The 461,373-nt window shown below is 44.7% G+C and carries 369 protein-coding genes, 2 tRNA genes, 6 pseudogenes, 4 riboswitches and 2 other annotated features (1 of these 383 cut by a window edge); of the genes and pseudogenes, 97 read left to right on the top strand and 280 right to left on the bottom strand.

Annotated features, from left to right (window positions below; genetic code table 11):
* Window positions 1–66: 66 nt before the first annotated feature.
* The 29 genes from MHH63_RS03400 to MHH63_RS03260 form a co-directional block, all read right to left on the bottom strand.
* Window positions 67–711, bottom strand: a complete 645-nt coding sequence (locus MHH63_RS03400; RefSeq protein ID WP_341171204.1) for a YdcF family protein — start codon at window positions 709–711, stop codon at window positions 67–69.
* Between the two features lie 3 nt (window positions 712–714).
* On the bottom strand, window positions 715–1,710 hold the full coding sequence (gene rfbB, locus MHH63_RS03395; protein ID WP_340394534.1) for a dTDP-glucose 4,6-dehydratase: 996 nt from the start codon (window positions 1,708–1,710) through the stop codon (window positions 715–717).
* Window positions 1,711–1,738: 28 nt separating this feature from the next.
* Window positions 1,739–2,299, bottom strand: coding sequence for a dTDP-4-dehydrorhamnose 3,5-epimerase (gene rfbC, locus MHH63_RS03390; RefSeq protein ID WP_076129409.1), 561 nt, complete (start codon window positions 2,297–2,299; stop codon window positions 1,739–1,741).
* A 20-nt stretch (window positions 2,300–2,319) separates the two neighbouring features.
* Window positions 2,320–3,198 (bottom strand): glucose-1-phosphate thymidylyltransferase RfbA, encoded by an 879-nt coding sequence (rfbA, locus tag MHH63_RS03385; RefSeq protein WP_076129410.1) that lies wholly within the window; start codon window positions 3,196–3,198, stop codon window positions 2,320–2,322.
* A gap of 22 nt (window positions 3,199–3,220) precedes the next feature.
* Window positions 3,221–4,246 carry an SDR family NAD(P)-dependent oxidoreductase gene (locus tag MHH63_RS03380; RefSeq protein ID WP_076224612.1) on the bottom strand — a complete coding sequence of 342 codons (1,026 nt, stop codon included), beginning with the start codon at window positions 4,244–4,246 and terminating at the stop codon, window positions 3,221–3,223.
* A 17-nt stretch (window positions 4,247–4,263) separates the two neighbouring features.
* Entirely contained in the window at window positions 4,264–5,619 is a 1,356-nt protein-coding gene (locus tag MHH63_RS03375) for a UDP-glucose dehydrogenase family protein (RefSeq protein ID WP_341171203.1), read from the bottom strand.
* Between the two features lie 20 nt (window positions 5,620–5,639).
* Window positions 5,640–6,953: a hypothetical protein gene (locus MHH63_RS03370; protein ID WP_341171202.1), complete on the bottom strand. Its 1,314-nt coding sequence runs from the start codon at window positions 6,951–6,953 to the stop codon at window positions 5,640–5,642.
* Window positions 6,954–7,088: 135 nt separating this feature from the next.
* The gene (locus MHH63_RS03365) at window positions 7,089–7,997 is read right to left on the bottom strand and encodes a glycosyltransferase (RefSeq protein ID WP_076274675.1); all 909 of its coding nucleotides are present in this window, start codon (window positions 7,995–7,997) and stop codon (window positions 7,089–7,091) included.
* A gap of 44 nt (window positions 7,998–8,041) precedes the next feature.
* The gene (locus MHH63_RS03360) at window positions 8,042–9,310 is read right to left on the bottom strand and encodes an O-antigen polymerase (protein WP_076274674.1); all 1,269 of its coding nucleotides are present in this window, start codon (window positions 9,308–9,310) and stop codon (window positions 8,042–8,044) included.
* A gap of 107 nt (window positions 9,311–9,417) precedes the next feature.
* Window positions 9,418–10,287 carry a glycosyltransferase gene (locus MHH63_RS03355; RefSeq protein WP_076274673.1) on the bottom strand — a complete coding sequence of 290 codons (870 nt, stop codon included), beginning with the start codon at window positions 10,285–10,287 and terminating at the stop codon, window positions 9,418–9,420.
* Window positions 10,284–11,411, bottom strand: a complete 1,128-nt coding sequence (locus MHH63_RS03350; protein ID WP_076274672.1) for a glycosyltransferase family 1 protein — start codon at window positions 11,409–11,411, stop codon at window positions 10,284–10,286. The genes MHH63_RS03355 and MHH63_RS03350 overlap by 4 nt, the downstream gene beginning before the upstream one ends.
* Window positions 11,412–11,558: 147 nt before the next feature.
* Window positions 11,559–12,659 (bottom strand): glycosyltransferase family 4 protein, encoded by a 1,101-nt coding sequence (locus tag MHH63_RS03345; protein WP_076274671.1) that lies wholly within the window; start codon window positions 12,657–12,659, stop codon window positions 11,559–11,561.
* Window positions 12,656–13,318 carry a sugar transferase gene (locus MHH63_RS03340; protein ID WP_076274670.1) on the bottom strand — a complete coding sequence of 221 codons (663 nt, stop codon included), beginning with the start codon at window positions 13,316–13,318 and terminating at the stop codon, window positions 12,656–12,658. The genes MHH63_RS03345 and MHH63_RS03340 overlap by 4 nt, the downstream gene beginning before the upstream one ends.
* A 92-nt stretch (window positions 13,319–13,410) precedes the next feature.
* Complete coding sequence (locus MHH63_RS03335) at window positions 13,411–14,454, bottom strand: stalk domain-containing protein (protein WP_076274669.1); 1,044 nt, start codon at window positions 14,452–14,454, stop codon at window positions 13,411–13,413.
* Between the two features lie 2 nt (window positions 14,455–14,456).
* Window positions 14,457–15,152, bottom strand: a complete 696-nt coding sequence (locus MHH63_RS03330; RefSeq protein WP_076274668.1) for a hypothetical protein — start codon at window positions 15,150–15,152, stop codon at window positions 14,457–14,459.
* 24 nt (window positions 15,153–15,176) lie between these two features.
* Complete coding sequence (locus MHH63_RS03325) at window positions 15,177–17,009, bottom strand: polysaccharide biosynthesis protein (RefSeq protein WP_076274667.1); 1,833 nt, start codon at window positions 17,007–17,009, stop codon at window positions 15,177–15,179.
* Between the two features lie 41 nt (window positions 17,010–17,050).
* Window positions 17,051–17,737: a CpsD/CapB family tyrosine-protein kinase gene (locus tag MHH63_RS03320; protein WP_076303251.1), complete on the bottom strand. Its 687-nt coding sequence runs from the start codon at window positions 17,735–17,737 to the stop codon at window positions 17,051–17,053.
* Window positions 17,718–18,497: a YveK family protein gene (locus MHH63_RS03315; RefSeq protein ID WP_036685072.1), complete on the bottom strand. Its 780-nt coding sequence runs from the start codon at window positions 18,495–18,497 to the stop codon at window positions 17,718–17,720. Before MHH63_RS03315 ends, MHH63_RS03320 begins: the two co-directional genes overlap by 20 nt.
* Window positions 18,498–18,616: 119 nt before the next feature.
* Complete coding sequence (locus MHH63_RS03310) at window positions 18,617–20,593, bottom strand: S-layer homology domain-containing protein (protein WP_341171201.1); 1,977 nt, start codon at window positions 20,591–20,593, stop codon at window positions 18,617–18,619.
* Window positions 20,594–20,728: 135 nt separating this feature from the next.
* Window positions 20,729–21,511 (bottom strand): tyrosine-protein phosphatase, encoded by a 783-nt coding sequence (locus MHH63_RS03305; RefSeq protein WP_340394538.1) that lies wholly within the window; start codon window positions 21,509–21,511, stop codon window positions 20,729–20,731.
* A gap of 104 nt (window positions 21,512–21,615) precedes the next feature.
* Complete coding sequence (yihA, locus tag MHH63_RS03300; protein WP_036685063.1) at window positions 21,616–22,284, bottom strand: ribosome biogenesis GTP-binding protein YihA/YsxC; 669 nt, start codon at window positions 22,282–22,284, stop codon at window positions 21,616–21,618.
* A gap of 12 nt (window positions 22,285–22,296) precedes the next feature.
* Window positions 22,297–24,660: an endopeptidase La gene (gene lon / locus MHH63_RS03295; RefSeq protein ID WP_076129428.1), complete on the bottom strand. Its 2,364-nt coding sequence runs from the start codon at window positions 24,658–24,660 to the stop codon at window positions 22,297–22,299.
* A gap of 234 nt (window positions 24,661–24,894) precedes the next feature.
* Window positions 24,895–26,604 (bottom strand): ATP-dependent protease LonB, encoded by a 1,710-nt coding sequence (gene lonB / locus MHH63_RS03290; protein ID WP_076279990.1) that lies wholly within the window; start codon window positions 26,602–26,604, stop codon window positions 24,895–24,897.
* A gap of 1,269 nt (window positions 26,605–27,873) precedes the next feature.
* Window positions 27,874–28,545, bottom strand: coding sequence for a BlaI/MecI/CopY family transcriptional regulator (locus MHH63_RS03285; protein WP_340394539.1), 672 nt, complete (start codon window positions 28,543–28,545; stop codon window positions 27,874–27,876).
* Between the two features lie 204 nt (window positions 28,546–28,749).
* Window positions 28,750–29,877: a flavodoxin-dependent (E)-4-hydroxy-3-methylbut-2-enyl-diphosphate synthase gene (ispG, locus tag MHH63_RS03280; RefSeq protein ID WP_036685055.1), complete on the bottom strand. Its 1,128-nt coding sequence runs from the start codon at window positions 29,875–29,877 to the stop codon at window positions 28,750–28,752.
* Window positions 29,878–29,989: 112 nt separating this feature from the next.
* On the bottom strand, window positions 29,990–31,246 hold the full coding sequence (gene clpX, locus MHH63_RS03275) for an ATP-dependent protease ATP-binding subunit ClpX (protein ID WP_036685052.1): 1,257 nt from the start codon (window positions 31,244–31,246) through the stop codon (window positions 29,990–29,992).
* A gap of 12 nt (window positions 31,247–31,258) precedes the next feature.
* Window positions 31,259–31,849 (bottom strand): ATP-dependent Clp endopeptidase proteolytic subunit ClpP, encoded by a 591-nt coding sequence (clpP, locus tag MHH63_RS03270; RefSeq protein WP_076129430.1) that lies wholly within the window; start codon window positions 31,847–31,849, stop codon window positions 31,259–31,261.
* A 385-nt stretch (window positions 31,850–32,234) separates the two neighbouring features.
* Window positions 32,235–33,569: a trigger factor gene (tig, locus tag MHH63_RS03265; RefSeq protein WP_036685045.1), complete on the bottom strand. Its 1,335-nt coding sequence runs from the start codon at window positions 33,567–33,569 to the stop codon at window positions 32,235–32,237.
* 98 nt (window positions 33,570–33,667) lie between these two features.
* The gene (locus MHH63_RS03260) at window positions 33,668–34,513 is read right to left on the bottom strand and encodes a hypothetical protein (protein ID WP_340395708.1); all 846 of its coding nucleotides are present in this window, start codon (window positions 34,511–34,513) and stop codon (window positions 33,668–33,670) included.
* A gap of 279 nt (window positions 34,514–34,792) precedes the next feature.
* Here MHH63_RS03260 and MHH63_RS03255 point away from each other — a divergent pair.
* Window positions 34,793–34,866, top strand: a tRNA-Arg gene (locus tag MHH63_RS03255).
* Window positions 34,867–35,702: 836 nt separating this feature from the next.
* Here MHH63_RS03255 and pstA read toward each other — a convergent pair.
* The 4 genes from pstA to MHH63_RS03235 all read right to left on the bottom strand — a co-directional run bounded on the left by pstA (window position 35,703) and on the right by MHH63_RS03235 (window position 39,962).
* Window positions 35,703–36,584 (bottom strand): phosphate ABC transporter permease PstA, encoded by an 882-nt coding sequence (pstA, locus tag MHH63_RS03250; RefSeq protein ID WP_036685040.1) that lies wholly within the window; start codon window positions 36,582–36,584, stop codon window positions 35,703–35,705.
* Window positions 36,581–37,528, bottom strand: a complete 948-nt coding sequence (gene pstC, locus MHH63_RS03245) for a phosphate ABC transporter permease subunit PstC (protein ID WP_036685038.1) — start codon at window positions 37,526–37,528, stop codon at window positions 36,581–36,583. Before pstC ends, pstA begins: the two co-directional genes overlap by 4 nt.
* A gap of 82 nt (window positions 37,529–37,610) precedes the next feature.
* The gene (locus tag MHH63_RS03240) at window positions 37,611–38,471 is read right to left on the bottom strand and encodes a phosphate ABC transporter substrate-binding protein (RefSeq protein ID WP_038573065.1); all 861 of its coding nucleotides are present in this window, start codon (window positions 38,469–38,471) and stop codon (window positions 37,611–37,613) included.
* Between the two features lie 54 nt (window positions 38,472–38,525).
* Window positions 38,526–39,962, bottom strand: a complete 1,437-nt coding sequence (locus MHH63_RS03235; RefSeq protein WP_340394540.1) for a stalk domain-containing protein — start codon at window positions 39,960–39,962, stop codon at window positions 38,526–38,528.
* A gap of 403 nt (window positions 39,963–40,365) precedes the next feature.
* Here MHH63_RS03235 and MHH63_RS03230 point away from each other — a divergent pair, with 403 nt between their 5' ends.
* On the top strand, window positions 40,366–40,647 hold the full coding sequence (locus MHH63_RS03230) for a hypothetical protein (RefSeq protein WP_340394541.1): 282 nt from the start codon (window positions 40,366–40,368) through the stop codon (window positions 40,645–40,647).
* 241 nt (window positions 40,648–40,888) lie between these two features.
* Here the strand turns inward: MHH63_RS03230 and MHH63_RS03225 are convergent, their stop codons facing one another.
* Entirely contained in the window at window positions 40,889–41,278 is a 390-nt protein-coding gene (locus tag MHH63_RS03225; RefSeq protein ID WP_341171200.1) for a hypothetical protein, read from the bottom strand.
* A gap of 75 nt (window positions 41,279–41,353) precedes the next feature.
* Here MHH63_RS03225 and MHH63_RS03220 point away from each other — a divergent pair.
* The 4 genes and pseudogenes from MHH63_RS03220 (at window position 41,354) to MHH63_RS03205 (ending at window position 47,299) form a co-directional block, all read left to right on the top strand.
* Window positions 41,354–42,081: pseudogene (locus MHH63_RS03220) on the top strand (ABC transporter ATP-binding protein).
* On the top strand, window positions 42,078–43,127 hold the full coding sequence (locus MHH63_RS03215; RefSeq protein WP_312150608.1) for an ABC transporter permease: 1,050 nt from the start codon (window positions 42,078–42,080) through the stop codon (window positions 43,125–43,127). The pseudogene MHH63_RS03220 and the gene MHH63_RS03215 overlap by 4 nt, the downstream one beginning before the upstream one ends.
* 57 nt (window positions 43,128–43,184) lie before the next feature.
* Window positions 43,185–43,874, top strand: a complete 690-nt coding sequence (locus MHH63_RS03210; protein ID WP_076279985.1) for a TetR/AcrR family transcriptional regulator — start codon at window positions 43,185–43,187, stop codon at window positions 43,872–43,874.
* An 81-nt stretch (window positions 43,875–43,955) separates the two neighbouring features.
* A pseudogene (locus tag MHH63_RS03205) lies at window positions 43,956–47,299 on the top strand (DEAD/DEAH box helicase).
* A gap of 73 nt (window positions 47,300–47,372) precedes the next feature.
* On the opposite strand, the pseudogene MHH63_RS03200 reads toward MHH63_RS03205, so the two are convergent.
* From MHH63_RS03200 to MHH63_RS03190, 3 genes and pseudogenes are all read right to left on the bottom strand, one after another.
* Window positions 47,373–49,065, bottom strand: a pseudogene (locus MHH63_RS03200) (exosporium glycoprotein BclB-related protein).
* A gap of 430 nt (window positions 49,066–49,495) precedes the next feature.
* Window positions 49,496–52,153: a beta strand repeat-containing protein gene (locus tag MHH63_RS03195; RefSeq protein WP_340394544.1), complete on the bottom strand. Its 2,658-nt coding sequence runs from the start codon at window positions 52,151–52,153 to the stop codon at window positions 49,496–49,498.
* 45 nt (window positions 52,154–52,198) lie between these two features.
* A complete protein-coding gene (locus MHH63_RS03190) occupies window positions 52,199–52,558 on the bottom strand; it encodes a hypothetical protein (RefSeq protein WP_036687001.1) in 360 nt (119 codons plus the stop codon).
* 249 nt (window positions 52,559–52,807) lie between these two features.
* Window positions 52,808–53,026: a binding site (T-box leader), on the top strand.
* Between the two features lie 40 nt (window positions 53,027–53,066).
* On the opposite strand from MHH63_RS03190, the gene argS reads away from it, so the two are divergent.
* Window positions 53,067–53,954, top strand: coding sequence for an arginine--tRNA ligase domain-containing protein (gene argS / locus MHH63_RS03185; RefSeq protein WP_341171199.1), 888 nt, complete (start codon window positions 53,067–53,069; stop codon window positions 53,952–53,954).
* Here argS and MHH63_RS03180 read toward each other — a convergent pair.
* A complete protein-coding gene (locus MHH63_RS03180; protein ID WP_341171985.1) occupies window positions 53,867–54,730 on the bottom strand; it encodes an IS3 family transposase in 864 nt (287 codons plus the stop codon). The genes argS and MHH63_RS03180 overlap by 88 nt on opposite strands.
* A gap of 11 nt (window positions 54,731–54,741) precedes the next feature.
* Window positions 54,742–55,059 (bottom strand): transposase, encoded by a 318-nt coding sequence (locus MHH63_RS03175; RefSeq protein WP_036683594.1) that lies wholly within the window; start codon window positions 55,057–55,059, stop codon window positions 54,742–54,744.
* On the opposite strand from MHH63_RS03175, the gene MHH63_RS03170 reads away from it, so the two are divergent.
* Complete coding sequence (locus tag MHH63_RS03170; protein ID WP_341171989.1) at window positions 55,048–56,223, top strand: DALR anticodon-binding domain-containing protein; 1,176 nt, start codon at window positions 55,048–55,050, stop codon at window positions 56,221–56,223. The two genes, MHH63_RS03175 and MHH63_RS03170, sit on opposite strands and share 12 nt — an antisense overlap.
* A 61-nt stretch (window positions 56,224–56,284) precedes the next feature.
* Here the strand turns inward: MHH63_RS03170 and MHH63_RS03165 are convergent, their stop codons facing one another.
* The 7 genes from MHH63_RS03165 to MHH63_RS03135 all read right to left on the bottom strand — a co-directional run bounded on the left by MHH63_RS03165 (window position 56,285) and on the right by MHH63_RS03135 (window position 67,306).
* A complete protein-coding gene (locus tag MHH63_RS03165; protein ID WP_340394546.1) occupies window positions 56,285–59,629 on the bottom strand; it encodes a GH36-type glycosyl hydrolase domain-containing protein in 3,345 nt (1,114 codons plus the stop codon).
* A 46-nt stretch (window positions 59,630–59,675) separates the two neighbouring features.
* A complete protein-coding gene (gene bglX / locus MHH63_RS03160; RefSeq protein ID WP_076281897.1) occupies window positions 59,676–61,844 on the bottom strand; it encodes a beta-glucosidase BglX in 2,169 nt (722 codons plus the stop codon).
* 109 nt (window positions 61,845–61,953) lie between these two features.
* Window positions 61,954–63,558, bottom strand: coding sequence for an extracellular solute-binding protein (locus MHH63_RS03155; RefSeq protein ID WP_076129208.1), 1,605 nt, complete (start codon window positions 63,556–63,558; stop codon window positions 61,954–61,956).
* Between the two features lie 57 nt (window positions 63,559–63,615).
* Window positions 63,616–64,515 carry a carbohydrate ABC transporter permease gene (locus tag MHH63_RS03150; RefSeq protein WP_036686985.1) on the bottom strand — a complete coding sequence of 300 codons (900 nt, stop codon included), beginning with the start codon at window positions 64,513–64,515 and terminating at the stop codon, window positions 63,616–63,618.
* Window positions 64,516–64,532: 17 nt separating this feature from the next.
* Window positions 64,533–65,456 carry an ABC transporter permease gene (locus tag MHH63_RS03145; RefSeq protein WP_036687012.1) on the bottom strand — a complete coding sequence of 308 codons (924 nt, stop codon included), beginning with the start codon at window positions 65,454–65,456 and terminating at the stop codon, window positions 64,533–64,535.
* A gap of 62 nt (window positions 65,457–65,518) precedes the next feature.
* Window positions 65,519–66,268 carry an alpha/beta hydrolase gene (locus MHH63_RS03140; RefSeq protein WP_076195222.1) on the bottom strand — a complete coding sequence of 250 codons (750 nt, stop codon included), beginning with the start codon at window positions 66,266–66,268 and terminating at the stop codon, window positions 65,519–65,521.
* Between the two features lie 24 nt (window positions 66,269–66,292).
* Window positions 66,293–67,306: a LacI family DNA-binding transcriptional regulator gene (locus tag MHH63_RS03135; RefSeq protein WP_076142395.1), complete on the bottom strand. Its 1,014-nt coding sequence runs from the start codon at window positions 67,304–67,306 to the stop codon at window positions 66,293–66,295.
* 444 nt (window positions 67,307–67,750) lie between these two features.
* Between MHH63_RS03135 and MHH63_RS03130 the strand changes: the two genes are divergently transcribed.
* The gene (locus tag MHH63_RS03130; RefSeq protein WP_280753701.1) at window positions 67,751–68,659 is read left to right on the top strand and encodes a serine hydrolase domain-containing protein; all 909 of its coding nucleotides are present in this window, start codon (window positions 67,751–67,753) and stop codon (window positions 68,657–68,659) included.
* A 1,738-nt stretch (window positions 68,660–70,397) separates the two neighbouring features.
* Here MHH63_RS03130 and MHH63_RS03125 read toward each other — a convergent pair.
* Together MHH63_RS03125 and MHH63_RS03120 are read right to left on the bottom strand one after the other, a co-directional pair.
* A tRNA-Arg gene (locus MHH63_RS03125) sits at window positions 70,398–70,471 on the bottom strand.
* Between the two features lie 209 nt (window positions 70,472–70,680).
* Window positions 70,681–71,037, bottom strand: coding sequence for a hypothetical protein (locus MHH63_RS03120; RefSeq protein WP_036686975.1), 357 nt, complete (start codon window positions 71,035–71,037; stop codon window positions 70,681–70,683).
* Window positions 71,038–71,181: 144 nt separating this feature from the next.
* Here MHH63_RS03120 and asnB point away from each other — a divergent pair, with 144 nt between their 5' ends.
* Window positions 71,182–73,026: an asparagine synthase (glutamine-hydrolyzing) gene (gene asnB / locus MHH63_RS03115; RefSeq protein WP_076303290.1), complete on the top strand. Its 1,845-nt coding sequence runs from the start codon at window positions 71,182–71,184 to the stop codon at window positions 73,024–73,026.
* A 113-nt stretch (window positions 73,027–73,139) separates the two neighbouring features.
* On the opposite strand, the gene MHH63_RS03110 is transcribed toward asnB, so the two are convergent.
* The 4 genes from MHH63_RS03110 to MHH63_RS03095 all read right to left on the bottom strand — a co-directional run bounded on the left by MHH63_RS03110 (window position 73,140) and on the right by MHH63_RS03095 (window position 76,149).
* Window positions 73,140–73,976 carry an aldo/keto reductase gene (locus tag MHH63_RS03110; RefSeq protein ID WP_036686969.1) on the bottom strand — a complete coding sequence of 279 codons (837 nt, stop codon included), beginning with the start codon at window positions 73,974–73,976 and terminating at the stop codon, window positions 73,140–73,142.
* Between the two features lie 155 nt (window positions 73,977–74,131).
* On the bottom strand, window positions 74,132–74,587 hold the full coding sequence (locus MHH63_RS03105) for a cupin domain-containing protein (protein WP_036686965.1): 456 nt from the start codon (window positions 74,585–74,587) through the stop codon (window positions 74,132–74,134).
* Window positions 74,588–74,689: 102 nt separating this feature from the next.
* Window positions 74,690–75,625 (bottom strand): SPFH domain-containing protein, encoded by a 936-nt coding sequence (locus MHH63_RS03100; protein WP_076129203.1) that lies wholly within the window; start codon window positions 75,623–75,625, stop codon window positions 74,690–74,692.
* Window positions 75,625–76,149 (bottom strand): NfeD family protein, encoded by a 525-nt coding sequence (locus MHH63_RS03095; protein ID WP_256719490.1) that lies wholly within the window; start codon window positions 76,147–76,149, stop codon window positions 75,625–75,627. Before MHH63_RS03095 ends, MHH63_RS03100 begins: the two co-directional genes overlap by 1 nt.
* A 512-nt stretch (window positions 76,150–76,661) precedes the next feature.
* Here MHH63_RS03095 and MHH63_RS03090 point away from each other — a divergent pair.
* Entirely contained in the window at window positions 76,662–78,605 is a 1,944-nt protein-coding gene (locus MHH63_RS03090) for a glycosyl hydrolase family 18 protein (RefSeq protein WP_341171198.1), read from the top strand.
* Between the two features lie 60 nt (window positions 78,606–78,665).
* Window positions 78,666–81,068: a glycosyl hydrolase family 18 protein gene (locus tag MHH63_RS03085; protein ID WP_340394550.1), complete on the top strand. Its 2,403-nt coding sequence runs from the start codon at window positions 78,666–78,668 to the stop codon at window positions 81,066–81,068.
* A 391-nt stretch (window positions 81,069–81,459) separates the two neighbouring features.
* Here MHH63_RS03085 and MHH63_RS03080 read toward each other — a convergent pair whose 3' ends face one another.
* The 3 genes from MHH63_RS03080 to MHH63_RS03070 all read right to left on the bottom strand — a co-directional run bounded on the left by MHH63_RS03080 (window position 81,460) and on the right by MHH63_RS03070 (window position 84,173).
* A complete protein-coding gene (locus MHH63_RS03080) occupies window positions 81,460–82,116 on the bottom strand; it encodes an XTP/dITP diphosphatase (RefSeq protein ID WP_076129200.1) in 657 nt (218 codons plus the stop codon).
* Between the two features lies 1 nt (window position 82,117).
* Window positions 82,118–82,876, bottom strand: coding sequence for a ribonuclease PH (rph, locus tag MHH63_RS03075; protein WP_036686952.1), 759 nt, complete (start codon window positions 82,874–82,876; stop codon window positions 82,118–82,120).
* Between the two features lie 163 nt (window positions 82,877–83,039).
* Window positions 83,040–84,173 carry a GerMN domain-containing protein gene (locus MHH63_RS03070; RefSeq protein ID WP_175620010.1) on the bottom strand — a complete coding sequence of 378 codons (1,134 nt, stop codon included), beginning with the start codon at window positions 84,171–84,173 and terminating at the stop codon, window positions 83,040–83,042.
* A 269-nt stretch (window positions 84,174–84,442) separates the two neighbouring features.
* Between MHH63_RS03070 and MHH63_RS03065 the strand changes: the two genes are divergently transcribed.
* Window positions 84,443–85,051: a phosphatidylglycerophosphatase A family protein gene (locus tag MHH63_RS03065; protein WP_076129198.1), complete on the top strand. Its 609-nt coding sequence runs from the start codon at window positions 84,443–84,445 to the stop codon at window positions 85,049–85,051.
* A gap of 1,636 nt (window positions 85,052–86,687) precedes the next feature.
* Here MHH63_RS03065 and MHH63_RS03060 read toward each other — a convergent pair.
* The 5 genes from MHH63_RS03060 to MHH63_RS03040 form a co-directional block, all read right to left on the bottom strand.
* The gene (locus MHH63_RS03060; RefSeq protein ID WP_341171197.1) at window positions 86,688–87,737 is read right to left on the bottom strand and encodes an MBL fold metallo-hydrolase; all 1,050 of its coding nucleotides are present in this window, start codon (window positions 87,735–87,737) and stop codon (window positions 86,688–86,690) included.
* Entirely contained in the window at window positions 87,737–88,471 is a 735-nt protein-coding gene (locus tag MHH63_RS03055; protein WP_076279956.1) for a class I SAM-dependent methyltransferase, read from the bottom strand. Before MHH63_RS03055 ends, MHH63_RS03060 begins: the two co-directional genes overlap by 1 nt.
* 152 nt (window positions 88,472–88,623) lie before the next feature.
* Window positions 88,624–90,315, bottom strand: a complete 1,692-nt coding sequence (locus MHH63_RS03050) for a glycoside hydrolase family 13 protein (RefSeq protein ID WP_076186343.1) — start codon at window positions 90,313–90,315, stop codon at window positions 88,624–88,626.
* Between the two features lie 71 nt (window positions 90,316–90,386).
* Window positions 90,387–92,042, bottom strand: a complete 1,656-nt coding sequence (locus MHH63_RS03045; protein WP_076129195.1) for a response regulator — start codon at window positions 92,040–92,042, stop codon at window positions 90,387–90,389.
* Complete coding sequence (locus MHH63_RS03040; RefSeq protein WP_340394552.1) at window positions 92,043–93,863, bottom strand: sensor histidine kinase; 1,821 nt, start codon at window positions 93,861–93,863, stop codon at window positions 92,043–92,045. It lies immediately after the preceding gene.
* A 238-nt stretch (window positions 93,864–94,101) separates the two neighbouring features.
* Between MHH63_RS03040 and MHH63_RS03035 the strand changes: the two genes are divergently transcribed.
* The 3 genes from MHH63_RS03035 to MHH63_RS03025 all read left to right on the top strand — a co-directional run bounded on the left by MHH63_RS03035 (window position 94,102) and on the right by MHH63_RS03025 (window position 97,488).
* Entirely contained in the window at window positions 94,102–95,478 is a 1,377-nt protein-coding gene (locus MHH63_RS03035) for an ABC transporter substrate-binding protein (RefSeq protein WP_340394553.1), read from the top strand.
* A 207-nt stretch (window positions 95,479–95,685) separates the two neighbouring features.
* The gene (locus MHH63_RS03030; protein ID WP_036679565.1) at window positions 95,686–96,570 is read left to right on the top strand and encodes a carbohydrate ABC transporter permease; all 885 of its coding nucleotides are present in this window, start codon (window positions 95,686–95,688) and stop codon (window positions 96,568–96,570) included.
* A gap of 27 nt (window positions 96,571–96,597) precedes the next feature.
* On the top strand, window positions 96,598–97,488 hold the full coding sequence (locus tag MHH63_RS03025; protein WP_036679567.1) for a carbohydrate ABC transporter permease: 891 nt from the start codon (window positions 96,598–96,600) through the stop codon (window positions 97,486–97,488).
* A gap of 92 nt (window positions 97,489–97,580) precedes the next feature.
* Here the strand turns inward: MHH63_RS03025 and MHH63_RS03020 are convergent, their stop codons facing one another.
* The 10 genes from MHH63_RS03020 to nifB form a co-directional block, all read right to left on the bottom strand.
* Entirely contained in the window at window positions 97,581–98,711 is a 1,131-nt protein-coding gene (locus MHH63_RS03020) for a homocitrate synthase/isopropylmalate synthase family protein (protein ID WP_280753694.1), read from the bottom strand.
* A complete protein-coding gene (locus MHH63_RS03015) occupies window positions 98,708–99,460 on the bottom strand; it encodes a HesA/MoeB/ThiF family protein (protein ID WP_076146351.1) in 753 nt (250 codons plus the stop codon). Before MHH63_RS03015 ends, MHH63_RS03020 begins: the two co-directional genes overlap by 4 nt.
* Before the next feature lie 37 nt (window positions 99,461–99,497).
* Complete coding sequence (locus MHH63_RS03010; protein ID WP_076146353.1) at window positions 99,498–100,064, bottom strand: DUF269 domain-containing protein; 567 nt, start codon at window positions 100,062–100,064, stop codon at window positions 99,498–99,500.
* Window positions 100,048–100,452, bottom strand: a complete 405-nt coding sequence (gene nifX / locus MHH63_RS03005) for a nitrogen fixation protein NifX (RefSeq protein WP_076146356.1) — start codon at window positions 100,450–100,452, stop codon at window positions 100,048–100,050. The genes MHH63_RS03010 and nifX overlap by 17 nt, the downstream gene beginning before the upstream one ends.
* Entirely contained in the window at window positions 100,418–101,755 is a 1,338-nt protein-coding gene (nifN, locus tag MHH63_RS03000; protein WP_341171196.1) for a nitrogenase iron-molybdenum cofactor biosynthesis protein NifN, read from the bottom strand. Before nifN ends, nifX begins: the two co-directional genes overlap by 35 nt.
* Window positions 101,745–103,109 (bottom strand): nitrogenase iron-molybdenum cofactor biosynthesis protein NifE, encoded by a 1,365-nt coding sequence (gene nifE, locus MHH63_RS02995; protein ID WP_076303287.1) that lies wholly within the window; start codon window positions 103,107–103,109, stop codon window positions 101,745–101,747. Before nifE ends, nifN begins: the two co-directional genes overlap by 11 nt.
* 161 nt (window positions 103,110–103,270) lie before the next feature.
* Complete coding sequence (gene nifK, locus MHH63_RS02990; protein ID WP_076303286.1) at window positions 103,271–104,812, bottom strand: nitrogenase molybdenum-iron protein subunit beta; 1,542 nt, start codon at window positions 104,810–104,812, stop codon at window positions 103,271–103,273.
* Window positions 104,809–106,272, bottom strand: coding sequence for a nitrogenase molybdenum-iron protein alpha chain (gene nifD, locus MHH63_RS02985; protein ID WP_076129186.1), 1,464 nt, complete (start codon window positions 106,270–106,272; stop codon window positions 104,809–104,811). The genes nifK and nifD overlap by 4 nt, the downstream gene beginning before the upstream one ends.
* A gap of 75 nt (window positions 106,273–106,347) precedes the next feature.
* A complete protein-coding gene (nifH, locus tag MHH63_RS02980; RefSeq protein ID WP_235219430.1) occupies window positions 106,348–107,217 on the bottom strand; it encodes a nitrogenase iron protein in 870 nt (289 codons plus the stop codon).
* A 3-nt stretch (window positions 107,218–107,220) separates the two neighbouring features.
* Window positions 107,221–108,597: a nitrogenase cofactor biosynthesis protein NifB gene (gene nifB / locus MHH63_RS02975; RefSeq protein ID WP_340394555.1), complete on the bottom strand. Its 1,377-nt coding sequence runs from the start codon at window positions 108,595–108,597 to the stop codon at window positions 107,221–107,223.
* Between the two features lie 662 nt (window positions 108,598–109,259).
* Between nifB and MHH63_RS02970 the strand changes: the two genes are divergently transcribed.
* On the top strand, window positions 109,260–110,087 hold the full coding sequence (locus MHH63_RS02970; protein WP_036679597.1) for a TerC family protein: 828 nt from the start codon (window positions 109,260–109,262) through the stop codon (window positions 110,085–110,087).
* Between the two features lie 78 nt (window positions 110,088–110,165).
* Here MHH63_RS02970 and MHH63_RS02965 read toward each other — a convergent pair whose 3' ends face one another.
* The 6 genes from MHH63_RS02965 to MHH63_RS02940 form a co-directional block, all read right to left on the bottom strand.
* Entirely contained in the window at window positions 110,166–111,827 is a 1,662-nt protein-coding gene (locus MHH63_RS02965; RefSeq protein ID WP_076281909.1) for a response regulator transcription factor, read from the bottom strand.
* On the bottom strand, window positions 111,805–113,568 hold the full coding sequence (locus MHH63_RS02960) for a sensor histidine kinase (protein ID WP_248549542.1): 1,764 nt from the start codon (window positions 113,566–113,568) through the stop codon (window positions 111,805–111,807). The genes MHH63_RS02965 and MHH63_RS02960 overlap by 23 nt, the downstream gene beginning before the upstream one ends.
* An 83-nt stretch (window positions 113,569–113,651) precedes the next feature.
* Window positions 113,652–114,539, bottom strand: coding sequence for a carbohydrate ABC transporter permease (locus MHH63_RS02955; RefSeq protein WP_340394556.1), 888 nt, complete (start codon window positions 114,537–114,539; stop codon window positions 113,652–113,654).
* 19 nt (window positions 114,540–114,558) lie between these two features.
* The gene (locus MHH63_RS02950; RefSeq protein ID WP_036679607.1) at window positions 114,559–115,464 is read right to left on the bottom strand and encodes an ABC transporter permease; all 906 of its coding nucleotides are present in this window, start codon (window positions 115,462–115,464) and stop codon (window positions 114,559–114,561) included.
* A 183-nt stretch (window positions 115,465–115,647) separates the two neighbouring features.
* Entirely contained in the window at window positions 115,648–117,312 is a 1,665-nt protein-coding gene (locus MHH63_RS02945; protein WP_076129181.1) for an extracellular solute-binding protein, read from the bottom strand.
* 781 nt (window positions 117,313–118,093) lie between these two features.
* Window positions 118,094–120,466, bottom strand: coding sequence for a YcdB/YcdC domain-containing protein (locus MHH63_RS02940; RefSeq protein ID WP_076279966.1), 2,373 nt, complete (start codon window positions 120,464–120,466; stop codon window positions 118,094–118,096).
* A 161-nt stretch (window positions 120,467–120,627) separates the two neighbouring features.
* On the opposite strand from MHH63_RS02940, the gene MHH63_RS02935 reads away from it, so the two are divergent.
* Window positions 120,628–121,575 (top strand): serine hydrolase domain-containing protein, encoded by a 948-nt coding sequence (locus tag MHH63_RS02935; RefSeq protein ID WP_445255041.1) that lies wholly within the window; start codon window positions 120,628–120,630, stop codon window positions 121,573–121,575.
* A gap of 148 nt (window positions 121,576–121,723) precedes the next feature.
* Here the strand turns inward: MHH63_RS02935 and MHH63_RS02930 are convergent, their stop codons facing one another.
* The 24 genes from MHH63_RS02930 to MHH63_RS02815 form a co-directional block, all read right to left on the bottom strand.
* Window positions 121,724–122,500: a Cof-type HAD-IIB family hydrolase gene (locus tag MHH63_RS02930; protein ID WP_339169569.1), complete on the bottom strand. Its 777-nt coding sequence runs from the start codon at window positions 122,498–122,500 to the stop codon at window positions 121,724–121,726.
* 131 nt (window positions 122,501–122,631) lie between these two features.
* Window positions 122,632–123,720 (bottom strand): low temperature requirement protein A, encoded by a 1,089-nt coding sequence (locus MHH63_RS02925; protein WP_280753706.1) that lies wholly within the window; start codon window positions 123,718–123,720, stop codon window positions 122,632–122,634.
* Between the two features lie 199 nt (window positions 123,721–123,919).
* Entirely contained in the window at window positions 123,920–124,912 is a 993-nt protein-coding gene (locus tag MHH63_RS02920; RefSeq protein WP_081387615.1) for a carbohydrate ABC transporter permease, read from the bottom strand.
* Between the two features lie 3 nt (window positions 124,913–124,915).
* Window positions 124,916–125,791 (bottom strand): carbohydrate ABC transporter permease, encoded by an 876-nt coding sequence (locus MHH63_RS02915; RefSeq protein WP_081382489.1) that lies wholly within the window; start codon window positions 125,789–125,791, stop codon window positions 124,916–124,918.
* A 4-nt stretch (window positions 125,792–125,795) separates the two neighbouring features.
* Window positions 125,796–128,168: a DUF5696 domain-containing protein gene (locus MHH63_RS02910; protein WP_340394558.1), complete on the bottom strand. Its 2,373-nt coding sequence runs from the start codon at window positions 128,166–128,168 to the stop codon at window positions 125,796–125,798.
* An 18-nt stretch (window positions 128,169–128,186) separates the two neighbouring features.
* Window positions 128,187–128,801, bottom strand: coding sequence for a YIP1 family protein (locus MHH63_RS02905; RefSeq protein ID WP_076303280.1), 615 nt, complete (start codon window positions 128,799–128,801; stop codon window positions 128,187–128,189).
* Window positions 128,798–130,291, bottom strand: a complete 1,494-nt coding sequence (locus MHH63_RS02900) for a hypothetical protein (RefSeq protein ID WP_339244739.1) — start codon at window positions 130,289–130,291, stop codon at window positions 128,798–128,800. The genes MHH63_RS02905 and MHH63_RS02900 overlap by 4 nt, the downstream gene beginning before the upstream one ends.
* Window positions 130,292–130,299: 8 nt before the next feature.
* Entirely contained in the window at window positions 130,300–131,160 is an 861-nt protein-coding gene (locus tag MHH63_RS02895; protein ID WP_340394560.1) for a carbohydrate ABC transporter permease, read from the bottom strand.
* 1 nt (window position 131,161) lies between these two features.
* On the bottom strand, window positions 131,162–132,127 hold the full coding sequence (locus MHH63_RS02890) for a carbohydrate ABC transporter permease (RefSeq protein WP_052097291.1): 966 nt from the start codon (window positions 132,125–132,127) through the stop codon (window positions 131,162–131,164).
* Window positions 132,124–135,054 carry an extracellular solute-binding protein gene (locus MHH63_RS02885; RefSeq protein WP_340011189.1) on the bottom strand — a complete coding sequence of 977 codons (2,931 nt, stop codon included), beginning with the start codon at window positions 135,052–135,054 and terminating at the stop codon, window positions 132,124–132,126. Before MHH63_RS02885 ends, MHH63_RS02890 begins: the two co-directional genes overlap by 4 nt.
* A 167-nt stretch (window positions 135,055–135,221) precedes the next feature.
* Window positions 135,222–136,658 (bottom strand): ABC transporter substrate-binding protein, encoded by a 1,437-nt coding sequence (locus MHH63_RS02880; RefSeq protein ID WP_340394561.1) that lies wholly within the window; start codon window positions 136,656–136,658, stop codon window positions 135,222–135,224.
* A gap of 75 nt (window positions 136,659–136,733) precedes the next feature.
* Window positions 136,734–139,307: an alpha-L-arabinofuranosidase C-terminal domain-containing protein gene (locus tag MHH63_RS02875; RefSeq protein ID WP_340394562.1), complete on the bottom strand. Its 2,574-nt coding sequence runs from the start codon at window positions 139,305–139,307 to the stop codon at window positions 136,734–136,736.
* A 470-nt stretch (window positions 139,308–139,777) separates the two neighbouring features.
* Window positions 139,778–140,530 carry an ABC transporter permease gene (locus MHH63_RS02870; RefSeq protein ID WP_081383954.1) on the bottom strand — a complete coding sequence of 251 codons (753 nt, stop codon included), beginning with the start codon at window positions 140,528–140,530 and terminating at the stop codon, window positions 139,778–139,780.
* The gene (locus MHH63_RS02865; RefSeq protein ID WP_076129171.1) at window positions 140,524–141,300 is read right to left on the bottom strand and encodes an ABC transporter ATP-binding protein; all 777 of its coding nucleotides are present in this window, start codon (window positions 141,298–141,300) and stop codon (window positions 140,524–140,526) included. Before MHH63_RS02865 ends, MHH63_RS02870 begins: the two co-directional genes overlap by 7 nt.
* Window positions 141,281–142,273, bottom strand: coding sequence for an ABC transporter substrate-binding protein (locus MHH63_RS02860; protein ID WP_341171195.1), 993 nt, complete (start codon window positions 142,271–142,273; stop codon window positions 141,281–141,283). Before MHH63_RS02860 ends, MHH63_RS02865 begins: the two co-directional genes overlap by 20 nt.
* Before the next feature lie 235 nt (window positions 142,274–142,508).
* Window positions 142,509–142,982, bottom strand: coding sequence for a YhcH/YjgK/YiaL family protein (locus MHH63_RS02855; protein ID WP_076281915.1), 474 nt, complete (start codon window positions 142,980–142,982; stop codon window positions 142,509–142,511).
* A gap of 30 nt (window positions 142,983–143,012) precedes the next feature.
* A complete protein-coding gene (locus MHH63_RS02850) occupies window positions 143,013–143,867 on the bottom strand; it encodes a MurR/RpiR family transcriptional regulator (RefSeq protein ID WP_051491079.1) in 855 nt (284 codons plus the stop codon).
* Between the two features lie 23 nt (window positions 143,868–143,890).
* Window positions 143,891–144,769 carry an ROK family protein gene (locus tag MHH63_RS02845; protein ID WP_341171194.1) on the bottom strand — a complete coding sequence of 293 codons (879 nt, stop codon included), beginning with the start codon at window positions 144,767–144,769 and terminating at the stop codon, window positions 143,891–143,893.
* A gap of 23 nt (window positions 144,770–144,792) precedes the next feature.
* Window positions 144,793–145,482, bottom strand: coding sequence for an N-acetylmannosamine-6-phosphate 2-epimerase (locus MHH63_RS02840; RefSeq protein WP_341171193.1), 690 nt, complete (start codon window positions 145,480–145,482; stop codon window positions 144,793–144,795).
* A 24-nt stretch (window positions 145,483–145,506) separates the two neighbouring features.
* Window positions 145,507–146,349, bottom strand: a complete 843-nt coding sequence (locus MHH63_RS02835) for a carbohydrate ABC transporter permease (RefSeq protein ID WP_081382492.1) — start codon at window positions 146,347–146,349, stop codon at window positions 145,507–145,509.
* A gap of 13 nt (window positions 146,350–146,362) precedes the next feature.
* Window positions 146,363–147,238: a carbohydrate ABC transporter permease gene (locus tag MHH63_RS02830; RefSeq protein WP_076129168.1), complete on the bottom strand. Its 876-nt coding sequence runs from the start codon at window positions 147,236–147,238 to the stop codon at window positions 146,363–146,365.
* A gap of 84 nt (window positions 147,239–147,322) precedes the next feature.
* Window positions 147,323–148,729: an ABC transporter substrate-binding protein gene (locus tag MHH63_RS02825; protein ID WP_076129167.1), complete on the bottom strand. Its 1,407-nt coding sequence runs from the start codon at window positions 148,727–148,729 to the stop codon at window positions 147,323–147,325.
* 147 nt (window positions 148,730–148,876) lie between these two features.
* On the bottom strand, window positions 148,877–149,554 hold the full coding sequence (locus MHH63_RS02820) for an SGNH/GDSL hydrolase family protein (RefSeq protein WP_340033614.1): 678 nt from the start codon (window positions 149,552–149,554) through the stop codon (window positions 148,877–148,879).
* A complete protein-coding gene (locus tag MHH63_RS02815; protein WP_038573110.1) occupies window positions 149,523–150,434 on the bottom strand; it encodes a dihydrodipicolinate synthase family protein in 912 nt (303 codons plus the stop codon). Before MHH63_RS02815 ends, MHH63_RS02820 begins: the two co-directional genes overlap by 32 nt.
* Before the next feature lie 507 nt (window positions 150,435–150,941).
* Between MHH63_RS02815 and MHH63_RS02810 the strand changes: the two genes are divergently transcribed.
* Window positions 150,942–151,127: a hypothetical protein gene (locus MHH63_RS02810; RefSeq protein ID WP_036679656.1), complete on the top strand. Its 186-nt coding sequence runs from the start codon at window positions 150,942–150,944 to the stop codon at window positions 151,125–151,127.
* Between the two features lie 200 nt (window positions 151,128–151,327).
* Here MHH63_RS02810 and MHH63_RS02805 read toward each other — a convergent pair whose 3' ends face one another.
* Complete coding sequence (locus MHH63_RS02805; RefSeq protein WP_341171988.1) at window positions 151,328–152,257, bottom strand: aminoglycoside phosphotransferase family protein; 930 nt, start codon at window positions 152,255–152,257, stop codon at window positions 151,328–151,330.
* 248 nt (window positions 152,258–152,505) lie between these two features.
* Here MHH63_RS02805 and MHH63_RS02800 point away from each other — a divergent pair, with 248 nt between their 5' ends.
* The 4 genes from MHH63_RS02800 to MHH63_RS02785 all read left to right on the top strand — a co-directional run bounded on the left by MHH63_RS02800 (window position 152,506) and on the right by MHH63_RS02785 (window position 156,281).
* Entirely contained in the window at window positions 152,506–153,717 is a 1,212-nt protein-coding gene (locus MHH63_RS02800; protein ID WP_052097297.1) for a sugar efflux transporter, read from the top strand.
* An 87-nt stretch (window positions 153,718–153,804) separates the two neighbouring features.
* The gene (locus tag MHH63_RS02795) at window positions 153,805–154,353 is read left to right on the top strand and encodes a hypothetical protein (protein ID WP_076218769.1); all 549 of its coding nucleotides are present in this window, start codon (window positions 153,805–153,807) and stop codon (window positions 154,351–154,353) included.
* A 238-nt stretch (window positions 154,354–154,591) separates the two neighbouring features.
* On the top strand, window positions 154,592–155,125 hold the full coding sequence (locus MHH63_RS02790) for an RNA polymerase sigma factor (protein ID WP_076279971.1): 534 nt from the start codon (window positions 154,592–154,594) through the stop codon (window positions 155,123–155,125).
* Window positions 155,112–156,281 carry a DUF4179 domain-containing protein gene (locus MHH63_RS02785; RefSeq protein ID WP_341171192.1) on the top strand — a complete coding sequence of 390 codons (1,170 nt, stop codon included), beginning with the start codon at window positions 155,112–155,114 and terminating at the stop codon, window positions 156,279–156,281. The genes MHH63_RS02790 and MHH63_RS02785 overlap by 14 nt, the downstream gene beginning before the upstream one ends.
* A 98-nt stretch (window positions 156,282–156,379) precedes the next feature.
* Here MHH63_RS02785 and MHH63_RS02780 read toward each other — a convergent pair whose 3' ends face one another.
* From MHH63_RS02780 to MHH63_RS02740, 9 genes are all read right to left on the bottom strand, one after another.
* Window positions 156,380–156,514, bottom strand: coding sequence for a hypothetical protein (locus MHH63_RS02780; protein WP_303048570.1), 135 nt, complete (start codon window positions 156,512–156,514; stop codon window positions 156,380–156,382).
* A gap of 792 nt (window positions 156,515–157,306) precedes the next feature.
* Window positions 157,307–157,771: a phage tail protein gene (locus tag MHH63_RS02775; RefSeq protein WP_076219519.1), complete on the bottom strand. Its 465-nt coding sequence runs from the start codon at window positions 157,769–157,771 to the stop codon at window positions 157,307–157,309.
* A 92-nt stretch (window positions 157,772–157,863) separates the two neighbouring features.
* Window positions 157,864–158,763, bottom strand: coding sequence for a hypothetical protein (locus MHH63_RS02770; RefSeq protein ID WP_341171191.1), 900 nt, complete (start codon window positions 158,761–158,763; stop codon window positions 157,864–157,866).
* A gap of 622 nt (window positions 158,764–159,385) precedes the next feature.
* The gene (locus MHH63_RS02765; RefSeq protein WP_081386447.1) at window positions 159,386–159,802 is read right to left on the bottom strand and encodes a hypothetical protein; all 417 of its coding nucleotides are present in this window, start codon (window positions 159,800–159,802) and stop codon (window positions 159,386–159,388) included.
* Between the two features lie 32 nt (window positions 159,803–159,834).
* Complete coding sequence (locus MHH63_RS02760) at window positions 159,835–161,574, bottom strand: ABC transporter ATP-binding protein (protein ID WP_076194572.1); 1,740 nt, start codon at window positions 161,572–161,574, stop codon at window positions 159,835–159,837.
* The gene (locus MHH63_RS02755) at window positions 161,571–163,352 is read right to left on the bottom strand and encodes an ABC transporter ATP-binding protein (protein WP_341171987.1); all 1,782 of its coding nucleotides are present in this window, start codon (window positions 163,350–163,352) and stop codon (window positions 161,571–161,573) included. The genes MHH63_RS02760 and MHH63_RS02755 overlap by 4 nt, the downstream gene beginning before the upstream one ends.
* Before the next feature lie 171 nt (window positions 163,353–163,523).
* On the bottom strand, window positions 163,524–164,543 hold the full coding sequence (locus tag MHH63_RS02750; protein ID WP_175619010.1) for a helix-turn-helix transcriptional regulator: 1,020 nt from the start codon (window positions 164,541–164,543) through the stop codon (window positions 163,524–163,526).
* A gap of 200 nt (window positions 164,544–164,743) precedes the next feature.
* Complete coding sequence (locus tag MHH63_RS02745) at window positions 164,744–165,505, bottom strand: SagB/ThcOx family dehydrogenase (protein WP_076309184.1); 762 nt, start codon at window positions 165,503–165,505, stop codon at window positions 164,744–164,746.
* A gap of 166 nt (window positions 165,506–165,671) precedes the next feature.
* Window positions 165,672–165,896, bottom strand: a complete 225-nt coding sequence (locus MHH63_RS02740) for a helix-turn-helix domain-containing protein (RefSeq protein ID WP_019908812.1) — start codon at window positions 165,894–165,896, stop codon at window positions 165,672–165,674.
* Between the two features lie 215 nt (window positions 165,897–166,111).
* Between MHH63_RS02740 and MHH63_RS02735 the strand changes: the two genes are divergently transcribed.
* The 8 genes from MHH63_RS02735 to nagA all read left to right on the top strand — a co-directional run bounded on the left by MHH63_RS02735 (window position 166,112) and on the right by nagA (window position 175,483).
* Window positions 166,112–166,279 carry a hypothetical protein gene (locus MHH63_RS02735; RefSeq protein ID WP_169744806.1) on the top strand — a complete coding sequence of 56 codons (168 nt, stop codon included), beginning with the start codon at window positions 166,112–166,114 and terminating at the stop codon, window positions 166,277–166,279.
* A 939-nt stretch (window positions 166,280–167,218) separates the two neighbouring features.
* A complete protein-coding gene (efeO, locus tag MHH63_RS02730; RefSeq protein ID WP_076280485.1) occupies window positions 167,219–168,106 on the top strand; it encodes an iron uptake system protein EfeO in 888 nt (295 codons plus the stop codon).
* Window positions 168,107–168,111: 5 nt separating this feature from the next.
* Entirely contained in the window at window positions 168,112–169,449 is a 1,338-nt protein-coding gene (gene efeB, locus MHH63_RS02725; protein WP_076280486.1) for an iron uptake transporter deferrochelatase/peroxidase subunit, read from the top strand.
* Between the two features lie 238 nt (window positions 169,450–169,687).
* Window positions 169,688–171,292 (top strand): FTR1 family iron permease, encoded by a 1,605-nt coding sequence (locus MHH63_RS02720; RefSeq protein WP_254847702.1) that lies wholly within the window; start codon window positions 169,688–169,690, stop codon window positions 171,290–171,292.
* A 197-nt stretch (window positions 171,293–171,489) separates the two neighbouring features.
* On the top strand, window positions 171,490–172,470 hold the full coding sequence (locus MHH63_RS02715) for a LacI family DNA-binding transcriptional regulator (protein ID WP_076130419.1): 981 nt from the start codon (window positions 171,490–171,492) through the stop codon (window positions 172,468–172,470).
* Window positions 172,471–172,704: 234 nt separating this feature from the next.
* Complete coding sequence (locus MHH63_RS02710; RefSeq protein ID WP_076219325.1) at window positions 172,705–173,583, top strand: MurR/RpiR family transcriptional regulator; 879 nt, start codon at window positions 172,705–172,707, stop codon at window positions 173,581–173,583.
* Entirely contained in the window at window positions 173,583–174,311 is a 729-nt protein-coding gene (nagB, locus tag MHH63_RS02705) for a glucosamine-6-phosphate deaminase (RefSeq protein WP_076219324.1), read from the top strand. Before MHH63_RS02710 ends, nagB begins: the two co-directional genes overlap by 1 nt.
* Complete coding sequence (nagA, locus tag MHH63_RS02700) at window positions 174,299–175,483, top strand: N-acetylglucosamine-6-phosphate deacetylase (RefSeq protein WP_076130422.1); 1,185 nt, start codon at window positions 174,299–174,301, stop codon at window positions 175,481–175,483. The genes nagB and nagA overlap by 13 nt, the downstream gene beginning before the upstream one ends.
* Before the next feature lie 81 nt (window positions 175,484–175,564).
* On the opposite strand, the gene MHH63_RS02695 is transcribed toward nagA, so the two are convergent.
* Window positions 175,565–176,593: a YhcN/YlaJ family sporulation lipoprotein gene (locus MHH63_RS02695; RefSeq protein ID WP_341171190.1), complete on the bottom strand. Its 1,029-nt coding sequence runs from the start codon at window positions 176,591–176,593 to the stop codon at window positions 175,565–175,567.
* A gap of 201 nt (window positions 176,594–176,794) precedes the next feature.
* Here MHH63_RS02695 and MHH63_RS02690 point away from each other — a divergent pair, with 201 nt between their 5' ends.
* A complete protein-coding gene (locus MHH63_RS02690) occupies window positions 176,795–177,862 on the top strand; it encodes a glycosyltransferase family 4 protein (RefSeq protein ID WP_076219322.1) in 1,068 nt (355 codons plus the stop codon).
* Between the two features lie 76 nt (window positions 177,863–177,938).
* Here the strand turns inward: MHH63_RS02690 and MHH63_RS02685 are convergent, their stop codons facing one another.
* Genes MHH63_RS02685 through wecB form a run of 8 tightly spaced genes read right to left on the bottom strand, consistent with a single transcriptional unit; the run spans window position 177,939 to window position 184,897 of the window.
* A complete protein-coding gene (locus MHH63_RS02685) occupies window positions 177,939–178,976 on the bottom strand; it encodes a glycosyltransferase family 4 protein (RefSeq protein WP_076141521.1) in 1,038 nt (345 codons plus the stop codon).
* Window positions 178,973–179,695, bottom strand: coding sequence for a glycosyltransferase family 2 protein (locus tag MHH63_RS02680; protein ID WP_076130426.1), 723 nt, complete (start codon window positions 179,693–179,695; stop codon window positions 178,973–178,975). The genes MHH63_RS02685 and MHH63_RS02680 overlap by 4 nt, the downstream gene beginning before the upstream one ends.
* A 33-nt stretch (window positions 179,696–179,728) precedes the next feature.
* Entirely contained in the window at window positions 179,729–180,304 is a 576-nt protein-coding gene (locus MHH63_RS02675) for a class I SAM-dependent methyltransferase (protein WP_076130427.1), read from the bottom strand.
* A gap of 5 nt (window positions 180,305–180,309) precedes the next feature.
* Window positions 180,310–181,026, bottom strand: coding sequence for a glycosyltransferase (locus MHH63_RS02670; RefSeq protein WP_076130428.1), 717 nt, complete (start codon window positions 181,024–181,026; stop codon window positions 180,310–180,312).
* Window positions 181,023–181,994: an NAD-dependent epimerase/dehydratase family protein gene (locus MHH63_RS02665; protein WP_076305606.1), complete on the bottom strand. Its 972-nt coding sequence runs from the start codon at window positions 181,992–181,994 to the stop codon at window positions 181,023–181,025. Before MHH63_RS02665 ends, MHH63_RS02670 begins: the two co-directional genes overlap by 4 nt.
* Window positions 181,991–182,830 carry a dTDP-4-dehydrorhamnose reductase family protein gene (locus MHH63_RS02660; RefSeq protein WP_076305607.1) on the bottom strand — a complete coding sequence of 280 codons (840 nt, stop codon included), beginning with the start codon at window positions 182,828–182,830 and terminating at the stop codon, window positions 181,991–181,993. The genes MHH63_RS02665 and MHH63_RS02660 overlap by 4 nt, the downstream gene beginning before the upstream one ends.
* Window positions 182,827–183,813: a polysaccharide biosynthesis protein gene (locus tag MHH63_RS02655; RefSeq protein ID WP_036679704.1), complete on the bottom strand. Its 987-nt coding sequence runs from the start codon at window positions 183,811–183,813 to the stop codon at window positions 182,827–182,829. Before MHH63_RS02655 ends, MHH63_RS02660 begins: the two co-directional genes overlap by 4 nt.
* The gene (gene wecB / locus MHH63_RS02650) at window positions 183,803–184,897 is read right to left on the bottom strand and encodes a non-hydrolyzing UDP-N-acetylglucosamine 2-epimerase (RefSeq protein WP_076103696.1); all 1,095 of its coding nucleotides are present in this window, start codon (window positions 184,895–184,897) and stop codon (window positions 183,803–183,805) included. The genes MHH63_RS02655 and wecB overlap by 11 nt, the downstream gene beginning before the upstream one ends.
* A 123-nt stretch (window positions 184,898–185,020) precedes the next feature.
* On the opposite strand from wecB, the gene MHH63_RS02645 reads away from it, so the two are divergent.
* Complete coding sequence (locus tag MHH63_RS02645) at window positions 185,021–185,494, top strand: hypothetical protein (RefSeq protein WP_341171189.1); 474 nt, start codon at window positions 185,021–185,023, stop codon at window positions 185,492–185,494.
* Between the two features lie 105 nt (window positions 185,495–185,599).
* Here MHH63_RS02645 and MHH63_RS02640 read toward each other — a convergent pair whose 3' ends face one another.
* The 4 genes from MHH63_RS02640 to MHH63_RS02625 form a co-directional block, all read right to left on the bottom strand.
* On the bottom strand, window positions 185,600–187,072 hold the full coding sequence (locus MHH63_RS02640) for a glycosyltransferase family 4 protein (protein WP_076280493.1): 1,473 nt from the start codon (window positions 187,070–187,072) through the stop codon (window positions 185,600–185,602).
* A gap of 171 nt (window positions 187,073–187,243) precedes the next feature.
* Entirely contained in the window at window positions 187,244–187,414 is a 171-nt protein-coding gene (locus tag MHH63_RS02635) for a hypothetical protein (RefSeq protein WP_175619029.1), read from the bottom strand.
* A gap of 53 nt (window positions 187,415–187,467) precedes the next feature.
* A complete protein-coding gene (locus MHH63_RS02630) occupies window positions 187,468–188,583 on the bottom strand; it encodes a CgeB family protein (RefSeq protein WP_076134266.1) in 1,116 nt (371 codons plus the stop codon).
* A 54-nt stretch (window positions 188,584–188,637) separates the two neighbouring features.
* On the bottom strand, window positions 188,638–189,738 hold the full coding sequence (locus tag MHH63_RS02625; RefSeq protein ID WP_076098583.1) for a CgeB family protein: 1,101 nt from the start codon (window positions 189,736–189,738) through the stop codon (window positions 188,638–188,640).
* Window positions 189,739–189,991: 253 nt separating this feature from the next.
* Here MHH63_RS02625 and MHH63_RS02620 point away from each other — a divergent pair, with 253 nt between their 5' ends.
* A complete protein-coding gene (locus MHH63_RS02620) occupies window positions 189,992–190,744 on the top strand; it encodes an AAA family ATPase (RefSeq protein ID WP_340394577.1) in 753 nt (250 codons plus the stop codon).
* Between the two features lie 325 nt (window positions 190,745–191,069).
* On the opposite strand, the gene MHH63_RS02615 is transcribed toward MHH63_RS02620, so the two are convergent.
* From MHH63_RS02615 to MHH63_RS02560, 12 genes and pseudogenes are all read right to left on the bottom strand, one after another.
* Entirely contained in the window at window positions 191,070–191,984 is a 915-nt protein-coding gene (locus MHH63_RS02615) for a phosphotransferase (RefSeq protein WP_341171188.1), read from the bottom strand.
* 26 nt (window positions 191,985–192,010) lie between these two features.
* A pseudogene (locus tag MHH63_RS02610) lies at window positions 192,011–192,915 on the bottom strand (IS1595 family transposase); the annotation flags it as partial.
* A 172-nt stretch (window positions 192,916–193,087) separates the two neighbouring features.
* Window positions 193,088–194,503: a glycan biosynthesis hexose transferase WsfD gene (wsfD, locus tag MHH63_RS02605; RefSeq protein ID WP_076220570.1), complete on the bottom strand. Its 1,416-nt coding sequence runs from the start codon at window positions 194,501–194,503 to the stop codon at window positions 193,088–193,090.
* Between the two features lie 8 nt (window positions 194,504–194,511).
* On the bottom strand, window positions 194,512–196,410 hold the full coding sequence (locus MHH63_RS02600) for an LTA synthase family protein (RefSeq protein ID WP_341171187.1): 1,899 nt from the start codon (window positions 196,408–196,410) through the stop codon (window positions 194,512–194,514).
* A 206-nt stretch (window positions 196,411–196,616) separates the two neighbouring features.
* Entirely contained in the window at window positions 196,617–197,783 is a 1,167-nt protein-coding gene (locus MHH63_RS02595) for a hypothetical protein (protein WP_341171186.1), read from the bottom strand.
* On the bottom strand, window positions 197,783–198,322 hold the full coding sequence (locus tag MHH63_RS02590) for an RNA polymerase sigma factor (RefSeq protein WP_341171185.1): 540 nt from the start codon (window positions 198,320–198,322) through the stop codon (window positions 197,783–197,785). Before MHH63_RS02590 ends, MHH63_RS02595 begins: the two co-directional genes overlap by 1 nt.
* A 173-nt stretch (window positions 198,323–198,495) precedes the next feature.
* The gene (locus MHH63_RS02585; RefSeq protein WP_076130441.1) at window positions 198,496–199,833 is read right to left on the bottom strand and encodes a 5'-deoxyadenosine deaminase; all 1,338 of its coding nucleotides are present in this window, start codon (window positions 199,831–199,833) and stop codon (window positions 198,496–198,498) included.
* A 70-nt stretch (window positions 199,834–199,903) separates the two neighbouring features.
* Window positions 199,904–200,002, bottom strand: a riboswitch (purine riboswitch).
* Between the two features lie 2,513 nt (window positions 200,003–202,515).
* Window positions 202,516–203,046: a GNAT family N-acetyltransferase gene (locus MHH63_RS02580; RefSeq protein WP_341171184.1), complete on the bottom strand. Its 531-nt coding sequence runs from the start codon at window positions 203,044–203,046 to the stop codon at window positions 202,516–202,518.
* 142 nt (window positions 203,047–203,188) lie between these two features.
* Window positions 203,189–203,629, bottom strand: coding sequence for a hypothetical protein (locus MHH63_RS02575; RefSeq protein WP_139330222.1), 441 nt, complete (start codon window positions 203,627–203,629; stop codon window positions 203,189–203,191).
* Window positions 203,610–203,912 (bottom strand): hypothetical protein, encoded by a 303-nt coding sequence (locus tag MHH63_RS02570; protein ID WP_051491084.1) that lies wholly within the window; start codon window positions 203,910–203,912, stop codon window positions 203,610–203,612. The genes MHH63_RS02575 and MHH63_RS02570 overlap by 20 nt, the downstream gene beginning before the upstream one ends.
* Window positions 203,909–204,253: a hypothetical protein gene (locus MHH63_RS02565; protein ID WP_036679724.1), complete on the bottom strand. Its 345-nt coding sequence runs from the start codon at window positions 204,251–204,253 to the stop codon at window positions 203,909–203,911. Before MHH63_RS02565 ends, MHH63_RS02570 begins: the two co-directional genes overlap by 4 nt.
* Before the next feature lie 24 nt (window positions 204,254–204,277).
* On the bottom strand, window positions 204,278–204,565 hold the full coding sequence (locus MHH63_RS02560) for a hypothetical protein (protein WP_036679726.1): 288 nt from the start codon (window positions 204,563–204,565) through the stop codon (window positions 204,278–204,280).
* Between the two features lie 195 nt (window positions 204,566–204,760).
* Here MHH63_RS02560 and MHH63_RS02555 point away from each other — a divergent pair, with 195 nt between their 5' ends.
* The gene (locus tag MHH63_RS02555; RefSeq protein WP_076142552.1) at window positions 204,761–205,276 is read left to right on the top strand and encodes a GNAT family N-acetyltransferase; all 516 of its coding nucleotides are present in this window, start codon (window positions 204,761–204,763) and stop codon (window positions 205,274–205,276) included.
* A 66-nt stretch (window positions 205,277–205,342) separates the two neighbouring features.
* Here MHH63_RS02555 and MHH63_RS02550 read toward each other — a convergent pair whose 3' ends face one another.
* From MHH63_RS02550 to MHH63_RS02530, 5 genes are all read right to left on the bottom strand, one after another.
* Entirely contained in the window at window positions 205,343–206,074 is a 732-nt protein-coding gene (locus MHH63_RS02550; RefSeq protein WP_076130445.1) for a sugar phosphate nucleotidyltransferase, read from the bottom strand.
* Between the two features lie 47 nt (window positions 206,075–206,121).
* Complete coding sequence (locus MHH63_RS02545) at window positions 206,122–206,859, bottom strand: glycosyltransferase family 2 protein (RefSeq protein ID WP_076142551.1); 738 nt, start codon at window positions 206,857–206,859, stop codon at window positions 206,122–206,124.
* The gene (locus tag MHH63_RS02540; protein ID WP_111505479.1) at window positions 206,856–207,776 is read right to left on the bottom strand and encodes a glycosyltransferase family 2 protein; all 921 of its coding nucleotides are present in this window, start codon (window positions 207,774–207,776) and stop codon (window positions 206,856–206,858) included. The genes MHH63_RS02545 and MHH63_RS02540 overlap by 4 nt, the downstream gene beginning before the upstream one ends.
* Entirely contained in the window at window positions 207,773–208,615 is an 843-nt protein-coding gene (locus tag MHH63_RS02535) for a glycosyltransferase family 2 protein (RefSeq protein ID WP_254848867.1), read from the bottom strand. The genes MHH63_RS02540 and MHH63_RS02535 overlap by 4 nt, the downstream gene beginning before the upstream one ends.
* Window positions 208,616–209,330: 715 nt before the next feature.
* Entirely contained in the window at window positions 209,331–214,019 is a 4,689-nt protein-coding gene (locus MHH63_RS02530; protein ID WP_341171183.1) for a WIAG-tail domain, read from the bottom strand.
* 217 nt (window positions 214,020–214,236) lie between these two features.
* Here MHH63_RS02530 and MHH63_RS02525 point away from each other — a divergent pair, with 217 nt between their 5' ends.
* Together MHH63_RS02525 and asd are read left to right on the top strand one after the other, a co-directional pair.
* Window positions 214,237–215,331, top strand: a complete 1,095-nt coding sequence (locus MHH63_RS02525) for a YheC/YheD family endospore coat-associated protein (protein WP_076219591.1) — start codon at window positions 214,237–214,239, stop codon at window positions 215,329–215,331.
* An 86-nt stretch (window positions 215,332–215,417) separates the two neighbouring features.
* Window positions 215,418–216,209 carry an archaetidylserine decarboxylase gene (asd, locus tag MHH63_RS02520; RefSeq protein ID WP_076130450.1) on the top strand — a complete coding sequence of 264 codons (792 nt, stop codon included), beginning with the start codon at window positions 215,418–215,420 and terminating at the stop codon, window positions 216,207–216,209.
* A gap of 1,482 nt (window positions 216,210–217,691) precedes the next feature.
* Here the strand turns inward: asd and gpmA are convergent.
* The 3 genes from gpmA to pdxR all read right to left on the bottom strand — a co-directional run bounded on the left by gpmA (window position 217,692) and on the right by pdxR (window position 221,760).
* Window positions 217,692–218,435, bottom strand: coding sequence for a 2,3-diphosphoglycerate-dependent phosphoglycerate mutase (gene gpmA / locus MHH63_RS02515; protein WP_341171182.1), 744 nt, complete (start codon window positions 218,433–218,435; stop codon window positions 217,692–217,694).
* A 779-nt stretch (window positions 218,436–219,214) separates the two neighbouring features.
* A complete protein-coding gene (locus MHH63_RS02510; RefSeq protein ID WP_036679782.1) occupies window positions 219,215–220,000 on the bottom strand; it encodes a helix-turn-helix domain-containing protein in 786 nt (261 codons plus the stop codon).
* A gap of 254 nt (window positions 220,001–220,254) precedes the next feature.
* The gene (pdxR, locus tag MHH63_RS02505) at window positions 220,255–221,760 is read right to left on the bottom strand and encodes a MocR-like pyridoxine biosynthesis transcription factor PdxR (protein ID WP_341171181.1); all 1,506 of its coding nucleotides are present in this window, start codon (window positions 221,758–221,760) and stop codon (window positions 220,255–220,257) included.
* Between the two features lie 144 nt (window positions 221,761–221,904).
* Here pdxR and MHH63_RS02500 point away from each other — a divergent pair, with 144 nt between their 5' ends.
* The 6 genes from MHH63_RS02500 (at window position 221,905) to MHH63_RS02475 (ending at window position 225,739) form a co-directional block, all read left to right on the top strand.
* Window positions 221,905–222,522 carry a pyridoxamine 5'-phosphate oxidase family protein gene (locus tag MHH63_RS02500; protein WP_076184750.1) on the top strand — a complete coding sequence of 206 codons (618 nt, stop codon included), beginning with the start codon at window positions 221,905–221,907 and terminating at the stop codon, window positions 222,520–222,522.
* A 111-nt stretch (window positions 222,523–222,633) separates the two neighbouring features.
* On the top strand, window positions 222,634–223,935 hold the full coding sequence (locus MHH63_RS02495; RefSeq protein ID WP_036679816.1) for an aminotransferase class I/II-fold pyridoxal phosphate-dependent enzyme: 1,302 nt from the start codon (window positions 222,634–222,636) through the stop codon (window positions 223,933–223,935).
* A 150-nt stretch (window positions 223,936–224,085) separates the two neighbouring features.
* Complete coding sequence (locus tag MHH63_RS02490) at window positions 224,086–224,205, top strand: YjcZ family sporulation protein (protein ID WP_212592220.1); 120 nt, start codon at window positions 224,086–224,088, stop codon at window positions 224,203–224,205.
* A 94-nt stretch (window positions 224,206–224,299) separates the two neighbouring features.
* Window positions 224,300–224,437 carry a hypothetical protein gene (locus MHH63_RS02485; RefSeq protein ID WP_341171180.1) on the top strand — a complete coding sequence of 46 codons (138 nt, stop codon included), beginning with the start codon at window positions 224,300–224,302 and terminating at the stop codon, window positions 224,435–224,437.
* A gap of 109 nt (window positions 224,438–224,546) precedes the next feature.
* Window positions 224,547–224,864, top strand: a complete 318-nt coding sequence (locus MHH63_RS02480) for a transposase (protein WP_036683594.1) — start codon at window positions 224,547–224,549, stop codon at window positions 224,862–224,864.
* Window positions 224,813–225,739, top strand: coding sequence for an IS3 family transposase (locus MHH63_RS02475; RefSeq protein ID WP_341171986.1), 927 nt, complete (start codon window positions 224,813–224,815; stop codon window positions 225,737–225,739). Before MHH63_RS02480 ends, MHH63_RS02475 begins: the two co-directional genes overlap by 52 nt.
* Before the next feature lie 293 nt (window positions 225,740–226,032).
* Here MHH63_RS02475 and MHH63_RS02470 read toward each other — a convergent pair whose 3' ends face one another.
* From MHH63_RS02470 to MHH63_RS02445, 6 genes are all read right to left on the bottom strand, one after another.
* Complete coding sequence (locus MHH63_RS02470; protein ID WP_341171179.1) at window positions 226,033–233,874, bottom strand: glycoside hydrolase family 3 N-terminal domain-containing protein; 7,842 nt, start codon at window positions 233,872–233,874, stop codon at window positions 226,033–226,035.
* Between the two features lie 263 nt (window positions 233,875–234,137).
* Complete coding sequence (locus MHH63_RS02465; protein WP_341171178.1) at window positions 234,138–235,358, bottom strand: ABC transporter permease; 1,221 nt, start codon at window positions 235,356–235,358, stop codon at window positions 234,138–234,140.
* 1 nt (window position 235,359) lies between these two features.
* Window positions 235,360–236,106, bottom strand: coding sequence for an ABC transporter ATP-binding protein (locus MHH63_RS02460; protein WP_036679788.1), 747 nt, complete (start codon window positions 236,104–236,106; stop codon window positions 235,360–235,362).
* Window positions 236,103–237,611: a DEAD/DEAH box helicase gene (locus MHH63_RS02455; RefSeq protein WP_341171177.1), complete on the bottom strand. Its 1,509-nt coding sequence runs from the start codon at window positions 237,609–237,611 to the stop codon at window positions 236,103–236,105. The genes MHH63_RS02460 and MHH63_RS02455 overlap by 4 nt, the downstream gene beginning before the upstream one ends.
* Before the next feature lie 97 nt (window positions 237,612–237,708).
* Window positions 237,709–238,485, bottom strand: a complete 777-nt coding sequence (locus MHH63_RS02450) for an SDR family NAD(P)-dependent oxidoreductase (protein ID WP_076127922.1) — start codon at window positions 238,483–238,485, stop codon at window positions 237,709–237,711.
* A gap of 28 nt (window positions 238,486–238,513) precedes the next feature.
* Window positions 238,514–238,969 carry a chemotaxis protein CheX gene (locus MHH63_RS02445; RefSeq protein WP_036679793.1) on the bottom strand — a complete coding sequence of 152 codons (456 nt, stop codon included), beginning with the start codon at window positions 238,967–238,969 and terminating at the stop codon, window positions 238,514–238,516.
* 254 nt (window positions 238,970–239,223) lie between these two features.
* On the opposite strand from MHH63_RS02445, the gene MHH63_RS02440 reads away from it, so the two are divergent.
* A complete protein-coding gene (locus tag MHH63_RS02440; RefSeq protein ID WP_038573173.1) occupies window positions 239,224–240,126 on the top strand; it encodes a LysR family transcriptional regulator in 903 nt (300 codons plus the stop codon).
* Between the two features lie 71 nt (window positions 240,127–240,197).
* Window positions 240,198–241,007: a histidinol-phosphatase gene (locus MHH63_RS02435; RefSeq protein WP_339188403.1), complete on the top strand. Its 810-nt coding sequence runs from the start codon at window positions 240,198–240,200 to the stop codon at window positions 241,005–241,007.
* A gap of 143 nt (window positions 241,008–241,150) precedes the next feature.
* Here the strand turns inward: MHH63_RS02435 and MHH63_RS02430 are convergent, their stop codons facing one another.
* The 7 genes from MHH63_RS02430 to MHH63_RS02400 form a co-directional block, all read right to left on the bottom strand.
* On the bottom strand, window positions 241,151–241,882 hold the full coding sequence (locus MHH63_RS02430) for an NADPH-dependent oxidoreductase (RefSeq protein WP_339191286.1): 732 nt from the start codon (window positions 241,880–241,882) through the stop codon (window positions 241,151–241,153).
* Window positions 241,883–242,092: 210 nt separating this feature from the next.
* Window positions 242,093–242,635, bottom strand: coding sequence for a GNAT family N-acetyltransferase (locus MHH63_RS02425; RefSeq protein ID WP_076184756.1), 543 nt, complete (start codon window positions 242,633–242,635; stop codon window positions 242,093–242,095).
* Window positions 242,636–242,673: 38 nt separating this feature from the next.
* Window positions 242,674–243,603: a metallophosphoesterase gene (locus MHH63_RS02420; protein ID WP_341143521.1), complete on the bottom strand. Its 930-nt coding sequence runs from the start codon at window positions 243,601–243,603 to the stop codon at window positions 242,674–242,676.
* A gap of 57 nt (window positions 243,604–243,660) precedes the next feature.
* Window positions 243,661–244,452 carry a DUF3891 family protein gene (locus MHH63_RS02415; protein WP_248549597.1) on the bottom strand — a complete coding sequence of 264 codons (792 nt, stop codon included), beginning with the start codon at window positions 244,450–244,452 and terminating at the stop codon, window positions 243,661–243,663.
* Between the two features lie 210 nt (window positions 244,453–244,662).
* Complete coding sequence (gene sdhB / locus MHH63_RS02410) at window positions 244,663–245,427, bottom strand: succinate dehydrogenase iron-sulfur subunit (RefSeq protein WP_036679800.1); 765 nt, start codon at window positions 245,425–245,427, stop codon at window positions 244,663–244,665.
* A 75-nt stretch (window positions 245,428–245,502) separates the two neighbouring features.
* Window positions 245,503–247,245: a succinate dehydrogenase flavoprotein subunit gene (sdhA, locus tag MHH63_RS02405; protein ID WP_076127961.1), complete on the bottom strand. Its 1,743-nt coding sequence runs from the start codon at window positions 247,243–247,245 to the stop codon at window positions 245,503–245,505.
* A gap of 45 nt (window positions 247,246–247,290) precedes the next feature.
* On the bottom strand, window positions 247,291–247,956 hold the full coding sequence (locus tag MHH63_RS02400; protein WP_036679804.1) for a succinate dehydrogenase cytochrome b558 subunit: 666 nt from the start codon (window positions 247,954–247,956) through the stop codon (window positions 247,291–247,293).
* A gap of 402 nt (window positions 247,957–248,358) precedes the next feature.
* Here MHH63_RS02400 and MHH63_RS02395 point away from each other — a divergent pair, with 402 nt between their 5' ends.
* Window positions 248,359–249,261 carry a LysR family transcriptional regulator gene (locus MHH63_RS02395; protein WP_036679806.1) on the top strand — a complete coding sequence of 301 codons (903 nt, stop codon included), beginning with the start codon at window positions 248,359–248,361 and terminating at the stop codon, window positions 249,259–249,261.
* A 531-nt stretch (window positions 249,262–249,792) separates the two neighbouring features.
* Here the strand turns inward: MHH63_RS02395 and MHH63_RS02390 are convergent.
* Together MHH63_RS02390 and MHH63_RS02385 are read right to left on the bottom strand one after the other, a co-directional pair.
* Window positions 249,793–250,464, bottom strand: coding sequence for a potassium channel family protein (locus MHH63_RS02390; RefSeq protein WP_036679808.1), 672 nt, complete (start codon window positions 250,462–250,464; stop codon window positions 249,793–249,795).
* A gap of 13 nt (window positions 250,465–250,477) precedes the next feature.
* Window positions 250,478–251,836: a TrkH family potassium uptake protein gene (locus tag MHH63_RS02385; RefSeq protein ID WP_249267754.1), complete on the bottom strand. Its 1,359-nt coding sequence runs from the start codon at window positions 251,834–251,836 to the stop codon at window positions 250,478–250,480.
* A gap of 62 nt (window positions 251,837–251,898) precedes the next feature.
* A riboswitch (cyclic di-AMP (ydaO/yuaA leader) is annotated at window positions 251,899–252,076 on the bottom strand.
* A 322-nt stretch (window positions 252,077–252,398) separates the two neighbouring features.
* Between MHH63_RS02385 and MHH63_RS02380 the strand changes: the two genes are divergently transcribed.
* Window positions 252,399–254,075 carry a CPBP family intramembrane glutamic endopeptidase gene (locus tag MHH63_RS02380; protein WP_339169666.1) on the top strand — a complete coding sequence of 559 codons (1,677 nt, stop codon included), beginning with the start codon at window positions 252,399–252,401 and terminating at the stop codon, window positions 254,073–254,075.
* Window positions 254,076–254,163: 88 nt separating this feature from the next.
* Here MHH63_RS02380 and uvrC read toward each other — a convergent pair whose 3' ends face one another.
* Entirely contained in the window at window positions 254,164–256,116 is a 1,953-nt protein-coding gene (uvrC, locus tag MHH63_RS02375; RefSeq protein ID WP_282580007.1) for an excinuclease ABC subunit UvrC, read from the bottom strand.
* A gap of 121 nt (window positions 256,117–256,237) precedes the next feature.
* The gene (gene trxA / locus MHH63_RS02370; RefSeq protein ID WP_036679814.1) at window positions 256,238–256,555 is read right to left on the bottom strand and encodes a thioredoxin; all 318 of its coding nucleotides are present in this window, start codon (window positions 256,553–256,555) and stop codon (window positions 256,238–256,240) included.
* A gap of 353 nt (window positions 256,556–256,908) precedes the next feature.
* Between trxA and MHH63_RS02365 the strand changes: the two genes are divergently transcribed.
* Window positions 256,909–257,067: a YqzM family protein gene (locus MHH63_RS02365; protein WP_094902239.1), complete on the top strand. Its 159-nt coding sequence runs from the start codon at window positions 256,909–256,911 to the stop codon at window positions 257,065–257,067.
* Between the two features lie 424 nt (window positions 257,068–257,491).
* Here MHH63_RS02365 and dnaI read toward each other — a convergent pair whose 3' ends face one another.
* The 3 genes from dnaI to MHH63_RS02350 form a co-directional block, all read right to left on the bottom strand.
* Window positions 257,492–258,448 (bottom strand): primosomal protein DnaI, encoded by a 957-nt coding sequence (dnaI, locus tag MHH63_RS02360; protein ID WP_076134190.1) that lies wholly within the window; start codon window positions 258,446–258,448, stop codon window positions 257,492–257,494.
* Window positions 258,449–258,466: 18 nt separating this feature from the next.
* Window positions 258,467–260,005, bottom strand: a complete 1,539-nt coding sequence (locus tag MHH63_RS02355) for a DnaD domain protein (RefSeq protein ID WP_076193307.1) — start codon at window positions 260,003–260,005, stop codon at window positions 258,467–258,469.
* 240 nt (window positions 260,006–260,245) lie between these two features.
* Window positions 260,246–260,542, bottom strand: a complete 297-nt coding sequence (locus MHH63_RS02350; protein WP_036685224.1) for a YuiB family protein — start codon at window positions 260,540–260,542, stop codon at window positions 260,246–260,248.
* A 373-nt stretch (window positions 260,543–260,915) separates the two neighbouring features.
* Between MHH63_RS02350 and hemQ the strand changes: the two genes are divergently transcribed.
* Window positions 260,916–261,674, top strand: coding sequence for a hydrogen peroxide-dependent heme synthase (hemQ, locus tag MHH63_RS02345; protein ID WP_036685226.1), 759 nt, complete (start codon window positions 260,916–260,918; stop codon window positions 261,672–261,674).
* A gap of 67 nt (window positions 261,675–261,741) precedes the next feature.
* Here hemQ and MHH63_RS02340 read toward each other — a convergent pair whose 3' ends face one another.
* Both MHH63_RS02340 and MHH63_RS02335 read right to left on the bottom strand, forming a co-directional pair.
* On the bottom strand, window positions 261,742–262,020 hold the full coding sequence (locus tag MHH63_RS02340; protein WP_036685228.1) for a hypothetical protein: 279 nt from the start codon (window positions 262,018–262,020) through the stop codon (window positions 261,742–261,744).
* Window position 262,021: 1 nt separating this feature from the next.
* A complete protein-coding gene (locus MHH63_RS02335) occupies window positions 262,022–263,215 on the bottom strand; it encodes an NAD(P)/FAD-dependent oxidoreductase (RefSeq protein ID WP_036685230.1) in 1,194 nt (397 codons plus the stop codon).
* Between the two features lie 331 nt (window positions 263,216–263,546).
* Between MHH63_RS02335 and MHH63_RS02330 the strand changes: the two genes are divergently transcribed.
* Window positions 263,547–264,521, top strand: a complete 975-nt coding sequence (locus tag MHH63_RS02330; protein ID WP_076128050.1) for an NAD(P)/FAD-dependent oxidoreductase — start codon at window positions 263,547–263,549, stop codon at window positions 264,519–264,521.
* 133 nt (window positions 264,522–264,654) lie between these two features.
* On the opposite strand, the gene MHH63_RS02325 is transcribed toward MHH63_RS02330, so the two are convergent.
* On the bottom strand, window positions 264,655–264,798 hold the full coding sequence (locus tag MHH63_RS02325) for a sporulation histidine kinase inhibitor Sda (RefSeq protein WP_036685584.1): 144 nt from the start codon (window positions 264,796–264,798) through the stop codon (window positions 264,655–264,657).
* A gap of 315 nt (window positions 264,799–265,113) precedes the next feature.
* The gene (locus MHH63_RS02320) at window positions 265,114–265,776 is read right to left on the bottom strand and encodes a YheC/YheD family protein (RefSeq protein ID WP_341143522.1); all 663 of its coding nucleotides are present in this window, start codon (window positions 265,774–265,776) and stop codon (window positions 265,114–265,116) included.
* Window positions 265,777–266,109: 333 nt separating this feature from the next.
* Here MHH63_RS02320 and MHH63_RS02315 point away from each other — a divergent pair, with 333 nt between their 5' ends.
* Window positions 266,110–266,319, top strand: a complete 210-nt coding sequence (locus tag MHH63_RS02315) for a hypothetical protein (protein ID WP_036685233.1) — start codon at window positions 266,110–266,112, stop codon at window positions 266,317–266,319.
* A gap of 481 nt (window positions 266,320–266,800) precedes the next feature.
* Here the strand turns inward: MHH63_RS02315 and MHH63_RS02310 are convergent, their stop codons facing one another.
* Entirely contained in the window at window positions 266,801–267,253 is a 453-nt protein-coding gene (locus MHH63_RS02310; protein WP_076128052.1) for a GNAT family N-acetyltransferase, read from the bottom strand.
* Window positions 267,254–267,381: 128 nt separating this feature from the next.
* Window positions 267,382–267,741 carry a HesB/IscA family protein gene (locus MHH63_RS02305; protein WP_076184761.1) on the bottom strand — a complete coding sequence of 120 codons (360 nt, stop codon included), beginning with the start codon at window positions 267,739–267,741 and terminating at the stop codon, window positions 267,382–267,384.
* 458 nt (window positions 267,742–268,199) lie between these two features.
* Here MHH63_RS02305 and mqnE point away from each other — a divergent pair, with 458 nt between their 5' ends.
* Window positions 268,200–269,306: an aminofutalosine synthase MqnE gene (gene mqnE, locus MHH63_RS02300; RefSeq protein ID WP_036685236.1), complete on the top strand. Its 1,107-nt coding sequence runs from the start codon at window positions 268,200–268,202 to the stop codon at window positions 269,304–269,306.
* A gap of 51 nt (window positions 269,307–269,357) precedes the next feature.
* Window positions 269,358–270,419 carry an NAD(P)/FAD-dependent oxidoreductase gene (locus MHH63_RS02295; protein ID WP_076099373.1) on the top strand — a complete coding sequence of 354 codons (1,062 nt, stop codon included), beginning with the start codon at window positions 269,358–269,360 and terminating at the stop codon, window positions 270,417–270,419.
* A gap of 410 nt (window positions 270,420–270,829) precedes the next feature.
* On the opposite strand, the gene MHH63_RS02290 is transcribed toward MHH63_RS02295, so the two are convergent.
* Complete coding sequence (locus MHH63_RS02290; RefSeq protein ID WP_076099374.1) at window positions 270,830–271,084, bottom strand: YuzB family protein; 255 nt, start codon at window positions 271,082–271,084, stop codon at window positions 270,830–270,832.
* Window positions 271,085–271,165: 81 nt separating this feature from the next.
* Here MHH63_RS02290 and MHH63_RS02285 point away from each other — a divergent pair, with 81 nt between their 5' ends.
* Complete coding sequence (locus MHH63_RS02285; RefSeq protein WP_036685249.1) at window positions 271,166–271,414, top strand: NifU family protein; 249 nt, start codon at window positions 271,166–271,168, stop codon at window positions 271,412–271,414.
* Between the two features lie 158 nt (window positions 271,415–271,572).
* Here MHH63_RS02285 and MHH63_RS02280 read toward each other — a convergent pair whose 3' ends face one another.
* The 13 genes from MHH63_RS02280 to MHH63_RS02220 form a co-directional block, all read right to left on the bottom strand.
* On the bottom strand, window positions 271,573–272,439 hold the full coding sequence (locus MHH63_RS02280; RefSeq protein WP_341171176.1) for a MetQ/NlpA family ABC transporter substrate-binding protein: 867 nt from the start codon (window positions 272,437–272,439) through the stop codon (window positions 271,573–271,575).
* A 57-nt stretch (window positions 272,440–272,496) separates the two neighbouring features.
* Window positions 272,497–273,126 (bottom strand): methionine ABC transporter permease, encoded by a 630-nt coding sequence (locus tag MHH63_RS02275; protein WP_370510697.1) that lies wholly within the window; start codon window positions 273,124–273,126, stop codon window positions 272,497–272,499.
* A 29-nt stretch (window positions 273,127–273,155) separates the two neighbouring features.
* A complete protein-coding gene (locus MHH63_RS02270; protein ID WP_076193371.1) occupies window positions 273,156–274,172 on the bottom strand; it encodes a methionine ABC transporter ATP-binding protein in 1,017 nt (338 codons plus the stop codon).
* A gap of 102 nt (window positions 274,173–274,274) precedes the next feature.
* Window positions 274,275–274,410: riboswitch (SAM riboswitch) on the bottom strand.
* A gap of 102 nt (window positions 274,411–274,512) precedes the next feature.
* Complete coding sequence (locus MHH63_RS02265) at window positions 274,513–275,247, bottom strand: Cthe_2314 family HEPN domain-containing protein (protein WP_341171175.1); 735 nt, start codon at window positions 275,245–275,247, stop codon at window positions 274,513–274,515.
* 155 nt (window positions 275,248–275,402) lie between these two features.
* The gene (locus MHH63_RS02260) at window positions 275,403–276,371 is read right to left on the bottom strand and encodes a COX15/CtaA family protein (RefSeq protein WP_445321750.1); all 969 of its coding nucleotides are present in this window, start codon (window positions 276,369–276,371) and stop codon (window positions 275,403–275,405) included.
* Window positions 276,372–276,488: 117 nt separating this feature from the next.
* Window positions 276,489–276,833: a thioredoxin family protein gene (locus tag MHH63_RS02255; RefSeq protein WP_036685265.1), complete on the bottom strand. Its 345-nt coding sequence runs from the start codon at window positions 276,831–276,833 to the stop codon at window positions 276,489–276,491.
* Window positions 276,834–276,911: 78 nt separating this feature from the next.
* Entirely contained in the window at window positions 276,912–278,537 is a 1,626-nt protein-coding gene (locus MHH63_RS02250; RefSeq protein ID WP_076277561.1) for a putative polysaccharide biosynthesis protein, read from the bottom strand.
* 26 nt (window positions 278,538–278,563) lie between these two features.
* Window positions 278,564–279,049: a DUF456 domain-containing protein gene (locus MHH63_RS02245; protein WP_038573189.1), complete on the bottom strand. Its 486-nt coding sequence runs from the start codon at window positions 279,047–279,049 to the stop codon at window positions 278,564–278,566.
* 58 nt (window positions 279,050–279,107) lie between these two features.
* Entirely contained in the window at window positions 279,108–279,875 is a 768-nt protein-coding gene (locus MHH63_RS02240) for a Cof-type HAD-IIB family hydrolase (RefSeq protein WP_341171173.1), read from the bottom strand.
* Between the two features lie 75 nt (window positions 279,876–279,950).
* Complete coding sequence (locus MHH63_RS02235) at window positions 279,951–282,056, bottom strand: peptidoglycan D,D-transpeptidase FtsI family protein (protein WP_076279678.1); 2,106 nt, start codon at window positions 282,054–282,056, stop codon at window positions 279,951–279,953.
* A 31-nt stretch (window positions 282,057–282,087) separates the two neighbouring features.
* The gene (locus MHH63_RS02230; protein WP_341087694.1) at window positions 282,088–284,163 is read right to left on the bottom strand and encodes a peptidoglycan D,D-transpeptidase FtsI family protein; all 2,076 of its coding nucleotides are present in this window, start codon (window positions 284,161–284,163) and stop codon (window positions 282,088–282,090) included.
* A 173-nt stretch (window positions 284,164–284,336) separates the two neighbouring features.
* Window positions 284,337–285,482: a transglutaminase domain-containing protein gene (locus tag MHH63_RS02225; RefSeq protein WP_076281937.1), complete on the bottom strand. Its 1,146-nt coding sequence runs from the start codon at window positions 285,480–285,482 to the stop codon at window positions 284,337–284,339.
* A gap of 63 nt (window positions 285,483–285,545) precedes the next feature.
* The gene (locus tag MHH63_RS02220; protein ID WP_076127990.1) at window positions 285,546–285,983 is read right to left on the bottom strand and encodes a hypothetical protein; all 438 of its coding nucleotides are present in this window, start codon (window positions 285,981–285,983) and stop codon (window positions 285,546–285,548) included.
* A gap of 270 nt (window positions 285,984–286,253) precedes the next feature.
* Between MHH63_RS02220 and MHH63_RS02215 the strand changes: the two genes are divergently transcribed.
* Both MHH63_RS02215 and MHH63_RS02210 read left to right on the top strand, forming a co-directional pair.
* Window positions 286,254–287,441 (top strand): MFS transporter, encoded by a 1,188-nt coding sequence (locus MHH63_RS02215; protein ID WP_076127992.1) that lies wholly within the window; start codon window positions 286,254–286,256, stop codon window positions 287,439–287,441.
* A 132-nt stretch (window positions 287,442–287,573) separates the two neighbouring features.
* Window positions 287,574–287,921, top strand: a complete 348-nt coding sequence (locus MHH63_RS02210) for a DNA primase (protein ID WP_341171172.1) — start codon at window positions 287,574–287,576, stop codon at window positions 287,919–287,921.
* Window positions 287,922–288,016: 95 nt separating this feature from the next.
* On the opposite strand, the gene MHH63_RS02205 is transcribed toward MHH63_RS02210, so the two are convergent.
* Both MHH63_RS02205 and cyoE read right to left on the bottom strand, forming a co-directional pair.
* Complete coding sequence (locus MHH63_RS02205; RefSeq protein WP_036685589.1) at window positions 288,017–288,634, bottom strand: SCO family protein; 618 nt, start codon at window positions 288,632–288,634, stop codon at window positions 288,017–288,019.
* A gap of 23 nt (window positions 288,635–288,657) precedes the next feature.
* Entirely contained in the window at window positions 288,658–289,590 is a 933-nt protein-coding gene (cyoE, locus tag MHH63_RS02200) for a heme o synthase (protein ID WP_036685285.1), read from the bottom strand.
* 232 nt (window positions 289,591–289,822) lie between these two features.
* Between cyoE and MHH63_RS02195 the strand changes: the two genes are divergently transcribed.
* Both MHH63_RS02195 and MHH63_RS02190 read left to right on the top strand, forming a co-directional pair.
* Window positions 289,823–290,824 carry a metal-dependent hydrolase gene (locus MHH63_RS02195; protein WP_076218717.1) on the top strand — a complete coding sequence of 334 codons (1,002 nt, stop codon included), beginning with the start codon at window positions 289,823–289,825 and terminating at the stop codon, window positions 290,822–290,824.
* A 105-nt stretch (window positions 290,825–290,929) separates the two neighbouring features.
* The gene (locus tag MHH63_RS02190) at window positions 290,930–291,118 is read left to right on the top strand and encodes a hypothetical protein (protein WP_036685291.1); all 189 of its coding nucleotides are present in this window, start codon (window positions 290,930–290,932) and stop codon (window positions 291,116–291,118) included.
* Between the two features lie 2 nt (window positions 291,119–291,120).
* Here the strand turns inward: MHH63_RS02190 and trpS are convergent, their stop codons facing one another.
* On the bottom strand, window positions 291,121–292,107 hold the full coding sequence (gene trpS / locus MHH63_RS02185) for a tryptophan--tRNA ligase (RefSeq protein WP_036685592.1): 987 nt from the start codon (window positions 292,105–292,107) through the stop codon (window positions 291,121–291,123).
* A gap of 63 nt (window positions 292,108–292,170) precedes the next feature.
* Window positions 292,171–292,410 (bottom strand) — a binding site (T-box leader).
* Between the two features lie 134 nt (window positions 292,411–292,544).
* Between trpS and MHH63_RS02180 the strand changes: the two genes are divergently transcribed.
* Complete coding sequence (locus MHH63_RS02180) at window positions 292,545–293,519, top strand: aldose 1-epimerase (protein ID WP_341171171.1); 975 nt, start codon at window positions 292,545–292,547, stop codon at window positions 293,517–293,519.
* Between the two features lie 201 nt (window positions 293,520–293,720).
* A complete protein-coding gene (locus MHH63_RS02175; RefSeq protein ID WP_036685295.1) occupies window positions 293,721–293,951 on the top strand; it encodes an alpha/beta-type small acid-soluble spore protein in 231 nt (76 codons plus the stop codon).
* Window positions 293,952–294,104: 153 nt separating this feature from the next.
* On the opposite strand, the gene MHH63_RS02170 is transcribed toward MHH63_RS02175, so the two are convergent.
* A complete protein-coding gene (locus MHH63_RS02170; protein ID WP_036685297.1) occupies window positions 294,105–294,515 on the bottom strand; it encodes a hypothetical protein in 411 nt (136 codons plus the stop codon).
* 612 nt (window positions 294,516–295,127) lie between these two features.
* Window positions 295,128–296,927, bottom strand: a complete 1,800-nt coding sequence (locus tag MHH63_RS02165; RefSeq protein WP_076184769.1) for a M3 family oligoendopeptidase — start codon at window positions 296,925–296,927, stop codon at window positions 295,128–295,130.
* A 118-nt stretch (window positions 296,928–297,045) separates the two neighbouring features.
* Here MHH63_RS02165 and MHH63_RS02160 point away from each other — a divergent pair, with 118 nt between their 5' ends.
* Window positions 297,046–297,237, top strand: a complete 192-nt coding sequence (locus tag MHH63_RS02160) for a YycC family protein (protein WP_036685305.1) — start codon at window positions 297,046–297,048, stop codon at window positions 297,235–297,237.
* Window positions 297,234–297,464: a hypothetical protein gene (locus MHH63_RS02155; protein WP_036685307.1), complete on the top strand. Its 231-nt coding sequence runs from the start codon at window positions 297,234–297,236 to the stop codon at window positions 297,462–297,464. The genes MHH63_RS02160 and MHH63_RS02155 overlap by 4 nt, the downstream gene beginning before the upstream one ends.
* A gap of 78 nt (window positions 297,465–297,542) precedes the next feature.
* On the opposite strand, the gene MHH63_RS02150 is transcribed toward MHH63_RS02155, so the two are convergent.
* Both MHH63_RS02150 and MHH63_RS02145 read right to left on the bottom strand, forming a co-directional pair.
* Window positions 297,543–298,259, bottom strand: a complete 717-nt coding sequence (locus MHH63_RS02150) for a DUF2225 domain-containing protein (protein WP_036685310.1) — start codon at window positions 298,257–298,259, stop codon at window positions 297,543–297,545.
* Between the two features lie 36 nt (window positions 298,260–298,295).
* The gene (locus tag MHH63_RS02145) at window positions 298,296–298,679 is read right to left on the bottom strand and encodes a globin domain-containing protein (RefSeq protein ID WP_076134176.1); all 384 of its coding nucleotides are present in this window, start codon (window positions 298,677–298,679) and stop codon (window positions 298,296–298,298) included.
* Between the two features lie 412 nt (window positions 298,680–299,091).
* Between MHH63_RS02145 and ylbJ the strand changes: the two genes are divergently transcribed.
* From ylbJ to MHH63_RS02125, 4 genes are all read left to right on the top strand, one after another.
* A complete protein-coding gene (ylbJ, locus tag MHH63_RS02140) occupies window positions 299,092–300,354 on the top strand; it encodes a sporulation integral membrane protein YlbJ (protein WP_076193383.1) in 1,263 nt (420 codons plus the stop codon).
* Window positions 300,355–300,428: 74 nt separating this feature from the next.
* Entirely contained in the window at window positions 300,429–301,232 is an 804-nt protein-coding gene (locus MHH63_RS02135) for an NAD kinase (RefSeq protein WP_076193385.1), read from the top strand.
* Window positions 301,233–301,378: 146 nt separating this feature from the next.
* Window positions 301,379–302,563: a copper amine oxidase N-terminal domain-containing protein gene (locus tag MHH63_RS02130; protein WP_076193388.1), complete on the top strand. Its 1,185-nt coding sequence runs from the start codon at window positions 301,379–301,381 to the stop codon at window positions 302,561–302,563.
* Window positions 302,564–302,644: 81 nt separating this feature from the next.
* Window positions 302,645–304,084 (top strand): S41 family peptidase, encoded by a 1,440-nt coding sequence (locus MHH63_RS02125; RefSeq protein WP_076128004.1) that lies wholly within the window; start codon window positions 302,645–302,647, stop codon window positions 304,082–304,084.
* 330 nt (window positions 304,085–304,414) lie between these two features.
* On the opposite strand, the gene MHH63_RS02120 is transcribed toward MHH63_RS02125, so the two are convergent.
* From MHH63_RS02120 to lipA, 3 genes are all read right to left on the bottom strand, one after another.
* The gene (locus MHH63_RS02120; RefSeq protein ID WP_339281403.1) at window positions 304,415–304,570 is read right to left on the bottom strand and encodes a hypothetical protein; all 156 of its coding nucleotides are present in this window, start codon (window positions 304,568–304,570) and stop codon (window positions 304,415–304,417) included.
* Window positions 304,571–304,687: 117 nt separating this feature from the next.
* Entirely contained in the window at window positions 304,688–305,353 is a 666-nt protein-coding gene (locus MHH63_RS02115; protein WP_081387240.1) for a YutD family protein, read from the bottom strand.
* A gap of 236 nt (window positions 305,354–305,589) precedes the next feature.
* Window positions 305,590–306,495 carry a lipoyl synthase gene (gene lipA, locus MHH63_RS02110; protein ID WP_036685320.1) on the bottom strand — a complete coding sequence of 302 codons (906 nt, stop codon included), beginning with the start codon at window positions 306,493–306,495 and terminating at the stop codon, window positions 305,590–305,592.
* 254 nt (window positions 306,496–306,749) lie between these two features.
* Here lipA and MHH63_RS02105 point away from each other — a divergent pair, with 254 nt between their 5' ends.
* Window positions 306,750–307,850, top strand: coding sequence for a M23 family metallopeptidase (locus MHH63_RS02105; RefSeq protein ID WP_076099379.1), 1,101 nt, complete (start codon window positions 306,750–306,752; stop codon window positions 307,848–307,850).
* Window positions 307,851–307,888: 38 nt separating this feature from the next.
* Here MHH63_RS02105 and MHH63_RS02100 read toward each other — a convergent pair whose 3' ends face one another.
* A complete protein-coding gene (locus MHH63_RS02100) occupies window positions 307,889–309,589 on the bottom strand; it encodes a glycoside hydrolase family 13 protein (RefSeq protein WP_076128007.1) in 1,701 nt (566 codons plus the stop codon).
* Window positions 309,590–309,711: 122 nt separating this feature from the next.
* On the opposite strand from MHH63_RS02100, the gene MHH63_RS02095 reads away from it, so the two are divergent.
* Window positions 309,712–310,740: a LacI family DNA-binding transcriptional regulator gene (locus MHH63_RS02095; protein WP_076099381.1), complete on the top strand. Its 1,029-nt coding sequence runs from the start codon at window positions 309,712–309,714 to the stop codon at window positions 310,738–310,740.
* A 536-nt stretch (window positions 310,741–311,276) separates the two neighbouring features.
* Here MHH63_RS02095 and MHH63_RS02090 read toward each other — a convergent pair.
* The 4 genes from MHH63_RS02090 to MHH63_RS02075 form a co-directional block, all read right to left on the bottom strand.
* On the bottom strand, window positions 311,277–314,270 hold the full coding sequence (locus MHH63_RS02090; protein WP_076193390.1) for a carbohydrate binding domain-containing protein: 2,994 nt from the start codon (window positions 314,268–314,270) through the stop codon (window positions 311,277–311,279).
* Window positions 314,271–314,513: 243 nt separating this feature from the next.
* Entirely contained in the window at window positions 314,514–315,182 is a 669-nt protein-coding gene (locus MHH63_RS02085) for an alpha/beta hydrolase (RefSeq protein ID WP_036685332.1), read from the bottom strand.
* Window positions 315,183–315,337: 155 nt separating this feature from the next.
* Entirely contained in the window at window positions 315,338–315,919 is a 582-nt protein-coding gene (locus MHH63_RS02080) for a hypothetical protein (protein ID WP_036685335.1), read from the bottom strand.
* Between the two features lie 18 nt (window positions 315,920–315,937).
* Window positions 315,938–316,474, bottom strand: coding sequence for a hypothetical protein (locus tag MHH63_RS02075; protein WP_076128012.1), 537 nt, complete (start codon window positions 316,472–316,474; stop codon window positions 315,938–315,940).
* Between the two features lie 383 nt (window positions 316,475–316,857).
* Between MHH63_RS02075 and MHH63_RS02070 the strand changes: the two genes are divergently transcribed.
* The 5 genes from MHH63_RS02070 to MHH63_RS02050 all read left to right on the top strand — a co-directional run bounded on the left by MHH63_RS02070 (window position 316,858) and on the right by MHH63_RS02050 (window position 324,223).
* Window positions 316,858–317,196, top strand: a complete 339-nt coding sequence (locus MHH63_RS02070) for a DUF6385 domain-containing protein (RefSeq protein WP_076128014.1) — start codon at window positions 316,858–316,860, stop codon at window positions 317,194–317,196.
* Between the two features lie 28 nt (window positions 317,197–317,224).
* A complete protein-coding gene (locus MHH63_RS02065) occupies window positions 317,225–318,682 on the top strand; it encodes a DUF6385 domain-containing protein (RefSeq protein ID WP_341171170.1) in 1,458 nt (485 codons plus the stop codon).
* Between the two features lie 112 nt (window positions 318,683–318,794).
* Window positions 318,795–320,840 (top strand): glycosyltransferase, encoded by a 2,046-nt coding sequence (locus MHH63_RS02060; RefSeq protein WP_076193393.1) that lies wholly within the window; start codon window positions 318,795–318,797, stop codon window positions 320,838–320,840.
* The gene (locus tag MHH63_RS02055) at window positions 320,837–322,258 is read left to right on the top strand and encodes a tetratricopeptide repeat-containing glycosyltransferase family 2 protein (protein WP_076184777.1); all 1,422 of its coding nucleotides are present in this window, start codon (window positions 320,837–320,839) and stop codon (window positions 322,256–322,258) included. Before MHH63_RS02060 ends, MHH63_RS02055 begins: the two co-directional genes overlap by 4 nt.
* 15 nt (window positions 322,259–322,273) lie before the next feature.
* Window positions 322,274–324,223: a tetratricopeptide repeat-containing glycosyltransferase family 2 protein gene (locus MHH63_RS02050; RefSeq protein ID WP_341171169.1), complete on the top strand. Its 1,950-nt coding sequence runs from the start codon at window positions 322,274–322,276 to the stop codon at window positions 324,221–324,223.
* A 25-nt stretch (window positions 324,224–324,248) separates the two neighbouring features.
* Here MHH63_RS02050 and MHH63_RS02045 read toward each other — a convergent pair whose 3' ends face one another.
* The 8 genes from MHH63_RS02045 to MHH63_RS02010 form a co-directional block, all read right to left on the bottom strand.
* Window positions 324,249–324,986: a glycosyltransferase gene (locus MHH63_RS02045; protein WP_076193397.1), complete on the bottom strand. Its 738-nt coding sequence runs from the start codon at window positions 324,984–324,986 to the stop codon at window positions 324,249–324,251.
* Window positions 324,979–326,184 carry a hypothetical protein gene (locus MHH63_RS02040; protein ID WP_341171168.1) on the bottom strand — a complete coding sequence of 402 codons (1,206 nt, stop codon included), beginning with the start codon at window positions 326,182–326,184 and terminating at the stop codon, window positions 324,979–324,981. The genes MHH63_RS02045 and MHH63_RS02040 overlap by 8 nt, the downstream gene beginning before the upstream one ends.
* On the bottom strand, window positions 326,181–327,665 hold the full coding sequence (locus MHH63_RS02035) for a hypothetical protein (RefSeq protein WP_076184781.1): 1,485 nt from the start codon (window positions 327,663–327,665) through the stop codon (window positions 326,181–326,183). The genes MHH63_RS02040 and MHH63_RS02035 overlap by 4 nt, the downstream gene beginning before the upstream one ends.
* 69 nt (window positions 327,666–327,734) lie before the next feature.
* The gene (gene yunB / locus MHH63_RS02030; protein ID WP_312151359.1) at window positions 327,735–328,814 is read right to left on the bottom strand and encodes a sporulation protein YunB; all 1,080 of its coding nucleotides are present in this window, start codon (window positions 328,812–328,814) and stop codon (window positions 327,735–327,737) included.
* A 154-nt stretch (window positions 328,815–328,968) separates the two neighbouring features.
* A complete protein-coding gene (locus MHH63_RS02025) occupies window positions 328,969–329,580 on the bottom strand; it encodes a TVP38/TMEM64 family protein (protein ID WP_076099392.1) in 612 nt (203 codons plus the stop codon).
* Window positions 329,581–329,867: 287 nt separating this feature from the next.
* Window positions 329,868–330,737 carry a glycine betaine ABC transporter substrate-binding protein gene (locus MHH63_RS02020; protein WP_038573223.1) on the bottom strand — a complete coding sequence of 290 codons (870 nt, stop codon included), beginning with the start codon at window positions 330,735–330,737 and terminating at the stop codon, window positions 329,868–329,870.
* Between the two features lie 13 nt (window positions 330,738–330,750).
* Window positions 330,751–331,584 carry an ABC transporter permease gene (locus MHH63_RS02015; protein WP_076099393.1) on the bottom strand — a complete coding sequence of 278 codons (834 nt, stop codon included), beginning with the start codon at window positions 331,582–331,584 and terminating at the stop codon, window positions 330,751–330,753.
* Window positions 331,584–332,777: a quaternary amine ABC transporter ATP-binding protein gene (locus tag MHH63_RS02010; RefSeq protein ID WP_036685362.1), complete on the bottom strand. Its 1,194-nt coding sequence runs from the start codon at window positions 332,775–332,777 to the stop codon at window positions 331,584–331,586. Before MHH63_RS02010 ends, MHH63_RS02015 begins: the two co-directional genes overlap by 1 nt.
* A 256-nt stretch (window positions 332,778–333,033) precedes the next feature.
* On the opposite strand from MHH63_RS02010, the gene MHH63_RS02005 reads away from it, so the two are divergent.
* Window positions 333,034–333,591: a GbsR/MarR family transcriptional regulator gene (locus MHH63_RS02005; protein WP_036685364.1), complete on the top strand. Its 558-nt coding sequence runs from the start codon at window positions 333,034–333,036 to the stop codon at window positions 333,589–333,591.
* Between the two features lie 74 nt (window positions 333,592–333,665).
* On the opposite strand, the gene MHH63_RS02000 is transcribed toward MHH63_RS02005, so the two are convergent.
* A complete protein-coding gene (locus tag MHH63_RS02000) occupies window positions 333,666–338,645 on the bottom strand; it encodes a carbohydrate binding domain-containing protein (RefSeq protein WP_341171167.1) in 4,980 nt (1,659 codons plus the stop codon).
* 65 nt (window positions 338,646–338,710) lie between these two features.
* On the bottom strand, window positions 338,711–338,908 hold the full coding sequence (locus tag MHH63_RS01995) for a hypothetical protein (RefSeq protein WP_341171166.1): 198 nt from the start codon (window positions 338,906–338,908) through the stop codon (window positions 338,711–338,713).
* Between the two features lie 305 nt (window positions 338,909–339,213).
* Here MHH63_RS01995 and MHH63_RS01990 point away from each other — a divergent pair, with 305 nt between their 5' ends.
* Window positions 339,214–340,233: a LacI family DNA-binding transcriptional regulator gene (locus MHH63_RS01990; protein ID WP_076128026.1), complete on the top strand. Its 1,020-nt coding sequence runs from the start codon at window positions 339,214–339,216 to the stop codon at window positions 340,231–340,233.
* 120 nt (window positions 340,234–340,353) lie between these two features.
* Here the strand turns inward: MHH63_RS01990 and MHH63_RS01985 are convergent.
* From MHH63_RS01985 to MHH63_RS01965, 5 genes and pseudogenes are all read right to left on the bottom strand, one after another.
* Window positions 340,354–341,362, bottom strand: a pseudogene (locus MHH63_RS01985) (ketoacyl-ACP synthase III).
* Window positions 341,363–341,493: 131 nt separating this feature from the next.
* Window positions 341,494–342,162 (bottom strand): DUF3153 domain-containing protein, encoded by a 669-nt coding sequence (locus MHH63_RS01980; RefSeq protein ID WP_076193402.1) that lies wholly within the window; start codon window positions 342,160–342,162, stop codon window positions 341,494–341,496.
* Between the two features lie 410 nt (window positions 342,163–342,572).
* Window positions 342,573–343,436: an IS3 family transposase gene (locus tag MHH63_RS01975; RefSeq protein WP_341171985.1), complete on the bottom strand. Its 864-nt coding sequence runs from the start codon at window positions 343,434–343,436 to the stop codon at window positions 342,573–342,575.
* 11 nt (window positions 343,437–343,447) lie between these two features.
* Window positions 343,448–343,765, bottom strand: a complete 318-nt coding sequence (locus tag MHH63_RS01970; protein WP_036683594.1) for a transposase — start codon at window positions 343,763–343,765, stop codon at window positions 343,448–343,450.
* A 1,027-nt stretch (window positions 343,766–344,792) separates the two neighbouring features.
* Complete coding sequence (locus tag MHH63_RS01965; protein WP_405169625.1) at window positions 344,793–346,193, bottom strand: MATE family efflux transporter; 1,401 nt, start codon at window positions 346,191–346,193, stop codon at window positions 344,793–344,795.
* A gap of 159 nt (window positions 346,194–346,352) precedes the next feature.
* On the opposite strand from MHH63_RS01965, the gene MHH63_RS01960 reads away from it, so the two are divergent.
* Window positions 346,353–347,234 carry an AraC family transcriptional regulator gene (locus MHH63_RS01960; protein ID WP_076302405.1) on the top strand — a complete coding sequence of 294 codons (882 nt, stop codon included), beginning with the start codon at window positions 346,353–346,355 and terminating at the stop codon, window positions 347,232–347,234.
* Between the two features lie 73 nt (window positions 347,235–347,307).
* On the opposite strand, the gene MHH63_RS01955 is transcribed toward MHH63_RS01960, so the two are convergent.
* The 3 genes from MHH63_RS01955 to MHH63_RS01945 form a co-directional block, all read right to left on the bottom strand.
* Complete coding sequence (locus tag MHH63_RS01955; RefSeq protein ID WP_341171984.1) at window positions 347,308–348,918, bottom strand: extracellular solute-binding protein; 1,611 nt, start codon at window positions 348,916–348,918, stop codon at window positions 347,308–347,310.
* A gap of 68 nt (window positions 348,919–348,986) precedes the next feature.
* Window positions 348,987–349,880 (bottom strand): carbohydrate ABC transporter permease, encoded by an 894-nt coding sequence (locus tag MHH63_RS01950; protein WP_036685379.1) that lies wholly within the window; start codon window positions 349,878–349,880, stop codon window positions 348,987–348,989.
* A gap of 11 nt (window positions 349,881–349,891) precedes the next feature.
* Complete coding sequence (locus tag MHH63_RS01945; RefSeq protein ID WP_094903677.1) at window positions 349,892–350,767, bottom strand: ABC transporter permease; 876 nt, start codon at window positions 350,765–350,767, stop codon at window positions 349,892–349,894.
* Between the two features lie 503 nt (window positions 350,768–351,270).
* On the opposite strand from MHH63_RS01945, the gene MHH63_RS01940 reads away from it, so the two are divergent.
* Window positions 351,271–353,505: an AraC family transcriptional regulator gene (locus MHH63_RS01940; RefSeq protein WP_341171165.1), complete on the top strand. Its 2,235-nt coding sequence runs from the start codon at window positions 351,271–351,273 to the stop codon at window positions 353,503–353,505.
* An 86-nt stretch (window positions 353,506–353,591) separates the two neighbouring features.
* Here the strand turns inward: MHH63_RS01940 and gtfA are convergent, their stop codons facing one another.
* The gene (gene gtfA / locus MHH63_RS01935) at window positions 353,592–355,034 is read right to left on the bottom strand and encodes a sucrose phosphorylase (RefSeq protein WP_341171164.1); all 1,443 of its coding nucleotides are present in this window, start codon (window positions 355,032–355,034) and stop codon (window positions 353,592–353,594) included.
* Between the two features lie 372 nt (window positions 355,035–355,406).
* Here gtfA and MHH63_RS01930 point away from each other — a divergent pair, with 372 nt between their 5' ends.
* Entirely contained in the window at window positions 355,407–356,399 is a 993-nt protein-coding gene (locus MHH63_RS01930) for a LacI family DNA-binding transcriptional regulator (RefSeq protein WP_076128039.1), read from the top strand.
* A gap of 200 nt (window positions 356,400–356,599) precedes the next feature.
* A complete protein-coding gene (locus tag MHH63_RS01925; RefSeq protein ID WP_341171163.1) occupies window positions 356,600–358,477 on the top strand; it encodes an exosporium glycoprotein BclB-related protein in 1,878 nt (625 codons plus the stop codon).
* 538 nt (window positions 358,478–359,015) lie between these two features.
* On the opposite strand, the gene MHH63_RS01920 is transcribed toward MHH63_RS01925, so the two are convergent.
* The 5 genes from MHH63_RS01920 to MHH63_RS01900 all read right to left on the bottom strand — a co-directional run bounded on the left by MHH63_RS01920 (window position 359,016) and on the right by MHH63_RS01900 (window position 363,748).
* Window positions 359,016–360,128, bottom strand: coding sequence for a cysteine desulfurase family protein (locus tag MHH63_RS01920; protein ID WP_341171162.1), 1,113 nt, complete (start codon window positions 360,126–360,128; stop codon window positions 359,016–359,018).
* A gap of 34 nt (window positions 360,129–360,162) precedes the next feature.
* A complete protein-coding gene (mnmH, locus tag MHH63_RS01915) occupies window positions 360,163–361,200 on the bottom strand; it encodes a tRNA 2-selenouridine(34) synthase MnmH (protein ID WP_341171161.1) in 1,038 nt (345 codons plus the stop codon).
* Window positions 361,201–361,258: 58 nt separating this feature from the next.
* Window positions 361,259–362,320, bottom strand: a complete 1,062-nt coding sequence (gene selD / locus MHH63_RS01910) for a selenide, water dikinase SelD (protein WP_341144366.1) — start codon at window positions 362,318–362,320, stop codon at window positions 361,259–361,261.
* A gap of 119 nt (window positions 362,321–362,439) precedes the next feature.
* Window positions 362,440–362,661, bottom strand: coding sequence for a hypothetical protein (locus tag MHH63_RS01905; protein WP_341171160.1), 222 nt, complete (start codon window positions 362,659–362,661; stop codon window positions 362,440–362,442).
* Between the two features lie 259 nt (window positions 362,662–362,920).
* On the bottom strand, window positions 362,921–363,748 hold the full coding sequence (locus MHH63_RS01900) for an alpha/beta fold hydrolase (protein ID WP_081386419.1): 828 nt from the start codon (window positions 363,746–363,748) through the stop codon (window positions 362,921–362,923).
* An 87-nt stretch (window positions 363,749–363,835) separates the two neighbouring features.
* Window positions 363,836–364,022: riboswitch (cyclic di-AMP (ydaO/yuaA leader) on the bottom strand.
* A gap of 246 nt (window positions 364,023–364,268) precedes the next feature.
* Here MHH63_RS01900 and MHH63_RS01895 point away from each other — a divergent pair.
* Window positions 364,269–364,379 (top strand): annotated as a pseudogene (locus tag MHH63_RS01895) (glyoxalase); the annotation flags it as partial.
* A gap of 77 nt (window positions 364,380–364,456) precedes the next feature.
* Here the strand turns inward: MHH63_RS01895 and MHH63_RS01890 are convergent.
* The 11 genes from MHH63_RS01890 to MHH63_RS01840 all read right to left on the bottom strand — a co-directional run bounded on the left by MHH63_RS01890 (window position 364,457) and on the right by MHH63_RS01840 (window position 379,068).
* The gene (locus MHH63_RS01890; RefSeq protein ID WP_169744809.1) at window positions 364,457–364,630 is read right to left on the bottom strand and encodes a hypothetical protein; all 174 of its coding nucleotides are present in this window, start codon (window positions 364,628–364,630) and stop codon (window positions 364,457–364,459) included.
* A gap of 84 nt (window positions 364,631–364,714) precedes the next feature.
* Window positions 364,715–365,509, bottom strand: coding sequence for a Nif3-like dinuclear metal center hexameric protein (locus tag MHH63_RS01885; RefSeq protein ID WP_445321749.1), 795 nt, complete (start codon window positions 365,507–365,509; stop codon window positions 364,715–364,717).
* Window positions 365,510–365,533: 24 nt separating this feature from the next.
* Window positions 365,534–367,588, bottom strand: coding sequence for an alpha-glucuronidase family glycosyl hydrolase (locus MHH63_RS01880; protein WP_341171159.1), 2,055 nt, complete (start codon window positions 367,586–367,588; stop codon window positions 365,534–365,536).
* An 82-nt stretch (window positions 367,589–367,670) separates the two neighbouring features.
* The gene (locus MHH63_RS01875) at window positions 367,671–368,690 is read right to left on the bottom strand and encodes an endo-1,4-beta-xylanase (protein WP_341171158.1); all 1,020 of its coding nucleotides are present in this window, start codon (window positions 368,688–368,690) and stop codon (window positions 367,671–367,673) included.
* A gap of 44 nt (window positions 368,691–368,734) precedes the next feature.
* Entirely contained in the window at window positions 368,735–370,267 is a 1,533-nt protein-coding gene (locus tag MHH63_RS01870; protein WP_340976957.1) for a glycoside hydrolase family 43 protein, read from the bottom strand.
* 47 nt (window positions 370,268–370,314) lie between these two features.
* The gene (locus MHH63_RS01865) at window positions 370,315–371,217 is read right to left on the bottom strand and encodes a carbohydrate ABC transporter permease (RefSeq protein WP_139329891.1); all 903 of its coding nucleotides are present in this window, start codon (window positions 371,215–371,217) and stop codon (window positions 370,315–370,317) included.
* Between the two features lie 59 nt (window positions 371,218–371,276).
* Window positions 371,277–372,245 carry an ABC transporter permease gene (locus MHH63_RS01860; RefSeq protein WP_076130468.1) on the bottom strand — a complete coding sequence of 323 codons (969 nt, stop codon included), beginning with the start codon at window positions 372,243–372,245 and terminating at the stop codon, window positions 371,277–371,279.
* An 87-nt stretch (window positions 372,246–372,332) separates the two neighbouring features.
* On the bottom strand, window positions 372,333–374,039 hold the full coding sequence (locus MHH63_RS01855; protein WP_339281412.1) for a sugar ABC transporter substrate-binding protein: 1,707 nt from the start codon (window positions 374,037–374,039) through the stop codon (window positions 372,333–372,335).
* A gap of 115 nt (window positions 374,040–374,154) precedes the next feature.
* Entirely contained in the window at window positions 374,155–375,690 is a 1,536-nt protein-coding gene (locus tag MHH63_RS01850) for a response regulator transcription factor (RefSeq protein WP_076194120.1), read from the bottom strand.
* A 17-nt stretch (window positions 375,691–375,707) separates the two neighbouring features.
* Window positions 375,708–377,510: a sensor histidine kinase gene (locus MHH63_RS01845; RefSeq protein ID WP_076184836.1), complete on the bottom strand. Its 1,803-nt coding sequence runs from the start codon at window positions 377,508–377,510 to the stop codon at window positions 375,708–375,710.
* A 19-nt stretch (window positions 377,511–377,529) separates the two neighbouring features.
* Window positions 377,530–379,068, bottom strand: a complete 1,539-nt coding sequence (locus MHH63_RS01840) for a response regulator (RefSeq protein WP_076194119.1) — start codon at window positions 379,066–379,068, stop codon at window positions 377,530–377,532.
* A gap of 261 nt (window positions 379,069–379,329) precedes the next feature.
* On the opposite strand from MHH63_RS01840, the gene MHH63_RS01835 reads away from it, so the two are divergent.
* Together MHH63_RS01835 and MHH63_RS01830 are read left to right on the top strand one after the other, a co-directional pair.
* A complete protein-coding gene (locus tag MHH63_RS01835) occupies window positions 379,330–380,532 on the top strand; it encodes an MFS transporter (RefSeq protein WP_339244927.1) in 1,203 nt (400 codons plus the stop codon).
* Entirely contained in the window at window positions 380,525–381,190 is a 666-nt protein-coding gene (locus MHH63_RS01830; RefSeq protein ID WP_445321763.1) for a TetR/AcrR family transcriptional regulator, read from the top strand. The genes MHH63_RS01835 and MHH63_RS01830 overlap by 8 nt, the downstream gene beginning before the upstream one ends.
* A gap of 37 nt (window positions 381,191–381,227) precedes the next feature.
* On the opposite strand, the gene MHH63_RS01825 is transcribed toward MHH63_RS01830, so the two are convergent.
* From MHH63_RS01825 to MHH63_RS01785, 9 genes are all read right to left on the bottom strand, one after another.
* On the bottom strand, window positions 381,228–382,298 hold the full coding sequence (locus tag MHH63_RS01825) for a bifunctional transcriptional activator/DNA repair enzyme AdaA (protein ID WP_341171157.1): 1,071 nt from the start codon (window positions 382,296–382,298) through the stop codon (window positions 381,228–381,230).
* Between the two features lie 7 nt (window positions 382,299–382,305).
* Window positions 382,306–383,094 carry an isocitrate lyase/PEP mutase family protein gene (locus MHH63_RS01820; protein ID WP_341171156.1) on the bottom strand — a complete coding sequence of 263 codons (789 nt, stop codon included), beginning with the start codon at window positions 383,092–383,094 and terminating at the stop codon, window positions 382,306–382,308.
* A 165-nt stretch (window positions 383,095–383,259) separates the two neighbouring features.
* Window positions 383,260–384,186, bottom strand: a complete 927-nt coding sequence (locus MHH63_RS01815; RefSeq protein WP_076130480.1) for an EamA family transporter — start codon at window positions 384,184–384,186, stop codon at window positions 383,260–383,262.
* 208 nt (window positions 384,187–384,394) lie between these two features.
* The gene (locus tag MHH63_RS01810; protein WP_341171155.1) at window positions 384,395–391,771 is read right to left on the bottom strand and encodes a pectinesterase family protein; all 7,377 of its coding nucleotides are present in this window, start codon (window positions 391,769–391,771) and stop codon (window positions 384,395–384,397) included.
* A gap of 80 nt (window positions 391,772–391,851) precedes the next feature.
* On the bottom strand, window positions 391,852–393,438 hold the full coding sequence (locus MHH63_RS01805) for a glycoside hydrolase family 43 protein (protein WP_341171154.1): 1,587 nt from the start codon (window positions 393,436–393,438) through the stop codon (window positions 391,852–391,854).
* A 74-nt stretch (window positions 393,439–393,512) separates the two neighbouring features.
* Window positions 393,513–394,883: a glycoside hydrolase family 28 protein gene (locus tag MHH63_RS01800; protein ID WP_076130458.1), complete on the bottom strand. Its 1,371-nt coding sequence runs from the start codon at window positions 394,881–394,883 to the stop codon at window positions 393,513–393,515.
* A 5-nt stretch (window positions 394,884–394,888) separates the two neighbouring features.
* Window positions 394,889–396,046, bottom strand: a complete 1,158-nt coding sequence (locus tag MHH63_RS01795; RefSeq protein ID WP_076304967.1) for a glycoside hydrolase family 88/105 protein — start codon at window positions 396,044–396,046, stop codon at window positions 394,889–394,891.
* Between the two features lie 94 nt (window positions 396,047–396,140).
* Entirely contained in the window at window positions 396,141–397,697 is a 1,557-nt protein-coding gene (locus MHH63_RS01790; protein ID WP_076134128.1) for an extracellular solute-binding protein, read from the bottom strand.
* Between the two features lie 88 nt (window positions 397,698–397,785).
* Window positions 397,786–398,643, bottom strand: coding sequence for an ABC transporter permease (locus MHH63_RS01785; protein WP_370510797.1), 858 nt, complete (start codon window positions 398,641–398,643; stop codon window positions 397,786–397,788).
* A gap of 383 nt (window positions 398,644–399,026) precedes the next feature.
* On the opposite strand from MHH63_RS01785, the gene MHH63_RS01780 reads away from it, so the two are divergent.
* Window positions 399,027–399,911 carry a carbohydrate ABC transporter permease gene (locus MHH63_RS01780; protein WP_076130456.1) on the top strand — a complete coding sequence of 295 codons (885 nt, stop codon included), beginning with the start codon at window positions 399,027–399,029 and terminating at the stop codon, window positions 399,909–399,911.
* A 64-nt stretch (window positions 399,912–399,975) separates the two neighbouring features.
* Here the strand turns inward: MHH63_RS01780 and MHH63_RS01775 are convergent, their stop codons facing one another.
* The 8 genes from MHH63_RS01775 to MHH63_RS01740 all read right to left on the bottom strand — a co-directional run bounded on the left by MHH63_RS01775 (window position 399,976) and on the right by MHH63_RS01740 (window position 415,634).
* Window positions 399,976–402,222: an AraC family transcriptional regulator gene (locus tag MHH63_RS01775; RefSeq protein ID WP_036685428.1), complete on the bottom strand. Its 2,247-nt coding sequence runs from the start codon at window positions 402,220–402,222 to the stop codon at window positions 399,976–399,978.
* A gap of 199 nt (window positions 402,223–402,421) precedes the next feature.
* On the bottom strand, window positions 402,422–405,091 hold the full coding sequence (locus MHH63_RS01770; RefSeq protein ID WP_076281966.1) for a copper amine oxidase N-terminal domain-containing protein: 2,670 nt from the start codon (window positions 405,089–405,091) through the stop codon (window positions 402,422–402,424).
* A 179-nt stretch (window positions 405,092–405,270) separates the two neighbouring features.
* Window positions 405,271–407,343 carry a peptidoglycan D,D-transpeptidase FtsI family protein gene (locus MHH63_RS01765; protein ID WP_341171153.1) on the bottom strand — a complete coding sequence of 691 codons (2,073 nt, stop codon included), beginning with the start codon at window positions 407,341–407,343 and terminating at the stop codon, window positions 405,271–405,273.
* Between the two features lie 546 nt (window positions 407,344–407,889).
* On the bottom strand, window positions 407,890–409,947 hold the full coding sequence (locus MHH63_RS01760; RefSeq protein ID WP_076130323.1) for an iron ABC transporter permease: 2,058 nt from the start codon (window positions 409,945–409,947) through the stop codon (window positions 407,890–407,892).
* A gap of 8 nt (window positions 409,948–409,955) precedes the next feature.
* Complete coding sequence (locus tag MHH63_RS01755) at window positions 409,956–410,978, bottom strand: ABC transporter substrate-binding protein (protein WP_076184809.1); 1,023 nt, start codon at window positions 410,976–410,978, stop codon at window positions 409,956–409,958.
* 149 nt (window positions 410,979–411,127) lie between these two features.
* On the bottom strand, window positions 411,128–411,967 hold the full coding sequence (licT, locus tag MHH63_RS01750; RefSeq protein ID WP_076144575.1) for a BglG family transcription antiterminator LicT: 840 nt from the start codon (window positions 411,965–411,967) through the stop codon (window positions 411,128–411,130).
* A 129-nt stretch (window positions 411,968–412,096) separates the two neighbouring features.
* A complete protein-coding gene (locus MHH63_RS01745) occupies window positions 412,097–413,941 on the bottom strand; it encodes a beta-glucoside-specific PTS transporter subunit IIABC (RefSeq protein ID WP_076302384.1) in 1,845 nt (614 codons plus the stop codon).
* Window positions 413,942–414,221: 280 nt separating this feature from the next.
* Window positions 414,222–415,634: a glycoside hydrolase family 1 protein gene (locus MHH63_RS01740; RefSeq protein WP_341171152.1), complete on the bottom strand. Its 1,413-nt coding sequence runs from the start codon at window positions 415,632–415,634 to the stop codon at window positions 414,222–414,224.
* 112 nt (window positions 415,635–415,746) lie between these two features.
* Between MHH63_RS01740 and MHH63_RS01735 the strand changes: the two genes are divergently transcribed.
* Complete coding sequence (locus MHH63_RS01735; protein WP_076098815.1) at window positions 415,747–416,715, top strand: LacI family DNA-binding transcriptional regulator; 969 nt, start codon at window positions 415,747–415,749, stop codon at window positions 416,713–416,715.
* Between the two features lie 89 nt (window positions 416,716–416,804).
* The gene (locus tag MHH63_RS01730) at window positions 416,805–417,398 is read left to right on the top strand and encodes a YdeI/OmpD-associated family protein (RefSeq protein WP_076098816.1); all 594 of its coding nucleotides are present in this window, start codon (window positions 416,805–416,807) and stop codon (window positions 417,396–417,398) included.
* A gap of 20 nt (window positions 417,399–417,418) precedes the next feature.
* Here the strand turns inward: MHH63_RS01730 and MHH63_RS01725 are convergent, their stop codons facing one another.
* Complete coding sequence (locus MHH63_RS01725; protein WP_341171151.1) at window positions 417,419–418,330, bottom strand: LysR family transcriptional regulator; 912 nt, start codon at window positions 418,328–418,330, stop codon at window positions 417,419–417,421.
* 134 nt (window positions 418,331–418,464) lie between these two features.
* On the opposite strand from MHH63_RS01725, the gene MHH63_RS01720 reads away from it, so the two are divergent.
* The 7 genes from MHH63_RS01720 (at window position 418,465) to MHH63_RS01690 (ending at window position 424,654) form a co-directional block, all read left to right on the top strand.
* A complete protein-coding gene (locus MHH63_RS01720) occupies window positions 418,465–420,078 on the top strand; it encodes a carboxylesterase family protein (RefSeq protein ID WP_341171150.1) in 1,614 nt (537 codons plus the stop codon).
* A gap of 44 nt (window positions 420,079–420,122) precedes the next feature.
* A complete protein-coding gene (locus MHH63_RS01715) occupies window positions 420,123–420,920 on the top strand; it encodes a sulfite exporter TauE/SafE family protein (protein ID WP_076098819.1) in 798 nt (265 codons plus the stop codon).
* Window positions 420,921–421,199: 279 nt separating this feature from the next.
* Entirely contained in the window at window positions 421,200–421,697 is a 498-nt protein-coding gene (locus tag MHH63_RS01710; RefSeq protein ID WP_076130315.1) for a DedA family protein, read from the top strand.
* Between the two features lie 30 nt (window positions 421,698–421,727).
* Window positions 421,728–422,291: a class I SAM-dependent methyltransferase gene (locus MHH63_RS01705; protein WP_076144587.1), complete on the top strand. Its 564-nt coding sequence runs from the start codon at window positions 421,728–421,730 to the stop codon at window positions 422,289–422,291.
* 31 nt (window positions 422,292–422,322) lie between these two features.
* On the top strand, window positions 422,323–423,003 hold the full coding sequence (locus MHH63_RS01700) for a response regulator transcription factor (RefSeq protein WP_341171149.1): 681 nt from the start codon (window positions 422,323–422,325) through the stop codon (window positions 423,001–423,003).
* A gap of 55 nt (window positions 423,004–423,058) precedes the next feature.
* Window positions 423,059–424,093: a sensor histidine kinase gene (locus tag MHH63_RS01695; RefSeq protein ID WP_143761924.1), complete on the top strand. Its 1,035-nt coding sequence runs from the start codon at window positions 423,059–423,061 to the stop codon at window positions 424,091–424,093.
* 6 nt (window positions 424,094–424,099) lie between these two features.
* A complete protein-coding gene (locus tag MHH63_RS01690) occupies window positions 424,100–424,654 on the top strand; it encodes a class I SAM-dependent methyltransferase (RefSeq protein ID WP_081383349.1) in 555 nt (184 codons plus the stop codon).
* Window positions 424,655–424,873: 219 nt separating this feature from the next.
* Here MHH63_RS01690 and MHH63_RS01685 read toward each other — a convergent pair whose 3' ends face one another.
* Together MHH63_RS01685 and MHH63_RS01680 are read right to left on the bottom strand one after the other, a co-directional pair.
* Window positions 424,874–425,659 (bottom strand): TrmH family RNA methyltransferase, encoded by a 786-nt coding sequence (locus MHH63_RS01685; RefSeq protein WP_341171148.1) that lies wholly within the window; start codon window positions 425,657–425,659, stop codon window positions 424,874–424,876.
* A gap of 41 nt (window positions 425,660–425,700) precedes the next feature.
* Window positions 425,701–426,360: a potassium channel family protein gene (locus tag MHH63_RS01680; protein ID WP_036685517.1), complete on the bottom strand. Its 660-nt coding sequence runs from the start codon at window positions 426,358–426,360 to the stop codon at window positions 425,701–425,703.
* Between the two features lie 234 nt (window positions 426,361–426,594).
* Between MHH63_RS01680 and MHH63_RS01675 the strand changes: the two genes are divergently transcribed.
* A complete protein-coding gene (locus tag MHH63_RS01675) occupies window positions 426,595–426,831 on the top strand; it encodes a small acid-soluble spore protein SspI (protein ID WP_076130310.1) in 237 nt (78 codons plus the stop codon).
* A 100-nt stretch (window positions 426,832–426,931) separates the two neighbouring features.
* On the opposite strand, the gene MHH63_RS01670 is transcribed toward MHH63_RS01675, so the two are convergent.
* The 19 genes from MHH63_RS01670 to MHH63_RS01580 form a co-directional block, all read right to left on the bottom strand.
* A complete protein-coding gene (locus tag MHH63_RS01670) occupies window positions 426,932–428,530 on the bottom strand; it encodes a peptide chain release factor 3 (protein ID WP_076184819.1) in 1,599 nt (532 codons plus the stop codon).
* Window positions 428,531–429,086: 556 nt separating this feature from the next.
* Entirely contained in the window at window positions 429,087–430,637 is a 1,551-nt protein-coding gene (gene zwf, locus MHH63_RS01665) for a glucose-6-phosphate dehydrogenase (RefSeq protein ID WP_036685526.1), read from the bottom strand.
* Between the two features lie 205 nt (window positions 430,638–430,842).
* Window positions 430,843–431,658, bottom strand: a complete 816-nt coding sequence (locus tag MHH63_RS01660) for a YwmB family TATA-box binding protein (RefSeq protein WP_339281416.1) — start codon at window positions 431,656–431,658, stop codon at window positions 430,843–430,845.
* 193 nt (window positions 431,659–431,851) lie between these two features.
* Window positions 431,852–432,505: a response regulator gene (locus MHH63_RS01655; protein WP_036685532.1), complete on the bottom strand. Its 654-nt coding sequence runs from the start codon at window positions 432,503–432,505 to the stop codon at window positions 431,852–431,854.
* Window positions 432,506–432,523: 18 nt separating this feature from the next.
* Complete coding sequence (locus MHH63_RS01650) at window positions 432,524–433,558, bottom strand: sensor histidine kinase (RefSeq protein WP_076130326.1); 1,035 nt, start codon at window positions 433,556–433,558, stop codon at window positions 432,524–432,526.
* Window positions 433,559–433,589: 31 nt separating this feature from the next.
* Window positions 433,590–434,237, bottom strand: coding sequence for a cell wall-active antibiotics response protein LiaF (liaF, locus tag MHH63_RS01645; protein WP_036685537.1), 648 nt, complete (start codon window positions 434,235–434,237; stop codon window positions 433,590–433,592).
* A gap of 197 nt (window positions 434,238–434,434) precedes the next feature.
* The gene (locus tag MHH63_RS01640) at window positions 434,435–435,139 is read right to left on the bottom strand and encodes a PspA/IM30 family protein (protein ID WP_036685540.1); all 705 of its coding nucleotides are present in this window, start codon (window positions 435,137–435,139) and stop codon (window positions 434,435–434,437) included.
* A 3-nt stretch (window positions 435,140–435,142) separates the two neighbouring features.
* A complete protein-coding gene (locus tag MHH63_RS01635; RefSeq protein ID WP_076184838.1) occupies window positions 435,143–435,610 on the bottom strand; it encodes a PspC domain-containing protein in 468 nt (155 codons plus the stop codon).
* 4 nt (window positions 435,611–435,614) lie between these two features.
* Window positions 435,615–436,292 (bottom strand): PspA/IM30 family protein, encoded by a 678-nt coding sequence (locus MHH63_RS01630; RefSeq protein ID WP_341171147.1) that lies wholly within the window; start codon window positions 436,290–436,292, stop codon window positions 435,615–435,617.
* Window positions 436,293–436,336: 44 nt separating this feature from the next.
* Window positions 436,337–436,642, bottom strand: coding sequence for a LiaF transmembrane domain-containing protein (locus MHH63_RS01625; RefSeq protein ID WP_076130307.1), 306 nt, complete (start codon window positions 436,640–436,642; stop codon window positions 436,337–436,339).
* Between the two features lie 269 nt (window positions 436,643–436,911).
* The gene (locus MHH63_RS01620; RefSeq protein ID WP_341171146.1) at window positions 436,912–439,425 is read right to left on the bottom strand and encodes an ABC transporter permease; all 2,514 of its coding nucleotides are present in this window, start codon (window positions 439,423–439,425) and stop codon (window positions 436,912–436,914) included.
* 22 nt (window positions 439,426–439,447) lie between these two features.
* On the bottom strand, window positions 439,448–441,802 hold the full coding sequence (locus MHH63_RS01615; RefSeq protein WP_341171145.1) for an ABC transporter permease: 2,355 nt from the start codon (window positions 441,800–441,802) through the stop codon (window positions 439,448–439,450).
* 158 nt (window positions 441,803–441,960) lie between these two features.
* Window positions 441,961–442,626: an ABC transporter ATP-binding protein gene (locus tag MHH63_RS01610; protein WP_076130305.1), complete on the bottom strand. Its 666-nt coding sequence runs from the start codon at window positions 442,624–442,626 to the stop codon at window positions 441,961–441,963.
* Between the two features lie 73 nt (window positions 442,627–442,699).
* Entirely contained in the window at window positions 442,700–444,397 is a 1,698-nt protein-coding gene (locus MHH63_RS01605; RefSeq protein ID WP_217696564.1) for an ABC transporter ATP-binding protein, read from the bottom strand.
* Window positions 444,357–445,379 (bottom strand): S8 family serine peptidase, encoded by a 1,023-nt coding sequence (locus tag MHH63_RS01600; protein ID WP_179087579.1) that lies wholly within the window; start codon window positions 445,377–445,379, stop codon window positions 444,357–444,359. The genes MHH63_RS01605 and MHH63_RS01600 overlap by 41 nt, the downstream gene beginning before the upstream one ends.
* A 128-nt stretch (window positions 445,380–445,507) precedes the next feature.
* The gene (locus MHH63_RS01595) at window positions 445,508–445,687 is read right to left on the bottom strand and encodes a hypothetical protein (protein WP_076220402.1); all 180 of its coding nucleotides are present in this window, start codon (window positions 445,685–445,687) and stop codon (window positions 445,508–445,510) included.
* A 42-nt stretch (window positions 445,688–445,729) separates the two neighbouring features.
* Complete coding sequence (locus MHH63_RS01590; protein ID WP_175620029.1) at window positions 445,730–445,903, bottom strand: hypothetical protein; 174 nt, start codon at window positions 445,901–445,903, stop codon at window positions 445,730–445,732.
* A gap of 61 nt (window positions 445,904–445,964) precedes the next feature.
* The gene (locus MHH63_RS01585) at window positions 445,965–446,984 is read right to left on the bottom strand and encodes a radical SAM/SPASM domain-containing protein (RefSeq protein WP_256717528.1); all 1,020 of its coding nucleotides are present in this window, start codon (window positions 446,982–446,984) and stop codon (window positions 445,965–445,967) included.
* Window positions 446,985–447,023: 39 nt separating this feature from the next.
* Window positions 447,024–448,268 (bottom strand): radical SAM/SPASM domain-containing protein, encoded by a 1,245-nt coding sequence (locus tag MHH63_RS01580; RefSeq protein WP_076220400.1) that lies wholly within the window; start codon window positions 448,266–448,268, stop codon window positions 447,024–447,026.
* Between the two features lie 343 nt (window positions 448,269–448,611).
* Between MHH63_RS01580 and MHH63_RS01575 the strand changes: the two genes are divergently transcribed.
* From MHH63_RS01575 to MHH63_RS01560, 4 genes are all read left to right on the top strand, one after another.
* Window positions 448,612–449,295 (top strand): response regulator transcription factor, encoded by a 684-nt coding sequence (locus MHH63_RS01575; protein WP_076130304.1) that lies wholly within the window; start codon window positions 448,612–448,614, stop codon window positions 449,293–449,295.
* The gene (locus tag MHH63_RS01570) at window positions 449,292–450,329 is read left to right on the top strand and encodes a sensor histidine kinase (RefSeq protein WP_076280288.1); all 1,038 of its coding nucleotides are present in this window, start codon (window positions 449,292–449,294) and stop codon (window positions 450,327–450,329) included. Before MHH63_RS01575 ends, MHH63_RS01570 begins: the two co-directional genes overlap by 4 nt.
* A gap of 102 nt (window positions 450,330–450,431) precedes the next feature.
* Window positions 450,432–451,130 (top strand): ABC transporter ATP-binding protein, encoded by a 699-nt coding sequence (locus MHH63_RS01565; protein ID WP_076184824.1) that lies wholly within the window; start codon window positions 450,432–450,434, stop codon window positions 451,128–451,130.
* On the top strand, window positions 451,127–453,661 hold the full coding sequence (locus MHH63_RS01560; protein WP_076281978.1) for an ABC transporter permease: 2,535 nt from the start codon (window positions 451,127–451,129) through the stop codon (window positions 453,659–453,661). The genes MHH63_RS01565 and MHH63_RS01560 overlap by 4 nt, the downstream gene beginning before the upstream one ends.
* An 88-nt stretch (window positions 453,662–453,749) precedes the next feature.
* Here the strand turns inward: MHH63_RS01560 and MHH63_RS01555 are convergent, their stop codons facing one another.
* The 8 genes from MHH63_RS01555 to MHH63_RS01520 form a co-directional block, all read right to left on the bottom strand.
* Complete coding sequence (locus MHH63_RS01555; protein WP_036685556.1) at window positions 453,750–454,580, bottom strand: MetQ/NlpA family ABC transporter substrate-binding protein; 831 nt, start codon at window positions 454,578–454,580, stop codon at window positions 453,750–453,752.
* A gap of 42 nt (window positions 454,581–454,622) precedes the next feature.
* Window positions 454,623–455,285 (bottom strand): methionine ABC transporter permease, encoded by a 663-nt coding sequence (locus MHH63_RS01550; RefSeq protein WP_036685560.1) that lies wholly within the window; start codon window positions 455,283–455,285, stop codon window positions 454,623–454,625.
* Window positions 455,278–456,039, bottom strand: coding sequence for a methionine ABC transporter ATP-binding protein (locus tag MHH63_RS01545; RefSeq protein WP_341171982.1), 762 nt, complete (start codon window positions 456,037–456,039; stop codon window positions 455,278–455,280). Before MHH63_RS01545 ends, MHH63_RS01550 begins: the two co-directional genes overlap by 8 nt.
* A gap of 485 nt (window positions 456,040–456,524) precedes the next feature.
* Window positions 456,525–457,922: an ADP-ribosylglycohydrolase family protein gene (locus MHH63_RS01540; protein ID WP_341171144.1), complete on the bottom strand. Its 1,398-nt coding sequence runs from the start codon at window positions 457,920–457,922 to the stop codon at window positions 456,525–456,527.
* Between the two features lie 3 nt (window positions 457,923–457,925).
* Window positions 457,926–458,882: a nucleoside hydrolase gene (locus tag MHH63_RS01535; RefSeq protein ID WP_076184827.1), complete on the bottom strand. Its 957-nt coding sequence runs from the start codon at window positions 458,880–458,882 to the stop codon at window positions 457,926–457,928.
* A gap of 40 nt (window positions 458,883–458,922) precedes the next feature.
* On the bottom strand, window positions 458,923–459,861 hold the full coding sequence (locus MHH63_RS01530; RefSeq protein WP_036685567.1) for an ABC transporter permease: 939 nt from the start codon (window positions 459,859–459,861) through the stop codon (window positions 458,923–458,925).
* Window positions 459,858–460,904 (bottom strand): ABC transporter permease, encoded by a 1,047-nt coding sequence (locus MHH63_RS01525; RefSeq protein WP_341171143.1) that lies wholly within the window; start codon window positions 460,902–460,904, stop codon window positions 459,858–459,860. Before MHH63_RS01525 ends, MHH63_RS01530 begins: the two co-directional genes overlap by 4 nt.
* Window positions 460,897–461,373 carry the 3' portion of an ABC transporter ATP-binding protein gene (locus tag MHH63_RS01520; protein WP_076130297.1) on the bottom strand. 1,086 nt of this gene lie beyond the right edge of the window, so 477 of the gene's 1,563 nt are visible here — the last part of the coding sequence; its start codon lies beyond the right edge, outside the window; it ends in the stop codon at window positions 460,897–460,899. Before MHH63_RS01520 ends, MHH63_RS01525 begins: the two co-directional genes overlap by 8 nt.

Genomic DNA, 461,373 nt, shown 5'->3' with positions numbered 1-461,373 from the left:
TGCGCCTTAAGCCAAGATAAGAAAAAAACTGTTTTTGTCGGATTATAGTGAACATTCTACAGCAGATTAGCGAAACCAGTTCTTAATCTGATCAAGAGTACTTTTTGCCTCCGGACCATTGTAACCAAAGGTGTTGCCGATCATTTTCACATACTCGTTGAACGTTGTTTCTCTACTTTTTCGGTCACTCCACCAGCGTTTAGCGTTATATCCTGATGCAGAACCCACATATGTCAGCTCAATCTCCGATTTTTTGTACACACGACCAAAAATAAATTTCACCCTCCGCATGTGAAAATCAGAGGAAACAACAATCGCAGATTTAAAACCGTATTCCTTCATTATAGGAAGAGTGTACTCGGCATTCTGATAAGTGCTATCCGCCGCGTTCTCGGTATAAATAACGTCATGGGGTATGCCTAAAGCTAGGGCGGTTTGGACCATGTCACCCGATTTACTCGTTGACTCTTTAGCATTGGAAAGAATTATATAAGGAGCATAGCCTGCTTTATATAACTCAGCAGCCTTTTCCACACGACCTTGGCCTCCGCTTAGGACGATGATGACATCGGCTTGCTTGGGAGGTTCAGATAGAACTAAGAAACGGCCTGCACTGAATAAACCAGTAATTAACAATAGCAAGCATACGAAAAGGACAAATCTTTTATTCATTAAATTACCTTTTCTTTTCTTAACCGTTAAGTCGTGCATAAATCACTTATGCGATTCGTTACTAAGGATTTGTTTCCACCATTCAGCATTATCAATATACCATTGGATCGTCTGCGCAATTCCGGTCTCAAAAGTATAAGTTGGCTTCCAACCTAAATTCTCAAGTTTCGTTGGATCAATGGCGTAGCGTTTATCATGTCCTAATCTATCTGTTACAAATTCAATCAAATCTTCAGATTTTCCCAAGGTACTGATAATCGTCTTAACTACTTCAAGATTAGTTCTCTCATTATGACCACCCACATTATAAACTTCACCGCTTACTCCTTCGTGCACGACAAGGTCAATGGCCGCACAGTGATCCCAGACATGGAGCCAGTCGCGAATATTTTTCCCGTCTCCGTATACAGGAACCTTCTCTTCATTTAATACTCTTGAGATGGTCAGTGGAATCAGTTTTTCAGGAAAATGATACGGTCCGTAATTATTCGAGCAGCGTGTTATGTTCATTGGTAAACCAAAGGTCTCATAATACGCACGGACTAGTAAATCAGACGCCGTTTTACTAGCACTATAAGGACTGTTAGGCTGCAAAGGTGTTTCTTCGGTAAAAAATACAGTAGGATCAAAATCGAGTTCGCCATACACTTCATCCGTAGAGACATGGAGGAATTTAGTAATGCCGAATTTTTTAGCTGCATCCAGTAGTACCTGTGTCCCCATAACATTCGTACGAACGAATATCGCAGGATCAGTAATTGAGCGATCCACATGACTCTCCGCAGCAAAATGAACAACATAATCGAATTTCTCCAACTCAAAAAGAGACAATATTGCCTCTCGGTCAGCAATGTCAGCTTGAACAAACCGATAGTTGGATTTGGACTCAATATCCTTATGTTTCGTTAGATCACCCGCATAAGTTAGCAAATCCAAATTCACAATATCATAATGCGGATATTTATCTACCATATACTGTACGAAGTTGCCTCCAATAAATCCGGCACCACCCGTAACCAGCATCTTTTGCTTACTCAATGAACGCACTCCCGATCTATTAGCTTTATTAGTTATTGTAAAAAAAATTCAAATTAGCATCTTTTAATAAAGGCGCCTTCTCATCCTTGGCAGATAATACAGGTGTAATATGAAGAGGCCATTCGATGCCAATAGAAGGATCATTCCACAGAATACCCCCATCACATTCCGGGGCATAAAGCTCATCGCACTTATACTGAACCTCTACGTCTTCTGTTAGCGTCATGAATCCATGTGCGAATCCTTTTGGGATCAGCAGTTGCTTTTTGTTCTCAGCATTCAGTTCAATGCCGAACCATTTACTATAGGTAGGACTACCTTTTCTGATATCTACGGCTACATCAAAAATAGCACCACGTGTACAACGAACCAATTTCGTCTGTGCCTTGGGATGTAATTGATAGTGCAAACCACGTAATGTTCCTTTAGTCGCAGAGTAGGATTGGTTATCTTGTACAAACTCCATATCTATTCCATGCTCTTTAAACTTAGCTCCGCTATACGTCTCCATAAACCAACCGCGGTGGTCCCCAAAAACAGCCGGTTCAACGACTAATACGCCTTGCAATAAGGTTTCTGTAATTTTCATCACTGCCACACTTTCAGTTATTAGTATTGTATTTTACCTGTAGCTACTTTCATCAAATACTGACCATACCCCGTCTTACTTAACTTCTCTCCACAATTCCACAAATGTTCTTTAGTAATCCATCCATTAATATATGCAATTTCCTCAGGAGCGGCGATCTTGATTCCTTGATGATCTTCAATAGTCCGTACAAAGTTAGTTGCGTCGACAAGACTTTGATGAGTTCCTGTATCTAACCAGGTGAATCCCCGACCTAGAAGTTCCACATCAAGCTCACCAAGATTTAAGTAAGCTTCATTAATGGAGGTAATCTCCAATTCTCCACGTGAAGAGACCTCAACGTTCTTAGCAATCTCAATAACTCTGTTATCATAAAAATATAGACCAGTAATTGCGTAGTTAGATTTTGGCTGTGTTGGTTTTTCTTCTACACTCAATACTTTACCTTCTTCATTAAACTCTACCACACCGAAGCGCTCTGGATCTTGCACGTGATATCCGAACACCGTTGCTCCTTGTTTTTTTGAAGAAGCACGTTGCAACATCTTCCGCATTCCATTTCCATAGTAGATATTATCTCCAAGGATCATGGCAACTGAATCATCACCTATAAAAGATTCACCCAAAATAAAAGCCTGTGCTAAACCATCAGGACTTGGTTGAACTTTGTATTGTAATGAGATGCCAAATTGAGAACCGTCACCTAATAAGCTTTCAAATCTAGGCGTGTCCTCTGGAGTTGAAATAATAAGAATTTCTTTAATGCCCGCTAGCATTAATGTGGATAGTGGATAATAGATCATTGGTTTGTCGTAAATAGGTAAAAGCTGCTTACTTGTGACCATTGTTAATGGGTATAGGCGCGTACCGCTGCCACCTGCTAGGATAATGCCTTTCATAATGTCGTCACTCCTCTTCGTATTATTTCTCTTTATAATAATCTACATACCAATTAGCGAATCTCTGTAAACCTTCTTCAATGGAAGTTTTTGGCTTAAACCCTACAGCTTGTTGTAATAAATCTGTAGATGCGTATGTTGCGGGTACATCCCCTGGTTTAATAGGTTCAAATACTTTATTAAATATCACTTCTCTGCCAGTAGCCTTGCTTAAACACTTTTCTAATGTTTCAATAAATACCATTAACTTTTCTGGGCTGTTGTTTCCTATATTAAACACCTTATGAGGAACCGCTTCTGTCGGTGCTTTACTTAGAAGTCTCTCAATACCCTCAACAATGTCGTCTACGTAAGTAAAGTCCCGATAAAGATCGTTTTTAAAATCACCATTATTAAATATTTTAATAGACTCACCAGCAAAATATTTCTGAGTAAATCCGAAATATGCCATATCTGGACGACCCATTGGACCGTAAACAGTAAAGAAGCGTAGACCAGTAGTCGGTATCTTATACAGATGACTATAAGTATGCGCCATTAGCTCATTCGACTTTTTCGTAGCTGCATAAAGCGATTCCGGATGATCCACAACATCTGATTCTTCAAAAGGAACCTTTTTATTAGACCCATAAACTGAGCTAGATGAAGCATATACAAGATGGTCAACTGGATAATTTCTACAAGCTTCAAGAATGTTAAAGAAACCTACAATATTGCTTTGAATATACACATCTGGGTTCTCTATAGAGTAACGCACTCCAGCCTGAGCTGCAAGATTCACTACAATATTCGGTTTATATTCTTCAAAGATCTTTGTAATCTTGTCCTTATCTGATATATCAACTTTTATGAATTCAAAACGGCTAAATAACTTTAGTTGCTCTAAGCGAACGTGTTTGAGGTTGACATCATAATAGTCATTTATATTATCAACACCGATCACTCGGCTCCCTTGCTCCAATAACCTTTTAGATAAATAAAACCCTATAAAGCCAGCTGCTCCAGTAATTAGATATGTTTTCGTGTGATCTACAGGTATATCGTTCAAATAGCTCGCCCCTTCAACTATCTTCCGATGGAATAATACTCCACACCAGCTTCTTTCATATCTTGAACCCCATACAAATTCCTGCCGTCATACACCAACGGCGTTCTCATTAAATCTTTATAAACTTCCGGCTCTATTGCTTTAATTTCGCCCCACTCAGTAAATACAAAACAGACATTCGCACCTTCAAGAGCTTCTTTTATGCTCTCAACATATTTGATACTGCCCTTACCATTCCTACCTTCTGGATACTCCTTAGAAAAATTCACTTTTCCTACAGGATCAAAAGCATAGATTTCTGATCCCTGATTTAATAACAGGGGTATATTTTCTAGCGAAGCAGCTTCTCTTAAGTCATCGGTCCCAGGTTTAAATGTCAGTCCTAGCACCGCTACTTTTAGACCATTAAAGGTGATAAGTCTTTTAGATGCTTTTTTAAACAGAATTGTCTTTTGGCTAGTATTGACATCAATAGCTGCTTTAACGGTTTTAAGCTCATATCCATTTTGTCTCGCTAAGTACTCTAGTGCCTTCGTATCCTTAGGAAAACAGCTACCTCCATAACCAATACCTGCATTTAAGAACTTGCTTCCAATGCGTTCATCAAACGACATTCCTCTTGATACATCTTGAATATCTGCTCCTACCAATTCGCAAAGATTAGCAATATCGTTCATGTAAGATATTTTCAGAGCAAGAAAATCGTTAGATGCATATTTGATCATCTCTGCAGATCTTCTTTTAACAGATACAACTGGGATATTAAAAGGCTCATAGATTTTCATAAGAATATCTTCTGCCCATTTGCTCTCAGTTCCAATTATGATTCTTGCTGCTTGCAAAGTATCTCTAACAGCTGTTCCTTGCGCTAAAAACTCTGGATTAGATGCTACTTCAACTCTAATGTCTCTACCTACTCCATTACCGTTACCAACAAGTTTTTCTCCTTCACGAGGTAGAAAATCATGTATAAACTGCTGCACCTTATCATTTGTTCCTACAGGAACAGTAGATTTAACCACAACAAGGCAATCTTTTTCTATTGTTTCTGCTATTTGTCTTGCAACTGTAGCTATGTATGAAAGATTAGCCGATCCATCAGGCTGCTCAGGAGTTCCAACACCAATAAATATCGCATCTGCTTCTTTATAAGCTGACTTAAAATCAGTAGTATATTCAAGTCTACCTGCTGCATAATTCTTTTGCATAAGTTCTTCTAAATCTGCTTCATAGATTGGTGACACACCAGATTTCATCAACTCAACTTTGTTTTCATCGATGTCCACACAGGTTACTTGATGACCTACTTCGGCGAAACATACGCCTGCTACTAAGCCGACGTAGCCGGTTCCTGCTACTGCTATTTTGAACAAAACAGTACCCCTCCTTCATTCTATATCCGTATTAATTGCTTGATGTCTTTAAGTGTATTGATAATATCTTTTTGCTTTATTACTAAATACACCGAATAAGCTATAACATATATTAATACTGCAGTCCAAGAATTAAGATACCAACCTGTAATAATAAAAATACATGTTAAAGATAATTCCAAGCCTACATCCTTAAATATTGATATCCCTAATATTCTTGATAAAAATACTTCCGACAGGATGCACTTAAAGACCAATATAAATACAATGGATAGTATTGCTAGATCCAAATTTTTTATTATTACAGTAGTAACCACTGTAATAATAAAGCTCAATAAAAAGGAACATAAATTTAATTTCAACATTAGATTTTCTTTTCTCAAGGTTTTAAAATATGTACTTATCAGAAGTGACATCTTCCCCTCATAAACACACATTGGAAATAGTATCGCCATATACATTAAACTATCCGCATACTGAGGTAACCAGTTTGATAATACAACTTTAAAAGGATAATAACTGATAAGAATACCTAGCAAGATTATCATTAGAAAGTTTCGCATAGTTGCATATATTTTTGGTAGCTTGGTTTCATCCGTTCTTCTAAGAATAGGAAACATAACAATACCTACCGCATTAATAAAAATCATTAGTAGATTAGAAATACTTAATGTTAAGGATACTTTACCAAATGTGGCGACATCCCATGATCGTTCAATTCCGAATCGAACAACTCCAATTATCAACATACTTGCAATAGTTGCAAACATTAGATTTATTCCAACCGTAATATTCTGGATCATTTCTTTAAAGCTAAAGTAATAAGTCGAAAATCTATTAAATACAATATCTTTACAACAATACATAGAGTAAATTAAAGATAGTAACTTCCCAACCAAGTCAGCAATTATCATTAATTTATATTCTCTTACTCCAACAGTTAATAAGATTATGATCAAACAGCAATATATTAACCTATCTAACATTGTTATCTGTGCGTATTCTTTAATTCTATTTGTACTTTGCAAAACATAAAGCAACATAAATCTAAGATTTACAATTATCGTACATAAAGCTATCATTTGAAGTATAAACTTTCTATCAAAATCAATAATAGCAAAATATGAGATAGTCATTAGAGCTATAACTATTATTAATTGTTGTGCAAGCAACATGTAAAACTGTGAGCAAAATAACTTTTTATCCAAGTCTCTATACTCTTTCCCACCATACCTAAGGTATATTCCATCAAGCCACCCAAAATGTAAAAATCCCACATAAGAAGAATAAAATAAATATAGCTGCCAATATCCGTATTCCTTGATACCAATCAACTTTGGTATTATTAGAATTACTAATGTTGACACCATAATAGAAACGAAATTCGAAGTTATAGTATACGAAAAATCTCTGATGAATTTTTTAACTCGATCATTCAATATAGTATCCTCAGCATTCTATTCTTTATTTTAAAATCTAGAAGAAATAATCAATAATTTTAAGTATAAAGTTCCCTTTACAGTATCTCTTTTAAGTTTTTTATTAAATAGCAATTTAATCTTCTTTGATAAAGAAGATTTATAAGTACTAACATCATTTAACATACCATAATCTTCAGCAGTTAATTGATCACCATAACCTTCTAATATTTCGCTTGCCAAGATAGAATGGAAATTCTTATTAATTTTCAACTGCTTTAATCTATAATTAAAAACTTCAAGTAAGGAACGTCTTCCACCGAAGATATTATTAGTATGTTGTCTATAAAGGATGTAAGAATTCGCATCATAAATAACCCTTCCTAAAAATAAAACTAGCAATGGTAGCCAGAAATCATGTGCATATTGTTGTTTAGGTTTATATTTAATAATTAAATTTCTAGTGTTGGAATTAAATACCGTAGTACATCCATGGGCAAATCCTTGTGCCAAAGCTTTAATCTTACTCGTAGGTATCATATTCTCCTTAATATTAAGTAAATTGATGTAATTCAAATTATTATCAACCAATATACAATTAGAACAATACACTACTGCTAGATCCTCTTCGATCTCACCGATTTTCCTAACCGCCTCTGATAATTTTTCCTCTTTCCATATATCATCTTGATCGGCAAAAGCATAGTAATCAAAATCCCCAGACATTTGTACTAGTGTAAAAAAACTAGACTTATATCCTATATTTCCATCAAAAACAACCTCTAAATTCGAATATTTCTGCTGATACTCAGATAGTATAAGCCTAGTATTATCATCTGAACCATCATCTCTCACCAAACAGTGTACAATAACTCCTTTTTGATTAAAGATACTATCTAATTGTTCTGATAAATACTTTTCTCCATTATACGACGATAATAAAACTTGAACCTTTTTCATAAAAATAACCCCAGTTTATATCAATATAGTTTAACAGATAATACTTAACTAGAGATACTATCATTCGATTGTTCGCTCTCAAACTGTCCAACAATTAAGAATCCTTTTCTAGTAAATAACCAAAACCAAAAAATAAGTTGTAACCATGTTGATAAAATTGTTAAGTACTGATCAGAAAAAAATTGATAAATTAATGGAAAGTAAAAAATAGAATGCAAAGCTATAAAAAAAGGAGATAATGTTGTTGAAACGACTGCTTTTTTATATAAAAAACCATGAGTTAAACCCAAAAGGGTAAGTATTACAAACGAATAAGTCAAACCATAATCAGCTGCATAATAATGTAAGACCGTAAAGACATTAGTTCTATCACCATAAACAATAACGAAATCCTGTACCGTACTTGAGACATCAAAGTTATACCCTATTACATTCAAGAACTCAATAAAGAATCTAAATGTATTCGTACCATATAAATAATAATTAAAAGTTTCCATCCATCGTACAAATGCTATCATAGAAGTTGTAAAATAAATTCTAAATTGCTTCATTACGAATTCAAAGGTATTACTTTGATCTTCATATACATATTTCATATAAGCAAAGGCGATAAAGGTAGTAAGTACTATAGACAATAATACAAATAAAATAACTAAAATCTTCTTGTTTCCATATTTTTTAATAATAATTGCACTAAAACACACTCCGAATAGAAGCATGAAAATAATCCCTCTACTGCCCCCTGTTACTGTGAAAAACAAGGCTATTATAAAAGATATCAAAAAGTAATTTTTATTTTTTTTCGTAGGATTATTAAAATATGCGATACTACAAACAATAGTCAGCGCGATAATTGCGTTTCTTGAATATGAAATTATTAAACCTTCTGTGAACATTCCAGTTGCTTTCCCAATACTTAAGGTTTGCCAAAAATTATAGGCGAAATTTCCAGAAATATAAAGAGTAACCTTCACAAGGAAAAACAAAAACAAAGCTATCTCTATAAAAATAATTATCTTCATATTAAATGAATTAAATCTGATTTTCCCTGGATTTTGCCCAGATATTGAACTTATTGTTCTTTTAGAATTCCTAACTATAAAGTAAAAGCCTATTGTAAAAAAGAGAAGTCCAATAACAAAAGAAGAATAATATATGCTACTTAAATCAACAGTTTCTTTTCTAAGTAGCAGTGCCATATACATAATGGTCCATATAGTTCCTATAATAAAAGGTGGAGCAAGGATATCTTTCGATTTTTGCCAAATGAAAAACAATATTATTATGCATCCTATTATACTAGCATATACCATTTAATAATCCCTCTCTGTCATCATGTCAAGAAATGACTGGACATGAAAGAGACAGCCTTTCTTAAAATGTACTTTAACAGTTTTTAAAATAATTACTTTCCATATACTCATTCTTTATATGTACCCATATTATTTAACCGAGCGTCTTTTAGTCCCTTTAGGCCCATTTTTATCTTTTTGAATTTCATATCTTCGTAGAGTAGTATTTTAATAATAAATTTATACAAATGCACATCAATAAACGAGTTATAATTATCCCATTTTTTCTCAAGATACTTTTGATTTCTAAACAAGTAATATGTCCTTACTGGTGAGGCAAATGATGGATAAATAGTCTTCCAAAAAAATTTTTTGGGTTTGGAATTTCCAAATCTTTGATATATAATCGCATTCCCTATTTGTATTATTTTCCCACCAAACTGATCAAATTTGATAGCTATATCAATATCGATATGCGCAATAAACAAGGACTCATCAAATCCCCCAGCTTTTTGATAATCTTTCAGACACATTAACGAACCTGAGGTCATTACCCAATTACGCTCAACAATCTCATCATTTTTTAAATGAGTGTATGCAATTTCATCCTGATTCGAACTCTCATCATAATAAACTGAAGATACATTTGGTGAAACAATTGAATAATGAACTGCTGATTTCTCAATAAAAGAGATCATTTTATTCACAGCAAACTTTTCAAACCTTGAATCCTGATCCATTGTTAATATGTAATCAAAACCATCCAACACTGCTTTTCGACACCCTAAGTTTAAAGCATAAGCCAGTCCCATATTTTCACCTAATGGAATATACTCTAGTTTTTCCTTTGTTCTTATTTCATTCAACAAAAGGTTATTTTCAACTTTTGAATTATCTATGATATATAATTTCGACACTGATTCAAGATAAGAATCAATATTTAGTCTTACGTCATCGTCAGGATTAAATAACACAACAACTCCACAATACTTCTTCATGTATATACTTCCTTTATAAGCATTTTCGAATAAAATTTTTCTAAAAATTCACTTGATTCAGCAATATTATATCCGCTCTTTTTCACTTCGATATTAGCATCTAACCTGTTATTAATAATTTCACTATTTAATATTTCATTAGCCCATTCGGTAGCACTTAGTGATAATGATAATGATTTTATCAAATTTGTAACATGTGCTTCTGAAGGTACTGTATCCGAAACAATACAGGGAAGCCCGGCTGCTTGTGCCTCAATAACAACCATTCCTAATCCTTCGAAATGTGAAGGAAACACAAAAATATCCATAATCTGCATAAAATCATTCACATTAGATATGACACCAGTAAAAATAACTTTCTCCTGTATCTCTAAATCTAATATGCGTTGTTCCAAATCCCCCCGTAGTTCTCCATCTCCAATAAGCAACAATACCGCATTGCTTCTACTTTTTTGCAATTCAAAAAAAACTTCCAGTAAAAATTCATGATTCTTCTGTATGTTAAATCTCCCAACATGGCCTATCACATATTTATCGTTAAGGTCTAAACTTTTCCTCATATTGTTCCTCAGGTGATCATTGTACATATAAGAATCGCAATCAATAGAGTTTTCAATAATTCTATATTTCTTATTATTTATGACGTTTTTACCGAAGAGCCATTTACCAGCATCATCTGAACACGCAAACAGATAATCTGCAATATATCTAATCGGAATTTGCATCACGTTTTTAATCACAGCGGCTACTCCACTACCAGAAGAAGTATTGTGACTGTGTGCTATTGTTTTCAATTTATACTTTTTAGCAATATTTAAATATATAGCAGCAGTACTCCTCAAATGACCATGAATAATTTTATACTCAGAGTGTAATCGAAAGAATTTATGCCATACATTTTTATAAACTATATGATTCTTACCATTATAACGTGGAACCCTATAGATCTCTCCTCCTAAATTTTTGATTTCATCTTCATAATCACATTTTTCTGTAGTATGTATAATAAAATCAAATTGAATTTTCGAACGATCAATATTACGATATACATTCATAACCATCGTCTCCGCACCACCTCTGTTTAACCCTCCCAACACATGTAGTATTCTTATTTTTTCTTTCATTATATTACTCCTCATTAATAGATTAAATAAGATTCAATCAATTAGAATTAAAAAACAGAGATAAAATAATAGATATAACAAAATCATCCAATTGTGATTATCTAATTAAAATGTAAACAACATTTAAAATAGATGAAAAATAAATTTTCACTCCAAAGTCTTAACCTTTTCTAATTCTTCTATATATGCTTCAATTACAAACCGTCTATCAAATTGTCTTTCCACCTTTTCTCGCCCAAGTTGCCCCATTTGATTCCTTTCATTATTTGATAATTGTATAAATTGCTCCAATTTAACAGATAAGTCACCACGACTACCTGTTTCAAATAGATAACCTGTAACACCATCAGTAATAACATCATTTGAACCATTAATGTTTGATGCGATACAGGCACGTCCCATTGCAGCTGATTCTAATAAAACATTAGGTATACCTTCTCCTCCATGTGATGGAAGAACAGTACAATGACATTTTTGAATCCATGTTTTAATATCCTTTTGAAAACCTATGTATTTAATAATGCCTTGATTGCTATATTCCTTAATAATTTTTTTATACTTATCCTCTTCTATAAATCCAGCAATATAAAAATTAACATTAGAATATCTCCCTTTTAAAATCTCTGCGCATGACAAATACTCTTCAATTCCTTTTAATTTCATTATTCTTCCGATGAAGATGAAATTGATCTCACTTCCACTAGGCATATCAGTAGCAGAATATTGCTCCAAATTCACGCCTGATCCCGGTAAAACTATATAATTATCCCGTATCATTTTATGATCTATAAAGAAATCTTTATCTCCACTATTCTGAAAAAAGACCATCCATGAATTCTTCACAGAAATCTTATATAACAAAATTACTAATCTACTTACAAAACTTTCTTTTAGAAATGTTGCACCCGTTCCCGTTATATTATTAACTTGTATTCTTTTTGTTATATTTGAAGCAATTGAACCATATATATTAGGCTTAATCGTATATGAAAAAATAATATCAGGAATTATCCCCTTCATAATTTTGATATACTTACACAATAAATAAAAATCCTTAAATGGATTTATTCCTCTTCTGTCAACAGAAGTTTCAACTATCTTGCAACCCATATTAGAAAAATAAGAGTTTTCATCAGATTTAGGAATTGAAAGATATACTTCATGTCCATCCTCTATAAGTCTTTTTATCAATTCTTTTCTAAAGGAGTAAAGTGTAATGAAATGATTGGAAAGAAATAGAATTTTCATAATCTAAAAGTCTCCTCATGGTTTCTATCTCCGATAGATGAAAATCCTGTTTTCACTTTCATTAAATCTCTAGATCCTCCCTCTACTACCCCATCACTCTTCAGGACCTTAATTATTGTAAAAAAAAAGCATTTCACATCCAACCCCATAGTCATTTTATTAACATACTCCCCATCCAGACTCGCCTTCTTCTCAATAGGTAACTCATCTCTACCATTAATCTGAGCCCATCCAGTCAACCCAGGTTTGATATCATTAGCTCCATATTTATCACGTTCAGCAATTAAATCATATTGATTCCATAATGCAGGACGAGGTCCCACGATACTCATTTCACCTTTTAGGATATTGATAATCTGAGGTAATTCATCCAAGCTTGTTTTTCTTAGAAACTTGCCTACTTTAGTAATAAAGAAATCAGGATCTTCCAGTAGATGCGTTGGCATGTCTTGTGGAGTATCTGTTCGCATCGTTCTAAATTTCAGAATATAAAATTTTGACTTATTTTTACCTAATCGTTTTTGTTTAAATAATATAGGCCCTTTGGAGGTCTTCTTAATTGCGATCGCAATAATCAAAAAAACTGGCCATAATACTAGCATCCCGATTAATGCTAATAGAAAATCTATGGTTTGTTTCACGTAAACATAAGGTTTCATAAGTTCACCTGATCCTTTAAGTTACTATCTCTTCATATATGTAGATCATCTCTATGCCAAATGAGCATAGAGATGATGTTCTTACTACTCTCTTAATTCGCCATCTTCTCAGCTATATCTTTACCCGCCTGAAGCTGTGATTCAAATTCACTTTTATATTGACTAATAATTTCTGTACTATAGCCATTGCTGTTCAGTTTTTGTTCAGTGTCAGCAACTATACTATTGAAGCTAGCAGTAAATGAGGCCAGCTGTTGCAACCCTTTTTCTTTAATACTTTTTTTACTCGCTTCATCTGTCGCTCCAAGATACTCAAACCCAATACTCATTAATGTCGATTGACTTTGATTTTTAAGCGCCGTAAGCTTAGCTTCTGTGTCACTAGTGATAGTTTCATATGAAACCTTTCCAGTTCCTGCAGAACCACCCCCTGTTGCACCTGCACCACCTGGTGCAGCTGTTGTATCCGTTGGCGCTGGTGTCGCTACTGGAGATGGGCCCTTGCCATTGTCATTGTTTGTCGACCCATTAGGGGCTTGTTCCTGATAAGCCTTGGAAGCTGCAGTAATGGTCTTCGTCTTCTGATCCCAGCTAATGTTATGACCTACAGATTCCGATAAAAAACGTAGAGGCACATATAATGAACCATTCAGGATGAAGCTAGATTGACCTGTAGGCAAAGCCTTGGTTGCATCGTTAAATACATAACTTGCCTTAACTTGATTGAGGACAATATTGTTCGCTGCTGCTGAGGTACTATTCCCGTTCTTTGCATTCATTAGATATTCTTTAATCACAACTAGCTCTGAGCTACTAGGCTCTGCTACGGTAACTTTAACGTTTTTAGCATCCCAAGCTACACTCTTCTGTAAAGCATATGACATAAAGCGCAATGGAACATAAGTTGTATTGTTGTACATGAATACATACTGGCCTGCGGGTGGCTGAATACTCACACCGTCAAAAATCAAATTCACGTTCATACTTTGCACTTTAATCGTATTATTTGCAGTCTTAGGCGTTGCACTTGGTACTGCCGCTGCTGATACTGATATAGGTGCGGATGCTGTTAAGGGTGCTAAACCAATTGAAGCAATTAACGATAAAGCCACGATTGATAATGTTGCTTTAGACATGCTTATTCACTTCCCTTTTCTTTCGCTTTTAATTGTTCTTCTTCAGCAATGATTTGGTCATGCGTTTTCCCTTGACTGACTCCGTACTTTTTAGCAATCTGAGAAAGCTCATTGTACTGCTCTGTGGATACTTTACCTAGGATGATACTGCGCGCCTCACGCTTCTCCTCAGTCGTTAAGCCACCCTTTGCCAAATCTTTAAGACGATTAATATCGGATACGCTAAGTTGACCAAGAACAATAGAAGCAACATCTGCTTTATCCTTAATCGTTACATTTTCTTGAATTTGCTTAGCTTTATCTGTGGAGACCTGTGCTGTGTAACCATCTGAAGAGCCATCTTTTTGTTCTGATGATGGAGCTTTGGTCGGTTCACTAGTAGTAGAAGCTGTTGTTTCTCCACTAGGTTTATCGTTATTTTCACTACTTTGATTACTACTTCCCTCATCATTTACTGGTGGAGTAGAAGGTACCGCAGACTCTACAGGTTCGACATTACTATCATCAACTGTATCAGTCGGTGCCGTTCCTTGATCTTGACCACCAACATTATCCTCAGATTCCAGATCAAAACCATCTGCCATTGAATTCATCAGCTTATCGACAGCATAATTCGCGGCGAACAAGCCGCCAACACCCAGTACTACAATAACTGACAGCGTCCATAAAAGGATCTTTTTCCATCGTTTGTTGAACACTTTATATCCTCCTTTATGAATTACTTAGCTAATAGCAACTTGGGCAACGGGCTGCATCGGTACAATCTGATTGATTATTTCGCGGATGACTTCTGGTTCCTCAGCGAGAACACGTTCCAAACGTTTAAACTCCAGTTCTAACTGGTTCAGACTTATGACATTAGGTTTACCGATAAAGATTCTTCCATGATCAGTAGAACCTAGATTTTCTTCATCTGTAAGCAACTCTTCATATAACTTCTCACCCTCACGAATACCGGAGAAATGAATATCAATGTCCTTATAGGGTTCATATCCAGAGAGCGTAATTAAGTCTTCCGCCAACGTTAGAATCTTAACCGGCTCTCCCATATCCAGAATGAACACTTCTCCGCCTTTGGCGAAAGAACCAGATTGGATGACAAGCTGAACAGCTTCCGGAATCGTCATGAAATAACGCACCATTTCTGGATGAGTCACAGTCACTGGCCCCCCGGCAGCGATCTGCTGCTTAAAGGCTGGAATCACACTACCACGACTGCCAAGAACATTCCCAAAACGCACAGCAGAGAACTTTGTTTGACTTGTGGTGTGCAGGCTCTGCACATACATTTCCGCAATCCGTTTAGTGGCACCCATTACACTGGTTGGGTTAACCGCCTTATCCGAAGAGATCATTACGAATCTCTCGGCACCATATTTATCTGCACAATCCGCAACATTTTTGGTGCCAAAAACATTATTTTTAATGGCTTCCGAAGGATTACGCTCCATTAAAGGAACGTGTTTATGTGCTGCTGCGTGAAAGACCACATGCGGTCTATGGCCACTGAATACATCCATTATCCGACTGCGATCCTGTACATCTGCTATCACGGTTACAATGTTCAACTCCGGAAAACTCTTACGAAGCTCCATTTCAATCGTGTAAATACTGTTCTCACCGTGTCCAAGTAACATTAGCTTGTCCGGACCAAAAGGAGCAATCTGCCGGCATAACTCTGAACCAATAGATCCGCCAGCCCCCGTAACTAACACCGTCTTATGATGTACATAACCTAAAATACTGTTTAAATCAGCTACGATCGGCTCACGACCTAATAAATCTTCTACGCTAACATCCCGAAGTTTCTTAACTGATATTTTTCCAGCGATCAGATCATTAAGAGCCGGTATAATCTTCAGCTTTGCTCCAGTCTTTTTGGCAAGATTAATAATCTCAGAAATCTCAGTACGTGAAACAGAGGGCATGGCAATAATAATCTCATGAATTTCTCTTTCTTTCACAATAGCTGGGATAGCATATCGATTACCTAATACAGGAACACCCAATATATACATATGGTATTTATTCGCATTATCATCAATGAAACCGACTAATTTGGTATGTGCAAAAGAGGGTCCCATCATTTCCCGAGCAATTAATAACCCACAATCACCAGCACCTACAATTAGTGTATGGGTCTTAGTGTCTTTGTAATTGATTCGGTCATTATGAAGTACTCTCCATAAAAATCGGACTCCACCTACTAATAAAAGAATAGTCTCCATGGACCGAACTTCTATGGCAAGAGGTACTCTATCCGGCAAAATTAGATACGCCAGTGCAAATGAAAATAAAGACCCTACTACAATAGCTTTAGAAACCGATATAATTTCACCGATACTGGCATATTGCCACATTCTTCGGTAAAGACCGAAGTATATAAGGCTTCCACCAAATGCAAATGTTGCAATCAAACCAAATTGCAGCATCTGTACAACATATTCCTGAAGAGCATGGTTAGGGTACCGAAACAAATAAGATGTCACAATACTGAACCAAATGATCGCAAGATCAATGAAGAATAAAAGAATCACTCTAGATTTCGCTGTCATTTTCAGTGCCTCCAAAAATAACATTTTTAATTATGAATAAATCAATTTCCATAGTAGTAGTAATAGTACCCTTCACTAGCTTTACGTTTTACATTATTGAGAACGACGCCGAGCATTTTTGCACCCACGCGATCCAGATTAGCTTTAGCTTTCACTGCGATATCGCGTTTTACCTTACCATAGCTGACAACCATAATAACGCCATCACTCTTCGAGGCCACAATTTGTGCATCCGTAACCGCTAATAATGGTGGAGTATCAATAAGAATGACATCATACCGCTGACGCAAATCCTGTAAAAGAGTGCTCATCCGATTAGATGCCATCATTTCCGCCGGGTTGGGCGGGATTGGTCCAGAGGTCATAATTGAAAGATTATTAACGCCAGACTCTTGGACAGTGTCCTCAAGAACTGCCTGTTGAGACAGTAGGGAGGATAAACCAAAACGGTTGCTTAGTGTAAAAGTCTTATGTGCCGTCGGCTTCCGCAAATCGGCGTCAATCAACAATACTCTTTTATCTGCTTGTGCGTAAGCTGCCGCCAGGTTAGCAGATACCGTAGATTTACCTTCTTCCGGCCCGGAGGAAGTGACCATAATCACTTGAATAGTCTGATCTACAGAAGAAAAATCAATATTCGTGCGCAATGCGCGAAACGCTTCAGAGACAGGAGAGCGTGGGTTCGTAACGGTGATCAGATGGCGTTGTTTATTTGGAAGCTGTGACATGTTCGAGGTCCCCCGCCTTTCTGGATGATTGTTTCTGTGTTTGTGCGGCACCTTGCTTGCTTTCATCTTGACCCAATCTTGTAATCATAGCTATGGTAGGCAAACCAAGATACTTCTCAATATCAGCTTCTGTCTTCAGGGTGTCATCCATATATTCCAGCAGGAAGGCAATCCCTAAGCCAATCATCAAAGAGACGATAAAAGCAATAGCCATGTTCAGTAAAACATTCGGTTCTACCGGCCGTGGCTCAACAGTTGGATTCACTTTAGCTTCATTCAGAATCGATACATTTTCCACATTAAATAGACTTGGAATTTCTTCCTTGAACACAAGTGAAATGGCATTCACGATTTCAGCAGCCCGCTGATAAGAATTATCTCGAACGACAAGTGTCATCACCTGCGTATTATTTACGGAACTCACATTAACCTTTTTTAATAGCTCTTCCGCAGTAATATTGAATTGCGGATAATCCTTTGTAACAATATCAAGGATGGCCGGAGTCTTAATAATTTCCTTATACGTATTAATTAATTGAATATTGGTATTAATCTGGTTTAAATCAAGCTGCCCCACCGCTGACTGCGTCGGTGTTTGGTTAACGATAATCTTCGTGGATGCCTCATATACCGGGTTTTTAATATACAGACTATATACACCAGCAATACCGCACACCAATACAACTATGCTGAAAATGAGCCATAGTCTCTTCCTGACGATCTGAAAATAATCGCGAAGATCCAATTCTTGTGATGACAAGTGAAATTACCCCCAAGCTATTTCTGAAATATTTCGATGCCTGTTCAAATCTTCCCTATTTGCAAAAAAATCGCCTCCTCTCACCTACATGAGAGGAGGCTGTATACTATAAGTTTTATTTACTTGAAGTTAATAGTACGGTAGATAATTACTGCTGCTTCAGCACGGGTAGCTGTATCGTTCGGGTTGAACTTGCCAGCATTTCCGATAACCAGGTTGTGGCTTGCTGCAAACGCTACGCCATCTCTTAGGGATGCGCTGATCTTAGCAGCATCAGAGAATTTGCTGATTGCAGTAGAATCTGTTTTTGCATCAGGATTGATAGATTTCAACGCACGGGAGATCATTGTTGCCATTTCTGCACGTGTAATAGTTGCATTAGGATCAAATTTGGCCGCACTGCGTCCAGTGATAATCCCTTTTTCTGATGCAACTGCTACATATGGTGCATACCAAGCAGTTGAACTTACATCGCTAAAGCTTTGTACAGCAGAGTTGTTTTCCAGGTTAAGCGCACGAATCAACATTTTGGAGAACTCAGCACGAGTTACGTTGCTCTTCGGTGCAAATTTACCTGCTCCGACTCCTTCAATCGCACCTTTAGCAGCTACGACTTGAATTTGTCTACCAGCCCATGCTTGTACAGCAGAAATATCATTAAAGGAGACTTTATTCTCAAGTACTGCATAAGAAGAGAATGTATCACGTGGTTCTACGATGAAATCTCCATCAAGAACTCCACCTTGGAATTGCAGGTCGCCGTATACAAGCTTACCAACGGAAAGCAATTCTTTATCAAGACCATCAGTATTCTTAAGTGGCAATTTGATAGTAATTGGTTGTTTAAATGTGCTTTGTACTACACCGTTCACACTAAGTGTGAATTCGTACACATCCGAAGCCAATTTCAGCTTGGTAACGGAAGTTACAACTTCTGGTTTAGCTGTAGTTACTGTCAATGAAATCGCTGTGCTGAATTGGCTTACAGGAATCGTTACAGTTACACCGTTGAAAGTAACGGCGATATTCGCAATACCTTTAGCTTTTGCAGCTTCAATAATGGCTTGGGAAAGTGGAACTTCAACTGTAGTAGCGTTTACTGTTCCCAGATTCAGGGTCAAAGTAAGACCAGTTTTGCCAGGGTTCGCTGCAACCAGTTTATCAAATTCTTTAATTACATCAGCATCAACCAATTTCAAGGTTGCTTTACCGTCAACAATGCTTACGAGCTTAGATACGTCATAGATTCCTGGAGTTTGAACAGGAGCTACAGGCGTTGTAACACTTCCACTCCCACTGCCACCGCTACCAGGACCGACTCCGCCGCCAGTACTAAATCCATAAGCTTTAACGTAAGCAACAGCAAGTGATTTTGCCGCAGGTTTTGCGGATTTAATATTATTGTTCAGGTTTTTCAATGTTTGCTTAACATCATTAGCAGTAACTCCAAGCTTGTTCAAAGCCTGACTTACTGTAAGAGCTCCTGCACCTGTAGTGTGGTTCATCACTTTCGCAATGGCTTCATCCAACAAAGTCTCGTAACCAGATTCAGATGTAAGAATTGCCAACAAATCTGCTGATGACTTGTTACCTACCAGATCACGAAGTTCTGTTTCAATACTGCTCAAGAATTCAGCAACACTATCAACAGTAAGTCCAGACACACCCGCTTTAGCTGCAATTTTGCTTACCAAAGCAATGTTTTTGTCATCGTTACGGATCACTTGGATTCCAGAGAAGTCATTTCCATAGACATCGTAGACTACACTAGTAACGCTTTGGAACAATTTAAGTGATGTTTTTGTTTCTTCTCCATCCAGTGAAAGCTTGTTCAGTACTGGAGCAAAAATTTCTGTAAATTCTTTCTCACTCAGTGCTGCAACCTCAGTCTTCAAATTGTAGAGATAAACTGCATCTGTTGCGGTCAATTGTTTGTAAACAGCAAGAACCTTATCCTTAACTGCTGCACTGCTACTAACTGTAGCCGCAGATGCTGTGCCTACTGCTCCAAGGCTTCCCAACGGAAGACCCGCAACGGATGCTGCTACCATACTTGCTGCTAATGTTGATACTACTAGTTTCTTTTTCAAAGTCACTAAATATCCACCTCTTCTTATGTATTAAAATACTGTACTACCATAGACCTAGAACAATTCGCCCAAATGCTACGCTATTACGTATAGCATTAAATCACCCAATAAAACCCATTCTACCACTATTAGGTAGATTAGTCAGCCCTTTCGGAAAAAAAATCCAAACAATTTTTGTCGGTTTCCCCTTGTTTGTACGTGTTTTCCATGAATAACCTCGCCATTGGTCATAATTTGCTGAGCATTGCCGCGAACATATTCACGCATCTCAGGGCCTAATTCTTTCTCCATAACCACATAAGCAGCGTTTAATCCGAAAGGACGATGAACACTGTCATGTGCATCAGAGGCCAACACATGTACTGCATTTCTACGGCATAGCTCCAGCGACAATTTCTGTAGCTTATTCCCGAAAACGCCTGCAAGACTCTGTGCGGTTACCTGCCCAAGTGATCCTAGCTCTATCAGTCTCTCTAGTTTAGAAGGATCAGCAGCTATTTCAGCATTGCGCTCCGGATGGGCGATGACCGGAACGAACCCTTGAATGATCAGCTCGTGGCAGATTTCTTCCATGTTACGTGGTACTCGTGAAGAAGGCATTTCCAGTAAAATATACCGCGAATCTGCAAGACTCAGCAGTTCCCCCCGCTCCAGATCATTCAGAAGTTCACCGTAGATACGGATCTCTTGACCTGGAAGAACAAGCAGTGGATTACCAGCCTGACGAAGTCTCTCATTCATCATCTCCACAGCTTCTTTAATCTTGGGGGCATTATTCATATATTGACCGTTGGCATGATGTGGCGTGGCGATGACTGAAGTAATCCCTTCTCTGTGGGCGTCTTGCGCCATGGCAAGAGCAGCTTCCCAATCAGAGGCTCCGTCATCCAAAAAGGGTAAGATGTGGCAATGAATATCTATCATATGTTATCTATCGGTCCTTTTCCATAGAAATTTTAGTTTTATCAACAAAAAAATACAACCATTCCCACCAGGAATGGTTGCTTGATTGTAAATGAGTTCATATCTTACGCTTCGGTTGACTCCTCTTGCTGAGATTCATTTGCTATCATTTCAGCATCCTCTGAATCCGGAGATTCATTCTCAGAAGGGCGAATATACCCATCGATTAAGCCCCAAAGCTCGTCCTTGCCGAGACCAATTTCCGAGGAGAATGGAATAAAATTATCCCCTGGCAGCACGCCCAGCTCCTGCTTCATGGTCTTGATATGCTTTTGCCAGCGTGTCTTAGGAATTTTATCCGCTTTGGTCGCTACAACACACATAGGAAGATCATAATGCTTCAACCAGTCGAACATCATCTTATCATTGCTGGTAGGCGAATGCCGCAGGTCCACAATAAGCAGAACAAGCTTCAACGTATCGCGCTCAGAGAGGTATTTTTCAACCATTTTACCCCATACCGCGCGTTGCGTCTTGGAAACCTTGGCATACCCGTAACCTGGAAAGTCAACAAAATACATGCTGTCTTCATTGATACGGTAATAGTTCATGTGTTGTGTCTTACCAGGCGTGGAGCTTGTCCGAGCCAGATTCTTACGGTTAATCATTCGGTTAATGAGGGAAGACTTCCCCACATTGGAACGCCCTGCCAGAGCAACCTCTGGCAAGGAATCATCAGGGTACTGATCAGGGCCAACGGCACTGATAATAAATTCGGCAATATTAACTTTCATAGGACTTCCTTTCTAATGCACACTACTCGGTGGCTCACTGCTAATTTCATTATGATGCTCAACTAACGCATGATGCAAGACCTGATCCATATTAGATACCGGTACGAACTCAACATCATTACGTACACTCTCAGGAATATCTTTCAAATCCCGTTCATTGTCTTTGGGAAGAAGGATCTTTTTATATCCAGCTCGGTGAGCCGCAAGAGATTTCTCTTTCAATCCACCAATGGGCAGTACACGTCCCCGCAAGGTGATTTCACCTGTCATCGCCACATCCTTCGAAACATAACGTTTCGTGAGCGCGGAGATCAATGCGGTTGCAATCGTAATCCCTGCAGACGGACCATCCTTCGGAATTGCACCTTCCGGAATATGGATATGAATATCAATCTTCTCATAAAAATCGGGCTGGAGCCCCAGCTCCTCCGCCTTCGAACGAGTATAGCTGAATGCGGCCTGTGCCGACTCCTTCATTACATCGCCAAGCTGTCCGGTGAGGGTTAGTTTACCTGTTCCCTGCACAACCGTAACTTCGATCAGCAATGTATCGCCGCCAACCTCAGTCCAAGCCAGCCCAGTGACCGTACCGATCTGATCTTCAAGCTCGGCCATACCGTAACGATATTTAGAAGCCCCAAGATAATCCTTGATGTCGTCAGGAAGAATGACCACTTTCTCTTTTTCCTCAGACACGATTTGTTTCGCAGCTTTGCGGCATAATGCTGCAATCTGCTGCTCTAAATTACGCACACCGGATTCACGGGTATATTCGCGGACAATGCGTAATAAGCTATCGTCTTCGATAATCAGTTGATCTTCTGCAAGACCGTGGTTTTTCTTCTGCTTAGGCAATAGATAACGGCTGCCGATTTGCAGTTTCTCCAGTTCCGTATAACCTGGAATGAACAGCATTTCCATCCGATCCAGCAAAGGACGCGGAATATTATGCACTACGTTCGCTGTTGTTACAAACATTACGTTCGACAAGTCGAACGGCAGCTCTACAAAATGATCACTAAACGTGTTGTTTTGTTCTGGATCCAACACCTCAAGCAGCGCTGAAGATGGATCTCCACGGAAATCCGCAGCCATCTTATCGATTTCATCCAATAGGATAACCGGATTAATCGTACCCGCCGTCTTCATGCCTTGGATAATCCGGCCCGGCATCGCACCTACATAAGTCCGTCGATGACCTCGAATCTCCGCCTCATCACGTACACCGCCTAACGAGATACGGACGAACTTGCGATTGAGCGAACGGGCGATGGAACGAGCTAGTGAGGTTTTCCCCACCCCTGGAGGACCTACAAGACATAAAATCGGACCCTTAAGCTTCTTAACCAACTGCTGAACGGCCAAATATTCCAATACCCGTTCCTTCGGTTTTTCCAAACCGTAGTGATCCTCATCAAGTACCTGCTCGGCCTTTTTGATGTCAAGATCATCCTCTGTCTGTTCACTCCAAGGGAGACTGAGCAGCCAATCTACATAGTTGCGAATAACGCCGCCTTCCGCAGAGCTGACTGGCATTTTTTCCAGCCGATCGATTTCTTTCTCCATCTTTTCTTTCACACGTTCTGGAACATTTTTCTCTTCCATTAGCGTCCGCAGCTCTTCCGCTTCTCCTACCCGGCCTTCCTTCTCGCCGAGTTCTTTCTGGATCGCTTTCATTTGCTCACGCAAATAATATTCCTTCTGCGTCTTTTCCATCTGCTTTTTGACACGTTGATTGATCTTACGTTCAAGCTCCAGCACTTCACGCTCATTATTAAGAATATCAAGAAGCTTCTCCAGCCGTTTACTGACATCAATCGTCTCGAGAATTTCTTGCTTATCCTTAATCTTTAGCGATAAATGACTCGTAATGACATCCGCAAGTCGACCAGGCTCTTCTATATCGGATACAGCAGCGAGGGTCTCTGGGGTCACTTTTTTGGATAACGTAATATAGTGTTCGAACTGATTGAGTACTGTACGCATCAGCGCGTCACATTCTTGATCGCTATCTTCATCTTCCGGCAGCTCACGCGCCATAACCTCATAGTACTCATCATTATCGATATAATTAATAATTTCGGCCCGTTCTACACCTTCAACCAGTACACGTATCGTACCGTTTGGAAGCTTCAGCATTTGCCGCACATTGGCGACAGTACCGACCCGAAAAATATCGTCCTGACCTGGCTCTTCAATATTCACTTCCGACTGGGAACAAAGAAGAATCAAATTATCTTCAACCATAGCTTTCTCTAGCGCCCGAACTGACTTCTCACGGCCCACATCCAAGTGAAGAACCATGCTTGGGTACACAAGAAGCCCTCTTAGCGGCAATAAAGGAAAACGACGACCTTTTGTTTTATTTGTCATCATCGCTTTCGCACCTCCCATGGCTCTCAATTAATCTCATATGCATTCATTCTAACAAAAGCAGCCCCAAAACACCAACAGAGTCCTTAGATTTCAAGAAGAACCGACTTGCTTTTCCTTAAATAGAGACAACGTTTCTTTTAGCATTTAAAAAGGAAGCAGCAGAATTGCCTGCAGCCTCCTTTATTTTACAGCGACAAATCTCACCTTACTCTTCGAATTAGGGATCAATTTAGTTTAACCCTTTGCAGATTCACCAGCGGCATCGGCCTTCAGGAGTGAAGGTGCAGCGGAGAACAGCTCTCCAGCAACTGCAGGCAACCTTACATCTGCTGTATCGGCACCAAACAGATGACGGAACACCTCTTCTACTGTTTCCATTGGAATAACGCGTAATGGCGCGAGGTCAGCGAAGAGAGACTGCCAGTTTTCTTTTGGAATAAGCACTGTAGTGGCACCAGCTTGAAAAGCAGCTTCTACTTTGGCAATTACACCGCCCACTGGCTTAACTCGACCATGGATGCCTATCTCACCTGTGATTGCTACCGTGTTATCCACCGGAAGCCCACGAATAGCAGAGACGATTGCTACTGCCATCGCCACCCCTGCCGAAGGCCCGTCAATCGGTGTTCCACCTGGGAAATTCACATGTAGATCATAACGATCGGGCTCCAGATTCATCGTACGCAGTACGGTCAATACATTCTCAACTGAGCCCTTTGCCATACTTTTTCGCCGAATCGTGCGGGAGCCTCCACCGATCTCTTCTTCATCCACCACACCTGTCACGTTCAATCTGCCTTGGCCGTTCACAGCAGGTGCTGCGGAAACTTCGATTTCGAGCAGAGTCCCCATCCCTGGCCCATACACGGCAAGACCGTTAACTAATCCAATCTGCGGTGCAGAAGGAATCTTGCGTTCCGTACGCAGTGGAAGCTGGCTACTGCCTGCCACCCATTCCACATCAGCAGCATTTAGTGTATCTCTCTGCTCAGTTAAAGCTAATCCGGCAGCCAACTGAATCATATTAACTGCCTCCCGGCCGTTGGTTGCATACTGTTGCACCACAATGACTGCTTCCGGACTTGGTTTAAGCCCAATTTTCTGTATCGCGTCACGCGCGATGACGGCAATCTCATCCGGCAGCAGCGGGCGGAAATAAATCTCCATGCAGCGCGAACGCAGCGCAGGTGAAATCTCATCCGGAGAGCGCGTAGTAGCGCCAACTAGCCGGAAATCAGCAGGCAATCCATTTTGAAAAATATCATGAATATAAGCCGGAGTATTATTATCCTCCGAATTATAATAAGCGCTCTCTAGCAGGACCTTCCGGTCTTCAAGCACTTTAAGCAGCTTATTCATCTGAATAGGGTGAAGCTCTCCTATCTCATCCAGAAAAAGAATCCCGCCATGCGCCTTAGTGACCGCGCCCGGTTTCGGCTGTGGCACACCCGCCACACCCATGGCCCCTGCACCTTGATAAATAGGATCATGCACAGAGCCGATCAACGGGTCAGCAATACCACGCTCATCAAAACGAGCGGTAGTGGCGTCAATCTCTGTGAATTTGGCGTCACTTTTAAAAGGAGAAAGCACATTCTTTTTCGCCTCTTCCATGACAACACGCGCTGCCGCAGTCTTGCCCACTCCCGGCGGACCATAAATAATCACATGCTGCGGATTAGCGCTGCAAAGTGCGGCTTTCAGGGCGCGCAGCCCATCTTTTTGCCCGACAATATCTCCAATAGAAGCCGGACGTGTTTTCTCCGACAATGGTTTAGTTAATGTAATCATCCGCATTTTCCGTAACTTGTCCAGTTCCTTGCGCGACTCTCGTTCTACCGCTGTCTTATTTGTCTTCTGACCCCGCAGCAGATTCCAAAAGTATACGCCGATAACCAGCGCGAAAAAGAGCTGCACGATCATCACAACTATACTTAATTCCATAGGTCATCCTCCTGTTTCGTTCAGTCTACCTTTCCACCCTTGGCTACTATTAGGTAGTATAGCCGTTTCGGTAATTAGTAAACGCGAATTTGCGGATTTGTTGAATTGTTGCAGTAGGATAGACTCTGATAATTAACTATAAGGGCATTAATGAGTATAGGGAGTACGAATGTAGCTTAGATAATTTTAAAAAAGGGAGATTGTTGAGGAGGTTGGAGAGGAAGGAATGCGGAGGAGTGCGGAAGTAAAGGAGGGATGAAGAGATGAAGAGGAATGAAGGAGGAATGCGGAGAAATGAGGGAGAGATTAGTGGAAAGGGAATTTGAGCAACTGTGGTGTTAAGGGGAATCGTCATACTTAGTAACTGAGTATCGTGATCGGTGCTACCTGGGGGTAAGGAACCTAGTTGTGCGTACCGCTAAGGGTAAGGGCGTCGGGAGTTTCCTGTAGACGTTTAGTTTGTTGAGTTCGAGGAGGTACTTTTAGAAGCTGAGTTAGCTGGGGACGGTGAGCTACTTCTAGAGGCTAAGTCAGCTGGGCACGGTGAGCTTCTTTTAGAAGTTGAGTTAGCTAGGGACGGTGGGTTACTTCTAGAAGTTACGTCAGTTTACCTCTAAGATGCAGAGTTAACTTAATTTGCTGAACATATCCGTTTGTATCTCCTATGTTCTTAGAAACATCCTATTCAGTACAAAAATCTAAGTATCATTGGTACCCAGCCAAATAATTAGGGAAATCCTCCCTATTTATCAGTGATTCACGACCTCAAAGCTGCCAATTAGGGAAATCCTCCCTGATTATTGGACGAATCACACATAAATAGGAAAAATGTTCCTTTTATTAGGGAGTTTTTCCCTAAAAAGCTTGATTTTGAGCCATAATCGTCTTATTTCAGGGAGAATTTCCCTAATTGTTGCGTTTTACTTCATAATGAACTTCACATCAAGCTCCTTCACATACCTTCTTTTCAAATTTCCACCTTCAGCAAAAGCCATGGCCAACATTGTTACGCCTATATGATCAGCTCCATCAAACCACTTCTGCTACACCTGCTCCATCAGCCACTTTTACAACTTTATCCACTTCAAAACATTAGCTACGTCATCTACACCAGTTACATCAGCTACCTCAGCTACACCAGCTACAATAGCACCACCAACTCCATAAGTTCCACCAGATACCTCAATTACATAGGCTAAACTGTTCCATTACTCCTACATAAACTACTTCAATAATATAGCCTCCACCAGCCATCAGCCTTTACAAATATCAATCCCAGTAATAAAGAACATCACGAGCCAGCTTATACTCAACATTTTTGACGCCGATTCCCCTCTTCACAGGAGTAAGCCAGCCTTTTTCACAGAGATTCTTTAGCATCATGCGTACTGTTTTGGGATCTAGCGTGAAATAATCAGCGACATCTTTAGGGCGTATCACCCCAGCTTGACGCACCACTAAACGCATGATTTCCTTCTCAGCGATTAGCAGTCTGCCACGCGGTGCATCTACAATTTGGTAGCGGCTTAGCGCCAAACGCAGCAGTGTAACACATAACTCAGGGCGCTGTTCAACATCATCATAGGCAAATGAAATTACTTGATAACCCATTCCGTACAGAAAAGTTTCACGATTTAGCTCATTACAATACTTCAGCCTATCCATGTCTCTTACATGAGCTGCATACCCTTTGATCTCAAACAAAAGCTTGATCGGCCCCGGCAAAAAAGCAAAATCAGCAAAATAAGCTCGTCTTTGTAAATCCAGCACCTCATACTCCGGATGAAGATTATTGAAATCACCACGAAGCGGCCACCAGACATTCTGCAAAAATAATTTCTCGGCGTGGCCATGACCTCTCTCCAGCCTTCCCCGCCGTTCGCCCGTTCTGCTTGCAAGATGATGCGCAATAAATTTTTCATGGGCTTGTTCATAGTTCATGTTTACTCATTCCTTCCTCCAAAATAGGAAATAAACGCAAAAAAAACGCCCCATGAGCCCCGGATATACCGGAACTGCACAGGACGTTCTTCGCCACTTAGATCACTACTTACCTAACGTCGCAATAAATTACTATACGATGCTAAGAAGTGTTTATAATATTATGAGATTGAAAATTTCTTTATAAATACCATTCAGACCAAGTTACTTCGACTGCACCGGAGGTGCAAGGTTAGCGTGGGCGCGGCCTGGGATTTCGCCCGTTGCCTCGTAAGCCACCACGATCGCATCAATTTCCTTCTTCAGCTCGTTCACGAGTTCAGCTTCAGGCACTTTACGGATCATTTGTCCGTAGCGGAAAAGCAAACCTTCCCCACGAGCGCCAGCAATACCGATATCTGCTTCACGTGCTTCACCAGGACCGTTAACAGCACAGCCAAGGACAGAAACTTTAATAGGCACCTTAAGCTTCGAAATGTATTCTTCCACCTCATTAGCGATGGAGAAAAGATCGATATCCAGCCGTCCGCAAGTCGGACAAGAGATCAGCGTCGCCGCGTTAGAGATCAGACCAAACGTCTTCAGCAGCTCACGCGCCACCTTAACCTCTTCAACCGGATCGGCACTAAGCGAGATACGCAGTGTGCTGCCGATGCCCATAGAGAGCAGTGCACCAATACCTGCGGAGCTCTTCACTGTACCAGCAAACAATGTGCCAGATTCTGTAATCCCCAAGTGCAGTGGATAAGGGATGACTTCCGCAGCCTGACGGTAAGCTTCGATGGCCATTGGCACATCGGATGCTTTTAGAGAAACGATAATGTCGTGGAAATCCAGTTCCTCCAGAATACCAATATGGTATAACGCACTTTCTACCATAGCTTCTGGGGTTGGGTATCCGTATTTCTCCAAAAGGTGATTCTCCAAAGAACCGGCGTTTACACCAATCCGAATCGGAATTCCTTTTTCTTTACATGCTTTAACTACCGCTTCTACCTTTTCGCGACGACCAATGTTCCCCGGATTAATCCGTACCTTATCGATGCCGTTCTCAATAGCCATCAACGCTAGCTTATAGTTGAAATGAATATCCGCTACGAGTGGGATATGAATCTGTTTCTTGATCTCCTTGATTGCGGCAGCCGCCTCTTCATTGTTGACAGTTACGCGTACTAGCTGGCAGCCTGCTTCCTCAAGCCGCAATATTTCAGCTACAGTAGCCTCCACATCAGCGGTTTTGGTTGTACACATGCTTTGAATCGCAACCTCGTTGTTTCCCCCAATAATGAGCCCGCCAACATTGACAGGACGGGTTTGGTGTCTCAAGAACATGATTTTTCTCCCCCATAACGCCAAAGCTCCACCCCTTCGCTCCCGCTAATGTGAAGCGGGATAAGCGGAAGAAAGGTGGAGACTGTGACATGTATTGTTAAGGAAAAGCGGCTTACGCGCTTTCCTCTTTCTTCTTGTCTTTCTTAAGGTTGAGCTCAGGCAAAGCTTTCTCCTGAACGACCTGTTCCGTGATCACACAATCCTTAATATCATCGCGTGAAGGAACTTCATACATCACATCGAGCATGATGCTCTCAATAATCGCGCGCAGTCCACGGGCTCCCGTATTACGTTTGATCGCTTCCTTGGCAATTGCTTCGAGTGCCAATGGTTCGAACTTCAACGCTACGTTGTCCATTTCCAGCAGCTTGATATATTGTTTAGTGAGTGCATTTTTAGGCTCGGAAAGGATACGTACAAGCGTATTCTCATCAAGCGGCTCCAAAGTCGAGATGACTGGCAGACGGCCTACAAATTCAGGAATAAGACCGAATTTGAGCAAATCTTCAGGCAATACCATCGACAAATATTCGCCAGGCTTAAGATCCTTTTGTCCTTCAACTGCTGCGTTGAAGCCAATGATTTTTTTACCGATACGGCGTTTAATCATTTGCTCCAGACCGTCAAAGGCACCGCCAACGATGAACAGGATGTTCGTCGTGTCGATCTGAATAAACTCCTGGTGAGGATGCTTACGTCCGCCCTGCGGAGGCACAGAAGCAACAGTTCCTTCCAGAATCTTCAGAAGCGCTTGCTGTACACCTTCGCCGGAAACGTCACGAGTAATGGACGGATTCTCGGATTTACGTGCTACTTTATCAATTTCATCAATATAGATAATGCCGCGTTCGGCTTTCTCCACATCGTAATCTGCAGCTTGAATGAGTTTGAGCAGAATGTTCTCAACATCCTCGCCAACATAACCAGCTTCCGTTAAGGAAGTAGCGTCTGCAATAGCAAAAGGAACGTTGATAATCTTCGCCATCGTTTGTGCTAACAAGGTTTTACCAGAACCTGTTGGACCGAGCAAAAGGATATTACTCTTCGTCAGCTCAACATCTTCGATCTTGCTTTGGCTGTTCACGCGCTTGTAGTGGTTATAAACCGCTACAGAAAGAGATTTCTTCGCTTGCTCTTGACCGATTACATATTGATCCAAAATATCACGAATTTCCTTTGGTTTTGGAATATCCTTCAGATCAAGCTCTTCCTCATGACCGAGCTCTTCTTCCACAATTTCCGTGCAAAGCTCGATACATTCGTCACATATATAAACGCCCGGTCCTGCTACAAGCTTACGAACCTGCTCTTGTGATTTACCGCAAAAAGAACATTTCAATTGCCCTTTTTCATCATTAAATTTAAACATCTAACCACCCCTTTAAGATTTCATCGGTGAAGAAAGAACCTGGTCAATAAGCCCATATTCCTTGGCTTCTTCCGCGCTCATGAAGTTATCGCGGTCTGTGTCCCGTTCGATTTTTTCAAGGGGCTGACCTGTGCGATCTACATAAATTTGATTCAGCTTCTGTCTCGTCTTGAGGATCCAGTCAGTGTGAATCCAAATATCAGACGCTTGACCTTGAACACCGCCGAGCGGTTGATGAATCATAACTTCGCTGTTGGTCAGCGCATATCTTTTGCCCGGAGCCCCAGCTGTTAGAAGGAGCGATCCCATGCTTGCTGCCATCCCTACACAAATGGTTGAAACATCCGGTTTGATATATTGCATCGTATCGTATATACCCATGCCGGCTGTTACTGAACCACCGGGTGAGTTGAGGTACAAGTGAATGTCCTTCTCGGGATCATCTGCTGCCAAAAACAGCAATTGAGCAATAACCAGATTGGCGACATCATCGTCAATCGCACTGCTTAAGAAAATGATGCGATCCTTGAGCAATCTGGAATAGATATCGTACGAACGTTCTCCACGACTTGTTGATTCCACAACCATTGGTACCAGACTCATGCCACCAACCTCTTTTCTCTGTACAGATTAGTCTTATCGTTTCAGAAATATTTTAACACGTTCACGGCGCGATGTCATTTTTTCACTACAGTGGACAGTCCGCTGCTTGTGAATTGTGACGTTACCGCCCCTATTACCTTATTGCCATACGTTCATACGGATACCTATGTAGTCACATATATTTGCGGCCGAGGATAAAAATAAGGCACGTAACGAAACTTACGTGCCTTATCATATCTGTATGGAGGCCGTGTAACTGGCCGTTCTAGGTAGTGTCAAGCTAAAACGCCTTCGGCGTCCTTTTAAGGACGGTAAGCGTTTATGCGAGAATTATAAGAATAAAGTATAAAGTGAAACTTATACCTTCTTATAATTTTAAAATATCCTACTCAGCTTTAGTGTCTTCAGCAGCTGGTGCTTCTTCTACTGCTTCAACTTCTACACTATTGCTAACAAGGAAATCAATGGTTTTACGCAACGAAAGCTCTTCGCTCAAGCTGCCCAGTGAACCGTTAGCTGCCAAGATGCTGCGGATTTCTTCTGGAGTACGTTTGTAAGCTTCAGCCATAGTAGCCAACTCTTCGTTAACTTCTTCTTCGGAAACTTCAATGTTCTCTTGTTTTGCGATAACTTCCAATACCAGGTTGTTGCGAACGCGTTTTTCAGCATCGCCTTTCATTTGGTTCTGCAAGTCTTCACGAGTTTGGCCGGAGAAGCTAAGGAACATATCCATGTTCATGCCTTGTTGACGAAGACGAGTGTCGAAGTCGCGAACCATATTCTCAACTTCACTGTTGATCATAGCTTCAGGGATTTCAACTTCAGCGTTAGCTGCTGCTTTATCAACAACTGCATTCTCACGAAGGCCTTTCAGTTCTTCCTCTTTACGGGATTCGAGCTGAGCTTTCAGATCTGCTTTGTACTCATCCAAAGTTTCGAATTCACTTACATCTTTAGCGAATTCATCATCCAATGCAGGAAGTTGTTTGCGTTTGATTTCGTGCAGCTTCACTTTGAATACTGCTTTTTTACCCGCAAGGTTCTCTGCATGGTATTCATCAGGGAAAGTAACTTCAACATCTTTGAAATCTCCAGTAGCCATTCCTACCACTTGCTCTTCGAATCCTGGAATGAAGGAGTTGCTGCCAAGCTCAAGAGAGTGACGTTCAGCTTTTCCGCCTTCAAACGGTACATCATCAACATATCCGTCAAAATCGATTACAGCGATGTCGCCGTTAGCTGCTGCTTCTTCTTCAACTACTACAAGCTCAGCATGACGTTCTTGCAGACGAGCAAGTTCAGCACTCAACTCTTCTTCAGTCACTTCAGCTTTTTGTACTGGAACTTCCAGACCTTTGTAATCGCCGAGCTTCACTTCAGGTTTAACCGTGATCTTCGCTTTGAAGATAAAGGATTGACCTTTAGCAAATTGCTCAATATCAACTTCAGGACGGTCTACAGGGAAGATGTCAGTTTGTTCAACTGCTTCACCGTAAGCTTCAGGAAGAAGAATGTCGATTGCATCTTGGTACAAGCTTTCTACACCAAAACGGGATTCAAAGATCGGCCGAGGTACTTTACCTTTACGGAAGCCTGGTACGTTAGCTTTTTTAACGACTTTGTTAAAAGCTTTATCAAGTGCTGCTGTTACGCGTTCTGCGTCTACTTCTACTTCAAGAACTCCAAGGTTCTTCTCTATTTTTTCCCATGTTGCTTTCATATTATACTTTTCCCTCCAAAATATAGGTTCACAAGTTTACTTCAAATAATGATACAATCCACGCACAGAATAACCATTATATTATATACAACATTACTTTATTTATCAAGTAGAGAAGTCTTTATAAAACCCTTGAGAGCACGATAAGCTCCCTCAAATTGAAAGCGCATGCCGTCTGTGATGCCATACATTCCACGTGTCTCTTCCTCTTGTCGGGAGCCGTTTAAACTCTCAGAAACAAATTGGTGCAACGCTCCTGCCCAAATATCCAGCAAAACGTCTTCGCCTTCCAGCAATTTCCGATATTCATCCGACCCATAAATCGACATGATGAACTGGCCCCAGAGCTCTTGTGCAAAATAATACAGCGTAGGCTCATGCACCTCAGCCTGCCCGGCTACCCGCTCCAGCACATGACTCACCTGCGGAGGAAAATCCTCCGTCTGCAGTGGCACGCTCTCGATCTCTACAAGTACCTTTTCATGTCCGCGAATCAGCTTCACTGTTCCCTGCATCCCACGCCGCTTAAGCGTCTGCAAGGTCCGAAATTGCAGCAGTGGATGAACATTATCCCCCTGTAGCCAAGTGGTCAGCTCCTCGTCAACGCCGCCACCTTCCAGATAGGATAGCTGCTCAAGTGCAAGTATTGTCGCCTCAGACAGAGGCTCGTTCATCACCCGCTGCAGCAGCTTTTTGGGATACCCCGTATCCTCGTTCATTTTAGATTTGGCCAAAAAGCGGGCCATATCCTCTTCCCTTAAATCTTCGTCTTCGGGGTGAACAGCTCCCTCCGCATCTCCATTCTGGGACGCGTAAGGAAATGCCGTTTCGAGCCATTCCAGCAGGGACCGCCATTCCTCGTAATTTCGCTCTTCCTGTCCTTGACACTGCAGCAAAAAACGAAGCAGCTCCATCGCTTCCCCGTAGCGTTCACTTTCCAGCATCACCGTCAGCTGGATTTGATAATAGTCCAGTGTCTTGGGGAACAGGACGATATTCTCTTTGGTGGCGGGGGAATCCGAATGTTTAATGAGGGCACCTCCTTATGTCTACTTATGTGAATGGAATCCTAACCATTATAAAAGTTATTAATACCTTAAGCTTCTTCCGAAACTTAATAATTGTAGATTATAGCATACCCCGTACTCTTTTTAAAAAACAGCTTGAAAAAAAACACCCCATATGATATGATAATTCCTGCTTGCTTTTCTGCCAGCAACCATGTCCCGGTAGCTCAGCTGGATAGAGCATGCGCCTTCTAAGCGCACGGTCGGGGGTTCGAATCCCTTCCGGGACGTCATATAGAAACAGCCTTCCTTCGGGAAGGCTGTTTCTGTGTTCAGGGGAGAGGTTGGGCGGAGCTCAGGAGAAGGAATAGGCGGAGCTCAGGGAGTCACTGGGACGAATAGACGACTGAACGACTGAGCTTAAAGATTCGCGGCTCTAGATTAGCCGAGTCTCAGGGGTTCATGGAGTTCGGATTCGAAGCTCAGAGCCTGATGAAAACTTAGCCTCGTCGGGCTATGAGTCGATGGTGCTTAACTTTTGATGCTCGCTCGGACTTGGTCACACTTAGAACTCATTGGGGCTCAGGGTTCTGTGAAACTTAGCAATCGATGATCAGTTTTTATGAGTCAATACCACATCATACCCCGCCGCATTAGAACATCACGGCTGCTTTTCCGGAGAAACGCCGCTACATGCTATCTAATTGCATTTTCTGCAACTAAAAGTACCCTTTTACCTCCAAAACTCGCTTTAATTGCATTTCATACACTTATATTCTCAGATTTACTCCTAGAATGGCCTTTTCACCATTTTTAACTGCACAAAGTGCAATTAAACCCAAACAAACCTATCCCCATCAAAAATAAATGCATAAAGTGCAATTAAAAACCACTCATTACTCATCGACTATTAATCTTCAAATTCCCATTTCTGATTTTTAAATATGGGAACTTTTTTAGCTTTCTATAAGCGTGGCCAATCCAATTACTCAAAAGACACGCGCATTAGCAATTTTATCGAAGGATGAGAGTACCTTTGCTTATTTAATCGGGAATAAAAAAACTGTTCACGGCGATTTCTCGCCGAGAGACAGTTTTTTATGCATGTCTTCCTATATTAGCGGAATCAGCGCCCTTTGCGACGATTTCCGAGCCAGAGCGGAAAACGGAAGGCAAAGTTAATAAACAGAACTACAAATACGAGTACGGCTGCTGATTTGTCAGCGATTTGCCGCGCATCTTCTACAATTGCTTCAGATTGTACATACCATAGATGCACTGCTAGGGTTTCTCCCGGCGAGAACAGATTAAAGTCCCACATTTCGCCCGAGGTACTGAGGCCTGCGGTAAGGATAATAACCGCAGACTCCCCGAAGGCGCGCCCAGCAACGAGACAAATCCCAGTAACAATGGCTGACATTGCAACGGGTAGAACTACTGTGCGGATCACATGGAATTTAGTCATGCCCAGTGCATATCCAGCTTCACGCATCTCCCCAGGAACAGCACGAACCGCTTCCTCCGTCACACGTGCAAGCATAGGCAGATTCAAAAGCGCCAAGCTTACCCCACCGCCAAGAATCGTCAGGCCGATTCCAAAATATTCAGCAAATATCGCAAGTCCAAGCATACCAAATACAATTGAAGGAACCGAAGAGAGAGCTTCTACACATATACGCAGGCCGCCTGTAAAAGCATTATCCGGAGCATACTCCGCCATATAAATCCCCGCACCTAAACCGATAGGGACGGAAATAAGCAGCGAGATGAACAAAATATAAAAAGAGTTGAAAAGTACAGGACCGATCCCGCCACCTACGTCAATCTCTTCAGGCTGTTTAATCAGGAAGTCAGGCCGCAGCGCTGGCAGACCTTTACTAAGAATCGTGAAGAGCAGCCAGAAGATTAGCAGCATGACTAAAGCCCCAAGCGTATAAAACCCAATAGTCGCGAGCTTATTGCGTCTCTGAGCACGCGCTGTATGCTTTGTACTTGCGAATCCGTTCACGCTGCATCCCTCCTTTTTCTACCCAGCACGCGGATGATCAGAATCAGTACAAAGGAAATCACCAGCAGAAGAAAAGCCATCATATGTAGGGCATAATTCCAGGTTGATTCAAACTCTACATTCGAGATTTGCATAACGATGTTACTAGTCAAGACCGAAGCAGGTGTAAATAAGGTTTTCGCCAACTGTGGTGTGTTTCCGATAACCATAACTACAGCCATTGTCTCCCCCACAGCACGAGTCATCCCGAGAATGACCGCGGAGATAATTCCTCTGCTAGCCGCAGGCAAAACAACACGCATAATAACTTGCAGACGGGTAGATCCAAGAGCGTACGCAGCATCCCGATATTTGCGTGGAACAGCGACAATTGCATCATCACTGATTCGGCAAATTGTTGGCAGGACCATTAATGCGAGCACGAGGGCCGCAGCCAGTAATCCATCGCCCAAGCTTTCCCCACTAACTCTACGCAGAAAAGGAAGTAATACCGTTAAGCCTAAATAACCATATACTATAGAAGGAATACCAACGAGCAAATCGAGCACCGGGCGAATGAAGGTCTTCATCCACTTTGGAGCAATCTCCGCACAGAGCACGGCCATACCCACAGAAATAGGTACTGCGATCAGCAGGGTCAAAGCCGTCAGTGAAAGTGTATTTACAATGAAGGCAGCAGCCCCAAAGGAGTCCTCTTCAGGCGTCCAGTTAAAAGAAAAGAAAAAGTCCGCAGGCGAGAGATGACCAAACAGAAGCAGCGCCGTTTTGCCGATAAATAGAATTACAAGTCCAAGCACGAAGCAAAGTGCAAGAATGCTGAATAAGAAATAAAAGCGGAATAATCGATTGCTAAACATATGTCTACTGTGACGTTTGGAGTTGGCGCTAACTTCTGTAACGCCCTCCTTAACCTTAGTTGCCAGGTTGTGGACTGGTGCCCCCATACTTTCCCTCCTGTAAGCGGCCAACCCCGTATCAAAATCGGGGCTGGCCGCTGTTACCGTTCAATATGATCTTCAGATGTTATTAACCCTTCATTGCTGCGATCGGAATGAATTTAAGCTTTTTCAGAGAACCTTGTTGGAACTTTTTGCTTTGTACGTATTCGATAAATTCTTTAGTTGCGCCAGTAGGTTGACCTTTAGTCATGTAGTAACCATAAGCCCAAATCTTATAAGAACCGTTAATTACGTTGTCTGTAGTAGCTGCGATACCGTTGTGTTTCACTGCTTTTACGTCGCCACTTACATAAACAAGGTCGATATAACCGATGGAGTTAGGAGTAGTTCCTACTGCTGTTTTCATGTCGCCGGATGAACCTGTTTCTTTGTAGTTCTTAGCTTTTTTAACGATATCTCCGCCATCCAAGGCTTTAGCTTGATAGTTAACGCGGGTACCAGAACCGAAAGAGCGAGTGATGACAACGATATCTGCATCTGCGCCGCCTACTTCTTTCCAGTTGGTGATTTTGCCAGCGAAAATACCTTTAAGTTGTTCTGTTGTGAGGTTATCTACACCCACATTTTTGTTTACAATCGTTGCAAAAGGAATGACAGCTACTTTGTTCGCTACCTGTCCGTCAAAAGCTTTGAAGCCTGGTACGTCGATGCTAGCATCCCAGTCGCAAGCGCCGATATCAGCGATGCCTTTTTTCACAGCTTGTGGTCCAGTTACAGAACCTTTACCAGATGCTGCGATTTTCACTTTAGGGTGCAGCTTTTGGAATTCTTTTGCCGCTTGCAAGGTCAATGGAAGAAGTGCGGTTGAACCGTTAACGGTGATTTTGCCACTAAGTGAATCTGCTGCTGCTGCAATCCCTGCAAAAGATGCGGTTACCGCGATTACGGCTGTTAAAGCCGTTACTGTTAATTTCTTGAAGATTTTCATTGTACTATTTTCTCCTCTCGGCTCTAGGCCGTTAAAATATGTTTGGGATAATCATTATTTAGTCAGTTGCAGCCCTTTACCGCCTTGGATAACCCATACGCTGTCGCCGCTCACAATCGCAAGCTTGCTTCCGTCTTTAGATACAGATACTTCAGATACATCTTCAGTCGTACGGAACAGTTCGGTCTTTGCACCACTACCATCGATAGAATAGATCACTGTGCTTCCGTCTGCCGTAGTACCTGCCACTGCCAAACCATTGCTAACGCCAGTGGACCAATTCACTTCGATATCAAGTGCAATATTAGTGCTGGTTGCGTCCGCTTTTACAAGCTTCAGGGTATTCTTCGCATTGCCGTCTGCATCTGCGCTCAGGTATGCCACATTTCCATCAGCCAAAATCTCTGGGTAAAGCTTGTTATCCGCTGTGGTTGTTAATGCAGCTGGTTTAGCATCTTTTGTAGCCAGATCAAGCTTGTAAAGCTGCTCTCCTGCCGAGCTAAAGTCTACCGTAAGAGAATCTTCTGTGCTGTCTGCATCATTTTTAGCAACACCCGTCAAATTAACGATATAAACGGCGCTTTTTTCGTCAGCAGAAATGCGCAGTTCAGATTTATTCTCAACCTTGTCAGCCAAAACGGATTTAACATCACCAGTCTCTACTGAGATTTTAGCGATTTTTTCTTGCTTGTCTCCTTGGATGAAATAAATGCTTTTCCCATCTTTGGACCAAACCAGATCTGTCTTCACGCTATTGTCGGTGCCTAGTGTTTTAACAGCTCCGCTAGACAAGTTAATCAGATTCAGCAAACCTTTCTCATCATTAAAAGCTCCCCACTGTTGATCCGGCGATACTGCAAAGTCCACCGCACTGTCATTTGACGAAAACACTTCATAGTTACCTGGTTCTGTACTGAATTTGATAAGCTGAGTAGTTTCAGCATCACTTTTGTTCGCAATCAGGTTACCAGCTGCCGTCCAGTGCAAAGTATCAAACAATCCTTCCGGACGTGCAAAGCTCAAAATCGTGCTAGCATCAGCATCCAGCTCTCCACCTAATGCAATAACTAACTTAGTCAGCTCTACATAGGTTTTACCGTTATAAAACACTGGAGCCACTGTGAACGATTCGGAATTACCATCTACTTGATAGCTCTTTGAGCCTGTTTTGAGTTGCACATTATGTAGTCCTTTGCTGTCGTTAAGTTCAAACCCGCTTGTTCCCAGTACTACCTTAGCCCCAATTTCACCAGCTACCTGAGTCAGCGAGTAAAGCTTGTAACCACTGCTGTTAATGGTGTTAAACACAATCGGCGTTCCGTTTACATTCCAAGTAGTTGTACCTTCTTTAACTGCTGTAACAGCAGCGACTTGATTGGTAGCTACAGATTTTACATTACTGCCGGTGCTAGCTGCAGATACACTTCCAACGCCTACTGTTGCAAGAAGTGCTGAAGCCAACGTTGCGCTAATCCATTTACTGTTTTTCAATTAGATTCACCCTTTTCGTATAGGTAACTGCTAATGTCATTTTCGTCTACAATTGTCAATTCTGTTGCAGAGGAGTGTAATGGAAATATTAACTAGTATTCTTTTTTTAAAAAAATCAGGTATATTAGCTCATTTAACAATTTTCTTGCTCTAAACCAAATGAACTAAAGAGCAAAAACAGCCTCTTTTCGTAAAAAGGTGCTTGGTGTGGCTAGCTTATTTAGTTGGAGAATTGTTTGGGATTTGGTGAGACGTAGGGACTAATTTGAGATTGTAGGCGTGAGGGAAGCTTGTTACTGGCGAGAGTCTGCTATCAATTATGTGGCTGCTGCTTACGATTTAAAAACTAACTGGTCTGTTGGGGCGCTTTCTGCGTAAGGGGCATCGTAGGAGATTCGGCTGATTGTACGGGATTTATACCGTTCTTTTGCTAACTTTAGCGGGATTGGGCTCATTGTGCGGGATTTATACCGTTCTTTTGCTAACTTTAGCGGGATTGGGTACATTGTACGGGATTTATACCGTTCTTTTACTGACTTTAGTAGGATCGGGCTCATTGTGCGGGATTTATACCGTTCTTTTACTGACTTTAGTAGGATCGGGCTCATTGTGCGGGATTTATACCGTTCTTTTTCTGACTTCAGTCGGATTGAGCTCATTGTGCGGGATTTATACCGTTCTTTAGCTTGATTTATCTAAATCATGCCTATTTAGTGGCATTTATGCCCTTCTTTTGTCTGGTTTAGGTAAACCCGTGCTATTTTGAGGCAATTATGCCTTTCTTTTAGCTGATTTAAGTGGATCGACGCCATTTAAGGGCATTTATGTCTTTCTATTACCTAGTTTAGGCGGACTGACACTATTTAGTGGCACTTTTGCCTTTCATTCAAATCATCTCTATATACATAGTAAAAGGACAAGTTGAATTAACAAACCTCAATCGGGATTAAGCTTATACTGTGGGATACATTTGTATAAAATATATGGTTTACAATTCCTAACTTTTGATGCAGAGTAATGAGTGAGTACTCACTCATTATGTACTTAGAGTGTTTAACGCAATGCAGTTCAACACCATCACCATCACCATCACCATCACCATCACCATCACCATCACCATCACCATCACCATCACCATCACCATCACCATCACCATCACCATCACCATCACCATCACCATCACCATCACCATCACCATCACCATCACCATCACCATCACCATCACCATCACCATCACCACCACCTACACCATCACCATCACCATCCACACCATCTACACCATCTACACCATCTACACCATCTACACCATCTATCACCACCATCACCACCTTATCACCACCATCTTCAACTCAAGCAAGTATCCCAGAACATTCAGAATCGAGGAGATAAACATGGGTTCAGAGGCTCCAGTTATTTCAGTGAGCCATGTCGGGAAAGCGTTTGGAGAGAAACAGGTGCTCGAGGATATTTCGCTTCAAGTGGAACGTGCGGAAACCTTTGGCATATTAGGGCCATCGGGCTCAGGAAAAACAACATTAGTGAAGCTGCTTACAGGTATCGATGAGGTAACCTCCGGCGAGGTGAAAATACTTGGCGTGACGATGCCGAAGCTGACTATGCTGCAACAGATTGGGTATATGGCCCAGTCTGATGCCTTGTACACGGAGCTTAGCGCGAAGGAGAATCTGGAGTTTTTTGCAGCGCTATATGGACTGGGGAGCAACGCTCCAAACGCATCACAGCCGTAATGGAGATCGTTAATTTACAAGATCATTTAAGAAAAAGAGTAGACCAATACTCCGGCGGGATGAAACGCCGCTTATCATTGGCGATCGCGCTGCTGCATGAACCGCCGTTGCTTATTCTTGATGAGCCTACAGTTGGCATAGATCCGGTATTGCGGCTATCCATCTGGAAGGAACTAAAAGCGCTGAACCAGAAAGGCACCACTATTGTGCTGACCACGCATGTCATGGATGAAGCTGAAAAATGTGACCGGCTCGGAATGATCCGTGATGGCAAGCTGCTTGCTGCCGACACGCCTGCCGGACTGCTGCAAGCCACCGGTTCAGCTTCTATTGAAGAAGCCTTTTTATATTATGGAGGTGTGCGTTCATGAGAATCCGAGCGATCACCTTAAGGATTTTGCGACAATTCATTCATGATAAAAGAACAATGGCATTAATGTTCATTGCACCACTCCTCGTTCTAAGCTTAATGAGCTTGGTCTTCAACGGTGACGCCTATGAACCCAAAATCGGTGTGTCCGGTGTACCTCTAAATATGTCAGCTGCGTTAAAAGAACAAAATGCCACCATCAAAGAATATGCCAGCGCAGAGCTGGGAAAAGGCGCTTTAGTAGAAGGAAAAATTGACGCTTTGATCACTTTGAACGGAACCGCCGGAGATTCGCAAGTTACGCCTCAAGTGCTGTTAGAAGGTAGCAACCCTACAGCCAATAAGGCAGTAATCATGACGCTGCAACAAATCTCCCAAAAACTTCTTCCAAGTACAAAGGAACAATTACAGCCGCAGATCAGCTATCTTTACGGTTCTGAGAATATGAAGACGATCGACCGTTTCGGTCCCATTATGATTGGCGTATTTGTTTTCTTTTTCGTATTCTTGATTGCAGGTGTATCCTTCTTAAGGGAACGAACCACAGGCACGCTTGAACGCCTACTTTCGACTCCATTAAAAAGATGGGAGATTGTGCTCGGGTATGTATGTGGTTTCGGCATATTTACCGTTTTTCAGGCGCTATTGATCTCATGGTATTCCATACAGATTCTTGGCATTATGATGACAGGCAGCTTTGGTTACGTGTTGCTGATCACATTACTCCTATCGATGACAGCGCTGACGTTGGGCACACTGCTGTCGGCTTTTGCAGCCAATGAGTTGCAGATGATTCAGTTCATTCCACTCATTATAGTGCCACAAATCTTCCTCAGTGGATTATTCCCGCTTGATACCCTTCCACTGTGGCTCCAGCGCGTTGGCCTCGCTACACCGATCTATTACGGATCAGAAGCTCTGATGAACATTATGGTCCGTGGCAAAGGATGGAGCGCAATTGCAATGGATGTCTATGTACTTATAGGATTTTCGCTGCTATTTATGCTGCTGAATGTATTGGCACTGCGCAAGCATCGCAAAATGTAACTTCACAAAAGCTATTATCATTGAAACAAAATGAATTAAGCATGGAGGATTATTGTAATGAAAGAGGAAGTTTCTACGGAACAAAATATAGAAGAGCAGTGGATAGAAGAGTTGCTGACCCTTGGCAAAGACGAGAAACTGACACCGAAGCAGATTTCTATTCTACAAGCGGCGATTGAGGTGTTTTCCGAAAAAGGATACTCTGCGACATCCACGAGTGAAATTTCTCAGAAGGCGGGCGTGGCGGAGGGAACGATTTTTCGCTATTACAAGACTAAAAATGATCTGCTGCTTGCCATAGTAGGTCCTACCATGAGTCGCATGCTTGCGCCTTTTGTGCTGCGGAATTTCAACGGCGTGCTTGATATGCCCTACGACAGCTTTGAGGAGTTCCTGCGGGCATTTATGATCAATCGGCTGGATTTCGCCCGCAAGAATTTTAAAATTCTTAAGATTCTTATTCAGGAGATTCCTTTTCAGCCAACAGTTAGAGCGCAGTTTGTAGAGAATATTCTTAGCAAAATACTGGAGCGCGTGATTGATATTGTTGAACATTTTAAGGAAAAGGGTGAAATCATCGAGGTGCCTACACCCACACTTATACGCTTCACACTCTCGTCTGTCGTAGGTTATTTGATGAATCGCTTGCTGCTGCAGCCAGATAAGGACTGGAACGACGAGGAAGAAATCAACCTGACGATCGCTTTTATCATGCATGGAATAAGTAAAGCAACACCCCCTATTTGATGCGCACGCCCGTTCTGTTATCATAAGTACTATATTAAATTCGGGCTTTTCTAGATCAAGTTATGAGGAAGGAATTATGTTATGGGCTTTAGTGTATCAGAACGGGTAATCAAACTGCTGTGCGGCAAGTCTATTTTTGAAAAAGGATTAGCTTATTACCAAACTGAAAGTGTCGATATAATTGAAGTTGAAGAATACAATGACTCCATTCCAGATTTGCCCCGCTCTCGATATGAAGCCATTGTTCAGGGGGCGATCGACTATGAAGTTATGGTGGTCATTGATATTGATGGGGATGTCCAGGCAGAGTGTAATTGTCCAGCCTACTCCCATGGGGGGCCATTCTGTAAACATATCGCGGCTGTGCTGATCAACGTTGACGCCCTTAAAACTGGCCGAGATCGTTCAGAGCCTACCGGAGCTTCGCACCTGTCCTCTATAGAAGATACTGAGATTCTAACCCCACGTATTTTTACAGATACTGCGCAAGACAACGGGGGAAAGTCCAGAGATCAACAGCTCGTGAGCAGCCTACTGGGGATGTTCAGCAACCATACACCGCGTCCTAGCGGTACGGGGGCTTTTGTAGATAACAGACTTCCTCTAAATATAGAGTTTACATGCAAGCCGTTCACTTATAGTTACAGCCACACCATGCTGGGTATAGAAATGAAAGTCGGACCAAAACGTCTATATATTGTTCAGAAAATAAGGGGATTTCTAGAAAGCTTACACCGCGGAGAATCCTTTGAGTTCTCGAAACATTTTATCTATGATCCTGCCATTTACAGCTTTCGGAAGGAAGACAATGTTGTTCTACAGAAGCTGATTGATATTGTATTAAATGAAAAAATGTACCGCGATAACGTAACTCCTTACTCACCTTATGGGGGAAGTATTGGGGGAGATCGTTTGCTGGCCGTCCCTCCTTTTTTCTGGGAGTCGCTTCAGCCTGCGCTTTCAGAGGTCTCTTCGGTATTTTTGCAACAAGAAGAGGTGCTGTACGAAGGCATCCTTGTGTCTAATGAGGCGCCTCCACTCAGCTTTGAATTTGAACAGGCAGAAGAGGATGGATATCATCTGGATATTCAAGGACTTGAGCAGATTTCGGTCTTAGAAGATTACGGGATAGTACTATCGGAAGGTAAGTTGCTGAAGCTATCCCCTCAAGAATGCATACGCCTTGCTGAAATGAAAAAAATGCTGGATTCCTCCCGCCGAAATGGTATCGATATTGCCCCCGAGCAAATGGAGTCTTTTATGGACAAGGTTATTCCTGGTCTGAAAAAGCTAGGCAACGTCCATATCGCCGATTCCATCGCGGATCGGATTGTCCAACATAGGCTTATCGCGAGACTTTATCTGGATCGTGTGAGAGATCGGCTGCTCGCCGGACTAGAGTTCCAATATGGTGACATTGTGATCAATCCCTTAGATGAAAAAGCCCATGTTCGCGGGACGAATTTGATTCTTTTGCGAGACGGGGAGGGAGAAGCCCGCATTCTGGAGCTGATGGAGCACGAATCCTTCGCTAAAACCGAGGGCGGATACATTATGACAGACGAAGAGGGCGAGTACGATTTTTTGTACCATACCATTCCGCTGCTGGAACCGCTGCTTTCGGTCTATGCGACCTCCGCAGTCAAAGCAAGACTGTTTACGAGCACTACACCCCCTAAGGTGAGCATTAGTTGGAATGAAAAGACGGACTGGCTTGATTTTAAATTCGATATGGGGGGATTCCAGAAGCTGAGATTGTTATGGTTCTGAAATCCCTGCAGGAAAAACGCAGATACTACCGCTTGCCTGATGGGGCCCTGCTACCACTGGAGAGCGAGGAGCTTCAAGAAATCATTACCTTTATGAATGATATAGGCATCCGGGAAGGTGAGATCAAAGGGGTGGAATTTTCTCTGCCCGTTGTTCGCGGGCTACATTTGACCTCCACGGATGCTAAGAGTGACTCCATTAAGCTGGGCAGATCCTTTAAAAGGTTACTTGCGAACATGCGGAATCCTGAGAATCTTGATTTTCCTATACCTGACAGTCTGGTTCCTGTGCTAAGGGATTATCAACAATATGGATTTCAGTGGTTGAAGACGTTGGCCCATTACCGTTTTGGTGGTATTTTGGCGGATGATATGGGGTTAGGCAAAACGCTGCAAAGTATCGCTTTTCTCCTGTCAGAACTTCCAGAGATCCGCCAGAATGGACTGCCTGCCCTAATTGTCGCTCCTGCGTCTCTCACTTATAACTGGCTTAATGAGCTTAAAAAATTCACGCCAGAGATCAAAGCTGTCATTGCAGACGGTAATCTAATTGAGCGCGGGCGGATTTTAAAAAATACAGCAAAAGCTGATGTAATCATCACTTCTTATCCGTTGCTTCGCAGAGATGTTCAGCTGTATGCTAAAAAGTCTTTTCATACCCTGATTCTCGATGAAGCACAAACTATAAAAAACCATACTACACAGACATCCCAAGCTGTAATGGCGCTTCAAGCCCGGCACCGTTTTGCACTTACGGGTACTCCCGTGGAGAATGCGTTGGAAGATTTATGGTCCATTTTCGGCACCGTGTTCCCTGGGTTGTTTCCAGGCAAAAAAGCTTTTCATGATTTACCAAGAGAAACGGTTGCGAAGCGGGCGCGTCCCTTTTTGCTGCGGCGCTTAAAGAGTGATGTGTTAAAGGAACTTCCGGACAAAATCGAATCCGTACAAGCATGTGAACTGCTGCCGGAGCAAAAAAAGTTATATGTAGCTTATCTCGCCCGTTTGAAAAAAGAGGCGCTTAAGCATTTGACCCAAGATAGCTTCGGCAATAATAATCGGATCAAAGTTCTGGCGGGACTAACTCGTCTGCGCCAGTTGTGCTGCCACCCTGCTCTTTTTGTCGATGGATATGAAGGAAGCTCTGCTAAATTCGAGCAGCTGCTCGAAATTATAGAAGAATGTCGCAGTTCGGGTAAACGTATGTTAGTATTCTCACAATTCACAGAGATGCTCGGCCTGATTGGACGTGAACTAGGATATCAGGGCATTCCATACTTTTATTTAGATGGTCAAACGCCTGTTTCTCAACGAGTAGATTTATGTAATAAATTTAATGAAGGAGAGCGTGATATTTTCTTAATCTCCTTAAAGGCCGGCGGGACTGGGCTCAACCTAACTGGGGCAGACACTGTAATCCTTTACGATCTTTGGTGGAACCCTGCCGTCGAGCAGCAAGCTGCGGATCGGGCTCACCGGATTGGGCAGAAAAATGTAGTGCAAGTAATTCGTCTCGTCACCCAAGGCACCGTAGAGGACAAGATGTATGAGCTGCAGCAGAAGAAAAAGAACTTGATTGATGAGGTCATCCAGCCAGGTCAAGAAAGCCTGTCTACCCTTACAGAGCAAGATATCCGGGAGATTCTGATGATCTAAATAACAATATTGGAGAAAAAATCAGGATATCCTGCAGCCCATAGGGCTATCGGGATATCCCTTTTTCTTCAGATTATGCGATTGTAACTCCTGCACTAGCATAGCCAGCAACAGTTGTTGCAACGTCAATGCCAGCCGTGACCGTCGAAGTGAAGACCAACAACAAGCGTTCTCCCACAGTTACAGGGATGCTCAAACCTGTGGTATTACCACTGCTAATAGTTCCAAGAGCAATTAATCCTGTAAGCGGAGGACTTAACGTAACTAAAGCCCCAGGTACTGCTGTGAAGGTATTGTTAGGTGTAGTAGATCTGTATAATTGAGCCGTGATTGTTACCGTAGACCCCACTAAACTAACGGAAGCTGTCGCACTAAAATAGGCTGCCATAGACGTAAGCGTTCCAGTTCTGGAACCGAGAACGCAAAGTTCAGCAAGGTTCCAGCCGCTCCGGTGAGATCTATAGTACCGCCTGTAATACTGATATTGGTTGCACTGCTACCAAAACCAACTGCACTTGAAGTATTCAAAAGCCCCCTAATACAGTGGTCATTGCTACTGGAAGACCAGAAGAATATGGAATAATTGCACCTGAACCAGTAGCACCTGTTGCTCCAGTTACACCAGCAGTTCCTGTTGCTCCAGTTACGCCAGCACCTGTCGCTCCAGTTACACCAGCAGTTCCTGTCGCTCCCGTTGCTCCTGCAGTTCCTGTTGCTCCCGTGGCTCCTGCAGTTCCTGTCGCTCCAGTTACACCAGCAGTTCCTGTCGCTCCCGTTACGCCAGCAGTTCCTGTCGCTCCCGTGGCTCCAGCACTTCCTGTCGCTCCCGTTACGCCAGCAGTTCCTGTCGCTCCCGTTACGCCAGCAGTTCCTGTCGCTCCCGTGGCTCCAGCAGTTCCTGTCGCTCCCGTTGCTCCAGCAGTTCCCGTTGCTCCCGTTACGCCAGCAGTTCCTGTCGCTCCCGTTACTCCAGCAGTTCCTGTCGCTCCCGTTGCTCCAGCAGTTCCTGTTGCTCCGGTTACGCCAGCACCTGTCGCTCCCGTTGCTCCAGCAGTTCCCGTTGCTCCCGTTACACCAGCACTTCCTGTCGCTCCCGTTACACCAGCAGTTCCTGTCGCTCCCGTTGCTCCAGCAGTTCCTGTTGCTCCCGTTGCTCCAGCAGTTCCTGTTGCTCCGGTTACGCCAGCACCTGTCGCTCCCGTTGCTCCAGTGCTTCCTGTTGCTCCCGTTGCTCCAGTGCTTCCTGTTGCTCCCGTTGCTCCAGCAGTTCCTGTCGCTCCCGTTGCCCCTGCACTTCCTGTCGCTCCCGTTACTCCAGCACCTGTGGCTCCGGTTACGCCAGCACCTGTCGCTCCCGTTGCACCAACGCTTCCTGTAGCTCCAGTAGCTCCAGTAGCACCTGTAATTCCTATATTTTCTCCATATAATTCAGAGTAGACAAGGCGGTGAGCAGTCACTAATTGACCTGTGCTGCTTTTCCCCCAAACTGAAATTTGAATGGGATCATCAATCATAATTGGTGTTGTGAATAAAAATTCAAATGAATCAAAGTTTGCATAATAATCATTAGTAATTACTTGATTAGGAGCTACATTAACCAGCTCACTTACATATAAAGTTCTTGTCCCATTCATATAATAACCTTCGACTTGAACTGTTGACGGAGTGTCATCGCTCTGATTGACAATTTTAAGAGTAACAAGCTGAGTAGGTCTTACACCCCCTACCAGATTATTTTCTATGGGACCAGTAGATAGTTGACTCAATTTTCAACACCTCATTTTGTATAGATTTTAAAATACTCGTATTATTTGAATTTCAAAAATCAAATCAATCGAACAAGATTCTCCTCAATAGCTTTGTATAAAATGTGTTTTTATCTATAATCATTCCTCCCACCTACTCTAAGTTGATAATCTATGAGCCTAGAAAATTAGTTCATATTTTTTGGCTCTTTATAGTATTATTCTTGTTTTGAATTAAGGTGTGGACATCCATTTAAAAACTACTATTACACATATTTGATTTATTAAAATAAGCTGAAAATCCGTACTGGTTTAATAGAATAAGAATCTAATAAGCAACATTCCAGTCGACTTATAACATATGCCAACAAAACAGGGGGTAACCCGAGAGCCACACTAACGGCTACCGAATTACCCCTGTTATAAACACTGAACTTGAAGATAAATAAGCTTAAGTTAATTCATGAACAGACCAGACGATACCTGCTGAGTTCGCTCCACCCAAATTCAAAGGAACCGTCAAACCATTTGCCACATAGAACAAGCCAATCACATCACCTGCGGTTAATGCAAATTCTCCAGCCAGCGTCACAGTACCACTTCCCAAAATTGCTCTCAAATCTAATATAAGTGCAACATTCACATCAAGTACTGGGAACAACCCACTTACCAGATTTGTTGCAGTAGGAGAAGTTCTCTGAACTACGAAAGCCGGATTAACTCCAGCACCAAGACTGATAGAAAGTGAGGCAGTTGTAGAATAATTGATAGTCGCTTCAATCGAATATCTACCAGTTGTCGGAATGGTATAATTTCCGCCAACTTCGTCGAAAGACGGGCTATCATAAAAAGGTGTTGTCACAGTCCAGCCAGTTAATTGTGTAGATGTGGAAATTGCCAATGAGGGCTTGAAAGCAGAAAACCCTTCTTGTTGAATGTTCGGACCTGTAGCTCCAGTTACTCCGGTTGCACCTGTTGCACCAGTGAGCCCAGTTGCTCCGGTAGCTCCGGTAGCTCCGGCCACTCCAACTCCTGTTGCTCCAGTTACACCAGCTACTCCTGTTGCTCCGGTTACACCAGCTATTCCAGTCGCTCCTGTTACTCCCGTTGTTCCCGTTACTCCAGCTACTCCTGTTGCCCCCGTTGCTCCTGCTACTCCAGTCGCTCCGGTCACTCCAGCTTCACCCGTTGCTCCGGTTACACCAGCTACTCCTGTTGCTCCCGTTGCTCCTGCTACTCCAGTCGCTCCGGTCACTCCTGTTTCACCCGTTGCTCCGGTTACACCAGCTACTCCCGTTGCTCCGGTTACACCAGCTACTCCTGTTGCTCCAGTTGCTCCTGCTACTCCAGTCGCTCCGGTTACTCCTGTTTCACCCGTTGCTCCGGTTACACCAGCTACTCCTGTTGCTCCGGTTGCCCCAGCTACTCCCGTTGCTCCAGTCGCTCCAGCTTCACCCGTTGCTCCGGTTGCCCCAGCTACTCCCGTTGCTCCGGTCGCTCCCGTTGCTCCTGTTGCTCCATCCGCTCCGGTTGCACCAGTCGCCCCCGTTGCACCAGTTACTCCGTTTGCTCCTGTAGCTCCAGTCTCTCCTGCTCCGGTCGCTCCCGTTGCTCCGTCAGCTCCCGTTGCACCAGTCGCCCCAGTTGCTCCATCGACTCCAGTCGCCCCAGTTTCTCCTGCTCCGGTCGCTCCGGTAGCACCCGTTGCTCCTGTCGCTCCCGTTGCTCCGTCTGCTCCCGTTGCTCCTGTTGCACCTGTAGCTCCATCTGCTCCTGTTGCCCCAGTCTCTCCTGCTCCGGTCGCCCCGGTTGCTCCGTCTGCTCCCGTTGCACCCGTTGCTCCATCCGCTCCGGTTGCACCAGTCGCCCCCGTTGCACCAGTTACTCCGTTTGCTCCTGTAGCTCCAGTCTCTCCTGCTCCGGTCGCTCCCGTTGCTCCGTCAGCTCCCGTTGCACCAGTCGCCCCAGTTGCTCCATCGACTCCAGTCGCCCCAGTCTCTCCTGCTCCAGTCGCTCCCGTTGCTCCGTCTGCTCCCGTTGCTCCTGTTGCACCTGTAGCTCCATCTGCTCCTGTTGCCCCAGTCTCTCCTGCTCCGGTCGCCCCCGTTGCTCCGTCTGCTCCCGTTGCACCCGTTGCTCCATCCGCTCCGGTTGCACCAGTCACTCCATCTGCACCTGTTGCACCTGTTGCCCCTGTCTCTCCTGCTCCGGTCGCTCCAGTTGCTCCGTCTGCTCCCGTTGCACCAGTCGCCCCAGTTACTCCGTTTGCTCCTGTAGCTCCAGTCTCTCCTGCTCCGGTCGCCCCGGTTGCTCCGTCTGCTCCCGTTGCACCCGTTGCTCCATCCGCTCCCGTTGCACCAGTCACTCCATCTGCACCTGTTGCACCTGTCTCTCCTGCTCCGGTCGCTCCAGTTGCTCCGTCTGCTCCCGTTGCACCAGTCGCCCCAGTTACTCCGTCTGCTCCTGTAGCTCCAGTCTCTCCTGCTCCGGTCGCTCCAGTTACTCCATCCGCTCCGGTTGCACCAGTTGCACCTGTAGCTCCATCGGCACCTGTTGCCCCAGTCTCTCCTGCTCCAGTCGCTCCAGTCGCTCCAGTTGCTCCATCCGCTCCCGTTGCACCAGTCGCCCCAGTCACTCCATCTGCACCAGTAGCTCCAGTCTCTCCTGCGCCGGTCGCTCCCGTTGCTCCTGTTGCTCCATCCGCTCCCGTTGCACCAGTCGCCCCGGTCGCGCCGGTCGCGCCAGTTATTCCTTGCGTTACACCAAGCAATTCTGCATGTACAAGTCGATGGGCAGTCACAATCTGGCCAACGCTATTTTTTCCCCATACTGAGATTTGAATCGGATCATCTACCAGACTTGTAGTTGTAAAAATAAATTCGAACGCATCAAAATCGCCATAATAATCACGTGTTATAACTTCATTAGGTGCTACATTTATCAGCTCGCTTACATATAAAGTTCTTGTCCCATCCATATAGTATCCTTGAACAAGAGCCATTGATGAATCAATGTCACTTCGGTTATCAATTTTGACAGTAACATGCTGAGTAGGTCTTACACCCCCTACCATACTATTGTCTATCGGTCCGGTAGATAAATAACTCAATTTCTCATCACTCCTTTAACGTTAACTGTGTCACAAAAATAATTATTAAATTAATACTGCCTGCTTCTCCCACGCAACTATGCGATGAGGATCTACCAATGCCCCCGAGTTCTGTTTTCCCCAGACTGAAATCCCAACCTCTGCTTCAACTGCTTCTACTGTTGTAAACACAAATTCAAATGCGTCCAAGTCGGCAAAATAGTTCTTAGTTAAAACTTGATTAGGTGCTAGATTTACTGTTTCATTCACATACATCGTTCTTGATCCGTTAAGAAGGAAACCTTGAATAACTAGATTATAAGGATTAAGAGAATCCCGATTAACTACTTTTACGGTTACCAGTTGCGACGGTCTGACCCCTAGGATCGGGCTGTTATCTATAGGTCCAGTAGAAAAAATAGCCATGTTTTATTCACTCCTCCCTTCCACTACAAATTGAAAGATTAGTGGCTCCATATAGTAATATTCCTTGGCTTGAGTTAGCGTGTGGACTGTTGTGCAAAGGAACAGCTAGTCCTATAACAAGACATCCTTCTTTTTCCAAATTTATAATCTACTAAACTGATAATCTAACAACAAAGAGCAACCAAGATTGTTAAGAAGCTAACCACTATTGCTTTTTATGAAATATTAGGTATACTGGTAAAAATTAATTAAGCATCGATGAGCGGGAGAGTAATTAACGAGATCTAGTCCTCAGCGAGCCGGGAGAGTGTAAGCCGGTACAGATCCCTTTAATGAAGCGCACCCGTGAGATGGACTTCTGAACCTTAGTAGGAAGTCCCGGCTGAAGGCCGTTATCCCGTAAGGTGGCTGAACAACTTGTTCAGCAACGAGAGTGGTACCGCGAGCGCTAAAGCCCTCGTCTCTTTTGAGACGAGGGCTTTTTTGTATTTTCAAAGGAGGGTATACCATGTTAAATCAAATCATCAAAGACGGAATCGAGCACAGTGTACAACGTGTATTCAATACCTTAGGAGCTGACTATCCAGAGGACATTGCCATTCTGATCGAACAGCCAGCAAATCTAGAACATGGTGATTATTCATGCAATATCGCTATGCAGCTAGCCAAAACTTTACGAAAATCCCCAATGGTCATAGCAGAATTAGTGAAAGCAGAACTTCAATTCCAAGGGCGCCTCGCCGGTCTTTTACAAAAAGTTGAAGTCGCTGCTCCCGGATTTATCAATTTGTATATGAATTGGCAAAGCTGGGCTGAACATTCCTTTGAACTGCCTGCCAGCACTGGGGAAAAAGTCATCATCGAGCACACTTCTATCAACCCCAACAAAGCCGCTCACGTAGGTCATCTAAGAAACGCCTGTATCGGCGATACTCTAGTCAGAATTATGAAAAGAACTGGGTATAACGTAGAGGTCCATAACTACATTGATGATCTCGGCAATCAGCTGGCGGATACAGTTGTTGGATTATTAAATATATCTTTAGAAGGGGAACACCAACGTTTCGGTGATTTTTGCTGGGATCTTTATGCCAAAGTGAACAAAGAATATGCGCTGAACCCTGAGATGACACATAAGCGCACAGATATACTGCACTCCCTTGAACAAGGGGGCGGTAACGAAGCCTGGCTGGGCAACCTTGTAGCTGAACGCATCGTTAGAGAGCATGTAGAGGAAATGAAACATTTTGGAATTTATTATGATTTGCTGGTATGGGAGAGCTGGACCTCTGTCAAGAAAGTGGACAGTCACGCAACAGACATTCTAGTCAATTGCTCAGCAAAACGAACTGGAGAAAGATACCCCAGCGCGCCATGCATTCGCTTGCGGTTATAGTAAAACTCAATATATTGAAAAAGTGTCTGGTAGGCTTGCTCCTTAGTTTTGAATCGTGGATTACAATAAATGAGCTCCTTTTTCAAAATGCTGTGCCACGACTCGATACAGGCGTTATCATAACAGTTACCTCTGCGGCTCATGCTGGACTCCATGCCATACGCTTTCAACTGCTTCGTGTATTCATGAGAAGTATATTGAGAACCTCTATCGGAGTGATGTAATAGACCCTTTTCCGGTTGTTTAGCTTCGTAGGCATCTTGTAAAGCGCCCGAAATCAAGCTAGTTTCCATATGGTTCTCCAAACGCCACCCCACGATTTCGCGCGTGCAAAGGTCCATCACACTAGCCAGGTACAAGCGCCCTCCCCGGCAAGGAATGTACGTAATGTCGGTAACCCATACTGAATTGGGTTTGAGTATTTTAAATTGCTGGTTCAGCGTATTCGGGGCAATCGGATGGTCATGATTGGAGTCAGTGGTCTGTACCCGATACGTTTTGGAGACAATGGAGCGAAGCTTCATATGTCGCATGTACACACTCACCGTGCGTTCGGTAACGGTATAACCTTCTTGATGTAACAGGCGGGTGATCTTCGGACTCCCATACCGCTTTTGATGGTCTGTAAAATGATACTGAATTCGCTTCATTATCGCAGCCTTACGAAGCATATGCGTACTGTTTTTTTCTGTCCGCCACTTGTAGTACCCGCTCCGTGACACATGTAGGGTCATGCACATCTTCTCCAAGAGAAACTCGGAGCGATGTTTTTCAATAAACTGGAATCTCAGTTCCTTGGTTTGCTGAAGATGTGCACTGCTTTTTTTACGATCGCTAATTCCTCTTCCACATCGGCAATCTTGTTATCTTTTTCTTGAAGTTGACGGCTCATTTCTTTCAACTGTGCCTCGAGTTCTCGTACTCGATCCACGCTAGCTGCCGGTTCATTCTTTAATTCTCGATACTGGCTCATCCATTGATGCAGGGTACTTTTTGGGATGTTGAGCTCTTCCGCCAAGTCGCCCACTGTCTTTGTTTGCTCTTGAATGAACTGCACTGTCTGTTTTTTAAATTCTTCGTTATACCGTTGTCGATGTTCTCCCATGTGAACACACCTCCGTGGACTCATTATCGCCAGTCTGTTAACTACTGTCCACTTTTTATTCTAGCTTCAAGCAGTATTTTAAAAGAGGGATTTTGGGCAGCCGCAGCTGAGCTACTGAAGCAGACAGCCGTTTTTGTACAAGAGACTGAAGGTAAACTCGCAGGCTGCTGGGTGCTGAAGCAAGGAACAGAGGCTAACATTGGAGCGGATTCAGAGGAGCATCAGCTCGATAAGGTGCTGGTGCGTTCGAATGGGATTTTAACGTATACAGCCAAAGATATTGCCTATCATCTCTGGAAATTTGGTCTTTTGACCAAAGATTTCTCCTTTAGCGAATTCTCGTCCGGTTTATGGACAACTGGATTAACTGGAACCCAAGAATCTTATGGGCAGGCGGACAGAGTCATCAATGTGATCGATTACAGACAGGAATATCCACAACAGATGGTTAAGCAAGCCTTAGGGGCACTAGGTTATAACGAGCAAGCAGACAAACTCCATCATGTGAGCTATGGTGTTGTATCTCTTAGTCCCGCTTCGGCGGCCGAGCTGGGTATAGATATTTCAGAAGGCAAATCTTCTTATGCTATGTCCGGACGTCAGGGAATCGGGATTAAGGTAAGCGATCTGGTGGAGCTTATGGAACAGAACATTGAGCACTCACGTTCCGATAAAGACGGCCTCTCCAGCCGATTGATTGCCACTGCTGCGATTCGCTACTATCTGCTACGGTTTAATTTAGGAACGGAAATCGTGTTTGATTTCAAACAGGCTACCGAAATATCCGGCAATACCGGAGTTTATCTGATGTATACTTTTGCGCGTGCGACAAGCGTTTTGAGTAAAGCTACGATCCCAATCCTTACAGCTGCCGCACAGCTTCAGTTCCCTTCCGAATTGGAAAAAGCAGAGCTTGCCCTGCTAAGACAGCTAAGCCTCTGGCCGGAGATATTACATTCAGCAAGTATAGAGTTAACGCCAAATACGCTCTGCACTTACGCACATACCTTAGCTACACTGTTCAACAACTTCTATTCTGGATGTCCGATTCTAAAAGGAGATCCAGCTACGATCGAATTCCGCCTCTGGCTCACTTCAAGATTCAAGGACATCTTGGGAGATGTGCTCGAAGTGCTTGGGTTACCGACACCGAGCCGAATGTAAAAAACACAAAAAAAGGGCAATTTCCGCGCTTAACGCGGAGATTGCCCTTCTATATATAATGTTACTTATAAATCTCTATCACATTTCCAGCTTCCGTGCTGAGACGATCAAAGTCCGCACGTTTGATGCGAACACCACCACTACGATAGCGGTTAGGTGTACCTTCTGTTTGCACTTCCGTACCGTTGATAGTAATTTGACTAATCTCACGACCTGTAAGGTGATAGATAAAGTCTACCTTAGTGCCTGCATATTCAAAGCTAAAGTGCATTCCATCCAGCGATTCCGGCAGAATAGGGTCAACAATTAAGTCTCCACCTTCCGTACGGATCCCCAGTGCATTCGAGATTAACTGGTTCATATAGATCCCAGGACCGCTGGAATAGATTCTCCAGCCACCTTTAACAGCTACGTCACCATTGCGCAGTTTATCGAAATTCTCCTGTGCCTCATAACGGGTGTTAAATTTACCATCCGAGCTACTGAAATAGGAGTTAGCTTGACGTAGTTCAGCGTTTGGCACCACATCGCGGATTCCGATCGGATTAATCGCTGCCAGACCCTTCCAGACCTGATCGGTTTTACCGAGCTTGGCCATAGCCTCTACATAACGGATATGTGCATGCACATACTGAAGTCCAATTTCCCGGCCAAAGTTAGCCGCTTGCTCCGCACGTTTGAAATGAGTGCTGACCCCGCCAACATATTGAGCTGGACGATTCATCAGACGCACACCGTCAGGGCAGAATAGTTTATCCTGAATGACATCATAGTGTGCTTCGGCCTGTTCCGGAGTAAGCAGCTCACTGATCATACTGCGCGTCATAGGCAGCAGACGGTACTGAATACCTGTTTCTGTGTCACTTGGGTGCACCATAAGTTTAATTTGCTCAGGGTCCTCCATATACAGGAAGCCAGGAATCACTTCGGATTGAAGCATATGAGTATGGAAATCCTTACGGATTCCTTCCACCATCGCCTTCAGTTCCTCTGCCTCAGCTTGATCAACTGAACGAAGTACCTCTGAGAACTGATTAAGTGTCTGATAGGTAAGCGCCACTGTCCAGCTGCTAACCATATACTGCTTCAGCTGTGGATTTGCAGGCTGGAGCGTATCATCCCAGTCTCCATCACCGTAAGAAGACAGATGTGTGTCATGCAGGAAATGATCCTTAATATAAGCAATTTCCTTCCGTGCGTGATCCAGCAACGTCGCTTTTTCTTCTGTAAAGTCAAAGCTGTGCTTACGGGTATACGGTACTGTTGCTCCCAAGATGCTGTAATCCTGAGTTACTGCCAAGTAGTCTCCAAGCACCTTAAGCGGCCATACAATAATATCTCCATGACTTTCTTCTTGTTGTATCTTCGTGTATTTATCAAACATGAACCACTGTGGCCAGTTGCCATCATCTTCATATTGATGACTATACAGCGTCAGCAAAATTTCACGAACCTGTTCGTATTTTTGCGTAGCCATGAAATATTCCACAGGTCCCTGACATACATCCCGGGTTCCCCAAGCAGCGCCACCATATTGCTCTAAACCATGTGGAACCGAATAGTGAACCAGCATGTTATGTGTGTACCACCAAGTCAGAGCGTTAACCTTAAACAGTTCACCTTCTGTTCCGTCCCCAAGCGTCAGGCGGAAGCCATTCATCACACCAGCATAAAACGCGCGATAAGCAGAAATCTCTTCCTCAGCTGAACGATTTCTTGGAGCAAGTGACTTACCATCCAGAAGGCCTTGAATATTCAAGGTCCATTCACTGCTGGCAGACAGCTCCAGTACTGCTAACGGTGCTTCAGTTGGTTGAACAGGAGAGACAAGTCTACCTTCATCCTGCAGAGTTAACACCGCACCCTGTACCTGTAATTTATACTGTAAGTCGGGATATTCACCAGCACTTAGTGCGCTTCTGTCAGCCGAGAAGATTACTGCTCCACCTTCTTGCTTAGATTGATATGGAAGCTCGTATTCATTAACGTTCATGGTGATTTGATTAGTGACTAAATAACGATAAGCTCGTCCGCTTTCCGAACGCACATTCAGGAATATCTCCGGCGAATCTTCGGTGGTGTAGTTCGTAATAATGAAGCATTCACCATCTGTTCTGTAATACCAACGAGCATAGTTGAAACCAACCTCAAATAGAGAAGGCATGGTCAGCAAACGATATTCACCGTTCCACTCTACATAAATGCGTTGTCCTGAAGCTTTTGGAATGTTAAGCGCATTTCTTGGATTGGACATTAGCTTGTTGAAATTGGTATTTCCAATTACCACTTGGGAGTTAAAGATCCCGTACATATAAGAAGTTGTTGTGATGACCTTATCATTAAGTCGAGCGTTATCCCCACTCATCAGGATATGGCCGTGTGGCCGTTCTACGCGCATTTCTTTCTCTTTTAATACTACGTGCTCATAATTCTCCGTGAAAAAGGAAAGTAGTGTGTCTCCTTCTCTCTCCTCCTGATAACGAACCGGAAACAAGACCCCGATCTCTTTCTCTGTCAGCGAATCTGCAGCCAGCGGTGCTCCCAGCTCCTTCGAGAAGAAAGAACGTTCAAGTGCTGCTTCAGCTTCTAAAGGTAAATCTTTAACAGCATCCCAAGCCGCAGCAATATCATTAGCAAATTCTAGCGCAGTGATCGCTTCTGGATGATCTTGCTTAAACAATCCGTAGAACACAAACCGTGTTTCCCCGCTCAGCTTCACCCGTTCCGATTGCAGCGCAGTATATGCAAATTCATATTGATAGATCTCATTACTTAATTGCTCACGACCCAAGCTCTCTGGTTGGTTGGTTTCTTTATAGGACAGTCCAAAGAATTGAAAACCGTCTGTTGAGAAGCTTGTTGCCTTGGTAAGTGAACCCTGTTGCAGATATGGGAATTTCCCGCCCTGCGGCTGATTCTGTCTAGAGCAAACAACGTACCCGTTGGATTGATCCTCAAATACCGCATGATCGATATACTGTGACAGGTAAGCTTCATTACTGCGGACAGCGGCGATATCAGCAATCCCTACATCCTGTCCGTACACAAGATCTACCTCTGCATTTTGTCCAGTAAGCTTCACATCCCAGAACCAAGCTCCTCCTGCAGTAGGGGTGAAAATAACTTGATATTCAATATTTTCCGCAGTACCTTCCCAAACCAAACGGTTTCCAGCCTTACGTACAGTGCTTGAAGAATGAATGCCCAGCAAAGGAATGGCTTGAATGTTTCCATCATTGTGCACTCGCAAATATAGATTGGATAATGAACCATCCACAATGCTTGGCAGCAATTGATTGATCATTGTCCGTTCGTAGAGGACTTGGAACAAGTCCCCGCTGTTTGTAAAAGTGAAGGATAGATCCCCGGCGTTTAAACGGATGTTAGTATTCAAATTAGTAGTCATATTATACACTTCCTCCATTACGGCGTTACTGCCGTATATATTCTACTTATGCTAATGTTAAGCAAAAATCCCGTTCTTTAACCTCATTGCTGTTCGAACCGACGAATAATTTAAATCGTCCCGGATCGCTGCTAAAGCTTAGATCGCTATGATAGTAACGAAGCTGCTGTTCGGTAAGTGTAAAGGTCACTTCACGACTTTCCCCTGGTGAGAGGTTGATTTTGGCAAAATCCTTCAGTTCCTTCATTGGTCTGACGACCTCTCCGGAAATGTCTCGGATATACAGCTGCACTACCTCTTCCCCATCCACTTCTCCAGTATTGGTCACCGTAACTTTTATTTCAATAGGCTGATTTTCAGTCATGATATCACCGGACAGAATTGGTTCACTATAGCTAAATGTCGTATAGCTCAGTCCAAAACCAAATGGCAAAAGCGGTTCATTAGGAATGTCCAGATATTGCGAGACATAACGTTTGTCGGCACCCGGAGCATGAAGTGGGCGTCCAGTGTTGAAATGATTGTAATAGACTGGAATCTGCCCAACGGATACCGGGAAAGACATCGTTAATCTTCCTGAAGGATTCTCATCTCCATAAAGTAGACTGGCAATTGCCGCTCCGCCTTCACTGCCCGGGAACCAAGCTTCCAGAATAGCATCTGCATGCTCGTACACACCGGCCAAGTCTAGTGGACGTCCATTAAACAACACCACCACGATAGGCTTATTCAGCTGTTTCAGACGTTGTAAAAGCTCAAGCTGCGCTTCCGGCAAACGGATATCTGAACGGCTGCCCGCTTCTCCACTCATCTCTGAATGTTCACCAAGCGCCAGTACAATCACATCAGCTTGCTTAGCAGCCGCTTCCGCCTCCAGCCACTGTTCCTCTGTAAAGCTATCGACTCCAGAACCTTCTGCAACAGTAATCTTACCCGCACCTGCGCGAGCTTGAAGTGCTGGTGCAAGACGGCTTGCCTCTTCCGTTGAACCCAACCACGACCACGGTCCAAGAATATCACCGCTAGTAGCAAACGGTCCAATTAGCGCAATCCGTTGCTCTGCAGCAAGCGGCAGAACCTGATCATTCTTGAGCAGTACGCAGGATTTAGCCGCCAACTCACGCGCCGCATTTCGATGATCTTCACAGAAGATTACCTCACGCTCTTTCTCGACGTCAGCTCCGCGGAACGGATGCTCGAACAAGCCCAATCTTTGCTTCAATTTCAAAATACGAAGCACAGCTTCATCAATAATCTTTTCATCTACTTGTCCATCTGCAACAAGCGCCGGAAGCTGATGAACGTAACAAGCCGTCATCATCTCGATGTCTACACCAGCTTTGATGGCTTTAAGTGCTGCCTCAGCCTCATCCTCGGCGACACCATGTGGGATCAGTTCCTTCACTGCACCCCAATCCGAAATCAATACGCCATCAAATCCCCATTCCTCACGAAGCAGCTGGCGAAGCAGCTTGACGTTGCCGCTTATCGGAATCCCATCAATCGTATTAAATGAAGTCATGACCATTTCTGCACCTTCATCCAGTGCTGCACGATAGGCCGGCAGATAATATTCACGCAGCTGCCGTTCCGATAAATCCACCGTATTATAATCACGACCGCCTTCGGATAGACCATAGGCAGCAAAGTGCTTAATACAAGCCGCCAGACGATCTACATCACCAGTCAAGTCGCTTCCTTGAAATCCGCGCACAAACGCACGGGCAAACCTACCATTCAAATATGGATCTTCTCCTGTAGATTCCATTACTCTTCCCCAACGTGGGTCCCGTACAAGATCCGCCATTGGCGCATAAGTAACGTGCACACCGGAGACTGCCGCTTCTTTAGCCGCAATCTCGGCGCTCAGCTCTGCGCGATCCATATCCCAAGAGCAGCCAATTGCCAGCGGGACCGGAAAAATCGTCTTGAAGCCATGCACAATATCCGCCATCATCAGCAAGGGAATGCCCAATCTATTTTTGCGTAAATGGGCTTCCTGAACCGCAATGACTTGCGCTGCACCTGATAGACCAAGTACAGAGCCGCTGCTCTCGATCATGTGGTCCGTAATTCCCATGGATGCCATAGGGCCAGTGATTTGTCCTCCATCCTCTGCCCCTTCATAGAAATTAGCGGCTAGCTGCTGCAATTGTGCAATCTTTTCTTCAAGCGTCATCTGGTTCAACAAGGTAGTCAGTTGCTGCTCATTCATTTCAAATCCTCCATTGTTCAATTCTGCCGATGCCTATGAATGGAAAAACCCGTGTGCAAGAATTGCACGCGGGTCCTGTAGGTTCATTCCTACATGCATAGGGCGAAAGCTATTTTTTTAGATTGTTTAGTTCATCTAGAACCGGCTGAACGAGGGATTGTTTGCTCTTAACCCATTCTTTCCAGTTCGCCTCTAGATCGCCTGGTTTCAAAATCAGGTTAGTGTATTCTGTAGCATAGTCAAAGGAAGCCTGATTTTTAGCCTTGGAATCATACAACTGGTAGTCCCAGTCATATTCAGCCGTTGCTTTGTCTTTTAACGCAAGCTCAGCTTTTTCCTTGAACAGTTCTACAGAACGATCGCGATATTCTTTTTTGATCGCAGGGTTCACGACACTAAAGTCATCCGCCAAGACATACAGTCCTTCAAAACGGTTCGGATATTTCTTATCCAATGTTGTTCCTTCAGGGAGTAGGCTGATTAATTCGCCATTTTCGCCTTTTTTCCAGTCTGTTCCTTCAAAGCCCAAGTTAACGGTCAATTGACCTTCTTTACTTGTTGTATATTCCATGAAGTCCATAATCCGTTCAAATTTCTCTTTGCTAATATCTGGCGAGAAGATTACAGCAGACCAGAAGTTAACTTGATCGAGGTTACGATATTTACCGTCATCGCCAAGTACAATAGCTGTGTGTACTAGGTCATCACTATTTACACCTAGGTTATCTTTCATTTTAACGTCCATGTCTTTTCTGTAAGAAGCCAAACCACCTAGACTCGTAATACCGGAAACACCGTTAACTGTGAACTTTTGGCCAGATTCACCATTTTTCCAAGTATAAAACTCAGGGTGCAGTAATCCTTCTTTATAAGTAGTTTGAAGTTCTTTCAGTGCCGCTAACGTTTCATCGTTGGCTGGACCCCATTGGTATTTGCCATCTGCATCTTTATAGAATGCTGACTCTACTCTGGAATGCACGCTATTAGCCATTACAATATTAGTCAAAGCATCGTTGATGTCATAAGAAATAGGAATGAGTTTATCTCCTACCTTGCCAGGGTCTTTCTCTTTAAGCAATCTAGCAAATTCCATCAGTTCTGTAGTAGTGTAGGCATCCTTCAATTCAAAACCAACGGCTTTAGCCCAGTCAGAACGCAGAGCAATTACTCCGATTTGGTTAATGAGCGGATCTGCCGGCTTGTTCTCAAAGTATACCGGTCTTGGCAGAACATAAGTGCCACCTACCGCTTTCTCCAATTCATCGCCAAGTCCTGTCAGCTTATAAGCGGCTGCCACATTCGGCCAGCGTTCTTTCCAGTCATCTGGCAGCTTGTACAGCAGCCCTTGATCAATGTAATTAAGCGCATCACCGTGAACATAGTTCCAGCTTGCTACGTCAGGAAGATCACCAGAGTTAATCCATAGGCGAAGCTTCTCAGCCCATGAATCCCATTCAATATAGTTGTAATCCCATTTAATATTGAACTTATCCGTAAAATATTTATGATACACGTTATCAAAATCAGATTCTGTTGTCTTAATGGTACTGGCTAACGAAATCTTCAACTCATCTTTATATCCATCTGTTGGATTGCCTGAATTTCCGCTATTAGCATTGTTGTCTGAGCTTGAGCATGCTGCCAACATGATTGGAGTAAGACATAAAACACCGGCAAGGATTGACTTTACAGATTTTCTTTTTAAAATATTCATTTTGTCCTCCTTAAATTGTGTGACTGACCCTCTTTTATATGGATAAATCATAAACCACTAGGTCTTGATAGCCCCTGTAAGTACCCCTTTGGCAAAGTGCTTTTGGAGCATTGGGAAGAAACACATAATAGGAACCATGGTAACGAATACTGCCGCCATTTTCATACCCATGGAGAATGATTGTTTACCCACTGCGTCAACACTTGTGGCATTCGATGCATTCACTTGGGCTTCCATAATGATAGATCGCAACACGTTCTGCAGTGGCATCTGATCCGCTTTCCGCAGGAAGATCATGGCGTCATACCATCCATTCCAGAAGGCTACTCCGTAGAACAGTGTGATGGTAGCTACGATTGGAGCAGATAATGGCAGGACTACAGAGAATAGGATTCTCCATTCCCCAGCACCATCAAGTCGCGCAGATTCCATCAGGGACTCAGGCAGACTGCTAAAATAGTTCGACATCAGAATCAGGTTAAACGCACTGAAGCTTCCAGCCAGAATAACTGACCAAAGGTTGCCTGTCAGATGCAGATCCTTCATCACCAGGTACAAAGGTACAATCCCGCCATTAAAAATCATTGTGAACAGGACAAGCATAAAAATCAGCTTTTTACCCGGGAATTTATTGCGGCTAAGGCCGTAAGCCATACTTGTCGTCAAGAACAAGCTAAGCGGGAGTCCTAAGATTAAGATCTTAAAGGTATTCCAATACCCTGTCCCGATCCGCCCATCAGCAAAGAGTGCCCGATAGGATTCCAGTGTTGGGTTCTTCGGAAATAACATCATAGGGTTATCAGCGTATTCTTTTTGCGTAGAAAAAGAAATCATAATGACATTCCAGAATGGAATAAGAATGGCCAAAGCGCCTACACTCAGAATTACGAAAATCACATAATCCATAGCGGTCATTTTTTTATGGTCTTGCATAATTGTCAGCTTCTTTTTACTCATACATTTGCACTCCTTTCTTACCGGAATAAACCGTCTCCGCCCATAAGTTTGGCAGCTCTGTCTGCCAGAATCAGCAGAATCATATTAACAAGTGAACGGAACAAACTGACTGCAGTGGAGAATGAAAAGTCTGTTGAAGACTGGAACGTGATTCGGTAGATATACACATCTAGTACTTCCGAGACGTTTTTCGTTGCAGCGTTGCTCAAGTTAAAGATTTGGTCAAATCCAGATGACATCAGGCCACCGACAGAAAGGATAAACATAATCGTAATCGTCGGAAGAATGTTAGGCAGAGTAATGCGGAACATTTGCTGCAAGCGTGTAGCACCATCAATCTGTGCGGATTCATATTGGTCTGTATCAATACCAGAGATAGCGGCCATAAAGATAATGGCTCCCCAACCTGCTGATTTCCAGATATCCGTAAGATACAACATCGGAACGAACATTTTTTCAGAACCTAGGAAGTTAATGCCTGTCCCGCCAAACATTTGAATGAGGCTGTTAACCAGACCATCATAGGAAAGTACATTGATAACAACCCCGGATACTACGATCCATGACAGGAAGTTCGGAAATGTAAACACCGTCTGTAAAGCTTTTTTGTAACGATTCATGCGCAGTTCATTCAGCAGCAATGCCAATATGATTGGAAAAGGGAACTGAATAATCAGCTTACCGATGTTAATGGTTAACGTTCTCCATACGGCGTCAATAAAAGCTGGGTCACGGAACACATAGGTGAAATTCTCGAATCCGCTCCATGGGCTGCCCCAAATTCCTAAGTTCGCTTTAAAATCTTTAAAAGCCAGAGATAGACCACCCATCGGCAGATAAGCGAATAGGAAAAGCCACACTAGTCCAGGAAGCACCAGAGTATAGACCATTCTGTTCTTCCAGACTTCTCTTAGGAACAGTTGGAATCTGCTGTCGTTCATTTTTTTAGCCGGTATTGCAACTTCGGATTTCAATTTGCATCTCCTCACTCTGCTTATGTCTTTTAGTTGTACAAGAAATCAAAGGTTGTCTTCAGATGCTCCTCCCAGAATCGCCATTCATGAGTTCCAGGGGTCTCAACATACTGAAATTCATAAGGGGTCGTCTCTAGGTAAGCTGCGAATTCCCGATTCATCTCCACAAACGGATCTTCCGAACCACAGCAAGTCAGAATCGAAGGCAGGTTACGTTTATCGTCGACCAATTTAGCGGCTAAAGCGTACAGATCCTGATCCGGCTTAATTTGTAAGCGTTTTCCAAAAGTACCCGCCATCTCCCTCGCCATGTCCTTGGACATTTGCGGATCGTTTAATCGTTTCTGGAGATCGGTAACTCCTGATAACGAAACCACTTTGCTGTAACGCTCGGGATAGGTAAGTCCACATTTCAGAGCGCCATACCCGCCCATCGATAAACCAGCGATATACGTCTTCTGCGGATTATCATCCAACCTCATCATTCGGCCACAAAGCTCGGGAAGCTCATGGGTCACATAGTGGAAGTAATCCAGTCCGTACTCCATGTCTGTATAGTAGCTCCTGTTTACTTGGGGCATTATGACTGTACAACCATATTGACTTGCATACTGCTCAATAGTAGTCATCCTGTGCCAAGTACTGGCGTTATCACCAGCACCATGCAGCAGGTAGAGCGTTCCTCCAGACATGTTGCCTGAATCGACGGGGGAGATAATACTGATGGTCGTTGTCATTCTCAAGGTAGGAGAGCCTGTCTCAACTGTTAATAATGCCATGAGTTATCTCCTTTTCGTTCTTATTCATTTGTTTATTTTCTTGCAAGATCCCCGCTTAACCAGTACGGATTCGAATACCATATGTTTGTTTTGCGAATCACCTGTGATCAGGTCAAACAAAATTTCAACACTGGCCTTCGCCATATCCACTCCGGGTTGGCTGATCGTATCCAGAGATGGATGATAATATTCTGCCATTTCAATCCCGTCGAATCCGATGATCGAAACATCATTTGGAATTGATAAGCCCAAGGACAATAACGCCTTAGCCGCCCCAATGGCAATCGTATCTGATGCAGCAAAAACAGCAGTGATATCTTTTTTCTTATTGAGCAGACGTTTGGTAGCTGTAAAGCCTGAGCTTGGACTATATTCACAGTCCTCTACCATTGAAGGGTCGTACTCAATTCCATGCTCCTCAAGCGCCTTGATATAACCCATAAGCCGCCGGTTACCTGTTGTATTTTGCACCAGAGGAAATCTGGCCAAAAAACAGATATTGCGATGTCCTAATGAGATTAAATAGCTGACAGCCTTATAAGATTCCTGAAGATCATCAATGATCACGCTTGAAAAAACAGCAGGATCGACTTCTTTTGTAGTCGTGATGGTAGTCAGAACAAATGGAATTTTTAATTGTTTGAATTTATCTTCGGAATGATCATACGTTCCGCCCATAAAAATTACGCCATATAGATTTTTTTCTTTTACAAGCTGTAGAGCGATATCGATCTCGTCTACTCCATCTTCTACATGCTGGATCATTAGCGGACATCCCCGCAGGTTCACCTGGCGTTCAACTTCTTTGATCATGTCGGCAAAAAACGGGTTTGAGATCCCTTTTACCATTAGCGCTATGGTATTAGATCGCGTTTTTTTCAAGTTGCTCGCATTACCGTTTGGAATATAGTTATGTTCTCTAACAACCGCCATCACTTTAGCTCTAGTTGTATCGCTTACAACACCGCTATTATTGATTACTCTGGAGACTGTGGCGATACCCACGCCTGATAGCCTTGCAATATCTTTGATATTCATATTTACCTTGCTCCACTCCTATGATGAGTCCCCCCTTCACCCGATGAAAATCAGGTTGTGGAAACGCATGAAATGATGGGAAACGTTTCCCACGACATCATTTTGAGTCCTTAGCGCGTTTTTTCCGCTTACTTCGTCCATTATGAACAGGTAATTTTTATAAGTCAACTAAAAACACAAAAAAAATTGTGATTCATCACTTTTTATTTGGTTAAAATTACAATAAGTCTATAGTTACTAAGTCAATGAATTAGAAATAATTGTAATTTATATATCAAATAATAGTTCCACTTGCTTTATTGACTTTAAAATAAGAATGGAATACCATCAATTTAGTGATTTTCATCGCAATAACAGAAAACGTTTCCACTTATTTTTCTAGTTTTTCTTTTTGTCGCTTCGCTATCCTAGCTAGGAATATCAAGAGAAAGAAGGACTCTTTTTATGTTGAACATGGCTCCATTCGCAGCTAAGGCTCGTGAACGAAACCTGAATATCTTCAATGTTCGTGTGCTTCAAAACGGAAACCTTGTGGGAAAACTGGATCTCACGGAGGATATTCGGCGCTTGCAGCATTCCGTCAGCAAGTCTTTTACTTGTATGGCAGTAGGTTTTGCCATTGATGAAGGGAAGCTGACACTGGAAACAACGCTTAGAGATGTTTTTCCGGAGTATGCCTCTCCTCTTAAACAAACACCTCCTTCCATGCAGCCCGGAGATATAACTTTGTTCGATTTGCTGCGAATGAGTACAGGGCACGACTCCCCTCCATTTTGGGCTGAAGAGAGAGTAGCCTTGAAGGATAAAAATTGGGTGCAGCATTATTTGTCTCTGACTTTAGACAGAGCTCCCGGCGAGAAATTTACATACAGCAGTGGAGATACCATTATGATCTCTGCAATGGTGCAAGCCCGCGTCGGGCAAACCGTAAAGGATTATCTGTTACCTCGTTTGTTTGCACCTCTGGGCATAAACAATGTCGATTGGGAAACAACACCTCAAGGGGTAACCCTTGGCTGTGCCGGACTTCAGATTAGCACGGAAGAGTTAAGCCGGTTTGGACAGCTGCTTTTACAGCAAGGAAAGTGGCAGGGCCAGCAACTAATTCCCGCAGCATGGATCAATTTTGTTACACAAAAACAGATCGACAATGATGGAAATGGCGACTGGGGAGAAGGATACGGCTGCCAATTCTGGCTCTGCTCCCACGACGCTTACCGTGCCGATGGCGCTCATGGACAATTCTGTCTTGTGGTGCCGGACGCTCAAGCAGTCATTGCAATTAACAGCATGGAAGATAACATGCAGGGAATCCTGGATACCGTCTGGGAGGAAATCTGGCCGCTTCTTTAGGAGCGGTCTTTTTTTATGGCTTGAGGTTAGCGTGCGCATAATGGGTAATTTACATTCTTCCGCGATTAGTACTTAACACCGCCAAGTAACCAGCGCTGTTTGAGGCTGAGGAGGCTTGCGGACTCAGATGACGTTATTTACTCTTTTATCGCCTTTTGAGCAACGTTTCGGACTCCACTGCAGCTATTGCTGAGAAAGTAGCTCTTTTGGGGCACATTTGCATCTATAGCGACGATGGAGTCCGATGACATCGCAAATCCCGCACTTTTCAGCATTTAAGGTCCTCTGTGTCCGATAGCTGCTGCGTATGTACAATATAAGTAACTCAACAGATGATAAGTAACTAAACACGCCCAAGCGTTCACACCAATAAATGCTCAAACCGTATGTCCCCAACGCCAAACACGCCATGCAGTCAACACCAATAGATGCACAACACCAAGTAACCAGCATTACTTAGACTGAGGAGGCTTGCGGACTCAGATGACGTTATTTACTCTTTTATCGCCTTACGAGCAACGTTTCGGACTCCAGTGCAGCTATTCCTGAGAAAGTAGCTCTTTTGGGGCACGTTTGGCATCAATAGCGACGATGGAGTCCGATGACATCGCAAATGTGGCGCTTTTCAGCATTTAAGGTCATCTGGGTCCGATAGCTGCTGCGTATGTACAAAATAAGTAACTCATCACACCAAGTAACCATTACTTTCTGAGGCTGAGGAGGCACGCGGACTCAGATAACGTTATTTACTCTTTTATCGCCTTTTGAGCAACGTTTCGGACTCCAGTGCAGCTATTCCTGAGAAAGTAGCTCATTTGGGGCACGTTTGGCATCAATAGCGACGATGGAGTCCGATGACATCGCAAATGTGGCACTTTTCAGCATTTAAGGTCCTCTGGGTCCGATAGCTGCTGCATATGTGCAAATGTGATCTAGTCGCTCGAAGTTTGATGTTCAATGATGGTTAGCAGCTCAACACACCAAGTAACCAGCATTACTCAGACCGAGGAGGCTCGCGGACTCAGATGACGTTATTTACTCTTTTATCGCCTTTTGAGCAACGTTTCGGACTCCAGTGCAGCTATTGCTGAGAAAGTAGCTCTTTTGGGGCACGTTTGGCATCACTAGTGACGATGGAGTCCGATAACATCGCAAATCCCGCACTTTTCAGCATTTAAGGTCCTCTGGGTCCGATAGCTGCTGCGTATGTGCAAATGTGGGCTAGATGCTGGAAGCTTGATCTCAACGATGATTAGTAGCTAAGCACGCCCAAGCGTTCACACCAATAAATGCTCAAACCGTAATTCTCCAACGCCAAACATGCCATGCAGTCAACACCAATAGATGCACAATACCAAGTAACCAGCATTACTCAGACCGAGGAGGCTCGCGGACTCAGATGACGTTATTTACTCTTTTATCGCCTTTTGAGCAACGTTTCGGACTCCAGTGCAGCTATTGCTGAGAAAGTAGCTCTTTTGGGGCACGTTTGGCATCAATAGTGACGATGGAGTCCGATAACATCGCAAATTCCGCATTTCTCAGCATTTAAGATCCTCTGGGTCCGATAGCTGCTGCGTATGTGCAAATGTGATCTAGTCGTTCGAAGTTTAATGTTCAACGGTGAATCGAATTTCGACGTTTAGATCAAGAAGGAAGACAAAGCACCCCGTGTGTGACCTCGAACTAAAACTCGCGCACGCAAAAACAGCCTTCCCGAAGGAAGGCTGTTAATTGACGTCCCGGAAGGGATTCGAACCCCTGACCGTGCGCTTAGAAGGCGCATGCTCTATCCAGCTGAGCTACCGGGACATATAAGAAATAAATACTATGTATTGACGCAACGATATTTATTATACCTTATTCAGCGGATTTTTCAAGTCAAAACAACTTAGAAAAATAATAAAAATGTTTCCGGTGCAGCTTTTTCACACATCAGCGTAACCACAGGAAATGAAAAAAACGGCATTTCTGCCGTCCTTTTCAGCCATTCCAGTGTGCGTTTTACAAACCTTCGATATTTACTCCAGCTTTCGAAAACGCTTCTCCAGCTGCTTTTTTAAATCCCCAAAAGTGAGTAATTCTCGTTGAAATTTGGAATGCTCATCTTCTGGCGACATGAAGTTACTGCCTGTAAATGCACTCGAGGTCACATCTTGAAAAGCGTCATGCATATTGTTATCAAACCAATCGGTAGAGGTATCAGCATCATTAGTCAGAATACGGACAATCTCATATCCTTCTTCACGCCGATCCTCAACGATATACACCAAAAGCGCAGGATCACTAACAGCACCCGGCAAAACACCCACTTCTGCACAAGGCGCACCATCGTACTCCATCATTCTGCGAATTTTGGCGTCTTTAATATAATACACCTGTCATCCTTCCCTCCTGGCAAATTCCCCTCTCCCCTAGTGTTCGGATAAGGACATACATTTTATGCCTTCCTTCGGCATATATCTGTATTACTTGGCAAAAAAGTAAGGACAACAATCGCACAAAAGAGAGGATGAACCATCATGTGCGGAATAACCGGATTTATCCAGTGGCGCGGAGATCTCACTCAGCACTCGCAGCTGCTGGTCAAAATGACTGAAACTTTAGCAAACCGCGGCCCCGATGCAGCCGGAACCTGGATCTCAGGCCCCTGTGCTTTCGGTCACCGCAGACTTAGCGTTATCGATCCGGAGAACGGTGCCCAGCCCATGATCACCCGCCATGAGGAACAGGTATACGCGATTGTTTACAACGGCGAATTATATAACGCCCTCGAACTCAAACAGGAACTTAAGCAGCGAGGGCATCAATTCCGCACCCAGTGCGATACAGAAGTGCTTCTGCATTCCTATATCGAATGGGGGCCGGATTGCGCAGAGAAGCTCAATGGAATCTTTGCTTTTGCAGTATGGGACGGTCTTCGGGACCAAGTCTTTTTTGCACGTGACCGTTTAGGTGTGAAACCCCTGTTCTACAGCAAGGTTGATGATGTCCTGGTTTTTGGCTCAGAGCCTAAAGCGTTACTACAGCATCCCAAGGTACAACCAATCGTCGGTCCTGAAGGTCTCGCAGAAATCTTCATCATCGGTCCAGCGCGTACACCGGGTCATGGTGTTTATAAGGATATGCAAGAGCTTCGTCCAGGTCATGCTATGATCTATAGCCGTGAAGGTCTGCGCAGTTATGCCTATTGGAAGCTGGAGAGCGCAAAGCATACTGACAATGAAGCAGAGACAGCCGCTAAGGTGCGTGAACTGCTCCAAGATACACTCGAACGCCAACTGGTCTCAGACGTCCCTGTTTGCTCTCTTTTGTCGGGAGGGCTGGATTCCAGTGCGCTGACGGCACTTGCAGTGGATTACTACAACCGGAATGGTCAGGGACAAGTGGATACTTATTCCGTAGACTATGTAGATAACGACAAACATTTCAAAAGTCATACTTTCCAGCCGGGAGCAGATGGGCCGTGGATTAAACGAATGGTCGATGAATTGAATACAAACCACCACTACATCTCGTTCGATACCCCGGAGCTTGTAGAAGCGCTGGATAATGCATTGTACACTAGGGATTTACCAGGGATGACCGATGTGGACTCTTCTTTGTACTTATTTTGCCGGGAGATTAAAAAGAACGCGACAGTAGCTATTTCCGGTGAAGCGGCGGATGAGATTTTTGGCGGATACCCTTGGTTCCACCGTGAGGAAATGCTCTCCTCAGGCACTTTTCCTTGGTCAGTTGCTCCGAAAATGCGTGCAAGTCTACTTTCCCCAGAAATTAACGAGTGGATCCGTCCACTGGAATATTTGGGTGACAGATATAGTGATGCGGTGGCTGAAATTCCGAAGTTGGATGGAGAAACAGGAAAACAAGCACAAATGCGCGTAATGTCCTATCTGAATATCACCCGCTTCATGCCTACTCTGCTAGACCGTAAAGACCGAATGAGCATGGGCGCAGGGCTAGAGGTACGTGTTCCTTATTGTGATCACCGACTCGTTCAATATGTATTTAATATTCCGTGGGAAATCAAGAATCTGGGGGGCCGTGAAAAAGGGATTTTACGTAAATCTCTTGAAGGCATTCTTCCAGACGATGTGCTCTACCGCAAAAAAAGCCCTTACCCCAAAACTCATAATCCTGCCTATTTAAATGCGGTACGAACTCAGGTATTAAACATTCTGGATGACTCCACTTCACCCCTACTTCCGCTAATTGATGCTGCCAAAATCCGTGAGATCGCCGCTTCCCCAGAATCCTCAACCAATCTGCCTTGGTTCGGCCAGCTCATGTCCGGTCCTCAGCTGTTTGCTTACCTCGCCCAAGTGGATCACTGGCTGCGTAAATATAACGTCTCCATCCAATAAGCGCGTAGAGAACTGAGGTAATCGACAAGCCAAACAGCAAGTCCCCGTATCCGGTGGCTTGCTGTTTGGCTTGTATTTGCAATGATTACTCTACGATCTTATCTGAACGATCTTTAAAAGTTAAAGTTGTCCGGGTCCGGGCCAAATCGATGGTCTTTGTTCAAGCCCTCGATAGCTTTGACATCCTCGTCACTAAGCGTAAAGTCAAAGAATCCGGCATTCTCCTTGATTCGATCCGCATGTACGGATTTAGGAATCGTAATGACACCTTGCTGCAAATCCCAGCGAAGTACAATTTGAGCAGGGGTCTTGCCATACTTCTCAGCCAACTCTTTTAAGAGCGGTAGATCAAGATTCCCCTGCATTAATGGACTCCATGCTTCAAGCTGAATACCCTGTTCATTGGCATATTTCAGCAGCTCGCGCTGAGTCAACAGCGGATGGAATTCCACCTGATTCACCACAGGCACCACTCCGGTATCCTCGATGATATCTTTCAGATGATGAACCTGAAAATTACTCACGCCGATAGATTTGATGAGGCCCTCTTTTTGCAGATGAATTAAGGCCTTCCATGTCTCACGATATTTTCCTGCCACCGGCCAGTGTATGAGATACAGATCTAGATAGTCCAGACCCAGCTTGCGCCGGCTATCCTCGAACGCTTTTAGCGTAGATTCATAACCTTGATCAGGATTCCGTACTTTCGTTGTAATAAACAACTCATCCCGGGCCACTCCACAATCACGAATAGCTTGTCCTACGCCTTCTTCGTTATTGTATCCGGCTGCCGTATCAATACTGCGATATCCTAATTCCACTGCGGTTTTGACCGCATGAATAACCTCTTCGCCATCTTTAGTCTTATACACGCCAAGACCCAGCCACGGCATGGTCACCCCGTCATTTAAAGTAGGACCACCCGAGAACGGTGCATTCAATTCACTCATCGCTTAACCCTCCAAGCTTATTGTTATTTCGTTAAACATACTTAACCTATTTATCCACTTAAGAAGCAAACGCTACCATAAAAAGTATAGCAGCTGGCTTCATCATTCCCCAAATCCTTATAAAAAAACGGAGGCGTAAGCGCCCCCGCTCTTCTTTATTTCTCAATTAGTTTGAAATCATCAAAATGGAATTCAGGAGAAACAATACAGGATACCAGCGTTGGCTCTTTGCCTAACGAGCGCGCGGCCTGCCATACTCCCGCTGGAACAACCACTTGTGGCTGCTGGCCTGCAGCAATATCGAGACCCAGAATAACTTCCTGCACATCCTCAGGCTTATCTCCATTACCTCCGAGACTTAGCACGATTGGACTACCGGAATGCCACAACCAAACTTCATCGGACAATACAGTATGCCAATCAGATTGTTCGCCTTCGTGAAGTAAAAAATAAATTGAAGATGCCGAATGACGTGATCCAGAATAGCTATCGCCTAACACTTCCTGCGAAATTTCAAATTCCGAATTCCAAAGTCTTTTGTACCAACCACCCTCAACGTGAGGCTGTAATCCAAGCAGTTCAACTAGCGGTGAAATTTCTTTTTGCGTCACAGTAGCTTCTCTCCTTCAAAGTTAGCATGAACAACAATAGCTTCGTATGCATAAGGTTGTTTTTGCTTTTTACTTTAACGGAATAAGCTCGAATTGTAAAATCTATTTACTGTCCTTGCTCGCTTTGAAGACTTCTGCAATCGCTCCAAGACTTCCCAGCGTTTCAACAGCGCTTGTTGGCAAGAACACTTTATTAGCAGGACCTTTGGCAATCTCAGCCAGAGCCTCGAAGGAACGATAAGCCAGAACATGCTCATCCAGACCTGCCGAACGAATTAGCTCAATGCGTGATTTTTCTGCTTCTGCCACGGCTTGAATCGCTTTAGCCTCACCGTGTGCTTCCAGCTCTTGCGCCTGGCGAGAACCCTCTGCTTGACGGATACGCGCTTCTTTATCGCCTTCTGCTTTTAGAATCTTACTTTGTTTATCCCCTTCAGCGCGTAGGATCATATCCTGCTTGGCAGCTTCCGCCTCCAAAACAATGGCACGTTTGCTCCGCTCTGCTTTCATCTGCTTATCCATCGCTTCCTGAATATCCAACGGCGGTTTGATATCGATAACTTCCACACGCTCGATCCGCACGCCCCACTTCTCAGTAGCTTCATCGAGAGCAAGACGAATATCCGTCGAAATCTTTTCCCGTCCAGACAAGGTCTCATCCAATTCCAGCTTACCGATGATTTGCCGCATTGTTGCCGTCGAAATGTTTCTTACCCCATACACATAATCAGAAATACCATAAGTAGCTTCCTCTGGTCCAACCACCTGGTAGAAAATAATCGTATCAATCTGCACCTGCACGTTATCCTTTGTAATTACCGTTTGTGGAGGTACATTCGCTTGTTGAATCCGTAAATCATGGTACGTGCGCACCTGATCAATTACAGGAATCAGAATGTTCAACCCCGGTGTCAGCAGACGATTAAATTTACCGAGCCTTTCCACTACGCCTACCCGTTGCTGTGGTACGATTTTGACTGTTAATGCCACAAAAACTACGACCACTACAATAATAATTGCGATAATTGCCCATTGCATTAGTTCATTTCCCCCCATCGTTCTACTTCGATAATCGTCGTGCCTCTTTTCACTACTCTTACAACCTCATCCTTGCCCAGATTCTGATCAGAGCTCGCGCTCCACGTATCTCCGCCTACCTTCACTTGCCCGTAACGTCCCTGCTCTATCGGCTCAACAACTACTCCTTGCCTACCGATGATTTCTGTACCTGTATCCTTGAACCCACGTGAATGGCGAAATCTAGAAACCAGTGGTTTCGAGAATATAGTCAGACCAAGTGCGACCAGTGATCCAAGGACCACCTGAAACAAAATGGCTTCGGGAACAATCAGCGACACCAAACCTGCGGCCAAAGCACCAATACTAAGCCACAATAAATAAAAAGTAAGCGTCATCATCTCAACAACAAACAGGACACCGGCTGCGATCAGCCAAAACACCCACACAACCATCGGTGAGCCCACCACCTTCCGTATGATACTACTATAACGAAAAGAAACATCGATGCGTTGCATAGTTCCATAAAAAAATATTTCAGGCATGTATATGATTTATATTCATTACATCGGTGGTTATGTGTTTCTTCATGAGTTTCTTGATAAAAGGCGAGTATACAAATCCAAAAGGGTTCACTTTTTGAAGAGTCACTATAAATTAGAAAATTCTCCCCCTATATCACCTGATTTTATCCCTAGCGCAATTGCAAGCTATGCTTGAGAATAAGAGTTACCATCACCCATTTATATCTAATTCATCCTAATTATCCAACTTCCAAACATCCTCCTCTATTCATTCAAACCATACACAGCATGTTACATCTTTAAAAATCCATGAAACAGCAGCACATAAAAAGCATAAAAGAAAGCGCTTACTGATTGGGTAAGGCTTGATTTGGACCGCTGCTTTTTTGCTGCTGAATCTACGAATTGATCTTCAATAGAATGATAGAAACGCCAAGGGTGATGGTGCACTAGAACCGACGGGAGGTGAAGGTCAGGACATCTTGCCGAAAAGAATTTCGAACTACACTTTGAATCTAGGAGGTAGAAATTCAATGATCTTCACGAAAAAAGCTTCACGCAAAACCTTTGCAATTACGATGATCGCCGCGCTTGTTCTGACACTCTTTTCCACCCTGGGCGGCAGTCCCAAAACAGCCAACGCCGCACAGGATTACAAACTGGTTGGTTATTACGCTTCATGGGCCGCTTACGGGCGTGCTTACAATGTAACTGATATCGATCCTACCAAAATGAATGTCATTAACTACGCTTTTGCGGATATTTGTTGGAATGGCATCCATGGCAATCCCGACCCCACCGGACCTAATCCGGTGACCTGGTCTTGCCAGAATGAGCAAGGCCAAGCCATCAGCGTTCCGAACGGTACGATTGTTCTTGGTGACCCTTGGATTGACACTGGAAAAAGCTTCGGGGATGACAAATGGGATGATCCCATCAAAGGTAACCTGAAGCAGCTATGGAAGCTTAAGGAAAAGAACCCGAACCTGAAGACCCTAATCTCCGTTGGGGGCTGGACCTGGTCGAACCGTTTCTCGGATGTAGCTGCGACAGCTGCGACCCGTGAGGTTTTTGCCAATTCCGCGGTTGATTTTATTCGAAAATACAAGATGGACGGCGTGGATCTCGACTGGGAATATCCAGTAAGTGGTGGACTCGCAGGCAATAGCTACCGTTCTGAAGATAAAGAAAACTATGTACTGCTGCTGCAAAAAGTTCGCGAAAAGCTGAATACAGCCGGCGCGGCGGATGGAAAAACCTATCTGCTGACCATTGCTTCCGGGGCAGGCCCAACGTATATCAACAATAATAATCTGGCCGGCATTGCTTCCGTTGTCGACTGGATCAATATTATGACCTATGACTTTAATGGGAGCTGGAACACCACCACCGGACACAATGCTCCGTTGTACTATGATCCCGCAGCTTCCGCTTCGGGCTTAACCGAACCGCACAATTTTAACATCGATAAAGCGGTAACCTCCTATCTTGCGAATGGTGTACCTGCGAACAAGCTTGTACTTGGCATGGCTTTTTACGGTCGTGGTTGGGGCGGAGCTCCTGCTTCAGGAAACGGCCAATATCAGGTGTCCGCTGGCATCTCACCAACGGGTACATGGGAAAAAGGCAGCTATGATTTCTATGATCTCGAAGCCAATTATATCAACAAAAACGGTTATATCCGCTATTGGAATGATACATCCAAAGTGCCTTATCTCTATAATCCAACAAATCAAACCTTTATCAGCTATGACGACGTAGAATCCTTTGGCCACAAGATCAGCTACCTGAAGTCCAAGGGTCTTGCAGGTGCTATGTTCTGGGAAACAAGTGGTGACCGGAACAAAACACTAACCAATAAACTAAACGCCGATCTTGGTGGCGGAGTGGTGCAGCCGACACCGACACCATCCACATCACCAACACCAACTGCAACCGCTACACCTACTGCAACTCCAACTGCAACACCAACGCCAACTGCAACCGTGACGCCAACCCCAACGCCTACACCGGGACAATGTTCTGCAGCGACCTGGGGTGCAACAACCGTATACACTGGCGGACAGCGTGTCTCCTACAATGGCTCAGTCTATGAAGCCAAATGGTGGACGCAAGGGGATCGTCCTGATCTTAGCGGAACTGATGGGGTCTGGAAATTCATCAGCGTATGCGGAACAGCGACACCAACTGCAACTGTGGCCCCAACTTTAACACCTACGGTAGCACCAACGCCTACCGCAACCGTTGCACCTACGCCTACTTTAGCGCCAACGCCAACTGCAACCGTTGCACCTACACAAACTCCTTTACCTACCGCTACGCCTACTTCGGAAGGGTCTAGCTGGGGAACAGGCGTTGCGTACAAAACAGGTGATGTCGTCGCTTACAACGGAAAAACATATACCTGCTTGCAGCCCCACACTTCACTTCAGGGCTGGGAGCCAGCCACCACACCTGCGCTATGGAAGCTCAATTAAAGACTTGCAGGAAGCATCGTTCCTGAAATAACATTATCCCCCTTTGGAGGTATATTAAATATGATTGCAAAAGCACGTGCTAAGCGCAAAATATCCATAAGTTACCTTGCTGCGCTAATGAGCCTAATCGTTCTGGTTCCACTTTACACCGGGACAGGTGCATCCTTACCAGTGGCCCATGCCGCGGAAACAACACCTTCCGCTCCCGCTCCAGCAGCTGATCATCCTCGCAAAATCGTTGCTTACTTCCCAGAGTGGGGCGATCAGGAGAACAAAGGATTTTACACCGTAGACAAGATTCCGTGGGATAAAATTACCCATATTAACTACGCCTTCGCCAAGGTAAATCCTCAAACGAACAAGATTGATCTCATGGACCGTACAGCTGCAATCGAAAAAGACTATCCCGGTCAGCTGACCACCCTGCCTTTTAAGGGGCATTTTAACCAACTGGTTAAGTACAAACAGCTCTATCCTGATGTCCGCACCCTGATTTCTGTTGGCGGCTGGTCGGGTTCCGGAGGGTTCTTCAACATGGCGAATTCAGAAGCCGGGCGAGAAGCTTTTGCCAATAGTGTTGTGGATTTTCTGCGTACCTATCAGTTCAACGGAGTAGACATCGATTGGGAGTACCCTTCTGGCACTGGGCAGTCCGGTAATCCTAACGATTTTGCCGTGGCAGAACCGCTGCGTACAGTTAATTACAACAACTACGTTCTTCTTATGAAAAAACTTCGCGAAAAGCTCGATCTGGCAGGTTCACAAGACAATCAGAAATATGACCTGACCATTGCGGCCACTGCCTCTTCCTGGATTCTTGGGGGCATGAAGCTTGGGGAAGCCAATCAGTATTTAGACTGGGCGAACCTTATGACCTATGATTTCCATGGGGCTTGGAATGGATATGTAGGGCCGCATTCTGCATTGTACCCGGATTCCCGCGATACTGAAACTGCTGCGCTGGGCACTCCGGTTCTGAATACCGACTGGGCGGTCCGATACTATCTTGGAACGCTTCCTCCGGAAAAAATCGTGATCGGAGTTCCTTATTATTCACGAGGCTGGAAAAATGTGAATGGAGGCATCAACAATACCGGCCTTTACGGCACAGCTCCGACAACCGGTGGGGGAGCAGATGGCCAATACGGGATCTGGAATGATCCCGCACCAGAGCAGCCTGCTGGTGCAAATCCGATCTGGCATGTGCTAAATCTGCTCAAAGATCCAGCGAATAAGCGTTACTTCGATCCTGTTACCAAAACACCGTACTTATTCAATGCAGACAAGAAGATTTTTCTTACGTATGAAGATAAGGAATCTCTTGGCTACAAGCTGGATTACATCAAGCAAAAAGGCTTGGGAGGTATGATGTTCTGGGAACTAACGGGCGATTACTCTGAGCAGAGCGATGGCACTTATACGTATGGCAATTCTCTGACCGATTTTGCCTATGATCAGCTGAAGACAGCCTCGCCGCCGGGCGGAGCTCCTAAGCCGCAGTTGCCTGAACCTAAAAACTTCAACCTCAGCTTCAGCGGCGCCTATGATCATCCGAACTATACCTATTCATTAAAAATAACGAACAATACCGGCACAGATATTTCCGGTGGCTGGAAGCTGGAGTTCGACCTGCCAACAACTACAACCCTAACCTCGGCATGGGGAGCCGGTAGCGTTGAGCAAATCTCCACGGCCTGGGATTTCAACCGCTACCGTATTACAGGTACAGCTACTCAAACTATTGCGAATGGAGCTTCACTTGAAATTCCGGGTATGATGAAGCTGAACTTTTCAGGCGGTCCACAGCGAATCACCCTGAACGGAAACTCGTCCCAACAGGAATACGATAAACTGTACGGAGGCATTACGCCAACACCAACACCAACGTCTACTCCAACGGCAACACCGACTCCGACGGCAACCGTGACGCCTACGCCAACTGTAGCGCCAACACCTACTCCTACGCCGGGACAATGCTCGGCAGCGACCTGGAATGCGGCAACCGCATATACTGGCGGACAACGCGTTTCCTACAGCGGCTCACTCTATGAAGCCAAGTGGTGGACACAAGGAGACCGTCCCGATCTTAGCGGACCGGACGGTGTCTGGAAATACATCAGCGTGTGTGGAACAGCAACGTCTACACCAACGGCAACTGTAGCTCCAACAGTAACACCGACTTTGACACCGACTTTGACACCTACGGTGGCACCGACGCCTACTGCAACCGTTACTCCAGCGCCTACGGTGGCACCGACGCCCACCGCAACCGTAACACCGACGCAAACTCCATTACCGACTGCTACTCCTACTTCGGGAGGGTCTAGCTGGGTAACAGGAGTTGCTTATAAAGTAGGTGATGTCGTCGCCTACAGTGGAAAAACGTATTCCTGCTTGCAGCCTCACACTTCACTTCAGGGGTGGGAGCCAGCTTCCACACCTGCTCTTTGGAAGCTGATGTAATCCGGTACTCTCCTTGATTCCAACAAGGAGAACATCCCATTATTAGTGCAGAGGCATTTTCATCCTTTGGGGCTTACGTTACGGACCCAGTTGACGTTATTTACAAATTTCAAGCCTTTGGAGCTGTGTATCGGACTCCAGTGCTGCTATTCCTTATGAAATGCTTCTTTCGGGGTGTTTTTCGTGCCCATAGCGACTTTGGGGTCCGTTCGAATCTCAAATCGGATAAAGCTGCGTTTAAGGTCAGCTGTGTCCGGGTAGCCGCTTCATACGGGTGAATGTGCTAGAATCGAACGAAGTTTGATGCTTTGTTTAAGGGGAAGGAATAAAAAACGGGGGTGCCCAGCAGCCATTTCGCGGCTTTTGGACACCCCCATTTTTATATAAAAATCTATTCCTGCGATAGGCCGCCTTCGGCTGCCAGTTTTTTCTCCAGCTTTGCCGTCAGCAGTCGCAGTGCAGTTCCTCGATGGCTAATCTGCTGCTTCTCTTCCAGCGTAAGCTCGGCCATAGTTTTTTCATGTTCCGACAGATAAAATAGCGGGTCGTAACCGAAACCGCCAGCACCTGATGGTTCTGAAGTAATCCAGCCTTCGACCGCACCTTCTGCGGTTAGCTCCTGCTTGGAAACTGGATCGTACAGCGATAAAGTACAGACGAACCTAGCCGTGCTCAGCAAAGGCTGATCTGTGTCTTCCCCCTGTTTCAATCTCTCTAGCTCGCTAAGCAGCTTCAGGTTATTTTCCCCATCCGTAGCGTCTTCACCGGCAAAACGTGCAGAGTACACACCCGGTCTGCCATCCAAAGCATCTACACAAAGACCCGAATCATCAGCGAGTACCGGAATTCCAAGTGCATCACCTACGGCTTTGGATTTTTTAAATGCGTTTTCTGCAAAAGTAGCCCCGTCTTCCACCACATCGGGCAGATGCGGATAGTCATACATACTCTTAACTGTCAGGCCCAGCGGGGCAAAAGCGTGCTCGAACTCGCGCACCTTCCCCTTATTCTTCGTTGCGACAATGAGAATATTGCCCGTGGAATTCATGTTACACCTCTTGGCCCGGTTGGCCGGAAGGGATTTTCAGAGCAATCGCTCCGAGCGCTTCTTTTTGCGCCGCAATCAGTTCATAAATTCCCTTCTCACCTAGACCTAATAATAGGTCCAGCTCTTGACGCGAGAATGGTCTTTCTTCGCCAGTCCCTTGTACCTCAACAAAAGCACCGCCGCCGGTCATGACTACATTCATATCCACTTTGGCTTTGGAATCCTCTTCATAATTCAGATCGAGCAATGTTTTATCCCCTACAACACCTACACTAATTGCTCCCAAAAAGTCTGTTATAGGAAAAACAGCCAGCTTGTGCTGTAGTGCAATTTTATTAATAGCAAATGCCATGGCAACAAAAGCGCCTGTTATCGAAGCCGTCCGAGTTCCCCCATCCGCCTGAATCACATCACAATCCAGCGTAATACTGCGTTCACCTAACGCTTGTAAATTCACCACGGAGCGAAGCGCACGGCCGATCAGCCGCTGGATCTCCATTGTACGTCCGGTAAGTTTACCGCGTGCAGCTTCACGTTGATTACGGGACTGGGTGGCCCGAGGAAGCATCGAATATTCGGCAGTTACCCAGCCTTTTCCTTGTCCTTTAAGAAACGGAGGCACTTTTTCCTCTACAGTAGCCGTACAAATAACTTTGGTGTCTCCCATCTCAATGATCACGGAGCCCTCAGCATATTTATTCGTTTGGGTCGTTATTGTCAGCGGCCGTAATTGGTCGTCAGTTCGCCCGTTTGATCTCATCTTTTCTGCCTCCTACATCGTATAGCTAATAGTTTAGTGTGAGTCCCGTTTCCCTGTTGTTCATTGCGGCAGTTCACCGTTCGGGACGTTACGTCTTTTTGAGCAACTTTTATTCTACCAAAGAGGAGGCACAAAAGCATCTTTTAAACCTTAGAAGGTCATTCTATAACGGGAGCTCGTTCAAAAATTCAGGTGCAGAAACAGGTTTGCTATAATCCACATTGTCAGTGTCAGTAATCGATTGTTTGCCGTTCAAACGAATTTGAACCAGAGCATCTTCCGTATTTTGCGCAACAGTCAGAACAACCGATTCCAGTAATTCGGCAGGAACTTCCTTCCCATCTGCGAACATATCGTCAGTCAAGGATACAGTAACAACACCGTTTTGTCCGGCTTCAACCGAATCAAGTGATGTGCCCTGTGTCATAACCATTTCCAGACCGTCTCCGGATTCAGGTCCCGCAATCAGCTCATTGATAGCAGCAGTCAGCTGCTCTTGCCCTGCGGGTACAAAGCGCGTAACCGGAACATAATATTGGATACCGTCAGGAGATGTTGTGGAAAAATAAACAGTAACCGCACTAGAGTTCATCAAAGATGGACCTTGTTTAGGCAGGTTAATGCCCATTGTACGGGACAGCGGGCGATCCAGCGGAGTACCTTGAAGCGGCATTTCCGTAAGCTTTTTACCATCTACCCAGAACTGTACACCTTTAATGTCATCTTGACCGGTAAGTGTCCAAGTGATCGCTTCAAGGATTTTGCGTTCATCCGCAGCATCATAGTTGTTAAATTCCGAAGTGAACTCAACAACTGCCAAATTCGACTTGTCTACCGTAATGCTTTGCACCTCAGTTCCAGCTGGTAGAATGCCTTGGAAGCCTTCTGGCAATGAGGACGCATATTCTCCCTTATTCACTAATGCCATTAAAGAGTTCTTGAGCGTGCTGGAATCTTTGCTTTTTGGCAGATTTAGCGACACTGGAGCGAGTAAGCCATTTCCATCTTCCAAATATACGGTCGTCCGGTCACCGGAAGCCGTTGCTTTATCCGTTGCTTTAGCGGTTTTGGTGCTGTCCTTCACAACTGCTTGTGCATCATCCTGAGCCACTGGACCAAATACACCTGAATCCAAAGTATTATTTCCCTCTGTCTGTAACATCTGCGCTTCAACCTCAGGTGGCGGAGCATCAATCGATGCTGATTCCGAACCGAACAAGCCGCAACCGGACAGTGCCAGTGGAACTGCGAGTAGGCAGACTGCGGAAATCCCGCGGATTTGTTGCATTGTTTTCATCATTTATTACCCCTTTCAAGGTTAGATAGCATTTGTACTGCTATGTATACGAGACCTTTGTCCAAAAAATAACAACTGCTTATCCTAAATTGTTGGAAAAGCCTGTGCGCTTTATTTTCAGGTTAGGTTGGATCTAGATTTTAATTCATATAGACTCCGTTTTCTGGACAAATACTTTTTCTAAACGTACAATCTGAGATAACACCAGCGCTTAACATCATGCTAACGAACGTTGTAATGCAAAGACTTAACTTACGAGGTGACTAATCATGGCTGATGAACCAATCGCAAAAATACCTTACAGTCTGAACAGCAAGGCAGTCGCAGATGCGACCAAAATGTGGTTGAATAAGCGTGGAGTGAACCTGCAGGAAATCGCAGAGCTCGTTATGTTTCTGCAAAAAAAATATTATCCAAACTTAACGATGGAAGAATGTGTCCATAACGTTGAGATGGTACTCAGCAAACGAGAAGTGCAAAATGCGGTACTTACGGGCATTCAATTGGACATGCTCGCGGAGGAGGGGAAGTTGTTTCCGCCGCTTCAGGATATGATCGAAAATGATGAGGGATTATACGGAGTGGATGAGATTCTGGCTTTCTCCATCGTAAATGTATATGGCAGCATTGGCTTCACCAACTATGGTTATGTGGACAAGCTTAAGCCAGGCGTTCTTGAACGGTTGAACGACAAAAACACCGGGCAGATCCACACCTTCCTCGACGATATCGTCGGCGCGGTAGCCGCTGCAGCTAGTAGCCGAATCGCACACCGTAAGCAAGCTGAGCGTGAGATAGACCTCGAACTTCCGCATTCACCTGAGGATCGCGAAGAAGCTGCAAGGAAACTTGCAGAACATGAAAAACAACCGGAGTAACCGGTGTTTTGGGTACACTCTGAGAATTAAAAAGCGATTGTTTCGTAACCCTTGCGGGTTATGAGACAATCGCTTTTTTTAAGGTTGGGTTGGGACAGTTTTAGGGGAAAACTCCCTAAAAAATACCGAAAATCGTTCAAAACCTAAGTTATTAGGGAATTCTTCCCTAATAACTCTACGAAAACCTTAATTTATAGCTACATTCGTAGATTATTAGGGAGAAATTCCCCAATTAGTCAATACCAACACTTAGCTACTCGGCAAGATGTGTTTTTACCCACGAATAGCTGCATCTGAGTCCAAATGATCAGCATGATGCATGAGTAAAGTAATCAAATGGTAGTTGGTAATGCGATCGGACTCAGGTGACCCTATTTCCATAAAACACCCTTGATTTAGTGACTTTCGGACTCCAGAGTCGCTATTCACTCAAAAATGACCAATAACTACCCTCTGCACTAGCAATAACGCCTCTCCGGTCCGATACTCACCTCAAAAGTCCCAAAACCCACGAATAGCGGCGTCTGAGTCCGAATGATCTGTGTAACGCATGAGTAAGTAATCAAATCTGAGCCCGAATGATCAGCATGACGCATGAGTAAAGTAATCAAATGTTAGTTTGGTAATGCGATCGGACTCAGGTGACCCTATTTCCATAAATCACCCTTGATTTAGTCACTTTCGGACTCCAGAGTCGCTATTCACTCAAAAATGACCAATAACAACCCATCACTCTAGCAATAACGCCTCTCCGGTCCGATACTAACCTCAAAAGTCTCAAAATCCACGAATAGCGGCGTCTGAGTCCGAATGATCTGTGTGACGCATGAGTTAAGTAATCAAATCTGAGTCCGAATGATCTGTGTGACGCATGAGTTAAGTAATCAAATCTGAGTCTGAATGATCTGTGTGACACATGAGTAAGTAATCAAATCTGAGCCCGAATGATCAGCATGACGCATGAGAAAAGTAATCAAATGTTAGTTTGGTAATGCGATCGGACTCAGGTGACACTATACTCACATATCCCCATTGATTTGGACACTTTCGGACTCCATAGTCGCTATTCACTCAAAAATGACCAATAACAACCCTCTGCACTAGCAATAACGCCTCTCCGGTCCGATACTCACCTCAAAAGTCTCAAAATCCACGAATAGCTGCATCTGAGTCCGAATGATCTGTGTGACGCATGAGTAAAGTAATCAAATATTAGTCCGAATGACCTGCATAACGCATAAGCAAAGTAATCAAATGTTAGTCCGAATGATCAGCATGACGCATGCGTTAAGTAATCAAATCTGTGTCCTAATGATCAGCATGACGTATGAGTAAAGTAATCAAATGTTAATCTAAATGATCAGCATGACGCATGAGTAAAGTAATCAAATGTTAATCCAAATGATCAGCGTGACGCATGAGTATGTATCAAATGTTAGTTTGGTATGTGGTCGGACTAAGGAGCTCAATATTCATATAAATAGCACCGAAATATACTCTCTACCTAGTCACTAAAACCAAAACCCAAAAAAGAGCAGTCCCAATAACACAAGACTGCTCTGTACCTCTACTCGATCATAACATTCATATCTCAATTCATTTCATCATTCATCACTCTTCGATCGCGCTAGAAACTCTAACTAACATGGTCACCAGCACTTTCAGATGCTGCAAACAAGATAGCACCGTCCGCCTCTATCATCACTGCCCGCTCCCGGCGCATCAGCTCCGCCAGATGCGCCAGTGTCTCACTCATCGCAAAGCGCATCTGGTGAACGGTGGTTACCCGGCTGCGAAACAGAATTTCGCAGACGGCGAAGCCGCTCAGCGGGCCGTTTGCGAGCAAGGCTGCCGTGGTATCCAGCCGCTCCTCATGATGAGCGAGCAGACTGCTGACCCGGTGCGCGAAGCCCGTGAACGGTTCCCGATGACCCGGGAACGCCATGCTGACCGGGTAGCTCCCCAGCTCCCGCAGCCCCTGAAGAAACGTCTGCAGCGGCTGTGGATCGCTGCCTGGAAGCAGGCTGACATTGGGCGAAATCTGCGGCAGCACAGCATCGCCGCAGATCATTTGCCCGCTGCCCGCATGATAGAAACTCACATGTCCCGGTGCATGTCCGCCAGTTACAATCAATTTCCATTCACGGCCACCCATCCCGAAAGGCTCTACCTCATTCAGATAAGTTACAACCGGCTGTGGCTCTACTTGAGCGTCAAAGCTCTCCAAATGCGCTTTAATTCCACTCGACCATTCCTCCGACATTCCGTGTCTGATGAAATATAACGGCAAAACTTCATTGATATCCGTGTTACCGCCCCACATCAACATCGCCTCGGCATGAGCACGTTCAGTCATCCATACTTTACATCCGGTCTGCGACTGCAACCATCCCGCCAATCCATAATGATCGGGATGATGATGCGTTACGACGATATCCCGCACGTCCTTCCACGACAATCCCAGCTCCTGCAGGATCGCATGCCAGCATTTTTCTGTCTCCGGGCTACGCGGACCCGGATCGATAATAGTAATTCTGCCATCCTCATCAGGCAGAATATAGCTGTTCACTTGACGAAGCGGCGAGTCCATGGGCACCGAGACCTGAAGAATGTTCTTGTCCCATGAAGTGATATCCGCCTTAGACATGGTGCGATCACCGCCTTTGAATCTTTTTCCTGATACCATTACGATCGAATTCCACTAAAAATCATCCGCGTGGAGCTTTCTGCATTATAAACCTCATCTTCATAGCTGCCATGCACAGCTTCGAGCTGTAAACCCGCTTCCTCGATCATTCCGCTGAATTTCTCCAATGAATACAGCTTCACACGTTCATGATATTGACGAGATGTAGAATCATTTTTAGAGGTTAAAATGATGTCCTTCTTCACATACCCATCCTCGATCCGCCGCGACTCATCAATCAGATTCTTTCCATCCTCGCGGGTAGAATGCGGCACCAGATGACGAATCACATACGCAGGGTTCAGATAATCAATAACAAACTTGCCACCCGGCTTCAACATCCGATAGATTTCACGCAAAACCTTTACCTGCTCCTCATCCTCTTCAAAATAACCAAAGGAAGTGAACAGATTAACCACAGCATCGAAACCTCCTATTAACGGTAGGTCCCGCATGTCAGAACGCAGCCAAGTTACCTGCTCCGCTCCTTTTTGAGATCTTGCCTCACGCAGTAATACCTCTGATAAATCTACTCCAGTTACCTCGTACCCTGCTTCCGCAAGCGCCAGTGAATGACGTCCCATCCCACAACATAAATCCAGCACTTTGGAGCCTGGCGGTAGTCCCAGCCACGAGATCATTCGTTCAACTTCTTTACGAGCTCCACCAAAGTCTCGATGTTTGTATACGACCAGATAATCCTCTCCGAAGCTCTTTTCATACCATTCAGTCATGTTGTCTCTCCTCCCACAGGCGTCTTCCTGTAACTCCACTCTATGTATGTTAATGTATCGCCATTGTACAGTCTTTTACTCACAAACTCAAAGAAGAGTTGTCACAGTGGAGCGCTCAGCCCCTTCATGACAACTCATTCCTGTAGCTTCCCTTACACAAGCTGCTGCAAATATACTCGCGCTTCATAAGGACGAAGTTTAAGCGGTTGGATCTGCTCATCTTTTTCTACGGAATAATTAGAAATTAACAGCTCAATATTGTCTGGTTGGAACTCCGCTGGCCATTCGAATACAGGCTCTCCATCATAAAAATTCAGAATAACCAGCAGCCGCTGATCTTCTAATGTCCGAGTATACGCATATATCTCTGTATGCTCTGCGAGCAGCAGCCCGTAGGCTCCATAAACGATGACTTTGTGTTTTTTTCTCAGGGCAATCAGCTGTTTATAGTAGTTGTAGATGGAATCGGGATCTTTAATCGCATTGCCAGCGTTGATCTCCATATAGTTGGAATTTACTTCAATCCAAGGAGTCCCCGTCGTAAAACCACCTGCGTGACCATCGTCCCACTGCATCGGGGTGCGGGCATTATCCCGGCTTTTATGATGAATGGCAGACATAATCTGCTCTTCTGGAACGCCGTTTTTTCGCTTTTCTTCATAATAATTAAGCGTCTCTACATCCCGGTACTCATCAATGGATTCGAAACAGACATTCGTCATACCAATTTCTTCGCCTTGATAAATATAAGGTGTGCCTTCCAGCATGTGAATGAAGGTCGCCAGCATTTTAGCCGAAGGAATCCGGTAAAAAAGGTCGTTCCCAAACCGGGACACTGCGCGCGGCTGGTCATGGTTGCAGAGATAATTCGCATTCCAGCCTTTGTCATGCAGAACCGTCTGCCAATTACTCATAATCTTTTTCAGCTCCAGTAGACTCCATGGGACGACATCCCATTTTCCACTACCTGCCGAAGCGGCATCCAGAAACATATGCTCAAACTGAAAAGTCATATTCAGCTCTCTACGCCCGTCCCCTACATAATCTAGCGCCTGCTCCGGTCCAAGTCCTGAGGTCTCTCCTACCGTCATAATATCGTAGAAATAAAGCACTTTATCATATAAATTCTGTAGCAGGGTATGCACATCTGCCAGATTGGAGAACATTCCATAAGCCCTTACGGTAGGTGTTCCACCTGGATTATCCGCATCCGGGTAACCTTTCGTCTTCACGATATGTGCAATGGCATCAAAGCGGAATCCGTCCACACCCTTCTTCAGCCACCATTCCACCATCTCATGCAGCTTATCAATGACCACCGGATTCTCCCAGTTCAGATCAGGCTGATATTTGGAATAGAGGTGAAGGTAATATTCATCGGTCCGCGGATCAAGCTCCCACACCGAGCCACTGAAATAAGACTCCCAGTTATTCGGGGGACCTCCATTTTTTCCTTTTCGCCAAATATAGTAGTCCCGTTTCGGATTATCCTTCGACGATCTGGATTCAACAAACCATGGGTGCTCATGTGACGTATGGTTCAGAACCAAATCCATCATCAGCTTCATCCCACGTGCGTGCATCTCCCTCAGCAAATGGTCAAAATCATCCATCGTGCCAAATTCCTTCATAATGTCACAGTAATCACTGATATCATAACCGTTATCATGGTTTGGTGATTTATAAATAGGGCAGACCCAAATCACGTCTACACCTAAATCCTGCAGATAATCCAGTCTGGATATGATTCCTTGCAAGTCTCCAATCCCATCTCCGTTACTATCCATGAAGCTAATCGGATAAATTTGGTACACGACACTCTCTTTCCACCATTTCGGGTTCATTTCTCGGTTACCTCCTATTTAGCTATATGTAGAGTTTAACCACACAAAGCCTAGTAGATAACAATTTACTCCTACTTCCCTAGTCCCTTTTGATATTGTGAGGGCGTAAGTCCGGTCCATTTCTTAAAAGTAGCACTGAAGTGGCGTTCTTCCCCATAGCCCACTAACTTTGCAACGGCGTACATTTTTAAGTTTTGGCGGAGCAGCTTTTTTGCCTCTTCTACCCGGTATTGATGCAAGTAATCGAGAAAATTCACACCCAGCTCCTGGCGGAACAGTGAACTTAAATAAGTATTAGATACATAAGCTTCCTTCGCAACATACTCCAGAGACAGATTGGTATTATATTTGTTACGGATGATCTCAAGCGCTGTAACTACTGTTCGATGCAGAGGGCGATGTTTAGAAAAAGCCTCCACCACATTCTGCATGATCTTATTCAGGATCGTAGATAATTCCTCCAGCGTCTCGATCTGTGGTGCCTGCTCCATCCAATTGACCAAATGCTGCTTCCATTCAAATCCAGCTACTTGTTTTTCCTGCGCAAGCCTCTTAAGGCGAACGACAAAAGCTGTTGCCCGAATATTCACCTCCTGCTTGAGGCATCCGGGGTTTCCGCGAAAACGTTCCAGCCACTGCTCCAGCAGATCGAGGGCAAGCTCATTACTTCCTGCACCGACTGCCACAAGCATCTCATCCTCCAGCACATTTAATTCAGGATCATCTAAAATCCCGATCTCCTGTGCGCCACCCCCAATAACTCCTGAACCTTCTGTAAAAAAATAAACGCCGCCTTTCCCGTTCAGAAAGCGGGATTCCATGGCCTGAAGCGCTTCTTTATAAGACAGGTGAGCTTCCGAAATATCCGCACGACAGGAGCCTACAGCAATACTGATTGACAGCTTGAGGTATTTCTCCAGATTGCTTTGCAGCATCCCAATCTGCTCTTTTAAATAGATGGGGGTTCGGTAAGACTTGCGAGAATCCGTTCCAGCTAAACCACTGCCGATCCAGAGCAGGAGATTGCCATCATGGAAGGTCTCGATTTTTCCTTTATAGATAGGAGACAAGGTCTCACTAATAATATTTAGGGCCGCGTAACGTAAAAGTACAAAATCCTGTCCAGACCCACCGGCAGAGGGAGGATCAAAATCAAAGCTGACCAGCCCAATCTGCGGACCTTCGTGACTAATAGCCATAGCTAACTCACCGATCAGCTCCTGCCGCCGCTCCAGCGGAACCGGAGGATGATGAATCCATTGGGACAGCACTTGGCTTTTGACAAGCGGTGCATTTTTATGCCAGGAACGATCTCTTTTTAGCTGTTCATTCTCCTGACAACGCTGCCTTTCAATTAGCTCCTTAGCCTTGAGTACCGTCTTCAGAATTTCCTCCGGCCGGCACGGCTTCAGCACATAATCGACAACCCCCAGCGCAATCGCTTGTTTCGCATAAGAGAACTCATTGTAGCCAGATAAAATAATCGAGCGAAAGTCGTAACCGCGACGCCGTCCAGCTTCGATTAGCTCCAGACCATTCATCTGCGGCATGCGGATATCCGTTAACAATAAATCCGGCTGTTCAGACTCCATCAGAGCCAGCGCTTCACTTCCGTTCCCCGCTTCGCCCATTACCTCAATCTGATGCGAATTCCAGTCAATCATATTGACGATACCCTCACGGATGGTGTCTTCGTCTTCAGCAATCAGCAGCTTCAGCTTCATCATTTAGGGACCCTCCACAGTGATATGAATGATAATACGTGTGCCTGCTCCTTCTACACTCTCTACTTGCAATGAGGCTCCGGCAAAAAACAAAGCTAAACGTTCCTGTACATTCGAGAGCGCAAACCCCGAACGTCCAGCATTCTCCTCTTCCTCCGAAATAGAGCTTCCTCTCGCTAAACGCTGATGTAGCTCCTGAAGTCTTTCCGGCGTGATTCCCACCCCGTTATCTTGAACTTCGAGCACAATAGTCCTATCTTTGCGGAAGGCGCGAATCGAGATTAGTCCGCTTCCTGCCAGTGGCTCGATCCCATGAATCACTGCATTTTCCGCCAGTGGCTGGAGCAGCAGCTTCGGAACTGTGAAATCCTTGATACTCTCATCCAAGGCAATTTCGAACTCAAAACGTTCTCTAAACCGATTTTTTTGCAGGAACAAATAATTCGTCACAAGCTCTACTTCCTGTTCCAATGTAAACGTATCCCGCCCATCATTTAAGCTCAGCCGGAATACTTGAGAAAGCGAATAGACCATATCCGCTATTTCTTTGTCGCCCTTCTTCTCAGCTTCCCAACAAATCGTATTCAGCGTGTTATATAAAAAGTGCGGCCTGATCTGCGCCTGAAGCGTTTTCAATTCTGCTTCCTGCTGCTTCAGTTTGGAGGCATATACATCATTGATGAGCGATTTGATCCGCTGCACCATTAGATTATAACCATGGCCCAAGAGACCAATCTCATCATTTCCTTCAAAAAATACGCGCTGTGTGAAATCCCCTGTCTGGAATCTGCGCATGGAGCGGGAAAGCTTTTTCAGCGGTTTCGTTATTGAGGCGGCGGCGAGCCAGGTAACCATTAAGCTAACTGCTAAGCACAGAAAAGCGATCGTCACCGTGACCTGTGAAATCTGTCCCAGCTCTTTGACAAGCTGCCGTTTGGAATGCACAACCACCACATACCAACCCGTCGTTTCTGACTGCAGATGCGAGACAATCCACTGTTTGTGATCCGCTGTAGACTCCAGTCTCTGCTCTAGGTTCAACTTAGGATCGCTGTCCGCAAAATACGGAAGATCAAGATCTCTTTTGCCGATCCAGCTCCGGTTAGAAGCCGTAATGATGAGCCCGTCTCGATCTACCACAAACATATCTACATCATCTTCAGAGTTGTCTAGATATTGGCTTCCAATCTTACCAGCATCGACCCCGATCACCGCTAGCCCTGCCGGTTTTAAAGTATATACATTCTTGATAATTCTGGAAAGTACAATCTTATGATAATGATCACCAACAAATATGCCATCCGTGGGTCTGGACAATCCAAAGGTTGGACTGCCTGCGGCTTCAACGGCTTCCTTGTAGTACGAGGTTTGGACAAAGTTAGAGAACTTCATGCCAGTCGTCAATCCGGCTTGGTTCGCAGCAAAAGGCTCCGCCCCGTTATTCTGGTCTTCCAAAGAGTATAGAATCAGGGATTGAATCGAATTGCCAGCGACCATCAGGTTGGTGACCGTTTTAAATACGGAATTACGTTCTTTTTGTGCTTCTGACGACACTAAGAGCCGCTGCACACTTTCATCCAGAAAGAGTGTATTGGAAAAAGAAATCATTCCCCTCACCATCTCATCAATCTGCTCTGCTGTTTTTCGGGTCAGGTGATCCTGTGACTGTTTCATTTTCTCCACCACCTGCTGCGAAGAGATCTGATAGGAGTTCCACCCCATAGCAAATATAGTCACGAGAAGCAGCGGCACAAACCATAATAACAGCTTAAACTGGAGCGGAAGATGGCGATAACGGCTTAATAAGCGGATGTTTCGATTCATGAGAACCACCTTCATGTATAATCAATAAATGTGTAAACCAAGTATAACTGAAATCATTAAACCCTGAACCAGCTTTTTACAATCACTGAAAAATGCCTACATAGTTCTTAAATATGGACCATGTTTCTATCGGTCATAAACTCTTAAGATGGGGATGCAAGATGAAACGACATTGTCGTCCTCGTTTGATGACAGCCGTTCTCGTGGAAATATATCTCATAAAAAAGGTGGGTTTTTGATGAAAGGTAAAGGAATAAAGCTAGCACTTATGAGTCTAATGCTACCAGCTCTGCTGGCAGGCTGCGGTGGCGGAAATAACAATGCGAAAGCTACCAATGCACCTACAAATGACAAGGCCGAAGCTACTGCCGAAGCAACAGCTAGTGCAGGGGAAAACACACCCGCCGAAAAAATCACACTGAAGTTCTTCACCGCGCTCGCGGATCGGGCCAATGGTTCAGGTAAGGTAGAGCAAGACATTATCGATGCTTACATGAAAGAGAACCCTAACGTCAAGATTGAAGTGGAAGCGCTTCAAGATGAGCCTTACAAATCAAAAATCAAAGTATATGCCTCCAGCAATCAGCTGCCTGATATCATTCAAGCCTGGGGTCAGCCCTCCTTCCTGAGTCCGCTGCTGGATAACGATCTACTGCTTGAACTGAACAGTGCTGACTTCGAAGGTAATCAGTTTGTGTCCGGATCCATGGACGGCTTCAGTAAAGACGGTAAGCTTTACGGCTTGCCGCGTGGTGCCGACTACATGGTGATGTACTATAACAAAAAAATATTTGCTGACAACGGCATCGAGGTTCCAAAAACAACAGATGATTTGCTTGCCGCCGTCAAAACACTTCGTGCCAAGAAAATTAACCCGATCGCTATGAATGGTATGGACGCTTGGACACTGCCTATCTGGTATGAATTTGTAGCCCAACGTCAGACTGGCGATTTCAATACAATGGATGAAGCTGTTGCACGTAAAATATCCTTTACAGATCCTAGTCTGGTTGCAGCTGCAACTGAAATGCAGCAATTCGCCGATGCTAAAGGTTTTGCCGATGGCTGGCTGACTGCCGATTACGGTGCTGCACGCAACTTGTTCGGACAAGGGCAAGCTGCCATGTTCTTTATGGGCGCTTGGGAGTCGGGTCTGGCAACAGACGAGAACTTCTCTGAAGAATTCCGCAATAACGTAGGTGCTTTCGCATTCCCAGCTTCAGCTAAAGGTAAAGCAACCGATGATGCCGCTTGGTATGGTGGTGGATATGCAGTCAGCAAAAACTCCAAACATGCTGAAGCCGCTGTTGATTTCTTGAAATATTTCTTCGCTCCAGAGCATTGGTCTAAAATGCTATGGCAAGCTGGCGCGGGTACACCTGCGCAGCAATTCGATCAATTCCTAACGGGTAACGAAACCCAGCTGCAAAAAGAATTGATTGAAGTGTTCAGCTCCATGACCTCTTCCAGCGGTACTCCACTGCAGGATGTGGGTGACGATGAGTTCAAGCAAAAGGTAATGGAGGCGCATCAAAGCCTGCTATCTGATGCGATTACCCCTGAAGAATTCGCCAAAGCACTGGATACTGCATCCGATAAATTCGCTGGTAAATAAACCAGAGAACTACAAAAAACATGAACCTTAGCGCTCCTGAAGTAAGCTTATAGATGGCAGTGCGCAAACCCCGGCTTCCCCCAGAGGCCGGGGTTTTGTTTTCGAAAAAATGTATACACCGATCTGAAATTTACGGCATGTTCCGGTGCCTGGCTTCCCGTTACGATGGTAATAGATAGATTACTCTTTAAAAGGACGGAGATTTCCATGCACAGAGTGTTAAGCGACAAAAAAGCGATTTTCTTACTCATCGCACCTGGACTGTTCCTATTTGCTTTTATGATCTGCATCCCTATCTTCATGAGCGCTTATTACGGTTCTACGGATTGGGGCGGGATCGGCAAATACAATTTCATCGGCTTTGATAACTACCGCGAAATTCTATTTCATGACAAAGTGTTCTGGAGATCGCTGGTCAACGCCCTGCTCCTGACCGCCGCCACAGTATTTTTACAACATCCCTTTGCCATTCTCATGGGGATATTCCTAACCAACTCCGGCAAATACGAAAAAATATTCCGGACGATCTTTTTTATCCCCGCTGTAATTTCCGTCGTCGTTACAGCCAAGCTGTGGACCGGAATTTTCCATCCGAACTACGGACTGCTCAACAAGCTGCTAAGCGGAGTTGGATTGGACGCACTTACGCATGATTGGCTCGGTGATCCGAAGACAGCCATCTGGTGCATCATCATTGTTGTTATGTGGCAAGGCTTTGGGTATGCACTGCTGCTGTATTATTCAGGTCTGCAAGGCATTCCGGAAGATTTAAGCGAAGCCGCAAGAATCGATGGCGCCAACAACTTTACCCTCTACACGCGTATCATCATTCCGCTGCTTTCGCCGATGATGCGGGTTGCCATCATCATTGCCGTCACCACCTGTCTTAAGCAAATGGAAACCGTATTCTTAATGACCAACGGTGGCCCTGCAAATAGCACACAGTTCCTAGGGAACTATCTGTACAAAACCGCCTTCTCATCATCGCTATACGGCTATGGTAATGCCATTTCGATTCTGTTTATTGTGTTCTGCCTGATCCTAACCGTTATCCTCAACAAGATTTTAAAGAAAGATATCGGAGAATTTTAAAGAAACCCTGTAACCGGAGGATATCCTATGAATAATTCCTTATCGCCTGCCGCTTCACCCCCTAAGCTAAACCTTCACAAACAAGAACGCAGAAAGCCTACAACGGGCAAAATTCTAATGATGGTGTTCCTGTGTATCATCGCGTTGATTCAGTTATTTCCGCTTATTTGGTTGATCGATTATTCCCTGCTCAAGAGCGGTGAGTTCTTCGGAAGCTCATTTCTGAAATGGCCCTCTCCACCCCAGTGGGAGAACTATCGAAACGCTTTTACCTACGGGCGTGTGCCACGTTATTTTGCCAACAGTCTTATCATTACAGTGATAACTGTTATGCTCTCTGCGCTGGTGTCCCTGATGATGGGATATGCGTTTACCCGGATGAAATGGAAGCTAAGTGGCATTGTCCTGTCTCTAATCATGTTAGGCATGATCATCCCGATTCACGCTACATTGCTGCCAAACTTCATTCTGTTTAACAAGCTTGGGATGCTGAACAATATGTACACATTGATTTTGCCTTACTCAGCCATTGTCATCCCCATGAGTGTCCTGATTATGACCGGGTTCCTGGAGACCATCCCACGGGCTATTGAAGAGTCCGCCGTTATTGATGGCAGTGGCATTTACGGGTTAATCTTCCGTATCATCCTGCCCATCACCAAACCGGCGCTGGCAACCATCTGTGTGCTCAACTTCATCAGCACGTGGAATGAATTCATTATGGCGAACACCTTCCTCACCTCGGAAGATCTTAAGACGATTCCCTTCTCCATTATGAAATTCACTGGTGAGTATTCATCCAACTATGGTGCACAGTTCGCTGTTATGACGATCATCGCTATCCCAACCATCCTGATCTACCTGCTCTTCACAGAACAGATGACCAAGGGAATTACCGCTGGAGCGGTTAAGGGGTAACACAATAAACTTAATCCTAACAACATTAAAAGGCTGACAAGACAGGTTTCGTACCCGTCTTGTCAGCCTTTATTCATTCTTACTAATATCTCTTACGGTCGTTGCCAATCCTCCCTCAGCCATTCAACCAAGAGGAGCTCTGGCACATTCACTTTATTAACTTCGGCATAGTCTCTCACCCGTTCAAGCAAACGTCCCGCGGTTCCAGCACTAACCTCTAAACCATGTGCGTTCAGTACATGTATGATTCCACCACTTCCGGAATGTTTACCTAACACAAAATGATGTGCTCTCCCCACCTCTGTGGGATCAAAGGTCTGGTAGGTGGCTGTTTCTTTCAACAAACCGTCAACATGTATCCCAGATTCATGTGTGAAGGCGAGTGATCCGACGATTGGTTTGGCATCGCCGACACTTCGGCCCGAGGCTGTGATCACCCTATCCGCCAGCCCCTTCAAACACTCCGGACGTACGCTGCTCTCTCCGCCATAAAGATAACGCCAAGCCATCACTACTTCTTCCATTGCTGCATTCCCGGTACGTTCACCAATCCCTGCTACCGTAGTGCTTGCCCAGACCGCACCCGCGGCAATACCGCTAAGTGTGTTTGCAGCCGCAAGACCAAAATCATTGTGGCAGTGTACCTCAAGCTCTACATCTACAGGAACAGCACTAAGTAATGTGCTTACCCGCTCTGCCATTTGACCCGGATGATGAGCAGATACCGTATCTGCATAACGGAACCAACGAATGCCTTCTTTATATAATGTATTTACCAGTTCAACCAGGTACTCCATACTTGCCCTTGAAGAGTCCTCCATCCCCACCGACACAGTCATTCCTAGCCGTTGGCCATATTCCGTCGCATGCAGTAATCTTGTCAGACCTTTGGCAGGTGTTAAACCTAGCTTACCTTGTAATTGAATTTCCGAGACAGGGATCGATACATGACTCCAGTTCACACCCGTCGCCCAAGCTTTGTCGATATCACTTTCCAAAGCCCGATTCCAAGTCATCATCTTCATAGGTAGACCTAAATCAGCGATGGCCGCAATATCTTCTTGCTCTTGCTTGCCCATGGCAGGAATTCCTACCTCTGCTTGCTCCACTCCGCATTCCGACAGCAACCTTGCGATTTCCAGCTTTTCTTCCCTCGTGAATGAAACTCCAGCCGCCTGTTCACCATCCCTAAGTGTCGTGTCACATAGCCTGAGACTTTTCACGGTTTACCTTCCTCTCCGCAGCAAGTGCAATTCGGATTACGGGTAATATGGACGCTGTAACAGGCGAAGTCGAGTGAATTGAAGCGATGCATTACGCCCGCATAAGTCGTCCCTACCCTTGTAACCCATTTTACGGCTTCCAACGCAGCCAGACAACCCGCAATTCCGGAGGTTGCTCCCAATACTGGAAAGCCAAACGGTTCCCATTCTGGATTCACATCCGGATAAAGACACTCTAAGCAAGGGGTTTCACCAGGTATAACCGTTGTTAGTGAAATCTCAAATCCATACATCGCCGCCTCTACCATTGGCGTGCCGGTTTCTACACATAGGCGGTTCAACGTATATCTTTCCGGAAAATCATACCGTGCATCAATCACTATATCGGCTTGTTCTACCCAAGGTTTTGCCATATTGTATTCAATCTTCGAATTAAATCCTTCCATTTCAACATTTGGATTCAGACGTTTTAGCTGCTGAATGGCTGTGCTCATCCTTTCCATACCCAAATGATCACTGTCCATCAATATCTGTCGATTTAAATCTGGAGGCACAATGTTTCCTTCATGCGCCAAGATCAGCTTGCCGATTCCGGCAGCAGCTAAATAAAGTGCGGCAGTGCCTCCAAGCCCTCCAATTCCAGCAATCATCACTGTAGCTTCTTTTAGCGCTTTCTGCCCACCTTCTCCAAGCAGCTTCAATTGGCGAGCGTATCGTTCCAGTTCGGTGCCGCCTACAAGCTGCTCCATTTTCTCCCTCCCTGTGGCTGAGCTGCATCATTGGAATCTAACCCTCCAGACCATCCGTTCCATAAAGAGCTGTCATTTCATTAAATTTATCCATAAAGGCTAACCCTTCTTCTACACAAGCAACGCCGTAGCGAATTACTTTCTCCTCAGAGGTAAAAGGAAACGGAAAACCTGCTCTCAAGCTTTTTAACACAAGAATAATCCGATCACTATATAAAAGAGCACGCCCAAATCCTTCCCCGTTTATTTCAGATGAACTCTGAACCAGAACCCCACTCTTCTCCTCGATCACGCCCGCCACCGCCTGAAACAAGAGAGGAACCTGCAAACGGACTTTTGGAGAAACCGCGCAGTTAAAATCAGATTTGTTCTTGTCTTCAGGGGAAGCGAGAAACAATCGTTCGATCTTCTTCTGTGGTGAAAGAGAAGCATGTCTTCCAAAAAAGTCTTCTGTATCAAGCAATTGACACAACCGCCGTATGAACATCTTTGCTATATCTTTATCCAGCTCTTTCTCCGTGGTTCGACTACGGCGGTTTAATACTGCCGCTTCCGGAGCAACCCGGCCCATTAATGCAGCACTCTCATTAGCTATGGGATCCATCTACACTCGCCCCTTCCGCTTCATTTTCAGCATGTAATACCTTGGCTAGCCACATCGGTGGTTTGCCCTGTAGCATTTCAACAATCCGCTTCACTTGCTCATCAATAGGACTGCCTGGTGGAACCTTTACCGGCATAATTTTACGACGTGTGACTCTTGCCGCTGCTGAGGCTCCAATCTGCATGATGAATATTAGTGTGCAATCCTCTACCACCTCCAGACGACTCTCTATTTTGCCTGCTTCATCCTGATTGAGAATCGTTGGCAGTTTACGAAGATCTATAAGCTCCCCGCCACTTTTGGTAACTTTATAAATTGCGAACATCGGACTCTGCCCAAAATGGGCATTCACTCTAATTCCATCCTCTGTAGCGAATGCTACTTTCACGATGTTCCTCCTCCCTTCGCATTAACAGATTCGCCGCTTTATTCGCCCACTCCATCGCTCCCCGATACCCTACAGAAGTGGCCATATAAGCACCAAGCTCATTCCAAACGGGAAATCCAGCCGCCATAAATGCTGCATCTAACCGCGCCGCTCCATTTATCCCATGTGAGTTACCGATCCATAAATCTGCACCTTTACCCAAAAACTCAACATCATCCAGATCACCGACCCATACCTCTCGTTCCATCTCAACCACCAAAGGAGTTTCATAGGAAGTGACCAGGGCCTTTTGCTCCACCCCCAGCTCTTCGAGCCAAGAAGATACGGTATACAAATGGTCTGGCTCCAGCGCAACAAGTGCAGACATTCCCGCAAATTGAAAATGAGCATCCAGCATGCTATCCAATAAATTCTCTCGTTGCCAGCAATAACGAAGCTGTACCGGCTCCCCGCTAATTTGATGCAGAAATTGCAAAATATCATCCGTTGCTTTAAGCCCCATAGCACTCTCGAATACTTTGTAGGGAGTTCCCAGCGCATTATGCAGTCTTCTAGCTGGACGCTCCATACTTCCGCCGATGGCAAGGGTTAGACCCGAATGCAAGCTTTGCAGCATCGAATCTAGAGGCACCCCACCTCTTGTTAGCGGTGAAAATCCTGTCAGCAGATGCCCAGACAAAGAGGTCGATATATCAGGTACAGCGATTACCTCAAAACCGAAGGAGGATATCATTTCTTTCAGCTCCATCACATCACCCGGCGTCAGAAACGATCCCGGCAAGAGGGTAATCTGACGTGAATTCACACTCCTTGAACCCCGATGGCCTACCTGCTGAATCATCTCATCAAGCATCGCCTCCACGGTAGAACTGAACCCCGATTCCAATGAACCGCGAAAGTCAGGTAAGGTGACGGAAAAGGCAAGCCCACCCCGCATGTTCCGCTCCCTTTTATAGGTCTTGAGCATGGATTGATAATCCACTCCAGCCACATCCGTCAGCTCAGTCCCAATAATGCCTATAATGTCTGGTCGGTGTTTACTGAGTATGGTATTTAGAGCTTCCTCTAAATTACGATTCGCATCAAAGATTACATCCATCTCCTGTAAAACAGAGGTCTGTACGGCTATAGGCTCGCGAAAATGCCGGGTAAGCAGCGCCTTCGGAAATGCGGAACAACCTTGCGCACCATGCACAATAGGCAATGCCTTGTAGCAGCCCTGAAATGCCAGTACGGAACCAAGGGATTGACCGATTTTGATTGGATTAACTGAAGTAGGTTTACTCCTTTTGTTAACGGTCATAGGAAGGTTCCTCCTTATCCCAGGGAGCGGCACTGGCAGCCAGCTTCCAGATTGGATTAGCAAGAGAATACGTCAGCTCCTTAGCCAGCCTTAGTAAACCTTCGTAACCAGCATAGGCTTTGTGTCTTTCTTGATTAATATCGATAAACGGAATCTGCTCTTTCATTGCCACATACATATTCCGTCCGCCAGCAATCATAATATCTGCCTTACGATCCCGGACGGTTTTGATAATTCGGCTTGCCCCGCCCTCCGGGATATATTCGGTGTCATCACCAACACGATCCGCTATACGCCGTATATCATCTTCCGTGCTTTTGTTCGTGCCTACACCTACCACCTGAACGCCTAACTCCTTCAGTGCGGAAATAATCGACCAGCTTTTTACTCCACCCGTATAGAGAACTGCTTTCTTTCCTTTAAGCAGCTTGCGGTAGGGCCGCAGCTCCTGAATCAGTCTGCTTTCCTCTCGTTCCGTCAACCGATCCACACGCCGCTCCATCTCACGGTCATTCAGCAAATAAGCCATTTGACGTAAGGAATAAGTTGTCTCCTTGGCCCCATAGAAGGAGCCTTCGAAATAAGGAATGTGGTATCTTGCCTCCATTTCTTTTGCCAGACCTAACAATGCACGGCTGCACACAACCATATTCACTTTTGCATGATGTGCCCATGTAATTTCCTTATATCTTGCATCCCCTGTAATTCTGGACATTAGCGTAATTCCAACACTCTTCATTAATTTCTCGATATCCCAGATTTCACCCGCGATATTGTACTCCCCAATCAAATTCACACCTAAAGGAGTCTCCATTTCTGGTTCACCTGTGCCAATGACATATTGTAGCAGCGCTTCTCCAGCCAGCCGATTTCCGAGATTCTTACTGCCTACGAATCCGGGGCTGTTCACGGGGATCACAGGAAGTCCCAATCTGCCTGCCGCTTCCTTGCATACCGCATCCAAATCCTCGCCAATCAATGCTGTCACACAGGTCGCATATACAAATATTGCCGGAGGCATAAAGCGCCCGGCAATATAGTCAATGCTATCTTTGAGTTTCTTTTCTCCGCCAAAAATAATATCGTTATCGTTGAGATCTGTAGTGAAACCGTATTGTGAAAGTGATGGCCCGCTTGACAAAGCCCCTCTACTTTCCCAGCTATTCCCGGCACAAGCAGCCGGCCCATGGACAAGATGCGCAGCATCCATGATCGGCAGCAGCGTGATTTGGGCTCCGTCAAAGGAGCAGCCCCCAGCCGCTTCGCCCGGCTTGGGGCGTGGACATGGTTTCGATTTCGGAGTTAAGCTCCCGCAAGCTTGCGCGTCGGATACATCGTTTCTGATGGACTCCATCGTACCACCTCCCGTAACTGAATACTCCTTACGCTTAAAATGCTCAATTATTCAGTGTCACTACGATAAATATTGCACTTCCGGCCGCTCCCCAACGCTCGGCTCCGTATGAGGACGAGGGAATGAATCGGAAGTATACGATTCGGCTTAACGTTCTCCTACTAACGAACAAGATCGTGGTTGAAGCCAGATGAATCCTCATCCAACCCCTGCAGAATTGTATTTACTATAGTAGTTAACAGGTTCAAGGCACCTTGATAACCGATAATCGGATAACGATGCAGATGATGGCGGTCAAAGACAGGGAAGCCTACACGGATCAAAGGAACGTCGGCATCTTTGGCAGCAAATTTAAGATGAGAGCTTCCAATGGCCAGATCCACAGGATCATCAATCAGCAGAGAGCGCATATGCCACAAATCATTTCCGATATGAACCGTTGTTTCTGCTCCGTAGGGGCTGGCAGCAAGCAGAGCTTTCGCTTCTTCTTTAAATCCGTTTTCCCCATTAGAGCACACAATATGAATAGGCTCTATACCGACTTCCAGACAGAATTCAATCAGGCCGATCAGCAAATCCGGATCGCCAACTAAAGCCACTCGTTTGCCATGCAGATAAGGGTGGCTATCGAGTAAAGCATCCACTACCCGGCCACGTTCTTCCACAAGCTCAGGCGGAATGGGCAATCCCGTTAATTCACTGATAGACTCTATTAGCCGATCTGTCGCATGAATGCCCAGCGGAGTCGACATCGCAACGGTCTGTTGTTTCCATGTGCCGCTGATGTATTCCAACGTTTTTTTGACAGAATATTTCTGAAGTGAAAGAGTACCCAACGCATTAGCTGCCTTCGGCACATCCGCCAGCTTCGTTCCCCCATAATAATAGGAATATTCACCTGTAGCCGGGGAATCAAAATTGCCGCTGTGATCACCAAGGAAGGTGTAGCCTGTATCAAACGCGGCAAGGATTTTTCGAATTTCCGCAAAATTCCCCGTATAAGGCTCAAACCCTAAAATGACATTCAGCTTCTCTCCAGTTCCCTCTCCACTGCCAGGGGTAGCTTCAATCCCAGAGCGGATGAACAAGGTACTGAGGATAGACTTTAACATGGAATCGTAACCTGTAATATGTGATCCGGAAAAGCTTGGCGTGTTGGCGTAGGGCACTGGAATTTCGTTCGAAATTGCACCCTTCTGGCGGGCATTGGATATAAACGCCTGCAGATCATCCCCTATAACCTCAGCCATACATGTAGTGGATACAGCTATCATCTCTGGCTTATAGAGCGCCACACTATTTTCAAGACCATCAATAAGATTGTTCATCCCTCCAAACACCGCACCATCTTCTGTCATAGAGGAAGAAACTGCGGGGGTCGGCTCCTTGAAATGACGGCTTAAATGACTACGAAAATACGCAGTGCAGCCTTGAGAGCCATGTATAAACGGCAGAGTTTTTTCGAATCCCAGCGCAGCCATCAAGGCTCCTAGGGGCTGGCATGCTTTATGAGGATTAACTACCAGTGAGGTGCGGGCAAAATTCTTATCTTTATATTCAGACGACTTCGAGTAGGCTAATGCTTCTGCTGTCTCTTGCTCACTGCAGGGTGCCTCGAATGCTTTTTTCCCTTCACGTTGCTTCACATAGGGTTCAGTTTGAAATAATGTATTGTAATCTGGGATCTCCAGTTTGTCCTTCATACGCCCGCCTCCTTTTTAGGGAGTGATCCTGTTTTCCCTGAATTGATCAAGCTCCACACTGGGCTGTTAATGGTCATGTCCATGTCCTTAGCAAAAATCTTAAACCCATCATAGCCATGGTAAGGACCACTATAATCCCAAGAGTGCATTTGCCGGAAAGGAATACCCATCTTGTGATACACATATTTCTCCTTCACACCCGAGCCCATCAGATCAATATCAAGTCTTTGCGCAAGCTCTTCCAGCTCGTAAGCGGTTGGATCATCGTAAATAATAGTGCCTTCCGGAAGTTCAGGAAATGTCTTCTCGTAATCATCCTTGTGAGCGAACTCATAACCTGTGCCCACTACCTCCATCCCCAGATCCTCATAAGCCCCCAGTGTATGGCGGGCACGTAATCCGCCTACCAGCAGCATGACCTTTTTACCTTCCAGCCGGGGTTTAAATTTAGAGATTATCGCCTCCATTTGTGGCGTGTACTTAGCGATGACTTTCTCGCAGTTTTCCTGAATATATTCATCAAACCTTGCGGCGATGGCTCGAAGGCTTTCAGCGGTTTTGGTCGGCCCGAAAAAGTTGTATTCCAGCCAAGGAATCCCATATGCTTTCTCCATCGTCGTTACCATATAGTTCATGGAGCGATGACAGTGAATCAGATTAAGCTTCGCCTTATGCGCGATCGCCAATTCATTGATGGTTCCATCCCCAGACCACTGCGCAATTACACGCAGACCCATTTCCTCCAGTAAAATGCGTGAAGCCCAAGCGTCCCCACCGATGTTATAATCTCCGATAATATTAATATCGTAAGGACCACATTCCGCAAGCTCCTTCTTCCCCATCAGAAAATCACGGATCGCATCGTTAGCAATATGATGACCCAAGGATTGGCTAACCCCACGGAACCCTTCACAACGAACGGGAATGATCGGGATACCTAGCTCGATAGACATTTTTTTGGACACCGCTTCAATATCGTCTCCGATTAGCCCCACAGGACACTCTGATTGGATCGAAATTCCTTTAGCCAGTGGGAACATTTCTTTAATTTCACGGCAAATGACTTCAAGCTTCTTGTCACCGCCAAATACAATATCTGTCTCCTGAAAATCACTCGTCACCTGCATAGCCGTAAAGTTATCAATGCCCAGTGTTCCGTTGGCATAATTCCGTCTTGTTCCCCAGCTATATTGCCCACAACCTACAGGACCATGGCTGATATGCACCATATCCTTGATCGGGCCCCAGACCACGCCCTTCGAACCGGCATAAGCACATCCTCTTTGGGTCATAACCCCCGGACGGGACTTCATATTCGATTTGATGGCGCATTTGCCACAGTTTATTAACTCTTCATTATTGATTTCAAAATGCTTCTGACGATCCTTCCGTGCCTTTTCCGGGTAAGCCTCAAGAATCTCTTCGAGCATCTTTTGGTTATCTTCGATATTAAGCCCCATTCTGAACCCTCCTCATCCCTCAGAGTGATCCGGTGAACAGCCGTCTCTCCACTCCTGTTCACCGGACGAACCTAATTATTGGCCAGATGCCTTCAGCTTTTTCAGCGCCGTCTCTTCATCCTCAATCACACCAAATTCCATGAGTAAATCCTCCAGCTCTTCCATAGAAATCGGGGTCGGGATTGTCATCATATTGTTATTCAGGATCTTTTCTGCCAAAATCTCATATTCTCTCGCTTGCTGATGATGAGGATTATATTGGGCCACGGTCATTCTTCTCAGCTCTGCATGCTGAACCACATTATTCCGCGGGACAAAATGGATCATTTGCGTATTCAAACGGCGTGCCAGCTCCATAATGAGCTCATCCTCACGGTCCGTATTACGACTGTTGCAGATCAGACCGCCCAATCTTACGCCACCGCTGTTGGCATACTTTAGAATTCCGCGCGCAATGTTATTGGCCGCATACATAGCCATCATTTCCCCGGAGCATACGATATAAATTTCCTGTGCTTTATTCTCACGGATCGGCATTGCAAATCCACCACATACCACGTCACCAAGTACGTCATAGGATACAAAATCCAATCCTTCATAAGCCCCTTGCTGCTCCAAAAAATTAATAGCTGTAATAATCCCGCGGCCGGCACAACCCACACCCGGTTCAGGTCCACCACACTCCACATTAAGAATGTCGCCATATCCCAACTGAACTACATCCTCGAGCTCCAAATCCTCAACCGTTCCTCTTTCTGCAGCCAATTGGAGCACTGAATTCTGAGCTTTAGTGTTCAAAATCAGCCGTGTGGAGTCCGCTTTAGGATCACAGCCTACAATCATTGTTTTTTGACCAAATTTAGTGGCGAGCTGCGCCAAAGTGTTCTGCGAAGTTGTGGATTTACCGATACCGCCCTTACCGTAAAAAGCTATTTGTCTCATCATTCATCATCCCTTCGAAATCGATATATTTTCAAAATAAGAGCTGATCTTCACACTTTCGAGAATCGCATCCTGTATTTCACCTTTACGCACCAGAGGCAATACTCCGGCTTTATTTAAGCTGGCGCGAGGGACATCGCCAATACCAGAACAGAGCAATATTTGACAGTCCTGTAATATAGAAATAATTTCTTGTAACGTGGCATTCTTATCCCCATTACAATCCGCTTTACCGTGGCAATAGGCCTGAATCTTTCTGATACCTAGCAGTTTCACGCTTATTCCATCCGTTTCATAAACCATGAACTCTGTCGCGTGGCCAAAATGTTGATTGACCTTATCCCCACCACGTGTAGCAACAGCGACTTTAGTGGTGTGCTGCCCTTGCTGGATAGAGTTCTGCCTTAGCTCTTTGGCTTTGACACGCTGACGGATTTTGGCATCGAGTTCACGTTGAAAGAGCGCTCTAGCTTGCTCATTAATAACTGGATTTGCATCCATCTTTTCTAATATAAAATCCTGATTACGATCCTGACCTAGCAGCCCAATGGCATCAGCACGGCATTGCCGACAATGGCGCATGACCTTCATCCCTTCGCGCCCAAGCACTTCCTGCAGGTTGTGCAGTTCTTTAGGGCGCGGCGCCTTGCGCCCATCCCGTTCATACTGACTTCCCGGTGCGATAATTAAAGGCGTCACATTATGCAGAGTTGCCCCGAGCGCTTTAACTGTTCGCGATACTTCAGGGAGATGATGATCATTGACCCCTGGAATCATAACGGAATTAACTTTAACAAGAACGCCTTGCTGTGCCAGCAGCTCCAAACCTTGAAGCTGGCGGCTGATCAGCAGCTCCGCTGCTTCTTGTCCTTCGTACCGGATCCCTTCGTCAATAACCCATGGATAAATTTCACGGCCCACATTGGGATCAATGGCATTGATGGTGATCGTGACATGACGGATACCTAGCGCTAGTATGGCGTCTACATGCCTGTAAAGGGTCAATCCATTAGTACTCAGGCAAAGGGTAACATCAGGGACCTGCCGCTTGACTCGTTCGAACGTGTCAAATGTTCGTTCTGGATTAGCCAGCGGATCACCCGGACCTGCAATCCCAACTACCGACAGTTGCATCAGCTGTGCGGCTACACCTTTCACTTTGCGTTCAGCTTGCTCTGGAGTTAGCACTTCACTAACTACACCAGGCCTGCTTTCATTCACACAATCGAATTTCCGGTTGCAGTAATTACATTGGATGTTACAGGCGGGAGCAACCGGGATGTGCATCCTAGCAAAAAAACGATGAGCTTCCTCACTGTAGCAGGGATGGCGGCTGAGCTCCTCCTCTGCTTCAATGGATAACCTCGATGACGCCTGCGGCATTTCCCCACCTCCTAAAAATTTTATGCACCATGAACTACTAGTACTTCTTCGCAGTAAAACTAACTCTGATAGAACAACTGATGTAATTTTAGTTAACATAGTTCTCGCTTGATTGCTTTGATTAGTTTCATCATATTTTCATCAACTTACATCGTCAATCGATTTTTCCCTTTTTAAGTCTTGTTTTTCCTTATGTTTGCAGTTTCGTCATATTAAATGTTAGTTTATATAACCTATATCTATCATGTTTCCGTTTCCATTTTATTCGATCTCTGTTGATTCTCCGTCATCATGTCATGTTTCTGGCCATTTTAAGGATTCTTAAAAGATAGAATCCATTTATTTCTGCAACTTTTATTGACAATGACTTTCATCTCGTATATGATCTCTTTAGGCAAGAACACATTGAATAATCTTAAAAATTTAATATATCCCGTAAAGGGGAGTAGCTGTTAAATAAAGTCGTCAATACGAGAATATGAGGATATTCTCCGGCTTTATTGGCAATTCACATTGTTAGCGAGACCTTTACCAATCAGGTTAGACCTTTATTCCAAAGGCTAATCTGTTTGGTAAAGGTCTTTTTTATATAAATTTGGTTAAAATGGTAGGGTAGATATCTTTTGGTAGATATTCGCATTCAAAAAGGGAGGACAACAGTAATGGATTGGGGATTATTATTAGAGTACGGTTGGGTATTGCTTGTTCTGGTAGCACTAGAGGGACTACTCGCCGCAGATAACGCATTGGTATTGGCAATTATGGTTAAGCACCTTCCTGATGAGGAAAGAAAAAAAGCGTTGTTTTACGGATTAGCGGGGGCCTTCGTGTTCCGATTCGGTTCGCTATTTGTCATCTCCTATCTGGTCGATATCTGGCAAGTACAAGCCATCGGCGCGATTTATTTATTATTTATCGCGGGTAATCATATTTTCCGAAAACTGTTGTTTAAGAAGCCCGTCACAGATGAAGCTGCTGAAAGCGGCACTGACGGTGCGGTCAATAAAAAGAAATCCAGCTTTTGGTTTACTGTTCTGAAGGTAGAAGTTGCTGACATCGCCTTCGCGGTCGATTCCATCCTAGCCGCAGTTGCACTCGCGGTTGCTCTTCCTGCAAGTGGTCTTCCAAAAATCGGAGGCCTTGATGGCGGACAATTCCTCGTCATCTTTGCCGGTGGATTTATCGGTCTGGTCATTATGCGTTTCGCAGCTTCCTTCTTCGTTAAGCTGCTGCATTCCCGTCCAGGACTTGAAATTGCAGCCTTCTTTATCGTAGGTTGGGTGGGTGTTAAGCTGTCAGTCATTACATTGGCGCACCCTTCACTTGGTGTTCTGTCCGAAGATTTCGCTCATAGTACCTGGTGGAAAGCCACCTTCTACGTTGTGCTCGTACTCATCGCTGTAATCGGCTGGTTTATGAGTAGCCACAAGGTTGAAGAGAATGTTGGCGAGAATCCGGTTCGAGAAGTAGACAAACAACTCGGTAAATAATCGTTAAAATACAGCCACAAACAATACCCCGAAAGATGCACCTTCTGAACAGGTGCCCGTCTTTCGGGGTATGGTTATTTATCCTCGTTTTTGCTCTCGATATTCCTGCGGCGTACAGCCAACGGTTTTTTTGAAGAATCGAAAAAAATAGTGCTGATCACTAAACCCGAGCTGGCCGGAGATCTCGTGCATTTTTAGAGCAGTTCCAAGCAGCAGCTCCTTACTCAGCTCCACTTTTTTCTCCAGAATATAATCAGAAATCCCCTTCCCTGTCGTTCTTTTATACCAGCGTGACAGATAGGACGGATTAAGTGAGACTTCCTGCGCAATCCGGGTTAAGGACAAATCATCAGCCAGATGGGATTTAATATATTGGTGGATCATGGACAGGATATTCGATTCATCATGTTTATAGGTAGCGCTTCTGTTCGAGATAATCCATTCAAAAAACGTGTGATAAAAAGAGATGACATCCGACCAGTGTGTATTGATATTAAAATATAACATGCGTGATAAATTCATACCGCTATGTGCTTTTTCCGTTAAACCTAACTCTTGTAAAGTCTGCAGCAGGGTGTTACTGATCCCAGACATTAATCTTAATCTCAAAAAAGGATCCTCCGGCCCACCTTCCCCCGAGAGCTCCACCCATTTGCGAAAAGATGTGCCCCAATCGAGATCACCTTCAAGCAGCCGTTGTTTTAAATAGTCGAGCAGTAATTCCGCTGTTGCATTTCGATTATGCATAGAACCTGGACTTGGGCTCACTTCCTTGGTATTTATCCTCAGCAGCTTTTCCATCCCAAGTCCGGGGCTATCAAAAATAGCTAATCGTAAACGGTTCAAGGCATAGTTCAGCTCATGCCAATGCACTTCCTGATCACTGGCGATGATAGACACAGATAGTTGCAGACATTTGCCACAGGCTTGCTGAACGGATTCCATTGTTCCGTGGACGAAGCGCAGCGTTTTTAACCAGAGCTCTTCTTCCTTGATTGAGGATACACTTTCACTTTTAGGCTGAACAAAACAAGCTATCGTCCCCGGATCCAGATCCACAGCCTTAACTTCAACCTTGTCGCTGAGCAGCTCCTCCGCAATATTGGCTACCGCATAACGAATTAAACTCCGGTCTGAAGCCGTTTCATAATTTCGCCAAGCCTCCATCCGCAGAATAATAGGCAGGACGGATCCATCCGCTTTGAACGGGAGCTGAATGGCATCGAATTCAACCTGCAAGCTCTGCCGGTCTATCCGTTCGGTGCGTCTTAGAATATCGTGTAATAACTGCTGCTGTAACTGGGGCAGCGCGCGCGGGAGCTTGTCGCGAAGCCACTGGCTTTTATAGAAATAATCCTCTTCTGAAGATATTTTCTCCAAAGTCAGCTCCACAGCGGCACGAATTTTATCCATCCCCTCTGTCTTCAATAAATAGTCAACTACACATGGATTTCGGATCGCCTGATGGGCAAAATCGAATTCATTATGTCCTGTCAGCAGAATTACTTTACAACGTGGCCAGCGGTCGACAATTTCCTGAATTAACGCCATCCCATCCATACCTGGCATACAGATGTCACTAAGCACAATATCTATTTTTACGGTATTAAGCCAGTCTATGGCATGATCCGCTGAATGAACCTTTATGATCTCCAAATCTTTAAAATCTGCCTTTACAAAAAATTCGTACAGCCCATCCAAAATATTAGGCTCATCATCAACTATCATCATTCGTTGCATCCTGCACGTCCCCTTTAAGCGGTAAATTGACTCTTACACAAAGTCCGCCCAAACTGCTTCTCTCTGCCATCAAGCCATAAGGGGAACCAAATTTGATCCTCAATCTCTGATTTACATTTAATAAACCCGTGATCTCCCCCTGAATGGCATTCTGCTCGGAGAACTGGCGCTGCAAGAGATTTAACTTGTCCTCACTAAGTGAGTCACCGTTATCTTCTATTATAATAGTCAGCGTATGCTCAACTTTTTCATAACTCATTTTTAATAGGCCATTGCTGCTTTTTTGCTTAAGCCCATGCTCGAATACATTTTCAATGATGGGCTGCAGGAGAACCCGTGGGACTTTGATGTCCCGGCAATCCGCTGCAATCTCATCCACTTCAGCTCTAATTCTCGCTCCAAAACGAATCCGCTGTATAGCCAGATAGACCAAAGCATGCTCCTGCTCTTGCTGCAAAGTAACCTCCTGGGCGGAATCCCGGGTCATGTACCGAAAATATTGCCCTAAATAATCAGAGAACTCCTTGATCAGCTCTACATTTTCCACCTCAGCCATCTGTTTTATGCTAAATAGACTGTTGTAGAGAAAATGAGGGGTGATCTGCGATTGTAAATGTTTAAGCTCCGCTTCCCCTGTCCGGATACGCTGCACGTAGTTCTCATCGATTAACGTATTCAGATGCTTAAGCATCTCATTGAAACGAGAATATAGATACCCAAACTCATCCCTGCGGGAGTGAGTAATAAAGATCCCCGTCTGCCCCTGCTCCGCTTTCTTAAACCCTCTGATAAGAATAGACATCGGGCGATGAATCATCCTGTACGTCCATAAAGAGAACAAGATAATGATCACTATCGAGACAACGAACAACAGCCACAGCAGCAATGAGTAGACTTGAATCGGCTTCATGAGCACCGTGTTGGGAATATTTGCGGTCAGCCTAAAGTTATTGCTGTGATCGTAGAGCGAATAGTAAAAAGAATTATCAAAACGATACCGCTGCACACTTACGGTCTCTTCACTATTTAGAGGTTTCTCTATGGGAAACAACCTAGGCTTCTGGTCAGAAGTTGATATCACATAATCGTTATTGCCGAAGGCTAACGTAATATCGCTCCCCCCTGATACCGCAAATTCTTTCAAACGCAACTCAAGCTCAGGTGAGGAAAGCTTCACTCCCAGCAAAAAATTAGGTGAAAGATTGCGATCCAGGTTATAAGGATTACTACGCAGTAAATATAAGTCGTCTTCGTATTTAGATAAAGCACCCTTCAGATTACCCATAGTGGCCAGCAGATTTTGCCATTCCTCGTTGGTGACATCCCTAACCCCCACCGCAGCGCTAACCCGCTTATTAATTTCCGGGACATAATACACAACATCACTAATATAAGGACTGGTTTCTTTGATTTGTTTTAGCTTGGTGTATATATTGTTCAGATTAGAATCCACTTCGTACCGGCTCATAATTGGAATACGGGTACTGAAGGTAGCCAGCGTTTCATCCTGAGAGTACTCCGTGACTAAGCCCGTTATCCGTTGCAGCTCAAATTCAAGATGGCTGTAGTAAAAATGAACCTTCGATTCGTTCGCCCTCTCCACTTCAGCTTGCATTTGGTTGGAGCTATAGTAGGTAATAGATATACTCAGCGCGCAGAGTGGAAGCATGACCAATAGGAAAGCTCCGATCAGCTTGATCACAATGGAATCGGGGTTCCACCCGATGGAGAATGATTTCATTGGAATTTTCTCCCTCTTCTATCGAATAATAATAAAGAAGGAGCCATGTTCAGGCTCCTTCTTATTTTTAGGTCCAGTCCAGTTTAACCCTTTACACTACCCACGACTAGTCCATGCACAAAATATCTTTGCAGGAACGGATAAATCGCCAGGATAGGAATGATAGACAAGAAGATCTGGGAGGCTTGCGTTGTACGGTCTGAGATTTGGTTTAATAACGCAGCTTGTTCAAAAGTAATATTTTCGGTCTGGATCGACACCTGCTGAAGTATGGATTGTAAATAGGTGGCCAGCGGATAATGTTCCGGGCTTCTCATATAAATCATACCATCGAACCATGCATTCCAGTGACCCACCAAAGCGAACAACGTAATGGTCGCAATACTTGGCATAGATACCGGCAGATACACACTCCATAACGTGCGTAAGTGTCCCGCGCCATCCATCCATGCGGCTTCCTCCAATTCTTTGGGCAAACCTCTGAAGAAATTGAGCATAAGCAGAACATTAAAGATCGGCACCGCGCCCGGTATAACAAGCGACCAGATGCTATCCAGCAGCCCCATTTCTTTTACAATTAAATAACCAGGAATCAGACCCCCACTAAAGAGCATCGTGAACACAAAAACCCAGGCATACACGGTCCGTGAGCGGAAGGACTTTGCCTCTTTAGACAGCGGATAAGCTACTAGAATCGTAAACAACAGGTTAACGGATACGCCAAGCACTACCCGGAGCAGGCTAGTTCCAAAGGAGTGAATGAACTGGTTGTTCTGAAGGATATATTTATAGGAAGAAAGAGTGAAATCCACAGGCCAGAAGGTTACGCTACCCGCGTTAACAGCTGCGCTGGAGCTAAAGGAGATCGCCAGAATGTTCACGATCGGAAAAAGACAAAGCACTGCGAGCAAAGTCAGAAATACATAATTGCAGCGGAGAAACCAACGATAAGCAGTTGAAGTATGGTGCATTTAGTCCACTCCTTTCTCTCTAAAAAATCCGATATTTAGCAAAACGATACGCCAGATAATAACCCAGCCCGATAAATACGAAGGAAACTACCGATTTTATCAATCCTAGTGCGGTCGATACAGAGTACTGAGCATCCTGTAGACCAATTCGGTAAATCATCGTGTCCAAAATATCACCTGATTCATACACTAGCGGATTGTACAGGTTGAACACTTGGTCAAATCCCCCATTCAGGACGTTGCCAAGGCTGAGTGTAAGCATCAGGATCATAATCGGGCGAATGCCCGGAAGCGTAATATGCCAGGTCTGCTTCCATCTTCCGGCACCATCGATTACAGCAGCTTCATAAAGGGAGGAGTCAATGCTGGTTAAAGCCGCCAAATAAATGATCGTCCCGAATCCAAACTCCTTCCATTGATCTGTGATCACTAGTACGTATGGGAACCAGCTATTGTCCGCTAGAAATTGAATAGGCTGCATGCCTAGTGCTTTTAAAAGCATGTTGACAATCCCGCTGCTCGGAGACAGTACATCTACGATAATCCCGCCCAAGATAACCCATGAGAAAAAGTGCGGCATATAAATAATCGTCTGAATCGAACGTTTGAAGCCGTTTACACGAACCTCATTAAGCAATAAAGCCGCTATAACTGGCACGGTCAGGCCAGCAATAATTTTCATGACGGAGATAAATACAGTATTCCATACGACCTGACCAAAACCGGGAAGCTCAAACAAATAACGAAAGTTTTCGAGCCCTGTCCAGTTCATATTCTTAAACCCTGAGATCGGGGAAAAATTCTGGAAGGCAATTACAAGGCCAGCCATCGGAATATAACTAAAAATAATGATCACTATTAAGGCAGGTAAAATCATTAAATGGAGCGGAATATTACGTAGAAATTGCTTAGTATTAAAGTGCATATGCTTTCTCCTCCTTGTATCTCAATTATAGAGCAGCCCCAAATTGCCTTAATAGTGTAGCGTATTGACTTTAAGTATCTTTTGTTGACCTGGTTATCGAACCGAATAGCTGTTCAGCCAAAAAAAGAACTGCCCGTTTGTCATTATCATGACTAGGGGCAGTCCTCTTCTGCGTCGTTTTTACTAGTTTGCTTTTACGATATCATTTACTTCTTTCGTTATTTGATCTCCACCGAGCTTTTTCCAGTTGGCTACGAATTTGTCGAATTCATCGATAGGAAGACTTCCGTAAATGATTTTGACAAAGGTCTCTGCACGCAGTTTATCCAAGGTAGCCGCTTTGCTGTTCATCGTTTTAGTTGGGGCATAAATGAACTCATTCATCAACACCAAGTCATTGTCGCGGTAGTGTTTGATAACCGATTGTGAGCTAAGCGGCCCAAAGATCCGTTCCATATGCCATTTATCAAGATCTCCACCGCGGTAGCTTTGAATATCATCATAGAATAATTTAGCTTCAAGGCCCATGTTTGAGGTATCTCCCGATTCAAGGGCTTTTTCCACTTCATCCTGTGCCTTTACATTTTTGTTCGGTGGCAGGTTGGATACAACCGCATTTTGGAAGCCCAAACCTGTGTCCCCGTTCAAATATTTTGCCCGTTCCGTTTTAGCGGACTCTCCAAACATTTTCTCTGCTTGGAAGTTAAGCAGCTTGATCAATGCCTCCGGATGTTCGTAGCCCTTACGGACCGCGAATACGCCACCAATTGTAAGATGGTTTTGGGTTTTGGCAGGTTGGTCATCAATAGATTGTACTGGATAAGGCACCCAGTTAACATTTTGATCCTTTTTAATCATGTCCTTTACTTGGAAAGGGGCCCATTGCGGCAAAAATAACATACCGGATTTACCAGCATTCACATCCTCCATCGCTTTGGCAAAGTCTTTCACTCCAAACTCTGGATCAATGACTCCTTCTTTATACAATCTTTGCAGCTCCGCAAGTCCAGCCTTTACCTCCGGTTGAATCGTACCATTCACAACCTCGCCATCGGCGTTTTTGATCCAAGTTTCCAGGTAAGCATGGTACCCGAGTAGAAACGCATTGATTGGCAAGTCCTTGTTCAACGAAATGCCGTAAGTATCCTGTTTGCCATTTCCGTCTGGATCTTTAAATGTAAAGTCTTCTGCAATCTTAATAATATCCTGCATGGATGTTGGCTCTGCCAAATTCAGCTTGTCCATCCAGTCTTTTCGAATCCATATCATATCAGAGGAATCCAGCGAACCCGGGAAGCTTACCATCGCCATCAGTTTTCCATCTTTCGTAACCGGCTTAAGCCCTGCTCCGTCCTCTTCAGCGTAATATTCTTTGACAAGATCCGAAGCATATTTATCAAATACCCCGGTCAAATCCTCCAACATGCCAGCTTCATAAAGCTGCTCGAATTGCACCGTGGACACCTTTAACAAATCAGGTAAATCCCCGCTCGCCAAGGTAACATTCATTTTATCGTTATAGTTAGCATCAGCCACAATCCAGTCATAGGACACTTTAATCCCAAGCTCTTCCTCGTATCCTCTGGTCCAGATGTTATTGGAATGTGTATCGCCCTGCGCCAACGTCTCTTTGCCTGTTTCGTTCATCGTGGAGCGAAGTTTGATCGGCGGATCATATTTGGTTAAAGGGCCGCCTTCCATTTCCGTTTGCGCACTAGTGTTTCCCTCTGCGGTACTACTACTGTTTCCACTACTGTTTCCACTATTATTGCTGGAGCAACCACTGAAAACTAATGATAAAACAATGGCCGATGCCATTAAAGGCAAGCCTTTAATCTTTCTTTTCATCTATTGAACCTCCCTTATTTTCTATATCCTAATTGTAAGAAGAAAGCGTTAACACAGCGAGTGTGAACCGTTTACATTCGGTATCTTTTCTTTACCTATTCATGTTCGCCTAACAAAGCTCCGCTTTAGGGTCACTCTGATTATCATAATACTGTGAGTTTGTAAGTGTCTATGTATTGGTAATTAATTACACAAAAAAGAGGCGGATCCTTATGCTATCCCTTAAGAATCTTAGCCATCAAGATTACCTATATAGTGAGCCGGCGGTTGCATAGTGTAGGCGGATTGGACTGAGGATTACGCGGAGGATTGCGCGGAGGATTGCGCTGAGGATTGCGCGGAGGATTACGCTAAGGATTACGCTGAGGATTGCGCTGAGGATAAATTAAGCGTTGAATTAAGCATTGAATTACGCGGCATTACGCGTTTAATTGTATTTAGTACACTTATAATGCATCAAATCACTCGGCCAAAGGATATAAGTGTATTCCGTACACTTATATTCTTGCTTTTCTCGCCAATAGGTGAATTCTCTAGTTTTTAGTTGCAGAGAATGCAATTAAAGATACACATTCACCTTTTGCATAAGAAATAGCTGTATAGAATGCAGTTATTTTGCGGATTCCAGCAAGAATCGGCGCACAAAAAATGCTGAGAGAATACTGGAAACTGCATCTGCCAGATAGAGATGCTTTAGTCAATCCGCCGCGCTGCAAACTAAAAAACCAGGCAGTGATTCTCCAATCGTCGGAGAATCGCTGCCTGGCTGTCTTATTAACACTTATTGACCTATGATCTGATCGGTCTTTCCTTGCAGCTCCACTAGCTTCATGATCACCGAAGCCGCCAGCGCTTTTGTTACATTCTGCTGCGGATTAAACTTGCCGTTGTCATCCTTTAAGAGTCCCAATTTCACAACAAGAGCCACGGCCCCCTTATTGTTTATAGCTGAGCTATCACTAAACTGACTTACAGTCACATCTTTATCAAGATAAGCTGTGAGTTTATTGTATTTCAAGAAATTAGCCAGATGAACAGCAAGCTGTTCCCGGGTTAACTTACTCTCTACTTGCAGGCTTTCATCCTTATTGATCCATTTACGATCTGCTGCAAAAATAACTGCATCATAATATGAATTCTCTGGCTTCACGCCTGCCACAGTTTTTCGTTCATTATTATTATAATAATTGGTGAAATTCGGACTAGAAGCTTTGGCAAGATAGGATAACCAATCACCGACAGTTATTTCTTGATCCGGGTTCACTTTGCCATCGGCATCCGGTGTAATCACATGGTGGTTTACCAATTCTGATAATTCCCGCTCTGCTGCATGACCTTTGATATCCGTTGCAGATAGTTGAGCATCCTGCTGACCGAGGTAATCATACACCGCAACCCATTTTCCAGTGGCTGCATCCAAAACCTGATTCAATCCGTTAGATTCATCAAAGGTTGTATCATATACCAGCTTCACCTTCGGTGCGACATAGTTACTATAAGTATTGTATCCACCAACCTGAGTATATTTCAGCTTAGTCTGATATTTAGGCTTATAACTTTCGAGCGCTTCTTTCTTGGAAATTGTTGCATCAGGCGATAATGTGATTCCATCGATACCGCTTATCCGATTCCCCATGTAAGAAGTCAGTCTGCCGTAAAGATCCAAACTTACCGTAATGGTGCTGTCACTCACAGGAATTCCTTGATGATATCTAATAAACTGGTATCCATATCCTGATCCGTCTGAAGTCAAACTCGAATTATCCCCGTATTCTACCAGCTTTAGCTTCTGGCTCGCCTGAGGATATAGACTATTAATTATACTAAGCGCTTTCACCTTCGCTTCAGCCTCACTAAGCTTCTTACCTCCAGCAGGTGCCGGCTCTTCCTTCTTCTTATCCTGAATAGCACCATAAGCTTGAACCTGGTACTGCAATACTTCACCGGTCTTTGCATCGATCTCAGCAGAGGATTGTTCTGGAAAGCCAGCACCAATGTAACGATCATTTCCATTACTGCCCCAGTATAGCTGCCAGATTTTTCGATCTGAATCCTGATAGTCATTTCTCAAGGTTTGCGAGATCAATTTACGATCTGCCGGGATATAAGCAACCTTCTCTACAAGCTGTGCTGCTTCTTTTGCAGAAAGCTCTGTACTAGAACTTCTTGCCTGAAAAACATCCTTGCTCTTCGCTACTTCTGAATACACGACTGAGGTGGATACGGATTCTTTTCCTTCATAATCTATCCGCTTGCCCGTTAATGCATCGATAGGATATAGAGACTGATCTATTGGACGCCAGCCTAGGATCCAGTTGTTAGGTTTTCCGTTCTTATAAATAGGAATGTAAAATAGGCCCACATCAAACTGTTCCGCAAATTGCTTCTGTGCTTGCTCCAAGGTAATCTTGGGCTGTGCAGACGGGTACTCAAGCCCTTGAGAAGACTTAGAGAATTGCGTTACAGTTCCGTTACCATCCACAACTATGTTAATGCTGTCCGATCCAGAAGGAATACCATTTTTCAGAATACTGAAGTTATATCCATATTGAACAGGACCGAATAATGATTCCGAAAAATAACTATAACCAACATTCTCATTTAATTGCAGCTCACTGCTCTTAACCGATGAGGCTGCCTTAGCCACAAAAGTCTTGGCGATCTCCAATGCCTGAGTCTGCGATACTTTCGGTGGATAATAGGATTCGTTCTTCTCCTGGGAGAATGAGAGATAGGTGTTGATGATATCACCATTAATGGCGTCTACCTCACTGCTAAAACCATATCCTATATTCCCTTCTTGAACCTGCCACTGAATATGCCAGATCATTTGATTTGCTGGAGCTGGGTAGCTTTGGTTAGATCCCAGTTGAACATTGTTTACAGTTGCATCTTTTAGAGATGGGAATAGTTCTTTTAACTTTGCAATGGCTTGCTCCTGCGTGAATTTCACTTTTGCAGGATCAGCCTCAGATTTCGTAGTCGTAGCTGGAGCCGCTGATTGCGTACTAACCTGCGTTACGGAAGTGTTGCTGCTAACAGATATAGAATCGGCTGCGGCTAAGCCAGGGGGTAAGAGTAACGCGAGTGCAACGGAAGTGATTAATACCGTTTTAGCTGTTTGATGAACAAAAAGAGTACTATTGCTTTTCAAAAGAATTCATCCTCCTCTAACACGTGATTCATATTATTATACAGATATTTTCTTGTATTTTCCATAATTATTTAACGACAGGAAATTACGACATTTTTGTGATGTGAGCTATAATGGTAAACAGTTGCAGCTATAATTCATCTAGAAAGGGGGTCACCGACATTACTGACTGGAACCTTCAGCCGCTTATTGACGGTATTACTAACCTAGACATTCGCAGTTGTCTAATCGTTCAAAATGGAGAACCCATACTGGAGCATTACCGCGATCCACAAATCGCTGAAGAGCTTGGCAAAATCAACTCGTGTACCAAAAGCGTACTCTCCGCCTTAGTTTGCATAGCCATAGATAAACAAATGATTCCACCTCCAGACACACCTATTTCTTTATTTTTTCCTTCATTAAAAGAAGATCGTGACCCACGTAAAAGTGAGATCACTATCGAACACTTATTAACGATGACCGGAGGCTTTAACTGGACAGAGTTTGGTGGGCAGAATTCTTTTCCGGCCATGACTAAAACCGCAGACTGGATAAAATTTGTGCTTGCACAGCCATTAGCTCATACACCAGGAACCGTGATGACTTATAACTCAGGCTCCTCTCAGCTCTTGTCCGCAATCCTGCGTGATTGTGCTGGACAGGCGGTTGCAGAATTTGCCGAAGATCAGCTGTTTCAACCACTTGGCATTCAAAGCTATCACTGGGAGAGTGATCCGCAAGGCATACATACCGGTGGGTTCGGACTTCATCTGAAGCCGGAGGATATGCTGAAATTCGGCTTACTTTATTTGCAAGAGGGACGCTGGAAGGATCAGCAGATCCTTTTTTCAGATACAATTCAGCAATCTACTCGCCCTTACGTTGAAGCCAATCATCCGCAAAAAGGATTCTACGGCTGGCATTGGTGGGTATCCCAATTCAATGCAGGTTCAGAGCAACAGCCGAACGAGATCCCTTATTATTTTGCACTCGGCTTTAAAGGGCAGCATATCATTGTAGTTCCTGCTTACGAGCTGGTTGCCGTTATCACCGCGGATAAGTACAAAAAAGGCTCTCCTGCAAATGTTTTCGGCCGATTTATTGTGCCGGCTCTTCTAGGGCAGTAAGAACCAGGAATCACATGCAGTTCTATGTGTGGATACCACACAATCCATAAAGCAGCCGCAGCCATAGACTGATAAAGTCTTGGGCTGTCGCTGTTAGATTTGTACAAATGATCGCAATTAATTTTTCTTCAACTCGTTTGCTGCAAGCTTAAATGACACCAAATTTCTTTAATGCGTAGGCTATCCCGCCTTCACTTGCTTTTTTTGTAACAAAATCGGCTTTTTGTTTTAACTGTTCCGCACCGTTTCCCATCGCAATGCCCAATCCCACATACTCCAACATGTCGATATCATTCCCACCGTCACCAAACGCGATAGCCTCTGACTTGCAAATATTCAGATAATCCAGCACCTGTTTAATCGCCGTTGATTTAGAAACTTTTGTTTCTTCAAGCACATTCATAACGTATCCGTGAAAACGTTCGAACCATAATTCAGGAAATCTATCTTGGAATTTTTGCGCTTCATTTTCGTCCGCATACAAGCATATACAGTAAACCTCCTCTGGCAGAGCGCTCATTTTTTCGGGATATTGTGTAAGACTCAAAGTCTCCTTTAATGCCTTCATAACGCGCTCATCCTCGGAACCCATTCCGTTCATGATTAAAAGTTCGGTGAAATAGGACATGCCATGTCCGTTCAACTCAGCAAAAGCCAAGAGTTCCCGCACGGTTTCTGTTGAAAGCGTTGATTTATAGATAACGTTATCCTTACATTTGATAAGCGCACCGTTAGCAGAAATAAAGGTATCAATGCCCATAGACTTGAACTCTTCACATAAGTTATGCGGTCTCCCTGTTGCAACTACGACTTTAATTCCTCTCTCTATCAACTTCTCAATTGCTTCTAGCGTGCTAAGTGGGATACTTCTATCAATTTCACTCACTAGAGTACCGTCCACATCAAAAAATACAATCTTATACATATTATGAAATAAGCCTCCCCGTTCGATCGTAACTAGATAGATTATATTTCATGGGATCTAAAACAAGAAGGAAGCCGATCACACGGATCAGCTTCCTTCTTATTTTCGTATTCAGCTTCGGCACAACAAGCTTACGTCGTTAATTTTGCATATACCACAAAAAATAACATCATTTCACCAATGATCAGGTAATTAGGTATAAGGAACAACAAATCTACTACGAAAAAAACACCAAGTAAACCTAATAATAACGTCAAATGGAATATCCCTAACCGTTGCTGTATACGTCTATATTTATGGAAGACCAGTGAGGTAGAGAAGAAGTAGAGCAGGACCGATCCAAAAATAAAACACACCATAAATGTATAATTTAATTGATCTAAAAATAGCAGTTGGATCGAAGCTGCAATCATACTCAAGGATACATAAATAAATAAATGCCCGTAAATTATGGTTTGCCCGGCAGTCTCTATAGTCTTATCCACTTTCTTTTCAACATTATCAAAATATTGCCACCACATAGCTATAATTAATAGAAAAGTTAATAATGCAAATACAATAGATTGCCACGTCCAGTGGCTAGACTGTAAAACCGCAAGGATACTGACCACTGATTCCCCAAGCAGAATAAGCGTAAACAACGAGAAGCGTTCCAATAAATGATGAGTATTGATCGGACTTTTCACCAAGTATTTCCGGCCTACTAATGGAAGCAGAATGTCTACAGTAATTCCCGCATACAAAACTACATAACGCATCCAAGAGTCAAAGAAAAGTGATAAAGAAGAGATCATTAATCCAATCCAAAATCTGCTTCCCAAATACCGGGCAGTGCTCTTTCTATCAGCCGCTTCATTCTTATTTATCGTAAGATATTGAATGGCTGTCATAGCTCTTAAACCAACATAACCTATTAAGAATGGCATATAATATTGATCAAAGTTAACCGATAAGCTCGCCGTCATTATTAATACAAAAAATAATTGTAGAATCAAGAATATCCGATGTGAAAAGATATCTTGCCCAAACCGATTCACAAAAAGCGATTGCCCTACCCAAGCCCACCAGATCGGAATAAATATTAAGATAAATTTGGATAAGTATTCAAGTGGAATTGTACCCGCCTCTACATGCAATAGGACATGGCTCGCTTTTGAAACTGCTGCTACAAAAAGCAGATCATAAAATAGCTCCAGCCAAGTAACTTTCTTCTCAGCAATGGATACTGTACTGTGCTCAAATCCCGATGTGCGTTTATTCATCGTCTGACTCCCTTGGTTTGGATGTGTATTTCTAATACAGTTTATCGGATACTTATCCATCTTAACCGAATTGATATACTAATTTGAAGACCCTTTACCTAAAAATAAAACCAGCAAGCCTCCACACAGAGAGCTTGCTGGTTTTTAGTAAATAAAGTTATTCCCCGGCAATACCGGAGCGTTCCACACTTTCTACAAAATGACGCTGTACGAACAAATACAGAATCAGAATTGGCAGAATGGTTAGAATACACGCCGCCATAACCTGATTCAGTCCAGTTGGGGCCATCCCAATAGAACCCGAAGTCATTTGCGACATCGTCTCCGCTGCCTGATTATTGGAACCATAAAACATCGCTAATCGCTGCGACAGATTATAGAAATCCGGTGTTGTTAAATACGTATTCGGTTCAAAGCTGTCATTCCAGTGCCATACCACAGAGAACAAGAATACGATCAGCATTGCCGGCTTGGCGATAGGAAACATGATTTTCCAGTACGTTCTGAATGCGCCTGCACCGTCGATACGTGCTGCTTCCTCCAACACTTTAGGCATGCCGCGATAGAACTGAATAAAGATCAGTACGAATAATGCCCCCTTCAACCCGTGCCCAAACATAGAAGGAACCACAAACGGCAAATGTGTATTAATCCACCCCAAGTCACTAAAGAACAAATACAGTGGCACAACAATCGTCTGCGGTGGAACTAGAAAAGTAAACAGCAGCAGAACGAAACACACTGCGTAGCCTGGAAAACGGTATCTGGCAAAACCATAACCGATTAAGGAACAGCTTAAGATTTGCAGAACTGCACTCCCGAAGGAAATAATCGCACTATTTGCGAACCCGGCCCAGAATTTAAGCGAATCCCATGCCAGAAAATAGTTGCCAAAACTTATCTTTTTCGGAAGCCATTGCACTGTGGCATCGGCCACGTCTGTTACTTGCATCATGGATTTGGATACCATGTATAACAAGGGATATAGGAATACGAACGTTAAGCTGAGAATAACCAAGTAATAAAAAGCGATATTCAGCACCTGAAGCGAACGTTTCACGACCCTGTCCAGCCTGCCGCTTGCTTTTAGACGAGTTGTCAGATGTTCCATGTTCGTTGTCCGAACCTGCTTTACGGATTCCTTCAACATCTTCTACTTCCTCCCTTCGGTGGCACCGAGCGACTTGCTGAATAACAGGAAGACCAAACCCAGAACCAAGAAAATAAACACAAAATAAATCCAGCCCATCGCTGAGCCATATCCAAAATCATTATTCTTAAAGACGACATTCAAAATATGACTCATGATTTGATTATCTGCCTTCGTGAATGAGCTGACGATACTAAACAATGTGTTTACGAGCATCATCGGCATAATCATCGGGAAGGTGATTTTCCAAAAGCTTTCCCACGCGGTTGCTCCATCACATTTGGCCGCTTCATACAGTGAAACAGAAATCGTCTGTAACCCCGCTAGAAAAATCAGAATTTGCACGCCAGAATCCCACATCACCAGCGTTAAAGATTCTGCATATTTCAGCAACGACTTCAAAATGTCGCCGGGGATAAAGTTATGGAGCTTATCATATAAATCCTGGTTATAAAAAATCGGTAAATTTGCGGCACCCTGATCCATCAATTTGCCCAGGATCGCCCCTGAAGCAATGATGACCGGCAAAAAGAACACGCCACGAAAAAAGGTTTTTCCTACGAGTCCGCGATTTAGCAGAATCGCACAAAAGAGCGAAAAGATAAGAATTAACGGAACCTGAGTCACCGTCGACACCATCGTCGATTTGAGCAGAGGCAAGAAATTAACATCTGTAGTAAAAGCGGCGCGATAATGCTCCATCCCAACAAAAGTGGCCAGTAAGCCGCCTTTGCTCACTTGGAGATCCTGAAAGGAATAATACAAGGAACGGCCCAGCGGAACAGCCATAAACACCAGAAATCCGACCAGCCACAGGCCGATGAAGGAATATCCTTCAACGAAATAACGCGCTCGCATCGATAGCTTTGATTTTTTCACTTCATCATCCTCCTGTTACCGCATAGCTGAATGCCTCGACGGTCTGACCAGACACGTCAACAGACTGCTCATTATAGTTGACTATAATGCTCACACCGTTTGCATAAGTCGTCCGAAAGACTTTACTTTGCAGCTGCTCATGATTCGTCATTTGCTGGTTGCTAATGCTGTCATAGACCTCTTTCAATGCGAGATAATTCTGCACAGAAGGTGCCAGCCAGTTCTCAAGACTAGAGCTGAACAGCCGGTCTGCCATGGTTCTCTGAAGATCGCTAGTCGGAGCATAAGTTAATTCATAACTTGGAAGGGCTCCATATTCCAGCGCCCGTAAGGTTTGGTTACGGGAATCATCGTACAGATTAACCGGGCTTGCTGTATAAGGCACTAAGCCGTGTAACACTAGTTGATAAAAAGGAATCGCCCGATCTGTATAGACAAATTGACTGGAGTCGAGCGGAACTTGATCAATCCGGTTCACATGTCCTAATGTATAGGCAAAACCATAATCTACTGCCGTGTTAAGCTCACCCTTACGGAAGTTATCCAATGCATTAACATAAGTATCTTCTGTAAGCTGGCGGTCCGTATTGGATTTATTATCCTCATCGGAGTATAGCAAGCTTCCAAAGTGTTCAAACTGTACACCCTTCACACCCAGATCCTGAAACTTGCTTAACTCAGCATTACTGCGTTTTGCGATAACACTAGGTTTCATTAAATAGAAATAATCATCCGTATTCCACCGGGTAGAGAGATAATAGACATACTGCTTCAAGACTTCACGATTAATACCGCGGACAGCATCTCTGCTTGTCTTCACGCCGTTGCTATCTTGGAAAGGTTTCACGTAGTTAGCTTTCAAATAAAGATTTACGCCCTTGCCTGCGGCATATTCCTGAAGCTCTTTAAGTCCCTTTTTGCCTCCCAGCTTCTTCTCAACAGGGAATTGTTCTGGCTGGTTTCCGTATAAACCATTTTTGGACCATCCCTCGATCGTAATCTCTAGCTGAGTAACACCCTCTGCCTGATATTGATCAATCATGTCCTTGATTTGTTTAAACGTAGCTGCTTCTATAAAAGTTGAACCGATGACTTCATCACGTGAAATCCCACCGAGCACTTGAAGATACAATGGCGTGTTCTCAAGAACTACTTCCTTGACCTTTTTCTCTTCCATTAAGTAATTACGGTATTCCTTCGCCATCCCAACGTAGTTAGCTTCCTCGCCTTGAAGCAGAACATAACGTACGCTACGATCGGTTTTGATCATCTCACCCTGATAATAAGGAATTTGGCCGGAATTGCCGACAAAAATAACATCATCCTTGCGCAGGGTAAATTCACTTGATGCTCTATAAAGCGAAATAGCGCGAATGCCTGATGGAACACCGTTGATTTTAGCGTCGGTATCTCCCTTAGTAACAATTGCTAAATATCCTGTGTCTCCCTGATAGATCCCAAACACTGGCAAGGCGATAGCTTTTTTAAGAGGTGCCGCCTTTTGCCAAGAGTTATCCGTAATTTCATGATTTTGTTTCACAAAGGTTTCGTCCCCGCCGTAAATGTATTCAGAATAACCTTTCAAATAAGCGGGATGATCTTTCCGAAACTCCAGCAATGCCCCTGAACCATCTGGAAGCATCATTGCCCCCTCTGCATCTTCTCTAGCCGCATGAAAAAATGGCAGCACCTCCAGACTCGTGAATTTCGCATTCCCCTCTTCCTTCAAATACTCCTGTGGAATGGAAGCCTCAAATCCATTAGCAGTCAGTCTGTACTCCAGAGCAAAAGAAAGCTTCAGGCTAATAAAAGCAAACTCCGCGCGGACGACATCTTGCTCAATCGTTACGGTAACCGTGGAGTCTTCATCTTTAAGTGGGTAGACCTGTGTAATGTCAGCCCCCTGTGTGTATCTGGCATAAATTGGCGCGGTCGTATATTTCTTAATATTTGGCATGGCTGTTCGCTCCAGCTGTGGAGATCCAAGCCACTCCTTGTTTGTGATTTTGTCTGTGATGCGAAGATTTCCCGATTTCTCATCTACATATAAAATATAGCGTTCGTTCTCCAATGCTTTTGTTCCAGGCGTGACCGGCTGTAGCTCAACCTTCTGTACAGGTGCTGCTACAGCGGCTGGAGCCTGCTCTTCTACGGGAGCCGTGGTCTCCTTTTCTTGCACAGAAGTGGCCTGCCCTTCAGCTGGTTCAGTCACCACCGATGTTTGCTCTTGCCCAACCTCTTTGCTTTCTTCAGCCTGAACAGACTGCGCAGCGGTGGACGGATCGGCGGAACTGTGTAGGGGTTGAACATTTATCACTGCGAACAGCATCATCACAACAATACAGAGAATGCCCCGCACTTTAACTTTTTTTCTCATCGTGTTACCTTTCCCTCCTTACGCGCGCAATCTCAACTCTTTGAGCAGATCGACAATAAATGAAACAAATTGATTGGAAATACCAAACAGCAAAATGCCTACAAACCAGATAATGGCGATCCCTATTACACTGATTATGGTGATAAAAATAACCTTTCGAATCTCAAAATCATGCAGGATCTTCACCTTCATTAAAATCAACCAAGCCACCCAAAGAATCACAAACTTGTGCAGCAGATTGAAGGTTGAAGCCTCATCCAGCGAAAGGATCAACGTTAGCAGTGTGACTGGGATGATAAAGAGCATGTATGGAACAAGCGCAAAGGCACTGCCCACAAAAATCTCTTTAAATTTCCCCTCACCATCCATAATCGTACTGACACCCCAGTTCGAGATACACCAGGTCAACCAAGGAACGATAAGCCAAATAAACTCATGAAACATAGAGATTTCATGCGGCTCTCTAGTTTGAAAAGCATACCCTGTAATCAGAATCGAGATCATTCGTGCCACAAAGGTCAGTAGAACGATGGCAATCCCCTGTATCCAGCGGATACGCTGCTTACCCTGAATATCGTTATAGAACTGATAAGGATGAACTACAACCTGATGAATCATTCGCAAAGTGTTCATCCAATCTCCCCCTTTGCCGGGTCCAATACTGCCTTGTTTCCTCTATACAGCCAGGCATGGAATCTCCGGTATAATCTCGGCGCACTCCAGAACAGTACTAAGAACAGTCCAATTCCGCCGGCGAAGAAATAAGTAAAGTGCTCCCGGATATACAATTTACGATATTCGCGGAAAGCGGATGAATAGTCAGCTTTGGAATTTGAAAGCTTGAAATAGCTCATAGATTCCTTATATTGCTCTGCTTTATAAAGCGCTTTGCCGATAGCCTGATAAGCCATATCATAATTGGCGTTTAATCGCAGCACCTCTTGCCATAAGGATTGCGCTTCGTCATAGCTGCCATCTACATATAGCAAAGATGCCTGATGAACCAAATCCGCAAACGGCGTGGTCCGGAAGCGATCGATTCTGCCCCGTCCTTTATCCACTACATAGATGAGACCATCAGCGGTTTGATCTACGGCGGAAGGAGTCACGAAGAGTCCATTCTGATCCCCGATCCCGCCGAAGCTGAATAACAAATTCCCCAGCTTGTCATATTGAAAGACTTTACTGGACTGCAAATCCAGCGCGGTTATAAACCCGTTCTTATCAATACTGATTCCCATAAAGGAAGCCATACTGAATGGACCCTCGGAGTAATAATCGCCGTACCAGCGTTTACCAATGTTCAGCGTATCTACGCCTACCGGAGATAACCGTTTGATCTGGTTATACTCTTCGCCCAGGGTTGTGCTGTAGATAAATCCTTCTTCATCCAGATCCACGTTGGAGAACTCAGAAGGTTTAACCGTCGCCAGCTGGTTCTGCTGCTCTTTGGTGGCCACCAGCTTAATTAAGAGTCGTGTCCAGGAGAAGCCTACATGGTTCGCTCCATAGAACCCCTTGAACTTACCGCCCGAGTCAATTTGCAGCAACCCCTGCGTGTTACCATCGCTCACCACATACATATAATCACGCTTATCTACAACTAATTTAGAAGGAGAATAAGAGAAATTAGCACCCAGTAATGGGCTATCCGGTTTTAGAAACTCTTTTACGAACTTTCCATTTTTATCAAAAATAGCAATACGCGCGTTTTTTGTATCTGCTACATATACCGTTCCATCCTCTTTCACGAATACACCCTTCGGCTCCTGCAGCTTGCCGCTGCCTTCCGTATCGCCGATCAGATTTAGCAGACGACCGTCCTTATCCATATGAACAATACGGCTATTGCCCGTGTCTACTACGTAGAGTGAATCGTCATCACTAATAAAGAGAGATTCCGGATTTTTGAAGGACCCCGTATCTGTTCCTGTTGGATCGATAGAAGAATCGTAGAGATAACCATTAATCGAGCGGACCTCATTGCCGGACTGATTCCACGTATACCCCTCATACGGGGCTTCGCCAGCTAGTGCCTGCCCTGGAAGCAGCAGCACTGGCAGTGTCAGCGTCACCAGTAGCCCTGTTAGCAGCATTTTTTTCATATTGCGTCCTATCATCATTACTCCCCCTATTCCTTCAGCCCCGAATGGGCCATTGTCTGAAGCACCATCCGCTGCGTTAATATAAAGACAAGAATAGTCGGGAGAATCATCAAGAAGCTTGCTGCTGCCAAAGTACCTACCCTAGCAACGACTCCGGCTCCACCACTGATGGTTTGGATGGCAAGCGGCAATGTCTTCATTTCCTGAACAGTCGTATACACCATTGAAGGATACGGATCATTCCAAGCAGAAATAAAGCTAAATAAAGCAAAAGTCGAAATCGCCGGCTTAAGCATTGGCATCACAACCACCCAGAATACCTTCCATTCTGAAGCCCCGTCTATGCGGGCCGCCTCTAATAAAACATCTGGAAGCTGCCGCAGGAACTGGGTCATAAGAAACATTCCCATCGGTGCAGCCAGATAAGGTAAGATCATTGCAAAATACGAATTCATTAATCCGCTGCGGCTAATCAGCAGATATTGCGGAATTTGCAATACTAAAGGTGAGAACATCAGCGCCGCCACAATCATACTAAAGATAGCGCTTTTAAATGGCATATTGTGCTTGGCAAGCGGATAAGCCGCCATTGCTGAAATTAAGACACCCCCGACCACAATCCCCGATGTAACGACCACGCTATTGAAAATAAACCGTGAGAACGGCACCGCCGAAGTTCCGGTAATTAACAGCAAATCACGAAAGTTCACCAACGTCGGATTCACTACGAAAAACCGCGGTGGGAACAGGAATAGTTCGCTTGTTGGTTTTAAAGCAGTCACTGCCATATAGACAAGTGGCAGCAGCATAATTAGGCCAAACACCGTTAAGAACAGATATAAAAAGATGCCGCCATAGTCAATACGCCGTAAATTTATTTTGTGCATCCTAATCCCTCCCCAGCACTTTGAAGATGAGACGGTTGAGCCCAAGCATCAAAGCGAACAGTAATACAGCAATCGCTGACGCATATCCCATCTCAAAGCGGATAAATGCGTAGTCGAACAGATGCGCCATAATCGTATGGCCTGCATAAAGGGGACTCGGAAATCCAACAAGCCGCATACTGACGTCAAATACGGTAAGCGAACCGACCACCTGCATCACCGCACCGAATAATAGCTGCGGTTTGACGCATGGAATCGTAATGTACCATAGCTCCTGCCAGCGGTACTTGACCCCATCAATTGAGCCAGCTTCATATAAATCTGTCGGTACATTTTGAAGTCCGGCCAGAAAAGCAAGGAAACCTACCCCCATACTCATCCATAAGGAAACTATGATGATCACCGGTACGATCGAATCTACATTTTGTAGAAATAAATAAGGTTCATTGATAATCCCCAGCTGAATGAGCCAGTGATTGAGCAACCCCTTGCGGTCTCCGGCGAACAAATACAACCAAACCACGGACATTGCTACTGCACTTGTAATCGATGGCACATAGTAGCATAGGGTATAGAAAAAGCGGAACTTCTGCGGAATCTGGCTAATCAGCCAGGCCAGCAAGAAGGCCATAATATAACCTATCGGACCTGTAATAATGGCAAATTTCAGCGTAATCCCAACAGCTTTAAGAAAGATATCATCGTCTACAAACAACAGCTTATAGTTAGAGAAGCCAATGAATCTCGGTGTCTCAATAATGTTGTAATAGCTGAAGCTTAGAACGACGGACATGATAATAGGAACAATAGTAAAAACGGTGAATAGAATCAGGAAAGGGGCCAAGAAATAATAGGAAACTTTATTTTTCTTGATATCTAACCAAAGCTGAGTCCATTTCCCGGGAGTTTTCGTCGGCTGCATCTGTACGGCTTCGTTCTGTGCCGGTGTAATTATTTCACTACTCATTTCTGACCTCCTTCCTCTTTGGCGCTTGAAGTCTGGGAAGTTTCAATTCCGAACTCTTCGCGTTTCTTACTGAGCTCTTTATTGATTTCACGCACACCTTGCTCCATCGCCTCCCGCGGGAATTTACCGTTGAGCACAATTTCATTCCAGATGTTGGCGATATGCCGGGTCGTGTAATATCCTCCAAGCACCACTTCGCGCTCTTTAAACCACTCCCACTGTTCCATAATGGCGTCGATATCATCTTGCTGCCACGGCAGACGTTTGAGTGCTTCAACATTGGCTGTATTCCAACGAGCTTCAACACCCAGCAAAGACTCAAGCTCTGAGCCGAAGTTCTCCTGTGCATCCGCACTGGTCCACCATTTCAAGAACTCCCAAGACTCTTCTTTCATATCCGTATCCTTAAAAATAATTCCTGTCTGTGCAAGCCCGCCTGTAGAACGGTTAATCTGTCCATCTGCTTGTTCAATACCCGGCATTGGTTTCATGCCCCACCAGCCTGTCAATTCAGGTGCGGCAGTAGATAACAGAATGTATGTGGAATAATCAGCAACGCCGATTGGCATCTCTCCAGAACGGAAACGGTTATAGAAATCCGCTTGTTTCTGCAGCTTGTAGTTCGTAAAGAGTCCCGTCCACATTTTCATAGCTGTCAGTGCTTCTGGTGAATCCAGATCAGACAACATCCCATTATTCTTATAGAAATCCCCGCCATACTGGAATAAGAACGGCGCAAACTCATTAATGGCTAGACTCGGATTGTTCGGGGCATGTGGATAATAGAAGTCCATCCCGTTTTGTTGCAGCACAGGAATCAGTTCCATAACCTCTTGCCACGTATTCGGAATATCCTTCTCGCTAATGCCCAGCTGTGCCATAATATCTTTCCGGTAAAAGAGCATCGTGAAGTTCTGATTCTCCGGCAATGCGAAGTCTCCGTTATCATACTTATAAGGAATCAGTGCACCCGCTCTGAAACGTTCAGCAACCTCTTGATAATCTGAGAATTCATTCAGATTCACGAGTGAATTCCGCACCGCGAAGTCAATCGGCACTTCACCCTCAACCCCCAGTGCCACATCGGGAGCAAGTCCGGCAGTATTGGCTAATAACAGAATCTGCTTCTGATCCGCTGCAAGCGTAGGAATAATATTGACGTTCACCTTGATGCCCGTGTTTGGTGTAAAGTCCTCATCCACCATTTGCTTAATGATCTCCGCCCAATCACGTCCACGAGAGATCCAGACATCCAGCACCTTTTCATTTTTGTACGTATTCCCTATGCCGCTGTAATCCTTTGTAAAAGAACTAAAGAAGTCATACGTCATCGTCCCTACACGGGTATACCAAGGAGCCGCGTCTTTAGGCCATGGCTGATCTTCCGACTTCACTTCAATATAGTCCATTACAATACTCTGCTTCATTAATCCGTTGACCCATAAGCCAAGCGATGACTGCAGATCCGTAAATTGCTGAAGACGACCTGGAATACTTGAGGTATCCTTCGCCATTTCCAGGAACCGATCACGTGCTTCATAAAGCGTACTCAGCTCAGAGCTTCCATCAGCAACGCCAAAAGCATACATATCCTGCACAGCATCATCCAACGTCCGCGCCATCAAATGTAAACGTGGCACAAGATTAGGAATGTTCTGCTCCAGCTGCCAATCCCCGTTTGGATCAGGGTTCGTTCCCGTTACCTGCGTGATTTCACGTCCCAAAAGAGACATTTTATGTGTAGTGTTCAGCACAGCTTCAATCATTCCGCCTACACCCGATACTTGAACTTCCATCCGCAACGTATGCTTGCCTTGTTCGAGATAAAAGAAGTATTCTCCGTCCTCATTTCCCAGCTTGTTTACTTGCCATTCCGCTTTGTAAGGGAATTTCAAGGCATTCAGCTCTTGGAACGGTACCTCGCCATCAATCATAATCCGGCGTTCCACCGGTATCCCGTTTAGGAACCACTGGCCGTAACGAATTGCGATATTGTAGAGCCCTGACTCAGGAATCTCGAAATCCCATTCCGCCCATTGTCCACCCGTACGCCACCCGACACCCCCAAAACTATTAAGCACAATAGCATCTTTGTTAAAAGGTTCGGTGAGTGGCTCCCGGTCCTCGATCCGCTTCAGCGTTGGATCTGAACGAAGGGAGGATTCTTCTGCCTGAATTTTGATCACTTGATTCTGAACAGGCTTGTAACCCTTATTCTCATACTCCTGCTTCACTTCCGCATAAGTCGGGAGCGGTTCTGGAGAAAATATTCTCAGTTCACTAAGTGCAGCCGGTTCCCGGATGGCTTCCAGCTTCACCGTATGCTCCCCTTTGGTTAGATAAAAGCGAAAGGGATCCGCAGTTCTGGCCTCGGCATCTCGAAACTCCCGATATTGCCAGCCTGTTACCTCTTCCCGCTTGGGATTAAATTCATTCCCTTGATTGTCCAGCCATGGCTCTGCACTTTCCTTCCACATCCGCTGGAATTCCATTTTTTTTACTTGAGAGAATAAATACTCCCCATCAATCTTTACGCTTCGAATGATCGAGGATCGTTTACCAGGAAGGGCATAATACTCCATCCCCATCTGATATAACCCATCTGCCGGAACCGTAAATGTATATTCCACCCAGCTATCCTCTGCTTTAAGCGCTAGTACCTTGCCGGGTTTTCCACCAAGATCCGTCATTACCTCTGTACCTTCAGCACTAATGGCCGTATAATCCGCCGAAGGAATAGCAAGCGTAAAATCCGATGAGTCCTTTGCTCCATCCTGCTGTTTTTCCTCGTAATAGCTTAAGTAAGAGGCTTCGAGTTTTGAATTCACACTATCGCTTTCTAAAATAGAGCTTTCATCAACATCCGCATAAACGGGGATGCCCTCCATCGCTGAATTATCAAACCCTCGTGATTGATTCCACCACACTAGGGAGACTCCTAAAAGTACCAGTAACAACAAACTAATCTTATATTTTCGCAGTATGCGTAACACGCATCGGTCTCCTCCCATCTTTACGGGCCTCTCGGACTTAAGTGAATACAAGCAGGGCAGCTCTGGCAATTGCAGGCTGCCCCTCCTGTTATTAGATTTCCTTACGGCTGCATTCCCATTGCCTTTTTAAAGGCAGCAATTTCTTTGGAAGCTTGCTTCAAGACATCATCACCAATTTTTTGAATAGCCGTCTTGGAATCTGTGTTCTTAGCCAGTGCATCACCGATCGCCGCTATAAAGATTTCCCAGCCCTTGTTATCTACTGGTGTAAGGTGTTTGACTGGAATATCGTTGCTTAATTGCTCATATAGTTTAAATTCCTCTTGCCCACCCAGATATTCATTTTTAGTGTTTGCGTACCAATCAAGACTGGAAATATCCTTGTAACCCGGCTGAATGGAATGTTTTGTCCAAATTTTCCAAGCATTTTCACTTCTCATGCTCCACTGAATGTAAGCCCATGCCGCTTCTTTATTTTTGCTTTGCGAAGGAATAACAAAGCTTGAGCCGCCCATTCCCACGTTAATTCCTATTGGCAAACGGGTTACCTTCCATTTTCCGGCAAGCTCAGGGAATGTTTCCTGAAGTCCGCGCGCTCCAAATGAACCCGATACGACACCAACTAAATCACCTTTCAGAACTAGCTGTTTACCTTCGTCTGAGCCATAACCGATATGAGGTGCCCAGCCCAGCTGTTGTCCACGTTTTGTAATATCAAGAACTTTCACCATTTTGTCCGTATTACGTGTCCAGTTCATATCCTTATCAAAGTAGCCGACTTCATCTCCTGCCCATACGATCGGGCCATCGCTCCACTCCATGAAATATTTACCGTTAGCTTTCAAAATTTGAGCCAGGTTCAAGAGATTCTCTTCATCTTGCATGTATTCACCAAGCTCAGCAGGATCACTTGGCAATCCAAGCTCTTCAAAAATGTCTGCACGGTAGTAATAAACCCCCGGTGTCATATCCCAAGGCATACCAAGCAGCTGTGAGCTGTCCGGTGTCATCCAACGTTCCCAGTTATATGGAGCAACCAGATCTTTATATTTTCCAGCGTTATAAGGCTCTTCCAAAAGATTCTCCAGCACATTGCCCGCCATATAACGATTCAACTGGTACATTTCGACTTCTGCTACGTCCGGTGCCCCGCTACCTGCGGCGATTGTCGTTTGCAGCTTGTCATGCAGGTCGCCAAAGGGCATAACTACCGTCTTCAGCTTGATTCCAGGATATTCAGCCATAAATGCAGCGCCGACTTCCTCGAACACTTTTTCATTAAAGGCCCAAACGGTAACCTCACCTTGAATATCTTTGCTTGGCAGGTCGTTGGCAGGATCTGCTGCTTCCGTGCCCTCAGTAGCTGTTGCATTGGTTGGCTCATTAGCATTATTAGTTTTTTCATTGTTCGTTTTACCGTTGTTAGCTGCATTTTGATTCGTCGTTGAGCTTCCAGCGCTGCTACAGGCTGACAGAATAAGCACAAAAACCATTACCATACATACGACTAAACTGCTCGTTTTTCTTTGCGAAATCATAACCTAACCTCCCTCTTAAATTGAACAAATAAATGCTTGTTTATAGTGAAGGAGTGAACCTCCCTCCGTGACCGGCTATTTCCCCCCTTCCTTTAGTCTTAACACGGTCACGGAATATTTCGGGAATTCAAACTCCAGACTACCTTTGTCTACACTTACCTTTTGAGTTACAGGTGCCACCTTGTCAGGTTCAGCGAAGCTATTCTCAGCATTTAAATCGTCTGACTGAAGTACGGTAGCTGTTCCTTCCAGACTTGATGTGGCAAGTCCGGCAAAAGAAACATCCGTGCGCTGAGCAGTGTCACCCGCATTAACGACTTTAACGATCAACTCACCTGTGGCAAGATCACGGCTCGCAGTTTGGAACAGCGGCCCTGCTGGACTTTCATCGTTCACCTCTTGTATAAGCTCATCGTCGAGATAGAGCCGGATATTAGCACCTGATAATTCAATGCGGATATCGTACAATTTCCCAGTCTCAATCCTTACAGGAACCGTTCTTCCGATGACTGCTCTTGTTCCACCTACTGATTTTTCAATCGCGCTCTGCGTATTTCCCCAGCCGCCAAGATTCCACCAATAGAAGTTACCTTCATCTTTAGAGCCGAACATAATGAGCATGCCTTCTGCTCCGCCAGTCTTTTTCGCCTTAAGAGAAAGTGTATAATCACTCCATGAAGTCTCACCGGCAACTGCACGAATATCAATATCATTAGAAGTCTGCTTAAAAGTACCCTTGGATTGTTCCCAGTCCCCATTGTTTAGAGTCCAGGCTCCGGAATCCTTCTTGAAATGATCTTCAAAAAGAACGTCATCACCTTTCGCTACTCGTACATCGCTGTACTCTACCTGGGTGGCCCAAGTCCCCAAACCAATTCCACCTTGAATGGATTGCTTACCGGAGGTTTCTTCTTGACTTAGAGCCACAAGTGAGGTTGGAAGAACTACATCCCCCTTATTGCTTCCGAACATCTGCTGCACATGATAAGAAGGTGTTCCGTAGCTAGTCGATGAATCAAACACAATAGCGTCCGGGTTCCAAGTACGATCCTTCGTATTCACAAACAACGGGGCATAAGAGGACATTTTTACGATATCAGAATTCCGTTCCATGCCCATCATAAAAGCGGCCTCGCCGATTGCAGCGTTCAGATTGCCTTCTCCGGCACCCTTGGTTACCGCATACTCACCAACATAAATCTCAGGACCACTCCGGTCATAAGTATCGTATCTGTTCGAGTTGCTGAGGAACCATTCAGAGGTTTCATAGTAATGCTCATCAACCATCTCGATAGGCTCACCTTCAACTGCCGCATTGGCAATGAGATGAATCTCTGGATACTTCTCTTTAATTGCTTTATAAAACAAGCCATAACGCTTAATATATTCACTCATCTGGAAATTGTTTTCGTTACCAATCTCTACATATTTCATATTAAAAGGCTCCGGATGACCATTGGCGGCTCTTTGTGCCCCCCATTTGCTAGTAACCGGTCCGTTTGCATATTCAATGGCGTCCAGCGCATCTTGTATCCATGGCTGAATTTCACTGACTGGAACGGTATTCTGCTTGGCTATAGGATCTCCGTTATGTGAAATCCCGATATAAGCTACATATAATGGTTCCGCTTTCAGATCTTCGGCCCATTGCAGATATTCGTGAAAGCCCAGCCCATCTGAGGAGCGGTAATCCCAATATCCCTTATGACCGGGACGCGTTTCAATCGGACCAATGGTGTTCTTCCATTGATAAGCATCAGTTGGCGTTTTCCCTTCCACAAAACATCCCCCCGGAAAACGAACGAATGCGGGTTTCATCGCAGCTACCTTTTCAGCCAAATCGATGCGAAGCCCATTCTCCCTGTTGTTCCAAGTCTCAGGAAACAAAGACACCATATCGAGATAAACAGTCCCTACATTGGCAGCAGAGATTACAATTCGTGCGTTTGCTACAGTACCTGTAGAAGTCAGTGTGTATGTATATGGATGCCATCCTTCTTTTAACTTATCAACGGTCTGTTCTGCATATAGCTCTTTGCCATCTGGGCTCTCTAACGTTATACGCAGTGGCATATTGTCCCCTGGCTCTGGCCGCGCATAGAAAGACAACTTGTAACTGGCATCCTTCGTCAAAGCAATCCCCCAGTAACCATTATTCACAGCAGATACCGAACCACCCTCGGCAGCTGATGATACTGTTAAAGCCATTGCCTGGGTCTGAGCATCGTTCAAAAGCTTACTGCTGGTCAGAGCAAGCTTCCCTTTACTCCCTCCTTTTTCATCAATCCACCAATTGAACAGTGTGACCGAACTATCCTCAAAGGAACGATTGGAAATCAGCTCTGCATATAGCCCTCCATCTCCCGCATGATTAATCTCTTCGAAAAAGGCTCCGTACAACATCGGGCTGATCTTAGCTCCCGGATTCCCCGTATCCACAGTCAACGTATATGCGGTTCCACTACTTGTGTTAGCTGCTGTCGCCGTTGGAAGAGTTTCCTTTCCCGCTTCACCCGTTGCTTCTTTGGCAGACTCCTGAGACAGTGTTGCTGGGTTTTCGCCCTTAGAAGCCCAATAATACGTCAGCCCGCCAATCACAATCACGAAAATCAGCACCGTAAGCCATAGCTTCCGTCCATATTTATTCAAAGATAATTCCCTCCAACTTTTTATTAGCGTTTTCATTTTTATGAAGTGAACAGATCCTTCCATTCGTAATAACTTAAAATCATTTCACAAAACCTAAATGAATCCGTTTCCATTGATAAAATACCATACTAAAATCGGGTTGTAAATAAATTAAACTAAACCTTTTTATACTTTTATGAATATAATTTCCAATAGTTTTGCAAGAAATTAAGAGATTTATTAGTTTTTTTAAAACAAATTCCCTCTTTTCATCTCACCATCTTTATATTTTTCTAAAATAAACGGGGGTTTACAGCCCTAAGTAAGTTTAATTTTCATTTTTTTCTTCATTTATTTTACTGTTTTATTTTTCCATTCAAATAATAATGAAACTAAAATTAATTGTATTGCCCCCAAAAAATCATATAAAAAAAGCTCCCCCTTGCCTAAACTCAGGCAAAGGAAAGCTATAGTTCAATCTCCAACTAAATTTAGTTCCGCCACTTCATAAACTTGTAATCAAGAAAATCAACAAGCAAGAAGAGAATAAAACCGACCAAGCTGAACAACATAATTCCAGCATACATCTCCGGATAATCTAATCTTAACCACGCATCCATGATGAAAAAGCCCATACCATGCTCTGTTCCATAGATCTCCGTAAAAAACAGTACAGATATCGCCGTTCCAAGCGAAATACGAATCGTACTCAGAATTACTGACAATGCACCCGGCAGTGTCACATGCCAGAACTTCTGCACAGCGCTGGCACCTATACTAGTTAAGACATCATAGGTATTGTCCGGAATAGCCTTAACCCCATCCCTTACCGAAATGATGATCTGAAACAATAAAATCAGCATGATCATTAGGATTTTGGACGTCTCCCCAAGCCCGAAGAACAGCATCACTACTGGAAGCAGGGCAATTTTGGGAACAGGATACGTCAAGTAAACCACAGGGTCCAGCAGTTTGTTCCAGGTCAATGAACGTCCCATTAGAAGACCTATAAGCAGTCCAATAATTAACGCCAGTACCACACCTGCAAAAATTCTGAACAAGCTATACCCTACATTTATAGCAATATCCTGCGCCCCTAACTGAAACATCGCCTTATATACAGCAAAGGGACTTGGCAGAATCGAATGGTTCATAAGTAAAAATGCGATATACCAGACTACATTCATACAGACAAATACAAATAGCAGCCTTACTAGATGATGAAGTCGACGTTTGTTTACCATATCTCCTGCATTACCTTTCTAATCCGCTTAGTCTGCTCAAAGAAATCCACACTGTCCCGCTTATCCTCATGCTTCATATGAAACACCAAATGATTATCAATAATTTCAGGTGTAGTTTCTTTGTTGGACGGCATGACGATAATCTTTTGCCCCAGCAGAATCGCTTCTTCCACATCATGAGTGACAAATAATGTAGTCGTCGGGTTAGCCATCCAGTTCTCTAAAAAGAGGACCTGCAGTGTTTCCCTTGTTATCGCATCGAGTGCAGAGAATGGCTCGTCCAGCAACAGAATAGTAGGCAAAATGGCAAAAGCTCTGGCAATCGCTACTCTTTGCTGCTGGCCTCCACTGAGGGATAAGGGATAACGTTCTGCTAAATCAGAGATCCCCATCGACGAAAGCCACTGCTTAATCTGCGTCTCCCGTTCTTGCTTGGATGAACTTGCCGTATGCGTAATCTTCATTGCGATTTGAATATTATCATGTACAGTCTTCCAAGGAAGAAGCCCATAGTTCTGCGGCACCAGTCCAATTAACGTTTCTTTCTCATGTACAGATTTCTCATTAAAAAGAATTTGTCCCTGATAACTAGGCAGCAAGCCCGCAATCGCCCGTAATAAAGTAGATTTCCCGCTGCCGGAGGGTCCGATAATGGTGTAGATCCCATGTTCCGGCAAAGATAAATCCACCTGACCTAAGGCTAATTGTCCGCTCTTATATTCTACTTTCAGATCCTTTATGGCGAGTCCTTTATTTCTTGAATTGGACATCAGAAATCACATCTTCAGCCGAGATATTTTTGCTGAGCAAACCTTTTTCCCGTGCCCAAGCAAATGCAGCCTCTACTTCCTTCACATCCACTTGATAAGCTGGTACATAATCCGGTACTTTGATCTCATCTTTTAATGTCTCTGGATATCCTACTTCTTTGATTACAAGATCGATATATTCAGATTGCTCATGGGATTTCATATAAGCTACTGCTTCATCATATGCAGCATACATACTGCGGATAGCTTCTGCTTTGGCATCAATTGCAGTTTGCGGGAAAGCTAATACGAACGGATTTACTCCCGCAGTTAGCGTTGAGCTCAGTACACGCAGGCCTGAGGTTTTGCCCATCGTTACAAAAGGTTCTGGCAAAATTGCCGCATCCGCCTTATTATTCTTAAGCAATTCTAAACGGGTCGGAATCTGTGGAACCTCTGTCACTGTAATATCAGCTTCGGTCAGACCTGCTTGTTTCAGCATCATTGCCACTGTATATTGTGTGGAGGTATTTTTGGACAAAATCACGGTTTTCCCCTTCAAATCCTTCACATCCTGGATCGATTCATTTCCAGTCAGTAAATCAAATTCCCCAAAAGTTATACTGGTGATCTTCACATCCAGTCCAGCCTCATTGTAAATGGAGATCGCAACCAGGTCAGCACTTAGACCATCCAGCTTGCCTGCTTGAAAAGCTACATCCCGATCTTTGGCGCTTTTAAACGTCTGGATGTCCAGATCCACACCGTGGTTTTTATCGAAACCTTGTTCATGTGCGATGATAAAAGGAATAGCATCAATCGAGGGTAATAAACCGAGCGACAATGAGGTAACTTCTTTTGCAGCCTCTGGAGCAGCTCCCTCTGACGATTCTGTATTTGTATTATTTTTCGAACCACAACCGACTGCAAGTGCAGCGATGACAACAACCATCATAGATAACAACAACATTCTCTTTAGACCTTTATTCTTCATTTAACTCTCCTGCCTCCATTATTCTTTCTATAGTGTAATTCTCTGTAATATTCTTTGCTCACTCATAAATGTGCATGCAAAAAAATCCTTAAGCTCTACAAAAAAAGCTTTAGGCATGTTAAGTTTACCACCAATCTTTATATTTTGTATATTTATAAATTTAGATATAAGTAAATAGAAGCGACGCAAAAAAGCTGACAGCGGAATGGTTCCACTACCAGCCTCAATCTCTATGTTATGGAGTTAGTAGATTTGTGTGGATTTTAATGACAGCTTTTTTAATCTGCTGCCCCGGTTGACCCATACCCGGTCTGTGAACATCATGAGGGAAAAAGACCGCGAACATTCCAGGCTTCAAAGATAACAATATTTCATCTGCTGATGGGGGATAAAGCGCATATTCTCCTTCGGCATCGTAAGGCTTAATGGGCTCGATCCCTTCTTGCAGGGGTGCCCAGCCAATCGTTTCTTCACCTTCGATCAGATAATGCACATCAATATAAGTCTCATGCTTCTCTGCGGCTTGTTCCTCCAGCGATTTTGCCTCCAAAGCCATAATCGAAGCATACATTTCGTTCCCGCGGATTTCGATTCGCCCAAGATCAGGATCATGTTGTAAGATTACTTTCAATTCCTCAATAGCCTCAACAATGACAGGATTCTCATACTTGATATGCTCTTCCCAAGATGACAAAGAACCTAAGATCATAACTTCCCATTCCCCTCACATCTTAATGTACTAAACCAGTTTCTCACTGACTGCTGAAGCTGTAGTTTCTTTATTGATTATGGATTGCTCACTAGTCTTCTTGAAATATTCTACATATAAAATATCAAGCAGATAGAGCTGCGATATCTTTGCAGATAATGAACCCCCTTGCAGCGGTCCTTCATTAGCACCACATAGCAGGGTCAGATCGGAGTACGAGGTTAACGGTGACTTTTCAAACCTGGTAATGGATATTACTTTGGCTCCTCGTTCCTTTGCTTTTCTTGCAACCTCAATGCTATCCTTGGTCGAGCCGGAATAAGAAATCACAACAGCGACATCCCGGTTAGACATCAACGCTGCCGACATCATCTGCAGATGTGAATCCATTAAACATTCCGTTTTGTTCGTAATGCGCATAAATTTAATCTTGGCTTCCATAGCTGTGACTAGAGAAGAGCCCACACCGAAAAACAATACACGTTCTGCATTAATCAAATACTCAATGGCCTCACTGATCTTCTGTATATCAATTAAATTATAGGTCTCGTTGAGTGCACTTACATTCGTGGTCAGCACTTTAGAAGCAACAGCTTCAATCGTATCATCCATCAGAATCTGATCGGTAAGCTGCGGGATCTCATTCTCCACAGTGATGCTATGTGCCAATGCGATCTTGAACTCTTGATACCCTTTATAACTTAAAGATTTGCAAAATCGAAATATACTTGATTCCCCAACATCACATGCATCTGCAAGATCAGTAATCGACATGTAGACTACACTTCTCGTATTCTCCAGTACGTAGTCCGCTACCTTCTTCTCCGTATTCGTCAAATTATTGTATTTAGAATGAATTGAAGAAAAAATACTGATTGTCCGCAAAAAAGCCCCTCCTTTTCAATAAATTAATGTACGAATAAGGAGGAAGCTCCCAGCAGACCTGCCTTATTCCCTAATGAGGCTTTAACAATTCTCACTCCCGCAAAGCTTTCCATAATCAAAGACTTCGTGCGCTCTTCTACCCTTCGAACCAAATCTTCTTGTTCCATTACGCCGCCACCAATAATAATCGCGGATGGATTGAAGATATGTGTGATAGAGGCTAAACCCACAGCCACTTCAGTAATCCATAGATCTAAAATACGTTCAAGCTGCTCATTTCCGCTCTGTATTTTATCAAATAAAGCTTTTCCGTCCGTGCATTCGGGATCTGCCAGCTGAGCCATCTTCACTAAAGCTGTAGTTGAAGCGTATTTCTCATAATACGGCAGTCCTTCTACTCCGGATGTGGCCGACAATGGGTGAGTAAAGATATGGCCAAATTCAGCCGCTACCCCATTAGCCCCTTTATAGATTTGGCGATTAATGACGATCGCACCGCCAATGCCTGTGCCAAAGGTTAGACATAAGAAATTGTTAAAGCTCTGAGCAGCTCCATAATAAGCTTCGCCTAATGCTGCTGAATTCACATCGTTCTCTACCATAACAGGTTTATGAAAATGATGGGTGACAATATCCTTAATTTTCATTCCAGTATATCTAGGTATATTTTCGTTAGCATAGACAATAAATCCTTCTTCTGCATTAACTTGGCCCGCGGTGCTTATGGCAATGGCATCAAAATGATCGTATTCTGCAATCTTTTCCAGCATTCTCGAGATTACATGGGGTCCCCCCAAGTAGCTTTCTGTTGTATACTCCTTGAAGTCATGTACATTCCCCTGTTTATCGCATATACACATCTTGGTATTGGTACCGCCAATATCTACGGCTACAATTCTCATTCCCATCTACCCTCTCTGGTGTTCTACTGAATAGCGTTCACAAACCGTTTCGTAATCTCCATCGGTCTCGTGATCGCAGAGCCAACCACTGCTGAATACACACCTAAATCAAACATGGTCTTTAATTCTTCAGGAGTGGAAACCCCACCTTCAGCTATAACGGGAACAGAGAAGTTGTTGACGATTTGCTGAACCAATTCAAAATCTGGCAAGTTGCGGCCTTTAGTGGCCTCGGTATAACCGCTCAAGGTAGTTCCTATCAGATCAAATCCCAGCTCAACAGCCTTCGCAGCTTCCGCAAATGTAGAACAATCCGCCATAAACAGTTGATCTTTATAGGTCTCTTTTAAAAATGGAAAAAGTTCAGAAATAGTAGATCCGTCCGGGCGAATACGGTCTGTAGCATCCATAGCAATGATATCTACCCCTTCGCGGTACAGCTCATCGACTTCCTTTTGAGTGGGTGTAATAAAGACTTCAGAGCCTTCATACACCTTTTTGATTATCCCAATGATCGGCAGATTCACTTGCTTTTTGATTTCTTGAATATCCGCTACGCTGTTTGCCCGAATTCCAGAAGCCCCGCCTAAGTAAGCAGCATAAGCCATTCTCCCCATAATAAACGGGCTATGCAGCGGTTCTTCTGGTAAGGCTTGACTGGAGACGACTAGTTTATGTTTTATTTTTTTAAGTACATTATTTTCAGTATTCATCAGTAACCCACTCCACATTTTTATTTATTCTTTAACTGCTCCTGCCGTAATCCCATTGGTGAAGAACCGTTGGAATAACATGAACACTAGCAACATCGGAATTGCAGCGATGGTAGCTCCGGCCATTTTATAAGCGAAATTAGGATTCAAATCCTGCATTAAGGTCGCAGTACCAACCATTAATGTTTTCATTTTGTTCTCTTGGCCTATAACCAGCTGCCACAAGTAATCATTCCAGACTTGCACGAAATTTAGAATAAATAAGGCTCCAATACCAGGTTTGACAATAGGTAACATGATGCGCGTGAAGATTCTCCATTCATTTGCACCATCTATTCTCCCGGCTTCTCTTAAGGCATTAGGGGTTAAATCGAAGAATCCCTTTAATAGGAACACTCCAAATGCACCCGCCACGTTCGGCCAAATCATACCGTTATAACTATTTACCATTCCAAATTGTTGGGTGATCCGGAATAAGGGTACTATCATAATTTCTTTAGGAATCATCAAACTTGATATAAAGATAATGAAGATTATATTTTTACCTTTAAAATTAATCTTTGAGAACGCATAGGCGGCCATAGAGCCTACAACAATAACCAAAATAGTAGAAATACCAGATACATAAATACTATTAAACGTCCATCTTAAAGCCGGCTGGTTCTGAAATACATCCACATAGTTGGAGAATGTAATCGATTTGGGCCACCAGTCTGGAGGCATCTTCACAACATCCGAGCTGTTTTTAAGTGAACTTGTGAATAACCAATATAGTGGAAAAAGATTAAGGAGTGCGAAGAGGATAATGATCACATTCGATATCACATCAAACTTCTCTCTCTTTTTCTTGTTTTTAATCTTCGACATGTTGTATTCCCCCTCACTTCACCTTAATCATGCTTCGTAGCTGTGGCACAGACAATATCAATGTAATCACGAACATGATAACCCCTACCGCAGAAGCTACACCGAGTTGGTTATATTTAAAGGCATTATTATAAAGGTAGTACATCAGCGTTACGGAGGAATTGTTCGGTCCGCCACCGGTCAATAACTGAATAACTACAAAGATTTTTAATACGGCAATAATATTGATAATCGTAATATAAGTTGTTGTAGGTCCTACCGAAGGAATCAGGATCTTTGTAATCACTTGCCATCTGCTAGCACCATCGATTTCTGCTGCTTCAAAAAGCTCTTTCGAGACACCAATCATCGCAGCTATATACAGAATAATTGCCTGGCCCACGTTAGTTGCGAAGGTTACAAATATCACGACTGGCAGAACCGTCTTTGGATTTCCCAGCAGATTAATCGTCCCTAGTCCCATGTCTTTATATAGATAAGAGATAAGTCCGTTAGCCGGATTCAGCAAAAAGCTCCAGACCATACTCATAACCACCATGGACACCATTACCGGGATATAATAACTTCCTCTAATAAAGGAAACGTACTTAGCATTCTTATCAAATACCGCAGAGGCTACGAACAATGCAAACCCCACTGTAAGTAGAACGATAAATATTACGAACACAACGGTGTTGATGGTAGCCTTAAAAAATACCGGATCATTAAACAATGTGGTGTAATTGGCAAAACCCACAAACTTCTCGCTGTCATAATTAATCTGGTATAGACTCAGCCGCATCCCTTCTAAGATCGGATAGACAAGAAAGGCTAAGAATACTATCATCTGAGGTAAAATAAACAGATAACCTGTAATATTCTCTTTTAGGTAATTACTACGTAGTTTCATATCGTTTACCTTTCTAATTAACAGCCCCAGAGTCTCTTCAGACCCTAAAGGCTGTCAATCGTGTATTGTTTATCTGGTCTTAGATTATTGGAAAATTACAGAGCCAGCTTTATTGGTCTCAATCACCTTGTTACCACTTGCCTGATAATCTTGCACAAATTGTTCCGGTGTCTTAGCTCCCATGTAAAGTGCTTGTAGCTCTGGATATAAAACCTCTCTTAATTGGCTGTATCCTGGAACGTTGCCTGTGAAGTTGAACAAATATTTAGAGTTGGCATCGTAAGCTGCAAACAGTGGATTTTCTGCTTTAAGTGCTTCGGCTACAGAACTTCTTACAGGAATACCATTCTTAGAGGATTTAACTAACTCAGGATCGCTTGAGAAGAACTTCACGAAATCCTTAGCTACTTCAGTCTTCTTAGCATCTTTGGACTTGAATACACTAGCGCCTACTACATAAGTAAAGGATAGAGGATCTCCGCTTTCCGACGGAATATTAGCAAGTCTCATATCGAATTTCGCTGCCGTACCGTCCGCCATATTTGCTTTCGTACCATTAAATAGAATCGGGTTAGTGAAACTGATTGCTAATTGCTGATTTTGGAACATAGCATTGGCATCATTAGAAGAAACAGATTCTGCGCCTGGATTTGTATATCCGCCGTCATATAGGTTTTTCAGCCAAGTTGCAGCTTTAACTCCGTTCTCATCATTCAGGACAATGTTGCCTTGATCATCAAAGAACTTATTGCCGAACATTCTCATATAGGCAAGGTTCCATGTATCGCCCTGATTATTTACAGCGAATAATGCCATTGGATATGCATTGGAATACTTATCCTTCGGCAGATTGTTTTTCAGACCCTCAAGAATTTGTTGATATTCATCCAAGTTCCAAGTTTTGATTTCGGATTCTTCACCCACAAACTTTTCTAAGCCTGCTGCTTTAAACATGTCCGCGTTGTAAACCAAGGTGCCTGGGTTGTGCTGGAATGGATAGAAATAAATATCTTCTCCGAACGTTACAGCGTCCCAGTAGTTTTGAGCAATATCGCTTTTCGCGTCTTCATCAATGATGTCGGTCAAAGGAACCAATGCTCCCCGGTGAACGTAATCCCCCATCGGGAATACACTCTCAAAGAACACATCTGGAGGTGTTCCTCCGCTTAAGTTAACGTTAAGCAATTGATCGCGCTGATCTCCAGCAATGACCTCTATTTGAATATCTGCATCGTATTTATCATATTGTGCTTTGAATTTCTCAGCGGCATGCTTTAGGAAGCTATCATAGTCCGCGCCTGCCTCCGTGGCATCCACAACACCCTTCCACTGTGGAGTCAGCCATACTCTGATCGCCACTTTTTCCTTCCCAGACGCAGAAGAATTATCGGATGTATTAGAGCTCGCAGCATTGTTACCTGAGCAACCTGAAATTAAAGAAATAATCACCATTAGCGCAAGCATTGCCGAGAGTAAACGTTTTTTCTTCATTTATAAACCTCCCTAAAAGTTTTGTGAGCATTACCTTCTCTGAATCGCTACGTACAAAACTCGCATCGAAAGCATACGCTTAAAGTTTTGTGAGCATTATCTTCTCTGAATCTCTTCGTACAAAACTCGCTCGAAAGCATAGAACCTTTAATTTAAAATCCGTTTGGCATGGTATTGCACTAAATCGGCCATGCTGCGATGTCCTTGCGGATCAAGATGCATATAATCAATTTCATTCATCGATACATGGTCTCTGGAATCTACAAAGTGGATACCAGTTCCCGTTAGCAAAGCTGCAAGATGCTCAGCGAGCTCCATAGACTTCTCACTACATCCGCTACCCATTGGTTTGCCAATAGGGGTATGAATATACTCTGCTCCAATCGGAGGGGGCGCGATTACTAGAACCTCTGGAGCCTTCCCCTCAGGTCCTGCACCGCTACCTTTAGCTTTAAGAGCCAGCCTAACAATACCTTGTGCGATGTTATAAGAAGTTAATCCAAACCTTTCTTTGGTATCATTGGTTCCAAGCATGATCACAACCAAGTCTAATGGCGAATGTGACATCAGGCAGGGATAGATATAGGAAATTCCAGAAAGTCCTTCAAATAGAGGGTCCTCACTGACACTTGTTCTGCCGGGAAGCCCTTCTTCGATCATTCGGTAGGCGTCACCCAATTCTGTATGAAGAATTCCCGTCCAACGAATATCATCCTTAAATCTGCGGTCTGTCTCTGCGTCGTAGCCCCAAGTATTAGAATCGCCAAAGCATACGATGGATTTCTTCATTGTCTTAACCGCAATATCTTTCAATAGCTTGATCAATCAATTTCATAATGTCTGCGATCGGACCAGCATCTTCAGCGGCTACTGCCTCAAGCGGTGCTCTTACGCTACCAATGTTTACGCCTCTTAATTTTAGAATCTCTTTTATTCCGGCATACATGGCACCTTTCAGCGAACAAAGGGCGATGATAATATCGTTGATATCGCTTTGAATTTGTCCAGCTTCTTCGAACTTACCAGCCTTAACAAATTCATTAGCTTGCAGGAACAGCTCAGGCATAACCGCATAGGTTCCACCGATTCCCGCATCCGCTCCCATGATTCTTCCCGCAACATATTGTTCATCCGGTCCATTAAATACCACTACATCTTTTCCACCCACTCTTTTGAATCTTTCAATATCCATAGTCGGCATGGAGGAGTTCTTCACACCAATCACCTTTTTGTTCGCAAGCAGCTTCTCAAATAGGGACGGAGTCAGTGTATATCCAGTAGTCTGAGGAATGTTGTAGATGATGAAGCTTAGAGGGGTTGCCTCCATAATCTCGCTCCAATATTTATAGACTGCACTATCAGGTAACTTGAAATATATAGGCGGGATTGCGGATAATGCATCGTATCCTAAGGTTGCAGCATGTTTCGCTAACTCAATACTATCTCTAGTGGAAGGGGCACCCACGTGGGCAATCAGTGTCATTTTACCTTTCAGGTTACTAGCTACGTAGCTTAGTACCGCTTTGCGTTCGTCGAGACTCTGGTAAATACATTCTCCTGAGCTGCCTCCCACATATACACCTTGAACTCCTTTTTCAAATAAGTAATCACATAAAGCATGCGTCCGGGATTCCGAAATATTTCCTTGATCGTCATAGCAGGCATAAAAGGCAGGTATAATTCCGTGGAACTTTGTGAGTGTCATTGTTAATCCCCCTTAAGTTGTGAGCGGTTTCTTTTCTACATAAACAAAATATCATTATATTTTGCTTTTGTAAATTATTTTCTCTATTTTTAGAAAAATAAAATTTATTTCCACCAATCTTATTTATGATTAGCAAAATAATGGTTTTCAGTGCAACTCGCAGCTAATAATCATTTATTTTTCCATATTCATTAGAAAATAATCCTGTAAATTCTCCACCCTAAATTTATTTCTTCAGGGCAGTATTTGTTGGATATACGGATGTAAAATAATTTAAAAAGGTGGTACTAATGAGTATCCTTTCAGCTTCGTTAAAAATGTCTCCTACAGGGAGACACTTCTCTCCAGATGAAGCACAAAACCTAAATAACACACAATGTTCACTGAATAATCTGTGTTTTTCAGACGGACACACCTTTTAAAAAATGGAGTTTAGGATTATAATGAAAGCGTAAACAAAGAACAACAAAATCTATTTTGTTTCTTCGCCAAAGGAGGCTGGAGGAAATGCTAGCAGGACTTAAGGAACTTAAAAATTGGGTGACAGAAAACTGGAATCCAACATTGAATACAGGTAATGAGGACTACCGGAAAATGGAGTACTCCGTGGAGCGCCATCTGCACACTCCGCAATCTCCGAAACCACTTAGCTATGAAGAAGAGGCTCGCATCAAGACCGTTAAATTTCATTAACTAACCCTTCAGATAAAGATTGATTCATAACGAAGACATCAGACCGCCAGTTCTGGAAGCAATTTCAGTGGATGCGGTCTTTTATTATGCCTTGTAGTTGTATACCGAAAAAACCTCCTCCACCCTAAAGGGTGAAGAAGGCTAATAGGTTACTTTCAAGGACATGGCAGTAGGTTATCAATTCAAAGGCCTTGTTTAGTTCATCCTTCGATAAACCTCAGCGCGCGTTCCGATTGATAATCAGCTAGGCCTTGGGCGAATTGTTGATCAGGAAATCCTCTATGCAGCAGCTTTAATCCACCTGAAGTTAAGGAGACATGATGGTGGAATTGATAAAATAACAGCCTATCATGATCCAGAGCATCGTTCTTTAAGTACCGGTAGAAATCCCCAAATCTCATCTGCAAAAAACTATGCTCATGCTCAATATCATAAAACATTGCTCCTTCGATATCGATCAAGAAAGGTTCCAGTTTATCGTTAACCATAACATGGTCAGGACCCAGTTCCCCGTGAATAAACCCATATTGCTGTCTGGGTTGAATTTTTGATTCAAGCTCGTACAACTTATCGAGCAGTTTGCTTTGATTAGACCTGATCTTCTCAATATGTTGGGAGGCATAGGCTAGCTGTACTTTCGCATTTTCCATTTGTAATAAATGACATTGCCCCATGCTGCTCTCGTTAGCATTTGCTTTCCCAAAAACATGCCTCTCGTGGGTATGCATAGCAGTAAGCATCTCCCCCACACGCTGAAAAACTTTATCTTGAACACGTAACTCGGGATGATGAAAATAGATTTCTGCCATTCTTCCATCTATATATTCAACCAGAGCATAATCGAAAGAGTAACGATCTCTTACCTTATTCAGATCATAAAGAGCAGGGGTCTGAATTCCATGTTGTGTTAAGTACCTGTTATTTAATTCGAATAAATGACTTCCATAGGATTGTTCGTTTATATCTTCATTTTCTTTTTCTTCTTTAAAATAATTCATAGAAAGATCCCACACATACAAAACGCAGGAAAATCCATTACTGCACTCAATCTTGTAGACCACCTTTTGTGCGCCGCCATGCATGCGCGAAACACGAGCAACGAAATAACTGCTGCCAAAAACCCTACTAATATAATCCTGTAAGTCAGCCTTATCGAGATGACAAGTAACGTCCATTAACAACACTCCATTTATTAGGTTTTGCCGGCTTCACAATAGTAAATAAAATCCAGCCGAAAGTATAGACTTATTCTTTCTGATCAATTATGATGTTGAATAAGGTCTTGAAAAAAACAAGCATACAAAAAGCCGTTGGAATTCATTTCAACGGCTTTTTTTTATGAAATATCTAAACAAATATAGAGGAGTACTTTCACAACATGTTCAAACGACTAACTGCACTATTTTCGATTCCCTCTTATGGCTTACTCTTTTTATGTATGTTACTGCAGGGGATGGGGATTTCACTCAGCGCACCCTTTTTATCCATTTATTTTACGGAGCAGCTTGGAGTATCTGTCGGGCTGTTTGGTGTTTTTCTGGCCACCACGTTAATTGCCGGGATATGGATCAGTACACTAATCGGAAGACGCTCTGACCTCGGCTTAAATCGAAGAAACATTTACCTTGTCTCCACGCTCTGTAATGCTCTGGCTTATAGCGGATACTTGCTCATTGGGGATTTTACGATCTTATTCATCTACATGATTGTGTTCACCGCCCTCGGTGCACCAGGGATGCCTCAATTGTTCGCCATAGCTAGAGAAGCAGTGAATAAGAGCGATTTTACGGATACTGCATTTGCAAATTCTACCTTGCGTTCTGCTTTCTCTCTCGGCTTTATTACAGGTCCTTTAATCGGTACTCTGCTAATTGCTGCTGTTGGGTTTAAGGGGATTTTCTCGGGCACCATCGGAGTATTCCTGCTGGTTGCCTTACTTATCTCGCTATTCCTGAAATCAAATACAGAAGTGAAAAGCAGTACTGCAGAAGTAAAAGTAAAAAGTTTCCGGTTGGGTCAGAACCGTAATGTTCTGCTTCCTTTTCTGATTATGATACTAATGTATGTAGCCCACTGGACGAGTAGCATCAATACTGCCCTTTTTATTACCAACAATCTAGGGGGAACAACAAGCGATGTTGGTTTAGTCAGCAGTATTTGTGCTGCGCTGGAAATTCCTTTTATGATCATGCTGGGACTACTTAGTGCGAAATACAGTAACCGAATCCTGATGATGTGCGGAGCCATTTTCGGAGGAGCTTATTATCTCGTTGTCATTACTTCAGGCGCGATGTGGCAAATGCTTGCAGCCCAAATTTTGCTTGCCTTTTTTGTTGCCGTTATTTCAGCGATTGGCATTAGCTACATTCAGGATCTGCTTCCAAACATGCCTGGGTATGCATCCACACTCTACTCTAATTCATCCACGATCGGCAGACTGATTGGCAGTCTTGTTGGCGGGTTATTAGCTAGTGTTGTTGGGTACCGGTATTCATTTGTACTCTGTTTCATACTCGTCATTATTTCTACAATCATGCTTGCGGTAAGCGGACGTTACTCTGTAGATGATCCACAAAAGCTAGCGATTTAATCCACTTTTTCGGGCTTCATTCAGCCCTTGAAACTTCTCCATATTTTCTCGCGACTAACTAACATATCTTTAAAAAGGTGGGGTTAGATGTTAAAAACTATTGCAAGAATGCTCATGTTGATGTCTTTAATCTTTCTGGCAGCATGTGCAGGGGATGTTAAACCCATCGAGGAGCCGAACACAGGAGCAAATACGCCAACCCAAAGTCCAGCGATGAATACGCAGAAGCCGCAAAACACAGAACCCAAGCAGCCAAATGAAACCAGCTTTAAAGCAGAATTGTCGATAAATCTGAAATCATATTCAGATCAATTGACAGAGTATGATCTCCCCGCACTTGAAGTGCTGGAAAAAAACCTAACTGCTTTGGTTGAGCATGACCACACACTTTTCCAATCCGGGTTCGTAAACAAAAAACTAGCAGATGCTATGGAACCTTATTATGACGAACAATATCAGTACAAATTCACAGACATCGAAAGCATCGATTCCATGTTACCCAACGAACATCAGGTAAATATAACGGTGACCGGACAACGCTTGGATATGGCCGCAAAGACCGTTGAAAATGTAAAAATGCTATACGCTATTCGGCCAAACGATCAAGGGGAATGGGTCATTTATATCATTGATTGATTGACTGATTGATTGACTAACTGACTGACTAGCTTTTGAAAATCGTCGTCCGATTCCTGACAGGGAATTTGAACGGCGATTTTTTTGTGAAAAAAAACCAATTTCTCCCCTTGCTAGCATTGCGAGATGCGGAGAATGGAATCATGTTTGTGGTAACCTTCTAGCTACCTACCCGATCTAATATTTAAGTAACGTTACGAACATCCTAAGACTTCTAGTCAAGAAAGCAGGTAAATCTTTGCATATAGATCCTATTGTCGTCAAAGCCAAAGCTGGAGACCCTGAAGCATTCGTGCAGTTGATGCAGGAGATAGAGTTACCTTTATACAGAACTGCAAGGTCCATCGTCAACAAAGAAGAAGATTGTGCAGATGCCCTGCAGGAGACGATGCTTAAAGCCTTTAAGAACATCCATACACTCAGAGAGCCCGCTTTTTTCAAAACGTGGATCTTCCGGATTCTGATTAATGAATGCAATAAAATGCTCAAAAACAACTCAAGATCCCTCCCTTATGGAGAGCTTCCCGAAATCCCTTCCACTTCCAAGGATTATGAGAAAATCGAATTATGGGATGCCGTTCAACATCTTGAGGAGAACCTCCGGATTGTCATTCACCTTCATTACCTACAGGACATGCCGATCCGTCAAATTTCCGACATTCTCGAAATTTCTACGGTTGCTGTGAAGACCCGGCTGCATCGCGCCCGCAAAAAGCTAAAGCATTCATCTCAATTCAATCAAGAAATGGAGTTGCGACATGGTAAACACTAAGTTAGAAGAACAGTTAAAGAACTGCCAAAGCCTACTTCCCGCTCAGTTATCGGATATTGCCCGCTCCAAACTGAATGAGACTTACCAAATCATCAGGGAGACCGATAATTCCACTTCCCCCATTCAGAGAAAGATGGATGCATCAAGAACTTTTAATAAGTGGTTGATTTCCACTGCAGCCGCTGCAATTCTTGGAGTTACAGTCCTTGCTTCCGGCTTTGTATCGCCCGCAATGGCTGGTGCACTCAAGCAAATTCCGGTTTTGGGACAAATCTATTCATTATGGGGCGAAAAAAACTTAGATCCCGGTGTTCAACAAGCCGGGGATTTCATCACAAACGTAAACCAAAGCGTGACCCATAGCGAGGTGACCATGAATATCCCAACGTTGTTATTTGACGGAACCCGAATTCTTATGAACCTAACCACTCCTGGAAACCGTTTGGCTTCGGAGCCCAATTCGCCGCCTTCAGATGCCAATAAAGGCGCGGTGGATAAGTTTGAGGTTCTCTATAAAGGTCAACCTCTGCTCTGGAGTTACGAACACATGGATGGTGAGACTGCTTCCAGCATAATGGTTCAGGTTTTGAACACTTATTATGATCCGAGCACAACAACACAGACTGTCCAGTTCCCTGATCAGTTTGACTTGACTGTAAATGTAACGTTAAAGGGTTACGATGTCCCGTTCGAATTCGTTCTGCCTGTTACCAAATCAACGCCTGTTACCGCACTAACTTCAGAGGAGACCAAGCATCACGATAACATTAACTTGCAGATCAGTAAGGTAGAAATCACCCCAATCACAACGCAGGTATCCATTGAGTACAAAACCAAACCGGGCCAGAGCGTAGAAGAAATGCTCGCTTCTATCCCTTCGAAATATAAGGGTGCTAACGGGGGCGTCATCGCTCTTCAATTTGACATTGTCGATGAACGTGGCGTTCGACTGAAGCCCATCGGTGCTCACCCCTTAAGCGAATCTTATAATGTTCGTTTTGAACCCTTCAAGACTATACCGAATACCGTAACCATCAAACCGTACTTAGTCGTTTCCGAAGGTCAAGCCCCAGCTGGGACTAAAGGACTGTGGGAAGACAACAATATGGTCAAGGAATATATCCCTGAGCTGGAGACTGTACTTTCGGTCCAATAGTTCATTTGTAAAAGGGTATGCAAAACTACAAAAGACGAAGCCATAATAGGCTTCGTCTTTATATTTAGATGGCTTCAGGTAGGTTCAATCCAATAAGGTTATTTTGATGAAGCCAGCTTCGATAATTTGTCGGCAATATCTTCGGCTTGTAATAAGGAGGAGTATGAATCTGCTGCAAAATATTTTTCCATATCAATCTCAATCATTCGATTGTTTTTGACCGCATCCAACATCTTCCATGTCGCTGGCAACTTAGGCGGTTCTTTGTCCTTTACGGTAAGGACAATAACGTAGTCACTGAAGCTAGAATAAAAAGTGGACAGTAGTTAACAGACTGGCGATAATGAGTCCACGGAGGTGTGTTCACATGGGAGAACATCGACAACGGTATAACGAAGAATTTAAAAACAGACAGTGCAGTTCATTCAAGAGCAAACAAAGACAGTGGGCGACTTGGCGGAAGAGCTTAACATCCCAAAAAGTACCCTGCATCAATGGAGTATATGTTGCTGTTTACTCTGTCTACGTATCACATGTTGGCGAATATCCACCAGTTGAACCGTACATTCCACCGTTTCAGCTACTCCAGCTCTTATCTACGGGATTTATACCGTACATTTCACCGTTTCAGCTACTCCAGCTCTTATCTACGGGATTTATACCGCACATTTCACCGTCCCAGCCACTTCAGCTCTTTTCTACGGGATTTATACCGTACATTCTACCGTTTCAGCCACCTCAGCTCTTATCAACGGGATTTATACCGTACATTCCACCGTTTCAGCTACTCCAGCTCTTATCTACGGGATTTATACCGTACATTCTACCGTCCCAGCTATTCATGCAAAATAATTATGAAGTACGCTCGCAACTCCAGTTTTCGTTGCCCTATATAATAAATTCGGCCTCTTGAATGAGAGTCCATTCCCATAGATAACCTACGCAAATTATCTATATCGGCAAGATTTAGGGCCATCCTTTTACAGGATGGCCCTCTCATTGATTAAGTTGCAATTTTGCTAACCTTAATACTCTCCTTTAATTACAAAAAACGAACCCCGAATTGTTCCGGCTAGCTTGGACTTCTGCCTAGCAAACTTAAACTTCTCTTCTAGCTCCTTTGGGATCTCCATCCCCTCAGAAAGCTTAAAACCAACAGCCCGCTTCTTAGGGTCATCCACCGTATACATAACGTTCACCGCAAGACCATCCTCATAAAAGACATAAGCGAATTTAATATCTTCCACTTGAAAACGCGATGTTTCTAAAGGTTTGGCCGCAAACTCAATATCGCGTTCTTCTTTTAAAATTCGGTTCACATAATCAAGGGTCTCCTGACTTTCGCTGGCTCGTACAACCGTAAACTCATGTTTGTATTTGTTCATAAAGTAACGGGCCTCATTAGCACGCAGACCAGCAAGTGCATCTACTACAGGTGAAGATTCTAACCCAACCGTAGACACATTTTTAAAATCAACGATATAGGACATTTTCATCTCTCCTTTTCTCTCATTATTACCAAAAAAACTTATCGTTACTTAGGATACGGTTCGCGTGTTGTCTGTAACGGCAAGTTTCTGTGTTAACTGCTGTGCTCTTTTTCTATTAAAGTGACCATCTCACGCTTCCACTTTTCTCGCTCCTCTGGCGGGATCGGCTCCCCTTTGTCATACAGAAATCTAATCATATAGAACCCATCCTTCGTAAGCAGGCTGGTAACAAGTTCATGTTCTAATACATTATTGTTCATCAACTGCGTCTCCACTATAGAGCTATTAACAGTCTGATGCAGTACTTGAGCGGTCAACAAGGTCTCTTGGGAGATATAATCCGCTGTATGCTTCTCTACAGAAGATGCCTCTATCTTATCAAAATAATTAATCGTGAACGTATGCGAAGGTTCGTACCGATGGTATTCTCCCAGCGGATAATATCCGATAAATTGACTGTTACTGTAGACATGGAATGTTGCAGGTACATAGCTATCAAGTTGAAAATACGGGATGAATCGCGCAATGCCTGAATTGATCTCTTCTCCAGGAGGAATGACCGCATCCACACCACTAAGGAAATCACCCTTCTTATCTACATAAATCGTGCTATACGGGCTGTACCTCGTAATCCAAATTGAACCATTTTCCTTCACAGCCTCAACGTAATAACTGATAATTTGATTTCTTTTTTCCTCACGTTCATCGGCGGGGTTGATACAGGTATGAATGTGCTTCCGAGTGTATGTAAAGACTGCTTTAGTGGCATCCATTGACAGCAATTCAAATTCGAGAATTTCAGATTTTATATTATAGATTTGAAATGTCATCATTAATTGAAAATGATTTAAAAAGGACATTCCCCTCTTATCTGGATGAAATCTTTTGCTCAAACCTTCTTCATCCTTATCCATATAAGCCTGCTCCAAGCCTTCAACCAGGGCCTGCAGTTCCTCTTTTGTGATGCCTTTATTTTTCTTAAAGAAAAACATGTCTTCTCTCCCCTCATCATCAGTCTACTGCCAATTACTTGCTCCTATTTATTATACGGGCACACCTGTGTACTTTTCTAGTTATGAAGAAACCATCCCTGACAAAGGAATGGTTTCTTTGAGTAGGTATACCTTTCGGTCATCCCTACATTTTAAAATGTTCACGAACTAACCTAAATTGTTCTTCTACGCTCATGTTTGCTGTTCTTTCTATGGTTTTGATGCCCAGCCTAGTGCATTCTCTCTTCCGGGATAAACGGTAATATAAATTCAGGCATTATTCCTAAATCTATTAGGATTGGTTGGTCATCAGGTAACTTCAGCAAGTCAATAATAAAGAATTCCATCATCTCTTCGACCACTTGAAATAACCATTGGCTAGAGATCGTCCTCTAATGTTTAAAAACCTAATTCCTCTACGAACTTCTTGGTTTAATTGTTCTTTCAAATAATTATTATTTATCTTCATCCAACACACCCCATTTATATTTCAAAAAGCTTACTCTGACACGTTGGTTGTGAGCGTTTGGCGGATTCTTATCTTTCTAGACAAAAAAAAGCCTTCCCACCCAAAAGGGTGAAGAAAGCTTAAATGTGTATCCCCAAAATATGGGCAGCTATATTAGGTTTTCGTACCTGAGGGTGTCTTAGTCAATTGCTCCTCCAGCCACCTTATCGCCTCAGCCTCTCCAGAGAAGGCGCCTCCGGGGCAGCCGTAGGTTCTTTTAGTGGACAACGCTGTAACTGGCTTGTAGACAGCAAGCAACTTTGCATTCTGCATTACGACCGCGATGCCTGAACAATATTGGGCGATTTCCCGCTTGTTCATCTTGCACCAGTTCATATACAGCTGTGTGACCGCACGCTCTGGACGTGTGTTTTTCTCAGCAGAATGCACCATCAGCAGGCCGAAGGCAGATCGGCGCGCGAGCAGTTCTTCCCAATAAGCGATATATTCTTCTACTGTCTCCTGATCAAACGCCTCCCCCAAACTAAGGCTTATGATCGGCCAAGCGGATTCATCCTTTGTTATAGCCATACGTTTCCCTCCTAAAATGTGCCGAGCATTGCCTAAGATGTGATGCGGAATCCAACGGATTGCTGTTGCAGCTTCCAGAGCCGGTCGTACAGTCCGCCGCGCAACAGTAAGGCTTCATGTCGTCCCTGCTCGACCAGCCGACCGTCTTCCAGTACGATAATGTTGTCCGCACCGCGTATGGTTTTCAGCCGGTGGGCGATAACAATGACGGTTCTGCCCGTAATCAACGCATCAATTCCTTTCTGGATTTCGGCCTCATTCTGCGGGTCAAGCGATGCAGTAGCTTCATCCAACAGCACAATTGGAGCATTCTTGAGAATCGCACGGGCAATGGAAATTCGCTGCTTCTCCCCTCCGGAGAGCGTACTGCCGCCTTCGCCTACCGGCGTATCATAACCAAGCGGTAATTTCATGATGAAATCATGACAGTGAGCCATTTGCGCTGCCTGCTGAATATCCCGCTGCGACGCCCCCGGCCGCCCAAAAGCAATGTTGTTCCCGATGGTATCTTGGAATAGGTACACATCCTGAAACACCACCGATACAGATCCTAGCAGATGTTCTGGATCAATATCCTTGATGTTGCGCCCACCTAGCAGAACGCTCCCTTCTTCAGGATCATAGAAACGTGAGATCAGGCGCAGCACTGTACTCTTGCCGCTGCCTGACGGGCCCACAATTGCAGTCAGTGAACCTTGCGGCATTTCCAGACTTAAATTTTTGAGAACAGGCTCTCCTCCATAGCTGAAGGTTACATTGTCAAACCGAATGGTGCTGCTTTTAGGAAGAGGACTCGTATTACCTGTCATTACCGGCTGGCGTAGCAGGTCTACTATACGTTCACCCGCTTGTTCGTTGTAGCGGAATTCGGCATAATTGGCTAGCGCCGTGGTCAATGGATCATAGATACGTGTGCCGACAATAAGGAATACTGCCAACTGCAAAATACCGAGCTCCCCCCCTAATAATAGATGAACACCTACGTATACCATTAAGGTCAGTCCCGCACGAAGAAGAGCCATAGCGGTTAGAATAACCGGACCGAACATCCCTTCCAGCTTCACACTTTCCTTCATCAAAGTTTTAAAAGAGTTATCCAGACGGACAAATCGTTCTCCCGTCAGGTTATAGGCCTTCATTACCCGTATACCGTTCAAGTATTCTTGCAAGCGGTTCGCAGCGTTCAGCTTGGCCTTCATATGATCCGCTCCGAGTCTCCGCCGCAGCTTGCCCGATATATACATGATCAGGAGAGCAACCGGCAGCGCTACGAACATAGAAAGCGCCATCCGCCAGTCCAGAAACAGTAAACCAGCAAGTGCAAATATCGGCAGGACAAAAGCTCCCGCAAGCTGTGGCAGCAGATGTGAAATGCCCGTCTCAACGAGCGTGAAATCGCCCATCATCATATTGGCTAAATCACCTGGGTCCCGGCGAGTCAGGTAACCCAGCGGAAGCTTCCGCAGATGTTCTGCTAATTCTGCACGTCCCTGTGCAGCAACATTGTATGCCCCGCGGTAAGCGGTGCGATAGGCGGGAATCTCACTCAGGAACATCAGCACCATGACGGCGACAAGCCCTGCGCAGATCCACCAAAGGCGTTCTGTCTGAAGTTCTGCGCCTACAGTAATATAAGGAGCAAAAATCAACCGCACCGCCTCAATTACAAGCGCGAACGGCAGCACACTAACTAGATTAGCCAGCAAAGAAAAAAGTACAGGCTTCAGCAACTGCTGCGGTTTACCGGCAGTAATATTATGCAATACCTTCATAGCTGATCCCCTCCTTTTTCCATATGCCAATCTCCGGCGTCACTGTAGGCATGCCACATTTTTGCGTAAAGCCCCTTCGCCTCAATCAAACCTGCGTGCTCTCCACGTTCCACGATTTCTCCATCCCGCAGCACCAGAATTTGTGCAGCTTCACGTATAGAGGAGAGTCGGTGAGCAATGACAATAACCGTCTTGCCGCGCATAAGCTCCGTAAGTGCTAACTGCATATGAAACTCATTTTCCGGGTCGGCAAAAGCAGTCGCTTCGTCGAGCACGAGCAATGGTGCATTTTTGAGAATAGCCCGAGCTACTGCAATGCGCTGCTCCTCACCACCCGAGAGATAGACACCGCCCTCACCAATTAACGTATCGTATCCCTGCGGGAGCCGAGTAATGAACTCGTCGCATTGTGCCGCTCTGGCTGCAGCCTGGACTTCCTCAAAAGTCGCTCCCGGTTTGCCGACAGCAATATTCTCATACAAAGTGTCATAGAACAGGAAGGTTTCCTGAAATACAAAAGCAACTGTATTCATTAATTCATGGATTGCCATATGGCGAATATCGACTCCACCGATGCGGATTGCACCCACTTGCGGGTCCCAGAACCGCGGCACCAAGCTGGCCACCGTCGATTTTCCCGAACCTGACGGGCCTACCAGTGCTGTAACCTTCCCTTGTTCCGCACGGAATGAGACTTCGCTGAGCGCCGCTGCAGTCCCTGCATCTTCACTGTAGGAGAAGGTTACATCCACAAATTCAACGTCAAAAGTATGCGGAGATAGCGGTTCTGCTATTTCCGGTACAGGCTGCTGTGCCAAGAGACGGTCCATCCGCTCCACGCCTTCGCCAATATCCCGAGTGCTTGAAGCCAGCAGAAGTAGCTTGTAGAGCGGAGATGAAACGCCGGGTGCCATAATCAGAAAGAACAACAGCACAAGCGCAAAGGACATGGAATCCGGCCGACCGCTTAGCATGAAGACGCCCACCGGCAAAATAAAGGTAAATGGTGATGCCAGCAATGTTTTGAATAAGATATAACCTGTTTGATAACGGTCCGTATACTCCAGACAATAATCGCGGTAGCTGGTCATATCACTGTAGAACTTTCTGAAAGAATGCACTGTCTGCCCGAACACCTTAACCGCGGGCATCCCCCGTACATACTGCACCGCCGAAGTATTGATCTGCTCCAACGAATCATGATACTGCTTCACACTGGCCTTGCCTCTGCTGCTCATCATAAGCGCTGACTGCACACCTAATCCTATAATTATCGGCAGCAGGCAAGCTACCGCTAACGGCGGACTAAGCCAAAACATCGCCACGATCATCAGCACCGTAGAAGCCAGCACGCTGACTAAATCGGGAAGCTGATGCGCTACGAAATTTTCCACCTTGTCGACATTCTGCTCTAGCGTCTTCTTGACCACGCCTGTTGAAGTCCCGTTCAGGAAACCGAGCGGCAATCTGCCCAAATGCTCGGTCATTTGCACACGCAAATTATATTGAATACGAAAAGCCGCAATATGCGAGCACATAATACCACAATACGAAGTCACCAGCCCTCCGATTAACCCTCCAAGTGCAATCCACCCCCAGCGGATCATATACGCACCGTCGACCTGTCCAGGCAATGAAGCATGGCGCAGCAGCTCTGCCAAAATGAAATAAACAGACAAAAACGGAATCAGCATTAATACAGCGCTGACAGATGACAATATTCCGGACAAGAGCAGCAAACCTCGCTTCTCTCCGGCGATCTCCAGCAGCCTTGGCATGCCGGTTTTGGTTTTACTCACAGCTGTTCCCCCACTCTTGGTAATTACACGCAAAAAAAGTGCACTGAGAATGATTCTCTGTGCACTAGTGTATAGGAACGTTGTTCACGATTGCTACCGTTTAAGGGATTATAATTAACCAAATCAGGAGCATCTGTGCAGGATACGGACTTACATCTTAATACCGAAGAGGCGCTGCCTGCCGCTGATCAGATATTCTCCTGGACGCACACCGAACTTTTTGCGGAAGGCTGCCGAGAAATGACTCACATTACCGTATCCAACTCTGGAGGCTGCTTCACTTACAGTCATACTCCCTTGTTCCAGCAGCTGCTGCGCTCTCTGCATCCGTTGTTCGATAACGTAGGCATGCACGGTATAACCAAACATTTCCTTAAAGCCCTTTTTCAGCTTGAACTCATTGAGGCATATAATGCGAGAAAGGCCTGCAAGCGTCGGCGGGTGCAAATAATCACGCTGCAAAATCTCCTTAGCGAGCCGCAGGCTCTCCATATCCTCTCTGGACAGCTTGACCGAGCGTGGAATCCGGTCTGCTTCATATAAAGATTCATTGAGATAGACCGCCATAAGCTCCAGCATTTTGCCCTCCAGATAAAGTTCACGCATGCCATGGCTATAGGAACAATCCGCAATCTGCGATAGAATGAAGCGGATGGATGGTGTGATGTTATTTTTTCCAAAAAACAAACCCGCACCAGCTCCGATGCGAAGCCGTGTATCCTCAGTCAGACCACTGGTCATCCGCTCAAATTGTGCAGGGCTCATATCTATGCTGATGAATCGGTACCCCGCTCCACTCAGGTATGTGCAGTTTTCACTTCTTACTCCGCCATGAAACAGCGCAATTTCTCCTGTATCTATAACAAAATAGTCCGATTTCAGCGAGGTCCCCCACTCAATGCCATGCCCCATGCAGAATGCCAGCTCTGTACGCGGAGTGCTAAAATTGCCCTTCGCTTCGATATCCCGATTAAAACAGAGATTAAAATCTGTCATCTGGATATACCCATGGCTAAGCAGGCTGCGGCAACTGCCTTCCCCTATTTCGACTGGAGGTTTAATCTCAAAATGAGCCCCATCAAAACGATAATTATAATCCACCCCTTCACATGTAAGCGTCTTATGGGCATCAATCGTTTCTGCTTCTTTCAGTCCATTGCTTCGCTCCATGCACATCCCTGCTTCCTCTTACTTTGGGTTAATTATATATGCAATGAGAATGATTATCAATTAAACATTACGATTTCCTCTTCGTTCAGACTGAGCAGTTGGGCAAATACACTGGATTATAATCAAAAAAAACTTTCCCACCCCGAAGGGTGAAAAAGGCTTATATGTCTCACTTCCGAAGCCGTATCTAGCCTTCATAGCTACTCTCGTTTCTTCCCAACTGCCCCAAGATAGATAACAAACTCTTCATCGCCGTCTAATTCTAAAATCTCATCTATCAACTTTTGATCATAGATTCCAATTGCGCAAGCACCTGCACCGATGGATTCGCTGGCTAAATAAAGGTTCTGGCAGACATGTCCAACATCGATGAGGATTTTTTTGTGAGCAGAAATATCATACTTCCATTCGGAGCGGTAGGGTGTGGTACTCCAGGCAAACAATACAGAAGCCTTTTTGGCAAAGTTAGGGACAAAGGGCTGATCCAAAGTAATAGCATCAATCTTTTGTTCAAGTTGATCTAATTCAAACATAAATAAGAGCTTATGTTCCACAGGCAGATATCTGTAGATCCCTTGCCCAATGCCCTCTACACGCATAATCATTAAATAGGTTTCAAAGGTGTGCGTCGCCCCACTGCAGGGTACAGTCCGCAGCGTAAGTCCGTTCTTATTCATACCGCTAATCCCTTGGGTAGCCCATAATAAATAGGATAACTCCTCCAGACTAACAGTATCCTCAGAATAGAACCGTGTACTTCTTCTTTGATCTATACAATCAAAAATATTTTCTTTACTCACAACGTCTTTGCTGACCTTGGGCAAATCAATAATTAGTGAATCTGAATCAAATGGCTTAACAATTGGCGGTTGTGCAATTCCCTTGATCTTATCTGTTTTGATATGTTTGAATTCATGAAAATTGGATTTCAGAAAATTTCTTTGTTGTTCATATCTGGTCATAACAGATCCTCCTGAACTACCTTAATAGCTCTAATTTATCATGTCATAAAAATCATACGGTGATCTAACTCACTGTTCAGTTGTTTTGGTGAGTAAACAAAAAACCTCCCTTTGCCCCGAAGGGCAAAAGAAGGCTTAAACGCGTCACTTCCGAAGACATGGCCAGCTATATTTTCAGCTCCCCAAGCTTGATCAGCTCGACAACCGCTTGTGAACGGCCTTTAACGTTTAGTTTTTGCATTACATTGGAAATGTGGTTTCGAACTGTTTTTTCGCTGATAAATAATAAGCCAGCGATATCACGAGTCGTTTTGTCCTGCACGAGAAGCTCAAAAACTTCGCGCTCACGATGAGTCAACAGAAATTTGCTGTGGTGTTCGTTCCCCTTCAATGGTGTCACCCCTCCTTGCCCTGGGTTTGTTTGGTATAACAAGGTAAAGGGATACAGTCAAAACATATTATGTAGTGTTGATGTTAATGGTGCTGTCACAATTATAAAATGGGCTTAGTTCATTCAAATGCAAAATCCTGAAATTTTCATGAATAAGAACATCTTTTTTCAGGGCAAACTACGGTTTGTTGTTCCTTATTAAAGGAGGTGTATGTATGAGCCATTCAAAAAACAATCAACCTACCAAAGCAGAAGTACAAACAACGAAATTAAACAAATTACCACTCGTAGGTAAATTCGAACCCGAATTTTCTGCAGAGGAAGCTGCAGAAGTGTTCGAAAACCAACCCTCTGCAGATCATGAATCCCATAATGAACGATAAAAAGCGGATGACGCCTTGATCTTATTCTTAAGCAGATCAAACCTTCAAAGAATGGAACTGTCACTTTAACAGCTTAATTAACTATAAATGAGACGGTTCCCTTCATTTAAACATCGTAAACGACTTAGAACAGCGATTCGCCATTAATGGGAATCGCTGCTTTATGTTGTAGGCTGTTGGCTGCCCACTCCAATAGTGTATTCACCAGCCCCAACTGAGGCTTTCGGACCCAGATGGCGTTATTAACAAATTTATCGCCTTTTGAGCGAAGTTTCGGACTCCAGTGACGCTATTCCTTAGAAACAGGCTCATATAGGGTACTTTCTAAGCCAATAGCGACTATGCGGTCCGATAGCGGCTCAAATATCGAATAATGCTGCATTTAGTGTCATCTGGGTCCTTTAGTTACTGCTTATGCGCAAAAGTTTGCTGGGGCCGTTACTGCTGCGTCGCGCAATGGTTCGCCGGGTCGCCGGGTCGACTGCCCGCTCCAATAGTGTATTCATCGGCGCCAACTGAGGCTTTCGGACCCAGATGGCGTTATTAACAAATTTATCGCCTTTTGAGCGAAGTTTCGGACTCCAGTGACGCTATTCCTTAGAAACAGGCTCATATTCGGTACTTTTCAAGCCAATAGCGACTATGCGGTCCGATAGCGGCTCAAATATCGAATAATGCTGCATTTAGTGTCATCTGGGTCCTTTAGTTACTGCTTATGCGCAAAAGTTTGCTGGCGCGGTTACTATTCTGCTTTTTCAATTGTAATCGGATACATTACTACAAAACACACTCCCGACCCTGGGAGTTTTTTGTCGTGCCATTATTACAATGAGATACATCACATTTTTATATTGACAGTAATTGTATACGGACTTATGATAAGTCCAACATAATTGATAACGATTATCATTTAGATATAAAAAAAGGGGTGTTTTTTTAATGAAATTTACTTATGCTGTGCCTGCAAGTCTACTTGCGGCCTCCATACTGTTCACTGGATGTGCCAATAACAACAACTCTACAAATACTGCTGCCAATAGCACTACAGCCACCAACGCACCGACGACTGCTGCAGCTACTAACACACCGGAGACTGCCACCGCTGACTTCACGTCAGCTATAGATCAATATCGCACATATGTCATCCAGCAATGTGATGAATTTGTGAAGCAAACAGAGAGTTTCACCAACGCTGTAAAAGAGGACAAGATTGATGAGGCTAAGGCGCTCTACGCTCCTGCCCGCATGTACTACGAACGGATTGAGCCTATTGCAGAAGCACTTGGTGACTTGGACCCAAATATCGATGCCCGGGAAAATGATGTAGATGCGGCAGAATGGCGCGGTTTCCACAAGCTTGAGAAAGCACTCTGGCAGGACAATACAACTAAAGACATGACAGAAGTTGCTGACCAATTGCTGAAGGATGCACAACTGCTGCGTGCGAAAGTTGAGACCGTTGAGATCGACGCGAATCTGCTCGTAACTGGTGCTGTTGAGCTTTTAAACGAGGTCTCCTCCTCCAAAGTAACCGGAGAGGAAGAACGTTACTCGCACACAGACCTGTATGATTTCGTCGCAAACGTTGAGGGTGCGCAAAAGATATACGAGCTGTTAAAACCAGAACTAGCTAAAAAAGATGCCGATCTTGAAAAAAACATTGGTGAACGATTCGCTGCCTTGCAAGCTGAGCTTGCCCCTTTCAAATCCGGAGATGGATATGTTTCCTATGAAGAGCTGAAAGAAGATGAAGTACGTAAACTGAGTCAGAATTTGGACGCCTTGGCTGAGCCATTGTCCAATATGGGAACTATTCTAGGAGTGTGACCCTCATGAATAAACATAACAAGTTCACTGGAGTACCAGGTAATCCTGAAAGTCCCCTTCTTAATGATCAATCGAAGAATGAGCCTATATTTGGTAAAAAATTAAGCCGCCGCGATATGCTGCGGCTTACTGGCGCCACTGGCCTTGGTCTTTTGTTAGGGGGCGGAGGTGTCGGTGGAATTATGGCTGCGCGTAATGCTGTAGCTGAGCCAACGAAGGCCGCAGAAGGTGATTCCAGTTCCATTCCTTTTTATGGGAGCCATCAGGCGGGGATTTTGACACCTGCACAGAACTTTATTTATTTTGCTGCCTTTGATTTCACCACAACCAAACTGGCCGATGTGAAAAAACTAATGCAAGCATGGACCACTGCCGCTGCCGCTCTTACTACTGGCGAGCTTATTGGTGACGTAAATGACAACCCCAATCTTCCACCCTCAGACACCGGGGAAGCGGACGGGCTAAACCCTGCACGGTGTACGCTGACCTTTGGTGTTGGTCCTTCCTTTTTTGATGAAAGATTCGGCTTAGCTTCGAAACGCCCAGCCCTATTGGCCGATCTTCCGGCATTTGCGGGTGACAATCTTGATCCGAAATGGTGTGGCGGGGATATTTGTGTGCAAGCCTGTGCGGATGATCTGCAGGTCGCATTCCATGCGATCCGCAATCTGGCGCGTATCGCCCGAGGGACTGCTGTACTGCGCTGGACACAGGAAGGTTTTCAACGCACTGGAGCAGCGGATCCCAAGGGGGCTACACCACGCAATCTTTTGGGTTTCAAAGACGGCACGGGCAATCCCGATACAACCGATAACGCTGAAATGAACAAAGTGGTCTGGAACAGCAGCAGTGACGGTCCTTCTTGGATGAGCGGCGGCACTTATATGGCGGTACGCCGGGTACGTCTGCGTATTGAAGTCTGGGATCGGTCGTCGCTAAGTGATCAGGAGGCTACCTTCGGGCGTTATCGTCACACCGGAGCTCCACTCGGAGCTAAGGATGAATTCGATGATCTGGATCTTTCAGCTGCGGACGCTTCCGGGAAACCTGTCATTCCGGTGAATTCACATTCCGCATTGGCGCATGGTGACGGTACAGTCAAAATGCTGCGCCGCTCCTACTCTTTTTCCAGCGGTTTGGACGTCACCACGGGCCAGCTTGATGCAGGTTTGTTATTCATTAGCTTTCAACGTGATTTAATGAAACAATTCGTTGCCATTCAGCAGCGCCTCTCTAAGACTGATCTTTTGAACGAATATATGACTCACACCGGCAGCGCTGTATTTGCCTGCTTCCCCGGTGTCCGCAGTGGCGGCTTTATCGGGGAAACACTACTAAGCTAAATTTATGGCTGTCCATTATTGAAGGGGGATTATCCCGATGTTATCTCTTACGCATCCTAAACGGCAAATGCCAAAGGTTGCCTTGCTGATTCTGTTTGGCTTTTTGTGTATGCTTTTGCTCTCCAGCCCCGCGGGGGCGGAGGGCGATGGCACGGTCGACGAGCTCCTGCCGCCGGTCGGCAGCGCACTCGTCGAAGCCGGCCAGAGCCGCTGGGACGCGGCCGCGGCCGATGTAGAAGTGTTCGCTGCGCTGTGGCGCACCGCGAACACAGGCACGCCGGACCCGGCACTCGCCGGTCCGGCTGCTGCCGTTGACGCCGCGCTTGCAGACGCGGCGAAAGCCCTTGCGGCGGGCGGCGGCGAGCCCGCCAAAACCGCACTGTCCACGCTCGCGAGAAGCGTGGACGCGTACGTCACCGCCGCCTCCGGCACGGTCGGTGGTGACACCGGAGCCGCCGGACGCGAGACGGCGGCGAAGCTTTTGCCCGCGGCGGAACGCACGCGGGATGCGGCGCGCAGCGCCGACTGGAGCGCGGCAGCGGCAGCGTACCGCGACATCGTCAGCGGATGGAAGCCGGCGGAGCGCAACATCCGGGCGGATGATTCCGCCGTTTACAGCCTGCTGGAGACGCGAATAAGCCTGCTGCGGATTGCGCTGCAGGCTGAACCGCTTCGCGAGGCATCGGCGAAATCGGAAGCAGAAGCTCTGTATCAACTGCTGGCTGATTACAGTGAAGGCAAAACCATTGACGCTGGGGATACTTCCAGTGAACCAGCTTCTATAGAGGGACTAATCAGCTACCTGAACAAAGCATCCTCCGCTGCCAAAGACAATAACAGCACAGAAGCCGCTAACATCATGGAGCAATTCATCGTAGCCTGGCCTTCTGCCGAAGGGCAAGTCCAGATCGCCTCACCAACAGTCTACAACAATATCGAAAATGAGAGTGCGGCTGTCACAGGTTACCTGCTCTCAAATCCGCCTAAACTGGATCAAGCTTTAACCATCATGAACAATATGCTTAGCGAACTAACGCCTTTGGCTGGTGAAACCACTTATAATGCTTGGGATGCCGCTTTGATTCTCTTGCGCGAAGGGCTTGAGGCTATTCTCGTCTTGTCAGCTCTTCTTGCTTACCTGAAACGTGATGGGAACGCCAAAGCGCAAAAATGGATCTGGTCCGGTGCAGCTGTCGGCCTCATCGCAAGTATCGGATTGGCTGTTGTGCTCACTTATACCATTTCTCGGGCAGCTTCCGGGGGAGCACGGGAGATGATTGAAGGAATTACTGGTCTTGTCGCAGTAGTTATGATGCTCACAATCGGACGCTGGTTACATAGCAAATCAAACACTGCAAATTGGAACAACTACGTGGGTAGGCAAGTTGATGGCGCGCTGGCCAAAGGAAACCTTTGGTCACTGTCCTCCGTTGCAGCGCTTGCTATTTTACGTGAAGGTGCAGAAACTACAATTTTTTATGTGGGCATGGCTCCATCCATCAAGCTGTCTCAATTACTGCTTGGGATTGGATGTGCTCTGATTATTCTTGTTATTGTAGGTTATGCAATTATTGCCTTGAGTGCAAAATTACCGATTGCCGCCTTCTTCCGTACAGCTACAATTCTGATTTATTACCTAGTATTCCGCTTTCTTGGGGAGAGCATTCACTCGCTTCAGGTTGCCGGCAAACTTCCTGCACATGTACAAGAGGGCTTGCCTTCAATTAACTGGCTTGGCATGTATCCCACTTGGGAAACCTTGCTTCCACAGCTGCTTGTCCTGTTGTTTATTGTGTGGGAGCTGTTTCGGAACAGATCGCCAAAGGCTTCACGAACAGCTTAGTTTTATTAATACAATAGATATACCGGTCCGTCACGCCCTTGTGGTTACGCCGGTTTAGTCCGGTAATCTCTTGCATTTACAGTCTAATTTATGAAATGGATTCCATAGCAAGCTTTTTATTTGGGAGGTAATTTGCGGACAATATGATAAAATAAAATGACTATACACAAGCACAAAAGGGAGGCTGTTGTACTCTAATGGCTAATATTAAAGAAATTGCCCGTATGGCTGGTGTTTCTGTGACAACAGTCTCGCGGGTGCTCAATAATCACCCTTATGTAAGTGAAGTCAAACGAACCGCAGTCCTAAATACTATTGAAAAATTAAACTACACGCGTAATATGAACGCCGTGCATCTGATCACTGGGCGGACTCAAGCTATAGCTGTTATTATTCCGTATACCAACTTATTTTATTTCTCAGTCATTATTGCAGGCTTGGCTCAAGAAGCACTGCTGGCTCAATACCGGCTCGTTCTCTGCCAAACCGATTATCGTACGGAAGAAGAAATTAAGGTGCTTGAGATGCTGCGGAACAAAGAAATTGACGGTGTAGTTATGGTCTCTTCAACAATGAGCTCAGAAGCTATTGAAGAATATACAGCTTATGGTCCTATTGTGGTATGTCAGGATAGGGGAGAACGCCAATTTTCTTCTGTATATATTGAGCATTATTCTGCTTTTCGCAGTGGCCTTCAATATTTGAATGATAAAGGTTACCGCCATATTGGCTACTGTGAAGGAAGACCACACGGCAGCAGCAGCTCTATCCGCCAAATTGCCTTTAGAGACTTTCTAGAAGCTACAGATCAGCCTTACAATGATGAATGGATGATCTATAACTGTCTGACCGAAGAGGACGGTGCCCGCGTACTTCACCAACTGCTGCAGATGAAGAATCGTCCTGATGCCCTGATTATTTCAGCAGGCGATCATATAGCGGCTGGTTTAATCATCGAAGCTTGGAAAAAGGGTATCCGCATTCCTGAGGATTTGGCCGTCATTGGATTTGATGATCAGCCTATCGGCCGAACGTTAGGTCTGACCACTGTAGATAATCAGTTAACTGAAATGGGCATATCCGCTTTTCGGATTATCTATGATCAGATCCAGCGAAATGATGGACAACCCGTTCACCGCAAGCTTGAGTACCGTATTATAGAACGCAATACAGTATAGTATAGTATCCTTTTCATCTTATATCTCCGTAATTACATCATTTTAACGGTCCACTTTGCAGCCTTCTGCGAGTAGACCGTTTTTTATTTTTGCATATTCCCCTTTAGTATTCATTTTTATCCCTTGCTTCCGAATGGAATTTGTTTTATCCTAAATATGAAAATAATTTTCTGCATTTAGTTAATAATCATAAAAATAATTTCAATACCCCATTGAAACGAGGTGGATGAATGGATGTCCCCAATACTGCATGCACTCGAGCATGAGAAGGCCAAGCTCTCTCAAATGGAACGAAAGCTGGCTGAACGAATTCTCTCCTCACCAGGCGAAATCGTTCATATGGGCATTACAGAATTAGCAGAACAATGCGGAATAAGCCCGGCAACGATCACACGTTTCTGTAAGGTGCTTCATTTTAAAGGCTTTCCGGATTTCAAGGTGAAGCTGGCAGCAGAAATTGCTCATAGTGATGCCGCGCCGCAGGATGGTGGCTCTTCTTATCAAGATATTGTAGCCGGCAACCCACTCTCCGTGATTGTGGAAGCGATGCAGACGAACCATCTGACCTCCATCCGGGATACTACCTCACTGTTAGATCTGGAGCGATTGCAGGCAGCAGTTCATTTATTGTGCCAAGCACGCCGCGTTGATCTATACGGGATGGCGACCTCTTCCATTGTCGCTCAGGATTTCTATCAGAAGCTGATCCGCATAGGCGTAAATTGTACTGCTTTTGCTGATTCCCATATGCAGATTACCTCTGCTTCATCACTCTCCGAAGGTGATGTCGTATTTGCAGTATCCTATTCGGGAGAGACTCCCGAGACCATTGATGCCTTGATGTGTGCGAAGGCTAGCGGAGCAAGCACTATCGCACTAACCTCTTATGGCAGCAGCACCTTGGCTACTCTGGCGGATATCCCCCTATTCTCCTCATCTTTGGAGAAAGGCATGCGCCGGGGAGACATGGCCTCACGCATAGCTCAGCTTCACATCATTGATATTTTGTTCACTGGAATGGTCAGCACCCGTTTTGGGGATTTTATTCCTAGACTGGAGCAATCTTATCTCAATGTCCAACAATACCGAAACAAACGAGGAGGACAATCCTAATGAATATTCTAAAGTTCCATAGTGATGAAGATTTCGTACAAACGGGTGCGAATCTTATTGCCAGCCTGCTGCAAAGCAATCCTAAAGCCGTGCTCGGTCTTGCGACCGGAAGCTCCCCAGTTGGGGTTTATGCCAAATTGGTTGAAATGCACCAAAAAGGACTTGTGAGTTTCTCTAAAGCAACTTCCTTTAATCTGGATGAGTATATCGGCTTGCCTGTCGACCATCCACAGAGCTATCGCAGTTTCATGAACGAGCAATTATTTAACCATATAGATATTGATTCAGGACAGACACATATCCCTAACGGAAACGCAGCGGATATGGAAGCAGAATGCCTTGCATACGATAAAATGCTGGAAGAAAACGGACCCGTTGACTTGCAGATTCTCGGTATTGGCAGCAACGGCCACATTGGATTCAACGAACCCGATGCTAACCTCAGCAGCAAAACCCATGTCGTCGACCTGCTTGAAGATACCCGGGAAGCAAATGCTAGATTCTTTGACAGTTTGGATGAGGTCCCTCGGCAAGCGATCACAATGGGCATTGGAGGCATCCTAAAAGCACGCCAAATCCTCTTATTAGTTCGTGGTGCCGGCAAAGCTGAAGCCATTCGCAATGCTGTTGAAGGCCCGATTACAACCCAATGCCCTGCATCTTTGCTGCAGAGCCATCCAAATGTAATCGTTCTCGTAGATGAAGGAGCAGGCAAATGGCTGAAATAAATAAAGAACTAGAACAGTTGCTGTTCGGTAAGGTACTGACTCCCCAAGGTTTAATTGAGCACGGTGTGATTGCCGTATCTGGAGAGCAGATCCACTATGCTGGCGATGCGGCTTGGCTTCCAGAGCGTTACGCGCATTGGCCTGCCAGTGGTCAAGCAACGGATCTTCTGATCCCCGGATTTGTAGATGTACATGTTCATGGTGGAGCTGGCCACGACTTTATGTACAGTGATACTGAATCGCTGAATGCCATCACTAAGTTCCATAGTTCCCAAGGAACAACAACAATGCTGGCTACAACCATGACCGCTTCCAAGTCTGCTATTGACCAAGTATTCTCCGAAGTCAGCGCTTATCGCGCTGCTGAAATGCCTTACACACAAATCGCAGGCATGCATTTGGAAGGACCCTTCATCAGCCCGAAATGGTCCGGCGCACAAAATCCAGAGCATATTGTTCCTGCCAATATTGAGTGGCTAGCACAATGGGAGAACGATTATCCAGGAATGATCCGGCAAGTCACGCTTGCTCCGGAACGTGAAGGTGCCCTCGAAGCTATTCTCTGGCTGCGCAAGCACGGTATAACTGCAGCTCTCGGGCATACGGATGCCTCCTTTGAAGAGGTTATTGCCGCAGCAGATGCTGGACTTAACCAAGCCGTGCATATGTTCAATGCGATGACACCCCTACATCACCGTAAGCCTGGAGCGGCTGGAGCTATTTTGTTCGATAAGCGCATTCGCGCAGAGATTATAGCCGACGGGATTCATGTTCATCCCGCAGCCATTTCTATATTGACCCGTCTCAAGAAAGAGAACAATTTATTACTGATTACTGATGCCATGTCTGCAACTGGACTTAGTGATGGTGAATATACAATCGGTGATTTACCTGTACTCGTTCAAGATGGCATCGCTACCCTTAAAGATAATCCCGCTGCTCTAGCTGGAAGCACACTAACGATGATTCGCGGCTTCCGTTATCTGATCCAAGAGGTAGGACTCACCTTGGAAGAGGCCTCCCGCGCTGCAAGCCTTACGCCAGCGGCGTCCATTGGAATGGAACGAAGCATTGGCTCCTTGGAGGCTGGAAAACGCGGCGATATCCTACGCCTTGATGCTGAATTTAATATTCGCGGCGTATGGATCGGCGGACGTCCAATCACCACTTAATAAAATTAGCTCCAAACAAAAAAGCAACAATTCTCTCCAGATGGTGAGATTGTTGCTTTTTTATTTAGATCACAAAAATCATTAATAATTACGAGTTGGGAAAATTCGTTCAACCATGGTGCGGAATTCATCCACAAATCCTTTTATCGGATGACCGGCACGAGCCTCTTCAGCATAAACATTGGCGCGTTCCACGAAGTCAGGATTTGCTGATACGTATACATCCTTAATTCTCGCATCATGTTTTTTAACTTCCGCAGCAATTTTATCTTTAATTGCTTTGGTAACTGTTTCTGTTTCTCTTGTATTTATGGTGTTATTTGTGTTATTCGTGCTATTGGTGTTGTACATATGCGTCGAATTACTTCTGTAATTCGTATCATGGGTACTAGGAGTGGTACTGCGCATGCCCATTCCCATTCCAGTTCCCATACCTTTTCCCATCCCCATATCTACATCATGTTTCGAGCCATTGCTGTTCAGCAGAGGACCATTATTATAAGTATGGTTTCTTGTCGTACCTGTTCCCATAGTACCTGTACCTGTTCCCAACATATCCGCTCCCAAATTACCCATGCCATTGATTCCATTTCTGGTTGCCGGTCCAGTACTTGTTGTACCAGGAACTGTATTTACAGTACCTTTTAAGGCTCCGTTCATACCATTGGTTACGGCTCCAGTATCATTCATTCCATCACGGCCAATTTTCACTCTTCCTGTACCAGACATTACGCCAGTCGGTCCATAATTGTGAGGAGTGGTTGAGGATTTTGCCCGATAAGATGGAGTCCCTTTGGCACGCAGGCCAGCAGTTGCATCATTTAAAGTTACTGCTACATACGCGCTTTTTCCTGCAAGCATTACATTCGCTGAGCGGACTTCAGGCATTGCAGCAATCCGGTCTGCAAGCTCCTGACTAACTTCCATCTTAGTGATGTTATGTGTGCCACCGCGTACGGAATTCACACCAATACGCCCATCATTTACTCCCCGGACACTATTGGTTTGCACATTCGATTTTTCTGCCGTATTGGTTCCACACCCCGTAATACTCACCAAGCCGAGAAGCAATGCAGCTGAGACTGACATACTGATCTTGGATCGCAACATGAATTCATCCTCCATCTCTAATGTTGTATGTGTGCAGTGTACGATCGTTAGGATGACCTTCTGAAGAACAAGCTATCCTGAAAGGATTTGGAACTATGCCGCTTTGACCGTCACCCGCGAGTGCAGATCGGCGTATCTTATAAACAGTAAGCCATATCTCAACAAGTCGGTATTACTCCGCAAAAGTCAGGAGGCTTGTGCATGAAAGTTCTATTTACGTTTTATGTACCGAGTGGCGGGGTGGAGACATTAAATAAGCTGCGATGTGAAAGTCTCCAGCGAAGTGGGATCGAATGCCATGTTTTATATCTAATGCCGGGTTCAGGCCAGAATACGACCAATTTTCCGGTATTTGTCTCATCTTCAGATGAAGAAATTAAAAATTTGCTGGAGACCCATAATTACGATGCCATTATTGTTACATCTGATTATTTATTACTGAAACGTCTGCGTGAACTCGGTTACCGCGGTATTATGATATACGAATCTCAAGGCCTTGGAAAACGCAGTCATGCGGAAACTCTGATCAGAGATGCCGTCCCTTATTTACGTTCTTATTGTAATGCGGTACTAATCCCGCCAACCGATCATTTATTGGAGCTGTTTATTGAAATCTGTCCCTGGCTGCATCGTTATGTAATTCCGAATATTGTTGATGTCCAGTCCTTTCAGCATATCCCTGCTGAACCTCCCGCTAATCCGGTTATCGCTTGGGTAGGCCGGCTAGAGAGCAATAAAAATTGGCGGGAATATTTGAGAATCGCCCATGAAATTCGCCTTTATAAACCAGATATTCATTTGTGGATGTTCCATGATCCTAATTTAGCCGCAGAGGATCAGAAACAATCCTTTCAGGAGGAGCTACACGCTCTAGGGCTGAATGATCGTCTAAGTACTTTTACCAATATTCCTAATCATGTAATGCCCATTTATTATTCCTCGATCGCTAATTCGGGTGGATTCCTGTTAGCTACCTCCATTACAGAAGGATTTGGATATGCTGTTGCCGAAGCGATTTGCTGCACTTGTCCAGTACTTAGTACAGATTCCGATGGTGTCAGATCCTTTATTGTTCATAATGTCACGGGTAAATTTTACCCGCTTGGCAATATTCCAACTGCCGTCAACGAAGGACTGGAGCTTATGAACAATATTCCTCTGCGAGAGGGTCTCCGCCAGCAAGGAAGAGGATATATGGTCTCACGCTTCGGAACCGAGAAGTATGCGCAATCTTTTCGTGAAATGATGAATTCCTATGCCATCTTCTAACCGATATCATGCAAAAAAACCTTCAAGCCACTTCTCACGTGGTATTGAAGGTTTTTTATATTTTAAGGACATATTATTAAGAGTTCCTCGCTACGATCTCAAACAGTGCATTCTGAAACAATTGTGTGCTTTTTTCCCAAGTGAAATGCTGTGAATCCTGCTCCCCCTTACGAGCCAGCCGCTGGCGTAAATCCGGGTCTTTAATTAAGGTTATGATATCATCCGCGAGCCGATTCTCAAACCGGTAGGACATTAAGCAGTTATGGCCATGCCTGCCATATTCCATATTCCCACCGGAGTAAACAGTAACGAGCGCTGCTCCACAACGCATAGCCTCGATGCCTGGTAGCGATCCCGTATCATACGTACTTGAGCTTACAAAAATATCGCTCTCACTATAATGGTAACAAAGCTCAGTATCATTTGCAGGAGTCCTTATATGATATCGTTCGTCCGCTAATAAAGTTTGCAGGGTAGTCGACTCAGCAAATTCACCAGGAGGAATGATCAAATAAAGTTCAACTTCTGGATGAAGTCTTCTGACCCGATTTAACTGTTCAAGCAAATAGTCTTGTTCACGATGGCCTGAGAATCCACCCTCTGGCTTTCGCATAACCGCGGAAACTACAAGCTTATTTTCAGGTTCACGAATGTTCAAATTTCTAAAAACAGGATTCACACCAATGGGCACGATTGTCCCCTTAATCCCATGATTCATCTGGACGATTTCTTGCTGCCAACGGGATAGTACAAGCAGATTGCTGGTTAAACTATAGGATGCAAAAGAACGGCTATTGTCAGGTAAAAAAGTGGGCTCGTAGCAAAGCGCTAAACGAATATGAATCCCTTTTCCCTCATTACTTGCCTGCTGCGATACCTCGACTGTGGTATAAAAGTTGGAGACAATCACGTCCCCCACTGGAAAATCGCTGGCCGACAAATCACCATCTGCCGCATAACGCAATTCACAATTTATCTCGTATTCAACGACACCATCGCTGGGCAAGAGGATCGTAATTTCATGACCGATCTCTGACAGACGATTAGCCAGTTCTGCCAGCATCCGTTGTGCTCCGCCCCTAGATAGAGTTAGAACAGGAAATATTAATTTCATTCCCCTCTCTCCTTTAGCAGCAGATGCGATAGAACCCCGTGATGTTTTGCTTGTACCAGTTCTATCTCTCTTTTCTGCGCCTCACTATGAATCACTGAACCCATCTCTTGATGCACTCGATAATCAAGCTGCGGATGCTCAATATAAGACCAGCTAAAATGCGGTAAAATACGCAGCCATAAATCATAGTCTTGAGTATATAACAACATTTCATCGAACGTTCCTACAGCACGAAATATATCCATATGAAGAAGAACTGTACTCCCATTCACCGGACAACCCAACATCATAGTCTCAATAAAATGGGCTCTGCTGCTAAAAAGCATACTTACCGTATCTGAGATCCGTTCTCCCTGCTCATTTATATAATAATAGGCTGTATAGTTAAACAAAGTACCCGTACTTTTGAGCTTTTCTATTTGGTTTTTGATTTTATCCGGGTGAAATTGATCATCTGCACTGAGCCAGGCAAAATACGTTCCGGTAGCCACTTCTATCCCTTTGTTCAAAGCAGAAGCCGTCCCTCCATTACTCTTTTGTATATAAATGATTCTGTCACGGAAGGGGGCCAACTTCTCCAGCCATAGGGTAGAACCGTCATCGACTACAATAAGTTCTATATTCGGATAGCTTTGATCCAAGACACTTTGGATGGCGAGATCCACATACGAACAGTTATAAAATGGGATGATCACCGATACTTTAGGTTCTTCACTCATACGCGCTCACCTCCTTCACCCGGAGCTCAACTTTTATACTGTTTTACAAGCAAGCAGGGCATCTACTGGTGCATGGCTCTCCCCGAATGCTTCACGAAACGATGGGTTTTGGGCATGATGGAAACCTTTAAGTACCGTTACCTCATACCCGAGTGCAATAAAATCCTCCGGCTCCCACCCGCTCCGATGCTTTTGATAATGCTCTCCCTGCAAATGATAATGATCCATACCCTCCTGTGGAAAAAAGCCCCGAGGGGTAAATACAACTACTCGGTTATTGGCGATTCTTTCGGCCATCCCTAGCAGAGTCTTCGCTTCATTTTTATTAAAGTGCTCTATAGAATCAATAAAGGTAACCGCTGAAAATGTTTTGGGGAGGAACAATTTATCCATATGACTGGCATCTGCATGTACCGGAATAATATGAGGTGACTTATATTGACGATGCAGCAGGTACGGCCTGTGAATTTCTAATCCAAGCACTACTGCGGCTTCATATCGTTCAAGCAGGGTACCGGTGCCGCTGCCGATATCCAGAATACTCTGGCAGAATTTCAACTGTTCCAGTAAGACTGGCAGAAAGTCATTCACTTCAATTTCCCGGTACATTACCTTCAGCCCCCCATAGAAGAAATCAAGTGCTGCAGCGAATTCTTGTAGCGGGCATTGGTCGCAGCTGCCTCTGCCATAATTACATCAAAATATTTGATCGTTCCCATGCCCTCATGCGTCCGGTAAGCTGTGAGGGATTGATTCAACATCACCGGTGGATATCCGTTCAGAATGGCGCGGAACCATAAGTCATAATCATGGGTGTAAGGAAGTGATTCATCAAAAAGTCCGATGGCTCCAAACACCTCTCGTTTAAACATCACCGTACAGCCATTAATGGGATTACCGTGTAAAAAACAACGTAAGTAATCCAGGTGACTAGGAAACAATGGCGCAGCATTCAGCTGAACCAGCTGCGATTGAGCGTTAATATAATTAAAGTTGGTATAGGAGATTAACAAGTGGTTCTGCTCCATGAACAGAACCTGATTGTTGATCTTATCCCGATAAAATAAATCATCCGAGCTAAGCCAGACCACATAGTCCCCCGTTGCATTCAATATGCCGTGATTCAGTGCGGAGGCGGTTCCCCCATTGCCTTTGCCCAAATAATGAATTCGGGAAAGATACGGTGTAATTAGATTGCTATGGGCATGCGAGCCGTCATCAACAACAATGATTTCGTAAGGTTCCCAAGACTGGGAGAACGCACTTTGCAGGGCGTGCTCAATATAAGGACAATTATAAAAAGGAATCACTACCGAAACCTTCGGTCTCATAACAACCTCCCCTCCCCGCTAACTCGGTAATAATTCAAAATATCCATTAACGATTGGTTAAGCCCAATTTCCGGAAGCCAGCCCAGTGAAGTCACATCAGCCTCAGGGGTTGATGCTTCTGAATGAACCTGCTTATCCGCTGTGGCTGCGATCTCTGAAATAGCCCGTTCAGCATCTGCAGGTCCCCAGTCCATTGGCACTGGACCTACAGAATGACTGAGCAGCTGCTCCGCGATCTCCCCGAGTTCCCGCTGCTTCCCCGAATCGATGCGATAGATGGTTCCATTTGTACCTTTACGCAAAATGTAATCATAAGCTCTAACGGCATCTCTTACATCTAAAAAATCACGCAGCGCATAACGAGAAGAGAGCTTAAATGGAGGTATTTCCTCTTCTGGCTGGCCTTCACTTCGGACAATGTGCTGTGCTAATAAAGAGCAGAAGCCGGTGGAAGGACCGGGACCAATCAGATTACAGGGCTCAGCCAGCAGAACCGGCTGTTTAAATAAGGTGCCCCAAGCGAGGGACACCAGCTCTTCTATTGTTTTGCTAAGACTGTACGGGTGTGGTGGCCCAGCCACCACACCCGGTTTGAACTTAAGTCTGGAGCCTGCCACTAGAATCCGACTGCTCGGCAGGCTTCGCATGGCCTCCAGTAAATATAAGGTGGCCATCACATTGGTCTCCATATAAAGCAAGGGATTAAGCCATGACTCGGGTACGGAGTTCTTCCCAGCCAAATGAAGGACAGCGTCCGGTGCAGTTTGCTTGATCATCTCAGCTACTGCTTTCCGGTCACTTAAATCACAAACATAAATCTTTACTCCTTCTGGAAAAAGAGTGGAGGCAGCTGTCGATTGCGGCCGCAATACAGCGATAACCTCAGCCCCTCCTGCCGAAAATAATCGAACCGCATGTTGCCCGGTAAATCCACCGGCTCCGGTAATCAGAAGTCTTTGACCTGTCATAAATACATCTCTGACTGTTTCATCCAGTCAGCCAGTTCCTGCAGCATTAAAGGATATGAAGGCAGCGGCAAGAGGACATCCGCTCTTGTATTCACTAGTGTACGATCCTGAATATGTTCATCCTCAGGGATGATCTCCACATTTTCTTTATGAAAAGCCGCCTGAATATACTGAAGCAGCTCATATTTACTTACCGGCTCTGGATGCGCTAAATGGATCAGCCCCGATACAGGGGAATCCAGCATTACATCCACTGCTTTGGCTAATTGGAGCGTTGTGACCCCGTTCCACATCACCCGCCGGTATCCTGAAACTTTACCACTCTGCGCCAGGAACCAATCCATCAGACCAATACCGCCTGAGCGGATTTCGGGACCAATAATGGAAGTGCGAATCGTAAGATGCCCGGGTTTTTGCACCTCACCGAGACTTTTCGAAATTGCATATACAGAGGTTCCATCAGGAGCATCCTCTTCGGTGTACCCTCCGCGTGTTCCTTCGAACACGCAGTCGGTACTGATATGGATGAGCCTTGCCTGAACATCCTCCGCCTTTCGCCACAAGTGATGAGGGAGAAAGCCATTCACGTGGTAAGCCCCAATTTTGTCACGCTCCGCGAATTGATTGAGAACCCCCATTGCATTGATAATGCAATGAGGGGAAACGATATCGACCAGCTTCTCAACTCCGGCTATATCGTTCGCATCTACATACAGCCCGCCAAGATCGCTCTTATCCCGGGTTGTATGGAAGACGTGATGCTTGCCCTGGCGGCGAAAATAATCCGCCAGCATATGCCCCGCCATACCGTTTCCACCTAGGATAAGCAGCTTCATTGCAGGAACCCTCCCCGGATCAAGATGCTTTTGATCTCTTCCCGATCCATCAGATTCGTCTCTGAACTGAAGCTATTGAAAGAGACATGAGGATAAGCGCTATAATGTGCCTTTAATTCCGGCATGTTCAGCGTAGGGAGAATTACTAGATACTGTTCATCGTAGACAACGGTAGTTAAGCTTTCGAAATCGCTCATCAAAATCTCGTGGATTTTCTCCCCCGGACGAATCCCGGTCTCGACAATACTCACATTGGACTCTCCGGAAGCTTCAATCAGCACCTCAGCAAGATCGATAATTCGGCAGGTAGGCATAGTCATGACGAAGATTTCTCCACCCAAGCTAACCTCAGAAGCTTTAAATAATAACGTAATAGCATCGCGTAGGGTAAAAAAGAAGCGGGTCATTTTCATATCCGTAATGCGTACCTGACCCTTATCCTTAATCTGCTTCATGAACAAATGCACTACGCTGCCGTTCGTTCCGAGCACATTACCTCCGCGTACAGTAACGAACCGGGTGTTTGAGCCAATCAGATTGGCATAAACGAACAATTTTTCCCCGATCGCTTTGGTCATTCCATAGAAGTTGGATGGGTTCGCAGCCTTATCGGTAGAGATGTAAATTGCTTTCTCAACGCCATTTACAATGGCAGCTTCGATCACATTTTGAGTTCCCACTACATTGGTTTTGAGTGCTTCATAAGGCTGATCTTCACAGACTGGAACATGTTTGAGCGCCGCCAGATGAAAGATATAATCAACGCCACGGCAGGCTGCAATCAGCGCATCCTTGTCACGGATATCGCCAATGATAAAGCTGAGACGTTGATCTTCAAACTCCCGGCTCATCGCCACTTGAGCGGATTCACTGCGGGAGAATACGATGATTTCCTTAGGATTTTGTGGCAGAAGTTGCCTAATCAGCTCATGCCCCCAGGAACCAGTTCCGCCTGTGACCACAATCCTTTTATTATTGAACATGCAGGTTCCCTCCAAGCAAGAATTTAACTACCTTGACCGAAACATCCGGAGTCATGTATCCTTCCGGAGCCTCCCAATCCCGATTGAGCGCCGTCATCAGCTTGACGCTGCGCAGAATACTTTTCTGATCTACACCTGAGACTACATTGCTGCCACAATCCACTGTTTCTGGACGTTCCGTCGTTCTGCGAATCGTAACTGTTGGCACTTTCATCAAGCAGCATTCCTCCTGTACAGTCCCGCTGTCGGTGATGGCACATAAGGCGTGCTGTTCCAAATAGACAAAATCAAAAAATCCGAAAGGTTCATGAAATTCAACTAGTGGGTTCATTGGAAGGGAAAATTGCTCGGTAAGTTTGGAGCGAGTGCGAGGATGAATGCTGCATATTAAACGAATTCCAAAATGCTCAGCCACTGCGTTAAGACCCGACATAATTTGTACAAGGGACTCTGGATCATCTACATTCTCAGCACGGTGGGCCGTGACTAGGAAATACTGTCCTGAGGTAAGCTTCAGCTGTTCCAGAATGTCACTGGTCTGGATTTTGTGCTCAAAGTGGGTCATGACCTCATGGATCGGATTTCCTGTTAACACGATACGCCTGCTGGGGAAACCTTCGCTGATTAGATGTCTTTTGCTCTGCTGCGTATAAGGCATATTAATGGTCGAAACGGCGTCGATGACACGGCGGTTTTTTTCTTCTGGTACTTGGAGGTCATAACAGCGGTTGCCCGCTTCCATATGCACCACCGGAATTCCCATACGTTCAGCCAAAATCGCGCATAACGCGCTGTTCGTATCGCCCAGAAGCAAGACGCGATCTGGCTGTTCTTTTAGTAAAATGCTTTCTAACCCTCCGAACATGGCGGCAAGCTGGCCGCCTAGTCCTGCTTGTTTATCCTGCAGCACATAATCCGGTGCCCGCAGTCCCAGCTCAGCAAAGAAAATGCCGCTGAGACTGGCGGTGAAGTTCTGGCCTGTATGCACCAGGATGTGCCGCTCAGCATGTTCGTCGAGAAGCGGAATGATTACACTGAGGCGAATGATTTCAGGCCTCGTGCCTAAAATCGTCATGATCTTCATGAGTTCACTCCCCTGCCTGTTTAATTATGGTCTGACTTGGCTCAGTCAGCGGACTGTGCTCTGGTTGCTGGATTGAGATCATTGAGCGGGAAATGTACCGTTCATTTGGCTCAAGTTGCTGGAATGAGATCATTTAGCGGGATTTATACCGCTCATTGGGCTCAGGTTGCTGGAATGAGCTCTTTTTGCGGGAAATGTACTGTTCATTGGGCCCAGGTTGCTGGATTGAGCTCATTTAGCGGGATTTATACCGTTCATTTGGCTCAAGTTGCTGGATTGAGCTCATTTAGCGGGATTTATACCGTTCATTGGGCTCCGGTTGCTGGAATGAGCTCATTTAGCGGGATTTATACCGCTCATTGGGCTCCGGTTGCTGGAATGAGCTCTTTTTGCGGGATTTATACCGCTCATTGGGCTCTGGTTGCTGGATTGAGATCAATAAGCGGGAATTATACCGCTCATTGGGCTCCGGTTGCTGGAATGAGCTCATTTAGCGGGATTTATACCGCTCATTGGGCTCCGGTTGCTGGATTGAGATCAATGAAGGGCATTTTTGCCCCTCTTTGCACTCAGCTAGCTGAATTCGACGAAATCTAGGGCAAATATGCCTCTCTTTGCGCTCGGCTAGCCGAATTCGACGCATTCGAGGGCATATATGCCTCTCTTTGCGCTCAGCTTGCCGCTTCGCTGCAATCGAGGCATTTACGCCGCGCGCCGCCGCCCACCGCGGCGGGCCCGGCGGCGCTTGCCCCCGGCGGTGCTGCGCCGCCGGGCAGAACCTTTACGCCGCTTGCGAGCAACGCGGCGCAAAACCAACGGGCGCCCGCTTCGCCGGCGCGCCCGGGCTTTGCCGCGCCGCTTGCGGGCGACGCGGCTTGGCAGGCCCTTGCTTCGCGGCGGCAAAGCCGGCGACGCTGCGGGTAAATCAGGCTGGACAGCGGGTGGTTCCACCACCACCACGCTGTCAGCCTCGCGCACCGCAGGTGCGCTGCAATAGCGGAGGTTCCACATCTCCGCAAGACCCTGCAGGCGGCTCCGATAAGCCGCCGGACCATATACGGCGTCGACGCGCTCCCGCGCTTGACTGCCTAGAGTTAACGCCAATCCCGGCTGCGCCAGCATGACGTTGACTCTTTCTGCCAGCGCGGAAATGTCCGATGCTGGCACGAGATTTTCGCCGCAGCCCGCTGCGTGCAGAATTTCCCGCAAGCCCCCAGAGTCGTAAGCGATCACGGGCTTTCCAAAAGCCATTCCTTCCAAAGCAGTCATACCGAAGCCTTCGCGGATCAGACTAGGAACCACTAGCACATCCATGGCGCAATAGGCAGATGGAAGACATTCAGCATAACCAACAAATTTAAACCGGGTGTACAGTCCCTCAAGCTTTACCTTGCGGACACAACGCTCATAATAGCTTTTATCGCCAGCTGACCCAATGACAACAAATTTCGAGCTTGGATGAACCGCGTGCACAAGCACAGCCATTTTCACAAAATGTTCTAGACCTTTTTCTTTGTTGATAAAAGAAGAAATATAACCGATCAGCTGTTCATGCGGTTTAACCCGCAATTCCCGCCGCCGTTCGCTCCGAAGCTTGCTCCAAGCCTCAATCATCATCTCTTTATCATTCCAAGAGGGAGGCAGCTGGATCACTTTTTCCGCTCTCACGTCCTCTGGAAAGCAAGCTGCAGCTGTTTGTGAAATAGCTAGTATCTCATCACTATTCCGATGAATCAGCCCTACACTAATAGGTGTATATTCATTGTCTGTTATCGTCTCTGATATTTTCCATATCACCGGAATGCCCAGTGACTTTGCAGCCATTGCTGGCAGAGCATGCACACAGGTACTTGTAATAACAAACGCCGGGCGCAGGGAATTCAGCCAGTCTGTTAATTCGTGATACTCCCTGCTTTCCTGGAATTTCTGAGCATCTGCCTCCAACCCTGCATAAGGAGTGTACATTCCATATAAAAGAGGAATCGAAAGCAACTGTACACTTATTCCACAGCTTCGAGCCTGAGAAGTCAGCTTGCCGTCCTGAGGCGCAACGAGAATACAATTAAAGTACGGAGAAAGCTCCTGAGCGAAAAACAACAATAGCTTCTCCGCTCCCGTAATACTGCGTGTATTGGATACATGTGAAAAGAGGACGATTGTAGCTTTGTCAGCCATGGCGTTTCGGCGCTCCCTAACGAGGGGCCTGGAGCAGCCATTCACCTCCTTAAAAAATTTACAAACTTTGCGCTAATTTCTATCCTTCGCAGTAAAACTCTCTTTGAAAATGGTCGCTCCTGTGACTCGCAACATCGCTTCCGCTTCGCTCTAGAATCTCGTCAGTCAATTTCAATTCGCTCCCGAGCTTCGCCCCTTCACTTCCACTCTGCTCTCGAATCTAGCCAGTCGCTTCCGCTCCGCTATACAAGCCCGCTCCAGACGTTGCTTCTTTTCATCAGGCCACAGGCATAAGCTGAGGTTCGGTTCTACAGTATATCGAGGAAAAACAGATGCCGGCACGACACCTGTCCCCTGGTAAGCGCACATTTCCGTTCCATTTCCGGGCATATGACCTAGCCATAAATTACTGTTAACAGCTGGTGTATACGTTTGGTGTAGGTGTGATCCTTAAGCGTCCGTTCAAAAGCGCGCAGGGCAATCGCACGGCGTTCTTCCTCATGAGTCAGGTAATAACGGATTTTATCCATCATTTCTTGAGGGCTTGCAAAAGTCTCAATTTCTTCACCAGGTTTGTAGAAAGATCCCATATCATCTCTGGCATCCACTAATTGCAGCGTACCCGTAGCCGCGATTTCAAAAGTACGCGGATTAGGAGATACCGCCGGAATCGAAAGCGTATTGTTGTTCACTACTTCATCAATGTGCGAGCGGTGGAGGTTAATGACGATTTTGGATCCGCTGTAAGCTACCGCTGTTTCCTGTGGTGACATCCACTTGCCAATCTCAATTCGATCTCCATAGAGTGCCGCCTCAGGCAGACGGTCCCACCAGATGCCGTTAATCACCGTGTTATAGTTCATCAAATCCGGAAGAATCTCACGGAAGAAATTAACCCGGTTCCAATAGGCAGAGCCAATAAAACTAACTTCGCGATTCAATGGTGAACGTGTTGTAGTTGGACGGTAATGCTCGCGGTGAGCGGCAAAAGGAAGATAATGAACTTCAGGGCAGCCAAGTCCCTTATAAAAATCAATACAATTACGCTCAAGCGTGAACACAAAATCGTAATGCGCCACAATTTTAACTGTAAAATCAGTGTAATAAGGATCATCTGTAAGCCAAATGGCTGTCTTAATTCCGCTAGCCCGAAGAACGGAGATCTGCTCAAGCGGTAAATCCATACCATCCAGCACAAGTACCAGATCCGGTCTTTGAGCGGCGGCTAACTCCACTAAGTTTTGACGCACATCTGTTATCGTGACTTGTGTGGTTAATTTTTGCAGCGCGTAGAGGACTGCATCGTCTAATGGAGAGTAGGGATATCCTTTACCAGAAGCCACATACATTACATGAATATTCCGTACAGGAAATACTTCTTCTGGCCGACCATCTAAAATCGCAAGCCGTCCCCGTAAATATCCCTCATCATATCCGCCCTTAAAACCACTCAGACGACCACGAAGCTTTTCTTCCTCTGGAGGTGTCAGTGGTAGCGGTGGTGCAGGCATAATAAATTCATTGTTGTTCATCATCATCCTCGCTCCTTTATCCCGTTATAGATTTCATACACTTGAAGCAATCACATTCAGCAAATGAGGCAAACGCGCAGTGAATGTATGGTTCCGCATGGTTGTCTGTAGTCCCCGTAAAGCGTAAATTCGGCGCTCTTTTTCATGCTTCAGATAGTACTCAATCTTCTCCTGCAATTCCTTAGCAGAGCCAAAAGTATCCAAGTCATAACCTGGCCGATAATAATTGCCCAGATCCTCACGAACATCCGTAAGCTGCATAGTACCGCAGGCACTGATCTCATAAGTACGTGGGTTGATAGAGCGTGATGGTAAACGGAAGCTATTCCGGTTATCCTGCCCCTCCTCCCACGGACGGTGAATATTAATGACTAGCTTTGCACCACTGTAATAGTTCGCAGTTTCCTCAGGTGGGATAAAGCCATTGCTAATAAAAGGGGCAAGCTGGTCATAAGTCGCAAGCCGTTCCCAGAAGCCGCCAGCGATCAGCACCTTCTTATCCTTTAAATAGGGGGCAAGTTCATCAAACAGCGCTGTCCGATTATGAAATGCATTGCCAATAAACACAATGTCGTACTTATACTGCGGTGCCGTACGGCGCGGATAGAACATCTTTGGATTGACGCAAAGCGGTAAATAATGAACGGATGGAACTCCAAAGGATTGATAAAACTCCACACAACCGAGCTCATGCGTAAAGACGTGATCATAATGCCGGCAAATCACTGAAGTATCCTCTGTAAAATAAGGATCATCCACAAACCAGATCGCAGTCCGAATGCCCAGCTTTCTGATTTCTGTAATCTGTTCTAAATGATTTTCCGGAAAAACATGCAGTCCATTCATAACCAGCACTGCCCCGGGCATCTCCCGAGCTGCGGTCTCCAGCATAGTTTCTGGAGTGCTTATCACAAGCTCACTTACAAGCTGCTGAAGCGCCTCAATTACCCCAGTATCGATTGCATGGAACCCTTGAGGAACATACATTAGCTTAAATGGCCGACAGGCTTCGACCTCTACAGTACTCCGACGCTGCACAGCCTCACACATGCCAAGACGATATCCTTCGTGATAACCGTCGCGATAATCTCGCGGACGCTTGTGTTTTCTCCTTTTCGCTTTCACGGCCTTCACCCTGCCCCGTTGTATTCTCAAGACAGTATAACTATATGCGGAGTCAGCACTCGCCTCATGGACATCTGTCATTACTAGAACTAAATTGGCAGATGTACCCTGTCTTTTGCCCGGCTTGCCCGAACCCCACCAGATTTCATCCACTCGCTGGATGCTGTTATACTATAAAGGTCTAGCTAGAGGCACTAAACTTGTCATCTCTGTCCAATCTGTCCGAAGATGATTACTTTTTGAAATTCACAAGGGGGGAACTATGAATAACACCACGTTGTATTTGCGACACGCGGAGCTGCTGCGTGATCTGGTGCCATCCTTTCAAACCTATCCATTTCATCTGCCTGCTGTTCGAACGCTGGATCGCCTGACTTTTCAAAAACCAGTGACCTTTCTTGTTGGAGAGAACGGCACAGGCAAATCAACCTTGTTAGAGGGAATTGCTGCTGCTTGGGGCTTTAACCCTGAGGGTGGAACGCTAAACTTTTCTTTTAACACTCGTTCCTCGCATTCGAATCTTTATGAGTATTTTAGAATTGCTAGAGGGGTTAGACGGCCGAAGGACGGCTTTTTTCTGCGTGCGGAGAGTTACTATAATGTGGCTTCTTATATTGATGAGTTGGATGAACAACCCGGTGGCCCACCGATCAAAGACTCCTACGGAGGCAAATCTCTGCATGAGCAGTCCCACGGAGAGTCTTTTTTAGCTACATTCGTTCACCGTTTCGACGGCCGCGGCCTTTATATCCTCGACGAGCCTGAAGCAGCGCTTTCCCCCTTACGTCAAATGTCTCTGCTGGTGCGTATGCATGAGCTGGTCGGACAGGATTCACAGTTCATTATCGCAACTCATTCCCCCATTCTGATGTCCTATCCCGGTGCTGAAATTTTTCTCTTGGAGGGGGAGGGAATACGGTCCGTCGCCTTGGAGGAAACCGAACATTATACCGTGACCAAAGCGTTTATGAACGATCGTCAAGGGATGTTGCGTGAGTTATTTGAAGATGAATAAGCATACACGACTTCGACGTCCCTTTAAGGACGGTAAGCGTTTAAGCGAGAAATATAAGGATAATTTACAACATGGAACATATAAATTCTTATATTATAGGCTATGTTAAATTCTAATGTTGATATTTGACCATAAGAAAACCGCCTTCGTTGAAAAGGCGGTTTATTGCTATCGTGTCCCGTTAGCGCAACGACTTACTCTGTTGAATTTCGTGTTCCTCAACATAAAGCGGCATCAGAGAAGGCGGATCGTACCTTATCGCGGCCTTTAAACGACAAAATGGTGCCGATAGCCATAGCCCCATAGCCGCAACGAAATAATAAGCCTAATCCGACAGTGCCCGCATGATGTTGGATTTCGCCTCTGCCGCAATTGCTTCATTCCCGTCATCGACCGCTTGCATTAAGATCAGTATGGGGATGTATACCGCGATTAGCCGCGCCAGCAGCTTCGTTTCCTCGTCCGCTCCTCCGTACGTTTCGAAAAACACGCCGCGAGCGTAAGGTGGTAAAAAGCTATAAGCAACGCTCAAATCGCAAGCCGGATGGCCTATGCTCAGATCGCCCCAATCAATGATGCCGGAAACGATCCCGTTCTCATTCACAAGCATATTTTTGAAATGAAGATCGCCATGTAGCAGTGCATTCACCGCCTCGACACGGTCCTTTTGCAGCCTGCTAATATACGCTTCAATCACACCGGACTCCTCCGGCGACAAGTGTTCAACCACCTTCGATAGAAAGCCCTCCAATTTCACTTTGCGCGATGCTATGTCCGTCAAGTTTCGATGATCTTGCTGAACTCCGCACTTCAGCGCCGCCTGCACCGGAAACTCATGCAATCTCCGCAAAAATTTCGCCAGCGTCTCTGCCGATAAAGCCCGGCGTTCTTCCGTCAAACCGATTGGGAAATCTCCTAGCACGTAGGCATAGCCAAGAAATGGTGCCGGGTATTCGTCACTTGCTTCGCCATAAAACAACGGTTTCGGATAGGGGATGGTTATATATGCCTCCAGCTTTGGCAGCAGCTTCCCTTCCATACGAATCGAGCCAACTGCAATCGTTCTTCTTGGAAACCGAAACACGTACTCGTCACCGATGAGAAAAACCGTATTGTCCCAGCCCCAGCCCAATCGCTTCACTTGCTTCGATGACAGCTGAGGGAATTGTCTGCCGATCAGCGTCCGCGCCTGCTCTTCGTTAACCTCCCACTCCGCATCCCATACATTCGTTCCTCCCATGAATTGTCTGCCTCCTCGTTCCTTACGTTATTTAGATGTTTACATTCCCTAAAAGTGAAGCGATCCATCCATTTCTTCAAGCGGCTGTGGTAGCTGTTTACGTTTTGGATATGGTACACGCCTTTCACACGTTGTTTTCCGTCGGACTTGAATCGGCAATGAGTCATGCCTTTTGAATTCGCATAGGAGCTAAATGCCCTCCATGAATCAGTGCATAACACGTTTGAGTCAGATAGATGACCACCAATCGCTTCGTCTAATTTTGTAATCCGAATACGTCCACGCCCAAGTACGCCAGAGTAAGTCATTTTCTGACGGTCACGGGCAACCAGCACGCACACTTGATCGTGGCTTATACCACGATATTTCGCTTTGCCGCCACGTTTACGTGGCTTGCGTTCGGTAATATTCCGCTTGCCCTTTTCCGAGTAAAGAAAGTAGGTCTCGTCCATTTCACCAATATCTTGAAATGCTTCGGTTGGAATCTGCTTCAGAGCGGAAAGAATCTTATGCCGCTAGTAAAACAAGTTGACATGCGTGACTTCATCGTTTAACTGCTCTGCACATTTTCTCAGAGAAAAGCCCTCAATCATGCATTCGATATAACGAACCCACATATGAGGTCGCCTCATTCGTTGCAGAGGGGTGTTCGTAAGGTCATTGAATGTTTGGCGACAGGACTTACAACGGTAACGTTGACGTTTAACCTCTCCAGTGCGTGTTCTTACAGCCTACTTTCCAAATCGAACAACAGAATGGTTTTTGCAATGCGGGCAAACAAGTCCATCTTTATGCTTCTGCTCTTGAATTTCATCAATCGCTCGAACTGGAAGTGCCACTCCCTTGGTTCGGGACTGCAAAAAGTAGATAAGTTCTCGCTTACCATTATCGTCCAACGTATCAGCAGCTTTTTCAGTTCCTTTAAATCCATGGGCAAATCATCTCCGAACAGTTATATCGCCCTTATTATAGAACACTTGTTCTTAATTATGAATATCAACAACAAAGTTTAACATAGCCATATTTTTTAAAAAACAGCAGGTCTCCAAATCGGAAACTTGCTGTTTGCTTTGTGTTATTTTGTGTTTGATAGGTGCTTGAAATTAGCGTCTCGCAATCCCCGTCAGCTTGTGTATAATCCATCCAAACATGACTACAACCATCATATCGAAGCACACATTAAACAAGAATAAATGCTTACCGATGTCAGCCCTTCCGTCCCCAAGAATCGGAACCAAGAAGGAGAAAATCCCTATTAGCCCTAGCAGCATCAGCAGCTCGCCGGCAACTTTGCCACGAATATCTCTGCTGCGGAAATACTGGAACAAAGCTCCCGCAAAATACACCAGATAGAATATGGAGAGAAATCCGAGCGTGTGCGGAATATGTTTATTTTTGAATTGGCTCCATGCACTGTAAGTATAGGATAATGCACCTGCTGGTTTATTCTCGCTTTTCTCGTAGTTTCCTAGATAATACGGGCGAATCGCCATGCTGTTACTGGCAGCATATTTCATATTATCTATCAACCGGTCCGGATGCTTCAGATAGAAGAACAATACATCTTTATGAGATACACGGTCATAGAAGTCTGGAACCAGCGAAGGATCATTCTGCTTAATCACTGTATCGGTCTGAAAATAATTTGTACCCGCCAGTACCTCCAGCCGCTCCGGCAATCCGAGATCCTGCAAGTCTCCCTTCACATCCGGCGATTCGTTTAAAATCCCAAAAAACACCGTTTGATACAGATTAATATGCTTCAGATCTTTTGGCGCTGCCACATACAAAACGATGGATACAAGAAAGATGGCAATCGAAAAACGTAACGCCAGCTTCCTCCATTTGCCCTCTCCGTCAAGCATCATAAACCGCAAGAAAATCAGAGCAAAGGCAATCCCAATGGGTGCATTCTGGATTTTGGAGGTGACCAGAAACAGAATTGCGATAAAAAACAAAGTTAATCCTTTAGTGGTTGGCTTCTCTTGGCTGGTTAATCTTAATCCTAATGCAAATGTCAGCAGCATAAACACCATCGACACTGGTTCTCCAAACAAGGAGTTGAAATAGGCCACATACCCGATATCGTAAAACACAAATAAGATAGCTGCTCCCAACAGCAGCCCTGTAACATAAGAGCCACGAGCATTATACTTCACCAGCAGCCAAGTTGCCGCCAGTAAAAGAAGCCCATAAACTGCACCCAGCAAACGAACATCAAAAAAGCTGCCATGGATGAGCCCGCCGATCAATCTCGGCACAAGTACTATAAAAATCTGTGAGGAAGGATAAAAACCTCTAAATAAATTTTCATACGCAAAACTGGAATGACTAAAATTGAAAAACTGGTCGGCATACGATGCTCCAGTGTCATAGTAGTTCAGACCGATGGTATTCATCATACGCAAAAAATCTCCGTTATCGGCAACACCAATAAAAGGCCCTACGAATAGCAAATAAATAATGATACCGCAGCCGGCAAGGCCTACGAGATACTCCGGTTTCCAGAACTTTTTCATGATTCCCCCTATCTCTGTGGTAACAGCTTCACATATTCGTCGGACAAATTCATTAGCTTCAAAATATACTCATAATCAGTCTGATATTTTGTGAAATCCGATACTGGCTTAAGCGTATCCAACGACACAGCTTTACCATCAGCAAAATCTTTACCAGGCACATAGAGAATATCATCATTAAAGAAAGAACCAGAAGGCAAATAATACCGCATCCCTAACACATTACGATCAATGTTCAAGAGATCATGACCAAATGCTGTATAACCTTCTTCTTTTAAAGAAACCCCCAATAGGTTAGCTATTATTGGAAGAATATCCAACTGTCCACCGGTTCTCTCTACTACCTTCCCTTGCTCCATTCCTGGTACATGTACAATCAATGGAATATTAAAGCGACTGATTCGGGAATCGTATGGAATCCCCAGTGCACTTTCCACTTGCTCCGGTGGCACATCCTGCGGCTGCAAGCCAAAATGATCGCCATACATCACCAGCACAGTGTTATCCCACATTCCATTTTTCTTCAAACCCTCTATTAAAGTTCCAATGGCATAATCAGTATAGTTAATAGCAGTCAAATAATCGCCAAGCATCGTGTTTTTTAACTCATCAGGCACTGATATCTTCTTAAAAGAGTCCGGAATTTGGAAGGGATGATGGCTGGACGCCGTCACCATTTGTGCGTAGAAAGGAGTTCCTTTCTTCTGCAGCTCTGCCAATTTCTCGACACCCGTAATATAAAGCTGTTCATCGGAAGCACCAAACGCATTAAAATGATCATTGGTAAAATAATCTTTATCATAATAGCCGTTAAATCCAAGTGCAGGATATAGCTCATTCCGATTCCAAAAGCCCACTTGATTCACGTGAAAGGTGTACGCCTCATATCCTTTATCTCTCAGCAGACGTGGTAGGCTCGGCAGTTCTCTGTCCCCGAATCCAGTGGACATTGCCAAGGTCCCGATTGGATAAATCGACGTGTTGCTCATAAATTCAGCGTCAGAAGTATTGCCCGGACCAATCTGCTGGTAGACATGGGGGAAGTAAAATCCCTCATCTGCCAACTTGTTCAACACTGGAGTCAGCTCTTGACCCTTCAGGGATTGATGCAGCGGGAAGTTTTGGAAAGCTTCCATTTGGATGACAATTACATTTTTGCCCTTTTGCGAGCCGAAATACTCAGGTGCTGTGCCCGCGGCCTTACTACTATAAGGATAGGAAGCTTGTAGCTCATCAATCTTCGCGATGGTATCCTTAATATCTCCGGTTCCAATGAGATTGTTATCTTCCTTGACCTTAATTGCGGCAACGACCTCATAATTCAGGAATCCGGCACTTTCTGCCTGCACAAGCTCATTTGTAATTCCCCGCGCAGAATTGACAGAATTGGCCGATAAAGCAAAACCTCCAAGAATAGCCACCAGAATCACCATCATATGTGCCAATCGTGTGTTCCGGGAGCTGAATCGCTCACGCCCACGCGGATAGGCTTTTCCATGCTTCCATCTGCGGATCAAGACATAGATTGCCATGATCACAAAATCAGCGAAAAATAAATAATCAATAGTCTGTATCGTTGATTCTACGCTTGCCTTCACTTGAAACACCTGATTCAGTTCATATAAAGCCAGATACGTAGGAACAGAACCAAAGTGATTGAAATATACACTGGCTGCGAACAGCAGCAGCGATAATATCCCGTTAAATGTCCAATAGACAGCTGTTCTCACCCGCGAAGGAGTAATGACCGCCAGTATCCCCATGATGAAGAGGACTGGAGCAACATCTGCTGCAATCCATTCCCAAGCAATTCTATCAAAGAACAGCACTCTCAGCAGGAGCAGCTTCAACCATAGCAGCAGGACAACAATATAGAACTGAGCTCGATTCGGCCCGTGCTTTTTCACGTTTTAATCCCCTCTTACCTTTTCATTTGTTCTGATTATGAACTCTATTCATCTTTTCTGTAAAATATCAGATTGTTCTAGTATAACAATACTTACTTTTTTTATCAAAAATGTGCACCATTCGCTCCCACTACAAACAGGGAAATCCCGCACCTTTTCGGCTGTGGAACCTCCCTATTTAAGCCTATTATGTTATGCCTTTCAATCTAAGACTGGCTTGCTGGCAAATCCTCTTTTACCTTCCAGATCGTTAAATCACTATCATAATATACAGTAATCTCAGGACTGCCAAGCTTATGAAAGGTGAGATTCCCGGGCTCCTGATCTCTTTTAAGCAAGCTATATTCGCCCACATCAGCAACGCTAAATATCTTAGTCAGCAGAGGTGCTGCCTTCTCACGTAGGCGATCCCCATCAATTAGAGATAACTCCCGGTCTAATACCGTTAGTTGTTTGGGATCTGTTTTATCACTAGCACGAGGATTTGTATCACTAATCTGCTCAACCCTTCTAGTAACAGTATCGAACGTAACCGAAACCTTTGATCCGTATTGCAGCGTAAGCGTATCCTGATCCTTGTCCATAGCCCGAAATACTAAACTAAGCTCTTCATCACCTCCGTTACCTCTCAACACCTTCAATGCCTCTTCCCCAGCTTGACGCATCTCTTCTGAAACCGTCGAGGCCTCAAGCGTGGCTGATGCGTAATCGAATTCACCATTTACAAATCCGATACGCCATTTCTCCGCCCTAAAGTTATTCTCAATTTTCACGCCAGAATGTTGTGTAACATCATATTCAACGTATCTGAGCACTTCATAAGCTGAATCATTCGCATAACCCAGTTTGCCCTTGATCTCTTCCGCACGGGTATTCATTTCAGCGTCGATCTCCGCAGCTGTCAGAATCCTACTCATCTTCGTTTGCACCAGTTCTCCTGTCTCATAATTGATCCAGATATATGCGGAGTCCTCACCTTTCTGGTAAGAGTAAAATATCTGCTGTTGCTCCTTAAGCCATTCCCGGTGATCTAGCGGATAAGTCTTTCCAAGTAAACTCTGCATCACCTGATCTGCGTTCCGCTGTAGCTCAGCCTCCGTGAAATGCGACGAAACCTCAGTTTGCGCAGGGTTGCTTGAATCATTACCGAGGAACCTTCCGTTCAGAAAGAATACACCTAAGCCCAACAATACAATAAAACTCGCCACAGCCAACAATTGCACAGGCAGTCTTTTTCCTGAGTAAGATTTCGCTCCCTGTTGATCTTCTTGAATTCGGCGAATGACGTTGTCTGCATGCCTCATAGTAAACTTTTCATTTCCAAAAGGTCCTTTTCGGGCCTGAGCATACCATTCCGGTTTATGATCCTCCATCATTCTACCCCCTTTAATTTGTTCTGAATTTTTTGCCGCGCTCGGTGCAATCTTGATTTTACCGTTCCGTGACTCAAGTTCATCAGTTCAGCTATTTCTTTTATAGAGAGCTCATATTTCAAATCCAGGACCAATATTTCGCGCAGCTTTGGAGACAATGCCATAATTAGATCCCATATCTCACCAATGGACTGATTACCCAAATACTCCATCTCCGCAGATCGGGCTACGCCAATAGGTTCGATAGTTTTTCCCCGCTGCTCCACATCAACCGTGGACAATGGCTGTACACCACCCCATAAGCCCGAACGAAAAAAGCGCGATTTCCGGTGCGAAAAAACAGTATTCCTGGCAATCGTAAGCAACCATGCTTTAAATGAAGAATTCCCCCGGTACGTTCCAATCCGGTAATAACATTTAATAAATACTTCTTGAGCCAGATCATCGGCTTGTTCAGAATTTTTGGTAAGATAATAGATATAATTCCATATATCCTCTCCGTAACGGCTCATGATTTCTCTTAGTTGCTGTTCATTCATCGTCTCGCTATGCTGAAGACCTTCCAGTTCCAATTAGCTTCACCTCACTTAATACGACCTCATAAAAGGCACTTTAGTTCCCTTATGTTCATATTTTCTCATAAAAAAACAGGGGGTCCAGTGATGATCCCCTGCGAATGATAAGATATCCGAATCCGAATCGACCTTTCCCCTCAAACGATCGAGGTATGCGTGAGTAATCTTTTAATAGAACGGTTAGCTTCATTTAGTACAATTTCTTTATCCACAGTCTTTAGCAAACCTCTTTCCATCACGATCTCCCCGTCGATTATCGTTGTCTCCACATCTGCCCGCGTAGCGGAATATACAATTCTAGAGATGGGATCTACGTCGTAAGAGGGGAAGGTATGAAAATTGTAGAGATTCAGGAGCACTAGATCTGCTTTTTTGCCTACCTCGATACTCCCGATCTTATCCTCCATCCCTACGGCCTTCGCCCCACCAATAGTAGCCATACGGAATACACTGCGGGCATCCATGGTTGTGGGTCCGTGATGAGGCTTTTGAATAATCGCCGCCAATCGCATCTCATTAAACATATCCAGATTGTTATTGCATGGAGCGCCATCCGCTCCCAGACTAAGAGAAACATGCTCATGAAGCATCCCTGGTGTGTCCGCAATTCCGGAGGCCAATTTCAGATTGGAACCCGGGCAATGACTTACATGCACCCCTCGATCCCGCAAAATCCGCCGCTCCTCAGCATCCAGCCACACGCAATGCGCCAGTATAAGCCGTTCATTGGCTAATCCTAGATGATCCAGATAGACGATGTTACGCATGCCAGTCATGGCCTGCACAATCTCAATTTCCCCTAAATTCTCAGACGCATGAGTATGCACCTTCACATCGTATCTTGCGGACAGATCTCGCACCTCGGTTAATAAAGGCTCTGTACAGGAAATCACAAAACGTGGAGAAAATGCATACTGAATCCGGCCGTTTCCATAACCATTCCATTTTTCCAGTAGATCGACACTTTCCTGCAAAGAAGATGCGGTATCCTCCTGCAGCGCCTCAGGCACATCTCCCCCTTTTTGATCCATCATCACCTTGCCGGACAAGGCCCGGATTCCACTTTTAGCTATAGCCTGAAACGCAAAATCCGTATGATGGACAGTCTCCATATCCACAATCGTCGTCGTGCCGCTGGTGATCAGTTCGCCGATGCCAAGCATAGCCGAATAATAAAGGGATTCTTCATCATGCGCGGCCTCTAATGGCCAGATTCGTTTGCGCAGCCAATCCATCAGCTCCAGATCGTCCCCTTTACCACGGAATAACGTCTGGCATAAATGAATATGAGTCTGGATAAAACCCGGAATTAATGTACGGTTCGTAGCATCAATGATCTGTTCGTCGCCCTGCGGGATCAGGCCAGTGCCGATTTCAACAATGAGATCATCCTTAATCCGGACATCCCCGTGTATTATTTCCTCTTGCTTGTTCATCGTAATGATTTCGGCATTTTTGATCAAAATATTTCCCATAGCCCTTCTCCCCCTCATTGAGTTAATTCCAGTACAACCTCACGCATGTAGCACAAAAAGGCCACAAAAATATGCCTGAGCATATTTTCGTAGCCAGAAATTTACGGTTTCCGGTAGAGACCCTTAAACCAATTATTAAGGATATACGAAAAAAGGCTATTCATTTGTAATTTGAATAGTCCAATAATAAGCTAAAGACAGGTTATATGTCAATATACATGACACATAAAATTGATTTCGTTTTATTAATACCGTTTAATTAAAGGAATTTAGTATTTTATGTTATGTTAAATAACATAATTCGATTTATGATCACGATTATTCTGTTTGAAGAAAATTTCGATCACGATACCCTGTACTTTGCGTCAGATTTACTGTCAGGAAAACATAAAAAAAAAGCTATCCGAGAGCTATTTCATGGCTTAAGAGACAGCCGTTTCGTTCGATTAGTCGGCCATTTCGCACGATTAGGTCGACCATTTCGGACAGTATCTCTGCTTACTCTAACGCGTTGTGCTAAACCACTGCCTGCATATAGCGCAATATGATAAACTGGTCAGAGCCCGCTAGTGCACGCCTAGCTCTATTCATCTAACTGACCTATGCCGGCCCTACTGCTACTCAACTGCTACTTCTGCGCTTCTACTTCTGCTACTACTACAACTACAGCTCCTACACTACTCCTACTTCTGCACCACCACTTTCCCCTTGCGCCTATTACACTGCTACGTCTACTGCTTCTGCTACTACTGTCCCTACACTACTTCTACTACTTCTACTTCTGCACGCACTTCTACGTTCCCCTTGCGCCTATTACACTGCTACGTCTACTTCTGCTACTACTACACTACTCCTACTTCTGCACTTCCACTTTCTCCTTGCGCCTATTACACTGCTACGTCTACTGCTTCTGCTTCTACTACTGCCCCTACACTACTCTTATTTCTGCACTTCTACGTTTCCCTTGTGCCTATTACACTGCTACGTCTACTGCTTCTGCTTCTACTACTGCCCCTACGCTACTCTTATTTCTGCACTTCTACTTTCTCCTTGCGCCTACTCCACTGCTACTTCTACTGATACTGATACTGCTTCTGCTTCTACTTCTACACTACTCCTACTTCTGTACTTCTACTTTCTCCCTGCGCCTACTCCACTGCTACTTCTACTGCTTCTGCTACAACAACTACAACTCCAGCTCCTACACTACTCTTATTTCTGAACTTCTACTTTCTCCTTGCGCCTATTACACTGCTACGTCTACTGCTTCTGCTTCTACTACTGCCCCTACACTACTCTTATTTCTGCACTTCTACGTTCCCCTTGCGCCTATTACACTGCTACGTCTACTGCTTCTGCTACAACAACTCCAGCTCCTACACTACTCTTATTTCTGCACTTCTACTTTCTCCTTGCGCCTATTACACTGCTACGTCTACTGCTTCTGCTTCTACTACTGCCCCTACACTACTCTTATTTCTGCACTTCTACGTTCCCCTTGCGCCTATTACACTGCTACGTCTACTGCTTCTGCTACAACAACTCCAGCTCCTACACTACTCTTATTTCTGCACTTCTACTTTCTCCTTGCGCCTATTACACTGCTACGTCTACTGCTTCTGCTTCTACTACTGCCCCTACACTACTCTTATTTCTGCACTTCTACGTTCCCCTTGCGCCTACTCCACTGCTACATCTACTTCTGCTTCTACTGCTGTCGCTACGTCCACACCACAGGTGAGTCATACTCAGCCATTGATGCTTAAGGACCCAGATGACGCTATTTGCACATTTTCCGCCTTTTGAGAAGGGTTTCGGACTCCAGTGACGCTATTCTCTCGAAACAGGTCCATATGCAATGTATTTTCTACCAATAGCTGCGCTGGAGTCCGATAGCATCCCAAATGTGGGAAAATCCCACGTTTAAGGTCATCTGGGTCCGTTACTGTCGAGTCACACTCAGCCACTGATGCTTTCGGACCCAGATGACACTATTTGCACATTTTCGCTTATTAATCAGGGTTTCGGACTCCAATGACGCTATTTGCACATTTATCGCCTTTGGAGCAGGGTTTCGGACTCCTGTGACGCTATTCCCTCGAAACAGGTCCATATGCAGTGTGTTTTATAGTAATAGCTGCGCTGGAGTCCGATAGCATCCCAAATGTGGGAAAATTCCACGTTTAAGGTCATCTGGGTCCGTTACTATCGAGTCATACTCAACTGCTGATGCTTATGGACCCAGATGACGCTATTTGCATATTTTCGCTTATTGATCAGGTTTCGGACCCAGCTGACGCTATTTGCACATTTATCGCCTTTTGAGCAGGGTTTCGGACTCCTGTGACGCTATTCCCTCGAAACAGGTCCATATGCAGTGTGTTTTATAGTAATAGCTGCGCTGGAGTCCGATATCATCCCAAATGTGGGAAAATTCCACGTTTAAGGTCATCTGGGTCCGATAGTGTCGAGTCATACACTGCCACTGATGCTTTCGGACCCAGCTGACGCTATTTGCACACTTATCACCTTTTGAGCAGGTTTTTCGTAAGCGCAAATGCGCAAATGCTACCTAATCAAACAAAGTTTTTGTTTAGAGAAAGGTGTTATTTTCACGAAAAAAGAGGATATCCCAGCAGCCATTTGATGGCTCATGAGATATCCTCTGGTTCTCTCGCTATGTTAAGCTTCCGAGTTTCCATGCTTTTCTAGAACCTTCTCGAACACCGGAAAATTAGCGGTGCGCCCCGGAAAAGTTACTTCACCCCTGCGATCATAACCTAACTTGGGATATAGGGCGAGTGCCCCAGTGTTCTTAGCATATGTATCCAGACGGATACTGGAATAACCATTCTGGCGAGCATATTCTTCTGCATAAGTGCTAAGACGCCGCGCAACTCCCTTCCCTTGCACTTCGGGATGCACAGCCAATCTATGCATAATTAAATGAGGCCCTTGCGTTTCAGTCCAGTCAATCTTCCCATACTGCTCAGATTGGTGCTCGTCCAACACTAGAATGCCGGCCACCGCATTGTTCTCCTCACATACCCATAGATTGCCACGTTCAATATCAAGGGAGATGATCTCCCGGTTCGGATAATGCTCGTCCCACTGATCGCTGCCACCTGCTTGCATCACCTGTACGCATTTGGCAATCAGCTCCATAATTTCATCAATCTCATCTTTGCGTGCTCTGCGAATCTCAGTACCCATGAATCATCCCTGCCTTCATCTTAACCTCATATTATTTTCACTTTCATTATGAAGTTTATCACATCGGCAGCGCAGCAAACCAGTCCGCACGAAAACCCCAAGACCCGCTCACGGACGGAGCGGATCTTGTCATCTGTGTCTCCTAGCTGAATTCCAGCTTATGCCCGTCCTCGAAGCCCTTGGCGAAACCGGCGTCGAACCCCACGTTGTATGCTTCGGTGTAGCCCTGTTGAAAGGCGTCTGCCGGAGGCGTTTCCGGCGAAACGCCCAGCTCCGGGGGGAGCGGAATTACCTGTGGAGCAGGCGGAGCCTCGCTCACGGGTACCACAATCACCGGTGGTTGCGCAACCCTTACTTTACGAACAAGCTTGCGACGAAGTCTTCTTTTCTTGCGTAGCAATAGGCCTTTCTTTGACTTCCCATAACGAGCAGTTTTCCGGGCAAGAACTCTGCGGGATTTACGGGCTAGCCCTTTACGAACTTTTGCTTTCCGCGAGAGCAGCAATGTGCGTCTACGGGTTCTGCCTGAACGTAGCGTTCTGCGGCTTTTTTTCTTCATGCTTCTACTCCTCCTGTGCTCCATGTTCTCTGGAGGTTCCTACGGCGTATGCCTTGCTCAGCCATGGCGCAGCAGGAATTCCCCGTTTAGGACGATGTAGTGAAATCCCGGACATCATCCGGCACATCGCACTCTGATACCCACTTAAAATCCTGATATTGTCGCTCAATTTGCGGGCCGTCAACTCAGATTGCTCCGTCAATTCGGCGATGCTCTCCAAGATGGCCGCCAAAGCAGCCTGACTGCGCGAAATGGAGCGAATCATCTCCAGCTTGACGGCATGTTCAGAGAGACGGTCCCCGCTCATTTGCTGTCTTCTCCAAAACTAAAGCCATCACCTGACATGTCTCCAAAACCTTCCCCGCCACCATCGTCTTCACCACTGCCCAGCACTGCTTTTAAATTGCTGTAGAGTCCGTTCTCCAGTTTGGTCAGCCCTTCGACCATCTCCACGATGACCTCGTGTATAGAGAGGGACTCCTTCAGTTGCTCACTGTGGGAATCAAAGGCTCTAGCGTGGATATGATGCTGTGCCCACTGCTTTACCTTTTCAGCTTCAACCGCCTTAGCTTCCAGAATCAACGCAACGTTCCACTGGATGGCGGCGGTGGACTCCAGCATTTGCAGATAAGCCTTTTCTCTGCTCATCTTCCGCCTCCTGCTCCTATAGCGTTACTCTTCTTCTTGACCGTTCAATTCCTTAATCACTCTGCCTACCCCATCAGCCATCGCTTCTTCCAGATCTGCAAGTGCATTCAAGTAAGCAATAATGTTCTTGTTTACCTGAGTTGAGCTTTCGATCATCCCGCTGATCCCATCAAAATCAGGCTCGGCATCTGGCAGATCGTGGACAATTTGCGACATACGGACAGCCACATGGCGCTCAGCATCTAGAATCCGCGCCATCTGTTCGTGCGTATGGGCCATGTGCTGCAGGACTTTAGTTATTTTACTCTGCACCTTCATGTCTCCTTTGCTCAAACGCCCTGCTACAGCATATGCGGCAGGAGCCGGGACGGTGCCGGGATCCTCGACAAGTTAAGGCTCTATTCGTGACTGGAATGACATAAAAATCACGTTATTGCTAAGTACATTTAAAAGGATTAAAATGTGAAATGCACAATCCTGAGTTTACCAAAGGTTGGTGGGGAATATATGAAGCTTGAAAGCAAGCGTATCGATCTAATACCTTTAACTGCCCCAGAGCTCACGCTAGCAATAAATAACTATTCGGAGCTACAGCAGCAATTAGGCTTAGCTGCCATCAGTGCGGCGCTTGATGATGAAATGCAATATGCTATGCAGATCAGGCTAAAAAAGGTGCAGCAGGACCCCGACCATTACCTATGGTTAACGAACTGGGCCATCATCCATCGGGAAGATCAATGTATTATAGGATTCATTATCCTTAAAGGTTACCCGAATGAGAAAGGCGAGGTTATTCTAGGGTATGGGATTGATGAGAAATATAGAAGAAAAGGGTATGCAACAGAGGCACTACACACAATTAATGCATGGATTTTCTCCCATCCCCAAGCTGTCTATGTAATCGCTGACACTGAAAAAGATAATACAGCCTCCCACAAAGTATTGGAGCGTCTAGGCTCTGAGAGATACAAAGAAACTGAGGATTTAATCTGGTGGAGGATTTCTAACCCTCGAGCTCTCTGAGTAACGTGTGATTTCAAAGCCCTTGCAGCTATCTATAGTAGGATTACAACAAAAAGATGCACTGCCTTATGGCAGTGCATCTTTTAACTTTTCCCCCGCCTCGTGTAAAGACTGAAACGTTCCCGCATCACTCCACCAATCCTTAAGCACATCATAACTAAGTCTGCGATCAGCGGCGTATATATTATTTACATCGGTAATCTCCAGCTCCCCCCTCTTGGAAGGCGATACCCGCCGGATGATATCAAATACAGCTTCATCGTACATATAAATACCAGTTACACAATAATTGGTCTTCGGATGCTCAGGCTTTTCTTCGATATAAGCAATCCATGCCGCATCTTGACTATCAAACACAGGTACACCGTATCTGCGCGCGTCCTCCACCGGCTTCAGCAACACCTTTGCAGTGCCCGCTGGCTGACGAAGATAACTCTCCACATAAGGCTTCAGATCATCCATAAAAAGATTATCCCCGAGCAATACAACAAATCGTTCCCCTGGGAAAATGAACCCTTCTGCTAAATCAAGCGCCTCGGCAATGCCTCCGGCAGCTTCCTGAATTTTATAGGTCAGAGATACACCAAATGCAGCACCGCTGCCTAAAAAATCCGTGTACAGGCCAGCAGACTGCTTGCTTATGACCAGAAGAATGTCGGTAATTCCTCCCCGGCGAAGCCGGTCTATGCCGTAACAGACCATAGGATATTTGCCGACCGGAAGCAAATGTTTGTTCATAAGCCGGGTCAGCGGTTGAAGTCTAGATCCTGTTCCGCCCGCCAGTATGACTCCTTTCACTTACTTTCCTCCTCTTTATCTACGTCCTTTGCCTTCGGATCTGCACTTCATATAAAATTAATAGGATCTACATTCCATTTATCTATAAAGATCTTGCGATTTCGTTCCACCAGTTCTTGCAGTCCGGTATTGTAAACTTGCTTGAAACTTGCACTTCCTTCATGGTGCACCAAGCAATCCCCGGCGATAAGCAGCCGATATCCCTTTATCCTGGCGCGATAACAATAATCATCATCTTCGTAATGTCCAGGTGAGAATCTCTCATCCAGTAGACCTACGGAAGTTAGCAGCTCTCTTTTGAATAAAAAACATAATCCTACCAGCCGTCTCGTCTCCAGCCATTTCTGGGGATTTGGAAGGTTCGCCCTCTCAGCAGCCTGATGAAAACCTATCAGACCTTCATAATCGGTCTTCACCTGTTGACGTCCACTGGCATAGTTTGTGACTGGTCCAACAATACCTACATCAGGAGCACTATATAGAGCCCTCTTCAGATTAGTTAACCATCCTTGAGACACCACTACATCGTTATTCAGCAGCAGGACTTCATCACCTGACGCTAGCTGTAGCCCCAAATTGCATGCAGTTGGAAAGCCGCGATTGTCTGGCAATGAAATAAACGTTATATGATTCGCACGGCAATAGGTGTCTGTTCCGTCCGTTGAAGCATTGTCCACTACGATAATCTCATAAGGCGGCGGAGTGTAGGCACGAATAGATTCCACACAGGCCCGCAGCAAGGGCAGCGCATTGTAGGTTGGAATAATAATACTCGTCAGCGTCATATCCGATTCCTCCAAGCGGCTACCTGTCTGCGGTACTCACGCTGTGTTTCACTACTTAGCAGACCACCAGCTTTTCGCCGGGAAAGAACCTCATGTAGAGCCTCAGCATGATCTCCTATGATCAGTTTTTCCACAGCATTTCCAACCCCTGTATTTGCCTTGCGCAGCCGATTATGTTTAATAACATTTACCGTTCCTACCTTCTCCACCCGTAACTTTTCTAATACAGAGCGAGCTTGGGCTTTAGGTGGAACCATTAATTCACGGTAGCCTATGGTCTCAAGCGCATGCCGCGAAAGCGCATGAGGAACAGCTGTCATAGAGCTAACCCCGAGATCGTACCTATCCAGAGCATAATTCAGAAACAGTTTGCTGCGGGTGACATCATCACATAATCCAAAGGAAGGCATCAGTGAGTCTAAATCATTAAGAGCTACATCAATTCCGCGATCTACAGCCGCCGTGAATGAAACGAGCTGAGAGGCCGGAATGACCATATCTCCATCCAGAAAAAGCAATATATCCCCGCGACTCAGCTTTGCACCGATAGCCCGGCCCACATCATGTCCGACAGACTCTGGGCAGTGTACTACAATGGCTTGACGATGTTGTCTAGAAATAGGAAAAGAGTTATCACTGCAGCCATTAAGTACGACGATAATTTCTGCAGGTTCAAGCCGTGCAACCTGATGCAGCAGACGGGACAAGGTCTGCTCCTCATTACGCGCGGAGATAATGACTGACAAAGTCCCACGTAACTTCGGTAATTTCAGAGTCTCCTTGCCTGCCTTCGATTGCCGAGACAGAAGCGGGCGAGCAGCAGCGTTGGCTTTTACAGAGCGATTGGCTGACCTGTGACGGATTGGGCGTTTCTTTGCCGTTCGAGCTGCTGTGCCTCGTAAAGTTGCAACCATCATCTCACCATCTCTCTGCGCCGGGCTCCGTCGCCAAAGCCCGCTCTGTTCCCCCGATGTTCCAGCAAGAGGGATACAGCCTCCATATGATCCGCTGTAATCAACTGCTGCAATGGATCTATGCCGTCTTCCTTGCGTCTCACCGCATTTAACTTCCCTACAGGTACTTTGTGAGCGGCTACCACTTGCAGTCCACTAAGAATTGCCTGGGCATGCGCCAGTGGAGGACGTGATAATGAATCGCTCCCTAAAATATCAAGTGCTCTGCGGCTGATTGCGTGCGGAACTGCCGTCATCGAACATCCCTTCAGATCTGGACGGCCAAGCAGAATATTCAGTGCATGTTTAGACAGCACCACCGGATGGGGGGACAGCTTCCGGACCGGACCGGAATAATCATTAAGCGCTATGTCCACTCCACCACTAACAGCAGTGACGTAAGGACGCAGCCCCGAAGCAGGTATCACCAAATCTCCATCTGTAAACAATAGGATTTCTCCCTTGGCTGCCTCAGCTCCCACACTACGGCCAGCGTCGTGTCCAAGCGGCAACTCATAGGAAATAACACGCGCACCTAGCGATTGTGCAATCCCTGCCGTTTGATCAGTGGATCCATTCACGACCACAATTACCTCGCAGCGCGGATGGACCCCTCTGGCTCCAGATATCACTCCCGCAATGGTCTGAGCTTCATTCATGGCTGGAATAATAACCGAAACATAGGGATTAGGATGGTTAACTATAGGGACTACAGCGACTTGCCGCACTGGGCGTGAAGTCCGCCGCTTCATCCGAGAGACCCGCCGCCCTGTGCGGCGGGCAGAAGTTCGTTTGGGCTTCATGCTCATCCACCTTCCTTACAGAGCCAATTCTTCAGGCTGAGGGTTACATCACAGTTTATGTACTATAACGCACAGGGTAACGGCAATTGTCTCCTGTCGTTCTGAAAACAGGACAAATGTACTCCCCACCAAACTTCGGCTTAGATACATTGCGCATAGCCAGCTGCCGCGGACACAACCTGCGGCGGTAACGAACGCAGTAACGCAGCAGGGGGATTAGGTTAGGACGCTATCGGACACAGCCGAATCCGCATCAGGTAATTGTACTTTAGCGCTATCGGACACAACCGAATCCACAACGGATGATTATACTTTTGCACTATCGGACACAACCGAATCCACAGCGGATGATTATACTTCAGCGCTATCGGACACAGTTGCTCCTATTCGCCGCATTATCACACTTTTAGGTTATTAACGGACTCCATAGCAGCTATTGGCATGAAAAGAACCCAATAAGGCTCTTTTTCTATACAATAGCGTCACTAGAGTCCGAAACCAGCCTCAAAAAACGATAAATCTGCAAATAACGCCATCTGGGTCCGTAGTGGCAGCGGATGTTAGACTACCAGGCTATCGGACAGATCCGCAGCCACAGCGAATAATTAGAACCCGGCGATGCTGACAAGTACCGTTCCCCACCAAAAAAACAGAGCAGCGATCTCCAATAAGGAGATTCGCTGCTCTGCTGTTTTTAAGAGGAATTGCTTAAGGTTCAATCAAATACGCGATCATCCGCTGCCGGTTTAGCTAAAGGAGCGCCTATAGCAATCCAAGAGATGACCCCATAGAAATGCGGAGTTTCGCGCAACCGCACCACTTGAATCACTGCTTCTCCATTGGCTCTGCTCTTTAAGGAAGCATAGAAGTAAGGCTGATTGGTCATGGCAACAAGCACATAACCCGTATGCCCAAAGCTCTCATCAAACGATACGGTCACCTCTACACTCTCTGCATCCCCATTGAACATAAATGCTGTCATTCCAAACTGCTGTAGTGCTTCTCGCTTCCCAGCTGTCTGAATCGGACTGAAGGACAGATGATCTGTATTTACAGAGTTCGGTGCCAGATGAGTCCCGTTTACTGCACCTGGGGAAATATGATATTCCTGAACACTTTCTTCTTCCAGATGGCGGGCTTGAATCGCAAACGAAGAGATTTTGGATGCTACTACTGCTTCATCCTGAAGCTCTGTTGTCCCTACTGCACCTTCTGTCAGATGAGCGGACTCGATGCTGCCTTCCTTCAGCTTAGCTCCGTTGATACTGCCATCCGGGAGCAGGGCTGAGCTGCGTGTTTCATCCGCAAGATGCTCTAATTTGATGATGCCAGGCTGCAAATGCCGATCTGCCACGATCTTGTCAGCAAGATGCTCTCCGTAAACACTCCATGGTTGTAAATGTGAAGAACTCACGGAGCCTTCAGCGAGTTTTTCTTCCGTAATGCTGCCATCCGGCAACAAATCCGCACTGCGTACCTCTTCTGCCAAATGATTCAGGGTGATGCTGTCCGATCGAATATGGCGGCCATCCACCGCATCCCCGGCCAAATGACCTCCAGAGACGCTGCCTTGGGCTAAATGGAAAGACTGAATCGTCGCGACTTCAATCTTCTCGCCTGTAATACTGCCTTCCGGTAATAAATCAGCACTGCGCACTTCTTCTGCCAAATGATTCAGAGTAATGCTTCCAGCACGGATATGGCGGCTATCTACCGCATTCCCCCCTAAGTGTCCCCCATAGACACTGCCAGGAGCCAAGTGGTAGGCAGTAATAGATCCACCCTCCAACTTTTTACCGGTAATGCTGCCATCCGGCAGTAACTCGGTGCTGCGTACCTCATCCGCTAGATGTGCTAGCTTGATCTCACCTTTTCCAATATGGAGACCTTCTACTGCAGACGGACTCAGATGAGTTCTATCCACACTTCCAGGCACTAGATGAATTGCTTCTACGGAGGCTTCCGCCAGCTTCTCCCCAGTAATGCTTCCGTCTGGCAGCAGCTCGGAGCTGCGTACCTCATCCGCCAGATGCGCTAGCTTGATCTCACCTTTTCCAATATGGCGTCCTTCTATTGCAGACGGACTCAGATGAGTTCCCTCCACGCTTTCAGGTACAATGTGATTTGAATTTATGGATGCTTCCGCCAGTTTCTCCCCAGTAATGCTACCGTCTGGCAGCAAATTGGAGCTGCGTGTTTCTTCGGCCAAATGAGCCAGCGTGATCTCACCATATCGGATATGACGTCCTTCTATTGTGTCTGGACTCAAATGACTGCCATCTACGCTTCCAGGCACCAGATGATTAGAATTTACGGATTCTTCCGCCAACTTCTCCCGAGTGATGCTACCGTCTGGCAGCAAGTCAGCGCTACGTGTTTCTTCGGCCAGATGAGCTAACGTAATCTCACCTTTTCCAATATGGCGTCCTTCGACAGAACCTGAGCTTAGATGAACGCCTTCCACACTGCCAGGTACTAGATGATTTGAATTTACGGAAGCATGTGCCAGCTTTACTCCAGAAATACTACCGTCTGGCAGCAATTTGGAGCTGCGTGTTTCTTTTGCCAAATGAGCCAGCGTGATCTCACCGTATCGGATATGACGTCCTTCAACTGTGTCTGGGCCTAAATGGCTGCCATCCACACTGCCAGGCACTAGATGTATAGAACTTACGGATTCTTCCGCCAGCTTCTCTCTAGTAATGCTACCGTCTGGCAGCAGATCAGCGCTTCGGGTTTCATCGGCAAGATGAGCTAAGGTAATCTCACCTTTTCCAATATGACGTCCTTCGACGGAACCTGAACTCAGATGTCCGCCTTCCACACTTCCAAACACTAAATGAATAGAATCTACGGATGCTCCCGCCAGCTTCTTCCCGGTAATACTGCCTTCAGGCAGCAAGTCGGAGGTATATGCATCTGCAGCCAGATGAGCAAGCGTGACCTCACCCGGTAGGATATGTCGACCTTCTACAGAACCCGAGTTCAAATGGCTTCCGTTCACACTTCCAGGCAGGAGATGATTGGAATCTACCGATCCTTCTGCCAGCTTCTCCCCAGTTATGCAGCCGTCTGGCAGCAATTCAGAGCTACGTACCTCTTCCGCCAGATGAGCCAGCGTGATCTCACCCGGTAGGATATGACGGCCTTCAATCGTATCGATACACAGATGGCTGCCGTCTACACTACCAGGTGAAAGATGCTGAGAATCCACGGCACCTTTTACCAGCTTAGAGCTATTAATACTGCCCTCTTGGATTTGAACCGCAGAAATAGAATTCGGAAGGATATGACCATTCCCGATAGACAACGGCCGGATATGCGCCCCGCTGACACTGCCAGGATTCAAATGTCTACTTTGAACAGCACTTTCGCTTATGGTTTTCGAACTTACAGCATTTACCGACAAATGCTCAGCTTGAACTGCTGACGCCGCCAGTTTACTCGATTCTATGCTGCCGTCTGCAAGCTTAGCCGAAGTGACTGCTAAATCACTGATTTTATCCGTTGAGACACTTTCCGGTGAAAGCTTCAACGAGGTCACTGCATGATCGGCCAGATGATGAGGCTGCACGGCTCCTGCTGCCAGGTGAATTTCTCTCACCGCAGCGGAAGCCAGCTTATCTCCTGAAACTGAGCCCGATTGAATCGCAGCGGAAGTCACACTATTTTCACCAAGATGTCTTCGTTCCACGGCTCCCGTGGCCAAATGATCCTTATTTACCACAGCATCCTGCAATACACGGCCGCTCACACTGGCATCCGCCAGATGTTTTTCCTCCACTGTACAAAAAGCGATATGTTCGCCACTGACTACTTCACGCGCAATCGTGCTGCCAATCACTGCACCCGCTGCCAGCTTAGCTGCATTTACACTTCCATCTGCCAACTTGGCTGAAGTAACGCTCTGTGCACGAAGATGCTCCCCACCCACAGATTCTGAAGCCAGCTGTTCTCCAGTCACAGCACCGGAAGATAAATGTTGAGTCTGAATAGCTTCTTCCTTGAGCTGCTCCGAGCCGACCGCTTCCGCAGCTATATGCGAATGATTCACTGCTTCGCGTTCCAGATGAATAGAAGTTATGGCTTGCATAGCAATTTGCGGTCCGCGAATGGCGGATTTAGCAATATGTCTTGTGGTCACTGCTTCGTCTGCCAGCTTATGTGGGAGAATGCTTTGGTCAGCAATTTTGGACGAGGTTACCGCTTGCTCCACTAACTGCGCAGTCCCTACTGCACCCTCAGCCAGCTTTAAAAAAGAGATGCTGCGGTCAGCCAAATGCCGACTTGATATTTCGCCATCACCGATATGATTACCATTCACACTTTCTGGGCTTAAATGTACGCTTCTTACGACATCTGCACCAAGTTGCTTAGAACCTATAGCTCCATCAGCTAAATGCCCGCCTTCGATAATACCCGACTGCAGCTGTTCCTTACCGATCAATTTGCTGGCAAGCTGATCAGAACCAATCGCTCCCGGGGCCAGATGTCTGGCGGTTATCAAAGCGTCGCTAAGATGGCGGCCTTCAATGACAGCATCCGCTAGCTTTGAGCTGCTGATTTCACCATCAGCTATTTTATCGCCAGATACCGCTGCATCGGCCAGCTTGGAACGGTCAACACTGCCGTTTGCCAGGTGGCGGCTTGTGATGCTGCTGCTTCCTATTTTGTCACTAGTAACGGCTCCATCTTCCAGTAAATCCGCAGTAATAATCAAATCGCTTAAATGGCGGCTCTCAATAGCTTTATCTGCAATTTGACCGCCGCCTATAATCCGATCAGCCAGCTTCTCTGGACTAATACTGCCATTTTTCAGCTTCTCTCCACTGATCGAATGATCCAGCAGCTTACCGCCACTAACGCTTCCTTCTGCTAAATGCTCGCCCACTATCGATTCTGGTGCGATTTTTGCAGAAGTGACTGCCTTGTCCGCGATATTGATACTCTGTACAGCGTAATCTTGCAGCCAAGGTGTACCAATAATGCCGAACTTTAGCTTAGAACCGTCAATGGTACGTGGAGCGATTTTGGCTCCGGTCACCGCTGCATCCGAAAGATCATCTGTATAAACGGGCTGAAAACGTTCTTTCTCTGGAGGAGCGAACCATACGGTTTCAGGAAGATTATCCGCCTGTTTCTGAAGCTGCGCTTCCTCTATAAGCTCCGGCTCCAATTGTAGAACTGGAGCAGAAGTTGGCTCCTCTAGAACGACTTCAGCTATTGCTCCCCCACTTACCTGAACTTCCGCGATCTCTGCTTCACTGACTCCGTCACTGTTATTCCCCGAGCTTCTAGAGCTGCTTTTGGTATCCAGCATACTCAGTTCCTCTTTATTGGGATTATCTACAAAATAGAGTCGTTTCTGTGGACTGCGCGGCTGCTTTTTTTTGGAACCCCTCACAAGCAGTCTCCTCCTTCCATCTAATGTTTCTCCTAGGCATCATATGCAGCGGTATGGGCTTATGACACCCTTTTGCGATGAGGCCTTCATAAGATTATGTATAAAAAAAGGCATCTGCCTTCGCGCATTCGTCCACCCTGACACGCGGGTACAAACATACTATGACAAGAGTAGAAAAAGCAGGGATCATGTAACCGATGAAACAGGAGGAACAAACATGGGGCATAAGCTCGTTGGAATATTACTAAATGCCGATATGCACCGGGGCGTTCCCCGGCTAAAAACAGGACAGGAGTCTCTATCCAACTATGAAGAGGCCGCGGCGGCATACGGTTTAGTCCCTTGCTTCCTGAAGCTCGCGGACATCGATACGGACACAGGCTTTAGTGCCGCCTATATAAAGGGAGCTAATGGATATAAAAGCGTAGTTGTTCCTACGCCTGCTGTTATCCATAACCGGGCAATATACAGCAAAAACAGCCCTGGAATGCAGCGTCTGCTGAAGCACTATCCCCTGATTTTCAATACATGTAATCGATACGGCAAAGATGAGATCCATCAGCTGCTTGAAAAAAATACGGAGCTTCGCGAATATTTACCCGTAACAACGAGAGTCTCAGGCCTAAAAGAAATGATGAATCTTTATCCCGATCTCATTCTTAAACCTTGCCGGGGAAGTATAGGGAATGGGGTCATGCGGCTGGTCCGCAAGGGAGCTCAGCGTTGGACCTTGAGCTACCTCTCCCCTTCGATGCAGCGCTGGAGAAGTATTCCCGTCAATCAGGCGGCGTTGCCACAAGCGCTCCGCGCACGCCTAACCTCCGTGCCTTATCTTGTACAAGAACGTATTCCCCTTGCTGAGATTGGAGGACGTCCCTTTGATCTACGCGTCACCGTTCAGCGCGGCTGGGGAGGAGATTGGCAGGTCACTGGGCTCTTCGCCAAACTGGCTGCCCCAGGGGGCTTTGTCTCCAATATAGCCCGCGGAGGAGAAGCGTTAAGCTCCTCCCTCGCGCTCGAAAAGGCCTTTTCAAGATCCACAGCGGCCCACATCCGTATGTCTGTCGAAATACTTAGCCTTGCAATCGCACGGTGTCTGGAGCAAGACCTTCCCGGACTGGCCGATATCGGACTGGATATAGGCATTACTAAGGACGGACGACTCTTCTTCATAGAGTGTAACGGTCGTGACCAACGCTACGGATTTCATAAAGCCGGCCTTACGGAAATTTGGAAAGACAGCTATCGCAGACCTATGGGATACGCGCGTTTTTTAATAGAAACGAACAGTACGGTATATAACAGTTATTGATTTGTCTCCTATTCTATGTCAATATAATGCAGAGCAGAGACGACCCGTATACAACCGTACTGCTGCATTATGGAAGGGAGATGGGCATGGTAAAACAATTGCTACGGCTGATGACCGAGCTATCCTCACACCGGTGGCTTTCACGGTTAATGGGATCTTTTTCTCATAGTAGAATCAGCCGTTTTCTTATCCCGGCATTTATTAAGACTTATCAAATCCCCTCCGCTCAAGCGGAGAAAAATCCTGGAGAATATCTCACTCTTAATGAGTTTTTCAGCCGCCGGCTGAAGCCGGGCATGCGGCCTATTGCAACCGACGCTGACGCTTTGGTTAGTCCCGTAGACGCAACGATTACTGCTATGGGTGACATTAACGCAGGTACGATTATGAATGTAAAAGGGCAGGATTATAAGATCGAGGATCTCCTTAATCACTCCCCGCATCTGGAGCTGTACAAGAAGGGTTTTTTCTTCGTTCTTTATTTGAGTCCTACCGATTATCACCGGATTCACTCTCCCCTTACCGGACAAAAGGTGGAGAGCGATTATATTCGCGGACGGGCCTATCCTGTCAACGATTTCGGAATGCGACATATGAAGGGTGTCCTGAACCGCAACGAACGTCTCATTACGTATATTGCCGGGAGTCACGGGGAAACCGCGGTAGTAAAGGTAGGCGCAATGAACGTCAGCAGTATCCGTTATACGGATGATACGGCTGCCGAGTGGCAAATAGGCGATGATCTGGCTTATTTTGAGTTTGGCTCCACCGTAGTGCTGCTCACGGAAAGCGGTACCTTTACCCCGAGACCCAAGCTTGAGGTCAACTCAAAGGTAAAAATGGGCGAACTACTGGGAACGTTGCATCGACCTTTGTAGGGAGATTTAGGCGAATTCCCAGAAAAATTAGAGGGTGCCTCAAAAGCCATGAAATGGCTGCTGGGGTGCCCTCTAATTTTGGGGACTTCGTGTGGAGCACAGTTGCGGACGCGAACGCTCTAGCTATCGTCCAGCTATCACCTACCTATCGCTAGCCAACGTATACATATCGTCTAGCCATCGTACACCTATCGCTAGCCAACGTACACCTATCGCTAGCTATCGGACCCAGCTGACCTTATACGCGGCTTTTTCGCACATTTGCAATTCTATCGGACTCCACCGCAGCTATTGGCATGAAAAACACCCTATTTGCGCTAGATCTTAGGCAATAGCGGCGCTGGAGTCCGAAACTCCGCCCAAATGGCGATAAATGGGCAGATAGCGGCTGCTGAGTCCGTAAGCATTTGCAGAGCGTTGGGGGAGGTTGCTCGAGCGTTAGTTGAGGGCTAGTCGAGTGTTAGTTGAGGGCTGGTTGAGGCTGGTCAAGAGCTGGTCGAGAGCTGGTCGAGAGCTGGTGGAAGGTGTGTGCTCGCCGCTATCGGACCCAGATGACCTTATACGCGGTTTTTTCACACATTTGCGATTCTATCGGACTCCACCGCAGCTATTGGCATGAAAAACGCCATATTAGAGTCGATTCTTGGGCAATAGCGACGCTGGAGTCCGAAACTCCGCTCCAATAGCGATAAATGGGCAGATAGCGGCTGCTGAGTCCGTAAGCATTTGCAGAGCGTTGGTGGAGGTTGGTCGAGCGTTAGTTGAGGGCTAGTCGAGAGCTGGTGGAAGGTGGTCGAGCGTTAGTTGAGGGCTGGTCGAGAGTTGGTCGAGAATCAACGGAAAGTTGGTGAAAGGTTAGCCTCAGCGCTATCGGACCCAGATGACCTTATACGCGGCTTTTTCACACATTTGCAATTCTATCGGACTCCACCGCAGCTATTGGCATGAAAAACGCCATATTAGAGTCGATTCATGGGAAATAGCGACGCTGGAGTCCGAAACTCCGCTCAAATGGCGATAAATGGGCAAATAGCGGCTGCTGAGTCCGTAAGCATTTGCAGAGCGTTGGTGGAGGTTGGTCGAAAGTTAGTTAAGGACTAGTCGAGCGTTAGTGGAGGGCTGGTAGAGTGTTGGTCGAGAATCAACGGAGAATTGGTGGAAGGTTAGCATTCAACGCCATCGGACCCAACTGACCTTAAACGCGCCATTTTCGCACATTTAATTGGTCACAAACACACTAATAACAAAAAGGACAGCCCCAAGGCTGTCCTTTTATCTTTTCATGTAACCCACCTATTACGCCTGTTGCGCCTATTTAACCTAATACACCTGTTATGCTTATTACACCTAATACGCCTGTTACGCTTATATAACCTATTACACCTGTTGCGCTTATTTAACCTTTACGCCCCGTTTTGCTTATTACTGTACACCCGTTATACTCAATACACCTGCTACGCCTATACGCTTATTACACGCCAATTACACATGTCCCTGCTTAGCAACATCAAGCGCCTTGGCCGCTACCTGTTCCGGATCGCCTAGATAAAAGCGACTGATAGGATTCATGTCCTCATCCAGTTTGTACACGAGTGGTACTCCGGTAGGGATATTGAGCTCCAGTAATGCCGCTTCATCAATATCCTCCATAAATTTAATCAATGCACGCAGCGTATTGCCGTGGGCTGAGATAAGCACCCGTTCTTTTTTACGCAAAAGAGGTACGATCCGGTTTTCCCAGAAATCGCCTACACGATGTACAGTGTCCTCCAGGCTCTCTCCACGCGGGATATCTCCCGGACGAACACTGCTGTAGCGAATATCGTTTCTGGCATACCTAGGATCATCAAGCTCCAGCAACGGGGGTCTCACCGATAAACTCCGCCGCCAGATATGCAGCTGCTCATCTCCATATTTTAGTGCTGTCTCGCTTTTACTTAATCCCTGCAATGCCCCGTAATGGCGTTCATTCAATTTCCAAGACTTTTGCACGGGAATCCACAGCAAATCCATCTCATCCAGTACATAGTTAAGAGTTTTAATCGAGCGCCTGAGTACCGAAGCAAAAGCCAGATCAAATGTATACCCAGCGTCCTTCAACAGCTTACCAGCAGTCTTTGCCTCTTGGATACCCTTCTCAGTTAAATCCGGGTCACTCCAGCCTGTGAACAAATTCTGTACATTGTACTGGCTCTCACCATGACGTATAAGTACGATTTCGTACATTTTCTCTCTCTCCTTCCAACTATGAACCTTATATATTCTACCGACGAACAACATTATGCGAAACGTATCGCAGAAAGCTCTCACCTTAGTAATAACCCAATCGTAGAAATAAATATCTACCGCTACCTCATAGTTAGACCAATTAAACATCCTCAAAGGTACGTGAATGAGGCGTGCATGGAGCGTGAATGGTGTGTGGATATTGCGGTAAATGAGCGTATGCTTCATTGCAGAATGTGCAACAGAAAATCTTAACTTTCACTTGAAGATACATTACATTGTACTTCGTGCAATAGATTATCGTGATAATCTCTAGAAAGGCTGTTTCTGCTGAATTTGAATGTAAGATGTGTCACAGAATTCAAATTGTACTGCTATTAGAGTCAATCTATTGTACAAAATACAACGTGAGGCACGATGAAATGCGCATCAGTTACTCTAATCTTCGACTTAAGTTCATTATATATATCATTTTCTAACAACACAAAAAAACCGGATGCCTCACGGCCCCGGCTATTTATATTTTTAGTCATATCATGCGATTCTATGCTTGCTTGTTCAATTAGAACCAGCTATCCACGACAAAAGCATTCGCCTGCTTTAACCGTTTTAAGCGGTTTCTAAAAATACCTCCGCCTCCACTCTTACAATCCGTGTTGCAAATTCTGCGTCTGATGATCATGCCAAGAGTCTCCTTCCAAGAAGTTATGTAAATTCTCTGTAAACTAAACTGCAAAGTATTTACCCTTGGTTGAACAAACTGAAACAACAAAAGTGAATCAGCGGATCTCAGATGGACTTTTTCCGGTATATTGCTTGAACTGGCGGCTGAAAAAGAAAATGTCACGATACCCAAGCGCATCTGCTACCTCAGTAACATTCATTCCCGCGTACAGCAGTAAATGCTGAGCACGCTCAATCCGGGCTCGGATGACATAAGACTGCACAGAAGAACCCGTAAGCTCCTTGAACTTAATTGAAAAATACCGCGGTGAAAGCCCCGCACGAGCAGCAAGATCCTCTACACGATGTGCAATCCCCGGATGCTGGCTCACATAGTTCGCTATTTCGTGAATGATTTCTGTCAAATGATTGCTAACATAACGTTCTACTGGCTTCACACGGTCCTCCCTCAGCAGATGAATCATCAGCTGCTTCAGTACAAGCTGCCCTTCTTCCTCAGCGGCGTAAGTATCCACCAGAAATAGTCGAACGTACCGAGCAAGCAGATGTTCAAATTCAACGGTTTCTGTAAGCTCACGATAGGGCAGCGGAATATCCGTCACCTCTTCGGAGACATCAAAATGAATATATGTAAGTACAAGTGGCTTTTGCGGATTATGTGTAGCACTTGTATGGTCACCCGGACGAAAAAGGAAGCAGCTTCCCTTGCCTACTTGAAAGGGTTCATCGTTACGCACAACCGTCCCTTCCCCGCTCCATACATAAAATAAATCATAATTTTGCAGCGACTTCTCTCTTTTTTGCCATTTCCAGCCCGGCTCGCATACAATCTTAGCCAGAGCCGGCAAAATAACAAAAGAGGACGGCGATGCATGCAGCATAACGTTCCCTCCTAAAAGTTTTGTTAGCATAACCTACTTTAAACCTCTTCGCAAAACTTGCTTCGTAAGCATCCGCTTTGTTTTGTTAGCAAAACTTGTCTCGTAAGCATCCGCTTAGTATTCTCAGCAAATCTGCTCTTTCTGACTTCGCAGTGTCTATATAGTTTTGTTTAGCTTAATCTACTCCGAGTTTCTTCGTCAAAATTCGTAAGCATTCGCTTAGTTTTGCATTTCATCTTCTTTATCATACCTTGTCATGTTGCATTTTGTACATCTTCCCACGCCAGATGCAGGCTTGTTATCCCTTCCTCCAGCTCCGCGGCATTCAGATGGGCAAAAGAAAAACAAGCGGCCGGCGCTCCCGGTGATAGCTGATATAACGCGGCATCTCTAAAATCCGTGCCGCGCCTAAGCGCTGCCGCTCGGAAAGCTACAAACTCTTCGCTGCTGCGCAGCCAGCGGGCATATACATGCAAGCCTGCATCACCAGGCAGCAGCTCGAAGAGCTCCTTAAGCCGTTCCGACAGCAGCGTCCTGAGGATGCGTCCGCGTTCACCATAGATGCGTGTCATCCGGCGAAGATGACGGCCATAGCCGCCTGTATTCATGAACCGCGCCAAGGCTCGCTGCTCCAGCAGCCCTACCGGCAAGGGCTCATATAGCGCCTTGGCGGCGATAGTCGGCTTTACTAAAGAGGGCGGAAGCACTACAAAGCCGAGCCGCAGGCCTGAAAACATCGTGTTTGAAAAGGAGCCCACATATACGACCCGCTCTTCACGATCCAGTGCTTTTAAGGGCTCGATGGGCCGCCCAGCCCAACGGAACTCACTGTCATAATCATCTTCAATAATTACTGCATGATGCCGCTGCGCCCATTCCAACAAGGTTCGGCGTCGTTCCAAAGGCAGTACCACACCCGTAGGAAATTGACGGCTCGGCGTAACAAACAACAGCCGGGCATCCCAATCCTCCGGAATAAGACCATTGCCATCCAGCTTCCCTGCCAGCAATCGGCCTCCAGTGATCTCTACGGCTCGGCGAATCCCGTGAAAGCCCGGGTCCTCAACGACCGCTGAGCCTCCTGCATCCAGCAGCAGCTGCGTCAAAATAACGATGCCTTGCATCGAGCCGCTGAACAATACGATATGCTCTGCATCCGCGCGAATCCCGCGGGTAATCCGCAGATGTGCAGCGATAGCTTTCCGAAGTCCTTCATCGCCTTGAGGTGGACAAGTGCTTTGCAGCAATCCACCTTCCTTCCCTCCGGCATAAGAGAGCGCACTGCGCCATTCGGAGTATGGAAAATGTTCCATCCGCATACCACTACTCTGGAAGCTCACTACTTTCTTGTTACTCTTTCCATAGAAGGGTATCGGGCGCGCAAGCAGCCGCTTTCCCCATGCCGAGATTGGAATCGTAGTCTCGCTTGCACAATCTCCTCCAGCAGCATCTGCGTCTTCACCCAAAGCCCGGTTCTCACCGTCACTGCGACTGGCAGCTGAAGCAAAGCTATCTTCCGATACGAATGTCCCCCGCCCCGTTTCAGTCCTTACATAACCATCAGCGAGCAACATTTCATACACCTGCGAGACCGATCCGCGCGACAGCTCATAGTGCTTAGCAAGACTTCGTGTAGACGGCAGCGGAGTGCCTCCCGGAAGTGTTCCTTCCAGTATTCCTGCACGGAGCGCGTGATATAACGCTAAATATTTGTAACGGTGTATCGCCAGATATTGATCGTATGCCAGCGTGATATTCATCGTTATCCTCCTTGACCAGCAAGTGGTCCATTAAAAACTATCTTAATTGGTCCTTTTTAATTGTCAACCACTCTACTATTCTTTAAAGAACATTTACATTGGAGCAGACGCTCTAGACTAAAAAAGAAAGAGGACGTGATCCCTATGCGCAGAAAAGAATTCAAAGTAGATCGGGAGGAAGAATTGGTCTCTTTTCTTAACGGAATGAGTTTTGGTTTTCTCGGTACAAGCGATGAACAGGGGCAACCGCGGGTGACACCGCTGAATTTTGTATATACAGATGGTTGTTTCTATTTCCATGGCAGTCATGCTGGTGGCAAAATGAAGTCGATCCGCAATCAGCAGAAGGTCTGCTTTACGGTAGCGGATGAGTATGCCCTTATCCCGTCTTATTTTAGCGATCCCGAGCTGGCCTGCCCAGCAACCGCCTATTTTAAAAGTGTGACCGCCTACGGCACAGCCGAACCTGTTGAAGACATTAGTGAAAAAGCCAGTGTACTCTCCTTATTTATGAAAAAGCTCCAGCCCGAGGGGGGTTATGATTCCATCGATGCAGAGGACCCTAAATATCGTCCCCGTCTAAAGGGTGTTGCCGTTGTGCGCATTACCCCCGAGGAGATCACTGCGAAGTTTAAGTTTGGGCAAAACCTAAAAGAAGAAGAGCGCTCCGGCATCATTTCCGGCCTGTCTGAAAGAAATAATCCGCGTGATGAAGAAACGATAGAAATGATGAAAAAATACTGCCCTTTCCACGCCGAATGATATTTTTTAAAAATCGTATCTTTCCAAGTGACGGTTGCAATTGGCGGTGATATAATGTTAGGCAATGTTAACAGTATGTTATCCCCAAAGAACCCTGGAAGGATGAAACTGATGAATCCACTAGCTGGACAATTAAACGAAAGTATCAAAGCAGGAAATGAACATGTGTATGATATGCTCTCTACGCTTGGCAAAGAGATTTACTTCCCAAAAGAGGGCATCCTGAGCCAATCCGCTGAAGCAGGAGCTCACGCCAAGAAATACAACGCAACCATCGGTATTGCTACTGAAGGTGGCGTACCTATGCACCTCGGCGTCATTCAGGATAAACTCTCCGCTTACAGTCCTAAGGATCTTTATAGTTACGCCCCTCCGGCAGGTAAACCAGAGCTGCGTACTGTATGGCGTGAAAAGATGCTGCGCGAAAATCCATCGCTAGAAGGTAAAACCATCAGCAATCCCGTTGTAACCAATGCCCTGACTCACGGGCTTAGCATTGTCGCTGACCTCTTCGCAGAGCCAGGTGACGCGATTATCTACCCGGACAAGAACTGGGAGAACTACGAATTAACCTTCGGAATCCGCCGCCATGGGGAGACCGTTAACTATCCGCTGTTCACAGAAGAAATGACGTTTAACAGTGCAGGTCTGGAAGACGCGCTGCTTGCTCAAAAAGAACGCGGCAAAGCGATTGTGCTGCTGAACTTCCCTAACAATCCTACCGGATATACTCCAGGGATTAAGGAAGGCGATGAGATCGTTGCAGCTATCCTTCGTGCGGCTGAGGAAGGCATCAACGTTGTTGTTGTAAGTGATGATGCATACTTCGGGTTATTCTTTGAGGATTCACTTAAAGAATCGCTGTTTGGCAAACTGGCTCATCTGCATCCTCGTGTGCTTCCAATCAAGATTGACGGTGCGACCAAAGAAGAATTTGTCTGGGGCTTCCGTGTGGGTTTCATCACTTATGCCTCGGAGGACAAAGACCTGCTGGCAGCATTGGAGCAAAAAACACTAGGCATCATCCGTGCCACCATTTCCAGCGGTGCGCATCCTTCGCAGACCTTCGTACTAGACGCCTTGAAATCTCCGGAATTCGAAGCACAGAAGGAAGAGAAGTTCCAGATCATGAAAGGCCGTGCGAATAAAGTAAAAGCACTGCTGGATAGCGGCAAATACGGCGAGGATGTGTGGACGTATTATCCTTTTAACTCCGGTTACTTTATGTGTCTGAAGCTGCACACAGTTGCGGCTGAAGATCTCCGGCTTCACCTGATTCATAATTACGGACTAGGCACTATTGCTTTGGGTGAAACTGACCTACGTATTGCTTTCTCATGTATCGAAGAGGAACAGCTCGAAGATCTTTTCGATCTTGTATACGCAGGTGTTCGCGATTTAGAAAAAGCCTAACTGAACTTTATATAGCTTACAATCAGCTCCGTTTTCATGGAGCTGATTTTTTTTGTACACGAATCCGACATTGGCCTATACACGCCCCTCTCTCCGCACATACAATACGATGTACTCAAGTACAACACACACACCGAAAGGGGAATGAACATGAGCGAAGAAGTTAGAGGCGGATATGGATGTTGTGGAGGTGGCCCATTCACTAGCACTGGCGCCATCCTGGTTCTCTTTATCTTGCTGGTTATCATCAGCCGTTCACTTTTTGTCTAACCATTAATGACAGTCTCGGGAGAGAGCTTTAAGCTCTTTCCTATTTTCAATCCCTTTTTTTACAATAGACGTGGGTGTCCAGTAGGTCATGATAATGGCTGCTGTGACGTCTGCGTCTTTTTTTAAAAATTCCACCTTGTTCTTAGCACCAACCGCACCAACCGCACCAACCTTAGTTACCTCAGATCACATTTGCCGCACAAAAGCAGCTATCGGACACCGCAGACCCTAAAGGCAGTATAATCCCATATTTGGTTTCCTTACGGACCCCATGAAGCTAGAATAAAAAGTGGACAGTAGTTAACAGACTGGCGATAATGAGTCCACGGAGGTGTGTTCACATGGGAGAACATCGACAACGGTATAACGAAGAATTTAAAAAACAGACAGTGCAGTTCATTCAAGAGCAAACAAAGACAGTGGGCGACTTGGCGGAAGAGCTCAACATCCCAAAAAGTACCCTGCATCAATGGATGAGCCAGTATCGAGAATTAAAGAATGAACCGGCAGCTAGCGTGGATCGAGTACGAGAACTCGAGGCACAGTTGAAAGAAATGAGCCGTCAACTTCAAGAAAAAGATAACAAGATTGCCGATGTGGAAGAGGAATTAGCGATCGTAAAAAAAGCAGTGCACATCTTCAGCAAACCAAGGAACTGAGATTCCAGTTTATTGAAAAACATCGCTCCGAGTTTCTCTTGGAGAAGATGTGCATGACCCTACATGTGTCACGGAGCGGGTACTACAAGTGGCGGACAGAAAAAAACAGTACGCATATGCTTCGTAAGGCTGCGATAATGAAGCGAATTCAGTATCATTTTACAGACCATCAAAAGCGGTATGGGAGTCCGAAGATCACCCGCCTGTTACATCAAGAAGGTTATACCGTTACCGAACGCACGGTGAGTGTGTACATGCGACATATGAAGCTTCGCTCCATTGTCTCCAAAACGTATCGGGTACAGACCACTGACTCCAATCATGACCATCCGATTGCCCCGAATACGCTGAACCAGCAATTTAAAATACTCAAACCCAATTCAGTATGGGTTACCGACATTACGTACATTCCTTGCCGGGGAGGGCGCTTGTACCTGGCTAGTGTGATGGACCTTTGCACGCGCGAAATCGTGGGGTGGCGTTTGGAGAACCATATGGAAACTAGCTTGATTTCGGGCGCTTTACAAGATGCCTACGAAGCTAAACAACCGGAAAAGGGTCTATTACATCACTCCGATAGAGGTTCTCAATATACTTCTCATGAATACACGAAGCAGTTGAAAGCGTATGGCATGGAGTCCAGCATGAGCCGCAGAGGTAACTGTTATGATAACGCCTGTATCGAGTCGTGGCACAGCATTTTGAAAAAGGAGCTCATTTATTGTAATCCACGATTCAAAACTAAGGAGCAAGCCTACCAGACACTTTTTCAATATATTGAGTTTTACTATAACCGCAAGCGAATGCATGGCGCGCTGGGGTATCTTTCTCCAGTTCGTTTTGCTGAGCAATTGACTAGAATGTCTGTTGCGTGACTGTCCACTTTCTTGACAGAGGTCCACCAAAGCCGTTATTGGCATGCCAAACCCCAAATATGAACCTCTTCATAGGGAATAACGCCACTGGTGTCCGAACTTCCCCGATAAAGGTTGTAGATTTGCAAATAGCGTCAACTGGGTCCGTAAGCCTCAGGGGATAATTATGATCGGCGGCGGAGGTGCAGGCTTAATGTAGATCCAACAACCACACCTAAAAAAGGCTGTCGCAAACGTAGAAAATCTACGGATGCGACAGCCCAAAAGCTAAAAGTATCTTTACAACTGATGTATTACAGATTGTACAAGTTGTAGATCAAAACCGCTGCCTCTGCACGGGTGGTAACACCTTGTGGATGAATCCGCAAGCCGTCTCCCTTGATCAGGCCAGCACGTATTAGTGCTGCCACACTGTCACGTGCAAACGCTGATACTTGCTGGCTATCCGTGAAACGGGTCATTGAAGCTCCGTTGCCGGCTGGAAGCTGTCTGCCGGCTGCTGCAATCGCTTTTGCAGCCAATGTCATCATTTCCTGCCGCGTAACAGAAGCGTTAGGATCAAAGCTTCCATCTGGACGACCAGTGGCGATCCCCAACTGCTTCGCTATAGCCAACGCTTCATATCTGTAATCGCCAGGCTGCACATCTGTGAAGCTTTCTGCACTAACGCCTTCCAAGCCAAGCGCTTTTATAAGCAGGAGCACAAAATCTCCCCGCTTCACTTCCGACTGAGGCACAAATTGATCCTCTGTCATTCCGTTGATGATGCCTTTGGAGCCAAGCACCTCAATCGCATTGCGGGCCCAATCAAATTTGCCGATATCCCGGAATGTCTTCTCCGTAAAGGTGATACTGTACGTACCAGAGAGAATTCCTGTAAAAGAAACCATCCCTGTAGCAGCGATATATCTGCCACTTGGAACAACCGTTAGAATCCCCAACGGATTCAGACTATGAATCGTTATATGTCCTTCTTTACCACGTTCTTCTGATCGTGGAATATACGGTAGGGACACCTTAACCCGCATGTCAGGACTGTTCCATACGGCTTCCTTGCCATTGATAGTTACGCTCAGTTTAAATTCTGGACGAGAATCTGAATCCACCTTGGTTATCGTAATTACCCAAGGGGTTCCTGCCTCTTTTGCCGCTTGTTTCAGCAGACTACCTGGCAGCTCCAGCACACCAAATTCAGTATGAACAACCAATGAAGTCTTATCATCTGCAAAGATTATACCGTTTGGCAATTGCAGCTCATAACCCTTAGCTGTAGCTACTGCCGGTATATCAACAGTAACCGCTGAAGTTGCTCCACTTAAGCCTGCTGTAGCAGCCTTTTTCAAGCTCTCCAGGTCTACACTTGCTCTCGCCGCACCGGTATTACTGTTCAGCACTGGTGTTGCTGTAAGGATGGTGCTGCCGGTTACACTGCCAGCATTTCCGCTTGAATCCCCCCCTGTTGTTCCGCTGTTGCCACCACCTGTGGTACCCCCGCTTCCGGAAGTTGGTGCTGTCGTTGGCCGAGTAGTCGGTTCAATGGTTGGACTTGGGGTTGGTTCAGGCGTTGTTGGTGTAGGTGTTGGATCAGGTTTATCCGCAGAAACAATATATTCAAAACTGGAAATATCACTTGGCTTCCAGCCCTCTTTTACAGCAATCGCCTTAATCGTCTTGCTCTTACCTACATAAATCACTCCACTATAAAGTTCGCTGGCTGCTGTAGGTACAGTGCCATCCAACGTATAATGAATAGACGCTCCAGCTGTAGCTGTAGTTAACTTCACGGCAACCTGCCCTGAATAAGTTCCCCCGGCAGGATCAGCCTGCGGTGCAGACACCGTTTTCATATCAACCACTCCGCTGATCACATACGTGAATGGAGCTACAAAACTGTTTTCCATGCCCTCTTTTACCGCTATCGTACGAAGAACTGTGACTCCTACTGCGTCAATAGTTCCGGTATAAAGTGGACTGTCTGCTGTAGGCAATGACCCATCGGTTGTGTAATGAATCTCTGCTCCTGATGTCGCTGTAGTAAGGCTGATCGTCTGTAATCCGCTGTAAGCTCCCGGTTTCAAAGAAGAAACAGGTAAGGAAGTCTTTGAATGAATCGGCTGCTCTCCTTCTTCCGTCCGTTCCAGCGTAAACCAATCTAGATTGGCACCGTCATTATTGAAGCTCATCCGTACTACCTGTTTTCCTTGCGCAAGTTGTACGACACCACTCGCCAGCGTGTAATTCGACCATCCACCTGTAGTAGGCATAGGCACTGTTGAGAGTTTTGTACCCTTTACAGATATCGTAGTGCTTACTCCGCCTTGTGCTGTAGCATACCGATATACGATTTTATAAAGTCCGGCTTCAGTAATATCAAGGACATAATCCATGGAACCCCCTGCAACGGTAAACCCGACATTTCTAAAATCCAGCACACCGCCAGTCATGGTACTCTGAATTCCATTGGGTGTAGCATCGTAATAATTCTCGGCTTCCACCTTTAAAGAACCAGCGCCATCCATGATTTCTTCAGTATAAGGTTCTATTTGAATACCACTGAGCTCGTATCCTGCTGATCCAGCTTGCAGGCGCAGCTTCTGTTCACCCGCCTTCAATTGAAGAACGGTGCGTACGCCAACGGTTTGCGAGTAAAGATTCGGCACATCAACGGTTCTTAATGTCTTCCCATCCTCCGTTTTATAAATAATGCCCTTAGGAGCACCATTCGCGGAAGTCGCGGTAAGCGTAAAAGCATAGTTTCCATCCTGCGGCACATTTACCCAGTAATCGATGCTGTCTCCAGCATCAATGCCGGTCAGCTTCGCTTCGCTGCCTTGACCGCTGACTGTGATCCCTTGCAGCTGGTAGAATTGATCCAGTGCGTTCAAGCTTGTGACTTCTATAGGTGCTGTAGCACTAGTTGTTCCTAAGAGCTTAACCTCCGCACGCAGCACGCCGCCACCACTTGAATCGGCATAAGCATTTGCTGGCACATTTACGGTAAGCTGCAAATCACTATAATACGGGGTATGATCATTCCAGGCCAGCGTCAGCTTCACATGGGTAGGGTCAAGTAAGGCAGCTGCCCCAATACTTACATGCCCCTGATCCTTACCTGGGCCCGAGACAGAAATGCTCTGAATGGCATCAGGATTAAATGTCCCTCCTGAAAGGCTGACTACCAATTCATTCCCGTTCACTTGATAAGGAAGCGTGCTCGGAGAAAGACTAATGCTCTCTTCGTCGTTGATTGCTGTAACTATAAGAGGCAATTTCAGAACATGTACGCTGTCAAAAGACTGATTTGATTCTGTCTGATACACATCAGCGGTAACCGTAAGAATACGATCCGTGTCGAAATCAATAATTCGCGTACCCGCTAATACGACCTTCGCTGTATAATCATCCACCCGGTATACGCTATTGACAACTGTACCTTCGTAACCTTCAATAGACCAATAAGCGGTGTCCAGTTCAGGTGCATATTTGTCATTTACTAGCTTGACGATAACTTCTGCACCCTCCTCATTTCCTTCTACCAGAGCAGTCTCCGATTGAAGCGCGGGGCCGATCGTAAGCGACTGCAGATGAAATCCTGCTCCATTTACTTTCATGGTCAGCGTCTGCTCCCCGGCAGGCAAGGTTACCGTTCCATTAGCTATTTGCCAATTGGACCATCCCCCCGTCTTCGTCAAAGCATAAGTAGCTGCCGTTACCGTTACTCCATCCTCTCCCGTCAGCAGTTCCAGCTCTGCATCATCCTGATTAGTAGCATAGGAGATCAGGAGTGGGTAGGTACCGCTGGCAGGTACATTAATCTTGTACTTCACCCAATCGCCGGGGTCAGTATAACCCACTGCACCACCCGTTACTAATACACCTGAAGCTGTCGTGTAGTCTTGCCCTTGAAGCACAGCAGGAAGCTCATGTGATCCGGAAGGCGCTTGGCGTAAAGCTAATGAACGGATATTATAACCGTTCCCGTTCGTCTTCAAGGTGAGCTTGTGAATGCCCTTGTTCAGAGAGATCAAGGATTGATAATCTGCAAAATCGGTCAGACTCTCCGTCTGCTGCACAATTGGAAGCGTAGCAATGACCTTACCATCTTCACTAATCTCCACCGATTTTCCGGCGCCATCGCTGAATTGAGCGGCATGCTTAAATTGAAGTGAATATTCACCGCTCTCTTTAACATCAATCACATAGTCGAAGGTGGACGATGCGTCTGGCGAGAACCCGCCAATATAACCCTGCTCATTCACAGTGTAAACCCCTTGCGCTTCTTCAAAATCAACAGCATTCACTACACCCGGCACCGCCTGTATACCATTCAGACGTTCCCAGCTATAAGTGCCCACTGATTTCGCCGGCAGCACAGCACTAATTTGCGCACCGTCCACTAGCAATTTAAACGGCTGTGGATCCGACGTCTGGTTGATTACTACCGTCACAATCTCTTTTCCATCCGGACTAGCAAAAGCTACGTTCGTTACAGTACTGCTTGAGCCGTAGTCACTATCAATCCGCACGTACCCCGGTTTAACGAATTTTGTATATTGGCCCATCAGATAATATTCTGGCAGCAGCCAGTAATGGTTACGGTCTCCCGAATCCTGCACAATCGGGGTTGGGTCTGGCGTTCCGGTCCACTGATGGGAGGCAATATCACTGTCCAGCATCGCTACCCAGGAGTTATAGCTGCGGGCCCAATTACGGAAATATTGAGCAATGCGGTCTGCGCCTGAGGTACCCCAGACTGCGCGTTCGGTCAAATATACATTTTTGTCAGGATAGAGATTATGGAGTTGGGTCATCAGACCAAGGTCACCGCCATAATCATGAAAAGCAGTTCCGTCCACCGCATCGTAGGCACCTAATTCAGGATTGCCTAGGATTTGTGCTGGATAGGCCATCGTGTCACCAGGATTATGATCAAATGTCCACAGCTTCACGTCTTTGAAACCATGTTCATCTAATTCCTTCCGCAGCAGTTTAGCCAGCTGGGCTTCTTGCTCCCACGGCATTTTGGTGCTTGGATATTCAATTTCCAGCAAAGGTTCATTCTGCAAGGTCAGACCTTCAAAGGTAATTCCCAGCTTCTCGTACTCCTGTACGAATTTAAGATAATATTTGGCCAGTACAGGCAGATATTCATCCTTCACTTGGCCTTTGATCATACTGTCTGTAGTCTTCATCCAACCGGGCGGGCTCCAAGGTGAGGCAAAAAACTTAATATCCGGATTGATGTTTTGAATTTTTTTAACCGTGCTGATGATATGGTAGTCAATGTCCTTTTGGATGGAGAAATTCTCCAAATTAATGTCGGTTTGTCCTGGAGGCATATCATCGTAGGTATAAAATTGTTTATCTGTAAAGTCAGCCGTCCCAATCGTCAACCGGAGCATACTCATTCCGATCCCCGATACAGGATCAATCATTTTCCGCAGCAATTCCTCCTGCTTCGCCGCAGACATCTTCGCCAGATTATTGACCGTCGATTCCTCCATGGAGGTACCGATCCCTAGAATAGATTGATATTTCCGGTCAGGATCAATATGGAGCTCTGTACCTGCCTTCACGTCGGGAACCACAATATCCAGCTTCGCCTGCTCTTCCAGCTTCAAATCACCCTCTTGATAACGGTCAGCATAATACCACTTCCGATCGGAAGGATCTCGCTCACTCGATACCCAAGAGCTAACTACATCTGACTTAATAACATGTTTAGTGCTTTCCCCGCCATCTCCGGGATTCGATGGATCTACAGGCACATCACCTGTTCGAGTGAAGCTTACCCAGTTCAGGTTGATATCTCCACCGGTAAATTCCAGACGGATCTTTTGCAACCCTGCCTTCTTAAACACAACATTTTCTACAGCTTTCGTCTGCCAATTCTGCCAGCCACCTGTTGAGGTCACGCTTAATGTTCCTAGCTTAGTTCCCTCTGCTGATTTGATGTTGACGCCTGTAGTGCCACTATTAACGGAATAGCGGAAATCGGCTTGATACGTACCTGCTTGCGCCACATTCACGTTATATTCGAGCCACTGGCCAGCCGAGGTATAGCCGACATTGAGACCGCCACCTATATCCTGCGTATTTTCAGTTTGCAGTCCTGCGCTTTTGTTCAAAAAACCCTCTGCTTCAATTTTGCCGGGAATCGGCAGAGAAGGAATCTCTGGAGCTTCCGGATCGACAGGAGCGGTTGGAAGCTTTGGTGTTTTCTCATTTTTGGTCAATCCATATCCCGTTTTGAACAACACATTTGTACTGTTATTGTCTGCCGGATAATTGTTCAAAGTGAATGGCCAACGAATCGGATTTTTGCCTACAAAATCCTTAGTACCAAATAACACATCAGCTACTCCAGCACCCTCTGTGCCTGGTAGCCAAGCTGCCACAAGCCCATCCCAATCTTCCAATTGGCTGGCTATCGTCATTGGACGTCCAGACACCAGTACAACGATAAGCGGAATATTAGGATCAGCAGCACGTATATTCGCAAGTGTCGCCAGATCCTGCTCATCCAGATTCAAGCTGGTCCGGTCGCCATCGGTCTCGGCGTAAGGTGTCTCACCGATAACAGCGATCGCCGCATCATAACCCGCAGCCCCGCGCCCATTAAGGTTATATGTGACCGTTGTAGAAGCAGGAACAGCCTCCTTTATCCCTTCGAGGATCGTCGTGCCTTCAGTTATATTGCCCGACTTCCCTTGCCAAGTGATCGACCAGCCGCCGGCTTGGTTACCGATATTATTAGCGTTTTTACCCGCTACGAATATTTTATCCATCCCGCTTAATTGTGATAGAATTGGACTTCCATTTACCTCATCATTCTTCAAAAGAACAAGCGACTCCGCCACAGCTTGGCGGGCTAATTTGCGGCTTTCTGCTGAGCCAAAAGCACTCAACAGCTCCGGATCGCTTTTGGGATGCTCGAACAATCCTGAAGCGATTTTGACATGCAGGATACGTTCTGCCGCATCATCTATGCGCTCCGTAGTGATTTTACCTTCGCCTACAAGTTCTGTGATGTACTTAATCGTATCCTTCCAAACGGTCGGCATCATGAACATATCGACTCCGGCGTTTACGGACACATTCAGCTGGTTCTTCAACCCGCTAACTGCTTTTCCTTCGCTATCCACTGTGATTTGCTGCACAGCGTTATAATCTGAGATAACGAAACCGGTAAAGCCAAGTCCGCCATTTTTCTTGTCACCCTTCAAAACATCGGTCAGCAAATGTTTATGGGCATGCATTTTAAGACCTTGGATGCTGTGATAGGAGGCCATAACCGTCTGCACCCCTGCGTCTACAGCTGCTTTATAAATTTTCAAATCCTTATCCATGATCTCTTGCTCGGTATATTTAGTGATGTTGCCTTGATTTACACCATTATCCGTATAACCTTCACCTAGATAATGTTTTGCAGTTGCCGTGATTGTATCTGTCCCTGCCAATGCAGCAGCAGTCCGTCCTTGCAGACCAAACACATAAGCCGCACCTACTTCTGCTGAAATATCCTGATTATCACTAAAACCTTCATAGGTTCTACCCCATCTTGCATTATGAGGGGAGGCTATCGTTGGGGCAAATGTCCAGTTCGCTCCTGTTGCGGCTACTTCCTTAGCAGCAGCTGCACCAATAAGCTCAGTCAATGCCGGATCATTAGCAGCCCCTAGGCCAATATTATGCGGAAAAAGCGTCGCGCCTTTGACATTGTTATGTCCATGCACCGCATCCACCCCATAGAGCAGCGGAATGCCTAATCTGGTAGACAATGCACCATCCTGATAGCTATCAATCAAACTTCTCCAGTTATCGCGAGTGCTGTCACTTTCTTTTCCGTTAGGGAATGAGCCTCCCCCGCTGAGTACAGAGCCAAGAGCATATTTCTGTACCTCCTCAGGAGTGACGGCAGCTCTTTCTGCTTGAACCATCTGCCCAATCTTCTCTTCCAGCGTCATTCGGGATAATAGATCCGCAGTGCGCTCCTCCACACTTTTTGTGGGATCATAGTACACTGGAACTCCTGCGGCATCCGCTGCGGCCCGTGGTATACCCGCCTCAAGCACATTCAAGAATAAGGATGATAGTAAAAGCGCCACTATGAATATTGATAATCTTCTTTTCACGCCTGAATCCTCCCCCAATACTGTTTTGTTGGTACGGATGACTACGCCCATGATTGGAAGCGTATACATGATGTAAGATACAGGCTTATTATGCTGGAGCTATCTGGTAAAAGACATACAGCATTTTTTAAATACTCTGTTCCGTTTTTGCAAATTTAAGGACTTGCCCGGCTCAAATTATGCTTCCAGCAAAAAAAAGGCTCTCTCATTCGTAGAATTTCTCTACTGTGAGACAGCCTTTTTATTGTGAATATGAAATTGCCTTACAGATCGTCGTCATCCAATCGTGCTGCTTTGCGGGACAAGTATCCTTTAAACAGAAAGACTACCACAACACCTGCCGCTAAGGTAAAGATCACTGGCATCAGACGGTCACCTATGGAAGCTAAGAAAGGTAATCCAAGAATCAATGCCACAACCAGATGCGCACGGAATACAAATTGTGTCGTGTTGTCCGCCTTACTGCCTTCAGGAAAAGGATACACTGTCAGCCAAAAAGACTCGCTATGCAATTTGCGGAGTGCCGACAATTGAACACCAATGATGAACAGGAAGAACAAATAAATTCCGGTGCCAAAGTAACTATCACGGTTCCACCAATTCAGCAGCAGAGCCAGCACCGATATCCGCATAATGATTCCAAAGATATCGCCCCGGGCAAAGCTTTTCGTTAGCAGATACCGATAAGCAGTATCCTTGCGCCAAGGCAGCTTAGCGCCCCATTTGGAAAGATAACGGCGGGAATACACCCGTTGCTCACGGCCCGGTACATCCACGAACCAGCCCAGAACCATCAGCGCACGTGCACCTTGATTGTTTTCCATGGCGATCAGTCTTTCCCATGGCACAGCGTGACGTCCGGGCACAGACAGTGCAGCAAGATAGGCTGCTGCCAATAACACCATAAATATCAGGCTCGGACCGGCAGGCTGCCACAACCAAGCGGCAATAATCAAACCTCCAACTGCCCAGCGCAAGAAAGCATACACACCTGCCATCGGACGTGACAGCATAGCTATCTCTTTCCATAATCCATAACTCGCGATCAGCTTCACAGCAATCAGGATCAACACTGTAAATAAAAGTCGCTTGGGAGAATCATCTGTACGTATGTACAACGGCCAAAGGGTGATCAGTACAAATAACAAGCGAATGATCTTCCACACGTTTCCACTGACCCAGGATGTTGCAAAATATTCCTTCATGCGGTGACCCTGAGGCAGCAGAAAGATCGTATCCGGGGTCTGCAAATAGGTTCGGAAGCCGCTATGCACTGTCGCAGGCAACAGTAATGCTAACATAATCCAGCGAATGGGAATGCCTTCAGGTACATTTTGTAGCAGCGATGTATACCAAGCAGAGAAGACAATCAACACGAACAGGAAGACCATGGCTACGCCGCTTTGAATGATATATCCCACATAAGGAAGCATACTTCCCATGAATCTACCGCGCCGCGTGCGCCGCAGCTCTTTCAAATCCATATTATTTCCCTCCCTGAACCAGCTCGTAGAACAGCTGCTCCAAAGTCAGCCCCTGATGCCCGGCAGTTGCCGCTATTTCCGCCAGCGTGCCCTGTGCAATCACCTTACCTTTATGCAATACAATAAAACGGTCGCAATAATTCTCTATTGTGGAAAGAATATGAGAGCTTAACAGAATCGACGATCCAGAGTTCTTCAGATCCATCATGAAATCAAGCAAGGAACGGATCCCTAGCGGATCCAATCCTAAAAAAGGCTCATCGATGACATATAACGCAGGTCGTGCAACGAAAGCGCACATGATCATAACCTTCTGTTTCATCCCTTTGGATAGATGGGTCGACAGGGTGTCCATCTTATCCTCCATATGGAACAGCTTGGCAAGATGCGAGGTGCGGGATTCATAATCCTTTTGATCTACCCCATAAGCTCTGGCAGTAAATTCAACATGCTCACGAACCGTCATTTCGTCATACAGTAGCGGCGATTCCGGTACAAAAGACAACGCATTATTGTATCCAACGGGATCTTCAGCACGCGTCTTGCCCTGTACGGTGATATCGCCCTTATGGGGCGACATCAATCCTAGAATATGCTTCATCGTCGTACTTTTTCCTGCTCCGTTTAAACCAATCAATCCAACCATTTCACCAGGCTGCACCTGAAGTGCAATATCATGCAGCACTGGCTTATTCAGGCTGTACCCACCACTGAGACCCGTAATTTGCAATACGGGAGCATTATTCATTGACCGTCACCTCTCGGAGTTTTGTCTTTCAACCACTTTGGAGCTCCTTTATTTTTACGGTTCTTCTCACGTTCCGCATTGCTGGTGCGTTTGCTCCGTGCAGGAGTCGCATCTCCGCGTGCTCCCGCAGAAGGATTCGCGCTGCGCTGTGAATCGCGTTGTAGTTCTCCGCTTGTTGTTTCACTTGTGTTAATCGTAGCCATTCTTTTGGCAGGCGGTGTACCTGCTCCAACGGATGGCGACTGAACATTGGAGGCTCCAGATGTGCTAACAGGCGGCTTGCCGCTGCGTGGAGCGGATCCATCACGGCGTTGCCCACTGCCTTCATTACTCCGTCCCCGTCCATTGTGCAAAGCGCTGCGTGCTTCATCTGCTGCAAGCACCTTACCACCGACCATCTCCCGCTCCTCAAGCGCAATATCCAATTCGCGGGCGAATTTCCGCATGATAAAGGTCTGTTGCTCTGTAACAATTGTTACAGATAAGCCGCGGCGTCCCATCCGTCCGGTACGGCCTGCACGGTGTACATAATGTTCAGAATCAAAAGCCGGATCGTAGCTAACTACCAAAGAAAGATTCTCAATATCCAGTCCTCTGGCAGCTACGTCACTGGCAACAAGCACACGAAATTTGCCTTCCCGGAAACCTTTTAATACATTGCTGCGCGTTACCTTATCGGCATCTCCGTAAAGTGCTGCCGCAGTAAGCCCAAGATGATTCAGCTTAGCCTCAACCTCGGCAATATCATCTGTAGCATTCACGAACACAATCGCTTTATCGGGATTGTAATGGCGAATCACCCGGCGCAGCATGTCCATTTTGTTACGCTCTTCAGCAACAACATAATGATGCTCCAAACTTTCAGCAGTCATTACACCTGGAGCAATCCCAACCTCTGCCGGATTCTTCATTTCACGATTAGCCAGCGCTTTCGTCTCTGGTCCGATCGTTGCCGACAGCATAACAAGCTGGCGTGAACGCAGCGCACTGCTGACAATCTTTGTGACTTCGCCGGCTCCGCTAAGCTGGAACATTTGGTCCGCCTCATCCAGAACAATAGTACTGACTTCATGCATCTTCAATTTACGAAGTCCAATCAGCTCACGGATCCGCCCAGGTGTTCCCACAACTAGCTGTGGATGCTCACGCAGCTTGTCAATCTGGCGTTTGATTGCGGCCCCGCCAATAAGACCCATAACTCGGATTCCGCGCTGTTCACCATAACGTTCCGCCTCGCGTAAGATTTGCATCGCCAGCTCCTGTGTAGGGGCGAGCACCAGCTTTTGGACCACCTTCTGCTCCGGATTAATCGTTTGAAGCAGCGGCAATAGATAGGCCAGCGTCTTACCCGTTCCAGTCTGGGAAGCTGCAATAACATCTCTTCCCTCTAGTAGAAGCGGTATTGTCTGCTCTTGTACCGGGGATGGAGCGTTAATGCCGAATTCCGACAACCGGGCAATGAGGTCTTCCTGAATGCCGATAGCCGCAAAAGAAGCTTTATTCATAAGTGTAATTCATCCTTTTCGCTTGAGATAATATCTTCATTATATGCCAAAAAGGCCTCTCCACCAAATGGAAGGCCAATAAAGCTGACAACAGGGTCTATTTTCTGTTCATCGCATTATAAGTAAGCTTGTCCGCCAGGCGAGGAAACAGCCCGTAAAGCCGTATGCCAAACCCTGCCAGACCCGGAAGATCGAGCTCTTCTTTGCCGGTCTCCATAACCTTAACGATCTTAGAAGATACATGCTCTGGGGTCATCATCATCCGGGCTACACTCTTCTCATAATTGCCAGACGGGTCAGCCGTTTTGAAAAAATCGGTGGCAATCGGCCCCGGGTTCACAGCAGAGACGATAATTCCACTCTTCCGCAACTCCTGACGGAGCGCATTTGTGAATCCGAGTACAGCATGTTTGGTAGCTGTGTAGGCTACGGATTTGGCTGTGCCTATCTTCCCTGCCATGGAAGCCACATTTACAATCTGCCCGCTTCCCCGCTCCAGCATATGTGGAACAACAGCCTTCGTGCACCGGACAATCCCCATGTAGTTAACATCCATCATATCGTCAAATTCATGAGGCTCCATCTCTGTAAAAGCAGCAAATTTGCCGTACCCTGCGTTATTTAGCAAAATATCAATTCTGCCATATGCCTCCAAAATTTGTGCGAAGGTCTTCTGAACACCCTCAGCATCTGTTACGTCACAGGTGTACAGTCCAAAAACGCCCGGGATACCGGCCGCTGTTTCTTTCAGCTTCGCTTCGGAACGTGCTACCAGGACAGGGATTGCCCCCTTTTTACTAAGCATCTGTGCCGTTAATGCACCAATGCCGCTGGACGCTCCTGTAATCACAACAACCTTATCTTTGAGTACCATGAATAGTATTTCAGCTCCTAACTCTTGCCTAAGAGATCATCACCTGAATATCCATCTCTCCAACCCCATCCATCAACAACGGAATACTAAGCGCTTTACGAGGCATAAAAGACATGCTTTCCATCTTCATAATCTGAGGAGGACTTATATCCACCGAAACACCTTGATTATATAGAATGGTACTGGCATTCCCACTGATCATATTGCTCAGCTCTGAAATTGCACTTTGACCCATCTCATCCATCTCGGTGATCACAAAGCCACCCATCATAATCGATACCATTCGCAAGGCTACCTGCTCCGCGATACCAAATATAATATTTCCGCTCAGTTGGCCTGTCATCCCTACTTGAATCCATATATGATTATCGATCAGTTCAATTTCTTTAATGCCTAAACTCCCCGTAGAAGGCGAGACCTGAATTACTTGTTCTATAACAGTCCGTGCAGACTCTAGAAACGGATTAATTACTTCTGCTTTCATGAATGTCTAGTCTCCCCCTTTATCGTGCTTTGGTCATATACCAAAAGTCCCAAGCAATATGGATATATTATACTTTATATATCGGCACAATTCAGCAAAAATTAATGCATATGTCGAATTCAAACCCAAGATAGTTTACGCAGCAACATTGCTCTGCCGGGTATTATCTCCTATAATTTAAACAAATGCCAACGTGGAACGTAAGATATTAACGCAATTACACATCCAATTCGATGGTCCAAAGGAGGTATTCCATGAACATCAGCCAGCTGGAGACACTAATAACAATTTCCAAAACGATGAGCTTTCGCAAGGCCGGAGAACTGCTTAATCTGACCCAACCAGCGGTTTCAGCACAGATTAAGAGCCTTGAAGAAGAGTTCAAGACTCAGCTGGTTGACCGAAACCAGCCTGTTACATTAACGGATAGAGGGACTGTCTTTCTGGAGCATGCGGAACAAATAGTGAGGATTGTCGAGGAACTTAAGGAACGGCTTGCAGATCTTGATGAAAATCCCCAAGGTCATATAGTTTTAGGCACAACTACCTCAATCGCTATTCAAATTTTACCGCGTATTCTATCTTATTTTAAAGACCAGTTCCCCCATATCAAAACATCAATTTCCTCTATGTCCTCATCACAAATTTATCAGCATGTCGAAAACGGCATTGTTGATGTCGGCATCGGTTATTTAATTGGACGTAGCCCGGGCATGTCTACTTCCATTTTGTATTATGATACCTTCGAACTGGTGGTCTCTCCCAGACACCCTCTCGCTCAAGTGAAGACCGCTGGGATAGAAGCCTTAAGCAAAACCCCGCTGATTCTGCTCTCACCAGACACAGTGGGCCGTAAATTTGCGGATGAGGTTCTGAACAAACATGGCATTCAACCTCAGGTCATTATGGAGCTGACCAGCAGCGAGGAAGTGAAACGGATGGTCGAGCTCGATTTGGGCGCCGCCATTATTTCCAAGCAGTCAGTTACCGCTGAGGTTCGAGCCGGCACTCTCAAAATTGTGCCAATTATTGAGCTGGAGGTCACGCATCCTGTTGGTGTGATCACGAAATCAGGAAAATACGTAAACTCTGCTATGAGGCAGTTCCTAAGCGATCTTAAAGGCATGCCAGAAACCCAATTTATCGGGTCTGAATAAATCCCACCCACAAAGTGGAACCGATTACTTCTGGGCTGATTGCATAACCTTGTTTAAAGGAGATGTTCTTGATGAAATTTGATTTACACACCCATCATTTCCGCTGTGGCCATGCTGACGGAACGATTAGAGATTATATCGAAGCTGGGATTGCCGCTGGATTGGGCGTTATAGGTATTTCCGATCATACTCCCTATTTCGGAGATCCATCCGATCAGGCTTTTCCCAAAATCGCAATGGCTAAATCCGAATTTGCTAATTATGTAGATGATGTTCTCTCCCTCAAAAAAGAGTACGAAGGCGTTATCGACGTCCTGTTAGGCATCGAATCAGATTACTTCCCCGAACATGCTGAGATATACAGCAAGACATTATCCGCCTACCCTTTTGATTATGTGATTGGATCGGTACATAGTGTTGGTGGAGTCAGCATTTTTAACAAAGGGCGCTGGAAAAACCTTAGCAAAAATGAGAAGATCCGCGTGAAGTCTGAATATTACCGGTTGATTGCTGATTCCGCACGCAGTGGTATGTTCCAAATACTCGGGCATATTGATGCGATGAAGGGGAATTATCCTGCTTTTTCCGAAATTCCTGCACCTCAGCCGATTGACGATTGTCTGCGTGTAATTAGTGAATGTGACGTGGCCATCGAAATCAATACCTCAGGCGGAACTAAGCTGGTCGGCGGCTGGTATCCCTCTGAAGATATTCTGGAGCGGGCACTACATTTTGGCGTAGAGGTTAGTTTCGGTTCGGATGCACATAAGCCGTCCCGGGTCGCTGAGGATCGTGATGCGGTAGCTGCACAGCTCAAAGCAATAGGCTTTACACACTGGGTTTATTACAAGCAGCGCCAAAAAGTCAAAGTTTCTCTGTAATCAAGCCTAAACGCCTTCAACGTCCCTATAAGGACGGTAAGCGTTAAAGCGAGAAATTAAATAATGCACCAAGCGTTATTGGTTTAGGGGCAGGGTTCACCCTCCGTTAAACCAATCTCAGCTTGGTGCATTATTTTGTTTATTTACAGATTATCACAGCTAAAACCTTGTTGTTTCAGCGTACGTTTCGCATCTCCATATTCCGGGTTGATCTCATAAAAATGAGCAATCGTACTGGTCCAGTCTCTCTCCGTCATCCCCTGCTGCTGCAAGTATTCACGGTGGGTTTGATTATATGCCTCCAGGAGGCCTTGTACATCCGGATTGTATTGCTCCTCATGAAATATAGCTTCCAGCGGCAGCCGCGGCTTCTGAGAAACCTCCTCCGCTGGGTATCCCACGCAGAGACCGACGACAGGGAATACGTACTCCGGCAGCTTCAGCAGTTCAATCACACCCGCTGTGTTGCGGCGCACACCCCCAATAGGAATGATGCCCAGTCCCATGGATTCCGCCGCTGCAATCGCGTTAGACAATGAGATTCCCACATCTGTAGCTCCAACCAAAAGCGCATCCACATCTTTTACGGCTTCAAAAGACTTGCCTTCCAGCTCACTAGCTACTTTAGCTCTATAAAAATCCATGCAAAACACCAAAAAAACCGGTGCTGCCGCTACATGCTTCTGATTTCCGCACAAAACTGAAAGCTGCTGCTTACGCGCAGGATCTTTGATGGCGATTATCGATACCTGCTGTCCATGAACCCATGACGGTGCGGCTTGAGCCGATTCAATCATTGATTGTAGCTTCTCTGGCTCCACAGGCTGGTCTGAATATTGCCGGAAAGAACGATGATTTTTTAATGTTTGTACCACTTCATTCAAAATGTTACGCCTCCTTGGTCATTCCACTCCATAGTATGTTAATCATAAACGATCGGATTCGGTACTGCCAATCACTTACGCTACTCTTTTCAAACAAAAAAAATGGACCCGAATCATCGGGTCCCAAAGCAGTATATTTTTAAAAGGGGGTCATGTACTTAGTTTAACCGCACACTGTTAGAGTTTGATAACGGCATTATTTCATTTGTGTAACAATGTGAATACTTTCATTACATCGTCCAAGGAGCCGACTTTGGGCATCACCCGCTCCAGCTTCATACCGTTCTTGAGCATCACACGTTCCGATCTAATATTATCTCCTGTGCAGCGTCCTTCGATCCTTGTTATCCCAAGGGTATGAACACTATAGTTCAAAAACAAACCCACGGCCTCCGTCGCCAGCCCGCATCCCCACCATGCCGGGTCCAGCATATATCCTAAGGTAGCTGTGCCCTCACGGCGGTTCCAATTCTGCAAAGCCACTATACCGATCAACCGCTGCTGCCCCTTTAAATAGATCCCGGCATGCAGCGCACAAGGATCGAAGGCAAATAACATCCGGTTTACCAGCTTCTCTACCTGGGCAGATACTGATCCAGGGCCGGAGCGTACTAGAATATGGCGCTGCACATCTGGATGGGAGAGCAGCTGCCGCAAAGCTAAAACATCCTCAGGCATGATCAGCCTCAGATCTACCGCTAAACCATGTTGTGTCTCTAACAACACTGCTCCATAGGTGCTCATCTTCTCTCCCCTTCCGTGCAGCTAAAATTCCAGCCTAATCAGCTCATGGACCGATGCAGCGTCAGAACCGTTAATTCTGGCCTACACAATAACCGAAAAGGCATGTATGTCTCTCCAAACCCTCTATTCACATACACAGGCATGGCTTTGTCTTCTGTATAATACAATCCATTTATGTATTTAAGAGATCCATAAGGTGTAAATGGCGCACCTATAAAGGGCAGGCGAATTTGTCCGCCATGACTGTGCCCGGAAAGCTGTAGATCAAATGAATAGGCCTGTGCGGTATCCGCATAATCCGGCTCATGCATCAAAAGGACGTTAAAGGTTCCTTCAGGAACACCAGTAATGGCTTTCGCTGGGTCGGGTTTACCGTGTAACAGATCATCCAGACCCGTAACCGCCATGACTGCCCCGCCTCTTTTTAGAAGGTAGGATTTATTCCTTAGCACCCGGAAGCCCGCAGACTCCAGCAGCTCGGTAACCAGCTGGGTATTCTTGTAATCATGATTGCCTAATATCGCAAATTTACCCAATGGCGCACTTAACGCTGCCAGCACCGGTACGGCTTCAACAAGATCCTCAGGATCGCTGTCCACAATGTCACCCGTGAAGCAAATAAGATCCGGTTCAGCTTTGCTTATATGTTTAGCGAGCCGGGCCAGATCCCTGGCATCCTTATTAAATCCGAGATGCGTATCACTGAAATGAACAAGCTTCATCCCTGAAAAAGCGGAAGGAAGCTCCTTAAAGCGCAAGTCCAGCTTAGTGACCTCAATCCAGTTCGGCTCCCCCTGCCATGCATATCCGCTTGTAAGCAATCCTGCGCCGATTACAGCAGCCGCACTCCGAGTCAGGAACTGCCGGCGGGTAATTGTTGACTCGCCACCAGAACGCCCCTTAGAGGTGTCCTTGTGGATCTTATCGCCATTCTTATTGGGAGAAGCCCCAGACGATTGTATCTTCATAGGGAGATTCTCCTTTCTTTACCTTTTCCCCGAAAAACAGATGGTCCAAATAATAACTTATATATTATCTCGGGCAGTTAGAACAATCCGGCATTCTTTCTCCGGAGTTTCGCTGTAAGCGCGTGCAATCCCTTTTTTTGCGATTTCTGATTTTTCAACTCGTCTCAGCATAAATGCTACTTCCAGCGTTTTTTCAAAAGGAAACGGTTCAAGCATTAACGTTGACTTATCCTGCCACTCCGCTGTGATAACACGACCTGACGTAAAACTGAAATCTTCAGTACCTGAGAACCCTTCACGCCACCATGGATGCTCCTCTGATTTCGGACACCCCGGCTCATTTAAGGCCAAATACAAGGACAGATCATCGCAGAATTCTAAAAGGCGGGCATCATAATACAGCTCATCTTCCCCAATAGGCTTGGAAGCTTCAAGTTCCCGATGGATACGTGCTCTGCGTTCCTCTTCATGTTCTTGATACAATGTAAGTTCTGGATAATCGAGTCCCGCAATCTTAATAAGCCGCTCAAAATGCAAGCTGCACAGCAACGCTCCGTACGGTGTGTGTTCCTCGATCTCATCTAATCCACGCTTATAAAAGGTCAACTTAGGCACTACAGGAAAATCAATAAAGGTGTAGGGTGCTTGCTCCGCATCATTCCAGAAAGGGGTCTCATCGAGATCAATCCAACCCCTATCATGCTGGGCTACTGCCCACAGTACCTCTTCCCGGCGTCCTTCAGTTGGCACATGCTGCTCTTTGAACCCAATGGCCAGCTCTCCGGCAAGTTTCCCGTGATCATGCTGCTTAACCATTACAATTGCTCCATCTTGCTCCCGACAAATCACGATTATTCCTCCTTGTTCCACAGCTAACATTACGTTAACAATGGATATTATAGCATAAATTGGTCAATATTCTGAACCTGCTCCAGCCCTGCAAGACTTTCCCGCCTCAAGCAGATAAGAGAGTCTTAACAACATAAAAAAAGCTACCCCCAGCGAATGGAATCCACTTTGAGGATAGCTCAATAGATAAACATTTGGCGGTACTATTAATTACACACCTAACCAACGTTTGAACATATGCTTCGTTGTTTGCTTGTTAATTTCTGCAATGGATGTCGTAAGAGGAATCCCCTTTGGACAAGCACGTACACAGTTCTGTGAGTTACCACAGCCATCGATCCCGCCATCCTCCATCAGAGCGTCCAATCTTTCGTCAGCGTTCATTTCACCTGTAGGGTGAGCATTGAACAGACGTACTTGAGAAATGGCTGCCGGTCCGATGAAATCCGTCTTTTCGTTGACATTCGGACAAGCCTCCAAACATACGCCACAGGTCATACATTTGGATAATTCATAGGCCCACTGCCGTTTTTTCTCCGGCATCCGCGGTCCCGGTCCAAGATCGTACGTACCGTCAATCGGAATCCATGCTTTCACCCTTTTTAGTGCATTGAACATCCGGGTACGGTCAATGACTAAGTCACGCACCACCGGAAATGTCTTCATAGGCTCAATTCGTACAGGCTGCTCCAGATTGTCTATAAGTGCAGCGCAGGCTTGGCGGGGTTTGCCATTAATCACCATGGAGCAAGCTCCGCACACTTCTTCTAAACAGTTGGAATCCCAGCATACGGGAACTGTGCTGTCACCTTTGGCATTCACAGGGTTACGCTGAATTTCCATCAAAGCACTGATCACATTCATACCTGGACGATAAGGAAGTTCAAATTCCTCGACATACGATGAACTTTGTGGATCGTCCTGGCGGGTGATGATAAACTTTACGTTTTTGGGAGCTGCAGCTGTTTCCGCCATAATGGTTCCCTCCTAAAATTGCCTGATTTTATTTCATGAAGCTTGCCTCGCAAGCTATTCTGTTACTGGAAAGCATTAATCCTTCGAATAATCGCGTACCCGTGGAGGAATCAGCGAGACATCCACTTCGTCGTAGGAGATTTGTGGACCCTCTGCAGTCCAGGCTGCTTTTGTGGTCTTCAAGAACTCCTCATCATTACGATTCGGGAATTCCGGTTTGTAATGTGCACCACGGCTCTCATTGCGCATAAGCGCTCCAAGTGTCATCGCTTCGGACAGCTCCAGCATATTCCAGAGCTGGCGAGTGAAGGCCACACCTTGGTTATTCCAGCGCGATGCATCATTCATATTGATCTTGCGATAACGCTCCTTAAGCTCTTTGATTTTGCCAATGGTCGCTTCCAGCTTCGGATTGTGCCGCACCACGGTCATATTGGCAGTCATCCATTCGCCCAGTTCCTTGTGAATCACATAAGCATTCTCTGTCCCTGACATTGCCAATAGAGACTCATATTTGTCCGTTTGCTTTTTGTGGAAGCTATCGAATACGGAAGAAGAGATATCCTGCGATGATTTCTTCAGGCCTTTAATGTATTCAACAGCCTTTGGTCCTGCGACCATACCGCCGTAAATAGCAGATACCAGAGAGTTGGCGCCTAGACGGTTCGCTCCGTGATATTGATATTCACATTCTCCGGCTGCAAAAAGACCAGGAACGTTCGTCATTTGATTGTAATCAACCCACATGCCGCCCATAGAATAGTGCACAGCAGGGAAGATCTTCATTGGTATTTTACGGGGATCATCCCCCATGAATTTTTCGTAAATTTCAATAATCCCGCCAAGCTTCACGTCCAGCTCTTTCGGATCCTTGTGAGAGAGGTCCAAATACACCATGTTCTCGCCATTAATGCCCAGCCCTTGATCCACACACACATTAAAAATTTCACGTGTAGCAATATCGCGCGGCACCAAGTTACCGTAGGACGGATATTTTTCTTCGAGGAAATACCACGGTTTCCCGTCTTTATAAGTCCAGATACGGCCGCCCTCGCCACGTGCCGATTCCGACATCAGGCGGAGCTTGTCATCTCCCGGAATAGCCGTTGGGTGAATCTGGATAAATTCTCCGTTGGCATAATGTACGCCCTGTTGGTATACCGCACTTGCGGCTGTCCCTGTATTAATTACGGAGTTCGTTGTTTTGCCAAAAATAATACCCGGCCCGCCGCTTGCCAAAATAACAGCATCCGCAGGAAAAGTCTCAATCTCCATCGTCTTAAGATTCTGGGCACTGATGCCGCGGCATACACCTTCGTCGTCGATGATAGCTGAAAGGAACTCCCAGTTCTCGCGTTTAGTTACGAGACCTTCAGCTTCCCAGCGGCGCACCTGCTCATCCAACGCGTACAGCAGCTGTTGGCCTGTAGTCGCGCCGGCAAAAGCTGTACGGTGCCGCTTCGTTCCGCCGAAACGACGGAAGTCGAGCAGGCCTTCCGGTGTGCGGTTGAACATAACGCCCATCCGGTCCATAAGGTGAATAATACCTGGCGCAGCTTCACACATCGCCTTAACCGGCGGCTGATTCGCCAAAAAGTCACCGCCATAGACGGTGTCGTCAAAATGCTCCCAAGGGGAGTCGCCCTCACCTTTGGTATTTACAGCGCCATTGATGCCGCCTTGCGCACATACGGAGTGTGATCTTTTTACAGGAACTAATGAGAATAAATGGACATGCGCACCGGCTTCCGCTGCCTTGATGGTAGCCATCAGGCCGGCCAGGCCGCCGCCCACGATAATGATATCGGATGTTGCCATGATAGTTCACTCCTTTTATCGAAAATATCAGAAAGGATTCTTAAATTAAATGAAGGTCTTTATGGACTGGGCAATGGTTGCTGCGGTTTGAAATTCACTGTCACGGAAAGTAACCAGCGAAATCAGGAACATGAAAGTTACTAATACAAATATGCCAAGACAGAGGTAAGAAGATACCCGCTGTGCACGTGGACCTACGGTAATTCCCCAGCTGATCAAGAAAGACCAGAGACCGTTTGAGAAGTGGAAGCATGCAGCAACGATACCGATAATATACAGTGTCAGCAGAAGTGGCTGAGTCACGATATCATGCATCAGACCGCCTAATTCTTCGTGCTCCACATTACCCACCGCCACCTGAACCCGTGTTTGGAACAAGTGCCAGACGATAAAGATGAAGGTAACAATACCTGTAATCCGTTGCAGGGTATAACGCCAGTTTCTTTCAATGTTGAAACGGTTCAAGTTCGGCTTGGATTGATACGCAATATAAAGTCCGTATACCCCATGGTACAGCAGAGGAAGCCATATACCGAACAATTCCAGGAAGAAGACGAGCGGCAGGCTGTTCAGCCATAACACGCTGTCAGTGAAACCGGAAGCGCCACCCTCTACAGCCGCAAAATTCGTCATCATGTGCTCAATGAAGAAGGCTCCAAGTGGGATAACGCCTAGCAAGGAATGAATCTTTCTGGAATAAAATCCTTTCATACAAAGTAACCCCTTTCCGATTAAAACAGCGTTTTCATTAATGGGTATTCACCGCCGGAACTACATTTGACACAGGATAACGTTGACAATCCAATGACATAATTCCTTAATTTACCGTTATCCTAGAGTTTACCGGACTTAGTTTTATTTTTCACAAAATGTGAATATCTTGTGTCACTTTTCATGTTACTCTTTTTTCGCTTATAAGGGAATTGCAATCTAATTATTAAACGTTATACAATAAACGCATAAGAATAGATTTTATATGATAATAATTCTCATTTAGCAAAACAACATTTTCCGACATAACCTGATTTTCCTTATGTAATAAGAACAGTTACTCTTACGGCTATGAATTTCATCACTACTGATCGTACATCGCATTAGGAGAGGAACTCAATTATGTTTGACGATTTAGATGTTTTTGCAGCAGTTGTGGAACATTCCAGCTTAAACCGGGCCTCACGCCAGCTCAATCTATCCCAGCCCGCCTTGTCTCGCAAAATTTCTAAACTCGAGGAACGTCTGGGGGTCGCACTATTTAATCGTTATGGCAAACGACTGGAATTAACCGAGGTTGGGCGTCTCACTTATTCCTATGCGCTTGAACAACGGCAGCAGCGTTCCAAGTTTCTGGAAGCCCTTTCCAAATTTAAAGAGGGGGAGCCAAGGCTTGTCACCTTGGGGGCTAGTCTTACCTCACTGCAGACCACGCTTCCGCCGCTGGTAAACGCTTATATGGACAAATATCCGACCGCAGAGCTGAAGCTGATCACAGGCCGAACGCATGAGATCGTATCCTCAGTTAGTGAGGGAAAATCAGATGTAGGTCTGATCGCTTCCTCTATTCAAGAACCTGGGTTGCGCTGCATTTCTCTATTTGAGGATCAACTGCGACTAGTCGTCTCAGAGCAGCATCCTTTAAATTTATCTTCCAAGCTAACCATGGATAATCTATCCCGGCTGCCTATGATTCTCTTCTCAAAGGGGACCTGGTACCGGCGTCTGACGGACGATCTATTCCAGCGCTGCGGGATTGATCCCGATGTGCGCATGGAGATTGACTCCTTCGAAGCCATCGTACGGCTGCTTCCGACTGTCAAAGCGGCTGCGTTGCTGCCAAAGTCTTATCTGCGTCCAGAGCTGCTGAACGGCGGCGGGCTGGTGTCCTTACATATCAAGGAGCTGGAGCAGACTCAACGGACCACCTGCCTGATCTACCGTGACGATGGAAGCATGAGCACGGCGGCTCGCAGTCTGGTGCAAGTTACCGAAGAGATGTTTCTGACAGAACGTGAGCAGTAAAGCCGGACCAAATGAATCAAGGGGCGCACCTAGTGATCTCCAAATGAGGCAATAAGTGAAGCACTTATCGACGAATTAGGGGATTTCTCCCTGAAGTTCAGAGATTTCTGTTCAGCAGACTTAAAATTAGGGAAAACTCCCCTATTTTCGGCCGATTCAGTAACTAACTAATAAAGGAATCCCTCTGTTTATTAGGGAGGAATTCCCTAATGTCGTTCATTTAGAGCGAATAGTGGCTATTTTTAGGGAGGTTTTCCCTAATTAGTTCACACCCACTCTGTGCATCGTACAAACAAAACAAAGAACGCATATCGCCCATAATGTACCGTCACAGATACCACAAATCATCTACTACAGCCGTACGAATATCACACCTAGCAACTCGCCTCCGCCAAAGCAATATCTTAGAACACTACGCATGGTCTATAGTCATATAGGCATAGTAAAATCCAATACGTTTTCTACTCTTTACTCCATAAAAAAGAAGCTGCCCCCAAGTAGAATTCACTACTTTTGAGTCAGCTTCTTTTCCTATGATTCTTGGTTCACAACTTCACTCTCAAAACGGTCAATACTTTCATTAGGACCAATGAGTACCATAACATCGCCTTCACTTAAATAATCATGGGCAGTTGGAGCGACGATTATTCCGCTTTCCCTATTTAGGGCAACAATACTGCAGCCATATTTAGCTCTTGTATTTAAATCAGACAAGCTTCTGCCGTTCATGCAGGACGGTACGGTCAGCTCGACAATTTTATAATCCTTGGACAGTTCAATATAATCCAGCAAATTGGGCGTCACCAGCTGATGTGCCACACGAATCCCCATATCCCGCTCCGGAAAAATAACCCGATCAACCCCCAGCCGCGACAGTGCGCGGCCATGAAGGATAGAGATTGCCTTAGCCACCACTTGCTTGACTCCAATCTCCTTCAACAAAATGGCCGCCAGAATGCTTCTCTCCATATTGTCACCAATCGCAACAATCCCACAATCAAAGTTCCGTACACCAAGCGAGCGCATAATTCCCTCATCTGTAGCATCTGCTACTACCGTATGCGTCAGCTGATCGCTCATTTCCTCCACGCGTTCTTCATGGTGGTCAATGCCGAGCACCTCGTAGCCCATTTCCATCAGCTCAAGCGCCAGGCTTGAACCGAAGCGACCTAAGCCGATTACTACAAATTGCTGTGCTTTCATTTCTAATTAACTCCTATCCAATAATTATTTTACCTTCCGGATACTTATACAGTGGTTTACCCTGTTTGGGACCGAGTGCATACGCTAAGGTTAGTGGACCTAGCCGACCTGCAAACATCGTCAGACAGAGTAGAATCTTACCGATCGCTGACAGTTCCGGAGTTAGCCCCATAGTCAGTCCTACCGTAGCAAAGGCGGAGGTCGTCTCAAACAAGATTGCCAAGAAATTACTGTCTTCAGTTGTGGAGAGTATCATCGACACAGAGGCGATTAACAACAAAGCCAGCAGCGTGATCGTTAATGCCTTGTAGATGCGCTCTTGAGCCAGCCGATAACGGAACAACACAACATCTTCCCGTCCACGCAGCATAGCAATTACAGCACCAATCATCATCGTAAAGGTTGTTGTCTTAATCCCCCCGCCCGTTGAGCCCGGAGAAGCACCAATAAACATAAGAATCACTATAAAAAATTGTGTAGCCTGCCGAAGTCCAGCAATATCTACTGTGTTCGCGCCAGCCGTACGGGGAGACACGGATTGAAAGAAGGCCGATAATATTTTACCGCCGAAATTCAGTGAACCCAGGGTACGAGTGTTAGTAAACTCAAATATAAAAATAACCAAAGCTCCGATCAGAATCAGCCCTGTACTGGTGGACAGGACAACTTTACTATGTAGAGACAGCCTGCGGGTTACCCGAAACTCCACCAGATCTGACATTACAATAAAACCAATCCCGCCGGAGACAATCAGAAACATCACAATAATATTCACAAGCGGATCATATACATAATCAGTTAAACTGCGAAAATCCCCAAAAATATCGAACCCCGCATTATTAAACATAGACACCGCATGAAATATGCCATAATAAATCGCTTTTCCCAACGGCATATCAAAAGCCCAGCGAATAGACAGCAGCACAGCGGCACAGCCTTCTATGACAAGAGAATATATGAGGACTCTCCGGATCAGTCGCACAATTCCTTCCATAGAGCCTTGATTCATGGCTTCCTGTAGGATTAGCCTGTCCCGCAAAGATATTTTACGCTTTAACACCAGTGAAAATAGAGTGGCCATGGTCATAAAACCTAAGCCGCCGATCTGGATCAGGATCATAATTACGGTTTTCCCAAAAATCGTGAACGAAGTTCCGGTATCCAGCACAACAAGCCCTGTAACACAGGTTGCCGACGTTGAAGTAAATAATGCATCAATAAATTCCACGGAATTCCCGCTTGTGCTTGAGATGGGCAGCATAAGCAGCAGGGCCCCTATCAGAATGATCGATGCAAAACCAAGCACCAGTATCTGCGGTGGCGAGAGCTTCAGAAACTTAAATTCAGAAATCCTGCGAAACTGTGAAGCCACTTTGCTCACCTTCTTATCAAAAATTCCAACAAAAAAAGCACTGGAAAACCAATGCTGACTTGGTTCCTGCAGTAAATTAGCCTACGAGGTTAGCTGTCGGATTCGGACTGTGCAGGCTGCCCTATTCGTTCCCAGAACGAAATTCACCCCTGATGAAAGTGCCATTTATCGTGTACACTCCACTTTTCATCACTTCTTATGGTTCCCCCGTTTTCACCAGAAATTCGGCTACTATACAATTGCATACAAATTATATACGTTATTTAGTGAATTCACAAAGACACAATTAATGCTCATTCACATGAAAAAATGCGGTTTAAAGAGACTGCATCAAAAGGAGTGCCTTTTCTCATCACTTTTCCGTGTTTTCCCTGCAATTACACCGATTCTCATCATTCGTGCAGAAATGAACACGATAAAATTCATGGTATAAATTCACATGACTATTCTATACTATCTCTATTACCCATAAAAAGAACATATAATGTTTTTTGTAACCAACCAGGCACTAATACTATAATGGAACATAACATTGTCACAGTACATAACAAGGAGGCGTTACATGAATCCCGTCGGCCAGCCCTTACAGCAACGTGCCCTCTCCAAGAGGCTCATCATCTCGGGCATTATCGGTCTTATTCTATTTATTATGTTTCAGATTTCCCCTTCACTGCTTAGTAGTCCTACAGGTGAAGATACCACCGTCATTAGCAAGGCAGAAGCCCGTGATCAAGCCATATTATTCGCAGAACAAAAGCTCAACTACACCGAAGCACCAAACGATCAATGGAATGTACTTTACCAGACGGACTCTTCCTTTTATGGTTATATGTCTCGCGAGAAGCTTGTGGAGGACTACACCAAGAAAAAATTGGATCAAAAATATCCTTTTGATGTCTTTCGTGCAACGCTTACTCCTTCAGCGGAGCAAGAGCCGCAAATCATCGTTGACCTCAATATGTATAACGGTAAGATTGTCGCTTTCTCAAAGGCTGCAAAAGTTACCTCCGAAGAGGGGTCAGGCATCGCTTCCGTTGGTGCAAAAGAGGACAAGGGAGCTGACCTCACTCTAGCGCAGAAGGAGAATCTTGCTCGTCCTTGGCTTCAGGAATGGGAAGTAAATCCTGCCAAGCTACAAATTGAATCGAATACAGGAAGCCATGGGCTAGTGTATACGGATAGTACTGTTCAGGTCGGCGAATCCTTATTGCACTATTATTTTGATTTCAGTGGAGAGCAGGTATCCAGCTTTAATGCCGGATTCACTGCACCAGCTTGGCATACCTCCTACGTACAAGGACAGACCTCTTTAGCGGAAAAGCTAACATTATTCGGTTACGGTATACCCACACTGATTTTAGGAATTCTGGCACTCGTCTACAGTATTCTTAGAAGAGAGCATACTTCCTTTAAACGTGGAGTATTCCTAAGCTCAGCCTATTTTGTAATCATGATGATCAGCACCTATAATATGCTGCCTGAATCAACGGGCGAAGGGCTAGAAGCACAGATTACCTCTGTCATTATGTTTATCATTTATGCTTTGTACAGCCTGCTGATGTCCTCCTTGCTCTACTTCTCTTTAGTGGGCGGTAATGGCCTATGGCGAAAAGAGGAAGGCATGAACCCTTGGCCCCGCGCCAAAGAGCCCGGCTATGGACAATATGTGTTGGACAGTATCCGGGCTGGATACATCTGGGCTTTCGTTCTGCTAGGGGTGCAGACGGTTATGTTCATCATATTATCGTTTACCTTGCACAATTGGTCTACTACAGACGCCACCCAATCTCCTTATAACATGAGATATGCTTGGCTTCTGCCTATCGTCGCATGGCTCGCTGGTTTATCTGAGGAAGCCATTTATCGCTTTTTCGGAATTCCTATGCTGAAAAAGGTGTTCCGGAACACTTTTATCGCTTGCTTGATCACCACGCTGGTTTGGGCGTTTGGCCATACGTTATATCCGATCTATCCCATCAGCTCCCGTCCCATTGAGCTGACTGTAATCGGGCTACTGTTCAGCTATATTTTCCTTCGTTACGGGTTTATTGCTGTCATGTTCAGCCACGTCGTGTTTGACAGCATCCTGATGGGCGCTACGCTGATCTTTATGAAGGAGAGCGTAAATGTAGGCGCGGGTATCTTCGCGATTATTATGCCGTTCATAGTCGCTTACATCGTCTATCGATTTAATCCACCACAGAAGCCTAAGCCGGTGGAGCCTTCTTCTTTGATTTAAACTAATGTGAAGACGTAATGAAATTAAAAAAGGGCATCAAAGCCGCTTTAGTCGCTGCTTTGATACCCTTTTTCTTTTGTCACCATTACTATGAGGTTGGCTCTTCATCCTTGAGCGCATCAAGAATTTGTTTTGCCAGCTTTTCTCCAATAGAAAGTGTACGGAAATCATCCACGGAGGCTTCTTTAATTTTCTTAAGCGATCCGAAATGCTTTAGCAGCGCTTTACGGCGCTTCTCACCTATACCAGGTATAGAGTCCAGCTTGGAGGTAACCATGGACTTCCCGCGCTGTTCACGGTGGAAGGTGATCGCGAACCTATGGACCTCATCCTGAATCCGCTGCAAAAGGTAAAATTCCTGACTGTCCCGGGCTAGCGCGACAGGCTCTGGCGGATCTCCAACCAAAAGCTGAGCCGTCTTATGCTTATCATCCTTAACAAGGCCGCAGACCGGAATGAATAATCCCAGCTCATTCTCCAGAATATCAATAGCAGAGGAGATTTGCCCTTTCCCTCCATCGACCACGATAAGATCCGGTATCGGAAGATTCTCCTTCAATACCCGCTCATATCGCCGCCGAATGACCTCGCGCATCGTTCCATAATCATCCGCACCCACCACCGTACGAACCTTATATTTACGGTACTCTTTTCGTGCAGGCTTACCATCAATGAAGACAACCATCGCTGAGACCGGATTAGTCCCCTGAATGTTCGAGTTATCGAACGCCTCAATACGGCTCAAGCGTTCAAGCCCCAAGCTCTCGCCTAAGCTGATCGCTGCTCCAGAGGTACGCTCTTCATCCCGTTCAATCAGCCGGAATTTCTCGTCGATAGCCACTCTTGCATTTTGGCAAGCCATGCCAACCATCTGCTTCTTAAGACCGCGTTGTGGCACAAGCACCTTAATGCCCAGCCACTCCTGCAGAATGGAGGCGCCGCCAGCGGCATCCACGATCCCAGCTGCCGCAGCTTCCTCCGCCGCCGTCGCACGTGCCTCAGCCTCTTCAGCCGATTCAGGGGTATCTTCACCCTGTTGTAAATCCGCTTCTGCTGGAGCAGCTATGGCGATCTCGGGTTTAGTCTCTTTATTAGCCAGAGATTCCTCATCGAGCACATCCGGCAGCAGGATCTCCTGCGGCAAAGCGGGATTATCACTATAATACTGCGTCACATAAGACATAAAGTCACTGTAGGCTTCACCATAGAACGGGAACACGGAGGAATGGCGCTGAATCATCTTCCCTTGTCTCATGTACAGAATCTGTACACACATCCATCCCTTGTCTACAGCATAACCAAATACGTCCCGGTCCTTAGTATCTGTAGTGTTGATCTTCTGCTTCTCCATTAATGCATCGATATGGATAATCTGATCCCGCAGTTCCTTCGCCCGCTCAAAATATAATTCCTCAGCAGCTTCCTGCATTTTTTGCTGTAAATCCTTTTTGACCGCCTCATGACCTCCGCCTAGAAAAGCAGCGATGTCCTGCGTAATCTGCTCATACTCGGATTTCTGAACCTCCTTCTCACACGGTGCCAAACACTGGCCCATGTGATAGTAAAGACAGACCTCCTTTGGCATCACGCCGCATTTACGAAGCGGGTACATACGATCTAGGAGCTTTTTTGTCTGCTGAGCAGCATAAGCATTAGGATAAGGGCCAAAATATTTTGCTTTATCTTTAATCACCCGGCGTGTAACCTCAAGGCGCGGGTGAGTTTCATTCGTTATTTTTATATAAGGAAACGTCTTGTCGTCTTTTAGAAGCACATTATAACGCGGCATATGTTTCTTAATCAGATTACACTCTAGAATGAGCGCTTCCATGTTACTGGACGTAACGATATATTCAAAATCAGCAATATTAGCGACAAGCCGCTGCGTTTTACCATTATGACTGCCTGTAAAATAAGAGCGTACCCGATTCTTAAGTACCTTCGCTTTGCCCACATAAATAATAGTGCCTTCCTGATTTTTCATCAGATAGCAGCCAGGCAGATCGGGTAGTAGTGCCAGTTTATTGCGGATATTGTCCAAAATGATCCCCTCCAGCTAAATTGGACCCATGATTAGTTGGCATTCAGCACACAAAACGCCTCCGGAATGAACCGAAGGCGCTGAGTGGCAGGGCCGAGGCCCGAACAGTAGCATCTATCAATTATTGATGTTTTGCTACGATATTTTTCAGGGATTCTTTGGAGTTCAGTCCCACAACTTTATCTACCGGTTGACCATCTTTGAAGAAGATCAGAGTTGGGATACTCATAACACCAAAACGGGAAGCCGTTTCCGGATTCTCATCCACATTCAATTTTGCAATTTTCACGTCGTCTCCCAGCTCTGTGGACAATTCATCCAAGATTGGAGCGAGCATTTTACAAGGACCACACCAAGGAGCCCAGAAGTCTACTACTACAGTACCTTGACCTTCCACTTCGTTACTGAAGGATTGGTCAGACACGTTCACGATAGCCATGATATTGTTCCTCCTTTAAGTTTTGCGAAGCATTACGCACATCTTAAGCCAAAGCTTAGTTCATGGAAGCTGCTCCGAAATATGAGTTAATAAATTGTTTCATGTAATATGATAACCAAATTACCACTTACCGACACATTACAAGTATAACATATCTTTATGGGATATGTGAAATATCACTCGCAATTATATTGCCTTCAATGTATTTTTTTTGCGTACTCTTTTCTTTACAACCTCCCCAGCATTTCGGTATACTTAAAGAAAGCGCATTAATTGTCAATGACTTATTTCATAAACAAATGTCAATTTGCATCTAATAATACAGGGCTTGTCCCTGTAAGGAGGCAGAAACTATGGATGTTAACGCGCAAGTACGGGACCCACGAGAACATATCAACGAAGAACCCCGCAATGATCTTGGGGATTTAATGACCGGATTTTTCGGAATGACCACGTTTATGACGGTTGTCTTTTTCGGAATGGTCATCCTTAAGTTCATTCTCTCGGAGTAAAGGAATCATCGCACAATAAAAAGAAGCTGTCTCAAAAGTAGTGAATGCTACTTATGGGGCGGCTTCTTTTTTTGAGAATAATGGGGGGAAAACCTCCCTGATTATAGCCGATAATTGCTATAAATGAACGGAATCAGGGAATTTCTCCCTAATAATCGGGAGAATATCTGTTTTCGCTGACGAATCAGTTCATTTTTAGGGAGATATTCCCTAATTATCGATCAGATTCAGTATGCCTGCCAGATGTTGCAAACGGAAAGTGTGTTTGGACAAGTGAAAAACAATCAGGACTTAAGGCGATCCTGCTTCGTAGCAGAGAGAAAGCGGCGTTTGAGTTCGAATAACTAAAAAAACGAAGAGCAGCGATCCTCCAATAAAAGGGGAATCACTGCTCTTTTGAATTTGCATTATGAATATTCCAGGCTTATCTATTGGCCCCTCTTTGATTTTCCCCATGCAGTGGAAGAACATCCACAAAAGGAGCAATGCGATCCATTAGTCGTTGGCCTTTATAGACCTCTTCACCATCTTTGCTCGTAAAGCTAAGATGTTTCTCCAAGCCATCCAACGGATAATTCGAGGTGTAGAAGGTTGGTTTGCGGTTCATCCGATAATTCAAGATCGCCCCAAGTACATGATCACGAGCCCAAGGATTCAAATTTTCCGCACCAATGTCATCAAAAATAAGTAAATCGCAGTTTTTCATCGTATCAACAGTTTCCTTCATCTTCTGGCCATCCATCATGATCGATTTCAAGTCCTCTATAAAGTCTGGCATGTATACGATCACTCCGGTATATCCAGCAACAGCAAGCTCATGCAGTAAATAACACATCAAAAAAGTTTTGCCTGTTCCGAAAGAGCCATGTAAATAAATGCCGCGTGAAGTCAGGCCTTCCTCTTTAACATTCGTGATATAATCAAATATTTTATTCACAGCCGAGACCCGGCGCGGGTCTTTGCCCATAATATCTATCTCATCATAACCGCCGTTAAGTACACGCTCGTCCACATAAAAGCTACGAATACGTTTGCGGATGTTATCCTGATTATCTTGTGCCACTTTAAGCCGGCATGCCGTCTTGCGTTCATATAGATCCACTGAACCATTCACAGTTTCTACCGTTAGTTTACTATAATGGCCAGGAAAATCATTTGGACACTTCTCTAGTCCTGGGCAGTTCGCACAGTTTCGGCTTTCCTCTACATATTGATACAGGCGACTCATATGAAGCCGCAGTCGTGATTCGTCCAGTTCAGGATGTTCGGACTGTAATGCCTTCACAAGTGGATGATTGAATAACCCCTGTTCAAGATCGCGTTGACGCTGCCGTAGAGTTGGATTGTTGATCGAACGAAGTACATCGCCCATAGACTCCATTGTTCCACCTCTCTTTCATTAAGGCGTTTGCGATACGCCTTTTTTCTTACTAGCCTTAATTTCTGCTGCTTTCTTCATCATCGCCGCGAATTCCTCTTCCGATACTGTTCCAGCACTTCCATCATCCAGCACAATCGGAATTTCCGGTTTATTGGAGCGGCCTGTATTTTTGGCATAAGAACGTGATCGTGTTCCTCCAGCAGCATTAGCCGTTGTCCCCTTGCCCTTCACTTTGGACTGATCTCTAATATATCTTACAGCCTTCTCGTAGGTGTTCACTTGTTTAACCAGCATATTGGAGGCGATAGCCTCTACAAAATTGCGGTTCATCCGCTGTTCTCCACCCGAGGCTACCATAGTCATTAAATAATGAATGAGTACATTAATTACTTCACCGCTCAGCTTATAGTTCAGATCTATTTTCTCGAACATATCCATCAGATGGCTGGGCACTGCACCCGGGAAAAAGGTTTGTAGCAGTCTCGTATAAGGTTCGTTCCGCAGCATCATATTATATTGGTGAATGTCACATTTGGACAAAAATTGTGGCGGTACTTCTACATAATACTCCATCTCAACAGATTGCTCTGGTGGTGCTATAGAATCATCATTCTCTTCGGTCGCACTGGACCGGATAGAAACAACTTTCGCAGCTGCAATTTCACGTTTTTCCTGTCGTTTCATATCTTGCCTGAAATGTTGGCTCGCTTTATATTGCAACGCATCCAGCATGACCTCGCCCTCCGGTGAGAACACTCCATCCTCATCCAGCAAACGACATAAATCCTGCGGACTCAGTTCGTATTTATGAGCAACATAGTTAATTACACCCATTTGAGTATGGTCAAAGCGCAGTTTTTCTACATGAGCCCGATTCACAGACTCCCGTGGAAAACGCAAAATAATGTCACTGTATCCAATTGCCTGCTCTCCGGATTCAAGCGTGCCGGGCTGTCGAACAGAGGCTACCTCTGCCAAAGCTTGCTCCAGCTCATAATCAATGACATGTGTATTAAGTTGAAAAATATCATAAAAAGGCACGGAAATATTCTCTTTGCCTATAGATCTGCGGCTCCACTCTTCCGGCTCGCGATTCCAGAACTGTTCCCGTAAGGACAGCACAGCAAATTTGCCAATCTTATCACGTAACAGCAAGGTTAAATGCTGAGTGGCAAAAAAGTCGGCTGGCGATAGCGGCGGCATTAGCTCATATTCATATAAATAATCATCTGTTTCCGGCACATAGATTCGACAGGTCTGCAACAGACCCACTGCTTCTAACCGGGAAGCCTGATCAATTAAATATTTGCGGCCTTTCTCATTGGGTTCAACACCCAAAGTCATAAATAGCCTGCGCTGTTGCTCCACTCCAGAATAGCCAATGCTATCTGCTGGCACATGTTCAACCAGCAAGCGATAGAAACTGATTGCAAAGGCTCCTACCATAGGTTGATATACAGAGCTAAGCATACGTCCATCTATAACACTAAGACCAAATTCGCGGGAAACGCAGTACCGATGATGTTCGGTGAAATGATGTAAGTTACTCATCCGCATCTACGGATACCCCCTTGTTTACACGAATTCATACAGGATTCTATTCTATCACAAATTAACATAGCGAAAATGTAAATAAAATCCCAATTTCGACTCTTTTCGCAATATAATCAACTTCTTCTTACGAATATCTACCTCTATTAAACAAGAAGAAACGGCTTCGCCGTCCTCTAAAGAGGAAGGTATCCCGTTTCTCGCAGAAATATAAGACTGATTCATAACATAGGCTCTTTCAAATCTTTAAAACATCTTGTAACCGCCAAAGCGCAGCTTTTGAATGGTCCATCCACTAAGTATAGCACCTGCAAGACCAGCGACACCTGTAAGATAATCAACAAAGTGGAAACTGGAGAGATGCTCCCAGAGCGACATCGCATTTCTATCCCAAATAGAATAGATTACGACGGGTAGAATAATAAGTACGAATAGATAAGCGGGAAACCAGGTTGTCTTCATTAACATGTTAAGAATAAAGCCGATACCAAACATCATCACAAAGAATAAAACGGCTAGGATAAACACTGGAATAAATCCCATCTTACCGTCTCCACCCCTTTCTATAAAGAAGCGCACATCTTTTACAAGCTAGTAGTAAGTTTACTAGAAAAAATGTCACGAAGCAATGAACTTTATTCAAATTCACGCACTAATTCGCACGCTTAGAGGATGCCTCCGTTTGCTCTTGGCGGCTTGATTGCGATACAATGCAAGTAGATTAATCTGATCATACATAGCCTATGAAGCAGATGCTTCGTAAGACTAAGTTTATGCTTCAATTGCGAGTTTTACGCGATGTTATTTTGGGCGAGGCTTATGCTTCGTAAAACTAAGCGTATGCTTTCGAAGCAAGTTTTACGCGATGTTATTTCAACGAGGCTTATGCTTCGTAAAACTTTTAAGGAGTGAGATCATGATCGAAGCCGCTTTGACACTGGAAGGCTGGTATGCACTGCATGACTTCCGCTCTCTGAACTGGACCGCTTGGACGGCAGCAGATGATGAAGAACGTGCCGTTGCCCTGGAAGAACTACATGCTTTTATGCAGGAATGGAGCCCTGTTGAGGAAGCTAAAGAAGGCAGCACCGCAGTATACTCCATAGTGGGCCAAAAGGCTGATTTTGTAATGATGTTTTTGCGCGAAAGCCTAGAAGCTTTGAACCAGCTTGAGACTGCCTTTAACAAAATCGCTTTTGCTCAATATACAACCAAAGCTTATTCATATGTAAGTATTGTTGAATTAAGCAACTACGCTGCTGGTGGCAGTGGCAGCGACGGCAGCGACCCTATGCAGAATCCGCATGTTGCCGCACGTTTAAAGCCTATTTTACCGCAAGCGAAACACATTTGTTTCTATCCTATGAACAAAAAACGCGAGCTTGCCGATAACTGGTACATGCTTGATATGGACAAACGCCGGGAGCTCATGGCTTCACACGGGTTAATTGGACGTTCATATGCAGGTAAAGTGAAGCAAATTATTACCGGCTCCGTCGGTTTTGATGACTGGGAATGGGGCGTGACTCTGTTCGCTGAAGATGCACTGCAATTCAAAAAGCTGGTATACGAAATGCGTTTTGACGAAGTAAGTGCCCGCTACGGCGAATTCGGACCTTTTTATGTCGGCAATCTGCTGACAGAAGAATCTTTTGAAGAAATGCTCAAGCTGTAACAACAAAAAAAGGGTGTGTCTCCAGTTCGCATGGAGACACACCCTTTTTAACTGCCATATTATTAGATTAAGACACCGAAGTTCCTGAATCCTCATCTTCGTTATCCTCATCATCTTCACGTAAACTTTCCAGATATTCAGCCGTGGCCCGATCCCGAGCGCGCCCTTTATCCTTCAGGCGTTCGATACCAGGGAGAATGAGCAGATCAATTTCCTTCTGAACGATATAAGCCAGATCATACTGGTTCTGATCCTCCAGATAAGATCCAACCTCTATCAGTCCGTTATAACGGTCCAATTCTTCCCGAGTCAGCAGTCCGCGTACCTGTACGCTGCAATGGCGCATCTTATAAGAATCTTCCTTTTTTCAGAACCAGCGGAATTCCGCCGATAATGAACAAGTAGCGCATATCTACAACTTTTTTCAACTGAGCTGCAGTCCAGCCCTTGTAAGTTTTGCTGCCTACTACAGCGATTCCTTGGCCTTTGCCTAGGGAAGCTACGGTTCCTTTATTGCTGAATGCGAATTTCTTCGGCTGTTGATTGCGGATTGCCGCCACCAAATTATGCGCACAGCATTCACCCTGCTGCATAGCAATTTGAGCGGTTGGCGGGTAAGGGCGTCCTTCCGGATTAATCATAAGGGAGCCATCACCAATAATGAAGATATTCTCTTGGCCCGGTGCACGTAGATATTCATCTACCTTCACGCGCCCACGCATAGCTTCAAATCCGGCAGCCTCAATAAGACGATTGCCACGGATTCCGCCTGTCCAAATAATTGTGGAGGCTTTGATTTCTTCGCCTGATGCCAGAATTACCCCGTTTGGCAGACACTCCTTGATCGCAACACCCATCTTGAAGGTAACTCCCTTTTTGGTGAGCAAGTCCATCGCATACTCAACAAGCTCAGGAGCGAAACCAGGCAGTGCTGTCGGAGCAGCCTCTACGTTATATATATTAACCATACTTGGATCAACGTCATATTCTTTACACAGTCCAGGGATACGGTCAGCTAATTCAGCTACAAATTCGATACCGCTAAAGCCGGCACCACCGACAACAAAATTAATATGCTCCTGAGCATTGTTCTCGTTCTTGTACTTAGCGAATTGATATTCAATATGCTCGCGAATTAAACGAACGGAATTGATGCTCCGGATTGTCAGTGCGTATTTATCAAGTCCAGGAATACCAAATGTTTCAGGCTCTCCACCTAAAGCAATGACAAGATAATCGTACGATAGGGTACCATCCTCCAAAATAATCTTTTTCTGCTGAGTACGAATTTCCTGAACAGATGACTTCACGAGGTCGATCTTGAATTCATCGATTAGTTTCGAAATGGACACCCGAGTGTGTTCAATACTGTCCGTACCCGCCGCAGGCATATGTAGATGGGTAGTAAAATAGTGGTACTCGTGACGGTTTACAAGCGTGACATCCGCTTCATTATAATTCAAAGCCTTCTGCAAGCGCTGTGCGGTCAAAATACCCCCATAGCCCGCGCCTAAGATAACGATTTTGGGAATACTACTCATGTTCCGGCTCCTTCCAAGAGGTAAATCTGTCTTTGTATTTTTTATTGAAACAATGTACGGTCCTTTTTGTGAATTTATACACTTATATTTAGAAGAAATTCCAATCAAACTTGAAGCATTTCTAAATTGACCATATCCATTGTAAACCTTAGTGTAGCATTAATCAAACATTAAAATACTAAAAAACGTCACACTTTTATTGACTTCTAAAGTCTTTCTTTGCAGGTATGTGTCACAATGATTATAATAAGTAGGTACACAAGTATGGCAAAATGAATATATCAACTCGGAGGTGTAATATCCCGTGACCCAAGAGCAATCCAGCGTTCCTATGAGCGACCTTTTAATCATAGGTGGCGGGCCAGCTGGCATGTTTGCCGCATTTTACGGCGGAATGCGTCAGGCATCAGTAACCCTTATTGAAAGTATGCCCCAATTGGGGGGACAACTTGCTGCCCTTTATCCAGAAAAATACATTTATGATGTGGCAGGTTTTCCAAAAGTAACAGCACAAGAATTGGTCGACAACCTGTCTCGGCAAATGGATATGTTCCAATCCAATATCCGGCTGGAGGAGAAAGTGATTTCTGTTCAAAAACGGGACGAACGTCATTTTGTGGTTACAACCGATGTAGCCGAATACCACAGTAAGGCGATCATCATTACAGCTGGTGTAGGTGCATTTGAACCTCGTCGTTTGGAATTACCCAACGCTGGACGTTTTGAAAAAGCAAACCTCCATTATTTTGTAAATGATCTAAATGCCTTTAAAGATAAAAAAGTTCTGATCAGCGGTGGCGGTGACTCTGCAGTTGACTGGGCGCTCATGCTGGAACCCATCGCTGAACAGGTAACCCTGATTCACCGCCGGGATAAATTCCGTGCGCATGAACATAGCGTTGAGAACCTGATGGCTTCCAAGGTTAACGTAGTTACTCCTACTGAAATTACAGAGCTGCATGGTGATGAGTTCATTACCAAGGTTACATTGTCAAATATCAAGACCAAAGAAACTCAAGAAATTGAAGTGGACAGCGTTATTGTGAACTTCGGATTCATCTCTTCCCTAGGTCCTATTGCCGAATGGGGTATTGATATTGAGGGGAACTCCATTGTTGTTGACTCGCGTATGGAAACAAGCATTCCAGGCATATTTGCTGCCGGCGATATCACAACTTACCCTGGTAAGCTGAAGCTGATTGCTGTAGGATTTGGCGAAGCTCCAACGGCTGTGAATAATGCTAAGGTGTACATTGATCCAGAAGCGAAGCTATCACCGGGTCACAGCAGTAATATGAAACTCTAAATCTATTAACACAATAAAAAAGGGTATTCTTACAGGCCTGTTGATAACAGCCTGTGAGGATACCCTTTTATGTTTGTTTGTGCCTCGCGGTTTTATATATGTAGCCTGCTACAAAGTTATCCTTTGCGCTTTTTTAATGAAGAACCGCATGTACTGGAGAGTGTAAGTTTCGTTTGCGAATTTCAACGAGTAGAAGAGCGATGAAATCATGCTCTAGTTGCAGCTCTATTGCTCTATGGTAAGAGTCAAGCAGCATCTCATCCGACAATTCAACCATAAACTTCATCTACCTTTCCTTTATTTGGATCTGAATCTATCATATCAAACTATCATTTTTCGAACAAGCGTTCGCGTTATCCACAAGTACATGTGGAAATCCTGTGTATAAAATGTGTGTAAGCGTTATAAAGGTACTAGCTACACAGTGGACTATGGGGATAATAGTTATACACAGGATTGAACCACTTGTATAAAGCAAAAAATATATTTTTATTGTAAATAAATTACAATGTTATTTACCCCAAAAGAACGCAACTAAACGCAATTTTATCTTACTACTCTATTATCGTCAATTCTTAAAATAATTGTTAATTTATTGAGGTCTTGTATTAACCTCCAAAATCCATATTTTCCCCGAATAATCTACAGCATAATCAAAGCCCAGCTCACCTATTCCCGGAAAATGCCGTTCCATAATTCCGATACATACATGGGTTAGTCTCCGCATTTCTGCTTTCTTCGCTGAAGCTTTAATCCGCGGCAACGATCTACGAAGTCCTTCACGACATGATAGCATCGTTCCCCCTTTACAAAGATTGGTTACGAACAGACCTGGCCGAGCCAATCTCCCTACCATGGAGCGAAATTCCCAAACCTCACCATTCTTAACTACTTTGACCCGATAATCAATAGGCCGCCCGCCGATTCTCGCCAGGGAAATCCCTTGTTGAATCAAATATCTGCGTTTTGCCTTCACAGTATTAAGCGCACGTCTCATGGATCCAAAATCCTTGTAAATTCGAGTTCTGTCCATATAGGTGAATCCATAACCGCGACTATCCCGAAAAACTTTGATTACACCGTAACCTCCGCCACCCACAATAGGTTTAATGACAACATTTCCATATCTACGAAGCATTGCCAGGAGCGTTTCTGCCCTGTACCCCCTCGTCATTGGGATATAGGGTGCAACCCGAGCGTCGGTCAGCAACGCCTCTGTCTTCAGCCACTTACTGGCCAATTGTCTTCCTGCCATCGTCCTTTCCCTCCCTTCACAATCCAGCCTACCCTATACATTACTCAGAGAAGGTCTCGCCCTCTTGTATGATTGTCCGTGTAAGATGCCGCTCTTAGCAAAAAGGGCTTAGTGTTTAGCACAGCATCAGTCGACAGCGACAGGGTACAACCGCGGATTTTGTAGATTCAGTTCTCAAGAAATTCGACATCATTATCTTAATGGATGAGTTCACTATAACTAGAATAATCTTCAAAATCGTTGTATTATTAATAGCGGTTACATTTTCAATTTCTACTATTATAGTGAGTACTAACAGAATCACTAAAAAGCACAGCGCGGGGAGGGCTCAGAATGGCACAGTTTTTTGAGGTTTTATATTGGGTGGCTATGCTTGGGATGTCCATTGTATTGGCTGGAACGACTATACTGATCTGCGCCATTGGCTTTAAATTTATTAAAGACAAACGCAGAGCACTGGGTACGGGCTGTATCGCCTTCTCCCTTGGAGCTGCAGCGCTCATCGTATTTATGATTAATTACAAGTTTATTATTCCAGCCTAATGTACGCAGGGGACTGCCTATAAACAGCTTACTTCTATGCACAAACGGTCCGACCCTCGCAAAAAAAACACAGAGCAGCGATTCTCCAGTTATGTGGAGAATCGCTGCTCTGTGTTTTTAAACAATAGCTATCTGCTTCAACAGTGTCGTTAACCCATGAGCATTTCGGACCCAGATGACGTTATTTGCAGATTTTCAACCTTTGAGGCGTGTTTTCGGACTCCAGTGACACTATCGCTTAGAAAGAGTTTCATATTTACTGATTTTCATAGCAATAGCGGCAATGCGGTCCGTTGGCACCACAAATATGGGAAAATGCGGCGTTTAGGGTCATCTGTGTCCGATACATGGCTTGCGATACATGGTTAGCGATATATCGTTCGTGATACATGGTTAGCGATTTATCGTTTGCTTCCTATGTAAAAGAATAAAGAGCTACCCCAGCGCCCATTAAATGGCTTCTGAGAAACTCCCCTATTACTCATAAATCCAGCGACAGGCGTATCATATCTATGACTTGAATCCCATTTTCAAAGATTTCTTCACTGTAATGCCTAATAAAAAAATCTCTGTCAATGCCGGTGATTCTGAATCCACATTTCTGATAAAGTGCCAATTGTCCAACGCTCGAATTTCCTGTGCCAATTTCAATGGTTTTTGCTCCAAGCAGCTTGGCATTCTGAATCGCATGGTTCAGCAGCTGTTTTCCTATACCTTGCCCGTGTTTATTTTCGTCGACGGCGATATTTACGATCTCTACAGTCTCCGGTCTTGTCTGCAGCACAACGTAGACTCCGATGATGCTGTTATCCACCTCAGCTACACAACATAACCCTCTTTGTAAATATCCGTTAACCAAGCTCTCCGAAGGATCTGCTAATAGAAGTAATTCTAATGGAGGCTGTTCACCAGCTTTTAATTTTCTGATTTCCATTTCCATTTCCGAACTCCTTGTGATGATTTTTGTCATTGAGAATAAAAAAAAAAAAAAAAAAAAAAAAAAAAACTCCAAGCCTGTGTTGTTAGAATCCAACACGGGGCTTGGAGCCGTGATTGCTGTAATTAGCAAGGCTCTTCGTTAGGTTTCCCTGCATCCGTAGCTGTACGGAAGCTTGAACCGCAGCCGCAAGTTGCAGTAGCGTTAGGGTTGTTGATGGTGAAACCACCCGTCATGCCGGATTCTTCAAAGTCGATTTCGAGACCGTCCAGGTAACGAAGGTTCTCCTTCTCCACAACCACTTTCATGGCTTGAATGTCCATATATACGTCCTGATCGGTTTCATTATCATCAAAGCCCATAGCGTACGAGAATCCACTGCAACCGCCGGGCGTTACTCCAATACGGAGGAACATGTTCGGTACTTCTTGTTCAGCAAGCATCGCCTTTAATTGTTCTGCTGCCTTTTCACTAATATTAATCATGATCTCATCCTCCTACAAATTCGTCTCCCTTCATAAGCGGAAACTTATGTTTAAGGGACCTTCCGGCCAAAAGTTATTTCTTAAAAATATAAGAAAGTATAAGTGTTGCACCTATTCTTTATGTCTTATATTTCTCGCTTAAACGCTTATCAACTTTATAAGGATGCCAATGACGTTTATGCTTGATAAATTCAGTATAACCGACTATTCCGTTACCCTCAAGTCACAACTGCCTTCGGCATGACCCTTCACAGCAAAAAACACCATCAATATCAAGCTGTTGATACCCTTAGGAGAGTAGGTTTATAATAGGGAAGGCACTCTAAGTAAAAATTCGGAAATTTGTCACGGAGGCAAGCTCGCCTCTTTCTTTTCTAGAATGAACAGCTACCACTTGGGTACGTCTGGAATTTATCTTCGAGCAATCTGCTCGTAAACTTTCAGGAGGAAATCATAATATGTCTACTCTTTTTACCCCCCACACGGATGCCCGAATGGCGAACATTATTGATAAGGTTCGCAGCGGCGAAAGATTGAATTTGGAAGATGGCGTTTATTTATATCAAAGCAACGATTTACTTACCATTGGCCAGCTAGCGAATGAAGTCAATATCGCCAAGAATCACAATCGGGTATATTTTATCGAAAACATGAGTCTATATTTCACCAATGTTTGCGAATCGCACTGTGCATTCTGCAATTTCCGCAAAGATGATGGAGAAGAGGGAGCCTATACCCTTTCCGGTCAGGAAATGGTGCAATATGTCGAACAGCATATCCACCCAGGCGTACGCGAATTCCATATTGTTGGTGGCCATAACGACAAGGTTCCCTTCCAATATTATGTGGATTCTTTAAAAGCTTTGAACGAACGTTTCCCTGAGGTTACCTTAAAAGCCTACACTGCCGCTGAAATTGATTTTTTCACCCGTATTAGCGGTTTGAGTATTCGTGAGGTACTGGAACAATTGCGTGCTGCTGGACTGAAAACACTCACCGGTGGTGGTGCAGAAATATTATCCGACCAATATCGTAAAAAAATGCGTGTAGACAAAGCTAATGTGGAAGAATATCTGGAAGTCCATCGGACAGCACATCAGCTTGGGATGAAGACCCATACCACTATGCTGTACGGCTCCATTGAATCTCATGAAGACCGTATCCGCCATATGATGCAAATCCGTGATTTGCAGGACGAAACCAATGGCTTTATGGTATTCATTCCATTGTCCATGCAGCCTAAGAATAAAAACGCTGGCATCATGCGCCGCAACTCTGCTTATGAGGATCTGAAGACCATTGCGATCAGCAGATTGATGTTGGACAATTTCGATCACATCAAAGCGTACTTCATTAACATTGGCCCCCAGCTTACTCAAGTTGCGCTGAACTTCGGTGCATCAGATGTGCATGGCACAATTCTAAAAGAACGTATCAGCCACGCGGCTGGCGCCTTAACACCGGAAGGTCTGACTCGCGACGAATTGATCTGGCTAGTGAAAGGTGCTGGACGAATTCCTGTCGAACGTGACACTTTCTATAATGAAGTTAAGGTATACGAATAAGAAGACTACCTGAGATTTGTTATCCCATATTGGAAAGGAAGTTCGGTCAGCATGAGAACAATACTCGTTCTTGGCGGTGGCTACGGCGGCCTAGCCTTAATTCAAGAATTACTCAATAATCATCTTCCTCATGATGTTGAAATTATCTTAATTGACCGAATGCCTTATCAAGGAATCAAAACGGAATATTATGCGCTCGCCGCAGGTACCGTAACTGATTATCACCTGCGCATTCATTTTCCGGTTCACCCCCGGCTTACTGTCCGGTACGGTGAAGTGAGTTCCATTGATTTGGAGAGCAAAATAGTCAGTATGGAGTCCGGTGAGATTGTATCTTATGATCTCCTAGCCATTGCTCTTGGCTGTACCGACAATTACCACAACATCCCTGGTGCTGATCAATATACCTGCAGCATCCAGACCTTTGCTGGTACTCGGGAAACCTACCGCCGTTTAAATGATGTGAAGCCTTACGGAACGATAAACATTGTAGGTGGAGGATTGAGCGGTGTTGAATTAGCCGCAGAGCTTCGGGAAAGCCGTCCAGACCTTAACATCGCTATTCTGGATCGCGGTGAACGTGTTTTGTCTGCCTTTCCGGCAAAGCTGTCACAGTACGTAGAGGAATGGTTTCATCACCATCAGGTGCAAACGCTGGGACGAATCTCTGTATCTCATGTAGAGAAGGATTCGATTTTTAACGGTACCGAGGAAATCCTTTCAGATGTGACAGTATGGACCGCAGGGATTCAACCTGTAAAAGTAGTTCAAGATTTGAATGTGTCGAAGGACCGCGGTGGACGGATTATGCTGGATGAGTATTATCGTATACCGGATTATCCGGAGGTATATGTGATTGGTGACTGTGCCAGTCTGCCATTCGCACCAAGCGCACAAGCCGCTGGAGCACAGGGTGAGCAGGTAGCTCAGGTTATCCAAGCGACCTGGCGCGGTGAGACTCCTAAGCTTCATCCTATTCGCCTGAAGGGTACTTTAGGGTCACTAGGAAAAAAAGCAGGATTCGGACTTATGGGACAACGCTCCGTCAAAGGACGGGTTCCCCGCATCCTCAAGAGCGGAGTGCTCTGGATGTCGAAACGCACTTTAGGATAAGCCTATGATTGGTTCATAAGTATTAAAGGAAGCTACTCTCAGATAAACACGAGAGTAGCTTCCTTACGTTATTGGTGCGTATACCCTTCGGACTCAGATGACCTTATTTGCAAATTTTCAGCCTTTGAAGGAGAGTTTCGGACTCCAGTGAAGTTATTGCTTATAATGAGGTTCATTTATGCTGTTTTTCAGGTGAATAGTGACTATGGGGTCCGATAGCAATCCAAATGTAGGAAAACACTCAATATAAGGTCGCCTGAGTCCGGTGGCACCTTCACGGTAGCCCCTGCACTCTCCAATATGTTGCCTAATCGATCAAATTGGTGGATTTTGTTCAAGTAAGGTTCCAAAAAGAGGGAGCACTCCATAATTTAGATTATGGAGTGCTCCCTCTTTTTTTCTCGAGAAATTTAGTCAAGATCTATATTAAACCAAGCCTCAAGCTCTTTGATCTTGGCCTCAATTTTCTCTTCTAGCTCTGCAACAGTTTCTGCTGCAATAATGTCACCTTCAACCATGGCGAAAGGCATTAAATAACACTCTCCACAATTGTTCAGACATCCGTATTCAATGACATCATAATCTGGATTTTCCTCCAGCTTATGCATTAGCTTGTCTGTTCCGTGACCCATGTTGCTGGAACAAAATTCAATAATTGGTCTCATGATGATCTCCCTATTCCGCCTAACCATTTTATTTTTTAACTTTTTGTACTATAATGAACTTACGAAAGGAGTGATTGAGAAATGAGTGAGAATGCACAAAGCACCGAAATGTATGATGAAGTACTAGAAGTGCTGGATAAGCTTCGTCCGTTCCTGCAGCGCGATGGCGGTGACGTAGAACTGGTCGATGTGGAAGACGGCATCGTTAAGTTGAAACTTATGGGTGCCTGCGGCAGCTGCCCAAGCTCCACGATCACCTTGAAAGCCGGGATTGAACGCGCCCTCCTTGAAGAAGTAGAAGGCGTTGAAGAAGTAGTTCAAGTATTCTAAATCCCGTTCAATAACCCTCCCGATTCTCCTGTATAGGAGATCGGGATTTTCTTATTATAGAGGATTTAACATTCTCTCACAACCTTAGAACATAAAACCCGCAAGCCAACTTGGCTGCGGGTTCTTGTTATGACTATAGACGAATTTAGCTTCATTCCTTAAAACGCTGGAATGATCGCACCTTCGTACTTTTCTTCAATGAAAGCTTTAGCTTCTGGAGAATTCAGGGCAGCAACCAGCTTTTTGATGGCTTCGGAATCTTTATTGTCTTGACGGGTTACCAAAATGTTAGCATAAGGGGAATCTACACCCTCGATGAACAATGCATCTTTAGTTGGCACAAGACCAGCGTCTAGTGCAAAGTTCGTGTTGATCAAAGCAAGGTCTACCTCATCCAGTTGACGTGGGAGCATAGCAGCTTCCAACTCAATGATGTCGAGATTTTTCTTGTTTTCAGTGATATCTGCTTTTGTTGCAGCAATGTTTGTATCATCTTTCAAGGTAATCAGACCATTTTTTGCAAGTAGGATTAGTGCACGGCCACCGTTAGTAGCATCGTTCGGAATGGCAACTTTTGCACCATCAGCCAACTCATCGATCGATTTGATTTTTTTGGAATAAGCTCCAAAAGGTTCAACGTGAACGGATGTAACAGAGACCAGGTCGGTTTTATTATTTTTGTTTTGGTCATCCAGATACGGTTGGTGTTGGAAAAAGTTAGCATCTAACTCCTTCTCATCAAGCTGCACGTTAGGTTGAATATAGTCAGTGAATTCTTTGATTTCAAGTGTAATTCCATCTTTTTCAAGCAATGGAGCAATAGCCTTCAAAATTTCAGCATGAGGAACAGGTGAGGCACCAATAACCAATTTCACTGGATCTTTAGTAGGTTCACTTGTTGCTTCTGCGTTTGGTGCTGTTGTAGCAGCCGAGCTCCCAGCATTATTAGATGCATTGTTGTTACCGCAAGCCGCAAGCACCGCAACCAGTGTCAGGCTAAAAAATGTAAGTAGTACTTTTTTCATTGTAAATCCCCCTCTAATCTATATTTTGTATTGAATAAGGATATATATGGATGTACCTTATTTCCGTGTGTAATGTTTTACGAGTCGGTCACCGGCCATTTGTAGCAATTGCACCAGTACGACAATAAATACTATAGAAACAATCATAATCTCCGTCTCATAGCGGTGGTAGCCGTAACGAATCGCCAAGTCACCTAATCCGCCGCCCCCAACCATACCAGCCATTGCTGTATAGGAGACCAGTGTAACCAGTGTGATCGTAACTCCAGCGAGCAGACCTGGACGAGCTTCTGGCAAAAGAACACGCATAACGATTTGGTTCGTCGATGCTCCCATACCTTGTGCGGCTTCGATGACTCCGCGGTCTACCTCTCTTAACGACGTCTCTACCAAGCGGGCAAAAAATGGAGCTGCACCAATCACCAGAGGTGGAATCGTACCGAGTACACCAATGGAGGTTCCAACAACAGCTTTGCTGAAAGGAATTAGAGCCACCATCAAAATGATAAAGGGTACGGAACGTAGGATATTTACAAGTAATGATAAGACCGAGTAAGTTACTCTGATTACTATACTATTCGATTTTCCCCATAAATACAATAGAATTCCGAGTGGTAAACCAAGAATAATTGTGAACAATCCGGAAAAAAATATCATTTTTATAGTAGCAACCGTAGCATCCATCATTTCTTGCCAATTTAGATCTGCAAAATTCATTACGAAATCACCTCCACATCAAGGCCTTGAGCAATTAGTCTGGAGATCGTTACAGCAATCGCCTCAGCTGGCCCTTCGAACCGCACAATCATCTGTCCATAAGGCACATCTTTAATCGTTGAGATGGTACCATGTAAGATTGCAAAGCTTACACCCGTATCACGCACGACATCGGATAGTGCCGAGCCGTAAGTTTTTTCTCCGAAAAAAGTAATTTTGACAGCTTTAGAGTTATCCCCGGCAGCAGCATCAAGCGCCACTCGAAGAGGTCCTTCATTCTGTGTCTCACTGCGAATGAAATCGCGTGTAACCTCATGCTGCGGCTTGAGAAATACCTCTGTAACTTTGCCTTGCTCAACAATCCCACCACCATGAATGACCGCGACACGGTCGCAGATGCTCTGGATTACATGCATTTCATGTGTGATCAGCACAATGGTCAAATGGAATCTTTTATTAATATCGAGCAGCAGCTTAAGAATGGAATCCGTTGTCTGGGGATCAAGCGCAGAAGTGGCCTCGTCACACAGCAGCACATCAGGGTCACTGGCTAGTGCCCGGGCGATGCCGACCCGCTGCTTTTGTCCTCCAGATAACTGAGAAGGAAACTTATCTTTATGTTCTTCAAGCCCAACTAGAGCGAGCAGGTCTTTGACTTTTGTATCAATAGCTGTTCTAGATGTACCTGCAAGGCGCAGTGGAAAGGCAATATTATCGTATACGGTCGCCGAAGACAGCAAATTGAAATGTTGAAAAATCATCCCAATCTTGCGCCGCTGTTCCTGCAGCTGACCTTGGTTAAGACTGGTTAGCTCAACACCGTCTACCCAGACCTCTCCTTCTGTCGGACGTTCCAACAGATTAATGCAACGGATCAATGTACTTTTCCCGGCTCCAGAGTGGCCGATGACTCCGAATATTTCACCTTTCTCGATGGACAGATTCAATCCAGAAAGTGCTGTTGCCGCATTACTCCCTTTTCCATAAACCTTTGTTATCCCTTTTAGATTAATCAACTCTCGTCGCCCCCCCTTTATACTTCACTTATTCTATACAAAAAAACCTCCAACGATCGATGCAGATCGCAAGAGGCTCTGTGGGTTTATTAAGACAATGCCTTCTCATCTGCCAACGACCGCAACCTGCGCCATTGTAGGAATTAGCACCATGACATTTGTACAACGCTTCCCGCGCTGGATACAAATCGGTTGCCGGGCTTCATCGGGCCTATCCCTCCGCCGCTCTCGATAAGATAAAGTTATGAAATTATATTTTTTCTGAAATCGTACATACTTTAATGCAAGCATAAGTATAGTGAGTTTATCTATTTTTGTCAAAAGGAAATATATTGAACGATTACGATTTTATGCTCTTTGCCTTGCTTATTTCCTTAAGCAGCTGTTCATTGCTGTAGCTGAATGCCGCGATTAATGTCTTACAGTTCATTTCGAGCGATTGTTTTAAATCCTCAAGATGGCTATCCAGATCCTCGAGCTGAATTTTGTCATGCAGACCTTGGTGCCGCTGCCACAAATCATCCTGCATTTCGGAATTCATATAATGAATTTCAGCATTTCTGCGCTTGCGTAAATTCTCCAATGGATCGCGGTAGGAGTTCTTAATCTCTTCCAGTTGATCCGCTAATGCAGGATGCACATTCAATAATTGAAGCTGACGCAGCACTGTAAAATAAGAAAAGTGCGTTTTTAATTTGGATGTTTTGAGATCATAAAAATGATTCAGTACCGTCCCAAGCTTGTCCAGAAGAGAGAAAACCCGGATAAAGCCATCTTTATAAAAATAAACATAACGTGCATAATCGCCCTGTTCCACCGGTGTCATATCATCCATATAACCCGCAATCACTAATTTCCGGTAAAAAGCGGCCGCGAACCAACTTTGCTCCAGTTCATCCAGAGAGGAAATCAGCCCACGTGTCCAAATCTCCAGCTTGCGGTATTCATGGTCATTATCCTCATGGGCACTCATTTCCTTGCGCAGCAATGCTGCAAAAGTGGCCATATTCTCCATCGCATCAGCCAACACACCGCTGTTCTTTCGAGGCGGCTCTCCAAGTAATACCCGCAGCATATCCCAGTCCTCCTAAAGTTTTGTTCAGCGTCTGCTTCCATGGACTGCTTCGTACAAAACTCGCGACGTAAGCATCGGCCAATCAGCTCCACGATATACCGATTTCCACTTTATTATTCCGCGGGTGAAGCACCTCTATCCACGGAGGGAATGTTCTACCAAGGCGGTGGAATCATTGGGCTCGTTACATTTTTTCCAGACACGACACTACTCGCGCGATTTAGCTGCCAGACTCTTACACTCATATAACATAAGACACCAAACAAACTGGCAATCAGTAAAATATGAGCCAAAGTGGCAAATATGTACAGCCTTTCATTATCTAGAGTGTAAACCACAGCCGCCCCACTAAATACCTGCATCAAGCATAACAGCACTGCAGCTACACCCAGCGCTCTAAGCTCTGGATAATCCTTATGTTTCCAAAATGCTAAATGCCCAAGCAGCGCAGTAAGCATGAATAAGATTAAAGCCGCAATCCGATGCGTAAAAACAACACCTACACCTCCGGAAAGCTCCGGAACCCATTCTCCATTACAAAGCGGCCAACCCGAACACCCGCCTTGTGAATCCGTATGACTTACAAAGGCTCCAATATACACGACAATATAAGAATAGATGGCAGTAAAACAGGTTAAATTGCGAAAAGCCTTACTTACGGGCTTCTTTTGAGCCTCCAGCTTATGATCATATTCACGTGCTTCATGCCATCTCTTGGTTCCAAGAGCCAACATCATAGCGCTCGAAAAGGCGATCAAAGAAAAACCCATATGCAACGCCATTACAGCAGCGGATTGGGATTTAATTACTGCAAGCGCTCCCATACCACCTTGAACGATGACGAATACTAAGGTCATAAATGCATATCCCAGCAAATCGCGCCGAGTACGGGCATAACGCCAAAAAGCAAACATCGAGGCAAGTGAGAATAACCCTGCCAAACCGCTAAACAAGCGATGGGTGTATTCAATCATCGAGCCTATAGTATAAGCCGGAATTAATTTTCCATGACAGAGCGGCCATTCATTTCCGCATTCCAAGCCCGATCCAGTCTTCGTCACTACCGCTCCTCCGAGTACAGCGAGGAACATGATAAGGCAAGTAAGATAACTAAGCCATTTCAACTGATTTGTCGTCAAAAATATCACCCGCAGTTTTTAGTAATGGAGAAGCAGCCAGACTTATATTTCAAAAAACCACCGCTTTTGCACAAACAGGCGAAAGCGGTGGTTCCTTAGGAATTACTTTTGAAGGCTTTGATGCACTTGGACCGCTTTATCAAGGAAATTCTCAATCTCTTCACGGGATTTGCGCAATTTATTAACGAATCTAACCAATTCCCGTCCATCCGAATATGCGACGAAGCTTGGAATACCCATAATATTTTGTTCTTGGCTAACATCGCCCACGGCATCAACATCTACCTCAACCAGTGTAAGGCGGTCTGCATAAGCCTGCTCTACCTCTGGGATAAAAGGATCGATAAATTTACAATCCGAGCACCAGTCAGCCTTGAAGATGGCCACTGTTAATCGAGGTGATTGAATGGCTACCTGAAATTCAGCAGGAGAACTAATTTTGTCCATGATTTACTCAGTCCCTTCTTCAATATCTGTCTATTTTCTACTCTTTAAGTGAAGCAAAATGCAGTGTAGAAGTCAAACCTATTCTCTCATACGAACACGTGCAGGCTGTAACTTCATCAGCGGATTCAATAATTTTTGCAACGCCCGCGGATAACTGGAGATTTCCTGTTTAGTCAGCACACCCAGCACAATAAGCAGTACTAGATAAATAACAACAACGGCTGCCCCTACAACAAGACAAGTGATCAGAAACGCCAAACGTGCAGGCATCAGATCCGTTAACAGAATCCCAGCTTCATTCAAGCCATAACCAATCCCGCCGGACACAAGTACCGCAATCGCGAAACCGCCCCAACGTTTGCCCATAATTTCAAATGGCACAATCGATTTCAGCATCCGTAAGTTAAGCAAAGTAATGACCACGAAACAAAGTGCTGTTGCACCGATAATTCCGTAGATGCCAAATACCTTACTAAGTAATAAGCTTGCCACTAATTTTACAATAATACCCGCTAACACATAATACATGGAAATTCGCGATTTGCCCATACCTAACAAAATAGAGTTCGTTGTCATCATCGTAATCTGAAAGATCGTTCCTAAAGTAAGCATGGCTACGATACCACTGCCATCTAAACTACTGAATAAGAGGCCATTAACTGAATATGCAGCAACTACGAGTGATAGAACAATCGGTGCTCCTGTTAAAATAGAGATACGAAGCGCTAACGTCACTTGCCCTTTTAGATGTTTTTCATCCCGACGGGCATATGCAGCTGAAATAATTGGTATTAGTGAAGTGCTCAGTGCTATAGAAAGAACCGGCGGAATCCCGGCGACACTCTGTGCCCGACTCCCGAAAATACCCAAAGCACGTGTGGCATCAGCTACACCAACTTGTCCACTCAGTAACGGTACAATTAAAGATGTATCAATAAAGTTCACTACTGGAACCGTAACTGAAGATAGAACGATAGGAATGGATAATTTAAATATATCCTTATAAATTCCAAATAGAGGAAGCTTCGCTTCATTCGTTTCGTATAACGCAGTTTGCCCCTCACTACGCCGTAATTTCATAGCGTAATAGAGCATTACACCAAAAGCACCAACACTACCAAATACACTACCGAATGATGCTCCAGCAGCCATCCAAGTGTTGTCGTACCCTTTTTGTAACAATACAAATGCCAGAAGAACAGCTGTAGATACCCTCGCGATCTGCTCCACAATTTGAGAGATGCCACCAGCCATCATATTATTCCGCCCTTGAAAGTAACCACGCATCATTGCAATAGAAGGGAAGAGTAGGAGTGCCGGAGCTATGGCCCGGATCGCCAAAGTACTTTCAGGAACTTTTGCATATTCTGCATAATAAGGAGCACCTATGTATAACAATGCGCTCATAATTACGCCAACTACAACACCAAAGATTAATGCCGCCCGATACACCTGCTGAGCTTCATTTGGTCTATTCAGTGCATAACGCTCAGATACCATTTTACTTAATGTACTTGGAATCCCTGCTGTAGCCAGCGGTAATAACATTAAATAAACTGTGTTTGCCTGTGTAAATGAAGCATTACCAACATCATTAAATAAATGCTCCAGCGGCACCCGCTGGACAAGCCCGAGTACCCTTGCCACCAAAGCTGCAGCAGCAAGGATAAGCGTGCCTTTAACAAAAGACTCTTTCTTGGACAAACTCTTTCCCCTTCTTCACTGTTAAATTAAAACCGGGCGACCCATATAAAAAAGAGGACGACCATAATTACCTGCAACACGATTTTGACCAAGGTGCTGCTAAATAAGCCGAGTATGGAGCCAACACTTACCTTAGCAGCTTTAGACGGGGAAGATCCCACGATCAGTTCTCCAATAAAAGCCCCTAGAAATGGTCCAATGATAAGACCAAAAGCTGGAATAACAAAAGGTCCCAAGATCAGCCCGATCGTGCTCCCGATAATCGATGAACGTGAACCGCCAAATTTTTTGACACCCCACGCTCCTACAACATAATCAGCAACAAAAAGAACTACAACGATCAGTGTTTGAATAATCCAGAACCAAACCCCAAAGGGCTCAAAAGAAAAGAACCAGCCGTATACAAAAAAGGCAAGATAGATCGCTAACGCACCCGGCAGTATGGGATACACAGCCCCTGCCAATCCTACAGCAAACAAAACAATAATAAGAATCCAACCCAGGATCGTCAATTCCTTAACCTCCTACTAGCATAATGCTCCATGGATTCACTTCGCAGTACTGCTTTTATTATTTGCTGCCTACAGAGGCTGCAGCTTCGGTAAAGATATACTTTTGGATGACCTCGGCAATCCCGTCTTGATTATTGGTCGCCACCACAACATCAGCCTCTTGTTTAACCGTCTTTTGCGCGTTGCCCATGGCAACCCCAAGCCCAGCCTGCTGGATCGCCGCCAGATCGTTAAGGCTGTCGCCCACAGCTACAACTTGCGACATTTCTATTCCCAGCAGCTTGCAGACTTCCTTTATTCCTGCTGCCTTATTCACGCCTAGAGGATTAATCTCCAGATTGTGTGGAGAAGAGTTCGTAATCTCCAGTCCACCCATATCCTGAAGACGAAGCAACAGCTTATGACGAAGCTCATCATCTTCAGTGTGATAACCGAATTTAAGCCATTCTCTACCCGTTACATCCCCATCCCAGTTATCCTGTTTAAGAACTTCGTCCAGAGAATAAGCCCAGAACCAGATGTCATCTGCTTTTGCAAGATCATACATTTCTTGTACCAGCTTGGGATCCATTAGCGATCTCCGGTATACTTCATGTGGCGCTCTCCACACCTCACTGCCGTTCACAGTGATCATCGGTGTCTCTAAACCTAGCTGCTCTGCATAGGGTAAGGCACTTACAAATGCCCGGCCTGTCGACAGACAGACATGAACGCCTGCGTTGACCGCCTTTTGAATCCATTCCACCGTTGTGGGTGTAATTATCTGTTCATCATTCAGTAGGGTTCCATCCATATCCAATGCAAGCAGGCGGTATTTGGCAATCATTTGCCACCCCTCCATTCTTGTATGCTCTCTATTGAGAAGCTGTTTATTTTTTAAATCTTAGCCATAGGGTCAGAGTTACTCGGTACCTGTAGTCTCTCCCTCCTTCGCATTATCATTAGTATTATTGCCAGACTGGAGACTTTTCTTTGGAACTCCATCAAGGCCATATTCCCAATCATAGGCATCAAATATTTTACGTGCGACTGGTGCCGCACTTTGTGAACCAAAACCACCTTCAGGGATTACAACCGCCACAGCCAACTTAGGATTATTACGTGGAGCATATGCAATAAATACCCCATTATCGCGAATTTCACCCTTAGCTACTTGCTGAGAGGTTCCCGTCTTACGGGCAAAGTCATAAGGGAAATCAGAAAAAGCACTAACTTCACTTCGCATCCCCTGCTTAATTTCATTCCAGTAGGACTTATCGAAGTTTGTTACTTCATCGAGCACCTCACGTTTAAACTCTTTGACTATATTTCCATCTGCATCAGTAATCTTGCTAACCAATTGAGGTTTAATCCGCTGTCCTTCATTAGCAAGTGTTGTAACATACTGCGCAAGCTGCATTACTGTATAACTTCCTTGTTGTCCGAAAGAGGCATAGACCAGTGCGGACTGCGCACTACCAGCAGCTTCTATATTGGTATAGTTTCTTTGACCCAAGAATTCATTTGGCAGGTCAATTCCCGTAGATACACCAAGGCCGAACTCTTTCATATAGACATCCCAGATGTCTATCCCCTTGCTTTTATATTTGTCATACAATCTTTTACCGACCATATCGACCATAAATGCATTCGAGGATTTCTCAATGGCTCTAGCAGGATCCAAAGAACCATATACGTGGTTAGAAGAGTTTCTTACCTTCGTTTCATGCCCAGACTTACCAAAAGTCGCAAAACCTTTATCCTGATAATACGATGAAGTTGAAAACAACCCTTCATTCAGGCCCACGAGTACACTCAAAGGTTTAATCGTTGAACCTAGAAGCAATACAGATCTTAGTCCATTCCCTGAGGTTCCTGAAGAAATAGGAGTTATCGTGCCGTTCTGATAGTTATCCATAATACTGTTCCAGACATCTGCAGATAAAGAACCCGTTGTCCAAACATTCGTATCATAGTCAGGCATACTCGCCATAGCAACAATATTGCCAGTATCTACTTCCATCGCTACTGCATATCCCGTTAAAGCATTCGGATGCGTTCTGCCTTGTACGGTATTAGAGTGCAACCATTTGAGCTGATCTGTTATCGCCTGTTCTGTCTTCATCTGAACGTTCTTATTAATCGTTGTCCAGATGTCATTTCCTTTGACAGGCGGAACGACACGCTCAATTTTCTCCGCCATATTCTGTGGATTGACGGAAATTTCCTGATAGCCGTTTTGCCCGCGAAGCTCACGCTGATATTTCAGCTCCAGCCCATCGAATCCAACAAATTCATCATCCTTATACGTTAGCCCTGGCTCCGGATTGTTTTTCATAGCACTTAGAATGTTTTTATAAATATTAAGACTGTTCGCGGATTTGAAGGGTTTGATATAACCAATCGTCTGTACAGCAACCGTATCTTTATCGTAATGACGAATGCTCTCCTCGACAATCTCAAGCCCCGGATATTCTCCTTTATGTTCCATGAAATAAGCAACTTCTTCAGTAGTCAGATCAGCCTTAATTCGCCGTGCCATAAAGCCAAGTGATTTACGAAAATATAAATCCAACACATCAATTACATCTTTCTCCGTCATCTTCTCTGCATTTGGATCCCCATATTTATTGAAATCAGCTACCAGCTTGGCTGCCAATGCATCAGACTTGGCCTTAGCCTCTGGGGTCAGCGTTGTTTTACCGGTGACTTTATCTGTTTCCTTAGCCGTATACTCTTTATTGAGTGTGATATACAGCGATTGAACAGGTGTGGAATAAGCTAGCTTCTCACCACCTGCAGCGTATATAACCCCTCTCATGGAAGCTAACGGTACATTTTTAGTATCTCTACTCGTCTCTACCTCAGTTAAAGTTGGACCTTCCACAAACTGCAGAACAGCTAGTCGGATGATGATTACGCAAAATATAACGAACGTGCTAAAGAAAAACACGTTGAGTCGCAGGCCAATGGAACTTTTGCTGCTGGTCTCGTCAGGAGGTGAGGCCTGCTTACGGAAAAAACTCACAGTTTTTCTCTCCTTTTTCTCTAATTTAAGCTTATTGTTCTTGAACGGGATCTGCCACAGGTGGAATATTCTTCTTCGGAACCCCATCCAGCCCATATTCCCAATCATAAGCATCAAAAATCTTACGGGCAACCGGAGCTGCACTATTGGAGCCAAAGCCGCCTTCCGGAATCACAACCGCTACAGCCAGCTTTGGATTCTCACGTGGAGCAAAGGCAATAAAGACCCCGTTATCACGGTTTATATTTTTTCTATCCGTTTTTTCAGAGGTTCCTGTCTTACGGGCAAAATCATAAGGAAAATCGTCAAAAGCACTAACTTTACTGCTCATTCCCTGTTTGATTTCTCTCCAGAACGATTTATCAAAGGTTACGCTATTAAGCACTTCTTTTTTAAATTCCTTAACCACCTTACCTTGCGCATCAGTAATCTTACTTACAAGCTGCGGTTTAATTCGCACACCTTCATTTGCAAGTGTAGTAGCATACTGGGCAAGCTGTAATGTAGTATAACTGCCTTGCTGGCCAAAAGATGCGTAGATGAGCGCGGCCTGTGAGCTCCCTGCAGCCTTGAAATCTGTATAGTTAATCTGACCTGGTGATTCACCGGGAAGACCACTTTGTGTTGACACACCCAGTCCGAACTTTTTCATATATTCGTCCCAGACCTCTACACCTTTATCCCCCAGGTATTTCTTGTATAGTTGCTTTCCGACCATATCTACCATAAATACGTTAGAGGATTGCTTGATAGCATCAGCCGGATACAATTTTCCATAGACGTGACCTGATGAATTTCTAACCGATGATTTATCATCCTTACCGAAATAGGTAATCCCCACATCGGGATAGGTGCTCGAGGTGTTAAAAAATCCTTCATTTAAACCAATTAATACACTTAACGGTTTAATGGTCGATCCCAAGAATACAAGTGAGCTAAAATCATGACCCGATCTCCCGGAAGAATTCGAGGTAATTGTACCATTCAGATGATTATTCATAATTTTATTCCAGACAGATGTAGGCAGCGAGTCCTTTGTCCATACATTCGAATCGTAATCAGGCATACTCGCCATAGCGACAATATTCCCAGTCTCTACTTCCATTGCTACTGCATAACCTGTTAAAGCATCAGGATGAGTTTCGCCTTGAACAGCATTGGTATGCAGCCATTTAATCTGATCCAATATGGCCTGTTCAGTCTTCATCTGAACATTCTTATTAATGGTCATCCAAATGTTATTGCCTTTTACAGGGGGAACGGTCTGTTCTACCTTCTCCGCCATATTTTGAGGAGTGACCGAAATGACCTGATAACCATTTTCTCCGCGCAGTTCGCGTTGATACTGCATTTCCAGACCATCAAATCCTACATATTCTTCCGTTTTATACATAAGTCCCGGTGAAGAATTGTCTTTCATTGCACTACGAATATTTTTGTACATCGCTATGTCTTCGGTTGATTTAAAAGGTTTACCAAAACCCACCGTCTGCACAGCTACCGTATCTTTATCGTAGTGGCGTACACTTTCTTCCACAATGGTAATACCTGGATATTCATCCTTATGTTCCATGAAATAAGCTATTTCTTCTGAAGTTAGCCCTGCTTTTATACGACGCGGTACATAACCCAGATACTTTTTAAAGTCCAGATCAAGTAAATCCAGCACGTCCTGCTGCGTTAACTTAGGGGCATCTGCACTTCCATATTTCTCAAACTCCGCTACTAATCTTGCTGCAAGGTCATTAGACTTATTTTTCGCTTTTTCCGTTAGTGAGGTTTCACCCGTTACTTTATCGGTGGTTTTAGCTGTATATTCCTTATTTAGGGTAAGATAGAGCGACTCAACAGGTGTAGAATAGGCTATCTGCTCACCCCCGGCAGCAAAAATAATCCCTCGCATGGCTGCCAGCGGAACAAACTTCGTATCCCGTTTGATCTCTTCTTCTGTCAGCAAAGCTCCCTCAGTAAACTGCAAACCTGCAAGACGCACAATAATGATACAAAAAATAAAAAAAGTGCCAAAGAAAAACAGATTCAATCTCAGACCTACAGAATGTTTCGAAGATTTCCCGTCCGCAGGCGGGAGCTGCTTCCCAAAGCTCACCAGCTTTCTTCCCTTCTATATAAAAATAATGTCTGAATTGCCTTAGCCAGCGACATTGCTCTTATAATGAAGGTGATTTCTAAGAAGCTGATTGTGAGCATTGCACTCGCATTTGTGTTAGAGCGGTTGGTATGAGTTTATTGTACCACACGGAAGGAGTGCGGCGCCCTCACTCAGAGTGCGTTCTCCCTAATATGCGTATCGTCAAAATCCTTCGGATTAAACCAATCCCCACTGCTCGCCCAAGTGGGATCCAATGGAATCCAAGCTTGCCGGTCACTTATATAAACTTCATTCCAGGCATGTGCGCCATACCCGCCTCGACCATCATAGCCTTGACCCGTTACAACGCGCACCTGCAATCCTTGGGAGCGGGCCATTACAGCGTAAAGACGTGCATAATCAATACATACCCCTATGCGTGTGTCGAAGGTATCCTGCGGGGTCTGTTCATGCCAAATTCTATTTTTTTCATAATTTTCCGCTTTGGCGTAATCATAAGTTACTCGTGTTCCTACCCAATCATACAGTAGTCTGGCTTTCTTCTCGTCTCCTTGCGCTTGTCCAATAATATCTTCAGCCGCACCCACAATATCTTGTGGAATGTCATGATCAATAACTTCATATTTTCTGCGCAGGATATCATTCATCTCAGCTGCAACGGTCTTCGTCAGAATAGGCAGCTTTTTCTGCACTGTCTCCCCAACAAAGGGCTCAAATACAGCGGCAGCGCTTTGACTGTAGATCGGAGAAGATTCCACATAACGGCTAAATTGACTTTCTGGATTTAGGCCAACACAAATGAAGAGAGCAAGCACAATAATTAAACCACGAGTCAAGCCTATAATTAATCCTATGATAGCTCCGCCCATACGGCTTACTTGCGTAATCTTTCTGTCCTTAAATGTCTTGGTGCGCCGTAGCTGATGGAATGGGAGCAGCATAGACAACAATCCCAGAAGCATGCGAATTAAGATATAAGAGAGCAATAACAACAATAGAAACCGCACCAGCGGCGATTCCGCCAGCACAGACACAGCCGTATAATAAATTTGCTGCCACTGGGTCAGCTGTTTATCAGGCAGACTTATTCCTGCTGCCCAAGTCTGTACATGAGGATTGAGATAAGCCGCAGCAGGAATGGCCAGCACCAAAGAAGCTATTGTATACAGTCCTGTTCCCAGCAGACCGAATAATCTTCCGGTAGCACTTGAGAACCCTCTGCTCCAGCCTTGCAATAGTGAAAAGACTACTACCAGCAGGAGGGCGATGGAGATGATATTTGCATCACTCAGACTAGTCAACCAACCGTTTATCATATCCAATCTCCCCTTTCAGTCGCCCGCTTGCTTGTTTTTGATAATGATTTAAACTGAGGCCGTTTATTGATGTTTCCGAGCTTCCTCGATAAATGTTTGTGTGGTATCAGTAATACTCCACTTCCCAAGACTAACTCCGCGGAAAGTAACCTCTACCTTATCTTCGCCAGTAGTACCTTTCACTTCAATATTCGGAGTTGTGATCGTAAATGTTCCGTCACCATTTGAAGTGTACTTCGCATCCTGCGCCTCTTTAAGCATAACCTCTTGTGCTTCCTTCTTCACCGTACTTACCGTTCCATCTGCCACCTTATTCACAGCGTTACCAATTTGGTCCATTGTCACACCACTATAGATGAATAGACCTACAACGATAATAATGACAATCGCCCATTTCAACATCGTTTTGACCAAATTAACAACCGCGAACAACAGGATGAGCGCAATAACAATAACTAACCAATTCTCTCTAATAAACTGTGACCACACCTCTGGATCCATCAACCTCACAACACCCCTATCACCTAGTTTCGTCCTAAGGATTATCTCCTCTATAGACATGACGCCAATATTAATTATTATACATGAATGCCCATCATAATTCATGGTTCCACAGCCAGAGAAAGGTATACCTGCTTATAGGAATTAAAAAAGCGGTATAAGCCCTCTCTGTCCCACGTAAAGTACAAGTAGTTGCTTAAATTTGATCTTCTTAAAATCCGCCTTCCTGCATTAATCTTTATTGTAGGTGGCTCTCGGAGGTGTTTCCCTGTGAAAACTGCGCTGTGGCTGTACCTGTTTCTTTTTCTGGCGTTTTTTGATTTACATGCACAGTATCCTATTCTAACGCCCTTTGCCATCTCTCTTGGTGCGGGACCCGCCTTTATTGGCTGGATGATGGGTATGTATTCGTTAACCCATCTTCCTGGCAATTTGCTCGCAGGCGTACTCGTCGATCGTAATGGCAGCCGCCGCTACATCGTCTTTAGCCTTGTTACTGCGGGAGCCATTCTACTGCTGCAGGCTCATGCTCAGCTTCCGTGGCATTTGCTGATGCTACGAGCAGCAAGCGGGTTCGCGCTCGCCTTCCTCTCTCCAGCGTGCATGACCTTGCTGGCTTCATTATCATCTGATGCTACTGAGCAGGGGAAATATATGTCCGGACATGGTATCGTTCATACCTTAGCTTCAGTGGTATCCCCGGCAGCGGGGGCCTTTATCGTAGCTAAAGCTGGCTATTCCGGCACCTTCACCACATTGGGATGGCTGCTTATCGCTACAGGCATCATGGCTTTTTTCAGTGTACCGGCACCTGCCCGGCGTTTAGTACGCCCTGTAAACTCTGCAGCACCTCCTTTAAAAAAACAGGATCTTCCTTCGGTCCCTATATCCGATGCCAATCCAGTTTCCAAACGTTATTATCTGCTGCCTTTTTTCGTTTCTTGTTCACAAGGGGTTCTGTTTTTTGAACTTCCTCTATCTCAGACCGGAAGTAATAGCATTGTTTCCACAGGCATTCTTTTATCGCTCCTTAGCTTAGGGGCTTTGGTAACACTCAGTTTGTTCTTCCTGAACCGCTTTTCCCCAGGAGGAAGAATAGCCGTGGCCTTGCTAGGTATGGCCCTTTGTTTTTTTGCGCTCGCCTCACTTCACAGCATTCCCGCTTCCGTTATTCTCTTTATGCTGGGTGCAGCCAAAGGAATATTATTTCCTGCAATGGCATCGCTCTTTATTAGTCTAGGTGGACCAGGACGTATGGGACGCACCTTCTCCATGCAGTCGATAGCCATGTCACTAGGCGCATTCGCAGGCCCTGTGGCCGCAGGACAATTAAGAGCCGTTGTTTCACCTTATTTCATTGCCTTTCTATTGCTGATGGTTGCACTATTACTGCTTCCGCCAAAAAATTCAACCAAGCTGTCTACCTACTCTTCCAAATGGAATGGGCGGGCCGCATGATTTATTGTTTTACGACATTTCCCGGGGAATGAAGATTTTCCTGTAGAAACAGTTGTTAAAACTGCTCCTCCTTCGGTAAACTATAATGAGTCTGTAAGTTCAGACTTCATTTCCGGAGGTGATTGTCAGCAAATGTCCATTACGATTATTGTCGAAGGCAAAAACGATCGCAGCAGATTACGACGCGTGCTGGTACCGGAAGTCGAAATCCTCTGTACCTTTGGTACATTAAATACGCTCAAACTCGAGTCCCTGCGACAAAAAGTAGGAGATGGAGAAGTATATCTTTATATGGATAACGACAGTTCAGGCAAAAAAATACGCGGGATTCTCCGCGATGCCTTTCCCGATGCTGGTCACATCTATACACGCCGGGGTTATGCCGGAGTGGAAGGCACTCCAGATGAATACAATATTAATCAGCTTGAAAAAGCGGGTCTGGAAGAGTTCATCATTTACCCTGAATCCATTCCTTTTTGATTCGCGATATATTGCCTAAGAAATTAAAAACGCCTTTTTCGTTATCCTTCAATAAATGGGATTCGAAAAAGGCGTTTCTGTTATGCGGTTAGGTTCTATTCACGAGCCAATTCATTCAGCCTATCGGCAAGAAATTCAGGCGTTATGTTATCCGTATCCCCTGCGTCATACAATGCACGGAGACGATTGTCTCGATCAACCAATGCTATGCGATTGGCATGTACGAAATTTTCTTTACTATTCCCTGCAATTAGTACTTTAAAAGAATCAGTTGCCAGCTTACGAATGACTTCCTGATCCCCCCGTAAGAAGTACCAACCCTTATAATCTGCCTGGAAACGGTCCGCAAAGCTTTTAATGGCTTCACGCGTATCATTCTCTGGATCAAAAGAAATGGAGACGAACGCCGTATCTTTTCCAAAGCTGCCATCGTCGACCAGAATTTTCTGCGTCTGAGATAACAGAAACGTAGTTATAGGACATACATCCGGACATTGTGTGAAAAAAAAGTATACCAGCCGCGCTTTACCTTGTGTATCAGCCAGAGTAATCTGGTCTCCATCCACATTTTCAAGTGAAAAGTCCTGCACTTCTCCGATTACCGGCAGTTTTTCTTTTCCTAAATTCAAAGAATTAACTGCCAGATAACCAGCCATTACCAAAGCAAGCAATAGTAGAATCCAGGTCCATTTATAACGCTTAAAGGTCTGCACGGACAATAATACCCTCCCTCTTCTTAACCGTGAATCGTATTCAATACAAGTACGATCAAACTTACCGTTAGGTAGTTAATGGAGAAGAGGAAGTTCTTCTTCGCCCAGACTTCGTCATCTTTTGCTGCAAAGCCCATCAAGGTTATGATTAACCAAGCCAGGGACAGCGCTGTTGAAATTACCAGATAAAAAATGCCTGCATAATCGTAGGCGTACATTAACACTGGAATAGGCAGCAACAGTGCTACATAAGGAATCATTTGAAACTTCGTACGACGTGTTCCTTTGACTACAGGCAGCAGCGGAAATCCAGCGGCTCTATATTCTTCTTTACGTCTAATCCCGAGTGCCCAGAAATGGGGAGGTTGCCACAGAAACAACATCGCAAACATCAGCCAAGCCCCTAGATCAACTGTTCCCGTAACTGCAACGTAGCCAATTACCGGTGGCATAGCTCCAGAGATCGCACCTACTGAAGTGCTCCATGTTGATGTCCGTTTCAACCAAAGGGTGTATACTACAACGTAAACGAACATCCCTACAATCCCGAACAGACCGGCTAAAACTCCGGAAAAAGCAAATAGTACAATCAAGCCCGCAATCCCTAGCCCAATAGCATACAGCAATACGGTTTTGGGTTTCAGTCGTCCTGTAGGAAGCCCCCGATCGCGCGTTCTTTCCATCTTCATGTCCAGGTCACGGTCGAAATAGTTATTAAAAACACAGGCCGAAGCCATAACCAGCATTGTACCGAGCAGAGTCAGAACTAATCTGCCGTATTGAACATCCCAACCTGAAGCCAGCCAATATCCTGCAAAGGCAGCGATGAGGTTAGATCGGATAATACCGGGTTTTGTTACGGTAATGAAATCACGCCAACTTGCACCTTCCGGTGGAGATTTTGCAGACATAGCTGCAGAATCGGAAGAAGCTTGAAATGTTATATGATTATCCACACCAAATGATCCTCCTTCTAAACGAACTTCTAACGTTCTAGCCGAAGCACTAAATAGACTTCGCTGTTAACTTTATCATATCAAACCCGAGGAGACTTTGACAGTCATGGCACAGTATGTTCATGAATTTGACAATTACGTGACAATATTTATTTCCAGCCCGTTAATAACCTAAGCTGTATTTGGGTAATTATTAATAATGTACTTCCGAACAACAAAGGAGAACTGACCAATGGACACCGCTACACATTTAGTTATGGGCATAGGGTTAGCCGGACTTTCATTCGTAGATCCTGTCGTTGCTTCTGACCCTAAACTGGCCGGGGCCGTTATGCTGGCTACGATTTTAGGCTCACAAGCTCCTGATGCCGATACCGCATTAAGACTAAAGGACAATGCAATATATATTCGTAATCACCGGGGAATCACACACTCCTTGCCTTTTCTAATTTTGTGGCCCGCTCTGATTGCCCTAGTCTTAGGGCCTCTGTTTGGATTTACTGATTTGGCAGCTTTAAGCCATGTTGCACTCTGGGGTTTCATAGGCGTAGGCGTGCACGTCTTCTCTGATCTGTTTAACACCTATGGAACCCAGGCCGCCCGTCCATTTACTGAGAAATGGATTGCCTGGAATATCATCCACATTTTCGATCCATTTATTTTTGGCAGCCATATCGCAGCTATTCTACTCTGGATCACTGGGATTGTGCCGCCCAAACCTTTATTTATTACGCTTTATGCCTGTACCATTCTTTATTATATTTGGAGAACGGTTGTTCATGCCCGCCTTACACGAAACATCAAGCTTAAAGATATACACCATAATGCTGGTGAACGTTATATTGTAATCCCTACAATTTCACTTAAACGCTGGAACGTAGTTAAAGTGAAAAAAGACGGCAGCTATGACGTTGGACAGCTACTGAACAACCGCCTGGAATGGTTCAAACATGCGGTCTGCTCGAATCATCCCGCTGTGGAAATATCCAAGTCGCATCCAGATATTCAGTCCTTTCTATATTTCACCTCTTATGCGGTTGCCGAAGTGGAGGAGCTTCCTTCAGGATATATGGTGCGCTGGGGAGACGTTCGTTATTTACACCGCAAACAATACCCTTTTGTGGCTGTATTAGTTATGGATAACCAATATAAACCTTTAAATACTTATGTAGGCTGGCTTAGCAGTGATAAGCTCGACAAACGATTTTCCATCGACCCTGGTTCTTTACGATGAAACTGTAGACTTACTGAGAGATCTATTCTATAATCACAAAAAATCCCGGAGTATTTTATAATACTCCGGGATTCATTTTAGCAGACACGGAAAGGAAGGCTCTTAATGGGTAAAGGACTCTCACTTTGGTTCGCTTGTTCTTCTATTCTTATTCTCACTGCCGCTTCAATCGCGATCAGCTATAGCTTCTGGCTGGCACTTCTGCTTGGTTTTCTTTGCGTAATGAATATTGGCTGGGGATTTATCCTCAAAGCCAGAATTAGACGCAAACAGGAAAGCTTAAGCTCTGACTAAAATTAACGAGCTGGCAGAAAGCCCATCCGCTCTTTTACGCCATTCAACGTCTCAGCTGCAACAATACGTGCGCGTTCAGCACCTTCGGCAAGAATATCAGTGATCGCACCTGAACTGCGAATTTCATGATATCTTTGTTGCAAAGGCTCAAGTGTGGATACAACCACTTCCCCAAGATCCTTCTTAAAGCCACCATACATTTGTCCCTCATAACGATCGGCAATTTGCTGAAGGGACATTCCAGAACATTCCGAGTAAATACTCATCAAGTTACTAATCTCTGGCTTGTTAGCCGGATCAAAGATCACTTCACGTCCAGAATCAGTCGTTGCGCGGCTGATTTTTTTACGGATCACATCCGGTGAATCCAACAGGGCAATATAGCTGCCTGCATTCGGGCTGCTCTTGCTCATTTTTTTAGTGCCATCATCCAGAGACATAATGCGTGCGCCCACTTCAGGGATATACGGTTCAGGAATCGTAAAGAATTCGCCAAAACGGTTATTGAATCGGCCAGCTAAATCACGGGTCAACTCCAAGTGCTGCTTCTGATCTTCACCTACTGGCACAAGATCCGCATTATAAACAAGAATATCTGCTGCCATTAAAGAAGGATATACGAATAGGCCCGCGCCAACTGAATCCTTACCTGATGATTTATCTTTGAACTGTGTCATACGCTCAAGCTCGCCCATTGCCGTCAGCGTAGTCATGATCCAGCCCAATTCCGCATGCTGAGGCACATGAGACTGCATATATACATTCGAACGCACAGGATCAATTCCTGCCGCGATAAAGAGTGCAGCTACAGCTTCAGACTGCTCACGCAGTGCCGCAGGATCTTGAGCAACGGTGATCGCATGCATATCGACAACCATAAAGAAACATTGATGATCGTCTTGCAGCTTCACAAAATTTTTCAGCGCTCCGATATAGTTACCCAAAGTTAGAGAACCGCTCGGTTGTATGCCTGACATTACTTTTTTCAACATAATATAGACCTCCGTTAGATGTAATTTCCGATTTCCGAGAACGCAAAAAAAGCCTCATCCGCAAGGGACGTGAGACCGTGGTGCCACCCTTATTCGCTGCTTAACCTTTGTATAGTCAAAGGGAAACAGCCTTAGTCTTCCGTTAACGGGGAAGATCCGGCCGGTCTACTAGGGCATCTTGCTCCCGTTCAAGCGCGGCGCTCAGGGGTCCATTCATCAGGAGTGTCCTACCGGTTCGCATCAACCACCGGCTTTCTGAAGGTGCATTTCCTGTCTACTTGTCCCCGTCATCACATTCTCATCATAATTTAATGCCTTCATCATAGAACCATAAAGAGAAGTTGTCAAATCACTTAACCACTTCCGCATAAATCTGTTATGATAAGGTTATCCATGTTCTATTCGATTACAGTTACGATAAAGGAGCATATCTCATGAAACAGGTGACCAAAGGGCAGTGGGGCGGTTATGATACTTATATTTTGCACAGCCGCGAACTGGAAGTCACGCTTTTGCCGCGACTAGGAAACAACGTGATTTCATTGTTTGATGTAAAAGAACAACGGGAAATTCTGCGGCGGCCTGATGAAAGCGATCAAGCTTTCTTTATGCAAAAACCTTACCATTTTGGCATCCCGCTCTTAATTCCACCCGGAAGAATTCGTAAAGGAAAATTTCAATTCGAGGGTACAAGTTATCAATTTGGCCAGAATACCGCTGGTGACAATCATATCCATGGTCTACACCGGACTCAATCCTGGTGTGTCAGCGATATTGAAGAAGACGAGGACGGTTGTGCAGTCACTACTGAATTCCTTACTGAAGATGATCCGCACTGGATGGAGCAATTTCCCATTCCACTCAAATTCGAAATGACATTCAGGCTTCAGGATGCCCGGCTCAGCCAGACTTTAAAGGTTACAAATCTCGGCGATCATCGTATTCCCTTTGGGATCGGCTATCACACCTGGTTTATGATCGATGGAGAACCTGAACGCTGGAATCTCAAGCTGCCCGTAAACAGCATTTATGAACTAAACGATGAATTGCTCCCTAGCGGCAATCTAATTCCACTTGGTGATCTAGATTCACTAAACTCTGGAATCAACCTCCAGGGAACTAATTTTGATACTGCTCTACGTATTGGTGACAAGCAGCCCGTAGAAGCCTTGCTATTACGCGATGATGGTTATGGTCTTCGTTATACAGCTGACGAGAATCATTTCCGTCACTGGGTCCTGTATACCAAAGGGCCGGCCGATCAATTTCTGTGCATCGAACCTTACACCTGGCTCCCGGATGCTCCTAACGTTTCCGATGACCCTTCCTTCACGGGCTTGCTGAAGGTAGAACCAGGTCAAAGTCTTGAGCTGTCCACTATGCTGGAAATGATCTATCCCGAGAATTAAAGCAGATATACATTATATCGGTCTTCCCTTGCGTTTACGTAAGAGAAGGCCGATTTTTTTGTGCGAGCTTAGTTATTTGGGCTTTCTACCCTTACTTTTAATCGACTAATAATTACCATCCTTAAAACCTTTCGATAGCATGCATGAATTAGCCTCTTAGCGCTCATACTATCTTCACAACGGGCGAAGGAGGTGACACACATGGGTCAAGCAGGTCAAGGTCGTAGCAGCCGTTCCAATAACCTTGTAGTTCCTCAAGCAAATGCAGCGTTGCAACAATTGAAATATGAAGCAGCACAAGAGCTTGGAGTAACGATCCCAGCTGACGGTTATTACGGGAACTACACTTCCCGCGAAACTGGTTCTTTGGGAGGTTACATCACTAAACGTCTAGTACAACTGGCAGAACAACAACTGTCCGGTCGTCAGTAACATCGTTATCTTAAGTGTTTTATCCGGCAGAGGTCTTAAAAAGCCTATTGCCGACTAGCTTTCAAACCTCTCACACTTCTTCTAGAAGCTGTGGGGGGTTTTTCTAATTTATAGCCTATAGTCCCAGCTGCAAACAATTTTTATGTAAAACGTTTAACTTAAAAATTGATCAGCACTCTCGGCGTAAGCATTACGGGGAGATCGAATCATCAGATTCGCCATATTATAATTAGACTCCAGCGTAGCATCTACGATTAGCTTGCCCTGTCTTATAGCGAATTCATAGCTGATCTCACCATGAGTCCAACGGCGTTTGTATTTCAGACTCTCCAGTGCCATTAAACGAAAAGAAGACTGCTGGCTCTCCGTTATTCCTTCCTTCACTTCTGTGAATCCACCCCCCCGACCGGCTAAAGGGTGATGACGTATGCCGAATTTGCCAATGGTATTATTTCGTATTTGCACAAATACGGTACCGGAAGATAGTCCTGATAATTCCTCTTGCAGTTCCCTAAACACCAAATCCATCTGTCTTGCTAATGATAGCTGTTCTGTCTTAAGCATATCTTTCCTCCTAAAAGTTTTGTGAGCTTAGCTTCTTCGAGTTTTCTTCGTCTTATAAATCGAACCCTAAATATTTGGGCTAAGAGTCCGTCGCCACTGCGGGGAATGTTTGGACTTCCAGCCGCTGTTGTCTCCAAATTTCTTGAATTCTTACGCGTATAGCGGGTGAAATTCGGAGACAAAGGCAGTCGCTCTCGCTCTTACAGTTCCAAAATTCCCCTCCGCCACTCCTTCCCCTTTTCCCAAGTTTCTGGTTCGATTTATATCGTTTTGTGAGCTTAGCTACTTCGAGTTTACTTCGTACAAATCGGCTTAGTAAGCGCTTACTTAAGCTTTTTGAGCTGAGCTCATTTGTCTTCCATGCAAGCCTTTTATAAGGCTCAAGGCTCATTATAGACCCCTTAAATACGTCAAACAACATTATTCTACAAAATTGGGTTATTATCCCTAGTAATGCGCAAAATTCATGGATCATTCGTATATTAATTTTTATAAACCGGGGGTTTTCGACATTTAAGCATTAAAAAAAGACCCCTTAACCGGGGTCTTTGCGTGTTCACACTGAAATTCCGTTATTTTTTGCGCACTGAAATTTGTCTTATTTTAGACATTTCATGCTAAATGCTCTGTCATCTCCAAGAACTCGTTGATATCAGCCACAATCAGATCTGTAGCTCCTTGCCAGAAATCCGGTTTTGTCAGATCCACACCCAAATGTTTGAGCACCAAATCCTCCAATGTCATCACGCCGGTATCCTGCAACAAGCTATCGTATTTGTCTGCAAAGGAAGCTCCCTCTTGTAATGCCAGACGATATAAGCCTGTACTGAACATATAACCAACGGTGTACGGGAAATTATAGAAAGGTACATCTGTGATATAGAAATGCAGCTTCGACGCCCAGAAGTGAGGATGGTATTCAGAAAGCACACCACAGAAAGCTTCTTTCTGTGCTTCCACCATCAGAGCGGACAGTTCCTCAGCATTTACAAGACCTTCCTTACGTTTCTCATAAAAGCGAGTCTCGAACAAGAATCGAGCGTGAATGTTCATAAAGAATGCCACACTGTTCTGTATCTTCGTTTCAAGCAGAGCCAGCTTCTCCTCTGCATTGCCCGCAGCTTTAACCTGAGCATCAGATACAATCACTTCTGCAAAGGTTGAAGCGGTCTCTGCAACGTTCATTGCATAATTCTGATTAAATACAGGTTGATCATCAAGCAGGTAGGAATGATAAGCATGTCCCAGCTCATGGGCCAATGTTGAAACATTGGAAGGTGTGCCGCTGTAAGTCATGAATATCCGTGATTCTTTACTCTCAGGGAAGGAAGTACAGAATCCACCAGGGCGTTTGCCATTACGATCCTCAACCTCGATCCAGTTATTATCAAAGGCACGCTCTGCAAACTCAGCCATCTTAGGACTAAATTTACGGAACTGTGTGACGATATCCTTCGCAGCTTGATCATAAGGGATCTTGCCGGAGGATTTGCCTACAGGAGCTTCGACATCGACCCATGAGAGAGAATCCAGCCCCAGCAGCTTGGCTTTACGCTGAAGGTAGGACACAAGTACAGGTTTGCTATTCGTAATCACGTCCCACATTGTATTTAAGGTGTCCTGTGTCATACGATTGATGCTGAGCGGATCTTTCAGAACATCGTCCCAGCCTCTGCCCTTATAGAGCTTCAGGCGGAAGCCTGCTAAGTGATTTAAGGTATCCGCGCAATTATCTGCCGCTTCAGTCCAAGCCTCTTCCCATTTATGGAACATCGTTTGACGCACTTTTGGATCTGGATCATCCAACTTATTAAAAGCTTGACCAGCAGATAGCAGCTTTGTTCCTTCTTCATCCTCAAATGGGATCTTGATCGAGCTCACAATCGTATCATAGTGCCCGCTCCATCCATGATATCCGTCAACAGCTAATTCCAACGCTAAGCTTTCCAGCTCAGGGCTCATCTTCTCACGGGCCAAATCACGGCTCTCGCTCAGTACGAACGTTAAAGGAGCAATCTCTGGACGAGCCATCCACTCAGCCCATACCTTGTCCGTAGTCTGACGAAGGACATTGCTAAATTGCGAGCTGATCCCTTCGAATCCAGCGCGCATGCTTGTCACTTTGGCCGCCAGCCTTACCGCACCCTTGTCCATCTGATTCTGAGCGCCTAGACAGTCTGCGAAGGAAGTGACCTCCACAAGTCTTCCTGAACAGCTCTGAAGCAATGCTATAACCTCATCCAATGCTTTTGTAGACGCAACATCCGTTGGTGCCACAGCATCCTTCACAAAGCCTTGCAAGGATAAAATATCTTTTTCAAGCTTGCTCAAGAACCCTTCTAACTCTGCAGACGAAGAACCCCCCGGAAAAATAGTATCAAGTTCCCAAGTCAGTGATAACGGTTGTTTCATGTGTACTCACCATTCCTTTGCTTTCATTTGACTTTCTTTGTAATTGTCTTAACACCATGGTAAAGTGAATAACGATATCTGAACATTTATAGCCGATAAACTTTAGGAGGGCATCCATATGAAGCCACTACAAATTTCACCGGAAACAGCCATTACGTTATCCAAGCAACTAGGCGTTCCTTTGGAACACTTGATGCATATGCCCCAACATATTTTACTACAAAAAATAGCGGAGCTATCCAAAAAAGAAAATCCCCCACAAACTGAGGGAGAAAATGAAGAGACTCCTTCTGGGAAGGACTCACAATGATTCCATTTAGTCATACCTGGCCTTATGACATCATTCTAGGCGATATGTATGTGCAATACTGTCCATTCTGCAACTCAGAGAATGTGCTTCTGCCTATGAAGCCAAAAGAATTACAAATCGTTCGTGACGGCAAGAAAAAACTGCTCGTCTTCCCCTGCTGCAGCGCCAGTCCTACAGTTATAGATAATGACGGCGATTACCTTTTGTTCGATCGAGCTGTCAGATAAGCAAATCCTAACATTTTCTTTCTACAAAGCGCAGAGGAGAATTTAATTCTCTTCTGCGCTTTTTGTTGTTCGCAAACATTATGAACTTGAAGACAAGCCTTCGATATCAACTTCAACATCTAGAGCCTCAGCACGCATTTGCTCCCGTAAAATAACCCACTGCTCACGTGCCGCTCGAATCATCGCCGCATCCATGATCTTCTGATCATTGATCAGACGGGAGAACCACATTACAGCCACTGAGTATTCTCCGATCCGCCGATTAAGTTCGCCGATCAGGTACATGAGCCGGGCATCATTGCCGGCAATGCCATCTATTTCATAGACCTTAACATACTCGTCCAAAGAATAGCGTAAAAAACGCTTCTCCTGCTCAGTCTCCCCTTGATAGCGATAGAGCCAAGCAATATGATGCAGCAGACTTGCGATAATCCGATCTTTATCGTTAATACTTTGAGCACATAAAAGCGCCAGCTTATAGGTCTCGAGCGCAGTTTCCCAGTCTCGTTTCTCTCCAAAGTCCCGGCTCTTCCAGCGTTTCCCTACCTGTTCATTAAATGCCTTGCGCTGGCGTTCCGTCAGCTTGTCAGCCGAATTTTCTGTGGAGGCAAACCCGCAATTGGGGCAGACCCGTACAACATAATAATCCGGATTCTCATTTTTATAATACGCGCAGAAATCAGCATCACGTCGAATAGCCTTTTTTAGACTAGGACGTACCCGCGAGGTTGAAAATTCATTTTCACAGTTGCAACACTTGACCTTAATAGAATATAGGGGTATTAACTCTGTCAAGTACTCTCATTCCTTTCAGGATCAACCTGTCCCTTGTTATTCCTGGGGCATGTTAACAAAATGATGTGCAGGACCTGCAAGGCGGCTAAGCACGAATGAACGCAGTGGTTCTTCGACTCCAGTCTCCACCAGTGCCTCTTTCATACATTGTAACCACTCCTCAGCACGTTCTGGAGTAATAGGAATATGCATATGCCTTGCTCTCATCATGGGATGTCCATGTAATTCCGAATAAAGTGGACCCCCGCCAAAAAACTGTGTCAGGAATTGATATTGCTTCTCCAGAACTGGAGTAATATCTTCAGGGAACAAGGGTCCCAGCTGCGGATGAAGCTGTACCTTGGCATAGAACACTTCCACCAACCGATGTAGTGCTTCAGCCCCCCCTAGATTGTCATATATACTCTCATTTGGATTCATTGAGGTTACCAGCCTTCTTCCATATTAATGAAACGTTACTTATTTTATTATACCAAAGATAAGCATAACACGGATATCCGTCGAAAGTGCTCTCTAAACTACAGAAAAAAGGCGCTAAACTATAGTTCAGCGCCTGAAGAGTAAGGTTAGTAGGTCCTAAATTCCTCATCACCAGGAGGGACGAGAGAGACCCGGATTACATATACAAAAGCACAAACGAGAACTCCGGCTATAACGCTCATCGCCATCACTCCATCCCATTTAATCGTGTAACAGAGGGTGCATTTATTTATTACATAATATCATAATTCCTGCGAAAAAGCACAGATAATTGTAACCGCTTTCTCCATTTTTTTGTGCTGTTTGTCCCTCTTTTTGCATACATCTAACCATAGACCAGGAGGCGTTAATTATGACTTTTAAAAAGATTGGCGGCCCGCTGCTGGGATTCATATTGGCAGGTTGTATGCTGCTTATGTTACTTCATCCTGAAGCATCTCTTGCCGCAGCCTTACGTGGCCTGGCCATCTGGTGGGACGTGCTCTTCCCTTCACTGTTTCCCTTCTTCGTCATTTCTGAAATCATGCTAGGCTTAGGCATTGTCCATCTCTTCGGCGCTTTACTTGATCCACTGATGCGTCCCCTCTTCGGTATACCAGGCAGCGGTGGTTTTGTCGCGGCCATGGGATATGTATCAGGATATCCCGTTGGAGCCAAATTAACCGCTAAGCTGCGGGAGCAGAAGCTGATCAGCAGAATCGAAGGTGAACGCCTTGTAGCATTTACAACCTCCTCCGATCCTATTTTTCTATTAGGGGCGGTATCCGTTGGGTTCTTTCGCGATGCTTCTTTGGGGCTAATATTGGCACTAGCCCACTACGGAAGTGGCTTAATGGTTGGTCTCCTAATGTCATTTCATGGACGTAAGGAACAAAAGACCCCCACCCAAGACCCAACAAAAAGTAGTTCTGACGTCCCCTCTGCTCCAGCAAAACAAGGATTCGGCAGAATACATGCCGCACTCCTTGCGATGTCCGAAGCCCGGCGCAAGGATGGACGTAGCTTCGGAGAGCTGTTAAAAGGAGCGATCCAATCCTCGCTACAGCTTATTATTGTCGTAGGGGGTCTGGTTGTATTCTTCAACGTGCTAATGGAGCTGCTTGCCCGTGCCGGAATCCTGCCCTCACTATTTAGCCTGGCCGGATCTCTCGTCTCCCTTGTTGGAGGGCCTCCCGAATTAGCTCAGGCCTTGATCAGCGGATTATTCGAGGTCACCATAGGTGCCCGTTCTGCTGGTGAAGCCGCTTCTTCCATCCCGCTTCAATTCAAGGTCGCAGCAGCTGCCTTTATTCTCTCTTGGGGCGGATTATCTGTACATGCCCAAGTCGCCAGTATTTTGAACGGTACCGGGCTGCGTTATCTGCCTTTCTTAACTGCGAGACTAATACATGCCGTACTCGCAGCAGGTCTCGTGGTGCTGCTATGGAAGCCTGTGATGGGATCAGGATTGTCTTCTGCCTGGGTCTCTCTGCCAGCCTCCACCGCCTTTACACCTTCAGCCTCAGGTGTCACTGCCAACCTAGCTCTACTGAGTCTTATACTGGCCGCTGCTCTTCTAGTGTCACTGCTTATTCCTGTCTTTATGGCAATGCTCCGATTGATGCGCCGAAGTTGATTACATATTGTGTTCCGGGGCAAGATTGATTATGATCGGTGTATGACGGAATTATATAAAGGAGCTTGTACATCTTGAGATATTATGTTCTGGACCGCGGTGATGAGCTGTCAATCAAACTTGCCGAGCAATTTCACAAGCTGGCGGCGGAGCGGGATTTGCAACTGGATGCCGAGTCTCCGGAAATCGTCATCTCGATAGGTGGAGACGGCACAATGCTGCACGCTTTTCATACCTTTATCGATCAGATTCCCAACTTAGCCTTTGTAGGTGTGCACACAGGACACCTCGGCTTCTATGCGGACTGGCAAGCAGAAGAGCTGCCCACCTTAATCGATTATATGTGCGGAACCGGTGATACTGAGCCGCAAATACCGCGCATTGTGAAATATCCATTAATAGAGCTGGAGATTCACAAAAAATCGGGATCTTCGTCTCACATTGCCCTCAACGAATTTACCCTTAAAGGGGTGGATGGAACTATAATGATCCAAATCGACATCAATGATGTCACCTTCGAAATGTTCCGGGGCGATGGACTTTGTATTTCAACTCCCTCTGGCAGCACCGCTTATAACAAAAGCCTTGGGGGCGCTATGGTTCACCCTTCAATAGAAGCGCTGCAGATTGCCGAAATCGCGTCTATTAACAACCGTGTATTCCGGACAATGGGCTCTCCGCTACTACTGCCGAAGCATCATCATTGTGACATTTTTTCATGTAAAGACCAGCGTTTGCTGCTCACCGTAGATCATAACAACATTCCTGTTGATGACCTGATTTCAGTACGCTGTCAAGTTTCAGACAAAAAAGTCAGCTTTGCAAGGTATCGTCCGTTTCCGTTCTGGAACCGTGTCCGTGAAGCTTTCTTAGTCTGAGATCAGGGGATCAAAAAGCTGGAGATTTCAATATCTCCGGCTATTTTTGGTGTGACAAAACTAACACCAATTGATAGACATAGAGAGAAATCAAATGGTATAATGAGGCTATTTTACAAAGAGTTACATAAAAGGAGAGAGTACTGTTGAAAAAATTATTATCCCTCTTGAGCATAAGTCTTCTGGCCCTGATACTGGCGGTCCCGGCTTTTGCTGCTTCAAAACCGATTGATGTTTATATCAACGGCAGTAAGGTTTCCTTTACCGCAGGAACCCCATACTTAGCGAACAATTCTGTACTTGTCCCTTTCCGGGTCATCTTCGAAAAGCTTGGACTTCAGGTGCTTTGGGATGCCAAGACTGGAACAGTAACAGGTAAAAGTTCAAATCTGGCGATCAGCCTGAAAATTGGCAGCAACCGCGCAACCGTTAACGGAACCGTGAAAAAACTGACCACCGCACCAGTCTCCTCAGCTGGCACTACATACATTCCTTTACGTTTTATCGCAGAGGCAACCGGAGGCACAGCCGTCTGGAATTCAACCAGCAGAAGCGTGCAAATCACCACCCCAGTATCCAAAGATAAGGACGAAGCAGCGATTACAGCATTAATCCGTTTGTCTAATAAATATTTCAATGAAGAAAAAGCAATTAGCTTCTATTCCCTTATGGATTCAGAATCCTCTAATGCGGACTCGGTGGCGGATCTTAATGCATCCTTTGAGATTTTTGACATAAAAAATACTATTGAGAGTTTGGAAATCATTGATATTTCAGGCAATGACGCTACTGTCTATACACTGGAAAGCTCTCGCCGGACAGGTGGGGCCTATACGCCAGATACAGAGGACGAATACATGTATACACTTATCCGCAAGAATGGAAGCTGGAAAATATCATCTGTGGAATCCCAAAGCTCCGTGATACTGCTGACTCGTGAACAAGCTCTAAAAACAGCAGCTAACATTCCTCAAAATGATGCGGATGCCATCAAAGGTAATATCACCAAATATTATCAAGCTATGAATGAACAAAATTCGGCCGCTGTTCTTTCCACCATGACTTCATACGGAGAAGAATATGATACTTCCCTTAAGGAAGATCTGGAAGATTTCTTTACTTCATATGACGTCATTTATACTCCAAGCGTTTCGAGTATCTACTATTTTAGCGCCAAAGAAGCAGCTATTTATGTAGAAAGCAAAGAGAAGGATGCCAGTGAAGAGGAAACTTTTGAGCAAGGCACGATCTTCATTTTATCCAAGTCGGATAACGGGGTATGGACTACTGATAACACCTACAGCGTTTACTATAAACTTGTGAAATCCTAACAACCATACGTCACAGAAAGTTAATTCGTGCAGTGTATACTTTCTTATCTTATAAATTATATAAAAAGGGCGTATGATTCCATGAAATCCAATAAAGTAATAAGTGCACTTCTAGGCAGCTGTCTGGCTTTATCCCTAACTTTTGCTCCAGTGGTGTCTGCTGCCGATGCCGCTCAGGCATCTACAGATAACCGTGATCTTATCAATGAAGTCATGAATATTCTGGAGAACTATAACCTCTCCGGTGTAGATAAGGATACCTTGATTCGTGGAGCCATTGACGGCATGGTGAACACCCTGGATGATCCCTATAGCCAATACTTCAATACCGAGGAAGCGGCACAATTTGAACATGATGTTGATCTGGAATACGTTGGTATTGGTGTTAGATTGCAATATACCGCAACAGAACTCTACATCGAAGACATAACACCCGGTTCGCCTGCAGAACAAGCAGGTCTGAAACGCGGCGATACGATAGTCAAAATTAACGGAATCCCCGTTGAAGAGACTGAAGGTGACGAGTTAAGCGGAGCCGCAGGCACCAAGGTCACTCTGCAGGTGCTCCGGAATGGAGTGTCTAAATCATTTCGTGTAACCCGGAATGAAATCAGCTCAACTTCCGTTACCGGAACCATTGTTGGACAGAAAATAGCCTACATCACACTGAGCGGTTTCACACAGAATTCCGATGAAGAATTCGCTGCCATGCTGAAAAAGATGCGCGCAGCAGGTATGAAATCGATGGTGCTTGATTTGCGTGACAACTTAGGCGGCTATATGGATTCGGCATACAACATTACCTCCAATTTTATGGATAAAGGCATCATGATGTATACCTCCGATCAAACCGGAGCACTTACTCCAGTAACGATTACCAGCGGCAGCAAAATAGGTGTACCCGTCGTTATTCTAACGAATGAGTACACTGCCAGCGCTTCTGAGGCGCTTACTGGCGCATTACGTGACAATAAGCTCGCTACCGTCGTAGGCACTCGTTCTTTCGGCAAAGCACGTATTCAGAGCCTGCTTCCAATGTCTAATGGAGACATGCTGAAGCTGACTACGCAGAAATACCTAACTCCAAATAAAGAAGACTTTAATCACATCGGCCTTGCACCGGATATTGAGGTTAAAGGCAAAACTGCACAGCTGATTACCGCTCTTCAGATTGCAGGAATGAAAAGCATTGAGGTTTCCGGTGATCATCATATCTTGAACGTCAACGGGGTTGCCTTTGCTGGTAATGTGGGTCTAATAAAGCAAGGAGATAAGACTTATGCTTCTTCGCTCGTATTAGGTGCACTGATCGAAGGCGACATCACATGGGATGCCAAGAACAAAAAAGTCATCGTAACGAACGGGGCAGGTAAAGCGACCGGCTTTACATTGTCCTCCAAAGAGGCGCTTTCTCAGAACGGCGAGACCTTCATTGAATTAAATGCCTTTAAGAAGAAGTTCCCTGCGCTTGTATGGAGTTACAATGCAACACAGAAACAATTGAAATTATCTGTAAAATAGATCCTTAATCTCACTAATCATTAAGCTGCTGAATCAAGCACCAATGAGTAAAAACAGGAGTTGTCACATAAGCCATGAAATGGCCGTTGAGACAACTTCTGTTCTTTGTTTAGTTTGATAATATTTGCACCTACGAAACATCTGTAGCACCTATCGGACATGGATGACCCTAAACGCAATATTAATCCATATTTGTTATGCTATCGGACCCCATAGTCGCTATTGGTATGAAAAACACCATAATTACGCCTCTTTCTAACGAATAGCATCATTGGAGTCCGAAACCCCGCTCAAAAGGCTGAAAATTCGCAAATAACGGCATCTGGGTCCTTAAGCCTTAGGGGATGATGAAACTGCTGGGTCAAGCAGCCAACGACTAACAGCAAAGAGCAGCAGAGCAACACACAGCAGCACAGCAACACCGAGCGGCACAGCAACACCGAGCGGCACAGCAACACCGAGCGGCACAGCAACACCGAGCGGCACAGCAACAGCAGAGCAGCGATCTCCAAGTACCGGGAGAAACGCTGCTCTGCTATTTTTTATAAGAAAAAAAGCTGGCTCATTCGTAGAAGGACTCTACTTATGGTTCAGCTTTCATCATTAAGGTTGTGAATTTTCTATGTTTTGGTTGTTTTGGTTGTTTTGAGCGCTTTGAGGTTTTGGTGTGTTTTGGGGCTTCTGAGACTGACCTTGTGGCGGTCTGCCTTGGAAATCCTTTTTGGATTTCTTGCCCTGTGAATCCTTGCCCCGGTGATTTCGGCTCTGATGTTCTCTCACAGGTCTATCCTTCGCCATATTGTCCTTAGAAGAAGTCATCTCTTTAAATGCCAATGAGTGATTCGAGCCTTGCTTAGAGGATGTTTCTTTAACAGAGAACTCTTTATCTGCAGCCGCTTCATCACTAGCTTCCCCTTCTTGCTCCAAGGCCTCTTCATCACTCGGCTCTGGTATTTCTTTGATTAAAATATCCTTGAACATGCCTTCCTGTGGTACCTCTTTCAATTTATGCAGCACAAAATAAGCGCAGCCAAAATTGCAATATTCATTAATATAATCAACCATACCCGAAATCGCTGTATCCCGATTCACCTTAGGATGGTTGTCCCGGTAAAAACCTTTCAAACGCAACTGACTGTAACCCCAGTCACCGATAATATAGTCGTATCTTTCCAGCACCTCGCTATATCTCCCGCGAAACGCCTCCGGATTCCAACCATCCTTATGATCCAACATAAGTTCATAGCCTTTTCCGCCTATTACGATCAAACCTTTTGTCGCCTGCCTTTCTTTGGGTATCGTGGCGTTGATTATGCCGCCATCTATGTGGAATATTGGGCTTTCGGTCGCTGTTCTAGAACCGCTCCTACAGCACCAATATTCCCCTCCGATGACGCAAATCAACGATTTTTATGGGTAACCTAAGAGCAGAGATATCAGAACGCTGTCGCTTCTTCCTCCTCTTACTAACATTCTCCGTGAATTAAACCACAGAAAAGCAATAATTAGCTAGAAGAAACCGCACGCTCCTCGCGAGCTTGAGCTGCAGACTTCACCTGCTCATGCGCATGATAAGAGCTGCGAACTAGCGGGCCTGATTCCACGTGGCTGAAGCCACGCTTCATTCCCTCTTCCTTCAACAGTGCAAATTCCTCCGGTGGATAATATTTCTCCACATTTAAGTGTTTTGGAGTGGGTTGCAAATATTGTCCTAAAGTCAATATATCACAATTTACGGCTCGCAAATCATCCATTGCTTGTAAAATCTCATTCCACTCTTCACCGACACCAAGCATGATGCTCGATTTGGTTGGAATATTGGGTTTCATTTCCTTGGCTCTGCGCAGCAATTCCAAGGAACGAGGGTACTTCGCTTTAGCCCGTACACGATCTGACATCCGTTCCACGGTCTCAATATTATGATTAAGAATGTCTGGATTACTGTTCATGACAATCTCAAGACTATTCCGGTCTCCTAAAAAGTCTGGAATAAGCACTTCAACACTACATAACGGAAGGCGTTTACGAATCGCCGCTACCGTCTCAGCAAAAATCTGAGCGCCACCATCCGCAAGATCATCGCGGGCCACACTAGTCACCACACAGTGACGAAGATTCATTTTCTCTGCAGCTTCAGCTACACGTTCAGGCTCCTGCAGGTCCAGTTCTGTAGGCATCCCTGTATTCACTGCACAAAAACGGCATGCGCGTGTACAAATATCACCTAAAATCATGAAGGTAGCCGTACGGTTTGCCCAGCATTCATAAATATTCGGACACCTAGCTTCTTCACATACGGTATGTAAAGTTTTGGAACGCATCATGCTTTTGATTTCCTGATAGTTGTCACCGGTAGTTAGCTTAATCTTAATCCAATCCGGTTTAGGTTGCTTTGCTGTTTTATTAGACAAAATGATAAACCCCGCTTCCTCCTGAATGTGATGCTGCAGATGAAAGTTGCTGCCTCATATTATAACATGTGCGATTTACAATTGCCTGTTTTTGTGAAATATGCAGGGTGTATCATCTGGAGTTTCCAGCGAGATTTTTCTGGTACCTTTAGACAAGAACGGATAAAAAGTAGCATTTTGCACCAATCTATAAAAAAGCTTCATCCGAAGTGACTACATTCAATTTAATGCCCGGACAAAAGGAGGCTGTTATCTTGCTGGCCCTATTTAAGAATATTAAAGACCGGAGAACCCTGTTATGCCTGTCCGCGGCCGCTATCCTCTGGGGTGGTTTAAACCTTCCCGTTTCAGCAGCTGTAGCGCGGCCTACAATCCAACCGGTGATGAGCAGCGGGGATCCCGCTAGTGCTAGCAAAGAAGCGCAATGGTCTGGCCGTAGACAGATTTATGAGCAAATGAGCGCAGCTACTGGTATCCCGTGGTTTAGGTTCGCAGCCATTGATCAATATGAACGCACGCTCGCCAAAAAGGGAGCCTCAGGGCAGCCTGTCTCCACGCGCCTTACAGCCATAAAGATCCCGGCACCGGTATGGGCTGGTCCACTCAATCCGGATCAAGGGGATACTTCCCCGAACTCCATTAGCTTCTTTGATGGTTTTGGCAGTGATGGCTCAGGAGACGGCATTGCTGATCCAGAGAATGATGCGGACGTTCTCTATAGCATGGCTAGACACTTATTGAAGTATGGACAATCCGCTAGTGATTTCAGTATCGGGGTCTGGGAGTATTATCACAATGGCCGCGCCTCGCAGCGCATTACCCAGTTCGCGAAGTTATATGAACATTTTGGACGGCTGGACCTATCCGGCAATGCCTTCCCGCTTCCCTTAAGTAACCTTTATTCTTATCGTAGCACTTGGGGCACTGGAAGAAGCTGGGGTGGAGCACGTATCCATGAAGGAACAGATTTATTTGCACCTCAAGGAGTGCCCGTCCGAAGCACCTGCTTTGGCTTAGTGGAGACAAAAGGCTGGAACCGATACGGCGGCTGGAGAATCGGGATTCGCGATATTGAGAACCGTTACCATTATTACGCTCATCTATCTGGATATAACAAAACCATTTCTCGCGGAGATATAGTCACCCCCGGTGAGATTATTGGCTGGGTAGGCAGCTCGGGTTACGGCAATCCCGGAACTCAAGGGAAATTTCCTCCGCATCTACATTTTGGCATTTACCGCGATCGCGGAATTACCGAATGGGCTTTTGATCCGTTTCCGTTGCTGAAACAATGGGAGAATCAGGAATATAGAGACTTAAAGAACAAAAGAAGCAAAAAAAGTGCCGTAAATTAGAATAAGGTCCCTTTCCTTAGAGAGGGGCCTTTTCTTTTTTAATACAACATCAAACAGCCGAATGGTTCAATGCTGACCGTAAGCTTATTATTATTTTTAAAAATTACTCCAGACAATAAATCAGTTAATTCGTTCTTATCAGCTCGATATGGGCTAAGCTCTAGTTGGTAAGGGTTTGGAGAATTATTGATAATCAGCCCTATCTTTTCGTGCTCCACACCTCGTATGTAACCAAGCACATTACGAACTTCATCAGTAAACCAAGGACGGAAGGAGCCTTTGCGCAGAACCTCATGACTTTTTCTCAGAGAAATCAACTGTTGATACCACTTATGCAGCACTGCATTCTGAGCTTGTTCTTGCCATATCATAGCTTTTCTACAGTGGGGGTCCGTCGCCCCTTCCATCCCAACCTCATCCCCGTAATAGATCATTGGAATGCCGATATAGGTCATCTGGAAAAAAACAGCCAGCATCATACGTTCAACAGCGGTACCCAAGCGGTCCCAACCACGCCCACCTTCTTTACATGCCGTAAGAAACCGCAGGGTATCATGGCTGCCAAGCAACTGAAACATAGCCGAATTCGCCTGGTCATTATACAACGCCTCCTGATGGAGCAATTGCTCCATAAAGCGAACTGGCCCCGTCGATTGTTCCGCAAAAAATTCTAATACTGCATCACGAAGCACATAATTCATTCCTCCATCGAACTGATCCCCTCTAAGCCATGGCCCAGAAGCATGCATAATCTCACCGATCAGCAGGATTTCAGGATATTCAGATTTGAGTTCTTGCCGAAACCGGGACCAAAAACGCGGATTAACTTCATTGGCCACATCCAGACGCCAGCCGTCAATCCCTGTCTCGCGCACCCAATACTTCGCAACCTCAATCATGTAATTCGCCGTATCCGGATTATCCATGTTCAGCTTTGGCATATGCGCTTCAGCTTTGGCAAACGTTTCATAATTGGGTACAGGAGTCTGCGTAACCGGAAAGGAATGAATGAAGAACCAATCTTTATACGGAGATTGCTCTCCTTTTGCCAACACATCCTTAAACGCGAAAAAGCGATCTCCCGAATGATTAAACACAGCATCTAAAATCACTTTGATTCCATGCCTGTGCGCCTGGCTGACCAGTGCCTTCAATCCTTCCGTATCCCCAAATACTGGATCAACCTTATAGTAATCGGAGGTATTATATTTATGTTCTGAAGGAGACTCAAATACAGGCGTCATATAAACAACGTTTACTCCTAACTGTTGCAGGTAGGGCATTTTGTCAGAGATGCCTTGTAAGGTCCCTTCGTTATAACTGCTGGGATAGATTTGATAGGTTACTGCATCCATGCTCCATGAAGGTAACTTCAACGCCTCAGAATGATGGAGATATGCATATTGAAAAGAACCCGCGCGTTCCCGGTTCTCCGACGCCCCTCTCTCTCCATACCAGACATATTCACCAGCAGGATTAGTTACATGGAATAGATATCTGCATTTTTTAGTAGGGGTCTCAATGACCGCTTCATGTATCTCATAAACACCTGCCGACCCAATCCGCTCCATCTGCAAAGGAACTTCATGCCCCGGAGAATCATAACGGTCTGAGTAGATGACGGTACAGGATAATTGTTGTCCAGCTTGCGTGAACAGTCTGAGCTTCAAGATGCCCGTACCCATAGGATAGGCAAACGGATCTTCACTTGTATGATATAAAAACCATGTATGAGGCATAACTTCTAAACTCCTTTTTATACTTTTATCGTTAAATCTATGAGACTTATTGTGATTAGAGAGACTGCTAAATTTGTGTTATTATGGTTACAAATACCGTTCCGGATTATGAGGGGAAGACAATGAAAGTAACCATTTCTGATATTGCCAAAGCAGCCAATGTGGCTAAATCTACCGTATCCAAAGTATTAAACGATTCCCCAAAAATATCACAGGAAACGAAACACAAAGTTCGCGAAATTATGAAGCAAATGAACTATACACCAAGTAGTATCGCTACCGGATTAGCCAGACAAAGCAGCTGTAATATTGGTCTTCTGGTCGATATGTCCAAGGAAAGTGAATTTCTAAACCAGTTTTTCTACAACATCATCGGTGGAATAGAAAGTGTAATTGCACCTTTAAAATACGAGCTGACTATTTCCAATGTGCAGCATAGTAGTCCGGAAGGACATTTTCTAAATAGACTTGTATTCAGCAAACGTGTCGACGGAATCATAGCGAATAACTCCGTACTAACGGAAGAGCTTTGCGAAGAACTGAACCGCTTGGAGTTTCCCTACATCTCCATCGGCGAAATTATGACTCCCGGAAGCTGGGTTGATTTCGATAATGAAGCAGGCGGCAGCATGCTGACCTCACATTTAATAAAGCAGGGGTACTCCAAAATAGCCTTCATAGGCGGGCAGCAGCAGGAAAAGATTTATACTCATCGTCTGAGTGGATATTTGCAAGCATTGCAGCAAGCAGATCTTGCCGATCAGCAGCAATGGATTATCAATTGTAAGGCTGATGAACATGAGAGCTATCTTGCTGCACTTGAGCTTCTACAGAGCGAAGATCGACCAGACTCCGTAGTATGCATGAACAGCTATGTTGCCTTCGGGGTGCTTCAAGCTGCAAAATCACTGGATATTCATGTTCCCTCACAGCTCGGCATTGCCGCATTTGATGAATATCCTCTGTCCCGTTACACTACGCCTCCTCTAACCTCGCTAAATATCGACACCTTCCAGCTGGGGGTATCTTCAGGCGAGCTGCTGATGCAACGCATTCGTAACAACAACATACCCTCTAGGCATTTGCTTCTCGAGCCAGAACTCATTCCTCGTGAGTCAACTATGAGATCCCAGTTCCCGGCGGGAACTTAGTGAAGAGGCAGGAAGCTTGGTTGCGCTGAGTGCTGTTTCGGTTTGATTATCTTGAGTAACTAACTGAGCTTGATTGAGCTTGTGTAGCTGACTGAACTTTATTGCGCTGCGTGCTGTTTCGGTTTGATTGTTTGAGTAACTAACTGAGCTTGATTGAGCTTGTGTAGCTGACTGAACTTTATTGCGCTGCGTGCTGATTCGGCTTGATTGTCTGGAGTAACTGCTTTAGCTTGATAGAATTTGAGTAGCCAAAATGGCTACATCGGATTTAATTGCATTTTGTGCAATAGATATCCTTATAGGATGGGTAACATTCGATTTAATTGCACTTTGTGCAGTCAAAACTCGTGAAATCGGCAAAAAACAGCCTTTTTCCTGAATTCTACTGCACAAAATACAGTTAAATCTTTCTACCAGCTTCAAACAGAAAGTTTAATTGTACTTTATGCAATTAAAAAGCTTCATACTGCTTACCAAGGAGCGGCCCCATACGGGAGCCGCTCCTTGGTGTGTTTAAGCTGTAGATATTATGAAGCTTATAGATCCTTCCAGCGCTGAACCGTCAGATTTACGGTTTGTGCACCGCCTGATGGCGTAAGGGTTCGATTGGAAAGATCCGATCCATTCGAATTCACCTCCACATTAGTCCAAGCACCTCGTGTAACTTTGTATTGAATTGCTGTTCCCGCCGGTAGACTTAGTGTGATGGAGTAAATACCATCACTACCCTTCGTCAGTTGGTAGTTCGGATCTGCCGCATTCCAGCTATTGAAGGAACCGGAGAGATAAACGGGATCACTCACAGGAGTAGACGCAGGAACAGTTGCTCGGAATGTAACACTATCCGCTTGTGGCTCTCCTGCGGTGATGTTACCATTCACCATACTCCAGGTGCCCGCAGCAAAATGATAGTTATTGCCTCCATTGTTATCCCATGTGCCACTGCCATTATTAAAGGCTGCGGTCAGCCCAGCTGCCGTGTCCAACTGAATCGTAACCGCCTTATATCCTGTAAAAGCAGAAGCTTGAAGCTGCTCGCCTGGAGACGTCGTCCAGACCGTTGAACCATCGAGCTTATAATGGATATAAGAGCTGCTATAAGCCGCATTCTTATAATAGATCGTTGCCGTGCTGCCGACAGGTGTTGCCGTTGGTGTTGGTGTTGGCGTTACGGTTGGTGTCGGTGTCGGCGTTACCGTTGGCGTCGGTGTTGGCGTTACGGTTGGTGTCGGTGTCGGCGTTACCGTCGGAGTTGGCGTTGGTGTTACCGTCGGTGTCGGTGTCGGCGTTACCGTTGGTGTCGGCGTCACGGGTCCACCCGATTGAATATTGCCAGTTGGTGTATAGGTCCAGGTGCCGGCACTAAATAAATAGTTGCTGCCCCCGTTACTGTCCCAAGTGCCGCTGCCATTGTTAAAGCAAGCTTCAAGCTGGCTGGCTGAGCCAATATTAATCGTTATTTTGTTGTAGCCTGCTACATCAGAGACAGGTATCGCCACACCCGGTGATGTCGTCCAAGTTCCTCCTGCAGGACGATAATGAATATAAGGCGAGGTATAGCCCTGCTTATAGTAAATAGTGACACTGTTCCCCGCTGGTGTTGTCACTGAAGCAATCGCGCTAAGGAGGGATAGATTGCCTGCTGCATCCATTGCTTTTACCGTATAGTCATACGTAGTACTGGCAGATAATCCGTTATCCGTATATGAAGTAGTTGCGGATGTACCCACTTTTACGCCGTTGCGATAAATTTCATATCCGGTCACACCTACATTGTCGGTGGAAGCGGTCCAGCTTACTAAAGCACTGGATGCATTTTGAACGGTTGCGGTCACGTTAGTGGGTACAGTTGGAGCAACTGTATCTGTAGGAAGCTGTTGTTTGGCATAGATTTTGGCTGCATTTGCACCCACGGTTACAGTGATCTGCTTGCCAGTTGCTCCACCCGATTGTACGGTTACCGTATCCGAAGTGTTCAACTGGTTATAAAGAACCGTCCCGACTGCCAAGCTGCTCTCTGCACGCAGTGGAATGGTAACGGTCTGCGAGCCGCTGGATTTATTACTGAATACGGAGATAACTTCCTGCCCCAGATTAGTTCCAGTGTCAATACGACGTGAAAAAGCATATAAGTTCTGTGCAGACCACATTTCACGTTGAGTGCCTGTACGGAGTGCCGGATTATTTTTCCGAATCTCATTAAGTTTGGCTACGTGCTTGTAGGTGCTGGCATTCTCATTAAAATAATTCTCTATTACATTGCCGTTTGCATCCCGTTTCACCATTGACCAGCGGTTCCAGGTATCGGCGATGCCTCCCGTCATAATCTGCCCATTACCATTGCCTTTGTTCTGTTCCGTACCTTGGAAGACAACGGGTGTTCCACGCACTGTAAAAATAAAACTCAAAGCGTTCTGCAGCTTATCTACGCTTCCTCCAGCTTCTGTGAGAAAACGATTGCGGTCATGATTGTCGATAAAGGTAACCATGTGATTGGCATTTCCGTTATAGTAGGAATCCTGTGCCAAGGTGCTTTTAATATTGGAGTCAAAAGACTGCCCATATGCGAAGCTATTTAGAACGGAGAAGAACATTGGGAAATCAAGCATGCCCCACTCCTTGTTGTTGCCGACCCAGCGCGAGACAAATTCAGCATTGCCGTCAAAATTCTCGCCAAAGGTATTAACCCCCAGATAATTTTGCAATTCACCAATATCAGTCGGCTTCATCAGCTTGGCTGCGTCTACACGCGCACCATCTGCCCCTGTATAGTCAAACCAGCCTTTAATCGAATCAAATATGGCCTTTTTAGCAGCAGGGACATCGAAGTCAATGTCATCCAGTCCGCCTAAATCATGATTTTCTAAGTAATCCTGTGCCCATTGATCGTATCTTCCGTCTGCCAAAGACCAGTTGATATCTCCGTTATGGTGATACCAAGCCGGGTTATTGAAAGGAGCTGCTGGCTGCAGACTAGGGATATCATAGTAGGCTTGGGTACCCAGCATATAATCCCCGATATGGTTTGGCACAACGTCTATAACCACCTTGATGCCAACCGCATGTGCGGAATCCACTAACTCCTTCAGCTTCTCCTTTGTACCGAAGTAGGGATTGGCTGCGTTAGGGTCCTTAACGTTGTACCCGTGATACGCCGTGTTTTTACCACTGCCATTGTTCTCCCGATTCGTCATTTGCGGCTCCGCCACTGGGGAAATCCAGATCGCGGTGTAGCCCATATTTTTAATATAAGACAGCTTGTCGATCACTCCTTGCCAATCTCCGCCTTTCATATAACGGAAATCTTCTTCAGAGTTCTCGCCATAGCGAATTGCCGCTCCCGTAGCATTGTTGGAAGAGTCCCCGTCATTAAACCGGTCAACCATAATCTGATAAATGGTATCATTCTCGTTAATCGTACCGATGCTGGCTGCATCTGCCTGTTGTGGCGCTAAGACGAATAAATTAATCACAGTAGAAAGAAGAATAGATGTAATCAGAACGGGCACGTACCATAACTTACGTTTCATCGCGCGCATCTCCCTCTCTTATTAAAGCGTATTCATAACACACTAAAACCTACTTCTTGGATTAAAAACGACCTTTCCAGCGATGTTTTTGGCATAGAAACAAACGAATTTTAGGGAAACCGGTTTCCCTACTAAAAATTACCATGACACAAGACGCATTGTCAAGCCTTAAAATTGAAATGCACAACAAAAAAAGAGCTCCTATTTAGGAAGCTCTTGGGGTTGAATATTTACTGTTTGAGTTCAGCGTCCCGCCGTCTGAATAAACTGCAAGACCTCATTCATAATTCGGTCCTTCTCTTCACAATGGCACACCATATGACCACTGTTGTCGACCATCAGCACCTGTTTTTGGGTCGCCTTGATCATATGATGTCGTAGGTAATCGGCGCTTCTAGTCTTCACTAGATGATCTCTTTTTCCTTGCACGATCAGGGTTGGAGTCTCAATATGCGGATAGACAGAAAAGCTCTCACGAACCAATCGCTGGAACTCTCGAGTTGCTTTTGGAGGCGTTGAACTGAATTTACTAATATAAGTTTTTAGCATGGAAAAGCTCCCAAGGGTCTTAATAATTTCTACAGGATTCAGCGGAAACACAGGGGTAGACAACAAAGTGAGAGATTTAATCCAAGGTTTATAGCGCACGGAAAGATGTGAAGCAATAAGAGCACCGGTTGAAAAACCGATCAGATGAACGCCGTCATTTGTCTTTAACAGCTCTGTTAATTCATCCTCAGCACTTTGCTGCCAATCATGTCGATCCGAATGCAGTAGATCATTCCTGCTGCCCCCGTGCCCCTTCAGGGTAAATGTTCTGGAACGATAATTATGCTGCTCCATAAACTGGGACAAGGGAGAGATTTCATGCTCACCTCCGGTAAAGCCATGAATAAATAAACAACTTTCCATAATTGTCCCTCTTTTCACATTCCATACTGAATTCCAACTTTATTGTATAATGCCAATCCCCTTTATTTTCTATTCATTCCAACCTTCTATGTAAAACCTTAACCAAATGATGTCAAGGTTTACCACCGTTATAGGTTCAAAAAAAAATATAAACTCTATTGCTCCCACCAAAGAAGACCAAGTGCAGAAGTAATCGTTAAGCCTACAGCCGAGCTAGATGAAGTTACGTTAGCACAAATAGCAGTCCCCGGCGGAACGATGATGCTGCCCGTAAAGTTCTGTGAGAAAGCGCCTGGAGCTAATTGATAATTGTAAAGCGTCGTCCCCCCGCTAATTGCCGCTGTTGAAGATTGAACGGTCATCGCACTTGTAGCCGCGCTTCCGAGATTATTATTGGTTGGTGTCAAGGTTGCAGGAGAGGTTAACGTCCCTCCTTTTACAATTGTAAAGCTTCCAGACATAGCCGATAGCAGAGAAGATCCGCCGATACTGCCGCTAATACGAGAGATATATACGGTTTTCCCGCTACCAGCAGCATTACTAATCCGAATAGAAGTAATTGCAGAAATAAGACTAAGTACGACCAAACTAGACGCGGATGTGTTGGTAGAATACAAGACCGCAGCCTTCGAAGCACTTATTTCAGGTGGCGCGCTGATATCCGGAGATTGGAAGGTATTGACCATATCCACAAAAAGAGGTTGATCATTGTCGTTAAACACATATTGATTAGGCATGATTATCCCCTCCCATTTCTAATATTCCCACCAACTAATAGATGTTGTCGCTGCTGAAGTTCCCGATGCAATCGTGATGGACGTGGTTATAGAATTTCCGGGAGGAACAACGATTTGTCCAGTAAAATCAACAATGACGGGCCCCGCTGCCAGTAATAAAGATACTAGAGTGGCCGGACCTCCCGTAGGGGCAGCAGTCGAGGTTCTGGCCGTCATCACACTGGTTAACGCACTTCCAAAATTAAAATTTATCGGTGTAACGGTAGTCCCGGTGACCGTAGCGTTCCGAAGCAGAGATAAAGTAACAGCAGCTGTTGCCGAGCTAGCTGCAACCCGGGATACATACAATGTACGTCCGCTGCCTGCCGGATTACTAATCTGAACAACTAACGGTGCAGCAGTCGTTACCGTAGAAGTAAAAGGGATTCCAAACAATAGCCCCGCCTTAGCCGCTCCTCCCTCCGGAGCTGAATCTATACCAGGTGCAACATACGTGTTGACTTGTTCTGTAAAGAGTGGCTGGCTACTCTGATTAAAGACTGAATCGTTTGGCATGCGCTATCCTCCCCGTACTTGAGCTTATCTTATTTTATGCCGCTCTAAGTAACAGGTTGTTTGGGAATGTGCGTATTTTTGCTTTTCCAGCCCAATCACCTCTTATTTTTCACCATATATTATTATCACCATTCGAATGGCTAAGGATTGTCCCTAACGGTTCGCGGCTTATTGAACTGCGGTTTATTGATGCTCAGGGCTCAAACGACGGTTAGGGTCCTTTTATGGATAGGGTTCCAGAAAACCCGTAGGAGGTGAATGAAATCCATAACGGTCTGGAACTAAAAAAGCGCAGCAAAATAAAACACTCAAAAAAACAGGGGAATTGTTCTAGAAATCCGCAATCATTTCCACCTCCAAAGGGTCGAAGAAACCGCCGTAAGGTGACGATCAGTCCTTTATTTTCCGAGCATCAATTTATCGGATTCCCCGTGTCCAGCTCCATTTCACCTCTGCCTTGGCAAAAAAGCGGAACTAAAACGATGATCTCTTACGCAGTTATGAACCAAGGAGACCACCCTGTTAGCGTCCGCTTGGAGATTAGTCCGAACAGTTTTGATTCTTTTATAGATTCAGAAGAGATCGTGGCTGCAAAAGAAATGAAGGTGCTAGTGCCAAGCAGATTTTTAAAGTGGACTCGGATATCCGCCTCCACGCAACAGTCAACGGGTTTAGGCAAAATTGATGTATACGTCCAAGCCCAGTCTATAGGTATGAGTTAACAATTTTATAAGAGAGGGACGAGGAACTTTGCCTAACTACAGCTCTTTTCAAGCTAATCCCGATAATCTACGAACGCTTATTTTTGGCCGGGATGCCTCGCTGATTGATCATCCGCTCACTACAGATCCAGGCGGAAATCTAACGACAATTATCCTAGATGGTACGATTTCCAATATACTCGGAGCTACCATCACTGCGGGTACTTTGTCCTCAGCAGGAACAGTTACCAACATTCTTAACGGGACGATCACTAGCGTACTCGGAGCTACCATCACTGCGGGGACTTTGTCCTCAGCAGGAACAGTTACCAACATTCTTAACGGGACGATCACTAGCGTACTCGGAGCTACCATCACTGCGGGTACTTTGTCCTCCGCAGGTACGGTTACCAACATTCTTAACGGGACCATTTCTAGCGTACTTGGAGCCACGATCACAGCTGGTACTTTGTCCTCCGCAGGTACGGTTACCAACATTCTTAACGGGACGATTACTAGCGTACTCGGAGCTACGATTACGGCTGGTACCATTACTAGTGTACTAGGCGCAACTATTACCGCGGGTACTTTGTCCTCAGCAGGTACGGTCACCAATATCCTTAACGGGACCATTACTAGTGTGCTAGGAGCTACGATCACAGCTGGTACCCTATCCTCAGCAGGTACCATTACTAACATTCTCGAAGGCACGATTACTAACGTACTTGGAGCTACGATCACTGCGGGTACTTTGTCCTCAGCAGGTACAGTAACCAATCTCTTAAACGGGACCATTACCAGCGTGCTCGGAGCCACGATCACTGCGGGTACTCTGTCTTCGGCTGGTACAGTTACCAATCTCTTAAACGGGACCATTACCAGCGTGCTCGGAGCCACGATCACTGCGGGTACTCTGTCCTCAGCAGGTACGGTCACCAACCTCCTAAACGGGACCATTACCAGCGTACTTGGAGCTACGATCACTGCGGGTACTTTGTCCTCCGCAGGTACAGTAACCAATCTCTTAAACGGGACCATTACCAGCGTGCTCGGAGCCACGATCACTGCGGGTACTCTGTCCTCAGCAGGTACGGTCACCAATCTCTTAAACGGGACCATTACCAGCGTGCTCGGAGCCACCATTACGGCTGGTACGCTCAGTAGTGTGACCTCTATTTCACAACGCAGCTTTATCGAACAGACAACGACGGGTATTGCAACTGCTAATGCCTATACTCCACTGCCAGCAGTGACTACGAGCGTATTGGGGACCTATTCCTTTTTCATCAATAACACTGGAGCTAACCCGGTCAACACACGAGTAGAAATCAGTGCTGACGGAACGAACTATTTCGTCGATACCACAGGAGATAATCCTTTAGCAGCAGGTTCTATCGATGTCATAGTTCCAGCCAGATTCCTGAAATATACACGCTTATCCTATCAATCAACGAATGCAGGGGCCGCCTCAACAATCAATGTAAGTTTCAACGCACAGGGAACGTAATGCAGATGCCCATCATATGTTGTAAGAAAGAGTGCATGGATATCCATGTGCTTTTTCTTTTGATAGCAAAAGCTGATTTCTACTTCTACATATGTAACAAGGAGGAAACAACGTGAACAATATTACGCTTGGCGTCCACCTCATCGTTAACAATGAAGCTGATCTTCTGCCCCACTGTCTCACAAGCGTAGCAGGTGTTGACGAGATTGTGGTCATAGATACAGGCTCTACTGACGAATCCATAGCTATTTCCCAAGCGCACGGGGCTAGAGTATTCCAACGGGAATGGACAGAAAACTTTGCTGCAGCACGTAACGAAGGTCTCGATCAGGCGGATACCGATTGGATTCTAGTCCTTGATGCCGATGAACGCCTGCAAACTCCACTTCCGGAACTCCGCAGCCTCCTGCAAAACACGCAAGCTCAGGCTTTTACAGTACACATTGATAATTGGCTTGGCGTTCGGCCTGAGGATAAGGTAAAGCACAGTGCGGTTCGTTTATTCCGAAATGGACAGGGTTATCGATATAGCGGAAGAATTCATGAAGGAATTGACGCTGCAATCCTTAAATCACATAACATCTCGGCGATTGAGCATAGTGATATTGAGATTGAACACTTCGGATATTTGCCGGAAATCATGGCACGAAAAAATAAAATCAAACGCAATGAGCAGCTGCTGCGACTCGCTTTAGCCGAACAACCGGAAGATCCTTTTCACTCGTATAATTTAGCAGTCACCTGCTGTCAGGACGGTCGTCTTCTGGAAGCAGAGACATTACTTCGCCAGACCCTTCACCATGTGCCACTTGAAGCTTCCTACCGTCCTACGATGATTAGAGATCTCTGTAAAATTTATCTGACTCAAGGAAAAACGAATATCATAGATCCCTTGCTGTTGCCTGAATTGGAGCGTTATGAGGATTACCCTGACCTGCATTTTTTATTAGGCCAATCTTTGGAGAGTCAAGGCTTGTTAGAACGTGCTTTTCAAGCTTATCAGCGTGCAGCATCCATTTCTGGAGATCAGGTTAGTCAAAAATATGTATCTGAGCAAGGGATGAACACCTTCCGCCCACTTTATCGACTAGGCTTAATCTCAGAGCGGCTTGAGCTTCAGGAGGACGCTGCGAGATTCTACCACCGTGCGCTTCAACACCACTCTTTATATAGGCCTGCCTTGCAGGGAATAGCTTCTGCTTTTCAACGCTTAGCTGTACCCGATGAGGAGATTGCCGGCTTGCTGATACAAATCGTCCCCCCAACTAATGCTGCCCAACGAGCTGCGATCATTGACAGCTTATTTGCGATAAATGCTAATGAGACCATCACTAACTTATCCCGAGACACTTTTCCCTTGGAATTAGAGACGGCAAATTGGATGATCTCTTCACTCCTGATCACCGGCAAGCTAGAGGACGCCTATACAACCATAAGACAAATGACCTCCTTAGCTACGCAAGATAACCATGATTTAGAATATCTGAAAAAGTGGCCTACCCTCTGGGCTATTTGCTCTTGGTCGCTTTTTGGAGAATTCCACAATGACCTGCTAACCTATGTACCAGACGAACTTCGTTTCGGACTGCAATACATTCAGAAGTGCCACCAGCAACAAAAGGTAGATCCCGCTGAAGCAGAGGTAGATTCATTACCATTACATTCCTCATTCATTTCAGATTTGATCGAACAATCAGTAAAACTACACCAGCCCGAGTTAAGCGACGCTTTGGTAAAGCTGTTCCCTACCTTTCGGTCTGAATTAGCCGCAGCATTATATAAAGAAGGCAATAGGAATGCGGCAGGTGAGCATTTTATCAGGTTAGTTAGCGATCAAGCCGCTGATGCGAAGGTTCTTTTTTATATAGGTGAGATGGTCTTTGACAAAGGGCATTACACGGAAGCCAGTGAATGGTTTCAACAAGCGCTGGAGCAGATGCCTGAGCATGAGGCTGCCCGAGTGGGTTTAGCACTCTGTTACCTTCAGCAAGCGAAGCATAGCATGGAGGAGGCACTAAACAGCTTGGATGCAGCTAACGTTCATGGTCCACTGCAAACGGATATTGGTGCCATCCATAAATCCATCTTTTTACTAAATCGTACACCGTGGCATACACAGTGGAGCTTCCGCCAGAGTGAGGGGAGGACAGCCAAATGAGCATGCCCAGCCAAAAACCTCTGATTTCTCTATGCATGATCGTTAAGAACGAAGCAGATAACCTAAACCAATGTTTAAAAAGTGTACGTGGTATCGCCGATGAGATTATTGTAGTCGATACTGGCTCTACTGACTCCACGCTACAAATTGCTCTAAGCTTTGGAGCTAAAGTTGTTCACCATACTTGGAATGGCGATTTTGCCGCTGCCCGCAACGCGGGTCTTCAGCAAGCCCACGGACAATGGATTCTCATTCTGGATGGAGACGAGGAACTGGATGCGAAAAGTAAGGGGGAGCTGTTGCTGTGTGCGGAGCATTTGGAGTATGAAGCTTTTTTTCTGCGCATTCATAATCATAAAGGTTTAACCGCAGCTTCACAGACCATTACTGTTAATCCGATTATCCGGCTATTCCGTAACCGCCCGCAGTACCGTTTCAGCGGCATCATCCACGAACAGATTGCAGAAACGATCGTAAAAGCTACACCCAAAGCAGCAATGCATTTAAGCAACGTAGTCATCCATCATTACGGTTATGCAGACGGCGTAGTAGCAAAAAAAGATAAGATCAAACGAAATGTTGAGCTGCTCAAGGAACAGCTAAAGTTAAATCCCAATGACCCCTTCCACCATTTCAATATGGCTGTTGAATATATGCGGCTTGGTGAATATCAACCGGCTCTAGAGCATATCAAAAGATCACTTAACGAAGCTCCACCCGACACAAGTTATGTTCATCTGCTGCACAAATATCAAATCCGCTGCCTGGCAGAATTAAAAGATTTCAACGCGGCGCTGGAAGCTTGCGACTCAGGGATAACCTTACATCCAGATTATCCTGACTTGGCTCATATCAAAGGTGTGCTGCTGTTTCAAATGGGGGCCCTAGTTGAGGCCAAAACAGCATTGCTGCAAGCCTTAGTCATTGGAGAAGCTCCTTCCGGTTACCATACCGAGTCCGGATTCGGATCTTATTTGACATTTTATTTGCTGGGACAGTTATGCGAAGAAATAGGCGATGAGACCGAGGCCTGTGTCTGTTATACCAAAGCTGCTCAGCTTCATCCCGAGCCAACGCCCATTATAACCCGACTGATCCGAGCCTTAAAATGTGCTGAGCGCGAAAATGAAATTTTGGGCTGGCTTCACGCTCATCTACCCGAATACACAGCCGCTAAAAGCGGACTTCTCTTAGATTTATTGCGGATTGAGGGATGTGAAGAGGCAGCAAAACAGCTGATGAAGACCACAGGGCAGTCCTCATCTAATGACTCGTTATTCAACCCAGCCTATCACCCAGGGCGTTCGGAGCTTTTGTTGGCGGATCGTCTGCTTGCCTCCCTCACTTCTTCAACCCCCTATTCTCCAGCGGCTAAAAGAGTGCGACTCGCACTTCCACTGCCCAGAGTTTCAGATTAGGAAGGACGTATTCCTATGACCACACCGGATATCACACTTTGCATGATTATTAAGAACGAGGCAAACCATCTGGAGAAATGCTTATCCTCTGTGCGCGGGCTAGTGTCTGAGATTATCATTGCGGATACAGGCTCAGAGGATAACAGTAAAGAAATCGCTCAGAGGTTCGGTGCAAAGATTATCGACATTCCTTGGGAAAATGATTTTTCCAAAGCGCGGAATATAAGCCTAGAGTATGCAACTTCCGCTTGGGTTCTGGTACTGGATGCTGATGAGGCTGTGGATCATTGGAGTGAGGAGCTGCTCCAGCCCTTGCTTGGTGCCGAGTATATTCATGGGTATTGGCTGCCCATTATCCACTATGTCGGTGAAATACCTGAAGCGGATTTTGTTACAGATCATGTCTGTCGATTATTCAAAAATGATAAAAGAATTATTTTTCGTGGAAGTATTCATGAGGAGATTGCCAGCAGCATTTGGGAGCTTCCAGCTGGGGAGATCACTTATGCAGATTTGCGTATTTTCCACTACGGATATTTAGAAGATGAACTGCTGCGTAAAAATAAATATAACCGCAATTTAGCACTCATCAACAGGGGTCTGCGGCTTCAACCGAACCATCTTTTTCTTCGTTACGCGTTAGGGGCAGAGTATTATCAGCAGGGTCAATATAAAGAAGCGGCAGAGATCCTCCTTCCGCTGCTCACCGATGCTCCAGCCCCTTCCGGTTATGTCTCAGATATTTACCTTAAGACGGCGTACGCCTTACAACTATGTGGCCGAAAGCAGGAAGCCGAGGAAGTTTTTCGTACGGGGAGCGGTCTTTTTCCCGATTTCACTGATTTATTAGAAAGCTATGCCCTCCTGTTACTGGAACAAGGGAAGCTCAGCTCAGCCAAGCATTTCTTGGAGAACGCACTTCAGAGCGGAAATACAGCACATAAATACCCTTCTTCCTCAGGCAGTGGAACGTATCGGACAGAACTACTAGCCGGAAGAGTCTGTGAGAAGTTATACCAATATCCGGATGCGTGGAGACATTACGAGGCTGCCATACAACATAAGCCTGATTATAGCGAGGCGTGGAAAGAACTCATCCCACTAAGCCTTCTATCTGGAGAGAAGGCACAACTACGAGCATTGACCCACAACCATCTGCACTCTTTATCTCCTGATACTTTGACTTATCTTCTGCCCGCAGCGCTCAATGCCCGCGATCCGGAATGGCAAGCTGAGCTTTCTACAGCCAGCCAGTTACCCTCATCTGTTCAGACTGCATTGCAGGCGATTCTGGAAATAAACAATCAACCGGAACATCTTCAGACACTCGCACCGCTTGAACAGCTGCTTCATGATCCTTCCCATCTTTCCAACCGATCCTTTGTACTTGGCTATCTGTGGGCTTTCTCTTGCCGTATTGGAGATACAGAGTCTGCCATGCGCTGGCTTGTCTGTCTATTGCCTTACAGACCGGGGATTTTATCGATCCATCATATTTTAGCAGGGAATTATAGCCTTAAAGCTGATCTTTCGGATCTAAGCTATGCAGCACAATTGCTGCTTCAGACTGGTGCTTGGAATAGTTTATTAGCACTTTATCGCCATTCGCAAGGATCTTCCTTACACTGGTCCAGTCTGCCGCAGCCCTTACTCTACGGATTACTTGAAGCCCCCACCTCCATAAAAAAACAATGGTGCTCTATTTATGTCAGCAAGCACCCTCAATATCATACACCTGCGGACTGTACCGAGTGGCAATTATACGCTGCGATAGCCTACTCCTGTGGAGAGATGCCCATCCTTCATGTAGAGGATGAAGCCGCTTTGCGTAGAGTCGGGGGGGCTACCGCAGCCGTGAGCCTCGCTTATTACAAGCTGCAGCTCGCAGCAGAAGTATATCCGCAAGGGATACCATCAGCTCATATCCCTTCTGCGCTGCTTCTGAGATCTGCCAGCCGGACTTAGCCGGTTGGCAGATCAGATGCGGATTTCAAAGCTCCTCTTGCCATTCCACCAGATGGGGCTGCTCATCAAGGATAGATTCGTACTGCTCCAGACTACCCCAGCGCCCCTCTGGATCAAGCTCCAGGTAACGCGAGTATTTTCGCCGAAGCTCCTCAGGGGATATCGCCCAACCATAATGTTTCACACGCAGCTCGGTAAGAAACCCCGGCAATACCGAATAAGAGAGCGGAAGTCTTGGCACATGATGATCCATTTTCGGAAAAAAATAATGAAAGTTCGGCAAATAGCGGACTAGTGTACGGGTATGCTTCGTGTGGATATTCCAATGCTCATCTTCACGGTAATGTGTGGTGCCGCCCCAAAAATCAAATAATCGGAAGGATACCCAGTCATACACATCCTGATCGATGAGTCGCCTCATCTCCCGTTTAGCAGACTCTTCATAGAACTCATCGGCGTCCACAGACAGCAGCCAATCCGGATTCGTAGATACCGCCAGCTCCCACAATGTTTGCCGTAGCTCCCATTCACGGTTAAACAAAGAGCTTTGCAGGGTTACGAGCTTCTTAACTTTGGCAAAAGAGAGACATAACTGAGCCGTATGATCTGTACTTCCATCATCCACGATCACAATATCATCCACGAACTCACTTAATTCCTCCAGCACCTGCTCTAAATACCTTCCGGCTTCGTTCCTAACCTGCATAATAGCGGTCAGACGGTTGCCTGATGTTTTGCGGAGTGGCCCTCTATGACTACTCATCCTCCACTCTCCTTCTCAATCGTCTTACAGCCTCTTCGAGATCTGCCATCTCTGACAAAAGTGGCCATGCCTGATTGTCTTGCCCTCCTGCATTTAAAAAGCTGCGAATGGCCTCGTGCCGCCTGCCATACAGCAAGTGTATGGTGCCTTCCATGGCTTCATCCACATTTTCTTCCTGCTCATGTTGCAGCACTATTGCCTTTTCCCATTGAAAAGTCCGCACATAATTTTGCACCAGCAACGCTTTTGCCTCGGGAGAAGTTAGCGGACTTAAAATTCTTACTGCCGCTGCCTCATCCTCATTCAGGTGGAACAACTCCGCGCGAACCAGTTCATCCTGCCCGGAATGGAGCCAGCCCTCCATCCTTTCTACTGCTTGCTTCTCCTCTGCGGTAAATGCTGTAATCGCAAATTGGCGGACCGCCGTTTCCAAATTCCCTGTCTTGGCTTCTATTGCAGAAAAAAACCGGAAGTGTGAAATAAGGCAATCCAAATATTCATACAGCACCATTAACTCAAAGGATTGCGCCAGATATCGATTCGCTGTGGAGTCCCCAAGCAAATACAAATAAGATGCTGCCAAATAATGTACAACAGGCTGGCTGGGCAGCTTGGCGCACATCGAGGTATAATAATCCGCCCTAAGCTGGAGTTGAATCCTAAACCAGTCCGTAGCAAGGAGGGGCTCCTCCTGCCATAAGTTCTCAATCGCCTTACTCCACAACATCTCATAATCTGTCAGAAAATAAATCCGCTCGCGCTGACATACAACTCCATACGATTCCTGCTGATCCCCGTCGAGATAAATAATATTCTCCCTGCACAAGCTCTGCTCCAAATAGATCCGTTCTGACCGGGTTCCTACTAGATCGGCCTTTGCTCCAAGCAAGCCGCTGTATTTATCCCATAAGACCTTATTTTCTTCTTCCGGACAGCGCTCAAATAAAGCCACTATATATCCCGCTTGCAAAGAAAGAACCTCTGGTAGCCAATAGGGAGAAGAGACCAGAAATGTGTACTCCCTCGCCTTGAGAGTATGAATATCCGCGATCATTACCGGCTTGATCTGGCTGTTAGTCTGCTGCTCAAGAGTCATTCTTCCGGCAAAACAGACCTCTTCCCGCTCGGGCAGAAGATCCAACAGTCTTTTATATTCGTATTCCTCCCAGGAGCCTCTGCTCAGAATTAAATATTTCATGACTGCGCCTCCTTGCCCCTGCTCCTATCTGCCTTCTTCCCCTGCGGTTCGGACAAATCCCCCACATAACCTATAGTTAGTGAAGCTTCAGGGTGAAGCTGCAATTGGTGCGAAGTAGACGCCTTACAGGTAATCACTCCAGGCACATTCCCGCCTTTATGAGCAACTCGCTCTAATGGAAAAACAATTCCCGAAGGGTCCCCCCTAAGCAACCGCCCCACCTCTTCGTCCATATCCGTAGATAAACTAACGATCAGATCCGCGGAACCTTGGGTGATCGCCTTCACTACCCGTTCAACGTAATATTTCTCATACCTGATAGAGTCTGATAAATACACAGTTATCTCACTCTCAAATAATGCAGATGCATTCTTCAAAGCCCGCAGCCAAGCCTCTTGACCACGAACTGCAATCACTACATCCTGTTCATTTACTGGCAAGCCGGAAGCTGTGTTCATCCATCTGTCCTTGATCCAGATCCAGCGAATATTCTTGTAGCTCTGCTGCTCCTGTGTAGCTGCCCATTCCTGCGGAAGATGGTCCCCATTCCCATCCTCTTCACAATAAACAATCGCCGTCACTAATGGCGTTTGCAAGGTTGCCTTACCGAGTGGAATAACAGGTTGTGTTGATTGTAAGAATCCATTCTGCGGTACAAGATGTTCTTCGGCTTCTAAGACATCTTCCAGTGCCCATTTTGTACTATACGCCTGCCAGCCATCCGCAAGTGTTGGTCCGTTCATCCTTCTCTGGCCCCTATCAAGTGAATGTATAGCATGAACATACACAGCATCACTTAGCGCCAGCTTGGCTCCAGACTGCCGCGCTCGAAGACACCAATCGGCAATCATAAGAGACCGCACTTGAAGCGAGGTGTCCAACCCTCCGATACGCTGAAGCAGCTCTTTAGAGAACAGGAGGCAAGAACCCGTTAGTACATCCATCTCTCGCCATTCTCCTTGATGCCGGCCAAGATTGTAGCTTACATGAGCAGCAAACTCATCATAGGTGCCGAAGTGAAGACGTTTCTTCCCTTCCCCTCTTTCGGTTGAAGAGCGAGGGGCCACCACCTTAACTGAAGCGTCATCAAAAGGAACCCACAATAGCTCACTTAGCCAGCCAGGCGATACCATGATCGAATCTTCAAGCAAAACCGCGAAACTGGTTTCGATCTGTGCCAAAGCCTGGTTAGGCATGTACTCCTCCTTTTCATAAGGAAGAAAGAGAATCGACTGCTCCGGTGAGAACTGTTCCGCTAAAGTTTCCATAGGAAAATCAGGAGTCATCGCCACAGCAATAATGCGCACAGACTCTCCAGAATGGAGCAGCAGCAAGGGTAAGCAAGCTGCGGCACATTCCAGGCGGCTTAGCTCAACTACAAGGGTAAGTCCATCTTTACTCGGCAGTGGAAGTAGTCCCGTGCGCTCCAAGAACCCATACCTTCCCGCCAAGCGTTCCACATTCAGAGATTCTTGCGACATTAGGATTCACGCTCCATTTATTAAAGCTGTTCTACCTATAGTCTATGAGCGCTGAAGCGTGATATCCCCTTAATTTCCTCCGCCCGCGCCTTTGTCTTCTTCCGTATGCTCTGCACCCGTACTCGCGGGATCGGTTGCCGCTGGAGACGAGCTGTTATCTTTCTGACTGTTACTGGTGGTATCCTTGCCCTGATCCACTACTCCACTCTTATCCCCGCCTACAGCTGGAGCAGGAATGGCAATTCCCGGAGCACTGCTGCCGTTCGCCCCCACAGGTTGACCTTGATTATCGTAATAATACATAGGTACATCTCCAACAACCATCAGATAAGACACAGGAATTTCTGTATCCACTACCTGCGGCTCCATATCAAAAGGAATGACGACTGCAACCTCTGTCACAATATGAATGTATACCTCGACCAGAATCATATTGATCCCAGCGTTTTGCTGGCGGGTGCTGAGTTCAACCTTAACCGCACCTTGTGGTTCAATCTTGATCGGAATATCGGGTCCATAAGAAGCAATAAGGGGACTGCCCAGCGCTTGCCCCAGCGGAATATATTCTGTTCGATTATGCAATTCCTGCAGCGTAGACTGAATGACCTGTGCCGCTTGCGAAGTAATACGCATATGCTCCGCGTAGTTGAGCATGAACCCTGATATTTTCCCGTTCTTATCCGTCTTCCAATCAATTAGCTCTTCCGCATTCCCTCCATTCGCAACCTGTGAGGTAATCGCCTTATTAATCGATTCCGTAGCGATTTGCTTCACACGTATTTGTGCTAAATGCAGGATGGGCGGTTTCATATGCAGCTCCACATAGCGCAAGGATTGCAGCACCAGCACAAGTATTACTAAGGATGCTATCAGCCAAAATTTACGTCGGCTTCTTGGCTTATGTGTTCTTCCGCCTGCAACCGTTACCTTACTCTCTGGCCGGCTGGATAATCTAAAGCGGCCTTTGCTACGTTTGGCTTCAAAGCGCGTACGCTGCGGCCTAACCGCTGCCCGGCTGGGTTTTGACTTGAATGCGGAGCTTCTCGCTGAGAATCTCCGATTCGTGTCCCCATTTATTTTTGGCAGCCGAAAATGGCCTAGATCAGGTATTCTCAGCCTTCGGTTTCCCCATTTTTTCAATCTGCCCATTGCAACAGTCCCTCCCGCCTTACGCAGAGGTCAAGCCACCTCCACTTAATTTAAGGTATTCGCTAAGAGGACAAAAAAGAAGAACGTTCCCTCCGGCAAACTGCGCCTGAAGTAACGTTCTTCATCCTTTAGATCATGAACTGGGAAGATGATATTAGTGCATTCTGCTCCGCTTATCCTCCTGCAAATGGTCCCAATGACGCCGAATAAAGATGCCAATGAGAATAGCTATAAACACCGCATACCAGGTAAGATAACCATTCCATTCTTCACGCGGAACAATTAGGGTGGATCCGATCGTACCGAATAACCATATATAAGACAAATTACCAAGTACGGTTCCCCATATAAAAGATGAGGCTTTAATCGGTGAAACAGCAGACATGAAATTGATTACATTATTCGGAATAATCGGGATCGTACGCAATAGCACCAGTGTCCAAATCCCATATCGATCCAAGTAACGTTGCCATTTATCATAGCGCTTCAGTTTGCTTCTCCATTTTCGGTCAAACCAGTTATACAGATATCGCCGAATGAGAAAATACATCAGTATTCCGCCCAGATTGCAGGCCAGCCAACTGATCAGCATGCCTCCAATTACGTTAAAAACAGAGACATGCAGCACGATCAAAATTACGAATGGAAAAAATCCTAATATACTCTGCAAAAGTGCGAGCGGGATGGTCACGAATAAAATAGATGGCCCGCTAAGGCCCAGCGTTTGCAGCAGCCAATCAATCCAGGTATTTATGGTCTCTGTCATGAAGCAGTCTCCTCTCTTGACTCCTTGCAGCAGCTGCCTCCTGATTTACTTTGACAAAGCATAAGTCTAAGTGTGTAAACTAGGTATCCATTCTTATTGAAATATAAGCAGGGTACACTAAGAGCTTGTAATACTTTGCTTATATTCCCAAGAAAAACACCCCTTACGGGGTGTTTTATTGAATGAGCTTGCTTATGAAGTGTAATGTGTAAAGAACAGTAGTTAGCGTACAAGTTACATTTTTGTTTCCATTTATTCTTCACATCATAACACAGTTTTTAATCTACTTACAATTCTATACCTGCAACCCAAGCATTCACTTTATCCGGATTGCTTTCCACCCAAGTTTTAGCGGCTTCTTCTGGGGACTTCCCACCCTGAACCTCGATCATTACTTTGGCCATATCTTCTGCTGTCCATTCGAATTGATCCAGGAATTTGTAGACATTGGGCATGTCATCTTTCAGACCTTGGCGAACCATCGTGTGGATCTGTTCATCCGCACCGTAAACCCCTTTTGGATCTTCCAGATATTTCAGATCCATATTGGCGAACATCCAGTGCGGTGTCCAGCCTGTAACAACGATTGGCTCGTTGTTGTCATAAGCCTTTTGCAGTTCCTGAGCCATCGCTGCGGATGAGCTTTCAAGAAGTGTGTAATCGCTAAGATCATATTCCGCGATAGCCTTTTCTGTGGTTGTCATAATGCCGGCACCTGGCTCAATGCCGATAATGCGATTGTTCAGCTTTGCTGCCATATCACTGTTCTTCAAGTCTTCAATAGAGTTAATATCCATATAGGCCGGAACAGCCAAGCCAACCTTAGTTCCATTTAGATTTGCACCCAAATCTTCAATTTTTGCACCGTACTTCTCTAAATAAGCCGCATGGGTGCTTGGCAGCCAAGCTGCAACCATTCCATCCGCACTACCGTCTGCAACCCCAGCCCACATTGGACCAGCATCTACCTGCAGCATTTCAACGGTAGCTCCAAGCTTAGTTTCAAGTACTTCCTTTACTACATAAGTACTCGCAATTTCCGAATCCCATGCTACATATGCTAATTTTACCTTCTCTTTACTTGATGAAGAACATCCAGCAATAACAGCAATCATCATAATAACTAACAGGAATACCCCTATATTTTTCTTCTTCATTTATTTAAAACTCCTATCTTTGTTTTGGTTTTAGTGCGTTCTGTGTCAAACGGTCCAGCAGAATGGCGATAATAACGATCGCAATCCCTGCTTCGAATCCGTCTCCTGTCTTAGCCTGTGATACCGCACGGTATACATAGGCACCCACGCCCTGTGCACCAATCATCGATGAGATAACAACCATTGACAGTGACAACATAATGGTCTGGTTCACACCTGCCATAATTGTTGGTAAAGCGATTGGAAGCTGCAATTTAACTAATTTCTGAGTAGGTGTCGATCCGAAAGCATCTGCTGCCTCCACCAGTTCCTCCGAAACCTGACGAATTCCGAGATTGGTCAAGCGAATCGTTGGCGGAATTGCAAAAATAATCGAAGCAATAACCCCTGGAACTACGCCCAATGAGAAAAAGGATACTGCTGGCAATAAATATACAAAAGCCGGCATCGTCTGCATAAAGTCCAAAATAGGCGTAACTATATTTCTAACGGTATTTCTCTGCGCACATAAAATACCAATCGGCACACCAATTACTACAGCCAATATCGAGGCGGTTAGAACAAGGGCCAAGGACTGCATAGAAGGTCCCCATAATCCAAGATTATCAATCAGAAGCAGCCCAATGACCGCAAATAGTGCCATGCGCCATTTACCGATCCAATAAGACAAAGCTGCAATAAGCACGATAAGTACTAATGCTGGCAGGAAGGTAAGTGCATTTTCAATGCCAGCCACCATACCACCGATAATCGAATGGATGAAGTCAAACAGGGGCCCACAATAAGTCGTCAGCCAATTTTCCAACCACTCGAGTGCCTTTCCCAAAGGCAGTTTAGGAATGTCCATTATAATCCTCCTTCCGGTACCGCGTTGCCGGCGAGTGCGGAAAGAACGGCTCCTTTAATCACAATACCCTTCAATTTATCCGCTTCATCTACGACGGCTACAGGCAAATGTGTCTCAGATATTAATTCAAAGAAATCATTGAGTAGCGTTTCCGGTTGAACACGTGGGATTTCTCTCCGCGTTACTTCCAGAATAGATTTATTATCATTCAGTGCCTTAAGGGCATCCTCAGCTGTAATAACACCCAGAAGCTTATTTTCCTTGTCCACTACATACAGACTGAATATACCACTGTCACGCATTAATTGAAGCGCTACCCGAGGCCCGCGTTCAGGTCTGACTGTTTCCGGCTGACGCATTACATGAGCTGCAGTCAACACCTTGGACAAGTCCACATCCTCCACGAATCGCTCTACATATTTATTGGCAGGTTGGATGAGGATTTCTTCCGGTGTACCAATTTGCACAATGACTCCGTCCTTCATCAGTGCGATCCGATCTCCAATCCGCAAAGCTTCGTCTAGATCATGAGTGATAAACACGATGGTCTTCTTCACTCTGGCCTGTAATTCCAGCAGCTCTTGCTGCATGTCTTTACGAATAAGCGGATCCAGTGCACTAAATGCCTCATCCATAAGCAGGATATCCGGGTCGTTAGCAAGGCCCCGTGCCAGTCCAACACGCTGCTGCATCCCTCCACTGAGTTGATCAGGACGATGATTCTCCCAACCTTTCAGACCTACCAGATGCAAGGCTTCTGTTGCCAGTTCAGTTCTTTTCTTTTTATCTACGCCCTGAACTTCAAGCCCGTATGCTGCATTCTCCAGTACGCTTCGATGTGGAAATAATGCGAACTTCTGAAACACCATGCCGATGTTCTTCCGTCTGAATTGGCGCAGCTGCTCCGGATTCATTTTCACAACATCTTTCCCTTTAAAAAGAACTTGCCCCCCTGTAGGCTCAATCAAGCGGTTCAACAAACGAACCAGCGTCGACTTACCGCTGCCGGACAAACCCATAATGACGAATATTTCTCCTTCTTCAATGCTGAATTCGGCTTTGTTGACTCCGACTGTCAACTTCAATTCCTGAGCAATTTTTTCCTTCGACATCCCTTGCTCTAATAAAGGAATCGCGCGTCCCGCATCATGACCGAATACTTTGGTTAGTTGTTTCACCTCTATAATAGCCATGCCGTCCTCCTTCTCCCGAAATGTTATCCGGGTTTAGTTCACTTATAGTAGTTTACCGGACTATTGAAAATTCATGCAAACACCATATACGGATAAAATTTAGTGTACAGTTTTAACTTTATGAACTTTATGTATGGAATACTCTGTTTTACGCCAAATTCCTTTCTTCATGAATTCTTTACTTATGGAGGGGGATTTGATTACAATACATTGTATAAGGTTGCAGTCTATCGACCTATTCCTCAGGAGGGACATCATGAACGATTTAGAAGGGCTTACGCCCGAACAAATAGAGAAGATTAGTAAAGCCCGTGAACGTGTGATCGATTCTATCGGCAAAAACATGGATCTGTATGGCATTACCTTGTCTATTGGACATTTATACGGTTATATGTACTTCAATCAAGGTCCAGTGACACTGGATGAACTCAGTAAAACAATGGGAATGAGTAAAACGTCCATGAGTACGGGAGTCCGTACCCTTCTAGATCTGAAAATGATCGACAAAGTATGGGGGAGAGGGACGCGCAAAGACTTGTTCACCACTGTGCCTGACTGGCATCAGAACTTCAGTGATTACTTCTCTATTAAATGGAGAAAAGCCGTCGAAGGTAATATGATCTCACTAGCGAAATCACTTGCAGAAATTAACGATATGAAAAAAGAGTATAGTGACGATAGTAAACTTATGCAGCTCTTAAATACAGATGAAGAAAAAATAACTGAATCCATTAACTACTACCGCTGGTTGCTGAAACTAATAGAATCTTTTGAGAGTGGCAAAATTTTTGAATTTATCCCTAAAGAAACTTAAGTCAAACCCACAAAAAACACACAAAAAAACGACAGTGCTCCTGTAAAAAGGAAAACACTGCCGTTTTTTCTCGTTTACCCTTCGATCAAGCTTACATCATCTAAATAAATTGTACTGCCCGCGCTAATTTCACTATTCGTCTCCGTACTATTCCCATCTATAAGCCCTAGCAAAAACACCAGATGAACACCAGCGTCTGTTGCCCCATTCATGGTAAAAGTGTAGCTGTATTCGTCCATATTCTGGGTCAAGGCTACAAGCTCAGCTTCCATATATTTGGTGTAGTCCCCGCCCTTATGCTCCACAGCTACCTGAATATTGCGGTTTACTGTAGAACGAGCTTTAAACTTCAAGGTGTACGTCTTTCCCTGAACGAGCTTGAGATTTTCGTAATCCACCTGTGCGCTATAAGGGGCTTGCCCGGTACCTGTTAAGTTGATAGCAAATTCCCCCTCTTGAACAGAAGCAGTTCCGATTCCGTCAAAATACTGGCTCCAGCCCGTTGCATCTACATCGAAGGTTCCATTATCCAGGGTACCGCTTGGCGGTGTTACTGGTGGACCCCCTTGTACCTCCCTGACCACAATATCGTCAAAAGAAATCGTATGCGGTGTACTGTTAGCCGCAGGATCAGCGCCCAGCGTTTTGCCGATCAGATAATTAAGCTTCAGCGGGTTGCTGTTCGACACCGTAAATTGTGCTGTATAAGTAGCCCAATCCGCATGAATATCAAACTTAGCTTGCGCGGAAGCAGCTGAAGTATTGGAGTATTCTAACACAATTTGGCGCGGAACCGTTGATTTTGCTTTGAAGCTCACCTCATATGTTTTTCCGCCCTCCAGTGGAATACCCTCTTGGAAAAATTGTGTATGCCACGCTTCCCATCCGGCCGACGTAATCAGGATTTCAGCTACGCCATCCTTCACATTAAACGCGGAGACGCCACCTTCTCCGGACCATGTAGTCCAGCCCGTCTTATCGCTGCCAAACGAACCATTGATGACTAGATTGTTATCATTAGCTAGAATAGTCTGCGCGACAGTTGCAGTAACATAATGTTCAGCCTCAACAGTAATGGTATAACTTCCTTCTGCCGGAAATACTGCTGCTTCAATTGTGATTTTTCCCGGTTCAATAGTGTACTGCTCTGCATTAAGTGTTGTACCGTTAACCTTTACCGCCATGATTTGATTCCGCCAATTTGCATTGTCGATAAAAGTAAGCTCAATCGGCTGCGAAACTCTGTTATTACTGCTGTCGCTCAGCAGCTCCTGCGGTTTGGCCGGTGCATTTTTGATCTCAAATTTCACATTGTCAATGATAATATCATGGTTTTGAGGAATACTAATCCCCTCAACCTTCCCAAGCAGGAATTTAAGAGACAATGTATCCTTGCTGCCTTGCCGGAATTCGAATCTGTAATGATTCGTCTCCGGCGTTACCTCCAGAATATTGCTGAACGAGGCCTGATACGTACCATTTTCTACGTTCACCCCGATTTTGCGGATTACGGTTGAACTGGCATCAAATTCAACCACATAATCCATTCCAGCAGCAGCTTTCAAGTTGTTCTGAAACAACATTACAGAATAAGCCTGACTGCCAGTATTCGTAATGCTAAATTTCGCTGCTCCATCTGCAACCGTAGCGCTGCTCTGACCACCCTGCTCTGTCAACAGGCGGTCCCAGGCGCTAAACCCAAAGTTAAATTCACCATTCAGGAGCGGGTAATATATTAGCGATGGATCAAAATAGAAGCTAGTACGTATCATCTGGAAGTTATCCAGAACGACTGTATCCGCTGCCCCGTTTAACAATAATACGAATTGTCCTTCATGATCGGTTGCACCTCTAAGATTGATAAAGGTGGCTTTAATTTTTTGCTCACCTTCGCTTAAGTTAACCGGTTGTTCTGCCTGTACACTGCCGTCTTTTCCTAGTAGTTGGACCGTTCCTGTGCGTGCAGAGGAGACTGAAGCATTGAAGGTAACCTCGTAGTCCTGCCCTTGAATGAGCTGAATTCCCTTCTGAAGTAACCGAACCTCACCATTTTCACTGCCGCCAATCTGCAGCTTTAACTGGCCAGCGTCATTAACGCTTGATTCTACCGTGGCACCACCAGCTGCTTCCGTATGCCAATAACTCATCCGATTGGGTTCCCCAATATCGAAAGTACCATTGTACAGATGATTACCGTTGGCCAGCGGTTCCTTCGCACTATCATGCGGGAATTGAATATTCTCAATCTCTTCTAATCTGACATTACCAAACCATACCGGTGAAGTATTGGTACCCACGTTGAACTCGACGCGTGCAGCAATATCTGAGTTCTCCTTCATTTGAAACATCGTTTCGTAATGCGTCATCGCTGAAGTTAGATCTACCTTAAGCGATGGAGAATACGCTGCAAATCCACGAGATTCTCCACCTGTTAACCGGACGCTCATACTGCGGGACATATCGGTTTTGGCATCGAAGCTGAGTTTATAGAACCTGCCTTTAGCTATAGATACGATAGCTTGGGGTTGAATCGAATAAAAATTCCCGCCCCCACTGCTGATATCTACCTTCACATAATTGCGCTCCCCAATAGGAACGGTAGAAACCGTAGCTTCAGCCCCTGCTTCTTTATAAAGTGCCCAATGTGCGGTATTTGGGATTCCCATACCGCCATCCCCCGGCACCTGCTCCGAATAATTGTTGTTATAGACCATGTTGCCGTCTGCCAGTGCAAGCTTGGAGCCTTCTGGATAGGCTTCCTTCTCCAGTGTAACTGGAATAGGCTCGCGGTACTCACGACCTGTCAGCTCGTAGACTCTAACGTAATCAATCTCCATCGATTTTGGAAATACGGTTTCGCTAGTCGGATCACCATCAAAGTTACCGCCTACGGCCAGATTCATCAGCAAATGGAACTTCTGATTAAACGGCGCTGGATACACATTATTGGCAGGCTGCCCATTGCTGATGCTGTACCAGTCATTTTTGGTCGAATATAAATCACCATCCACATACCAGCGAATTTCGCCCGGCTCCCACTCAATAGAGTACGTATGGAACTGCTCAATCGTAGCGTTATCCGGAAATACATATTCTTTGCCGGAGTATACATTGTTCGGCGCCATACCGCCGTAATGAATCGTCCCCGCTACCGTGTCTGGACGACTGCCCCAGCCTTCCATAATATCAAGCTCACCGGAAGCAGCCCAAGTCCCGTACACATCGTTCTCCGGCAGCATCCAGATCGCCGGCCAGTACCCTTTTCCAGTAGGTGCTTTGGCCCGAATTTCAAATTTCCCATATTTCTTACTAAACAACCCTTTAGTCTTAATCCGTGTAGAAGTATATTGTTTGCCAGCTTTTTCTTCTTTGTGGGCCGTAATAATCAGGTTACCGTCCTGTTCCTTTACATTCTTCTCATCGTTGGTATACCACTGCTTCTCATTGTTTCCCCAACCTGGATTGTTGTATTGCGATCCATCTCCAAGGTCATAGGTCCACTTTGTGGCATCAATGTCTCCATCATCAAACTCATCCCCCCAAACCAGTGTCCACGGATCAGTGGTTGGTGTTGGCGTGGCTGTGGGTGTTGGCGTTGGTGTTGGTGTTGGTGTTGGTGTTGGTGTTGGTGTTGGTGTTGGTGTTGGTGTTGGTGTTGGTGTTGGTGTTAGCGTTGGTGTTGGTGTTGGTGTTGGTGTTGGTGTTGGTGTCGGTGTGGCTGTTGGTGTCGGTGTGGCTGTTGGTGTCGGTGTTAGTGTCGGTGTTGATGTTGGTGTCGGTGTGGCTGTTGGTGTCGGTGTCGGTGTGGCTGTTGGTGTTGGTGTTGGTGTTGGTGTTGGTGTTGGTGTTGGTGTCAGTGTTTCGGTTGGTGTTGGCGTTGCTGTTGGTGTTTCGGTTGGCGTAGCAGTTGCCGTAGGTGCCGCCGTTGCTTCAGGTGTGGAGTTTGGTGTCGATATTGGACCTACATTCCCCGAACTGCTTGGCGCTGAGCTTGCTATTGGCAATGTTGTTTTGCCAGTGTTTCCTTTTTTTAATGCTACACCGCCAATCGTTACTCCATCGGCTTTGTTATCTATTGTGGTTACGCTACCGCTGCCTTGAATTGCTGTACCTCCAGCGCTCGCAGATAGGATTAGTGCCGCCACTTGTGAATTGTTCTCCAATGTTAATTGGGTCGGACTTCCCAGTGTAAGGCTGCCGACAGTTCCAAGGATTCTTAACAAAGAACCGCTGACTGCTGAGTCTGCCGAACGAACCGCTGCAAATGTTCCGCGAAGCGAAATATTGTGAGGAACGACATTCATCTCAACATCCCCAAACCCTGCCCCGGTAAGATCGCTGCTTTCTTCTAAGATTGCCCCAGATAGCAGCTGCACTGTACCCACAGCTGTCGACCCGCTGGCATAAATCCGAACCTTACCATTAGGCTTGGCTACTTGAAGCAGTCCAAGAGAAGTATGGTATAAGCCGATACTTTGCTCGCCGCCTCCCCGTACAAAAGTAGTCCCTGTTACCTTTACACCTTCAAGCTTTGCATTCCCGTCAGCTATCCCCTCGGTTAGATAAAGATTACCTTGGATGACCGTGTCTTTAAGAATCACATCAGCCCGATTAATGACTACATTGCCCTTAACTGTTCCTAGTGAAGTCTCTCCTGATTTCAGGAGGAGTCCCGAAACCATTCGATCAGCCAACTGAGCTAACTCTGCACGGGTGATCCCACCATCTGGCTTAAACAAACCTCCAGGATATCCTTTTACAAAACCTGCACTCGATAGAACAGCTATTGCTTTTGCGGTTTCATCGCTGACTCCGTTCAGATCGGTGAATGCTGCTGTACTGCTTTTGTCTGCATTGAAACGAAACACTTTCTCCAATGCTAACGCCGCCTCCGCGCGCGAAAGTGCTTTTGAAGGATAAATATTGTTCTTCTGATCACTGCTTAAATATCCAGCTGCAATCCCTTTGGCTATATCATTTTTATACCAGTCTGTAGCCTGGACATCAGCGGGAACCTTATCCGATTGCTCCTGATAATTAAATATACGATTCATAATAGCTGCGAATTCTGCCTTCGTGACTTCCTTACCCGGACGAAACGACCCGTCGTCATATCCGCTTATGATCCCATTTGCGCTCCAACGCTGTAATGGCCTGCGGCCCAATGACTTGGAGATACATCGGTAAACGCTTTCAATCCATTGATTGGTTCATTTTCCACTTTCGTTGCCGCTGAAGCATTCATGCTCCCAACCGGTGATAGCAGCCCGGTGACAAGGAGCATAGCAGCAAGCGCTGCTGTGAAATTCCTTTTCATCCTAAACATCACTCCTCGAATTTCGTAATATTCGTAATTCAAGCGAAAAATCGAAATCGGTTTCGACAATGCTATTGTTGCTTAGTTTTCTATTTTTGTAAAGATATAATTTTGAATTTTTTTACATAGATTATTTTGAATAAATCTGCATAGTGAAATATATATTTGACTTGTTTCGGCAATAATAATAGACTGAAAATAATTGAATTTTCATTCACCCTATTCATAATAACTCGCAAATAACCGCTCTAGAACAGTCTTTTTCTCAAATTTCAACTATTTAGCGGAGGGTGGCTTTATTAACTATGAATATCAAAATGATTGCCGAAATGGCCGGCGTTTCTGTCTCGACTGTTTCGAAAATTATGAACAATTACAGCGATGTTTCCGAAAAAACCAAGCAAAGAGTTTTGGAGATCATCGAACAAACCGGATATTCACCTTCCAACTCCGCCAAGACACTCGCAACTAAGAAGTCGAATCTGATCGGGGTTATTTTTGCTGGCGAGCTTAATGTCGAATTTACCCATCCCTTTTTCGTAGAAGTGCTAAATTCCTTTAAAAAGCAGATGGGCGTTCTGGGCTACGATCTCATTTTCTTTTCCAACGAGAAATTCATCAGCAGCGGCGATTATTTCGCTCGATCTGTTCATTTTAATGTGGATGGATGTGTCATTATTTCCGGGCAAAAGATGGAGCCTACCATCCGCGATCTGGATATGAGCAGTATTCCTTGTATCGGGGTCGACCTTGAGCTAAAGGGCAAAAAATCTGGCTTTGTGATGTCAGATAACTTTCAGGTTTCTTCCAAGGTCGTGGAGCATTTTTATCTACTTGGCTATAGAGAGCTTGGATTTATCGGAAGTGCAGCGGATTCAGATATTTCTAACTTGCGGGAATCTGGATATGTCAAAGCTATTGAAAGCTTCGGCCTCACTTTGAACCGTCAGTGGTTTGTTCATGGCGACGATTTCTTTGAGCCCAGCGGTTATACGGCTATGCAGCAATTAATTCAAGCCGGAAATTTACCAAAAGCCATTTTTGCGGCTTCTGACTTGCTGGCTCTGGGAGCCATCCGGGCTTTGAAAGAACACGGCCTCAGCGTTCCTGAAGATATTGCAATTATCGGTTGTGACGACATTGAAGCCTGTAAATATACCAGTCCAAAACTGTCGACCATCCGCCAGAACAAAGAACGGCTTGGCATCCTCGCTGCTCATATGCTCTATGACTTGATTAACAATCAGTCTGGCGGTGGATCGTTTGTAGTGGAGCCTGTGCTTATTGTACGTGAATCCTGTGGCAGTCAATTAAATACTCAGTAATCAAAAAAAAGACAACAGCCAAGGTAAGCGGGTTTCCGCAAACGGCGTTGTCTTTTTTTGATTAACCGAAACGTTTCGTTATAAACATTCATTGGACATCAACTCGCCAAATTCCACCTCTTAATATGGAGTAGGTATCCCTACCTGATGATCCAAATTCAACTCAATCAATTGCCCCGCCTGGGTCAATCCGGCACCAAAACCATACATCAGGATCTTTTGTCCATTTTGTACTTTACCCTCGCGGATGCCCAAATCGAGTCCTAAAGGAATCGTGGCAGCAGAAGTATTGCCGAAATTCATAAGACTGTGCAGCACCTGCTCCAGCGGATAATTTAATCGCTCACAAATTGGCTCAATCATGCGCATATTAGCGCTGTGTGGAATAAACCAGTCTACTTCCTCCAGAGTTACCTCCGCTTTTTCAAGCAGCTGTTGCACACCTAAAGGAACCGTTCTGACCGCCCAGCGAAACACTTCACGTCCGTTCTGTACCAGCATTTGTGTATCTACCAGCTCAATATTGTTTACAGTATGGGCAAGCCCCGTACGGTACACATGATGTGCCCCACCGCCATCTTGCCAGCTGGAAGCCCAAAAATCCCGTCGACTGCTCATCACTTTCCACAAGTACAGCTCCCGCTCCGTCCCCAAAAAGAATACATGTACTGCGGTCAGTATAATCCGTAATCTTGGAGATCGTATCCGCACCAATAACCAGGACCTTACGATGCATTCCTGAAGCCACATAACTGTGAGCAGTATGCAGTGCATAGACAAAACCCGCGCATGCTGCGCTCAAATCCATAGCACCCGCAGTCTGTGGAATGTTAAAACGATTTTGAATCAAAGAAGCTACTGAGGGAAAGGAAAAGTCAGGTGTGCTCGTAGCTACCAGGACCATATCGACATCCTGAACGCTTTTTCCATAACGAGTCATAAGATCCTGCACAGCTGCTGCACATAAATCACTTGTATACTCATCCTGCCTACTAATTCGGCGCTCACGGATTCCGGTCCGTTGTACAATCCATTCATTATTTGTATCTACGATCTGCTCCAGATCGGCATTAGTCAGTCTTTTGGCTGGGACATAGGTTCCGATAGCGGTAATTTTTGCACCTGTCATTCCAATCACCTCTTCATTTAGTATCTGATATTAGTACTTGGTACTAATTATAACTCTGTGCCTGCTAAAAAGTAAAGAAGGCCGGTAAAGCATCTTAGCTTCCCGGCACTTCCTAAACCTTACGAACCCACTTAGAAACGTTTTCTATTACGCTGCTTTCTTTTTCTGACAAACAATATAATCGCAGTTACAATAACCACCACTAAAATGATAAGCACAATCACGATATTCCATACATTAGGCACATAAACCTGCATTTGAATTGGCTCTGTATCCGCTAGTGTAACATTCCAAGTAAGGGTTCTGCCGTCCTCCACATTTGCATTATTGTCTCCATATAAATCCACAGGTAACGTTAATTTAAAGTCGAAAGCCATGTTTTGCAAAAACGCCCGAATAATCGGCTTCGATAAGCTGAGCGATCCCATATTATCCATTATGGTGTCTATGTAACTATTTAATTTGGGCTTCGCCTCAACATCATATTTGGTATAAAACCAATAATCTTTGGTATCTAATTTCAGGTCCACAATATCCAAGTCACCAGAGAGTGCTTTCATTTCCTCAAAAGAGGCATAAGATTTCATGAATTCATAGACTGTAGATTTTCCATCTTGGCTTTTCTCTAGCTCAATCCCCTGATCTTTAAGTTTGTTTACCAGAGCATCTTCCATTTTTCCGCTAATCAACGCTTCTGCCCGCGAATTCACTTTCATATTCACTGCAAAATCTACGCTTCCATTCTTATTCACTGTGACATGCGCTGTTCCTTTAGAACAGCCTGATAATAGTACAAGCATTAAGAGCAGCCCTAGTAACGAAAACCCTCTCCATTTTGACAACAACATTTCCCTCAAACCCTTCACTGACATGTATTTATATAACGGCTACCCATTCTATAAAGGCTACCTCATTTATATCATAGAATCAAACTCTATATGAATGAATAATCAAATTTGAGGACCGTCAAACTTAAACTTTATACGCGCATAAAAAAGAGGCCCTCACAGAAGTAATTACTCATGAGGTAACCTCTTTCAAAAAAGCATCAGCAAATTTGATGTTACTTGGAGTGCTCGTTGTCGCTTGGGTGCACGGTGTTACTTGGACTTTCAAAGTCGCTTTCGGACTCCAGAGCCGTTATTTCCGCACAAACGTCTCTTTTCATAAGCTATCGGACTGGATGGACCTCTGTCAAGAAAGTGGACAGTCACGCAACAGACATTCTAGTCAATTGCTCAGCAAAACGAACTGGAGAAAGATACCCCAGCGCGCCATGCATTCGCTTGCGGTTATAGTAAAACTCAATATATTGAAAAAGTGTCTGGTAGGCTTGCTCCTTAGTTTTGAATCGTGGATTACAATAAATGAGCTCCTTTTTCAAAATGCTGTGCCACGACTCGATACAGGCGTTATCATAACAGTTACCTCTGCGGCTCATGCTGGACTCCATGCCATACGCTTTCAACTGCTTCGTGTATTCATGAGAAGTATATTGAGAACCTCTATCGGAGTGATGTAATAGACCCTTTTCCGGTTGTTTAGCTTCGTAGGCATCTTGTAAAGCGCCCGAAATCAAGCTAGTTTCCATATGGTTCTCCAAACGCCACCCCACGATTTCGCGCGTGCAAAGGTCCATCACACTAGCCAGGTACAAGCGCCCTCCCCGGCAAGGAATGTACGTAATGTCGGTAACCCATACTGAATTGGGTTTGAGTATTTTAAATTGCTGGTTCAGCGTATTCGGGGCAATCGGATGGTCATGATTGGAGTCAGTGGTCTGTACCCGATACGTTTTGGAGACAATGGAGCGAAGCTTCATATGTCGCATGTACACACTCACCGTGCGTTCGGTAACGGTATAACCTTCTTGATGTAACAGGCGGGTGATCTTCGGACTCCCATACCGCTTTTGATGGTCTGTAAAATGATACTGAATTCGCTTCATTATCGCAGCCTTACGAAGCATATGCGTACTGTTTTTTTCTGTCCGCCACTTGTAGTACCCGCTCCGTGACACATGTAGGGTCATGCACATCTTCTCCAAGAGAAACTCGGAGCGATGTTTTTCAATAAACTGGAATCTCAGTTCCTTGGTTTGCTGAAGATGTGCACTGCTTTTTTTACGATCGCTAATTCCTCTTCCACATCGGCAATCTTGTTATCTTTTTCTTGAAGTTGACGGCTCATTTCTTTCAACTGTGCCTCGAGTTCTCGTACTCGATCCACGCTAGCTGCCGGTTCATTCTTTAATTCTCGATACTGGCTCATCCATTGATGCAGGGTACTTTTTGGGATGTTGAGCTCTTCCGCCAAGTCGCCCACTGTCTTTGTTTGCTCTTGAATGAACTGCACTGTCTGTTTTTTAAATTCTTCGTTATACCGTTGTCGATGTTCTCCCATGTGAACACACCTCCGTGGACTCATTATCGCCAGTCTGTTAACTACTGTCCACTTTTTATTCTAGCTTCACCAGTGTCACTATTGACGCAAAATCACCCCATTATGAGCCATTTTACGAGGAATAGCGCCTCTCCAGTCCGAAACTATCCGGAAAAGGCTCTAAATTAGCAAATAGCGGCATCTGAGTCCGAAAGCACAACGCCCTCCCTCCCGCAACCGCCCTACCGCCCCTAAACTAATCAATTTTTAAGTCACAGAGTTGCTCTATGTTACTTGAAGTGCTCGTTGTCGCTTGGGTGCACGGTGTTACTTGGACTTTCAAAGTCGCTTTCGGACTCCAGAGCCGTTATTTCCGCACAAACTCCTCTTTTCATGGGCTATCGGACTCCAGAGTCACTATTGGTGCAAAACGACCCCATTATGAGCCATTTTACGAGGAATAGCGCCTCTCCAGTCCGAAACTATCCGGAAAAGGCTCTAAATTAGCAAATAGCGGCATCTGAGTCCGAAAGCACAACGCCCTCCCGCAACCGCCCTACTGCCCCTAAACTAATCAATTTTTAAAGCCACAGAGTTGCTCTATGTTACTTGAAGTGCTCGACGCTACTCGGGATGCTTAATGTTACTTGAAGTGCTCGTTGTCGCTTGGGTGCACGGTGTTACTTGGGCTTTCAAAGTCGCTTTCGGACTCCAGAGTCATTATTGGTGCAAAACGACCCCATTATGAGCCATTTTACAAGGAATAGCGCCCCTCCAGTCCGAAACTAACCGGAAAAGGCTCTAAATTAGCAAATAGCGGCATCTGAGTCCGAAAGCACAACGTCATCCCTCCCGCAACCGCCCTACCTACCGCCTGCCCGCAACCACCCCACTACCGCCCTCCCACAGCCTCCCTACTATCGCACTACTGCAGCACTACTGCAGCACTACTACCACCCTACTGCCGAAACAAAAACACTACTCCACAAACAACGTCCTACTCTAAAACCACTCCATTGCCCATCAAGCTGGGCTTATAGAGTCCCGCTTATGTGGTTAAAGAGGCGCTTCTTTTCCCCGCTCCATGTAGTGAAGCATTCTCTTCACTCAAGCCGGTGTCCGCTTGGCGGAGAACCTTTCGCCCCCTCCAGCGCGCCAAAACAAGCAAACCTCTCACCAATTCGTCGGCTATCATACAACAATAGATACCTATGAGTCCCCAGCCGACGCTGATTCCTAACCAATAGGAGCAGCCCACGCCAATGAGGGACATAGACACGATGGAAGTATACATCGTATAACGCGTATCCCCGATGGCATTCAGCGCGTTGCCGAGGGCCATATTCAGCATTTTGGAGGGCTGGAGCAATAGATTTAGAGCTAACAAAGAAACCCCGATCGCAATAATTTTCGGATCAGATGTGAAATAACCGAGCAGCTGTTTTCCGAACAAGAATAATAACAACATGTTAGCTGACACAATACTCAAACCAATGAAGAGTGTACGATATGCACTGCGGTAAGCTTCTTTCAGTTTGCCTGCTCCGAATAAATGAGCAATCTGTATCTGCCCCGCCAGCGCAAAAGCATAACCAAGCGTGAAGCAAAAGGACTCCAAGGTGTTAAGATACGTGCGTGCTGCTAACGCTTCGGCTCCAAGTGCAGCCAGAAAGGAATACACAATAAGCTGGGAGAATACCCAACAGGAAGAATTGATCCCCAGCGGCCAGGCAATCTTCAGAATTTGCTTGAACAGCTTCCCATTGAATATACGGAAATCTCTAAGTCTAACCTTGATTTCGAAAGAACGCCGGAATAAGGAATAGAGAATAATCACTCCGACCAGTCTACTGACAATACTGGAGATCGCGATGCCCGCAAGGCCTAGCTGTGGCAGACCGAATACACCAAATATAAAAATATAGTTCAGAATTATATGGATGACATTGATTATAATCCCTGTGTACATCGGCCCTTTGGTATTCCCTGTGTTCCGGATAGCGGTACCGAGGGAAGCGATCATCCCGACCATAAAAAGTCCACCGCCGACATAGGAGATATAGACATTCGAAAGTGATAATAGTTCCGGTGCTATATTTAGAACCCCACCAATAGGGCCCGCATAGAAAAACAACACAATACTCACGACAATCCCCAACACGAGGCTAACCGATACTCCCATAATAGCAATCGTGCGCGCTTCACCAAAACGTTTGGAGCCCATTCTCTGTGCGATCAGAATCCCCGCTCCACCCGCAAATGTTGTAAAAAGTGTGGTCAATGCACCGAACAATTGATTGGAAATGCCGACTACGGCGACTGCATCATCAGAGATACGGCTGACCATTAATGTATCTACCGTACCCAGCAGAGTCTGTAGAAATACCTCTATAAATATAGGCCAAGCCAATACCCAGAGTCCAAAACCCTGTCTTTCTTTTTTCACTATACAAACCCTCCTCGTAAACCATACCTATAGACTTAGCCTAAAAAATAACATCTTTATTCATTAGGTCAGACTAAATTATAGATGATATACTTTGGATGATGGTACAGATTTCAAACCAATTATTACATTATTCCAACCTCACTAAAAGGAGCTTCTGACATGAACATCTTGAACTTCACCGTTCCTCCGTTGCTGTACTACATTGTGAGCGGATTCCATACTTTCTCCCCCGGCCATTATCATATGAGCCGCCATAATACCCGGGTGTTCGATATGCTTGTAGTTAAACAAGGCTGTTTATATATGAGTGAAGGCGGTCTCCCTTTTCAAGTAAAAGCGGGTCAGGCGCTCTTGCTTCGTCCAGACAGCCATCATTTCAGTACGGATAGCTGCAAGGAATCCACCTCTTATTATTGGCTGCATTTTCAAACGGTGGGCGACTGGAATATGACCGAGGATACGGCTGCTGCGCTTGAGAAAGATAACGTCAAAATAGAGAACTCCCTGCAATCTGACGAATTTGATATCCGGCCGTTTAGCTTACGCTTGCCTCAATATACAACTCTGCTACAGCCGTCCAAGATGGAAGAGCTGCTCTCGCAGCTGAATCAGCTTGTGCCTAATTCCCATTTAAGCGATACTCCATTTCAGCAGCAGCTGTTGTTTCAGGAGGTTATTCAGCAGTTATCCGCCTCCCTCAGCCATGAGCGCCCCTCGCCCTCCAAAATATGTGCAGAGCAAGCGGCCTCCTATTTACGCAGCCATTTTCGTGAGCATATCACTGCGCAGCAGCTCGGGGAAAGTCTAAGCTTTCACCCTGTATATATCGCTCGTTGCATGAAGAAGGAATACGGCTGTGCGCCGATGGAATATCTGCTGCATTATCGGATTCAGCAAAGTAAACTTTTGCTGATGCAGACTAGCTACACGATTGCCCGTATAGCCGAGGAAGTCGGCTTCAATCAGGCCCCTTACTTCAGCTCCAGCTTTATTCGAATAGAAGGAACCACTCCACGGGAATTCCGTCAACGTTTCTCGTAAATCTGAGTACGTTAAAGAACACAAAAAAAGGGATGCTCCCTGCCATTTGGCTTAGGGAACATCCCTTGCTGTTTTATTTCAAACCCTTCTCCTGCACATAAGCATCCCATTGCTTGATATATTCGGTCTGGATTTTCTCAAGGCCGGCTTGCTTAGCCTTTTCCATAAAGGTGGCTAAACCCGCATCAACATCCTCTACTAATCCAGCTTGCAATGGATACAGGTATTGCTTTTCCACCTGCTCTAGTGCTGCTTTTTCCGCCTGATAGGAGGTATAATCCTCAGCAAAACCTGTGAAAATATCCGGCTTCTGAATTTTGTCGAGCTCAGCGAAAATTTCCTTCACACCATCATAGGATTTATCAAATAGCATGAACTCCGGATTCCGCCAGGCCCAGCCATTCATTCCCTCGCGTGTAAAACCGTTCGTTGAAGCATCTCCAATAAGTTCATAGTAACCGTTCGCATCAATTTTATAGTTCTTTCCTTCCACACCGTATTGTGTCAGCTGATTATAACGTTTATCCATGACCATTTTTTCATAGAAGGCCAGTGCACGTTCAGGGTTCTTGCTGCTCTTCGGAATGGCGAAACCATTATGAATAGGATGAACTGGTGTTGCATAACCAATGGTATTGCCATAAGGATAGTAACCTAGATCCCAATCCGGATGTGCTGCTTTCACCTTCATCAACGTATCGTTGAAGCGAGTCGGATTATCTCCGAAGATGCTTGCTGCCTTGCCCGCGATAATCGGAGCCTGGATGGTATCCTTCAAGTTCAGGACGTTTTTGGAAATCAATCCGTTTTCCTGCCAGCGTCTCATCGTCAGCAGCTCTTCTTTATGTTCCTCCGAGCCCCAATACAGATAAGCTTTTGAAGGATCATCGTACTTAATACCAATACCATAAGGCAGGGGACTGCCGACCTGTGCGGTAAGTGTTGAATATACATCATGAATGTTACCTCTTACATCACTGTTAAAAGAAGCAGGCGACATCTGAGGTTCATTTTTCTTGATTCCTTCCATGTATGCTTCATAGCTAGCCAGATCTGTCGGCTGAGGCAGATTGTATTTCTTGCGCAGATCCTCACGCCATACGAAGCCGTTCGTTACATACTCCTTATAAGTCGCTGGAACGGTGTAAATCTTGCCATCAATCTTCACAGCATCCCACATTTCCTGTGGTACGAATTGCTGGAGTTCCGGGGCAGCTTTAGGCAGCAGATCATCAATAGCTAAAAAAGCTCCCTTTTTCGCATAAGCCTGATATTGTGTCCAGTCCGCAGTGAAGATCAGATCGATTGATTGACCCGACGACAGCAGCAGCTTATATTTCTGATCCCAATCTGTCCAGGTTGTATAGTTGAATTTAACGGTTGCATTCAGATCCTCTTCAGCCATTTTGTTAATTTCCGCTTCAATGCTTGAGAGGTCCTTCGGCGCATCGCCTAGCATATAGAATTGCAGCTCGACCTTTTTGGAAGTGTCCAGTCCGGTCTTCTCCTCAGACCCTGCGTTCGTACTTTGTGCTGTGTTTCCTCCGCTATTGCTCTCTTTTACCGCCGCATGGTCTCCGTTTGCAGAATTAGAATTCCCCCCGCAGCCTGCCAGTAGCGTCATGCCCAGTACTGACGTAAGCAGAATAGACATGCGTTTGCCCCGTTGTTTATTCATCTGAATCCTCCCTTTTCACTATGCTTCTATGTTAGCCGACTGTACCTTTACCCGGTAGTGGGCAGGTTGCGGTTCTAACCTTTTACAGCGCCGATGGTTAGGCCTTTGACAAAATAACGCTGAACGAACGGGTACAGAAAAAGAATAGGTCCCGTCACGACAATTGCCATCGCCATTTTGGTAGACTCAGCAGGGACCTCCGTAGCCAGTGACACCCCGGTTCCCGCCCCCATCTGTGCGATAAACTGTGCTGAATTGATAACATTGTACAGATAGAACTGCAGCTGATATTTATGCGTATCATTGATGAACAGTGAAGAGGTGAACCAGTCATTCCAGTAATACAAAGCCAGAAACAAACCGACTGTAGCGATGCCCGGCATGGAAAGCTTGAGTACAATCTGCCAGTAAATCCGGAAATCACCAGCCCCGTCTATTTTTCCAGAATCGAACAATTCCTCAGGAACTGCTGATTTGATGAAGTTTTTCATTAAAATGATCAAAAATGGCGTCATCAGACCTGGAAGCACCAGTACCGCATAGGAATCCAACAAACCGAGGTATTTCGTAATCATGATGTACCAAGGGACAAGTCCTCCCCCAAACAAAGTCGTAAAGTATATATAGAAGGAAAAGCTATTTCGATATTTGAAATCTTTACGCGCCAGTACATAACCCGCCATAGTCATGAAAAAAAGTCCCATTACCGTTCCAATCGCAGTTGTGCTGACTGTGACCGCATATGCCCGCAGCACCTCATCCGGGAAGATGAATACCGTCTTGTAGCCCTCCAGTGAGAACTGTGCCGGAATCAGATGATAGCCATCGCGAATAATGGACTCATTGCTGGTCAAAGATGCAGAGATAATTAGCAAAAAGGGCAGCAGGCAAGCGATCGATAAGCCAATAATGACCACATAGGCAATCCAATGAAGCATTCGCGTATATTTATCCTTTTGAATTTTCATTTCTTATCCTCCTAGAACAGGGCGTAGTCATCGTTTATTTTGCGGATAATGTAGTTGACCGTCATAATGAGGACGAAGCCGAACAAGGATTGATAGACCCCGGCAGCCGTTGCCATGCCCACATCAAAGGTTACTTTAAGCGAACGGTATACATAGGTATCAAGGATATCCGTCGTATTGTAGAGCAGCCCGTTATTGCCTATTAATTGATAGAAAAGATCGAATTGGCCCTTCATAATACTCCCGAGCGCAAAGAGCAGCAGCACCACAAAGGTTGATTTCAGCATCGGCACCGTTATATACCAAATCCGCTGGAAAATATTAGCACCATCAATTTTGGCCGCTTCATAATATTCGTCACTAATCCCCGTAATCGCCGCCAGATAAATCACCATGCTGTAGCCAAGATTTTTCCATAGATAAAAGATAATGATCAGAAAGATCCATGCCCAAGGTTTACTGTAAACGTCGACCGGATCAAGGCCAAATTGGGTAAGCATTGTATTTAAGAAACCGCTGTCATAATTAAACAAGTTGTAGACAATTACGCTGAGAATTACAAAAGATACGAAGTAAGGCAAAAACATTACTGATTGGCTAATCTTTTTAAACCATTTTCCATTGAGCTCACTCAGCAGGATCGCACAGACAATTGCCAGCACATTTCCCAGTACAATAAAAGCAATATTGTATCCTATCGTGTTCATCGTGAGCTTCACCAGCGTACCGGATCTCCAGAGGAACTCGAAATTCTGTAATCCCACAAACTTGGAGTTGAACATGCTGCTGTTGAAGTCGAATTGAGTGAACGCATAATAGATGCCTACCATTGGAAAATAGGAATTCACCAGAAAAAAGATCAAGGTGGGCAGCAGCATCAGAAACATTACCCGATTGTGCACCAGCTCATACAACAATCCTTTCTTCTTTCTTGTCGTTCGTAAGCGTGCTCTACCATCAGCCTGGATGCCAAGTTCGACGTTTGAAATTCCTTTGGATGAGGTTTGGCTCAAGATCTCTCACTCCCCTTAATATAGAAACTGCATAATTCCACTATAGGGGGATTCTTCTGAACACAGAAGTGAAGCTTACAAGCCTTACTGCACAAACTGGCGAAACAGGAACTGAACAATCAGGATGTTTATGTAAAAGTCTTCGGAGACCCACTGAGCTTCTCAAGCTTCGCTAACTCCTTATAATCCTTGTAGAAAAGACTGTTTTGTACACGAATATTTAATTTGTTCACTCCCTTCAGATTGGAAAAATGCAGGATTCTAAGGTTGCTCCACTGTTCTGTTCACTCTTGGGGACTTATAATAAAGGAACTTCATAATATGAATTCATCCAGAGTCTTGTCCGAGTAAGTCATATGATGATCAGGGGGGACGGTATGAAGAATAATGATCTACGGAGAAAAAGACTACTGTATGGCAAGCTGCTCACCACCATAACCCTGTGCATATCGTTAACCCTTCTTATCTCTACTTTTGTTTACTATACGTACTACATCGGCGTCGAGAAGACGCAAACCTTTCGCTCCGATCTAAGGGATCTGACCCAGACTGGCAAAAAAGTGGTCAACATGGCTGAAGTCGCGCAAACGCTTTCATTTCAACTGTATCGAACCAGCACGATTTCTCATCTGTTGTTCTACAACAAGCCCTCTATTTATGAGGTAACCGCGGCGATGTCCGATCTCGGAAACTACTTAAATTCCATGCCTTATATTGAATCCATCTATGTATATAATCCGAATAATGACACGGTTTATATTTCGGCAGCACAGGGCCAGAATGGCGTATTCACCACCCGCGAACTGGTGGACACTGAAATTATTCAGATGCTGAATCATTATCAGGATTACAAAACATTTACGCCGATTCCGCGAACCTATTCCATAGATGAACCTGAGAAAAAAACCATCTCAGTCTATACTTACCTTTGCTATGATGCGATCAATTGGGACCGCTCTATTAACTCTGCGGTTATTGTTAACATATCCGCGGCTTGGATCAATAAAGAACTGGCTAGCGGCAATACACCCGGTAGTGGCAGTACCTACATTTTGGATGACCAAGGCCGTTTTCTGTCGGGGAATAAGCTGACATTGGAGAAGCTCTCCGGGGATGAAAACAGTTGGCTGGAGCATCAAGTAAAAGCACGTTCTGCCGGCTATTTTACTGCCCCTTTTAGAGGGAATAAATCACTGGTGTCCTATACTTCGCCCGATTCGCTTGGCTGGCAATATGTGCGCATTACTCCTTATGAGGTAATTACTGAACAGACCAATCATATCCGCAATACTACGCTTCTGATTTCTTTAATTATTTTATTGTTCGGTCTTGTTATTTCTAGGGTACTGTCCAAACGGCTTTATCTGCCGATTGATTCGATCGTAAGCCGAATGAACACCCTTGAGGCAGATAAACGCAACAGCATGTTCACGATCAGGCAGAATTCATTACGCAATCTGGTGCTTGGCATTAAATCTCTTCATAACAGCCGGCAAAATGATGTTCAACAGCTGGGTATTTCTTTTAATTTAAACGAGGGCTACCGGCTAGTATTACTACGCATTGATGAGTACGAAGCTCTGCGAAAGGAACGAGGCTCTTATCTCCTTCCGTACAAGTTTGCCATCATGAATATTGCCTCAGAGATCTGTGGACAGACTTATCAGGTGGAAACTGTAGATATGAATGACGATAGTGTAGTCATGTTGCTTAGCAGCATGACCTCCACTGAACATCTGGATACCGAGCTAATTGAAGTGCTGCTGCGGCAGATCCGCGTGGCCTGTTGTGATTATCTAAAAATCGGACTGTCGTTAGTGTACAGCCCCATCAGTGATAATCCAGATGTACTAAACCGGCTGTACAGTCAGGCCAGAGAAGCTTCCAAACATAGACTGTTTTATGGTCATGGCAGCCTGATCAATGCTGAGCGCATTAGCGAGCTTCAGAACAATCTTTACTCCTACCCGGCTGACAGCGAAAAAAAGCTGGTCGATGCGCTCACAAGTGGCAGAACAGACGAAGCCCGCAGTCACTTCTCCGAAATGGTACGTGAAATGGAGCAATATCCCTATCATGTGCTGGAACTTACTGTTTCAAGGGTGACGCTAACGATTAAACGAATCGTCGATAACATCAAGAAGCTTAGTCCTACCTCCACCGAAGGGATGATGGTGATGCCTTCGCTTGAACATTATGAAACGATAGAAGAATTTGAAGCGGCTTTTTACCAGCTTTTCGAGCATATTCAGGAATTCCAAGCGGATAAGCGCAGCTCCAAGCAAAGCGATCTAATCCGGCAAATCAACCAAACCATTCAGCAATCTTACACGGACCCTTGCTTGAGTCTGAACCAAATTGCCGATGAACTTAATATGTCTCCAATCTATGTCAGCAGACTTTATAAGCAGCAGACCCTAACCACTATTGTGGATGTCATTATGGAGGTACGGATGAAGGAAGTATGCCGCCTGCTTGTAGAGAGTGATTTATCGGTATCGGATATCGCTGAAGTAACTGGCTTCACCAGCAGTTCTTATCTCCACCGGATGTTCAAACGCAACTTCAGCCTTACACCAATAGAATTCAGACGGACCAAAAACAGTTCATAACATGAATCACCTATACTCCAAAACGAAGGGTGCTCCAGCAGCCATTACATTGGCCTTTGGAACACCCTTCGATATCATGTTAAATATTAAAATACCTTCGCAATATTTGCTTCATTCTCACCTGCAAGAATGGTATATTCTTTGGTCAACAGATTAGCTTCAAGCTTCGCCACACTGTTTTCATTTTTCCAAGTGATGTTCAGCTCATTCTCACTACCTTGTACAATCTTGATCTCACCATTAAAAGCTGGACAGCTATTTCTGAATTTCAACAATGCGAACAGCTTTTGAACAACAGGACGTTGTACCTCAGCAGCAATTTCATCTTTAGAATAATAATGGCGGTTAATATTGCGTCCTTCTTTTGTGCTTTCGAGCAGCTCAATATCATTCTCGCCAGCGAATAGACCAACATAATAAATCTGTGGAATACCAGGGGCGAAGCACTGAATAGCTCTGGCCAAAAGATACGCCTGATCATCATTGCCAAGTGCAGAATAATAAGTGCAGTTAATTTGATAAATATCCAGATTATTATAAGCGGCGGAGCTATATTTTTTCTTAACATTTGCTCCTTGACTATATAGGCTTTCTCTGGTCATTTCAGCTTCTCCGTCGGTCATCAGATCCTTAACATCCACTACGCCAATGCCGTCATGTGTATCCAGGGTAGTGAATTGTTTTCTCGGACAGATTTCCAGCCAATGCGCAAGCCGATTTACTTTTCCACTATATAGAGCATGTAATACCAACATTGGCAGGGCGAAATCATAGACATAATAATCCTTGTCTGCAATCTTCAATTGAATGCTGTAATGCTCATGGATTTCCGGAAGAACAGTTACGCCATAAGGCTCCACTACTTCTTTAGACAAATTCAACATTTCCCAAATATCCGGTTCTACGAAAAAACAGTTGGTACCCATCTTTTTGTTGGCATAGGCAAAAGCGTCCAGCCGGATAATCGATGCTCCTTTATCAGCAAGGAAGGTCAGATTGTCTTTCACGAATTTCTTCGTGGTTTCGGTAGTCACGTCCAGATCGATCTGCTGCTCATCAAACGTACACCAAACCTTTTCTTTCGTCCCATCTTTAAAAGTAACCTCTACGTATGGCGCCCGCGGTTTACGTTTATAAATTAAATCCACATCAACCTCAGTTGGTTCACCGTTAGGCCAGAAATCCTTGTAACGAATAAATAAATCCTTGTATTGCGATGCATCCTTCTTCTCAAGGAAATCTTGAAAGTATGGAGACTGCTGTGAAATGTGATTGATCATGAAATCATACATCATGTAGAACTTCTCGCTCATCTCTTCGATTTCCGCCCAGTCGCCAAAAGCCGAATCAACCTTGGTATAATCCATCGGGGCAAATCCCCGGTCGCCCGAAGAGGGGTAAAACGGCAATAAATGAACCCCACCCACGACTCCTTGCAAGTGTGTATGCAGTACTTCGTTTAGTTCTTTTAAATTATTTCCCATGCTATCTGCATAAGTGATAAGCATAACTTCATTTTTAATCAGCATATTGGAGTTCTCCTTCTATTTCAATTTATACACTCTTGCTTCATAAGGTCTGAGAAATCATCAAACTAATGTAATTTATGAAAGCGTTATCCTAACAATCTTGTTCCTCCCTAGATGAAGGTTTATTCAAAACCAATTTTATAGATGCGCAAATAATATGTCAAACGTTTTCATATAATTAAATCAATAAAATATAGGTATAATGATTGATTTTTAATATTATATCCAAATATTTGTGGTAACGTATAACATATCTATTATAACTATCAGAAACTATCTATGCTTTTACAATTGTTAGTCTCGATTAGTGTCAACAATCCAAGAAAGTTGTAGAATATAGATTAGAGCATTTTATGAAACGGGGATGAGGGTATGGCAAGTATTAAAGATGTTGCCAAGGAGGCGGGCGTTGCTGTAGCTACCGTGTCCAGAGTAATGAACAACCGGGGATATATCAGCAAAGAGACGCGTAAAAAAGTTGAAAAAGCGATGGACGCCTTAGATTATCATCCTAATCAAATCGCCAGAGCCTTACAGAAGAATCAATCCTTTTTTATTGGGATTATTGTTCCAGATTCGAACCACCCTTTCTTTTCCGATCTCATCAAGTATGTTGAAATGAGTGCTAATGAAAAAAACTATAAATTGCTAATATGCAATTCTCTTGACGATCCTGAGAAGGAAGCCAACTATATTAGCATGCTTCGCCAGAATCAAGTAGATGGCATTATCATGTGCAGCCACACCATGAATATTGAAAGCTATAAAAAGGTCCCTTTCCCTATTGTCTCTTTTGACCGTTTTATTTCCTCCAATATCCCTTGTGTGGGATCGGATAATTACCGCGGTGGTGAGCTAGCTACCGAACATTTGATACAGCTGGGCTGTAAACGGTTGCTACATATCTCCGGCCCGCTAGATCTGGATATTCTAGCGAATCGTCGTCGGGATGCTTTTGTCATCACAAGTATGAAACATGGTGTAACTTACGATATTATCGAAGGCGCGCACAACAAGCTTACCTTTGATTATTTTTGGTCCTTTGTCACCGAAAATATCTCTCCGGCCCAACTTCGAGAATATGATGGAGTATTTTGCAGTAATGATATTGTGGCTTATGCTTTATACATTTATGCTGAACAGCAAGGCATTCGAGTGCCCGAGCAACTGAAAATCATCGGTTATGATTACCACAGCTTTACCCGCATGCTTCAGAGTCCTAAATTGACTACCATTATGCAACCTAGTGATCGGATCGGGGTCATGCTGACCAATACTCTCCTGCAAATGATCGAAAGTGCTGACGGAGAGCTAATCAACAACACTACTGTAGACGTAACTCTCATTAAAGGAGAGACTACTTAACGTATCTATTAAAAAGGTAGACTACCGTAATTAGCGGTGGCCTGCCTTTTTTGTATTGCTTCATTAATAACGACTTTCAGGAATAACGGCTTTTAGGGCGATTTTTGTAACAACTTCCGCTTCTCAGAATATGCTGATTGGGCAGGTTCCCATTTTTCAAAGGAATGAACAGGAGAAGTTCAAGGAGGAGATATAGAAATATGCCTGATTACAGACCATTTAAAGGCGATGCTATCCTAAACAAGCATGGAAGGATCAGCAGTCCTATTAGAAAGAGGGAGTGTAACGCACTATTAAAAATAGTCACTGATCTCTCTGCAGTGGTACCCCCCGTACTTACGAATCCCACAACACTTCATATTGCCAATCTACAAAGAGTGTTAAGAGAATTATTGGAATTCTTGCATACCTCTAAGTTATGCAGTCCTTTTAGAACTGAGCTACTTTCTGTAGTAGAGATAACCATTGTATCGACCGAAGTCAGTCCCTTCTCTGTCGTAAGCGTGGGCACCAATCTTCAACTGTTGTTAGCTGAGTTATTATCTTTTATTCTCGCCACGAAGATTGACTCTAATTGTAAAGATCAGTTGATTATTCAGATCAGACATATTCAAGCTTCTATTACACAAGCAATCGGATTGCCTATTAAAGGTGCGACTGGACCTCAAGGGCCACAGGGACCTCAGGGTCCGCAAGGAGCGCAAGGGGTTCCGGGCGCAAAGGGAACCACAGGGGTAGGGCTGCAAGGAATTGTTGCTTTTAATCCTGCACTAAGCCCTACTTATCCAGCAGGTCAAGTAGTAACCTTTAATGGCAGTACCTATATTGCTATTGTTGCTGGACCAACGGGAACACCTGGAAGTTCACCAGACTATTTATTAATTGCTGGTGGCTCCACAGGCCCCCAAGGACCGCAAGGACCACAAGGCCCTCAAGGCCCTCAAGGAACGCCTGGACTTCAAGGACCTCAGGGTCCGCAAGGGGTAGGGCTGCAAGGAATTGTAATCTTTAATCCTGCACAAAGTCCTACTTATCCAGCAGGTCAAGTAGTAACCTTCAATGGCAGCACCTATATTGCTACTGTTTCTGGACCTACTGGAATACCTGGCAGTTCACCAGATTACTTGTTAATCGCTGGTGGTGCGATGGGACCTCAAGGACCACAGGGTGTGCAAGGGATTCAAGGACCAACAGGTGCGCAAGGACCAGCGGGTCCAGGCGTAGGAGCAACTGGAGCGACGGGCTCGACTGGTGCTGCCGGCTTGGCGGGCCCTGCTGGTACAACGGGCGCGACGGGCGACCCGGGCGCGGTCGGCGTTGCCGGAGCTACGGGGGCAACGGGCGTGACGGGTGATCCGGGGGCGGTCGGCGTTGCCGGAGCTACGGGGGCAACGGGCGTGACGGGTGATCCGGGGGCGGTCGGCGTTGCCGGAGCTACGGGTGCCACAGGGGCGACGGGTGATCCGGGGGCGGTCGGCGTTGCCGGAGCTACGGGTGCCACCGGTGATCCCGGCGCGGTCGGAGCTACTGGCATTACCGGAGTCACTGGTGCAACCGGTAACGGTGCAATTATTCCACTGGCATCCGGAGGACCTATTATTATGACCACGGTTTTAGGTGGTTTGGTTGGAACAACAAGCCTTGTAGGCTTCGGAAGTTCAGCCACAGGTATTTCGCTTGTTGGCGGTAATATTGATTTGACAGGTACTCTCCTTGGACCGCTTATCAATTTTGCATTCTCAACTCCTCGAGCAGGAGTAATAACTTCCATTGCCGCTTACTTCAGTAATACCATAGCTTTATCGCTGCTTGGTACTACGATAAATGTAACAGCGCAATTGTACCAATCTGCCACACCAAATAACACATTTACTCCTATTCCAGGCGCAACAGTCCCACTTCCACCTATCACCGGTACTATTAATCTTGGAACTTTTGTCAGCGGAATTACGAATGGTATCAATTTTACTGTAACACCACAGACACGTTTGCTTATGGTATTCTCAGCCACCGCTACAGGTCTTACCCTTGTAAATACAGTCACTGGTTATGCAAGTGCTGGCTTTACGATTGTATAATCACTAAAAAAAGTTAAAAAAAGCATCTGCGATTCCTTTTGAAGGAGGTGGCAGATGCTTTTTTGTAATATGCGGATTCAACTCTTGATCTTTCGGACTCAGATGCCGCTATTCGTTAATTTATCACTGTTTAGAGAGATTATCGGACCTGAGAGGCGCTATTGGGCAGAAATGGTGCTCAGTAGTGTCTATTTTGTACTAATAACGCCTATGGAGTCCTATAGCAACTCAAAAATAGGAAAATATTGCAAATAAGAGCGCCTGAGTCCGATAGCTACTCCGTTCACTGGGAACCATAGTCCATTCACTGAGATTCATAGCCCGTTTAGTGAGATTCGTACTCCGTTCACTGAGAGCCATAGCCCGTTTAGTGAGATTCGTACTCCGTTTACTGGGAGCCATAGTCCATTCACTGGGAGTCATAGTCCGTTCACTGGGAACCATAGTCCATTTAGTGAGATTCGTATAGTCCGTTCACTAGGATTCACACTTTGTCACTGTTTGCAAAAACGAACCTCACAACTAATACGATTTCAGCTTATAACAAATACACCTTCAGCTTATCGATGACCTCATCGATTTCCGCTGTAGTCGTATATCGTCCCACACTAAAACGAACCGCCCCCCGTCCAATGTTCTCCGACACATGCATAGCCTTTAAAACAGGCGAAATCAACGTTTCACCGGAATGGCACGCCGAGCCAGTTGAAGCAGCCACAGCTTCCAGGGAATCGATAATTTCATGACCCACTGCTCCAAGAAAACTAACGTTAAGGGTGTTAGGCAAGCGCTTGTGTTTATGACCATTCAAATGAATTTTTTCGCCAAAAGACTCCTGCAGTCTTCCATAGAAATACTCCGTAACTTGCTTAACTCTTTCTCTAGAATCAGAGTCAGCAGCAAGCTCGCAGGCTTTTCCTAAGCCAATGATGTAAGGTGTATTTTCTGTCCCCGCTCTTCGCCCCTGTTCATGGCCCGCACCGTGTATCAAAGGCTCAATGTGAATGCCGTCCCGAATGTACAATGCTCCAATGCCTTTGGGCGCATATAATTTATGGCCTGCAAGCGTTAGAAAATCCACTCCTAAATCCGCTACATCGAGGTCTACTTTTCCCGCAGACTGTGAAGCATCTGTATGAATAAGAACACCCCGTTCGTGGCAGACCTCAGCTATTTCCTTGATCGGCTGGATCGTGCCCGTTTCGTTATTAGAGTGCATGATGGAGACCAGAATGGTTTGGTCCGTAAGCTGCTTTTTCACATCCTCAACCTGCACCATTCCATACGAGTCAACAGGTACATAAGTGAGGGTGTAGCCCATCTGCTCCAGAAACTGACAAGGTTTAATTACCGCCGGATGCTCGATAGCAGACAGGATAATGTGATTACCTTTATGGCGATACGTTTGGGCTACTCCTTTAATGACAGTATTATTAGACTCACTACCCCCACTGGTAAAAAGCACCTCACCCGGCGCACAATTCAGGAAATCAGCCACCTGTGTTCTTGCCTGCTCTATTCCGAGTTTAGCTTCACGCCCCAAAGAATGACTGCTTGAGGGATTCCCAAAATGACCGTAAAGATAAGGGATCATAACCTCTGCTACTTCCTTATCTACTGGTGTTGTAGCGTTGTAATCTAAATAGATCATATTAGTAAAGCCCCCTTTAACCATAACGCGAAACTTATACTTCCTGACGTTTTAAAAAAGAACGCACAGCAGTCTCAGCTTCATCCAGATTATTCACTTTAAAAGTAACTCTCTCAATGCCTTCATACTGAGTAGACGTATAATCGTATCTAGGGTCGTAGTAATACTCTAACAGCAGCGCCACAGCTTCGCCGAACAAATCCGCCTGCAAGCATCGTTCGATTTCTGCTGCAACAGGGATATGAATTCGGGATTTAATACTCCGAAATGCAGAAATACACTGCTCCTTGTACTCTTCTGGCCGATAATCCTCAAGGATTTGCTGCACTCTGGCTTGCAAAGGCATCTCAATCCAGATCTGTGTTCCGATCTCTTTTTGCTCGGCCATAAACGGGGGCATCACTACCTTACCAATCTTTTTGCTCTCCGCTTCAAATAGTACATAAGGAGAATCCCCGATCTTAATTAACTCCTCTAAAAGAAGACTATCGAACGTTTTTTGATTGTTCGCACGAAGACCAATCTCACCAAAAATAGAACCACGGTGACCTGCCATCCCTTCCAAATCCAGAACAGGATACCCCTGTGTCTTCAGGCGGTGTAACAGATTGGTTTTACCTGTGCCTGTATTTCCGTGAATCACATAAGACTTAGTCTTACATTCATAGGACTCCAATTCGTCGAGCACCCATTTACGATAAGCCTTATAGCCGCCTATCAGCCGGTAAGCATGAATATCCATTAAAGAGAGTACGGTCGCAGTTGTACGGCTGCGCATACCTCCCCTCCAGCAGAATACAGCTTTGTCTCCTTGAATCGCTGCAAATTCTTTGACAAAAGAAGGCAGTTTTGCCGCAGCAATCTCCAAACCACGTTCTTTCGCGGCCTGCACACTTGTCTGTTTATACAACGTCCCTACTTCAGCCCGTTCCTGATCATCAAAAAAGGGAATATTCAAACTATCCGGCAGCGTTGCATCTTTATATTCAGAAGGAGATCTAACATCAATAATGGTGATCTGCTTCTTGTTTTTTAACACTCTAAGTTCTTCCAGTGTAATGTCCTGAAACAATATGCTCTCTCCTCTGGTGGCTAACCTTCATAATTTGCTCTAAGCTGATATACAACAGTTATTCCACAGCAGCTATAACCGTAATCTGACCCGGATGCTCTTCCGTTACCTCTCCGATCAATGCCGCTTCTACCCCTGCATCTACTAACTCTTTTAGCAAATCTTCGCTTTGTTCAGGGGCCACAGAGATCAGCAATCCGCCAGAAGTCACAGCGTCACATAGAATATAGCGGCTTAGTTGGTCCATCTCTTCCGGATAAAGAATGCTGCCTTCCAGATGGGCAAAGTTATTCTTAGTGCCTCCTGGAACAAATCCCTGTTCCGCAAGCTCTCTTACTCTTGGCAGCATCGGTACATCGCCTTGACGAATGATCAGGCCCGTGCCGCTCCCTTTAGCCATTTCCGAGGCATGTCCCAGTAGCCCAAATCCGGTAACATCTGTACAAGCATGTACATCATAAGGCTCCATGATTTCAGCCGCTTTTTTATTCAAAGTAGACATTACTGTCGTAAGGCGTGTGGTTTCTTCAGGAGATAGCTGATCCTTTTTAATGGAAGTTGTTAAGATCCCCACACCGATAGGCTTCGTTAGAATCAGCTTGTCTCCCACCTTGGCGCTCGCATTCGTTCTTACTTTGTCAGGATGCACAAGGCCCGTAACGGCCAATCCGAATTTGGGCTCTTTATCGTCGATGGAATGTCCGCCCACAAGAGTAGCTCCTGCTTCCTGTACTTTATCCGCTGCACCGCGCAAAATGTCACCGAGAATACTTTTATCTAAAACAGAAATAGGGAAGGCCACAATATTAAGCACCGTAAGCGGCTTTCCACCCATCGCATAAATATCACTTAATGCATTGGCTGCTGCAATTTGACCAAATGAATAGGGATCATCCACGATCGGCGTGAAAAAATCAACAGTTTGCACTAACGCTAATTCATCACTTAAACGGTACACCCCTGCATCATCACTAGTGTCCAGACCTACAAGTAGATCCGGGTTAGGAACAGTTGGTGGCAGACTGCGAATAACCTGCATGAGATCAGCGGGACCGATTTTGCAGCCGCAGCCCCCTTTTGAAGATAATGAAGTCAGTTTTATAGTTTCAGCTTGAGACATCATGACTCAGCTCCTTTAGTATGAATTATCTTAATCTTACACGAGTAGATCGCATTGTACAAAATGCAAGAGTAGCAGATGTGCTGCTTGTTACGCCTTCCTCTATACACTTACCATCACTACTTAGGTCTACCGTTCTTTCCCACGTCGGGTGAGCTATATTTGATGCTGTGGTAGGGTGGGACATTAAGTGGCGTTCTAGGTACAATATGCTTGTAAATGTTCAACATCCATCGGTTAGTAAAATAACCAAAGGCTGGCTCATTCGTAGATTTCACTACGGATAAGCCAGCCTTTAGTTGGATGTCCATTATATTAGGGAAATCCTCCCTAATGTTCATCGATAATCGCTTTAAAATGAGGTTTTTAGGGAATTCCTCCCTAAAAATTCATGCAAATACCCATTTATGGCTAAAAACATCCTATTATTAGGGAGGATTTCCCTAATCTACGTTCTAGGAGCCATAATCTCCTTCATTTTAGGGAGAATTCCCCTAAAGTTCTTCCCAGAAAGACGTCCCATAGCCAGCTCATTCCGCCCTGGCTATGGGACGCCTATTTTCTCACTTAAACGCTCGCTTGTGAAGGTCTCCCTATAGATCAGCTAATCTGCTGAGTACCCTGCTGCTTCTCTAAGAAACGCTGAAGAATCGCATTGAATTGCTCCGGCTGGCACAGATTACTTGGATCTAATGCGTTCGGAATAATCGCCAACTGCGCCTGCGGCAGCTGAGACACCATTTCCTTCATACAATTCACTCCAAATTCATTAAAGTCCCCTACAATACATAAAGCGGGACGTTTAAAAGCCTTTAAACATCTGGTGTAATCAACATGGCTCGTAGCCAGCCTTTGCCGATATAACTCCCGGGGGCGTTTGTCCAGCAGCCCTCTTCTAATCTCATTGTAGGCCAGACTCCAGCGCTCTCGGTACATCATCCGAATCGAAGGCAACACCAGCTCGCTTGGGAGATAATACATTAGTAAACTACAATATGCTGCCATAGTTTGTATTTTCCCTACTATTGTTGATCCGTGAGTCCTACAAAAGCTATCCGCGACCACAATTGCTTTTACACGCTCAGGATATTGTTTGGCAATATGCTGAACGACTAAGCCACCATAGGCGATTCCTACAAAAACTGCTTCACGGATACCTAGGTCATTCAACAGCATAATCAGATCCAGACATTGCGTCTCAATAATCTCATGTGGGGCCTCCAGCAGTTTACCAGACTTGCCATTCCCCCGTAAATCGCACAAAATCACTTTATATTTATCGGAAAAATACTCCAGCTGTGGTTTGAACATACTGTGTGTTAATCCATGTCCATGGATAAACACAACCGGAGTGCCAGTTCCATTGATTTCATAATAGAGCGAAGTTCCGTTCAGTTTAGCGATAGGCAAAGGTAACACCTCTTTCATAATAAATTCTACGACTATATCTGCTTAAAAACGCAGCAAAAAACCACAGAGGGATTCTCTGTGGCTATTCATCACTAAACACGCCATTCATCCTCTCTCCATACGCTTACGAGGTTAGCTGTCGGATTCGGGCAGTGAGAGTTGCCCTACCTGCAGGGATGCATATTATGCACCCGGAACAGGATTCACCCCATAACCAGTGCCGACTCTCACATCGGCTGCCAGTTGTTGGTTCCCCCGCTTTCCAGAAACGGAAATTAAGCGGATTGCTTATGTAATTGTAAATTTAAGATAATTCTCAGTTCTGAGATGAATCATACTCTTGTAAGGTTTTCTTGTAAAGGAGGGCTCTGGTCAAAATAATGTTGAAAGCAATGCTTTTCATTTCATATTAAGCATACTCTTCATTTTCTCTTTCTTTTGCTCTTGTTTACTCGTTTTCTTTAGAAAAACAGCTCTGAAGCAAGCGAAAAAGGGGGTGATTCACCAGTACTTTCCTATTTAATAAGAAACGACAATCTTCAATACCAATATTGGGCCAGTTTCTGTACCTTGGGGTGTTCGTCGTTTCTATGTCCCCGATCCGTTTGGCAAGCTTGTTAATATTATTTCACATGAACAGCACGAATGATTTCATAAAAAAGAAAAAAGCTAAGCAGAATCAGAGATCTCCCCCTGTCCACTTAGCTTCCTTTTACAATACTATGGCTACAAAAGATCGGCGTTTTTCAATGCATGCTCCCAGCTTGGAAAAAAGAACAGCGCACTTCTCATAAGCTCTGGGTCGCTTTGCTTTACTTGTTTTTTACTGATTGAGCTTCCGTCGCTTTGCAGCTTTTTGATCCGACTTAATACTTCATCAGCCTCCAAAGGAATTTCCATTGAAACACTCCTTTCTCAGTGACCTGTTTCCCTTCATTTTCTCCATAATATGTTTATTTATTCCGTACTCTTAATTTCCCCAGATTAAACCATCTGATAGATGGGTTGTTCAGCAATGAACCGGGTAGGAAGCATGGGATATTTGTCTGCTAAGATTTCAGCTAAATATTTCATCCCCGGCGCTTCACTCTCCGCATGACCTAACATGATGAGCGCTTTAGATCTGCCTTGGTGCCCTGCATCCCGCACATATTCCGGAGTCTCCCACTCTGGTCCCTCTCCAGCGATAATTAAATCAAGATTGTGATCATTAAAAAGCGGAATAGCCATCATCCCGCCTCCTCTGTAACCTACTAATATCCCTACGCGTTTGCAGGACAGAGACAGGTCACCAGCAGCGCGTACATAAGAGATGCCTAGATTACTTTTAATATACTGAGCAGCTTCCATTACAGTCATAGCAGGAATAGTGAGAATCGTAGCAGCCGCTTGCTGCTCTTCCACATAGTCTGACCAATCCAGCTCTCGCAGCAAGCCCATCATAATCCCATCCGGCTCTTGCCGATGCCAATAATCATGATAACGAAAAATAGCTATTGGGGAATGTTCGATCAGACTTTTTTTCGCATGATAAACCGGATCACCTTCTAACCACTCGCTCGCTGCATGATGGCTATAAAATACACCTTCATGCGTGATCAGCAAATTGGCTCCTAACGCTATAGCTTGCTCCACAATATTTTGTGTGGCAGAGAAGGCCGTAATAATCCCTGTGACTTCAGTTTCCGGTTCCCCTGGGTTCAGAATATCCACAGTCCCTTCTACCTGTTCCACAGTTCCCATTAAATCTTTCAAAATCGCTCTAATCGTGAGACTCACTATCATCATCCCTCGAATCGAAATCTAATAAATCTTTCTGCCTTTAAGATCCTCAATTCCGCTCTTACGATAAAAATACGTATTGATCCGATCTCTCCATTCCTGCGCATGCTCTGCTTGCTCTTCAAGACGTTGCTTCACTTGCACATACAATCCACTATCCATGCTGCCTTCAAGTGATTTCCATGTTGCTAGAAGCTGTGCAGCCTGCTCTGCCCCCTCGAAATGAGTATCGTAGATATGTTGTATAACCGTTTGCCCCGATTGCAGAACATGCGTGTATGGAACATGATGGAAGAACAGCAGCAGCTCTTCTGGACAAGACGCTAGATTCTCATAATTTGATGCATTAAGACCCATATACTGTCCGCTATACCCCGTTCCCGATTTGACTGAACGATCCACACCAATGCCCTTATGATCCGCATAATGGTACGTTCCCCACTTGGCGTATTCATATCCATCCACATTCGGCCCATAATGATGATCCGGATTAACCATCCAGCCCACACCTAATGGAGCTGTGTAAGATTCGTAAATCCTCCATGAGTCCATTAACATCCCGCGAATAGCAGCCACTAGACCTTCATCAGTGCCAAAGGTAAGGCTAATCCATTCCTCAGCTATTTCTTTTGCCGTCAGCTCCGGATTCCAAATTAATCTCCCATATCCATACAGATTGGCTTGAGCTAACCCATGCCCCGTCCAGTTCATGTCATCCCCAACATTTGTTACAGCAGCCACACCATTATATTTATTTCCCCACACCGATCCGTCCACAATATGTTTCACAAGCGTAGTTTGCCCTTTGGCATAAGTATTGAAATCAAGGACTTCTTTCCACTGTGGAACGAGATAACAGAGATGCCGCTGCTGCCCCGTATATTCTTGAGCAATCTGAAACTCCATCAGATGATTGGTATGTTCCAGTGCGCCAAACAACGGAGATACCGGTTCTCTGACTTGAAAATCCATCGGTCCATTCTTGATTTGCAGCACTACATTATCATTAAAACGGCCATCCAATGGTTTGAAATGATCATACGCTGCTCTGGCCCGATCGGTCTTACGGTCACGCCAATCCTGCTTGCAGTTATATACGAAACAACGCCAAATCACGATTCCGCCAAACGGCTCCAGTGCTTCTCCCAGCATATTAGCGCCATCGGCATGGTCACGCCCGTAAGTGAATGGCCCTGGTCGATTTTCTGAATCTGCTTTGACCACAAACCCGCCAAAATCAGGGATCACTCGATAAACCTCACCAGCCTTATCTTTCCACCATTGCCGCACCGCTGGGTCCAGTGGATCAGCTGTCTCCAATGCTCCGATCTGTATCGGGCTGGCGAAGTTAGCACTGAGGAATAGCTTAATTCCGTATACGCGGAATATTCCTGCAATTAACGCGATATCAGGCAAATATTGCTCCGTTATAAATAGAGATTCAAGCTCATGAACATTCACATTGTTAATCGAAATCGCGTTGATCCCCACAGAGGACATCAATCTGGCATAATCACGCAGCCGCTTTGTATCGTTAAGAAATTGATTGGACTCGTAAAAAAAGGACCGTCCAGCATAGCCACGTTCAATACTGCCATCAAAATTATCCCAGTGATTAATCATTCGCAGGCCGTTCACCGGATTCATAGACAAATTCAGAGCGTCTATCTCGCTTTCTGTTCCTATCAGCCGTAACAGATGGAATACGCCATACAATATTCCAACAGGCGTTGAAGCACCGACAGCGATACATTGCTCAGTAGCATTTGTACGTATAAGGAAACCTTCAGGACCCAGTGAATCGGTTCGTTCTCCTGCGAATACTCTACTAATTAATGGATTCCCCCCTTGGAAGGTTCCTATAACGATACACGGTCCTTCAGGTTTCGCTGTGAGCAGTGGCGCTTTGCCCAGCATAGAGGTCATCCCCTGTATGAATTCCGCGGCTGCCGCCTGAATCGTCTCGTTGTCCTCCGTTACTACCAACTCAACACACCAATCTATATATTGATTGTATAGAGATCCTGATTTCAGCTGGTCATAGTTGAGCCAAGCCTCATAAGCGGTATTTGTCATGTTTATTCCTCCCGTATAAATAACCCGCCCTGGATTGAAAAGGACGGGTTCATAATTCGCAAGCTTGAGCAGGTTACCCGCTCTATGATTTGGTGACAGCGTTAAGCAATTGGTGATAAGCCGGCTTAGGATTATGCCGCTCATCGAATAGAAATGGCCAATTTTTCCGTCCCCGAACAGGGAAGCCGTCCAGCCATGTATAGTCATCCGCTGCTCCCCAGAAAGTGACTGAGCTAATCACGTCGCGGTATTCTTTCAACAGAGCAAACATCGCTTCATACCGCTCTGCCTGCAGCTCGAGCAGTTCGGCAGGTGCAACCTTTAAATCCATTCGTTTGTCATCGAAACGGAACATGGACACATCCAGCTCTGTCAATTGGAGCTGAAGCCCTAAAGATGCATACTTCTCAATAGCAGCACGTATTTCATCTAAGTCCGGATCGTATAGATTCCAGTGCGCTTGCAATCCGACGCCATGGATCGGTACTTCCTGTTCCAGCAGCGACTTCACCGTTTTATAGATTTTGTCGCGCTTAAGGGGATTAGACTCGTTATAGTCGTTGTAGAATAATAAAGCCTTTGGATCGGCTTCATGAGCGAATTCAAACGCTTTGCCGATAAACTCCGGTCCTACAATATCCAGCCACTTTGACTGGCGAAGAAGTTCTTCTCCTTCATCTGCAATAACTTCATTTACAACATCCCAAGCATAGATATCTTCCTTGTAACGCCCAACCACGGTCTGAATATGTGATTTGAGCCGTGCAAGCAATGTCTCTTTGCTTACACGTCCGCCCATCTTATCCTCAAACAACCAGTCCGTAGTCTGATTATGCCAGACTAAAGTATGCCCACGCATAGCCATATGATGTTTTCGGGCGAACGCAACCAACTGATCTGCTAGTTTAAAGTTATAAATGTCTTCAAGCGGATGCAGACTTTCAAACTTCATCTCATTCTCAGCGGTAATGCTATTGAAATGATAGGCGAGCAAATGCTCCTGTGATTGTATCGTCAACGGGTTAACGGCTGCGCCAATTTTGAAATCCTCAGCAAATATTGTTTTTAGTGCAGGTTCTGTGTAATCACTAGCTTGTCTCAACAAGTTCCCTCCTGACAAACGCATTTATATCAGTATTCGAATAATTAAGACTGATAATCGAACCAATCGAAGTAGGCAGGCACCTCAGCCACCTTGCCATGACCTGTTGCATATAATCCAATAAGAACACCCGTAAATCCATTTCCTTTTACAGCTTGAGGGGATAATGGATACGCTGCTGCTGTTGATAGCTTATTCCACTCCTGCCCATCCAAAGAATAAAGGAAGCTGTATTCGGTAAGCTCAGCCTTAACTTTCAAATAAATTCGCTCGGCAGTAGTTGGAACCTCTGCCACTGTACGGGTTATTCCATCCATAGTCACATGAGCTGTAATCACTTTTTGCCCCTTTTTTTGAACAAGTCCAATTTCATAATGAGCATTCTCATCTAATCTGGCGCAAAGTCCAGCTTCCACATCAGCAATAGATGAAGGCATTTCAAGCAGCGTGCTCCATTCTGCCGAAGTATGCTGCTGTCTTCTGCCTACAAAAGCCACTTGGCCTACTTCACTGAGACCTGCAGATTGTCCTCGAAGAGATAACCATCCCTGTCTTTCGTTTAAGGACCAGCTTCCCTCAGCCGGATTCCGCAGAAAGGCTAATCCCAGCGGCAATACTTGATCATCAAAATCATATCTTCCACTAGTCTCAGGTTTTGGCGATTGACCAGGTACACGTGAAACCTTCATTTCCAGTCCAACTGTGTCTTCATTATTATCGATCATCGGCCATCCGTCTTCAGTCCAGCTTACGGGAGCAAGGAAAGTCTCTCTTCCAAGCACAGTAAATTTTGCATCTACTAGTCTTACCCCAAGGAATACGGCCCACCAATCCCCGTTACGATCCTCAATCAAATCGGCATGCCCTAAATACTGAATGGGATTGTCAGTACCGCTGTGCGTCAATATTGGATACGGCAATCCTTCAAACGGTCCATATGGAGAGGAGCTGCGGCCAATGATCTCCCGATGTTCCTTAGCCGTTCCTCCTGAAGCCGTCATGATATAATACATTCCATTTATTTTGTACAAATGGGGTCCTTCCGTCCAAGGTCCGCCATCCCCAGTCCAGATAACAACAGGTTCTGTTAACGCTGCTCCCGTAGCAATATCTATCTCATATTGGATGGCATGGGAGTCATAATCTGCCCCCTGCTGGGTGGTTACATATACCTTTCCATCCTCATCAAACATTAGGGAAGGATCAATTCCTCCATAAGGAATACTAATCGGATCTGACCACGGACCCGCAGGATCCGTAGCCGTAACATAGAAATTTCCTTTCCCGTGTACTTCGGTCGTTATCATGTAAAACGTTCCTTCATGATACCGGATCGTTGGGGCAAATATCCCCCCAGAGCTCTTGCTTTTACGAGTATCCAGCTGACTTACACGATTGAGCACATGACCTATTTGTGTCCAGTGAATCAAATCCTGACTATGAAAAATAGGTACGCCAGGGAAATACTCAAAGGAGCTGCAAACTAAATAGTAGTCATCCCCTGCCCGAGTGATACTTGGATCCGGATAGAAGCCTGGAAGTATCGGATTCGTGTATGTGATTGAAGATGGGGTCATAATTTAACAGACAACCTTCCTATTACTTAATAGTGATTGCAAGCTCCTTATTCCTTCACGCTTCCTACATTTAGACCGACCACAAAATATTTCTGCATGAATGGATAAACTAGCAAAATTGGAACCGAAGCAACGATCGTAACGGCTGCCCGTATGGAGATTGGTGTAACCATGGCATGTACCGACTCCTGAGTCATCCCTGTCCCATTATTTACACTAGGGTTACTGTTCGAGTTCATAGTAGAGGATAGCAGCTTCATTAATTCATATTGCAATGTACTCAAGTTCTGGCGGGAAGAGGTGTAGATAAACGCATCAAACCATTGGTTCCACGCACCTACTGCAACAAAAAGGGCGATGGTAGCAAGAACAGGTTTACACAAAGGGAAGACTACTTTCATGAAGATCTTGAATTCCCCGGCACCGTCGATTCTTGCAGATTCCATAAGACTCTCATGTAAGGTACCAATATAAGTACGGATAACGATCATATTAAATGCACTTACCATGGACGGGATTACATATACCCAGAACGAATTGAGCAAATGAAGATCCTTCATAAGGAAATAGTTTGGAATCAGACCCGCACTAAAATACATGGTAAGGACGAATATAAAGGTAATATGTTTGCGGAAAACATATTCTTTCCGGCTTAATGTATACGCAAGCATCGTAGTTAAAAATAGATTCAGGATCGTAGATATCACTGTTCGTGCTACCGAAATCCAAAAAGCATTATAAATTGTACCTGAGGCAAAAACCGCTTTGTAGTTCTGTATGGTCCACTCTCTAGGCCATAAATAAATGCCGCCGCGGATGGTATCATTCCCCGCATTAAAGGAGACTGCTATAGTATTCAGGAATGGATACAAGGTAACAATAACTAGACAAACCATAAATATAGTATTGAAGGTGCTGAACACTACGGGTTCGAACCTCAGATTTTTCATCCGGTTTCCAGCATTACTTTTTGGAGATTTTTGAGGAATCAATTGAGTTTTTTCCATGATTATAACAGCCTCTCTTCCCCTAGCCGCTTCGCAGTCCAGTTAGCTAATAGCAGCAACGTTACACTTACGACTGTTTTGAAAATACCACCCGCGGTAGCTAAGGAATAATTCCCTTGCGCTATACCATATTTCAATACAAATATATCAATCGTTTCCGACCAATCTACGACAAGCCCGTTTCCTAACAAGTACTGAACCTCAAATCCAGCTTCCAGTACATGTCCTACGGACATTATTAACAGGATTACAATGGTTGCTTTCATGCCCGGCAAAGTTACATGACGCATTTTCTTATACCGGTTTGCTCCATCAATCTCAGCAGCTTCATATAAAGCCGGATCAATAGAGGCGATAGCCGCCAAGTAGATGATAGTACTCCATCCGACTTCTTTCCAGACGTGTGAAGCACCTACAATACCCCAGAAATACTTCCCTTCACTCAACCAAAGGATCGGTGAATCAATGAGATGCAATTTCATGAGCACGATGTTGATAATCCCGTCATTAACCGAAAGAGAAGTAGCTACAATGCCTGTTACAATAATCCAAGAGAGGAAGTGAGGCAAGTAGGATATGGTCTGAACGGTTCTTTTCCAAAATACATTTTTGATCTCATTAAGCAGCAATGCCAGTATTATCGCAGTCACAAATCCTAGAACTAGATTAATTAGGCCCATGGCCAACGTATTGCGCAGTACTCTCAAAAAGCTATCGTCCGTAAAAAGAAACTTGAAGTGTTTTAAACCCACCCATGTTTGTTCACTAAATGCTCTAGCTGGTTTATAATCTTGGAAAGCCATCGTCCATCCCCAGATGGGAACATAAGCAAATAGTATAATATAAAGCATTAATGGAACCGACATCCAAATCAGCTGTTTCTGATTCTTAATCAAGGTCATAGTAATCGGTTGCTTCTTTTTTCTTTTAGGATGCCGGTTAACTTTTTTCCCCGTTAATATCTCATCCATATATGTTTTCTCCCCACATCATCCATATATTTCAGAAAGTGGTTGGCCTAATAAGCCACCACTTTCTGATTTTTAAGCAAGCTCTAACTATTTAACACTCCAAGTATCAAATCTCCATTTAAGCTGTTCATTGATTTTGTCTTCATAGGCTTTGACATTCGCTTTACCAATTTCTCCAACAAAGTCATTCCAAACCTTATCGAATTCTGATGGACTGGCCAAGATTGCTTTTGGCAGGTACTTGGTTCGCAATTCATTCAGCTTCGTTTCGGCAATTTTGGCATCTGAGCCTTCAACAAGATCTATGGACCAAGCTGGATAAGCTACTGGGTTCGGCTCAGGCTCGCTGAAGAAATCCACATAACTGTTGAAGCCATAAGCATCAAGGATTTCCTTGTCATACGGCTTGAGTGCAGCCCGGTATTCTTCTGGTTGAGCCGCAGCATCTGTTGAGTTTCCATCCTCAAAGAATCCTTGCAATTTCGGAGCTGTAGCATACCAAGCATCTGCTTTGTTGCTGAGCTTCCATGTAGCATCAACTGCGTTCTTCCGTTGTTCTTCATTTCTTATAAAGCGGCCATTTTCCACTTGATAATCTTCACCTTCGATACCCCAAGTGAAGATTTTTTGCCAATCTTCTTGAATCAATGTATCCATTAGTTTAATAATTCTTTCAGGATTTTTGGCATTGATACTGATCCCGAAGCCATTATTCAAGTTCAGCGCTGGGCGATCCAGATAATAATCTTTAGTGCTGGTATCAAACACAAGTGGAAGTCCTACATAAGTTCTTTCATCTTTACCTTGTGTCCGGAGTGAATCTTCTGCTGAACCAAAGTTCCAGTGCTGATCAAACATTCCCAGAACGGCTCCACTGGACAGTTTTGCCAAATATTGATCGTAGTTTTGCACAAATGTTTCTTGGTCGATAACGCCCAATTGGTTCATTTCATTAAGCTTTTGATAGTATTGCTTAGCATAGTCTTTATCTGCGAAGATTTCTGCAACGTTATCATTAACAACCACTCCGCCATCATTCGGGTGCCCGATCAGATGCTGAGGAGCGTTAAACAATCCCCAGTTTCTCCAGTCGTTGTTAAGAATTTCGAATCCGATGGTTGGCGTTCCATCGATAGTTGGATTTTTTTCTTTATATTTCACAATGAGGTCAAAATACTCGTCCAAGGTCTTCACCTTTGGATAACCAGCATCTTTCAGGATGTCCTTCTGAATCCAGAAAGCAGGACCTGCATAATAGGTTGTATTCACTTTACCGTTATACGCACCATAATTCGGAAGCGTATAAATATGTCCATCATTCGGGTCTTTCATCATGTTCCAGTAATCTGCGTAATGCGCTTTCAAGTTTGGAGCATATTGTTCAATCAAATCTTCAAGCGGGATAAAAGCTTCCGCTCCTGTCAGCTTAGTATTGGCAGTCATCAAATCCGGATAATCCTGACCGGCAATCATTACGCCTAGCTTCTGGTTAAGATCCCCAGCTAAGAATTCGAAATTGAAGGATGCGCCTGTTTTTTCTTTAATCATTTTGTAAATTTTATTATCTGGTGTTGGTTGCTGGCCTGCTTCTCCAAGAAAGATACTAATTTCAAAAGGTTCAATCTTATCAGAATCTGTTCCTGCAGCAGTTGAAGTGGCTGTTTCTGCTGGTTTGTCTTCCCCTTTAGCCGTCGTATTGTTGCTGTTATTTCCTCCGCACCCTGCTAAGGTAAAGCTTAGGGATAACACAGCAATCAGACTAAGTTTCCATTTGGATATTAACTTGCCCCCCATAAAGCACCTCCATATATTTGTTGGTGTAACAATGTTGTAAGCCCTTACAAGTTAAATTATAGAGGTGATAATCTTCTGAAAATACGCCAGAATTAAAGATGTACCCCCAAAAAGTTTAGGTATTAGTGTTTTTAAATTCGTTAGGGCTCATATGCAGTTTTTTTTCAAATTGCTTGAGGAACTGACTATAATTGCCATAGCCCACTTTTTCAGCGATTTCACTATTTTTTAATTTATTTTGTTGAAGTAAATGTACTGCCTCTTTTATTCGGAGGTTATGCAGCTGTTCATTGAAATTAATACCGTTCTTCTTGATCAATAATTGACCCAGATATACCGGGTGCAGGAAAAAAACCTCTGATAGTCTCTTAATGGTAAGACATTCGCGAAAATGCTCTTCAATATAATTGTTAATCTCCTGAACAATCCCCTGTGATTTTAGGTTTTGTTCCTTAAGAAGGATATCGATACTGGCCTCGCCGCAGAATAGCAAATTACGCATTAAGTCCGTCAAGGTGATCATTGAGTCTAACATCGCGGGGATTCTAATTTGATTAGATAAGGAGGACTCATGAACTTCACTGGCTTCCGAGGTAAACTCAATAATCTTATACATCATATGAATAACAATTTTCTTCACAACCTCTGGAGCGATGCGCTGTTCCCGGAAACTGCGGGCTGCCGAGTTCACAGCTTGGCTAAAGCCTGCGGAGTCCAGGGTGTTAATCGGTCTTATCAAGTCATCCATCAGTTGAATTTGATCATAATGATAACTAAAGGGACTATCCTTAATCTCCTGATAAGTCAGGATCTCTACATTTTCAGAATAATAAAAATAATACATTAATGCTTCTTTCGCCATTCGGAAACTGTTCCCGATCTGAAGCAAGGAGCCTACACCAGCACCTGTTGCAATATATAAAGCTTGTTTGGGGTGTTCATTCAGCAAAGGAGTTGCAATCTGATCGATCACAGCTCCCTCAGTGGACAATGAATTGTATCCATATACGATTCCAAAACAATGACTCTCCAGATCCATCAGAAACATCGAATCTTTATCGGTTAGGAGGGCTGAGGCTTGCTCTCTGATCTCCGTATATAAAACCGGCTCTGTCTGTATCAAACAAATATTCCAAACGCTTTTACCTTTCGATAGTCGGTTAAGTACCTCCTGATTCGACTGCTCAGCTTTCTCATGCAGCATTCCTTTCAGGAGAGAAACAGCCTCCTCCGCGGAGGCTATTTGATTTAAACTGCGCTTCTGAGCTTCCTGCTCCAGCTCCTGATATATCTCCAGCAATTCTTCTGCCGCCTCTTCCGGAAACACTGGCTTCATCAGATAATGATTAATTCCATAGTGTATAGCTGTCTTGGCATATTCAAACTCACTATAACCACTTAGTATGGCAAATTTGATCTCCTTAATCTCAGCTTGTTGCCAAGCTGCGACCATCTCCAACCCATTCATTAGCGGCATATTAACATCCGTAATTACAAGATCTGGCTCTAGCTGTTTCATTAGCTCCAGCCCCTCTTTGCCATTGCTGGAGGTTCCGCATACCTCAAAGCCAAGCTCCTGCCAATCAATCCACAGCTGCATCGCTTCAAGCGCACTAGGCTCATCATCGATCAATAATACTTTGTATTTCATTGGGGGTCCCTCACTTTCTAGCTATTCTTCCGTTCCAGGAGTTTTAGTGGAATGTCAAAAGTGACAATGGTCCCTTCATCCGGAACGCTGCTGATATCAAAACGGACCTGATCTTCATAGTACAATTCTAATCGGCGGTACACGTTGCGGATTCCGATATTCGTTCCCGAAGACGCTTCATTTTGAACATTACCTAATAATTCTTGCAGCTTCTCTGGCTCTATCCCTTTACCGTTATCAGAGACGGTAACTTTTAATCGTCCCTCCTCCACTAACGTCTTCACTTTTATCACACCTAGTCCCTCTATGGCCTGTAGACCATGTTTGCAGGAATTCTCAACGAGCGGCTGCATGCTTAGCTTGGGAATCTTATATTGAAGCGACTGCTCATCGATCTCAAATTGATAGTCGAATTTATCCCTGAACCGGAATTTTTCAATTTTCAAATACATCTCGATGAAAGTCATTTCTTCTTCCAAGGTAACGAGATCCTCTTTCCAGCTCAGCAGCCGTCTAAGTAATTTCGATAAACTCTTAATGATATCCGTAACATCCGAGTAATTATTTTTAGTACAGACCACCAAAATGGCATTTAACGTATTAAACAGAAAATGCGGATTCATCTGGCTTTGCAGGAAATTCAGTTCAGCTCTTACTCTTTCCATCTCCAGATTATTTTTTTGAATCTCCAGTTTATATACATCATTGATCAAGGAATTAATGGTAGTGGTCATCCTGTTAAAATTACGGATCAAGCCCCCGATCTCATCCTGACCTTCATCAATCCGAATCAGCTCAAATTTCTCATTGGATACTTTCTGCATATGTCTGGACAACCGTTTCACCCGATAATTATAGGATCTTAACATCACATATAAAAAAGCGGTTGTGATTAGCGTGACAATAGACGCCAGAATCCCTGCATAAATCCGAATCTCCATTATCGCTTGGGCAATACGCTCACCTTGTGTAATTCCTATTATCCGCCAGCCTTTTATATAACTAGCTCCGCCGACGGGTACAATATGCACATCCTCCTTGCGCTCATCATCCTGCAGCTTGAACACGGGATAAGGTTCCGTGGTGCCTCTTTGATACCCGCTTTGGGCAGACATAATAATCTCGTCCTGCTCGTTAACCAGATAAAGACTCAAGTAATCTTTTTCTCTGATAATCACGTCATATATTTTACTGAGATCCAAATCAATTCTAAGCAGCTTTTCAAATTTATTGTATGAGCTGTAAGCGTCCATTCGCTCAATAACACTCAAATAAGGCGCTGTAGAAATCACACTAGAGATGTCACTCATATGATAAGCGGCAAGAAACAGATGTTTATTCGCAGCCTTCGACTGCTTATACCATTCACTATTCATAACCTTTTCATTGATGACCTGATAGTTGCTGCCAGAAACAATGGAATCATTGTTCGTGAATACAGTAATCCGTTCAATCTGATTGTTCACCGGCATATAGCTATTCATGCGGCCTCTTAGCTGTTCATCAAAAGTGTCATAGAATTCAATAGAGTTCCCATACGTCCGCTCAAGCAATTCATACAGGTTCTTATCAGCAGAAAGCGTATAGCTGACAGCTACCCCACCTTCAATGAAGTCATGAATATCCTTTCGGGCTCTTTCTAAGGATATCTCTAGATTCTGCTGCTCTCTCGATTTGATCAGATCGGAAATCCGATCCAAAAAAACAAGGTTAATAATAATGATAGGGAGAAGAACACCTATGATATAAATAAGGGAAAATTTATAATTTAAGGGAATATCATTCACTACTTTTCTAAATCTGAATTTTTTTCTCTCCATATGAAACACCTTGCTTCCCCTAGAGCTGTTGGTTCTTATTCTCATTTTTATACACGGATGGTACTACCCCTACAAGCAGCTTAAACTTATCTATAAAATAATCAGTGTTAGAGAATCCCACCTGCACCGCTATATCCGATATCTTTAACTGTGTTCGCTTCAGCAGACTTTTTGCCTCTTCAATCCGTTTGGCATTTAGGTATTCACTAAAACCCTGACCCGTTTGCTTTCTGAACAGTTGTCCCAAATAGGTAGAATTAATATGAAATTGTTGTGCCAAATCCTGAAGCTTTAATTTATTCCGAAATTCCCGATCCACATACTGAATAACCTTGTAAATCGTATTTTGTTCATTCTGCTGCTCTAGTTCAGACAGATAGACGGCAGCCCGTTCACACAGACTTTGTACATAACGGCTTAATATAAAATAATCACTAAGCTCACCTAGATTTCCGTATTCTTGCTGAAGCTTAATCATAATCGTATCCGGGTCTCCATTCATTTGAGCTATAATTCTACAGATCGTAAGCTCTAAATGGGCCACTTTTGCTTTTACAACTTCAAGGGTCAACAGATTCTCAACGAAAGCAGTGAACGCTTCTTTTACACAAGGCTGGATCTGTTCCGTATCATTCGTTTGGACCTTATGCAGCAGCTGTCTGAAATGGTCCTCATGAGGTTCTTCCTTTTTCAGGTTCCTAAGCTCACTATAATAAAAGACCCCTCTTTTCTGCTGATGCGTTTTTCGTTTCCATACCTCAAGTGCCTGCCTATAAATCTCTCGAATCGAGCTCACCCCGACCATTCTGCTGCTAAGTGCTAAAAAGACCAGCTCCTGTGATTGTTCAGTGAGATCTGAATGCATCTGGTTGACGATAGTCTCCAGGCTCTCATTGCCGATAGAAGCAGACTGAAGAATGATCCCCGCTCTTCCCGATCCGTCTTGAAAGAAGCAGAAGTGTTCCTCGGAAAAATAATCACTTATCTGCGGTTGGAATGGATTCATAGAGGAGGCCGGTTCGATAAGAATACACATTAACTCTGCATCCGCTTGAAGCTTCAAGGTGTTTCGGGTTAGAAGCTCTAAATTTTCGTTATACTCCCCTTGGATCAGGCGGTTGATGATATTATTTACGATAAAAAATTGCTTTTTATCAAACTCCTCATTGGAAGCGATTTCATTTTGGATTATTGGAGTGATCCTGCTTAATAAAGCCTCTATTTCTTCATCATCAATGGGTTTTAATAAATATTCATTTACCCGCTGGCGCAATGCCGTACGTGCATACTTGAAGTCATCATATCCAGACAGAATCACAAATTTAGGAGGTTTCTCCATGACCTCATTCAACTTTGTAATAAGCTCAAGTCCGTTAATTACAGGCATATTAATATCCGTAAGAACCAGTTCCGGTTTATTCTCCTGGATAAGCCTCATCGCATCCGTGCCGTTTTGAGCTTCACCACAAACTTCATAACCGAATTTTTCCCAGTCGATCATCGTCCTTAGCCCCTCAAGAACCCAGGGTTCATCGTCCACGATCAGAACCTTAAGCATGATGTTCGCTCCAATCTTATTAAGATAAGCCCGCGCTTTACACCAAAATATATAGATCATGCTATCATACTTGGATAATGATGTGAATTCATAAATTTTCCTTCTTTTGTTTAAAACAGTACTTTTTTTACTTGAAAAAACGCACAAAAAACGACGTATCCTATATTTCAGATACACCTTTACAAGGACCCATCATTCCATTATCATGGTTTACATTGAGTAAAGAATTACATAGTGTAAACCATATTGGAGGGCAAAGATATGAGCAGCTTATCTAAGTCTGCTAGATTTCCACTTTTCATTCTGATGTTGAATCTATTTATCGCTTTATTAGGGCAAGGTATGGTTATTCCCATTCTACCTGAGTATCTGAAGCTGTTTAATGCGTCAGGAGCTGCTGCCGGATATCTTATTGCAGCTTTTGGAGCAGCACAGTTTATTTTTTCACCTATAGGGGGACAGCTTTCGGATAAATGGGGAAGAAAATCAATGATCATTTCCGGAATGTTTTTAACCGTGCTTTCAGATCTGATATTTGCTGTCTCTACGACATTACCCCTACTCTATATCGCAAGATTTATTGGGGGTATAGGTATCGGAATCATGGTTCCTTCCAATATGGCCTACGTCGCTGATATCACCACCCATGAAACCCGCGCTAAAGGTATGGGGTACTTGGGGGCTTCCATGAATTTGGGTATGGTACTTGGTCCAGGGTTAGGCGGCATTATCGCTGGGTTTGGCATACGGATGCCTTATTTTTTTGCGGGTGGACTTGGGCTTATCGCTACGATACTTTGTTTTTATATGCCAGAGACACTCCCAAAGGAAAAACGGAAATCCGTTAACAAATGGGCCCCTCGGGAAGCCATTCGTAATCAAATCGTAAATTCATTCCGGACGTCCTATTTCCGCTATCTGCTGCTCATTCTGATTATGACATTTGGTTTGATGAATTATGAAACGGTGTACGCCCTTTTTGTGGAACAAAAATACGGTTTTGATGCAACGAAAATCTCAATCATTATTACGGTGGGTGCTATTATAGGCATTATTGTGCAGATCTGGCTGCTTGATCATCTGATTAAGAGACTTGGCGAGATAAAGCTTATACGTATATCATTGGTGATGACCGCTATAACCTTATTGTTGATGATATTCAAGATCAATTTAGGTTATTTATTAGTTGTATCCGGTTTATTTTTTGCTTTTAATGCTTTTTTACGACCCACAGTAAGTACATTGATTGCCAACTCAGCTGGTGATCGGCAAGGATATGCTGCCGGATTAAATACAACGTATACCAGCATAGGAAACATACTTGGACCCATTTTAGCGGGATTGATGTTTGACAAACACATGGATATCCCCTATATTTTTGGGGCAATTATCCTGGCATCTGCCTTTTTCATCACCTTACAAAAACCAAAAAAAGAACAAGAAAGGAGTGTAACCCATCACTAAGAACTGGCACCAGAATTTAAAAAACAGAAACCGGGAAGAATTGATTGCTGCGGCGAAGGATCTTTTTATGAAGCAAAGCTTTCTCAAAGTTAATATTAAGGATGTCTGCGACGTGGCTGGTGTAAGCCGGGTTACCTTTTATAAGCATTTCCAGTCCATGAACGAACTGATTTTTGAGGTCCAGATGGAAATTCTGGAGAGCATGACGCAATTTGTTAGAAGCGCACCTTCTTCAATTGAAATGAATGGTAAGCAAATGCTTGCTTCGATGCTTAATGCTTGGATTGATTATGCCCGGCAACACCCAGGTTACATCAAATTCATTCTTCTATTCGATTTGCATTTTGAAGCCTATGATTACAGTAAAGAACTCAAAGAAAATTACAGAAATTTTGTGATGCGGGGTAAAGAACGACATTTCTTAATGGATGCTCTAGAGGCCGGAGTTAAAGATGGATCATTAAAATTTGATACAGAACCCTTATCCACTGCTCATTTCATCTTCACGTCTATGATGGGTTTATTGCAGAAAATGAGCCTGATTTCCAAAGACGATTTCAACAACGAACTTCAGGATATTCAAATTGCTAACCGATTTGTGGACATGTTAGTTCAGTATTTAAGTACAGAAAGTGATGAATCTCCTGCCTTGAAGTAAGGGGACCCATCACTTTCTCCGTAATAGAGAGAAGTAGTTAAATGAAATTATTCTCCTTTAAGGAGCGGTTAGACTCATGTTTGATTAACCATTCTTTTCTGGCAAGCCCGCCTCCATAGCCCCCCAATTCACCATTGCTATTTATCACTCGATGACATGGAACCAAGATTGAGAGTTGATTGGTGCCATTCGCCCTTGCTACAGCGCGGCAAGCAGAAGGATTGTTGATTTTCTCTGCAAGCTCCTTATAAGAAGCTGTCTGTCCCAGAGGTATTTTCCGGAGTTCATTCCACACCTTTTGCTGAAAGTCTGAGCCCAGATAACGAACCGGCGTTGTAAATTCCGTAAGTTCACCGGTGAAATACAGCTTCAATTCCTCCTCAATTTGGTGAAGGACGGCTACCTTTTCAGGTAATATAGTTGCATTTAAGCGAGTGCGTAATCTCTTGATTTCATTTTCAAGTCCCTTGCGATCCACAAATTCCAGCAGTAAAAGACTCTCTTCATCGGAGATGGCCAGCATAGAACCCAATATCGTTTCTATCCAAGTACAGTACAGCACTTTAATCTGCTTGGAATGATTCGGGACAGTCCCCATCGTTCGTGAAAAAGCATCCCTAAACCCATTGCTCGAATCGTACCCGCTTTCCAGTTGTGCGTTAATGATTGAATCCCCATTCCTAATATGTTTGATTGCCAGTCCTAAACGTCTAGAACGTGCATATTCGATAAAGGTCATTCCAAATTGTTTCTTAAATTGGCGGCGTGCCGTGTTTGCACTAATAGACAGCTCATCAAAATCTTTATCTGTCCATTTTCGTTCCGGATTGCTCTCAATAGCTTCTACTAGCAGCTTTACTTCAGGAGACATTTTTGTTGGATTGGATAGCGGCTGACACCTTTTACAAGGTCTATATGAAGCTAATAAGGCTTCCTTGGCTGTAGCAAAAAACTCACAATTTTCTTTTAATGGCTTTTTAGCGGGACAAGTTGGCCTACACATGATGCCCGTTGTTTTCACTCCTACAAAAAATACGCCCTCATAATTCGAGTTTTTCTCGACCAGCATCTTATAATATTTATCGATATCCTGCTCATTAGTTATCATAGTGTGGTTAGCTCATTTCTAAATAAAGTCCTGAGGCATCAAGCATTTGCCGGGCATTTTCTTGGAGGTTATGTTGTGCCTGAAAGAAACTACGCGGTCCATAGCTAATCCGTTTCACGCCAATATTTTGCAATTCATGATTTGAAAGCATACTGTCCATAACCATGATATTCACAGGCAGTGGCGATTTTTCAACAAATTGTTCAATCAAGCTTGGATCAGCGAGCCCCGGTATAAAAATCCCATCCGCTCCAGCGTCTGCATAAGCATAGGTACGTTGTATAGCTTGATTGACTAGATCCATCGAATGTTCCTTAGCCTTGAAAAAGATATCCGTTCTAGCGTTAATAAACACCCGCTTTTGCAGTTCGGAGGCTACTTGTTGTATGGTTTTGATCCTCCGGCTTTGTTCGCTGGTCTCCCATAGTTCATTGTTTGGATGATTTACGATCTGATCTTCAAAATTGATACCACAGATGTCTAATTGAAATAACTGCTCCATGTTATGCGCTAAAATATCCTCATCTATAGCATATCCACCTTCGATGTCTACGGTCAATGGAACCGCTACCCGTTCGGCAATCTTTGAAATCATCCAAAGCATAAGCTCAAATGTAAGCTGTTCACCGTCCGAATATCCCCACGCTTCCGCCATGGAATAGCTGCTGGTTGCTACCGCCTTTGATCCAGCTTGCTCTATTGCTTTAGCCGAGGCTACATCCCAGCAGTTGTACAGGATCAGTGGATTTTTTTGATCATGCAGCGTTTTAAAATAGTCATAGTTTTTAGTGTTCATAAGTGGTCATCTCCATTTAGTTAAGAATAGAACCACTATATAATAGACATCCATTATCGATACCAGAAAAATTAACACCAATCTTTTTTTTCCACAAAAAAAAAACACCGATAGATAATCTAATCCTCGCAGGATCAGATCATACCATCGATGCCAGTTTGCCGATTAAAGTTCTACCTTACGGAGTGATTGTTTTGGTGATGGTTTGGATGACTTTTTCCCTGTCCCCATCGGTAGGATTTGTGGAGCTGCGATCCCGATCAGAACTACGATAATCCCGATCCAGCGAAGTAATGATACCTCTTCTTGCAGAACTAACACGGAGGCTACTACAGCTGCCGGTAACTCCGCTGCCCCTAAAATCGCGCCTAGACCTGAACCCAGCTTCGGAACCCCGATCGAAAAGAACAGAACTGGAATTACGATGCCCAACAAACCTAGAGGTAGGCCGTATTTCCAAAGCCCATCGGTAATCGCACCGTCATATAAAAACGAAGGCGAAAAAACAGTCATAATAATAACCATTGCACTAGTGGTCATATACAAGCTTTTATTAACGGCAGGCACCTGCGTAGCTACTCTTCCACTCACAAAAATATAGAAAGCAAACGACACGGCTGACATTAAGCCAAAAATTACACCAGTGGTCGTAATTCCACCTATACTCGGCTCAAGGATGCCCCCCGCTAATACTGTACCAATTAGAAGGATAACCATCGAAATCACTTTTTCCCGACTAGGAAGTTTTCGATCTACAACCGCCTCCAGAATTACACCGATCCAAGTAAATTGGAATAACAGTACAATCGCAATCGAAGCAGGTAATTGTTCAACGGCGAAGCCATAAAATATGCCAGTTAAACTGATGGTGATCCCAGCGGCTAATAATTTCCCGCCTGTTTTTAACCCTAATTTCTTTCGAGAAAATAATAAGACCAGCAAGAGCAGCATACACCATCCAAAAAAGTATTGTGATCCTACCAATTGTTTCATTCTAAAGCCATCGTTCATTCCAAGCTTGACGATCGTAGAGAGTGAGCCATAACTACAAGCGCCTAAAAAAACTAGTAAAGCATATTTGAATAACTTCATATTCATCGTAAACCTCTTCCCTTTCTCTTGAGCAAGCTCATTAACATAATAAAGCCCCTTGTCATCGAAATGACAAGGGGCGATTGAAACCAAAGAATACATCTTTGACAAAGTTCCGCCACTCCATCCACTGGATAGAGTTTGGTTTATTTACTTATAACAACTCCAATCATAATATGATAAATCACACAGGGTGTCAACTTGAAATTTAAGGATTTAGCTGGAACAATCGATAGACAATAACAGCTGCCTGAGCACGAGTTGTATTGGCTTTAGGTGCAAAGTTATCTTTGCCTACACCTTGAATAATCTTTGCTCCGCTCATGAATTGTACAGCCTCACGAGCGTAGGCTGAAACGTCAGCGGCATCATTGAAATTCACTGGCTGGTCCACTCCCACGACCGTAAGCTTAGCGAGCTGTGCTGCACGATAAGCCATCAACGCCATTTCCTCACGGCTAATCGTTTCATTAGCACCGAAGGTTCCATCAGATCTGCCCTGAATAATTCCTAGCTGCTGAGCAGCAGCAACGGAGCTGTAGTACCAAGCATCCAGTGAAACATCCTTAAATGTACTTGCCGCATTACCTTCCTCTAGCTCTAATGCAAGCATCAGCATCTTCAAGAACTGTGCCCGAGTTACATTCAGCTGTGGCCCGAAATTATGATCTCCGGTGCCATTCAGGATGTCTCTGGCGGCGAGGGCTTGAATGCTATTTTGTGCCCAGCCTAGTCCAGCGATATCCTTAAAGGAATTTTCCGCATATGCTACTGCGAATCTGCTGGAATTGTCTGGTCTAAAGATGATCTTGCCAGTTGTCAGATTAAACTGAGAGTTTCTAACCACCTCCACAGTCCCGTCTTCACGGATTTGGTAGACTACTATTTGTTCTACACCTGAAGTTGTCTTTGGTTTGTAATCCCGTTCAACCTTCAGTCCACGCCCAAAGCTGTCAAACTGTTTGCCATCAACAAAGAACTTAAACTCATAAATATCCCCGACATCTGTCTGAAGCGACAGTGTCTTCGCGTCAACTTTGCCAACTACAAGCTTAACGCTTACGGCGTCAGATCCTGCCATCGCAAGAAGCAGGTCAGCATTTATTCGGAACGTAGACAATCCCATGTCTATTTCCAAAAGTTGAATTGCTTTTGCTCCCGCTCCAGCCAACTCACGAGCTGGCAAGGTTAGTTCAACCACCGAGCTGGCAGAGGATGGCTTCACTGTGATTCTCAATACTCCATTCTGCATTGAGCCAATTGCTTGTTGCAGAATCGCTGAGGATACCTCTGCAATAGCTTTACCATTCACATCCGCTGTCACGGAAAGAGTAACTCCATTTGCATTCACAGTAGGTTCCGGTTGTTTCACTGGTTTGACTGTCGTTGAAGATGAAGTACCGCCCGATTCTGAAACCTGCGATTCTGCCATAATCTCAATGGACATCGTGCCTACAACACCAGAGCCATCTTTAGCTGTCGCTTTCACGATTACCTTGCCTGCTGCAATTGCAGTGAGCAAGCCGGTATCCGTAATAGATGCTCGCTCAGTAGCTGATCCATCCTCATTCACCACTGACCAGCTCACTGCTGGATCGGATGCATGGTCCGGCAGGACTACAGCTGCCATTTGCAGGGTTTGCCCTGACTTGATTTCGCTCACATTATCTTTGGAGGAGACTTTTATCTCCATGACGGATATAGGCATGACATGAACAACCGACTGTGCCTCATGCAGGATGTCAAATCCAACATCTGTGTTGGATCCCCGGAAAGAAATAAATCCAAGCGGCACGGCGATTTCACGGGTTGTCTTCTTCGCTTTGAAGATCATTTCTAAGAATTCCGCATCATCGGTCAGGATATTACCTGCCTCCGTTCCAGCTACACTAACTGTTATTAGACCTGGACTGTCCTCATTAATATGAGTGATGCTGAATCCGTCTGGCAAGGTCTGAGCGGATACGAATTCCACACCAGATACGTCATAAGCCATGGTAAAGTCTACAGCATACACTTCCTTGTAGACGGAGGTAGTAACATTTGTAAGCCCTACACGGTAAGTGAAATCCTGTCCTGCCACCACTGTTACCGGTCCGTTCAGCGTTGCAGCGGGCAGATTACGGGCAATCTCATCTTGTCCGCTGATGTTAATCTCTAGGCTTCCGGATACTCCACTTCCATCTATAGCTCGCGCCGTTACTTGTACGCTACCGTTCTTTCTAGCTGTAAGCAAGCCCTTCTCATCAATAACCGCTTTATCCGTTGAGGTTACCCCATCTGCTTCAGTTACCGTCCAGATAACTTTAGGATTCGTCGCATTCTCTGGAAGCACAGAGGCTTGCAGCTGCAAGGCACTGCCCTTCGACTCAATGCTGCTAATTCCATCTTTACCCGCTAAAGTAATTGAAGAGACATGTACCGCAAGTATCTGCTCTTGTCCCACTAAAATCTTGGATTGCTGTGGATTCCAGCCATCACTTCCACCAAGCACAGCTTCAATCGTATAGGCAGCCGCCTCTTCTGCTGTTAATTGTTTGGACCAGCTGTAACGTGAAGCTGCATTAGCACCCTCTCCGTAACTTAAAAACTCAGAGAACCGTGCAGTTTTGGAACGACCTTCATACCATTCATGCCAGCCAGTAGCACGAATATGAGCTCCCATCTCCGTATTAATGAAGGTAGAGCTGCCGTATTCTCTCCATGGCCGGCCCAAATCAACGGTTCCAGCAGCAACGTCCTCACTGGCAGTTAGTCGATTATTGATGAACACATAACCAGGCTTACCCGCTGCCGTGGAAGGCGCAGTAACATAGCCAGCACCCGCACTTTGAATCACATTATTCTCGAATACAGCAGCGGAATTACCGAAGATAAAGTCCACTGTACCTTCAATATGGCTGTCAACGAAATAAGCTCTTCCCTTATCTGCGAACAGGGTATCCTGATATCCTAGAAGCTTAACATTTCTGTACACTCCCCGGTCTCCTTCAGCATATAAAGCGACTGCCTGACCGGCATCCCGCCCAGCACTGTTCTCAACCGTCATGTTCTCCAGTGTGAAATCAGTTGCAGCAGCCTTTAGTGTATAACTGCCGCTGGTGCCCATTTCTTTACCATCTGAGCCAATGGTTTTCGCGGAGTCACCGTTAATAAGTACGGTACCTTCCCGGCTTTCACCGATGATACTAATATTCATCTTACTAGAAGGTACAAGCACCTTCTCCTTATACGTGCCGTTCTTCACTTTAATAATCGTGGTTAGGGCACTATTATCAGGTGCTGCTTGAATAGCGTCATTAATCGTTTTATAATCTCCTGTCCCATTCTGAGCAACAATAATGACAGGAGCTGGAATTCCCTTGACCACCTCGGATGGAAGACTGGCACCCTTATCACCGATGGCGATTACCGCATATTGATAGGCAGTTCCGTTGATCAAGCCTTTATCGGTATAATCGGTTGCTTCGATGCCTTCGGCCACGACCGCATAGCTGCCACCGCTCTCCGAGCGTAGAATTTGATAGCTGCTAGCTCCATCAGCTACATTCCAAGTCAGATGGATATCAGTGTTGCCAGACTCAGCACTAACTCCTTGTGGAGCCTGCGGCTGGCCGGAATTCTTGTATGGAATTGCTAAGGCAGCAGCTGAATCTAGACTACTACGGGTACCGTTTATTGCTTGGACTTTGTAATAATACGGTGTTCCGTTTACGAGCCCACTATCAGTAAAGCTTGTGCCTGATAAATCAGACCCGAGCACTTCATAAGAACCCTTCGCCGATGAGGCACGTTTGACAATATACTGGCTCGCTTCCTCAATCGCTGGCCAGCTGAGTTTCATTACACTGTCACCAGCTTCAATGGAAACCACAGGCGTTCCCAAAGGAGATTGCGGAGTAGCTTCAACAGGCGCTGATTCTTTTCCCTCTCCGGCCACATTTGTTGCAGATACGACGTAACGGTAGGTTTGCCCGTTGGCCAGACCTCCGACGCGGTAAGTTGTGCCGGCGATTTCTTTTGCCACGAGTTCATAGCTGCCTGAAGTCTCATTCCACTTCTTGATGCTGTAGCTGGCTGCATTCTCCACAGCATTCCAGCTGAGATCCAGCTGAGCATTCCGGCTTATAGCCGCGAACGATTCTGGCGCAGGCAATTTCACCGCCAAAGCGGATGGGGTAATACTAATTTCATTGGAATTTCCCGATTCACCAGTGGGCGCCGTCGCCGAGATAACGTAATAATAGGTAGTTTCGTTGGTAACTTCAGTATCAATATATGAGGTCTCTGTAATAGCGTTGGCAATAGTCTCATAAGGCCCCCCGCTCTTAAGACTTCTCTTAATATTGTAGGAAGTTGCCCCTTCAAGAGCAGGCCAGGATAGCTGGGCTGCTTGGTTTCCTGGAAGTCCAGTCAGTCCAAGCGGTGTTTCAATCGGCTCAACATAGATCTTTAAATTATCTAAGTAATAATTTCCTGAGCCGCCGCCCGGTGTCTTGGACAAAATACGCCCAATGCCATAGCTGGCGAAATTCGTAGTTGTGAACGGAAAAGAGCCCGCAGGCTGATCATCGATATATACAACCACTTTATCGTTGTTCACATCCACCTTTAGCTTCAGGTTATACCATTGTTTTAGGGAATAAGAGTTCATCAGTTGATGATACTGACTGCTTCCCCTACTCATGGTTAGCGTATATTTACCTGTAGCTTCAGGAAGCGTTGGCTTTCTGCTCTCAATGGAGAATGCCGTTTTGCTTCCATCTGTACTCTGGGCCTGCAGGAACACCGAGGTTCCCGATTCTGTCGCAAACATAAAGTCAGTGTCAATAACGAGTGCACCCGTAATTGGCGCGAATTTGCGGATAAACTGCACGCTGCCGTTCGCACCATCGAACACATTCAACACTTGATCTGACGTATTCCCCTTACTGTCAGACGGTGTGGGAGATACAATAACCTTTTGAATTTCAGTCTGTGGATTTGGAGTCACATCATAATACTCTGGTGTCACACCCACAGCAACCTGCTCGAAGTCTTCATCCACATAATACACATTACCTGCTTCACCTTCAGCCGTAGCGCTGGCCTCATCGGAATCAAAGCTTTCACCAAGTTCATTCACTGCACTGACCACGTAGTAATAAGTTTTTCCGGAGCTGAGTCCGGAATCAGTATACAGGCTATCTTTAATTTCAGTATTGATCGTCTTGTATGGACCGCCTGAAACCTCACTACGTTTAACACTATACGACTTGGCAGAACCAACATCCTCCCAATTCAGCTTCACTTTTTCCTCACCTGCTGTCGCTGTAAGACCACGGGGCGCAGTAGGAAACTGATCACTAAGCGGTTTCAGCTCCACCTCACTGAAGACAGATGCATTATAACGATTAACCTCGTTATCTACCTTAGCGGCATCGGCTGCAAGACCAAAATAAACCGTATCATTCAGGTCAAGCTTCACCGTGCCTACCTTGCTCCATGTTACTTTATCCGGCGATACCAGACCTGTCACTTCATTACCAAGACGAACCAGTTTCACCCAATAAGGTGTATTGATGAAGCTGTCCGGTTCTGTTTTTACCACCTTGGCTCCTGTGGTGGAGCGGGTAATCATAACTCCCTTCTTGCCATATTTGACATAAGGGATTGCCAGCATTGTCATTTTAGAGTTCTCATTGAGATTATCACGAATCATGACACCTGCTTTGGCATAATCGTCAGTTCCCGTTACGGAGTCGATTCTAGCAATAATTTCACCATTGCCTGTCAGGGTTTGATAAGCAAACTGAAAATTATCAACAGCCGTTTCGCTCTCTGATGTTGCTCCGATAAGTCCAGCCGATTTGAGCGTAATCTTCCCGCTATCCGGATGAAGTGTAGTCACTCCCGCTATCCCTGGATGGCCAATATCCACCGAAGTCCAAGGAAGAACGGATCCAGACGTGTTGACATGAATAGCCACGTTATCAGATTGTGTCTTGAGACCCTTATTGTCTATAGCCTGAACAACGAGATAATAGGTACCATCCTGCACATTGTTCCAATCGAAACTATAAGGTGCTGTGGTAGCTTCGGCTTGCTTCACACCATTAACGATAAATTCCACCTTAGCAATACCATCGCTATCACTGGCAGAGGCTGTAACATTCACATTGTTGCCTGACTCTATGATTTGGTTATTCACAGGATAATTGATAGCGGTTACAGGATTGTCTGTATGCTCATTCCCTGCTTTTCCCAACACAATCAGATCATTCAGATACACTTCTAGATTCGTATAGCCCTCCGCAGATAACGTCGTCTTCTTACCATCCTCAGAATCGGTAGGGTCTAGTCCATTAGCAATCTCCCAGCTGTCATTCATACCGTCATGATCCATGTCGATTACATTGGAAGCTGTCTCTGTATAGTCTGGGTAACCGCCTATTTCAATAGGTGAATTAATATGCTGTCCAGTGCGATTCTTCACATCATTAATGACCCGCGCATCGTAAGCATCACGCCTTGGCAAAGTGGCACCAGCATCCGCCATTACATTTGCGTAGGCTTCTTCCGCCGACACTGCCGTATATGGGTTAGGCATCTTTGCCGGCTCCGTAAGCTTAGAGATATCCGAATACTTTTGCACACCCTTCCAGTTGTCTTCAGTAACCTTCGGATTACCATCCATGATGTTCCCATCTATAAACAACCGGGTTTCTGGAGATACTTCCCCAAACAATTGATTTTTTACACTGGTGTAGGTGTTTGGACCATTTTTATAATAATTGTTAGTGATATTATATCGATAATCTTCTGCTCCCCCACCATAGGTCGAAGCGAATCCCCAGTTATAGATAACGTTATTAGACATTTCCGTCAGGTCCACCAATTTGGTCACCGTCGGCAAACGGGGGTTGCGGCTGGTGCTATGAGCAATCAGATTGTGAAGGAAACTGGCATTTTTGCCACCCCAGATTCCTCCGTAGCCGTGACGTCCCTTTTGGTGTGTCGTCATCAGCATACTTTCAGCGGATATCGACCATTGCACAGTAGTATTCTCGTTATCATACAGACTGACCACTTCATCCACCGACCAGCTGAATGAGCTATGATCGATAATGAGATCCTTATGGTACCTTGATCCAAAAGCATCATCTTCACTAGCTACCCGGTCGCCTAACCGGAAACGCATATAGCGCATAATAATATTGTCAGCTTCAACAGAGGTTGTGTAGTCGGCAATTGTAATTCCGTCACCTGGAGCCGTTTGCCCGGCAATCGTCAGATTTGAGCCGGTAATCTTGAGGGATTCCTTCAGATGGATGGTTCCCCCCACTCGAAAAACAATGGTCCGATTACTTTGGCTTACCGCATCGCGGAAGGAGCCGGGGATCGGAGTTTCCTTGATACCATAATCAGCCAACGTCGTTACTTCATACACAGGTTGAGCTCTTCCGCCGGTTACATATTTGCCGCCGCCTTCCGCGCCCGGAAAAGCAGGAAGCGCTTCCAAAGAAGCGGCCTCGACACCACCAAATGGCATACATGTTGCAAGAAGACTCGCAACCAGCGCCCCGGATAACCATTTTCTCTTCATACAAGACCTCCTAATATCTATTGGAATAAGAAGGGGGCCCTGTCCTCAGAGCAACCCCTTCCTTAGTAAAGCCGTGTGTATTATTCCTTGCCCTGATAACGGAAATATGCGAAATCAGCACTGCTGCCACCGAACTGCTGCATATCATGCGCCGCAATGCCAACAAAGTTCCCAGTGAAGCCTCCCGACAAAAAGCTGATATTCTGCGGATCGCCAAGTGGCTTCCACTCCGTATCGTCACCCTTAAGATAAACAAATTGCCCAGTCACTTCCTGCACCTCAACCGCGATCCGCACTGTCTCCCCTGCATTTAGTTCAATCATTACAGGCTCCGCAGTGAATTCATCGCGCTGACAGCGCATTAACCGCAGCACCTTGCCACGTCCTTCTTCATGGCTGATATACGCATAAAGATAGTTATCCTCATTCAGGTATAACAGTAGTCCTGCCATCTGCAGATAAGTATTCGGTTCATATTCAAGCGCTGTTTCGGCGCGGAAGCTTATATCCGTCTGGCGAATAGCCAGAATATGATGCTCAAACAGACTCTGCACGGACTCCCCGGCCCTGATTCTTAACCAGCCCGGTCTTTCAGCAAGGGAACACCAGCTTTCATTCCTAGGAATCCGCAGTGTATTCCAGTTCTTTTTCAATTCCGGACCATTAAAATCATCCTCGAATTCAAGCGTCCGCACTTGGTTCAGGAACTGTGTTCCTTTAGGTGCTGGTACCTTGAGCTGTGGTGTATTTCCGCCTGAGGTTAGTCTTAACCAGCCCTCCTCATTCCAGTGCACCTGCTGAACGGCAGTCTCTCTCCCCAGTATGGCGTATTCGCCTTCCAGGGGTCGCGTACACAAATGGGCCATATACCATTCACCTTCTGGTGTCTCTACCAGACTTCCATGGCCGGCACATTGAAGCGGCAGCTCGGGATTATCCCGTGAGGTCAACATCGGATTGAGCGGATCCACCTCATACGGGCCAAGCAGCGCCTTGGAGCGCGCTACGGTTACCGCATGCCCTGATCCAGTACCGCCTTCCGCTGTAATTAAGTAGTAATAACCTCCCCGCTTGTAAATATGCGGCGCTTCCGTCTTCTTCAGCGGCGTGCAATCAAAGATTTTCACAGGTTCACCTATTAATTGGCACTGCTCTGGATCGTACTCCTGAATTACAATCCCGCAGGACTTATTGCCTTCCGTAATCCGGTAATCCCACAGCTCATTCAGCAGCCATTTGCGCCCATCCTCATCATGGTACAGAGATGGATCGAACCCGCTGCTGTTTAGGTATACCGGTTCAGACCAAGGTCCCTCAATACCCTCCGCAGTGATCAGATAGTTATGACAGTCTTTAAAAGGCCGTTTGGTGCTCTTAACATCGGTATAAATCAGATAAAACAAACCGTCATAATAACTAAGCTGTGGAGCCCAGATACTGCAATTTTTCGGATTTCCCCGCAGATCTACCTGATGAGTCAGAATATCTGTGCAATGCTCCCAGTCTGCTAAGTCCGCTGATTGATACACCCTCACACCGGGCAGCCATTCAAAAGAAGAAACAGCAATATAGTACATCTCCCCCTCTCTTACAATACAAGGGTCAGGATTGAAGCCTTTTAATATGGGATTGTGAATAACTCCAGTCTGAATATTATCTGTAATCATCTTCATACTCCTTCCTATTTCCATACATCCGCACCCTTCACCCTAAGCAAATCTGCGGTCTATCCTGTCAATTATCAGTCTGTCTGCTCACTTAGATCTTCCTGTGACGGGATAACGGTTACCTGCTGCACTAATTCTTCCACTTTACGGGTGTTTCTCGATTGGCAGCCGGTGATATCTACCGTTTCTCCATTTTCAATATAAAAAGCCGGTCCTTCATGATTCTCGATCGTCACTTGGCGGAAGCGGATATCTCTTACGTTGCCCAGATAAAACCCACGGTTGTTCATATCCTGGATTCCTGACATCATGGCTGGACGACCAGGGATTGCATTCTCTGCCATGGAAATATCAATATCGGAAAAGGTAATTTCTGAAATGTATTGCTCCGCAAGGCCGTAAAGAAAACCTGCAGCCGCGTGAACATTCCGAGCAGTAATATTAGCAAAATGAATCCGTCGGAAGCAGGGGGTCTCCTCCGTCACCGGATAAGGATTCTTATCCCATACATATTTGTCCTTACCACGTGGTCCGCAGAAATAATAAAGATTAAGAATAAACGGACAGATCACGTCCTCCATCACGATATTGCTGACACGAATATCTTCGACAACACCTCCGCGCCCGCGTCTGGACTTCAGCCGAATGCCGCGGTCCGTCTGCTTGAACACGCAATTGCTGATCACGATATTACGGATATCTCCGCTCATTTCGCTTCCCAGCACCACACCGCCATGACCATGAATCATCGTGCAGTTAGTTATCGTGATATTCTCGCAGGCAACCCGCTCCTTCGTATCCTCCGTCCCTGCTTTAATGGCGATGCAGTCATCACCCACATCGATATTGCAGTTGCTGATGCGGACATTCACACAGGATTCTGGGTCAATACCGTCTGTATTAGGCGAATCCGCCGGATTATAGATCGACAGATTATCAATCGTAACATCATGGCAACAGATAGGATTCACAGTCCAGCTTGGGGAGTTCACGAGTGTCAGATCTCTGAGCGTGACTCTACGGCAGTTGTCGAAGCTGATAAGCTTCGGGCGGGGATACAGCAGTGAATCAGGAGAATTCCGATGTTTATCCCACCAAGGTGCGCCCCTTCCATCCAGCTTGCCTGCACCTGTAACCGATACATTCTCTAGATTTATTCCAAAAATACATGAAGCATGGACGTTCTGCTTCACACCCTCCCAACGGGAATCCACCACCGGATAATCGTTAGGATCAGAGCTGAAGCTAAGCACAGCTCCAGGACTGAGCTTCAGCTCAATATTGCTTTTCATGAAGATAGCACCCGTCTGATAGTGCCCGGAAGGAACATAAACTGTTCCTCCCCCTGCCTCGCTTGCCGCATGAATGGCACTGGCTATCGCTTCCGTTGAAGGCTCTGCACTATTAGGATGCGCTCCGTAGTCATTTATATTGTAGATAGACATGTGCTTCACTCGCTTCCTTTCGTCACGACGGGACGCTGCAAATATTCATATTCTCCACAAGCCAGGAGAAATGCGCCAAGCCCCTTCTGATCATTGGTTACGATCGGTTCACTGATATAATAGGCGTAAGTACCATCTCTCCGGTCCTCACCACCGAGTCCAGCGACCTGGCAGTTTTTATTCAGGTTAACCCAGCCATTTTTGGTTTCCAGCACAAATTCAGCAATAAGACCTTGATAAGCACGGTCAAGAGTCTCGAACCAACTATCATCGAGTACACCAATCCGAATGCCCTTAGCCATTGCATAGGTGATCATGCTAGAGGCGGAAGCCTCCAAATAATTGCCTTTACGGCCGCCCATGTTTACAACCTGATACCATACTCCAGCATCCGCATCCTGAACCTGACGAAGCGCTGTCAGCGTATCTGTCAGTATACGTGCCACGATCTCATAATCCGCGTGTTCCTTAGGGAGCATGCCGAGTACATCCACTAGCGCCATCACATACCACCCCAGCGAACGCCCCCAAAAGTTCGGAGACAACCCCGTTTCAGGATCGCACCACGGCTGTACCCGCTTTTCATCCCATGCGTGAAACAGGAGACCCGTCTCAGCATCCTTGGTATGACGCTCGCACAGAATAAATTGCCGGGTCACATCGTCCAAACCCTTGCCGCCTTCATACTCAAGTAAATACTCCAGATAGAAAGGAGAGCCCATATACAAGCCATCCAGCCAAATCTGATAAGGATATACATTCTTATGCCAAAACGCACCTTCTGAGGTTCGAGGATGCGTTGTTATCTGCTTTCTTAATAAATCTGCAGCCATTTTATATTTCGCTAACCCAGTTTCTTTATGGAGCACAAATAGGATCTTTCCGTTATTTAAGTGATCAATATTATGTTCGCTCAGGCGATATCCCTTCACAGAGCCGTCTTCCTCAATAAAATAATCCATATTATCTTTGATGAATTGATAATATTTAACCTGCCCGGTCTGTCTCCACAGCAGCTCAAAACCCTTCAAGATGACTCCATAATCATAAGACCATTTTCCATGATATCCGTTATCCTCATATAATCTTGGCGTTCGCTCCATAATCGAATCTGCCATTCGAACACCCCAGCCCATACTCCTAAGTGCATTGTTGTCTTTCATTTTTTCCTCCTGTTTGAATAGATATGGTCCTAAACGCAGCCTCCCCATTTAGGACCCCTCTACTATTTTCTTAGAATATAGTCTGTAGTACTTCTTAAGGATTTACAGCTTTATAAGCAGCTTCATATTCAGTAATGATTTTGCTGCCGCCGGATTTCTTCCACTTTTCAACCTCAGCTTTAAATCCGTCCAAATCAATTTTGCCTAGGATATATTTATAAGTGGCATCTGTCATAATCTTCTGCAACTCAGATCCTTGAGTAGAATAGGTCTCAGATTCCAGAGAGTAAGCAGGATTCAGTACAGCATATTTAGCATTCTCAACGATCAGCTTATCAGCTTCAACTTTGAGTGGATCAGCATCATGGATAATGAATCCATTCTCTAATGGACGAGATGCCGAAAATGGCTGAACTTCTTGCTTCCAGAGATCTGTATCCTTAATCGTAACCGCTTGTTCTCCATCGATTGTATAGTGGACATCCTTAATACCATAAGTCATCAAGCCATAGACATCTTCATTCATAAGATCATTAACAAATTTCAAGATCCGTCTTAACTCATTTTCATCCTTGACTTCGGATTTCGGGAAAGACAACAGTCCCCCAATTCCGTTATTACCAGCCCAGATGGCGCGATCCGCTTCATTACCGGTGGAAGTGATATCGTTAACCATAACCAAATCCATACCATCCTGTATGCCTTTAGACAGATTCAGCAGGTTCTTGCTGTCAAACAAGGCACCCACATAAATTCCAGCCTTTCCTTGCGCAAAATTCTGCTGCTGATCTGTTTTAGCCGTCACAGCGAAATCCTGATTAATATAACCACCATCATAAAGAGTCTTCATATAATCCATGGTCTTGACATAAGCCTCTGTATCGAACTCCGGTGTCATTTTACCCGCATCATCTACACTCCAATAGTTCGGTGTTCCAAAGTATGAGCCCAATGTCTTAAATGCTCCATATACAAGATCGCTGCGGTCCATGAAGCCTGTGGTATCCTTTTTGCCATTACCATCAGGGTCTTTTTCGGTAAACGCTTTCGCAACTTCCATCAACTCATCTGTTGTTTTTGGAACCTGCAGTCCAAGCTTATCCAGCCAATCTTTACGGAGAACAACGCCGTTTCTAGCCAAGGACTTCTGGAAAGGAACCCCGTACAGCTTACCTGCAATCGATGCCGATGTACGTGTATCCTGTGAAATTTTAGCCAAATTCGGGAACTCATCAAGATAAGGACTTACTTCCCAGAACATACCGGCCTTCAGTGCATTACGTACAGAAGAGTTATCAAGAATAGTCAGGGTAACGATGTCTGCTAGGGAATTCGATGCTAATGAAGTATTAATACGTTCTTCTTTGGAAGGATCCGGAATCCATGAGAATTCAATCTCTGTATTCGTCAATTCTTCAATTTTGTCCAAAATAGGACCCGTTGGTGTTGTAGACGTTTGTAAAATGTTCAGCCAGCTAATCTTTGCTTTAGCATCTAGCACATCTGCAGGTGCAGCAGTTGTTTTAGCCGTTGAATCCGTTCCCCCATTTGAAGAATTTGACTCCTTCGCGTTATTGCCTCCTCCGCATGCAGTGAGTACTAACCCGCTACACAACATTAAGGCTGCAATTTTTTTGTAATTGCGATTCATCAACATTACCCCTTTTACTAATGTATTTGTGTTGTATCTTCCACCTCTGCCCTTAAGGCAGAGGTAAGAATTCAGCATACTATGAAGCCTAGTAAACACCATCTTCGCCGATTTTTTTGGCTAACTTGTTCGACAGCATAACGAGAATCAAGCCGACCACACCCTTGAACAGACCTACTGTGGTACTGAAACTCAATTGTCCGTTCTTTAAACCAGCTGTATAGATATAGGTATCGAAAATTTCTCCAACTTCGCGGTTCAAGGAATTGATCAGCAAGTACATATGCTCAAAGCCCAGATCCAGCGTGTGGCCAATCTTCAGAATAAGCAAGGTAATAATGATTGGGCGAATCGCCGGCAAGGTGATATGCCATGTTTTGCGTAATCTTGCCGCTCCATCCATCTCAGCTGCTTCATATAACTGCGTATCCACTACGGTAATGGCTGCCAAATAAATAATGGTTGACCAACCAATTTCTTTCCAAATGATCTGTCCGATATACACGGTACGCAACCACTCAGGAGAAGTCAAAAAGCTGATCTTCTGCATCCCAAGGGCCGCCAACATCTCATTCAGCACCCCTCCATCCACATTCATAAATACATAGGAAATGGAGACGATGATAACCCATGACATGAAATGGGGGATATAAATAATCGTTTGAATGGTGCTCTTAAATAACTTGTGCTGAACTTCGTTAAGCATCAGCGCCACTATAATAGGTAGCGGGAAGAAAATAAAAATGTTTAATGCAAACAGGATAAGTGTATTACTCAATAGCATAAAGAAGGTAGGTTCTGTAAACAATCGGACGAAATGCTTAAACCCTACCCACGGGCTATCCGCTATACCCAGAAACGGCTGATAGTCCTGAAATGCAATGATAAGACCGCCCATAGGCAGGTACTTAAAAATAACAAAATACAAAAATCCCGGGAGTATCATTAGATACAATAACTTGTTTCTTTTTAAACTCAGCCAGCTAGGCCCCGTTCGCTTTTTTCTTACTGGATTAACTTTCGTGTTCAGCATGGTGACGTTTGCCTCTTTCACCTGATCGGCCTCCTTGATCGCGTTTCTTTACGATTCCCAGATTACGATCATTCGTCCATTACGTATATAATCATCAGATACTGATACTCCGAGAACCCTACAGCTATAAGGTTTTCCAGGCCCGTGCATCTTATAGTGATTACTACAATACATAAAGATCATCTATGCCTTATCACGCTTTTTCCTCCCAAAACAAAGCCCAAGCTAATGATTATATACGGAATAACAGACCCCTGTTAAAGTTTCAATGAAACGATTACAAGGAGGATATCTGCATGTCGCAATCATCTTTTAAAAAAGAAAATATGGGTAGCCGGCTGTTTACTATTGTAAATACCACACTGCTTACACTCATTGCCCTAGCCTGTCTTTTACCCTTTGTCAATGTGTTTGCCAGTTCCTTTGCTTCAACACAGGAGGTAGTAGAAAAAAGCTTCATCCTGTTCCCGACGACATTCTCTTTGGATGCTTACCGTTATATACTGTCAACGCCTACTATTTTTAAAGGGCTTGGCGTATCCATCGGTGTAACCTTAGTGGGTACAGTTGTCAGTATGGTTCTTACCTCTTTAATGGCTTATGGATTATCTAGAAAATATCTATACGGAAGAGATTTCATCAATTTCGTAATCGTGTTCTCCATGCTCTTCAGCGGGGGAATGATCCCTACTTTCCTGGTAGTTAAATATTTCGGATTAATCGATTCCTACTGGTCCATGATCATGCCTGTTGCGATCAATGCTTTTAACCTGATCATTATGCGTAACTTCTTCCAGGCGCTGCCGGAAGGGCTAGAGGAATCAGCCAAGATTGACGGCTCTAATGATTTTGGTGTATTTTTCAAAATCATGCTTCCGCTGGCGATGCCATCTATCGCGACCCTCTCCTTGTTCTACGGGGTAGCTTACTGGAACACTTATATGAGTGCAATTTTATATATGACAGACTCCACTAAGTGGCCTATTCAAGTCCTGCTGCGCCAAATTGTTATCGTCGCCAGCGGGATGCAGGGAGATAATGCTTCTGTTGATATTATCCCACCTGCTCAAACCATCAAAATGGCGGTTATCGTAGTCGCAACCGTTCCAATGCTGCTCGCCTATCCTTTCGTACAAAAACACTTCACCAAAGGAGCCCTGCTGGGTTCTGTAAAAGGCTAAAACATTGCAGCTGCACAAACAGCCAGCCCCGGTCTCCCGGGGCTGGCTGTTTGTGTTCAGCGCCTTACTTCTCCTGTTTCTGGGTTCGGTATGCACCTGGTGTTACATGTTCTTTTTTACGGAAGGATCGAATAAAGTTCTGTGGATTATGGTACTGCAGCCTTTCAGCAATCTCTTTAATGGTCATATCCGTTTCCACCAGCCACTTCTTAGCCATTTCCAGACGATAGTTCATCAGATACTCGCTAAACGTCATCCCGTACTCTTTTTTGAAAATACTGCTTAAATAGTTCGGACTGTAATGGAGACGATCACCAATTAATTCTAGCGTTAAGTCCTGATCAAATTCCGAGCGGACAATCACCGCAATTTTATCGGATAAGAGGCGGAACTGACGGTCTGTCTTCTCCTTAACGCTGGTCACCATCGGATGGATAACTTCTTTGACCAAAATGCGTTCGATCTCTTCCGGATTACGGATGTCTAACAATCGGTGATACAACGTAGAATTGTCCTCTGTCAGCAGAACCTCTACACCCAGCAGCTGCTCCAGCTGAATCAGATTGTTGACGAAACGTATTAATGTGACTTCGAAATTCAAAGGGTTCTTACTGTGCTTCATCATTTCCCCGAGTAATGGATACAGAGAACAGGAGACTTGTTCTTCATCTCCAATCCGAATCGCGTCAAATAACTGGGACTCAAACTCAGACGGATAATGCAGTAGAACTGGACCCGAGATCACCTTCGATATATCCTCATAGAAGATGATAGACTCTTTGCCCAGATTTAAACGATGATGCAGCGCCTGCTTACTCATCTCGCAAGCTTCCCTACTAAACAATAAATTATCATAAAAATTGCTGATTCCAACGCTAATGGATAGTTTCAGGATCTCTCTAGCTGTTCGAATAATTGTCTTGGCATAGTCCAGTGCTATTCTCCGGTTCTCCTGTTCATTCGCTCCCTCAAAGATCAGGATGGTTGCTTGTGTACGGTCATTTAATAGGATAGGAATCATCCGCTTCTCCTGCGGAATTAGCTCTTCCACCAGTTTGTTAACCGCTACAAGCAGAAGATCCTTATCGCTAGCCTGCCGTTCCCCATAGTTATCCAGCTGTATTAGCAGCGTTGCATACACCGAATTCTGTGACAGCTCATAACCGAAACGAGGCAAACCCAGATTAAGCTCTTCTTGGGATATCCGGCTACGAAACAGATTTAGAATAAACTGAGTTTCCAACTTAGGCATCTCAGACTCAATCAGACCCTCTAGGCTTTCTTTCTCCGATAAGATGGTATCAATCGAATTAATAATCCAGTCTACCTCATTCTTAGGCTCTAGCTCCGCATTGGCAGGCAATAATCGGCGCTGAATCTGCCGGAATGGCTTGGTGAAATACAAAGAGATCACATAAGCGACTACCGCAATCAACAACGTAATAAGCAGTACCATCATCACAATCCCAAATCGGGTTGTCTTTAGTGCATCAGAAATTTCTGATTTATCCAAAATAGTTACGTAGATCCAATTATTATAAGAAGATTTAGCATAAATAGCTTTTATCGATTGGTGATCAGCCCGCTCCATGGCAATCGTCCCCAATTGCCCCCCGCCTCCGGCAACATTAGTGATATGGCTAAGTTGATTATTAGTCAGCAGGGACTTTCCAGTTTCCGACTCATATAAAAGCTCACCCTCCCGGTTAAGAATAAACACCGGTGTGTTTCCTTCGGTCTGAAGGGTGCTCTGCAAGGTCTGAAGGGATATATCAGATAAGGCAATCGCCTGTTTGGTCTGTGAGAATACCGGCAGGGTATTTACAAAGCGGATACCCTTATCCGTCTTAACCCAAAACAACCCCCGGCTACGGTTATTAATATAGCTCTCATAAAGTGTCCTGCTCTCTTCTTCCGTTAAATGTGAAAGCTTACCATTGGAAATCTGCCATTTCTGCTCCAAACTGATTAGAGAATAATTAACAAAATCCATCCCCATGCTGGCAATGTAGTTAAGCTGGGAATTAATCTCGCGATACTTCTCAAAATCCTGCTCGGTGATCGGATTTTGCACGACCTCCCTGAAGGAACTGGTGGTACTGTAAGTATTAAAAGCGTATTCGATGGTCTGAATTTTCTGTTCCAGGGTGTTTTTAATTTGAGTAATTAAACTCTGTTTATCATCCGCTACTCTTTCATTTACCGAATTAATCGTCGTCAGATAAATATAGCCACCGAAGCTAATAACCAGGCCAATTCCCAGCACCAGAATAGGAACAAAAATCTTGTAGAATATCCTGCCTCTTTTCATGATAGACTCCTTAAGCATGTAATTATTTTCAATTATAGCGCTTCCAATAGGTTAAACCAAATGTTTTAAATGTGTATAATCGCAACCCTATTTTTATAAAAAATAGAAAACAAAAAAACAAGGCAAAAAGCGCTTCATCAAGCCCAGTGCTCAATGAAGGTTTTTTGCCTTATATTATATATGATTTTATTCCCTATCCTTATATTTCAATCTCTTCCGTTGAATCCGAAAGACCACCACTCTGCACGCCATTATTATTGGCTACCGCAAGAACATATACTTTATATTTAACACCCTTAACAATTAATGCACCATTAACATCTCTTCTCGAGGCTACAATTGTAGGATTCGTTCCGTTAGGCGTTATCGACGTATAATACGAGGATTTCACCTCAATTGCTTCCGCTGAACCAAAACCTTGTTTGGACGGAACCACCAGAATTCGATATTCCGAAATGTTAGACTCGTTAGAGGAACGGTTGAAACTTACTAGTATTTTACCCTCATCCACACTGTACGTTACATTGGTGACAGAGGTTACCGGCAGCTTAGTGGATAAAGTTATGGCATTCGACTCTGAGGACAACACATTAGTGCCTGAGTACTTGCCGCTGCCAATCGTTAACACATACACTCTGTAACTGATTCCACTCTTTATTAAATTTCCGTTTACGTCTCTGGCTGAAGAATCCAAGACTTGACTGGTATTATTTCCTGAAGTGCCTACCGCTGTGTAATTGGAGCTAGAAACCGCATTTGCCTGGGTTAAACTAAAGCTGCTGTAATAGGAAGTAGGTACAATCAGGATTCGATACTGGCTAATGTACGTTTCATCCGTGGCATGGTTAAAGGATACTTTTAAATCCCTGCCGTCTTCGTAATCATTAACGTCCCTTACATCCAAGCTCGAAATAGGAGCCAATTTGTAATCTACATTCAACGTAATTAAAGGTGAACCAGAAGAAAGAACATTGCTGCCTGAGTAATTCCCGCTTCCGACGGTTAATACATATACTCTGTAATTGATTCCACTCTTTATCAGGTTACCGCGCACGTCCCTTGATGACGAGGTTAACACTTGATTGGTGCTGGATCCTGTTGTGCTCACTGCTGTGTAGTTAGAACTGTACACATTATTGGCGTCAGATAAACTGAAGCTGCTGTAATAGGAAGTAGGTACAACCAGGATGCGATACTGGCTAATATACGTTTCATTCGTAGCGTGGTCAAAGGATACTCTTAAATCACGGCCATCATCATAGTCATTTACGTCGCTTACATCCAAATTGTAGACAGCACTCACATTGTAGTCAACAGCCAACGTAATTAATGTTGACTCCGTTGAGAGAATGTTGGTGCCCAAATTCTTCCCGCTTCCAATCGTTAACACATACACTCTGTAAGGTGTTCCATTCTTAATCAAATTACCACGCACGTCTCTTGCTGACGAGGCTAACACTTGACTGGTGCTAGATCCTGTTGTGCTCACCGTTGTGTAGTAAGAGCTGGAGACATTATTCGCCTCAGATAAACTAAAGTTGTTGGAATAAGCTGTAGGCACAACTAGAATTCGGTACTGGCTAATATACGTTTCATCTGTGGCGTGGTTAAAGGATACTTTTAAATCACGGCCATCTCCAAAGTCACTAACGTCGCTTACACTTAAATTAGAGACATTGACCGAGGACAGCGTAATCGCAGATGAAGCAGCAGACAATAAATTATTGGCTGTATTACTGCCACTATCTACACCCATAACAAACACACGGTAACCAACTCCCGTCTTAATGAGGGCTCCATCCACATCCCTCGCTCCTGACGATAGGATCTGAGTGATATTGGAGCCTGTTTTGTTGACCTGTGTGTAATTTGAACTGCTAACAGCATTTGCTGCCGCCAAATTAAAAGAAGAATAATTAGTAGCTTTGACTACAAATATCCGGTAAGAACTCACCTTGGATTCATCCGATACCTTATTAAAACTTACGGCTAAATCGCGGCCATCACTATAATCGCTCACATCACTTACTTGTACATTACTTGGAGCAACGACTACAGTATTAGTATTAAGCGATATAGTCGAAGAACTATACGAGAGAGCGCTGGTATTATTGCCTTTGCCCACTGCGAAAACATAAGCTACATAGGTTTGATTACCTTTAATGAGGTCACCATCCACATCCCTTGAATTTGCGGTCATTCTAATCGTAGGATTAGTGCCTGTAGCTAAAACAGTAGAATAATTGGCGGATGTAACCTTTTGTGCAGATGAGATATTAAAAGTGCTCCAAGCCTTTACAATCATTACCCGGTAATGATCCACAAGAGCTTCATTAGAAGATTGGGTGAAGCTGACCTGGAGATCACGGCCGTCACCGTTATCACTTACATCCTTTAACTGTACATTCGATGCCGGATTTACAGTTCCAGTTTTACCGCCGGAAGTCGTTATGGTCACCACTTTGGTACTTGGATTCCAACCCACATCATGACCCAATGACTCACTTACAAACCGTGTAGGAACCATCGTTCTTCCTTTCAAATTCTGACCCGGCACATCTAGAGTTACAGCTTTATTGTTAATCGTGGCTGTCTTTGAGCCAATCTTTAACATAATCGTTGTATCATCTTTAGTTGCAGTTACAGTTTGTGTTTTCTGATTCCACTTGATGGTGGCATTAAAGGCTTCAAAGATTGCCCGTAGGGGTACCATCGTCCGTCCATTTACCATCACCGGTGCTTGATCTGTGGACAATCGAACCCCATCAATAAAAATACTGATGGGCGCAGTAGCAGCTTTCACTGAAGATTGAAACATCATCGGCAAAACTAATAAGCCCACTAAAATAGAAATCCATAACTTCTTCACAGATTCACCCTCCTGGAATGACGAATACATTTTTTTCCTAACCTTTTGACGCTCCTACTAGGATAAAAGTTTCACGCATTATGGTTACAATATTTTAATCTTGAACCCGTTCCTTCGATCTGCCATAAACCGCTCTGTAAAAAGAAAAAGAAAGCGCAGTGTGCGCTCTCTCCTTTGTGTTATTCGCTGATACTTTTATCCACATTTTTCTTCGGAATTCCATCCAATCCGTACTCCCAATCATAAGCATCAAAAATTTTTCTCGCTACAGGTGCTGCACTACTAGATCCAAATCCGCCTTCAGGAATAACTACAGCTACAGCAAGTTTTGGATTTTCACGTGGTGCAAAAGCTATAAACACTCCGTTATCACGGTTTATGTTTTTACTATCCGTCTGTTGTGAAGTTCCTGTTTTACGCGCAAAATCATAGGGGAAATCACCGAAGGCACTTTTAACGTCACTGTTCATCCCTTTCTTTATCTCCCGCCAATAGGATTTATCGAAAGTAGTCACTTCATCAAGCACTTCCCGTTTGAATTCTTTGATAACTTTACCTTTGGAGTCCGTGATCTTGCTTACTAGCTGTGGTTTGATTCGTTGCCCTTCATTGGCTAGTGTAGCCGCATATTGCGCCAACTGAAGAACGGTATAACGTCCCTGCTGCCCAAAAGAAGCATAAACAAGTGCCGACTGAACTGAACCCGCTTTAGCTTCAGCTTTATAATTCAAATCACCCAAGTATTCCCTTGGTAAACCTATCCCTGTTGGCACACCTAGACCGAATTCTTTCATATATGTGTCCCATACCCCGATGCCCTTAGACTTGTATTTTTCGTACAATTTTTTTCCGATCATATCAACCATATATACGTTTGAAGATTTTTCAATGGCTGTATAAGGATACAAAGAGCCGTATACATGATTGGATGAGTTCCTTACATTAGTCTCATGTCCTTCCCTACCAAATGAGGTGATCCCTTTATCTTGATAAGTAGAAGAAGTACTTATAAAGCCCTCTTTTAAGCCAATTAACACACTCAATGGTTTTATGGTCGAACCAAGCAGCACGGTGGATTCAAAATTATGCCCTGATCTTCCTGATGAGTATGGAGTTATCGTTCCATTTTGGTAATGCTTTTCAATTTTTTTATACACCTCTGGAGAGATCGAACCCGTAGCCCAGCTGTTGGTATCATAGTCAGGCATACTTGCCATAGCAATAATATTACCTGTATCCACTTCCATGGCTACAGCGTAACCTGTTAAAGCATCAGGATGTGTTTCTCCCTGAACGGTGTGTGAATGTAACCACTGAATCTGATCTTTAATGGCTTCTTCGGTCTTCAGCTGAATTTTTTTATTAAGGGTAGTCCAGATAGTGCTTCCTTTGACCGGGGGTTCAATACTTACAATTTTTTCTGCCATATTCTGCGGATCTACGGAAACTTCCTTATAACCATTCTGGCCCCGAAGCTCTTTCTGGTATTGCAGCTCTAAGCCATCAAAGCCTACTAGCTCATCCTCTTTATAGTTAAGTCCAGGGTTCTGATTATTTTTCATCGCCTGAAGTACATCCTTATAAAGATCTAAACTAGTAGAGGATTTAAAAAATTTCACGTAACCAACAGCTTGTACAGCCACCGTATCGGTATCATAATGCCTGCTGCTTTCCTCTATCACTTCTAGGTTTGGATATTCGTTTTTGTGTTCTAAAAAATAAGCGATTTCTTTCTTAGTTAAACCTGATTTAATTCTTCGTGCTACATAACCAGAGAGTTTTTTTGAATATAAATCCATAGACTCAAGGATCTCTTCTGTGGTTAGTTTTTTTTCATTAGGATCACCATAAGTTTCGAAGGCTTCTGCTAACTTGCTGGCGAGTGCCTTTGATTTATTATTTGCCTCAGCAGTTAAGGTAACTTTTTTCGTAGTTTTATCTGTTTTTGTTGCGGTATATTCCTTATCCAAAGTAAGGTACAAAGATTGAACGGGCGTTGAGTATGCCAATTTCTCACCATCAGCAGCGAGGATATTCCCTCTCAATGCCGATAATGCCACTATTTTCGTATCCCGATTAGCCTCAGCTTCAGATAACGTGGGTCCTTCGACAAATTGCAAGACCGCAAGGCGTAGGATAATCACACAAAAAATAATAAAAGTGCTAAAGAAAAAAATATTGATTCTTAATTCGCCAGAGTTGTTAATAGTTTTGCTGCCGTCTTGTACACCTTTTCTGTCGAAGAGCCTCACATAATCCCACTCCTTATTTCCAAAATTCTACAACATAAGATTAAAGTATAAACTAGCAAACGGAAATATACAAAATTAAGAATAATAGTTAAATAATTGTTCACAAATCGATAATATCCAATTAAAAAAGCAGCTTTCCCCGGTATGGGAGAATCGCTGCTTTTTGTTTATGGGCGTTGGTGGCCTGCACCAATAAATTCTCAACATTCGCTGAGGCTTAAGGACTCAGATGACGTTATATGCGGATTTTTAGCCTTTGGAGCTTGGTTTCGGACTCCAATGACGTTATTTCATAGGAAGAAGGGCAAATCGGGTGCTTTTCATGCCAATAGCGACTATGCGGTCCGTTGTCACTTCAAATGCGAAATAAAACTGCGTTTAAGGTCATCTGTGTCCGATAGCTGTAGCGTAAGGGAGGGAAATCTTAAACGAATGAAACGATGTTTGAGGCGTTCTAGATGGAGTAAGCTCTAATTAATCAGGGGGTGCCCCAGCAGCCATTTTACGGCTGCTGGGGCACCCCCTGATTTTTTCTTATAACAAAATCTACACTTTTCTAACCTGTGACCGGTACATTAGAAACAAGAAATACGGAGCCCCAATCAGCATAATAATAAGGCCTGAAGGGATTTCTTTCGGCGCCATTATGGTTCTTCCGAGCGTATCGGCAATGACGAGCATCAAGCCGCCAAGTAATCCTGACAAAACAATCGAGCGTCTCGTATGATGACCAATCATCATCCGCACCGCATGCGGCGCCATGAGTCCGAGAAAGCCAATTGTTCCCACACTTGCAACGGCTCCCGCTGCAAGCAAAACGCCGATAATCATAGCCCAAAGCCGCGTTCCTCGAACCGGCAAGCCCAATCCTGTTGAACTCTCGTCACCAAATGCCAACAAATCGCATTTTCGGCCCAAATAGTATGCAATCGGAACAAGTACAAGCAGGAATGCAAATAGGATGTAAAATTGATTCCAGCTTCGTCCATAAGTCGAACCCGTTAACCAAATTAAGGAGCTACTGCTCCATAAACTTCCTTTGACGATCATGACCTGGATTCCCGCAGAGGCAATAGCAGAGACTGCGATTCCAAGCAAGATCAGAACCGATGGATTCAAGGACCTGCGCCAGGCCATAAAAAAGACAAAAGCAGCAGCCAGTGCCCCACCCACGATTGCGGCAAGCGGAACTGCAAATACCGTCAATGCTGGCCAAACGGTCATTACGGCCAAAGCACCAAAGCCAGCCCCTGAGGTCACACCAATAATAGAAGCATCTGCCAATGGATTTCGAACAGCACTTTGAATCAATACACCACTGATTGCAAGTGCGATCCCTCCTGCAGCCGCTACGAGTGTACGGGGAAGCCGTAAATTCAGCAGGACGGAATAGGATTGATCCCCCCTATGGAACAGACTACTTAGCAATTCACTGATCGGTATTTTTGTTCCCCCAAACGATAAGCTTACGAGGATAATAACAATGAGCAGCACGGTCATAACTATAACCGTCGGCACAAAGCGCAGACGCAGTCCCGCCCCACCGATACTCATCGATGATTGGCCAGCGCCTGAGCCCGATATATTTTTCATCTTGGTGAGTACCAGCCAAATGAGCCACGGGGCTCCAATAATCGCCATAACTGCACCAACAGGCATTTCACCCACACTGCTTCGCACTACACGCGCTAGCGTATCCGCTGCCGTGATGAGCAAGGCTCCCCACAACGCGCTTGCAGGAATGAGCAGGCGATGCTTGCGAATCCCACTAAGTCTGACGAGATGGGGAGCCACTAAGCCGACGAAGCCAATCGGTCCAACCACGCTGACTACAACCGCAGCCATTAATACCGATAGGCCAAGTCCTGTCGCCCGAATTAACCCTACTCGCTGTCCAAGTGAACGAGCGGTTGACTCATCGAGCTCCAGCGCATCAAATTGTCTGCCGGCAAATATCGCTGCCAATAGCAGCACTACGACAAAAGGCCAGGCATATATAACACCGTCCCAATCCAACTGGATTAGGGAACCTGAACCCCATAAAAACAGATTTTGTGTTTCTGTTCTTTTAAAAATATGTATGGCCGATGTAAACGCTCCGAGCACCATGGAGACGATCATACCTGACAAAGCCAGCCGAACAGGTGTGGCTGCCTTGCCTCCACTCAATAAATAAGCGGCTAAAGCAGCAAGCAGTCCCCCTGCAACTGCGAGCAAAAATGGAAACTCATGCTGCAAAGCAGGAAAAGCTACCATACCAAGCACGACCATAAAGTATGCCCCGGCATTAATCCCAAGTGTATCTGAGGAAGCAAGCGGGTTCTTCGTTATAGTTTGCAATAATGCCCCAGCCACAGCCAGAGCAGCCCCGGCCAGCAGACCAATAACTGTACGTGGCATGCGGATATCCCAGAGCAGATTATGTTCCATTATATCTTGGCGATTCAGCAAACCATCTATTACAGTAGCTGCAGGAATCTTGGCTTCCCCAAAGCCCAAACTTAAAACGAACAGAATGAAGAGGACGGCAAAGCCGCCCCCAAATATTCCAATGATCCGCCAGTTCATGCCGATAGAGGCTTCTTTGCTACTCTTTTCGTTCATAACCGCACTCATTTCGTTAATGTATTTACAACTTCATCCACGATAACTTTGGAGGAGATCGGACCGCCGAACACCCAAGTAGTACTGCTCAATCCGAAGGTGCGATTCTCTTTTACAAAGTTAAGGCCATTCCAAACGGAATTATCCTTCAGTTCTTTCGTGAAAATATTATCATCCTCTTGGACGATATAGATTAGATTTGTATCCTGAACCGCAGGCAATGCCTCAACTGTAGAGGTACTGAATCCGTAAACTTCGAAATTTTCGGGTTTCCAGTCGTTTTTCAGACCGATCCGATCCAAAGTTTGTACCGCAAGTGAATTATCTGTAAAAAGACGCATCGTTGCTGCATTCTGGTAGCTGTATGCTTGTGTCAGTACATAGTTCAAGCCTTCTTTGCCTGCATCAGCCAGCTTTGCTTTTGCATCTGCATAATGTGCATCCAAATCAGCAAGAACCTTATCGGCTTCTGCTGTTTTACCTACTGCCGCTGCAATTGTTTTGAAAGTATCTTCCATCAGTGTGTACTGATTACCTTCTCCTTCATTCGGATACAAGCCGAAAATCAATGTTGGAGCGATACTTTTAAGTTGATCATAAATTCCTTCATGCCCACCCGTATTGGCAATAATCAGATCAGGCTTTAATGAAGCAATTGTCTCCAGATCTGGCTCGTCACGGGAACCAACATCAGTCACGTTTGCATCAAGTGGTGCTTCAGAAGTCACATACAGCTTATAGTTTTCGTTATCTGCGTTACCTACTGGCTGCACTCCCAGTGCAATAACATCCTCCGTAAAGGTCCATTCCAATACCACAACTCTTTGCGCAGGTTTGTCCAGCGTAATCTCACCTTTAGAATCCTTTAAAACAATAGGACCGCTTGTAGATTCACTGCCCGCGTTTTCAGCAGCTGGTTTGTCAGTTGCTCCCGCGTTCGATGTTGAATTATTCTTTTGGTTAGTACCACAGCCTGATACGACCAATATGATAGCAACAACCATAAATAAACTAATTAACCTTTTGTGCATTTACTTTATCCCCCTGGATTCAACGTTCGAAGTTTATTCTATGATAACAGTTATCAATCTATTGATAATGATTATCACAGAAAACATATTAGTAATCTTATACGCGATTCTCCCGAAAGTCAAAGTTAAAATTTAATGCTTAACCGTCCCTACTCCATGATCTGGTTTGTAATTCTTTCAATGTGTATGGTCAGATACAGCATTTCATCATTTGTTAACTCCCGATTATATGTTTTATCAATATAGATTTTAATTTTCTCGACGCTTGCGAAAGCTTCCTTATACTGCTGCTTTACCAAAATAAATAAGCCATTCTCATTATCAGGAGGTGGAGTACCGTTGATGAGACGTTGTGCAAAAAATTTCAAATGAGTGATAAAACGGTAATAAGCAAGGGACTCCTCGTCGTACTCTAGCCTGAAATGGCGCTTCACGATATTTAGGATGTCGTTCATGATCTTGGTGATATTCACCATGTTAGGCATCTCTTCATTTAGTTCTGCATTCACCAGATGGAGCGCAATATGTCCGGCCTCATCTTCGGGAAGTCTGACTCCGAGCTTGGAATGTATAATTTGAAGCGCAGCTTTCCCAACCTCATATTCTTCTTTATAGAATTTTTTGATTTCCCAAAGCATGGCGTTTTTAATCTTCATCCCTTTTGAGAATCTCTCCAGCGCAAAACTGATATGATCTGTCAGACTAACATAAATACTGTCATCCAGCATTTTACCGAGCTGCAGTTTGGCGAAGTTAATAATCTCTTCTGAGAGCTCCATGTGCTCGATTGGAATCTCGGAAAGCAGCGTTTTTAGCTTATCTGAAAGTTTTTGATTACTTAAAGTGAATATCTTTTCAATTTTATCTTCTTCTAAAAAGTCTCCACGTTTTTTCTTAAAGGCCAGTCCTCTTCCCATAACTACTAGTTCAAAATTTTGGTCATCTATGACAGTAACAACATTGTTGTTTAACACTTTTTCGATCCGCATATTACAGCTCCTTACCTTTTCATCTTACGAAGCTAGCACTTTTTTATAGTATTCTATAATAAAAAATCGATCTCTAAGTAGCAGTACTAAGAGATCGATTCCATTCATACCTTATGACTCTTCAATAGATCACACTACAACAGTCAGCAAATCTTCGCCCGGTGTAATAACTGTTTTATTGGTACCAATCACATCACTATAATTAGCCGTATTGGTAATAATTATCGGTGTTGTGCATTGATAACCTTCATTTTTTATTTGTTCAAAATCAAACTCAATCAATAGATCACCCTGTTTAACGGTTGCTCCTTCTTGCACCTTCACATCAAAGTATTTACCTTTTAGCTTCACGGTTTCTATACCGATATGAATCAAGACCTCAACACCCTCATCCGATACTACCGCAATACAATGACCTGTTCTGAAAATAGTGGATACAACTCCACTTACCGGTGAATAAAGCTTACCTTCTGTGGGTTCAATTGCAATCCCCTTGCCCATTGCTTCAGAAGCAAAGGCAGCATCATCTACTGAGGTTAACGGGATTACGTTACCAGCCAGAGGGCTTACAACGGTTGAACTTTTAACGGCGTGAGGGAGGATAACCTCGCTTTTTTCAGTATTCGTTTTTTCTTCTACAATATTCACTTTCTTTTTATCTTCATAACCAAATACCATGGTAATTACCATAGCCAATACAATGGTCACACCTGCTATAATCGCTTGAACGACCAGCGGAGAGAATGCGGGAAGACTTAATACGCTCACAAATGCGAAGACTTCCATCTTCACTTTGAAAAGACCACTAAGTGCTCCACCTACACCGCCGGCAATGGTTACATAAATGAAAGTCCGTTTGTAACGAGTCAGCAAACCGTAAATAATAGGTTCTGTTACACCTGAAAGCGCGCCTGGTATAAATGTACTGCCGGCCAATGTTTTCAACTGTTTGTCCTTTGTTTTCAGGAAGATACCCAACGCCACACCCAGCTGCGCGAAGATGGCCATGCCGGCCATTGCATATATCGGATCTCCACCCTTAGCAATGTTCTCAAGAATAATTGGCACAAGTCCCCAGTGCAATCCGAGTACAGTCAAATACGTCCAAGCTATTCCCACAATTGCCCCTGTAACAATACCGCTTTTCGTACTGAGGAACAAAATAGCGTCTCCAATTAAATTCCCTACATTCACGCCAAACGGTCCGAAAGCCAAAATAGTTAACGGAACAATCACAATCAAACATAGCATAGGGACCAAGAACATCTGCAAATCCTTGTGTATAAACTTTCTTAGCTGCTTATCCAATAAAGCGTATATACAGATGGCGATAAAAATCGGAAACACGCTTGATGAATAGTCCGAAATTACTAAAGGAATACCTAAAAAATGTGGAGATTCAACACTTGCTAATCCCGTAATATTAGGTTCAAGTAAAGCCGCACCGATACTACCACCCACATAAGCATTAACACCCAGCCTAATCGATAACGTAATTCCTAAGAAAATGGGTAGAAAATAAAACACAGCATTACTAGCGCCGGCTAATACTTTGTAAGTTTCACTATCCGCACTTAGAACATGTAACGATGCAAGTACGGTTAATAGCGCTTTCAACATACCCGCACCTGCTAAAGCACCAATCAGAGGCGAAAAGCTTCTAGAAATAACATCAAAAATCAGAGTCCCTATAGGTTTCTTTACCTTGTTCTCGCCAGAGTCACTGTTAGGGGATATGGATTTGGCAATTTCTTTATACACATCAGCAACATGGGTACCCACTATAACTTGAAACTGTCCCCCTTTGCTAACTACCCCAATAATCCCTTTCATTTTTTCCAAATTTTCTTTATCAGCTTTTTGCTCATCGTTAAGTGTGAATCTTAGTCGCGTGGCACAATGAATCACATTGTTAATATTTTTCTCCCCACCGACAGATTGAATAATGTCTTTACTTAGCTGTTCATAACTCATTTTTATACACCCCTTTGTAACAGATCAATTAATCACGGTTATCAGGGAACACAAAAAAACCTAAATCACATCTATGTACGAGAGAGAATATCCCCGTAATCATAAATGAAACTTAGGTTTTGCCTGCTATGCAGTAGCAATCCTGATATCCGATTAATTTATTATTTACAAATTAACATGTTCAATTAATGATGTCAACAATAAACCACGGTCTGTATAATATTGGATAACAAAAAAAGCCCTGATAGATCAAGAATATCTTGATTATCAGGACTTTTTTTTAGAACAGGCTTTGTCCGTTGGATTCAATTACTTCTTTGTACCAGTGGAAGGACTTCTTACGGTATCTCTCCAGTGTACCTGAACCATCATCATGACGATCTACATAAATGAAACCATAACGTTTCTTCAGCTCGGCGCTTGTTGCGCTAACCAAGTCGATGCAGCCCCAGCTTGTGTATCCCATAACTTCCACGCCATCAGCAATAGCTTCCGCTACTTGAACCAAATGATCTTGCAAATAATTGATCCGGTAATCGTCGTTTACGATCTTCTCACCGTTCCCGTCTACAACCAGCTGATCGACGGCGCCAAGGCCATTTTCCACGATAAACAGCGGTTTTTGGTATCGGTCATAGAACATATTCATCACATAACGCAAGCCCTGCGGATCGATCTGCCAACCCCATTCGCTCGCTTCCAGATACGGATTCGGTACCCCGCCCAGCAGGTTTCCTTCTCCTCTGATCTGTTTCTCCGGATCAGCCGTTTCACATGTGCTCATATAGTAACTGAACGATATGAAATCCACGGTATGCTTTAGAATTTCCTCGTCCCCTGGCTCGAAATGAATGTGAATTCCATTTTCCTTAAAGAACCGTTTCATATAGCCTGGATAATAACCTCTGCTATGAACATCCGCAAAAAACATATTTTTGTGATCACTTTGCATCGCCTTGATCAAGTCGTCCGGATGCGGAGTGAGCGGATAAATTGGCATGCTCAGCACCATGCAGCCTATTTTGAAATCAGGATTGATCTCATGACCGATTTTTACCGCCAAAGCACTTGCAATGAACTCATGGTGAATGGCCTGATACAGATCCTGCTTACTCAATTTTTCCAATGGAGTATTGATTCCGCCACTCATAAATGGGAACTCTAGGATAGAATTGATCTCATTAAAGGTCAGCCAGTATTTGACCTTGTTCTTGTAACGATTAAAGATCGTTCTCACATAACGCTCGTAAAATTCCACCATCTTACGGTTAACCCATCCATCATACTCTCGTGCCAAATGCAGCGGGGTCTCATAATGGGAGATCGTAACTAGCGGTTCGATGCCGTATTTATGACACTCGTCGAACAGGTCCTCGTAGAACTGCAAGCCCTGTTCATTCGGCTCCAGCTCGTCCCCTTTCGGGAAAATCCGGGACCAGGCAATAGACGTCCGGAATACTTTAAAGCCCATTTCCGCAAACAGCTTAATATCTTCTTTATATCGGTGATAGAAATCGATACCAATCAACTTCATGTTATCGTCGGTAGGAACTTCTGTAGGCGCAGACTTAATGCCATGCGGCATGACATCTTGGGTAGACCAGCCTTTGCCATCATCCTGATATGCCCCTTCAAGCTGGTTAGCGGCTACAGCCCCACCCCATAGGAATCCTTCTGGAAATTGTAAGTTCATATTTCTTCCCGCCTTTGCTATTGTGATAGTATAGGTTTACTGCTCTAATCCGAATCCTAAACCTTGGAACGCGTTACATGTCAAGGATTAATCTTGCAAAGGAGATAAGCCGATGTCCACACTTGACGAAATTGCTAAGCTGTCGGGCTTTTCCAAAGCTACGGTATCCCGAGTCCTGAACGATTCTCCCCATGTCAGCAAGGAAACTAGGGAGAAAATTCTCGCCATTATGAAAGAGACGGACTATGTTCCCAATCGGAATGCCATATCTTTATCCAAAGGCCAAACCCAGCAAATCGGCATGATTACCTTAGACCTCAACGAGCTTATTTTGTGCTTCATGAACAGCTTCGTCGAAATTTCCGGCCGTTACGGGTATCAGACGATTATTTATACCACCGGCGGTGATAAACAAAAGGAACTTCAGGCCTTCGAGGATCTCAAACAAAAAAGAGTCGACGCTCTGCTTATTCTGACCGCTGTTAACGATAAAAATGTCATAACTTCCTACTGCAAATACGGCCCGATTGTGTCTTGGCAACGCATGGACCATCCTGAAATACCGTCAGTTGCCATGAACCAATATGATGGATATGCACTCGCTCTAGAGCATTTGATAGAGCGGGGTTATACGCGTATCGCTAATGCTTTTGGCCGCCCAAGCAGCATAAATACCCAGAGTAGACGACTAGCTTATGAGCAAATCATGACCAAATATAATCTTCCCATCGTTGAGAAATGGTATTACTCCACGATTTATGGAATCCGTGACGGAGAGCAATTGGTGCGAACCCTAATTGGACAACCCGATCAGCCGGATGCTATTCTGTGCTCCAATGATTTGGTGGCGGTGGGCGTTCTGAGCGAAGCACGTAGACAGCAGCTGGATGTGCCCCGTGATCTAGCCATCGTTGGTTTTGATAATTCGGAGCTGTCGCAGACGCTCGGAATTACCACTGTTCGGAATCCGATTGCGGGACAGGCGGAGAACGCCTTTCTTCTGCTGGCTCCAACCCTGCTTGGACTGGATATGGAGCTGCAGCCCCTATCGTTCCAACTGATCGAACGGGAGACAACATAGGTTGCCCATTCTCAGAAGATTCCGACTGTACATTCCATAAAAAAACAGTAAAATTGTATTGAAAATTTTGATGAAGATAGGTGTTTTTTATGACAAATAATGTATTGAATCCTAGGGTTGATAAATTCTTAAGTAAAGCGAAACAATGGCGGGAAGAATATGAGCAGTTGAGAACGATCGTGCTTGATTGCGGGCTGACCGAAGATTATAAGTGGATGCATCCATGTTACACATTTGATGATAAAAACATAGTATTAATTCATGGATTTAAAGAATATTGTGCGCTTCTCTTTCACAAAGGTGCCTTGTTACAGGATCCCAATGGGATTCTAATTCAACAAACAGAAAATGTGCAGGCAGCGCGCCAAATTCGGTTTACGAATGTGCAACAAATCGTTGAAATGGAAGCTGTTCTGAAAGCCTACATTCAAAATGCCATAGAAGTTGAAAAAGCGGGTTTGGAAGTCGAATTAAAAAAGAAAGAGGATTACCTCATTCCTGAAGAGCTTCAGACCAAATTCGCTGAACTTCCTGGCTTGAAAACTGCTTTTGAAGCCTTAACGCCTGGACGGCAAAACGCATATATTTATCATTTTTCTCAAGCGAAACAATCCAAAACCCGCGTATCCCGAATTGAAAAATTCATCCCGCAAATCCTTGAGGGTAAGGGATTAAATGATTAGCGTTGCTGACAATGAGTCAATTAAGCCTTAGGGTTTATTGGCTCTTTTTTTAAATTGTCTTCTTTTAACTGCTTGTAATAATCCTCAACAAAGGCCTTGAACTTTTTAGCGACATTAGTCATGTACCGGTTGGTATACCATGAGATTTCAATGGTGCGGGTACTTATGGGTTCTTCAATGGGAAGAAGCACAACAGAGGATCCTTGAGAACCCCCCCAAGTTACAGCGGGGATAAAAGAAACCCCTAGTCCCGAACGGACTAGACTGCGTACCATCGAAGGCTCATCGCATTCATAAATGATACGCGGAGCAAATCCGGCGGCGTGACAGAGAGAATCCGTCGTTTCGCGCAGCTGCTTGCCTATTTTCAAACTGATAAAACCGTCTTCCGCGAGTTCATTCAGACGTACACTTTTACGGATTGCGAGCCTGTGCTCATTAGGAACCGCCAGCAGGATTTCTTCCGTTAATACCGGTGTGGACACTGTTCCTGGAATCTTGAGCGGAGTAGAAGAAATACACAAATCAAAAGCCGGATAACGTGAGATCTCCTGATCCTGCTGCAATAGCTTGAATTGAGCTTCCGGGTACTTCTGACGAAATAATGTGATCATATCCGGAAGCAAATAGGAACCCGCTTGGATAAAAATCACTACAGTTCCTGTCGGTCGCTCAGACAAGTCCAATAGCTCTGTTTTCCCCTCCTCTAACGTTTGTAGGGCTAAATCAACTTTCACAAGAAACCGCTTTCCATATTCATTTAATCGAATGTATTTTCCTGTGCGATCAAACAATTTGACGTTTAATTCGCCCTCAAGATTTTTGATCATTTTACTAATAGCAGGCTGTGAGATTTGGAGTATTTCGGCTGCCAGGGTCATATTCTCAAGCTTTGCAACCGTTTGAAAGTACCGAAGCGAAAGTAAATCCAACGAAACCACCTCTTCTATAACCTTAGAGTTATGTATTTTATATATAATAATATATTTTTCATCATCATAGCAGAACACTATAATAAAGAGAATTAAAAATACATAAGAATCTGCAGGAGAAAGGGGAACTATAAATGAGCACACGAGAACCCATGGAAGAAATTATTACAGTCTCCAGTGGTCAGCTTAAGGGCATACGTCTGCCAGAACTTGGGGCGATCGCATGGTTAGGGATTCCTTATGCGGAACCTCCCATAGATAAGCTCAGATGGAAAGCACCGCGTGAGATAGAACCTTGGACAGGTGTATTGCCTGCATGCCATTTTAATAATAGCAGTGTCCAATTCATTCAAGGGGAACCTGGCGGCAGTGAAGATTGCCTCTTTTTGAATATTTGGCGACCGGATCATGCCGAGGCAGGCTTACCCGTATTCGTCTTCCTCCACGGCGGCGGAAATATTGGGGGTTCGGGACGGGATTTTCAAGGTGGAGAATTGGCGTATAAGACAAATAGTATAGTGGTTACAGTGAATTACCGTTTAGGAGCAATGGGATTTTTCCGGCATCCCTCACTCCGAACCGGGGACCCCTTGGATGACTCAGGAAATTACGGTCTCCTCGATGTTCTTCATGCGCTAAAGTGGCTGCACAATAACATTATTTGCTTTGGGGGAAATCCAGGGAACATAACATTAGGGGGCCAGTCTGCAGGTGCAAGAAATGCATTAGCTGCTTACCTTTCACCGCTGGGCAGAGGGCTCTTTCATAAGCTTTTTATTATGAGCGGAGGTTTAACAACGGCTGTTACGGAGCAAAGTGAAGAAAAAGCAGATGACATTTTAACAGAGTTATTATTAAAAACAGGAATGGTCAGCACTCAAGATGAGGCAAGAGAATGGATTTCCACACAATCTGCGGATAAGATTTCCGCCTTCCTATATCGTCAGAATGCCTTTCACTTTGTCGAAATCATTCGTGAGACGGGGCTTCAGATGGCTGCTTTTCCCCATTTGATCGAAGATGGCACGGTCATTCCTATTGGTGGCTTCGACAATCTAAATAACCGCGATCACCCTTCCCTGCCGATCATCCTTGGCAGCACTGCCAGCGAATTCTCCGAGTTCACTTTATGGGATACTCATTTCTTCTCCCTAGTGCAAAAGGAAGAGTTAGCTGGAAATCTGGAAGAAAAGAAGCTCTATGAAGCTGCAGTCCAATATGGGAGCGATCTGTATGCAGAATTTAATGTAGAGCAGACTACAGAGATATTATTAAGTGCGATTCCGGAGATGCCCATCTATGCTTACCGCTTCGCCTGGGGGTTAAGAGACGGAGTGATCGATCCTTATATCCGTTTTCTTATGGGTGCCCCGCATGGTGCAGACATCCCCTTCTATACAGGTGACTTTTCCAGTGTCCAGGAAAGATTTCCTGCGGATGTAATTTCCGAGCATAACGAGCCTGGGCGTAACATGCTCTCTTCCCTAATGAGGGACTATTTACGGCATTTCCTATATACCGGTAATCCTAATGCTGAGGGACAACCTGCTTGGCAACGATACACCCCTAATCCCCGGTCTGCGGAAATTCTCTGGTTAGATGCTAGCCAGGATCAAACTATTGTTCAATCCGTCTGCAAACTTGTAAAAAAAGATATCCTGTCCCAAATGGACAATGATCCCCGTTTAGCAGCAGAACAGCGCAATTGGCTAAAAAACAATTTATTTGCGGGACGTTTTTTCTGGTAAGATAAATGATTGTAAAATTCACGTAGAGGAAGGAACATGCTGTTGTGCTAACTTACTTACTGCTCTTAGTCATCGGGCTAGCAGCTGGCATTTCCGGTTCATTGGTCGGACTTGGCGGCGGGTTCATCGTTGTGCCTGCGTTGGCTTTCCTTTTTCCTGATATGGAGCCTTCACATCTGGCTGGAACATCAATGGCGATGCTGCTTTTCAACTCCATCTCAAGTACTTATGTGTACGCAAAGCAGAAGAGAATCGATTATCAAGCAGCGCTCACCTTCGCCGCCGTTTCGATTCCGGGTTCAGTAATAGGTGCACTCTTTACCAAGCAAATGGGCGGGAGAATGTTTTTCGTAAGCTTCGGTATTTTCTTAATCCTTGTCGCTTTATTGCTCTTGTTCAAGCCGAACAAACCCATCCATTGGCCTTTCAAACCAACCGTGAAGCGAAGCTTTTCCGATAATAGCGGGGCTCATTTCGAATATGCTTATCATATGCCTACCGGCATAATCATCAGTTTTCTCGTTGGCTTTGTAGCAAGCCTATTTGGGATTGGCGGCGGGAGTCTTATGGTTCCGACAATGACCTTACTTCTCGGCTTTGCCCCCCATATCGCTGTTGCAACTTCTATGCTTCAAATTTTCCTGTCAGCTATCGTAAGCACCACAACACATGCCTTTTTATTGAATGTTGAATGGTTTATGGTGTTAGCCCTAGCACCTGGCGCAATTATCGGCGGTCAAATTGGCGCACGCCTGGCAAAACGCCTTCCTGCCAAGCTGCTTTTAAAGCTATTAGCCGTTTTTCTCATCATCGTTTCGCTTCGTTTGATGATGAAAGGGTAGGTCATTATGTAAAAAGTCCTGATGGATCAAGAGTTTCTTGATCCTCAGGACTTTTTTATTGTGACTGTGGGACTAATTCCTTGATATCAACGACATTTCAAATTGCAGGGCAGAAACGGATCCCCTCTTCTATCATAATTTAGCCCCCTATGGATAAGAGACTTGGCCAATCCTATCGAATTTTAAGTCTCTTCAGGATTTCTTTAGAATTCCCCCACCTAATTCCTCAGTTTTTTTAGTTAAGATTTCTGTATTGAAGTAAGCGAAGGAGGTGGCATATTGGCCAGTAATACCGTCTTAGAGCTAATCAATCAGTATGGATATCTGATTTTTTATCTTGCTTTCACGTTAGGCCCTTTTGGAATTCCAATCCCTAATGAAATTACAATCCTCACTGGAGCTACCCTAAGCCACATGGGGATTATCAATTCCTGGATGACTTATTTCTGCATTTTATCAGGGCTATTAACGGCCTTTACGGTTGCCTACTTTGCAGGTAAATTCTTTGGGCAAAAGCTGAAGTGCAAATTTGAAGCTAACAGACATTTTAAAAAAGCAGAGCAGATTCTAAAAAAACGTGGGCGTACAGCTATGTATATCGGCATGTTTATTCCAGTTGTACGTTACATCATTCCCATGTTGATCGGGCTCAGCGGTACAAGCTATAAACGATTTGCCCTTATTTCATATCCCAGTGCTTTAAGTTGGACCTTACTGTTCTTTTTTGTAGGAACGTACTTTGGAGATCACATCCTATCAAAATTAATAAACATCTAAATCAATTCTAAAATTATGGAGGAATTCCGAATGAGCTTCAATGAAAAACTCTTATTTTTAAGAAGTTTTATTCATGATCCAAAACAGGTAGGCAGTGTTACCCCGAGTTCCCGGTTTCTGGCACACAGCATGGTTAACCAAGCCCCTTGGCATGAAGTTAAAGCAGTCGCTGAACTTGGATCAGGTACAGGTGCAATCACCCGTGTAATCAATACTAAGGTAACTAGTACAACGAAAGTGTTACTATTTGAGATGGATAAAACCATGAGGCATAACCTGAAGACAAGCTATCCGGACTTTTCCTGTTATCATAATGCTGCTAGTTTAGTAGAAACAATTAAAAGTTCACATATTCATCAGTTGGATTGTATTTTTAGTGGGCTGCCCTTTTTCAATTTTGAGCCCGAATTAAGAAATACATTGGTTGAACAGATCTACCAATCCCTTAAACCTGAGGGATTATTTATTGCCTTTCAGTATTCACTTCAAATGAAGAAGCAACTCTCCGAATATTTTAATATTGATACAATAAAATATGTGCCATTTAATTTCCCTCCCGCTTTCGTCTACGTCTGTCGTAAAAGGGAAACATAATAAAATAAATATAGAAGAGGGGCAGCGTCCATTGAATACAATTCTTGTTGCAGATGATGATTCTGAAATTCGAGATGTGATTCATGTTTATTTAAGAAATGAAGGTTACCAAGTGCTTGATGCTGCAGATGGTCAAGAGGCATTGAGTACAATACAAACAACTTCCATTCAATTAGTTATCCTGGATGTCATGATGCCTCAAATGGACGGTATCACAGCCTGTCTCAAAATTAGGGAAATATCAAACATCCCAATTATTATGCTCTCAGCCAAGCAAGAGGACATTGATAAAATCACAGGTCTAACTACCGGGGCAGATGATTACATGATCAAACCGTTTAATCCACTGGAACTACTGGCCCGTGTAAAAGCTCAGTTACGGCGTCAGTCCTTAATTGGAAAGGAAGAATTCAACTCTCTGCTTATAATTAAAAACCTGATCATAGATAAAAATAAACATTCCGTAAAGTTAAATGGAATGGAAGTTTCATTAACTCCACTAGAGTTTGCGATTTTAACCCTGCTTGCAAGCCGGCCTGGGCAAGTTTATAGTTCGGAGCAAATTTACGAGAGTGTATGGAAAGAGCCTTACGGATATTCTGACAATACCGTAATGGTTCATATTCGTAACTTAAGAGAAAAATTAGAAGAAAATCCAAGAGAACCTCTGTATATTAAGACAGTCTGGGGAGTTGGTTACAAAGTTGATTAAAATCATACGAAATCTACAAATAAATAAACGCATTCAATCCAATATCTTAATCAGGATGGTGTTGAGTTTCATAATTACCATTGCGATAAATACCTCACTTAGCATCTTGTTCTTTCATTTTGGAAATGCAACAAAATTGGATTGGGTGTTCAATTTTCTTGCCTACCTTCTTACTCCGATGTTTTTCATTATTTTCGTTATTACATTTTTTACATTGACCCGGCGAATCGTCAAAGATTTAATTGCGCTGGAACAAGGACTTCAGATTATATCCGAAGGTAATTTGAGTTATCGGGTAAATGTTGTGCGCCAAGATGAACTAGGACTGGTGGCTTTGAACATCAACCGGATGGCAGAGCGCTTAGAGCAACAGATCATCAAGGAACGCGAAATAGAAAAATCCAAGATGGAGATGATCACGGGGATTTCACACGACTTACGTACCCCTCTTACAAGTATTATCGGGTATATTGAGCTTTTACGTACAGAATCGTACCAAGATAAAAAAGAATACACACGTTTTATTCAAAACACCTATAACAAGGCGCTTCATTTGAAGAAACTCCTCGATGATTTGTTTGAATATACCCGACTTAATTCGGTGGACTCCCGTTTAAATCTGGAGAGAATCGATTTGTCGCAGCTTTTGAATCAATTGTTATTCGAATTCGAACCGATCGCTCAAGAAAACAATGTCCACCTTATAAAAGATATAGATAAGAGTCCAATCATCACCTTAATCGACAGTGAGAAAATAGCCAGAGCCATAGATAATCTACTTATGAACGCCTTAAAATATTCCATCAGCCCGGGAAGCATTAGCATACGAATTACAACCGATTCTGAACACTGTACCATTGAGATTGAAAATAAAGGAACTCCCCTCTCACAGGATCAAGAAAACCGTCTATTTGACCGATTTTATAAGGTTGACCACTCAAGAAAAAGCCAGGGAATTCAAACCGGGGCAGGACTTGGTCTTTCGATAGCTAGGAATATTGCTGAGTTGCACAAGGGTACTTTAACGCTTAAACACACTCATGACGTCTTCACATTCCAACTGAGATTGCCTTTCGGAGAGGATTGCTAATTGATTATGTCTGAATACTTACTTTTCTTACAAGGATTCCTCAAAGATCCAAAGCGGGTAGGAAATATTCTACCCAGTTCGCAATTATTAGCCAATAAAATAGTCCAGTCTGTACAATGGCATAATGTAAATGCCGTTGCAGAACTTGGAGCTGGTACAGGTGCTATTACACATCTCATGACATCACAATTAACGAATTCTACAAAAGTGCTTTTGTTTGAGCGGAATAAAAAAATGAGAGAACACTTAAAAGCAATTTATCCGGAATGCATTTTCCATTCCAACGCCAGCTACTTACTCAAGAAATTGAATCAAGAAGGCATCCGTGAGTTAGATTGCATAATTTGCGGATTACCATTTTTTAATTTTTCAATTGAAATGCGTGACAAAATCCTACATCAGATTGTTAAGTCACTTAAACCAGGCGGAATTTTAGTTGCATATCAGCACTCGCTGCACATGAAAAAAAGATGGGCTAAACAACTACTTATTGAGAAAATTGAATTTGTGCCTTACACTTTCCCTCCAACATTCGTATATATTTGTCGTAAAAAAGAATGACACATGAATATTCGGAAAACAGTAATTTCTAAAGAATGTATAAGTATTGAGAATGGAAATGGCCAGGCTTATGTGCAGCCAATACTGTTGCAGGATTATAAAAAAGTCCTGATGATCAAGATTATCTTGATCATCAGGACTGGATTTAGTGTGAGAAAACTACGTTCAAAGTCGGTGCTTAAGTGAATTACAACTCACAACGTTACAAACGGTGACAATTTATCCCCGCTGTCTCATGCCCTCAAACAGCAAAATCGTCGCCGCCATTGCGGCGTTCAGCGATTCCGCGCAGCCTGCCATCGGGATGATGATACTCTTGTCCACGAGTCGCGCCGTTTCCGGCGAGATGCCTTTTCCTTCGCTGCCAATCAGCAGCCACTGGCTGCCGTGGAAATTGTGCTCATAGCACGATTCTTCGCCCTGCAGCGAAGTGCTCACCAGCAGCGCCCCATTTTCCCGGGCCTGTGGCAAAATCTCACTTAAATCTCCCTCCACCACCGGAAGATGGAACATCGAGCCCATCGTGGACCGGATGGTCTTCGGATTATAGAGGTCGGCACAGCCTTGTCCGAGGATCACTCCGTCTGCTCCCGCTGCATCCGCACTGCGGATGATGGTGCCGACATTACCCGGATCCTGCACGCCGTCCAGCACAACCACAAGGCTATCCTTCTTCGCTAGGATAGCTTCTACTGCCTGCTGTTCCTTCCGCACGATGGCGAACACCGGCTGCGGCGTATTGGTGCTGCTGCATTTTGAGATGATCGCCGCCGAAACGCCAATCACTTCCATTCCCTGAACGGCCTGAAGCAGCCCCTTAAGTTCAGCAGGCATTCCTTTGTCGAGGTCATAAGCAAGGCATTCCACATCTGCTTCAGCCAGCAGTGCTTCTTGAACCAGATGAACGCCCTCTACGATATATTTACGAGCCTTGTCACGATGCTTTTTCTCCTGTAACCCGGCCCACTCTTTAACCCGCGTATTTTGCGGAGACATGATTTCCATAAAGTCTTCCTTTCTTCTGCCTTGCCATTTATTCTTTGTTCCTACTGATACGCCATCTCCAGCTTCGTCAAATTATCCTTATGCCCAACAATAACAAGGATATCGCCATCGATCAGGCGATCCTCTGCACGGGGAGAGATGTTCATTTCTTCACCTTGGCGGATGGCCATTACGTTGCAGCCAAATCTTGCGCGGATGTCGAGCTCCTGTAGATTTTTTCCGAGCATCGGTCCGGATACCTTCATATCCAGAATACTGTAGTCCGGCGACAGCTCAATATAATCCAATATATTAGGCGAAGCAAGATGATGCGCAACCCGCATTCCCATATCCCGTTCAGGATAAATCACCTTGTCCGCACCAATTTTGCTTAATACTTTGCCGTGCAGTTCACCTTTGGCTTTTGCCAGAATTGCAGGCACACCCAGGTCTTTTAGGATAAGTGTTGTCAGGATGCTAGCTTGTATGTCCTCGCCAATGGCTACAACCACCACATCAAAATTGCGAATACCAAGGGCACGCAGCGCCTCCTCATCCGTGGAATCTGCAGATACGGCATGAGTTACAATACTTGAAATTTCCTGTGTTCGCTGCTCGTCAGCATCAATCGCAAGTACATCAAACCCCATGCCGCTGAGCGCCTTAGCAACACTAGATCCGAAACGCCCCATACCGATGACGGCATATTGTTTTTTGGCCATGTCTATGTACCTCCCGTAGCATTCTATATCTCAAACAGTATAGCATAAGCCAAGAAGAAACGTCATTGCCGTCCTTATGGATGACAACCGTTTCTCGTAGGAATATAAGGATGATATATATGTGTCAAACTTATACTATCTTATATTTGGACAAAAACTTGAATTTCCAGCACCTTTGCAGGGCACATTATAACGAGGTCAATATCACTATATTTTCAAAAAAGGAGGTACATTATGCCCGTTACCATTGACTTGCGCCAGGCGATTATTCATAAAGTGCACGGTCAATCTGAAGAGGATTTACGTCATATGATTGAAGGCTCTGTGGACGGTCCGGAGGCAGCACTCCCGGGACTTGGCGCCGTGTTCGAAATGATCTGGAAGGATTTAGATCCCGCTAAGCAAGATAGGTTGGTTACCATGCTACATGATCACCTGGAGACTATTACCCCTGGGGATATCACATCGTAAACTGACCGCAACTAGTCAAAAACCTCCGCTCACCATGGTGTAACTTCACCTATGGAGGCGGAGGTTTTATTATTACATTCAGAAAGTTATAGCGTCCTAATTATAGTAATGCTTTTGGAGCCATTTCCAGGAATTTAGCTGTCGGGTTCTTATCCATCGCTGTCCGCATAGCATATTCGTTCTCGAACAACACGACAAAATTGCCCTTCTTATCCGTCACCAACGTTGAGTTGATTCTGAATTTGCTCGCATCCGGCTTAGTTTCATCTACGATCCAACGTGCAAACTGGTACGGCATTCTCTGCAACTGAACATCCACACCATATTCACCCTTCATGCGGTACTCAAACACTTCAAACTGCAGTTGTCCAACTACGCCAAGCAAAATATCGTCAAAGTTGACCGTGCGGAACACCTGGATCATGCCCTCTTCAGTCAGCTGATCGACACCCTTCTGGAACTGCTTCGATTTCAATGCATTTTTAATACTCACTTTAGCAAAAATCTCTGGTGAGAACGTTGGCAGCTCATCGAATTCCATATCTCCTGCTTGGCTCAAGGTATCACCAATTCTAAAAATACCTGGATCAAACAGACCGATGATATCTCCCGGATAAGCTTCCTCTACGATATCGCGGTCCTGCGCCAAAAATTGCTGTGGTTGCGCCAGCTTGATATCTTTACCGGCACGTACATGCTTCACGCTCATACCCCGTTCGAATTTCCCGGACACAATACGCAGGAAAGCAATCCGGTCACGGTGAGCCGGGTTCATGTTCGCTTGAATTTTGAACACATAACCAGTGAATTTCTCATTCGTTGGTTCTACTACCCCTATAGTACTGCGGCGTGGTTCAGGCTTCGGTGCCAGATCCAAGAAATTATCGAGGAAAGTCTGTACGCCAAAATTGTTGATCGCACTGCCAAAGAACACAGGTGTTAGTTCACCACTTAATACTTTTTCATAGTCAAAAGCATCGCCTGCTACATCCAGCAGCTCCAGATCCTGACACAGTTGATCATGCAGATACTCTCCAGCCATTTCACGAATGATTGGATCACGGTATCCGTCAACCTTTTGAACCTTGATTACGGAGTGATCGTCACCTTGGAATAGCTCTACCTGATTTTTCATCCGGTCATATACGCCGCATAGCTCACGTCCACTACCGATCGGCCAGTTCATTGGCACAGAACGAATACCAAGAACCTGCTCCAGCTCTTCCATCAGATCAAACGGGCTACGTCCTTCACGGTCCAGCTTGTTAATAAAGGTAAAGATCGGAATACCCCGTTTAGCACATACCTGAAACAGTTTGGTGGTTTGGGCTTCCACACCTTTTGCCACGTCAATAAGCATGACCGCACTATCCGCTGCAGTTAGGGTACGGTAGGTGTCCTCACTGAAGTCTTGGTGACCCGGTGTATCCAAAATGTTCACGCGATGATTCAAATAATCAAACTGCATCACGGAAGACGTTACAGAAATCCCCCGCTGCTTCTCAATTTCCATCCAGTCACTCGTCGCATGCTTATTCGCTTTACGGGCCTTAACCGTTCCCGCCAGACGGATCGCGCCACCGAATAACAGCAGTTTCTCCGTTAAAGTTGTTTTACCCGCATCCGGGTGGGAAATGATCGCAAAGGTTCTGCGTCTATCCACTTCCTTTTGCAGCTTCTGATCTATTGCTTTGTTCATTACACATATCCCTTCATATATAAAATTCCTGCTTCTGCTTCAATTACACTGGGGTTCATCAAATCGGTGCTCTGCTCATTGTTCATACCCCTTCATTTCTGAATGAATAGCTCTTAGGTCTAGCTCCAGTCCGCTTCAAGTGAAAGCATCCTCTAAAGTATATCAAAATCCGGCAGACATTATCTACTAAAAAGCGCGTGCCGCAAAATATCTCCCAAATGGTCTGGATTATGATCCCCACATATCATCGCTCAAGAAAATAGATGTATTTCCTACACTTACTTGAAGTATTAGCATTTTCATTAGCCTTTAGTTGCATTTGATGCAATTAAAAATAAGTTGTGCACGCTTTTCCGCCTTATCCGGTGATTATAGTTGCAGAAAATACATCTAAAAGACTAATCACAACGAGATAAGCGATTTTAATTGTACAAAGTGCAGTTATTAGAACAGTGCCCAGATCCCCCGAACACCGTCTGAAGTCCAATCTTTTAGATCTTAGCATTACAAAAAATCTCCCTGCATCCTCTGCAGGGAGATAGCATTAACTCAAGGTTTAGTTATTCTTCAGCCAAACCACATTATCTTCATCTTGGCCGTTTACAGGCCACCAATGGAAACCTTCTTTAGCAAGCAGTTCATCTGCTTCCACTGGACCCCAAGAGCCGGCAGGATAAGAAGATAAGTCGCTAGACTCTTCGCTCCATGCTTTCGCAATACGATCCACGAATGACCATGCCGAGGATACCTCATCCCAACGAGTGAAATAAGTGGAATCGCCGCGTGCGGCATCATGTAGCAAGCGCTCATATGCTTCAGGAGAATTGATTCCAACCAGGCAGCTCTGACAGAAGTCCATAGCCAGCGGTTGAATCTCAGACTCTGAACCCGGTTTCTTGGCATTAATCTTTACATAAATGCCTTCCATTGGGTTCACACGGATTACAAGGAGGTTAGGCTCAAGTTTATGCTTTTGTCCCAAATAAACGTTGGTTGGCATACCTTTGAACTCAACTACCACTTCCGTCGTCTTCACTGGGAGACGTTTACCTGTACGGATGTAGAAAGGAACTCCAGCCCAGCGGAAGTTATCTACAAATACACGGGCAGCAAAATACGTCTCTGTATTCGACTCAGGGTCAACCTTATCTTCCTGACGGTAAGCAGGAAGGGTTTTGCCTTGGTGTAAGCCTTGAATATATTGTGCTCTTACGACATTCTCACGCACCTCATCAGATGTCGCATAAGGACGAAGGGAACGAAGTACCTTCACTTTCTCATCACGAATATCTTCTGCGAGCAGACGGCTTGGTGGTTCCATAGCAATCATAGTCAGCAGTTGCAGTATATGATTCTGGCCCATGTCCCGTAAGGCTCCCGCATGGTCATAGTAACCACCGCGTTCTTCTACACCTACGGTTTCGCCAAGTGTAATTTGAATATTGGCAATATGTTTATTATTCCAGAGCGGTTCGAAAAAAGCATTAGCAAAACGAATCACTTCGATATTCTGTACCATTTCTTTACCAAGATAGTGGTCAATCCGGTAAATTTCCTCTTCTTTGAAGACCTGACGAATCTGTTCGTTCAGCTGTTCAGCCGACTCCAGATTATAACCAAAAGGCTTCTCAATTACGAGGCGATTCCAACCCGTACTATCCAGCATCCCGCCAGCTTTAAGATTGAAGGAGACACTGCCGAACAATTCAGGCGCCAGCGCAAGATAGAACATCCGATTGCCCGGAATACTGAATTTCTCTTCAAGAACTTCAGTTTGTGCTCTTAACTCGCGGAAACCATCAATATTGTTAATGTCCAGAGATTTGTATTCGAAATGCTGAACAAACTCATTCCATTCGCTTTCTTCTCCCGCTTTGTAACGGCAGAATTCAAGGATGGATTCCTTCACATCACTTCTAAATTCTTCCTGAGTACGCGGGCGCCGCGCCACGCCAATTACCGCAAAATCTTGTGCCAGCTTACCTTCACGGTACAAGCTGTAAATCGCCGGGAAAAGCTTACGCCGGGCTAAGTCTCCGGTTGCCCCAAAGATAAAAAAGACAGCACCGGGTGTGTGCAGTGCATCAAGGGTTTGATTTTCAGCCATGGCTCCTCATCTTTCTGTATGTAATATAGTTTATTGACATGCTCAGCGTCGGTACTAACATAAGGTGAATAACGACGTTATGTCATTTTAGCATATTCCTAAAAAGGATGCTATCACATTCCTGACAAATACTCTCGGGATTTCGCAAATTTCAATTAATATTTCTTATTATTAACTATATCTGCGCTTATATAAGAGAAAATTGTCAATATTCGATGGTTATTAAAGGAAAGCCTATAGTTACGCGGTTTGTCCCCTTCTGATCTTCATGATGCACTGCGATTTGGGCAGAAACTGACTGATTTCCACTCATCACAGAACGATTCAAATTAGGAATCGAATACGTACGGCTAACCGTTGAGATATCCTTGTAGCTTTCTCCTCCGGTCACAGCTTCAAACCGGTCATGCATCAATGACTCCGTCTGTGCTAGAACTTTTTCAGGTGCTCCCTGTTCTTGCGCGCTTCCTTGAAGGGATACATTCCATTCCACCTTAATTTTATTCTGTTCAAGAATCATACTTACTTCACGAGCAGCCGCTTGAAAGCTGGCTTCATTTTGCAGATCAGCCGCTTCTAACGTTACAATCACATAACTGTTACCTTCGCTAAGCTCACTCCAAAATAAGGAGAGCCGCGATTCATATGGTTTTACAGCTTCTGTACGATACGTCATATGTCCATCTTCCTCAGTACCTGACGGTACATTCAATCCGAGACTTGTGCTTAACTTAGCAACTTCGGCAGACAGATCCGCGTAATTGCTGCTTTCTCCCTGCCACTTTAACACTAAACGCAGCGGTGAATCAGAAACGGTTGTTTCTTTTCCGAGATCTATTAAACTCACAAGAGCATGATTCAGTTCGGCTCCTGTTGAAGCTTGGTTAACGCCCTCATCAAGAACGGTTGAATTCGCTTTAACACTTTGCAGATTAACTTGCAGAGCCGCAGCACAGCACACGATTATCATTATAAAAAAAGTCCCTTTTTTTGTTCCGTTGTTCAGCTTCATCTTCCGCATATGTCATTCTCCCTTCGAACCTCTCTAGCAATCTACTAGACAGTATGTTCGAATTAGGAGATTCTATACCTGAAATATCCCCACCAAGTGAGGGTTTATACTTCGATGCGTACTCAAGTACTTTGCGGGAGCCCCAAAACACACTTTCTTGTACAATAAAAAGGACTGAAGCAGAGGCTTCAGTCCTTTATTGTTATTCAGCTAGTCCATTTTTATATGCATAAATTGCTGCTTGGGTCCGGTCTTCCACGCCCAGCTTCGCGAGAATATTCGTCACATGAAATTTCACAGTTTTGATTCCAATAATTAGTTGATCGGCAATATCCTGATTGGATTTACCTTGCGCCAACAGACGTAATACTTCCATCTCGCGCTCCGTAAGCTCTTTATAAGCAGGTGATTCTCCTTTTGCATTGTTTCTAAAACGGTTCATCATTTTAGAGGCCACCTGTGACTCAAGCACGGACTGTCCTCTTGCCGCAGCGCGGATCGCATCCGCCACTTCACTAGCCCGCGAAGTCTTCAGCAGGTAACTAAAGGCGCCCGCTTCAATAACAGGATACATCTTTTCATCGTCCAAATAGCTTGTAAGAACAATAACTTTGATCTCTGGGTACTGCTTCATCAGCTGTTTAGTCGTTTCTATGCCATCCATCCCATCCATTACGAGATCCATTAAGACCACATCGGGATTGTACTCCTGAGCCAGCCGAATGCCTTCTTCTCCACTTCCAGCTTCACCTACGACCTCAATTCCATCCTCGGTACCTAAAACAGCTGCTAGTCCGATCCGTACCATTTCATGATCATCTACGAGTAGTACTTTAATTGCTTCCTCCATCTCCATGGTTACTCTTTCCTCCTATTATTCATTGACTAACGGAACGGTAATCTCAATACGCATCCCTTTACCCGGAGCGGTAATGAACTGAATGGAGCCTCCGATTTCATTAATCCGCTCCTGCATGTTCGACAAACCATAGGAAGCTTGTTTGGTGTCGTCCATCTCAAAGCCGATCCCATCATCACGCAACGTCAAGCGAACTGTATCTCCCCGTCTATGCAGCCGGATTTCCATTTTTTCTGCTTTCGCATGACGAAGTGTATTAGAAATCGCCTCTTGGACGATACGGAACAAGTGATTCTCTACCCCTTTTAACAGCTGCACATCAGGGTCCATTTCAAATACAATTTCGATTGGAACCTTGATCTTAAGCTCCTTGATCAATTCCTGCAGACCTTGTTCGAGGCCCTTTCCTTCCAAATAAACAGGTCTCAAATGCAGCAGCAATGCCCTCATCTCCGATTGGGCTACGGCAGACATTTCTTCTATAAGCGCAATTTGCCGCTGGGCTTTATCGAAATCCTTCTCCAATGTCCGGCCTACCGCCGTGGCAGTCATGGAGATTGCAAATAGCTGCTGGGAAACAGCGTCGTGCAGTTCACGCGCAAGCCGCTGCCGTTCCTCCATAATAGCAGATACCCGCGCCTGCTCCGCAAGCTTCGCGTTATTCGTGGATAACCGCTGCAGCGTCGTCACTTGATTCTCCCATTTGCCGCTAATCCGGCCAAGCTGTTCTCCGAGCCTTCCCAGCTCATCATCACCTAGATCCGGCATGGACAGCGTCAAATTTCCCTTTTCCCATAATACGAGGGTCTGCCTAAGACGTTCCAACTGCCGCTTCACACGAAAGCTCTGATAAAAGCCATAACCAATCCCAAAGCCCATTGGCAGAAGAATTAGGGTGACGGCTGTCCGCACGCCAAACTTCCAGCTTTCAAAAGGCTTCAAATAGCCATATGTATACATGACATACATTATCACAAGCAGCATGACCAAAGAGAACAGAGCCCCCTCACCCATGCTACGTGATATCATGTTTTTGTTCTTTTTTTCCATGCGGGGGACTCTCCCTTCTCTATCAAGCTTTTCAGGATAATCGTACATCTAGATCTCCCATTAAATAAGAAACACTAAATTTCACTTTGTATTCACTGCTGTCATAATTAGCTGATTTCCAATTCAGACGGTTCAACATCCCTGTATCTCGCTGGTTGCCGAATTCAATGGACCCAAAGAGCACAAAAGCTTCAATTTCCACGCCGTAATCATCGGACAGGTTAATGTCCATATCGCCAAAAATCCCTTGAAACAGCATGACCGTTTCCTTATGATCCGCCATAGCTAATGAAAGATCCACATCGGCCTCACCCAGTACATGCCAAGAGCTAAGGCTGTGCATCACCCAAGGTGAGCGGTCCCAGTCAAATCTGGATGAAAAGTTCTGCTTCTGCATAAACCCTTCCTTACGCTGTACTCTTTTGGATTTGGTAAAAAACATCCCAAGTGAGATTAAACAAATCCCCAGCACGAGCACCAAATGGTCCAGCAAAAGCAATACAGCACCTATCCCGAGCAGTTTATAGCCCTGCTTTACTTTGCCTGATGTCGTACGGTAGACTCCCAGCAGCAGGAACAGAAGCGCGACAATGGAGAAAAAGCCGAGCCATCTACCAAAAATCATCATGCAGCCAACAGCAATCAGTCCGATGGCAATCAAACGGTTTCGTTTATCCATTTCGCACCTCCTAAAAGTTTTGCGAAGCAAAACTCATTTTATACTATCGGTTAGATATCCGTCACTATGATGAGGAATATTATCACCGTTAAATATTATAGCTAGCCGCTATAAAAGCCATATCGGTATGGAGATCCATACCGTATGGCTTCTTCTTGTCCAGCATATCATATCCGTCCAAGTTTTAGGAACAGGATTTATTGTTCTTTTTTGTTTAGAGAAGGAGCCGCGGGTGTATCATTCAGCTTGTTTTTCAGTAGTGCCAATTGCTCATCCACTTTCAGTTGCTTCTCAACATCAACGGGTTTGCTATAAGCAGCGGATGGGCTGTAAGGTGCACGCATTACATCTGCTTCAGCCTCAAGCTGCATAATTTTCTCTTCCATCCGGTGGAATCCGAGTGATGCACTGCCACTTTCAATGGAATGTACGCTGCTGATTTGCGACATTTGTTTTTTAGCTTTAGCCATTTGAGCACGGGATACAAGCTCGTTACGTTTGTTGCGCAGCTTGTAGAACTCATCCTTCATGTCATGCAGTTGTTGCACTAATTCCTTAGCGTGTACTTCAGCTTGTGCGTGAAGATCACTGTACTCCACTTGCTTTTGGTCAAAGTAGATTTTTTCTTCCAACAGCTTGCGAGTTACTTCTTCTTGGCCATTTTTCAGTGCCAGTTCAGCTTGTGATCCACGTTGTGCAGACATTTTTGCTGCTTCTTCCACACGTTGCTTCATACGGCGTTCGTTAGCCATTTGTTTAGCAACTGTTACTTCTGCTTCGTGAATTTCAGCCTCCATATCGCGCAGATATTGGTTAAGCATTACGATTGGGTCCTCTACCTTATCCAACAAGTCATTTACCGACGCTTTTGTCATATCTTTAATTCTTTGAAATACTCCCATGATTTACAATTCCCCTTTCTCATATTTAGACAGTTTTTGTTTGAGTTCTTCTACTTCTTTTTGCAAAGCCTTCTTCTCAATATCCTTCATCATCGCATCCAAACCGGAGTCCGGTGCGGAATAAGCGTTGTTCTTCTCAAAATTAGGATTGTAATTTGGCTGGCGTCCATAAGGTCCATATCCGCCAGTAGCTTGTGGTCCGTGTCCATGTTCCGGTCTGCCTGAGTAGGGTCCGCCGAATGGGCCACCCGGTGCCCCAGGCCCTGGTCCAAATGGATTATAATGCGTCGGTTCCTTAGGAATGACCATTGCTGCAATGAAGTATACCGGAATCACCGCACCACCTGTAAACGGAATGCTGACCAGTAATAGAATCCGGAATAACGTGGAATCAATACCGAGTGTCTCAGATAATCCACCTGCAAGACCCGTCATCACTTTATCTCTTGTTGAACGATACAATCGACTCATAGCGCTACTCCTTTCCACCATTGTTCAGTTTCTCCTTTAGGCGAGCCATTTCTCTTTCGAGTACGGTCGCTACGGTCTCACCCGCTTGCACCGCATATTCCTGTCCCATGCGCCGCAAATCACGCAAGCTCTTTGCTTCTAATTCCCAATCCGACATCTGATCTTCCAGACGTCCGAACATTTTGGGAACATCACCACCATTGCCATAAGCATTGGCTCTTTGATTCATCCGTTGCTGCAATCGCAGCGACTCCATTCGTGCCGAATAATACTGACGTTTGCTGTACACCGTTTGATACTCTATTTTCAGCTCATTCAGCTGTGCTTCAAGTTCAAACAAGGATTGCTTGCTCTGTTCTAGCAGCCCGCTATATTGCTCCAGTTTTTCCTCGTGAATGATCTTTTCTTGTAAAGCCAGCTTCGCGAGATGATCCTCGCCTGCTTTAAGTGCCAACAACGCCTGCTCTTCACGTTTGTTTCTCATGGCAGTTGCTTGGTTCACTTGCTGCTGCAATTGCTTCGTGTGGGAAGCATATTGCTGGTACAGCCTTTCAGCTTCACTGATTTCCTCACGGGTTGAATGTAGAAATTGATCAATTAGTTTCACGGGATCTTGGCTTTGCTCCAGACGTTCGTTTAGATTAGCTACAGTAATATCCCTCATGCGACGAAAAACACTCATGATCTCCTGCTCCCTCCCTGCTTCTTGTTTAAGTACATTGCTTCTTAATAAGTACCCTTGTTACTTCTGCCCTTTAATGCTGATACGCCCCAGACGATCAACGCCACTCCTAGAAGTGGTCCAATGATCCAGGAAAGCTTCGCGATCAGGGACATCACACCAATGAACATCAGCACCCAACCGATAATCTTGCGTCCGCTCTTAATCCCGTAGTACCCGAGAACAACCAGCAATACCGGGAAAAGTAATCTGAACATTCCGTGGATCAGAGGAAGCGCAATGCCGAGCAGCATAACCGCACCAATCACAATCAGTACAACCGCTAATCCGTTTCCTTGTCTTCTTTGCATTTTTTCTCACCGCCTTTCGTTGTCCTTAACCTTATAGCCTTATTCTAGGGTAAATCGCAGACTTTCAAAACAGACCAACGACGGTTTTTCGTACTGGACCTTAGTCGAGGTAGCTGTACGACTACAGACCACTGTTGGGCTAGTTGTAGGTCATAACCAACCTTTGCACATATAAATGGGAATGCACCCATCAAAAATTAAAAGGACACCACCCTATATAGGTGATGCCCTTTTGAACTTTCCTTTAGGGTTAACTATGCGGCTCTTTATCAAAAAACCTCGCTCCGTAATCTTTCAATAATAGTCTTCTTAGATATGCTGTGGTAACACAAAACGGGTACTACAATAGAGATCAGCATAAAGGGGATTATACTAAGTAAAATAGGGGTTAATGTAAAAGTCCAAGTAAAATAATCAAGTTCTGCTCCCATTGCGGGTACTAGGGTAGTATTTGCCAAGCTTCCTAGCACAATCGAAAACATCAGCCCTAGGAAGGCATACCCGCCTCCCTCAAAGATAAGCATTTCTTTTACCTGCTTATCCGTCATGGCTATTGATTGCAGCATGGCAATTTCTCGTTTTCTGGTTAAAATAGAAGTTTGCATGGAATTTATGAAATTCAGAATCCCAATAACACCTAGCAGAATACAAAATGCACCTCCTACCACCTCATACATAAAGATTAAACTACGAAAGGTTTCTCTAGAAGTATTCTTCGAATAGAAATCCAATCCGGTATCCGTATGTAAGCAATAGTCCTCCAGCCATTTTTCTGTCTGAGTTAAATGTTCATCATCTACGTTAAAGATTGTATACATTGGCAGCATAGAATCTGCATGGGCAAGCAGTTCATCCGAAGGCAACAAATACTCTAATCCTATATCATAATATGCCACTGAGTGAATAGCTCCCGGAAAATCAACAATGGCAAGCACTTCATATTCCTTTTCCTTTCCGTTTCCAAAACTCACTTTAACTTTATCTCCCGGATGATAAATGCTGCTTGTACCATCTAGGAATTTCTTACAGTTAGTAACATAGATTCCCTCTCCGTTCTCCCAGCGTTTTTGATCCAAAGCTCCTACCTTTACTTGAATCATCTGTGCCGGCCACTCACTGAAACCAAATGTATTCACTATTGATCTCCGTTTCACCATTTCCTGAGAACTCAGAAATTCCTCTTGGTCCTTTTCATTCATCAATCCGACTTCTCTTTTCAGCGCAGACATTGCCTGATCACTTAAATTTTGTGTTAAAGGGAGTACATAAACATTACCGCTATTTTCAAGCCCGTCCAATGACTCTACTTGTTTTATGAACTCATTGCTTACACCGGAAGTATCAAATGGAGGCGAATTATTTATGATAGAAGTATCAGCAACCGTAAAGTCCGAAACAGACTGAAACTCAATGAACTTATTAAAATCAAAAGAATGCACAAGACCATAAGTACTATTAAGAATAACCAAACTAAGTGTAAAAGAAAGCGTGACGATGATCACTTTTCGGGGGTTCCTCTTTAAATTAGCCATTGCTAGACGAACGGATGTTATTGGTTGAGCTTTTTTCTTTTTTCTTCTTAGTTCTCCCGCCTGTTTTCCTTCAACATAACTTAGAGCTTCTATTGGAGAAACCCTTGATGCAACCTTTGCTGGCCCTAAGCAACTTAATAACACTGTGCAGAGGCTGAATATAGCGGCAATAGCAAAAATAAGCGGGTGTACACTTGTTACGACGCGCATATCTTCACCAAAAATATCGATAATAGCCGGAACAAGAAAACGACCGATCGTCCAACCTATCACTAGTCCAAAAGGAATACCGATACAAGCAAGATATATTGCCTTATAACGAACCATTCTTTTGATTTGTTTTGAGGTTGTCCCAATGACTTTTAATAAACCATAAGATTTAATTTCTTGTGCAATTGAAATATAGAATATATTGTAGATTAACAAATATCCAGCTAAGAAAATCACTGTGATTACAAGGAAACCTAGAAGTATATTTTGAGGTTCAGATCCTAGAATATCATAAGAAGCGTTAACAGTTATTTGACCATCAAAATCACTTCTGCTGGCAAGTTGTTCAGATTTCGTTTCAATATCCCACGTATTCGAAAACCAAAATTGACTGTTGATATAGCCTGAGTACACATTGGGACGGTTGTTCCATGGTTCAGTTGCCACAGGAGCTATTAAATCTGCATATTCACGAGAAAGCCAAATATTTTGACGCCAAGAGAGCGGATTTCCATCCCAAATTCCACAAACGGTAAAGGTATCTGTTATTGTTTTTTCATCTGTTTTGAAGGTTAACGAAATAGATTGACCTAATGTATGGGGAAGACCCAGCGCATCCAATACCAAGGTGCTTACACTTATGTCTTTCTTTTGCTGTGGCATGTTTCCAAGCTGTGGTAAGCTATACGCCCATTTTGCATACTTTTCCTCACCATACCTCACTTCTGTAGGTAGCTTAGAAAAGGCAGCCCCCTGTGCATCACCGATAAGAACCGAATAGGAGATGTCCTTAATCATTAAATCTGAAGAGACTCTTTTATACTCAGGCATAGACATTTGATGAAATCCACCATGAGCATTGCTCCCCGCGATTCTCATCTTGTTGTCTTTCATTGACTCTAACAAACTCCCTGCAATAGTAAATACACTGGTGAACATAATCGCAGCCAAGGCTATTGCCAGAATAGCAAAATAATTTTTGCTAGATTTAAGAGAGCGCTTTGCCAACTTTTTCATAGTTTTTCCACTATTGTGTTTCAAAGTTCCCACCTCCCTTGCATTATTATTCTGCTTGTCTTAGCTGTTCAATAACACTTGAACGGGAAATAGATTTGTACAACAAACCAGGAATTATTGAACAGATCAACAAAACAACCCCCGAATATATGATTAAAGAGGTGACCGGATATCTAAACACTCCATAGCCTATATATTCATGCAATATATTAAAGACCAGATAACTAATGCCACTACCCACTATTAATGTAAGAACAAAAGCAATTAGAGCAAACCAGATTCCTTCAAAGGTGATCAGCCATTTAATCTGCTTCTTCGTCGCGCCAATAGATGCTAGAACAGCAAACTCCTGTTTTCTGGATACAATGCTTACTAATATAGTGTTAATAAAATTCAAAACACCGATGCTGCTTAAAATGATAATGATAACAATAGAAAGATTGGAAAAAGACTGCTTTAAGTCAGCAAACGCTTTTGCCTGTTCAATTTTTGAGGTGCGTGAAATGCTGCTGTCTCCGCTTGTAAGGAGTTTGACCTCATTCAACACATCCTGTTCTTTTCCTTTTTGCGCATTAATCTTAATAGAGTAAATCACAGCATCAGAATGATATTTGTTGATAACATTATTTGACACAATTAGCCATGGAGCAGCACCACTATTCATAGCATCACGTTCAAACGTCATTTGACCGCCAATTTTCACCTTATAGCTCTTGTTGTTGTCAATTACCGTAAAGGGTATCTGTACACCTATTGGAATGCCATTCCCATTAATATCAGTTACCAATGCTATCTTCCCTTTGGAAAAGTCGCTTAAATTAATCGGGTTCTTAGCAGTACGGTTATACTCCTCCAGTTTTTTATCATCAATGCCGATCAATAAACCCCAAAAGTTAGTTTTAGGATCTTCCTCATAATGTTTTTTATCTCTGAGTTCCTCATTCACACCTGCACGAAATTCATTGTAATTTCGCAGCCACTCACCATGAGTACTATCTGAATAATGCTGGAAAATAGATACTACCGTCGTTCGTTCGAGTTCACGGATCCCGTTTACTGCGGAAATTTGCGACAACAACTCAGGAGTAAAGTGCTGCTCCTCTATTGGATTAAAACTGGCTCTGGTCATTTGGTTATACATAGCAATGTCGTATTTAACCTCTGCATTGATGTATTCCTCCGCACTGAAGGATTTTAGAAATGTGGAAAGCACCACAAGTGCAGTGCTGCCTAAGAAGAGCGTTAACACAACAAAAAGCAATCTTTTTTTACTACGGAGTATATTTTTTAACGACATATACGGTATTTTCGCGCCATGTCTACCTCTTGATTTTTGTTTTCCGGATTGTGTATCAGTATGTTTCGACGCTTCAATCGGAGAAATTCTCCCTGCCTTCTTTGCAGGTGCTCTATAGCTTAAAAATAGAGTTAACGCTGAGAAAAATAGGGCCAAGAGCAACACCCATAAGTTGACTTGCCTATCTATGGATGAGAAACCCTCATACGAAGATAAGGCAAGCGGCACTACGTAAAATGAAAGCCCCCATCCCAACAGCATCCCCACAGGCAGGGCAAAAAAGGCTACTTTAGCAACACTGTAATAGACAATTTGCTTGATTTGCGCACTAGTCATTCCCAGCATTTTCAGCAGCCCATAAAATCGTACGTCTCGAGTAATAGAGATATACGCAACGTTGAAAATAATAAGGTATCCATCAAACATAAAAAACAAAACCATTATTACTGCAACCAGTGAATCCTTGACATTCATATTCAATTTACCGTCATATGAAGGAATCAACTGCTGATTTCCATCCAAATCAATGGAGGCTCGAATCTGCTCGATTTTATCGTGATAATGTCTGGTATCTTTAAATAATAACCCTACAAGATTCGGCACTTCCTGCGGATGTTCTCTTAAAAATGTTTCTGAAAAAAAGACAATTCGATTGTTTTCAGAATTGATATTTGCCGTGTCCTCATAGAATCCAGACAGAGTAAAGGGAAGGCTCTGAACCTCTGCGTCGCCGTTTTTTGAAATATCACTGATAGCAACAGACAATGAAACCTCCATTCCAGTCTGCGGCTTTGAGTATCCCAACCTATTCAACAGCCATGTTGACATCATGATTTCATTGCCTTTAGCAGGATAGGTACCCTGCATATTATCTACAAGTGATCCGCTATATTCCTCCCAATTTGTAGAACTGATCATCTGTATATCAATCCCAGCCTGTCCCTTATTATTGACAAGTGATCCCATTTTGGTTTGAATATTCATTTCAGGCTTTAAAATATCAAATTTACTTAATAAATCTAATTGATTCTGTGTTGGACGACTCAAAATAACATTAGCACTTGTCCCGGTTTCTTTCATTTCTTGATGTTTAGATAATTTCAAGTAACTGTAAAATGTGCTGCAAGCTGCTGTAATCAGAATGGTCGTAAGAATGATGGCGCATGCCAATATAATATTTCTGGTTTTGTTTGCCTTATAGTATCTCTGAAATAATTTTCGGATGACGGATGAAGAATGATTTCTATACATTTTTTCCCTCTCTAATCCACGATTTTCCCATCCTCCATACGGAGAATCCGATCAGCACGCAAGGAAATTTCGTTGTTATGTGTAATCATAATGATTGTTTGATTTAGTTGGTGACTAGTCATTTCCAGCAGCTTGATTACCTCTTCACTTGTTTGACTATCCAAATTTCCAGTGGGCTCATCGGCAAGGATAATAGCGGGCTTCATCGCTAAAGCCCTTGCAATTGCTACACGCTGTTGTTGGCCCCCAGACAAATTGTTGGGTAAATTATTCAGCTTCTCCTTCAGTCCTAACATCCTTACAATGATGTTCACATACTCCTTATCCACCTTGTTTCCATCAAGTTCAATCGGCAGAACGATATTCTCGTAGACATTAAGTATCGGCATTAGATTATAATTTTGAAAAATGAACCCGATATTTTTACGTCTAAAAATCGTAAGCTGATCACTGTTCATCTTTGACAGTTCTTTCCCATTCACTTCTACGGTGCCAGAGGTAGGATTATCAAGGCCCCCGAGCATATGCAGTAGCGTAGACTTACCGCTGCCGGAAGTCCCAACGATAGCCACAAATTCACCTTGCTCCACACTCATTGTTATGCCATCCAACGCTTTGACAGGGTTTGGTTCACTACCGTAATACTTTCTCAAGTCGTTAGCTTTTAATATACTCATGCACAACCCCTCTATTTCTTTAGAATATCTGATGATAATAAATGTGATTATTCCCCATATGCCCTACAGTCTTTTATGATGTGGTATACAAACGATAGTAAAATTCCTCTTCCTGCATTAATTGATGATGTGTTCCTCTCTCTATAATTTGACCTTCTTTCAAAACAGAAATTATATCTGCACCTCGAATTGTAGATAAGCGGTGAGCTATGATAATAATTGTCTTTCCCTTAAATAGTGATAGAATCTGGTCTGTTATTTCATGCTCTGTATTGTTATCCAGCATTGAAGTAGCTTCATCGAAAACCATAATAGGTGCATCTTTAAAAATGGCTCGCGCGATAGCTAAACGTTGCTTTTCCCCACCGGATAAACGGATTCCATTCTCTCCTATAACTGTATGCCATCCATCCTTTAAGCCATGCACCAGATCGTATATGTTCGCTCCTTTTAATGCTCTTTCGACTTCTTGATCAGTGACACTCTCTTTGTTTAAAACGATATTATTATAGATAGTATCGTTAAGAAGAAAAATATTCTGACTGACAATACTAATCTGTCTTCTTAGACAATCTAATGTATATTCAGAAATCCTTCGCCCATCTAATGTTATTGTTCCGGCAAGGGGCTCCCAAAGACGAAATATGAGTTGGATAATAGTAGTTTTTCCTGCTCCGCTTGGCCCAACGATAGCGTGAATGGTTCCCTCGTTAACGGTGAATGAAGCCTTGGATAATATTTCTGTTTGATTGTAGCCAAAGCTCACATCTGAGAACTGTATTTGTCCATTAATTTCACAACTTAATTTCCCGCTATCTTTAATGGTCGATTCTCTAGTTAGAAGAGTGTTCAGTCTATCCCACGATACATAACTTGATGCCAGATCAGCACTAATATTTAACATACTCATGACCGGAGAAATCAATCTTTGAGTATATACCTGAAAACTAAAAAGATCCCCAATCGTCATCAGTTGTGTGATGACATTAAATCCTCCCCATCCAACGATTGTGACTGTAATAATCGAGCTAATAAAATTCATAAGTGAATTATATTTAGCCATTGCTAAAGTTGTATTGATTTTAGCTCTTGTGAAATCATCTTCATTTCTTTTAATCTTTTTATTTTGAAATATTATCAGTCCGTTTTGGACAAAATTCATCAAATTCATAATTAATTCCTGCAAGGAACTTTGCAACTTTATAATCGAATGCCTACTATCTAAGGTAGCTTTTTCTATTTTTTTGTTTGACGATATTTGTAGAAAAATCATCAGCAGAATAAGGCCAATCATGACGATCGACATGTTATTTTGTAATTTGAAGATGAGAAATAACACACCGATGATCTTTATGAAGTTATATGCCATTGTTAGTAACTGTCTCGCTAAAATATCTGCTATACTCTCGACATCCTGAAGAACTAGAGTAAGCAAATCGCTACTATCTGCATAGGTATAAAATTCTCCAGACTGCTTACAAATACAATCCAGGCATTCTTCTCTTATTTTTAAGGTGATTTCCCTTTCTAGCTTTACAGTTAAATTCTGCGAAACAATCATGCTAATATACCCAATAATACTGACAACTAGAATAATAGATATATACTCCAATAAAGACGACAGATCTTTGTTGGATATAGATTGATCAATAATTTGTGAAATAAGATACGGTGTTAGAAGAGATTCTATGGTGCTAAATAAAAGACATAGCCCGATTGGAAAATAAAATTTACGTGATCCCTTTGTGTATTTCCATATTTGTAATATCATTTTTGTCTGTCTTATTTTTAACACCTCTCAGTGTGTCACTAATACAACTGATTGTCTCCAGCATAAAAGGGGTTATATTTTTCAAATCAAGTCTTACCCTAAATTCCTCTTCCAATGCCTGTATTAACGGGACGACAGTTTCAGGTACCATAATCCCCATTTCAAAAAGACTGTCATTAGCTTTCAGAGTTTCATCTATTATGTTCTCACCCGCAGTTGTAGAGACTTGTCTAATCAATTGTTCGATTTTTGCATAAACGACGTTGCTTTCTGCAAATTTAGCATTTCTTCTTTTATAACGATGTGAAGATATCGCTGCTTGCAATTCACGTTCTATCCACTGACTCTTTATACATTTATTAGATAAATTTCGATAAATATCTTTTATATCTGCATAATTTTCTAACATGATTGTTCTAGCAACTAAACCGGACCCCACAGCTGTTGCCTTGCTATTGCCTGAGAACACAAAATACTTTCCGAGTTCCGGGTTAGTAAAAACAGGGGTCATATCTGTTATTAGTTGTATTGTTTTATGTGAATTGAACCAAAATTCATTTGGTGAAGGAAAAAGACTTCCTCTTACCCCTAAAACTGAATCGAAAATGGCTGGTTCGCTTAACTTATATCGATTTCTTACAGCGGAAACTACAACTTTATTTTGTTTTAGCAATTCATCGCATATTTCTTTTATTTCATAGTTATCCTCATCCAGTAAAGATAGACTTAAGTTTATGATATGGCAGTCTATAGTAAGGCAATATTCCAGTGCTTCTCTTAATATTTGTGAACTAGTAAAGCCTTCGGCATCCAAAATAGAGATTGAAATGAATTTTGAGTCTGGACATATAGACTTGATTACTATAGCGCATGCAGTCCCATGCCCTGAACGATCCACTTCCTGCTCTTCTTTTTGAAATGAAATTGAGTCTATTAATCGCTCACCAATGAGCGTGGCCCTTATACCAGAATCAATAATCACTACTATGGGCTCCATAATGTGCTCCTGTTAAAACAATATTTTTAAACCACTACTGAGTTCCAAGTAACGAAACCCGGCAGTGGTTTTATATAATAAAATAAATCCCACAGTTTACAGAAAGTTATATATTATGCAAACCAATTATTTTTAGGTGTATATATCGTGTCATATTTTACACAACCCTTTGTGTTCCCATTAGATTTACCAACGAATTTATTATGTTCAGTACAATCATCATCACATCCTTGTCCCTGAACATTAGATTGGTTGATTGTTATTGGATTTTTAATTTTTTGCACATTTAACATTCGATTATTTCTCCTCTCGTTTTTTTAAAATTTTATTTAAACTTAGCCAAGTGGATTCCAACGTGGAGTATATTGATAAGTGGACCAACAACCCGCTGCGCTACCATCGGCTTCTTTTTTTCCAGCCCATACTTTAACTTTGCAGTCATCTTTACATCCTTGAGCTTCTACATTGGAAGAAAGGGTGGTTTTTCTTGTGATTTTAGTGACCTTCATACGCTCAGTCCTCCTTTCTAATTTATTTTTTAATGGGGTGGGATTTATTCTACTAACGCAATTAAATAATTTTGACTAGTTCTTCAGTATAAATTGCCGATTCAATAAAAATGTGCTCTAGACAACACCTTGTTCCAGATGCTTTATTAAAATCACCTGTTTTTATCCGATTAATAATTTTGCATCTGGTGGTTGTACAATAGTGATATCGTTCACAACCATCACACTCTGCTATGACTCGATTATCCTCGGAATGAATTTCTACTAATTTTTCTTCATCTATTCCTTCAAAAATGTTTCCAATACAAAACTCTTCTACCCCGTTTGCAATAATACAAGGATAAAGTTTCCCATCTGTATCTATAGTCAATGAGCCAATTCCACCATCACAAACTGAATTTTTGGTTTTGTTAGGCGCATCATTTATAAATCCAACATCAAGTGTTGTGCTTATTTCTTGGTTATTGTGCAAATAAGATGTAATAAGCTTGCACTGTTCCAAAAGTACTTCAAGTGATTGTTCATCCCATTCCCTATCATTTTCATCCGGTACTGGCATTATATTTTGAAATCCCAACCGAATTAACTCAATAACACCCTGATTTAGCTGTGATACATTTGAGCTGGTCACAGTCATTCTGGCTACTGCATCTGGTCTTCGTTCTAGCAAACGCGATGCATTCTTTTTAACTAAATCAAATGAACCGGAGTAATTTTTATAAACTCGATTTTGGTCGTGTGCCTCCTTGGTACCATCAATACTGATTGAGACATTTTCGTATTCATTAGATAAAAGTTCTAAAATTTCATCATTTATAATTGTTCCATTGGTTGTAATCGAAAACTTTGCTTTTGGTATTGTTTTTTTGGTTTTATTTATAAATGATTTTATTTTTGGAAAAACCAACAAGGGTTCTCCTCCGTGTGTCACAATATTTATTTTCTGATCATTTATCTTCCTCATGTGTTCTAGTAAAAAGCCTGGTATCTCATTAATTATTTCTCCAGTAATTTCTTTTGAAAATTTTTCTCCTTCATAACAATAACTACATTGCAGATTACAGTCTCTTGTAAAAAAAATAGTTACATTGATTGGGATCAGCTCCTCATAAATTCATCTTTACGCCCATACTGACTCTAAAAAACTCTTCATTCCCATACAACGTTGTTCAAAATCATCTGGAGACTTCAAATCTACAATCTCGTGTATACAACTCCAACAGAAGTAGTTAACGTTACAAGTTTTACATTTTTCCATTTGTTCCGGTTCATATTGTTGCAAGCTGTCACTTAAAAACTGTTTGTCACTTAAGACTAAACACTCTTCCAACGATGCTATGTCCATGATATCCCCAAGTTTATGTTCGGGTTCTATGAACAAATTGCATGGATATATTCCGCCATCACTCTCAATCGTGAGTGTTTTACACCCTGCTGCACAGGAACATGTATAGAATTTCTGATCTTCTTTTTCCCATTTATCTTTCAACGATATATCCACACTGGTCTTTTTAGAGACTGTGGTTGTAAGCAACTCTTTATTCTGCTCTGCTTGTCCAACAAAACTTAACGCTCGTAGGATCCCTTTACAACCCAACCTTTTATTAAGCTCAAAAAATTCATCAACATAATTTTGGTTGGTAGCGCTTAATATCATAGAAGTTGTTATTTTATGAAATCCATTTTCTTGTAATAAATGAATGGCTGACACTGCTCTTTTAAAAACCCCTTTACCTCTGACCACTGAACAGGTTTCTTCGTCCACTCCATCCAAACTAATATCTATACTATTAATCGAATTTATAATATATTTGACGTTATTTTCGTTTATTAATGTCCCATTAGTCATTAGAGAAATATGACCATCAAAGTTAACTCTTAAGTAAGTAATGATTTCTTTAAAATCTGTTCGAACCAGCGCTTCTCCACCTGTTATCGTTATCGCCTCGGGGTTAGCAGCAATTATTTTGTCCAGAGCAGAGATTATCTCTTTCGTTGTAAATTTCTCATTTGTAGCACAGCTATCAACATTGACCATACAATGCTTGCAGTGGAGATTACATCGATTTGAAATAGCAAAGCTGACATCATGCAGTCTTGTCTTTGGCGTTTGAGAGTCAAACACTTCTATTCTGCTTAGAGACTGAACTACTTCGGACATATACTCACGATCCTCATCATCCGCCATTGCGTCCATTAATTCCCCAAAACTATATTTGCGTTGATCACACTCATTCAGAGTTTCTTGACAGACTCTTGGAATCTTAACCCACTTCCGATTAAGTCTATTAAAAACAATAGCTAGATCATTATTAAATAAAAACTTTGTATTGGGGGAAAAGCTTATTACATCTTTTTGTTCCAAAGTCCTTCTCTCCTCTACATAGATCTCTTGAAATATTCATTTTTTTCTTCAGTTTCGTTGTAAATTTTAATTGCATTATTAAAATAGAGATTTTTTGGTGCCCCTTCTATATTCCATGTTATTCCAAAAATTTACTATTTTATATAAAAAAATTCGTTTACAATGTTTTTTTTGAGGACTATACTAACTATTTGTTCTAGAAAATTACATTTAATATACAATAAAACATTTTTAAAGATTATAAAGAAAAGTCCACTTTCAACTGTCTACTAAATAAAAATCTCGCTTTCGAATAAATCCCGAGAATGTATAATGATCAAATAAGAAACAAAGGAGAATTACTATGAACATACTGATCGTTGAGGACGACCGTAGTTTAAATAAAGGGATCGCTCTCACTCTTTCTCAAAACAATGTCATGATCCATCAAGCCTACGATATTGCCGCGGCGGAGCATATTTTCGCAGTTAACCCTATTGATCTCATCATTCTGGACATCAATCTGCCAGACGGAAGTGGGCTGGACTATTGCGAGCAACTTCGCAAGACCTCACGCGTACCCATTATTTTCCTAACCGCCAATGATATGGAGTCCGACATTATCACCGGTTTTGCATTGGGGGGCGATGACTATATCACTAAACCATTCAGCCTAATGGTGCTTCGCGCCAGAGTAATGGCAGTGCTCAGAAGAACGGAATCACTAGGGACTGGAAAAATAACATTGGGTCCCTTAGAACTCGATTTTGAGAAACTGGAGTACAGCAAAAATAAACAATCGCTCCAGCTGAGCAAAACTGAGCAAAAACTGCTGCGGCTGCTGGTGACGAATACGGGCAATATTTTGACCCGAGAACAGCTGATAGACAAGATCTGGAGCAAGGATGCCGAATTTGTGGATGAAAACGCATTGACAGTAGCCATCAAACGGCTGCGTGCTAAACTTGAGGATGACCCGGCAGCACCCAAATATATCAAGACCATTTACGGACTTGGATACATGTGGACTGAAGGGCAAAAACCATGAAAACCAATAGCCCACCTGCTAATTTCAAGCAAATTCATAGGCTCTTTTTACTGATCATCCTTATACTAGTGGCCTGTTTTATCGGCAGTATAATGTTTCTGTACGGGTTCGACCCCACTCTGCTCCAACTGACTTCTCTATTTATCATCTGTATATTAGCTACAGGAGCCGTATGGGTCTGGTTATGGAACCGCCAGATCGCAATCTATATACAGACCTTGGATACTGCGATTGAACGGGCTATACATGACCTGCCGCCACTCACTAACTATGAAGAAACCGCTCTGTCTTCGATGGAACATAAACTAAAGCGGTATATAGGGATGGCTAAGGCGAATGAACGAAATATTCAAACAGAGAAAAACAAAATAAAAGAGCTGATCTCGGATATCTCCCATCAAACCAAGACCCCCCTCTCTAATATCATGGTATTCAGTCAGTTGCTCGAAGAGATGCCCGGACTAAATGAGAATGTCCGGCACTACATACAGCATATTAAAGCGCAGTCAGATAAGTTGGATTGGCTGATCCAGTCTCTAATCAAATTATCACGTTTGGAAACAGGAATGATCTCCCTACAGCAGATTGAGGCGAAACCGCTCATACAAACTCTGACGCAGGCTTTATCCCAGATTTATGCACAAGCGGAAAACAAACAAATTACGATCAATATTGACTGCGGGATACACATCTTAGCCTGCCACGATGTCAAATGGACAAGTGAAGCACTATTCAACCTGCTCGAGAATGCTGTGAAGTACACACCACATAACGGACAAATTTCCGTTCTTGCTGAAAGCAACGAGATGTTCACCTGTCTCCACCTTACCGATACTGGACTTGGAATCCCCAGCGAAGAAATCCCTCACATCTTTAAGCGGTTTTACCGAGGAAAGCAAGCGCGTGAATTCGAGGGGGTCGGCATCGGGTTGTTTTTGTCCAGAGAGATTATCACGGCGCAAGGCGGCCATATCAACGTCATTTCTGAAACTGGAAAAGGTACAACCTTCTCTGTTTACCTGCCCCAGCGCTGAAATAGAATGTGTCATTATGGTCAGAATTCAGACACTCTCCTGTCAGATTGATTTGCTACCCTTAAATCATGGACAAACAGATCTCATTGGAGGGGAAGAGTTATGCCGATTCTACAGACTGAAAATTTAAAAAAACACTATGGAAAGGTTGGCGCAAGCGTTAAGGCTTTGGACGGTATATCACTGTCAGTGGATAAAGGGGAGTTTGTCGCCATTGTCGGCACTAGCGGCAGCGGCAAAAGCACCCTTCTTCATATGCTTGGTGGATTAGATCGGGCAACAGAGGGCAAGGTTTACGTGGACGGGAATGATATTTTTGCGATGAGTGATGAGAAGCTGACCATTTTTCGGCGCAGATCGGTGGGGTTTGTTTTTCAGAACTACAATTTGGTACCCATACTAAATGTGCGGGAGAATATTGTGCTGCCCATTGAACTGGACGGTGGCAAAATTGACGAAACTTATCTTGATCTAATCATCCGCACTTTAGGCTTGCAGGAAAAGATGAATACTCTACCTTCTAATCTGTCTGGCGGACAGCAGCAACGGGTGGCAATAGCCAGAGCATTGGCGACCAAACCTTCAATCATCTTAGCAGATGAACCTACAGGTAATCTGGACAGCAAAACAAGCCAAGAAGTGCTGATTTTACTTAAACAGATGAGTGAAAAATTCAACCAAACCATTGTGATGATCACACACAATGAACAAATTGCTCAAACTGCTGACCGTATTATCCGTATTGAAGATGGCGTCATTTTCACTGGACAACTCCGTAGCTCCGGAGTGAGCCAGCCATGATCAGCACGAATAACCATAAGACCATTGCTACTTTAGCCAAAAAAAGCCTCAAAGCCAACCGTGCTCGCAATTTCACTATCATCTGTGCCATCGTACTGACTACGCTTTTGATCACCAGCGTGTTTACCTTGGCGCTCAGTATTAACAAATCGATGCAACGCGCACAAATGCAGACTACCGGCAGCGATTATCATGGAAGCTTCAAATATCTGAATCCTGCCGAGTTGGAGAAGCTGAAGAATCAACCATCCATCAAAGAGTATGGCGTCTTCCTTAAGGTTGGCGATATAAGCACCAGTCTGTTCAAGAATCACCGGGTAGAGGTCCTTCGAATTGACGAGAATTATGCCAAACACGGTTTTATCAACTTTATAGCCGGCGGACTGCCCTCCCAAGAGAATGAAATCGTCCTAAATACTTGGGCGCTTGACTTGCTAGGAGCAAAACATGAGTTAGGCCAGACTGTGAAGCTGGATATAGACATTGGTGAAAAAGTCATAAGCCAAGACTTTAAGCTCTCCGGATATTACGAAACCGATCAAAATTTGGCGATGTCAGGATTGGCTTTTGTATCCGAAGCATTTACACAGAAGAACATTTCCCATATTGACCCGGACATCTCTGAAGCAACGGGTTCTTATGTGAACACCGCAGGTCTAGGGGTGATGTTTAATAATTCTTATAATATTGAACAGAAGGTACAAAAGATTTTGACGGACACCGGCCTGGATGTACCTTATGGTGTCAATCCGGCTTATACAAGTGTTTCTCTCTCCGATAATCTACTGAATATCATTCCTTATGCAGTTGTCATTCTTATCACCATGCTGAGCGGCTATTTACTAATCTACAATATCTTTTTTATTTCCGTCGTGCGGGATGTCAAATTTTACGGGCTGCTAAAGACCATCGGTACCACACCCCGACAACTGAAAAAGATCATCTCCATTCAGGCCCGGTCACTTTATCTCGTCGCATTGCCTTTTGGATTGGGGTTCGGGTATCTGCTAGGTCTGCTGATTCTCCCTATGGCCTCCTCATTTTTAAACGGTTCTACTGATAATGTCTATTCTGCTAGCCCGTGGATATTTATTGGTGCAGCAGCATTCTCGTTTATGACAGTATGGATCGCCGCAAGCAAACCGGGCCGAATGGCTTCGCGAACCTCGCCGGTAGAGGCTGTAAAATTTGCCGGAGTCAGCAGCGGTGGAAAACGGAATGCCAAAAAATCAAAACATGGCGCAAAACTTCACAACATGGCGTTCTCCAACCTGTTCAGAAGCAAAAAGAAGCTGATCCTGATGCTCTCTTCACTCTCCTTGAGTATCATCTTGTTCAGTACCATTTTTACAGTAATTTCCTCACTGGATGTGAATAAATATCTGCGTGCCTTTATCTCCGGTGATTTTGTGGTTCAGAATGAAGTGCTAGTCAGTATTACAGGGCCTCGAGACGGTGATCCATATAAGCTTTCAGAGGAATTCGCCAACAATCTAAGTAAAATTGACGGTGTAGAAACTGTTGATAAGGTTTACCACAGATATGTTCCATCTCCTGTCGATGATGCTGTCCGGGCTATTTTGGAGCCAATGGCAGCTGCTGACCCACATCCTTATCTTCTCTCCACTTTAGAAAAGGTGGGGATGGTCTACAATCATTTATATGGATTAGATCCGGGCTGGTATGATCTTGTGGACAAGGATATTATTGAAGGGGAGTTTAACAGGCAGAAGTTTGCTTCAGGAAAATATGCGGTCATATCTGAGGCCATGTTTATAGAAGAAGATAGCTACCGCACCTATTATCATCCTGGAGATACAGTCACTTTCGAGAAGTCGGGTAAATCTTATGAAGTGATGGCAGTAGTAAAACATGATGCAGTATATGCTGCCACAACAAAATCTTACTCTATGTTAGGTTACAACATCTTCCTCCCTGCTTCGGAGCTGCAGAAGGAAATGCCGAAGGGTACAGATCCAGCCAATATCGTTTCAGCCACACTACATGTCGATCCGACTAAGCTGGACCAGGTAGAACAAGTGGTCAAAGCTTTAACAGATTCAACTGATGAATTAACTTTAAAATCAAGGGAGGATTACAAGGATGAGCTCGGTGGATTCATTCGCATTTTTCAAACCGTCGGGTATGGGCTTAGCCTGGTCATTGCTCTAATCGGGGTGCTGAATTATATCAACACTGTACTCACCGGGGTAGTCTCCCGCCGGAATGAACTTGCCATGCTGGAGAGTATTGGCATGACTAAAAAGCAGCTAAAACGTATGCTGATCCTTGAAGGATTCTACACCGTTTTGCTAACCGTCCTCATAACCTCAACATTAGGTGTATTGCTGACCTATAACCTTTCCAAAAGCATCACGGATAATATGGCCTTTATGGTATTTCAGATGAGTTGGCTGCCGTTTATCCTCACCGTTCCTATTTTGTTAATTCTCGCTTACACAGTGACACTGAGAGCCTATAAAACGTTATCCCAAGCATCCATTGTGGAACGGCTGAGAGAAGCCGAGTAATGTAAGACACACCTAAATACTCCTATTACAAAAAGGGCAGCCCGGTAAATATCGCCGGGCTGCCCTTTTTTATAGATCCATATTCAGCTTATTTAAACGCAGGCAACGCAATATCCGCGTAATTATCCTCAAGGAACTTCTTCACTTCAGGACCGCTGATCCGTTTAGCCAGCTTTTGAATGGCGTCAGAGTCCTTGTTATCTTCACGTGCCACCAAAGTAATTGTGAATTCGGAATCTTCGCCTTCCGTAATCAGTGCATCTTTCTTCGGTGTCAATCCTAGTGGGCTCGCATAAGCCGGAGTCATGGCTACCAGATCGCCATCATCAAGCATACGGGCCAGCATTAGGAGATCGACTTCTTCAAACTTGAATTTCTTTGGATTTTCAGTAATGTCTGCTTGTGTGGCTTGAATGCCTACGCCTTCTTTTAGCTTAATAAGATCAGCTGCAGCGAACATTTGCAATGAACGGCCGATGTTAGATGGATCATTAGCCATTACAAGCGTAGCCCCTTCAGGAAGATCAGCTATAGTCTTGTAACGTTTGGAGTATCCGCCATAAATAGCGTCATAAACAGGCTGTACCTCTACCAGATTAGAACCTTTGCTTTCATTATATTGCTTCATATAAGGAACGTGCTGGAAAAAGTTAGCGTCTACTTCTTTATTAGCCAACGCCTCATTAGGCTGCACATTATCAGAGAGAACAACGATCTCCAGATCAATGCCATCTTCCTTCAGGAGCGGCTTCACAATATCCAGAATTTCTGTCATAGGTGGGATCAGTGTAGCGATCTTTAATTTGGTTAACTCATCATTACTACCTTTTGCAGCATTGTTCTCGGCTGCTTTATTAGAGCCACAACCCGCTACGACCAATACCATTAATGTAAGCACAAGTATCATTGATTTTTTCATTAGTACTACTAACCCCCAGTTTATATATTGAACTATTTTGTATTACCGCTTATCCAACAGCCTTGCGATAGTCCCCCCGGTGAACTGAACCAATTGGACTAATACAATCATCACTAGAATGGCATAGATCATCACTTCCGTCTCAAAACGCTGATAACCATAACGGATAGCGAAATCACCAACCCCTCCCCCACCAACAACTCCCATCACGGTCGAGAAGGAGATAAAGCTAATTGTAGAAGTAGTAAGTCCAAGGACTAGACCCGAACGAGCTTCCACATACAGAAATTTAAAGATCAAGCCCAGCTTCGAGGCTCCCATCGATAATGCTGCTTCAATGACCCCTTTAGGAACCTCCAGCAACGACTGCTCCACTAACCGAGCATAATAGGCAATAGCGATTATAGATAATGGAACCGCTGCTGCAATCGTACCAATGGCGGTCCCGACCAGGAAACGAGTGACTGGAATTAGCGCAACGACCAGCAGCAGGAACGGAAAAGAGCGGATAATATTAACGATACTGTTGAGCACCAGAGACAACGTTGTATTCTCATAAAGCTGCCCTTTTCGGAAAAAAAACAACAAGGTACCCAGTGGAAGCCCCAGTAGCACGGCCGCTCCAACAGAAATACCAACCATCACAAAGGTTTCACCAATCGAATCCCACATCTGTGCCTGATATTGAAGTACACTATCAAACATGATCTTCCCCCGCTTTACCAAGAATCTGATCGCGGTATGTCCCGGTACTGGCTGCCGCTGGACGGAATTCACCGTCTTCACGAGAGAACGAATCTACAATGCGCCCTTTTTCCATCACCGATACATGAGTACATATGCTTTTAACAACATCCATCTCATGCGTAACAATGACAACCGTTACTCCAAGACTTGAATTCACATGCTTCAGCACGTTCAAGATATCTGTAGTGGTTCCTGGGTCCAGGGAGGACGTTGGCTCGTCACACAGTAATATTCCCGGACTGTTCGCTAGTGCGCGGGCAATCGCAACACGCTGACGTTGTCCTCCGCTGAGCTGTGCCGGATATTGTTTTGCCCTATCTGCCAGTCCAACAAAATCCAGACACTCCTTCACACGCTTCATTCGTTCATGCTTTGGGACATCTGCCAGCTCCAGCGGGATCGAAACATTCCGCTCTACAGTGACGTTATAAACAAGATTAAATTGTTGAAAGATCATTCCAATCTTTTGCCTTGCATTACGCAGTGCTTTACTAGGCATTTCGGTCAGGTTGTGGCCATCTACGGTAACCGTTCCCTCATCCGGCTGTTCCAGAAGATTCATCAGTCGCAGCAGCGTAGATTTCCCCGCACCACTCTCACCAATGATCCCATGAATGGATCCCTGCTTTACCTCCAGCGATACCTCATCTACAGCCTGATAGATGCCTTCCTTCAGCTTGAACCCTTTACTTACCCGACTCAGCGACAGTATTAGAAGCTCCCCCTTCCTTTCCCTTATATAATGAACCTCCATCAAGTGAGACATTGTATTACAATTTTCTAAAATCTGTTTTATTAAAAATCTCCTTAAATAATAAGACATTTCTTCTGCTGTGTCATCATTTTTCTTTAAATGATATACCAGGAAGATTGATGAAAACCTAAAAACCCTTTATACCGGGCTCTTTTTACACATTTATTAATAAAATAAAAAAGGGTAGCAAAGATAATCCTGCCCTCTTGAAATCATGATTCTCCTATTGCCCCACCACTAAACGCTCCACTGTTAATATAGCCATATTTGGTTTTTTTAAGTGTATGAAATGCAGTTAAAGCTACATTTGGTTGCTTGGAGTGTGATTAAAGACCTGCTGTTACGCAAAAAAGGATGTCTAAGCCAATAGCTTAAGACATCCCATAATTCATATAGTAATCCCTGAATCCCTGATCTATCGAGTCCCATACTCGCTAAATCTTTTATGCCTTTTCGCCAAGCTCTCTGCGAATCTTCAAGAACACTTGGTAGCTGCGTTCCGCACATTCCGAAATCGCTATCGGATGAAATCCGGGCAGATCGGCATATAACGTATCGTGAAGCGGTTCGATCCATGAAGCCGGCAACTTACTTGCTCCAAGCTTCGCTCCCATAATTGAGCCCACAGTAGCCCCGTTACAGTCTGTATCCATCCCACCGTATACGGAAGTAACGACTGTTTTTTCAAAATCATTCCCGCCATAAACAAGCGACGCAGCTACAAGAGCAGCATTATTATTTGTATGGACCGCATCATAGTGACTAAAAGTATCCCAAATGTTACGAACCAACTCCCGCTCACTTTTGGCCTTCTGCGCAATATCTATCCCCCGCAAAACATCACTGGCCAGACGACTGGTACGCGGAATCTCGCTAAGGCCAATCTCTAGGATCCGTTCATTATCCTTCTCTGCAAAAGCTGCCGATATCATCGCCGCATTCAACATCTCACCGTAGATGCCATTTTTCACATGTGAAAATGAAGCGTCGCGCCAGCCTAGTTCTGCCGCAAGCTCAGGATAACCTGCTGCGCCATAAGCCAGTCCATCTGCGCGTATAGCGGCACCAATCCACTCGCGGTAAGGGTTTAAGTGCATCCGCACTCTTTCCTGCCGCACCAGCCAATCCGCAGGCTTCTCGCCATGCAGATGAGAGGTCTCCTGCGCAAAATTCATATATGACTGTGTCTCCGCCGTGCACACCTGACTATATGTTAAATGTGTATGCCACAGCTTTCCGATATCCCAAGAATCCCAGTTCAGACCCTTCTGCTCCAGCAGCATAAGACCCAGGACAGTGTAGCGAATATCGTCATCGCTTTCCATATACTTGATCGTCTCGCGGGTACTCGCATGTGTCCATTCACTTAAGCCAAGACCATATTCAGCCTCTGCCCGTGAATGCCCAGGCGTATAGCCAGTAATTGGCCAGGCGTCCGCACCCTGAAACCATAGCTCAATATTCTCCCAGCCCGGACGGCCATCTTTCCCATAGAGATAGTCCCAATACTCCAGCGGTTTCCCGAGTGCGCAGCCGACACTTCTACCGAGCCAGGCTCCATAGAACTTATCTCTCCATTCCGCCTCGCTCCAGTCCGCCTCAAGCTTACGTGGGCCTTCTGGACGTAGATGACGAATCTCCTCCAGAGAGGATGGCTCTTGATACGGAAAATCCTCACTGATCGTAAGCTCCATTAGCTCATTGTATACCTGCATCAGCTTGAGCTCATCGTCACCAGCAGCCGCTAGCTTATCCGCAAAACCCTCAATCAGACAACCTTCTTCTCCACGCTGAGCAATTTCAAACTGCACGGTCTCTTGAAGTCTCTCCCATCCTGCCATAGGCTACTTCCCTTCAGCCGCTAGCAGCAGCTCTTGATCAAGCTTTTCCAGTGAATCAAAGATCAGCTTCATAAATGCTTCCCGGTCAACGCCCACCAATACTTGCACATTCGCTGGACGATCCGTCTTCTTCCGTCTGTCTGCAACTGTCATTCCCCGCGTCAGCTTGCCTTCTGTCTCCACCGTTACATATAGATGCTCAGATTCAAATAGTTCCGGATGCAGCAGCCAGGCAACAGCACATGGATCATGCAGCGCACTGCCGACATAGCCCATTTTTTTGCCGTAAATCGAATAGAAATCCAGCAATTCTCCGACCATTGTAGACACTGGTCCCCGCTCTTTCAATGCTAGGATCTCATCTTCAAAAATAGCAGCCTTATCGGTCACATCCAGACCACTCATTGTGATCGGAATCCCCGACTCAAACACAATACGGGCTGCTTCAGGATCTACATAGATATTAAACTCCGCAGTAGAGGTGACATTCCCGTAAGAGATACCTCCCCCCATCAGTGAGATTTTTTCAATTCTGTCTTTAATCTCTGGATAAGCCGTGATTAGCAGTGCGATATTTGTTAAAGGAGCCATCGGCACGAGCGTAATCTTCTCCTCTGAAGAACGGATGATATTCAGCATAAACTCCACAGCACCCTGCTCTACAGGGCGGAATTTACTTGGAGGCAAAAGTGGCCCATCCATACCCGATTCACCATGCGCTTCCTCACCTGTAACAAGCTTGCCGAACAGTGGGCCAGCAGCCCCTTTAGCTACAGGAATGTCAGCATTCACGAAGCTGATCACCTTCAGGGCGTTTTCCGTGATTTTATCTAAAATTTGGTTTCCACCAACCGTTGTAATCCCGCGCAGATCTAACTTCTCCGAATTTGCTATGGCAAGCAGTATCGCTATTGCGTCATCATGCCCTGGATCGCAGTCAATAATAATAGGTGTTGGCATAGGTACTCACTCCTTGTCTGTGTATCAATCATTTCAATCGCTATTTAACTAGCGGGCTTTTAAGTTTTTTATTCTTTTTTCGTGTCTCAGATACTGCGTAGATCACAAGTCCAATTACTGTGGCTACATAAGGAAGAGTGGCGATTAGCTCCGCAGGAATCTTCAACACCTGTAGCGCATTCGACAATGCATCTGCAGTACCAAATAATAAAGAGGTCAGCGCCGTGCCTACGGTCGTACTTCTTCCCATCGACTCAGCGGCAATGGCAATCCAGCCCCGGCCAGCGATCATATCGCGGGTAAACAGTGACAAATACCCCATCGACATATAAGCACCGCCTAAACCGGCAAAAAATCCGCTAAGCAGCAAAGCCATATACTGTATTTTTACAACACTTACACCCACGGATTGAGCCGCATGTGGATTTTCACCCACTGAACGAATGCGCAGTCCAAGCGGTGTACGGTTTAATAGATAGTAGACAACAAACACAGCCAATATAGAAACATACGTCAGAATGTGATGCCCCGATAAAATAGGTCCAAGCACCGGGATATCCTTCAACAAAGGAATCTGGACACTAGGTAGAACTTTACTCGCCAGCGAAGTGGAAGAACCCTTGTCGCCACTAAGCAGATAGAGGATAAACACAGTGCCTCCCGAAGCGAACATATTAATGGCCACACCCCCGAGAATGATATGTGTTTTGAATTTCAGGGTGAAAAAAGCTAATATTCCAGCGATCAATGTTCCAGACAGCACCGCCCCAAGCAGACCTACCCATGCGCTATGTGTATAGCTGCTTATGATGACACCCGCTAAAGCGGCAACAAGCATGATGCCCTCCATCCCAATGTTAATGATCCCTGCACGGTTGGAGATGAGTGCGCCGAGCGCGGCAAACAGAATCGGAGTCGTCACGCGAAGGACAGAGAACGCAAAGTCAGTTGTAAAAATCACATCAAACAAACTATTCACGCTTCCTTCGCCTCCTTCAAGAGCATCCGATTTTTCCAGAACTTCAGAAATTGCTCAGCCGAAATCAGAAGAATGATAATTGCCTGTATAATTGAGATCATCTCTGAAGGTACATCAGACAGACGCGCCATCATGTCAGCCCCAATTCGAATGTACGCTAGGAATAATGCAGAGCCGATTACGGACAGCGGATTATTTTTGGCTAACATCGCTACAAGGGCACCATCCAAACCATAACCAGGCAGTGACGTCCATTGGAAACGGTTATACATCCCCAGCACTTCTACGGAGCCCCCCATACCTGCGATAAAACCTGCAATCAAGTGGACGAGAATAATAACCTTGGCTGTCTTCATACCGGAATAACGGGCAAAGTCCCGGTTGATGCCTGTCATGCGCAGCTCATATCCCCATTTCGTTTTGTATAGGAATAGATGAGCTGCAGTAATAAGCACGATAACGATAATAAGACCGGTATGAATACGGGTGCCCGAGACCATTTTACTCAGCAGTGCCGTTTTCTCGAATTTGTAGGATACATTGGCAAAAGCTTTAGCATCACGCAGATGATAGTTCAGTAGGTATAGCCCTACTCCGAACAAAATATTATTGAACATTAAGGATGTAACCAACTCATTAGCATTCCATTTTGCCTTCAGAATACCAGGTATTGCCGAGAGCAACGCTCCTACAATTGAACCTGCAGCAATAGCTACCATCGGATGCAGCCAGCCGTCCAGCGTTAAATGAATAGCCAATACGGAAGTTACAACACCGGAGAAATAGAAAATCCCTTCAGCTCCCAGGTTGAACATATTGGCTCGAAACAACAAGGATACTGCCAACCCAGTGAACATGAGCGGAATCGCCATCTCAATCACATTACCAATATGACCTTTACTGGATAACGGCTCTAATAGGAATATACCAATCGTCTTCACAGGCTGATTACTGACCAAAGAGATGATCAGAAAGGCAATAGCGAGTGCAATAACGATTACCGCCGATGTCCGAATGTACTCAAAATATTTAACTTTAAACATGATTTACGGCCCTCCCGATGTGCTCCTCGTCCTGTCGATGAATCCCCAGCATATAAAGACCTAATTCTTCCTCACTAACCTTAGATGGCTCCTCGAAAAAGGCAACAATCTTACCCTCGTACATTACTAACAGACTATCGCTGATCTCCAAGATCTCATTCAAATCTGCCGACACTAGCAAAATCGCGCAATCGTCTGAACGTAATTCCAACAACTTTTGATGTATGAACTGGGCTGCGCCTATATCCACACCCCGTGTCGGCTGTTCTGCAATAAGCAGCTGCGGTTCAGTCGAACACTCTCTAGCTACGACTACCTTCTGCATGTTACCACCTGACAACATTCCTATGGGCTGAGAAGGTCCTGAACAGCGGACTTTAAATTCCTCTACAAGGGATACTGCTAGCTTGGCAATTCGTGAGCCATTCAAAAAAAGACCTTTATTCATTGCTTTTGTACGATACTGAGT

It is taken from the genome of Paenibacillus sp. FSL H3-0310, from assembly GCF_038002785.1.
Taxonomy (GTDB): domain Bacteria; phylum Bacillota; class Bacilli; order Paenibacillales; family Paenibacillaceae; genus Paenibacillus_AQ; species Paenibacillus_AQ odorifer.
Note: the sequence above shows the minus strand (reverse complement) of the source record. Positions and strands in the feature narration are given on the sequence as shown.

Bases quoted from the DNA above. Each gene is read 5' to 3' on its own strand.
- MHH63_RS03400 (WP_341171204.1), bottom strand. From the start codon at position 711: ATGCACGACTTAACGGTTAAGAAAAGAAAAGGTAATTTAATGAATAAA.
- rfbC (WP_076129409.1), bottom strand. From the start codon at position 2,299: ATGAAAATTACAGAAACCTTATTGCAAGGCGTATTAGTCGTTGAACCG.
- rfbA (WP_076129410.1), bottom strand. From the start codon at position 3,198: ATGAAAGGCATTATCCTAGCAGGTGGCAGCGGTACGCGCCTATACCCA.
- MHH63_RS03365 (WP_076274675.1), bottom strand. From the start codon at position 7,997: ATGAAAAAGGTTCAAGTTTTATTATCGTCGTATAATGGAGAAAAGTAT.
- MHH63_RS03360 (WP_076274674.1), bottom strand. From the start codon at position 9,310: ATGGTATATGCTAGTATAATAGGATGCATAATAATATTGTTTTTCATT.
- MHH63_RS03355 (WP_076274673.1), bottom strand. From the start codon at position 10,287: ATGAAGAAGTATTGTGGAGTTGTTGTGTTATTTAATCCTGACGATGAC.
- MHH63_RS03350 (WP_076274672.1), bottom strand. From the start codon at position 11,411: ATGAAAGAAAAAATAAGAATACTACATGTGTTGGGAGGGTTAAACAGA.
- MHH63_RS03345 (WP_076274671.1), bottom strand. From the start codon at position 12,659: ATGAAAATTCTATTTCTTTCCAATCATTTCATTACACTTTACTCCTTT.
- MHH63_RS03340 (WP_076274670.1), bottom strand. From the start codon at position 13,318: ATGAAACCTTATGTTTACGTGAAACAAACCATAGATTTTCTATTAGCA.
- MHH63_RS03335 (WP_076274669.1), bottom strand. From the start codon at position 14,454: ATGTCTAAAGCAACATTATCAATCGTGGCTTTATCGTTAATTGCTTCA.
- MHH63_RS03325 (WP_076274667.1), bottom strand. From the start codon at position 17,009: ATGACAGCGAAATCTAGAGTGATTCTTTTATTCTTCATTGATCTTGCG.
- MHH63_RS03320 (WP_076303251.1), bottom strand. From the start codon at position 17,737: ATGTCACAGCTTCCAAATAAACAACGCCATCTGATCACCGTTACGAAC.
- MHH63_RS03305 (WP_340394538.1), bottom strand. From the start codon at position 21,511: ATGATAGATATTCATTGCCACATCTTACCCTTTTTGGATGACGGAGCC.
- yihA (WP_036685063.1), bottom strand. From the start codon at position 22,284: ATGAAAGTTAATATTGCCGAATTTATTATCAGTGCCGTTGGCCCTGAT.
- lon (WP_076129428.1), bottom strand. From the start codon at position 24,660: ATGATGACAAATAAAACAAAAGGTCGTCGTTTTCCTTTATTGCCGCTA.
- lonB (WP_076279990.1), bottom strand. From the start codon at position 26,604: ATGGAATTAAGTATAGTTGTGATGATCGTGCAGCTCTTTTTCGCGCTG.
- MHH63_RS03285 (WP_340394539.1), bottom strand. From the start codon at position 28,545: ATGAACTATGAACAAGCCCATGAAAAATTTATTGCGCATCATCTTGCA.
- ispG (WP_036685055.1), bottom strand. From the start codon at position 29,877: ATGTTCTTGAGACACCAAACCCGTCCTGTCAATGTTGGCGGGCTCATT.
- clpX (WP_036685052.1), bottom strand. From the start codon at position 31,246: ATGTTTAAATTTAATGATGAAAAAGGGCAATTGAAATGTTCTTTTTGC.
- clpP (WP_076129430.1), bottom strand. From the start codon at position 31,849: ATGAGTCTGGTACCAATGGTTGTGGAATCAACAAGTCGTGGAGAACGT.
- tig (WP_036685045.1), bottom strand. From the start codon at position 33,569: ATGAAAGCAACATGGGAAAAAATAGAGAAGAACCTTGGAGTTCTTGAA.
- MHH63_RS03260 (WP_340395708.1), bottom strand. From the start codon at position 34,513: ATGCTGGAAAGTGAACGCTACGGGGAAGCGATGGAGCTGCTTCGTTTT.
- pstC (WP_036685038.1), bottom strand. From the start codon at position 37,528: ATGGGGGCACCAGTCCACAACCTGGCAACTAAGGTTAAGGAGGGCGTT.
- MHH63_RS03240 (WP_038573065.1), bottom strand. From the start codon at position 38,471: ATGAAAATCTTCAAGAAATTAACAGTAACGGCTTTAACAGCCGTAATC.
- MHH63_RS03215 (WP_312150608.1), top strand. From the start codon at position 42,078: ATGAGAATCCGAGCGATCACCTTAAGGATTTTGCGACAATTCATTCAT.
- MHH63_RS03210 (WP_076279985.1), top strand. From the start codon at position 43,185: ATGAAAGAGGAAGTTTCTACGGAACAAAATATAGAAGAGCAGTGGATA.
- MHH63_RS03190 (WP_036687001.1), bottom strand. From the start codon at position 52,558: ATGGCTATTTTTTCTACTGGACCTATAGATAACAGCCCGATCCTAGGG.
- argS (WP_341171199.1), top strand. From the start codon at position 53,067: ATGTTAAATCAAATCATCAAAGACGGAATCGAGCACAGTGTACAACGT.
- MHH63_RS03170 (WP_341171989.1), top strand. From the start codon at position 55,048: ATGTTCTCCCATGTGAACACACCTCCGTGGACTCATTATCGCCAGTCT.
- MHH63_RS03175 (WP_036683594.1), bottom strand. From the start codon at position 55,059: ATGGGAGAACATCGACAACGGTATAACGAAGAATTTAAAAAACAGACA.
- MHH63_RS03165 (WP_340394546.1), bottom strand. From the start codon at position 59,629: ATGACTACTAATTTGAATACTAACATCCGTTTAAACGCCGGGGATCTA.
- bglX (WP_076281897.1), bottom strand. From the start codon at position 61,844: ATGAATGAGCAGCAACTGACTACCTTGTTGAACCAGATGACGCTTGAA.
- MHH63_RS03155 (WP_076129208.1), bottom strand. From the start codon at position 63,558: ATGAATATTTTAAAAAGAAAATCTGTAAAGTCAATCCTTGCCGGTGTT.
- MHH63_RS03150 (WP_036686985.1), bottom strand. From the start codon at position 64,515: ATGAGTAAAAAGAAGCTGACAATTATGCAAGACCATAAAAAAATGACC.
- MHH63_RS03145 (WP_036687012.1), bottom strand. From the start codon at position 65,456: ATGAACGACAGCAGATTCCAACTGTTCCTAAGAGAAGTCTGGAAGAAC.
- MHH63_RS03140 (WP_076195222.1), bottom strand. From the start codon at position 66,268: ATGGCATTATTAACAGTTGAGACAGGCTCTCCTACCTTGAGAATGACA.
- MHH63_RS03135 (WP_076142395.1), bottom strand. From the start codon at position 67,306: ATGAATATCAAAGATATTGCAAGGCTATCAGGCGTGGGTATCGCCACA.
- MHH63_RS03130 (WP_280753701.1), top strand. From the start codon at position 67,751: ATGTTGAACATGGCTCCATTCGCAGCTAAGGCTCGTGAACGAAACCTG.
- asnB (WP_076303290.1), top strand. From the start codon at position 71,182: ATGTGCGGAATAACCGGATTTATCCAGTGGCGCGGAGATCTCACTCAG.
- MHH63_RS03110 (WP_036686969.1), bottom strand. From the start codon at position 73,976: ATGAGTGAATTGAATGCACCGTTCTCGGGTGGTCCTACTTTAAATGAC.
- MHH63_RS03100 (WP_076129203.1), bottom strand. From the start codon at position 75,625: ATGCAATGGGCAATTATCGCAATTATTATTGTAGTGGTCGTAGTTTTT.
- MHH63_RS03095 (WP_256719490.1), bottom strand. From the start codon at position 76,149: ATGCCTGAAATATTTTTTTATGGAACTATGCAACGCATCGATGTTTCT.
- MHH63_RS03090 (WP_341171198.1), top strand. From the start codon at position 76,662: ATGATCTTCACGAAAAAAGCTTCACGCAAAACCTTTGCAATTACGATG.
- MHH63_RS03085 (WP_340394550.1), top strand. From the start codon at position 78,666: ATGATTGCAAAAGCACGTGCTAAGCGCAAAATATCCATAAGTTACCTT.
- MHH63_RS03080 (WP_076129200.1), bottom strand. From the start codon at position 82,116: ATGAATTCCACGGGCAATATTCTCATTGTCGCAACGAAGAATAAGGGG.
- rph (WP_036686952.1), bottom strand. From the start codon at position 82,876: ATGAGATCAAACGGGCGAACTGACGACCAATTACGGCCGCTGACAATA.
- MHH63_RS03070 (WP_175620010.1), bottom strand. From the start codon at position 84,173: ATGAAAACAATGCAACAAATCCGCGGGATTTCCGCAGTCTGCCTACTC.
- MHH63_RS03065 (WP_076129198.1), top strand. From the start codon at position 84,443: ATGGCTGATGAACCAATCGCAAAAATACCTTACAGTCTGAACAGCAAG.
- MHH63_RS03060 (WP_341171197.1), bottom strand. From the start codon at position 87,737: ATGGTATCAGGAAAAAGATTCAAAGGCGGTGATCGCACCATGTCTAAG.
- MHH63_RS03055 (WP_076279956.1), bottom strand. From the start codon at position 88,471: ATGACTGAATGGTATGAAAAGAGCTTCGGAGAGGATTATCTGGTCGTA.
- MHH63_RS03050 (WP_076186343.1), bottom strand. From the start codon at position 90,315: ATGAACCCGAAATGGTGGAAAGAGAGTGTCGTGTACCAAATTTATCCG.
- MHH63_RS03045 (WP_076129195.1), bottom strand. From the start codon at position 92,042: ATGATGAAGCTGAAGCTGCTGATTGCTGAAGACGAAGACACCATCCGT.
- MHH63_RS03040 (WP_340394552.1), bottom strand. From the start codon at position 93,863: ATGAATCGAAACATCCGCTTATTAAGCCGTTATCGCCATCTTCCGCTC.
- MHH63_RS03035 (WP_340394553.1), top strand. From the start codon at position 94,102: ATGAAAGGTAAAGGAATAAAGCTAGCACTTATGAGTCTAATGCTACCA.
- MHH63_RS03030 (WP_036679565.1), top strand. From the start codon at position 95,686: ATGCACAGAGTGTTAAGCGACAAAAAAGCGATTTTCTTACTCATCGCA.
- MHH63_RS03025 (WP_036679567.1), top strand. From the start codon at position 96,598: ATGAATAATTCCTTATCGCCTGCCGCTTCACCCCCTAAGCTAAACCTT.
- MHH63_RS03015 (WP_076146351.1), bottom strand. From the start codon at position 99,460: ATGGAGCAGCTTGTAGGCGGCACCGAACTGGAACGATACGCTCGCCAA.
- MHH63_RS03010 (WP_076146353.1), bottom strand. From the start codon at position 100,064: ATGGATCCCATAGCTAATGAGAGTGCTGCATTAATGGGCCGGGTTGCT.
- nifN (WP_341171196.1), bottom strand. From the start codon at position 101,755: ATGACCGTTAACAAAAGGAGTAAACCTACTTCAGTTAATCCAATCAAA.
- nifE (WP_076303287.1), bottom strand. From the start codon at position 103,109: ATGGAGTCCATCAGAAACGATGTATCCGACGCGCAAGCTTGCGGGAGC.
- nifK (WP_076303286.1), bottom strand. From the start codon at position 104,812: ATGAAGGACAAACTGGAGATCCCAGATTACAATACATTATTTCAAACT.
- nifD (WP_076129186.1), bottom strand. From the start codon at position 106,272: ATGGGGCTTAATATCGAAGATAACCAAAAGATGCTCGAAGAGATTCTT.
- nifH (WP_235219430.1), bottom strand. From the start codon at position 107,217: ATGATGAGACAAATAGCTTTTTACGGTAAGGGCGGTATCGGTAAATCC.
- nifB (WP_340394555.1), bottom strand. From the start codon at position 108,597: ATGCCGCAGGCGTCATCGAGGTTATCCATTGAAGCAGAGGAGGAGCTC.
- MHH63_RS02970 (WP_036679597.1), top strand. From the start codon at position 109,260: ATGGATTGGGGATTATTATTAGAGTACGGTTGGGTATTGCTTGTTCTG.
- MHH63_RS02965 (WP_076281909.1), bottom strand. From the start codon at position 111,827: ATGCAACGAATGATGATAGTTGATGATGAGCCTAATATTTTGGATGGG.
- MHH63_RS02960 (WP_248549542.1), bottom strand. From the start codon at position 113,568: ATGAAATCATTCTCCATCGGGTGGAACCCCGATTCCATTGTGATCAAG.
- MHH63_RS02955 (WP_340394556.1), bottom strand. From the start codon at position 114,539: ATGCACCATACTTCAACTGCTTATCGTTGGTTTCTCCGCTGCAATTAT.
- MHH63_RS02950 (WP_036679607.1), bottom strand. From the start codon at position 115,464: ATGCACTTTAATACTAAGCAATTTCTACGTAATATTCCGCTCCATTTA.
- MHH63_RS02945 (WP_076129181.1), bottom strand. From the start codon at position 117,312: ATGAAAAGAAAGATTAAAGGCTTGCCTTTAATGGCATCGGCCATTGTT.
- MHH63_RS02930 (WP_339169569.1), bottom strand. From the start codon at position 122,500: ATGTATAAGATTGTATTTTTTGATGTGGACGGTACTCTAGTGAGTGAA.
- MHH63_RS02920 (WP_081387615.1), bottom strand. From the start codon at position 124,912: ATGTTGAAGGAATCCGTAAAGCAGGTTCGGACAACGAACATGGAACAT.
- MHH63_RS02910 (WP_340394558.1), bottom strand. From the start codon at position 128,168: ATGAGAAAAAAAGTTAAAGTGCGGGGCATTCTCTGTATTGTTGTGATG.
- MHH63_RS02905 (WP_076303280.1), bottom strand. From the start codon at position 128,801: ATGAACACTTTGCGAATGATTCATCAGGTTGTAGTTCATCCTTATCAG.
- MHH63_RS02900 (WP_339244739.1), bottom strand. From the start codon at position 130,291: ATGATGATAGGACGCAATATGAAAAAAATGCTGCTAACAGGGCTACTG.
- MHH63_RS02895 (WP_340394560.1), bottom strand. From the start codon at position 131,160: ATGCACAAAATAAATTTACGGCGTATTGACTATGGCGGCATCTTTTTA.
- MHH63_RS02890 (WP_052097291.1), bottom strand. From the start codon at position 132,127: ATGAGTAGTGAAATAATTACACCGGCACAGAACGAAGCCGTACAGATG.
- MHH63_RS02880 (WP_340394561.1), bottom strand. From the start codon at position 136,658: ATGATTTCGCAAAGAAAAACGAGCAGTTTAGTCGTATGTATGGTAATG.
- MHH63_RS02870 (WP_081383954.1), bottom strand. From the start codon at position 140,530: ATGGTAAACAAACGTCGACTTCATCATCTAGTAAGGCTGCTATTTGTA.
- MHH63_RS02865 (WP_076129171.1), bottom strand. From the start codon at position 141,300: ATGTCCAATTCAAGAAATAAAGGACTCGCCATAAAGGATCTGAAAGTA.
- MHH63_RS02860 (WP_341171195.1), bottom strand. From the start codon at position 142,273: ATGAAGAATAAAGGTCTAAAGAGAATGTTGTTGTTATCTATGATGGTT.
- MHH63_RS02855 (WP_076281915.1), bottom strand. From the start codon at position 142,982: ATGATCTTAGGTTCTTTGTCATCTTGGGAAGAGCATATCAAGTATGAG.
- MHH63_RS02845 (WP_341171194.1), bottom strand. From the start codon at position 144,769: ATGAGAATTGTAGCCGTAGATATTGGCGGTACCAATACCAAGATGTGT.
- MHH63_RS02840 (WP_341171193.1), bottom strand. From the start codon at position 145,482: ATGAATACTGAAAATAATGTACTTAAAAAAATAAAACATAAACTAGTC.
- MHH63_RS02835 (WP_081382492.1), bottom strand. From the start codon at position 146,349: ATGTCGAAGATTAAAAACAAGAAAAAGAGAGAGAAGTTTGATGTGATA.
- MHH63_RS02830 (WP_076129168.1), bottom strand. From the start codon at position 147,238: ATGAAACTACGTAGTAATTACCTAAAAGAGAATATTACAGGTTATCTG.
- MHH63_RS02825 (WP_076129167.1), bottom strand. From the start codon at position 148,729: ATGAAGAAAAAACGTTTACTCTCGGCAATGCTTGCGCTAATGGTGATT.
- MHH63_RS02815 (WP_038573110.1), bottom strand. From the start codon at position 150,434: ATGACACTCACAAAGTTCCACGGAATTATACCTGCCTTTTATGCCTGC.
- MHH63_RS02810 (WP_036679656.1), top strand. From the start codon at position 150,942: ATGCTAGCAGGACTTAAGGAACTTAAAAATTGGGTGACAGAAAACTGG.
- MHH63_RS02800 (WP_052097297.1), top strand. From the start codon at position 152,506: ATGTTCAAACGACTAACTGCACTATTTTCGATTCCCTCTTATGGCTTA.
- MHH63_RS02795 (WP_076218769.1), top strand. From the start codon at position 153,805: ATGTTAAAAACTATTGCAAGAATGCTCATGTTGATGTCTTTAATCTTT.
- MHH63_RS02785 (WP_341171192.1), top strand. From the start codon at position 155,112: ATGGTAAACACTAAGTTAGAAGAACAGTTAAAGAACTGCCAAAGCCTA.
- MHH63_RS02780 (WP_303048570.1), bottom strand. From the start codon at position 156,514: ATGTTGGATGCGGTCAAAAACAATCGAATGATTGAGATTGATATGGAA.
- MHH63_RS02775 (WP_076219519.1), bottom strand. From the start codon at position 157,771: ATGTCCTATATCGTTGATTTTAAAAATGTGTCTACGGTTGGGTTAGAA.
- MHH63_RS02770 (WP_341171191.1), bottom strand. From the start codon at position 158,763: ATGTTTTTCTTTAAGAAAAATAAAGGCATCACAAAAGAGGAACTGCAG.
- MHH63_RS02765 (WP_081386447.1), bottom strand. From the start codon at position 159,802: ATGGCTATAACAAAGGATGAATCCGCTTGGCCGATCATAAGCCTTAGT.
- MHH63_RS02760 (WP_076194572.1), bottom strand. From the start codon at position 161,574: ATGAAGGTATTGCATAATATTACTGCCGGTAAACCGCAGCAGTTGCTG.
- MHH63_RS02755 (WP_341171987.1), bottom strand. From the start codon at position 163,352: ATGCCAAGGCTGCTGGAGATCGCCGGAGAGAAGCGAGGTTTGCTGCTC.
- MHH63_RS02750 (WP_175619010.1), bottom strand. From the start codon at position 164,543: ATGGAGCGAAGCAATGGACTGAAAGAAGCAGAAACGATTGATGCCCAT.
- MHH63_RS02745 (WP_076309184.1), bottom strand. From the start codon at position 165,505: ATGACCAGATATGAACAACAAAGAAATTTTCTGAAATCCAATTTTCAT.
- MHH63_RS02735 (WP_169744806.1), top strand. From the start codon at position 166,112: ATGAGCCATTCAAAAAACAATCAACCTACCAAAGCAGAAGTACAAACA.
- efeO (WP_076280485.1), top strand. From the start codon at position 167,219: ATGAAATTTACTTATGCTGTGCCTGCAAGTCTACTTGCGGCCTCCATA.
- efeB (WP_076280486.1), top strand. From the start codon at position 168,112: ATGAATAAACATAACAAGTTCACTGGAGTACCAGGTAATCCTGAAAGT.
- MHH63_RS02715 (WP_076130419.1), top strand. From the start codon at position 171,490: ATGGCTAATATTAAAGAAATTGCCCGTATGGCTGGTGTTTCTGTGACA.
- MHH63_RS02710 (WP_076219325.1), top strand. From the start codon at position 172,705: ATGTCCCCAATACTGCATGCACTCGAGCATGAGAAGGCCAAGCTCTCT.
- nagB (WP_076219324.1), top strand. From the start codon at position 173,583: ATGAATATTCTAAAGTTCCATAGTGATGAAGATTTCGTACAAACGGGT.
- nagA (WP_076130422.1), top strand. From the start codon at position 174,299: ATGGCTGAAATAAATAAAGAACTAGAACAGTTGCTGTTCGGTAAGGTA.
- MHH63_RS02695 (WP_341171190.1), bottom strand. From the start codon at position 176,593: ATGTTGCGATCCAAGATCAGTATGTCAGTCTCAGCTGCATTGCTTCTC.
- MHH63_RS02690 (WP_076219322.1), top strand. From the start codon at position 176,795: ATGAAAGTTCTATTTACGTTTTATGTACCGAGTGGCGGGGTGGAGACA.
- MHH63_RS02685 (WP_076141521.1), bottom strand. From the start codon at position 178,976: ATGAAATTAATATTTCCTGTTCTAACTCTATCTAGGGGCGGAGCACAA.
- MHH63_RS02680 (WP_076130426.1), bottom strand. From the start codon at position 179,695: ATGAGTGAAGAACCTAAAGTATCGGTGATCATCCCATTTTATAACTGT.
- MHH63_RS02675 (WP_076130427.1), bottom strand. From the start codon at position 180,304: ATGTACCGGGAAATTGAAGTGAATGACTTTCTGCCAGTCTTACTGGAA.
- MHH63_RS02670 (WP_076130428.1), bottom strand. From the start codon at position 181,026: ATGAGACCGAAGGTTTCGGTAGTGATTCCTTTTTATAATTGTCCTTAT.
- MHH63_RS02665 (WP_076305606.1), bottom strand. From the start codon at position 181,994: ATGACAGGTCAAAGACTTCTGATTACCGGAGCCGGTGGATTTACCGGG.
- MHH63_RS02660 (WP_076305607.1), bottom strand. From the start codon at position 182,830: ATGAAGCTGCTTATCCTAGGTGGAAACGGTATGGCGGGGCATATGCTG.
- MHH63_RS02655 (WP_036679704.1), bottom strand. From the start codon at position 183,813: ATGTTCAATAATAAAAGGATTGTGGTCACAGGCGGAACTGGTTCCTGG.
- wecB (WP_076103696.1), bottom strand. From the start codon at position 184,897: ATGAAGATCATGACGATTTTAGGCACGAGGCCTGAAATCATTCGCCTC.
- MHH63_RS02645 (WP_341171189.1), top strand. From the start codon at position 185,021: ATGAGATCATTTAGCGGGATTTATACCGCTCATTGGGCTCAGGTTGCT.
- MHH63_RS02640 (WP_076280493.1), bottom strand. From the start codon at position 187,072: ATGGCTGACAAAGCTACAATCGTCCTCTTTTCACATGTATCCAATACA.
- MHH63_RS02630 (WP_076134266.1), bottom strand. From the start codon at position 188,583: ATGCCTGCACCACCGCTACCACTGACACCTCCAGAGGAAGAAAAGCTT.
- MHH63_RS02620 (WP_340394577.1), top strand. From the start codon at position 189,992: ATGAATAACACCACGTTGTATTTGCGACACGCGGAGCTGCTGCGTGAT.
- MHH63_RS02615 (WP_341171188.1), bottom strand. From the start codon at position 191,984: ATGGGAGGAACGAATGTATGGGATGCGGAGTGGGAGGTTAACGAAGAG.
- wsfD (WP_076220570.1), bottom strand. From the start codon at position 194,503: ATGAAAAAGTTCTGGAAACCGGAGTATCTCGTAGGCCTTGCCGGCTGC.
- MHH63_RS02595 (WP_341171186.1), bottom strand. From the start codon at position 197,783: ATGGAGGATCATAAACCGGAATGGTATGCTCAGGCCCGAAAAGGACCT.
- MHH63_RS02590 (WP_341171185.1), bottom strand. From the start codon at position 198,322: ATGAATGAACAGCAACTAAGAGAAATCATGAGCCGTTACGGAGAGGAT.
- MHH63_RS02585 (WP_076130441.1), bottom strand. From the start codon at position 199,833: ATGGGAAATATTTTGATCAAAAATGCCGAAATCATTACGATGAACAAG.
- MHH63_RS02580 (WP_341171184.1), bottom strand. From the start codon at position 203,046: ATGGGTACTGAGATTCGCAGAGCACGCAAAGATGAGATTGATGAAATT.
- MHH63_RS02575 (WP_139330222.1), bottom strand. From the start codon at position 203,629: ATGGAGCACAGGAGGAGTAGAAGCATGAAGAAAAAAAGCCGCAGAACG.
- MHH63_RS02570 (WP_051491084.1), bottom strand. From the start codon at position 203,912: ATGAGCGGGGACCGTCTCTCTGAACATGCCGTCAAGCTGGAGATGATT.
- MHH63_RS02565 (WP_036679724.1), bottom strand. From the start codon at position 204,253: ATGAGCAGAGAAAAGGCTTATCTGCAAATGCTGGAGTCCACCGCCGCC.
- MHH63_RS02555 (WP_076142552.1), top strand. From the start codon at position 204,761: ATGAAGCTTGAAAGCAAGCGTATCGATCTAATACCTTTAACTGCCCCA.
- MHH63_RS02545 (WP_076142551.1), bottom strand. From the start codon at position 206,859: ATGACGCTGACGAGTATTATTATTCCAACCTACAATGCGCTGCCCTTG.
- MHH63_RS02540 (WP_111505479.1), bottom strand. From the start codon at position 207,776: ATGATGGTTGCAACTTTACGAGGCACAGCAGCTCGAACGGCAAAGAAA.
- MHH63_RS02535 (WP_254848867.1), bottom strand. From the start codon at position 208,615: ATGAAGCCCAAACGAACTTCTGCCCGCCGCACAGGGCGGCGGGTCTCT.
- MHH63_RS02525 (WP_076219591.1), top strand. From the start codon at position 214,237: ATGGGGCATAAGCTCGTTGGAATATTACTAAATGCCGATATGCACCGG.
- asd (WP_076130450.1), top strand. From the start codon at position 215,418: ATGGTAAAACAATTGCTACGGCTGATGACCGAGCTATCCTCACACCGG.
- gpmA (WP_341171182.1), bottom strand. From the start codon at position 218,435: ATGTACGAAATCGTACTTATACGTCATGGTGAGAGCCAGTACAATGTA.
- MHH63_RS02510 (WP_036679782.1), bottom strand. From the start codon at position 220,000: ATGCTGCATGCATCGCCGTCCTCTTTTGTTATTTTGCCGGCTCTGGCT.
- pdxR (WP_341171181.1), bottom strand. From the start codon at position 221,760: ATGAATATCACGCTGGCATACGATCAATATCTGGCGATACACCGTTAC.
- MHH63_RS02500 (WP_076184750.1), top strand. From the start codon at position 221,905: ATGCGCAGAAAAGAATTCAAAGTAGATCGGGAGGAAGAATTGGTCTCT.
- MHH63_RS02495 (WP_036679816.1), top strand. From the start codon at position 222,634: ATGAATCCACTAGCTGGACAATTAAACGAAAGTATCAAAGCAGGAAAT.
- MHH63_RS02490 (WP_212592220.1), top strand. From the start codon at position 224,086: ATGAGCGAAGAAGTTAGAGGCGGATATGGATGTTGTGGAGGTGGCCCA.
- MHH63_RS02485 (WP_341171180.1), top strand. From the start codon at position 224,300: ATGGCTGCTGTGACGTCTGCGTCTTTTTTTAAAAATTCCACCTTGTTC.
- MHH63_RS02480 (WP_036683594.1), top strand. From the start codon at position 224,547: ATGGGAGAACATCGACAACGGTATAACGAAGAATTTAAAAAACAGACA.
- MHH63_RS02465 (WP_341171178.1), bottom strand. From the start codon at position 235,358: ATGGATTTGAAAGAGCTGCGGCGCACGCGGCGCGGTAGATTCATGGGA.
- MHH63_RS02460 (WP_036679788.1), bottom strand. From the start codon at position 236,106: ATGAATAATGCTCCCGTATTGCAAATTACGGGTCTCAGTGGTGGGTAC.
- MHH63_RS02455 (WP_341171177.1), bottom strand. From the start codon at position 237,611: ATGAATAAAGCTTCTTTTGCGGCTATCGGCATTCAGGAAGACCTCATT.
- MHH63_RS02450 (WP_076127922.1), bottom strand. From the start codon at position 238,485: ATGGTACTCAAAGATAAGGTTGTTGTGATTACAGGAGCGTCCAGCGGC.
- MHH63_RS02445 (WP_036679793.1), bottom strand. From the start codon at position 238,969: ATGAAAGCAGAAGTAATTAATCCGTTTCTAGAGTCTGCACGGACTGTT.
- MHH63_RS02440 (WP_038573173.1), top strand. From the start codon at position 239,224: ATGAACATCAGCCAGCTGGAGACACTAATAACAATTTCCAAAACGATG.
- MHH63_RS02435 (WP_339188403.1), top strand. From the start codon at position 240,198: ATGAAATTTGATTTACACACCCATCATTTCCGCTGTGGCCATGCTGAC.
- MHH63_RS02425 (WP_076184756.1), bottom strand. From the start codon at position 242,635: ATGAGCACCTATGGAGCAGTGTTGTTAGAGACACAACATGGTTTAGCG.
- MHH63_RS02420 (WP_341143521.1), bottom strand. From the start codon at position 243,603: ATGAAGATACAATCGTCTGGGGCTTCTCCCAATAAGAATGGCGATAAG.
- sdhB (WP_036679800.1), bottom strand. From the start codon at position 245,427: ATGGCGGAAACAGCTGCAGCTCCCAAAAACGTAAAGTTTATCATCACC.
- sdhA (WP_076127961.1), bottom strand. From the start codon at position 247,245: ATGGCAACATCCGATATCATTATCGTGGGCGGCGGCCTGGCCGGCCTG.
- MHH63_RS02400 (WP_036679804.1), bottom strand. From the start codon at position 247,956: ATGAAAGGATTTTATTCCAGAAAGATTCATTCCTTGCTAGGCGTTATC.
- MHH63_RS02395 (WP_036679806.1), top strand. From the start codon at position 248,359: ATGTTTGACGATTTAGATGTTTTTGCAGCAGTTGTGGAACATTCCAGC.
- MHH63_RS02390 (WP_036679808.1), bottom strand. From the start codon at position 250,464: ATGAAAGCACAGCAATTTGTAGTAATCGGCTTAGGTCGCTTCGGTTCA.
- MHH63_RS02380 (WP_339169666.1), top strand. From the start codon at position 252,399: ATGAATCCCGTCGGCCAGCCCTTACAGCAACGTGCCCTCTCCAAGAGG.
- trxA (WP_036679814.1), bottom strand. From the start codon at position 256,555: ATGGCTATCGTGAACGTGTCTGACCAATCCTTCAGTAACGAAGTGGAA.
- MHH63_RS02365 (WP_094902239.1), top strand. From the start codon at position 256,909: ATGGATGTTAACGCGCAAGTACGGGACCCACGAGAACATATCAACGAA.
- dnaI (WP_076134190.1), bottom strand. From the start codon at position 258,448: ATGGAGTCTATGGGCGATGTACTTCGTTCGATCAACAATCCAACTCTA.
- MHH63_RS02355 (WP_076193307.1), bottom strand. From the start codon at position 260,005: ATGCGGATGAGTAACTTACATCATTTCACCGAACATCATCGGTACTGC.
- MHH63_RS02350 (WP_036685224.1), bottom strand. From the start codon at position 260,542: ATGGGATTTATTCCAGTGTTTATCCTAGCCGTTTTATTCTTTGTGATG.
- hemQ (WP_036685226.1), top strand. From the start codon at position 260,916: ATGATCGAAGCCGCTTTGACACTGGAAGGCTGGTATGCACTGCATGAC.
- MHH63_RS02340 (WP_036685228.1), bottom strand. From the start codon at position 262,020: ATGCGCCATTGCAGCGTACAGGTACGCGGACTGCTGACTCGGGAAGAA.
- MHH63_RS02335 (WP_036685230.1), bottom strand. From the start codon at position 263,215: ATGAGTAGTATTCCCAAAATCGTTATCTTAGGCGCGGGCTATGGGGGT.
- MHH63_RS02330 (WP_076128050.1), top strand. From the start codon at position 263,547: ATGAGCGACCTTTTAATCATAGGTGGCGGGCCAGCTGGCATGTTTGCC.
- MHH63_RS02325 (WP_036685584.1), bottom strand. From the start codon at position 264,798: ATGGTTGAATTGTCGGATGAGATGCTGCTTGACTCTTACCATAGAGCA.
- MHH63_RS02320 (WP_341143522.1), bottom strand. From the start codon at position 265,776: ATGGCAGGAAGACAATTGGCCAGTAAGTGGCTGAAGACAGAGGCGTTG.
- MHH63_RS02315 (WP_036685233.1), top strand. From the start codon at position 266,110: ATGGCACAGTTTTTTGAGGTTTTATATTGGGTGGCTATGCTTGGGATG.
- MHH63_RS02310 (WP_076128052.1), bottom strand. From the start codon at position 267,253: ATGGAAATCAGAAAATTAAAAGCTGGTGAACAGCCTCCATTAGAATTA.
- MHH63_RS02305 (WP_076184761.1), bottom strand. From the start codon at position 267,741: ATGATTAATATTAGTGAAAAGGCAGCAGAACAATTAAAGGCGATGCTT.
- mqnE (WP_036685236.1), top strand. From the start codon at position 268,200: ATGTCTACTCTTTTTACCCCCCACACGGATGCCCGAATGGCGAACATT.
- MHH63_RS02295 (WP_076099373.1), top strand. From the start codon at position 269,358: ATGAGAACAATACTCGTTCTTGGCGGTGGCTACGGCGGCCTAGCCTTA.
- MHH63_RS02290 (WP_076099374.1), bottom strand. From the start codon at position 271,084: ATGAGACCAATTATTGAATTTTGTTCCAGCAACATGGGTCACGGAACA.
- MHH63_RS02285 (WP_036685249.1), top strand. From the start codon at position 271,166: ATGAGTGAGAATGCACAAAGCACCGAAATGTATGATGAAGTACTAGAA.
- MHH63_RS02280 (WP_341171176.1), bottom strand. From the start codon at position 272,439: ATGAAAAAAGTACTACTTACATTTTTTAGCCTGACACTGGTTGCGGTG.
- MHH63_RS02275 (WP_370510697.1), bottom strand. From the start codon at position 273,126: ATGATGGATGCTACGGTTGCTACTATAAAAATGATATTTTTTTCCGGA.
- MHH63_RS02265 (WP_341171175.1), bottom strand. From the start codon at position 275,247: ATGCTGCGGGTATTACTTGGAGAGCCGCCTCGAAAGAACAGCGGTGTG.
- MHH63_RS02255 (WP_036685265.1), bottom strand. From the start codon at position 276,833: ATGGACAAAATTAGTTCTCCTGCTGAATTTCAGGTAGCCATTCAATCA.
- MHH63_RS02240 (WP_341171173.1), bottom strand. From the start codon at position 279,875: ATGATTGCCAAATACCGCCTGCTTGCATTGGATATGGATGGAACCCTA.
- MHH63_RS02225 (WP_076281937.1), bottom strand. From the start codon at position 285,482: ATGATAAACGGTTGGTTGACTAGTCTGAGTGATGCAAATATCATCTCC.
- MHH63_RS02220 (WP_076127990.1), bottom strand. From the start codon at position 285,983: ATGGATCCAGAGGTGTGGTCACAGTTTATTAGAGAGAATTGGTTAGTT.
- MHH63_RS02210 (WP_341171172.1), top strand. From the start codon at position 287,574: ATGTCCATTACGATTATTGTCGAAGGCAAAAACGATCGCAGCAGATTA.
- MHH63_RS02195 (WP_076218717.1), top strand. From the start codon at position 289,823: ATGGACACCGCTACACATTTAGTTATGGGCATAGGGTTAGCCGGACTT.
- MHH63_RS02190 (WP_036685291.1), top strand. From the start codon at position 290,930: ATGGGTAAAGGACTCTCACTTTGGTTCGCTTGTTCTTCTATTCTTATT.
- MHH63_RS02180 (WP_341171171.1), top strand. From the start codon at position 292,545: ATGAAACAGGTGACCAAAGGGCAGTGGGGCGGTTATGATACTTATATT.
- MHH63_RS02175 (WP_036685295.1), top strand. From the start codon at position 293,721: ATGGGTCAAGCAGGTCAAGGTCGTAGCAGCCGTTCCAATAACCTTGTA.
- MHH63_RS02170 (WP_036685297.1), bottom strand. From the start codon at position 294,515: ATGCTTAAGACAGAACAGCTATCATTAGCAAGACAGATGGATTTGGTG.
- MHH63_RS02165 (WP_076184769.1), bottom strand. From the start codon at position 296,927: ATGAAACAACCGTTATCACTGACTTGGGAACTTGATACTATTTTTCCG.
- MHH63_RS02160 (WP_036685305.1), top strand. From the start codon at position 297,046: ATGAAGCCACTACAAATTTCACCGGAAACAGCCATTACGTTATCCAAG.
- MHH63_RS02155 (WP_036685307.1), top strand. From the start codon at position 297,234: ATGATTCCATTTAGTCATACCTGGCCTTATGACATCATTCTAGGCGAT.
- MHH63_RS02145 (WP_076134176.1), bottom strand. From the start codon at position 298,679: ATGAATCCAAATGAGAGTATATATGACAATCTAGGGGGGGCTGAAGCA.
- ylbJ (WP_076193383.1), top strand. From the start codon at position 299,092: ATGACTTTTAAAAAGATTGGCGGCCCGCTGCTGGGATTCATATTGGCA.
- MHH63_RS02125 (WP_076128004.1), top strand. From the start codon at position 302,645: ATGAAATCCAATAAAGTAATAAGTGCACTTCTAGGCAGCTGTCTGGCT.
- MHH63_RS02100 (WP_076128007.1), bottom strand. From the start codon at position 309,589: ATGCCTCATACATGGTTTTTATATCATACAAGTGAAGATCCGTTTGCC.
- MHH63_RS02095 (WP_076099381.1), top strand. From the start codon at position 309,712: ATGAAAGTAACCATTTCTGATATTGCCAAAGCAGCCAATGTGGCTAAA.
- MHH63_RS02090 (WP_076193390.1), bottom strand. From the start codon at position 314,270: ATGAAACGTAAGTTATGGTACGTGCCCGTTCTGATTACATCTATTCTT.
- MHH63_RS02085 (WP_036685332.1), bottom strand. From the start codon at position 315,182: ATGGAAAGTTGTTTATTTATTCATGGCTTTACCGGAGGTGAGCATGAA.
- MHH63_RS02080 (WP_036685335.1), bottom strand. From the start codon at position 315,919: ATGCCTAATCAATATGTGTTTAACGACAATGATCAACCTCTTTTTGTG.
- MHH63_RS02075 (WP_076128012.1), bottom strand. From the start codon at position 316,474: ATGCCAAACGATTCAGTCTTTAATCAGAGTAGCCAGCCACTCTTTACA.
- MHH63_RS02055 (WP_076184777.1), top strand. From the start codon at position 320,837: ATGAGCATGCCCAGCCAAAAACCTCTGATTTCTCTATGCATGATCGTT.
- MHH63_RS02050 (WP_341171169.1), top strand. From the start codon at position 322,274: ATGACCACACCGGATATCACACTTTGCATGATTATTAAGAACGAGGCA.
- MHH63_RS02045 (WP_076193397.1), bottom strand. From the start codon at position 324,986: ATGAGTAGTCATAGAGGGCCACTCCGCAAAACATCAGGCAACCGTCTG.
- MHH63_RS02040 (WP_341171168.1), bottom strand. From the start codon at position 326,184: ATGAAATATTTAATTCTGAGCAGAGGCTCCTGGGAGGAATACGAATAT.
- MHH63_RS02035 (WP_076184781.1), bottom strand. From the start codon at position 327,665: ATGTCGCAAGAATCTCTGAATGTGGAACGCTTGGCGGGAAGGTATGGG.
- yunB (WP_312151359.1), bottom strand. From the start codon at position 328,814: ATGGGCAGATTGAAAAAATGGGGAAACCGAAGGCTGAGAATACCTGAT.
- MHH63_RS02025 (WP_076099392.1), bottom strand. From the start codon at position 329,580: ATGACAGAGACCATAAATACCTGGATTGATTGGCTGCTGCAAACGCTG.
- MHH63_RS02020 (WP_038573223.1), bottom strand. From the start codon at position 330,737: ATGAAGAAGAAAAATATAGGGGTATTCCTGTTAGTTATTATGATGATT.
- MHH63_RS02015 (WP_076099393.1), bottom strand. From the start codon at position 331,584: ATGGACATTCCTAAACTGCCTTTGGGAAAGGCACTCGAGTGGTTGGAA.
- MHH63_RS02010 (WP_036685362.1), bottom strand. From the start codon at position 332,777: ATGGCTATTATAGAGGTGAAACAACTAACCAAAGTATTCGGTCATGAT.
- MHH63_RS02005 (WP_036685364.1), top strand. From the start codon at position 333,034: ATGAACGATTTAGAAGGGCTTACGCCCGAACAAATAGAGAAGATTAGT.
- MHH63_RS02000 (WP_341171167.1), bottom strand. From the start codon at position 338,645: ATGAATCGTATATTTAATTATCAGGAGCAATCGGATAAGGTTCCCGCT.
- MHH63_RS01995 (WP_341171166.1), bottom strand. From the start codon at position 338,908: ATGAAAAGGAATTTCACAGCAGCGCTTGCTGCTATGCTCCTTGTCACC.
- MHH63_RS01990 (WP_076128026.1), top strand. From the start codon at position 339,214: ATGAATATCAAAATGATTGCCGAAATGGCCGGCGTTTCTGTCTCGACT.
- MHH63_RS01980 (WP_076193402.1), bottom strand. From the start codon at position 342,162: ATGCTTGTACTATTATCAGGCTGTTCTAAAGGAACAGCGCATGTCACA.
- MHH63_RS01970 (WP_036683594.1), bottom strand. From the start codon at position 343,765: ATGGGAGAACATCGACAACGGTATAACGAAGAATTTAAAAAACAGACA.
- MHH63_RS01960 (WP_076302405.1), top strand. From the start codon at position 346,353: ATGAACATCTTGAACTTCACCGTTCCTCCGTTGCTGTACTACATTGTG.
- MHH63_RS01950 (WP_036685379.1), bottom strand. From the start codon at position 349,880: ATGAAAATTCAAAAGGATAAATATACGCGAATGCTTCATTGGATTGCC.
- MHH63_RS01945 (WP_094903677.1), bottom strand. From the start codon at position 350,767: ATGTTTCTGATGCTGCTGCCCACCTTGATCTTTTTTCTGGTGAATTCC.
- MHH63_RS01940 (WP_341171165.1), top strand. From the start codon at position 351,271: ATGAAGAATAATGATCTACGGAGAAAAAGACTACTGTATGGCAAGCTG.
- gtfA (WP_341171164.1), bottom strand. From the start codon at position 355,034: ATGCTGATTAAAAATGAAGTTATGCTTATCACTTATGCAGATAGCATG.
- MHH63_RS01930 (WP_076128039.1), top strand. From the start codon at position 355,407: ATGGCAAGTATTAAAGATGTTGCCAAGGAGGCGGGCGTTGCTGTAGCT.
- MHH63_RS01925 (WP_341171163.1), top strand. From the start codon at position 356,600: ATGCCTGATTACAGACCATTTAAAGGCGATGCTATCCTAAACAAGCAT.
- MHH63_RS01920 (WP_341171162.1), bottom strand. From the start codon at position 360,128: ATGATCTATTTAGATTACAACGCTACAACACCAGTAGATAAGGAAGTA.
- selD (WP_341144366.1), bottom strand. From the start codon at position 362,320: ATGTCTCAAGCTGAAACTATAAAACTGACTTCATTATCTTCAAAAGGG.
- MHH63_RS01905 (WP_341171160.1), bottom strand. From the start codon at position 362,661: ATGAACATTAGGGAGGATTTCCCTAATATAATGGACATCCAACTAAAG.
- MHH63_RS01900 (WP_081386419.1), bottom strand. From the start codon at position 363,748: ATGAAAGAGGTGTTACCTTTGCCTATCGCTAAACTGAACGGAACTTCG.
- MHH63_RS01890 (WP_169744809.1), bottom strand. From the start codon at position 364,630: ATGGAAATTCCTTTGGAGGCTGATGAAGTATTAAGTCGGATCAAAAAG.
- MHH63_RS01880 (WP_341171159.1), bottom strand. From the start codon at position 367,588: ATGACAAATACCGCTTATGAGGCTTGGCTCAACTATGACCAGCTGAAA.
- MHH63_RS01870 (WP_340976957.1), bottom strand. From the start codon at position 370,267: ATGACCCCATCTTCAATCACATACACGAATCCGATACTTCCAGGCTTC.
- MHH63_RS01865 (WP_139329891.1), bottom strand. From the start codon at position 371,217: ATGAAAAATCTGAGGTTCGAACCCGTAGTGTTCAGCACCTTCAATACT.
- MHH63_RS01860 (WP_076130468.1), bottom strand. From the start codon at position 372,245: ATGGATGAGATATTAACGGGGAAAAAAGTTAACCGGCATCCTAAAAGA.
- MHH63_RS01855 (WP_339281412.1), bottom strand. From the start codon at position 374,039: ATGGGGGGCAAGTTAATATCCAAATGGAAACTTAGTCTGATTGCTGTG.
- MHH63_RS01850 (WP_076194120.1), bottom strand. From the start codon at position 375,690: ATGAAATACAAAGTATTATTGATCGATGATGAGCCTAGTGCGCTTGAA.
- MHH63_RS01845 (WP_076184836.1), bottom strand. From the start codon at position 377,510: ATGGAGAGAAAAAAATTCAGATTTAGAAAAGTAGTGAATGATATTCCC.
- MHH63_RS01840 (WP_076194119.1), bottom strand. From the start codon at position 379,068: ATGCTTAAGGTTCTGATCGTGGACGATGAACCCTGGGTTCTTGAGGGG.
- MHH63_RS01835 (WP_339244927.1), top strand. From the start codon at position 379,330: ATGAGCAGCTTATCTAAGTCTGCTAGATTTCCACTTTTCATTCTGATG.
- MHH63_RS01825 (WP_341171157.1), bottom strand. From the start codon at position 382,298: ATGATAACTAATGAGCAGGATATCGATAAATATTATAAGATGCTGGTC.
- MHH63_RS01820 (WP_341171156.1), bottom strand. From the start codon at position 383,094: ATGAACACTAAAAACTATGACTATTTTAAAACGCTGCATGATCAAAAA.
- MHH63_RS01815 (WP_076130480.1), bottom strand. From the start codon at position 384,186: ATGAAGTTATTCAAATATGCTTTACTAGTTTTTTTAGGCGCTTGTAGT.
- MHH63_RS01810 (WP_341171155.1), bottom strand. From the start codon at position 391,771: ATGAAGAGAAAATGGTTATCCGGGGCGCTGGTTGCGAGTCTTCTTGCA.
- MHH63_RS01805 (WP_341171154.1), bottom strand. From the start codon at position 393,438: ATGATTACAGATAATATTCAGACTGGAGTTATTCACAATCCCATATTA.
- MHH63_RS01800 (WP_076130458.1), bottom strand. From the start codon at position 394,883: ATGTCTATCTACAATATAAATGACTACGGAGCGCATCCTAATAGTGCA.
- MHH63_RS01795 (WP_076304967.1), bottom strand. From the start codon at position 396,046: ATGAAAGACAACAATGCACTTAGGAGTATGGGCTGGGGTGTTCGAATG.
- MHH63_RS01790 (WP_076134128.1), bottom strand. From the start codon at position 397,697: ATGAATCGCAATTACAAAAAAATTGCAGCCTTAATGTTGTGTAGCGGG.
- MHH63_RS01785 (WP_370510797.1), bottom strand. From the start codon at position 398,643: ATGATACTCCCGGGATTTTTGTATTTTGTTATTTTTAAGTACCTGCCT.
- MHH63_RS01780 (WP_076130456.1), top strand. From the start codon at position 399,027: ATGTCGCAATCATCTTTTAAAAAAGAAAATATGGGTAGCCGGCTGTTT.
- MHH63_RS01775 (WP_036685428.1), bottom strand. From the start codon at position 402,222: ATGAAAAGAGGCAGGATATTCTACAAGATTTTTGTTCCTATTCTGGTG.
- MHH63_RS01760 (WP_076130323.1), bottom strand. From the start codon at position 409,947: ATGAACGAAAAGAGTAGCAAAGAAGCCTCTATCGGCATGAACTGGCGG.
- MHH63_RS01755 (WP_076184809.1), bottom strand. From the start codon at position 410,978: ATGCACAAAAGGTTAATTAGTTTATTTATGGTTGTTGCTATCATATTG.
- licT (WP_076144575.1), bottom strand. From the start codon at position 411,967: ATGCGGATCGAAAAAGTGTTAAACAACAATGTTGTTACTGTCATAGAT.
- MHH63_RS01745 (WP_076302384.1), bottom strand. From the start codon at position 413,941: ATGAGTTATGAACAGCTAAGTAAAGACATTATTCAATCTGTCGGTGGG.
- MHH63_RS01740 (WP_341171152.1), bottom strand. From the start codon at position 415,634: ATGAACTTACAATTTCCAGAAGGATTCCTATGGGGTGGGGCTGTAGCC.
- MHH63_RS01735 (WP_076098815.1), top strand. From the start codon at position 415,747: ATGTCCACACTTGACGAAATTGCTAAGCTGTCGGGCTTTTCCAAAGCT.
- MHH63_RS01730 (WP_076098816.1), top strand. From the start codon at position 416,805: ATGACAAATAATGTATTGAATCCTAGGGTTGATAAATTCTTAAGTAAA.
- MHH63_RS01720 (WP_341171150.1), top strand. From the start codon at position 418,465: ATGAGCACACGAGAACCCATGGAAGAAATTATTACAGTCTCCAGTGGT.
- MHH63_RS01705 (WP_076144587.1), top strand. From the start codon at position 421,728: ATGAGCTTCAATGAAAAACTCTTATTTTTAAGAAGTTTTATTCATGAT.
- MHH63_RS01695 (WP_143761924.1), top strand. From the start codon at position 423,059: ATGGTGTTGAGTTTCATAATTACCATTGCGATAAATACCTCACTTAGC.
- MHH63_RS01690 (WP_081383349.1), top strand. From the start codon at position 424,100: ATGTCTGAATACTTACTTTTCTTACAAGGATTCCTCAAAGATCCAAAG.
- MHH63_RS01685 (WP_341171148.1), bottom strand. From the start codon at position 425,659: ATGGAAATCATGTCTCCGCAAAATACGCGGGTTAAAGAGTGGGCCGGG.
- MHH63_RS01680 (WP_036685517.1), bottom strand. From the start codon at position 426,360: ATGGCCAAAAAACAATATGCCGTCATCGGTATGGGGCGTTTCGGATCT.
- MHH63_RS01675 (WP_076130310.1), top strand. From the start codon at position 426,595: ATGCCCGTTACCATTGACTTGCGCCAGGCGATTATTCATAAAGTGCAC.
- MHH63_RS01670 (WP_076184819.1), bottom strand. From the start codon at position 428,530: ATGAACAAAGCAATAGATCAGAAGCTGCAAAAGGAAGTGGATAGACGC.
- zwf (WP_036685526.1), bottom strand. From the start codon at position 430,637: ATGGCTGAAAATCAAACCCTTGATGCACTGCACACACCCGGTGCTGTC.
- MHH63_RS01660 (WP_339281416.1), bottom strand. From the start codon at position 431,658: ATGCGGAAGATGAAGCTGAACAACGGAACAAAAAAAGGGACTTTTTTT.
- MHH63_RS01655 (WP_036685532.1), bottom strand. From the start codon at position 432,505: ATGGAGATGGAGGAAGCAATTAAAGTACTACTCGTAGATGATCATGAA.
- MHH63_RS01650 (WP_076130326.1), bottom strand. From the start codon at position 433,558: ATGGAAAAAAAGAACAAAAACATGATATCACGTAGCATGGGTGAGGGG.
- liaF (WP_036685537.1), bottom strand. From the start codon at position 434,237: ATGGATAAACGAAACCGTTTGATTGCCATCGGACTGATTGCTGTTGGC.
- MHH63_RS01640 (WP_036685540.1), bottom strand. From the start codon at position 435,139: ATGGGAGTATTTCAAAGAATTAAAGATATGACAAAAGCGTCGGTAAAT.
- MHH63_RS01635 (WP_076184838.1), bottom strand. From the start codon at position 435,610: ATGAGTCGATTGTATCGTTCAACAAGAGATAAAGTGATGACGGGTCTT.
- MHH63_RS01630 (WP_341171147.1), bottom strand. From the start codon at position 436,292: ATGAGTGTTTTTCGTCGCATGAGGGATATTACTGTAGCTAATCTAAAC.
- MHH63_RS01625 (WP_076130307.1), bottom strand. From the start codon at position 436,642: ATGCAAAGAAGACAAGGAAACGGATTAGCGGTTGTACTGATTGTGATT.
- MHH63_RS01610 (WP_076130305.1), bottom strand. From the start codon at position 442,626: ATGAGTATATTAAAAGCTAACGACTTGAGAAAGTATTACGGTAGTGAA.
- MHH63_RS01605 (WP_217696564.1), bottom strand. From the start codon at position 444,397: ATGATATTACAAATATGGAAATACACAAAGGGATCACGTAAATTTTAT.
- MHH63_RS01595 (WP_076220402.1), bottom strand. From the start codon at position 445,687: ATGTTAAATGTGCAAAAAATTAAAAATCCAATAACAATCAACCAATCT.
- MHH63_RS01590 (WP_175620029.1), bottom strand. From the start codon at position 445,903: ATGAAGGTCACTAAAATCACAAGAAAAACCACCCTTTCTTCCAATGTA.
- MHH63_RS01575 (WP_076130304.1), top strand. From the start codon at position 448,612: ATGAACATACTGATCGTTGAGGACGACCGTAGTTTAAATAAAGGGATC.
- MHH63_RS01570 (WP_076280288.1), top strand. From the start codon at position 449,292: ATGAAAACCAATAGCCCACCTGCTAATTTCAAGCAAATTCATAGGCTC.
- MHH63_RS01565 (WP_076184824.1), top strand. From the start codon at position 450,432: ATGCCGATTCTACAGACTGAAAATTTAAAAAAACACTATGGAAAGGTT.
- MHH63_RS01560 (WP_076281978.1), top strand. From the start codon at position 451,127: ATGATCAGCACGAATAACCATAAGACCATTGCTACTTTAGCCAAAAAA.
- MHH63_RS01555 (WP_036685556.1), bottom strand. From the start codon at position 454,580: ATGAAAAAATCAATGATACTTGTGCTTACATTAATGGTATTGGTCGTA.
- MHH63_RS01550 (WP_036685560.1), bottom strand. From the start codon at position 455,285: ATGTTTGATAGTGTACTTCAATATCAGGCACAGATGTGGGATTCGATT.
- MHH63_RS01540 (WP_341171144.1), bottom strand. From the start codon at position 457,922: ATGGCAGGATGGGAGAGACTTCAAGAGACCGTGCAGTTTGAAATTGCT.
- MHH63_RS01535 (WP_076184827.1), bottom strand. From the start codon at position 458,882: ATGCCAACACCTATTATTATTGACTGCGATCCAGGGCATGATGACGCA.
- MHH63_RS01525 (WP_341171143.1), bottom strand. From the start codon at position 460,904: ATGTTTAAAGTTAAATATTTTGAGTACATTCGGACATCGGCGGTAATC.